This is a genomic window from Aeromicrobium sp. JP4 (assembly GCF_054957925.1).
In genome coordinates this window covers 2417399-2866003 of record NZ_CM143290.1, presented here as the reverse complement: position 1 = coordinate 2866003, position 448605 = coordinate 2417399, and the positions used below count along the sequence as shown (strand labels likewise).

At 71.0% G+C, this 448605-nt stretch carries 434 protein-coding genes, 3 tRNA genes, 3 rRNA genes, 1 other RNA gene, 1 pseudogene and 1 riboswitch (2 of these 443 only partly in view); of the genes and pseudogenes, 152 read left to right on the top strand and 290 right to left on the bottom strand.

Annotated features, from left to right (window positions below):
* Positions 1-3266, bottom strand: the 5' portion of a protein-coding gene (gene mobF, locus ACY1JX_RS14040; protein WP_462564353.1) for a MobF family relaxase. 349 nt of this gene lie to the left of the window's left edge; only the first 3266 of its 3615 coding nucleotides appear in the window; the start codon lies at positions 3264-3266; its stop codon lies off the left edge, out of view.
* A gap of 349 nt (positions 3267-3615) precedes the next feature.
* Between mobF and ACY1JX_RS14035 the strand changes: the two genes are divergently transcribed.
* Positions 3616-4233: a hypothetical protein gene (locus ACY1JX_RS14035; protein WP_462564352.1), complete on the top strand. Its 618-nt coding sequence runs from the start codon at positions 3616-3618 to the stop codon at positions 4231-4233.
* A complete protein-coding gene (locus ACY1JX_RS14030; RefSeq protein ID WP_462564351.1) occupies positions 4218-5177 on the top strand; it encodes a hypothetical protein in 960 nt (319 codons plus the stop codon). The genes ACY1JX_RS14035 and ACY1JX_RS14030 overlap by 16 nt, the downstream gene beginning before the upstream one ends.
* A gap of 877 nt (positions 5178-6054) precedes the next feature.
* Here ACY1JX_RS14030 and ACY1JX_RS14025 read toward each other — a convergent pair.
* The 5 genes from ACY1JX_RS14025 to ACY1JX_RS14005 form a co-directional block, all read right to left on the bottom strand.
* Positions 6055-7797: an FRG domain-containing protein gene (locus ACY1JX_RS14025; RefSeq protein ID WP_462564350.1), complete on the bottom strand. Its 1743-nt coding sequence runs from the start codon at positions 7795-7797 to the stop codon at positions 6055-6057.
* A 121-nt stretch (positions 7798-7918) separates the two neighbouring features.
* Positions 7919-9118, bottom strand: a complete 1200-nt coding sequence (locus ACY1JX_RS14020) for a tyrosine-type recombinase/integrase (RefSeq protein ID WP_462564349.1) — start codon at positions 9116-9118, stop codon at positions 7919-7921.
* Between the two features lie 6 nt (positions 9119-9124).
* Entirely contained in the window at positions 9125-9457 is a 333-nt protein-coding gene (locus ACY1JX_RS14015) for a helix-turn-helix transcriptional regulator (protein ID WP_462564348.1), read from the bottom strand.
* Between the two features lie 76 nt (positions 9458-9533).
* Positions 9534-9610: transfer RNA gene (locus tag ACY1JX_RS14010), tRNA-Met, on the bottom strand.
* A 72-nt stretch (positions 9611-9682) separates the two neighbouring features.
* The gene (locus ACY1JX_RS14005; RefSeq protein WP_462564347.1) at positions 9683-13126 is read right to left on the bottom strand and encodes a bifunctional proline dehydrogenase/L-glutamate gamma-semialdehyde dehydrogenase; all 3444 of its coding nucleotides are present in this window, start codon (positions 13124-13126) and stop codon (positions 9683-9685) included.
* A gap of 115 nt (positions 13127-13241) precedes the next feature.
* On the opposite strand from ACY1JX_RS14005, the gene ACY1JX_RS14000 reads away from it, so the two are divergent.
* Genes ACY1JX_RS14000 through ACY1JX_RS13990 form a run of 3 tightly spaced genes read left to right on the top strand, consistent with a single transcriptional unit; the run spans position 13242 to position 16380 of the window.
* Positions 13242-14150, top strand: coding sequence for a LysR substrate-binding domain-containing protein (locus ACY1JX_RS14000; RefSeq protein WP_462564346.1), 909 nt, complete (start codon positions 13242-13244; stop codon positions 14148-14150).
* Between the two features lie 10 nt (positions 14151-14160).
* Positions 14161-15879: a ubiquinone-dependent pyruvate dehydrogenase gene (poxB, locus tag ACY1JX_RS13995; protein ID WP_462564345.1), complete on the top strand. Its 1719-nt coding sequence runs from the start codon at positions 14161-14163 to the stop codon at positions 15877-15879.
* Positions 15880-15912: 33 nt separating this feature from the next.
* Positions 15913-16380 (top strand): aminoacyl-tRNA deacylase, encoded by a 468-nt coding sequence (locus tag ACY1JX_RS13990; RefSeq protein ID WP_462564344.1) that lies wholly within the window; start codon positions 15913-15915, stop codon positions 16378-16380.
* A gap of 21 nt (positions 16381-16401) precedes the next feature.
* On the opposite strand, the gene ACY1JX_RS13985 is transcribed toward ACY1JX_RS13990, so the two are convergent.
* The 3 genes from ACY1JX_RS13985 to ACY1JX_RS13975 form a co-directional block, all read right to left on the bottom strand.
* Entirely contained in the window at positions 16402-19230 is a 2829-nt protein-coding gene (locus tag ACY1JX_RS13985) for a UPF0182 family membrane protein (protein WP_462564343.1), read from the bottom strand.
* A gap of 137 nt (positions 19231-19367) precedes the next feature.
* Positions 19368-19913 carry a PPA1309 family protein gene (locus ACY1JX_RS13980; protein WP_462564341.1) on the bottom strand — a complete coding sequence of 182 codons (546 nt, stop codon included), beginning with the start codon at positions 19911-19913 and terminating at the stop codon, positions 19368-19370.
* A complete protein-coding gene (locus ACY1JX_RS13975; RefSeq protein WP_462564340.1) occupies positions 19906-20976 on the bottom strand; it encodes a YlbL family protein in 1071 nt (356 codons plus the stop codon). Before ACY1JX_RS13975 ends, ACY1JX_RS13980 begins: the two co-directional genes overlap by 8 nt.
* A 62-nt stretch (positions 20977-21038) precedes the next feature.
* Between ACY1JX_RS13975 and ACY1JX_RS13970 the strand changes: the two genes are divergently transcribed.
* Both ACY1JX_RS13970 and ACY1JX_RS13965 read left to right on the top strand, forming a co-directional pair.
* On the top strand, positions 21039-22343 hold the full coding sequence (locus tag ACY1JX_RS13970; RefSeq protein ID WP_462564339.1) for a zinc-dependent metalloprotease: 1305 nt from the start codon (positions 21039-21041) through the stop codon (positions 22341-22343).
* Positions 22340-22912 carry an NUDIX hydrolase gene (locus tag ACY1JX_RS13965; protein WP_462564338.1) on the top strand — a complete coding sequence of 191 codons (573 nt, stop codon included), beginning with the start codon at positions 22340-22342 and terminating at the stop codon, positions 22910-22912. Before ACY1JX_RS13970 ends, ACY1JX_RS13965 begins: the two co-directional genes overlap by 4 nt.
* On the opposite strand, the gene ACY1JX_RS13960 is transcribed toward ACY1JX_RS13965, so the two are convergent.
* On the bottom strand, positions 22836-23342 hold the full coding sequence (locus tag ACY1JX_RS13960; RefSeq protein WP_462564337.1) for a M48 metallopeptidase family protein: 507 nt from the start codon (positions 23340-23342) through the stop codon (positions 22836-22838). The two genes, ACY1JX_RS13965 and ACY1JX_RS13960, sit on opposite strands and share 77 nt — an antisense overlap.
* A gap of 410 nt (positions 23343-23752) precedes the next feature.
* Here ACY1JX_RS13960 and ACY1JX_RS13955 point away from each other — a divergent pair, with 410 nt between their 5' ends.
* The 3 genes from ACY1JX_RS13955 (at position 23753) to ACY1JX_RS13945 (ending at position 26208) form a co-directional block, all read left to right on the top strand.
* A complete protein-coding gene (locus tag ACY1JX_RS13955) occupies positions 23753-23911 on the top strand; it encodes a DUF5679 domain-containing protein (protein WP_172806346.1) in 159 nt (52 codons plus the stop codon).
* A 104-nt stretch (positions 23912-24015) separates the two neighbouring features.
* Positions 24016-24810, top strand: a complete 795-nt coding sequence (locus ACY1JX_RS13950; protein WP_462564336.1) for a hypothetical protein — start codon at positions 24016-24018, stop codon at positions 24808-24810.
* Positions 24811-24846: 36 nt separating this feature from the next.
* Positions 24847-26208: an ABC1 kinase family protein gene (locus ACY1JX_RS13945; RefSeq protein WP_462564335.1), complete on the top strand. Its 1362-nt coding sequence runs from the start codon at positions 24847-24849 to the stop codon at positions 26206-26208.
* A 12-nt stretch (positions 26209-26220) separates the two neighbouring features.
* On the opposite strand, the gene ACY1JX_RS13940 is transcribed toward ACY1JX_RS13945, so the two are convergent.
* Positions 26221-28212 (bottom strand): ATP-dependent helicase, encoded by a 1992-nt coding sequence (locus ACY1JX_RS13940; RefSeq protein WP_181756401.1) that lies wholly within the window; start codon positions 28210-28212, stop codon positions 26221-26223.
* A 151-nt stretch (positions 28213-28363) separates the two neighbouring features.
* On the opposite strand from ACY1JX_RS13940, the gene ACY1JX_RS13935 reads away from it, so the two are divergent.
* From ACY1JX_RS13935 to ACY1JX_RS13925, 3 genes are read left to right on the top strand one after another with little or no spacing between them, the layout of a single operon-like run.
* Positions 28364-28609 (top strand): mycoredoxin, encoded by a 246-nt coding sequence (locus ACY1JX_RS13935; RefSeq protein ID WP_181756400.1) that lies wholly within the window; start codon positions 28364-28366, stop codon positions 28607-28609.
* A 48-nt stretch (positions 28610-28657) separates the two neighbouring features.
* The gene (locus tag ACY1JX_RS13930; RefSeq protein ID WP_286929880.1) at positions 28658-28894 is read left to right on the top strand and encodes a type II toxin-antitoxin system VapB family antitoxin; all 237 of its coding nucleotides are present in this window, start codon (positions 28658-28660) and stop codon (positions 28892-28894) included.
* Positions 28891-29292 carry a type II toxin-antitoxin system VapC family toxin gene (locus ACY1JX_RS13925; RefSeq protein WP_462564334.1) on the top strand — a complete coding sequence of 134 codons (402 nt, stop codon included), beginning with the start codon at positions 28891-28893 and terminating at the stop codon, positions 29290-29292. Before ACY1JX_RS13930 ends, ACY1JX_RS13925 begins: the two co-directional genes overlap by 4 nt.
* 11 nt (positions 29293-29303) lie before the next feature.
* Here the strand turns inward: ACY1JX_RS13925 and nudC are convergent, their stop codons facing one another.
* From nudC to moeZ, 5 genes are read right to left on the bottom strand one after another with little or no spacing between them, the layout of a single operon-like run.
* Complete coding sequence (gene nudC / locus ACY1JX_RS13920) at positions 29304-30170, bottom strand: NAD(+) diphosphatase (protein ID WP_462564333.1); 867 nt, start codon at positions 30168-30170, stop codon at positions 29304-29306.
* Between the two features lie 3 nt (positions 30171-30173).
* Positions 30174-33302: a UvrD-helicase domain-containing protein gene (locus ACY1JX_RS13915; RefSeq protein WP_462564332.1), complete on the bottom strand. Its 3129-nt coding sequence runs from the start codon at positions 33300-33302 to the stop codon at positions 30174-30176.
* 13 nt (positions 33303-33315) lie between these two features.
* A complete protein-coding gene (locus ACY1JX_RS13910) occupies positions 33316-36495 on the bottom strand; it encodes an ATP-dependent helicase (RefSeq protein ID WP_462564331.1) in 3180 nt (1059 codons plus the stop codon).
* A 32-nt stretch (positions 36496-36527) separates the two neighbouring features.
* Entirely contained in the window at positions 36528-36818 is a 291-nt protein-coding gene (locus ACY1JX_RS13905) for an MGMT family protein (RefSeq protein ID WP_181756394.1), read from the bottom strand.
* Between the two features lie 39 nt (positions 36819-36857).
* Entirely contained in the window at positions 36858-38030 is a 1173-nt protein-coding gene (gene moeZ, locus ACY1JX_RS13900) for an adenylyltransferase/sulfurtransferase MoeZ (protein ID WP_462564330.1), read from the bottom strand.
* 150 nt (positions 38031-38180) lie between these two features.
* Here moeZ and ACY1JX_RS13895 point away from each other — a divergent pair, with 150 nt between their 5' ends.
* Entirely contained in the window at positions 38181-38816 is a 636-nt protein-coding gene (locus ACY1JX_RS13895) for a TetR/AcrR family transcriptional regulator (protein ID WP_181756392.1), read from the top strand.
* A complete protein-coding gene (locus tag ACY1JX_RS13890) occupies positions 38813-39049 on the top strand; it encodes a DUF3107 domain-containing protein (protein WP_286929875.1) in 237 nt (78 codons plus the stop codon). The genes ACY1JX_RS13895 and ACY1JX_RS13890 overlap by 4 nt, the downstream gene beginning before the upstream one ends.
* 15 nt (positions 39050-39064) lie before the next feature.
* Here ACY1JX_RS13890 and ACY1JX_RS13885 read toward each other — a convergent pair whose 3' ends face one another.
* On the bottom strand, positions 39065-39763 hold the full coding sequence (locus ACY1JX_RS13885; RefSeq protein ID WP_286929874.1) for a ferritin-like fold-containing protein: 699 nt from the start codon (positions 39761-39763) through the stop codon (positions 39065-39067).
* Positions 39764-39933: 170 nt separating this feature from the next.
* On the opposite strand from ACY1JX_RS13885, the gene ACY1JX_RS13880 reads away from it, so the two are divergent.
* The gene (locus ACY1JX_RS13880) at positions 39934-41406 is read left to right on the top strand and encodes a DEAD/DEAH box helicase (protein ID WP_462564329.1); all 1473 of its coding nucleotides are present in this window, start codon (positions 39934-39936) and stop codon (positions 41404-41406) included.
* Positions 41407-41469: 63 nt separating this feature from the next.
* Here the strand turns inward: ACY1JX_RS13880 and ACY1JX_RS13875 are convergent, their stop codons facing one another.
* Both ACY1JX_RS13875 and ACY1JX_RS13870 read right to left on the bottom strand, forming a co-directional pair.
* Positions 41470-42201, bottom strand: a complete 732-nt coding sequence (locus tag ACY1JX_RS13875; RefSeq protein ID WP_462564328.1) for a L,D-transpeptidase — start codon at positions 42199-42201, stop codon at positions 41470-41472.
* Between the two features lie 89 nt (positions 42202-42290).
* Positions 42291-43049 (bottom strand): ParA family protein, encoded by a 759-nt coding sequence (locus ACY1JX_RS13870; protein WP_462564327.1) that lies wholly within the window; start codon positions 43047-43049, stop codon positions 42291-42293.
* Between the two features lie 71 nt (positions 43050-43120).
* On the opposite strand from ACY1JX_RS13870, the gene ACY1JX_RS13865 reads away from it, so the two are divergent.
* A complete protein-coding gene (locus ACY1JX_RS13865) occupies positions 43121-43879 on the top strand; it encodes an SDR family NAD(P)-dependent oxidoreductase (RefSeq protein WP_462564326.1) in 759 nt (252 codons plus the stop codon).
* A 4-nt stretch (positions 43880-43883) separates the two neighbouring features.
* Positions 43884-44717, top strand: coding sequence for an alpha/beta fold hydrolase (locus ACY1JX_RS13860; protein ID WP_462564325.1), 834 nt, complete (start codon positions 43884-43886; stop codon positions 44715-44717).
* Positions 44718-44834: 117 nt separating this feature from the next.
* Here the strand turns inward: ACY1JX_RS13860 and ACY1JX_RS13855 are convergent, their stop codons facing one another.
* The 12 genes from ACY1JX_RS13855 to ACY1JX_RS13800 all read right to left on the bottom strand — a co-directional run bounded on the left by ACY1JX_RS13855 (position 44835) and on the right by ACY1JX_RS13800 (position 54086).
* On the bottom strand, positions 44835-45470 hold the full coding sequence (locus tag ACY1JX_RS13855) for a TetR/AcrR family transcriptional regulator (protein WP_462564324.1): 636 nt from the start codon (positions 45468-45470) through the stop codon (positions 44835-44837).
* A gap of 5 nt (positions 45471-45475) precedes the next feature.
* Positions 45476-45955, bottom strand: coding sequence for a hypothetical protein (locus ACY1JX_RS13850; protein ID WP_462564323.1), 480 nt, complete (start codon positions 45953-45955; stop codon positions 45476-45478).
* Positions 45952-46425, bottom strand: a complete 474-nt coding sequence (locus ACY1JX_RS13845) for a hypothetical protein (RefSeq protein WP_462564322.1) — start codon at positions 46423-46425, stop codon at positions 45952-45954. Before ACY1JX_RS13845 ends, ACY1JX_RS13850 begins: the two co-directional genes overlap by 4 nt.
* Positions 46426-46589: 164 nt before the next feature.
* Positions 46590-46874 (bottom strand): transcriptional regulator, encoded by a 285-nt coding sequence (locus ACY1JX_RS13840; RefSeq protein WP_286929859.1) that lies wholly within the window; start codon positions 46872-46874, stop codon positions 46590-46592.
* Entirely contained in the window at positions 46871-47299 is a 429-nt protein-coding gene (locus tag ACY1JX_RS13835) for a hypothetical protein (RefSeq protein ID WP_462564321.1), read from the bottom strand. The genes ACY1JX_RS13840 and ACY1JX_RS13835 overlap by 4 nt, the downstream gene beginning before the upstream one ends.
* A 108-nt stretch (positions 47300-47407) precedes the next feature.
* Positions 47408-48232: a PHP domain-containing protein gene (locus tag ACY1JX_RS13830; protein ID WP_462564320.1), complete on the bottom strand. Its 825-nt coding sequence runs from the start codon at positions 48230-48232 to the stop codon at positions 47408-47410.
* A 10-nt stretch (positions 48233-48242) separates the two neighbouring features.
* Positions 48243-48851: a histidine phosphatase family protein gene (locus tag ACY1JX_RS13825; protein WP_462564319.1), complete on the bottom strand. Its 609-nt coding sequence runs from the start codon at positions 48849-48851 to the stop codon at positions 48243-48245.
* Between the two features lie 4 nt (positions 48852-48855).
* On the bottom strand, positions 48856-49905 hold the full coding sequence (locus ACY1JX_RS13820) for a MaoC family dehydratase (protein ID WP_462564318.1): 1050 nt from the start codon (positions 49903-49905) through the stop codon (positions 48856-48858).
* A 46-nt stretch (positions 49906-49951) separates the two neighbouring features.
* Entirely contained in the window at positions 49952-51262 is a 1311-nt protein-coding gene (locus ACY1JX_RS13815) for an endonuclease/exonuclease/phosphatase family protein (protein WP_462564317.1), read from the bottom strand.
* A gap of 108 nt (positions 51263-51370) precedes the next feature.
* Positions 51371-51844 carry a YflT domain-containing protein gene (locus ACY1JX_RS13810; RefSeq protein ID WP_286929848.1) on the bottom strand — a complete coding sequence of 158 codons (474 nt, stop codon included), beginning with the start codon at positions 51842-51844 and terminating at the stop codon, positions 51371-51373.
* Between the two features lie 83 nt (positions 51845-51927).
* Positions 51928-53121, bottom strand: coding sequence for an acyl-CoA dehydrogenase family protein (locus ACY1JX_RS13805; RefSeq protein ID WP_181756375.1), 1194 nt, complete (start codon positions 53119-53121; stop codon positions 51928-51930).
* 83 nt (positions 53122-53204) lie between these two features.
* Positions 53205-54086 carry a DMT family transporter gene (locus ACY1JX_RS13800; protein WP_462564316.1) on the bottom strand — a complete coding sequence of 294 codons (882 nt, stop codon included), beginning with the start codon at positions 54084-54086 and terminating at the stop codon, positions 53205-53207.
* Between the two features lie 61 nt (positions 54087-54147).
* Here ACY1JX_RS13800 and ACY1JX_RS13795 point away from each other — a divergent pair, with 61 nt between their 5' ends.
* The 4 genes from ACY1JX_RS13795 (at position 54148) to ACY1JX_RS13780 (ending at position 57436) form a co-directional block, all read left to right on the top strand.
* Entirely contained in the window at positions 54148-55380 is a 1233-nt protein-coding gene (locus tag ACY1JX_RS13795) for a magnesium transporter MgtE N-terminal domain-containing protein (protein WP_181756374.1), read from the top strand.
* Positions 55373-55882 carry a DUF1003 domain-containing protein gene (locus ACY1JX_RS13790; protein ID WP_181756373.1) on the top strand — a complete coding sequence of 170 codons (510 nt, stop codon included), beginning with the start codon at positions 55373-55375 and terminating at the stop codon, positions 55880-55882. Before ACY1JX_RS13795 ends, ACY1JX_RS13790 begins: the two co-directional genes overlap by 8 nt.
* A 77-nt stretch (positions 55883-55959) precedes the next feature.
* Positions 55960-57111 (top strand): Mrp/NBP35 family ATP-binding protein, encoded by a 1152-nt coding sequence (locus ACY1JX_RS13785; protein WP_462564315.1) that lies wholly within the window; start codon positions 55960-55962, stop codon positions 57109-57111.
* A 10-nt stretch (positions 57112-57121) separates the two neighbouring features.
* Positions 57122-57436 carry a sec-independent translocase gene (locus ACY1JX_RS13780; protein ID WP_286929841.1) on the top strand — a complete coding sequence of 105 codons (315 nt, stop codon included), beginning with the start codon at positions 57122-57124 and terminating at the stop codon, positions 57434-57436.
* A 21-nt stretch (positions 57437-57457) separates the two neighbouring features.
* Here ACY1JX_RS13780 and ACY1JX_RS13775 read toward each other — a convergent pair whose 3' ends face one another.
* Positions 57458-58018, bottom strand: a complete 561-nt coding sequence (locus ACY1JX_RS13775) for a sigma-70 family RNA polymerase sigma factor (protein ID WP_181756371.1) — start codon at positions 58016-58018, stop codon at positions 57458-57460.
* A gap of 150 nt (positions 58019-58168) precedes the next feature.
* Here ACY1JX_RS13775 and ACY1JX_RS13770 point away from each other — a divergent pair, with 150 nt between their 5' ends.
* Entirely contained in the window at positions 58169-58798 is a 630-nt protein-coding gene (locus ACY1JX_RS13770) for an O-methyltransferase (RefSeq protein WP_181756370.1), read from the top strand.
* 25 nt (positions 58799-58823) lie between these two features.
* Here ACY1JX_RS13770 and ACY1JX_RS13765 read toward each other — a convergent pair whose 3' ends face one another.
* The 3 genes from ACY1JX_RS13765 to ACY1JX_RS13755 all read right to left on the bottom strand — a co-directional run bounded on the left by ACY1JX_RS13765 (position 58824) and on the right by ACY1JX_RS13755 (position 59941).
* Positions 58824-59150 (bottom strand): hypothetical protein, encoded by a 327-nt coding sequence (locus tag ACY1JX_RS13765; RefSeq protein WP_286929840.1) that lies wholly within the window; start codon positions 59148-59150, stop codon positions 58824-58826.
* 24 nt (positions 59151-59174) lie between these two features.
* Positions 59175-59336, bottom strand: a complete 162-nt coding sequence (locus tag ACY1JX_RS13760; RefSeq protein WP_078700305.1) for a DUF3117 domain-containing protein — start codon at positions 59334-59336, stop codon at positions 59175-59177.
* A 92-nt stretch (positions 59337-59428) separates the two neighbouring features.
* A complete protein-coding gene (locus ACY1JX_RS13755) occupies positions 59429-59941 on the bottom strand; it encodes a hypothetical protein (protein ID WP_181756368.1) in 513 nt (170 codons plus the stop codon).
* A gap of 131 nt (positions 59942-60072) precedes the next feature.
* On the opposite strand from ACY1JX_RS13755, the gene ACY1JX_RS13750 reads away from it, so the two are divergent.
* Entirely contained in the window at positions 60073-60966 is an 894-nt protein-coding gene (locus ACY1JX_RS13750) for an SGNH/GDSL hydrolase family protein (protein WP_462564314.1), read from the top strand.
* 1 nt (position 60967) lies between these two features.
* Here the strand turns inward: ACY1JX_RS13750 and dapE are convergent, their stop codons facing one another.
* On the bottom strand, positions 60968-62038 hold the full coding sequence (gene dapE / locus ACY1JX_RS13745; protein ID WP_462564313.1) for a succinyl-diaminopimelate desuccinylase: 1071 nt from the start codon (positions 62036-62038) through the stop codon (positions 60968-60970).
* Between the two features lie 59 nt (positions 62039-62097).
* On the opposite strand from dapE, the gene ACY1JX_RS13740 reads away from it, so the two are divergent.
* From ACY1JX_RS13740 to ACY1JX_RS13730, 3 genes are read left to right on the top strand one after another with little or no spacing between them, the layout of a single operon-like run.
* Entirely contained in the window at positions 62098-63099 is a 1002-nt protein-coding gene (locus ACY1JX_RS13740; protein WP_462564312.1) for an efflux RND transporter periplasmic adaptor subunit, read from the top strand.
* Positions 63099-63809: an ABC transporter ATP-binding protein gene (locus ACY1JX_RS13735; RefSeq protein ID WP_462564311.1), complete on the top strand. Its 711-nt coding sequence runs from the start codon at positions 63099-63101 to the stop codon at positions 63807-63809. Before ACY1JX_RS13740 ends, ACY1JX_RS13735 begins: the two co-directional genes overlap by 1 nt.
* Positions 63806-65032 (top strand): ABC transporter permease, encoded by a 1227-nt coding sequence (locus ACY1JX_RS13730; protein WP_462564310.1) that lies wholly within the window; start codon positions 63806-63808, stop codon positions 65030-65032. Before ACY1JX_RS13735 ends, ACY1JX_RS13730 begins: the two co-directional genes overlap by 4 nt.
* A 7-nt stretch (positions 65033-65039) precedes the next feature.
* On the opposite strand, the gene ACY1JX_RS13725 is transcribed toward ACY1JX_RS13730, so the two are convergent.
* From ACY1JX_RS13725 to murI, 6 genes are all read right to left on the bottom strand, one after another.
* On the bottom strand, positions 65040-65705 hold the full coding sequence (locus ACY1JX_RS13725; protein WP_462564309.1) for a VOC family protein: 666 nt from the start codon (positions 65703-65705) through the stop codon (positions 65040-65042).
* A gap of 45 nt (positions 65706-65750) precedes the next feature.
* Positions 65751-66365 carry an RdgB/HAM1 family non-canonical purine NTP pyrophosphatase gene (gene rdgB, locus ACY1JX_RS13720; RefSeq protein ID WP_462564308.1) on the bottom strand — a complete coding sequence of 205 codons (615 nt, stop codon included), beginning with the start codon at positions 66363-66365 and terminating at the stop codon, positions 65751-65753.
* Positions 66362-67081: a ribonuclease PH gene (rph, locus tag ACY1JX_RS13715; protein WP_181756360.1), complete on the bottom strand. Its 720-nt coding sequence runs from the start codon at positions 67079-67081 to the stop codon at positions 66362-66364. Before rph ends, rdgB begins: the two co-directional genes overlap by 4 nt.
* 80 nt (positions 67082-67161) lie before the next feature.
* Complete coding sequence (locus ACY1JX_RS13710) at positions 67162-69354, bottom strand: choice-of-anchor J domain-containing protein (RefSeq protein ID WP_462564307.1); 2193 nt, start codon at positions 69352-69354, stop codon at positions 67162-67164.
* 120 nt (positions 69355-69474) lie between these two features.
* Positions 69475-70236 carry an MBL fold metallo-hydrolase gene (locus ACY1JX_RS13705; protein ID WP_181756359.1) on the bottom strand — a complete coding sequence of 254 codons (762 nt, stop codon included), beginning with the start codon at positions 70234-70236 and terminating at the stop codon, positions 69475-69477.
* Positions 70233-71039, bottom strand: coding sequence for a glutamate racemase (gene murI / locus ACY1JX_RS13700; RefSeq protein WP_462564306.1), 807 nt, complete (start codon positions 71037-71039; stop codon positions 70233-70235). Before murI ends, ACY1JX_RS13705 begins: the two co-directional genes overlap by 4 nt.
* A gap of 103 nt (positions 71040-71142) precedes the next feature.
* On the opposite strand from murI, the gene ACY1JX_RS13695 reads away from it, so the two are divergent.
* Positions 71143-72471, top strand: coding sequence for a GH1 family beta-glucosidase (locus ACY1JX_RS13695; protein ID WP_462564305.1), 1329 nt, complete (start codon positions 71143-71145; stop codon positions 72469-72471).
* Positions 72468-73688 carry an MFS transporter gene (locus ACY1JX_RS13690; protein ID WP_462564304.1) on the top strand — a complete coding sequence of 407 codons (1221 nt, stop codon included), beginning with the start codon at positions 72468-72470 and terminating at the stop codon, positions 73686-73688. Before ACY1JX_RS13695 ends, ACY1JX_RS13690 begins: the two co-directional genes overlap by 4 nt.
* Before the next feature lie 123 nt (positions 73689-73811).
* On the opposite strand, the gene ACY1JX_RS13685 is transcribed toward ACY1JX_RS13690, so the two are convergent.
* Positions 73812-74228 (bottom strand): organic hydroperoxide resistance protein, encoded by a 417-nt coding sequence (locus ACY1JX_RS13685; RefSeq protein WP_462564303.1) that lies wholly within the window; start codon positions 74226-74228, stop codon positions 73812-73814.
* 52 nt (positions 74229-74280) lie between these two features.
* On the opposite strand from ACY1JX_RS13685, the gene ACY1JX_RS13680 reads away from it, so the two are divergent.
* A complete protein-coding gene (locus tag ACY1JX_RS13680; protein WP_462564302.1) occupies positions 74281-74718 on the top strand; it encodes a MarR family winged helix-turn-helix transcriptional regulator in 438 nt (145 codons plus the stop codon).
* A gap of 3 nt (positions 74719-74721) precedes the next feature.
* Here the strand turns inward: ACY1JX_RS13680 and ACY1JX_RS13675 are convergent, their stop codons facing one another.
* From ACY1JX_RS13675 to clpS, 6 genes are all read right to left on the bottom strand, one after another.
* Positions 74722-75699 (bottom strand): ribose-phosphate diphosphokinase, encoded by a 978-nt coding sequence (locus ACY1JX_RS13675; RefSeq protein WP_181756355.1) that lies wholly within the window; start codon positions 75697-75699, stop codon positions 74722-74724.
* Between the two features lie 39 nt (positions 75700-75738).
* The gene (locus tag ACY1JX_RS13670; RefSeq protein ID WP_462564301.1) at positions 75739-76686 is read right to left on the bottom strand and encodes a PLP-dependent cysteine synthase family protein; all 948 of its coding nucleotides are present in this window, start codon (positions 76684-76686) and stop codon (positions 75739-75741) included.
* A 2-nt stretch (positions 76687-76688) separates the two neighbouring features.
* A complete protein-coding gene (locus ACY1JX_RS13665) occupies positions 76689-76967 on the bottom strand; it encodes a MoaD family protein (RefSeq protein WP_078700287.1) in 279 nt (92 codons plus the stop codon).
* Positions 76967-77446, bottom strand: coding sequence for a Mov34/MPN/PAD-1 family protein (locus tag ACY1JX_RS13660; RefSeq protein ID WP_181756353.1), 480 nt, complete (start codon positions 77444-77446; stop codon positions 76967-76969). Before ACY1JX_RS13660 ends, ACY1JX_RS13665 begins: the two co-directional genes overlap by 1 nt.
* 137 nt (positions 77447-77583) lie before the next feature.
* Positions 77584-78147, bottom strand: a complete 564-nt coding sequence (locus ACY1JX_RS13655) for a DUF2017 domain-containing protein (protein WP_462564300.1) — start codon at positions 78145-78147, stop codon at positions 77584-77586.
* Positions 78144-78440, bottom strand: a complete 297-nt coding sequence (gene clpS / locus ACY1JX_RS13650) for an ATP-dependent Clp protease adapter ClpS (RefSeq protein WP_078700284.1) — start codon at positions 78438-78440, stop codon at positions 78144-78146. Before clpS ends, ACY1JX_RS13655 begins: the two co-directional genes overlap by 4 nt.
* A 62-nt stretch (positions 78441-78502) precedes the next feature.
* On the opposite strand from clpS, the gene ACY1JX_RS13645 reads away from it, so the two are divergent.
* Both ACY1JX_RS13645 and ACY1JX_RS13640 read left to right on the top strand, forming a co-directional pair.
* The gene (locus ACY1JX_RS13645; RefSeq protein ID WP_462564299.1) at positions 78503-79795 is read left to right on the top strand and encodes a nicotinate phosphoribosyltransferase; all 1293 of its coding nucleotides are present in this window, start codon (positions 78503-78505) and stop codon (positions 79793-79795) included.
* 5 nt (positions 79796-79800) lie between these two features.
* Positions 79801-80373: an isochorismatase family protein gene (locus ACY1JX_RS13640; RefSeq protein WP_462564298.1), complete on the top strand. Its 573-nt coding sequence runs from the start codon at positions 79801-79803 to the stop codon at positions 80371-80373.
* A gap of 157 nt (positions 80374-80530) precedes the next feature.
* On the opposite strand, the gene ACY1JX_RS13635 is transcribed toward ACY1JX_RS13640, so the two are convergent.
* Positions 80531-81559 (bottom strand): MsnO8 family LLM class oxidoreductase, encoded by a 1029-nt coding sequence (locus tag ACY1JX_RS13635; protein WP_181756349.1) that lies wholly within the window; start codon positions 81557-81559, stop codon positions 80531-80533.
* A gap of 56 nt (positions 81560-81615) precedes the next feature.
* Between ACY1JX_RS13635 and ACY1JX_RS13630 the strand changes: the two genes are divergently transcribed.
* A complete protein-coding gene (locus ACY1JX_RS13630; protein ID WP_462564297.1) occupies positions 81616-82647 on the top strand; it encodes an aminotransferase class V-fold PLP-dependent enzyme in 1032 nt (343 codons plus the stop codon).
* Positions 82648-82743: 96 nt separating this feature from the next.
* Here ACY1JX_RS13630 and ACY1JX_RS13625 read toward each other — a convergent pair whose 3' ends face one another.
* From ACY1JX_RS13625 to ACY1JX_RS13605, 5 genes are read right to left on the bottom strand one after another with little or no spacing between them, the layout of a single operon-like run.
* Positions 82744-83571, bottom strand: coding sequence for an oxygenase MpaB family protein (locus tag ACY1JX_RS13625; RefSeq protein ID WP_462564296.1), 828 nt, complete (start codon positions 83569-83571; stop codon positions 82744-82746).
* Positions 83568-84533 (bottom strand): alpha/beta hydrolase, encoded by a 966-nt coding sequence (locus tag ACY1JX_RS13620; protein WP_462564295.1) that lies wholly within the window; start codon positions 84531-84533, stop codon positions 83568-83570. Before ACY1JX_RS13620 ends, ACY1JX_RS13625 begins: the two co-directional genes overlap by 4 nt.
* A gap of 46 nt (positions 84534-84579) precedes the next feature.
* A complete protein-coding gene (locus ACY1JX_RS13615; protein ID WP_462564294.1) occupies positions 84580-86271 on the bottom strand; it encodes a DEAD/DEAH box helicase in 1692 nt (563 codons plus the stop codon).
* On the bottom strand, positions 86268-86543 hold the full coding sequence (locus ACY1JX_RS13610) for a DUF3039 domain-containing protein (RefSeq protein ID WP_078700277.1): 276 nt from the start codon (positions 86541-86543) through the stop codon (positions 86268-86270). The genes ACY1JX_RS13615 and ACY1JX_RS13610 overlap by 4 nt, the downstream gene beginning before the upstream one ends.
* 54 nt (positions 86544-86597) lie before the next feature.
* On the bottom strand, positions 86598-87149 hold the full coding sequence (locus ACY1JX_RS13605; RefSeq protein WP_181756344.1) for a YqgE/AlgH family protein: 552 nt from the start codon (positions 87147-87149) through the stop codon (positions 86598-86600).
* A gap of 48 nt (positions 87150-87197) precedes the next feature.
* Between ACY1JX_RS13605 and ACY1JX_RS13600 the strand changes: the two genes are divergently transcribed.
* A complete protein-coding gene (locus ACY1JX_RS13600) occupies positions 87198-87962 on the top strand; it encodes a MerR family transcriptional regulator (RefSeq protein ID WP_462564293.1) in 765 nt (254 codons plus the stop codon).
* 6 nt (positions 87963-87968) lie between these two features.
* Here the strand turns inward: ACY1JX_RS13600 and ACY1JX_RS13595 are convergent, their stop codons facing one another.
* On the bottom strand, positions 87969-88958 hold the full coding sequence (locus tag ACY1JX_RS13595) for a DUF3048 domain-containing protein (RefSeq protein WP_462564292.1): 990 nt from the start codon (positions 88956-88958) through the stop codon (positions 87969-87971).
* Positions 88959-89069: 111 nt separating this feature from the next.
* On the opposite strand from ACY1JX_RS13595, the gene ACY1JX_RS13590 reads away from it, so the two are divergent.
* A complete protein-coding gene (locus ACY1JX_RS13590) occupies positions 89070-93605 on the top strand; it encodes an ATP-dependent helicase (RefSeq protein WP_462564291.1) in 4536 nt (1511 codons plus the stop codon).
* Positions 93598-94404, top strand: a complete 807-nt coding sequence (locus ACY1JX_RS13585; RefSeq protein ID WP_462564290.1) for a DNA-formamidopyrimidine glycosylase family protein — start codon at positions 93598-93600, stop codon at positions 94402-94404. Before ACY1JX_RS13590 ends, ACY1JX_RS13585 begins: the two co-directional genes overlap by 8 nt.
* A 73-nt stretch (positions 94405-94477) precedes the next feature.
* On the opposite strand, the gene tsf is transcribed toward ACY1JX_RS13585, so the two are convergent.
* Both tsf and rpsB read right to left on the bottom strand, forming a co-directional pair.
* Positions 94478-95293, bottom strand: coding sequence for a translation elongation factor Ts (tsf, locus tag ACY1JX_RS13580; protein WP_181756339.1), 816 nt, complete (start codon positions 95291-95293; stop codon positions 94478-94480).
* A 67-nt stretch (positions 95294-95360) separates the two neighbouring features.
* The gene (rpsB, locus tag ACY1JX_RS13575) at positions 95361-96317 is read right to left on the bottom strand and encodes a 30S ribosomal protein S2 (protein WP_462564289.1); all 957 of its coding nucleotides are present in this window, start codon (positions 96315-96317) and stop codon (positions 95361-95363) included.
* 311 nt (positions 96318-96628) lie between these two features.
* Here rpsB and ACY1JX_RS13570 point away from each other — a divergent pair, with 311 nt between their 5' ends.
* The gene (locus ACY1JX_RS13570; RefSeq protein ID WP_462564288.1) at positions 96629-97504 is read left to right on the top strand and encodes a peptidoglycan DD-metalloendopeptidase family protein; all 876 of its coding nucleotides are present in this window, start codon (positions 96629-96631) and stop codon (positions 97502-97504) included.
* A gap of 5 nt (positions 97505-97509) precedes the next feature.
* On the opposite strand, the gene ACY1JX_RS13565 is transcribed toward ACY1JX_RS13570, so the two are convergent.
* The 5 genes from ACY1JX_RS13565 to ACY1JX_RS13545 are packed head-to-tail and all read right to left on the bottom strand — an operon-like array spanning position 97510 to position 101435.
* Positions 97510-98430 carry a tyrosine recombinase XerC gene (locus tag ACY1JX_RS13565; protein WP_286929809.1) on the bottom strand — a complete coding sequence of 307 codons (921 nt, stop codon included), beginning with the start codon at positions 98428-98430 and terminating at the stop codon, positions 97510-97512.
* Between the two features lie 44 nt (positions 98431-98474).
* On the bottom strand, positions 98475-99503 hold the full coding sequence (locus tag ACY1JX_RS13560; protein ID WP_462564287.1) for a sulfate/molybdate ABC transporter ATP-binding protein: 1029 nt from the start codon (positions 99501-99503) through the stop codon (positions 98475-98477).
* Entirely contained in the window at positions 99500-100285 is a 786-nt protein-coding gene (locus ACY1JX_RS13555) for an ABC transporter permease (RefSeq protein WP_462564286.1), read from the bottom strand. The genes ACY1JX_RS13560 and ACY1JX_RS13555 overlap by 4 nt, the downstream gene beginning before the upstream one ends.
* The gene (gene modA / locus ACY1JX_RS13550; protein ID WP_286929806.1) at positions 100282-101034 is read right to left on the bottom strand and encodes a molybdate ABC transporter substrate-binding protein; all 753 of its coding nucleotides are present in this window, start codon (positions 101032-101034) and stop codon (positions 100282-100284) included. Before modA ends, ACY1JX_RS13555 begins: the two co-directional genes overlap by 4 nt.
* Positions 101031-101435, bottom strand: coding sequence for a TOBE domain-containing protein (locus ACY1JX_RS13545; RefSeq protein ID WP_462564285.1), 405 nt, complete (start codon positions 101433-101435; stop codon positions 101031-101033). Before ACY1JX_RS13545 ends, modA begins: the two co-directional genes overlap by 4 nt.
* 45 nt (positions 101436-101480) lie before the next feature.
* Between ACY1JX_RS13545 and ACY1JX_RS13540 the strand changes: the two genes are divergently transcribed.
* The 3 genes from ACY1JX_RS13540 to ACY1JX_RS13530 are packed head-to-tail and all read left to right on the top strand — an operon-like array spanning position 101481 to position 103691.
* The gene (locus ACY1JX_RS13540; RefSeq protein WP_462564284.1) at positions 101481-102704 is read left to right on the top strand and encodes a molybdopterin molybdotransferase MoeA; all 1224 of its coding nucleotides are present in this window, start codon (positions 101481-101483) and stop codon (positions 102702-102704) included.
* On the top strand, positions 102701-103192 hold the full coding sequence (gene moaC, locus ACY1JX_RS13535) for a cyclic pyranopterin monophosphate synthase MoaC (protein WP_462564283.1): 492 nt from the start codon (positions 102701-102703) through the stop codon (positions 103190-103192). Before ACY1JX_RS13540 ends, moaC begins: the two co-directional genes overlap by 4 nt.
* Entirely contained in the window at positions 103185-103691 is a 507-nt protein-coding gene (locus tag ACY1JX_RS13530; RefSeq protein WP_462564282.1) for a MogA/MoaB family molybdenum cofactor biosynthesis protein, read from the top strand. Before moaC ends, ACY1JX_RS13530 begins: the two co-directional genes overlap by 8 nt.
* 8 nt (positions 103692-103699) lie before the next feature.
* On the opposite strand, the gene ACY1JX_RS13525 is transcribed toward ACY1JX_RS13530, so the two are convergent.
* The 39 genes from ACY1JX_RS13525 to ACY1JX_RS13335 all read right to left on the bottom strand — a co-directional run bounded on the left by ACY1JX_RS13525 (position 103700) and on the right by ACY1JX_RS13335 (position 139495).
* Complete coding sequence (locus ACY1JX_RS13525) at positions 103700-104365, bottom strand: class I SAM-dependent methyltransferase (RefSeq protein WP_462564281.1); 666 nt, start codon at positions 104363-104365, stop codon at positions 103700-103702.
* Positions 104366-104370: 5 nt separating this feature from the next.
* Positions 104371-105486 (bottom strand): DNA-processing protein DprA, encoded by a 1116-nt coding sequence (gene dprA, locus ACY1JX_RS13520; protein ID WP_462564280.1) that lies wholly within the window; start codon positions 105484-105486, stop codon positions 104371-104373.
* Positions 105483-107057 (bottom strand): YifB family Mg chelatase-like AAA ATPase, encoded by a 1575-nt coding sequence (locus ACY1JX_RS13515; protein WP_462564279.1) that lies wholly within the window; start codon positions 107055-107057, stop codon positions 105483-105485. Before ACY1JX_RS13515 ends, dprA begins: the two co-directional genes overlap by 4 nt.
* Complete coding sequence (locus ACY1JX_RS13510) at positions 107057-107419, bottom strand: YraN family protein (RefSeq protein WP_462564278.1); 363 nt, start codon at positions 107417-107419, stop codon at positions 107057-107059. Before ACY1JX_RS13510 ends, ACY1JX_RS13515 begins: the two co-directional genes overlap by 1 nt.
* A gap of 93 nt (positions 107420-107512) precedes the next feature.
* A complete protein-coding gene (locus tag ACY1JX_RS13505) occupies positions 107513-108865 on the bottom strand; it encodes an MFS transporter (RefSeq protein ID WP_286929798.1) in 1353 nt (450 codons plus the stop codon).
* A 6-nt stretch (positions 108866-108871) separates the two neighbouring features.
* Positions 108872-109180, bottom strand: a complete 309-nt coding sequence (locus ACY1JX_RS13500) for a DUF2469 domain-containing protein (protein WP_078700258.1) — start codon at positions 109178-109180, stop codon at positions 108872-108874.
* Positions 109177-109887 carry a ribonuclease HII gene (locus ACY1JX_RS13495; RefSeq protein WP_286929797.1) on the bottom strand — a complete coding sequence of 237 codons (711 nt, stop codon included), beginning with the start codon at positions 109885-109887 and terminating at the stop codon, positions 109177-109179. Before ACY1JX_RS13495 ends, ACY1JX_RS13500 begins: the two co-directional genes overlap by 4 nt.
* Positions 109884-110537 (bottom strand): signal peptidase I, encoded by a 654-nt coding sequence (gene lepB, locus ACY1JX_RS13490; RefSeq protein WP_181756324.1) that lies wholly within the window; start codon positions 110535-110537, stop codon positions 109884-109886. Before lepB (ACY1JX_RS13490) ends, ACY1JX_RS13495 begins: the two co-directional genes overlap by 4 nt.
* Positions 110538-110586: 49 nt before the next feature.
* Complete coding sequence (gene lepB, locus ACY1JX_RS13485; protein ID WP_462564277.1) at positions 110587-111252, bottom strand: signal peptidase I; 666 nt, start codon at positions 111250-111252, stop codon at positions 110587-110589.
* Positions 111253-111326: 74 nt separating this feature from the next.
* Complete coding sequence (gene rplS / locus ACY1JX_RS13480) at positions 111327-111677, bottom strand: 50S ribosomal protein L19 (RefSeq protein WP_181756322.1); 351 nt, start codon at positions 111675-111677, stop codon at positions 111327-111329.
* A gap of 204 nt (positions 111678-111881) precedes the next feature.
* Positions 111882-113057 carry an ammonium transporter gene (locus ACY1JX_RS13475; protein ID WP_241733206.1) on the bottom strand — a complete coding sequence of 392 codons (1176 nt, stop codon included), beginning with the start codon at positions 113055-113057 and terminating at the stop codon, positions 111882-111884.
* A gap of 169 nt (positions 113058-113226) precedes the next feature.
* Positions 113227-113916 (bottom strand): tRNA (guanosine(37)-N1)-methyltransferase TrmD, encoded by a 690-nt coding sequence (gene trmD / locus ACY1JX_RS13470; protein ID WP_462564276.1) that lies wholly within the window; start codon positions 113914-113916, stop codon positions 113227-113229.
* A complete protein-coding gene (rimM, locus tag ACY1JX_RS13465) occupies positions 113916-114431 on the bottom strand; it encodes a ribosome maturation factor RimM (protein ID WP_462564275.1) in 516 nt (171 codons plus the stop codon). The genes trmD and rimM overlap by 1 nt, the downstream gene beginning before the upstream one ends.
* A gap of 7 nt (positions 114432-114438) precedes the next feature.
* Complete coding sequence (locus ACY1JX_RS13460; RefSeq protein ID WP_181756318.1) at positions 114439-114690, bottom strand: RNA-binding protein; 252 nt, start codon at positions 114688-114690, stop codon at positions 114439-114441.
* Positions 114691-114692: 2 nt separating this feature from the next.
* Positions 114693-115157, bottom strand: coding sequence for a 30S ribosomal protein S16 (gene rpsP / locus ACY1JX_RS13455; protein WP_462564274.1), 465 nt, complete (start codon positions 115155-115157; stop codon positions 114693-114695).
* Between the two features lie 184 nt (positions 115158-115341).
* Positions 115342-115995: a (d)CMP kinase gene (gene cmk / locus ACY1JX_RS13450; RefSeq protein WP_462564273.1), complete on the bottom strand. Its 654-nt coding sequence runs from the start codon at positions 115993-115995 to the stop codon at positions 115342-115344.
* Between the two features lie 8 nt (positions 115996-116003).
* A complete protein-coding gene (locus ACY1JX_RS13445) occupies positions 116004-117068 on the bottom strand; it encodes a prephenate dehydrogenase (RefSeq protein ID WP_462564272.1) in 1065 nt (354 codons plus the stop codon).
* Complete coding sequence (locus tag ACY1JX_RS13440) at positions 117065-117793, bottom strand: pseudouridine synthase (RefSeq protein ID WP_181756314.1); 729 nt, start codon at positions 117791-117793, stop codon at positions 117065-117067. Before ACY1JX_RS13440 ends, ACY1JX_RS13445 begins: the two co-directional genes overlap by 4 nt.
* Positions 117786-118487 (bottom strand): SMC-Scp complex subunit ScpB, encoded by a 702-nt coding sequence (scpB, locus tag ACY1JX_RS13435; RefSeq protein ID WP_462564271.1) that lies wholly within the window; start codon positions 118485-118487, stop codon positions 117786-117788. The genes ACY1JX_RS13440 and scpB overlap by 8 nt, the downstream gene beginning before the upstream one ends.
* The gene (locus ACY1JX_RS13430; RefSeq protein WP_376785935.1) at positions 118474-119352 is read right to left on the bottom strand and encodes a segregation and condensation protein A; all 879 of its coding nucleotides are present in this window, start codon (positions 119350-119352) and stop codon (positions 118474-118476) included. The genes scpB and ACY1JX_RS13430 overlap by 14 nt, the downstream gene beginning before the upstream one ends.
* A gap of 14 nt (positions 119353-119366) precedes the next feature.
* Complete coding sequence (locus ACY1JX_RS13425) at positions 119367-119681, bottom strand: hypothetical protein (protein WP_181756311.1); 315 nt, start codon at positions 119679-119681, stop codon at positions 119367-119369.
* On the bottom strand, positions 119666-120517 hold the full coding sequence (locus tag ACY1JX_RS13420) for a ParA family protein (RefSeq protein WP_181756310.1): 852 nt from the start codon (positions 120515-120517) through the stop codon (positions 119666-119668). The genes ACY1JX_RS13425 and ACY1JX_RS13420 overlap by 16 nt, the downstream gene beginning before the upstream one ends.
* Before the next feature lie 17 nt (positions 120518-120534).
* Positions 120535-121467, bottom strand: a complete 933-nt coding sequence (gene xerD / locus ACY1JX_RS13415; protein ID WP_286929789.1) for a site-specific tyrosine recombinase XerD — start codon at positions 121465-121467, stop codon at positions 120535-120537.
* Positions 121464-122060 (bottom strand): NUDIX domain-containing protein, encoded by a 597-nt coding sequence (locus ACY1JX_RS13410; protein ID WP_462564270.1) that lies wholly within the window; start codon positions 122058-122060, stop codon positions 121464-121466. Before ACY1JX_RS13410 ends, xerD begins: the two co-directional genes overlap by 4 nt.
* Positions 122057-123721: a CTP synthase gene (locus ACY1JX_RS13405; protein ID WP_181756309.1), complete on the bottom strand. Its 1665-nt coding sequence runs from the start codon at positions 123719-123721 to the stop codon at positions 122057-122059. Before ACY1JX_RS13405 ends, ACY1JX_RS13410 begins: the two co-directional genes overlap by 4 nt.
* A gap of 177 nt (positions 123722-123898) precedes the next feature.
* The gene (locus ACY1JX_RS13400) at positions 123899-124765 is read right to left on the bottom strand and encodes a copper transporter (protein WP_462564269.1); all 867 of its coding nucleotides are present in this window, start codon (positions 124763-124765) and stop codon (positions 123899-123901) included.
* Positions 124762-125928 (bottom strand): putative cytokinetic ring protein SteA, encoded by a 1167-nt coding sequence (steA, locus tag ACY1JX_RS13395; RefSeq protein ID WP_462564268.1) that lies wholly within the window; start codon positions 125926-125928, stop codon positions 124762-124764. Before steA ends, ACY1JX_RS13400 begins: the two co-directional genes overlap by 4 nt.
* Before the next feature lie 74 nt (positions 125929-126002).
* Entirely contained in the window at positions 126003-127667 is a 1665-nt protein-coding gene (recN, locus tag ACY1JX_RS13390) for a DNA repair protein RecN (RefSeq protein ID WP_462564267.1), read from the bottom strand.
* Complete coding sequence (locus tag ACY1JX_RS13385; RefSeq protein ID WP_462564266.1) at positions 127667-128590, bottom strand: NAD kinase; 924 nt, start codon at positions 128588-128590, stop codon at positions 127667-127669. Before ACY1JX_RS13385 ends, recN begins: the two co-directional genes overlap by 1 nt.
* Positions 128587-129423 (bottom strand): TlyA family RNA methyltransferase, encoded by an 837-nt coding sequence (locus ACY1JX_RS13380; RefSeq protein WP_462564265.1) that lies wholly within the window; start codon positions 129421-129423, stop codon positions 128587-128589. The genes ACY1JX_RS13385 and ACY1JX_RS13380 overlap by 4 nt, the downstream gene beginning before the upstream one ends.
* 4 nt (positions 129424-129427) lie before the next feature.
* Positions 129428-129607: a hypothetical protein gene (locus ACY1JX_RS13375; RefSeq protein ID WP_462564264.1), complete on the bottom strand. Its 180-nt coding sequence runs from the start codon at positions 129605-129607 to the stop codon at positions 129428-129430.
* A complete protein-coding gene (locus ACY1JX_RS13370) occupies positions 129604-130599 on the bottom strand; it encodes an HAD-IIA family hydrolase (RefSeq protein WP_462564263.1) in 996 nt (331 codons plus the stop codon). The genes ACY1JX_RS13375 and ACY1JX_RS13370 overlap by 4 nt, the downstream gene beginning before the upstream one ends.
* Positions 130596-130943 (bottom strand): single-stranded DNA-binding protein, encoded by a 348-nt coding sequence (locus ACY1JX_RS13365; protein ID WP_462564262.1) that lies wholly within the window; start codon positions 130941-130943, stop codon positions 130596-130598. Before ACY1JX_RS13365 ends, ACY1JX_RS13370 begins: the two co-directional genes overlap by 4 nt.
* Positions 130944-131035: 92 nt before the next feature.
* Positions 131036-132010, bottom strand: a complete 975-nt coding sequence (locus ACY1JX_RS13360; protein WP_462564261.1) for a tetratricopeptide repeat protein — start codon at positions 132008-132010, stop codon at positions 131036-131038.
* 91 nt (positions 132011-132101) lie between these two features.
* Positions 132102-132218, bottom strand: a 5S ribosomal RNA gene (rrf, locus tag ACY1JX_RS13355).
* A 124-nt stretch (positions 132219-132342) separates the two neighbouring features.
* A 23S ribosomal RNA gene (locus tag ACY1JX_RS13350) occupies positions 132343-135447 on the bottom strand.
* A gap of 338 nt (positions 135448-135785) precedes the next feature.
* A 16S ribosomal RNA gene (locus tag ACY1JX_RS13345) occupies positions 135786-137304 on the bottom strand.
* The 16S, 23S and 5S rRNA genes sit together here, the layout of an rRNA operon.
* 504 nt (positions 137305-137808) lie before the next feature.
* Positions 137809-139065 carry a tyrosine--tRNA ligase gene (gene tyrS, locus ACY1JX_RS13340; RefSeq protein ID WP_462564260.1) on the bottom strand — a complete coding sequence of 419 codons (1257 nt, stop codon included), beginning with the start codon at positions 139063-139065 and terminating at the stop codon, positions 137809-137811.
* 49 nt (positions 139066-139114) lie between these two features.
* Positions 139115-139495, bottom strand: a complete 381-nt coding sequence (locus tag ACY1JX_RS13335; protein WP_462564259.1) for a universal stress protein — start codon at positions 139493-139495, stop codon at positions 139115-139117.
* A gap of 31 nt (positions 139496-139526) precedes the next feature.
* On the opposite strand from ACY1JX_RS13335, the gene ACY1JX_RS13330 reads away from it, so the two are divergent.
* Together ACY1JX_RS13330 and ACY1JX_RS13325 are read left to right on the top strand one after the other, a co-directional pair.
* On the top strand, positions 139527-140219 hold the full coding sequence (locus ACY1JX_RS13330) for a DsbA family oxidoreductase (RefSeq protein ID WP_462564258.1): 693 nt from the start codon (positions 139527-139529) through the stop codon (positions 140217-140219).
* A 125-nt stretch (positions 140220-140344) separates the two neighbouring features.
* Entirely contained in the window at positions 140345-141457 is a 1113-nt protein-coding gene (locus ACY1JX_RS13325) for an acyltransferase (protein ID WP_462564257.1), read from the top strand.
* 26 nt (positions 141458-141483) lie between these two features.
* Here the strand turns inward: ACY1JX_RS13325 and ACY1JX_RS13320 are convergent, their stop codons facing one another.
* From ACY1JX_RS13320 to ACY1JX_RS13305, 4 genes are read right to left on the bottom strand one after another with little or no spacing between them, the layout of a single operon-like run.
* The gene (locus ACY1JX_RS13320; protein WP_462564256.1) at positions 141484-141891 is read right to left on the bottom strand and encodes a universal stress protein; all 408 of its coding nucleotides are present in this window, start codon (positions 141889-141891) and stop codon (positions 141484-141486) included.
* A 12-nt stretch (positions 141892-141903) separates the two neighbouring features.
* Entirely contained in the window at positions 141904-143433 is a 1530-nt protein-coding gene (locus tag ACY1JX_RS13315) for a tripartite tricarboxylate transporter permease (RefSeq protein ID WP_181752502.1), read from the bottom strand.
* The gene (locus ACY1JX_RS13310; protein ID WP_181752504.1) at positions 143433-143942 is read right to left on the bottom strand and encodes a tripartite tricarboxylate transporter TctB family protein; all 510 of its coding nucleotides are present in this window, start codon (positions 143940-143942) and stop codon (positions 143433-143435) included. Before ACY1JX_RS13310 ends, ACY1JX_RS13315 begins: the two co-directional genes overlap by 1 nt.
* A complete protein-coding gene (locus tag ACY1JX_RS13305; protein ID WP_181752506.1) occupies positions 143939-144946 on the bottom strand; it encodes a Bug family tripartite tricarboxylate transporter substrate binding protein in 1008 nt (335 codons plus the stop codon). The genes ACY1JX_RS13310 and ACY1JX_RS13305 overlap by 4 nt, the downstream gene beginning before the upstream one ends.
* A gap of 74 nt (positions 144947-145020) precedes the next feature.
* Between ACY1JX_RS13305 and ACY1JX_RS13300 the strand changes: the two genes are divergently transcribed.
* The 3 genes from ACY1JX_RS13300 to ACY1JX_RS13290 all read left to right on the top strand — a co-directional run bounded on the left by ACY1JX_RS13300 (position 145021) and on the right by ACY1JX_RS13290 (position 148600).
* Positions 145021-146655, top strand: coding sequence for a sensor histidine kinase (locus ACY1JX_RS13300; RefSeq protein ID WP_462564255.1), 1635 nt, complete (start codon positions 145021-145023; stop codon positions 146653-146655).
* On the top strand, positions 146652-147314 hold the full coding sequence (locus ACY1JX_RS13295; protein ID WP_462564254.1) for a response regulator: 663 nt from the start codon (positions 146652-146654) through the stop codon (positions 147312-147314). Before ACY1JX_RS13300 ends, ACY1JX_RS13295 begins: the two co-directional genes overlap by 4 nt.
* 101 nt (positions 147315-147415) lie before the next feature.
* Positions 147416-148600, top strand: a complete 1185-nt coding sequence (locus ACY1JX_RS13290; RefSeq protein WP_462564253.1) for an SGNH/GDSL hydrolase family protein — start codon at positions 147416-147418, stop codon at positions 148598-148600.
* 17 nt (positions 148601-148617) lie between these two features.
* Here the strand turns inward: ACY1JX_RS13290 and ACY1JX_RS13285 are convergent, their stop codons facing one another.
* On the bottom strand, positions 148618-149166 hold the full coding sequence (locus tag ACY1JX_RS13285) for a DNA-3-methyladenine glycosylase (RefSeq protein ID WP_181752514.1): 549 nt from the start codon (positions 149164-149166) through the stop codon (positions 148618-148620).
* A 99-nt stretch (positions 149167-149265) separates the two neighbouring features.
* Here ACY1JX_RS13285 and ACY1JX_RS13280 point away from each other — a divergent pair, with 99 nt between their 5' ends.
* Positions 149266-150510 carry an SGNH/GDSL hydrolase family protein gene (locus tag ACY1JX_RS13280; RefSeq protein ID WP_462564252.1) on the top strand — a complete coding sequence of 415 codons (1245 nt, stop codon included), beginning with the start codon at positions 149266-149268 and terminating at the stop codon, positions 150508-150510.
* A gap of 103 nt (positions 150511-150613) precedes the next feature.
* On the opposite strand, the gene ACY1JX_RS13275 is transcribed toward ACY1JX_RS13280, so the two are convergent.
* Positions 150614-151642, bottom strand: a complete 1029-nt coding sequence (locus ACY1JX_RS13275; protein WP_462564251.1) for an NAD(P)/FAD-dependent oxidoreductase — start codon at positions 151640-151642, stop codon at positions 150614-150616.
* Positions 151643-151686: 44 nt separating this feature from the next.
* The gene (locus tag ACY1JX_RS13270) at positions 151687-153162 is read right to left on the bottom strand and encodes a flavin-containing monooxygenase (RefSeq protein ID WP_462564250.1); all 1476 of its coding nucleotides are present in this window, start codon (positions 153160-153162) and stop codon (positions 151687-151689) included.
* Between the two features lie 127 nt (positions 153163-153289).
* On the opposite strand from ACY1JX_RS13270, the gene ACY1JX_RS13265 reads away from it, so the two are divergent.
* Entirely contained in the window at positions 153290-153898 is a 609-nt protein-coding gene (locus ACY1JX_RS13265; RefSeq protein ID WP_462564249.1) for a vitamin K epoxide reductase family protein, read from the top strand.
* A 67-nt stretch (positions 153899-153965) separates the two neighbouring features.
* Here the strand turns inward: ACY1JX_RS13265 and ACY1JX_RS13260 are convergent, their stop codons facing one another.
* From ACY1JX_RS13260 to ACY1JX_RS13215, 10 genes are all read right to left on the bottom strand, one after another.
* The gene (locus tag ACY1JX_RS13260) at positions 153966-156245 is read right to left on the bottom strand and encodes a hypothetical protein (RefSeq protein ID WP_462564248.1); all 2280 of its coding nucleotides are present in this window, start codon (positions 156243-156245) and stop codon (positions 153966-153968) included.
* Between the two features lie 52 nt (positions 156246-156297).
* On the bottom strand, positions 156298-157185 hold the full coding sequence (locus tag ACY1JX_RS13255) for a type II secretion system F family protein (protein WP_286931496.1): 888 nt from the start codon (positions 157183-157185) through the stop codon (positions 156298-156300).
* The gene (locus tag ACY1JX_RS13250; RefSeq protein ID WP_462564247.1) at positions 157185-158123 is read right to left on the bottom strand and encodes a type II secretion system F family protein; all 939 of its coding nucleotides are present in this window, start codon (positions 158121-158123) and stop codon (positions 157185-157187) included. The genes ACY1JX_RS13255 and ACY1JX_RS13250 overlap by 1 nt, the downstream gene beginning before the upstream one ends.
* Positions 158120-159481 (bottom strand): CpaF family protein, encoded by a 1362-nt coding sequence (locus ACY1JX_RS13245; RefSeq protein ID WP_181752528.1) that lies wholly within the window; start codon positions 159479-159481, stop codon positions 158120-158122. The genes ACY1JX_RS13250 and ACY1JX_RS13245 overlap by 4 nt, the downstream gene beginning before the upstream one ends.
* Positions 159478-160671 carry an AAA family ATPase gene (locus ACY1JX_RS13240; RefSeq protein WP_462564246.1) on the bottom strand — a complete coding sequence of 398 codons (1194 nt, stop codon included), beginning with the start codon at positions 160669-160671 and terminating at the stop codon, positions 159478-159480. Before ACY1JX_RS13240 ends, ACY1JX_RS13245 begins: the two co-directional genes overlap by 4 nt.
* Complete coding sequence (gene cpaB / locus ACY1JX_RS13235) at positions 160668-161342, bottom strand: Flp pilus assembly protein CpaB (RefSeq protein ID WP_181752531.1); 675 nt, start codon at positions 161340-161342, stop codon at positions 160668-160670. The genes ACY1JX_RS13240 and cpaB overlap by 4 nt, the downstream gene beginning before the upstream one ends.
* Positions 161343-161374: 32 nt before the next feature.
* A complete protein-coding gene (locus ACY1JX_RS13230) occupies positions 161375-162550 on the bottom strand; it encodes a TadE/TadG family type IV pilus assembly protein (RefSeq protein ID WP_286931490.1) in 1176 nt (391 codons plus the stop codon).
* Positions 162541-162930: a TadE family protein gene (locus tag ACY1JX_RS13225; RefSeq protein ID WP_286931488.1), complete on the bottom strand. Its 390-nt coding sequence runs from the start codon at positions 162928-162930 to the stop codon at positions 162541-162543. Before ACY1JX_RS13225 ends, ACY1JX_RS13230 begins: the two co-directional genes overlap by 10 nt.
* A gap of 114 nt (positions 162931-163044) precedes the next feature.
* Entirely contained in the window at positions 163045-163227 is a 183-nt protein-coding gene (locus tag ACY1JX_RS13220; protein ID WP_462564245.1) for a Flp family type IVb pilin, read from the bottom strand.
* Between the two features lie 220 nt (positions 163228-163447).
* Complete coding sequence (locus ACY1JX_RS13215; protein WP_462564244.1) at positions 163448-163606, bottom strand: Flp family type IVb pilin; 159 nt, start codon at positions 163604-163606, stop codon at positions 163448-163450.
* 161 nt (positions 163607-163767) lie between these two features.
* On the opposite strand from ACY1JX_RS13215, the gene ACY1JX_RS13210 reads away from it, so the two are divergent.
* From ACY1JX_RS13210 to ACY1JX_RS13200, 3 genes are all read left to right on the top strand, one after another.
* The gene (locus ACY1JX_RS13210; RefSeq protein ID WP_462564243.1) at positions 163768-164937 is read left to right on the top strand and encodes a cation:proton antiporter; all 1170 of its coding nucleotides are present in this window, start codon (positions 163768-163770) and stop codon (positions 164935-164937) included.
* Entirely contained in the window at positions 164934-165929 is a 996-nt protein-coding gene (locus ACY1JX_RS13205; RefSeq protein ID WP_462564242.1) for an NYN domain-containing protein, read from the top strand. Before ACY1JX_RS13210 ends, ACY1JX_RS13205 begins: the two co-directional genes overlap by 4 nt.
* Positions 165930-166100: 171 nt before the next feature.
* A complete protein-coding gene (locus tag ACY1JX_RS13200; RefSeq protein WP_078700207.1) occupies positions 166101-166304 on the top strand; it encodes a cold-shock protein in 204 nt (67 codons plus the stop codon).
* Positions 166305-166390: 86 nt separating this feature from the next.
* On the opposite strand, the gene ACY1JX_RS13195 is transcribed toward ACY1JX_RS13200, so the two are convergent.
* Positions 166391-167185, bottom strand: coding sequence for an MBL fold metallo-hydrolase (locus ACY1JX_RS13195; RefSeq protein ID WP_462564241.1), 795 nt, complete (start codon positions 167183-167185; stop codon positions 166391-166393).
* A gap of 9 nt (positions 167186-167194) precedes the next feature.
* Positions 167195-167596 (bottom strand): pyridoxamine 5'-phosphate oxidase family protein, encoded by a 402-nt coding sequence (locus tag ACY1JX_RS13190; RefSeq protein WP_206679938.1) that lies wholly within the window; start codon positions 167594-167596, stop codon positions 167195-167197.
* A 65-nt stretch (positions 167597-167661) separates the two neighbouring features.
* Between ACY1JX_RS13190 and ACY1JX_RS13185 the strand changes: the two genes are divergently transcribed.
* Positions 167662-168747 (top strand): NADH:flavin oxidoreductase, encoded by a 1086-nt coding sequence (locus ACY1JX_RS13185; protein WP_462564240.1) that lies wholly within the window; start codon positions 167662-167664, stop codon positions 168745-168747.
* Positions 168748-168817: 70 nt separating this feature from the next.
* On the opposite strand, the gene ssrA is transcribed toward ACY1JX_RS13185, so the two are convergent.
* Positions 168818-169189: a transfer-messenger RNA gene (ssrA, locus tag ACY1JX_RS13180) on the bottom strand.
* Positions 169190-169293: 104 nt separating this feature from the next.
* Between ssrA and ACY1JX_RS13175 the strand changes: the two genes are divergently transcribed.
* Complete coding sequence (locus ACY1JX_RS13175; RefSeq protein WP_462564239.1) at positions 169294-169851, top strand: YdeI/OmpD-associated family protein; 558 nt, start codon at positions 169294-169296, stop codon at positions 169849-169851.
* A gap of 46 nt (positions 169852-169897) precedes the next feature.
* Here the strand turns inward: ACY1JX_RS13175 and ACY1JX_RS13170 are convergent, their stop codons facing one another.
* The 5 genes from ACY1JX_RS13170 to ftsE form a co-directional block, all read right to left on the bottom strand.
* Positions 169898-170773, bottom strand: a complete 876-nt coding sequence (locus tag ACY1JX_RS13170; RefSeq protein WP_462564238.1) for an amidohydrolase family protein — start codon at positions 170771-170773, stop codon at positions 169898-169900.
* The gene (gene smpB, locus ACY1JX_RS13165; protein WP_181752550.1) at positions 170770-171243 is read right to left on the bottom strand and encodes an SsrA-binding protein SmpB; all 474 of its coding nucleotides are present in this window, start codon (positions 171241-171243) and stop codon (positions 170770-170772) included. The genes ACY1JX_RS13170 and smpB overlap by 4 nt, the downstream gene beginning before the upstream one ends.
* Positions 171244-171310: 67 nt before the next feature.
* Positions 171311-172618 carry a M23 family metallopeptidase gene (locus ACY1JX_RS13160; protein WP_286931466.1) on the bottom strand — a complete coding sequence of 436 codons (1308 nt, stop codon included), beginning with the start codon at positions 172616-172618 and terminating at the stop codon, positions 171311-171313.
* A gap of 118 nt (positions 172619-172736) precedes the next feature.
* Entirely contained in the window at positions 172737-173651 is a 915-nt protein-coding gene (gene ftsX, locus ACY1JX_RS13155) for a permease-like cell division protein FtsX (RefSeq protein WP_181752554.1), read from the bottom strand.
* 5 nt (positions 173652-173656) lie between these two features.
* Positions 173657-174346 (bottom strand): cell division ATP-binding protein FtsE, encoded by a 690-nt coding sequence (gene ftsE / locus ACY1JX_RS13150; protein ID WP_286931462.1) that lies wholly within the window; start codon positions 174344-174346, stop codon positions 173657-173659.
* A gap of 151 nt (positions 174347-174497) precedes the next feature.
* Between ftsE and cofG the strand changes: the two genes are divergently transcribed.
* The 3 genes from cofG to ACY1JX_RS13135 are packed head-to-tail and all read left to right on the top strand — an operon-like array spanning position 174498 to position 178721.
* Positions 174498-176702 (top strand): 7,8-didemethyl-8-hydroxy-5-deazariboflavin synthase CofG, encoded by a 2205-nt coding sequence (gene cofG, locus ACY1JX_RS13145; protein WP_462564237.1) that lies wholly within the window; start codon positions 174498-174500, stop codon positions 176700-176702.
* A complete protein-coding gene (locus ACY1JX_RS13140; protein WP_462564236.1) occupies positions 176699-178138 on the top strand; it encodes a flavin-containing monooxygenase in 1440 nt (479 codons plus the stop codon). The genes cofG and ACY1JX_RS13140 overlap by 4 nt, the downstream gene beginning before the upstream one ends.
* On the top strand, positions 178131-178721 hold the full coding sequence (locus ACY1JX_RS13135; protein ID WP_462564235.1) for an NTP transferase domain-containing protein: 591 nt from the start codon (positions 178131-178133) through the stop codon (positions 178719-178721). Before ACY1JX_RS13140 ends, ACY1JX_RS13135 begins: the two co-directional genes overlap by 8 nt.
* A gap of 3 nt (positions 178722-178724) precedes the next feature.
* Here ACY1JX_RS13135 and ACY1JX_RS13130 read toward each other — a convergent pair whose 3' ends face one another.
* The 5 genes from ACY1JX_RS13130 to prfB all read right to left on the bottom strand — a co-directional run bounded on the left by ACY1JX_RS13130 (position 178725) and on the right by prfB (position 182564).
* Positions 178725-179129 (bottom strand): hypothetical protein, encoded by a 405-nt coding sequence (locus ACY1JX_RS13130; protein WP_462564234.1) that lies wholly within the window; start codon positions 179127-179129, stop codon positions 178725-178727.
* Positions 179130-179231: 102 nt separating this feature from the next.
* On the bottom strand, positions 179232-179621 hold the full coding sequence (locus ACY1JX_RS13125; protein WP_462564233.1) for a hypothetical protein: 390 nt from the start codon (positions 179619-179621) through the stop codon (positions 179232-179234).
* 204 nt (positions 179622-179825) lie between these two features.
* Positions 179826-180767: a 2-phospho-L-lactate transferase gene (cofD, locus tag ACY1JX_RS13120; protein WP_462564232.1), complete on the bottom strand. Its 942-nt coding sequence runs from the start codon at positions 180765-180767 to the stop codon at positions 179826-179828.
* Positions 180767-181444, bottom strand: coding sequence for a coenzyme F420-0:L-glutamate ligase (cofE, locus tag ACY1JX_RS13115; protein ID WP_462564231.1), 678 nt, complete (start codon positions 181442-181444; stop codon positions 180767-180769). Before cofE ends, cofD begins: the two co-directional genes overlap by 1 nt.
* 7 nt (positions 181445-181451) lie before the next feature.
* Positions 181452-182564, bottom strand: a complete 1113-nt coding sequence (gene prfB / locus ACY1JX_RS13110; RefSeq protein WP_181752569.1) for a peptide chain release factor 2 — start codon at positions 182562-182564, stop codon at positions 181452-181454.
* Positions 182565-182723: 159 nt separating this feature from the next.
* Between prfB and ACY1JX_RS13105 the strand changes: the two genes are divergently transcribed.
* Complete coding sequence (locus tag ACY1JX_RS13105; RefSeq protein WP_286931445.1) at positions 182724-182966, top strand: hypothetical protein; 243 nt, start codon at positions 182724-182726, stop codon at positions 182964-182966.
* A gap of 59 nt (positions 182967-183025) precedes the next feature.
* Here the strand turns inward: ACY1JX_RS13105 and phoA are convergent, their stop codons facing one another.
* A complete protein-coding gene (phoA, locus tag ACY1JX_RS13100) occupies positions 183026-184435 on the bottom strand; it encodes an alkaline phosphatase (protein WP_286931443.1) in 1410 nt (469 codons plus the stop codon).
* A gap of 77 nt (positions 184436-184512) precedes the next feature.
* On the bottom strand, positions 184513-184662 hold the full coding sequence (locus ACY1JX_RS13095; protein ID WP_462564230.1) for a hypothetical protein: 150 nt from the start codon (positions 184660-184662) through the stop codon (positions 184513-184515).
* 105 nt (positions 184663-184767) lie between these two features.
* Here ACY1JX_RS13095 and ACY1JX_RS13090 point away from each other — a divergent pair, with 105 nt between their 5' ends.
* Entirely contained in the window at positions 184768-185379 is a 612-nt protein-coding gene (locus ACY1JX_RS13090; protein WP_462564229.1) for a DUF2510 domain-containing protein, read from the top strand.
* A gap of 40 nt (positions 185380-185419) precedes the next feature.
* Entirely contained in the window at positions 185420-186445 is a 1026-nt protein-coding gene (locus ACY1JX_RS13085; RefSeq protein ID WP_462564228.1) for an SGNH hydrolase domain-containing protein, read from the top strand.
* Between the two features lie 59 nt (positions 186446-186504).
* Here the strand turns inward: ACY1JX_RS13085 and ACY1JX_RS13080 are convergent, their stop codons facing one another.
* The 5 genes from ACY1JX_RS13080 to ACY1JX_RS13060 all read right to left on the bottom strand — a co-directional run bounded on the left by ACY1JX_RS13080 (position 186505) and on the right by ACY1JX_RS13060 (position 188917).
* Entirely contained in the window at positions 186505-186870 is a 366-nt protein-coding gene (locus ACY1JX_RS13080) for a hypothetical protein (protein WP_462564227.1), read from the bottom strand.
* Positions 186871-186945: 75 nt separating this feature from the next.
* Entirely contained in the window at positions 186946-187305 is a 360-nt protein-coding gene (locus ACY1JX_RS13075; RefSeq protein ID WP_462564226.1) for a histone-like nucleoid-structuring protein Lsr2, read from the bottom strand.
* A gap of 133 nt (positions 187306-187438) precedes the next feature.
* Entirely contained in the window at positions 187439-188305 is an 867-nt protein-coding gene (locus tag ACY1JX_RS13070; protein ID WP_462564225.1) for a hypothetical protein, read from the bottom strand.
* A gap of 78 nt (positions 188306-188383) precedes the next feature.
* Entirely contained in the window at positions 188384-188593 is a 210-nt protein-coding gene (locus ACY1JX_RS13065) for a hypothetical protein (RefSeq protein ID WP_462564224.1), read from the bottom strand.
* A gap of 3 nt (positions 188594-188596) precedes the next feature.
* The gene (locus ACY1JX_RS13060) at positions 188597-188917 is read right to left on the bottom strand and encodes a hypothetical protein (RefSeq protein WP_286931432.1); all 321 of its coding nucleotides are present in this window, start codon (positions 188915-188917) and stop codon (positions 188597-188599) included.
* Positions 188918-188973: 56 nt separating this feature from the next.
* Here ACY1JX_RS13060 and ACY1JX_RS13055 point away from each other — a divergent pair, with 56 nt between their 5' ends.
* A complete protein-coding gene (locus ACY1JX_RS13055; protein ID WP_462564223.1) occupies positions 188974-189876 on the top strand; it encodes a mechanosensitive ion channel family protein in 903 nt (300 codons plus the stop codon).
* Positions 189873-190265, top strand: coding sequence for a globin (locus ACY1JX_RS13050; RefSeq protein ID WP_181752587.1), 393 nt, complete (start codon positions 189873-189875; stop codon positions 190263-190265). Before ACY1JX_RS13055 ends, ACY1JX_RS13050 begins: the two co-directional genes overlap by 4 nt.
* Here ACY1JX_RS13050 and ACY1JX_RS13045 read toward each other — a convergent pair whose 3' ends face one another.
* The 3 genes from ACY1JX_RS13045 to ACY1JX_RS13035 are packed head-to-tail and all read right to left on the bottom strand — an operon-like array spanning position 190266 to position 192755.
* A complete protein-coding gene (locus tag ACY1JX_RS13045; RefSeq protein ID WP_462564222.1) occupies positions 190266-190967 on the bottom strand; it encodes a thioesterase family protein in 702 nt (233 codons plus the stop codon). It abuts the gene before it with no gap.
* 55 nt (positions 190968-191022) lie between these two features.
* The gene (locus ACY1JX_RS13040; protein WP_462564221.1) at positions 191023-191250 is read right to left on the bottom strand and encodes a biotin/lipoyl-binding carrier protein; all 228 of its coding nucleotides are present in this window, start codon (positions 191248-191250) and stop codon (positions 191023-191025) included.
* On the bottom strand, positions 191247-192755 hold the full coding sequence (locus ACY1JX_RS13035) for an acyl-CoA carboxylase subunit beta (protein ID WP_462564220.1): 1509 nt from the start codon (positions 192753-192755) through the stop codon (positions 191247-191249). Before ACY1JX_RS13035 ends, ACY1JX_RS13040 begins: the two co-directional genes overlap by 4 nt.
* Before the next feature lie 130 nt (positions 192756-192885).
* On the opposite strand from ACY1JX_RS13035, the gene fabG reads away from it, so the two are divergent.
* The 3 genes from fabG to ACY1JX_RS13020 are packed head-to-tail and all read left to right on the top strand — an operon-like array spanning position 192886 to position 195328.
* Complete coding sequence (gene fabG, locus ACY1JX_RS13030; RefSeq protein WP_286931427.1) at positions 192886-193641, top strand: 3-oxoacyl-ACP reductase FabG; 756 nt, start codon at positions 192886-192888, stop codon at positions 193639-193641.
* Position 193642: 1 nt separating this feature from the next.
* On the top strand, positions 193643-194680 hold the full coding sequence (locus ACY1JX_RS13025; RefSeq protein WP_286931426.1) for a phosphotransferase family protein: 1038 nt from the start codon (positions 193643-193645) through the stop codon (positions 194678-194680).
* 24 nt (positions 194681-194704) lie between these two features.
* Complete coding sequence (locus ACY1JX_RS13020; RefSeq protein ID WP_181752597.1) at positions 194705-195328, top strand: TetR family transcriptional regulator; 624 nt, start codon at positions 194705-194707, stop codon at positions 195326-195328.
* Between the two features lie 6 nt (positions 195329-195334).
* Here the strand turns inward: ACY1JX_RS13020 and ACY1JX_RS13015 are convergent, their stop codons facing one another.
* The 5 genes from ACY1JX_RS13015 to ACY1JX_RS12995 all read right to left on the bottom strand — a co-directional run bounded on the left by ACY1JX_RS13015 (position 195335) and on the right by ACY1JX_RS12995 (position 208017).
* A complete protein-coding gene (locus tag ACY1JX_RS13015) occupies positions 195335-196300 on the bottom strand; it encodes an NAD-dependent epimerase/dehydratase family protein (protein WP_462564219.1) in 966 nt (321 codons plus the stop codon).
* Between the two features lie 82 nt (positions 196301-196382).
* A complete protein-coding gene (gene acpS / locus ACY1JX_RS13010; RefSeq protein WP_181752601.1) occupies positions 196383-196796 on the bottom strand; it encodes a holo-ACP synthase AcpS in 414 nt (137 codons plus the stop codon).
* Entirely contained in the window at positions 196787-205774 is an 8988-nt protein-coding gene (locus ACY1JX_RS13005) for a fatty acid synthase subunit beta domain-containing protein (RefSeq protein WP_462564218.1), read from the bottom strand. The genes acpS and ACY1JX_RS13005 overlap by 10 nt, the downstream gene beginning before the upstream one ends.
* Before the next feature lie 273 nt (positions 205775-206047).
* Positions 206048-206803 (bottom strand): glucose 1-dehydrogenase, encoded by a 756-nt coding sequence (locus tag ACY1JX_RS13000; protein WP_181752605.1) that lies wholly within the window; start codon positions 206801-206803, stop codon positions 206048-206050.
* The gene (locus tag ACY1JX_RS12995) at positions 206800-208017 is read right to left on the bottom strand and encodes an acetyl-CoA C-acetyltransferase (RefSeq protein ID WP_462564217.1); all 1218 of its coding nucleotides are present in this window, start codon (positions 208015-208017) and stop codon (positions 206800-206802) included. The genes ACY1JX_RS13000 and ACY1JX_RS12995 overlap by 4 nt, the downstream gene beginning before the upstream one ends.
* A gap of 85 nt (positions 208018-208102) precedes the next feature.
* Between ACY1JX_RS12995 and ACY1JX_RS12990 the strand changes: the two genes are divergently transcribed.
* Positions 208103-208708, top strand: a complete 606-nt coding sequence (locus ACY1JX_RS12990) for a TetR/AcrR family transcriptional regulator (RefSeq protein ID WP_206679940.1) — start codon at positions 208103-208105, stop codon at positions 208706-208708.
* A 16-nt stretch (positions 208709-208724) separates the two neighbouring features.
* Here ACY1JX_RS12990 and ACY1JX_RS12985 read toward each other — a convergent pair whose 3' ends face one another.
* Together ACY1JX_RS12985 and ACY1JX_RS12980 are read right to left on the bottom strand one after the other, a co-directional pair.
* On the bottom strand, positions 208725-209927 hold the full coding sequence (locus ACY1JX_RS12985) for an MFS transporter (RefSeq protein ID WP_462564216.1): 1203 nt from the start codon (positions 209925-209927) through the stop codon (positions 208725-208727).
* A 227-nt stretch (positions 209928-210154) separates the two neighbouring features.
* Positions 210155-210691: a YceI family protein gene (locus ACY1JX_RS12980; protein WP_078700156.1), complete on the bottom strand. Its 537-nt coding sequence runs from the start codon at positions 210689-210691 to the stop codon at positions 210155-210157.
* Between the two features lie 111 nt (positions 210692-210802).
* Between ACY1JX_RS12980 and ACY1JX_RS12975 the strand changes: the two genes are divergently transcribed.
* Positions 210803-211291, top strand: coding sequence for a MarR family winged helix-turn-helix transcriptional regulator (locus tag ACY1JX_RS12975; RefSeq protein ID WP_462564215.1), 489 nt, complete (start codon positions 210803-210805; stop codon positions 211289-211291).
* Between the two features lie 111 nt (positions 211292-211402).
* On the opposite strand, the gene ettA is transcribed toward ACY1JX_RS12975, so the two are convergent.
* The 5 genes from ettA to ACY1JX_RS12950 all read right to left on the bottom strand — a co-directional run bounded on the left by ettA (position 211403) and on the right by ACY1JX_RS12950 (position 217051).
* The gene (gene ettA, locus ACY1JX_RS12970) at positions 211403-213085 is read right to left on the bottom strand and encodes an energy-dependent translational throttle protein EttA (protein ID WP_462564214.1); all 1683 of its coding nucleotides are present in this window, start codon (positions 213083-213085) and stop codon (positions 211403-211405) included.
* 51 nt (positions 213086-213136) lie between these two features.
* Complete coding sequence (locus tag ACY1JX_RS12965) at positions 213137-214735, bottom strand: GTPase (RefSeq protein WP_462564213.1); 1599 nt, start codon at positions 214733-214735, stop codon at positions 213137-213139.
* Complete coding sequence (locus ACY1JX_RS12960) at positions 214732-216459, bottom strand: dynamin family protein (RefSeq protein WP_462564212.1); 1728 nt, start codon at positions 216457-216459, stop codon at positions 214732-214734. The genes ACY1JX_RS12965 and ACY1JX_RS12960 overlap by 4 nt, the downstream gene beginning before the upstream one ends.
* A 68-nt stretch (positions 216460-216527) precedes the next feature.
* Positions 216528-216704, bottom strand: coding sequence for a Trm112 family protein (locus tag ACY1JX_RS12955; RefSeq protein ID WP_181752621.1), 177 nt, complete (start codon positions 216702-216704; stop codon positions 216528-216530).
* Positions 216701-217051 carry a DUF3499 family protein gene (locus tag ACY1JX_RS12950; RefSeq protein ID WP_181752623.1) on the bottom strand — a complete coding sequence of 117 codons (351 nt, stop codon included), beginning with the start codon at positions 217049-217051 and terminating at the stop codon, positions 216701-216703. Before ACY1JX_RS12950 ends, ACY1JX_RS12955 begins: the two co-directional genes overlap by 4 nt.
* 49 nt (positions 217052-217100) lie before the next feature.
* On the opposite strand from ACY1JX_RS12950, the gene ACY1JX_RS12945 reads away from it, so the two are divergent.
* A complete protein-coding gene (locus tag ACY1JX_RS12945) occupies positions 217101-217553 on the top strand; it encodes a metallopeptidase family protein (RefSeq protein ID WP_462564211.1) in 453 nt (150 codons plus the stop codon).
* A 7-nt stretch (positions 217554-217560) separates the two neighbouring features.
* On the opposite strand, the gene ACY1JX_RS12940 is transcribed toward ACY1JX_RS12945, so the two are convergent.
* From ACY1JX_RS12940 to ACY1JX_RS12930, 3 genes are read right to left on the bottom strand one after another with little or no spacing between them, the layout of a single operon-like run.
* The gene (locus ACY1JX_RS12940; RefSeq protein WP_462564210.1) at positions 217561-218883 is read right to left on the bottom strand and encodes a DUF5719 family protein; all 1323 of its coding nucleotides are present in this window, start codon (positions 218881-218883) and stop codon (positions 217561-217563) included.
* Positions 218880-221687 (bottom strand): glycosyltransferase, encoded by a 2808-nt coding sequence (locus ACY1JX_RS12935; RefSeq protein ID WP_462564209.1) that lies wholly within the window; start codon positions 221685-221687, stop codon positions 218880-218882. The genes ACY1JX_RS12940 and ACY1JX_RS12935 overlap by 4 nt, the downstream gene beginning before the upstream one ends.
* A gap of 56 nt (positions 221688-221743) precedes the next feature.
* Complete coding sequence (locus ACY1JX_RS12930; RefSeq protein WP_146828372.1) at positions 221744-221995, bottom strand: WhiB family transcriptional regulator; 252 nt, start codon at positions 221993-221995, stop codon at positions 221744-221746.
* A gap of 103 nt (positions 221996-222098) precedes the next feature.
* On the opposite strand from ACY1JX_RS12930, the gene ACY1JX_RS12925 reads away from it, so the two are divergent.
* The 3 genes from ACY1JX_RS12925 to ACY1JX_RS12915 all read left to right on the top strand — a co-directional run bounded on the left by ACY1JX_RS12925 (position 222099) and on the right by ACY1JX_RS12915 (position 224479).
* A complete protein-coding gene (locus ACY1JX_RS12925) occupies positions 222099-222767 on the top strand; it encodes a TIGR03089 family protein (RefSeq protein ID WP_462564208.1) in 669 nt (222 codons plus the stop codon).
* Positions 222768-222855: 88 nt separating this feature from the next.
* Entirely contained in the window at positions 222856-223719 is an 864-nt protein-coding gene (locus tag ACY1JX_RS12920) for an ABC transporter permease (RefSeq protein ID WP_462564207.1), read from the top strand.
* Positions 223703-224479, top strand: a complete 777-nt coding sequence (locus tag ACY1JX_RS12915; RefSeq protein WP_462564206.1) for an ABC transporter ATP-binding protein — start codon at positions 223703-223705, stop codon at positions 224477-224479. Before ACY1JX_RS12920 ends, ACY1JX_RS12915 begins: the two co-directional genes overlap by 17 nt.
* Before the next feature lie 92 nt (positions 224480-224571).
* Here ACY1JX_RS12915 and ACY1JX_RS12910 read toward each other — a convergent pair whose 3' ends face one another.
* A complete protein-coding gene (locus ACY1JX_RS12910) occupies positions 224572-226017 on the bottom strand; it encodes an LCP family protein (protein WP_462564205.1) in 1446 nt (481 codons plus the stop codon).
* 92 nt (positions 226018-226109) lie between these two features.
* Positions 226110-227564: an LCP family protein gene (locus ACY1JX_RS12905; protein ID WP_462564204.1), complete on the bottom strand. Its 1455-nt coding sequence runs from the start codon at positions 227562-227564 to the stop codon at positions 226110-226112.
* A gap of 118 nt (positions 227565-227682) precedes the next feature.
* On the opposite strand from ACY1JX_RS12905, the gene ACY1JX_RS12900 reads away from it, so the two are divergent.
* Positions 227683-228756 (top strand): LCP family protein, encoded by a 1074-nt coding sequence (locus tag ACY1JX_RS12900; protein ID WP_462564203.1) that lies wholly within the window; start codon positions 227683-227685, stop codon positions 228754-228756.
* Positions 228757-228759: 3 nt separating this feature from the next.
* Here the strand turns inward: ACY1JX_RS12900 and ACY1JX_RS12895 are convergent, their stop codons facing one another.
* From ACY1JX_RS12895 to ACY1JX_RS12835, 13 genes are all read right to left on the bottom strand, one after another.
* Positions 228760-229947, bottom strand: a complete 1188-nt coding sequence (locus ACY1JX_RS12895; RefSeq protein WP_286931383.1) for a lipase family protein — start codon at positions 229945-229947, stop codon at positions 228760-228762.
* A gap of 109 nt (positions 229948-230056) precedes the next feature.
* Positions 230057-230242: a hypothetical protein gene (locus tag ACY1JX_RS12890; RefSeq protein ID WP_181752645.1), complete on the bottom strand. Its 186-nt coding sequence runs from the start codon at positions 230240-230242 to the stop codon at positions 230057-230059.
* Between the two features lie 46 nt (positions 230243-230288).
* Positions 230289-230468, bottom strand: coding sequence for a hypothetical protein (locus tag ACY1JX_RS12885; protein ID WP_181752647.1), 180 nt, complete (start codon positions 230466-230468; stop codon positions 230289-230291).
* The gene (locus ACY1JX_RS12880; protein WP_181752649.1) at positions 230462-231355 is read right to left on the bottom strand and encodes a hypothetical protein; all 894 of its coding nucleotides are present in this window, start codon (positions 231353-231355) and stop codon (positions 230462-230464) included. Before ACY1JX_RS12880 ends, ACY1JX_RS12885 begins: the two co-directional genes overlap by 7 nt.
* A gap of 126 nt (positions 231356-231481) precedes the next feature.
* Positions 231482-232231 carry a phosphatase PAP2 family protein gene (locus ACY1JX_RS12875; protein WP_181752651.1) on the bottom strand — a complete coding sequence of 250 codons (750 nt, stop codon included), beginning with the start codon at positions 232229-232231 and terminating at the stop codon, positions 231482-231484.
* A gap of 77 nt (positions 232232-232308) precedes the next feature.
* Positions 232309-233472: an acyl-CoA dehydrogenase family protein gene (locus tag ACY1JX_RS12870; protein ID WP_376785983.1), complete on the bottom strand. Its 1164-nt coding sequence runs from the start codon at positions 233470-233472 to the stop codon at positions 232309-232311.
* Between the two features lie 80 nt (positions 233473-233552).
* Complete coding sequence (locus ACY1JX_RS12865; protein ID WP_286931379.1) at positions 233553-234254, bottom strand: alpha/beta fold hydrolase; 702 nt, start codon at positions 234252-234254, stop codon at positions 233553-233555.
* A gap of 31 nt (positions 234255-234285) precedes the next feature.
* Positions 234286-234774: a 5-(carboxyamino)imidazole ribonucleotide mutase gene (gene purE, locus ACY1JX_RS12860; protein ID WP_462564202.1), complete on the bottom strand. Its 489-nt coding sequence runs from the start codon at positions 234772-234774 to the stop codon at positions 234286-234288.
* On the bottom strand, positions 234771-235847 hold the full coding sequence (locus ACY1JX_RS12855) for a 5-(carboxyamino)imidazole ribonucleotide synthase (protein WP_462565889.1): 1077 nt from the start codon (positions 235845-235847) through the stop codon (positions 234771-234773). The genes purE and ACY1JX_RS12855 overlap by 4 nt, the downstream gene beginning before the upstream one ends.
* A gap of 121 nt (positions 235848-235968) precedes the next feature.
* Positions 235969-236955: an adenylate/guanylate cyclase domain-containing protein gene (locus ACY1JX_RS12850; RefSeq protein WP_286931375.1), complete on the bottom strand. Its 987-nt coding sequence runs from the start codon at positions 236953-236955 to the stop codon at positions 235969-235971.
* On the bottom strand, positions 236942-237454 hold the full coding sequence (locus tag ACY1JX_RS12845) for a PH domain-containing protein (RefSeq protein ID WP_181752661.1): 513 nt from the start codon (positions 237452-237454) through the stop codon (positions 236942-236944). Before ACY1JX_RS12845 ends, ACY1JX_RS12850 begins: the two co-directional genes overlap by 14 nt.
* Before the next feature lie 35 nt (positions 237455-237489).
* The gene (locus ACY1JX_RS12840) at positions 237490-238272 is read right to left on the bottom strand and encodes a biotin--[acetyl-CoA-carboxylase] ligase (protein WP_462564201.1); all 783 of its coding nucleotides are present in this window, start codon (positions 238270-238272) and stop codon (positions 237490-237492) included.
* Between the two features lie 41 nt (positions 238273-238313).
* Positions 238314-238667, bottom strand: a complete 354-nt coding sequence (locus tag ACY1JX_RS12835) for a hypothetical protein (protein ID WP_462564200.1) — start codon at positions 238665-238667, stop codon at positions 238314-238316.
* Positions 238668-238761: 94 nt separating this feature from the next.
* On the opposite strand from ACY1JX_RS12835, the gene ACY1JX_RS12830 reads away from it, so the two are divergent.
* The 5 genes from ACY1JX_RS12830 to ACY1JX_RS12810 all read left to right on the top strand — a co-directional run bounded on the left by ACY1JX_RS12830 (position 238762) and on the right by ACY1JX_RS12810 (position 243918).
* A complete protein-coding gene (locus tag ACY1JX_RS12830; RefSeq protein WP_462564199.1) occupies positions 238762-240381 on the top strand; it encodes an acyl-CoA carboxylase subunit beta in 1620 nt (539 codons plus the stop codon).
* Positions 240378-240623: an acyl-CoA carboxylase subunit epsilon gene (locus ACY1JX_RS12825; protein ID WP_462564198.1), complete on the top strand. Its 246-nt coding sequence runs from the start codon at positions 240378-240380 to the stop codon at positions 240621-240623. Before ACY1JX_RS12830 ends, ACY1JX_RS12825 begins: the two co-directional genes overlap by 4 nt.
* A gap of 132 nt (positions 240624-240755) precedes the next feature.
* Positions 240756-241418, top strand: coding sequence for a hypothetical protein (locus ACY1JX_RS12820; protein ID WP_462564197.1), 663 nt, complete (start codon positions 240756-240758; stop codon positions 241416-241418).
* Positions 241415-241993: a Maf family protein gene (locus ACY1JX_RS12815; protein ID WP_462564196.1), complete on the top strand. Its 579-nt coding sequence runs from the start codon at positions 241415-241417 to the stop codon at positions 241991-241993. Before ACY1JX_RS12820 ends, ACY1JX_RS12815 begins: the two co-directional genes overlap by 4 nt.
* Before the next feature lie 50 nt (positions 241994-242043).
* Positions 242044-243918 (top strand): VWA domain-containing protein, encoded by a 1875-nt coding sequence (locus tag ACY1JX_RS12810; protein WP_462564195.1) that lies wholly within the window; start codon positions 242044-242046, stop codon positions 243916-243918.
* Here ACY1JX_RS12810 and ACY1JX_RS12805 read toward each other — a convergent pair whose 3' ends face one another.
* On the bottom strand, positions 243919-244860 hold the full coding sequence (locus ACY1JX_RS12805; RefSeq protein WP_462564194.1) for an SPFH domain-containing protein: 942 nt from the start codon (positions 244858-244860) through the stop codon (positions 243919-243921). It abuts the gene before it with no gap.
* Positions 244861-244995: 135 nt separating this feature from the next.
* Between ACY1JX_RS12805 and ACY1JX_RS12800 the strand changes: the two genes are divergently transcribed.
* Positions 244996-245217 (top strand): hypothetical protein, encoded by a 222-nt coding sequence (locus ACY1JX_RS12800; RefSeq protein WP_181752677.1) that lies wholly within the window; start codon positions 244996-244998, stop codon positions 245215-245217.
* 6 nt (positions 245218-245223) lie between these two features.
* On the opposite strand, the gene ACY1JX_RS12795 is transcribed toward ACY1JX_RS12800, so the two are convergent.
* A complete protein-coding gene (locus ACY1JX_RS12795) occupies positions 245224-246390 on the bottom strand; it encodes an acyl-CoA dehydrogenase family protein (RefSeq protein WP_462564193.1) in 1167 nt (388 codons plus the stop codon).
* 99 nt (positions 246391-246489) lie between these two features.
* Here ACY1JX_RS12795 and ACY1JX_RS12790 point away from each other — a divergent pair, with 99 nt between their 5' ends.
* On the top strand, positions 246490-248250 hold the full coding sequence (locus ACY1JX_RS12790; protein WP_462564192.1) for an acetyl/propionyl/methylcrotonyl-CoA carboxylase subunit alpha: 1761 nt from the start codon (positions 246490-246492) through the stop codon (positions 248248-248250).
* A 220-nt stretch (positions 248251-248470) separates the two neighbouring features.
* Here the strand turns inward: ACY1JX_RS12790 and ACY1JX_RS12785 are convergent, their stop codons facing one another.
* Complete coding sequence (locus tag ACY1JX_RS12785) at positions 248471-248860, bottom strand: carboxymuconolactone decarboxylase family protein (RefSeq protein ID WP_181752683.1); 390 nt, start codon at positions 248858-248860, stop codon at positions 248471-248473.
* Between the two features lie 96 nt (positions 248861-248956).
* Here ACY1JX_RS12785 and ACY1JX_RS12780 point away from each other — a divergent pair, with 96 nt between their 5' ends.
* The gene (locus ACY1JX_RS12780; protein WP_181752685.1) at positions 248957-249379 is read left to right on the top strand and encodes a DUF302 domain-containing protein; all 423 of its coding nucleotides are present in this window, start codon (positions 248957-248959) and stop codon (positions 249377-249379) included.
* Positions 249363-249623: a metal-sensitive transcriptional regulator gene (locus ACY1JX_RS12775; protein ID WP_181752687.1), complete on the top strand. Its 261-nt coding sequence runs from the start codon at positions 249363-249365 to the stop codon at positions 249621-249623. Before ACY1JX_RS12780 ends, ACY1JX_RS12775 begins: the two co-directional genes overlap by 17 nt.
* A gap of 7 nt (positions 249624-249630) precedes the next feature.
* Here ACY1JX_RS12775 and ACY1JX_RS12770 read toward each other — a convergent pair whose 3' ends face one another.
* The 8 genes from ACY1JX_RS12770 to ACY1JX_RS12735 form a co-directional block, all read right to left on the bottom strand.
* Positions 249631-250068 carry a phage holin family protein gene (locus ACY1JX_RS12770; RefSeq protein ID WP_181752689.1) on the bottom strand — a complete coding sequence of 146 codons (438 nt, stop codon included), beginning with the start codon at positions 250066-250068 and terminating at the stop codon, positions 249631-249633.
* Between the two features lie 25 nt (positions 250069-250093).
* Positions 250094-253051 (bottom strand): SpoIID/LytB domain-containing protein, encoded by a 2958-nt coding sequence (locus ACY1JX_RS12765; RefSeq protein WP_462564191.1) that lies wholly within the window; start codon positions 253049-253051, stop codon positions 250094-250096.
* Positions 253052-253213: 162 nt separating this feature from the next.
* A complete protein-coding gene (locus tag ACY1JX_RS12760) occupies positions 253214-254584 on the bottom strand; it encodes an NAD(P)H-quinone dehydrogenase (protein WP_462564190.1) in 1371 nt (456 codons plus the stop codon).
* A gap of 44 nt (positions 254585-254628) precedes the next feature.
* Positions 254629-255288: a biliverdin-producing heme oxygenase gene (locus tag ACY1JX_RS12755; RefSeq protein WP_462564189.1), complete on the bottom strand. Its 660-nt coding sequence runs from the start codon at positions 255286-255288 to the stop codon at positions 254629-254631.
* A gap of 51 nt (positions 255289-255339) precedes the next feature.
* Positions 255340-256131, bottom strand: a complete 792-nt coding sequence (locus ACY1JX_RS12750) for a heme ABC transporter ATP-binding protein (RefSeq protein WP_462564188.1) — start codon at positions 256129-256131, stop codon at positions 255340-255342.
* Complete coding sequence (locus tag ACY1JX_RS12745) at positions 256128-257168, bottom strand: FecCD family ABC transporter permease (protein WP_462564187.1); 1041 nt, start codon at positions 257166-257168, stop codon at positions 256128-256130. The genes ACY1JX_RS12750 and ACY1JX_RS12745 overlap by 4 nt, the downstream gene beginning before the upstream one ends.
* A 4-nt stretch (positions 257169-257172) precedes the next feature.
* Positions 257173-258279, bottom strand: coding sequence for a heme/hemin ABC transporter substrate-binding protein (locus tag ACY1JX_RS12740; RefSeq protein ID WP_462564186.1), 1107 nt, complete (start codon positions 258277-258279; stop codon positions 257173-257175).
* Entirely contained in the window at positions 258276-261104 is a 2829-nt protein-coding gene (locus ACY1JX_RS12735; RefSeq protein ID WP_462564185.1) for an HtaA domain-containing protein, read from the bottom strand. The genes ACY1JX_RS12740 and ACY1JX_RS12735 overlap by 4 nt, the downstream gene beginning before the upstream one ends.
* Positions 261105-261230: 126 nt before the next feature.
* On the opposite strand from ACY1JX_RS12735, the gene ACY1JX_RS12730 reads away from it, so the two are divergent.
* Positions 261231-262841, top strand: a complete 1611-nt coding sequence (locus ACY1JX_RS12730) for an HtaA domain-containing protein (RefSeq protein WP_462564184.1) — start codon at positions 261231-261233, stop codon at positions 262839-262841.
* A gap of 75 nt (positions 262842-262916) precedes the next feature.
* Here the strand turns inward: ACY1JX_RS12730 and ACY1JX_RS12725 are convergent, their stop codons facing one another.
* Entirely contained in the window at positions 262917-263480 is a 564-nt protein-coding gene (locus ACY1JX_RS12725; RefSeq protein ID WP_181752705.1) for a TetR/AcrR family transcriptional regulator, read from the bottom strand.
* 122 nt (positions 263481-263602) lie between these two features.
* Here ACY1JX_RS12725 and ACY1JX_RS12720 point away from each other — a divergent pair, with 122 nt between their 5' ends.
* Positions 263603-264403, top strand: coding sequence for a purine-nucleoside phosphorylase (locus ACY1JX_RS12720; protein WP_462564183.1), 801 nt, complete (start codon positions 263603-263605; stop codon positions 264401-264403).
* Positions 264404-264446: 43 nt separating this feature from the next.
* Positions 264447-266063, top strand: a complete 1617-nt coding sequence (locus ACY1JX_RS12715; protein ID WP_462564182.1) for a phospho-sugar mutase — start codon at positions 264447-264449, stop codon at positions 266061-266063.
* A gap of 177 nt (positions 266064-266240) precedes the next feature.
* Here ACY1JX_RS12715 and ACY1JX_RS12710 read toward each other — a convergent pair whose 3' ends face one another.
* From ACY1JX_RS12710 to ACY1JX_RS12685, 6 genes are all read right to left on the bottom strand, one after another.
* Entirely contained in the window at positions 266241-267305 is a 1065-nt protein-coding gene (locus ACY1JX_RS12710) for a Gfo/Idh/MocA family protein (RefSeq protein WP_462564181.1), read from the bottom strand.
* A complete protein-coding gene (locus tag ACY1JX_RS12705; RefSeq protein WP_462564180.1) occupies positions 267302-268708 on the bottom strand; it encodes a xylulokinase in 1407 nt (468 codons plus the stop codon). Before ACY1JX_RS12705 ends, ACY1JX_RS12710 begins: the two co-directional genes overlap by 4 nt.
* A gap of 10 nt (positions 268709-268718) precedes the next feature.
* The gene (locus tag ACY1JX_RS12700) at positions 268719-269630 is read right to left on the bottom strand and encodes a sugar phosphate isomerase/epimerase family protein (RefSeq protein ID WP_462564179.1); all 912 of its coding nucleotides are present in this window, start codon (positions 269628-269630) and stop codon (positions 268719-268721) included.
* Positions 269627-270409 (bottom strand): ATP-binding cassette domain-containing protein, encoded by a 783-nt coding sequence (locus ACY1JX_RS12695; protein ID WP_181752717.1) that lies wholly within the window; start codon positions 270407-270409, stop codon positions 269627-269629. The genes ACY1JX_RS12700 and ACY1JX_RS12695 overlap by 4 nt, the downstream gene beginning before the upstream one ends.
* On the bottom strand, positions 270406-271383 hold the full coding sequence (locus ACY1JX_RS12690) for an ABC transporter permease (protein WP_462564178.1): 978 nt from the start codon (positions 271381-271383) through the stop codon (positions 270406-270408). Before ACY1JX_RS12690 ends, ACY1JX_RS12695 begins: the two co-directional genes overlap by 4 nt.
* Before the next feature lie 66 nt (positions 271384-271449).
* Entirely contained in the window at positions 271450-272493 is a 1044-nt protein-coding gene (locus ACY1JX_RS12685) for a substrate-binding domain-containing protein (protein WP_181752720.1), read from the bottom strand.
* A 164-nt stretch (positions 272494-272657) separates the two neighbouring features.
* Here ACY1JX_RS12685 and ACY1JX_RS12680 point away from each other — a divergent pair, with 164 nt between their 5' ends.
* The 7 genes from ACY1JX_RS12680 (at position 272658) to ACY1JX_RS12650 (ending at position 281011) form a co-directional block, all read left to right on the top strand.
* Entirely contained in the window at positions 272658-273848 is a 1191-nt protein-coding gene (locus tag ACY1JX_RS12680; RefSeq protein ID WP_181752722.1) for an ROK family transcriptional regulator, read from the top strand.
* A gap of 50 nt (positions 273849-273898) precedes the next feature.
* Positions 273899-275050: an ROK family transcriptional regulator gene (locus ACY1JX_RS12675; RefSeq protein WP_462564177.1), complete on the top strand. Its 1152-nt coding sequence runs from the start codon at positions 273899-273901 to the stop codon at positions 275048-275050.
* A gap of 68 nt (positions 275051-275118) precedes the next feature.
* On the top strand, positions 275119-277215 hold the full coding sequence (gene tkt, locus ACY1JX_RS12670) for a transketolase (RefSeq protein WP_462564176.1): 2097 nt from the start codon (positions 275119-275121) through the stop codon (positions 277213-277215).
* Complete coding sequence (gene deoC, locus ACY1JX_RS12665) at positions 277212-278117, top strand: deoxyribose-phosphate aldolase (RefSeq protein ID WP_181752729.1); 906 nt, start codon at positions 277212-277214, stop codon at positions 278115-278117. The genes tkt and deoC overlap by 4 nt, the downstream gene beginning before the upstream one ends.
* A 6-nt stretch (positions 278118-278123) precedes the next feature.
* Positions 278124-279563: an aldehyde dehydrogenase family protein gene (locus ACY1JX_RS12660; RefSeq protein ID WP_181752731.1), complete on the top strand. Its 1440-nt coding sequence runs from the start codon at positions 278124-278126 to the stop codon at positions 279561-279563.
* Entirely contained in the window at positions 279560-280414 is an 855-nt protein-coding gene (locus ACY1JX_RS12655) for an aldehyde dehydrogenase family protein (RefSeq protein WP_462564175.1), read from the top strand. The genes ACY1JX_RS12660 and ACY1JX_RS12655 overlap by 4 nt, the downstream gene beginning before the upstream one ends.
* 24 nt (positions 280415-280438) lie before the next feature.
* Positions 280439-281011, top strand: coding sequence for a uridine kinase family protein (locus ACY1JX_RS12650; protein ID WP_462564174.1), 573 nt, complete (start codon positions 280439-280441; stop codon positions 281009-281011).
* Positions 281012-281190: 179 nt separating this feature from the next.
* On the opposite strand, the gene ACY1JX_RS12645 is transcribed toward ACY1JX_RS12650, so the two are convergent.
* From ACY1JX_RS12645 to ACY1JX_RS12605, 9 genes are all read right to left on the bottom strand, one after another.
* Entirely contained in the window at positions 281191-282270 is a 1080-nt protein-coding gene (locus tag ACY1JX_RS12645; protein ID WP_181752738.1) for an adenosine deaminase, read from the bottom strand.
* A gap of 1 nt (position 282271) precedes the next feature.
* A complete protein-coding gene (locus tag ACY1JX_RS12640; RefSeq protein WP_078700098.1) occupies positions 282272-282727 on the bottom strand; it encodes a MaoC family dehydratase in 456 nt (151 codons plus the stop codon).
* A 73-nt stretch (positions 282728-282800) separates the two neighbouring features.
* On the bottom strand, positions 282801-284087 hold the full coding sequence (locus tag ACY1JX_RS12635; protein ID WP_462564173.1) for a thymidine phosphorylase: 1287 nt from the start codon (positions 284085-284087) through the stop codon (positions 282801-282803).
* 73 nt (positions 284088-284160) lie between these two features.
* Positions 284161-285339, bottom strand: coding sequence for a cytochrome P450 (locus ACY1JX_RS12630; protein ID WP_462564172.1), 1179 nt, complete (start codon positions 285337-285339; stop codon positions 284161-284163).
* Positions 285336-285758, bottom strand: a complete 423-nt coding sequence (locus tag ACY1JX_RS12625; RefSeq protein WP_181752745.1) for a cytidine deaminase — start codon at positions 285756-285758, stop codon at positions 285336-285338. The genes ACY1JX_RS12630 and ACY1JX_RS12625 overlap by 4 nt, the downstream gene beginning before the upstream one ends.
* Positions 285755-287017 (bottom strand): ABC transporter permease, encoded by a 1263-nt coding sequence (locus ACY1JX_RS12620; protein WP_286931300.1) that lies wholly within the window; start codon positions 287015-287017, stop codon positions 285755-285757. The genes ACY1JX_RS12625 and ACY1JX_RS12620 overlap by 4 nt, the downstream gene beginning before the upstream one ends.
* Entirely contained in the window at positions 287014-288114 is a 1101-nt protein-coding gene (locus tag ACY1JX_RS12615) for an ABC transporter permease (RefSeq protein ID WP_462564171.1), read from the bottom strand. Before ACY1JX_RS12615 ends, ACY1JX_RS12620 begins: the two co-directional genes overlap by 4 nt.
* Positions 288111-289676 (bottom strand): ABC transporter ATP-binding protein, encoded by a 1566-nt coding sequence (locus ACY1JX_RS12610; RefSeq protein ID WP_462564170.1) that lies wholly within the window; start codon positions 289674-289676, stop codon positions 288111-288113. Before ACY1JX_RS12610 ends, ACY1JX_RS12615 begins: the two co-directional genes overlap by 4 nt.
* Before the next feature lie 116 nt (positions 289677-289792).
* Entirely contained in the window at positions 289793-290830 is a 1038-nt protein-coding gene (locus tag ACY1JX_RS12605) for a BMP family lipoprotein (protein ID WP_313601439.1), read from the bottom strand.
* 156 nt (positions 290831-290986) lie between these two features.
* Here ACY1JX_RS12605 and ACY1JX_RS12600 point away from each other — a divergent pair, with 156 nt between their 5' ends.
* Positions 290987-291457 carry a universal stress protein gene (locus ACY1JX_RS12600; protein WP_181752751.1) on the top strand — a complete coding sequence of 157 codons (471 nt, stop codon included), beginning with the start codon at positions 290987-290989 and terminating at the stop codon, positions 291455-291457.
* 1 nt (position 291458) lies between these two features.
* Here ACY1JX_RS12600 and ACY1JX_RS12595 read toward each other — a convergent pair whose 3' ends face one another.
* From ACY1JX_RS12595 to ACY1JX_RS12585, 3 genes are all read right to left on the bottom strand, one after another.
* Entirely contained in the window at positions 291459-291926 is a 468-nt protein-coding gene (locus ACY1JX_RS12595; RefSeq protein WP_181752753.1) for a hypothetical protein, read from the bottom strand.
* Between the two features lie 44 nt (positions 291927-291970).
* Complete coding sequence (locus tag ACY1JX_RS12590; RefSeq protein WP_462564169.1) at positions 291971-293137, bottom strand: amidohydrolase; 1167 nt, start codon at positions 293135-293137, stop codon at positions 291971-291973.
* 82 nt (positions 293138-293219) lie between these two features.
* Positions 293220-293750 (bottom strand): CGNR zinc finger domain-containing protein, encoded by a 531-nt coding sequence (locus tag ACY1JX_RS12585; RefSeq protein WP_462564168.1) that lies wholly within the window; start codon positions 293748-293750, stop codon positions 293220-293222.
* 38 nt (positions 293751-293788) lie between these two features.
* Here ACY1JX_RS12585 and ACY1JX_RS12580 point away from each other — a divergent pair, with 38 nt between their 5' ends.
* Complete coding sequence (locus tag ACY1JX_RS12580; protein ID WP_462564167.1) at positions 293789-294793, top strand: EamA family transporter; 1005 nt, start codon at positions 293789-293791, stop codon at positions 294791-294793.
* On the opposite strand, the gene ACY1JX_RS12575 is transcribed toward ACY1JX_RS12580, so the two are convergent.
* From ACY1JX_RS12575 to ACY1JX_RS12545, 7 genes are all read right to left on the bottom strand, one after another.
* Positions 294725-296020 (bottom strand): MFS transporter, encoded by a 1296-nt coding sequence (locus tag ACY1JX_RS12575; protein WP_181752761.1) that lies wholly within the window; start codon positions 296018-296020, stop codon positions 294725-294727. The genes ACY1JX_RS12580 and ACY1JX_RS12575 overlap by 69 nt on opposite strands.
* Positions 296017-296433, bottom strand: a complete 417-nt coding sequence (locus ACY1JX_RS12570) for a MarR family transcriptional regulator (protein ID WP_181752762.1) — start codon at positions 296431-296433, stop codon at positions 296017-296019. Before ACY1JX_RS12570 ends, ACY1JX_RS12575 begins: the two co-directional genes overlap by 4 nt.
* 100 nt (positions 296434-296533) lie before the next feature.
* Positions 296534-297868 carry a carboxypeptidase-like regulatory domain-containing protein gene (locus tag ACY1JX_RS12565; RefSeq protein ID WP_462564166.1) on the bottom strand — a complete coding sequence of 445 codons (1335 nt, stop codon included), beginning with the start codon at positions 297866-297868 and terminating at the stop codon, positions 296534-296536.
* Between the two features lie 19 nt (positions 297869-297887).
* On the bottom strand, positions 297888-299204 hold the full coding sequence (locus ACY1JX_RS12560) for a hypothetical protein (protein ID WP_462564165.1): 1317 nt from the start codon (positions 299202-299204) through the stop codon (positions 297888-297890).
* A gap of 123 nt (positions 299205-299327) precedes the next feature.
* Complete coding sequence (locus tag ACY1JX_RS12555; protein ID WP_462564164.1) at positions 299328-300068, bottom strand: succinate dehydrogenase/fumarate reductase iron-sulfur subunit; 741 nt, start codon at positions 300066-300068, stop codon at positions 299328-299330.
* Positions 300065-302023: a fumarate reductase/succinate dehydrogenase flavoprotein subunit gene (locus ACY1JX_RS12550; protein ID WP_462564163.1), complete on the bottom strand. Its 1959-nt coding sequence runs from the start codon at positions 302021-302023 to the stop codon at positions 300065-300067. Before ACY1JX_RS12550 ends, ACY1JX_RS12555 begins: the two co-directional genes overlap by 4 nt.
* A gap of 7 nt (positions 302024-302030) precedes the next feature.
* The gene (locus ACY1JX_RS12545; RefSeq protein ID WP_462564162.1) at positions 302031-302747 is read right to left on the bottom strand and encodes a succinate dehydrogenase cytochrome b subunit; all 717 of its coding nucleotides are present in this window, start codon (positions 302745-302747) and stop codon (positions 302031-302033) included.
* A gap of 81 nt (positions 302748-302828) precedes the next feature.
* On the opposite strand from ACY1JX_RS12545, the gene ACY1JX_RS12540 reads away from it, so the two are divergent.
* Positions 302829-303707, top strand: coding sequence for a LysR substrate-binding domain-containing protein (locus tag ACY1JX_RS12540; protein ID WP_181752775.1), 879 nt, complete (start codon positions 302829-302831; stop codon positions 303705-303707).
* 15 nt (positions 303708-303722) lie between these two features.
* Here ACY1JX_RS12540 and ACY1JX_RS12535 read toward each other — a convergent pair whose 3' ends face one another.
* Positions 303723-304235 (bottom strand): 2'-5' RNA ligase family protein, encoded by a 513-nt coding sequence (locus ACY1JX_RS12535; RefSeq protein ID WP_286931273.1) that lies wholly within the window; start codon positions 304233-304235, stop codon positions 303723-303725.
* A complete protein-coding gene (trpS, locus tag ACY1JX_RS12530; RefSeq protein ID WP_462564161.1) occupies positions 304232-305251 on the bottom strand; it encodes a tryptophan--tRNA ligase in 1020 nt (339 codons plus the stop codon). The genes ACY1JX_RS12535 and trpS overlap by 4 nt, the downstream gene beginning before the upstream one ends.
* A 42-nt stretch (positions 305252-305293) precedes the next feature.
* Here trpS and galK point away from each other — a divergent pair, with 42 nt between their 5' ends.
* From galK to ACY1JX_RS12505, 5 genes are all read left to right on the top strand, one after another.
* The gene (gene galK / locus ACY1JX_RS12525; RefSeq protein WP_462564160.1) at positions 305294-306388 is read left to right on the top strand and encodes a galactokinase; all 1095 of its coding nucleotides are present in this window, start codon (positions 305294-305296) and stop codon (positions 306386-306388) included.
* A 165-nt stretch (positions 306389-306553) separates the two neighbouring features.
* Entirely contained in the window at positions 306554-307411 is an 858-nt protein-coding gene (locus ACY1JX_RS12520) for a hypothetical protein (protein ID WP_462564159.1), read from the top strand.
* A 112-nt stretch (positions 307412-307523) separates the two neighbouring features.
* Positions 307524-308363, top strand: coding sequence for a prephenate dehydratase (locus tag ACY1JX_RS12515; RefSeq protein ID WP_462564158.1), 840 nt, complete (start codon positions 307524-307526; stop codon positions 308361-308363).
* Positions 308360-309463 carry a GNAT family N-acetyltransferase gene (locus ACY1JX_RS12510; RefSeq protein ID WP_462564157.1) on the top strand — a complete coding sequence of 368 codons (1104 nt, stop codon included), beginning with the start codon at positions 308360-308362 and terminating at the stop codon, positions 309461-309463. Before ACY1JX_RS12515 ends, ACY1JX_RS12510 begins: the two co-directional genes overlap by 4 nt.
* An 80-nt stretch (positions 309464-309543) precedes the next feature.
* Complete coding sequence (locus ACY1JX_RS12505; RefSeq protein ID WP_462565888.1) at positions 309544-310965, top strand: DHA2 family efflux MFS transporter permease subunit; 1422 nt, start codon at positions 309544-309546, stop codon at positions 310963-310965.
* 61 nt (positions 310966-311026) lie between these two features.
* On the opposite strand, the gene ACY1JX_RS12500 is transcribed toward ACY1JX_RS12505, so the two are convergent.
* A complete protein-coding gene (locus ACY1JX_RS12500) occupies positions 311027-313243 on the bottom strand; it encodes an NADP-dependent isocitrate dehydrogenase (protein ID WP_462564156.1) in 2217 nt (738 codons plus the stop codon).
* Between the two features lie 188 nt (positions 313244-313431).
* Here ACY1JX_RS12500 and ACY1JX_RS12495 point away from each other — a divergent pair, with 188 nt between their 5' ends.
* From ACY1JX_RS12495 to ACY1JX_RS12480, 4 genes are read left to right on the top strand one after another with little or no spacing between them, the layout of a single operon-like run.
* Complete coding sequence (locus ACY1JX_RS12495; protein ID WP_462564155.1) at positions 313432-314511, top strand: sulfate ABC transporter substrate-binding protein; 1080 nt, start codon at positions 313432-313434, stop codon at positions 314509-314511.
* Entirely contained in the window at positions 314508-315353 is an 846-nt protein-coding gene (gene cysT / locus ACY1JX_RS12490) for a sulfate ABC transporter permease subunit CysT (protein WP_462564154.1), read from the top strand. Before ACY1JX_RS12495 ends, cysT begins: the two co-directional genes overlap by 4 nt.
* A complete protein-coding gene (locus tag ACY1JX_RS12485) occupies positions 315346-316176 on the top strand; it encodes a sulfate ABC transporter permease (RefSeq protein WP_462564153.1) in 831 nt (276 codons plus the stop codon). The genes cysT and ACY1JX_RS12485 overlap by 8 nt, the downstream gene beginning before the upstream one ends.
* Before the next feature lie 14 nt (positions 316177-316190).
* Complete coding sequence (locus ACY1JX_RS12480; RefSeq protein ID WP_462564152.1) at positions 316191-317207, top strand: sulfate/molybdate ABC transporter ATP-binding protein; 1017 nt, start codon at positions 316191-316193, stop codon at positions 317205-317207.
* Between the two features lie 132 nt (positions 317208-317339).
* On the opposite strand, the gene ACY1JX_RS12475 is transcribed toward ACY1JX_RS12480, so the two are convergent.
* Positions 317340-318539: an MFS transporter gene (locus tag ACY1JX_RS12475; RefSeq protein ID WP_462564151.1), complete on the bottom strand. Its 1200-nt coding sequence runs from the start codon at positions 318537-318539 to the stop codon at positions 317340-317342.
* Positions 318540-318637: 98 nt separating this feature from the next.
* Between ACY1JX_RS12475 and ACY1JX_RS12470 the strand changes: the two genes are divergently transcribed.
* Genes ACY1JX_RS12470 through ACY1JX_RS12460 form a run of 3 tightly spaced genes read left to right on the top strand, consistent with a single transcriptional unit; the run spans position 318638 to position 321777 of the window.
* A complete protein-coding gene (locus tag ACY1JX_RS12470; RefSeq protein ID WP_462564150.1) occupies positions 318638-319216 on the top strand; it encodes a dihydrofolate reductase family protein in 579 nt (192 codons plus the stop codon).
* A 31-nt stretch (positions 319217-319247) separates the two neighbouring features.
* On the top strand, positions 319248-320723 hold the full coding sequence (locus ACY1JX_RS12465; protein WP_462564149.1) for a gamma-glutamyltransferase: 1476 nt from the start codon (positions 319248-319250) through the stop codon (positions 320721-320723).
* 4 nt (positions 320724-320727) lie between these two features.
* Positions 320728-321777, top strand: coding sequence for a glycerophosphodiester phosphodiesterase family protein (locus ACY1JX_RS12460; protein ID WP_462564148.1), 1050 nt, complete (start codon positions 320728-320730; stop codon positions 321775-321777).
* Here ACY1JX_RS12460 and ACY1JX_RS12455 read toward each other — a convergent pair.
* From ACY1JX_RS12455 to ACY1JX_RS12445, 3 genes are read right to left on the bottom strand one after another with little or no spacing between them, the layout of a single operon-like run.
* Positions 321713-321979, bottom strand: a complete 267-nt coding sequence (locus tag ACY1JX_RS12455; RefSeq protein ID WP_462564147.1) for a PspC domain-containing protein — start codon at positions 321977-321979, stop codon at positions 321713-321715. The two genes, ACY1JX_RS12460 and ACY1JX_RS12455, sit on opposite strands and share 65 nt — an antisense overlap.
* On the bottom strand, positions 321976-322161 hold the full coding sequence (locus ACY1JX_RS12450) for a hypothetical protein (RefSeq protein WP_181752804.1): 186 nt from the start codon (positions 322159-322161) through the stop codon (positions 321976-321978). The genes ACY1JX_RS12455 and ACY1JX_RS12450 overlap by 4 nt, the downstream gene beginning before the upstream one ends.
* Entirely contained in the window at positions 322158-323435 is a 1278-nt protein-coding gene (locus ACY1JX_RS12445) for a PspC domain-containing protein (RefSeq protein ID WP_462564146.1), read from the bottom strand. Before ACY1JX_RS12445 ends, ACY1JX_RS12450 begins: the two co-directional genes overlap by 4 nt.
* Before the next feature lie 131 nt (positions 323436-323566).
* Between ACY1JX_RS12445 and ACY1JX_RS12440 the strand changes: the two genes are divergently transcribed.
* The 3 genes from ACY1JX_RS12440 (at position 323567) to ACY1JX_RS12430 (ending at position 325875) form a co-directional block, all read left to right on the top strand.
* Positions 323567-324847: an ATP-binding protein gene (locus ACY1JX_RS12440; protein WP_462564145.1), complete on the top strand. Its 1281-nt coding sequence runs from the start codon at positions 323567-323569 to the stop codon at positions 324845-324847.
* A complete protein-coding gene (locus tag ACY1JX_RS12435) occupies positions 324844-325488 on the top strand; it encodes a LuxR C-terminal-related transcriptional regulator (protein ID WP_181752809.1) in 645 nt (214 codons plus the stop codon). Before ACY1JX_RS12440 ends, ACY1JX_RS12435 begins: the two co-directional genes overlap by 4 nt.
* A 135-nt stretch (positions 325489-325623) precedes the next feature.
* Entirely contained in the window at positions 325624-325875 is a 252-nt protein-coding gene (locus ACY1JX_RS12430) for an excalibur calcium-binding domain-containing protein (protein ID WP_206679943.1), read from the top strand.
* A gap of 11 nt (positions 325876-325886) precedes the next feature.
* Here ACY1JX_RS12430 and ACY1JX_RS12425 read toward each other — a convergent pair whose 3' ends face one another.
* Positions 325887-327080 (bottom strand): N(5)-(carboxyethyl)ornithine synthase, encoded by a 1194-nt coding sequence (locus ACY1JX_RS12425; RefSeq protein WP_286931238.1) that lies wholly within the window; start codon positions 327078-327080, stop codon positions 325887-325889.
* An 88-nt stretch (positions 327081-327168) separates the two neighbouring features.
* Complete coding sequence (locus ACY1JX_RS12420; RefSeq protein ID WP_286931236.1) at positions 327169-329304, bottom strand: DUF4185 domain-containing protein; 2136 nt, start codon at positions 329302-329304, stop codon at positions 327169-327171.
* Between the two features lie 92 nt (positions 329305-329396).
* Between ACY1JX_RS12420 and pcrA the strand changes: the two genes are divergently transcribed.
* Positions 329397-331730: a DNA helicase PcrA gene (gene pcrA, locus ACY1JX_RS12415; protein WP_286931234.1), complete on the top strand. Its 2334-nt coding sequence runs from the start codon at positions 329397-329399 to the stop codon at positions 331728-331730.
* 12 nt (positions 331731-331742) lie between these two features.
* Here the strand turns inward: pcrA and ACY1JX_RS12410 are convergent, their stop codons facing one another.
* Positions 331743-332795 (bottom strand): M23 family metallopeptidase, encoded by a 1053-nt coding sequence (locus ACY1JX_RS12410; protein ID WP_206679944.1) that lies wholly within the window; start codon positions 332793-332795, stop codon positions 331743-331745.
* A gap of 279 nt (positions 332796-333074) precedes the next feature.
* On the opposite strand from ACY1JX_RS12410, the gene sucC reads away from it, so the two are divergent.
* Complete coding sequence (gene sucC, locus ACY1JX_RS12405; protein WP_286931231.1) at positions 333075-334238, top strand: ADP-forming succinate--CoA ligase subunit beta; 1164 nt, start codon at positions 333075-333077, stop codon at positions 334236-334238.
* 9 nt (positions 334239-334247) lie between these two features.
* Complete coding sequence (gene sucD / locus ACY1JX_RS12400) at positions 334248-335144, top strand: succinate--CoA ligase subunit alpha (RefSeq protein ID WP_286931229.1); 897 nt, start codon at positions 334248-334250, stop codon at positions 335142-335144.
* Between the two features lie 88 nt (positions 335145-335232).
* Here sucD and ACY1JX_RS12395 read toward each other — a convergent pair whose 3' ends face one another.
* Positions 335233-337047: a SigE family RNA polymerase sigma factor gene (locus tag ACY1JX_RS12395; RefSeq protein WP_286931228.1), complete on the bottom strand. Its 1815-nt coding sequence runs from the start codon at positions 337045-337047 to the stop codon at positions 335233-335235.
* A gap of 72 nt (positions 337048-337119) precedes the next feature.
* On the opposite strand from ACY1JX_RS12395, the gene ACY1JX_RS12390 reads away from it, so the two are divergent.
* Genes ACY1JX_RS12390 through purH form a run of 3 tightly spaced genes read left to right on the top strand, consistent with a single transcriptional unit; the run spans position 337120 to position 340416 of the window.
* Complete coding sequence (locus tag ACY1JX_RS12390; protein ID WP_286931226.1) at positions 337120-338244, top strand: cell division protein PerM; 1125 nt, start codon at positions 337120-337122, stop codon at positions 338242-338244.
* Complete coding sequence (gene purN, locus ACY1JX_RS12385; RefSeq protein WP_376785982.1) at positions 338219-338863, top strand: phosphoribosylglycinamide formyltransferase; 645 nt, start codon at positions 338219-338221, stop codon at positions 338861-338863. The genes ACY1JX_RS12390 and purN overlap by 26 nt, the downstream gene beginning before the upstream one ends.
* A complete protein-coding gene (gene purH / locus ACY1JX_RS12380; RefSeq protein ID WP_286931221.1) occupies positions 338860-340416 on the top strand; it encodes a bifunctional phosphoribosylaminoimidazolecarboxamide formyltransferase/IMP cyclohydrolase in 1557 nt (518 codons plus the stop codon). The genes purN and purH overlap by 4 nt, the downstream gene beginning before the upstream one ends.
* On the opposite strand, the gene ACY1JX_RS12375 is transcribed toward purH, so the two are convergent.
* Together ACY1JX_RS12375 and ACY1JX_RS12370 are read right to left on the bottom strand one after the other, a co-directional pair.
* Positions 340388-341068 carry a TetR/AcrR family transcriptional regulator gene (locus tag ACY1JX_RS12375; RefSeq protein ID WP_286931219.1) on the bottom strand — a complete coding sequence of 227 codons (681 nt, stop codon included), beginning with the start codon at positions 341066-341068 and terminating at the stop codon, positions 340388-340390. The genes purH and ACY1JX_RS12375 overlap by 29 nt on opposite strands.
* A 49-nt stretch (positions 341069-341117) precedes the next feature.
* On the bottom strand, positions 341118-341732 hold the full coding sequence (locus ACY1JX_RS12370) for a hypothetical protein (RefSeq protein ID WP_462564144.1): 615 nt from the start codon (positions 341730-341732) through the stop codon (positions 341118-341120).
* A 100-nt stretch (positions 341733-341832) separates the two neighbouring features.
* Here ACY1JX_RS12370 and ACY1JX_RS12365 point away from each other — a divergent pair, with 100 nt between their 5' ends.
* Together ACY1JX_RS12365 and ACY1JX_RS12360 are read left to right on the top strand one after the other, a co-directional pair.
* Positions 341833-342696, top strand: a complete 864-nt coding sequence (locus ACY1JX_RS12365; RefSeq protein WP_462564143.1) for a bifunctional methylenetetrahydrofolate dehydrogenase/methenyltetrahydrofolate cyclohydrolase — start codon at positions 341833-341835, stop codon at positions 342694-342696.
* On the top strand, positions 342693-342959 hold the full coding sequence (locus ACY1JX_RS12360) for a DUF3017 domain-containing protein (protein WP_181752833.1): 267 nt from the start codon (positions 342693-342695) through the stop codon (positions 342957-342959). The genes ACY1JX_RS12365 and ACY1JX_RS12360 overlap by 4 nt, the downstream gene beginning before the upstream one ends.
* A 67-nt stretch (positions 342960-343026) precedes the next feature.
* Here the strand turns inward: ACY1JX_RS12360 and ACY1JX_RS12355 are convergent, their stop codons facing one another.
* From ACY1JX_RS12355 to ACY1JX_RS12320, 8 genes are all read right to left on the bottom strand, one after another.
* Entirely contained in the window at positions 343027-344016 is a 990-nt protein-coding gene (locus ACY1JX_RS12355) for a malate dehydrogenase (RefSeq protein ID WP_181752835.1), read from the bottom strand.
* Positions 344017-344089: 73 nt separating this feature from the next.
* The gene (locus ACY1JX_RS12350; protein ID WP_462564142.1) at positions 344090-344737 is read right to left on the bottom strand and encodes a hypothetical protein; all 648 of its coding nucleotides are present in this window, start codon (positions 344735-344737) and stop codon (positions 344090-344092) included.
* Positions 344738-344746: 9 nt separating this feature from the next.
* The gene (locus ACY1JX_RS12345) at positions 344747-345997 is read right to left on the bottom strand and encodes an RNA polymerase sigma factor (RefSeq protein ID WP_462564141.1); all 1251 of its coding nucleotides are present in this window, start codon (positions 345995-345997) and stop codon (positions 344747-344749) included.
* A gap of 3 nt (positions 345998-346000) precedes the next feature.
* Complete coding sequence (locus ACY1JX_RS12340) at positions 346001-346369, bottom strand: YciI family protein (RefSeq protein WP_181752841.1); 369 nt, start codon at positions 346367-346369, stop codon at positions 346001-346003.
* A gap of 56 nt (positions 346370-346425) precedes the next feature.
* Complete coding sequence (locus ACY1JX_RS12335; protein ID WP_462564140.1) at positions 346426-346845, bottom strand: DoxX family protein; 420 nt, start codon at positions 346843-346845, stop codon at positions 346426-346428.
* 125 nt (positions 346846-346970) lie between these two features.
* Positions 346971-348557 (bottom strand): glutamine-hydrolyzing GMP synthase, encoded by a 1587-nt coding sequence (guaA, locus tag ACY1JX_RS12330; RefSeq protein WP_078700040.1) that lies wholly within the window; start codon positions 348555-348557, stop codon positions 346971-346973.
* A 125-nt stretch (positions 348558-348682) separates the two neighbouring features.
* The gene (locus ACY1JX_RS12325; RefSeq protein ID WP_462564139.1) at positions 348683-349714 is read right to left on the bottom strand and encodes a hemolysin family protein; all 1032 of its coding nucleotides are present in this window, start codon (positions 349712-349714) and stop codon (positions 348683-348685) included.
* On the bottom strand, positions 349711-351072 hold the full coding sequence (locus tag ACY1JX_RS12320) for a hemolysin family protein (RefSeq protein ID WP_462564138.1): 1362 nt from the start codon (positions 351070-351072) through the stop codon (positions 349711-349713). The genes ACY1JX_RS12325 and ACY1JX_RS12320 overlap by 4 nt, the downstream gene beginning before the upstream one ends.
* A gap of 74 nt (positions 351073-351146) precedes the next feature.
* On the opposite strand from ACY1JX_RS12320, the gene ACY1JX_RS12315 reads away from it, so the two are divergent.
* The 3 genes from ACY1JX_RS12315 to mscL all read left to right on the top strand — a co-directional run bounded on the left by ACY1JX_RS12315 (position 351147) and on the right by mscL (position 352553).
* The gene (locus ACY1JX_RS12315) at positions 351147-351425 is read left to right on the top strand and encodes an FmdB family zinc ribbon protein (protein WP_462564137.1); all 279 of its coding nucleotides are present in this window, start codon (positions 351147-351149) and stop codon (positions 351423-351425) included.
* A gap of 67 nt (positions 351426-351492) precedes the next feature.
* Positions 351493-352080 (top strand): SAF domain-containing protein, encoded by a 588-nt coding sequence (locus ACY1JX_RS12310; protein ID WP_462564136.1) that lies wholly within the window; start codon positions 351493-351495, stop codon positions 352078-352080.
* A 47-nt stretch (positions 352081-352127) separates the two neighbouring features.
* Positions 352128-352553: a large conductance mechanosensitive channel protein MscL gene (gene mscL / locus ACY1JX_RS12305; protein ID WP_462564135.1), complete on the top strand. Its 426-nt coding sequence runs from the start codon at positions 352128-352130 to the stop codon at positions 352551-352553.
* Between the two features lie 3 nt (positions 352554-352556).
* Here mscL and ACY1JX_RS12300 read toward each other — a convergent pair whose 3' ends face one another.
* A complete protein-coding gene (locus ACY1JX_RS12300; protein WP_462564134.1) occupies positions 352557-352745 on the bottom strand; it encodes a hypothetical protein in 189 nt (62 codons plus the stop codon).
* Positions 352738-353628 (bottom strand): NAD-dependent epimerase/dehydratase family protein, encoded by an 891-nt coding sequence (locus tag ACY1JX_RS12295; protein WP_181752859.1) that lies wholly within the window; start codon positions 353626-353628, stop codon positions 352738-352740. Before ACY1JX_RS12295 ends, ACY1JX_RS12300 begins: the two co-directional genes overlap by 8 nt.
* Positions 353629-353752: 124 nt before the next feature.
* Between ACY1JX_RS12295 and ACY1JX_RS12290 the strand changes: the two genes are divergently transcribed.
* A tRNA-Arg gene (locus ACY1JX_RS12290) sits at positions 353753-353828 on the top strand.
* Positions 353829-353833: 5 nt separating this feature from the next.
* Here the strand turns inward: ACY1JX_RS12290 and ACY1JX_RS12285 are convergent.
* Positions 353834-355396: an MFS transporter gene (locus ACY1JX_RS12285; protein WP_462564133.1), complete on the bottom strand. Its 1563-nt coding sequence runs from the start codon at positions 355394-355396 to the stop codon at positions 353834-353836.
* A gap of 103 nt (positions 355397-355499) precedes the next feature.
* On the bottom strand, positions 355500-356165 hold the full coding sequence (locus tag ACY1JX_RS12280; protein WP_462564132.1) for a GAP family protein: 666 nt from the start codon (positions 356163-356165) through the stop codon (positions 355500-355502).
* A 229-nt stretch (positions 356166-356394) separates the two neighbouring features.
* Between ACY1JX_RS12280 and ACY1JX_RS12275 the strand changes: the two genes are divergently transcribed.
* The 4 genes from ACY1JX_RS12275 to ACY1JX_RS12260 all read left to right on the top strand — a co-directional run bounded on the left by ACY1JX_RS12275 (position 356395) and on the right by ACY1JX_RS12260 (position 360590).
* Positions 356395-357096, top strand: coding sequence for a hypothetical protein (locus ACY1JX_RS12275; protein WP_462564131.1), 702 nt, complete (start codon positions 356395-356397; stop codon positions 357094-357096).
* 68 nt (positions 357097-357164) lie between these two features.
* The gene (locus ACY1JX_RS12270; RefSeq protein WP_462564130.1) at positions 357165-359210 is read left to right on the top strand and encodes a sensor histidine kinase; all 2046 of its coding nucleotides are present in this window, start codon (positions 357165-357167) and stop codon (positions 359208-359210) included.
* Positions 359207-359866, top strand: coding sequence for a response regulator transcription factor (locus tag ACY1JX_RS12265; protein ID WP_462564129.1), 660 nt, complete (start codon positions 359207-359209; stop codon positions 359864-359866). The genes ACY1JX_RS12270 and ACY1JX_RS12265 overlap by 4 nt, the downstream gene beginning before the upstream one ends.
* Positions 359867-360212: 346 nt before the next feature.
* Positions 360213-360590 (top strand): SHOCT domain-containing protein, encoded by a 378-nt coding sequence (locus ACY1JX_RS12260; protein WP_286931184.1) that lies wholly within the window; start codon positions 360213-360215, stop codon positions 360588-360590.
* Between the two features lie 3 nt (positions 360591-360593).
* Here the strand turns inward: ACY1JX_RS12260 and ACY1JX_RS12255 are convergent, their stop codons facing one another.
* The 4 genes from ACY1JX_RS12255 to ACY1JX_RS12240 form a co-directional block, all read right to left on the bottom strand.
* The gene (locus tag ACY1JX_RS12255; RefSeq protein ID WP_286931182.1) at positions 360594-362243 is read right to left on the bottom strand and encodes a cation:proton antiporter; all 1650 of its coding nucleotides are present in this window, start codon (positions 362241-362243) and stop codon (positions 360594-360596) included.
* Between the two features lie 23 nt (positions 362244-362266).
* Positions 362267-363313, bottom strand: a complete 1047-nt coding sequence (locus tag ACY1JX_RS12250) for an LLM class flavin-dependent oxidoreductase (protein WP_462564128.1) — start codon at positions 363311-363313, stop codon at positions 362267-362269.
* Positions 363314-363341: 28 nt separating this feature from the next.
* Positions 363342-363785, bottom strand: coding sequence for a PGPGW domain-containing protein (locus ACY1JX_RS12245; RefSeq protein WP_286931178.1), 444 nt, complete (start codon positions 363783-363785; stop codon positions 363342-363344).
* A gap of 63 nt (positions 363786-363848) precedes the next feature.
* Entirely contained in the window at positions 363849-364535 is a 687-nt protein-coding gene (locus tag ACY1JX_RS12240; protein ID WP_078700024.1) for a metal-dependent transcriptional regulator, read from the bottom strand.
* A gap of 117 nt (positions 364536-364652) precedes the next feature.
* Here ACY1JX_RS12240 and ACY1JX_RS12235 point away from each other — a divergent pair, with 117 nt between their 5' ends.
* On the top strand, positions 364653-365999 hold the full coding sequence (locus ACY1JX_RS12235) for a cryptochrome/photolyase family protein (protein ID WP_462564127.1): 1347 nt from the start codon (positions 364653-364655) through the stop codon (positions 365997-365999).
* Between the two features lie 9 nt (positions 366000-366008).
* Positions 366009-366728 carry a hypothetical protein gene (locus tag ACY1JX_RS12230; protein ID WP_462564126.1) on the top strand — a complete coding sequence of 240 codons (720 nt, stop codon included), beginning with the start codon at positions 366009-366011 and terminating at the stop codon, positions 366726-366728.
* A gap of 3 nt (positions 366729-366731) precedes the next feature.
* On the opposite strand, the gene ACY1JX_RS12225 is transcribed toward ACY1JX_RS12230, so the two are convergent.
* Together ACY1JX_RS12225 and pdxH are read right to left on the bottom strand one after the other, a co-directional pair.
* Positions 366732-367997: an MFS transporter gene (locus ACY1JX_RS12225; protein WP_462564125.1), complete on the bottom strand. Its 1266-nt coding sequence runs from the start codon at positions 367995-367997 to the stop codon at positions 366732-366734.
* A gap of 47 nt (positions 367998-368044) precedes the next feature.
* Entirely contained in the window at positions 368045-368680 is a 636-nt protein-coding gene (gene pdxH, locus ACY1JX_RS12220) for a pyridoxamine 5'-phosphate oxidase (protein WP_462564124.1), read from the bottom strand.
* A 97-nt stretch (positions 368681-368777) separates the two neighbouring features.
* Between pdxH and ACY1JX_RS12215 the strand changes: the two genes are divergently transcribed.
* Entirely contained in the window at positions 368778-369893 is a 1116-nt protein-coding gene (locus ACY1JX_RS12215) for a citrate synthase 2 (RefSeq protein ID WP_181752881.1), read from the top strand.
* An 82-nt stretch (positions 369894-369975) separates the two neighbouring features.
* On the opposite strand, the gene ACY1JX_RS12210 is transcribed toward ACY1JX_RS12215, so the two are convergent.
* A complete protein-coding gene (locus ACY1JX_RS12210) occupies positions 369976-373305 on the bottom strand; it encodes a CDP-glycerol glycerophosphotransferase family protein (protein ID WP_462564123.1) in 3330 nt (1109 codons plus the stop codon).
* Between the two features lie 140 nt (positions 373306-373445).
* Between ACY1JX_RS12210 and ACY1JX_RS12205 the strand changes: the two genes are divergently transcribed.
* Positions 373446-375515: an acyltransferase family protein gene (locus ACY1JX_RS12205; protein ID WP_462564122.1), complete on the top strand. Its 2070-nt coding sequence runs from the start codon at positions 373446-373448 to the stop codon at positions 375513-375515.
* 155 nt (positions 375516-375670) lie between these two features.
* On the opposite strand, the gene ACY1JX_RS12200 is transcribed toward ACY1JX_RS12205, so the two are convergent.
* From ACY1JX_RS12200 to ACY1JX_RS12180, 5 genes and pseudogenes are all read right to left on the bottom strand, one after another.
* On the bottom strand, positions 375671-376465 hold the full coding sequence (locus tag ACY1JX_RS12200) for a transglutaminase-like domain-containing protein (protein ID WP_462564121.1): 795 nt from the start codon (positions 376463-376465) through the stop codon (positions 375671-375673).
* A gap of 45 nt (positions 376466-376510) precedes the next feature.
* Positions 376511-377494: a methylmalonyl Co-A mutase-associated GTPase MeaB gene (gene meaB, locus ACY1JX_RS12195; RefSeq protein ID WP_181752888.1), complete on the bottom strand. Its 984-nt coding sequence runs from the start codon at positions 377492-377494 to the stop codon at positions 376511-376513.
* A gap of 66 nt (positions 377495-377560) precedes the next feature.
* Entirely contained in the window at positions 377561-378949 is a 1389-nt protein-coding gene (locus ACY1JX_RS12190) for a hypothetical protein (RefSeq protein WP_462564120.1), read from the bottom strand.
* Positions 378950-379017: 68 nt separating this feature from the next.
* Positions 379018-381099 (bottom strand): annotated as a pseudogene (gene scpA / locus ACY1JX_RS12185) (methylmalonyl-CoA mutase); the annotation flags it as partial.
* Positions 381100-381122: 23 nt separating this feature from the next.
* On the bottom strand, positions 381123-382907 hold the full coding sequence (locus ACY1JX_RS12180; protein ID WP_286931154.1) for a methylmalonyl-CoA mutase family protein: 1785 nt from the start codon (positions 382905-382907) through the stop codon (positions 381123-381125).
* Positions 382908-382981: 74 nt separating this feature from the next.
* On the opposite strand from ACY1JX_RS12180, the gene serC reads away from it, so the two are divergent.
* Positions 382982-384097, top strand: a complete 1116-nt coding sequence (gene serC / locus ACY1JX_RS12175) for a phosphoserine transaminase (RefSeq protein WP_462564119.1) — start codon at positions 382982-382984, stop codon at positions 384095-384097.
* Between the two features lie 9 nt (positions 384098-384106).
* Here the strand turns inward: serC and ACY1JX_RS12170 are convergent, their stop codons facing one another.
* A complete protein-coding gene (locus tag ACY1JX_RS12170) occupies positions 384107-384625 on the bottom strand; it encodes a gamma carbonic anhydrase family protein (protein WP_181752897.1) in 519 nt (172 codons plus the stop codon).
* 4 nt (positions 384626-384629) lie between these two features.
* Positions 384630-385679, bottom strand: a complete 1050-nt coding sequence (locus tag ACY1JX_RS12165; RefSeq protein WP_462564118.1) for an SdiA-regulated/phytase-like domain-containing protein — start codon at positions 385677-385679, stop codon at positions 384630-384632.
* A gap of 41 nt (positions 385680-385720) precedes the next feature.
* On the opposite strand from ACY1JX_RS12165, the gene ACY1JX_RS12160 reads away from it, so the two are divergent.
* A complete protein-coding gene (locus tag ACY1JX_RS12160) occupies positions 385721-386173 on the top strand; it encodes a hypothetical protein (protein ID WP_462564117.1) in 453 nt (150 codons plus the stop codon).
* 37 nt (positions 386174-386210) lie between these two features.
* Here the strand turns inward: ACY1JX_RS12160 and ACY1JX_RS12155 are convergent, their stop codons facing one another.
* The 10 genes from ACY1JX_RS12155 to cysC all read right to left on the bottom strand — a co-directional run bounded on the left by ACY1JX_RS12155 (position 386211) and on the right by cysC (position 396218).
* Positions 386211-386933 (bottom strand): DUF3027 domain-containing protein, encoded by a 723-nt coding sequence (locus tag ACY1JX_RS12155; RefSeq protein ID WP_181752900.1) that lies wholly within the window; start codon positions 386931-386933, stop codon positions 386211-386213.
* A 67-nt stretch (positions 386934-387000) separates the two neighbouring features.
* Positions 387001-387918: an AEC family transporter gene (locus ACY1JX_RS12150; RefSeq protein ID WP_286931141.1), complete on the bottom strand. Its 918-nt coding sequence runs from the start codon at positions 387916-387918 to the stop codon at positions 387001-387003.
* A gap of 3 nt (positions 387919-387921) precedes the next feature.
* Positions 387922-388317: a cold-shock protein gene (locus ACY1JX_RS12145; protein ID WP_462564116.1), complete on the bottom strand. Its 396-nt coding sequence runs from the start codon at positions 388315-388317 to the stop codon at positions 387922-387924.
* A gap of 74 nt (positions 388318-388391) precedes the next feature.
* Positions 388392-389366, bottom strand: a complete 975-nt coding sequence (locus ACY1JX_RS12140) for a YihY/virulence factor BrkB family protein (protein WP_286931137.1) — start codon at positions 389364-389366, stop codon at positions 388392-388394.
* Positions 389363-389851: a type II toxin-antitoxin system PemK/MazF family toxin gene (locus ACY1JX_RS12135; RefSeq protein WP_462564115.1), complete on the bottom strand. Its 489-nt coding sequence runs from the start codon at positions 389849-389851 to the stop codon at positions 389363-389365. The genes ACY1JX_RS12140 and ACY1JX_RS12135 overlap by 4 nt, the downstream gene beginning before the upstream one ends.
* A gap of 3 nt (positions 389852-389854) precedes the next feature.
* The gene (locus ACY1JX_RS12130) at positions 389855-391459 is read right to left on the bottom strand and encodes an AMP-binding protein (RefSeq protein WP_462564114.1); all 1605 of its coding nucleotides are present in this window, start codon (positions 391457-391459) and stop codon (positions 389855-389857) included.
* 148 nt (positions 391460-391607) lie between these two features.
* The gene (locus tag ACY1JX_RS12125) at positions 391608-392048 is read right to left on the bottom strand and encodes a DUF779 domain-containing protein (protein ID WP_462564113.1); all 441 of its coding nucleotides are present in this window, start codon (positions 392046-392048) and stop codon (positions 391608-391610) included.
* A 5-nt stretch (positions 392049-392053) separates the two neighbouring features.
* Complete coding sequence (gene exaC, locus ACY1JX_RS12120) at positions 392054-393577, bottom strand: acetaldehyde dehydrogenase ExaC (RefSeq protein WP_462564112.1); 1524 nt, start codon at positions 393575-393577, stop codon at positions 392054-392056.
* A gap of 94 nt (positions 393578-393671) precedes the next feature.
* Positions 393672-394970, bottom strand: a complete 1299-nt coding sequence (locus ACY1JX_RS12115; RefSeq protein WP_286931130.1) for a GAF domain-containing protein — start codon at positions 394968-394970, stop codon at positions 393672-393674.
* A 57-nt stretch (positions 394971-395027) separates the two neighbouring features.
* Positions 395028-396218: an adenylyl-sulfate kinase gene (cysC, locus tag ACY1JX_RS12110; RefSeq protein WP_286931128.1), complete on the bottom strand. Its 1191-nt coding sequence runs from the start codon at positions 396216-396218 to the stop codon at positions 395028-395030.
* Between the two features lie 157 nt (positions 396219-396375).
* Between cysC and cysD the strand changes: the two genes are divergently transcribed.
* Together cysD and cysN are read left to right on the top strand one after the other, a co-directional pair.
* Positions 396376-397296, top strand: a complete 921-nt coding sequence (gene cysD, locus ACY1JX_RS12105; RefSeq protein WP_286931126.1) for a sulfate adenylyltransferase subunit CysD — start codon at positions 396376-396378, stop codon at positions 397294-397296.
* Positions 397296-398540: a sulfate adenylyltransferase subunit CysN gene (gene cysN / locus ACY1JX_RS12100; RefSeq protein WP_181752918.1), complete on the top strand. Its 1245-nt coding sequence runs from the start codon at positions 397296-397298 to the stop codon at positions 398538-398540. The genes cysD and cysN overlap by 1 nt, the downstream gene beginning before the upstream one ends.
* A 78-nt stretch (positions 398541-398618) precedes the next feature.
* Here the strand turns inward: cysN and ACY1JX_RS12095 are convergent, their stop codons facing one another.
* From ACY1JX_RS12095 to ACY1JX_RS12055, 9 genes are all read right to left on the bottom strand, one after another.
* A complete protein-coding gene (locus ACY1JX_RS12095; protein WP_181752920.1) occupies positions 398619-400067 on the bottom strand; it encodes a sugar transferase in 1449 nt (482 codons plus the stop codon).
* Between the two features lie 402 nt (positions 400068-400469).
* Entirely contained in the window at positions 400470-401219 is a 750-nt protein-coding gene (locus tag ACY1JX_RS12090; RefSeq protein ID WP_181752922.1) for an acyltransferase, read from the bottom strand.
* A 68-nt stretch (positions 401220-401287) separates the two neighbouring features.
* Positions 401288-402925: a chaperonin GroEL gene (gene groL, locus ACY1JX_RS12085; protein ID WP_181752924.1), complete on the bottom strand. Its 1638-nt coding sequence runs from the start codon at positions 402923-402925 to the stop codon at positions 401288-401290.
* 104 nt (positions 402926-403029) lie between these two features.
* On the bottom strand, positions 403030-403233 hold the full coding sequence (locus tag ACY1JX_RS12080; RefSeq protein WP_181752926.1) for a cold-shock protein: 204 nt from the start codon (positions 403231-403233) through the stop codon (positions 403030-403032).
* Between the two features lie 99 nt (positions 403234-403332).
* Positions 403333-403611: a ubiquitin-like small modifier protein 1 gene (locus tag ACY1JX_RS12075; protein ID WP_181752928.1), complete on the bottom strand. Its 279-nt coding sequence runs from the start codon at positions 403609-403611 to the stop codon at positions 403333-403335.
* A 32-nt stretch (positions 403612-403643) separates the two neighbouring features.
* Positions 403644-404924, bottom strand: coding sequence for a threonine synthase (thrC, locus tag ACY1JX_RS12070; RefSeq protein ID WP_286931119.1), 1281 nt, complete (start codon positions 404922-404924; stop codon positions 403644-403646).
* Positions 404918-405030: riboswitch (SAM riboswitch) on the bottom strand. It overlaps the preceding gene by 7 nt.
* Positions 405031-405098: 68 nt before the next feature.
* Positions 405099-405872, bottom strand: a complete 774-nt coding sequence (otsB, locus tag ACY1JX_RS12065) for a trehalose-phosphatase (RefSeq protein ID WP_286931117.1) — start codon at positions 405870-405872, stop codon at positions 405099-405101.
* A gap of 30 nt (positions 405873-405902) precedes the next feature.
* Entirely contained in the window at positions 405903-406469 is a 567-nt protein-coding gene (locus ACY1JX_RS12060; RefSeq protein WP_181752934.1) for a LytR C-terminal domain-containing protein, read from the bottom strand.
* 1 nt (position 406470) lies between these two features.
* On the bottom strand, positions 406471-406761 hold the full coding sequence (locus ACY1JX_RS12055) for a DUF3263 domain-containing protein (protein WP_078699991.1): 291 nt from the start codon (positions 406759-406761) through the stop codon (positions 406471-406473).
* 111 nt (positions 406762-406872) lie between these two features.
* On the opposite strand from ACY1JX_RS12055, the gene ACY1JX_RS12050 reads away from it, so the two are divergent.
* The 4 genes from ACY1JX_RS12050 to ACY1JX_RS12035 are packed head-to-tail and all read left to right on the top strand — an operon-like array spanning position 406873 to position 411586.
* Positions 406873-408297 (top strand): alpha,alpha-trehalose-phosphate synthase (UDP-forming), encoded by a 1425-nt coding sequence (locus tag ACY1JX_RS12050; protein WP_462564111.1) that lies wholly within the window; start codon positions 406873-406875, stop codon positions 408295-408297.
* Complete coding sequence (locus ACY1JX_RS12045) at positions 408287-409600, top strand: MFS transporter (protein ID WP_286931114.1); 1314 nt, start codon at positions 408287-408289, stop codon at positions 409598-409600. Before ACY1JX_RS12050 ends, ACY1JX_RS12045 begins: the two co-directional genes overlap by 11 nt.
* A complete protein-coding gene (locus ACY1JX_RS12040) occupies positions 409590-410999 on the top strand; it encodes a pyridoxal phosphate-dependent decarboxylase family protein (protein ID WP_286931112.1) in 1410 nt (469 codons plus the stop codon). Before ACY1JX_RS12045 ends, ACY1JX_RS12040 begins: the two co-directional genes overlap by 11 nt.
* Positions 410999-411586, top strand: a complete 588-nt coding sequence (locus tag ACY1JX_RS12035) for a GNAT family N-acetyltransferase (RefSeq protein WP_181752942.1) — start codon at positions 410999-411001, stop codon at positions 411584-411586. Before ACY1JX_RS12040 ends, ACY1JX_RS12035 begins: the two co-directional genes overlap by 1 nt.
* A gap of 1 nt (position 411587) precedes the next feature.
* On the opposite strand, the gene ACY1JX_RS12030 is transcribed toward ACY1JX_RS12035, so the two are convergent.
* Positions 411588-412838: an MFS transporter gene (locus ACY1JX_RS12030; protein ID WP_181752944.1), complete on the bottom strand. Its 1251-nt coding sequence runs from the start codon at positions 412836-412838 to the stop codon at positions 411588-411590.
* Positions 412839-412890: 52 nt separating this feature from the next.
* On the opposite strand from ACY1JX_RS12030, the gene ACY1JX_RS12025 reads away from it, so the two are divergent.
* Genes ACY1JX_RS12025 through ACY1JX_RS12015 form a run of 3 tightly spaced genes read left to right on the top strand, consistent with a single transcriptional unit; the run spans position 412891 to position 415880 of the window.
* The gene (locus tag ACY1JX_RS12025; RefSeq protein WP_286931111.1) at positions 412891-414036 is read left to right on the top strand and encodes an MFS transporter; all 1146 of its coding nucleotides are present in this window, start codon (positions 412891-412893) and stop codon (positions 414034-414036) included.
* A gap of 14 nt (positions 414037-414050) precedes the next feature.
* Positions 414051-414704: a uracil-DNA glycosylase gene (locus ACY1JX_RS12020; protein WP_181756120.1), complete on the top strand. Its 654-nt coding sequence runs from the start codon at positions 414051-414053 to the stop codon at positions 414702-414704.
* A gap of 9 nt (positions 414705-414713) precedes the next feature.
* Positions 414714-415880, top strand: a complete 1167-nt coding sequence (locus ACY1JX_RS12015; protein WP_338072791.1) for an AI-2E family transporter — start codon at positions 414714-414716, stop codon at positions 415878-415880.
* Positions 415881-415904: 24 nt separating this feature from the next.
* Here the strand turns inward: ACY1JX_RS12015 and purU are convergent, their stop codons facing one another.
* Genes purU through ACY1JX_RS12000 form a run of 3 tightly spaced genes read right to left on the bottom strand, consistent with a single transcriptional unit; the run spans position 415905 to position 417503 of the window.
* Positions 415905-416771, bottom strand: a complete 867-nt coding sequence (gene purU, locus ACY1JX_RS12010; RefSeq protein WP_181752948.1) for a formyltetrahydrofolate deformylase — start codon at positions 416769-416771, stop codon at positions 415905-415907.
* 52 nt (positions 416772-416823) lie between these two features.
* The gene (locus tag ACY1JX_RS12005; RefSeq protein WP_286931106.1) at positions 416824-417168 is read right to left on the bottom strand and encodes a DUF488 domain-containing protein; all 345 of its coding nucleotides are present in this window, start codon (positions 417166-417168) and stop codon (positions 416824-416826) included.
* Positions 417165-417503: a cupin domain-containing protein gene (locus ACY1JX_RS12000; RefSeq protein ID WP_462564110.1), complete on the bottom strand. Its 339-nt coding sequence runs from the start codon at positions 417501-417503 to the stop codon at positions 417165-417167. Before ACY1JX_RS12000 ends, ACY1JX_RS12005 begins: the two co-directional genes overlap by 4 nt.
* 60 nt (positions 417504-417563) lie before the next feature.
* Between ACY1JX_RS12000 and ACY1JX_RS11995 the strand changes: the two genes are divergently transcribed.
* Both ACY1JX_RS11995 and ACY1JX_RS11990 read left to right on the top strand, forming a co-directional pair.
* Positions 417564-418280 (top strand): MBL fold metallo-hydrolase, encoded by a 717-nt coding sequence (locus ACY1JX_RS11995; RefSeq protein WP_462564109.1) that lies wholly within the window; start codon positions 417564-417566, stop codon positions 418278-418280.
* 39 nt (positions 418281-418319) lie between these two features.
* A complete protein-coding gene (locus ACY1JX_RS11990; protein WP_462564108.1) occupies positions 418320-418496 on the top strand; it encodes a hypothetical protein in 177 nt (58 codons plus the stop codon).
* 7 nt (positions 418497-418503) lie between these two features.
* Here ACY1JX_RS11990 and ACY1JX_RS11985 read toward each other — a convergent pair.
* Positions 418504-418579 (bottom strand) — tRNA-Thr (locus ACY1JX_RS11985).
* Between the two features lie 36 nt (positions 418580-418615).
* Complete coding sequence (locus ACY1JX_RS11980) at positions 418616-419392, bottom strand: hypothetical protein (RefSeq protein WP_462564106.1); 777 nt, start codon at positions 419390-419392, stop codon at positions 418616-418618.
* Positions 419393-419416: 24 nt separating this feature from the next.
* Here ACY1JX_RS11980 and ACY1JX_RS11975 point away from each other — a divergent pair, with 24 nt between their 5' ends.
* The gene (locus ACY1JX_RS11975) at positions 419417-420595 is read left to right on the top strand and encodes an amino acid deaminase/aldolase (RefSeq protein ID WP_462564105.1); all 1179 of its coding nucleotides are present in this window, start codon (positions 419417-419419) and stop codon (positions 420593-420595) included.
* Positions 420592-421875 (top strand): D-arabinono-1,4-lactone oxidase, encoded by a 1284-nt coding sequence (locus ACY1JX_RS11970; RefSeq protein ID WP_462564104.1) that lies wholly within the window; start codon positions 420592-420594, stop codon positions 421873-421875. The genes ACY1JX_RS11975 and ACY1JX_RS11970 overlap by 4 nt, the downstream gene beginning before the upstream one ends.
* A gap of 80 nt (positions 421876-421955) precedes the next feature.
* Here ACY1JX_RS11970 and rlmB read toward each other — a convergent pair whose 3' ends face one another.
* Positions 421956-422900: a 23S rRNA (guanosine(2251)-2'-O)-methyltransferase RlmB gene (rlmB, locus tag ACY1JX_RS11965; protein ID WP_181752962.1), complete on the bottom strand. Its 945-nt coding sequence runs from the start codon at positions 422898-422900 to the stop codon at positions 421956-421958.
* Complete coding sequence (gene cysS, locus ACY1JX_RS11960; protein ID WP_462564103.1) at positions 422900-424306, bottom strand: cysteine--tRNA ligase; 1407 nt, start codon at positions 424304-424306, stop codon at positions 422900-422902. The genes rlmB and cysS overlap by 1 nt, the downstream gene beginning before the upstream one ends.
* Positions 424307-424409: 103 nt before the next feature.
* Between cysS and ACY1JX_RS11955 the strand changes: the two genes are divergently transcribed.
* Together ACY1JX_RS11955 and ispF are read left to right on the top strand one after the other, a co-directional pair.
* The gene (locus ACY1JX_RS11955; protein WP_286931099.1) at positions 424410-425558 is read left to right on the top strand and encodes a peptidase C39 family protein; all 1149 of its coding nucleotides are present in this window, start codon (positions 424410-424412) and stop codon (positions 425556-425558) included.
* A 19-nt stretch (positions 425559-425577) separates the two neighbouring features.
* Entirely contained in the window at positions 425578-426048 is a 471-nt protein-coding gene (ispF, locus tag ACY1JX_RS11950) for a 2-C-methyl-D-erythritol 2,4-cyclodiphosphate synthase (RefSeq protein ID WP_286931098.1), read from the top strand.
* A gap of 25 nt (positions 426049-426073) precedes the next feature.
* Here the strand turns inward: ispF and ACY1JX_RS11945 are convergent, their stop codons facing one another.
* Positions 426074-426805, bottom strand: coding sequence for a hypothetical protein (locus ACY1JX_RS11945; protein WP_462564101.1), 732 nt, complete (start codon positions 426803-426805; stop codon positions 426074-426076).
* A gap of 46 nt (positions 426806-426851) precedes the next feature.
* Between ACY1JX_RS11945 and ACY1JX_RS11940 the strand changes: the two genes are divergently transcribed.
* Positions 426852-427739 (top strand): HhH-GPD family protein, encoded by an 888-nt coding sequence (locus ACY1JX_RS11940; protein ID WP_462564100.1) that lies wholly within the window; start codon positions 426852-426854, stop codon positions 427737-427739.
* On the opposite strand, the gene ACY1JX_RS11935 is transcribed toward ACY1JX_RS11940, so the two are convergent.
* Positions 427677-428465 carry a TetR/AcrR family transcriptional regulator gene (locus ACY1JX_RS11935; protein WP_462564099.1) on the bottom strand — a complete coding sequence of 263 codons (789 nt, stop codon included), beginning with the start codon at positions 428463-428465 and terminating at the stop codon, positions 427677-427679. The two genes, ACY1JX_RS11940 and ACY1JX_RS11935, sit on opposite strands and share 63 nt — an antisense overlap.
* A gap of 171 nt (positions 428466-428636) precedes the next feature.
* On the opposite strand from ACY1JX_RS11935, the gene ACY1JX_RS11930 reads away from it, so the two are divergent.
* Together ACY1JX_RS11930 and ACY1JX_RS11925 are read left to right on the top strand one after the other, a co-directional pair.
* Complete coding sequence (locus ACY1JX_RS11930; protein ID WP_462564098.1) at positions 428637-429743, top strand: acyl-CoA dehydrogenase family protein; 1107 nt, start codon at positions 428637-428639, stop codon at positions 429741-429743.
* Between the two features lie 5 nt (positions 429744-429748).
* The gene (locus ACY1JX_RS11925; protein ID WP_462564097.1) at positions 429749-430957 is read left to right on the top strand and encodes an acyl-CoA dehydrogenase family protein; all 1209 of its coding nucleotides are present in this window, start codon (positions 429749-429751) and stop codon (positions 430955-430957) included.
* 66 nt (positions 430958-431023) lie between these two features.
* Here the strand turns inward: ACY1JX_RS11925 and ACY1JX_RS11920 are convergent, their stop codons facing one another.
* From ACY1JX_RS11920 to ACY1JX_RS11885, 8 genes are all read right to left on the bottom strand, one after another.
* Positions 431024-431890 carry an ABC transporter permease gene (locus ACY1JX_RS11920; RefSeq protein WP_462564096.1) on the bottom strand — a complete coding sequence of 289 codons (867 nt, stop codon included), beginning with the start codon at positions 431888-431890 and terminating at the stop codon, positions 431024-431026.
* Entirely contained in the window at positions 431887-432834 is a 948-nt protein-coding gene (locus ACY1JX_RS11915) for an ABC transporter permease (RefSeq protein ID WP_462564095.1), read from the bottom strand. The genes ACY1JX_RS11920 and ACY1JX_RS11915 overlap by 4 nt, the downstream gene beginning before the upstream one ends.
* The gene (locus tag ACY1JX_RS11910) at positions 432831-433682 is read right to left on the bottom strand and encodes an ABC transporter ATP-binding protein (protein ID WP_462564094.1); all 852 of its coding nucleotides are present in this window, start codon (positions 433680-433682) and stop codon (positions 432831-432833) included. Before ACY1JX_RS11910 ends, ACY1JX_RS11915 begins: the two co-directional genes overlap by 4 nt.
* Before the next feature lie 80 nt (positions 433683-433762).
* Positions 433763-435307, bottom strand: coding sequence for an ABC transporter substrate-binding protein (locus tag ACY1JX_RS11905; protein ID WP_462564093.1), 1545 nt, complete (start codon positions 435305-435307; stop codon positions 433763-433765).
* Positions 435304-436083 (bottom strand): ATP-binding cassette domain-containing protein, encoded by a 780-nt coding sequence (locus tag ACY1JX_RS11900; protein ID WP_462565887.1) that lies wholly within the window; start codon positions 436081-436083, stop codon positions 435304-435306. Before ACY1JX_RS11900 ends, ACY1JX_RS11905 begins: the two co-directional genes overlap by 4 nt.
* Positions 436084-436377: 294 nt before the next feature.
* Positions 436378-436704, bottom strand: a complete 327-nt coding sequence (locus ACY1JX_RS11895) for a putative quinol monooxygenase (protein WP_462564092.1) — start codon at positions 436702-436704, stop codon at positions 436378-436380.
* Between the two features lie 36 nt (positions 436705-436740).
* Positions 436741-437541 (bottom strand): VOC family protein, encoded by an 801-nt coding sequence (locus ACY1JX_RS11890; protein WP_462564091.1) that lies wholly within the window; start codon positions 437539-437541, stop codon positions 436741-436743.
* Positions 437542-437592: 51 nt separating this feature from the next.
* Entirely contained in the window at positions 437593-438402 is an 810-nt protein-coding gene (locus ACY1JX_RS11885) for an enoyl-CoA hydratase-related protein (RefSeq protein WP_462564090.1), read from the bottom strand.
* 204 nt (positions 438403-438606) lie between these two features.
* Here ACY1JX_RS11885 and ACY1JX_RS11880 point away from each other — a divergent pair, with 204 nt between their 5' ends.
* From ACY1JX_RS11880 to ACY1JX_RS11860, 5 genes are all read left to right on the top strand, one after another.
* Positions 438607-439713 carry an acyl-CoA dehydrogenase family protein gene (locus ACY1JX_RS11880; protein WP_462564089.1) on the top strand — a complete coding sequence of 369 codons (1107 nt, stop codon included), beginning with the start codon at positions 438607-438609 and terminating at the stop codon, positions 439711-439713.
* Between the two features lie 42 nt (positions 439714-439755).
* Entirely contained in the window at positions 439756-440991 is a 1236-nt protein-coding gene (locus tag ACY1JX_RS11875; protein WP_462564088.1) for an acyl-CoA dehydrogenase family protein, read from the top strand.
* A gap of 60 nt (positions 440992-441051) precedes the next feature.
* Positions 441052-442584, top strand: coding sequence for a class I adenylate-forming enzyme family protein (locus ACY1JX_RS11870; RefSeq protein WP_462564087.1), 1533 nt, complete (start codon positions 441052-441054; stop codon positions 442582-442584).
* A 193-nt stretch (positions 442585-442777) separates the two neighbouring features.
* Positions 442778-442975, top strand: a complete 198-nt coding sequence (locus tag ACY1JX_RS11865; protein WP_462564086.1) for an AMP-binding protein — start codon at positions 442778-442780, stop codon at positions 442973-442975.
* Entirely contained in the window at positions 442956-443207 is a 252-nt protein-coding gene (locus ACY1JX_RS11860; RefSeq protein WP_462564085.1) for a hypothetical protein, read from the top strand. The genes ACY1JX_RS11865 and ACY1JX_RS11860 overlap by 20 nt, the downstream gene beginning before the upstream one ends.
* A gap of 100 nt (positions 443208-443307) precedes the next feature.
* Here ACY1JX_RS11860 and ACY1JX_RS11855 read toward each other — a convergent pair whose 3' ends face one another.
* The 5 genes from ACY1JX_RS11855 to ACY1JX_RS11835 all read right to left on the bottom strand — a co-directional run.
* A complete protein-coding gene (locus ACY1JX_RS11855; protein WP_462564084.1) occupies positions 443308-444816 on the bottom strand; it encodes an AMP-binding protein in 1509 nt (502 codons plus the stop codon).
* Positions 444817-444953: 137 nt separating this feature from the next.
* On the bottom strand, positions 444954-446216 hold the full coding sequence (locus tag ACY1JX_RS11850; RefSeq protein ID WP_462564082.1) for an ABC transporter substrate-binding protein: 1263 nt from the start codon (positions 446214-446216) through the stop codon (positions 444954-444956).
* Positions 446217-446290: 74 nt separating this feature from the next.
* A complete protein-coding gene (locus ACY1JX_RS11845) occupies positions 446291-447532 on the bottom strand; it encodes an ABC transporter ATP-binding protein (RefSeq protein ID WP_462564081.1) in 1242 nt (413 codons plus the stop codon).
* A gap of 4 nt (positions 447533-447536) precedes the next feature.
* The gene (locus tag ACY1JX_RS11840; protein WP_462564080.1) at positions 447537-448352 is read right to left on the bottom strand and encodes a carbohydrate ABC transporter permease; all 816 of its coding nucleotides are present in this window, start codon (positions 448350-448352) and stop codon (positions 447537-447539) included.
* A 40-nt stretch (positions 448353-448392) separates the two neighbouring features.
* On the bottom strand, positions 448393-448605 hold the 3' end of the coding sequence (locus tag ACY1JX_RS11835) for a carbohydrate ABC transporter permease (RefSeq protein ID WP_462564079.1). 615 nt of this gene lie beyond the right edge of the window; the window shows 213 of its 828 coding nt (coding positions 616-828); its start codon lies beyond the right edge, outside the window — the gene reads right to left on this strand; it ends in the stop codon at positions 448393-448395.

Below are 448605 nucleotides of genomic sequence, written 5' to 3'. Positions count from 1 at the left end.
GCGAGCGAGCGTTGGACGAGGGCATCCGTGCGCCTCTCGATGAGTTGGCGTCGCTGGGCGAGCGCTTTGGCCATCTCGATTTCCATCGGGCCCTCGGCGATCGGAATCAGCCCCGCGATGAGTCGCAGGGGTCCCCGTTGGTGGTGGTGACTGTGCCGAGCGACGATGCGCTGGATGCGGCTGATGAGTACGGCACCGATGTCGTTGGCGCCTGCGAGCGATCGCTGGGCGATCAGTGGCGGAAGTTCAGCGTCGAGGTCCAGGTGATTGGCTTCGGCTCGGCGAAGTTCGGCGGCGAGTGGACCGAAAGAACCTGAGTTGAGCAGGTCGTCAACTTGGTCGTTGGTCAAGCCCGTCCGGGTGAGGAGGTCGATCCACCGGTCGCGTTGGGCGACTGCGGCGATGGTCTCGTACTCCGCGGCGATCTGAGCGATCGACGACCAAGACTCGTGCTCGGCCTCGATGGCCTGGTGGGCGGAGAGTTCGGCGCCGGAGTGTTGCAGTACACCGTGCAGGACCGATCTGGCAGAGATCTCGGGGTCTTCGGGGATGGTGTGGCTGTCGTCCGGCTGGTCGAGGGCGACGTACGCGGTGTTGGTGTCGCGGCCGCGGGTCAGGGAGACGTAGAGGTTCTCGCGGGTGGTGGAGGCGGAGACGACGACGTGGGCGGTGTCGACGGTGACGCCTTGGGCGCGGTGAGCGGTGATGGCGTAGCCGAGTTCGACGCTCTCGGCGACATACACGGCCGGGAGGGTGACCGAGCGACTAGGCCGGACGCCGAGTCGTTCGACGTGGAGTGAGCCGTCACGCCCGACGGACAAGACACGCCAGCGATCTCCGTTGCGAACCCACCCGCCGCGCGACGGCGCGAGTCGGCGATCGTTGCATCGGCTGATGATGAGGTCCCCAGTCGAGGCGCAGGTGCCGTCGGCGAGACTTACCTCGCGGGCTGCGTCTGTGTCTCCCTCGAGGATGCGCTCGGCTCGAGCACGGTTGTTCAGTTCGATGACGGAGTGGGTGGAATCGGTGACGAGGATGCTCTCGCGACCGGCGCAAGTGTCGGCTCGCCACGCGTTGTACGCAGCGTCGATCATCTGGGCGGTAGCGCCTTCCCGGACCCGGTCGTGACGGATGTAGGTGTCGATGACGGCGGGCCGGCCAAACCTCAGGTCGAGGGAGGCGGTCTTCTCCCAGTCTTGAGTGAAGCGGTGAAGTTCCGTGAGCTCGGGAGCGTCGCCCCGGGTCGCCGCCAAGAGGTTGAATGCTCCGCCGGCCTCGACCGATTGCAGTTGGGCCCAGTCGCCGACGAGCAGGACCTTGGCGGCGGCGTCTTCGGCCAGGCTAGTGATCCGGTCGAGCGCGAGGGTTCCGGACAGCGTGGCCTCGTCGATGATGACCAGTTGTCCGGCTCGCAGCGCCGTGCGGCCGTGGTCGAACTCGTACAGCCACTTGGCGGTGTTCTCACAGGCGATCCCCAAGTCGTCAGCGAGGACCTGCGCGGCAACCGCGCTGGGCGCAAGTCCAACCACGCTGTCCTTACCGTGCTCGTCCTGCCACGCCCGGCGCAGCGCACGCATGGCAGTGGTCTTGCCCGCGCCAGCCGGACCGATCAAGAGATCAACTCGGCGACCCGAAGCCGCGATGCGAGCGAGCGCCTGCCCTTGCTCCTCGGTGAGTCGTGTCCCGTGCGCTCTTCCGTGCGCGTGACGCTCGATGGCGTGAGAGCTGAGGAGAGGTGCCGTCACGTCGTCGGCTCGGGCGAGGAGCTGGCCCTCCGCCGCGAGGAGTTCGCTCGAGCTGTAAACGATTCCATGGCGAGGCCTGAACTGCGATGAACCGTCCGGCCGCCTGAAGACCTGCGGACTGACGGCTAGCTCAGGTGGCGTGACCCTCAGCGACTGTTGCTCCGCCGCCTCGACGACTCGTCGCACGACCTCCTCGCGATCATCGGCCGTCGCGAACCGCCAGGACATCGTTTGTCGTGAAGCTTCGGCCCAGAGGTTCCAGTGTCGCCAGGTCGAGCGCTTCTGACTCACAGCCGTCACGACCGTCCCACCGACAAGGTCGACGACGTCGAGGCTGACGTCATCGGCCCGGAGCGTGTGCCGCGATCGCGCGTTCTGGGTGAGCCCGTGCGCCCAGATCAGCGCCGGCCCATCCAGGATCCGGTCAGCCCGGACGCGCCATTCATCGGTCAGATCTGACAGCGCACGGACCTGCTTGTCCGGCCGCGTGGCGAGTGTCGCCTGAGCACGCAACCGGATGACCGTGGTGCGCGACGGCCGTTTCCCATGCGCAGCGACGTAGTCCCTGATGAGCCTGTCCTTTTCGACCTCGATGGCGCGAGCCCGGCCGGAGAACTCATCGACGAGTCGCTCAGAGACGCGCGCGAGCTCCCACGAGGGGTTGCGGTCCTTGCCCCGCTGACGCTGTTCCCAGTCCAGGCCGAACCGCTGCGTGATGCGGTCGGCCAGGACGGCGTTGTAGTGCTCGGACAGTGCGACCACGGCCGCGTACAGTGGGCGGCTGTCGAGGCTGCGCCACTTCCCGTCACCAACGGTCTTGACCTTGTTGGAGATGACGACGTGCGTGTGCAGCTGCGGGTCGCCGAGCCGTGAGTCCCAGTGATCAAACGCGGCCGCAATCACGCCGACGACATCTATCTGCGCGACCGCACCAGTTCCGTTGTTCCGGCCGACGCGAGTGACCGCAACCTCGCGCTCGAGCAGATCCAGGGTCTCTTTGACGGCCGCGTGGTGCGCCTCGACGATCAGCGCTTGGGTGCCGGCGTCGGCGACTCCCCACAGCACCGACACCGACTTCGGCACCGAGAACGTGAAGTCAAAGCCCGCTACCGCACGGCTCTCCCCCAGTACCTGCTCTTCCGCCGTGATCTTCCCGATCGCGTCTGTCCGCTGGTCTTCGCTAAGTGAGCCGCTCAGGCTGGCTGCACGGCTCGCGATGCGCTCACAGATCGACGCGTACTGCGGAAACGCCAGACCCAGCTGCTCCCCCGTCACCGGATCGCGGCCCGCGCCCAGCAAGAGCGCGAGCTGATCGCCGGTCACCGGATCGCCCGCCGACAGGACTCCCCGACTCATCGCGCACACCCCTCGACCGAGCCAGCGGCCAGGAGGGGTCCCAGCCTCCGCGTAGTAGCGGGTCAAGGGCGTCGACAACGCGCGGTCCCCGTCCGCGGCGACGACGCACTTCAGGAGGTACTTGTAGCCGTCGCCGGCAGACATCACCTTCATCGACACCGTCATCGCTTCGATACCTCCCGCTCAACAGAGGTGCGTGCCACGAACCACAGCACCGTTTTCGATCGACTTATCCACAGGTTGACCCTCGCTGAGCCGACCTCAGGTGCCAGACGTGTAACCCTCCAAACACCAGCCGCGAACACCTAGGCGGCAAGGGGTGTTCGGACCCGGCGGCACACCTTCGGTTCAGGACTACGAATTCGGAAGGAGCAGATCAGCCATGGAAGACAGTTGCGCTTCTCGTTCCTCCGGTGGCTCAATAGGTCGTGACGGCGTCTTCACCGGTTTTCGGTGGTCGCGCCGTCTGCGTCCTCCCCGGGTCACCCGTGGAGGAAGGCAGGCATCGGGGGCGATGACGACCACACGCGGCGTACGGCTTCTCGCGACAGCAGCACTCCTGCTCGCCGCGCTGGCGGCGTGCTCGAATGACGACGGCGAGCCGCCCACGGCGACTACGTGGGCCTCGCCGACAGCTTCGGCCTCGACAGCCACCACTCCCCCGACCCCGGCGGAGCTCGCCACTCGAACCGCTGAGGCGAAGCTCCGCGAGTACTTCGTCGTCCGGAATGAACTGAGGAAGGATCCGAGTCAGTCGTTCTCGCCGTTGAAGGAGGTGGCGATCAGCACCGAGCTGACGGCACAGCAACGGGTCTTCAAGAACGCGCGTCGAGACGGCGTTCATCAAACTGGCGACACCGAGATCGCGGAGCTCAAAGTCCAGTCAGTAAACCTCGACAACTCGGACCCGAAGGCCGGACGAGTGCCGGCCGTCCTGATCGATGTCTGTTATGACGTCAGCGGTGTCGACCTGATCGATGAAGACGGAAAATCCGTCGTGCGTGCCGACCGTCCCAGCACGGGATGGATTCGGTACACGATCGCGAACTTCGAGTGGGATTCAGATCCCGACGGCGCGTGGCGGGTCGCTTCGAGCCAGGACATCGAGCAGACACCTTGCGTCGCGTCCTGATCACCATCATTGGATGTTGCGCTGCGGCGCTGAGTCTCGTCGTCGACGGGTCCTTCGTGGCGTACGCCGCACCCGAGTGTCACGTTGTCGATCCCGAGAGCGGTCTGTGTTCCGTCTACGCCGAAGTCCCTGACAAGCCGGCGAAACCTGGCGACCCGGGTTCTGGAGGACCGAAGGACTCGGGAGGCGGTGCCAGTTGTTACTGGGATGGGACGAAGAACGGGATTCCGAAGCCACCGCCGGGTCCGGTCCCGTGTAGCACCGATTTTGGGTACTGGTCGAACGCCCTGAACTGCTATGTCCGTCTCGCTGATCCGCAACCCATCGCTGGCGATCCGGCGTGGCAGGGTCACGAGCCCGGCGACGGCGACGTCTATGAGTGCTGGCAACCCCAGACCGATCTGCAGATCCAGGTCTGGTCGGCCACTCCGCCAGTGAACTCGGGTGCCGGTCCGACACCGAGAGAAGTCGCCCAGATCGCCGTCGACCGGATGGGACTGCGGGCGATCGACATCGGGATCGTGCCCGAGCCCGGCCCGGATCGCATCGGGATCGTGGGGATGCCGGTGTGGATGTGGGTCGCCTCGCCGAACCAGCACACGTGGGGGCCGATCACGGCGTCCGCGTCCGCGGGTGGCATCACCATCACCGCCACCGCGCGAGTGGAGCGCATCCGTTGGGACATGGGCGACGGAACGAAGATCACGTGCCGCAACAGGGGCACGGTCTACAAGGCCGCGTTCGGGAGATCGAAGTCACCGACGTGCGGTCACACCTACGAGACATCGAGCGGAGGCCTGCCCGACGACAGGTTCACCGTCACCGCGACCTCGACCTGGGTCGTGACCTGGGAAGGCGCCGGCCAGAGCGGAGTCATCCGCCTGAACGGGCTAGAGCGGTCGGTCCGTGTCGCTGTCGGCGAAGCACAAGTGCTCGTGCAGTAACGGCGACGACAGATTAAGAACACGACGCCCATCAGCTTCCCAAGGAAGCGATCCACCGCGGACCTCATTTGCGGCCGTCCGCCGAGCTCCCGCGCGGGCTTCTCTGTGCGACTCATCCTGCCGGTGACCACAGCCCAACCTACGGTGATGCCGAATCGGCATCACCGCGTGACCTGCGCAAACGCGACCCGCACAGGACGTTCCGGCAACCTACGGTGCCGCCGATTCGGCGGCGCCGTCTGACCTGCGCAAACGCGAACCTGGCCCGCCGGCGGACCGGGAACCAAGCACCGCGAACCTAGCGTCGAACCACTCGCTCGAAGCGAATCGGATCCGGGATCTCCATCCCCAAACGAGAGCCTGCGTTCGAAGACCCTTGCCCCTGGTCGGCGACGACTACGGTCAGCGGCGCAGGCAACAAGCGCACACGGCGCACAAGCACCATCAAACGGCAATGTTCTCGCGCCCTCCAGCTCCCTTGGCGGGAGCGCCGATCCCGTGAGATCCATGACTCCACTGTGCGCCCTGACAGACGCTCAGCTGCCGCGAACACCCCCGCTCAAGTCACTTTTGGGAGGGGTGTTCGCGGGTGTTCGCGCAGGTCAGACGCCGTTCGCAAAAAAGTTTGAGAAAGTTCTGAGCCACTCCATGCGAACACCCCCGAACACCCCCGAACACCCCCCAAGCCCGTCGCACGCGGAGATCTATGGGCGCACCGCAACACCCTGGCGGACGCGAACCTCACGCACTGGACCAGCCGCATGCCACGGAATGAACGATCACTCCGGCCCGTTCCCTGACCTACTCCGCCCACGATGACGTGCAGCAGTGCGCGGGCGCTTCCAATCGAACTGAGGGTCGGCGCAGCCGCGACCCACTATGTGCGTTCTCCGATCCATTCCGAACGAGTCTGGAGTCGGTTACTCATGCCTTGAATGTCTGGATAGATCAGGGACGACGAGAAGCCATAGGTCCGCTCAAGCATCTCCCGAATCTCTTCCTTGGCACTCGCTGCGATCCGGAAACTGAAGATCGGCGCCAAGTTCGCTTTGATTGGTCGTGGACGGCTATGCGGATGGACGGGCCTCGCGTAGACGGACATTGAAGCGGCGACGTCGACGGGACTGAACTGTCGACCGTTGGGGTTGAGGAATAGCCGCATAGTTTTCTTCGTAAGCATCGGGACACCCTCGAGCAGGAAGGCGGCGTTCTGAGCCGCGATTCGCGCGTCGTATGCGGGCGGGATCCAGATGCGTCGCCTGGAACCCGTCCCCCAAGCGGCAGAGACTCGATCCTCGGGCGAGTTGTACGCCCAGAACGGATATCGACTGCCAGCGAGTACTTCACTAATTACGGGCGGGTCTGTCGGCCTGTCACGGCTTTCGAGGACTGGGCCCGTCGCTAGCGCGAATAGTCGCGCATCCGAGTCGTCCGCCGTTCCAGCCTCAACTGCGAACCACGCCGCGATGAGAGGATTTCGAGTCACGTCCAAGAGCCTGCTCGGTCCACCTTGGTGCTGCAGGCGCGCGAGCAGCTCAAGTGCAGATGTGTCTGACATTCGCCATTCAACGGCCTCGTCAAGAATCGCGAGCTCAGCAGCGAGCATGTCGGCCTCATCGGGAAACCGCTGCACGGCGGGTTCGCCTGGGGAGGTCGGCGCCACCGTCAACCCATAGTGAGTCATGAGCTTTCGATAGAGGCTGCTGTGGAGACCCCACTCGGCATTCTGTTGGCCGCGCCAGACGAAGGTGAGCTCTCGCCGCGCAGCAGCGAGGGCCTGGACCGAGTTCGTCAATTCAGCGAAGGAATTGATCACAAGCTCGTAAGCAGCGAAGAAGCTGCCCGGGCCTTCGAAGTCAGGGGAAAAGCTGCCGACAGAGGCAATCGTCCGGTCATGTGGCGCCTCCGGAGACTTTGGTTCGTCCTCCGGGGCGTCGATCTCGGGGGCTCGCGATCGTTCCAATGCGAACAGAAGTGCGGGGTCTGTCGGATTCGCACGCGCGACTCCCCTCCTCGCAGCCAACCTGAGAGTCTCGGAAACGTCCGGGCTCAGGACTGCGCTCCGAGCGGCGTCCGCGAGCGCAGCATCGACCGCCCTCGTCGCCGCGGAGGTAGGCCGCCCCGTCAGACCCGCGAGCACACCAGCCTCAAGATCCTGGCGCCGAGCGGCGCGATCGATGGCCTCCAAAACGTCCGGACTCTGCACCGCCTCCCGAGCGGCGTCCGCGAGCGCAGCATCGACCGCCCTCGTCGCCGCGGAGGTAGGCCGCCCCGTCAGACCCGCGAGCACACCAGCCCCAAGATCCTGGCGCCGAGCGGCGCGATCGATGGCCTCCAAAACGTCCGGACTCTGCACCGCCTCCCGAGCGGCGTCCGCGAGCGCAGCATCGACCGCCCTCGTCGCCGCGGAGGTAGGCCGCCCCGTCAGACCCGCGAGCACACCAGCCCCAAGATCCTGGCGCCGAGCGGCGCGATCGATGGCCTCCAAAACGTCCGGACTCTGCACCGCCTCCCGAGCGGCATCCGCGAGCGCAGCATCGAGCGGCTGGCTCTTGTCGGGTTCTAGACCTTCATTCGAGTCGCGACTCTCGTCCGGGGCTCCTGGGTCGTCCGAATCCATCCCGAGAGGTTATCGACTCCGGTAGGTAGCCGGTGCCGAATCAACCCCGTGCCGACCAAACTGTTGGCGAACCATCCGTCACAGGAGCAGGCGCGTCATGCCACAGCCTTAGACCCAATGTTCATGCGCCGTCCCACTGATCAGGACGGGGCGCCAACGCCTCAAGGATTTCTGCCGTGACGGGGTCGACCATCTCGTCCGGCTCGATGTAGTGCGCCTTCGTGATCTTCGATGACGTGTGTCCCAGCATCTCGGCCGCCAGTTCCGCCCCGGAGGCGCGATCCAAAGTTGTCGCCACGGTCCTTCGAAACGCGTGTGGAGAGACACCAGGCAGACCAGCGTCGTCCAAGACCGTGCGCAACCGCCGACGAACATTGTTCGTCGTGAGCGGCGTGCCGTTGCGTGTGAAGAACAGGAGGTGTTCAGGCTCCTCATCGGCTATGACGACAAGTCGCTGTCGGATCGCTTCGGTAGCGAAGCTGGGCACGTGGACCACTCGCGTGGACTGGAGCGTCTTGGTCTGGGGCTGACGGTAGGTTGCCTCTCCCTTGGGCGAGACGATCGTGCCGCAGATCCTCACGGTCGCCGGTCTACTGGTGACGTTGACGTCGCACTTGCGGATCGCGAGCACCTCGCCAATACGGGCCGAGGTGCCGAGCATGACCTCGATGATCAGCTCCAGTTGCCCGTCCGGTCTTGGCCCGTTCCACCCGGCACCACGTCGCCATTCGCGTGCAGCGCGGCGGATTGCTTCGACCTGGTCGAACGTCAGCGCCATGGCCTTCGACGGCGGCTTGTGCAGCGGAGCAATGTCCCGCACCGGGTTGGATCGCAGAGCGCCGTAGCGAACGGCCAGACCGAGTGCCAGACCCATCACGGTGCGGGCCTGCTTGGCGTAGCTGTAGCTCTTGGTCGACGCGAGCGTCTTGATGAAGCGATCGACCCGACGGACGGTGATCTCCCGCAGGGTGAGGTGCTCGAACGTGGGAAGCACCAGATTGCGAATGTTCCGCTCGTAAAGCTGGCGGGTGTTCCTGGCGAGCCGGTTCTCCAGGTCGAGATCCTCAAGCCAGACCTCGACGAGATGGCCGAACCGGCTGTCCGGAGTCAGCTCGTCGCCATCGGTGGCGAGCTCGAGGCGTTCGACGAACTTGTGCTTCAGCCGCCGTTGGGCCTTGGCGGCCGTGTCGCCTCTGGCCTCGATCCGACGCAGTTGTCCGTCCTCGTCACGGAATCGTGCGCGCGCACGGACCATGCCGCTGGCGAGTGTGGTGACCTCGATGACGCCGAAGGTGCCGATCTCGATCCTGGGCTTAGACATGACCGATCACGCCTTCCGTGAGTCCCCGGGTGGTGAGGCTTCGCGCTGGGCATCGACCCAAGCAGCGACGTCGGAGACTGCGAACTTGAGGTGCCGTCCGACGCGAAGACCTCGCGGCCCGTGGCCGGTCAGCCGCCAGTCGTAGATGGTCCGAACCGGGATGCCGAGGTACTCGGACAGTTCGTCCACGCTGATCAAGGGCTCGAGCCCGCTGAGAGCTGGTGATGGAGTGTTCATGTCCATGAGGTGAGCAACTTCGCCCAGGCGGCCCGTCATCACTCGGTTCGAGTCGGTGCCGTCTGTGAGAAGCATCAGCAAATCGGCCTTCAGAGAGGCCAATGTGGAGGGTAAGTGGAGGGTTGATCAAGTCTCAAAACTTTCAGGCCCGGAAATCCGTTGGATTTCCGGGCCTGATTGGTAGCGGGGGCAGGATTTGAACCTGCGACCTCTGGGTTATGAGCCCAGCGAGCTACCGAACTGCTCCACCCCGCGTTGCTCAGACAACATTACCGGAGGGTTACTGCGAGCCCAAATCGGGGTGGCTGTGGTGCTCACCACCCCACCTCAGATGAGGTCGTCGGTCAGGTGGTTCGGCGTGCCGAACCGGTGCGCGGTGATGCTCACGGCCTGCTCGTGGACGAACGGGAGCAGCTCCACGTGGCCGGCCTCGGTGGGGCGGCTCGCGTAGATCGCGAGGTCCGGCTTGCCGCCGGTCGCCTCGGCCACGGCGGAGCGGCTGCCGCCGACCAGGCGGACCCGGCCATTGGTCAGGCGGGACGCCATCGCGATCCAGGCAGCGTCGTCCTCGACCATCACCGAGACGCCGAACGCACGCAGCGCGGTGCCCACCGACTCGGGCACGTCGATCGCGGACGACACCTGCAGCGGGGCGACGGACGTGAGGCCGGCGCCGATCACCCGCAGCGCGTCGACCAGCCGCGCGTCGGCAGCCAGGCGCACGTGCACCCGCGTCGGGACGTACCGCAGGATGTTCCGCTCGACGGAGAGGTCCGAGATGTCGCGGGCGACGCCGAACTCCTCGCGCCACGCCACCGCGTCACTGCTGAAGCCACGCTCTAGGAACGCCACGTCGTCGACCGGCAGATGAGCCTCGCGCGCCGCCCTCAGCAGCCGCTCGGCCCGGGGGTCCGGGCTCGCGGCGGCCGCGGACCGAGCCGGCTGCCACTCCCCCAACCCGAAGAGGTAGTGAGGTCCGCCCGCCTTCGTGCCCGCCCCGATCGCCGACTTCTTCCAGCCACCGAACGGCTGGCGCCGCACGATCGCCCCGGTGGTCCCGCGATTCACGTAGAGGTTGCCCGCCTGCACGCCGTCGAGCCAGACCGCGATCTCCTCGGGGTCGAGCGCATGGAGGCCGGCGGTGAGGCCGTAGTCGACCTGATTCTGGATCTCGAGCGCCTCCTCCAGCGTCTCGGCGGTCATGATCCCCATGACCGGCCCGAAGTACTCGGCGAGGTGCGTCGTCGACCCGCGCTTCACGCCGGTGCGAATGCCGGGCGACCAGAGCTGTCCAGCCTCGTCGAGGCGCCGCGGCTGCACGAGCCACGACTCCCCCGCGTCGAGGGTGGTCAGCCCGCGCAGCAGCTTGCCGCTCGCCGGCTCGATCAGCGGGCCCATCTGCGTCTCCGGGTCCGACGGCCAGCCCACGGTCAGCGACGTCACCGCGTCGACCAGCTGCTCACGGAACCGCTTCGAGGTCGCGACCGAGCCGACGAGGATGACGAGCGACGACGCCGAGCACTTCTGCCCCGCGTGACCGAAGCCCGAGGCCGCGATGTCCTTGGCGGCGAGGTCGAAGTCGGCCGACGGCGTGACGACGATGGCGTTCTTGCCGCTCGTCTCGGCCAGCAGCGGCAGGTCGGGACGGAAGCTGCGGAACAGCTCGGCCGTCTCGTAGGCGCCGGTCAGGATGAGCCGGTCGACGCGCGGGTCCGACACGAGTCGCTGGCCCAGGTCGGACTCCTCCACGTGCACCAGCCGCAGCACCTCCCGCGGTACGCCCGCCTCCCACAGGGCCTCGACCATGACCGAGCCGCAGCGCGCGGCCTGCGGCGCCGGCTTGATCACCACGGCGGAGCCGGCGGCCAGTGCCGCCAGCGTGGAGCCCGCCGGGATCGCCACCGGGAAGTTCCACGGCGGCGTCACCACGGTCAGCCGCGACGGCACGAACGTGGCGCCGTCGACCGAGTCCAGGCCCCGGGCCAGGTGCGCGTAGTAGCGAGCGAAGTCGATCGCCTCGGACACCTCGGGATCACCCTGGTCGAGTGTCTTGCCCGCCTCGGACGCCATGACCTCCAGCAGGTCGGCGCGTCGCTGCTCGAGGCGCAGCGCGGCACGCTCGAGGATGTCGGCGCGCTCGACGGCGGGACGGTGGCCCCACGCCTCCCCCTCGGCGACGGCCGACGCGATGACCGACTCGAGCGCGTCGACATCGGTCAGCGTGTGCTCCGCGACGAGGTCCTCCCCGAGCCTCGAGCCCGGCACCCTCGCGAGGATCTGTCGGCCCCAGGCCCGGTTGGCCGGGAGGGACGGATCGGTGTCGGGCGTGTTCCCGAACGGCGCGCCCGGCTCCACCTCGGCCACGGGAGCCGAGCGGTCCTGCGTGCGGTTCGGCGCGGGCACCGAGTCGTCCAGCGCGGCCAGCGAGGCCAGGAAGCGGTTCTTCTCGCGCTCGAAGAGCTCGCTGTCGTCGTTGAGCTCGAACACGGCCGACATGAAGTTGTCGTGGCTCGCGCCCTCCTCGAGGCGGCGGATCAGGTAGGCGATCGCGACGTCGAAGTCCTTCGGGTGCACGACCGGCGTGTAGAGCAGCAGCCCGCCCACGTCACGGCGCACGACCTCGGCCTGGCTCTGCGCCATGCCCAGCAGCATCTCGATCTCGACGCCGTCGCGCACGCCCCGCTCGCCCGCCAGCAGCCAGGCGTGGGCGAGGTCGAACAGGTTGTGACCGGCCACGCCGATGCGCACGTTGGCGATCCGCTCGGGGTGCATCGCGTAGTCGAGGACGCGCTTGTAGTTGGTGTCCGACTCCTGCTTCGTCGACCACGTCGCGAGCGGCCAGCCGTGGATCGCCGCATCCACGCGCTCCATGGGCAGGTTGGCCCCCTTCACGACGCGCACCTTGATGCCGGCGCCGCCGCGTGCCCGGCGTGCGGCCGACCACTCCTGCAGGTGGATCATCGCGCGCACCGAGTCGGGCAGGTAGGCCTGCAGCACGATGCCGGCCTCGAGGTCCTCCAGGCCGGGGGTGTCCAGGATCCGGGTGAAGACCGCGATCGTCAGGTCGAGGTCGTGGTACTCCTCCATGTCGAGGTTGATGAACTTCGGCGACGCGGCCGCGGCGGCCTCGCGGTAGAGCGGGAGCAGGTTCTCGGCGACGTGGTCGACCGCCTCGTCGAAGGCCCACGGCGAGTGCGGCGGCACGGTCGAGGACACCTTGATCGACACGTAGTCCACGTCCGGCCGGGCCAGCAGTTCGTGCGTGCCCTGCAGGCGGCGGGCCGCCTCCCGCTCGCCCAGCACGGCCTCGCCCAGCAGGTTGATGTTCAGCCGCACGCCGTCGCGGCGGATCTTGGCGATGCTGCGGCCCAGCCTCGCGTCGGTCGCGTCGACGATGAGGTGTCCCACGAGCGACCGCAGTGCACGGCGCACGACCGGGATCACGAGGCGCGGCACGACGCGGCCGGCCAGGGCGCCGAGGCGCACGGCGTTGCGGAGGTGCCATGGCAGGAACGCCGGCACCTCGGAGGCGAGGGCGGCGAAGTTCCGCGCCGCGATCCTCGGGTCCTCCGGGCGGATCACGCCGTCGATGAAGCCCACCGTGAAGTCCAGGCCCTTCGGGTCCTTGAGCAGTCCGGCCAACTGGGCACCGGCCTTGTCGGCGGGCACCTGCGCCGACTCGGCGAGCCAGCGACGGACGAGCGCGACCGACTCCTCGGCCAGCGGGTCGGCGGTCGGCGGGGCGGGGACGGGGGTCACCTGGTCGATCACGGGAAGGCCTTCCGAGCGGGGAGATCACGGCGTCCTCCCAGTGTGAGCCGGACCACGAGTTAAGGTAAAGCGATCTTTTGTGACCAATATCGATCAGTCTTGATGAAGGGTTCTCATGCTCGACGTCCGTCGTCTCCGCCTCCTGCGGGAGCTGCAGATCCGGGGCACTCTGGCCAGCGTCGCGGCCGCCCTGCACCAGTCCCCCTCATCCGTCTCGCAGCAGCTCTCGCTGCTCGAGCAGGAGGTCGGGGTCGAGCTGCTGCGCAAAGTCGGGCGCCGCGTCCAGCTCACCCCGCAGGCCGAGATCCTCGTCGAGCACACCGCGGCCGTCCTCGAGCGACTGGAGCAGGCCGAGTCCGACCTGGCCGCCTCGCTCAACGAGGCGACGGGCACGTTCCGGCTCGCGGTGTTCCAGTCCGTCGCACTGGCGTTGATGCCCGCGACCCTGTCGATCCTGGAGACCGAGCACCCCCGCCTGCGCGTGACGATGACCCAGCGCGAGCCCGAGTCGGCCCTGTACGAGACGTGGGCGCGCGAGTTCGACCTCGTCATCGCCGAGAAGTACCCCGGCCACAACACCCCGTGGCATCCCGAGCTCGACGCGGTCGACCTGACCACCGACGAGGTGCGGCTCGCCGTGCCGCCCGCCGGCCGCCGGTTCGGCGACATCACCTCGATCGCCGAGGCCGCCGACGCACCGTGGGTCATGGAGCCACCGGGCGTCGCCTCGCGGCACTTCGCCGAGCAGGCCTGCCGGGTGGCCGGCTTCGAGCCCGACGTCCGCTACGAGACCGCCGACCTCCAGGCGCAGATCAGCCTCATCGAGTCGGGTCACGCCGTGGCGCTGCTCCCCGACCTGCTGTGGCTGAACCGCGAGCCTCCCGTGGCGCTGCACCGGCTGGAGGGCCGCCCGCACCGCACGATCTTCACCTCCGCGCGGCGCGCCTCGGCACCCTCCCCCGGCGTCACCGTCACCAGGCAGGCGCTGTCCCGCGCGGTGGCGGCAGGACGCGGCGGAGCCTAGCGTCGAGGTCATGGCCACCATCGCGAAGAACATCGTCGACACGCTCGAGGCCAACGGCGTCGAGCGCGTCTACGGCATCCCCGGCGACTCCCTCAACGGGTTCACCGACGCGCTGCGGAACTCGCAGGTGGAGTGGGTCCAGGTCCGCCACGAGGAGGCCGCGGCCTTCGCCGCGGCGGGCGAGGCGGCGACGACGGGACGACTGGCGGTCTGCGCCGGCAGCTGCGGCCCGGGCAACCTGCACCTGATCAACGGCCTCTACGACGCGAACCGGTCGCGCGTGCCGGTCCTCGCGATCGCCGCGCACATCCCGACGTCCGAGATCGGCACCGGCTACTTCCAGGAGACCCACCCGCAGGAGCTGTTCCGCGAGTGCAGCGTCTTCGTGGAACACGTCTCGAGCCCGTCCCAGATGCCACGGATGATGCGGATCGCGATGCAGACGGCCATCGAGAAGCAGGGCGTCGCGGTGCTGGTGGTCCCCGGCGACGTCGCCCTGATGGAGGCGAGGGACGAGACCGTCACGGTGGTGCGGGAGTCCGAGCCCCGCGTCACGCCCTCCGCCGCCGAGCTCCAGCGCGCCGCCGACCTGCTGAACGGCGCCGGCAAGGTGACGATCCTCGCCGGTGCCGGCTGTGCGGGGGCGCACGACGAGCTGATCACGCTGGCCGACCACCTCGGCGCGCCGGTCGTGCACGCCCTGCGCGGCAAGGAGCACGTCGAGTGGGAGAACCCGTTCGACGTGGGCATGACGGGCCTGCTGGGCTTCGCCTCGGGCTACCGGGCGATCGAGGCGTGCGACGCCCTGCTGATGCTGGGCACCGACTTCCCCTATCCCGACTTCTACCCGGACGCCACGGTCATCCAGGTCGACGTCCGCGGTGAGCAGTTGGGCCGCCGCGTCCCGCTCGACCTCGGACTCGTCGGCACGGTGCGCGACACCACGAGGGCCCTGCTGCCACTGCTCGAGCGCAAGGAGCGGCGCAAGCACCTCGACGACTCCGTGTCCCACTACAGGAAGACGCGCGAGAAGCTCGACGACCTCGCCGAGCCGGTCAAGGAGGGGCGCGCCCAGCACCCGCAGTTCGTGGCGCGGGCGATCGACCGTCTCGCGGCCGACGACGCGGTCTTCCTCCCTGACGTCGGCTCGCCCGTCATGTGGGCGGCCCGCTACCTGCACATGAACGGCCGCCGCCGACTGGTCGGGTCGTTCAGCCACGGCTCGATGGCCAACGCCGTGTCGCAGGCGATCGGCGTGCAGTCGGCGCATCCGGGACGGCAGGTCGTCGCCCTCGCCGGCGACGGCGGGCTCACCATGATGCTCGGCGAGCTGATCACGCTCGTCCAGCAGGAACTGCCGGTGAAGGTGGTGGTCTTCGAGAACAGCTCGCTGAACTTCGTCGAGCTGGAGATGAAGGCCGCCGGCTTCGTGAACTGGGGCACGGGCCTGCGCAACCCCGACTTCGCGCAGGTGGCCGAGTCGATCGGCCTGCGCGGCATCCGCGTGGACCGGTCGGCCGACCTCGAGCCCGCCCTCGCCGAGGCGCTCGCGCACGACGGCCCGGCGCTGGTCAACGTCATCACCGAGCGCCAGGAGGTGACCGTGCCGCCGTCCGTCACGGCCAGTCAGCTGAAGGGCTTCTCCCTGTACGCGCTGCGGACCGTGATGTCCGGGCGTGGTGACGAGATCGTCGACCTCGCCCGCGCGAACCTGCGCCAGGTGCTCTGAGCGGACCCCGTCGAGCCGCCCTAGGCTCGGCACATGAGCGAGGAACGCGCCATCGCCGCCCTGGACGCCGCGGGCGTCCCCCACACGGTCACCCGTCACGGGCAGGTGGGCTCGCTGGCCGAGGCCGCCGCCGCACGCGGCGTCGATCCCGATCGCATCGTCAAGACCCTGGTGGTGCGCCGGTCCGGCGACGAGTACCTGTTCGTCCTCGTGCCCGGTGACCGTCAGATCAGCTGGCCCAAGCTGCGGGCGGTGCTGGGGGTCTCGCGACTGTCGATGCCGCCGGCCGAGGACGCCTTCGCGGCCACCGGCTACGAGCGTGGCACGATCACGCCGTTCGGCTCGAGCCACACCTGGCCGGTCATCGCCGATGCCGCGGTGGAGGGCACGATCTCGCTGGGCGCGGGCGCCCACGGCGTGGCCGTCACGGTGGAGTCCGCCGACGTGATCGCCGCGCTGGACGCCACGGTGGCCGATGTCACCGACTCCCCCACCGACTGACGGCGGGGGCGCCGGCGACCACTAGCCGAGGAGTCGCTGCGCGGCCTCGAGCGCGTTGGCCATCGAGTCGATCCGAGCCTGGTAGGTGGCCAGGTCGCCGTCCTCCAGCGCGGCCTGCGCCTGGTCGTAGTAGCGCGACGCGTCGGCCAGGTACTGCTCGGCCGTCTTGGCCTCGCCGCCACCGTCGCCGGCGTCACCCTCCGGGGCCGGCTCCTCGGGATCGGGCGTCGCGTTCTGCTCCAGGCCGAGCGCCGCACGCAGCGCCTCGTCGAGGGTCTGGCCCACTCCGACACCCTCGCCGAAGGTCGCGGTGATCAGCTGCAGCACCGGGTAGGAGCCCTCGCCCACGCGCTGGATGTAGATCGGCTGCACGTAGAGCATCGCGCCGCCGACCGGAAGCGTCAGCAGGTTGCCGCGCAGGATCCGCGTGTTCTGCGACTGCTCGTACTGCAGCAGTGCCGCACGCACGCCGGCATCGGACTCGAACTGTGCCGCGATCTGGTTCGGACCACCGACCCGGGTGTCGCTGGGCAGCTCCAGGACCTGAAGCTTGCCGTAGTTCTCGGTGTCGGAAGCCTCGGAGTTCACACTCATGAACGACGCCAGGTTCTGGCGGTTGTTCGGCAGGTAGACGCTCGTCAGGCTGAACCGCGAGGCCTCCTCGCCGGGACGGCTCATCGAGAGGTAGTACGGCGGCTGCTTGGTGCTGCCGGCGGCCGAGGGGTCCTCGGGGATCTTCCAGCGCTCGCCGTCCTCGTAGAACGTCTGGGCGTTGGTCACGTGGTAGCGGCTGAGCACGTCGCGCTGGACCTTGAACAGGTCCACGGGGTAGCGCAGGTGCTGCAGCAGCGACTCGCTGATCTCGGACTTCGGCTCCACCACGTCGGGGAAGACCTTTGACCACGTCTTCAGGATCGGGTCCTCGGTGTCCCACTCGTAGAGCTTCACCGTGCCGTCGTAGGCGTCGACCACGGCCTTGACCGAGTTGCGCATGTAGTTGACCTGGTCGGTCGGCAGCGCGATCTGGCTGGCGCCGTCGGTCAGCGTGTCGCTCGTGGCCTCGTTCAGGGAGCGCGACTCCGAGTACGGGTAGGAGTTGCTGGTCGTGTAGCCGTCGACGATCCAGACGACCTTGCCGTCGACGACCGCGGGGTACGTGTCGCCGTCGAGCGTCAGCCACGGCGCGACCTTGCGGACGCGATCGCGCGGGTGACGGTCGTAAATGATCCTGGAGTTGCTGTTGACGCGGTCCGAGAGCACGATCTTCGGCTCGGCGAACTTGAACGCGTAGAGCACCTGGTTGAACAGCGAGCCCATCTCGACGCCGCCCTTGCCGTCGTACGTGTTGGCCGTGGAGTCGCCGTCGCCGGCCTCCTCCTCGGCCGTGCCGCCGCCACGGGGCGTGTCGACCTCGATGGGGTTGGCGCCGTCGGGGCGGCCGACGATCGAGTAGGACGGGGACTTCTCGCCGAAGTAGATCCGCGGCGCGTCCTCGAACTCCAGCTCGCCGGTGGGCGGGATGTCCTTCGCGACCCACACCGGCTCGCCCTGCGAGCCGCGCTTGTTGCCGTACGCGGCGATGACGCCGTAGCCGTGCGTGTAGACCGTGTGGTCGTTGGACCACGTGCGCTGCGTCGACTGCAGGCCGTCGAGGTCGACCTCGCGCGCCGCGATGATGACGTCCTGCGGCTGCGGGTCGTCGCCGATCGCGTAGCGGTCGACGTCGAGCGTGCTCTGCACCGTGTAGTAGCCGCGCACCTGCTGCAGCTGCTGGAACGCCGGGGAGATGAGGGTCGGGTCGAGCAGACGGGTGCTGACGCGCGCCTCGGCCGAGGCGTTGAGCTCCTGCGGGGTCAGCTCGGTCTTGGCCGAGTAGTCCTGCGTCTGCACGTCGGCGACGTCGAACGCCTCGCGGGTGCCCTCGATGTTCTTCTCCAAGTACGGACCCTCACGGTCCGGCTCGGAGGGGTTGACCTGGAACTGCTGCATGATCGCGGGCCACGCGGCACCGATGAGCAGCGACGTCAGGAACCACAGGCCCAGGCCCAGCGCCGGCAGGGTCCAGGAGCGCAGGAAGATCGTGGAGAAGAACATCAGCGCGCACAGGATCGCGACGATCATGAGGATGTTCTTGGCCGGGATCTCGGCGTTCGCCCCGGTGTACTTGATGCCGTCGAACAGGCCCGAGCTGTCGTAGGCCATCGCGTAGCGGTCGAGCCAGTACTTCGCGGCCCGCACGAGCATCGCCAGGCCGATGAGCACGGCCACCTGCACCTGGGCGGCGCGGCTGAAGTTGGGGCCCTTGGTGCCGAGGCGGACCCCGCCGAACACGTAGTGGACGAACACGACCGCGATGGCGGTGATGAGCAGCAGGGCGAACACGAACGACACGATGAACTGCAGCCACGGCATGTCGAAGACGTAGAAGCCCACGTCCTTGCCGAAGTGGGCGTCCTTGGTGCCGAACGCCTCGCCGTTGCGCCACAGCTGGAACGTCTCCCACCGGCTGCTCCCGATGATGCCGGAGAAGAAGCCCACGAAGCCGGCGACGGCCAGCAGGGCCCACTTGGCGATCGGGGTGATCGCGAGGCGGTACCGGGCGGCGGGGTCGTCGCGACGCAGCCCGAGCGGGTTCGGGCGGTTGCGGTGCGCCAGCCAGATGTTCGCGCCGATCACGAGGGCGCCGAAGAGGGCGAAGCCCACGAAGAGCACACCGCGCGTCAGCAGGACCTTGGTGAACACGCCCTGGAAGTCGACCGAGGCGTACCAGAGGCGCTCGGTCCAGAGGCTGACGAACAGCGATCCGAGGACCAGCAGGGCGGCCAGCGTGACGATCGTCGGGATCAGCACTCTCCGCCCTCGGTCGGAACGCGGTTCAGGCTCGCGTCGAGGGGGTGTCGATCCGAAGATGTCGCTCACGGTGCTCCTGGCTCACAACGGTGTGGGTCTGGTCCCGTCAGCCTACGGGGTGCGGAAGAACCGCAGGGTCAGGAGTCCTCGGCGAGGGTCTGCGTCAGCAGGTCGACGAGTCCGGGCACGAGATCGGGCCCCTCGATCAGCGGCGCGTCCTCGGGGGCGCGCGGGCGCACCGCCACGTGCGCGGGACCGTCGCGCAGCACCGCGGCGACGATCCGCATCTCCTGGCGATCGGGGTGCTGGGCGGCGAAGTCCGCCACCGCCGCGGGGTCGCTCGGGAGGTCGTCCTCGGCCTCCGCCGGCAGCGTGATCCGCTCCATCACCACGGCGCACCCGGCGACCTCGGCGGGCCAGCCGATCTCGGGCAGCAGGTCCTCGACCTCGCGGTCGTGCGGCAGCTCCTGCTCGATCGGCGTGTAGGAGTCGGGGTCACCGAGCTCGTCGGCCAGCTCGGGCTGGGCGGCCAGCAGGTCAGCGGTCAGGACGAGGGCGAACAGCCGGGGCGCCTGGTCCCAGCCGCCGTCGTTCACGTGGCCCTCCACCTCGAGGGCCGCGCGTCGCACGGGCGAGTCGGCCCCCAGGCCGCCGCCGCTCACGGTCAGCTCCGGATCACTCACAGGTCGCCACCTCCGCCTTCGGGTCCTTCGCGAGCGTGCCCAGCGCATCGATCGCGTCCTGCAGCTTCTCCACCTTCACCAGCGTCATGCCGAAGTCATCTCCCTGGATCGCCTCGTCGCAGTTGTCCGCGGGCACGAGGAAGATGTCGGCCCCGGACTCCGCCGCACCGGCCATCTTCTGGCGCACGCCGCCGATGGAGCCGACCGTGCCCTCAGGATCGATCGTGCCGGTTCCGGCCACGTTCTGCCCGCCGGTGAGCGCGCCAGGCGTCAGCGCGTCGTAGATCGCCAGGGCGAACATCGTGCCCGCGCTCGGTCCGCCGACGCGGTCGCCGATGTGGTTCTGGATGTCGATCGGGAACTGGAAGGTCGAGCCGACGGCGATGCCGATGCGCGCCTTGTCGGGGTCGTCGTCCATCGCGGTGGTCGTGATCGTGACGGTCTCGTCGCGGCCGTCCCGGCGGTACCCGATGGTGACGTCGTCGCCGGGCTGGCGTGCCCCGATCGCCTGGCCCACGGCCTCCTGCGTGGCGACCTTGCGGCCGTCGACGGTCAGCAGGACGTCGTCGACCTCCAGCTTGCCCTGCGCGGGACCGTCCTCGACGACGCCGGCCACCTTCGGGACCTCGGCGACCTCGCGGCCGGCCGCCCGCAGCGCCGCGGCCCGCGACGCGTCCTGGGAGCTGGCGAGCTCGGCGGCGCCCGCGGCCTTGGACTGCTCGTCCGTCTGGCGGTCGGGGTACAGGAAGTCGTGGGGCACGACCGCGACGTCGGGATCGAGCCAGCCCTCGATCGCACCGGCGAGCGACATCCTCGACTCGGCGCGGGTGACCGAGACCGTGGTGAAGTCCAGGCGGCCGTCCGTGGGATAGGTGCGCACGTCCTTGCCGAAGGTGAGCATCGGGGTGCCGTCGAGCTCGCCGAGGGTGTTGAACACCGGGCCCGGCCGCATCGTCACGAACGGGACGGGCAGGAAGGCCACGAGGCACGTCAGCACCGTCACGACGGCCAGGCCGACGGACAGGGTGAGGGTGCGGCGACTCAGGCGCTGCGGCGATGACACATCGAACACCCTAGAGGCACGGCGGAAATCCCGCGTTGGGCCGGAGCGCCTAGGCTGGCCCCATGGCCGAGGAACCCCGCGAGGACCCCCAGAATCCCTTCAAGGGCACGCCCCTGGAAGGCCTGTTCGGACAGATGGGCGCAGGTCAGTTCGACCTCGGCCAGATGATGTCCCAGATGCAGCGGATGTTCGAGCCGCACGAGGGCACCGTGAACTACACCCTCGCCGCCGACGTGGCCCGTCACGCCGTGGCCGCCGCGGGTGAGGACCCGAGTCCCCACAGCGGTCAGGCCGGAGCCGTCGCCGACGCCGCGCGACTGGCCGAGATGTGGCTGGACAAGGCCACCGACGTGCCCGCGACGGCCACCTCCGCGCTGGCCTGGAGCCGCGCCGACTGGGTCGAGCAGACGATGCCCAGCTGGCAGGTCATGGTCGAGCCGGTGGCCGAGCACGTCGTGGCCTCGATGGGTGACGCCATGCCGCCGGAGGCCAAGGCGATGGCCGGCCCCCTCCTCGGCATGCTCAACCAGGCCGGCGGCGCCATGTTCGGCCAGCAGATCGGCGCGGCCATCGGGGCGCTGGCCACCGAGGTCCTCTCCTCCACCGAGGTGGGCCTGCCGCTGGGACCCGAGCACGTGGCCGCCGTGCTGCCGCACAACGTCAGCGCGTTCGCCACCGACCTCGAGGCCAGCCAGGCCGACGTGCTGCTCTACGTGATGCTGCGCGAGGCCGCCCACCACCGTCTCTACGCGCACGCCACGTGGCTGCGCGGTGCCGTCCTGGGCGCGATCGAGGACTTCGCCCGCGGGATCCGCATCGACACCGGCGCCATCGAGGAGCAGATGCGCTCGATCGACCCGTCGAACCCCGAGGCCATGCAGGAGGCCCTGTCGGGCGGGCTGTTCGATCCCGCTCCGACGCCCGAGCAGGAGCGCGCCAAGGAGCGCCTCGAGCTGCTCCTCGCGCTGATCGAGGGCTGGGTCGACGAGGTCGTCGCCCGCGCCACCGCCGGCGTCATGCCGGCCGCCCCCGCGCTGGCCGAGGCCATGCGTCGCCGCCGGGCCACCGGCGGCCCGGCCGAGGAAACGTTCGCCTCGCTGGTGGGTCTCGAGCTGCGCCCGCGCCGGCTGCGCGACGCCGCCAACCTCTGGTCGGCGCTGCGCGACCGTCGCGGCCCCGAGGCGCGCGACGCCGTGTGGAGCCACCCCGACCTCCTGCCGACGTCGGCCGACCTCGACGACCCGCTGGGCTTCTGCGAGAACCAGACCGCGGAGCTGAGCGACGCCGACTTCGACGCCGCCCTGCAGGAGCTGCTCTCCTCGGACGAGCCGGGCGAGACCGGCGACTCCCCCGACGACCGCGCGTGAGCCTGACCGCCGACATCCGCGCCGTGCTGGCGCGGTGGTCGCCGCCGGACGACGAGCAGGAGCGCCTGCGCGCGCTCTTCGCCGACCATGCCGGGGCGCACGACGAGCCGGGCGCCCGCGCCTGCGCGCCCGACCACGTCACGGCCAGCGCCCTCGTGGTGTCAGCCGACCGCGACCGGGTGGCGCTCGTGCTGCACCCGAAGTTCGGTCGCTGGCTGCAGACGGGAGGCCACTGCGAGGCCGCCGACCCGTCGCTCGCCGAGGCGGCTGGGCGCGAGGCGCAGGAGGAGACGGGCATCGCCGGACTGGCGATCGATCCCGAGCCCGTGCTGCTGTCGCGCCACCCGGTGTACTGCCACGAGGGCGGTCATCACCTCGACGTGCAGTTCGTGGCGGTGGCCCCGCCGGGCGCCGAGCCGCAGTGCTCGGACGAGTCCGACGACGTGCGCTGGTTCCCTCTGGACGACCTGCCCCGGCCCACCGACGAGTCGGTCAGGGCTCTCGTCGCTGCTGCCAGGTCACGCCTTCGAGGAACCCCATCGCCTCGTCCGTCCGTGGGTAGCGCCTGACGATCGCGTCGAACCGCGGCCCGTGCCCCGAGACGACCAGATGGGTCAGCTCGTGCACCAGCACCGCGTCGACGACGTGGTCGGGCATCGACTGCAAGCGGTGCGAGAGCCGGATCGTCCGGTCGATCGGCGTGCACGAGCCCCAGCGCGAGTTCTGGTTGGTGACCCAGCGGACCGAGGCGGGCTCGGGAGCCTCCGGGACGTAGAGCCGAGCGAGCTCGGAGGCACGGCGGGCGAGACCGGCGTCGGAGCGCGGCGCGGCGCGCTTCTTCTCCCGGGCGTCGAGCTTGGCGACCATGTCGGCCACGGCGCGGCGCTCCTCCCGAAGTGACATCGACGCCGGGATCATCACGATCGTGCGGTCGCCCTCGCGACGCGCACTGACGGTGCGGGTGCGGCGCGCGCTGCGGCGCACCTCGATCTCGGCCATGCCCCCACGGTAGAGCGCGGCCCCGACGCAGCGGAGGAGGCAGCGCGCGGCGGAGGAATCGAGACCCGTGTTCATCCACAGGGCGACGGGACGTCTTCGCAGGTCAGAGGCTGGCCGGAGCGTCCCGGCAGCACGCGAGCACGACCCTGTCCACACCGATTCCCACACCGGTCCCCGGCGATCCCCACACGATGTGCACAACATTGTCCACAGGCGGTGGACAGAGCCTCGGACGACCCATTGACCGTGCACGGCGGGAGGGCCTACCTTGAGCGCAGTCGAAGCCCCGCTCCGACGCGCAAGGGGAAGGCGCGCCGGTCGGGGCTTCGGCCTTGCCTGCCACGTTTTTGCGCTTAGGCTGAGCGTGACCTGTGCCACATTCGGCGGCACACATCGGCAAGGAGGCCGCTATGGCGGAGACATGGACCGGCGAGTTCTACTGCGTGAAGTGCAAGGACAAGCGCGAGACCAGCGGTGAAGTCCAGGTCAGCGAGAAGGGCACCCGCATGGCGAAGGGCATCTGCCCCGAGTGCGGCACCAAGCTCAACCGCATCCTCGGCAAGGCCTGAGCGGCGCGGCGGGGGCGACGCGATCGTCCCCGCCGCCTCCACGCCGGTCCGGCGCCTGTGGACCAACGACCCGTCCGGGTGCTCGACTCGGCCACGATGGCCCGATGGCGCACCCCTCCCCTGCCCGCGGACCGCGACTCCTGCCCGGAGCGCTGCTGCTGCGCCGCGACGCCCGGACCCTCCAGCTGGGCACCAGCCCCGGCATCGTTCTGCGTGACCGGCCGGGCCTGGCCCGCGTCCTGCGCCTCCTCGACGGCTCCCTCCCACTCCCCCTGCTGACCGAGCTCGTGGCGCGCGACGTCCCCGAATTCACCGACGATCTCGCCGGCACCCTGCACCAACTGGTGGCGGCCGGTGCCGTGCTGCGTGCCGAGCCCCACTCCGAGGGTCTTCGCGTGGCCGTGCGGCACGATCGCTCCACCTCCGCCTTCGCCGCCCTGCTCACCGACGCGGTGGGGCCGCCGGCCATCGAGCCCGAGATCGAGGTCCTGGTCAGCGCCGGCGAGCCCGCACGGTCGACCTTCGAGCACCTCGTCAGCGGGGGCGTGGTCCATCTGCCGGTCGTGCTCGACGAACGACGAGTGCGGATCGGCCCGCTCGTCGCGCCCGGGATCTCGCCGTGCCTGGGCTGTCTCGACGCCCACGTGGCCGCGGCCGATCCCACCTGGTCCGTGCTGGTGCCGCAGTTCGAGCAGGCGCGCCTCCTCGACCCGGCGCTGCCGCCCGGCGTGCTCCACCGCGCGGCCGCCGAGGTGCTGCACCACCTCGACTGCCTCGGCGAGGGACGGCGTCCGCCGAGCCTCGGTCGCGTCGTGTCGGTGAGCCCGGTCCATGGGCTGAACGACGTCGAGGACGTGCCCTTCGCGCCCGGCTGCCCGTGCCGGCTGCTCGCCGCATGACCGGTCCGATGCGGCCCACGCCACTATCCTGACCACGTGGCCGACACCGACCCGGACGACACGACCGACACTCCGCTGACGGGGAGCGCCCTGCGCCGCGGCGCGCGCCTGGCGAGCCTGCCGGCCGGATTCGCCGCCCGCACCACGTGGGGCATCGGCCGGCGCCTCGTCGGCGCTCCCGCCGCGGCCGTGATGACCGACGTGCAGCGCCGCACCGCCGACCAGGTCTTCAGCGTGCTCGGCCAGCTCAAGGGCGGTGCCATGAAGTTCGGCCAGGCGCTGAGCATCTTCGAGGCGGCCCTGCCCGAGGAGGTCATCGCGCCCTACCGCGAGGCCCTGACGAAGCTCCAGGACGCCGCGCCGCCGATGGGCACGCCCACCGTCCGGCGGGTGATGGTCCGCGAGTTCGGCGAGGACTGGCCCGAGCGGTTCCCCGACTTCGAGATGACCCCCGCCGCTGCCGCGTCGATCGGTCAGGTCCACCACAGCTGGTTCATCGCCGAGCCCGGTGACGAGCCCGTCGAGGTCGCGGTGAAGCTGCAGTACCCCGGCGCCGCGGAGGCGCTCAACTCCGACCTGCGCCAGATCGGCCGGCTCGCCCGCATGCTGGGCACGATGATGCCCGGCGTCGACGTCAAGGCCCTCGTCCGCGAGCTGCAGGAGCGCGTGGCCGAGGAGCTCGACTACTCGCTCGAGGCCGACGCCCAGGCGCGCTTCGCCGAGGCGTTCGCCGGCGACCCCGACGTCCTGGTCCCCGCGCCGCTGGCGCACACCGAGCGCGCCCTGGTCACGACGTGGCTCCCGGGCGACCGCTCCCTCGCCGACGTGATCGCCGACGGCACGCAGGAGGAGCGCAACCGCCTCGGCGAGACGTACGTACGGTTCCTGTTCCAGGGACCCGCCCGCGCCGGCCTGCTGCACGCCGACCCCCACCCCGGCAACTTCCGGGTGCTGCCCGACGGGCGACTCGGGGTCGTGGACTACGGCGCGGTGGCGCGCCTTCCCGACGGCCTGCCCGCACCCATGGGCCCGCTGCTGCGTGCGGCGGCCGACGGCGACTACGAGACCGTGGCCGAGGGCCTGCGCCAGGAGGGATTCGTCCGCCAGGGCAGCCGGGTCGACCCCGCTGTCCTCGAGCGGTACCTGGCCCCGATCGTCGAGCCGGTGGCCGTGGAGGCCTTCGCCTTCGACCGCGACTGGCTGCGTCGCCAGGGCCAGCGGCTCGCCTCCCCCGGCGCCGAGGGCATGGGGACGGCACTGAAGCTCACCGTGCCGCCGAGCTACCTGCTGATCCACCGGGTGTGGGCCGGCGGCGTGGGCGTCCTGTGCCAGCTGGGCGCGACCGCCCGCTTCCGCGCCATCGTGGCCGAGTCGCTGCCCGGCTTCGAGCCCGCCTGATCCCGAGGGCGGTCAGGAGTCGGCGACGATCGCCAGGACTCCGTCGCCGTACTTCTCCAGCTTGGACTGGCCCACGCCCGAGACCTGGAGCAGCTGGTCGCCGCTGCTGGGACGGATCGCGGCGATGGCCTTGAGGGTGGCGTCGTTGAACACCGTGAACGCCGGCTTGCTCTCCTCCTGCGAGACCTCCTTGCGCCACGCACGCAGGCGCTCGAACAGCGCCTCGTCGTAGTCGAGGTCGGGCTGGGGCAGCCGCACCTTGCGCTTCGGCGCCCGCGAGACCTGCACGTCCTCGGGCAGCAGGCGGTCGAGGAAGCGGCTGGGCTTGCGGCGGGCCTGGCCGCCGGCCTTGCGCGCCGCCGACCACGACACCATCAGGTGGCGCCGGGCGCGGGTGATGCCGACGTAGAAGAGCCGGCGCTCCTCCTCGATCGCGGCGGGCTCGTCCATCGTGGCGACGTAGGGCAGCGTGCCCTCCTGCGCGCCGGCGACGAAGACCGCGTCCCACTCCAGGCCCTTGGCCGCGTGGAACGTGGACAGCGTGACGCCGTCGGTGGAGGGCGCGTGCGCCTGGTCGGCGCGGCGGTCGAGGTCGGCCACGAGGGCGGCGAGGTCGGCCTGCGGCTGCTCCTGAGCGAGGTCGACGGCCATCGTGTGGATCGCCTGGAGGGACTCCCAGCGGTCGCGGACGGCGCCTCGGCCCTCGGGCGGGGTCTCGGAGTAGTCCATCGCCGCGAGCACGGCACGGACGTCGTCGGCCAGCGAGCCGGAGCCCTCGCCCGCGTGGGCCGAGCCGCGCAGCAGGGTGACGGCCTGACGTACCTCGGGCCGCTGGAAGAACCCGGTGCCGCCGCGCATGGAGTACGGGATCTGGAGACGGCCCAGGGCTTCCTCGTAGACCTCGGACTGCGCGTTGATCCGGTAGAGCACCGCCATCTCGCGGTAGGGCACACCCTGGCGGTGCAGCGCGACGATCCGGTCGGCGATCGCATCGGCCTCGGCGGGCTCGTCGGGGAACGGGCGGTAGTCCACCGCCGGGCCCGGCGAGTTCTGCGACTGCAGCCGCACGCCCAGGGTGACCGAGGGGCCGCGTCCGGCGAAGACCTCGTTCGCCGCGGCGACGATCTGGGGCGTGGAGCGGTAGTTGCGCACGAGCTCGATGCGCGGCGCGTCGGGGAACCGGCGCGTGGTGAAGTCGCCCAGGATCGTGGCCGAGGCGCCGGCGAACGTGTAGATCGTCTGGCGGGGGTCGCCGACGACGCAGACCTCGTCGCGGCCGCCCAGCCACAGGTCGAGCAGCGTGGACTGCAGCGGGTTGACGTCCTGGAACTCGTCGACGACGAACCACCGGTACTGGCGGCGCACCTCGGCCGCGATCGCCGGCTCGTCGGCCAGGATCGCAGCGGTGATCAGGAGGATGTCCTCCATGTCGATGCGCCCGCGATCGCGCTTGACCTGCTCGTAGGCGCGCAGCACGGCGCCCACCTCGCCCGGGTCGATGTCGCCGACGGTGCGCTGGCGGCGCACGGCCTCGGCGCCGTAGTCGTCGGGCCGGACGTTGGAGACCTTGGCCCACTCGACCTCGGCCGACAGGTCGCGCAGCAGGGCCTGGTCGGCCCGCACGCCCACCTGGCGCGCGGCCTCGGCGACGAAGGCGAACTTCGACTCGAGGATCTGGGGGAACTCCGTGCCGTACACGCGCGGCCAGAAGTAGCGGGCCTGCCGCAGCGCCGCCGAGTGGAACGTGCGGGCCTGGACGCCGCCCGCGCCGAGCGTGCGCAGGCGCTCGCGCATCTCGCCGGCCGCCTTGACCGTGAACGTGACCGCCAGGACCTCGGTGGGCTTGTAGACGCCGGTCGCGGTGCCGTAGGCGATGCGGTGCGTGATCGCGCGGGTCTTGCCGGTTCCGGCGCCGGCGATGACGCACACCGGACCTCGCAGGGTGGTGGCGACCTCGCGCTGCTCGGGGTCGAGTCCGTTCAGCAGGTCGTCGGCGTCAGACATGGTCTCCAGATCGCGTCGGGGGTGGGCAGCGACCAGCGTAGCCCCGCCCGGCGACACGATCCGGCGCCGCACACAGGGTCCCCGGGAATGGGCGTGGTCCGCGGCACGTTGACCTTGGGAGAGGCTTCTGTTCCGAACCGAGAGGGTCCCGATGTCCGACGCATCCTTCGTCCTGTACTCCACGCCGTGGTGTGGCTACTGCCACCGACTCAAGTCGCAGCTGCAGCGCGAGGGCATCGAGTTCACCGAGGTCGACATCGAGCAGGATCCCGCGTCGGCGGACATCGTCGAGCAGGCCAACGGCGGCAACCAGACGGTGCCCACGCTCGTGTTCTCCGACGGCACGGCGCTGACGAACCCGTCCGTCGCCCAGGTCAAGGCGCAGCTCGGGCTCTGACTGTGGACGGCATGGTGTAATGACACCCTTTCAAGGTAGAATTCCACCATGGCCCTCAACATCAAGAACGCGCACGTCCACGAGCTGGCGCGCGAGGTCGCCCTCCGCACGGGACGCAGTCAGACGAGTGCCATCGAGCTCGCGCTCGAGAGGCTGCTGGCCGAGCTCGAGCGAGAGTCCTCCGACGCCGCCCGACTCGACCGCATCCACGTGATGCAGCAACTCGCCGCCGACAAACCGCTGGACTCCGGCGACCTGTACGACGAGGCCGGCCTGCCCCGGTGATCGTCGACACCTCGGCCGTCGTCGCCGTCATCAAGCGTGAGCCCGGCTGGGAGGCGATCGACCGGTCCCTCGCCTCGGCGTCGGGTCCGCGCATGTCCGCCGGCACCTATCTCGAACTCGGCATCGTCGTCGACCAGGCAGGCGACCCGGCGCTCTCGCGCCAGCTCGACGCCCTGTTGCGCGACTGGGGTGTCGCCATCGAGCCCGTCACGGCAGGGCACGCCAAGATCGCGCGCGAGGCCTACCGCGACTTCGGCCGCGGGTCGGGCCATCGAGCCCGCCTGAACTTCGGTGACTGCTTCGCCTACGCCCTGGCGACCGAGACCGGCGAGCCGCTCCTGTTCGTCGGAGACGACTTCGCCGCGACGGACCTCCCTCCGGCTCTGAACCGGGGCTGACCCGACCCCTGTCAGGACCAGGTGCCGGGCAGGTCGCCGCCGTACCACTGCTCCACGAGCCACCGCGAGATCGAGACCTTCGCCGGCGGCAGGGCGACGGTCTCGTCCTCGATCGCCTGCACGAGCTCCTCGCGGGTGAACCAGCGCGCCTCGGCGATCTCCTTGTCGTCGAGCGTGAAGTCCGTGGACTCGGCCACCGCTCGGAAGCCGAGCATGAGGCTCTGCGGGAACGGCCACGGCTGGCTGCCCAGGTAGGTGGCCTCGCCGACGGTGATCCCGACCTCCTCGGCCACCTCGCGACGCACGGCGTCCTCGAGGGTCTCCCCCGGCTCGACGAATCCGGCCAGCGTGGAGAAGCGGCCCTCGGGCCAGTTCGGGTTGCGTGCCAGGAGGCAGCGGTCGTCCTCGTCGGTGACGAGCATGATCACGGCCGGGTCGGTGCGGGGGTAGTGCTCGGTGCCGCACGACGGGCAGACCCGCAGGTGACCCGCTTGGGAGCTGTAGAGGTACTCACCGCAGCGGGAGCAATAGGTGTGCGACTGCAGCCACCGCGCCAGACCCACCGCGTGGATCGCCAGCGACAGCTCGTCGGGGTCGAGCAGGGGCGCCAGCACCCGGATGCTGACGGGACTCAGCTCGCGCGGGACCCGCTGCAGCGCCACGGCCGCGTGACGCCTGCCGTTCTGGTCGCCGAGCAGGATCCACTCGCCGTCGGGCGCCTCGTCGACCGTCGTCCACCGCAGCGCGGGGCCGTCGATCGTCGCGACGTGCTCGCCGCCGAGGACGAGCACCCGGGTGTCGGGCGTCTTCCACAGGTCATCGCGCGGCCTCAGGTTCCCCGCTCGGTCGTGCCTGGCCCGTTCGAACGCGAAATCCACGCCTCACCGTAACCCAAGCCGGGCCTCGAGTGCCGCCCGGTCGGGCAGGTCGTCGAACGTGCGCGACGAACCGAGCCGCACGTAGTGAAAGGTGCCCACCACGCGCTCGGGCTCGATGCCCTGCATCTCGGCCCAGGCGATCCGGTAGAGCGCGAGCTGCAGCGGATCGGCGTCGGGCGTGCGGTTGGTCTTCCAGTCGACGACCTCGAACCCCGCCTGCCCGTCGGCCAGCTCGGTGGCGAACACGGCGTCGATGCGGCCGATCACCTGCTGACCGCCGAGTCGCAGCGAGAAGGGCGCCTCGACGACCAGGGGCTCGCGACCCGCGAACGGCCCGGACTCGAAGGCCTCCTTGAGCGCCTCGAGATCGGACTCGTCGGCGACCTCGGCGTCGCCGCGCCCGGGCAGCTCGTCGGGGTCCAGCAACGTCTGCTGGCCGTACCGGGACTCGATCCACGCGTGGAACCTCGTGCCGAACCGCGCGGCCGCCGACGGGCGGCGCGGCATCGGACGCGCCAGCGACCGGACGAAGGCCTCCTCGTCGGCGTCGAGCGCGAGCACGTCGGTGGCCGACAGGGACGCGGGCAGGGTGACCTCGATGCGCCGCTCGGCACGCGCCCGTGCCTCCTCCAGGAGCAGGTCGAGGTCGGTGCGCAGCTCGGCGAGGCGCTCGTCGCCCTCGACGGGAGGGGCCTGCGGCTCGTGCAGGTGGCGACGGACGGCGTCGGCGAGCTCGCGGCGGCGGTCGAACGAGGTGAGCGCGACCGGCCAGGGCACGGTCTGGTCGACGAGATGGGGGTTCTGGTCGTCGTCGGCGGGCGGCTCGGCCCACACGACCGGCTCGATGCCACGCTGGGCCAGCCAGTCGCGCACGTCGACCAGGAACGCCGACTCGGCGCGCGGACGCAGCTGGGTGCGACCCCACCGGTGGCCACTGACGTGCAGGCGTCGCTTGGCCCGCGTGAACGCCACGTAGGCGAGCCGGATCTCCTCCATCAGCGCGTCGCGACGGGTGTCCTCCTCGAACGCCTTCTTCGCCGGGCCGGTGAACTCGGCGACCTGCGGCACGAAGTCGACGTCGCCGCGCAGCGGCGCCGGGAGGGCCTTGGCGACCGTGGGCCAGCGCGAACGGCCGCGCCCGGAAGGGAAGACCGTGCCGGACACGAACGGCACGAAGACCTCCTCGAACTCCAGCCCCTTGGCCCGGTGGATCGTCAGCAGCTTGATCGAGTCGGCGTCGGACGGAGCGCTCAGCTCCATGCCCTCGTTGTACTCGCGCTCCGCGTCGAGGTGCGCCAGGAGACCCGGCAGCGAGGCGTAGCGGTCGTGCTGGGCGTAGTCGCCGATCGCGTCGATCAGTAGCGCGAGGTTGTCGGTGGGGACGCCGGCGACCGGAAGCTCCACGTCGAGGTCGAGTTCGGTGACGACGCGGCGGGCCAGGTCGAGCAGCGGCTCGTGCGCATGACGTCGCAGCCGCCGCAGCATCGCGGCCAGGTCGGCGAAGCGGGTGCGCGCGGCCTCGGAGTACTGCCCCGGGCCCGGATCCTCCACGGCCTCGGCGAGCGAGACGATCTCGGTGGGATCGACGCCGGCCGTGGCCTCGTCGAGGGCCGCCTGCAAGACCGCGTCGGGATCGGAGCCGTCCGGCTCTCCCCCACTGCGCCACTGGCGCCCGAGCTCGGCCGCTCGCTGGCCGAGCAGCGCGAGGTCGCGCTCGCCGATCCGCCAGCGCACCCCGGTGAGCAGGCGGAGCATCGCCGGGTTGGCGGTGACGTCGTCCAGCACGGCCAGCACGGAGAGGACGTCGACGACCTCGGGCTGCTGGAGCAGGCCGGTGAGGCCGACGATCTCGACGGGGAGCCCCCGCGAGCGCAGGGCACGGACGATCTCCGGGTTCTCGTTGGTGGTGCGCACCAGGATCGCGATGTCGCGTCGCGACACGCCGCTCTCGACCGACTGCACGACGAGGTCGACCAGCGCCTCGATCTCTTGGGCCACCCCCTCGTGCAGGGCGACCGAGACCTCGCCCGACGGGTTCTCGGGGGCAGCCCGCAGCGGCGTCACGATCTCGGCGATCCCGGGCGAGCCGTAGTAGTCGCGGGCGACGTAGCCGGCGAGGTCGATGATCTCCGGCGCGCACCGACGCGTGACGTCGAGGCTGAACAGCCGGCCCTTCTCGCCGCCCGCACCCGGGAAGTCGTCGAGGAACGCGGTGAGGTTGCCCGAGGCGGCGCCGCGCCAGCCGTAGATGCCCTGGGCCGGGTCGCCGACCGCGCTGATCGGGCGGCCGGCGAACAGGGCCTGCAACAGGTCGCGCTGGGCCACCGACGTGTCCTGGTACTCGTCGAGCAGCACCACGTCGTAGCGCTCCCGCAGCACCTGCTGGACCTCGGGCACGGTGGCGAGCTGGGCGCCCCAGGCCATCTGGTCGGAGAAGTCCATGACGCCGGCGTCCGCCTTGGCCGCGCGGTACTCGTCGACGAGGTCGGCCAGCTCGTCGCGCTTCAGGCACGCGGCGACGATCTCCTCGTGCCACTTGAGCGGCTTCTCGGCCCGTTCGGCCGCCTCGATGGTGGTCCGGTCGAACGCCCGGAGCTCATCGGTGGTGACGAGGTGCTCGGACAGCTGGCCGTCGAGCCCGAGCACGTCGCCGATCACCGTGGGCAGCCAGGCCGAGACGTGCCGCAGCGGGCCGTCGTGCCCGCGGGCGGTGCGCGCCGCGATCTGGAACCGGGTCGCGTCGGCCAGCACGCGCAGGTCGGGCTCGATCCCCATCCGCAGCCCGTGCTCGGCGATCAGCGTGCCGGCGAAGGCGTGGTAGGTCGAGACGGTGGGCTCACCGAACTCGGAGAAGTCGCCGACGAGGTCGAGCGACTCGCGCACCCGGCCGGCCAGCTCGGCGGCGGCCTTCGAGGTGAACGTGAGCCCGAGCAGGCGGTCGGGTGCGTAGCCGAGGTGGCCCACGAGCCACACGACGCGCGCCGCCATGACCGCGGTCTTGCCCGCACCGGCGCCGGCGATGATCGCCTGGGGCTGCGCCGGGTCGGCGGTGATCGCGGCCAGCTGCGGATCGCTGAAGGGGATGCCCAGCACCTCGCGCAGGTGGTCGGTGTCGCGGACGAGGGGGGTCACTGCGGTGCTCCGATCATTCGAGACCCCCGACCGTGGGGCCGGTGATCACGGGGCACAGGGTCTGGAAGTCGCAGAAGCCGCAGTGCTCGTTGGGGCGCGCCACGAGGCTCTCGTCGCGCACGACGCGGGCCGACTCGGCCAGCAGCTCGAGGGCGAAGAACGCCTCCTCGGGCGCGGGTGCGGCCTGCGGCTGGACCTTCGGGGAGTCCGGGTCCTTGGCGCCGGCGGGCGTGCGGAGCTGGACGAGCTCGGCACCACCGGAGCGGGCCTGGTCGACCCCGAGCGACGCGACGGCCCCGTGCTCGACGGCGACCTGGTAGATGCCGAGCTGGGCGTGCTCGGCGATCTTGCGCGGGCCGGGCGCGTTGCGGCTGGTCTTGAAGTCGACGACGTGGACCCGCCCCTCGGCGTCGATCTCGACGCGGTCCATGGACCCGCGGAGCAGGACCTCCTCACCGCCGACCACGAGCGTGGTGGTGAACGCGTGCTCGGCCGCCAGCGGCGTGCGTGGGTTGGCCCGGTGCCACCGCGCGAACCGGACGAGCGTCTCGTGGGCGGCCTGCCGCTCGCGCTCACCCAGCCAGGCGGCCTGGTGGTCGAGCCGGTGCCAGACCTCGTCGAGCCGGGCGGCCATGGCCACCTCGTCGGGCTCGACCCCGCGCTGGACCACGTCGGCTGCGAGGGCGTGCACGATCGAGCCGAAGCCCTGCGCCGACGTGGAGGCGGACTCGCCGTGCGCCTCGCGGCCGAGGAACCAGCGCAGCGAGCACGCGGTGATCCCCTCGACCGCCGACCCGGACAGGGCCAGCGGGTGGTCCTGCGGTCGCCACGGAGCGTCGGACAGGGTGGGACCGGACAGCCCCCACCAGCGGTCGGGGTCGGCCGCCCGGGTGGGCGGCAGGTCGGCACGGACGATCTCGGCCAGCATCGCGGCGGCCTCGTCGCGCACCGCCGGGTCCTCGGCCTGCTCGCCGACGCGTCGCAGCTCGGCGACCACGCCACGCAGCGACACGGGACGCGCCGGCCGGCCCAGCGGGAGGTCGGCGTCGGTGCCGAACCCGGCGCCGAGCAGCTCGGCGACGAAGCGCGACGGCTGATCCCCGTCGTCGGTGGGCGTCTGGACCGCGGTGACCACCAGGCGGCTGGTGGCACGGGTGCAGGCGACGTAGAACAGTCGGCGCTCCTCGCGCAGCTGCTCGCCGCGCGCACCGGGCTCGGCCGGGCCGTCGAGGTGCTCCGAGCGCAGCAGGCTGCCGCGCGTGCGCAGGTCGGGCCACCGTTGGGCCTGCACGCCGGCGACCACCACGAGCGGCCACTCCAGCCCCTTCGACCGGTGGGCCGTCATCAGCCGGACGGCATCGGGGCGCGTAGCGCTGGTCTCGAGCTGGTCGGCGGGGATCTGCTGGGCACGCAGCTCGGCCACGAAGTTCACGGCGTCGCGGCGGCGGCCGCCCTCCTCCGCCCGGGCCGCGTGGCGGAAGAGCGCGCACACCGCGTCGAGGTCGCGGTCGGCGTGCACGCGGCCCTCGACGCCGGCCCACTGCTCGCGCAGACGGGCGGGCCAGCCGGTGCCGTCCCACAGCAGCCAGAGCGCCTGCTCGGGCGGCTCGCCGCGTCGCAGCACGGTCGCCGCCCGACCGAGGAGTGCGGCGAGGTCGCGGGCCGCGCCGACGGCGTCGGCGGTGGAGCGATCGGTGGTGGTGAGGCCCAGCGCCGCGGGATCCAGGAGCGCCGCGGCCACGAGGTCGCTCGACGGGGTCTCCGGATCGCGCTGACGGAGGGCACGGCCCAGCCGGCGCATCGCCGGCCCGTCGAGCCCGGCGAGCGGGCCGGTGAGCAGGGCCTCGGCCGTCTCGGTGTCGAGCGCCTCCTCGCGCGCGATCCGGTCGGCGGCCTCGAGGGCCAGCAGCAGCGTCCGGACCGCGGGCTGGGCCACGAGCGGCACCTCGTCGCCCGCCACCTCCACCGGCACCCCGGCGGGGCCGAGCACGCGCTGGAGCCGGGTGAGGTCGGCGCCGGTGCGCACCAGGACCGCCATGTCGGACCAGGCCAGGCCGTCGTCGAGATGGGCCCGGCGCAGGAGGCCGGCGATGTGCTCGGCCTCGGCGGTGGCGGACGCGTACGTGGCGACCTCCACCCGTCCCTCCTCGGACGCGGCCGACCTCAGATTGCGGTGCTGGTCGGCGGCGCGGGCGTCGAGTCCCGGCGGAACCGGCGGGTTCCCCAGCGCCACGCGCGCGGCGGTCAGGATCCGCGGCCCGAAGCGACGGGTGGTGGTGAGGGCCACGGTGGGCGCGGGCCGGCCGGCCGCCGCGAACTGCTGGGGGAAGCGCGTGATCGCCGCCGGATCGGCGCCGCGGAAGCCGTAGATCGCCTGGTCGTGGTCGCCCACCACGACGAGGTCGCGACCGTCGCCGGCCAGGTCGTGCAGCAGCCGGACCTGCAGCGGATCGGTGTCCTGGTACTCGTCGACCACGACGAGCCGGTAGCGGTCGCGCAGCGCCCGGCGGTGGTCGCGGTCGCCGGCGATCGCCGCGGCGCGCGTGACGAGGTCGGTGTAGTCCGTGCGGTTCTGGAAGTCGATGACCTGGTGGTACTCCTCGATCGCGTCGGCGACGCGGGCCCACTCGGGCCGCTCGCGCGTGATCGCCAGCGCGCGCAGGTCGTCGGGGCCGAGGCCGCGCGTGACCGCCGCGGCCATGAACGACTGGAGCTCGGCCGCCAGGCCGCGGGTGCCGAGCGCCTCGCGCAGGGACTCGGGCCAGGTGGCGGCGTCGTGCCCGCCGAGCAGGTCGGCGACCACGGCGTCGCGCGCCGGGGCGGTCATCAGCTCGGGCGGGGCGGCGAACGCCTCGGGATCGCTGAACTCGCGCACGAGGGCGTAGCAGAACGCGTGGAAGGTCATCGCCGGCACGGTGGCGGCGGTGCCCGACAGGCGCCGCCCGATCCGGTCGCGCAGCTCGCCGGCGGCCTTGCGACTGAAGGTCAGGACGAGGATCTGGTCGGGGGTGAGCTCGCCGGACTCGATGCGGTCGACGACGACCTCGACGAGCGTGGTGGTCTTGCCCGTTCCCGGTCCGGCCAGGACCAGCAGCGGCCCGCCACGGTGGTCCACGACCGAGCGCTGGGCCTCGTCGAGCGAGGGCGCTGCGGCACGCACGGCATCGGGCCGCCGGAGGACGAGTTCGGGCACAGGACCATGCAACCAGACGGCCCCGACACTCCTCAGAAGTCCGGGGCGAGCGCATCCTTCACGACCACGCGGCCGCTGCGGACGGGGGTGCCCTCGTCGCGCCAGTGCTGCTGGGCGTCGACCACCAGGTGCGCGGGCAGCGAGCCGTCGGCGCGCACGACGCGCCACCACGGCACGCCGTGGCCCTCGAGCGACATGACGCGCCCGACCTGGCGCGCGCCGCCGCGGCCCAGACGCTCCGCGATCAGGCCGTACGTCGCGACGCATCCCGGCGGGATCTGCTCGACGACCTCGAGCACGGCCTCGGTGAAGTCCTCGTCCATGGCCCCGATCCTGTCAGCAGGACCGGGGCCGGACGAGACTCAGTAGTTGGGCTGGCTCGGGTCGATCTGATTGACCCAGGCCACGACGCCGCCGCCGACGTGCACGGCGTCGGAGTAGCCGGCGCCCTTGAGCACCGCGAGCGCCTCGGCCGAGCGGACGCCCGACTTGCAGTGCAGGACGACCTGCTTGTCCTGCGGCAGCCGGTCGAACGCCTTGCCGGCGAGGATCTCGCCCTTGGGGATCAGCACCGAGCCGGGGATCTGGTTGATCTCGTACTCGTTGGGCTCGCGCACGTCGACCAGGACGAAGTCGCGGCCCCCGTCATTGCGCTCCTTGAGCCAGCCGTCGAGCGTCGCGACCGAGATCGTGGAGTCGGCGGCCGCGTCAGCGGCCTCGTCGCTGATCGCACCGCAGAACGCCTCGTAGTCGCCCATCAGCTCGGTGGGCAGCACGCCGTTGGGGTCACGACGGACCTTCAGCGTCGTGTACCGCATCTCGAGCGCGTCGTAGACCATGAGGCGGCCGATGAGCGGGTCACCGATGCCGGTGAGCAGCTTGATCGCCTCGGTGACCATGATCGAGCCGATCGAGGCGCACAGGACGCCCAGCACGCCGCCCTCGGCGCACGACGGGACCATGCCCGGCGGCGGGGGCTCGGGGTAGAGGTCGCGGTACTGCGGCCCCTCCTGCGCCCAGAAGACCGAGACCTGGCCCTCGAAGCGGTAGATCGAGCCCCACACGTACGGCTTGTTGAGGATGACGGCCGCGTCGTTCACCAGGTAGCGCGTGGCGAAGTTGTCGGTGCCGTCGAGGATCAGGTCGTACTGGCTGAAGATCTCCAGCACGTTGTCGTTGTCCAGGCGCACGTTGTGCGTGATGACGTTGACGTACGGGTTCGTCTCGGCCACCGACTCCGCGGCGCTCTGCACCTTGGGCTTGTCGATGTCGGACTGGCCGTGGATCACCTGGCGCTGCAGGTTCGACTCGTCGACGACGTCGTCGTCGATGATGCCGAGGGTGCCGACGCCGGCCGCCGCGAGGTAGAGCAGGGCGGGGCTGCCGAGTCCGCCGGCGCCGATGACCAGCACCTTCGCGTTCTTCAGCCGCTTCTGTCCCGTCATGCCCACGTCGGGGATGATCAGGTGGCGGCTGTACCGACGCACTTCGTCGATGGTCAGTTCGTCGGCGGGTTCGACCAGGGGCGCGACCACGGGCTTCTCCTTCGGTTGCTGGGCTCACCGGGCTCAACCCGGCGCCGACGTCCATTGTTCCTCGCCCGTCCCAGCATGTGGCGCGAGGTCCGGTCCGTGGACACCGCGTCGGAAACGACCGGCGGGTAACCGACCGCTAGGGTTGGGCACGTGACCCAGACCCCAGAGGCTCGCCCCCGCGCAGGGCGGCTGCCCCGCACCGCACGGCGCGCCCAGCTGCTGGACGTCGCCCTCGACGTCTTCGTGGAGCAGGGCTACCACTCGGCCTCGATGGACGAGATCGCCGAGCGCGCAGGCGTGTCCAAGCCGGTGCTCTACCAGCACTTCCCCGGCAAGCTCGACCTCTACACCGCCCTGGTCTCCACGGCGGTCGACACGGTGATCGAGGGCGTGCGCGAGTCGCTGGCGTCCACGCAGGACAACCGCGAGCGCGTCCAGGCCAGCATGCAGCTCTGGTACGACAGCGTCGCCGACCGCGAGAAGGCCTTCCGCCTCGTCTTCGAGTCGGACCTGACCAGCGACCCCGAGGTGCGCGAGCTGGTCGACCGGGTCACCTCCGAGTCCGCCGCCGCGATCGCCGAGGTGATCGTCGAGGACACCGGCCTGTCGCGCGGAGCCGCCGAGCTGCTCGCGGCCGGCCTCGTCGGGATGGGTCACGTCGGCGCTCGCGCCTGGCTCTCCGGCGCGTCGGGCCTCTCGCGCGACGACGCCGTCACGCTCGCCTCGACTCTCGCCTGGCGCGGGATCGGCGGGTTCCCCAAGCCCACCAATCAAGGAGATGAGTGACCGTGGAGGTCAAGATCGGCGTCCAGAACGCCGCCCGTGAACTGTCCGTCGACACCGATGTCGAGCCCGACACCGTGCTGGCCACGCTGAACGGCGCGCTCAAGGACGACTCGCTGTTCACGCTCACCGACAGCAAGGGTCACACCGTGGCGGTCCCGGCCGACAAGGTCGCCTACCTGTACTTCAACGCCGACACCGGTCGCAAGGTCGGCTTCGGTCTCACCAGCTCCTGACGGAGCGGGCCCCGCTCAGGCGTCGAGCCCCAGGCGGGCCATGCGCTGGGCGTGGGCCTCGGTGATCCGGGTGAACATGCGGCCGATCGAGGCCAGGTCGAATCCCCCCGGTCGGTCGGCGGCGCCGACCACCACCGCGGTCAGCACGTCGCGCTCGGCCACCACCATCTGCGCCTGGCTCAGCGCCTCGCCCATCAGGCGACGTCCCCACAGCGCGAGCCGGCCCGCCACCCGCGGGTCGGCGGCGATCGCCTCGCGCACCTGGTCGACCACGAACTCGCTGTTGCCGGTCTGACTCATCGTCTCCAGCACCAGCTGACGCGTGTCGGCGTCCAGGAACGCCGCGATCTCGCGGTAGAAGTCGGCCGCGAGCCCGTCGCCGACGAAGGCCTTCAGCAGCCCCTCGAGCCAGTCCGACGGCTCGGTCTTGCCGTGGAAGCGGGCGAACGTCGTCCGGAACGACTCCATCGCCGCGTACGGGTCCTCACCGAGCTCGACGAGCCGGTCGCGCAGCTGCACGAAGTGACTCCACTCCGAGGCGGCCATCGTCTGGATCGCGACCTTCGTGCGGAGGTCGGGCGCGTCCTGGGAGTCCTGGTTCAGCTGCTCCACCGCGCTGAGCTCGCCGTAGCTGAGCAGCGCCAGCAGCTCGACCACGCCGGCCCGGTAGTCGGGATCGTCGAAGGGTCCGCCGGGCGCCTGATCGGAGGTCATGATCGGGACTGTAGCGCGGCGCCGGCCCGCATCGCGGCGCGGAACGTTAGACTGAAGGGGTATTCGCCGATCCTGTCCCATCAGGATCCAAGCCATTCGAGATCCGCTGACAGTAGATCGCACACAGAAAACAGAGCAGACCCCTGACTACCTTCACCGAACTGGGCGTCATGCCCGAGATCGCCGACGCCCTCGCCGACAAGGGCATCATCGAGGCCTTTCCCATCCAGGAGATGACCCTCTCGGTCGCCCTCATGGGAACCGACCTCATCGGCCAGGCCCGCACGGGCACGGGCAAGACGCTGGCGTTCTCCATCCCCGTCATCCAGCGCACCGTGGCCCCGCACGACCCCGACTACGACCAGCTGGCCGCGCCCGGCAAGCCGCAGGCGCTCATCGTCGCTCCCACGCGTGAGCTGGCGATCCAGGTCGCGAACGACGTCAAGACGGCGTCGAAGAACCGCGGCACCCGCATGCTGACGATCTACGGCGGCGTGCCGTACGAGCCGCAGCTCGAGGCCCTCGAGACCGGCGTCGACATCGTCGTCGGCACCCCCGGCCGCATCCTTGACCTGGTGAACCGCCGCGCCCTGGACATCAGCCACGTCAAGTCGCTCGTCCTCGACGAGGCCGACGAGATGCTCGACCTGGGCTTCCTGCCCGATGTCGAGTCGATCCTCGCCCGCACCCCCGAGACGCGCCAGACGATGCTGTTCAGCGCGACGATGCCGTCGTCGATCGTCACGCTCGCGCGCAAGCACATGCACCACCCGATGAACATCCGTGCCGAGTCGGCCGAGTCCGGCCAGATGGTGCCGGCCACGAGCCAGTTCGTCTGGCAGGCGCACGACATGGACAAGCCCGAGGTGGTCGCCCGCATCCTGCAGGCCGACGACGTCGAGCGCGTCGTGGTGTTCACCCGCACGAAGCGACAGGCGCAGCGCGTCGCCGACGACCTGGCCGACCGCGGCTTCCCGGCCTCGCCGCTGCACGGCGACATGGCCCAGAAGGCGCGTGAGAAGGCGCTCGACGGCTTCCGCGAGGGCAAGGTCAGCATCCTGGTGGCCACCGACGTCGCCGCCCGCGGCATCGACGTGGCCAACATCAGCCACGTCATCAACTACACGTGCCCCGAGGACGACAAGACCTACGTGCACCGCATCGGCCGCACCGGTCGCGCCGGCGCGTCGGGCATCGCGGTCACGTTCGTCGACTGGGCCGACCTGCAGCGCTGGAAGCTGATCAACAAGGCGCTCGACCTGCCCTACGACGAGCCGCTGGAGACGTACTCCACGTCGGACCACCTCTTCCAGGACCTCGGCATCGATCGCAACGTCAAGGGCCGGCTGAACCCCCCGGCGCCCAAGGAGCCCCGCTCCGAGGGTGGCCGCGACGGTCGCCGCGAGGGTCAGCGTCGCGATGGCCAGCGTCGCGACGGCCAGTCGCGCGACGGCGGCGACCGCAGCCGTCAGCGCACCCGTGGCGGCAAGCCCGTCGAGGGCGAGGCCCGTCCGGCCGAGACCGCTCCCGCGGCGTCCGGCGAGGAGCAGCCCGCGGGCGAGGGCCAGGCGCGTCGTCGCCGTCGCCGGCGCCGTCCCTCGGGTGGTCAGGCGTCGGGTCCCGCGCCCGCCTCCGCCTCCTGACGCACCACGTCCTGACGAGATCCCCCGCCGACCGGCTTGCCGGTGGGCGGGGGATTCGTCGTCTCAGGCCGTGACGATGACCGGGGTGCCGTCGGGCGCCCAGTCCCAGAGGTACTTCGCGTCGGACTTCTTCTGGCGCACGCAGCCGGCGGACAGGGGCTCGCCCAGCTGCTCCTCCGTCTGCTCGGGCTTGCCGTTGTTGTAGACCGGAATGGAGTGGAAGCCGATCGGCGCGCTCCAGCCCGTGGCGAAGCGCACGAAGTACTCCATCGAGCCGGTGTAGTCGAAGCTCGTGGCATGGCGCTGCCGGGACGTGACGGAGTAGGAGCCGGGCTGGAGGTTGTCGAAGCGGCTGCCGGACACCAGGTAGGTGCGGTCGACCTTCTCGTCGGCCTCGATGAGCCACACGCGCTGGTCGGACTGGTCGAAGACGATGCGCCGGCCCTCCCCCGAGCCCTCGGGCGGCGGGGGTCCCGCGGCCGCCTTCGTGGTGGCGGGCTCTTCCTTCGGCGCCGGCTGGTCCTTCGCGGCACTCTGGCCCTTCACCGTGGCCGCTGCCCGGGGCGCGGCCTGCTTCGCGGTGGCCTGCTTCGCGGCGGCCGCGTCGGCACGCGCGGTGGCGGCCGTCAGGGCCGGTGTCACCGTCTCGGCGACGGCGGCGCCGGAGCGCGACGGGCCTGCGGACTCGGCTGGATCGGCCTGGACGAGGGAGACGGCCGACACCGTTGCCGTCAGCGCGACGGCACCGACGAGCATCGCGATGCGACCGAGGTGGACACGGGGCGGGGAAGCCATGTCCTCCACGGTAGGCGCCACCTTGCGCCGATGGCCGACTTCGCGCGGGGTGCGCGTGGCGGAACCACCCTCACCGGGCGTGGCTGGACTCATCGGCCCTCGGCCAGCAGCCGCGCCACGGCCCGGTAGGCCTCGGCGCCCTTGTGGGTGCGCGCGGTGCTGAGGATCGAGCGCCCGATGGCGGGCGCCTCGGCGAAGCGGATGGTCTTGGGGATCGGCGGCTCGAGCACCTCGAGGTCGTACGTCTCGGTGATGGCCGCCAGCACGTTGCGCGCGTGCGCCGTGCGGCCGTCGTACATCGTCGCGAGCACGCCGCGGATGACGAGGTCGGGATTGATGAACTGGCGGACGTCGTGGATGGTGTCGAGCAGCTGTCCGACGCCGCGGTGCGAGAGCGTCTCGGCCTGGAGCGGGATCAGCACCTGGTCGGCGGCGGAGAGCGCACCGATCGTCAGCACGCCCAGGGCCGGCGGGCAGTCGAGGATGATCCAGTCGTAGTCGTCGGCGATCTTCGCCAGCGCCACCCTCAGCCGCTGCTCGCGGCCGGTGCGCGTGACGAGGTTCTCCTCGGCCTCGGCGAGCGCGACGTTGGCCGGCAGCAGGTCGAGGCCCTCCTCGGTGGTGACGAGCGCGTCGCGGGCCGGGATCTTGCCGAGCAGGACCTCGGCGACGGTGACCTCGAGCTCCTCGGGATCGATGCCGAGGGAGAACGTCAGGCTGCCCTGCGGGTCGAGGTCGACCAGCAGCACGCGCTGACGCTCCTCCAGCAGGGCCGCGCCGAGCGACGCGACGCTGGTGGTCTTGGCGACGCCGCCCTTCTGGTTGGCGAGGGCCAAGGTGGTGGTCACGCCGACATTGTGCCATCGACCGGGGTGGGCCTACCGCAGGCGGGACATCGGTTCACTGGCATGCTGGATCCATGACCCGAACGGCCCTGATCACCGGCGCCACCGCCGGCATCGGAAACGCGTTCGCGCGGCAGCTGGCGCGGCGTGGAACCCACCTCGTCCTCGTCGCCCGCGACACCGTCCGGCTGGAGCAGGTCGCCGCCGAGCTGACCGACGCGCACCAGGTCGAGGTCGAGGTCATCACCGCCGACCTGGCCACCCTTCAGGGGATGGACCGGGTCGCGGACCGCCTGTCGGAGTCGGGGCGCCCGATCGACCTGCTGGTCAACAACGCGGGTGCCTCCCTCGCCGGCTGGTTCGGCTCCACCGCCATCGCCGACGAGGACCGCCAGCTCGACCTGCTCGTGCGTGCGCCGATGCACCTGATGGACGCCGCCATCAAGTCCATGTCGGGCCGCGGCCGCGGCGGGATCATCAACGTCGCCAGCGTCGCCGCATTCACCCCGCGTGGTGCGTACTCCGCCCACAAGGCGTGGCTGGTGAACATCTCGCAGTGGGCCAACTGGCACTACGGCGACGTCGGCATCACCGTGCAGGCCCTGTGCCCCGGCTTCACGCGCACCGAGTTCCACCAGCGGATGGGCGCCGAGATCGGCAACGTGCCGCGGTGGATGTGGCTCAAGGCCGACGCCGTGGTGAAGGACTCGTTGCGCGACCTCGAGCGCGGCAAGGCGATCTCCGTCCCTTCGCTGCGCTACAAGGTGCTCATGGCGGTGGCGCGCTACGCACCCGCCACCGTCGTCGCGAAGATCGCCCAGCGGGGTCGATGATCCGGTGAGCGTCCCCAAGACCCTCGAGATCCCCGAGGGCGTCGAAGTCCTCCGCGCCGAGACGAGCCGCAGCGAGCACGCCGTCCACCGGGCGCGCGCCGTCGGCGAGCGCCGGGGCTCGATCCTGCTCGTGCCCGGCTGGACCGGCAGCAAGGAGGACTTCACCCCCGTCCTGCCGCTGCTCGCCGGACTCGGGTTCGACGTCGTGACGTTCGACCAGCGCGGACAGTACGAGTCCCCCGGCGACCCGCTGGACGACTACTCGCTGGAGGCTCTCGCGGCCGATGCGCTCGCGGTGGCCGACGAGCTGCTGGAGGACGACCGCTTCCACCTGCTCGGGCACTCGTTCGGCGGCCTCGTGGCGCAGAACCTGACCATCGCCCACCCCGAGCGGGTGCGCACCCTGACCCTGCTGTGCTCGGGCCCGGGCGCCCTCGGCGACTCCCCGACGCGGCCGCTGAAGCGCATCGCGGCGGCCATCGGCAAGGTGCCGCTGCTGGACATCCACCAGCTGCGCGAGCAGGGCATCAAGCGGCCCGCCCAGATCACCGCCTTCCTCGGGAAGCGCTTCTCGGCCAATGCGCCGGCCTCGCTCAAGGCGATGACGCAGCACCTGCTCGACGCTCCCGACCGGGTGGACGAGGTCGCGGCGACGGGCGTGCCGGTTTGGGTCGCCCGCGGAGAGGCTGACGACGCGTGGCCCCACGACGCCCAGGCCGAGATGGCCGAGCGGCTCGGCACCCAGATCGTGATCCTGCCCTCCGCGGCGCACTCCCCCGCGGTCGAGGCGCCCGACGAGTTCGTCGACGACTGGCGCGACTTCCTGCTCTCGCACTGACCCCGCGCCCAGCCCGCCTCCCCCCTCACCGCGAGTGGCGCAATTTCGCCCGCCACTCGGCGAGTGGCGGGCGTTTCTGCGCCACTCGCGACCCCGGTTGGCGCCACTCGGCGTGAGTCAGCGGCGCCGGCGGAGCGTGGCGGCGACGGCGCGGCGCGCCACGGGTCCGAGGCCGTCGAGGGCGGCAGCCATCGCCGTGACCGCGTCGAACGAGCGGTCGGAGTCGGCCTCGGTGCGCACCGGGTCGGTGAGCTCGAAGCCGATGAAGGCCGCCATCAGCAGATCGGTGAACGCCTCGGCGTCGACCACACCCGCGAACGGGGAACCCGGCGTGAGCAGCCGGTCCGCGACGCTGCGCAGCGGCTCGCGCCACAGGGCGAGTGCGTCGCGGGCGGCCGCGCCGATCCCGGGATCGGACTGCGCCAGGACGAGCGACTGCCCCAGCACCGACACGTGCCCGGCGCCGCGCTCGGCCTCCTGCACGTCGCGGGCGAGCTGGACGAGGTCGCCGAAGCTGGAGGCCGCGTCGAACCGCGCGCGATGCAGCTCGACCCGGTCACGCGTCGCGGTGACGCAGGCCTGCGCGACGAGGTCGGTGACGGATCCGTAGTGGTAGAAGACCAGGCCCTGGGCGACGCCGGCCCGCTGCGACACCGCGCGGGCGGAGACGGCGGCGATGCCGTCGGAGGTCATCACCTCGATCGCGGCCTCGACCAGGCGGCGCTTGGACTCCTCGGCGGACTTCGGCGGCACGGGGTTCAGTATGGCGCGACGGCCCGTGCGGCGCGGCGCTCGGCGGCCCGCAGACCACGAAGCAGGAACCAGCGGAGGGTCAGCGCGCACACGACGGCGGCACCCAGGGCCCATCCGACCGCCTCGAGCAGCGGAGCATCGAAGGCCCGCGCCACGAAGAGTGTCTCGAGGAATCCGATCACCGCGACCAGAGCCACACTCGTCTCGATGGCGCGCGACGTTCCGAGCCGGCGCTCGAGGGTCGGCCACGCGACGATGCTGACGGTCGCCGGCACCACACCCAGGCCCACGCCCGCCACCATCCCGATCGGGGCGGCAGCAACCAGCCAGATGACGATCAGCACGAAGAGCCCGTGGAGGTCGGAGTCCTCCCCGCCGTTCGCTGCGTCGATGGCGAACGCGACCAGGAAGAAGCCGAGGGCGCAGAGCGCCCCCGCCAGCGGCGCGGCGACGATCGCCCGCAAGGCGAACTGGAGCCTCGTCATGCGCGTCCTCCCTCAATGAGGCGTTGCGAGTGCTGCTGGGCGAAGCGCTGTGCGGCACGCAGGTGCAGCCACGCGATTCCGCCGCACACCGCGGTTGCTGCGAGCACCCACGGGACAGCACCGATCAGGTCCCGCGAGGTGCCGATCGCCGCCACGAGCAGCTCGATGAGCACGATCGCCGTGACCAGCACAGTCAGGCGACGGACGGCGCGGTCCTCGCCCACCGATTGCACGAGCTGGGGCCACGCACTCGCGGCGATGCCCGCCGGCACGATCCCCAAGGCGATCCCGGCCCCGAGTCCGATCCAGAGCCCCAACCCGACCCAGACCAGGAGCAGAGAGAGAAGCCCGAGACGCTCGCTCATCACACCGCCACCGAGCTCGGCCACCAGGAGGAAGCAGAGGGAGCAGACGGCGCCCGCCACCGCGGAGGCGACGAGTCCCGCTCCGAACACGTCCGTCGGTCTCATGGTCACCGCTCCTTCGTTCTTGAGCACTCGCTCAAGAACGAGAATAGCAGAGGCGTGCCCCCACCACGAGTGGCGCAAACCCGGGTCGCGAGCGGCGCAGAAACGCCCGCCACTCGGCGGGTGGCGGGCGAATTTGCGCCACTCGCCGTTCGGCGGCGAGGGGGTCAGCCGACGATGGCGCGGAGCGCGGCGACGTGGTCGCGGTAGGCGGCGCGGCCGGACTTCGTGAACGCGGCCCAGGAGCGCACGCGGCCCGCGCGGGTGGCCTTCGTGACCTTGACGTACCCGGCGTCCTCCAGCGCCTTGACCTGCTTGCTGAGGACCGACTCGCTCACGTCGAGCCGTTCGCGGAGGAGGGCGAACTCCGTCTTGTCGACCGTGTCGAGGATGGCGCAGATCTGCAGGCGGTGCGGCGCGTGGATCAGCGGATCGAAGAGGCCGACGCTCACGGCTGCTCCTCGATGCTGCGCACCCATGCCGCGTCCCACGCCGGGCCCAGCACGGCCCAGGTCAGTGCCGTGACCACGGCGCCCAGCGCGGCCACGACCGGCCCGGTCCAAGCGACCGCGAGAGCGACAAGCGACAGCCCAATCATCAGCCATGCCCGCCAGGCACCGGGCTCGCGCAGCGTCGCGAACGTGACGATGCCGGTGTGCTTCGTGTACCAGCTCATCGCGCCGAGGGTGGTGGCGAGGCCGACGACGTAGAGGACCCACCGCATCGGCCCGTCGAGGCCGAGCCCGAGGATCACCAGGCCCATCCCGATGCCGGCGACGGCGTAGTAGCCCTTCGGGCTCGCGGCCCGGTGCGCGGTCTCCCGACGCGTGGCGGCGATCTGCTCGAGCGCTTCGCGCGCCTCGTCCCGTTCGGTCATGGTTCCTCCACGTCTCGGCTTGCCACTGCGACGTGCGCTGCGGCTTTCCAACATGGAAAGTCTAACTCGCGACTTTCCACTCTGGCAAGCCATGGTGGAAACCGAAGGTCAGCCCAGGAGGCGCTCGAGCTGCTCGGGATCGGTGAGGTTGGCGCCGAGGTGGAACGCCGGGCCCTTGCCCGTCCCGTGGTGGTCGCTCGACCCGGTGCGCGCGAGACCGAGGTCGTCGGCGATCGCCCGGAGCTCGGCACGCGCCCGCTCGTCGTGGTCGGGATGGTCGACCTCGAGGCCGGCCAGTCCCGCCTCCGTGAGCTCGGCCAGCAGCTCGGCGGTCATCTTGCCGCGGCTGTCGCGGGCCCAGGCGTGGGCCACCACCGGTCGGCCGCCCGCCTCGCGGACCAGCCGCACCGCGTCGAACAGGCCCGCGGAGTAGCGCCCGACGTAGCCGGGCTTGCCGGGCACGAGCCAGTCGCGGAAGGCCTCGTCGCGGTCCTTGATGTAGCCCTTCGCGATCATCGCGTCGGCGACGTGCGGGCGGCCCCAGGCCGCGGCGTCGCCGGCGACGGCGAACACCTCCGCCTCGGTGAGCGGCATGCCCAGCGCGGCGAGCTTCTCCAGGATCCGCGGCAGGCGCTGGTTCCGCCCACCCAGGACGCGCTCCAGCTCCTCGACGAGCGGGCCGTACCCGGGCTCGAACTCGTAGCCCAGCAGGTGCACGCTGAGGCCCTCGTACTGCGTCGAGATCTCGATGCCGCGGATCAGCCGCAGGCCCACCTCGTCGGCCACCACCTCGGCCTCGGCCCACCCCTCGGTCGCGTCGTGGTCGGTGAGGGCGATCGCGTCGAGTCCCTCGGCCTTCGCCTTGCGCACGAGGTCGCCCGGCGTGTCGGTGCCGTCGGATCGCGTCGAGTGGGTGTGGAGGTCGATGCGCACGTTACGAAGACTAGAGCCTGTGCGCGCGCGTGCTGTCCGGGACGTTCCACTGCAGGACCACGGGCTGCCCGCGGTCGTCGCCGAGCACCGAGTACGTCGCGGTGTCCAGCGCGAACACGCGGCCGTCGGCCACGTCCAGGCCCAGCCAGCGCGCCGCGAGGACCCGCAGCGAGTGCCCGTGCGCGAAGACCAGGGTGCGTCCGCCGAGCGATCGCGCGCGGTCCACCACGCGGTCGAGGCGGGCGCCCACCTGCTCGGCCGTTTCGCCGCCGGGCGACGGGTGGGACCACACCGTCCAGTCCGGCACCGTCTGGCGGATCTCCTCCGTGGTGACGCCCTCGTACTGCCCGTAGTCCCACTCGACGACGTCCTCGACCACCTCGACCTCGCCGAGCTCGCATCCGGCCAGCTCGGCGGTGGCGAGGGCACGGCGTCGCGGGCTGCTCCAGATGCGGTCGAACGCCACGCCCGAGAGCAGTGGACGCAGCGCCTTGGCCTGGTCGCGACCGAGGTCGGTCAGCTCCAGGTCGGTCACCGAGGTGTGCTTCCAGACCCGGCTCCACTCGGTCTCGCCGTGGCGGACGAGCCAGAGCTCGGTGTCGGACTCGTAGGCGTTCATGGACTCAGCGTGGCACGAGGACCCAGTGGTCGAGGTCGAGCAGCACGCCGGGGGCGTACTTCCCGTCCGATCCCTTGAGCGTCATGGACTCGTCGCGGCCCTTGGTGGCCACCAGCCGCAGCCGCAGCGCCCCGACGCCCGGCGCGGACGTCTCGGCCTTGTCGAGCACCTCGCTCCACGCGTAGATCGTGTCGCCGGCGAACGCGGGCGACGTGTGCGCCCCGGCGTTGATCGCGGCGATCAGCTGGGCGTTGGCCAGACCGTTGAACGCCAGCGAGCGGGCCAGCGAGATGACGTGGCCGCCGTACACGAGGTTGTTGCCGTCGGGGCGGGCCTCGACGTTGAAGTGCACCTTCGCGGTGTTCTGCCACAGGCGGGTGGCCTGCTGGTGCTCGGACTCGGTGAGCGTGACGCCGTCGACGTGGTCGATCTTCTCGCCGACCTCGTAGTCGTCGAAGCGGTGCGGCTCGCCGGCGGCGGCGAAGTCGTAGTCGGTGAAGTCCAGACCGGCGGGGATCACGAGGTCCTCGGGGGCGACGAACGGAGCGAGCTCCGGAACCACCGTCTCCGGCGCGGGCGCCTCGGTGTTCCGCTTGTGCACCATGACCCAGCGCGCCCAGTCCAGGACGACCTCGTCGCGCTGGTTCACGGCGGTGGAGCGGACGTAGACCACCCCCGTCTTGCCGTTCGAGTTCTGCTTCAGCCCAATGACCTCGGACGACGTCGAGATCGTGTCGCCCGGGACGATCGGCGCGTGGAAGCGGCACTCGGCGTAGCCCAGGTTGGCCACCGCGTTGAGCGAGACGTCGGGGACGGTCTTGCCGAAGGCGACGTGGAAGCCGATGAGGTCCTCGACCGGGTGCCCCTCGCCGTTCGATCCCGTGAGGCCGACCGAGGCGGCGAACACCGCGGACGAGGGCACCGCGAAGCGCGTGGGATAGATGGAGCCGTAGACCGCCCGGTCGCCCTCGGTGATCGTGCGGGGCGTGGCGTGCTCGATCACCTGTCCGAGCGTGAAGTCCTCGAAGAAGTTGCCCGGGTTCGTCTTGCTCATGTCGTCCTCACTGTCGCCGATGGTGCGGGACCATCATGGCGGATCGTCAGAACGCCAGCGTCGCCGCGACCATGTTGTGGTCCGAGGGCGGGGTCACGCGGTAGCGCGCCTTGCGCAGGTTCGCGTCCACCACGGTCTCCCAGCCGCGGCCGCGGAGGCCCGACGCGAGGACGTAGTCGATCCGCGTTCCCTGGTACCGGTAGTAAGCGGCGGGGGTGGCACCGCGGGGTCGCTTCAGCTTCTTGTCCTTGTACATGCACGTGTTCTTCGCGCTGCCCGGTCCCTTGCCCGAGACGGCGTTGGAGGAGTTGTAGGCGACGTTGATCCGGCGCTTGACGTGCAGCGGGACCCGCCAGTTGCTCGTGTTCACGAGCGAGGAGGTGACGCCCACCGACTTGCACGAGCCGCGCCACCGCGCCGACTTCGACCTGTACTTGCGGCGGTCGGTGCCCAGCAGGTCGACCAGGCCGGCCCGCGTGAAGTCGTCGGCCGCCGTGGTGCTGCGCGTGCGGCCCCCGCTGTTGAGGTCGCCGACCAGCACGGCGGGCAGGACACCGCCCCGCAGCGCGCGCACCTGCTTCATGGTCGAGAGCACCTGGCCGGCCTGCTTGCGGCGGAACGTGTTCGACGTCGAGGTCGTGGTCGCCCTGCCGCGGTAGCGGGCGTCGAGGTGGGTGTTGGCGAAGACGAACTCACGGCCCGTCGCGAGGACGCGGAAGACGGTCCAGTCGAGGGTGCGCGGGGTCGAGGTCGCGCTCGACAGCCGGCGCACGCCCTGGCGCACCACGGCCAGCACGCGGGAGTCGTAGATCGTGCGGTTGTCCGAGGAGCTCCTGCTGGGCGACGTCGTGCACGCGCGCCACGGCGCACGCTGGCCCTTCCAGGTGCCGTTCCACACCGCGGGGTTCGGGCCCGTGGTGGGGCACTGCTTCCGGTGGGTGTTCGTGACCCGGTACGGCACTCCGGGCGTGCGCGCGTTCATCAGGTCGACCACGTGCTCGTACTGCGCGTGGTTGCGCGCACCCGCGGGGCGACGCTGCATCCACGCCTCCGAGGCCTCCTGCAGCCCGATCACGTCAGGGGCGCAGTGCATGATCTTGGCGACGACGCGGTCCGCGCGGGACTCCCACGGCTTCATCGTGCCGCGGGACGCGTTGTAGCCGGCGACATTGTACGAGCCGACGAGCAGCGGCGTCCGGCCGGCCAACACCCCGCCCGGGGACGTCTCGCGGACCACGTCGCCGTACGCCGCGCACCGGGCCGGGGCGGCCGAGGCGGGAGCGGCGGTCAGCGGGACGGTGAGCAGACCGGTTGCGACGGCGAGCGCGAGGGACGCGGCAGCAAGGCGGGAACGCACGAGGACCTCCAGAAACGGGGCGACGCGAGCGGCCGCACAGGCTCCGATTCTACGTTCTCTTCTGCCACACCAACAAAATTGCGTCACATCCGACGCAGGCGCGCGGGCTCAGAACGTGGTGGAGCCCGGCAGCCCCGCCAGCAGCTCCTGGCCACGCGCCAGGTGCTTGTGCTCGACGAGCAGCTCGTACTTGCTCGGCAGGATCGTCTTGACGCTGGAGAAGTCGCGACGGCCGCGCGAGCCGGCGTAGCCCACCGCGGCGATGATCGCGCCCCACACCACGCCCAGCAGGATGCCGGTGAGCACCGCGGCGAGCCAGTCGCCCTCGGCGGCGAAGATGCCCAGGAGCAGGCCGATCAGCAGGCCGAACCAGGCACCGCCGAGCACGCCGCTGAGGATCACGCGCCCCCACGTGAGCCGGCCGGTGACCCGCTCGAGCTGCTTGAGGTCGGTGCCGACGATCAGCACGTTCTCCACCGGGAAGTCGTGATCGGACAGGTGGTCGACGGCCTTCTGGGCGGCGTCGTAGTCATCGAAGACGCCGAGGGACTGCGGGTACTCCAACGAGAAGATCTGGGCCATGCGGCCAGCGTAGCCGCGCGGACGGACGACGGCCCCGCGTCCACGGAGTGGATGCGGGGCCGTCGTCGCAGCGGTGACCTGGGTCAGAGCTTGTAGTCCTTGAGCAGGTTGCGGCCGATGATCATCTTCTGGATGTCGGACGTGCCTTCGCCGATCAGCATGAAGGCGGACTCGCGGTAGAGACGCTCGATCTCGTACTCCTTGGAGTAGCCGTAGCCGCCGTGGATCCGGAACGAGGCCTCGACGACCTCGTTGCAGTACTCGCTGGCGAGCATCTTGGCCATGCCGGCCTCGACGTCCATCCGCTTGCCCGAGTCCTTCAGCCGCGCGGCGCGCACGACCATGGTGTGGGCGGCCTCGACCTTGGTGGCCATCTCGGCCAGGCGGAACAGGATCGCCTGGTGCTGGGCGATCGGCTTGCCGAACGTCTCGCGCTGCTGCGCGTAGGCGATGCCGAGCTCGAACGCGCGGTTCGCGATGCCCACGGCGCGGGCGCCGACGTTGACGCGGCCGACCTCGACGCCGTCCATCATCTGGTAGAAGCCCTGGCCGGGCGTGCCGCCGAGGATCTGGTCCGCACCGATCTTGTGCTTCTCCAGGATCATCTCGGTCGTGTCGATGCCCTTGTAGCCCATCTTCTCGATCTTGCCGGGCACGGTGACGCCCTGGGCCGTCTCGCCGAAGCCCGGCTCCTTCTCGACCAGGAAGGTGGTCATGTTCTTGTAGACGCTGTCGGCGCCCTCGTCGGTCTTGACCAGGACCGCGACCAGCGTCGAGCTGCCGCCGTTGGTCAGCCACATCTTCTGGCCGGAGATCTCGTACGAGCCGTCGTCCAGCTTCGTCGCCTTGGTGCTGATCGCCGACACGTCCGAGCCCAGCGACGGCTCGGACATCGAGAAGGCGCCACGGACCTCGCCGGTGGCCATCTTCGGCAGGTACTTCTGCTTCTGCTCCTCGGTGCCGTGCTGGATCAGCATGTAGGCCACGATGAAGTGCGTGTTGATCACACCGGAGACGCTCATCCAGCCGCGGGCGATCTCCTCGACCACGAGCGCGTAGGTCAGCAGTGACTCGCCGAGTCCGCCGTACTCCTCGGGGATCATCAGACCGAAGATGCCCAGCTCCTTCAGGCCCTCGACGATCTCGGTCGGGTACTCGTCCTTGTGCTCCAGGTCCGTCGCGACCGGGATGATCTCCTTCTCGACGAACTGGCGGACGACCTTGAGGATCTCGACCTGCTCTTCGGTCAGGCCCTCAGTACTGACAAGACGCCCCATGACGGTGCTCCTCGAATCTCGGTGGGAATCGGGGCGAGCCTACATCGAGGCACGGCCGGGCACCGGGCGGGGGACGCGAGGATTCAGTCCGCGACGAGCGTCTCGGCGCGGCGTGCCCGGCCGCTCGACGCGGTGACCACGGCGAGCCCGGCGAGGATCAGCACGATCCCGCCGTAGGTCAGCCACGGCAGCGACTCCCCCAGGAACGCCGCGGCCAGCAGCGCCGCTCCGGGCACCTCAAGCAGCAGCATCAGCGAGACGACGACGGGCGACATCACGGCCAGCAGGTGGTTGATGACGGAGTGCCCGAGCAGCTGGGCGCACACCATGACGGCGACGATCATCAGCCAGGCCTGCGCCGACCAGCCACCGAGCGGGACCCCCGCGACGAGGCACGCGACGAGCAGGATCGCCGAGCAGATGCCGTAGCAGGTGAAGGTGTAGGCCGTGGTCGACAGCGTCTCGCGCACCCGGGCCCCGACGATGACGTAGATCGCGGCGAACAGCCCGCCGGCGAGGGCCAGCCCGTCGCCCCAGAGCGCCTCGGCCGACAGCGACAGGTCGACTCCGGAGATCGCTGCCACGCCCAGGACGGCCAGCAGCGCGCCGACCACCACGCCGGGGGCGGCCCGGTGGCCCCGGAGGGCGTCGATCCCGATGACGAACAGCACCTGCATCGAGACCAGCGCCGTGGCCGCGGCCACCGAGGTCAGCTTGAGGGAGGCCACCCAGCACGCGAAGTGCGCGGCCAGCGCCGCTCCGGCGACGAGCGCGAGCAGCCAGCCGTGACGGTCCTGACCGGTGATCGCCGTGCGGTGCCGGGTCAGCGCGATCGGCGCCAGCAGGCCGGTGGCCATGGCGTTGCGCCAGAAGGCGATCGCGAGCGCGGGCGCGGCCGTGGCCGCCATCAGCGGGCCCGACATCGACACGCCGACCACTGCGACGATCGCCAGCACGAGATTCACCGCGCCAGTCTCCCACCCGCCACACCCGCCTCGGCGCCCGCCGGCCGGTAGCCTCGGACCCGTGAGCAGCCAGCCGACCCGGATCTTCGTGTCCCGTCTCGTCGGGCAGTCCGTCTTCGATCCCGTCGGCGACCAGGTGGGCAAGCTGCGCGACATCGTGGTGGCGGTCCGCAGCGCCACCCAGCGCCCTCGAGTCCTCGGCCTGGTGGTGGAGGTCCTCGGCCGGCGCCGCGTGTTCCTGCCGATCACCCGGGTGACCTCGATGGACTCGGGTCAGGTCATCACCACGGGCGTGCTGAACCTGCGCAGGTTCCAGCAGCGCTCCACCGAGACGCTGGCCGCCCACGAGCTCTTCGACCGCCAGGTCACGCTCGCCGACGGCACGGCCGCCACCCTCTACGACATCGCGATCGAGCAGGATCCCCGCCGCGACTGGTACGTCTCGACGGTCGCCGTGGCCGAGCACCACAAGCGGTTCGGCCGCCGCGGCACGAGCCACGTCCTGGAGTGGGACGAGGTCCACGGGCTGGCCAGCGAGACCGCCGCCCAGGGTGCCACCACGCTGCTGGCGATGATGGACGAGATGCGCCCGGCCGACATCGCCAACGCCCTGCGCGACCTGCCGCCCAAGCGCCGCATGGAGATCGTGCGCGAGTTCGGCGACGAGCAGCTGGCCGACGTCCTCGAGGAGATGCCCGAGGCCCTGCAGGTGGAGGTCCTCGGGATCCTCGACCCGAGCCGCGGTGCCGACGTCCTGGGCGAGATGGACCCCGACGACGCGGCCGACCTGCTGGGCGAGCTGCCCGCGCAGACGGCCGAGGAGCTGCTGGGGCTCATGGAGCCCGACGACGCCGAGGACGTGCGGCGCCTGCTGTCCTACGAGGAGCGCACCGCCGGCGGCATGATGACGACCGAGCCGGTCGTGCTCGACCCGAGCGCCACCATCGCCGACGCCCTCGCCCTCGTGCGCGAGCCCGAGCTGAGCGTCGCGCTGGCCTCGATGGTCTACGTGTGCCGACCGCCGCTGGAAACGCCCACGGGCCGCTTCCTGGGCGCCGCCCACTTCCAGGCGCTCCTGCGCGAGCCGCCCTCCACGCTCGTCAGCCAGATCATCGTCAACGACATCGACTGGCCGCGCCCCGAGGCCTCGCTGGCCGAGGTCGCCGGCCTGCTGGCGGCGTACAACCTCGTGGCCGTCCCGGTCGTCGACGAGAACCAGCACCTGCTGGGCGTCGTGACGATCGACGACGTGCTCGACCACCTGCTGCCGAAGGGATGGCGCGAGCATGGCTGACCGCGAACGCCTCGACCAGCCGCGCGACCTGCGCCGCGGACTGGGACGCAACCTCGGCGCACGCAAGGACCCCGATCCCGAGCGGTTCGGCCGGTTCGCCGAGTCCGCCGCGCGCTTCCTCGGCACGGCCACCTTCATCGCGTGGATGACACTGTTCATCTTCGTGTGGATCGTCTGGAACGTGCCGTACGGTCCCGACCGTCCGCGGTGGGACGAGTACCCCTTCATCTTCCTCACGCTGATCCTGTCGCTGCAGGCCTCCTACGCCGCGCCGCTGATCCTGCTGGCCCAGAACCGCCAGGAGGCGCGCGACCGGATCGCCGCCGAGCAGGACCGCGAGGCGGCCAGCCGCTCGCACGCCGACATGGAGTTCCTGGCCCGCGAGGTCGCGAGCCTGCGCATCGGCCTGGGCGAGGTCGCGACCCGCGACTTCCTGCGCAGCGAGCTGCGGGGGTTCCTCGCCGAGCTGGACCGCGAGGACGCCTCCACCGACCAGGACTGAGCCGCCGCGTCGCGGTGTGCCGTCCAGACCTTGACGCGGCCCCGGGACATTCGATAGGGACCCGTAGACTTCAGGGCATGGCTGACGTCACCCAGGAACTGATCACCGAGGCACTCTCGACCGTCAACGACCCCGAGATCAAGCGCCCGATCACCGAGCTGGGGATGGTCGACACCGTCACGATCGGCGAGACCGAGATCGTCGTGCGACTGCTGCTGACCGTGGCCGGCTGCCCGCTCAAGGACACCCTGACCCGCGACGTCACCGCCGCCGTGGTCAAGGTCGCCCCCGCGCACACCGTGCGCGTCGACATGGGCGTCATGACCGACGAGCAGCGCAAGGCCATGCAGGAGCACCTCCGCGGCGGCCGCGCCGAGCGCGAGATCCCCTTCGCGCAGCCCGGCTCGCTGACCAAGGTCTACGCGGTCGCCTCCGGCAAGGGCGGCGTCGGCAAGTCGTCCGTCACCGTCAACCTCGCCGTCGCGATGGCCAAGCGTGGCCTGAAGGTGGGCGTCCTCGACGCCGACATCTACGGCCACTCGATCCCCGACATGCTCGGCGTGGGCGACCAGCGCCCCACCCAGGTCGAGGACATGATCATGCCTGTCCCCGCGCGGATCGGCGACATCGAGATCAAGGTCATCAGCATCGGCATGCTGAAGCCGCGCCGGGACCAGGTCGTCGCATGGCGCGGCCCGATGCTCGACCGTGCGCTCGTGCAGATGCTGGCCGACGTCTACTGGGGCGACCTCGACGCCCTCTTCCTCGACCTGCCCCCGGGCACGGGCGACATGGCCATCAGCATGGGCCAGCACCTGCCGGGCGCGGAGTTCATCGTCGTCACCACGCCGCAGCAGGCCGCGGCCCAGGTGGCCGAGCGCGCCGGCACGATGGCCTCGATGATGCACCAGCGTGTCGTGGGCGTCGTCGAGAACATGTCGTGGCTGCTGCTGCCGTCGGGCGAGAAGATGGAGGTCTTCGGGTCCGGTGGCGCCGCTCAGGTGTCCTCCACCCTGAGCGCGCGCCTCGGCTACGAGATCTCGGTGCTGGGCCAGGTCCCGCTCGAGGAGCGCATGCGCGAGACCGGCGACTCCGGCGCCCCGATCGTGGCCTCGGAGCCTGACGCCGAGAGCGCCAAGGTCCTGCAGCAGATCGCCGACCAGCTCAGTGGCCGCTCGCGCGGCCTGGCCGGCATGCAGCTGGGTCTGGCCCCCGCCGGCCGACTGTAGGATCGCGCCCGTGGGCCTGGGCTGGATGGAGATCGGTGCGATCCTCGTCGTGGCGATCATCGTGTTCGGCCCCGACCGACTCCCCGGGCTGGCGCGGCAGGCGGCGCAGTTCGTCCGCACGCTGCGTCAGATGGCCGAAAACGCCAAGACCGAGCTGGGCAAGGAGCTCGGCGACGACTTCAAGGACCTCAACCTGCGCGACCTCGACCCGCGCGCGGCGGTCCGTGACGTGATCCTGTCGGACACCACCACTCCCCCGCCCGTGCCGAGCGTCCGCATCCTGCGGCCCGGCGAGGTGCCTCCGTTCGACGCCGAAGCCACCTGACCTTCGCTCCTGGCGAGGCGCTCAGATGCCGAGCGCGCCGAGCACACGGGTGCGGCCGGCGCGGGGCTCGCGGTGCGCGAGCTCGCGACGCAGCGCGGCGCGGCCCCGGTGGACCCGGGTGCGGACGGTGCCGACCTTGATGCCGAGCAGCAGGGCGATCTCGGCGTGCTCGAGCTGCTCCACGTCGGAGAGAACCACCGCGACCCGCAGGTGACTGGGCAGGGTCGCCAGGGCGGCCTCGATGTCGGGGTCGAACCCGGCGTCGTGCACGAGGTCGTGCGGCAGCGAGCCGTCGTCGACGAGGCGGGCCTCGTGCGCCGCCGTCAGCGCCGCGGTGGGCTGGCGGCCCGCGCGACGGGCGCGGTCGAGGAAGAGGTTCGTGGTGATCCGGTGGATCCAGCCGGCCAGGTTGCGGGCCTCGTAGCGGTCGAGCGAGGTGAAGACGCGCTCGAACACGTCCTGCGTGAGGTCCTCGGCGTCCTGACGGTTCCCGGTGAGCCGCGTGGCGAGGCGACGGACCTGCGTCCCGTGCTGGGCGTAGATCTCGGCCTGGTCCTGCAGGGACGGCTTCCGGTCGGGCATGCCTCGATCTTCGACCGCCAACCTGAGAGCAGCCGAAGAACCGGCTGGGCGTTGGCGAAGTCCCGTGGCCGTGACCCCGCGAGTCCCACGCGTCCGCAGCACCTCACGTCGATAGGCTGGGGCGACCCGCCGAACGATTGCGAGGGGACGATGACCACCGAAGCCAGCCTGGCCTACGTCGAGCAGTTCCAGTCCGAGGACGACCACCTGCGCACCGCGCGCCAGCACGCCGAGACCGTCGGCGTGGTCCCGGTCCTGCCCGGAGCCCGCGCGGCCCTGTCGTTCCTGGCCGGCGCCGCCGGCGCCAAGAGCGTGGCCGAGATCGGCACGGGGACGGGAGTCTCGGGTCTGGCCCTGCTGCGCGGCATGCTGCCCGACGGCGTGCTCACCTCGGTGGACCTCGAGGCCGAGAACCAGCGGCTGGCCCGCCAGGTGTTCCTGGGCGCCGGCATCTCCCCCACGCGCTTCCGCCTCATCACGGGCTCGGCCCTCGACGTGCTGCCGCGCCTCAACGACGGCGGCTACGACCTGGTCTTCTGCGACGGCGACAAGGTGGAGTACGGCGAGTACCTCGACGAGGCGCTGCGCCTGACGCGCGCGGGCGGCTTCGTGGTGTTCGACAACGCCCTGTGGCACGACCGCGTGGCCGACCCGTCGCAGCGCGATCCCGAGACCGTGGCGATCCGCGAGCTGGTGGAGCGTGTGCGGGCCGACGAGGACCTCTCGGCCCTCCTGCTGCCGCTGGGCGACGGCCTGCTGGTGCTGCAGAAGCCCCACTGATCGCGGGGCGCGCACTCGGCGCCGGTCAGTCCTCGAAGCGGGCGGCGGAGCGGAAGCCCGCCGGGCCGCGCACGACGGCGACGACCTGGAAGGGCTCAATCGTGGGCGTGACGCCCACCAGGGCCGTGCCGGGGGCGTCGGCCGCACGCTTCTCGAAGTCGGCCTGGAACGCCGCACGCGCCTCGTCGCTGACGAAGACGTAGGTGCCCTCGAACCACTCGCCCTCGCGAGCCCGCCACGTCTTGAAGCGCAGGCCGGGCAGGCCCGCGAACTTCGCGTGGGACTCGGACTCGACGTACTCGTGCAGACGCTCGAGCACGCCGTCAGGCGCGTCGGTCAGGGACCAACGCACGGAGAGTCCGTACATCCAGCGAGCTCAGACGGCCTTGAGGGCGTCACCGAGGGTGGCGGCCTCATCGTTGTTGAGCTCGACCACCAGACGTCCGCCACCTTCGAGCGGCACGCGCATGACGATGCAGCGTCCCTCCTTGGTGACCTCCATCGGTCCGTCGCCGGTCCGAGGCTTCATGGCGGCCATCTGTACCCCTCTCGTTGGTCGCCCGATATTTCGGGCCGGGATCCATTATCGCCCATCGCGACGACGGAATCACGCCAAGGGTCGAGAAGCCGTCAGGCGGAGCGAAGTTCGCCCGAGCCGTCGGCCCGGTCGGCGGCGCCGGCCTCGGTCTCCGGCGTGACGATCCGCGGATCGATCTCGGGGCGCACGCCGAGCATCGCGACGAGCTCCTGCTCGGTGGCGAGGCGCTCCTCGAGCTCGTCGATCTGCGCGCTGCCGGCGGCCAGGTCGGCGCGCAGTCGGGAGATCTCGGCCTCGCTCGCGCGCAGGCGCTCGCTGACGGCGCGACGGAACGTCGCGTCGACGTCGAGGTGCTCACGCTCGCGCTGGGCGATGACACGAGCATCGCGCACGCGGTCCTTCGCGAACTTCTGGCGGACCTCGCGAATCTCCTCGGACATGAGAACGGTCGATGTGATACCGGCCGAGAGGGCCACGCAAGAGGCCATGATGAGGGCCGGAATCGTCTGCATCGCCACAGCGGCGATGACGACGACGGCGGCCAGAGCAAGCACGATCGCTGCGGATGTCACGCGCAGCGAGCGGGGAAGTGTGCGGCTGGACATGCGGCCCAGATTAGGCGCGACGCCCGGCGCACCGCCGACGGCACGCCGACGCGGCCGCCAGTAAGTTTCAGGTCACACCTGAGTGTTCGCCCCGAGTGGCCGCCCGGGCGATCGTCATTACGGTGGTGCGGGTGCACTTCGTCCCCCTCGGCCGCCTCGCCGCCGCCCTCGCGCTGGCGACGACGGCCCTCGCCGCCTGTTCCACGGCCCCGGTGCCGCCTGCCTCGGACACGGGCCCGCAGTACCTCGCGATCGGCGACTCCTACGCCGCCGGGTACCGCCCGGCGCTGAACGGAGAGCCCGCCCAGAACACCACGTCGGGCTTCGCCTGGAAGATCGCCGAGGATCGTGGGCTGGAGCTGGTGAACGTCAGCTGCGCGGGCATCACGGCAGTGGCCTTCCTCGAGGGCGAGGCGTGCGACGAGGAGCGGCGCGGGTCCGCCGCTCCGCCCGTCACCGGTGGCTCCGAGGCCGACGAGATGACGCGCCACCTCGACCGGTACGGCGACGAGATCGAGCTCGTCACCGTCGTGCTGGGCCTCAACGACCTGCGGGGCTGCTCCCTGGACTCGAACCTGCGGGCCTGCGCCCGGGAGACCATGCCGGCCGCCACCGAGGCCATCGACGAGCTGCTCACGCTGATCCGCGACCGCGTCGGAGCGGACGTGCCGATCCTGGGGCTGACGTACCCCGACTTCTGGACCGGCGAGCCGGTGCTGCACCCCGAGGCGGAGTCGGCGCCGGCGATCGCCGACGCCACGGTGGAGATGTTCCGGACGACCTTCAACCCCGCACTGCGCGCGGTCTACGCGAAGCACGACGCCACCTTCGTGGACGTGACGCGGGCGTTCGGCGCCTACGAGTCGGCCGACCGCACGGTGGAGACCGCCGCGTTCGGGACGATCCCGGGTCGCGCCGAGGACGTCTGCCGCTGGACCTACTACTGCACGCTCGGCGACCCGCACCCGACGAGCGCAGGGCACACCGAGATCGCGCGGATCGCCCAGGAGGCGCTCGACCGCTGAGTCAGTCCGCGTCGCCCGTGAGCCAGCGGCGCAGGCGCGCGTGCACCCGGTGCAGGTGCTCGACCGGGACCTGCTCGTCGGCCTTGTGCGCGTAGATCGGGTCACCGGGACCGTAGTTCACCGCCGGGACGCCGAGCTGGGTGAACTTGGCGACGTCGGTCCAGCCGAACTTCGGCCCGACCTCGCCACCGACGGCCTCCACGAAGGCCGCCGCCGCGGGCCGCTCGAGACCCGGGAGGGCGCCGGGAGCCGAGTCGGTGACCGTGAGGTCGTAGCCGGTGAACACCTCGCGCAGGTGGGCCAGCGCGGCGTCCTCGTCACGGTCGGGCGCGAAGCGGTAGTTCATGGTGAGCACGGCGGCGTCGGGGATGACGTTGCCGCTCACGCCGCCGGAGATGCCCACGGCGTTCAGTCCCTCGCGGTACGTCAGCCCGTCGATCTCGACCGTGCGCGGGGTGTACTCGGCCAGGGTGGCCAGCACCGCGCCGAGGTCGTGGATCGCGTTGTGGCCCATCCAGGAGCGCGCCGAGTGGGCACGCTCGCCGGTCGTGCGGATCTCGACGCGCATCGTGCCCTGGCAGCCCGCCTCGACGCCGGCCTTCGACGGCTCCATCAGGATCGCGAAGTCACCGGCGAGCCAGTCGGGGTGCTCCCGGGCGACGCGTCCCAGTCCGTTGTGGACCGCGGCGATCTCCTCCGCCTCGTAGAACACCCACGTGACGTCGCGGACCGGCTCGGCGACCGCGGCGGCCAGGCTCAGCGCGATGGCGACGCCGCCCTTCATGTCGCACGTGCCGAGGCCCCAGATGGTGTCGCCCTCGAGGCGCGACGGCATGTTGCCGTTCACCGGCACCGTGTCGATGTGACCGGCGATGACCACGCGCTCGGCGCGCCCGAGATCGGTGCGGGCGATGATCGTGTGCCCGTCGCGGACCACCTCGAGGTGCGCCTGGGCCCGCAGCGCCGACTCCACCGCGTCGGCCAGCTCGGCCTCGTCCAGGCTCTCGGACGGCACGTCCACGATCGCGCGGGTCAGGGTGACGATGTCGGCATTCAGGTCGAGAGTCTCCATGACGGGAACCCTAACGGGATCGACTCCCACTACTGCGCATTGCGTGGTACCTTCCGGCGGTGACCTTCACCCGCACCTTCCGCCGGTTCGTCCTCCCGACCGCCTGGCTGCTCGTCGGCGCGACCATCGCCGTCAGCCTCGCCGTCCTGGCGTTCGGCGGTGACGCGACCGGGTCCGAGGGCGGCGACTCGCCCACGGCCGTCTCCCTCTCGCCGAGCCTGACCGTCGAGCGCGGCGAGATCGAGAACTCGCTCGACCTCGACGGCACGATCGTCATCGACCCGGCCGTGCCGGTGAAGTCCTCGGCCGCGGGCGTCCTGACCCACGCCCACGTCCCGAACGGGGCGAAGGTCAGCAAGGGCGACCCGCTGTTCGAGGTGCGCACGACCGTCGAGCCGACCGAGTCCGGCAGCGACGACGAGGACGAGCCCGCTCCTCCCGCGGTCAGGTACGTGACGGTCACGGCGCCCGCGGAGGGCCGGGTGGCCTCCTTCAACGCGAAGGTCGGCGCCGAGGTCGGCGAGGACGCGCCGGTGGCACGGATCAGGCGGTCCACGTTCACCGCCCAGGGCTCCGTCGCCGTGGTCGACCGGTACCGCCTGCTCGACGCACCCGACGAGGCCACGGTGACGATCGACGGCGGGCCCGAGCCGTTCACCTGCGCCGACCTGCGGATCGCCGACGAGGTCAGTGAGGACGCGGCGCAGGAGCCCTCGGAGGAAGAGGGCGGCGAGTCGGCCGCGGGGACGAAGGTCACCTGCGTGGTGCCCGAGGACGTCACGGTGTTCGACGGCCTGTCCATGACGATGCGCATCGACGCGGGATCGACGAAGGACGCTCTCGTCGTCCCGGTCACGGCGGTGCGGGGCCTGCTGGAGCGCGGCACGGTCTGGGTCGTCGAGGACGGTGGCGAGCCGACCGAGCGCACGATTCGGCTCGGCGTCAACGACGGCAAGAGCGTCGAGGTCCTCAAGGGCCTGAAGGAGGGCACGGAGATCCTGCAGTACGTCCCGGGCGCGCCCTCCTCCGGCGAGGGCGCCGAGTTCGACGAGGGCTACTGATGAGCGCCTCGGGGGCGGTCGAGCTCGTCCGCCTCACGGGCGTGGGCCGCACCGTGGTCCTGCCCGACGACGAGGACCTGACGATCCTGTCGGGCGTCGACCTCGTGGTGCACGGCGGTGACCACATCGGCATCGTCGGGCGCTCGGGCACCGGCAAGTCGACGCTGCTGAACATGCTCGGGCTCCTCGACCGGCCGACGCACGGCACGCTGGAGTGGCGGGGCCACGACGTCCGCACCCTCTCCGGTGGTGCCGCCGCCCGGATCCGGGGCCGCGACATCGGGTTCGTGTTCCAGCAGTTCAACCTCCTGCCGGGGCTGTCGGCGCTGGAGAACGTCGTCGCGCCGCTGATGTACGCCACGGGCCGGGAGTTCTGGTCGCGGCGGCGGATCGCGGCCGAGATGCTCGAGCACGTCGGCCTGGCCGACCGGCTCGACAGCCGGCCCCAGCATTTGTCCGGCGGCGAGCAGCAGCGCGTCGCGATCGCCCGCGCCCTGGTGCGCTCACCGCGCGTGGTGCTGGCCGACGAGCCCACCGGGGCCCTCGACGTCGAGACCGGCGGCCAGGTGATGACCCTGCTCGACGACGTCTCCCGCGACTCGGGAGCCGCGCTGATCACCATCACGCACGACCCGGGCGTGGCGGCGATCGCGCGCCGTCGCTACCGCCTCGAGCACGGTGCCCTGCACCCCCTGGACGCGGTCGCGTGATCGGCCGTGCGCTGACCGGGTTCGCTGCCGCGGTCATCGAGGCGTGGCACGAGCTGCGCATCCACAAGCTGCGGGTCCTGCTGTCGCTGGTGGGCGTCGGCGTGGCCGTGGCGGCGCTCAGCGGCACCGTGGCGGTGGCCGACATCGGGCAGCAGGCGCTCGTCGAGCAGTACGAGAAGGAGGGCCGTCCGGCGATGCTCAGCGTCTACGCCTACCAGGAGCAGGGCGACGGCATGGGCCCGAGGGCCTCCGCGATCCGGCCGGCGTTCGACAAGGTGGTGGAGCAGTACCGGATCAGCCACGCGTCGATGGTGGGGAGTGCCCAGCTGACGGCGACCCGCAGCGCGAGGTCCAGCCCGGTGGAGGCGATCGTCGTCGATCCCGCGTACGCCCCGATGCACCGGGTCGTCACCGCGCAGGGACGGTGGCTGGTGGACTCGGACGCGCGAAACCTCTCCCCCTCCTTGGTGGTCGACCCGCGGTTCCTGAAGGAGCTGGGACTCGTCGGCACCCGCGTGCCGGTCACGGTCGACCTGCAGGGAGGCCAGACCTCGGTGAGTGCCACGATCGTCGGCGTCACGTCCTCGTCCACCCGCTTCGCCGAGCACCCGCGGGCCTACGTGCTCGCCAGTGCCTACGACCACTGGTTCGGTGCGAGCCTGCCGGTCACCGACGCGTCCTGGAAGCTGTGGGTGCCCAGCGAGGGCGCCGAGGAGCTGGCCGAGGCCGTCACCCGGTCCATGGACGCCGAGCTGCCCGGACTGGAGGTCACCGCCGACCGCAGCGACTACCTCGCCTGGGGCGGTGCCGACGACCTCGACGTCGTGAAGTGGGTCGTCGTGGGCATCAGCTCGGTCATCCTGCTGCTCGGCGCCCTGAGCCTGCTGAACGTCTCGGTCATCACGATCCAGCAGCGCGTGCGCGAGATCGGCATCCGGCGCAGCTTCGGTGCGACCTCGGGCCGGGTGTTCTTCTCGGTCGTGATGGAGAGCATCGTCGCCACCTTCGTCGCGGGCCTCGTCGGCGTGATGATCGCCATCGCGCTGGTCAACGGCCCGTGGACCGCGAAGTACCTCCTCGAGGGCATCGACGACGTGCCGCCGTTCCCGCTGTCGGCCGCCGTGCTCGGCATGGGGGTGTCGTTGCTGGTCGGCGCCCTGGCCGGGGTGCTGCCCGCGATCGTGGCGGTGCGGGTGCGGATCGTCGACGCGATCCGGTTCTGACCCGCGATCAGGCCGCCTCGAAGACGCAGAACTCGTTGCCCTCGGGATCGGCCATGACCGTCCATCCCCGGTCGTCGCCCGGCGGCAGCAGCACGGTGGCTCCCCGCGCGACGAGGTCGTCCACTGTGGCGTCGCCTACGAGCGTCACGTCCCAGTGGATCCGGTTCTTGACGGTCTTGGGCTCGGGGACCGTGACGAAGTCGAAGGACTCCGTTGGGGCGCCCGGGATGTCGTCCACCCACGTGTAGTCGCCGTCGGAGTCGAGGGTGGCCCCGAAGACGTCGGCCCACCAGGCGCCGATCGCCGCGTGGTCGACCGCGTCCACGACGACGTCCTTGAGCCCCTCCGGCCGCTTGTCGCCCTCGAAGACGCAGAACTCGTGGCCCTCCGGATCGCGGAACGTCGTCCAGCTGAACTCCCCGGGCTCGGTGACGCGCTCGAGACCCTCGAAGGGCGTCAGGTCGCGCGCCACGAGGTCGAGGTGGACCCGGTCCTTGACCGTCTTGGGCGGCGCCGGGTTGATCCAGATCGTCTGTCCCGGTTGCCCGCCACGCAGGACGGCGCCGACCTCGTCGGTCTCGCCGTCGAGGTGCAGCCAGCGGCCCCAGCGCTCGGCCGCCGCGGCCGGGTCCTCGACGTCGATCACCAGGTCCTTGAACTCCACGAGCGCCATGGGCCCACGCTAGGGGCGGAGCGCCCCGGCGTCACCCCGGGAGGATCAGGCGCGGAGCGCGTCGGCGACGCGCGGGGCGATCGCACGCAGCGCGCGTCCGCGGTGGCTGATGGCGTCCTTCTCGTCCCGCGAGAGCTCCGCGGTGGAGACGTCGTACCCGTCGGCGGCGAACAGCGGGTCGTAGCCGAAGCCACCCTCGCCCTGCTCACCGCGCAGGACGCGCCCGGGCATCTCCCCCACCTCGACGATCTCCGTGCCGTCGGGGAGGACGAGGGCCATCGCGCAGCGGAACACGGCGCCACGGCGCCCGTCGGGGACGTCGGCCAGCTGGGCCAGCAGCAGCCGGTTGTTGGCCGCGTCGCCTCCCTGGTCCTTCGGGACGCCCGACCAGCGCGCGGACAGCACGCCGGGCATGCCGTTGAGCGCGTCGACGCACAGACCGGAGTCGTCGGCCAGCGCCGGGAGGCCGGTCTCGGCCGCGGCGACCCGCGCCTTGATCAGCGCGTTGCCCTCGAACGTGGGCTCGGTCTCCGCCGGCTCGTCGTAGGAGGCCACGTCGGCCAGGCCGAGCACCTCGACGCCCGGCACGAGCGGCTCGAGGATGCGCCGGAGCTCGTCGAGCTTCTTCGCGTTGCCCGACGCCAGGACGACCCGGGTCACGCGTCCAGGGCCTCGCGCTGCAGGCGGGTGAGGTCGGCGCAGCCCTTCTCGGCCAGCGCGAGCAGCGCATCGAGCTCGGAGCGGTCGAACGGCGCGTTCTCGGCGGTGCCCTGGACCTCGATGAACTTCCCGGAGCCGGTCATCACGACGTTCATGTCGGTCTCGGCGCGCACGTCCTCGACGTAGGGCAGGTCCAGCATCGGGGTGCCGTCGATGATGCCGACGCTGACCGCGGCGATCGAGTCGACGAGCGGGTCGCCCTTGACGGCGCCCTGCTGCTTGAGGTGGTTCACGGCATCGACCAGCGCGACGTAGGCGCCGGTGATCGCCGCGGTGCGGGTGCCGCCGTCGGCCTGGAGCACGTCGCAGTCGATCGCGATGGTGTTCTCGCCGAGCTGGGACAGGTCGACCGCGGCGCGCAGCGAGCGACCGACGAGGCGGCTGATCTCGTGGGTGCGGCCACCGACCTTGCCCTTGACCGACTCACGGGCCGAGCGGTCGTGCGTGGCCTGGGGCAGCATCGCGTACTCGGCGGTGAGCCAGCCCATGCCCGAGCCCTTGCGCCAGCGCGGCACGCCCTCGGTGGCGGCCACGGCGCACAGCACGCGGGTCTTGCCGAACTCCACCAGGCACGAGCCCGCGGCGTGGTCGAGCCAGCCTCGGGTGATGGTGATCGGGCGCAGCTCGTCGGGGGTCCTGCCGTCTTCTCGGGTCACCCCGCCCACGGTAGCCGGACGGAGGTTTCCCCGGTGACGTGGGTTTCGTGTCCCACGCCACCGGGAAAACCGTCAGACCATCAGCTGCCGCCGGGCTGCAGCTCCCCGTTGACGGTCAGCTGGTACGGCGCGTACTGCTGGACCATCTCGGTGGAGTCGTCGTAGCTGACGATGGCCACGATCTGCTTGGCCGGCTTGAGCTTGAGCAGCGACAGCTTGTCGAGCTTGAGGGTGCGCTTGCCGTCCGAGGCCACCTGGGCCACGTAGGGCACCTTGCCCGGACGGATGCCGACGAGCTTGACGTGCCAGTTCTCGACCGGGGTCGGGCGGACCTGCGTCGGCGACGAGAAGTCACCGATGTTGGAGCCGTCGCTGACGGTCGTGCCGCCGACCACCACGTTGTCGATCTTCAGGCCGCCCTCGTTGACGCCACCGTCCGAGATGTACCGGAACGACAGCAGGATCTCCTGGCCGGCGTAGGCCGACAGGTCGAACGTGTGCTGCTCGAAGCCGTCGGTGGTGCCGGCGAGCGCCGGACCCTGCGGACCCTCGACCGTCTGGTCGCCGGCGATCGACGTGTACGTGGCGCCGCCGTCGGTGGAGACCTGGACGTAGCCGTAGTCGTAGCCCTCCTCGGCGCCGTACTTGGCGTCGAGGGTGAGCGTGGGCGAGCCCGCCGGGACGTTCACCGAGGTGACCGCCGCGACGTCGAGGCTGTTGGCGTTGCCCGAGAAGAGCACCGCGTCGCCGAGGCGATCCGGGTCGTCCGTGACCGACGTCCAGCGCAGCGGCTGCGCGGGAAGCGTCTTGGCACCCTCGAACGTGGCGTTGCGCAGCTGGGCGCCCGTGAGCGCCTTGCCCTTGACCTTGACCGGCACGTAGTCCGCACCGTTCGGGGCCACACCCGGCGTGGCGTACGAGGCCGGGTTGTCGAGGTTGACCGTCGAGCGGAGGCTCGGCGTCGTGACCTTGGACTTCGAGGCGCCCACGAGCAGCGACTTCCTCGCATCGCCCACGATCTGGTCCAGCAGGGTCATCGACTGGAAGTCGTGGAAGACCTTGCGGAACGTGGTGCCCTCGGCCTCGAGCTGCTTCTCGATGGCCGCGATGCCCTGCTCCTCACCGTCGCGGTGCAGCGCGGAGATGACGTCCTGGCCGAACCGGTCGTACAGGTAGAGCATCAGCTGGTACGCGTGGCCGTAGTCGGCCAGCACGCCGGACGAGGTGTTGCCCTCGTCCCACAAGTTGAACGAGTTCTCCGGGCCACCGCAGTCGCGGGGGTTGGTGTTGTACGGCGTCTGGACCGTGCCGAAGCCCTGGAAGCAATAGAGGTGGCTGTCGCCGCCCTTGTCCTCGACGGTCTTGGTGCCGTCGACGTAGCCCACGAGGGTCTGCGCGAAGTCGGACAGGCCCTCGTTGACGGCGATCGTCTCGCCCGCGTCGGTGTAGTACTGCAGCAGGTGCTGGTACTCGTGGGCGAACGTGCCCTCGTAGAGGTGCGGACGGGCCGGACGGCTCGTGCAGAGGTCGTCGGTCGGCTCGTCGACCGGGTCGGCGCCGGTGCGGTGCTCCCAGTCGAACGCGTCGATCGTCATGACGTTGCGGTCCATGTACTCGTTGAACGTCGACCAGAAGAAGCCGGCGATGTACGTCGGGGCCGCGGGGAAGTCGTAGTAGTTGTCGTCGCGGACGTTGTCGACGAGCGTCACGATCTTGTCGCCGCCGCCGCTGAAGTCTCCCTCGATGAGGGCGTTCGACCCGTCGCGGGCCGGCGGCGTGCTGAACGCCTCGGACTCCTTCGGGTAGATGTTCGTGTCGAACTCGTTCACGAGGCTGTCCACCTGCGCGTCGGTGACGACGGTGGCGTCGTCGCCACGGCAGTCGCCCTCGGGGAACGCGATGTCGTTGGCCACCCACACCTCGATGTGGTCGCCGGCGCCGCGCAGCGTGTAGTCCTTGCGGTAGATGCCGCCCTCGACGTCGTCGAGCGCGAGCCACGGGCGGACCGTGCCCACGGGCGGCGTCTCGGCGGTCGGCGCGGCGCTGCGACTACGGGCGGAGCTCTTCTTGCCCTGGTACTCCAGCGACGTGTCGACCTTCTTGCCCTGGAAGGTGATGTCCTTCAGGTCCTGGTCGGGGTGGAACGGCTGCGGCTCGGCGGCCTTCGCGGTGGCGGGTGCGGCAGAGGCCGTGCTGCCGGCGATCGCCGGCCCCGTCAGTGCCGAGGCCGCGAGTGCGGCGGCCAGGGCGAGTGGCTTCCATGAGATCGTCACGATCTACCTCTCTTGGCACCCGTCCCCCCGGACACACACGCCGCACCCTGGTGGCACGGTGCTTTGGGCACCGAGAGTCACTTAACTACCTCCGGACCCACCCGGCAACGCGGTGAAGGGTTACAACTCGACTACGTCGCCGGGGCGGACGAGCGCCCGCTCCCCCGACCACGTGGTCGCGAGGTCGGCCTCGACCTCGTCGCGATCGGTCCACGGCGGGATGTGCGTGAGCAGCAGTCGGCCCACCCGGGCCTTCCCGGCGATGCGGCCCGCGTCGGCCCCCGTGAGGTGCAGGTCGGGCGGGTTCTCGGCGGACTCCACGAACGAGGCCTCGCACAGGAACACGTCGGCGCCCGCGGCGAACTCGGCCAGCCCGTCGTCGGGTCCGGTGTCGCCGGAGTAGACCAGGACGCGCCCCTCGTGCTCGATGCGGACGGCGTACGCCTCCACGGGGTGCGGCGTGCGACGCGCTGTCACGGTGAACGGGCCGACGGTGGTCTCGAGACCGTCGACGAGGTCGTGGAACTCGAACGGCAGCGTCATCCCGTTGGGCGCGGTGGTCCCGTAGGCGTTCGAGAGCTGCCAGTCGCTGCCCGGCGGCGCGTAGACGGGGATCTTCGGCGGCGCGCCCGCGGGGTGGTACTTGCGCACGACGTAGAGCCCGCTCATGTCGAAGCAGTGGTCGGCGTGCAGGTGCGACAGGCTGATCGCGTCGATGTCGCGCAGGTCGATGTACTCCTGCAGCGGACCCAGCGCCCCCGAGCCGAGGTCGAGCACCAGGCGGAAGGTGCGGCCCTCGAACGGCGCTTCGAGGAGGTAGCAGCTGGCGGCGGACTCGGGGCCCGGGAACGAGCCGGAGCAGCCGACGATCGTGAGCCTCACGTCGTCACCCACGCGAACTGGTCGACCGACTCCACCTCGGGCCCGAGGAAGCGGCGCCCGAGGTCGGCGAACTCGGCGGGATGACCGGTGGTCAGGAAGCGGTGCGCCGGGGTCGGCAGGGCCGGGTCGCGCTCGAGGTCGTGCGACGCCAGCAGGCGGTACACGTCCTTGGCCGTCTCCTCCGCGCTCGACACGAGGGTCACGCTATCGCCCATGACGTACGCGAGGACGCCCGTCAGCAGCGGGTAGTGCGTGCAGCCGAGCACGAGCGTGTCGACCCCGGCGTCCTGCAACGGCGCGAGGTACTCCTGCGCCACGGCGATCAGCTCGGGCCCGCCGGTGATCCCGGCCTCGACGAACTCGACGAAGCGGGGGCACGTGCTGGTGTGCAGCTCGATCCCCGGGTTGGCGGCGAACGCGTCGTCGTAGGCCCCGGAGGTCGCGGTGGCCGCCGTGCAGATGACGCCCACCCGGCCGTTGCGCGTGGCGTTCACGGCGCGGCGCGTCGCGGGGAGGATCACCTCGACGACGGGAACGTCGTAGCGCTCGCGGGCATCGCGCAGGACCGCGGCGCTGGCGGAGTTGCAGGCGATCACGAGGGTCTTCACGCCCTGCTCGACGAGGTGGTCGAGGCACTCGAGCGCGTACTCGCGCACGGCGGAGATCGGCTTCGAGCCGTACGGCTGCCGGGCCGTGTCTCCGAGGTAGACGATCGGCTCGTGCGGCAGCTGGTCGAGCACGGCCCGCGCCACGGTGAGACCACCGAAGCCCGAGTCGAAGATGCCGATGGGTGCGTCGCTCACACCCCAGAGGGTAGACACCTCCCGGCTCCGGCGGGCAATCGAAGGGGCGTGAGGTCCGTCATCACGCCGCTTCCGGACCCTCGTTCGGTGCAGGATGGGGGCCATGAGTGATCTGCCTCACTTCGGTCCCGACTTCACGTGGGGCGTCTCGACCGCCTCCTACCAGATCGAGGGGGCGGTCGACGAGGACGGCCGCGGCCGCTCGATCTGGGACGAGTTCGCCCACACGCCCGGGCGCGTCAAGGACGGCGACACCGGCGACGTCGCGTGCGACCACTACCACCGCTACCGCGAGGACGCGGCCCTCATGGCCGAGCTCGGGGTGGACGCCTACCGGTTCTCGATCTCGTGGCCGCGCATCCAGCCCGACGGCGTGCGCGTCGAGCCGCGCGGCCTGGACTTCTACGACCGGCTCGTCGACAGCCTCCTCGAGCACGGCATCGAGCCGAGCGCCACCCTGTTCCACTGGGACTCCCCACTGGCCCTCGAGGCCGACGGCGGCTGGCAGAACCGCGACATCGCCGAGCGGTTCGCCGAGTACGCGCGGATCGTGGGCGAGCGCCTCTCCGACCGCGTGACTCGCTGGTTCACGCTCAACGAGACGGTCATCTTCACGCTGCTCGGCCACGGCACGGGCATCCACGCCCCCGGCAAGGAGCTGGGCTTCGGGGCCCTGCAGGTGGCGTGGCACCAGCTGCTCGCGCACGGCAGATCGGTCCAGGCGCTGCGCGCGGCGGGAGCGAAGCAGGTGGGCCCGGCCAACAACCACACCCAGGTGCGCCCGATCGACGACTCGGACGCCGCGCGCGACGCGGCCGGGCTGTTCGACCTCATCTACAACCGCGCGTTCCTGGACCCGATCCTGCTGAAGACCTGGCCCCTGGCCGGGATCGTCGACCCGGTGGCGCACGACGGCGACCTCGACGTCATCGCCCAGCCCATCGACTTCCTCGGGATCAACTCGTACAACCCGCAGTACATCGGTGCGGCCGAGCCGGGTGCCGCCGTCCCGTTCGAGATGGTCACGCCCGAGGGACTGGAGTACAACGACTTCGGCTGGCCGATCATCCCCGATGGCTTCACGCAGATGCTGACCGGGCTGAAGGAGACCTACGGCGACGCGCTGCCGCCGATCCTCATCACCGAGAACGGCGGCGCGTTCAACGAGGCGCCCGGACAGGACGGCAGGATCCGCGACCAGCGCCGCATCGACTACACGGCCGCGCACCTCGCGGCTCTGCGCGAGGCGATGGACGCCGGCGTGGACGTGCGGGGCTACTTCCACTGGTCGTTCATGGACAACTTCGAGTGGGCCGAGGGCTACTCGCAGCGGTTCGGCCTGACGTGGGTGGACTACGCGACGCAGCAGCGCATCCCCAAGGACTCGTTCGCCTGGTACCGCTCGGTGATCGACGCCCAGCGGGCCGGGTGACCACGCCGGTCGAGCGACTGGCCCCGGTCCGGCTGCCGTGGCTGCTGTCGGTCGCGGTCGTCAACCTGGGCACCTACGTCGCGTTCTTCGGCCCGCTCGCGGTGCTCCTGCCGCAGCAGACCGAGGCGATCGTCGGCGACGGCAAGGAGACGGCGCTGGCGGTCGTCACGGGCATCGGCGCGGCGATCTCGATGGTCGCCAATCCCCTGTTCGGCGCACTGTCCGACCGCACCCGCTCGCGGTTCGGCCGCCGGGTGCCGTGGATCACCGGCGGCTCGGTGGTGGGCGCGCTCGGCCTCACGATCCTGGCCGGGGCGAGCGACTTCTGGCAGGTCGTCGTCGGCTGGTGCCTCGTGCAGGCCTCGGTCAACGCGTCGCTGGCGTCGATCACCGCGACCCTGCCCGACCGGGTGCCCGTCGCCCAGCGAGCGTGGGCCAGCGGGCTCGTCGGGCTCGGGCAGACCCTCGGCATCCTCGTGGGCGCGGGCCTGGCGATCGCGTTCGGCGGCACCCGCGCGGGCTACCTGGCGTGCGCGGTGTTCCTGCTGCTCAGCGCGCTGCCGTACCTCGCCCGCAGCCAGGACGAGCCGGTCACCGAGCGCGTGCCCTGGTCGGCCCGGGACTTCGTCCGCTCGTTCTGGGTCTCGCCGTCGAAGCATCCCGACTTCGCGTGGGCCTGGCTCACGCGGTTCCTGGTCAACCTCGGCAACGCGATCGCGACGCTCTACCTGCTGTACTTCCTCACCGACGCGGTCGGGCTGGCCGACCCCGACGGCGGCGTGTTCGTCGTGATCGCGGTGAACTCGGTGGTGGTGGCGATCTCGGCGGTCGTGGCCGGACGCTGGTCCGACCGCGTGAAGCGGCGGAAGGTGTTCGTCATCTGGGCCGGAGTCGTCATGGCCGTCGCGGCGCTGCTGCTGGCGTTCTGGCAGACCTGGCCGGGCGTCCTGGTGGCCGCGGTCGTGCTGGGCGTCGGGTTCGGGGCGTTCATCGCCGTGGACCTCGCAATCGTCACCGAGGTGCTGCCCGACGAGGCGGGCTTCGCGAAGGACCTCGGCGTCATCAACATCGCCAACGCCCTGCCGCAGGTGCTCGCGCCGGTGATCGCCGCGCCGATCGTGACGGTGCTCGGCGGCTACACGACGCTCTACGTCACCGCGGGCGTGATCGGATTGGCCGGCGCGCTGGCCGTCGTACGGATCCGCGGCGTGCGCTGACCGTCTCGCGCTCCGCCCTGCCGCCCGACCCCAGCCCACTTTTGGAACGAGATCAACCTCGAAACGCTCGAACTACGTGGATCCTGTTCCAAAAGTGGACCGGGGGTGGGAGCGGAACCGCGGTCAGGCGACGCTGAGGTCGACCTGAACGTTGCCGCGCGTGGCGTTGGAGTACGGGCACACCTGGTGCGCCTGCTCGACGAGCTTCTGGGCGTCCTCGGCGCTGACGTTCGGCAGCGTCACCTCGAGGGCGACGGCCAGGCCGAAGCCGCCGTTGCCGTTGTCACCGATCGAGACGTCGGCGACGACCTCGGAGTCGGACACGTCGGCGCCGGCCTTCTTGCCGACCAGGCGCAGCGCGGAGTGGAAGCAGGCGGCGTAGCCGGCGGCGAAGAGCTGCTCGGGGTTCGTGGCGCCGCCCGGGCCGCCCATCTCCTCCGGGCTGCGGACGTCGGCGGCGAGGATGCCGTCGGTGGACTCGACGTGGCCGTTGCGGCCGTCACCCGTGGCGACGGCGGAGGCAGTGTAGATGGGGTTCATGTGCACAACTCTATTGCGCACAATTGAATGCCGCAAGGCGTAGTCTTGTCCCGTGGAGGACTACCCCCAGCTCGCGCTCGACCAGCAGCTCTGCCTGCCGCTGTACGCGGCCTCGCGCGCCGTGACGCGGCGCTACACCGACCTGCTGGCCGATGCCGGCCTGACCTATCCGCAGTACCTGTGCCTGCTGGCGCTGTGGGAGGCCGACGGGCCACTCGGCGTGAGCGAGCTCGGCACGCGCCTGCACCTGGACTCCGGGACCCTCACTCCCCTGCTCAAGCGCATGGAGACCGCAGGCCTGGTCACGCGCGCCCGCGACCACGAGGACGAGCGCCGCGTGCTCGTCTCGGTGACCGATCGGGGATGGACGCTGCGCGACCGCGTGGCCGACGTGCCCGCACGGCTCGTGGAGGGCATGGGGATGAGCGGGGCCGACGCCCGCGCGCTGCGCGGCCTGCTCGACCGGCTCATCGACGAGCTCGAGGGCTGAGGGTCAGAGCGGCAGCTTGGGCTGCGGCGGCGCGTGCGCCGGGTCGACGCCGTCGAAGAGGCTGGAGACGGACTCGCCCGCGTGGATGCGCGCGATCGCCTCGGCGAACAGCGGCGCCACTGAGCGGACCTTGAGCTCGGGCCAGTCGGCGGGGGCCGGCACGGTGTCGGTGGTGACGACCTCGGTGATCGCCGGGTGCGACCGCAGCCGCTCGACGGCCTTGCCCGCGAAGAGCCCGTGCGTGCAGGCCACGGAGGCCTCGGTGACGCCGGTCTCGGCCAGCTTGTCCATCAGCTCGATGATCGAGCCGCCGGTGGCGATCTCGTCGTCGAGCACGATCGCGCGCTTGCCCGCGACGTCACCGACGATCGTATCGATGACGACCTTGTCGTCGGCCTTGCGCTGCTTGCTGCCGGCCGCGACCGGCAGGCCCAGCAGCCGCGCGAACTGCGAGGCGGTCTTGGCGTTGCCGAAGTCGGGAGACACGACGATCGCGTTGCTGAGGTCCTGGGCGCGGTAGTGCTCGGCGAGCTCGCCCAGCGCGGTCAGGTGGTCGACGGGCATCGAGAAGAACCCGTGCACCTGCGGCGCGTGCAGGGTCATCGTGACCACCCGGTTGACGCCCGCCGTGGCGAGCATGTCGGCGACGAGCTTGCCGCCGATCGAGATGCGCGAGGCGTCCTTCTTGTCCGAGCGGGCGTAGGCGTAGTGCGGGATCACCGCGGTGACCGAGGCTGCCGAGGCGCCGCGCGCCGCGTCGACCATCAGCAGCAGCTCCATCAGGTGGTCCTGCGTCGGCGGCACGAGCGGCTGCACGATGTAGACGTCGCGCTGGCGGCAGTTGTCCAGCAGCTGGACCTGGAGGCAGTCGTTGCTGAACCGCTGACTGTCCGAAGGGCTCAGCGCGACACCCAGGTTGCTGCAGATCTCCTCCGCAAGCTTCTGGTGCGCACTGCCCGAGAACACGACGATGTCGCTCACGGCTCGAAGGCTAACGGGTGGTGGGGCGCGGTGAACAGGTCAGGCCCACAGCTGTCCCTCGAGGCGGTCCTCCGCCTCGTCGATCGTGCCCTCGTACGCCCCGGTGGACAGGTACTTCCACCCGGCGTCGGCGATCACGAAGGCGATGTCGGCGCGCTCGCCCGCCTTGACCGCCTTCGCGGCCTGGGCCAGCGCGGCGTGCAGGATCGCGCCGGACGAGATGCCCGCGAAGATGCCCTCCTCGTCGATGAGCTGGCGCACGCGACGCACCGCGTCGCGCGGGCCCACCGAGAACCGTCCGTCGATCAGCGAGGCGTCGTACAGCTCGGGCACGAAGCCCTCGTCGAGGTTGCGCAGCCCGTAGACGAGCTCGCCGTAGCGGGGCTCGGCCGCGACGATGCGCACGTCGGGCTTGTGGTCGCGGAAGAACCGGCCGACGCCCATCAGCGTGCCGGTGGTGCCGAGCCCGCCGACGAAGTGCGTGATGGTGGGCAGGTCCTCGAGCAGCTCGGGCGCGGTGCCCTTGTAGTGCGCGTCGGCGTTGGCCGGGTTCCCGTACTGGTAGAGCATCACCCAGTCGGAGTGCTCGGCCGCCAGGCCCTTGGCGACCCGGACGGCCTCGTTGGAGCCCCCCGCGGCCGGCGAGCTGATGATCTCGGCACCGAACATCGTCAGCAGCTGGCGCCGCTCGATCGAGGTGTTCTCGGGCATGACGCAGATCAGCTGGTAGCCGCGCTGGCGCGCGACCATCGCCAGCGAGATGCCGGTGTTGCCGCTCGTGGGCTCGAGGATCGTGCAGCCCGGCGTGAGGGATCCGTCGGCCTCGGCCGCGAGGATCATCGACAGCGCCGCACGGTCCTTGATCGAGCCCGTGGGATTGCGGTCCTCGAGCTTGGCCCACAGCCGGACGTCGTCGCTCGGAGACAGGTGCGGCAGGCCCACCAGCGGCGTGTGACCGACCGAGTCGATGAGCGAGTCATACCGCATGCTCAGGCCGCGCCGCCCGCGACGGCGGGCAGGATGACGACCGTGTCGCCATCGGACAGCTCGGTCTGCAGGCCGCCGGTGAACCGGACGTCCTCGTCGTTGACGTAGACGTTCACGAAGCGGCGCAGGTCGGCGCCGTCGAGCAGGCGCTCCTTGATGCCCTCGTGGTTCGCCTCGAGATCGTCGATCAGGGCGGAGAGAGTGGCACCCTCGGCGTCGACGGCGCGCTCACCCCCGGTGTAGGGGCGCAGGATCGTGGGGATGCGGACCTCGACGGCCATCAGTTGTCACCTTCGGTTCGGGGGGCTGCCTCGGCGGCAGTCGTGCTGTCTTCGGTGTAACGGTCCACGACGCGAACTTCTTCCTCGGTGATCTCGCCATCGAGGATCCGGTAGGAGCGGAAGTCGACCGGACCGGCCTCGTGGGCACCGTCGCGGGTGGACACGAGCACGTAGTGGGCGCCGGGCTCGCCGGCGAGGTTGACGTCGGTGCGCGACGGGTAGGCCTCGGTGGCCGTGTGCGAGTGGTAGATCACGACGGGCTCCTCGTCGTTGTCGTCCATCTCGCGGTAGAGGCGCAGCAGGTCGCCGGAGTCGAACTCGTAGAACGTGGGCGACATCGCGGCGTTGAGCATCGGGATGAGGCGCACCGGGCGGTCGGAGCCGATCGGCCCAGCGATGACGCCGCAGGCCTCGTCGGGGTGGTCGCGACGCGCGTGGGCGACGATCGCCTCGACGTGGTCGCGCAGGATGGTCAACACGATTCCCGAGTCTATCGAGGGCGCCCGACGGGCGGGCCACCCATCCGGTGGACGGACGGGATCTCGATACGACGTCTCGCTGCGCCCCGCCGATCGAGTAGCAGGCGAGGAACGAGCCGCGTATCGAGATCAGCGCGTCAGGCGACGTGGACGAGCGTCTCCTGCACGAAGCCGAGCCAGTCGAAGACGTCGCCCATGGCGACGGTGGCCTCGTCGTCGGACTCGGCCAGCCGCTCGGCGTCCTCCTCGGTCTCGATCCCGAGCCGGACGGCCAGGGCCATCCGGATGTCGGTCAGCGCCCGCAGCCACGCCAGGACCTGCGCCTCATCGAGCTCGACCTCGACGTTCTTGGCCCCCACGTCGAGCCCGCCGGCCTCGAGGCTCTCGATCACGACGCGTGCGTTGCCGACCTTGGTGCCGGACAGCGCCTGCTCGGTGAAGCGGCGGAACTCGGCCGCCTCGACCGGGTCGTCGCGGTACGCGTCGGGCAGCAGCCGGGCCAGCACGGGGTCCTCGGGCGGCTGGACGGGTCCGGTCATGCCGATCAGCTGGGCCAGCGGGTCGGGCTCGGACTCGCTGGGGCCGTTGCGGTCCTGGAGCAGCTCGACCACCTGGCTGGCGAGGTTCACCATCAGCTGGGCCTCGTTGAGCTCGAAGGTGGCCGTGACGGTGCCGCGGCGCCGGCGGCGGAAGGGCTTCACGCGTCGCTCCGCTCGAGGGTGGCCCACAGGCCGTACTCGTGCATCGCCTGCACGTGGCGCTCCTGCTCCTCGCGGCGACCGCTGGAGACGATCGCGCGACCCTCCTCGTGCACCGCGAGCATCAGCTGCGTGGCCTTCTCCTCGGTGTAGCCGAAGTACGTGCGGAAGACGAACGCGACGTACGACATGAGGTTCACCGGATCGTTCCAGACGATGGTGACCCACGGGTCCTCGAGCTGGACGACGAGGTCGGCCTCCGGCTGCTCGGTCTCGACGGGGGTGGGGGTGGTCACGGCTCCATTGTGCCTGCCCCGGCTCACCCGCACGAAGGTCGCCGGGGACCTACGCTGATCCCATGGTGTCGACCGTGCTGCTGACCGACCACTACGAGCTGACGATGCTGCAGGCCACGCTGGCCGACGGCACCGCCTCCCGGCGCAGCGTCTTCGAGGTGTTCGGGCGCCGGCTCAACGGGGGCCGGCGGTTCGGCGTGGTGGCCGGCACCGGACGCGTCCTGGACGCGCTCGCCGACTTCCGCTTCCACCCCGACGAGATCGCCTTCCTGCGCTCGGCGAGGGTCGTCGACGACGCCACGTGCGACTGGCTCGCCGACTACCGCTTCACCGGCGACATCTGGGGCTACCCCGAGGGCGAGCTGTGGTTCCCCGGCTCGCCGATCCTGCGGGTCGACGCCTCGTTCGGGGAGGGCGTGATCCTCGAGACCCTGATCCTGTCGATCCTCAACCACGACTCGGCGATCGCCTCGGCCGCCACGCGCATGACGATGGCCGCGGGCGACCGGCCCTGCATCGAGATGGGCACGCGGCGCACCCACGAGGAGGCGGCCGTGGCGTCGGCGCGGGCGGCCTACATCTGCGGCTTCGCCGCGACGTCGAACCTCGAGGCGGGCCGCCGGCACGGCATCCCCACGGCCGGCACGGCCGCCCACGCCTTCACCCTCGTCCACGACACCGAGCGCGACGCGTTCGCCTCCCAGGTGCGCTCCCTCGGCCACGACACGACCCTGCTCGTCGACACGTACGACGTGCCGCAGGGCGTCGCCGCGGCGATCGAGGTGGCCGGACCGCAGTTGGGCGGCGTCCGGCTGGATTCCGGCGACCTCGGCGACGTCGCCCGCGCCACGCGGGCCCAGCTCGACGCGGCCGGGAACACCCACACCCGGATCACCGTCACGAGCGACCTCGACGAGTACGCGATCGCCGCGCTCGCCGCCGCCCCGGTGGACGGCTACGGCGTCGGCACCTCGCTGGTCACGGGGTCGGGCTCCCCCACCAGCGGGTTCGTCTACAAGCTCGTCGCCCGCGAGGCCGCGGACGGCACGATGCTCGGCGTCGCCAAGAAGAGCAAGGACAAGGCGTCGGTGGGCGGCCGCAAGACGGCGATGCGCCGGCTCAACGCCTCCGGTGTGGCCGAGGCCGAGGTGGTGGGCATCGACATCGCCCCGCGCGACGACGGCGACGACCGCGAGCTCATGGTGCCGCTGGTCGAGGCCGGGAAGCGTGTCGACCACGCGACGCTGCAGGAGTCACGCGAGCGGCTGCAGGCGTCCCTGCGCGAGCTGCCCTCCGCCGCCCGACGACTCTCGAAGGGCGACCCCGCGATTCCGACGATCTACGAGGAGGACTGACTGACATGCCCGGACCCCGCACGCTGGTCGTCGTGGACGTGCAGAAGGACTTCTGCGAGGGTGGCTCGCTGGCCGTGACCGGTGGCGCCGCCGTGGCCGAGGCCGTGGCCGACCTCATCGCCGAGGGCGACTACGACCTCGTCGTGGCCACCCGCGACGCGCACATCGATCCCGGCGACCACTTCAGCGACACCCCCGACTACGTCGACTCGTGGCCGCCGCACTGCGTGGTGGGCACGCCCGGCGCCGAGCTGCACCCGCCGCTGGAGGAGGAGCTGTTCGCCGCGATCTTCGACAAGGGCGCCTACGCGGCCGCGTACTCCGGCTTCGAGGGCAGCGACGAGGAGGATCGCGACCTCGCGGACTTCCTGCGCGAGCACGGCGTCGAGGAGATCGACGTCTGCGGCATCGCCACCGACCACTGCGTCCGCGCCACGGCCCTCGACGGTGCGGCCGAGGGCTTCACGGTCCGGGTGCTGCAGGAGCTGACCGCCGCGGTCTCGCCGGAGAACCTCAACCGCGTGCAGCAGGAGTGGGCGGCGGCCGGCGTCTCGACGACGGCACCGCACCTGGACTGAGGCGGTGGTCCTGACCTGACGTGATCTCGATACGCCGCTCGCTGCGCTCGCGAGCTACTCGATCACCGGCGGCACACCCGGTGCTACCCGAACACCGGGCCGGTGATCGAGTGCCGGCGAGCGCAGCGAGACGGTGTATCGAGATCGCGCAGACGCGTCAGCCCGCGACGAGCTCGAGGGTGCGCACGCGGCCGGGCGTCGTGCGAGGGTCGGCGCCGCGGCGCGCCGAGGCGACCGGGTGGAGCATGACCTCGTCCACGTCGAACTGCGCGGCGAGCTCCTCGAGCTCCTTGCGCGCCGTGGTCGGGTCGCCCACGACCATGCGGGCGAGGCCCGAGTCGACGAGCGAGTCCATCCCGGGGTCGAGGTCGAGCGCCTCGGCGTCCTCGACGAGGTCGATCGGGGCCAGCGGCTTGCCGGTGCGCAGCCGCGCCATGTTCTGCAGGTTCGGCAGGGCCAGGGCGGTCGCCTCGTCGGCGGTGTCGGCCACGACGATGTTCACCGTCAGGAACGTGGTGGGGCGCTCGCACACGTCGCTGGGCCGGAACTCGCTGCGGTAGACCTCGAGCGCCTCGGCCGTGCCCTGACCGCTGAAGTGGTGCGCGAAGACGTAGGGCAGGCCCTTCGCCGCGGCGAGGTGGGCCGAGTACATCGACGAGCCGAGCAGCCACAGGTCGGGCGCGCTCACGGCCGCGGGCGTCGCCTTCAGCACGTACTGCTGGTTCGGGATCGGCACGCGGACGCCGCGGCCGTCCATGAGCGCCACGACGTCGTCGAGGTAGCGCGGAAAGTTCTCGATGTCGGAGTCGTCGCGACCCGCGGCGCCGCGCAGGGCCCACGACGTCACGGGGTCCGAGCCGGGGGCGCGCCCGATGCCGAGGTCGATGCGGCCCGGGAAGGCGGCCTCCAGCAGCGCGAACTGCTCGGCCACCGCGAGCGGCGCGTGGTTCGGCAGCATGACACCGCCGGAGCCCACGCGGATGCGCTCGGTGGCGGCGGCCAGGAGGGCGATCAGCACCGGCGGCGACGCGGCGGCGACGGCGGGCATGTTGTGGTGCTCCGCCACCCAGTACCGCTCGAACCCGAGCCGGTCGGCCGTGCGCGCCAGCTCCGTGGCGGCGGCGACGGCGTCACCGGTGGTCTGATCGGTGCGAACAGGGACGAGATCCAGGACCGAGAGCTTCACTCCGAGGTCAACAGGGGCGACGCCGGTTCGATTCCCGAGCCGGTTAGCGTCGAACCATGCGCGAGGCATTCGGAGCGACGTTCATCGGGCCCGAGGGGTACCTCAACACCCCCGCGTACGGGCTGCCGCCGCAGTCCACCGTGGATGCCCTCGAGCGGGTCCACCGCGGCTGGGCGGCGGGCACCGTGGCGGGTCCGGACTTCGACGACGAGATCGCCACCGCGCGCGACTCCTTCGCCCGGATCGCCGGGGTCCCGGCGGCGTCGGTGACGATGGGCTCCTCGGTCGCGGCCCTGCTGGGACCGGTGGCCTCGGCGCTGCCCGACGGGGCCAGCGTGCTGGTGCCCGAGGGCGAGTTCACGTCCGTCAGCTTTCCCTTCGCCGCCCACCACGGCCGTGGCGTCTCGGTCACCGAGGCGCCGCTCGATCGTCTTCCCGAGCTCGCCCGCGACCACGACGCCGTCGCGGTGTCCACCGTGCAGTCGGCCGACGGGGCGCGGGTCGACCTGGCCGCGCTGCGAGCCGCGACCGAGGGCACGGAGACCCTCGTGATCCTCGACGCGACCCAGCAGCTGGGCTGGCTGCGTCTCGACCTCGGCTGGGCCGATGTCGTGGCCAGCTCGACGTACAAGTGGCTGCTCGGGCCCACGGGGATCGCGTGGGCGTCCTACGCGGACCGGCTGGCCGACCGGCTCGTCCCGCACCACGCCAACCGCTACGCGGGCGGCGACCCCTGGCGAACCACGTACGGCCTGCCGTTGCGCCTGGCCCCCGATGCCCGGCGGTTCGACATCTCCCCCTCGTGGTTCCCCGTGGCGGGCGCGGCCGCGAGCCTCGCGTGGCTGGCGACCCTCGACCTCGATGCCGTGACCGCCCACTGCCTGGATCTGGCTGGACGGGCGCGCGAGGCGCTGGACCTGCCTCCGGGCGACTCGGCGATCGTCGCGATCCCGATGGAGCACGCGGCCGCGCGGCTGCAGGACGCCGGGCTGCGGGCCTCGGTGCGCCGGGGGGCGGCCCGCGTGGGGTTCCACCTCTACAACGACGAGGACGACCTCGACCGCGTCGTGGAGGCCCTCCGTACGTGACACCCGGCCCGGCGAAGGAGTCGCCGGGCCGGGCATCACTTCCCAGAGGAAACCCTTAGTGGTACGTTCGCACAACTTTCTCGCTCGCGCGACTTCTCAGGTGCCGAGCTCCTCGATGAGGAAGCCGCCGGGGTAGCTCCGGATCCGCCGGGAGTCCCGGACACGCCGCGGCTCCCGGCGCTCGGGCATGAACCGCACCACCCGGCCGCGGCCGCGCAGGGCGCCGTGGCACAGGCGCTCGAACCAGGCCGGCGGCTGGTCGTAGCCGAACGCGGTGCGCAGGTGGGGATCCATGATCGCGACGCTGAAGCGTCGCACCGCCGGGGCCAGAGGACGTGGGTAGAACGTGGTCAGCAGGTCGAGTGTCGCGTCGGCCACGGCGCGCGACCGGGGGTCGAACCTGAAGTGCTCGGCCTCGTACGCGTCGAGGAGGCGCTCGAACCCGGCGAGGTCGCCCGGCAGGTCGCGTATCCCCATCAGCCGCCCCAGCCGCAGGTAGTAGTTGACGCCGGCCACGTCCTCCACGGGCGTGGTGCGCCGCCAGCCGTAGCGGTTCACCCAGCGGTTCGGCATCACGACGAACGTCGCGAGGACGTACCTCATGTCGTCGTTGCTGATGCCGTACCGACCGTGCATCTGGTTCATCCGGCGGATCGCGGCCCGGCCCGGGTCGCTCTCCAGGCCCTGGTCGACGATCTCCCCCAGCAGCAGCGCGGTGTCGTCGTGGCGGCGCTGCGTGTCGGTGGTGAACTGGCCCGTCTCGTACAGCAGGCGCCCGATCGAGGGCACGGCGTAGGTCCGGAAGAGGGCGAAGCTCAGCGACTGCTCGAGGTCCCACGGGAAGTCGTACTGGCCGAACAGCCGCGAGATCTCCTCGTAGTCCACCGCCGGATCGAGCCCGGCCGACCGGATCCGCCGGCTCATTGCGGCAGGACCACCCGGGCGGCGACGTAGTCGACGATGTCCGAGACCGCGGCGGCGGCTCCCGGCGACACCCCGGGCAGGCTCATGAACCCGTGCACGGTGCCGGGGTACTCGCGGTACCGCACGGGCACCCCCGCGCGCTGCAGCGCCTCACGGTAATGGTCGCCGTTGTCCAGCAGCGGGTCGTGGTCGGCGGTCAGGATGAAGGCCGGCGGCAGGTCGTCGAACGACTTGGCGCGCAGCGGCGAGGCCAGCGGGTCCTCCGTGCCGTACGCGTCGCCCATGTAGAGGTGGGCGAAGGCCGACATGTTCGCCGAGGAGAGCACCGGCTCGCGCGGCATCCGCAGCTCGGACGCGAACTTGTCGTACATCTCGACCGCGGGGTAGATCAGCACCTGCGCTCGCAACCGGGGCCCTCCCTCCGTCACCGAGCGCTGGGCCGCGACCGCGGCGAGGTTGCCGCCCGCGCTGTCGCCCATGACGCCGATCCGCTCGACGTCGATCCCGAGGGCGTCGGCATGCTCGGCGATCCAGGTGAGCGCCTCCCACGTGTCGTCGACCGCCGCCGGGAACGGGTGCTCCGGCGCCAGCCGGTAGGACGGCGAGATCACGGTCGCACCCGTGCCGGCGGCGACGCGCGACGTCAGCCAGGCCGACTGCTCGGGCGAGCCCTGCACCCACCCGCCGCCGTGGAAGTTCACGATCACGGGTCGCGGCCCGCCGACGCCCGTGGGCCGGTGGACCAGCGCGCGCAGGGTGCGCCCCTTCAGCGGGATCTCGATCGTCTCGGCGCGGGCGCGGCGGTCCGGCGTGCCGAAGACCATCCGGCCGGGCGCCGACCTCATCAGCTTCAGGCGCTGGGCCCGCAGCTCGGCGTAGTCGGTGGCCTCCTCGACGGGCGTGGCCGTCCGCTCGAGGATCGCGGCGAACAGTCGGGTGCGCGGGGGCAGTGGGGCACTCACGCGCACAGCCTAGGGGTGCGGACGCGATCTGCGTCACACGATCGGGTCAGCCCGAGGCGCGCAGGGCCCAGTCGCGGAGCGTGTCGATCCGGCGCTTCAGCTGATCGGTGGTGGCCTGGGCGGCGGGCGGGCCCCCGCACTCGTGACGCAGCCGGTTGTGGGTGACGCCGTGCGGCGACCCCGTGCGGTGGTGCCACGCAGCGACCAGCGAGTTCAGCTCGCGGCGCAGCTCGGCGCGGCGCTCGTACTCGACGTCGGCCTCGGCGCGTGCCGGCGCCACCTCGCGCTTGCGGGTGCGCGCGCTGCGCAGCAGCTCGGCCACCTGGTCGCGCTCGAGCAGGCCCGGGATGCCGAGGAAGTCGAGCTCGTCGCTGTCGCCGGCGACCATCTCGTAGTCGATCGGCGCGAACTCGTCGCCGTCGAAGAGGACGCGGTCGAACGAGGCCTCGCTGCCGATGGCGGCGTACTGGTTGCCCAGCTCGTCGCTCGCCGCCTCGGACGCGTTGGCCTGCGCCATCAGCAGGTCCTCGGCAGCGAACAGGTCGCCCTCGTCGTGCACCGGGCGGCCGATCACGTGGTCGCGCTCGGCCTCGAGGTCGGCGGCCAGCTTCAGCAGGCCGGGGACGCTGGGCAGGAAGACGGACGCTGTCTCGCCACGGCGGCGGGCTCGCACGAAGCGGCCGATCGCCTGCGCGAAGTACAGCGGCGTGGCGACCGTGGTGGCGTAGACGCCCACCGCGAGGCGGGGCACGTCGACGCCCTCGCTGACCATGCGCACGGCCACCATCCACGGGTCGGTGCCGGCCGAGAACTCGGCGATCCGGGCGCTCGAGCCCGCCTCGTCGGAGAGCACGAGGGTGGGCTCGACGCCCGTGAGCTCCTTGAGCAGCTTCGCGTAGGCGCGGGCGGAGTTCTGGTCGCTGGCGATCACGAGCCCGCCGGCGTCGTGGATGTCGCGACGCACCTCGAGCAGGCGCTTGTGCGCGGCCTCCAGGACGGCCGGGACCCACGAGCCGTTGGGGTCGAGCGCGGTGCGCAGCGCCTGGGCGGTCTGGTCCTTCGTGAGCGGCTCGCCGAGCCGGGCGGACACCTCGTCGCCGGCACTCGTGCGCCACTGCATCTCGCCGGAGTACGCCATGAACAGCACGGGGCGGACGACGCCCTCCTTGAGCGCCGACCCGTAGCCGTAGGCGTAGTCGGCGACGCTGGAGATCGAGCCGTCGCCGACCGGGGCGTACGTGACGAACGGGATCGGGTTGTCGTCGGAGCGGAACGGCGTGCCGGTGAGGGCCAGGCGGCGCACAGCCGGCTCGCAGGCCTCGAGCACGGCGTCGCCCCAGCTCATCGCGTCGCCGGCGTGGTGGATCTCGTCGAGGATGACCAGCGTGCGGCTGCGCTCGATCCGGACGCGGTGGCCGACCGGGTTCGTGGCCAGGCCCGCGTAGGTGACGCAGTAGCCGTCGAAGCGGGCGCCGAGCGCACCCGTGAGGTTCGGCTCGAGCGCGATCCCCGAGCGCGCGGCCGACTGGGCCCACTGGCTCTTCAGGTGCTCGGTGGGCGCCACGACGACGACGCGCTCGATGATCCTGCGGTGCAGGAGGTCGGCGGCGATCGTCAGCGCGAACGTGGTCTTGCCGGCGCCGGGCGTGGCGACCGTGAGGAAGTCGGCCGGTTGCGTGCGGGCGTACTGGTCGAACGCCTCACGCTGCCAGGCCCGGAGTGACTGGGCCGAGCTCACTGGTCGGAGTCACTCCCGGAGTCCTCGTCGTCACCGGGGTTGAAGTCCTCCCAGATCTGCTTGCACTCGGGGCAGACCGGGAAGCGCTGCGGGTCGCGGCTGGGGACCCACACCTTGCCGCACAGCGCGACGACGGGGGTGCCCATGACCATGGCCTCGGTCAGCTTGTCCTTCGGCACGTAGTGGCTGAAGCGCTCGTGATCGCCGTTGTCGGTGCGCTGCTCGGTGCGCTCGTCATGGACGGTCTGGGTGCCGCGGCCGAAGAATCCCACGACCCCATCGTAGGCGACGGAGCCGACACCGAGGACGGGTCCACGCCGACGCGCTCAGTTCTGGGCCGGGTCGACCGGCAGGTTCGCCCAGAATCGGGTCTCCCCCGGCTGACGGCGCAGCACGTCGCTCCAGAGCCGGTCGGGCACGGGCGAGATGAGGTCACCCTCCTCGGCCGGCAGCACGAGCCAGGCGCCCTCCTCGATCTCGGCCTCGAGCTGTCCGGGCGTCCATCCGGCGTACCCCGCGAACACCCGCAGGCCGAGCAGCTCGCCGCCTTCGGGCAGGGGGCCCTCGAGGTCGACCAGGCCCACGCGCCCAGCCATCTGACGCCAGCCGGGCGGGCCGCTGGTGACGTCGCTGACGACGCCCACCGCGAGCGCGGAGTCCATCGCGACGGGTCCACCCTCGAAGAGGCAGCCGGGGGCGTTGACGCAGTCGGCCCACTCGGGAAGGACCTCGTCGACGTCCGACTCCAGCGGGTGGTTGACGATCACGCCCAGCGCGCCGTCCTCGTCGTGGTCGAGCACGTACACGACGCTGCGCCAGAAGGGCCCTGACTGGATCGCCGAGGTGGCGACCAACAAGCGGCCTCGCACCATTGCCATACCCCCATGATGCCCGATCCTGCGGCGCACACCCCTAGACTTGCGGGCATGGTGGACGCCCAGCGCGAGGAGGAGTTCACCGTCGACGTGCTCGCCGAGCGGGCCGCGATGACGGTGCGCAACGTGCGCGCCTACTCCACCCGCGGACTGATCGATCCACCGCGGCTCGAGGGCCGCACCGGGTACTACACCCAGAAGCACCTCCAGCGCCTCATCCTCATCCGCACGCTGCTGGGCCGGGGCTTCACCCTCGCGGCCATCGAGGACGCGATCCTGAAGTCCCCGTCCACCGCGTCGAACGTGGCGCTGGACCTGCTCAACATCTTCGAGGTCGACGACGCGCAGGACCCCAGCGAGATCATCAGCCGCGCCGAGCTGGCCTCGCTCTCGGGGCTGCCTGCCGACCACAAGCTCATCGACCAGATGATCGAGGTGGGTCTGCTCGAGCAGGTCGACGACGACTCGGTGCGGATGCTCGAGCCCAGCGTCGTGCGCCCCGGTGCGGCGTCCGTCGCCATCGGGCTCAACCCCGACAGCGTGGTCGACATCGTGCCGCACATGCGCGAGCACCTCGAGCAGATCTCCGACCGGTTCGTCCACCACGTCAGCCGCGACGTCGCGCAGCCGTTCCTCGACGCGGGCCTGCCGCAGGAGGAGTGGCCGGCCGTCTTCGAGAAGATCGACCAGCTGATCCCGATCGCCAGCCAGGTCGTGGTGGCGATGTTCCGCAGCGTGCTGCGCGAGGCGATCGAGGTCGAGATCGGCCACAAGCTGGAGGAGCTGGCCGCCGAGGGCGACCAGCCGTCCGCCTGATCCGGGCTACCGGGCGCTGAGCGCCGTGGACTCGCCCTTGCTGAGCAGCTCGATCCACGTCTTGCCGCGGGGCAGCTTCATCGGCTGGCCGTCGCGGGTCGTGAGCACGATCGTGGAGGCGTTGTTCGCCTTCTTCCACTTCGCGTTGACCCGGGTGCCGCCCACGAACACGACGGCCTTGCCGCCTCCCTGGAACGTCGTCTCGGGCACGGGGTTGCCGGCCGGGTCGGTGTAGCCCGCGCTCTTCTCGTCGGCCCACAGCACGACGAGGTTCCTCGCGCCGAACTCCTTGTCGCTGGTGCCGTTCGTGCGCTTCCACGCCTTGCTGTTGAACTTCCACGACGTGGTGTGGCTGCGCGAGAACTTCACGGTCGCGGACGTGACCTGCGGGCCCTTCGGCGCCGCGGCGCCCGCGCCGGCCCACTGGAAGTAGGAGCGCTCGGGCTGCGTGTTCTTGACGTCCTTCGCGAGCTCGCCGAGGTCGACGACGACGTTGTACGGCGCGTAGCCGGCGTCGCGCGACATCCCGGCCGAGCCGGCGTCCTGCGAGTGGATCGGGATGCCCGCGTCCTTGATGCGCGAGATCGTCTTGCCGGCGCCGCCGGAGGCCACGATCTGCCCGTTCACCGGCTTCGCGATGCCGATGTCGGTGGCGCGCATGGAGCGGACGTGGCCCACGGTCGAGGGGGTCGCCGTGTAGTAGAGGGCGGCGAGGCGGGTGATGCCGCCCTCCACCGTCTGCTCGACGACGAGATCGGCGCGGTCGATGTTCGTCTGGGGAGCGGAGGCCGGGGTGTTGTCGACCTTGACCACGAACACGGGGTTCGCGGGCGTCTCCTTGAGCTGCCCACCGGTCAGCGGGTTGATCGGCGTGATCTTCGCCGCGCTGGTCTTGTTCGGCTCCTTGGGGTCGGGGGCCTGCTTCTTCTCCCCGTCCGAGCACGCGCCCAGGGTCAGCACGAGGGCACAGGTCACCGACAGCATCCGCAACTTCATGGCCTCAAGCATGCCTGAGGGCCACTGGCGCGCCGACCCCGGCACGCCGGAATTCCGGGCGTGGTCGCCGTCGCAGCGCCACTGTCGGAGTCCGGTGCCACGATGGGTTCCATGTCCTTCGGCCCCGCGACCGCCACGTGGTTCGACGAGTCCTTCAGCGCGCCCACCTCGGCCCAGACCGGCGCGTGGGACGCGATCGAGAAGGGCCGCCACACCCTCGTGGTCGCCCCCACGGGATCGGGCAAGACCCTCGCGGCGTTCCTGTCGGCCATCGACGGCCTGCTGCACCGCGATCCCGCGGTCGAGACGCAGGGCACCTCGGTGCTGTACATCTCGCCGCTCAAGGCCCTCGCCGTCGACGTCGAGCGCAACCTGCGGTCACCCCTCGTCGGCATCTCCGGAGTGGCGGCGCGACTCGGTCACGAGCTGGCTCCCGTGTCGGTGGGCGTCCGCACGGGCGACACGCCCCCGGCCGAGCGGCGCCGGCTCCAGTCCCACCCACCCGACGTGCTCATCACCACGCCCGAGTCGCTCTTCCTGCTCCTCACGTCGGCCTCGCGCGCCATGCTGCGCGGCGTCCACACGGTGATCATCGACGAGGTCCACGCCGTCGCGGGCACCAAGCGCGGCGCGCACCTGGCGGTCTCCCTGGAGCGGCTCGACGACATGCTCGACTCCCCCGCCCAGCGGATCGGCCTCTCGGCCACCGTCAGCCCGCACGACGAGGTCGCCCGCTTCCTCGGCGGCCGCGCCCCCGTCGAGGTCGTCGCTCCCGAGGCCCCCTCACGGCTCGAGCTGTCGGTGCGGGTTCCCGTGGAGGACCTCACCGAGATGCCGCCCCGCCACGAGGGACCCCGGGAGGGCAGCGCCGCCCGCGGGCTCGACGACTCGCGGCCGCAGGAGGCCGGCGGCACGATCTGGCCCCACGTCGAGGAGGCGATCGTCGACGCGATCCAGCAGGCACGCACCACGATCGTGTTCGCCAACAGCCGCGGGGTGGCCGAGCGGCTCACCCAGCGACTGAACGAGGTCTGGGTCGAGCGCGAGACGGGCTACCGGCCCGAGCCCGCGAACCGCCAGCCGGCCCACATGGGCGGGCTCTCCGGGTTGTCCTCGGGTGCCGAGCCGGTGCTCGCGCGCGCCCACCACGGCTCCGTCAGCAAGGAGCAGCGGGCGATCATCGAGGACGACCTGAAGTCCGGTCGCCTGCGGTGCGTCGTGGCCACCTCCAGCCTCGAACTCGGCATCGACATGGGCGCGGTCGACCTCGTCATCCAGGTCTCCGCTCCGCCGTCGGTCGCCTCGGGGCTGCAGCGCGTGGGCCGCGCCGGCCACCAGGTCGGCGAGGTCTCGCGCGGGCTGGTGTTCCCGACCGGCCGCCACGACCTGCTCTCCACCACGGTCACCGTCGAGCGCATGCTCGCCGGCCGCATCGAGCGGCTCGCCGTGCCGGCGAATCCCCTCGACATCCTCGCCCAGCAGACCATTGCCGCGTGCGCTCTCGAGCCGATCGACGTCGAGGCCTGGTTCGAGACGCTGCGGCGGTCCGCACCGTTCGCCACGCTGCCCCACGCCGCCTTCGAGGCCACGCTCGACCTCGTCGCCGGGCGCTACCCCTCCGACGAGTTCGCCGAGCTGCGTCCCCGGGCGGTCTGGGACCGGCAGGCCGGCACGCTCACCGGCCGGCCGGGGGCCCAGCGGCTCGCCGTCACCAGCGGCGGCACGATCCCCGATCGCGGCATGTTCTCGGTGGTCCTGGCCGGCGAGGAGGGCACCGCGGGCCGCCGCGTCGGCGAGCTCGACGAGGAGATGGTCTACGAGTCACGGATCAACGACGTCATCGCGCTGGGGGCCACCAGCTGGCGGATCCTGGAGATCACGTCCGACCGGGTCATCGTGGTGCCCGCGTTCGGCCAGCCCGCCCGGCTCCCGTTCTGGCGCGGCGACGCGATGGGGCGCCCCTACGAGCTCGGTGAGGCGATGGGCGCGTTCCTGCGCGAGCTGAGCGCCCTCTCCCCCGCCAAGCAGCGTGCGCGCGTCGAGCAGGTGGGCCTCGACGCGAATGCCGTCGGCAACCTCTCGACGCTCGTCAAGGACCAGTACGAGGCCACCCGCCAGCTGCCCACTGATACGACGCTCGTGGTCGAGCGCTTCCGCGACGAGGTCGGCGACTGGCGACTCGTCCTGCTGTCGCCCTACGGGCGGGCCGTGCACGCGCCCTGGGCGCTGCTGGTGGGCCGGCGGATCGAGCAGCGGTTCGGCGTCGACGGCGCAGTCGTGGCGTCCGACGACGGCATCGTCGTGCGGGTCCCCGACGTCACCGGCGAGCCGCCGGGCGCCGACCTCTTCGACCTCGAGGACCCCGAGGACCTCGAGCCCCAGATCACCGATCTCGTCGGCGGGTCCGCCCTGTTCGCGGCGCGCTTCCGCGAGTGCGCCGCCCGGGCCCTGCTGCTGCCCCGGCGCAACCCCGGGACCCGCGCGCCGCTGTGGCAGCAGCGACGCCGTGCCGCGATGCTGCTCGACGTCGCCCGCAAGTACCCCGACTTCCCGATCCTGCTCGAGACGGCGCGCGAGGTGCTGCAGGACGTGTACGACCTGCCCGCGCTCGTCACCCTCGCCCGGCGGCTCCGCTCGCGCGAGGTCGCCCTGGTCGAGGTCGGCACCGACGCCGCCTCGCCGTTCGCCCAGCGCCTGCTGTTCGGCTACGTCGGCGCCTTCCTCTACGACGGCGACCTGCCCCTGGCCGAGCGTCGCGCCGCGGCGCTCACCCTCGACCCCGAGCTGCTGGGCCAGCTGCTGGGCCGGGCCGACCTGCGCGAGCTGCTCGATCCCGAGGTCGTCGCCCTGACCGAGGCCGAGCTCCAGCGCCTCGTGCCCGAGCGGCAGGCCAAGGACATCGAGGGAGTGTCCGACCTGCTGCGGCTGCTCGGCCCGCTCTCCGTCGACGAGGTCGCCGAGCGCACCCGCGAGGACGCACGGCTGGAGGCGGGCGCCTGGCTCAAGGAGCTGCGCGAGTCGCGCCGTGCCATCGAGGTGCAGGTCGGCGGCCAGGCCCGGTGGGCCGCGATCGAGGACGCAGGACGCCTGCGCGAGGCGCTGGGCACCGCGCTCCCGCTCGGCATCGCGGACGCGCACCTGGCCACGGGGAACGACCCCCTCGGCGAGCTCGTCTCCCGCTACGCCCGCACCCACGGCCCCTTCACGGGCGAGGACGTCTCGCGGCGCCTCGCGCTCGGCCCCGCGGTGGTGCGCGACGCCCTCCAGCGCCTGAGCGAGGCGGGCCGGGTCACCCGCGGCGAGTTCCTGCCGGTGGCCTCCGGCGAGGCCGAGTGGGTCGACTCCGAGGTGCTCCGCCGGCTCCGCAACCGCTCGCTCGCGGCGGCTCGCAAGCAGGTCGAGCCGGTCGACTCGGCGGCGTTCGCGCGCTTCCTGCCTGCGTGGCAGCACGTCGGCTCGCGACTGCGCGGCGTCGACGGCGTCCTCACCGTCGTCGACCAGCTGGCCGGGGCCGCGCTGCCCGCCAGCGCGTGGGAGAGCCTCGTGCTGCCGGCCAGGGTGACCGACTACTCGCCGGCGATGCTCGACGAGCTCACCACCGCGGGCGAGGTCACGTGGACGGGCGCCGGCACCCTGCCCGGACGCGACGGCTGGATCCGCCTGCTGCCCGGGGACACCCCGGCGCCGGCCACCGGTGACCTCGTCGCGGCGGGCTCCGACACCGCCGCCGGTCGCCTGCTCGAGGTACTCGGCGACTCCGGCGCCTGGCTCTTCGGCGAGCTGGCCGGCCGTGTCGAGGACACCGAGCGCGAGGGCCTCGTCGAGGGGCTGTGGGAGCTCGTCTGGAGCGGTCAGGTCAGCAACGACACCTTCGCGCCCGTGCGCAGCCTCGTGGCCGGGGGTGGCACCCACCGCACCCGCCGCCAGGCGCCGCGCGCCCGGATGGTGGGCGGGCGGATGCGGGCGCCGCGCGCGGTCGTGCCCCCCATCGCCTCGGGCCGGTGGTTCTCCGTCCCGCTGGGCGGTCAGACCACGGCCGAGCACGTCGCCCGCGCCGAGACCCTCCTGAACCGCTACGGCGTCGTCACCCGCGGATCGGTCCAGGCCGAGCAGACCCCCGGCGGCTTCGCGGCCGCCTATCGCGTGCTGCGCGAGATGGAGCAGAACGGCACGGCGCTGCGCGGCTACTTCGTCGACTCGCTCGGCGCCGCCCAGTTCGCCGCGCCCGGCGTCGTGGATCGGCTGCGGTCCTTCGTGCGCGACTCCGACGAGCCGGCCGAGGCACCCGCCGTCACCCTCGCGGCCACCGACCCGGCGAACCCCTTCGGCGCGGCCCTGCCGTGGCCCGACCGCGGCTCCGACGGCCACCGCCCCGCCCGCAAGGCCGGATCGCTCGTGGTCGTCCACGACGGCCGTCCCGTGGTCTACCTCGAGCGCGGCGGCAAGTCGGCGCTCACCTTCACCGACGACCCGACCGCGCTCGCGGCCGCCGCCGCCTCCCTCGTGCAGACGGTGCGGCGAGGCCGACTCGGACGGGTCACGGTGCAGACGGCCGACGGCGAGCCGGTCGCCTCCACGCCCCTGGGCGAGGCGCTCGCGGCCGCGGGGTTCGAGGCCCACCTGAAGGGACTTCGGCTCGATGCCTGAGGGCGACACCGTCTGGCGGGCCGCCCACCACCTGCACGAGGCGCTGGCCGGCCGGGTGCTCACCGCCACCGAGTTCCGGGTCCCGCGGTACGCCACCACCGACCTGGCCGGCGAGGTGCTGCACGAGGTCGTGCCGCGCGGCAAGCACCTGCTGATGCGCACCGACGCGTGGACGATCCACTCGCACCTCAAGATGGAGGGCTCGTGGCACCTCTACCGCCCGGCCACCCTGCGCCGCGGCGGCCGGGGGCTGCGGCGGCCGGCCCACACCGTGCGGGCGATCGTCAGCACCGACGAGTGGGTGGCCGTCGGCTTCAGCCTCGGCGTCGTCGAGGTGCTGCGGCGCGAGGACGAGGACTCGGTCGTGGGCCATCTCGGTCCCGACGTCCTCGATCCCGACTTCGACCGCGACGTCGCTCTCGCCAACCTCGCGCACGACCCCGAGGTACCGATCTTCGTCGCCCTGCACGACCAGCGGAACCTCGCCGGGTTCGGCAACGAGTTCGTGAACGAGATGCTGTTCCTGTCGGCGGTAGACCCGCACACGCCGGTGGGTGAGGCCGACCTCGGCCGCATCGTCGACCGCGGCGTGAAGCTGATCCGGCTCAATCGCGATCGCATCGAGCGGTCCTTCACCGGCAGCCTGCGAGCCGGCGAGCTGCACTGGGTGTTCGGCCGCACCGACCGGCCGTGCCTGCGCTGCGGCACCAGCATCCGCGAGGATGCCCTGGGGCGCGTGGCCACCCAGCAGCGGCGCGTCTACTGGTGCCCGAACTGCCAGGGCGCCCCGCGCGACTGACCGGTCACCGCCGGGGAATGCACGAGGGCCCCGCGGATCGCTCCACGGGGCCCTCGTCGATCGTTGGTGCGGCTCAGGCGCCGACCTCGATGTGGCTGAAGCCCTTGACGGTGATGCCGGCTTCCTCGGCGACCGCCTTGACGGTCTTCTTGTTGTCGGTGACGCTCGACTGCTCGAGCAGCACGTTCTCCTTGAAGAAGCCGTTGACACGACCCTCGACGATCTTGGGCAGGGCCTGCTCGGGCTTGCCCTCCTCCTTGGCCGTGGCCTCGGCGATCTCGCGCTCCTTGGCGACGATGTCGGCGGGCACGTCCTCGCGGGTCAGCCAGCGCGGTCGCATGGCCGCGATCTGCATCGCGACCGAACGCGCGGCGTCCAGGTTGTCGCCGTCGTACTCGACGAGCACGCCGACAGCCGGCGGCAGGTCGCTGGCACGACGGTGCATGTAGGTGGCGACCTGGCCCGAACGGGCGCTCACGCGACCGAGCTCGAGCTTCTCGCCGATGACCGCGGCGAGCGCGCTGATCGTCTCGGCGACGGTCTTGCCGTCGTCGAGCTGGACCTTCGCGAACTCCTCGGCGTCGGCCGGCTTGGCGGCGTCGGCCGCAACGGCGAGACGCTCGGCGAGCGCGATGAACTGGTCGTTCTTCGCGACGAAGTCGGTCTCGGAGTTGAGCTCGACCAGGGCAGAGCCGGCGTTGGCGACCAGGCCCGAGGAGGCCTCGCGCTCAGCGCCGCGCTTGGCGGCCTTGGCCGCGCCCGAGATCCGCAGGACCTCGACGGCCTTGTCGAAGTCGCCGTCGGCCTCGGTGAGGGCCTTCTTGGCGTCCATCATGCCCGCGCCCGTGGCGTCGCGGAGCTTCTTCACATCGGCAGCAGTGATTGCCATGTTCAACCTCGGTTCTGGTGGGGCCGGCCCGACGGATCGCGTCGGGCCGGCCAGTGGTCAGAGTGGCTCAGGACTCGGCAGGAGTCTCGGCCGGGGCCTCGGCGGCAGGCGCCTCAGCCGTCTCGGCCGGGGCCTCGGCGGCAGGCGCCTCAGCGGTCTCGGCAGCAGGCGCCTCAGCCGTCTCGGCAGCCGGGGCGTCGGCGGCAGGCGCCTCGGCGGCGGGGGCCTCAGCGGACTCCGCGGCCTTCGACGCGAGCAGCTCCTTCTCCCAGTCGGCCATGGGCTCCTCGGCGCCGAGCTCCTGGCCCGGGGCCTCCTCGCCCGTCTTGGCGCCACCGCGCGACATGAGGCCGTCGGCGACGGCGTCGGCGATGACGCGCGTCAGCAGGCCCACCGAGCGGATGGCGTCGTCGTTGCCCGGGATCGGGTAGTCGACGTCATCGGGATCGCAGTTGGTGTCCAGGATCGCGACAATCGGGATGTTGAGCTTCTTGGCCTCGTCAACCGCGAGGTGCTCCTTCTTCGTGTCGACGATCCACACGGCGTTGGGCACGCGGCCCATGTCGCGGATGCCGCCGAGGGTGCGGTTGAGCTTGGTGTACTCGCGACGCATCTGAAGGAGTTCCTTCTTCGTGCGGTTGGAGCCCGCGACGTCGTCGAAGTCGATCTCCTCGAGCTCCTTCATGCGCTGGAGACGATCGGACATCGTGGTGTAGTTGGTGAGCATGCCGCCGAGCCAACGCTGGTTGACGTAGGGCATGCCGACGCGCTTGGCCTGCTCCTCGACGGGCTCCTGCGCCTGGCGCTTGGTGCCGACGAACAGGATCGAGCCGCCGCGGGCGACGGTGCTCTTGACGAACTCGTACGCCGAGTCGATGTAGGACAGCGACTGCTGCAGGTCGATGATGTAGATGCCGTTGCGCTCGGTCATGATGAAGCGCTTCATCTTCGGGTTCCAACGACGGGTCTGGTGCCCGAAGTGCACGCCGCTCTCGAGCAGCTGACGCATGGTGACGACGGCCATGGCCGTACTTCCTTTCAAACCAAGTTGACGCATCGCCGGCGGCGATGCCCTGGTGTCCGACGCGGGCCACCCATCGTGGATGGGACCTGGATCGCGCCCCGTTCGGTGCAACACGTCACGGGAGAGGACACGCGAATTTCCGCCCAGAGGACGGATGTGCCCAGTCTAGTGCACCGGCCCGCGCCGGAGGAAATCGGTGCCACGGTGGGCCGAACGGCCGGTCTCCACAGGCGCCTGCGAGGCCTGACCACCCGTCCACAGGGTTCCGCGAGCCGGTTCCGCTCGCAGCCGCGGATCGCTTGGCTCGGGACATGCGCCGTGCCCTGCTCCTGCTCGTGACGACCCTGCTCGCCGCCTCCGTCGCTCCCGCCGCTGCCGCGCCCTGGACGTGGCCGATCGGCGAGCACCGGATCGACCGCCCGTTCGACCCACCCCAGTCCGACTACGGGGCCGGCCACCGCGGAGTGGACATTCCTGGGCGGGTGGGCCAGACGGTCCGCGCCGTGGCCGTCGGGCGGGTCACGTTCGCGGGTCGCGTCGCCGGCGTCTGGACGATCACGATCGACCACGGCCCCGAGCGATCGACCTACCAACCCGTCTCCCCCACCGTCCGGGTCGGCGACGCCGTGACCGCCGGCCAGCCCGTCGGCCGGCTCCTCGGCGGCCATCCCTCGTGCCGCCGGACGTGCCTCAACCTCGGCCGGCTGCGCGGCGACGAGTACCTCGATCCCGCCGCGCTGCTCGCGACCTCAGGGGCCTACCGGCTGATCGATCCCGACGGCTCGCCGCCGGAGCCGCCCGGCGCGGGTGCCGGGGACCTTCCTCTCGACGGCTCCGTGACCTCGGCGTTCGGGATGCGGGTCCATCCCGTCACCGGCGTGCGCAAGCTGCACGACGGCGTCGACATCGGCTCCGCGTGCGGGACCCCGGTCCCTGCCGCGGGAGCCGGCCGGGTCGGGCGCGCCGGAGCCAGCGGGGCTTACGGGCTGCAGGTCCAGATCGAACACGGCGGCGGGATCGCCACGTCCTACGCCCACCTCGGCTCGGTCGCGGTGCACCGCGGCCAGCGGGTGGTCACCGGCGACGTCGTGGGCCGCGTCGGGTCGACCGGGTTCTCCACGGGATGCCACCTGCACTTCATGCGGCTCGTCGACGGGCGACCGGTCGATCCCCTGGGCGAGCGGTGAGGTCGTCAGGCGCGCGGGTGGGCCTGCGTGAAGGCGGCGCGCAGACGGTCGGCGCTGACGTGCGTGTAGATCTGCGTGGTGCCGAGCGAGGCGTGACCGAGCAGCTCCTGCACCGACCGCAGGTCCGCACCGCCCTCGAGCAGGTGCGTGGCGGCGGTGTGGCGCAGTCCGTGAGGTCCCACGTCGGGCGCGTCCGGCACGGCGGCCACGCGCTCGTGGACGATGCGGCGGACGACCCGCGCGTCGATGCGGCCGCCCCGGGCACCCAGGAACAGGGCAGGCCCGCTGCCGGCCACCGCGAGGGCCGGACGTCCCCGCTCGAGCCACGCCGCGACGGCCTCCTGGGCCGGCACGCCGTACGGGACCATCCGCTCCTTCGAGCCCTTGCCCATCACCCGCAGCACCCGGCGGGAGGTGTCGAGGTCGTCCACGTCAGCGCCCACCAGCTCGCCCACGCGGATGCCCGTCGCCCACAGCAGCTCGATCACCGCGAGGTCGCGCAGGCCCGTCGGACCGTCGTCCTCGATCGAATCGACGATCGCGTCGATGACGCCGCGCATGTCGGACTGGCTCAGCGCCGGCGGCAGGGTGCGGTGCGCCTTCGGGGCGGCCAGCAGGGCCCCGGCGTCCGTCGGCGCGCGGCCGGTGCGCTCGAGCCACGCGGTGAAGACCCGCGCGGCGGTCGAGCGGCGCGCCATCGTCGTGCGCGCCCGTCCTCGCGTCTGCAGGTTCGCCAGCCAGCTGCGCAGGGTGCGGATCGTCAGGTCCGCCGGGTCCTCGACGTGCAGCAGGGTGGCGTGCGCGGCCAGGCTGCCGAGGTCGGTCAGGTAGGCACGGACCGTGTGGTCCGAGAGATCGCGTTCCTGGCACAGGTGACGCTCGTAGTCGGCCAGTGTGCGGGCCCACGCCTCGGAGCAGTCAGTCACGCGTCCCACTCTCGCACCGGCGATCGGTGAATCGCGGGAGGCCGTCAGGCCGGGTCGAGCCGGACCTCGGTGGCCTTGATGCTCATCCAGACATCGCGTCCCGGCTCGAGCTCCAGCTCTGCGGCGGCGGCGGTGGTCACGTCGGCGAGCCATCCCGAGATCTCCACCCGGCAGGTCGCCCCGCGGACCTCGATCCCGGTGACAACCCCGGGCAGCACGTTGCGCGGGCTCCCTCCCGGCCGCTCCCGATGGATCGCCACGGCGCTGGGCGCGAAGGTGGCGATCGCGGCGGCGCCCACGTCCAGCGTGCCGTGCAGGCTCCCCGCGAGCTCGCGACCGTCCGGACTGCGGAGGTGATCCGGTCCCGTGGCCACGCCCTCCACGAGGTTCACCCCGGCCAGGGCGGCGCCGAACGCACTGCGCGGGTGCGTCAGCACATCACGCGCCGTGCCCTCGTGGACGACACGTCCCGCCTCCACGATCACCGCGCGGTCGGCCAGGGTCATCGTGTCGAGGGGGTCGTGCGTCACGAGCACCGTCGTGGTCCCGGCCAGGACCCGGCGCAGGACTCGCCGCACCTCGGGCACCGCTTCGACGTCCAACGCCGCCAGCGGCTCGTCCAGCAGCACCACGTCGGGTTCCACCGCCAGGGCCCGGGCGATCGCCACCCGCTGGGCCTGGCCGCCCGACAGTTGACGCGGACGACGGTCGGCCAGCGCCGACGCCCCCACCTGGTCCAGCCAGTGATCGGCGACGCCGGCGTCGCGACCGACGCTGCGCGGGCCGAACGCGACGTTCTCGCGCACCGTGAGGTGGGGGAACAGTCGAGGCTGCTGTCCCAGCAGCGCCACGGATCGGCGGTGGGGCGGGACCCACCGCCCCTCCCCCGCCAGGACCCGGTCACCGACACGGACGTGCGCCTCTGCCGGCCGCAGGAGGCCGGCGACGGTGGCCAGGACGGTCGACTTCCCGGCTCCGTTCGGCCCCATGAGCGCCACCGTCTCGCCGGAAGCCACATGGAACCGCAGGTCGACCCCGCGGGCGGGATCGCGCACGTGCGCCGCGAGGCTCACCACGGCGATCGCCCCGGACGGTGGACGACCGCGATCACGACGACCGCCACCGCGACCAACAGGAATGCCAGGGCCGCGGCCGCATCGGGGTCGACCTCACGCTGCAGGTAGATCTCCGTCGGCAGCGCGCGGGTCACCCCTTGCAGGCTGCCGGCGAACGTCACCGTGGCACCGAACTCCCCCAGCGCCCGCGCGAAGGACAGCACGGTTCCGGCCACGAGACCGGGTGCCACCAGGGGCAGGGTCACCCGGCCCAGCACCCGGCCGGGCGCGGCTCCCAGCGTGGCCGCGACGTCCGCGTAGCCCGGGTCGGCCGCACGCAGGGCGCCCTCCAGGGTGATGACGAGGAACGGCAGCGACACGAACGTCTGGGCCAGCACCACGGCCACCGTCGTGAAGGCGATCTCGACGCCGAACGCCTCCAGGTGCTGGCCCAGCCAGCCGCGCCGCCCGAACGTGGCCAGCAGCGCGATGCCGCCGACCACGGGTGGCAGCACCAGCGGCACCAGGACCACGGCACGGACCACCGATGACCAGTGCCCCGAGGACCGGGCGAGCAACAGCGACAGCGGCACGCCGAGCAGGAGGCACAGCACCGTGCTGACGGCCGCCGTCCGCAGGCTGAGCCCCAGCGCCGCCCGGGACGACTCGCTCGTCACGAGGCCCAGGAAGTCGCCCCACTCCACGCGCAACACCAGTCCGGCCAGCGGCAGCGCCAGCAGTGCCAGCCCGACGAGCGCCGGAAGGGCGATCCAGCGTGGGACGTCGGACCGGCCCGTCACGGCGCGCCGAAGCCGGCGGCCGCGAGGACCTCGCGTCCCGCCTCGCTCGTGACGAACCGGACGAACGCATCCGCCGACTCGTCGGCCTCCAGTGCCACGACCGGGTAGCGGTTGACGACCTCGCCCGCGCCCGCCGCGTCGACGCCTCGCACGGCGTCACCCGCACCGATCACGTCGGTGCGGTAGACGATCCCCGCGTCGGCCTCACCGCTGGTGACCTTCCCCAGCACGTCGGTCACCGACTGCTCCTCGCTGACCGGGTCCACGTCCAGCGCGCTCTTCGCCAGCAGGGTGCGGGTGGCCGCGCCGCACGGCACCTGGGGAGCGCACAGGACCACCTTCACGCCCGAATCCGCCAGGTCGGCGAGGGCATCCACGCGAACCGCGTCATCGGCCGGCGTGACGATCTGCAGCGTGTTCGTCGCGAAGACCTCGGGGGCGAGGGCCGTGTCGGATGCACCGGTCACCCGGGCCATGGTCTGCTCGTCCGCCGAGGCGAACACGTCGGCCGGGGCGCCCTCGGCGATCTGGGCCGCAAGATCGGACGAGCCACCGAACGAGAGCCTAACCTCCACGCCGTCGTGCTCGACCTCGAAGCGCTCCGCGAGCTCGGTGAACGTGGACGTGAGCGAGGCCGCCGCGAACACCGTCAGCGTGCGCTGCTCGCCCCCGTCACCGTCGTCGCTGCTGCATCCGGCGGCCGTCAGCAAGGCGACCAGCGCAAGGGCCGCGGCGCCCGCACGCCTCACGCCTGGTCCTTGGGGATCTCGAGCGCCACGTTCGTGGCCTTGACCACGGCCACCGCGACGACGCCGGGCTCGAGGCCGAGCTCACGGACCGACTCCGTGCTGATGAGCGACACGACCCGGTGAGCGCCGCACTGCAGCTCGACCTGCGACATGACGCGATCGCTGAGGACCTCGGTCACGATGCCGACGAACCGGTTGCGTGCCGAGCGCCCGACGGCGGTCGGGTCCGGAGCCGATCTGCCCTCGACCCGCACGTAGTCGGCGAGGGCGCGCCCGTCGACCACAGTCCGTCCGGAGCCGTCCTTGTCTGCGGCGAGCCGCCCGGAAGAGATCAGGCGGCGTACGGTGTCGGTGCTGACTCCGATGAAGTCAGCGGCATCAGCAACACGCACTTGAGACATGAAAGCGATACTAGCGGCTCAGATGCGACTCGGGCAGGAGCAAGGATGAGCAGATCCGTCGAGGAACACGTCCACGCGGTGGCCGAGGTGATCCGGCGCGCCGCTCAACGACGCGCCCAGGACCCGCCCGTCCGACGACCGGTGACCGAGGAGCTCACCGGCCGACTCGCCGCGCCCGCCGTCGCGCGACTGGACGTCCCCGGCTTCGACAACAGCCAGATGGACGGGTTCGCCGTCCATGCCGCTGATCTCGCCCGCGCCGACATCGCGCCCGTGACGCTGCCCACGGTGGCGCACGTCGTGGCCGGCGACGCCCACCCGCCCCGGCTCGACCCGGGCTCCGCCGCGCCGATCATGACGGGCGCCCCCATCCCGCTCGGCGCCGACGCCGTCGTCCCCGTGGAGCGCACCGGCGCGGGCGAGTTCGGCCCGGTCGGCGGCGGGGCGCTGATCGAGTTCCGTGAGCCCGTTCAGCCGGGGACGTTCGTCCGCACCATCGGCGCCGACGTGACCTCCGGCGCGATGGTTCTCGAGGCCGGTGCTCCCCTGCACCCGGCGGCGATCGGCGCCCTGGTCGTGGCGGGCGTCGAGTCGGTCGAGGTCGCACCGCCGCTGAGGCTGGCCGTGGTAGGCACCGGCGCCGAGCTGGTGAGCGGCGCGGTCCCCGACTCGAACTCACGGGCGCTGGCCGCCCACGCCCGCGAGCTCGGGCTCCCCGTGACCACGCACGTGGTGCCCGACGACCCGGATCTCCTGCGCGACGTGCTGGCGCAGCTGGCCGCCGGCCACGACCTCGTCATCACGACCGGTGGGGTGAGCGCGGGGACGCGCGAGGTCGTCCGCCAGACCCTGGAGACAACGCCGGGCGCGTGGTTCGACCACGTGGCGGTGCAGCCCGGCGGCCCGCAGGGCCTGGCCTCGGTGCTCGCCGGCGACCGCGAGGTCCCCGTGGTGTGCCTGCCCGGCAATCCCGTCAGTGTCCTGGTCTCCTTCGAGCTGTTCCTCCGAGCGCCCCTCGCCCGCGCGGCAGGACGCGTGGCCCAGCGGCCGTCCGGATCGGCGCCCCTCGCGGAGCCGTTGGCCTCCCCCGCCGGACGCCTGCAGGCGCGTCGTGGCACCTTGCAGGCCGACGGCACCATCAGCCTGGTCGGCGCGGCCGGCTCCCACCTCGCGGTGTCCTACGCCCGGGCGGACGTCCTCGTCCTCGTCCCCGAACACGTCACGGCACTCGAGGCCGGCGATACCGTGGAGTGGTGGAGGATCGCATGAGCACCGGACCGGGCGCCAAGAAGGACCTGTCGCACTACCGCGCGGACGGCAGCGCCCACATGGTCGACGTCTCCGCGAAGGCGACCACCCGGCGCGAGGCCACCGCCTCCGGTCTCGTGCGCACGCGGGCCGACGTGGTCGAGCGGATCATGACCGGCGACCTGCCCAAGGGCGAGGCCCTGGCCACCGCGCGCATCGCGGGCATCCTCGCTGCGAAGCAGACCCCCTTCCTCGTGCCGATGTGCCATCCGTTGTCCCTCGCGGCGATCACCGTCGACTTCCGCGCCCTCGACGACGCCGTGCGCATCGAGGCGACCGTGGCCACGACCGGCCCCACCGGCGTCGAGATGGAGGCGCTGACCGCGGTCAGTGTGGCCGCCCTGACGCTCTTCGACATGGTGAAGGCGGTCGACCACACCGCGCGGATCGACGCCGTCCAGGTCGAGGCGAAGACCGGCGGGACCCACGACTGGACCCGCGATGAGTGATCAGGACCGCCGTGCCCTCGGCGTCGTCGTCTGCTCCACGCGGGCGGCCGCTGGCAGCAGGGAGGACCTCACCGGACCTCGGATCGCCCAATGGGGACGCGACCGGGACTTCGAGGTGTCGGGCCCGCACGTCGTGCCCGACGGGCCCGAGGTGGCCGACGTCCTGCGCCGCCTCGTCGACCAGGGCTGTGCGCTGGTCGTGACCACCGGTGGCACGGGGTTCACCGATGACGACCACACGCCGGAGGCGACCTCCGCGCTCATCGACCGTCCGGCCCCGGGCATCGCGGAGGCCCTGCGCGCCCGTGGCCTGCGCACGACGCCGCACGCCGCACTCTCGCGGGGCGTGGCAGGCATCAGCGGGCACACCCTGCTGGTGAACCTGCCCGGATCCACCGGAGGGGTGCGCGAGGGCCTCGAGGTGCTCGGCGAGATCGTCGATCACGCACTGGACCAGCTCGGTCACGGCAGGCCGAGCGACCGCCCGCTGCACACCTGACGGGCGCCTCAGGCGAGGCGCTGCAGCAGCAGGACCCCGTCGCGCAGCACGACCTGCTCGCCGGTGGGCGCGAACGCGGTGCGGTCGCGCACCTCCGCGACGACCGTGCGCCAGGCGTCGGCCGGGAGGTCGAGCATCGCCAGGTCCGACTCCGGCGTGGGGAAGTCCATCTCCTGCACGTGGTCGTGGTCGTGGGCGTGGGCCCACGGGGGCGCCTCGGCGTGGGCGATCACGAGCAGGTGTCCGTCCACCGCGACGCGGTCGGCTCCCGTCCTGAGGATCCGGGCCCGGTCGAGGGCGACGGGCGACTGCAGGAACGACGCCGTGACGAGGTCGAACGCCTGCGTGGACGACCAGGTGTCGAGGTCGGCGGCCACCCAGGTGACCCGTTCGCTCAGACCGGCGCGCTCCGCCGCGGCCTCGGCGCGAGCGAGGGCCGTCGGCGAGATGTCGATGCCCGTGACGGACCAGCCACGCTCGGCCAGCCACAGGGCGTCCCCGCCCTCTCCTGCGCCGAGATCGAAAGCCGAGCCGGCGGGGAGGTCGGCGGCGATCTGCGCGAGGGCGGTGTTGACGTGCCCCGACCACACACCGTCGCTGGAGCCGTACTTGTCCTCCCAGTGGGCGAAGACCTCGTCGGCCTGCTCGGGATCCATGGCCTCGGAGTGGTTCACCCGGTTCAACCTACCCCCTGCACGCCACCGGGGACCCGGTCGCGACGCCACCCGTTCCCGTCGCCCACGACCACCGCGTGACGCTCGAGCTCACGCAGTGCGCGCAGCACCGGGACGGGGCTGAGGCGCAGCGCGGCCGCCACCTGCTCGGCCGGTTGCGGCTCGGCTCCGAGCCGCAGCCAGACCCGCCGCGCCGCCGGGCTGATCGCCGGCAGGTCGGCGTCCACGACGCCGAAGGTGTCGGCCACGACGTCACGGCCGGAGGTGACCAGCAGTGCCTTGCCGTCGCGGACCGCGAGGTGGGTGCCGCACGAGGCCTGCGACGTGATCGGACCGGGCACGACCATCGTGGTGCGGCCCAGCTGGTCGGCCCAGTGCAGGGTGTTGAGGGACCCGCTGCGGCGGGCCGCCTCGACGACCACCACGCCGACGCTCAACGCTGCGATGAGCCGGTTGCGCACCAGGAAGCGGTGCCGTTGCGGCTCGGCACCGGGCGCGAACTCGCTGATCACCAGGCCCTCCTCGCCGATGCGGCGCAGCAGGGCCGCGTGGGCCTTGGGGTAGTCGACGTCGACGCCGCACGCCAGCACCGCGACCGTGGGCCCACCCGCGAGCAGGGCCCCGCGGTGGGCGCAGGCGTCGATCCCGAATGCGGCGCCGCTGACGACGGCGTGGCCCTGGTCGGCACAGTCGGCGGCGATGTCGCTGGCGGACTCGGCCCCGTAGGTCGTGCAGCCGCGCGCGCCGACCACGGCCACCGGCGCGGCCGCGATCGAGGACAGGTCGCCCCCGCCGCGCACCCAGAGCCCGAGCGGGGCGCCGGCCACCTGACCTATGCCGTCGATCTGGTCGAGGTCGTCGAGGGCCACCGGCCACGCCGACGAGCCGGGGACGACCCAGCGACCGCCGGCCTCCTCCGCCCTCCGCAGCGCATGATCGGCCCGGCGTGGCGCCTCGGCGGCGGCCTCGTGCCACGGCCCGGGGATGTCGGGGCCGCCCCGCACGACTGCCTGCCAGAGCTCGACGGGGTCACACCGCTCGCGCCAGGCGACGAGGCGGGGGTCGCCGGCCTCGACGACGAGCGAGAGCAGCAGTCGGGTGCGGGACTGGCTCCGGGTCATGCCGCCCCCAAAAGGCCGAGGAGCTCCCCGCCGATGGCACTGCCCCGGCGCAGGTCGAGCGCGGCCTGCACGTCGTCGATCGAGGGCCGGTCGTGCCCGCAGAGGTCGGCGATGCTCCACGCGAGCCGCAGCACGCGGTCAGCCGATCGCGGCGTGACCTTGTGCCCGCGCACCTGCTGCTCGAGCAACCGGCTGCCGTCGTCGTGAGCCGGCCAGACCTTGCGCAGCTCCACCCCCGGCACGGCCGCGTTGACGCGCCAGGGCGTGTCCACGAGGCGCCGTCGCTGGCGGTGACGAGCCTGTGCCACCCGCTCGGCCAGCTCGCCGGTGGTGGGCCGGGCGATCAGCCCGTGCGCGAGATCCCGCCGCGACGGCTCCACCAGCGTGCGGTGGATGTCGATGCGGTCGCGGATCGGTCCGGACAGCCGGTCGGCGTAGCGCCGCCGCGTGGCCGCAGGGCACTCGCACCGCTGCATCACCGAGCCGGCGTGACCGCACGGGCACGGGTTCGTGGCGAGGACCAGCTGGAAGCGTGCGGGGAACACGGCCGTCTGCGCGGCCCGCGACACCACCACCTGCCCGCTCTCCAGCGGCTGCCGCAGGGCCTCGAGGACGTTGCTCGCGAACTCGGGCGCCTCGTCGAGGAAGAGCACGCCGTGGTGGGCCAGCGACATCGCGCCGGGCCGCACCACCCGGCTGCCGCCACCGACCACCGCGGCCGCACTGGCGGTGTGGTGCGGCTCGAGGAACGGCGGTCGCACCAGCATCGGCAGGTCCGACGGCAGGACTCCGGCGAGGGAGTGCAGGGCACTGACCTCGAGCGAGTCGTTCGGGTCCAGGTCGGGCAGCAGCGCGGGCAGGCGCTGCGCGAGCATCGTCTTGCCGACGCCGGGCGGGCCCGTGAGCAGCAGGTGGTGACCACCACTGGCGGCGATCACCGTGGCCAGGCACGCGTCGTCCTGGCCGACGACGTCGGTGAGGTCGAGCTCGCCGCTGGGCGCCACCCCGCTCCAGCCGTCCCCCGCCTCGCTCAACGGCGGCACAGGTGGGTCCTCGGGCTCCTCCTCGCCGCGCAGCATCGCGACGACCTGGCGCAGCGAACGCACCCCCACCACCGCGATCGACGGCACCAGCCGCGCCTCGTTCACGTTCGACTCGGGGACCACGACGCGCTCGAATCCGGCCTCGGCCGCGGCGAGGGTGGCGGGCAGGACACCGCGCACGGGCCGCAGGCGACCGTCGAGGGCGAGCTCGCCGAGGAAGACGGTGCCCGCCAACGTCTCGACCGGGACCACGGCCTTCGCCGCGAACACGCCGAGCCCCATGGCCAGGTCGTAGTGGGGACCGCTCTTGGGCAGGCTGGACGGCGCGAGGTTGATCGTGACGCGGGTGTCCGGCCACGAGGTCCCCGAGTTCACCACGGCCGACCGCACCCGGTTGCGGGCCTCGCTGACCGTGGCGTCCGCCAGCCCGACCACCACGGTGGCCGAGAGCCCCGAGGCGATGTCGACCTCCACCTCGACCGGCCGCCCCGTGAGGCCGTCGAGCGCGATCGAGTGCACGGCGGCCATCACGCCACCCCTGCGATCCGCTCGACCCGCGGGCCCCCGCTGCGCGGGACCCACACCGTGACGACATCGATGCGCACGCCGTCGGGGCTCACACCGTGGACGTCGAGCCAGTGCGCCAGCGACCGGCGCAGGATCGTGACCTTGCGATCGGAGACCGCCTCCAGGGCGGTGCCGTGGGTGGTGCTGGTGCGGGTCTTGACCTCGCACACCACGAGGGTGTCGCCGTCGCGCGCGACGATGTCGATCTCCCCGTGCTGGCAGGTCCAGTTGCGGGCGAGGATCACCATCCCGAGGCTTCGCAGGTGGTCGGCGGCGATCCGTTCGCCGTAGGAGCCGAGGGCCTGGTTGCGCGCGTAGGTCATGGGTCGAGCCTCCCGGCCAACGGCGCCGGGGAGAAGGCCCCGCGGCAGGCCTGTGGACGACACCGGCCGGCCGCCGCGACCTGTGGACGAGCGTCAGCCCGCGGTCACACCGGACACCGCGTCGTCGCGGTAGCGGTCGGACAGGACCCGGTAGGAGCGCGTCCCGAACGCCGCCAGGGAGATCACCACCATGACCAGTCCGGCGAAGAAGAAGATCAGCGCGATGCCGCGCGCGTCGCCGTACCCCACCAGCCACGCCCACCGCTGCGCGCCGGCCTCGGACTCCATCATCGGGATCACCCAGAACTCCGCGATGGGTGCGACCAGGAAGGCGGTGACGGGAGCCGCGGCCGCCTCGAAGGCCTGGGCGAACCCGAAGACCCGGCCCTGGCTGGTGAACGGCACGACGCGCTGGATCACGGTCTGCTCGGCCGCCTCCACGGCGGGCACGATCAGCAGGAACAGCCAGATGCCGGCGATGCACAGCCACGCCGACTCGCGCAGCGTGAAGGTCGCGTTGATCACCCCCATCGCCGCCAGCACCCATAGCATCGTGCGGAGCGGGTTGGAGCCCAGCCCCCACCGGGCGATCACGAGACCGCCGAGGATGAAGCCCGTGGACGCCACGCCGAAGACCAGGCCCCACTCCTCGACGGTGAAGAGCGTCAGCCCGTAGGGGTCGACGAGCGCGATGAACACGCCCGAGACGAGGTTGTTGAACGTCGTGAGCACGATGAGCGCGAACAGCCCGGGCACCAGCGCGATCGCGGCGAGGGCTCCCCGGACGTCGACCGTCGGGCGCTTCCCGTCCTCGTCGGCGGCCGGCTGCTCCTCCGCGATCCGCACGAAGAGCAGGTGGACGACCGTGCACACCGTGAGGACGTTGGCGATGACGAGCGTCCATCCCATGCCGAGCTGGCCGATCGCGAGCCCGCTGAAGACGCTGGTGACGATGAACGCCAGGCCCTGCACCGTGCCGACCAGCCCGTTCGCCCGGTCGCGGCGGTCGGCCGGGATGAGCAGGGTCACCAGGGTCGACAGCGCGATGTTGCGCAGGCTCTCCACGACCGAGCCGAACAGGACGATGCCCGAGAAGAGCCAGAACCACGGACCGGTCATGTCGACGATCGCCCCGGGTCCCAGCACGGCGTAGAGCACGCCGGCGACCAGGAAGGACGCCGCCGTGGCGAGGCTCGACCCGACCAGCACGTCGCGCTTGCGGTGGCGGTCGACGAGCGTGCCGAACAGCATCGCGAACAGCGCCAGCATGAGCATGTAGGCGCCGCCGACGACGCCGGTGGCCAGGACCGATCGCGTCTCGAGGTAGACCCAGAAGGTCAGCGCGAACCACAGGAAGCTCGTGGTGACGTTGGCGACGAGGGTGTTGACCAGGACGTGCGCGAACGTCCGCGCTCCGTCTCGGGACGGGGCGGGATCGGGCGTCATCGCCGGTCAGGCCGGAGGCAGCTTGACGTCGGAGTCCTGCAGCTCCTCGACGTTCACGTCCTTGAACGTCAGCACCTTGACGTTCTTGGCGAAGCGCGCGGGACGGTAGATGTCCCAGACCCAGGCGTCGGCCATCGTCACCTCGAAGTAGGCGTCGCCGGACTCCGAGCGCACCTTCACGTCGACCGCGTTGCACAGGTACAGGCGGCGGTCGGTCTCGACGACGTACTTGAAGATGCCGACGACGTCGCGGTACTCGCGGTAGAGCGAGAGCTCCATCTCGTTCTCGTACCGCTCGAGATCCTCGGCGCTCATCCGGCCACCACCTCTCGCGTCTCGTCGATTTCGACCGTCGTCCCGGACCCGCAGCCCGGCAGCGACCACGAGCGCCGGTGATGGACCGACGGACCGTGCTGCGCGAGCGCCGCGATGTGCTCCGGTGCCGAGTATCCCTTGTTGAGCTCCCAGCCGTACTGAGGATGCTGCGACGCGAGCTCGACCATCAGGGCGTCACGGGTCGTCTTGGCCAGGATGCTGGCGGCGGCGACCGCGGCGCAGCGCAGGTCGGCCTTGATCATCGTGGTCACCGGCGGCACGTCGTCGGACAGGTCGGGCGGGCCGAAGAGGGCTGACTGCTCGGGCACGCTCAGGTAGTCGTGGTTGCCGTCGAGCAGCACCGCGTCGGGGCGCACCGTCAGCTGAGCGAGCGCTCGGTGGCCGGCCAGCCGCATGGCGGCGATGATCCCGTACTGGTCGATCTCGGCGGGGCTCGCGTGGCCGACGCCGTGGACGGGCGCCCACCGACGGATCTTCGGCACCAGCGCCTCGCGCGCCGCTGGGGTGAGCAGCTTGCTGTCGCGCACGCCCTGCGGTGCGGTGCGGGTCTGCTCGGTCACCAGGACCATGCCGATCGTGACGGGCCCGCTGAGGGCGCCGCGACCGACCTCGTCACTGCAGGCCAGGGCGGTGCGCCCCGCGCGCAGGAGCTGGCGCTCGACGCGCAGCGACGGCGCCGGGCTCACGGCACCTCGTCGAACGCGTCGGTGCCCTCGATCGTGCCGAAGCGGTTGAGCGGCCACACCCTCAACCATGCCTTGCCGACCACGTCCTCGTCAGCGATGAATCCTCCCCCGGGCTCGCCGAGGTGGGCCCGCGAGTCGGCCGAGTTGCCCCGGTTGTCGCCCTGGACCCACAGGTAGCCCTTCGGGACCTTCACGTCGAAGGTCTGGTCGGCGTTGACCGACGGGTCGGCCAGGTAGGGCTCGTCGATCGGCTCGCCGTTGACCGTGGTGCGGCCCTCGGCGTCGCAGCAGACCACACGGTCGCCACCGGTGCCGATGACGCGCTTGATGAGGTGCCCGCCGGACGGGAACAGCCCGACCAGCTCGAGACCGCGCTGGACGGCGTTCGACGACTCGTCGACGTCGGGTCCGAGCCAGTTGCCGGGATCGCGGAAGACGACGATGTCACCGCGCTCGGGCCCGCCGCTCCAGTAGGACCACTTCTGCACGAGCAGCTTGTCGTTCTTGACCATCGTCGGGACCATCGAGTCCGACGGGATGTAGAAGGCCTGGAAGAAGAAGGTCTTGACGATCAGCGCCAGGACGAGGGCTGTCGCCACGAGGAGGAGGGACTCCTGCCAGAGCGGCAGTTGACGTTTCTCCTCGGACACCCGATGAGCCTACCGGCTGGCCCCGGGCGAACCGCGCATCGGTGTCGCGTCAGGGCGACGGCACGTCGGCGAACGCGTCGGTCGGCCGGAGGGGCCCGATCCGATCGGTCGGCCAGGCCCTCGCCCACACCCGTCCGACGACCGAGTCGGCGGGGACGAAGCCCTCGCCGGGCTCGTCCTGCATGGCCCGGGAGTCGCGTGAGTCGCCCCGGTTGTCCCCCTCGACCCAGAGCATGCCGCGCGGCACCGTCACCTGGAACGTCCGCGCCGCGTTCGCGCTCACGTCGGCCAGGTACGGCTCGTCGATCGCGTGCCCGTTGACGAGGGTGCGGCCCGCCTCGTCGCAGCAGCGCACCTCGTCACCGGCCACGCCGACGATGCGCTTCACGAGGTAGCCGCCCTGCGGAGCGAGGCCGACGGCTCGCAGTCCGCGCTGGAACGCGGACGGGTCGTCCAGCTCGCCCAGCCACCCGCCCGGGTCACGGAACACGACCACGTCGCCCCGCTGGGGCTCACCGCCGCGATAGGTCCACTTCTGCACGAGGATGCGGTCGCCCTTCGCCAGGGCCGGGACCATCGAGCTCGAGGGGATGACGAAGGGCTGGACGACGAACGTCGTCACGGCCAGCGCGAGCGCGAGCGTCGCGGACACGTAGACCATCGCGGAGAGCCACCACGGCCGGCGCCGGCGCTGGGCTCGGGGCTCGTCGGTCACCCCGGGATCCTAGCCCCGGACATGCCACGACCCCGCACCCATGAGGGTGCGGGGTCGTCGCGGAGCGGTCGAGATCAGATCTCGCGCTTCTCCTTGATCTTGGCGGCCTTGCCGCGCAGGTTGCGCAGGTAGTACAGCTTGGCGCGACGGACGTCGCCACGGGTGGCGACCTCGATCTTCTCGATCACCGGCGAGTGGACCGGGAACGTACGCTCGACGCCGACGCCGAAGCTCACCTTGCGGACGGTGAACGTGCGGCCGATGCCCGAGCCCTGCACCTTGATGCAGACGCCCTGGAAGAGCTGCACACGGGAGCGGTTGCCCTCGACGATGTTGACGTGCACCTTGAGGGTGTCGCCGGCACGGAACTGCGGGATGTCGTCACGCTTGCTCTGCGCTGCGATCTGGTCGATGACGTTCGTCATGGTCTCTCCTCGCCGGGTGCCACAAGTCACCTGCGGAATGTCGGTGTTGCTCGAAGTTTCGGGTGGTGCTGCGTGGAAGCTCCCTCGTGGCAGAGCCGTCCTGCACCAACAGTCCATGATGCCACAGCGCCCCGCCCCCGGAGAAATCGGGGACGGGGCGCTGTAAGGCTGAGCGGTCGGGCGCTGTGCGCCCTCGGCCCTCGGTCAGTCGAACTTGTACGCAGCGCCGCCGTGCAGGACGTTGTCCAGGCCGGCGACCTCCTCGTCCTCGGTCACGCGGAAGCCGACCGTGGCGTCGATCGCCTTGCCGAGGCCGAAGGCGACGGCGAAGGAGTAGGCCGCGACGAACACCGACGGGATGATCTGGGCGATCAGCTGGTCGATGTTGCCACCGGTGAACAGGCCCGTGTCCGTGGCGAAGAAGCCCAGGTACAGGCAGCCGATGAAGCCGGCGACCAGGTGCAGGCCGACCACGTCGAGCGAGTCGTCGTAGCCGAGCTTGTACTTGAGGTCGATCGCGAAGCAGCAGACCGCACCGGCCAGGAGGCCCAGGACGATCGCCCAGAACGGCGTCAGGTTGGCAGCCGAGGGAGTGATCGCGACGAGACCGGCGACGATGCCCGAGGCGGCGCCGACGGCGGTCGGCTTCCCGTCCTTGAAGTGCTCGACGACGATGTAGCCCAGGACGCCGGCCGCGGGAGCGGCGATCGTGTTCAGGAAGATGAGCGCGCCCAGGCCGCTCTCGGTCGCCGCGCCGGTGTTGAAGCCGAACCAGCCGAACCACAGGATGGCGGCACCGATGAGGACGAGCGGGACGTTGTGCGGCTCGGCGGCCTCCTTGCTGAAGCCGACCGTGCGCTTGCCCAGCACGAGGGCCAGGGCGAACGCCGCGGCGCCGGCGCTGATGTGGACGACCGTGCCACCGGCCCAGTCGATCGGGACGGCGTCACCGATCGTGAGCGTGCCGATCCAGCCCGTCAGTCCCTCGTCGTCGAAGCCCCAGACCCAGCCCTGCGACGGGAAGTAGACGATCGTGGCCCACAGGCCCGAGAAGAGCATCCAGGGGAAGAAGCGCGCACGGTCCGCGACGGCGCCCGAGATCAGCGCGGTCGTGATCACGGCGAACGTCGAGCCGAACGCCACACCGGCCAGACCGGCGGCGCCGTCACCGGTGGCCAGGTCCTGCAGGGCGAAGTCGGAGAACGGGTTGGCGAGCCAGCCGTCGATGAGGTCGGACGAGCCGGCCGATCCCATGTTGTAGCCGTAGAGGATCCACAGCACGAAGACCAGGCCCATCGCACCGAAGCTGAGCATCATCATCGAGATGACGCTCTGGGCCTTGACGAGTCCGCCGTAGAAGAACGCCAGACCGGGCGTCATGAAAAGCACTAGGGCCGCGCAGATGAGCAGCCAGATCGTCCCGGGTTCCATATCAACCTCTTCGCAGTAGGTAGTTCACGTGTGCTGCGCCCGAGCTCCCTTGCCGCGGCGCTGCAACGATCCTGCTCAAGGCCGATTACGGAGGGCCGCCGGAGCCGTTACGAACGTGTTACTCACTGAGGTCGCGTGTTAAATCGGGACGACGCTGCTGCGTGCGCAGGCGGGACTGCTCCCGCCGCCAGTCCGCGATCCGCCCGTGATCGCCCGACAGGAGGATCGGCGGGACGTCGAGCCCGCGCCACGAGGCGGGCTTGGTGTAGACGGGGTACTCCAGGAGGCCGTCGGCGTGCGACTCCTCCGCGAGGCTCTCGGGGTTGCCCATGAAGCCGGGCAGCAGCCGCACGACCGCCTCGATGATCGCCAGGGCCGCGACCTCTCCCCCGTTGACGACGAAGTCGCCCAGGGAGATCTCGCGGACCTGCCAGCGGGTGGCGGCGTGGTCGAGCACGCGCTGGTCGATGCCCTCGTAGCGCCCGCACGCGAACACGAGCTGCTCGGCGCCCGACAGCCGCACCGCCTCGGCGTGCGTGAACGGAGCCCCGGAGGGAGTCGGAACGATGACGATCGCCGCGTCGGTGCAGACGGCGTCCAGCGCCTCGCCCCACGGCTCGGGCTTCATCACCATGCCGGCGCCACCGCCGTAGGGGGTGTCGTCGACCGTGCGATGACGGTCGTGGGCCCAGTCGCGCAGGTCGTGCGCGTGGAAGTCCACCAGGCCGGCGCGGCGCGCCTTGCCCGGCAGGGACAGCTCGAGAGGAGCGAAGTAGTCGGGGAAGATCGAGAGAGTGTCGATGCGCACTAGCGCACCTCGTCCGCTTCCTCGGGGTTCAGCAGCCCCGGACGGTCCTCGACCGTAACGGTGCCGGCCTCGAGGTCGACCTCGGGCACGAGCGCCTCGACGAACGGCACCTGGACGCGTCGCCCGTCGACCTCGACCAGCAGGGAGTCGTGGGCGGGCAGGTGCATCACGTCGAGGACGCGACCGCGCGGCGCGCCGCCGACCGTGACGGTCAGCCCGACGAGCTGGTGGTCGTAGAAGGCGTCGTCGTCCTCGGGGACCTCGTCGGGATCGACCTCGACCTCGAGGACCGCGCCGTGAAATCGCTCGGCCGCGGTGCGGTCGGGGACCTCGGCGAAGTGGACCAGCCACTTGCCCGAGTGGGGACGACTGGAGGTGATGGTCAGCTCCCCGTCACGACACAGGACCGACGAGCCCACGGCGAAACGCCGTTCGGGCTCGTCGGTCCTGGGATCGACGGAGAGGTCGCCGCGGATGCCGTGGGCACGGCCGATCCGGCCGACGACGACGCGCATGGTCGGCTCAGCGACGCCGGTCGACGTCCACGAAGTCGATCCGCGCGCCGTCGGCACCGGCGATGGCCGATGCGACGGTGCGGATCGCCGTGGCCGTGCGGCCCTGGCGACCGATGACCTTGCCGAGGTCGGTCGGGTTGACCCGAACCTCGAACAGCTCGCCGCGCCGGGTCTGCTTGGCGCGGACCGAGACCTCGTCGGGGTTGTCGACGATGCCGGCGACGAGGTGCTCGACGACCTCCTGCATGGGAGCGGCCATGATCAGGCCTCGTCGGCCTTCGTGTCCTCGGCCGGGGTCTCCTCGGCCTTGGGCTCCTCAGCCTTGGGCTCCTCGGCCGGGGTCTCCTCGGCCTTGGGCTCCTCGGACTTCTTGGCCTTGGTGGTGGCCGACTTCTTGGGCTCGGCGTGCAGGTCCTTCAGCGCGGCGTTGAAGAGCTCGGCCTTGTCGGCCTTGGGCTCGGGCTGCTTGAGGGTCGACTCGCCACCGATGTCACCGGTGAGCTTGAGGATCGCCGCGACGGCCTCGGTCGGCTGCGCGCCGACGCCGAGCCAGTACTGGGCGCGATCGGAGTCGACGTTGATGGTCGACGGATCGGTCTTGGGGTTGTACGTGCCGATCTCCTCGATGACGCGGCCGTCACGCTTGGTGCGGCTGTCGGCAACGACGATGCGGTAGAACGGCGTGCGGATCTTGCCCATCCGCTTGAGGCGAATCTTGACTGCCACGAGTGTGGTGTCTCCTTGAGGTGTCGAACTGTGGTGACGCGGACCCGGCGTGTGGGGCATGCCCGGTCTTGGTCGAGGGGCCGGGCTCGGCGGGAGAGAGGGCCGCACCGATTCCGGACGCAAGCGCCCATTCTGCCAGAACCGGCAGCCGCGTTCCAATCCGCCTCGCGTCCCGGGACGAACCTCAGGGGCGGGCGAGTGCGACGATGCGCTCGATGACCTCGTCGAGGCTCAGGTCGGTGCCGTCGACGACCACGGCGTCGGCGGCCTGGGCCAGTGGCGAGGCGGCGCGGTTGGAGTCGATCGCGTCGCGCCGGGCGAGGGCCTCGCGCATCGCCTCGGCGTCCTCCACGCCCAGCTCCAGGGCGCGGCGGCGGGCGCGCGCCACGGGGTCGGCGACGAGGTAGATCTTCAGCGAGGCGTCGGGCGCGACGACCGTGCCGATGTCGCGGCCCTCGACCACGATGCCGCCCGTGGACTGCGCGATGGCGGCGCGCTGCAGCGCCACGAGCTGGCTCCGCACCTCCGGGACCGTGGCGACCGGGCTGACCGCGGCGGTGACGGCGTCACCGCGGATCGGCTCGGAGACGTCGACCCCGTCGGCGGCGATCGTGGGCTTCTCGGGATCGGTGCCGGAGGTCAGCACGACCTCGCTCGCCGCGGCCGCCACCGCCGCGGGGTCGTGCACGTCGACGCCCCGCTGGAGCAGCGCCCACGTCATCGCGCGGTACATCGCACCCGTGTCCAGGTAGGCGTAGCCCAGCCGCGAGGCCACTCCCCGCGAGGTGCTGGACTTGCCCGAGCCCGAGGGCCCGTCGATGGCGATGACGTCGGTCATGGATCTCCTCAGCGGAAGGCGGCCCAGCCGCGTTCGGTCAGGGCGGTGTGCAGGTGCTCGGCGACGCCGGCCTGCACCACGACCTCGACGACGCCGACGAGGCGGCCGAGCTCGTGGTCGATGCGCATGTCCTCGATGTTGACCCCCGCGTCGCCGATCGCGGCGAAGAGCCGCGACAGCTCGCCCGGGGTGTCGTCGATGGAGACGAAGACGCTGGCGAGCGCGGCCGGCTGCTCGCCGTGCTTGCCGGGAACCCGGGCGACGCCGGCCCGGCCGCGATCGAGGTGCTCGGCCACGGAGCCGTCGGCGCTGTGCACCGCGGACCGCAGGTCGTCGAGCCGGACCGCGAGGTCGTCGAGGATGGCCCCGACCTGGCCCGCGTTGCTGCCGATGATGTCGACCCACAGGCCCCGGTCGCTGCCGGCGATCCGGATGACGTCGCGCAGACCCTGTCCGGCCAGGGCCAGGTCGTCGCCGTCCGCCTGCGTGAGCAGTCCGGCGGTCAGGGCCGAGACCAGGTGGGGCACGTGCGAGACGAGCGCGACGGCCCGGTCGTGGGACGCGGCGTCCATGCGGCGGACCACCGAGCCGAGGGCCGTGGCCACCTGCTCGACCAGGGCGATCGCGCCGAGGTCGGTGCCGTCGGTGGGCACGACGGCCCAGGCCCGGCCCTCGAACAGCAGCGCCGAGGCGGCCATCGGGCCGGAGCGCTCCTTGCCGGCCATCGGGTGACCGCCGACGAAACGCGGGTCGGTGAGCGCCTCGCACACGGATCCCTTGACGCTGGCCACGTCGGTGACCACGGCGGTCGGGAACTCGGTGAGAGCGGCCCGGGCGGTCTCGACGACCGCGGCGGGCGGCACGGCGACGACGACCAGCGCCGGCGCCTCGACCGGATCGGCCGTCCCGGCACCCAAGGAGGCGGCCAGCTCGACGTTCGACGGACGGGCGTCCCGCAGGTGCACGTGCACGCCCAGATCGCGCAGTCCGAGCGCCACCGAGGTGCCGATGAGGCCGCAGCCGATGACCAGGACCGGCCCGGGCACGACAGCATCGGGCAGGGGGGCGGTCATGCCCCCACGCTATCGAAGAGCGCTCCGAGCTCCTCGCGCGACAGGTCCCGCATCGCCCCGGAGCGCAGGTCGCCCAGGCGCAGCGGCCCGAACGCGGTCCGGGTCAGCTCGATCACGGGGTGACCGACGGCGTCCAGGAGACGGCGCACGATGCGGTTCTTGCCGCTGTGCAGGTCCAGCTCGACGAGGCTGCGGCCGCGGCTGCGGTCGCGCACGACGAAGCGGTCGACCGCGGTGACGCCGTCGTCGAGCTCCACCCCCGCGAGCAGCTGGCGGCCGATCGCCGCGGCGACCGTGCCCTCCACGAGCGCGACGTAGGTCTTCGTGACCTCGAACGAGGGGTGCGCCAGCTGGTGCGCGAGGTCGCCGTCGTTCGTGAGGATGAGCAGGCCCGAGGTGTCGGTGTCGAGCCGGCCCACGTGGAAGAGCCGGTCCTCACGATCGGCGAGCAGCCCCGAGAGGTCGGGCCGGCCCTGCTCGTCCGCCATCGAGCTCACGACGCCGCGCGGCTTGTTGAGCAGGACGTACGCGTGGTCGGACGGCGGCGGGATGCGCGCGCCGTCGACGCGGATGACGTCGTTCGCGGGGTCGACGCGGGCACCCATCTGGGTGACGATCTCGCCGTTCACCTCGACGCGGCCGGTGGCCATCAGCTCCTCGCAGCGACGCCGGCTGGCCACGCCTGCCGAGGCCAGCACCTTCTGCAGGCGGATCCCCTCAGACATCGGCGCCCCCGGTCGGCTGCGTGTCGTCGCCGGTGGGCTGCGCCTCGTCCACGGGTGCCTCACGATCGGCGGTCTGCTGCGCGACGCGCTCGAGCTCGCTGTCGAGGTCCTCCAGGTCGGGCAGCATCGGCGCCAGCTCCGGCAGCTCGTCGAGCCCGCTCAGGCCCATGCGCTCGAGGAAGTAGTTGGTCGTCCCGTAGAGGATCGCGCCCGACTCGGCGTCGTTGCCGAGCTCGACGATCAGCCCGCGGGTGACGAGCGTGCGGACCACGCCGTCCACGTTGACGCCGCGGATGGCCGAGATGCGCGAGCGGCTGACCGGCTGGCGGTACGCCACCACGGCGAGCGTCTCCAGCGCCGCCTGGCTGAGCTTGGCCTGCTGGCCCTCCAGCACGAAGGCGGACACGACGTCGGCGTACTCCTCGCGGCTGTAGAAGCGCCAGCCACCGGCGAGCTCGCGCAGCTCGAACCCGCGACCCTCCTCGGTGTACTCGTCAGCGAGTTCGCGCAGCGCCTGCTCGACCTCGGCCGGCGGGTGCCCCACGGCCTGGGCCAGCACGAGGTGGTCCAGCGGCTCGTCGGCGATCATCAGCACCGCCTCGAGGGCGGGACGCAGGTCGACCGGAGGCCGCTCGTCGGCTGCGGACTCCTCCGCGTCAGGCTCGGCGGGCAGCTGGTCGTCAGTCTCGGTCATCGTCACTTCCGGTGGGTTCGGCCGTCGGGGCGTCCTGCGCCGCATCGAGGCCCTCGTCGGTCAGGGTCGGCTCGTCGAACTCGTCGCCCACGTCGATGTCGCCGTCGTCGGTGCCGGTCCAGCGCACCGTCAGCTCACCCAGGGGCACGGCCTGCTCGAACGACAGCATGCCCTCGCGGAACAGCTCCAGCAGCGACAGGAACCGCGCCACCTTCGTCTGCCCGTCGGGCGCGTCGGCGACGATCGCTCGGAACGTCAGGCTGCCCTCGCGGCGGAGCCGGTCGACCACGAGGTGGGCCTGCTCGCGCACGCTCACGGCGGGCGCGTGCAGGTGGGTCAGCGAGACCAGCGGCGGGAGCTTCGGCGCGAGCGCGCCGGCGGCGAGCTCGGCCAGGTCCTGCGCGGTCGCGCGGATCTCCACCTCGGGCAGCAGCGTCGCGAAGCGCGGCTCGAGCGTCGCGGCACGGGGGTGGCGCAGCTGCGAGTTCTCGAAGCGCTCGGCCAGGATCGCCGCGACCGTCTTGAAGGCGCGGTACTGCATGAGCCGCGCGAAGAGCAGGTCGCGCGCCTCGAGCAGTGCCAGGTCCTCCTCGTCCTCGACCTCGGCCTGCGGCAGCAGCCGGGCGGTCTTGAGGTCGAGCAGCGTGGCCGCGATCAGCAGGAAGTGGGTCGTCTGCTCGAGGTCGTCCTCGAGCTCGCGGGTGTAGGCGATGAAGTCCGAGGTGACCACCGACAGGGCGACCTCGGTGATGTCGAGCTGGTGCTTGGAGATCAGCTGCAGCAGCAGGTCGAACGGGCCCTCGAAGTTGCCCAGCGAGACGGAGAAGCCGGCGTCGGGCGCCTGCGCGGGTGCCGGTTCGGTCACGGACACCGCGGCGCTCATTCCTCGCCGAGCCGGCGGGCGAGCTCGCTGTCGGCCCCGCGGGTCTCCAGGTCGGCCAGCGCACCGGCGATCGCCGCGCGGACGAGGCGGCCGCGGTCGACCTTGCGACCGAGGACCGATCGCAGCTCGAGGCGTGCCTTCTCGATCGCGAGCAGCTCGTCGCTGGTCAGGTAGACCGTCATCTTCTCGTCGTGCTTGACCCGGCCGCTGCCGGACGCGGGCACGGCGGGGGCGTCGTCGTTTCGGGGGCTGCTGGGGGCGGTCGACCTGAACAGCTCGTCCGCACCCGGCAGGTTCACGCGTCGGGACACCGCTGCAGCACTTCCCTGGCCAGCTGGCGGTAGGCCTCGGCGCCGGGCGACGAGGAGGCGTACTCGGTGATGGGCTCGCCCGCGACGGTGGAGTCGGAGAACTTCACGGTGCGCCGGATGACGGTGTGGAAGACCGAGTCGCCCCAGCCGTCGACGAGCGTCTGCAGCACCTCGCGGCCGTGCAGCGTGCGGCCGTCGAACATCGTGCCAAGCAGCCCGATGACGCGCAGGTCGAAGTTCGTGCGGTCACGGACCTTCTCGATCGTCTCGTTGAGCAGCGCCACGCCACGCAGGGCGAAGTACTCGCACTCGAGCGGGATGATCACGCCGTCGGACGCGGTCAGCGCATTCACGGTGAGCAGGCCCAGCGAGGGCTGGCAGTCGATGAGGATGACGTCGTAGTCGTGGCGCACGTCGCGCAGCGAGCGGGCCAGGACCTGCTCGCGGCCGACCTCGGTGACGAGACGCATCTCGGCGGCCGAGAGGTCGATGTTCGCCGGGACCAGGTCGAGGTTCTCGACCGAGGTGCCGAGGATGATCTCCTTCATCGAGAGCTCGCGGTCCATCAGCACGTGGTAGATGCTCTGCTCGATCTCGTGGGCGTTGTAGCCCAGGCCGACCGTCATCGAGCCCTGCGGGTCGAAGTCGACGAGCAGGACGCGGCGGCCGAGCTCGGCCAGCGCGGCGCCGAGGTTGATCGTGGTGGTGGTCTTGCCGACGCCGCCCTTCTGGTTGCACATCGACAGGACGACGGCAGGGGCCTGCGTGCTTCGGGGTCCGGGTTCGGGGAGGTCGGGGAGGGGGCGACCGGTGGGTCCGAGTTCCGAACTGGGCATGTCGGCCACTGTACCGCTCACTTCAGCGCCCGGGGATGGGACGCCGCGTAGGTCTCGCGCAACTTGTCGATCGTCACGAGGGTGTAGATCTGGGTGGTCGTCACCGAGGCGTGACCGAGCAGTTCCTGCACCACGCGCACGTCGGCGCCGCCGTCGAGCAGGTGGGTGGCGAAGGAGTGACGCAGGGTGTGTGGCGAGACGTCGACCGTGAGTCCGGCGCGGCGGGCGGCCTTGGTCAGCACGGTCCACGCGCTCTGGCGCGACAGCCGGCCGCCGCGCGCGTTGAGGAACACCGCGGGGCCGCTGCCGGCGGCCGACGTCAGGTGGGGCCGGGCCTTCGTGAGGTAGGCCTCGATCGCGTCGCGGGCGAACGAGCCGAGCGGCACGATCCGCTGCTTCGAGCCCTTGCCGGTGAGCAGGACGGAGGACTGCTCGAGGTCGATGTCGTCCACGTCGAGGCCCACCGCCTCGGAGATGCGGGCGCCGGTGCCGTAGAGGATCTCCAGCAGCGCCCGGTCGCGCAGGGCCAGTGCCGTGCCCGGCTCCCCCGCCGCCGTCAGCAGCGCCTCGACGTCCTCCAGCGGGAGTGCCTTGGGCAGCCGCGACGCCGGCCGCGGCGGTCGCACGGCCGCCGTGACGTCGTTGGTGACGAGCTGCTCGCGCAGGCAGAACTTGTGGAAGCCGCGGACCGCCACGACGGTGCGCGCGACGCTCGACGTGCCGAGGCCCTGGTGGTCCTCGTCGCCGGCGCGCAGGGCGGCCGCGAAGGCCGTGACGTGGTCCTCGGTGATCGAGGCGGGATCGGGGACGCCCGCGCCCTGCAGGAACTCGGTGTAGCGACGCAGGTCGCGGCGGTACGACGCGAGCGTGTTCTCGGCGAGACCGCGTTCCACCGCGAGGTGGGACAGGTACTCGGCCACGACCCGCTCGACCGCACCGCCGTCGGTCACGTCCGGGCCACCGCGAGGATCGCCACGACGGTCTTGGCGTCGGTGATCCTGCCGTCCAGGCAGGCCGCCACGGCGTCGTCCGGACTCACCCACCAGTGCGCCATGTCGGCCTCCTCGGCCTCGCGCTCGGTGCGATCGGTGTCGGCGACCGGCTCCAGCCCGGAGGCCTGGAAGATCGTGATGGTCTCGGTCGAGTACCCGACCGTGGGCGCGATCTGCACCAGCTCGCGCCAGTCGCGGGCGACGAGGTCGGTCTCCTCCGCGAGCTCGCGCGCGGCCGTCTGCTGCGGCTCCTCGCCCTCGATGTCCATCAGCCCGGCCGGGATCTCGAGCATCCGGCGGCCCATGGGGTGGCGGTACTGCTCGACGAGCAGGATCCGACCCTCCTCGTCGACCGCGCCCACGCCCACGGCGCGGCGGGGCCGCACGACGACCCGCGGGTGCGTGTCGCCGTCCGGCGCCTCGATCGTGTCGACCGTGAGCGTCAGGTAGCCGTTCTGGAACCCGACCTCGGAGCCGACCTGCGGCCAGCTGCCGGGGCCGGCCTCGACGCGCTCCGCGAGCCGGCCCGGCAGCCGCGGATGGGCGGTCACGCGCCCTCGACCGGCAGCCGCATCTCGAGCTTGCGCTTGAGCGAGGCCCCGATCAGGCCGGAGAACAGCGGGTGCGAGCGCGTCGGACGCGACCGCAGCTCCGGGTGCGCCTGCGTGGCCACGTAGAACGGGTGCACCTCGCGCGGCAGCTCGACGAACTCGACCAGGGTCGAGTCGGGCGACGTCCCGGAGAAGACCAGGCCCGCCTCCTCCAGCTGCTCGCGGTAGGCGTTGTTGACCTCGTACCGGTGGCGGTGACGCTCCTCGACCTTGTCGCTGCCGTAGAGCTCGTTGACGATGCTGCCGGGCTTGAGGCTGGCCGGGTACAGGCCCAGGCGCATGGTGCCGCCCAGGTCGCCCGCTCCCTCGACGAACTCCTGCTGCTCGGCCATCGTCGCGATGACGGGGTGCTCGGTGGAGGGGTCGAACTCCGAGGAGCTCGCGTCCTCGATGCCCAGCTCGGTGCGCGCGTACTCGATGACCATGCACTGCAGGCCCAGGCACAGACCCAGCACGGGCACCTGCTGCTTGCGCGCGTAGGTCAGGGCGCCGAGCTTGCCCTCGATGCCGCGGATGCCGAACCCGCCGGGCACGCAGATGCCGTCGACGTCGCCGAGGTGCTCGGCGGCGCCGGCCTCGGTGGCGCACTCGTCCGACGGGACCCACCGCAGGTGGACCTTCACGTCGTTGGCGAAGCCACCGGCGCGCAGCGCCTCGGCCACCGACAGGTAGGCGTCGGGCAGGTCGATGTACTTGCCGACGAGGGCGATCGTGACGTCCTCGGCCGGGTCGTGCACGCGGCGCAGCAGGGCGTCCCACTCGGTCCAGTCGACGTCACGGAACGGCAGGTCGAGGCGGCGGACGACGTAGGCGTCCAGGCCCTCGGAGTGCAGCACCTTGGGGATGTCGTAGATCGAGGGGGCGTCGATGGCCGTGACGACCGCGTCCTCGTCGACGTCGCACATGAGCGAGATCTTGCGCTTCACGCCGGCCGGGACGGGGCGGTCGGAGCGGCACACGATCGCGTCGGGCTGGATGCCGATCGAGCGCAGCGCCGCGACCGAGTGCTGCGTGGGCTTCGTCTTGAGCTCACCTGCGGGACCGATGTACGGGATGAGCGAAACGTGCAGGAAGAAGACGTTGCCGCGCCCCACCTCTTGGCGGACCTGGCGGGCCGACTCCAGGAACGGCTGGCTCTCGATGTCGCCCACCGTGCCGCCGATCTCGTGGATCACGACGTCGACGCCGGGGCCGCCCATCGACAGCATCCGGTCCTTGATCTCGTTCGTGATGTGCGGGATGACCTGCACCGTGTCGCCGAGGTAGTCGCCGCGGCGCTCGCGGGCGATCACGTCGGAGTAGACCTGACCGGTCGTGACGTTGGCGCGTCCCACGAGGTCCTCGTCGAGGAAGCGCTCGTAGTGGCCGATGTCGAGGTCGGTCTCGGCGCCGTCGTCGGTGACGAAGACCTCACCGTGCTGGAACGGGTTCATCGTGCCCGGGTCCACGTTGAGGTACGGATCGAGCTTCTGCATCGTGACCCGCAGGCCGCGCGACTTGAGCAGTCGGCCCAGGCTGGAGGCGGTCAGGCCCTTGCCGAGGGAGGACACGACTCCACCGGTGACGAAAACGTGCTTGGTGACGGCGTTAGTTGCCAACATGACTCCCGTGGGTCCGGTTCGGATGCGGAACCGGGCGGTGCCTGCGGCAGCGTCCGGGGGTCGAGGAACCGTCGCGCGGGATCGGTTCGACTCGGGGTTCCACGGAACTCCAGCCTACCATCGCGACACAGCGGCCGAGACCATCCCGGGCGCATCTGCCCGGCGGCGTGGCCCGACTCAGTTCGGGACCGGGCCGTCGGCGGCGCGCGAGGTGCCCCACGCGCCCGACTGGCCCGCGGCCTCGCGGACCAGGCCGAGCACGGCGTTGACGCGGCCGGTCCCGGTGTCGGTGACGTCGATCGTCGAGACGTTCGCCGCGGCGTCGCTGCCGCGGACGGCGTTGACCACGCCGTTCTCCCCGGAGGAGACGGGGCCGACGACGGCCACGCCCTGGCTGCCGGCGTCGAGACCGGCGACCATGCTGGACACGACCGTGCCCTCGCCGCCCGCCGCCGCGCCCGCCGGGCCGGAGACGACCAGGACGAGCTGCGCCGAGACCTCGGGATCCTGCTCGGCCTCGAGCAGGCCACCTTCGGTGAAGGCCGAGCGGATCGTGCGGGCCGTCTCGTCGAGCGAGCCGTCGCCCTGCGTCAGGTAGCCGCGGGCCAGGGCGGCGCCGACCTTGCCGTAGTCGCTCTCGGCGGCGGCCGCGTCGGGATCGGACTGGGCGGCCACGCCCTCGGCGAACTGGCGGTTCGACGGCGAGAGCAGCTTGCCGGTGAGCTCGACCTGGCCGGTCACACGCGCCCCGGCGGTGGTCAGGTTCTCGATCAGCGAGTCGACCTCGTTGTCACGGGCGCCCGGCGTGGTGAGCAGCAGGACGGTGCGGTTCTCGAGCTTGTCACGGAGCAGGCCGGGAGCGGTCATGGACGCGTAGCCGGCATCGAAGCCGGCGAGCGCGGGGCTGATCTCGGCGGTGTCGGAGGAGTCCGAGACCGTGGCGGCGTCGCTCTCGTCGAGCAGACCGGCGCCCACGGCGATGCCGGCGGCGAGCGCCAGCAGCACGGCCGCGAGGGAGATGACGTGGTAGCGAAGGTTGATCACGGGAGAAGTCCTTCGGTCCAGGAGGTGACACGGTCGGCCACGGGCGCGAGCCACTCGTGACCGAGAGGGGTGGTGGCCACCGCCGCCACGACGGCGACGATGCCGGCGACGAGCAGCAGCAGGGGCGTGAACCAGCTGAGGCGCTGACGGGCGAACCAGCGCACGGCCTGGGCGTCGACGACGCGCGAGCCGGCGCGCAGCCGAGCGATGAAGGTGCCGGCGGCGTCCGCGGTGTCCCCGTCGACGAGGTCCACGAGACGCGTCGGCCCGCCCACGAGCACGATGACGGCGGCCTCGTTCTGGTCGGCCAGGAGCACCGCGAGGTTGTCCGGCGTGCCGGTGGCGGTGAAGATCACGGGCTGGCGGCCGTGGGCCTCGAACTGCTCCGGGCGGTCGAGCCGGCCCGAGGGCGAGACGATGACGACCTCTCCGGAGCGCTCGATCATGCGTCCGGAGAAGTCGTCGCCACGGCCGACGAGCAGGTGGGGGCGCAGGCCCGCGGAGATCAGCAGCTCGGCGCCACCGGCCACGCCGATGAGCACGGGGTCGTGGTCGCGCACGAACGAGCGGATCGACTTGAGGTCGCCCGCGGCGTCGGGACCGTCGGTCACGACCACGACGGGACGGCCCTTGATGTCGGTCGAGACGGCCGGGATCCCGGCGCCCTCGAGGAGCATGGCCCGGTCGCGACGGAGGGTGTCGGCGGCGTTCGTGACGATCGAGTCGAGCTGGCTCGACAGGCCCGAGGAGGCCTCGTCCAGCTGGTCGCGCACGCGCGACTCGGTCATCTCGACGCCGGTGGCCACCGCGGTGTCGCCGAGGTGGACCGCGCCACCGTCCACGCGCACGACGTCGCCGCTGCGCAGGGTCTGCCACACGGACTCGCCGACCCGGTCGACCAGCGGGATGCCGGCGCCGGCCAGGACCTGCGGCCCGAGGTTGGGGTAGCGCCCCGTGGAGGACGAGGACACGTTCAGGACGGCCGCGACACCCTTCTCCACCAGCGCCTGGGCGGTGTCGGCACCGAGATCGGTGACGTCCACGACGACGACGTCGCCCGAACGCACCGACGACAGGTCGGCACCGTGGCGGCACAACCGTGCCGGGCCGACGACGCCGGGGCCTTCGGGAAGGGCGCGATGCTTGCGCTTCAAGATGGGCATGATGCCTTCCATGCAACCTGCGTTCCATGAGGATTCACCCCCGACACGCCGGTCCGGCCCCGAATGTGACGAACTCAGGGAGTGCTGGCGAGCTCGAGCAGCTCGCGCGCGTGCTCCTGCGCGGCGGACGAGTCGTCCAGTCCGGCCAGCATCCGGGCCAGCTCGTCGACCCGTCCCTGGTGCTCGAGGCGCAGCACGCTGCTGCTGGTGACGGTGCCGTCGTCGGATTTGCTGACCACGAAGTGGGCGTCGGCGAACGCGGCCACCTGCGGCAGGTGGGTCACGGCGATCACCTGCGCGTGCTTGGCCAGGCGCGCCAGCCGCCGCCCCACCTCCACGGCCGTGCGGCCGCCGATCCCGGCGTCGACCTCGTCGAAGACGAGCGTGGGCACCGGGTCGCGACCGGCCAGCACCACCTCGATGGCGAGCATGAGGCGCGAGAGCTCACCGCCGCTGGCGGCCCTGGCGAGAGGGCGCGGCTCGGCACCGCTGTTGGCGGCGAACCAGATCTCGACGTCGTCCGCTCCGTGGGCACCGGGATCGCCGGGAACCACCCGGATGTCCAGGTGGGCCGACGGCAGGGCCAGGTCGGCCAGCTCGCGCCCGACCTCCTCGGCCAGCTGCTCGGCTGCCTTCGTCCGGGCGGCGGTGAGCCGGCCGGCGAGCGCGACGACGCGAGTGCGCACGGCGTCGGCCTCGGCCTCCAGCCTCTCGATCGCGGTGTCGTCGAGGTCGAGCTCGAGGACCTCCGCGCGGGCGCGGTCGGCCCACGCGATCACCTCGTCGAGCCCGGGACCGTACCTGCGCTGCAGCGCCGTCAGCGCCGCGCGACGATCCTGGACGGCGGCCAGACCGGCCGGGTCGAGATCGACGTCGGAGGCGTAGGCCGCGAGCTCCGAGGCGATGTCCGTCAGATCGATCGCCGCCCGCTTGAGCCGGTCGCCCAGCGCCTCGAGGCGGGGGTCGTTCCCCGCCACCGGCTCGACCACGGCCCGGGCGGCGGCGAGGGCGGCCGCCGCGGAGTGCTCGTCCTCCGACAGCGCGACCGACGCGCCGGCGGCGGCCGCCGCCAGGGACTCGGCGTGCGCCAGCCGGTTCTCGCGCTGGACGAGCTCCTCGTCCTCGCCGGGCTGCGGGTCGACCGCGTCGATCTCGTCGAGGGCGTGCCGCAGCAGGTCGAGCCGCTGCAGCCGCTCCCCCGCGTGGGTGCGCAGGTCGTGCAACCGGGCCTTCACGTCGCGCAGGCGCTGGTAGTCGGGCTGGTACTCGGCGAGCAGGTCGGAGACCTCGGCTCCGGCGTAGCGGTCGAGCGCCCCGCGCTGCTCCTGGGGACGGACGAGACGCTGCTGGTCGGACTGGCCGTGCACGGCGACGAGCGAGTCGGCCAGCCGGGACAGCAGGCCGGCCGGAACGGTGGCGCCCCCGGCGAGCGCGCGACTGCGCCCCTGGCTGGTCAGGATCCGGGCCAGCACGAGGTCGTCGTCGACCTGGCCGCCGGCCTCCTCGACGAGCGCCGTGACCTCGGGCGTGGCCACGACCGACGCCTCGATGCGCGCCCGGTCGGCGCCCCGGCGCACGAGGGCCGAGTCGGCGCGCTCACCGCGCAGGAGTCCCAGAGCCGTGACGACCATGGTCTTGCCGGCACCGGTCTCGCCGGTGATGACGGTGAAGCCGGGGCCCAGGTCGAGCTCGGCCTCCTCGATCACGCCGAGCGAGGCGAGGCGAAGGGAGTGCCACATCAGCGCTCCCCCGCGGCCCGACGGGAGGCCTCGGACGAGCCGCGCCACCCCGACACGGGCAGCTCGAACTTGCGCACGAGGCGGTCGGCGAAGGAGGCCGGGTGCACCCGCGCGAGCCGCACGGGCTCGACACCACGTCGCACCTCCACGCGAGCGCCGAGGGGCAGGTCGGAGGCCCGCCGGCCGTCGCACCACAGCACACCCGTGGCCGACGCGCCCACCACCTCGACGGCGAGCGTCGACTCGGGCGAGACCACCATGGGACGGGCGAACAGGGCGTGCGCGCTGATCGGCACCATGAGCAGCGCCGAGACCTCGGGCCACACGACGGGACCACCGGCGCTGAAGTTGTAGGCGGTGGAGCCGGTGGGAGTCGCGCACACGACGCCGTCGCAGCCCATCCTCGACACCGGCCGGCCGTCGATCTCCACGACGACCTCGAGCATCCGCTCGCGGGAGGCCTTCTCCACCGACGCCTCGTTCAGCGCCCAGTTCGTGGCGACGACCTCGCCGTCCTGCAGGACCAGCACGTCGACGGTCAGGCGCTCCTCGACCGTGAGGTCGCCGGCGATCACCCGCCGGGCCACCAGGTCGAGGTCCTCCTCGTCGGCCTCGGCGAGGAAGCCGACGTGTCCGAGGTTGACGCCGAGCAGGGGCGTCCCGGTGCCGCGGCACAGCTCGGCCGCGCGCAGGATCGTGCCGTCGCCGCCGAAGACGACCGTCAGCTCGCAGTCGCGGGCGGCGCCCGGCTCCGCGGGGACGGTCACCAGGTCCACGGCGCCGGCTCCGGCGAGCGCCTCGGCCTCCTCGCCCGCGAGGACGCGGACCTCGATCCCGGCCCCCTGGAGGGACGCGGCGAAGTCGGCGGCGATCCGGGGTGCGCCGTTGCGCAGCGCGTGGACCGCGAGCAGCACACTCCTCATGAGTCGCTTCCTTCCGTCGGGTGTCGCGCGGCGAGGGGTCCGGCCGCGACGACGGCTCGCGCCATCTCCTCGTCCGGAGCCGGCGCGTCGGCCCTCAGCCAACAAAAGTACTCGACATTCCCGGCGGGGCCAGGGAGCGGACTGGGCGCGAGGGCACGCGTTCCCCAGCCACCGGCCCAGGCCGCGGTGGTGACGCCGTGGACCGCGGCGGCGTGCAGCTCGGGATCACGGACGACGCCGTTCTTGCCGAGGTTCTCGCGTCCCACCTCGAACTGCGGCTTGACCATAAGGACCAGGTCGCCGTCGGGACGGCACACCGACATGAGCGCCGGAAGCACGATCGTCAACGAGATGAACGACAGGTCGGACACGACCAGGTCGACCGGTCCGCCGATGAGCTCGGTGTCGATGGAGCGGACGTTGGTGCGGTCGAAGACGCGGACGCGAGGGTCGGACTGCAGCGCCCAGACGAGCTGGCCGTAGCCGACGTCGACGGCGACGACCTCGGCCACCTCGCGGCGCAGCAGGACGTCGGTGAAGCCGCCGGTGGAGGCTCCCGCGTCGAGGGCGCGCCGCCCGTGGACGGTCAGCCCCTGCGGCTCGAAGACCTCGAGGGCCCCGAGCAGCTTGTGGGCGCCGCGCGACGCCCAGCCGGGGTCGTCGCCCTCGCGGACGACGATGGCTTGGTCGGTCGTGATCTGGGTGGCCGGCTTGGTCGCGGCATTCCCGCCGACCAGCACGCGCCCCTCGCCGATGATCGTCGCGGCGTGGTCCCGCGACCTGGCGAGCCCACGGCGCACGAGCTCGGCGTCGAGCCGCACCCGGCGGCTCACCGACTCACCCGCGGGTCCCGGACGAGCCGGCCAGCTGGTCGCGCAGCACCCGGTGCACCGCCTCGAACACCCACGGGTGCTCGGCGACGTCGAGATCGGCGAGCGTGCCGAGCAGCGCCTCGGCCTCCTCGATCGAGGCCGGCTCGGGCTGCACGGTGCCGTCGGCGGTGGGTTCGGCGGTCATGCGTCGATTGTCTCATCGACACTCAGCCGTACGTCCGATTCGGCCCGGCACGCCCAGCCGAGTCCGACGATCGCGCGGAGCGTCTCGGTGGAGGTGCCCTCGGTCACGACGGAGAGGGTCCGGTCGCGCAGCTCCACCCGCGCACCCCCGCACTCGGCCGCCCCGCCGGAGACGACCACGGCGGGGTGGGGGTCGTGCAGAGCGGCCAGATCGGCCCCGACGAAGTCAGGGCGCTCGTCCGCGACGGCGTTGACCACATCGGTGAGGGTGTTCACGCCCGTGAGGACGAACAGGGAGGTGACACCGGCGCGGCGAGCACCGAGGATGTCGGTGTCGAGCCGGTCCCCCACCATCAACGGCGAGGCGGGCGCGAGGCGCTCCATCGTCTCCTCGAACAAGGGCGCGTAGGGCTTGCCCGCGACGACGGGCTCCTGCCCGGTGGCCAGGCGGACGGCGTGGACGAGGGCGCCGTTCCCGGGTGCGATCCCCTCGGCGGTCGGGATCGTGAGGTCGGTGTTGCTGGCGTACCAGGGCAGGCCCGACTGCACCGCGTAGGCGGCCTCGGCGAGGTCCCTCCATCCCAGGTCGGGCGTGTACCCCTGGACCACGGCGGCGAGCCCGGGGGCGTGCCGGTCGTCCGTGGGCACGAGTCCGCGGGCCCGGAGGGCCTCGCGCAGTCCGTCTCCCCCGACGGCCAGCACGACAGCACCAGGAGCGAGGTTATGGGACATCACCCCGGCGATCGCCTGCGCGGAGGTGACGATGTCCTCGATCGAGGGCGCGAGCCCGAGCCGGGCCAGGTGGTCGGCCACCGCCTCGGGCGGGCGATTCGCGTTGTTCGTGAGGTAGGCCAGACGCGCCTCGCTGACCTCACCGAGCGCCTCGACGGCACCCGGCACCGCTTCACCGCCGCGGTAGACCACGCCGTCGAGGTCGAGCAGCACCGCATCGTGCGACGCGACGAGCGGGGTGTCCGTGGCTGCCAGCGTCATGCGCTCGAGGCTACCGGGGGTTCGGGGAGCCGAGTGAGGGACCCGAGATCGACGTAGACCCGGCTGGACACCCCGCCACCCTTGCTGGAGAAGAGGCGGCGGAGCTCACCGCTGACCTCGACGCGGTCACCCGGGTTGAGGCGCAGGGCCTTGCCGCGGAGGCGGGAGGTCCAGGCCGAGCAGTCGAACGTGTCGACGAGCTGGCGTGACCGGCGCCGCGCGGCGGCGCTGCGCTCGACGATGAGTCGGAAGGAGACGAGCTCGTCCCCGCTGGGCAGGGTCCGGGTCTCGGCGGCATCGGCCACGCGCCCGCGGAGCAGGACCTGGTTGTCGGCGTCGTTCATGGCGCCAGCGTCCCGCGTTCGGGGACAACGACGACAGGGCCCACGCGCAGCCTGTGGACGGCGCGCGTGGACCCTGGAACTTCTGTGGACGGTCAGCCTTCGAGTTGGGTGAGTCGTTCTTCGACGTCGGTGAGTTTGTTGGCGTCGGTGCCGGCGACGCGGTGGAACCAGGTGATGGCTTCGTCGGTGCGGCCGGCGGCGAGGAGGGTGTCGGCGTAGGCGTAGCGCAGGCGGGTGACCCAGTCGGCGCGGCCTTTGGTGGTGAGGGGTTCGGATTCGAGGATTTGGAGGGCGGCGTCGAGGTGTCCGAGGTCGCGGCGGGCGCCGGCGATGACGATGGACAGTTCGGTGTTGCCGGCTTCGTCGAGGTGGGCGCGGATGTCGGGTCGGTCGTATTCGAGGGCTTTTTCGGGGCGTTTGAGGGCGCGTTCGGCGTCGGCCATCATGGGGGCGTAGCTGTGGCGGCCGGTCATGCGTTTGGCGGCGCGGAACTCGGCGAGGGCTTCGGCCCAGTTGCCGCAGGCGTAGGCGGTCTCGCCGGTGGCTTCGCGGACCAGGCCGACGCGCATGGCGCGGGCGCGGGCGGCCAGGGCGTGCTTGTGGGCGAGTTCGGGGTCTTCGTGGAGCAGGACGCCGGCCATGACGAGGTGTCGGGCGACTTTCTCGGCGAGCTTGTCGGGCAGGCCCTGGAGCTCTTGGCGGGCGAACTTGTCCAGGTCCTTGGCGCTGACGTCGTCGGGGATCGGCGGTCCGTCGTAGACCTTCTGGGCGTCGGTGCGGTCGCTGCCGGTCTGGGGGCGTCCGGCGCGGTCGGGTCGGTCGCCGCGTCGGCCGGCGCCGCCGGAGCGTCCGCTCGGGCGGTTGGCGCTGTCGGGGCGGCCGCGGCCTGCGCTGGTGGGCCGGCCGGACTTGGGTCCGGGCTTGCCTCCGCCACTGCCGCTGGGCTTGCCGCCGCTGGTGGGCTTGCCGCCACTGGTGGACTTGCCGTTGCTGGGTCGGCCGCCCGTGGGTCGGCCGTTGCCGGGCTTGCCTCGGCCCTGGGGTCCGGAGTTGCGATGATCGGCCATGATGGGTCCCTTCCCACAAGAGAGCATGCCCTGTTGGGGGCACAAATGCAGCAAGGCCGCTCCCAAAGGGAGCGGCCTCGCGCTAATGATTGTCCGGCGACGTCCTACTCTCCCACACCGTCTCCAGTGCAGTACCATCGGCGCTGAAGGGCTTAACTTCCGGGTTCGGAATGTAACCGGGTGTTTCCCCTTCGCCATGGTCGCCGAAACTCTATGGAGATATCAACAAGCCTTGGCGGCAGACGAGTATCGACCCCAAGGGGTCGTACTCGTGTTGCCTGGCTCCCGATCATATCTCGGGAACCTCACAGTGGACGCGGTAGATCTTTGTAAGAAACAAGCCCTCGGCCTATTAGTACCGGTCAGCTCCATGTGTTGCCACACTTCTACTTCCGGCCTATCAACCCAGTGGTCTGCTGGGGGCCTTACCTGGTTAACCAGTGGGAAACCTCATCTTGAAACATGCTTCCCGCTTAGATGCTTTCAGCGGTTATCACTTCCGAACGTAGCCAACCAGCCGTGCTCTTGGCAGAACAACTGGCACACCAGAGGTTCGTCCACCCCGGTCCTCTCGTACTAGGGGCAGCCTTTCTCAAGTTTCCTACGCGCGCGGCGGATAGGGACCGAACTGTCTCACGACGTTCTAAACCCAGCTCGCGTGCCGCTTTAATGGGCGAACAGCCCAACCCTTGGGACCTGCTACGGCCCCAGGATGCGACGAGCCGACATCGAGGTGCCAAACCATCCCGTCGATATGGACTCTTGGGGAAGATCAGCCTGTTATCCCCGGGGTACCTTTTATCCGTTGAGCGACGCCGCTTCCACATGCCAGCGCCGGATCACTAGTTCCGACTTTCGTCCCTGCTCGAGCTGTCACTCTCACAGTCAAGCTCCCTTGTGCACTTACACTCGAAACCTGATTGCCAACCAGGCTGAGGGAACCTTTGAGCGCCTCCGTTACATTTTAGGAGGCAACCGCCCCAGTTAAACTACCCATCAGGCACTGTCCCTGATCCGGATAACGGACCTAGGTTAGATATCTAGTACGACCAGAGTGGTATTTCAACGATGACTCCACCTGAACTGGCGTCCAAGCTTCACAGTCTCCCACCTATCCTACACAAGTCGAACCAAACACCAATACCAAACTATAGTAAAGGTCCCGGGGTCTTTCCGTCCTGCCGCGCGTAACGAGCATCTTTACTCGTAGTGCAATTTCGCCGAGTTCATGGTTGAGACAGCGCCCAAGTCGTTACTCCATTCGTGCAGGTCGGAACTTACCCGACAAGGAATTTCGCTACCTTAGGATGGTTATAGTTACCACCGCCGTTTACTGGGGCTTAAGTTCTGTGCTTCGCTTGCGCTAACACGTCCCCTTAACCTTCCAGCACCGGGCAGGAGTCAGTCCATATACGGCGTCTTTCGACTTAGCATGGACCTGTGTTTTTAGTAAACAGTCGCTTGGGCCTGGTCTCTGCGGCCTTCAACGCTTCTCAGAGCAAGTCTGATAACGCATCCGGCCCCCCTTCTCCCGAAGTTACGGGGGCATTTTGCCGAGTTCCTTAACCATGATTCTCTCGATCACCTTAGTATTCTCTACTTGACCACCTGAGTCGGTTTGGGGTACGGGCGGCTCTGAATCTCGCTAGATGCTTTTCTCGGCAGCATAGGATCACTCACACTCCACTAAGTGGGTGGCATCGGCTCTCAGACATATGAGTGACGGATTTGCCTATCACTCGTCCTACGACCTTACCCGTGGACTACCATCGCCACGGATGAGCTACCTTCCTGCGTCACACCATCGCTTGCCTACTACCAGATCGGGTCATGCGCTCCGCCTGACCATTGTCTCCGAAGAGACGTTAGGTCAGGTTTCGGGCACTTAGCATCACTGGATTCAGCATGGGCGATTCAGCGCCGGTACGGGAATATCAACCCGTTGTCCATCGACTACGCCTGTCGGCCTCGCCTTAGGTCCCGACTTACCCAGGGAAGATTAGCTTGACCCTGGAACCCTTGGTCATTCGGTGGAGGAGTTTCTCACTCCTCATTCGCTACTCATGCCTGCATTCTCACTCGTGTCGCATCCACGGCTGGGTTACCCCGCCGCTTCGCTCGCGACACGACGCTCCCCTACCGATCCACACGGCTGGACCACGAAGGCCTACCTCATGTGTGAATCCCATAGCTTCGGTGGATTGCTTGAGCCCCGCTAAATTGTCGGCGCGGAATTACTTGACCAGTGAGCTATTACGCACTCTTTCAAGGGTGGCTGCTTCTAAGCCAACCTCCTGGTTGTCTCTGCGACTCCACATCCTTTTCCACTTAGCAATCGCTTTGGGACCTTAGCTGATGGTCTGGGCTGTTTCCCTCTCGACTACGGAGCTTATCCCCCGCAGTCTCACTGCCACGCTCTCACTTACCGGCATTCGGAGTTTGGTTGAGTTCAGTAAGCTTGTAGGCCCCCTAGCCCATCCAGTGCTCTACCTCCGGTAAGAAACGCGTGACGCTGCACCTAAATGCATTTCGGGGAGAACCAGCTATCACGGAGTTTGATTGGCCTTTCACCCCTATCCACAGCTCATCCCCCCAGTTTTTAACCTAGGTGGGTTCGGTCCTCCACGCGGTCTTACCCGCGCTTCAACCTGGCCATGGATAGATCACTCCGCTTCGGGTCTAGATCGTGCAACTCAAGCGCCCTATTCGGACTCGCTTTCGCTACGGCTACGGCACTCGCCTTAACCTTGCTACACAACGCTAACTCGCAGGCTCATTCTTCAAAAGGCACGCTGTCACAGTTCCGAAGAACTGCTCCAACGGATTGTATGCACATGGTTTCAGGTACTATTTCACTCCCCTCCCGGGGTACTTTTCACCTTTCCCTCACGGTACTTGTCCGCTATCGGTCATCGAGGAGTATTTAGGCTTAGCGGGTGGTCCCGCCAGATTCACACCGAATTTCAGGGGTTCGGTGTTACTCGGGATGACGCACAAGAGCCAGGAGTTTACGGTTACGGGGATCTCACCCTCTGTGTCGCGACTTTCCAGTCGGCTTCACCTTCACTCATGGTTTATGACTCTTTGACTGCTCGGCAGAACAATCGGTGCGGTCCCACAACCCCCTGGATGCAACGCCTGCCGGCTATCACACATCCAAGGTTTAGCCTCTTCCGGTTTCGCTCGCCACTACTACCGGAATCACTGTTGTTTTCTCTTCCTGTGGGTACTGAGATGTTTCACTTCCCCACGTTCCCTCCAAACGCCCTATGTGTTCAGGCGCAGGTACTCAGACTTTCCTCTGAGTGGGTTTCCCCATTCGGACATCCCCGGATCACAGCTCGGTTGTCAACTCCCCGGGGCTTTTCGCAGACTCCAACGTCCTTCATCGGCTCTCGATGCCAAGGCATCCACCATGTGCACTTAGTAGCTTGTTGTTACTACAAAGATGCTCGCGTCCACTGTGAAGTTCTCAAAATACGATCGGTCCCGTACTCAAATCCCCGCCTGCTCGATCAAGATCGAGTGGTTCGAGGGGGTGTACGGTCCGAGGAATCCAACATCAAGATGCTGATCCCTCAGGACCCAACAGTGTGCCTGAGTTGTCACCGTGTCCGACCGAGTTTCCACGCTCCAAAGGAGCAGTACTGACGGTCATCCGCCGGCGACAAGCCAAATAGTCGACGTCCACTAGTGAGCTGGACCGCGTCAGACGTTTGCTGACGAACGATCCGCCTGGACCCTGAAGTCCAGTCTCTTATCGAGTGCTCCTTAGAAAGGAGGTGATCCAGCCGCACCTTCCGGTACGGCTACCTTGTTACGACTTCGTCCCAATCGCCAGCCCCACCTTCGACGGCTCCCTCCACAAGGGTTGGGCCACCGGCTTCGGGTGTTGCCGACTTTCATGACGTGACGGGCGGTGTGTACAAGGCCCGGGAACGTATTCACCGCAGCGTTGCTGATCTGCGATTACTAGCGACTCCGACTTCATGGGGTCGAGTTGCAGACCCCAATCCGAACTGAGACCGGCTTTTTGGGATTCGCTCCACCTCGCGGTTTCGCAGCCCTTTGTACCGGCCATTGTAGCATGCTTGAAGCCCTGGACATAAGGGGCATGAAGACTTGACGTCATCCCCACCTTCCTCCGAGTTGACCCCGGCAGTCTCCTATGAGTCCCCACCATAACGTGCTGGCAACATAGGACGAGGGTTGCGCTCGTTGCGGGACTTAACCCAACATCTCACGACACGAGCTGACGACAGCCATGCACCACCTGTATACCGACCACAAGGGGGGCCGTATCTCTACGGCTTTCCGGCATATGTCAAACCCAGGTAAGGTTCTTCGCGTTGCATCGAATTAATCAGCATGCTCCGCCGCTTGTGCGGGCCCCCGTCAATTCCTTTGAGTTTTAGCCTTGCGGCCGTACTCCCCAGGCGGGGCGCTTAATGCGTTAGCTGCGGCACGGAGACCGTGGAAGGTCCCCACACCTAGCGCCCAACGTTTACGGCATGGACTACCAGGGTATCTAATCCTGTTCGCTCCCCATGCTTTCGCTCCTCAGCGTCAGGTAATGCCCAGAGAACCGCCTTCGCCACCGGTGTTCCTCCTGATATCTGCGCATTCCACCGCTACACCAGGAATTCCGTTCTCCCCTGCATACCTCTAGTTTGCCCGTATCGTAAGCACGCTCAGGGTTGAGCCCTGAGTTTTCACTTCCGACGTGACAAACCGCCTACGAGCCCTTTACGCCCAATAATTCCGGACAACGCTCGGACCCTACGTATTACCGCGGCTGCTGGCACGTAGTTGGCCGGTCCTTCTTCTGCAGGTACCGTCACTTTCGCTTCGTCCCTGCTGAAAGAGGTTTACAACCCGAAGGCCGTCATCCCTCACGCGGCGTTGCTGGATCAGGCTTTCGCCCATTGTCCAATATTCCCCACTGCTGCCTCCCGTAGGAGTCTGGGCCGTGTCTCAGTCCCAGTGTGGCCGGTCACCCTCTCAGGCCGGCTACCCGTCGTCGCCTTGGTGAGCCATTACCTCACCAACAAGCTGATAGGCCGCGAGTCCATCCCATTCCGCCGGAGCTTTCCACCACCAGAAGATGCCTTCGGTGGTCGTATTCGGCATTAGCCAGCGTTTCCACTGGTTATTCCGAAGAATGGGGCAGGTTACTCACGTGTTACTCACCCGTTCGCCGCTCGTGTACTCCCGAAGGAGCCTTACCGCTCGACTTGCATGTGTTAAGCACGCCGCCAGCGTTCGTCCTGAGCCAGGATCAAACTCTCCGTTGAAAATCTCCCACACCCAAAGGCATGGTCAACATCTAGAAAAGCTGATTCCTGACAAGTTTTGACTGCTGGACAGTCATTGTTGTCGGAATTGTCCCTGCGGCAACGCGCGACCATGAACCGAAGCCCATCGTCCTTCGTCGCCGCCGGGGTACTACTAATTAATTCGTCGACTTTTGGCACACTGTTGAGTTCTCAAGGATCAGACGCACATCACACACATCACCGTTCCCGGATCCATGCAGAGGCTCCAATTTACATCGCCGTTTTCACCAGGTCAAACCCGGGTCGGTCACGATGCGCGCTACGTTTTCCCGCGGCCAGTTTCCGGACCCCCCAGAGGAGGTTCCTGGCGTTAACCGCTTCGGTCTGCGCTCCGCTGCGCTGTTCGGCGCAACAAGAAGAACATTACACGGACGTTTCCCGAGGATGCAAACCGCCCCCCACGTCGCCTGGGTCACACCTGCAATTCCAAGGCTTTTCACGCGGAGGGCGGCTCGCCGGCGCTCAGACGACGCGGACGCCGGACACCGATCGCTTGCCCTTGCGCAGGACGACCCAGCCACCAGGCAGCTGGTGGCCGTCCGCGAGCACGAGGTCCGGGTCGTCCGCACGCTCGTTGTTGACGTAGGCGCCGCCATCGCCGATCGCACGCCGTGCCGCCGACTTCGAGTCGGCCAGGCCGGAGGAGAGCAACGCATCGACGAGAGTCGTGCCACGGGGAACCTCCACGGCGCCCGCCTCCCGCAGTGCGGCCCCCAGCGTGGACTCGGGAAGGTCGCCGAGCTCCCCACGGCCGAACAGCGCACCCGTGGCGAGCTCGGCCGCCTTCGTCTCCGCCTCACCGTGCACGAGGGTGGTCAGCTCGGCGGCGAGCCGGCGCTGGGCCGCGCGGGCACCGGGCCGCTCGTCGTGCTCGGCCATCAGCGCCTCCACCTCCTGGACCGGCAGGAACGTGAACTGCTTGAGGTACTCCCCCACCTTGGAGTCCTCGGCCTGGATCCAGGACTGGTAGAAGGCGTACGGGCTCATCAGCTCGGGATCGAGCCAGATCGTGCCGCTCTCGGTCTTGCCGAACTTGGTGCCGTCGGCCTTCGTGATGAGCGGCGTCGCGAGGGCATGGACCTTCGCACCCTCGGCGCGCCGGATCAGCTCGACTCCGCCGGTGAGGTTGCCCCACTGGTCGCTGCCACCGGTCTGGAGCACCGCCCCGTGCCGACGGAAGAGCTCGAGGTAGTCCATCGACTGCAGGAGGACGTAGCTGAACTCGGCGTAGCTGATTCCCGCCTCGAGCCGGCTGGCGACCACGTCGCGGGCCAGCATCCGGTTGACCGGGAAGTGCTTGCCGATGTCGCGGAGGAAGTCGACCACCGACATGGGCTGGGTCCAGTCGAGGTTGTTGACCACGGTGGCGCCGTCGTCACCGCCGAACTCGACGAATCGGGAGACCTGGTCGCGGATGCGCTCCACCCACTCGGCCACGGTCTCCTTGGAGTTCATGACCCGCTCCCCCGACTCCTTCGGGTCGCCGATCAGGCCCGTGGAGCCGCCCACGAGGATCAGCGGGCGGTGTCCGGCCAGCTGGAGGCGTCGCGCGGTGAGCAGCTGGAGCAGGTTGCCGACGTGCAGGCTCGGGGCGGTGGGATCGAAGCCGACGTAGTACGTGATCGGCCCCTCGTCGATCTCGGCGCGGAGGGCGTCGAGGTCGGTGGAGTGCGCGATCAGGCCGCGCGCCTGGAGGTCGTCGATCACGTGGTCGGTCATGGCCCGAGGCTATCGAGCGGCGACGACCGGCCTGCGGGCCCGTCTCCCGTCAGGGCTTGACGGCGATGACGGGCATCGGCGCGTCGAGGAGGATCATCTGGGTGACGCGACCCATGAGCATCTTGCCGACGGGCGTGCGCTTGCGGATGCCGATCACGAGGCGCTCGGCGCCGGCGTCGACCGCCTCGTCGATGACGACGTCGGAGACCGACAGCGACGCTGCCCGCCTGATCTCGTAGTCGAGCCCGTCGAGGTCGAAGCGCTCGGTGAACTCCGAGAGGTCGATCTCCTCGGGCGGGTCGAACTCCGGATCGATCTCGCTGACCGTGATCAGGACGAGCTTCTCCTTGTTCGCCTCGGCCTCGGCCGCTGCCCAGCGCACCGCGGCGTGCCCGTAGTCGTCGGGTCGGTAAGCGACGGCGATGGTCATGCTCCGAGCGTATCGCGCAGGGACGCCGGGAATGAGCGGACGGCCCGTGGGCGTTGTCACCGACGTGAACGACAACGCTGCCCGTCCCGTCAAGGTCGACATCTGGTCCGACATCGCCTGCCCCTGGTGCTTCGTCGGCAAGCGCCGCTTCGAGCGCGCCGTGGCCGACTGGGACGGTGACGTCGAGGTCGAGTTCCACAGCTTCGAGCTGGCGCCCGACACCCCGGTGGACTTCGAGGGCAGCGAGGTGGACTTCCTGGCCCACCACAAGGGGATGGACGCCGCCCAGGTCGAGCAGATGCTGGGCCAGATGACGGCGCTCGCCGCCGACGAGGGCCTGTCCTACGACTTCGACGCGCTGCGGCACACCAAGACCCTGCTGGCGCACCAGGCGCTCCACTTCGCGAAGTCCCACGGCCTCCAGGGCGAGCTCAAGGAGCGCCTGCTCTCGGCGTACTTCGAGCAGGGCCGCCACGTCGGTCGGGTCGACGAGCTGGTCGCCCTCGGCTCCGAGGTGGGCCTCGACGGGACCGCCCTCCGTGAGGCGCTCGAGTCCGGGACGTATGCGACGGACGTCGACGCGGACATCGCGCAGGCCCGCGCCTACGGCATCAACGGCGTCCCGTTCTTCGTGTTCGACGGGCGCCTCGGCGTGTCCGGCGCCCAGGCTCCCGAGACCTTCCGCGAGGTGCTCGACCGCGTCGCGACGGAGGCGTCGGCATGACCGGCCCGTTCGAGATCGTCGGCGACGAGGACGCGCCCGCCTGCGTGGACGGCGTCTGCGCGATCGAGCCCGACGCGGCCGGGGTGGACGAGGAGCAGGAGCCGGACGGCATCTAAGGTGCCGCCATGAGCACCACGGCGAGCACGACCACCACCGCGCGCCGGTACGAGCTGGACCACCTGCGCGTCCTGGCGACGTTCGGCGTCATCCTCCTGCACACCGGGGTCATCCCGGTCGTCCTCTGGCGCGACTCCGTGCCCGAGCTGGTCTCGGCCTTCAACGTCGGCAACGCCGCCAACTCGCTCGGCCGCTTCGCCGTCAACTGCTTCTTCATGACCTCCGGAGCCCTGCTCCTGGACCCCGTGCGGCGCTTCGTGCTGCGCCCGCAGTTCCTGCGCGTGGCGCTGCCGACGCTGACGTGGATGGTCATCTACGCCGTCGCGAACGCGTTGTTCCGCCAGCAGGAGCTGCGTGGGGTCAAGGGCGGCCTCAGCGACCCGGCCGAGCTCGGACTCGGCGACCTCGTCCGGGCGCTGGTGTCGGGCCCCGCGGTCTACCACCTGTGGTTCGTCTACGTCCTGCTCGGGATCTACCTGACGGTGCCGCTGCTGCGCGCGCTGACGGACCGTCCAGAACCCCAGCGATTCCGGCTGCTGGCGTGGTTCCTCATGCTGTGGTTCATCGCCGACCTCCTGCCGCGGTGGGGCACCTGGCTGTTCGAGGACCGGTTCCCGGCGGCCTACCCCGCACCGCTCGCCGCCCTGCCGACCGGCTACATCGGGCTCTTCGTCCTCGGCTTCGTGCTGAGCCACTACCGCGACCGGCTGCGCGTGCCGTCGCTCGCCTGGCTCGCCATCGCCGCCGTGGGGCTCGTCTGGACCTTCGTGGGGGTCTGGCAGGCGGCCAGCCACGGGGACCCCGACGTCTACGCGGCGTACGACAACCTCAAGCCGCCCGTGCTGATGTACTCCGTGGGCGTGTTCGCGTTCTTCGCCACGCGCAGCTGGGGGCCCGGCCCGGCGTGGCCACTGGTGAAGCGGCTCTCCGAGCTCAGCTTCCGCATCTACCTCGTCCACGTGCTGGTCCTGCACACGCTGCGGTACACCACCGAGCTCGGCCCGCTCGTGGAGGACCGGCCGGTGGTGGGTCTGCCGCTGATCTACGTCGCCACGGTGGCGCTCTCGGTGCTGGTCGCCTGGGCGCTGGACTTCATCAAGCCGTTGCGCCGCTGGATCTGACGACCCGGTCGGAGCCCGCCGGACGGTCAGATGCCGTCGGACTCCTCGTCCGGCTTGACCGCCAGGACCGGGCACGTCGCGTCGAGGATCACGCGCTGCGCGACGCTGCCCAGCAGCGCCTTGCCCACCGGGCTGCGATGCCGGACGCCGACCACGATGAGGCTCGCGCCGGTCTCGGTGGCCGCCTTGACGACGCCCTCGGCGACGTCGCGCACGACCTCCTGCCGGACCTCTGCAGTGAGTCCAAGGGTTTCCAGCCGGTCGCGGACCCGTGCGACCTCCTCCTCGTGGGCGAACCGGTCGTCCACGAGGGCGTCGCCGCGCGTGTCGTTGACGACGAGCAGGTGCTCGCCGCGCAGCGTCGCCTCGGCGGCTCCGTGGGCCAGCGCCGCCCGTCCGTACCTGTCGGGGCTGTAGGCCACCACGATCGTCATGTCGTCGTCCTCTCAGATGTCGTGCGTGTCGGTGGCCGCGGCCCGGTCGAGGACGCGGTCGATCTCGTCGGGCTCCTGACCGCGCCGGCGCCATGCCATGACGGCCATCACGATCCCGATCGCGGCCATCAGGACGTAGACCAGGACGGCGACCGGCTCGCTCCACAGGGTGCTCACATCGCCCTGCGAGATGGCCAGCGCGGTGGTCAGCTGCTCCTCGAGGCGCGGTCCGAGGATCACGCCGATGATGAGCGGCAGGACCGGCAGCCCGAAGCGCCGCATCGCGAAGCCGAGCAGGCCCAGCACCAGCAGGAGGGCCAGGTCGAAGGCCTGGAAGTTGACGCTGTAGGCGCCGAGCCCGGCGAAGAACAGGATGCCCGCGTACAGGTACGGCCTCGGGATCCGCAGCAGCTTCGCCCAGACCGGGGCCAGCGGCAGGTTGAGGACGAGCAGCAGCACGTTGGCGATGAACAGGCTGGCCAGCAGGGCCCAGACGAGCTCGGGCTCGGTGTCCATCAGCTGCGGACCCGGCTGGATGCCGTAGCTCTGGATCGCCAGCAGCATGACCGCCGCCGTCGCGGTGGTCGGCAGGCCGATCGCCAGCAGCGGCACGAGGGTGCCGGCGGCGGAGGCGTTGTTGGCCGCCTCGGGTCCGGCCACGCCCTCGATCGCGCCCTTGCCGAACTCCTCGGGGTGCTTCGTGAAGCGTCGCTCCGTGACGTAGGACAGGAAGGTGGGGACCTCGGCGCCGCCCGCGGGGAGGGCGCCGAACGGGAACCCGTAGGCCGTACCGCGCAGCCACGGCTTCCACGACCGGCCCCAGTCGGCCTTGCTCATCCAGGGCTGCCCGACGGGGATGATCTCCAGCGGGCGGCGGCGCAGGTGCGCGGAGACCCAGAGCGCCTCGCCGATCGCGAAGATCGCGACCGCGACCACCACGACGTCGATGCCGTCGGCCAATTCGGGACGGCCGAAGGTCATGCGTGCCTGGCCGGTCTGCGAGCCGACCAGGGCGAGCGTCAGGCCGAGGAAGAGCGAGATGAACCCGCGCAGCTTCGACGAGCCCAGGACCGCCGTGACGGTGAAGAGCGCGAACAGCATGATCGCGAAGTACGAGGGCGCACCGAGCTCGACCACGATGTCGGCGATGCGCGGCATCAGCAGGACGAGCAGGACCGAGCCGATCGTGCCGGCGACGAACGAGCCGATCGCCGCGGTGGCCAGGGCCTGGGCCGCGCGTCCGCCCTTGGCCATCTTGTTGCCCTCGAGGGCCGTGACGACCGACGAGGACTCACCCGGGGTGTTCAGCAGGATCGACGTCGTGGAGCCGCCGTACATCCCGCCGTAGTAGATCCCGGCGAACATGATGAGCGCGCCGGCGGGCTCGACGTTGTAGGTGATCGGCAGCAGCAGGGCCACCGTCATGGCCGGGCCGATGCCCGGCAGCACGCCCACGGCCGTGCCCAGCAGCACGCCGATGACGGCGTACATGAGGTTCTCGGGCGTGAGGGCGTTGGCGAAGCCGTCCAGGAGCAGTTCCATCAGAGCACCCCGTCCAGGACGCCGGCCGGGATCGGGATCCCGAGGCCGACGTAGAAGCCGTACCAGGTCACCAGCGACAAGATCACGCCCACGCCGATGTCGAGCAGGAGCCGGCGGCTGCCGAGGATCCGGGCCGACGCCGCGAACAGGAACGCGCCCATGATCGCCCAGCCGAGCCAGTTGATCAGGGCCACGACGACCACGATCACGGCGACGAGCTGCAGCAGCGTGGGCCAGTCCATGCCTCCGCTCAGGTCGACGTCCTCGCCCTCCTCGGGCTGGGCGACGTCACCGCGCCACGTGGCGACCGCCAGCAAGATTCCGAGGACGACCAGAACGGAGCCGATCGCGTAGGAGAAGGCGTAGGGCTGGACCGGCTGGTCGGCGAAGCCGGGGTCGAGGCCGAGGCCGTCGACCAGCACGACGATCCCGACGATGGCCACGAAGGCGGCCAGTCCGTACTGCGGGGTGTCCACCGTGCGTGACGGCGTGGTGCCGGTGGTGTTCATGCGAGTCCCAGCTCCTCGAGGGTCGAGGCGACGCGCTCGTTCTGCTCCTCCAGGAAGGTGCCGAACTCGTCGCCGGTGGTGAAGTCGTCGATCCAGCCGTTGCGCTCCAGCGCCTCGCGCCACTCGGGCGTGTCGTGCATCTGCGTCAACAGCTCGATGTACTCGTCGCGCGTGGCGTCGGAGATGCCCGGCGGGGCGAGCACGCCGCGCCAGTTGATGAAGCTGAAGTCGACGCCCTCCTCCATGAGCGTGGGCGCGTCGACGGTGTCGAGCCGCTCCTCGCCCGAGACCGCGAGAACGCGCAGCGAACCGTCGTCGATCTGGCCCTCGAACTCGCCCAGGCCGGACATGCCGACCTCGATCTTGGAGCCAAGCAGGGCCGTCGTCAGGGGTCCGCCACCGTCGTAGGTGATGTAGTTGACGTCCCTCGCGTCGATGCCGAGCTCCTGCGCGAGCTGCATCGGGAACAGGTGGTCGGGGCCGCCGGGCGACGAGCCGCCGCCGATCGTCACGCTGCCCGGGTCCTTCTTCCAGGCGTCCACGAAGTCCTGGACGTTCTCGAACGGGGAGTCCTCGGGGACGAGGATGCCCTCGGGCTCGGAGACCAACTGCGCGATGGGCGTGGCCTTGTCGACCGTGGCGTCGGAGCCGTTCGTGAAGACCGAGCCGACCACGCCCAGGCCCATCGTCATCATCAGGTCGTCGGCACCGCGCTCGTTCATGAGCCGTTGCATCGCGACCGTGCCGCCGGCGCCGATGACGTTGGTGACCTCGAAGCGTCCGGTGAGCTCGTTCTCCTCCATCGCCCGGACCCCGGCCCGGCCGGTCAGGTCGTAGCCGCCGCCGGGGCTGTTCGGGATCATCATGCGCAGTCGCCGATTCGCGGGATCGTCGTCCTCGGCCCGCGTCACGCCGCACCCGGCCAGCATCGCCAGCACCAACGCCGCCACGATCCCGATCCCGAGACTGCGGCGGCGGTGGTCGTTCCTTGCCCACGTGGTCATGGATACTCCTCGTCGTCCCCCTGATCATGCGTCCGGATGTGGCGTGGGTCACGATTGCGGAACCAAAGGAGATTGTGGTCATTGTGGTCAAGCGCAAGGGCGTGCTGCCGGGCGACGGCCCGTCGAGCGGGCGGCGGCTGACGCTCGCGGGGCAGGTCCTGCTGCTGCAGCTGGCGGTCGTCGCCGGCGTGCTGCTCGTCGTCGCGGTCATCTCCTTCCGCCAGAGCACGGCCGCCTTCACCGACGAGCGCGGCAGCGCGATGCGATCGGTGGCGGAGTACCTCGCCGGCGGGGAGGTCGTGCGCACCGGGGTCGACGACACGACGGCGACCCGCACGCTGGCGCCCTTCGTGGAGCGGGCCGTGGCCCTGTCGGGAGCCACCGACGTGCTGGTCACCGACCCGGACGGCGTCGTGATCGCCGCGGCCGAGCCGTCGCGCGTGGGGACCACCGTCGACCTCGGGGAGAGTCGCGTGCGCGAAGGCCGCGGATGGAGCGGCGACATCGTCCGGGACGGCGGTCGGTACGTCACCGCGCACGCTCCGGTGCTCGCCGACGACGGCACGCTCGTGGGGATCGCCGTCGCCGAGCAGTCGTACCCCTCGTGGTGGGACCGCGTGGTCGACTCGTCGAGCGACCTCGCTCTGTACCTCGGCCTCGGCGCGCTCCTGGGCGGGCTGGGCACGTGGGCCGTGGCGCACCTGCTCAAGCGGCGGACCCGCGGACTGGGTGGCGAGGAGATCGCGACGCTCGCGGACCACGGGTACGCCCTGCTCCACAGCATCCGCGAGGGCGTGGTGGCGGTGGACAACGCCGGCACGGTGACCGTCATGAACGACGCAGCCCGGAGGCTGCTGGGCGTCTCGGACGATCCCGTCGGGCGACCGATCAGCACCGTGGGGCTCGATCCGGAGCTGACGGCCCTGATCGCGGGCGACGCCGAGGCCCGGGACGCTGTGGTGCTCACCGGCGACCGGGTGCTCGTGGTGAACCGCCGGGCCGCCTCGAGCCGCGGCCTCGGCATCGGCAGCGTCACGACGATGCGCGACCGCACCGACGTGGTCGAGGTCGAGCAGCAGCTCAGCTCCAACCTCTCGATCAGCGACGCCCTCCGCGCGCAGACCCATGAGTTCGCCAACCGGCTGCACACGATCTCGGGCCTCGTCGAGCTCGGCGAGTACGACGAGCTGGCGAGCCTGCTGGGCACCCTCACGCGCGAGCGCGCCGTCCTGGACGCGAGCCTGCGCGAGGCCGTGCAGGATCCGGCCGTCGCGGCGCTGCTGGCGGCGAAGGCGAGCCAGGCGGGCGAGGCCGGGCTGCGGCTGAGGATCGACGAGTCGTCCCGCCTGCCGACACTGGACCCCGATCTGGCCGCCGACCTCACCACCGTGCTGGGCAACCTCGTCGACAACGCGCTCGACGCCTGCCGGGGAGGCGCCGGGAGCGAGGTCGTGGTCCGGGTGGGCGACGTCGATGGCACGATCGAGGTCGTGGTGAGCGACGACGGACCCGGCGTGCCCGACGAGATCGCCGCGTCGATCTTCTCGCGGGGGTACTCGACCAAGCCCGAGGTCCTCGGAGGACGTGGCATCGGCCTGCCGCTCGTGCGCCTCATCGCCACACGTCGCGGGGGCTCGGCCACCCTCGACGGCAGCGGCCCGGGTGCGACGTTCCACGTCCGGCTGCCCCGCGTCGGTGATGCCGCATGATCCGCGTCCTCGTGGTGGACGACGACTTCATGGTGGCGCGGATCCACGAGCGCTTCGTGGAGCGCACCGAGGGCTTCTCGATCGTCGGCACCGCGGGCACGGGTGCCGAGGCGCTGAGCGCCGTCGCCGAGCTCTCACCCGACCTCGTGCTGCTGGACGTGCACCTGCCCGACATGGACGGCATCGAGGTGCTGCGCTCGCTGCGCGCGGCGGGCCACGGCGTGGGCGTCATCATGGTGACCGCGGAGCGGGACGCCGAAGTGGTGCGGGCCGCCCTGCTCGGAGGCGCCCAGCAGTACCTGGTGAAGCCCTTCGAGTACCCCGAGCTCGCCGAGCGACTGAGGGCGGTCGCCCGGTCGCTCACTGCCCTGCGGAACGAGTCCGAGCCCGACCAGACGGCGATCGACCGCGCCTTCGGTGGCAGCACCCCCGGCGGCTCGCCCCTGCCGAAGGGCCTGAGCACCGAGACCGCCGCATCGCTGCTCCGGGCGCTCGAGAACGCCGGCGAGGTCTCGGCGGCCGAGGCGGCCGAGCTCGTCGGGCTCTCCCGGGTCAGCGCGCGTCGCTACCTCGAGCACTTCGTCCACGCGGGCCATGCGACGGTCCGGCTCCGGTACGGCGCGGCGGGTCGCCCGGAGCGGCGCTACCTGCTCGGCTGAGGCACCTCCCTGACCCCCGAATTCGGGGGTCCGCGAACGTCCGCGTCCGGTGGTAGCGTCACCGTGACGTGCGTCACATCCGTAGTCCTGAGGAGTCCCCCGTGAGAACCCTTCGTCGCCCCGCGGCCCTGGCAGCAGTCCTGACCCTGACGGCCGGGCTGGTGGCCGCCCTGCCCGCCTCGGCGGCCGACCGCTCCCCCTCGTGGCACCACCCCTCCTCCGGCGAGCGCTACGTGGCCCTGGGCGACTCGTTCGTCGCGGGACCCGGCATCCCCACGCAGCAGCCGGGCGGCTGTGCGCGCAGCGACCACAACTTCCCCAGCCTGGTCGCCGCCGAGATCGGCGCGAAGTCGTTCACCGACGCCAGCTGCAGCGCGGCGCGGACCACGCACTACTGGAACCCGCAGACGATCGGCGGAGAGACCGTCCCGCCGCAGCTCGACGCACTGAACCGCAAGACCACCCTCGTCACGCTGGGAACCATGGGCGGCAACGACGTCGGCCTGGTCGGGCTGGCGCAGACGTGCCTCGTCCAGGGGTGCAGCACGCTGCCGACGCAGCCGTTCCACGACGCGATCGACGCCCTCGCGCCCGTGTACGAGCGCCTGATCGCGGACGTGCGCGAGCGCTCGCCGCGCGCCACCATCGTGGCCGTCGGCTACGGCACCTACGTCCCGCGCGAGACCTGCGCGGCGCTCGTCAACGCCACGAGCGCCGACCTGGCGTACCTCCAGTCGATGATCGACCGGCTGAGCGACACGATCGGCGAGGTCGCGGCCGACGAGGGCGTCGCCTTCGTGGACATGCGCGACATCGAGGGCTGGCAGGAGCACTCCGGGTGCGCCGCGCCCGAGGAGCAGTGGGTCCGGGCCCTGAACCCCTACGGCGACGGCGCACCGCTGCACCCCTCGACCGCCGGCATGGAGCAGATGGCCGACCAGGCGCTCAAGGTGATCGAGCCGCTCGTCCGGGCCCGTCGGGCCTCGGCCTGGCGCGTCGCGGCCGCGGCCCACACGGTGCGTCTGCACGCGGTGTGCCACGGCCCTTCGCGACGGTCCGACGTCACGCTGCGCGTCACCGGCGGGAAGGGACTGGCCACCGCTGCCCTCTTCCACATCGGCGAGACGGCCGTCGGCGCGGACACGCGAGCACCGTTCGCTCTCACACGCTCGGCGCGCCCCCTGCGCGACCTGCGCGGCTCGGTGCACGCCAAGGTCACGCTGAAGCACGGCACGGTGTCCCACACGACGTCCGTCCGGACCAGCCGGCCGAAGTGCCTGCGCTGAGCTGAGGAGCGGGCCGATCAGGCCCGCGGGTGGCGGCGGTACGCCGAGACGGTCGGATCGTCCGCCACCCAGAAGCGCCACGGGAGGTCGGCGTTGAGTCGCACCCCGACCCGGGGACCGGCGACGATCTCGGGCGTCTCCACGCGCTCGCCGAGGGACACCGGCTCGGGATCGAGCAGGTCGGTGCCGAGGTCCAGGCTCGTGATGCCGAGCGCCTTCGTGAGGTTGCCCGGCCCGCGAGCCAACGCCTGGTCCGCGACGGGTCCGCGACGCTCGCGCGCCACGTCGATCCCCTCGACGATCTCGCCGGCACGGATCAGCACGGCCGCCGCGCGATCGGTCGGGCCCGTGACGACGTTCGCGGCGTGGTGGCCGTGGATCCGGTAGACGTACAGGCGCCACGGCGGGCCGTACATGATCTCCGAGCGCGGGGTCCGGACGAACGCGTGCGAGGCGGGATCGTCGATGCCGCCGTACGCCTCGACCTCGGTGATCCGGGCGACCACTCCGTGACCGTGGAGCAGGCGACCCAGCAGGTCGCGGGCGCGCTGGGTGACGTCGGTCATGATTCTCGGTCTTTCCCTCTCTTCACAGCAGTCACAGGGGTAACGTGAGTTCCCAGTGGTGCACTCGGGGAGGACTTCGTGACCACGTCACGTCATCGTATGCTCGCCGCCGTCACCGCTCTCGCGCTGGCGGTGGGGCTCGCGCACGCCACCCCGGCGGCCGCGGACGAGTCCGCCAGGCCCGCCGGTGAGCACTACGTCGCCCTCGGCGACTCCTACGTGGCGGGCCCGGGGATCGAGGGTCAAGTGCACCCGGGATGCGGCCGCAGCGACCGGAACTACCCGAGCCTGGTCGCCTCCGCCCTGGGTACGGCCTCCTTCACCGACGCCAGCTGCAGCGCCGCCACCACGAAGCACCTGTGGACTCCCCAGTCGACCTACGGCGAGCTGAATCCCGCCCAGCTGGACGCCCTGCGCCCCACCACGACGCTGGTCACCCTCGGCACGATCGGCGGGAACGACATCGACATCGCGAGCATCGCCGGCGTGTGCATCCTGAGCGGGTGCGCCGAGCCCCCGGTCGAGGAGCACCGCGCTGCGATCGATGCGCTGGAGCCCGTCTACCGCGGCCTGATCGCCGAGATCCGCCGCCGGTCGCCGCTCGCCCGGATCGTGACGGTTGGGTACGGGACGGCGATGCCGTCGACGGCGTGCGAGGCGCTCGGAACCGCCACCGAGACCGATCTTCGCTACGTGCAGGACCTGGTCGACCGCTTGAGCGACACCCTGCGCCGCGTGGCCGCCGAGGAAGCCGTGTCCTTCGTCGAGATGCGCGACCTGCCGGGCTGGCAGGAGCACTCGGCGTGCGCCGCGCCGGAGGCGCAGTGGATCCGTGGCCTCGAGACCCATGGCGACGGCGTCCAGCTGCACCCCTCGGCGCTGGGCATGGTGGCGATGGCGGGTCACGTACTGAAGACCATCACCGCCGCGCGACCCGCGCCGCCGGCGGAGCCCCAGCCTTTGCCGAGCGCACCTCCCGTGACCAGCCCGAAGCCCGTCCCTGCCCCCGCTCCGACGGCGAAGCCGGTGCCGACCTCGGCCCAGCGGCTCGACGCGGCGGTCCGCACGCTGCGGCTGCAGGCCGTGTGCGCCGGCCCGCGCGCCTCGCGGCGGGTGACGCTGCGCGTCTCGGGAGGCCACGGGTTCGTCCGTGGAGCGACCTTCCGGCTCGGTCGCTCCGTGATCGCACGCGACACCCGGGCTCCGTTCGCGCTGACGCGCAGCAGCTCGGCCCTCAAGCGGACGAAGTTCCGCGGCGCGTCGAGCGCCCGGGTGGTGCTGCGCCACGGGACGGCCTCGCGCGCGGTCATGCTGAGGGCCCCGCGGCCCGGTTGCCTGCGCTGACCCCGCACAACTTTTGGAACGGGATCCACGTACTTCGAGCACATCGGCGTTGATCCCGTTCCAAAAGTGGACTGGGGCGGGCTGAGGTCAGGCGGTTCGCAGGTCAGGCGGCGCGGACGAGGGGCGCGGCGAGCTGGGCCAGCGCCGGGGCCATCTGGATGCCGTAGCCGGCCTGGCCGAGGTAGTGGAAGTACCCCTCGGCCTTGGCGTCCCAGCGGGCGACGGGGTTGCCGTCGGGGGCGAACGTCCGCAGCCCGGCCCAGGCGGTGCGCACGCTGCGCAGACCCAGCGTCGTGACGGCGTTGACCGCCTCGATGGCGCGGGCGATCTCGAGCTCGTCGGGCTTGGGGTCGCCGGGCTCGTGCAGCGAGGCGTCCTGGGGCGAGCACAGGACCGCACCGCCCTCGGACTTGAAGTAGAAGCCGTCGTCGATGCCGGCGGTGAACGGCACGCCCGCGAGCGAGACCGTCGTGGACGACTGGAAGATGGTCCGCCGCCGCGGCTCGAGTCGCAGCCGCTCGGCCCCGAAGAGCGCCCCCACCACGTCGCCCCAGGCGCCCGAGGCGTTGACCACCACGTCGGCACGGAAGACGTCACCGGAGGTGGTCGTGACGACCCACTCCGATCCGTCGCGCAGCGCCGAGGCCACGCGCGCCGAGGTGGCGATCGTGCCACCGCGGGCACGGAAGGCTCGGGCGTACGCGTGGTGCAGGCCCATCACGTCGAGGTCGAGCGCTGTCTCGTCCCACGCCGCCACGGCGATCTCGCCGGGACGCAGGACGGGACAGAGCCGCTCGGCCTCGACGCCGTCGATCAGCTGGGCGTGCGTGTCCTCGGCCAGCCGGTGCACGTCGGCGTCGCGCCCGTTGACGCCGAGCCACAGGCACGACATCGGTGAGGCGACAGGCCCGTCGACGTCGAAGGGTGGGTCGACCAGGAAGTCGCGGCTCGCCGTCGTGAGCTCGCGCACGACCGGCGGGCCGTAGCTGCCGATCCACGTGGCGGCGGAGCGGCCGGTGGTGTGCACCGCCAGCGACTTCTCGGCCTCGAGCACGAGGACCTCACGGTCGGCGGCCAGCTCAACGGCGATGGCGACCCCGGAGATCCCACCGCCGATGACGATGACGTCCATCGACCCATCATGGCCGAGACCTCCGGAAAAGGCCGACGAACGGCTCAGGCCACCTCGGGCTTCGCCGCCGGCAGGTCCTCGCGACGCACCCAGATCATGTCCTCGTCGAGGTCGGTGTGCCGCGCGTCCCAGCTGTCGAGGAACCAGTTCTGGCGCACCTTCCACGGCGTCCGGGCACCCGACCGCGGCAGCAGCTCGTCGGCGCGGGCGATGTAGCCGGACGACAGATCGAGCAGCCGTGCGTCGTGCCCGAAGTCGGAGTCCGGGTCGGGGATGCCGTAGGCGTAGCCGTGGGCGTCGAGGTGGTTGAGGTAGTCGGCGACGTACTTCCACGTGAGGTCGGCACGCAGCGTCCAGGACGCGTTGGTGTACCCGACGCACCAGGCGAGGTTGGGCACGCCGCTGAACATCTGGCCCTTGTAGGTGTAGAGCTCGTGCGGGTCCACCTTGACGCCGTCGATGCTGACGTCGATCTGACCCAGGGCCACGAGCTTGAGGCCGGTGGCGGTCACGACGATGTCCGCATCGAGGTGCTCGCCCGAGGCGAGGGCGACGCCCTTCGGGGTGAACTCGGTGATCACGTCGGTGACGATCGCGGCGCTGCCGTCGCGCACCGCCTTGTAGAGGTCGCCCCCGGGGACGACGCACAGCCGCTGGTCCCACGGCTTGTACGGCGGCGTGAGGCTGGTGCGGTCGACGCCGGGCATGGACTTGCCCGTGAGCCCGAGCAGGATCGAGCGGGAGGCCTTCGGGAAGGCGCGGCAGAACATGTAGAAGCCGACGGTCATCACCGCGTAGCGCAGGCGTGCGACCTTGTGCACGAGCGAGGCGGGCAGCACCTTGCGGGCGAGGTTCGCCACGGGGTCGCTGCCGGGCTGGCTGAGCACGTAGGTGGGGGTGCGCTGCAGCATCGTCACCTTGGCCGCGTCCTTGGCCATCGACGGCAGCAGCGTGACCGCGGTGGCGCCCGAGCCGATCACGACGACCTGCTTGCCGGCGTGGTCGAGGTCCGCGGGCCAGAACTGGGGGTGGACGACCTGCCCCTCGAAGTCCTCCAGGCCGGGGAAGTCGGGCGTGTAGCCCTCGTCGTAGCTGTAGTAGCCGCTGCACAGGTAGAGGAACGAGGCGGTGACGACCTCGGTGGAGCCGTCCTTGACCGTGCTGGTGACGGTCCACACGGCGTCCTCGTTCGACCACTCCGCGGTCGTGACGCGACGACCGAACCGGATGCGGTCGGTGATGCCGTGCTTGGCGGCGGTCGTCTCGAGGTAGTGGCGGATGTCGTCACCGTCGGCGATGGCCTTGGGGTGCGTCCACGGCTCGAAGGGGAAGCTGAGCGTGTACATGTCGGAGTCGGAGCGCACGCCGGGGTACCGGAAGAGGTCCCACGTGCCGCCGATCGCGTCGCGCTGCTCGAGGACGGCGTAGGTCCGGCCTGGGGCCCGCTCCTGGAGGCGGTACGCCGCGCCGATGCCCGACAGGCCGGCACCGACGATGAGGACGTCGACGTGATCGGTCATTTGCACACTCCTATGTGACATTGGTGATGTCACATTAACAGCACTTGTGGCCCTCGTCACGGCCTTGGAGCGCTCGCTTCCCTGCGACGCCGGGATCGGTGACCGCCGCCCGTCTAGGATCTGGACCATGACCGCCGTTGCCTCCGACGCTCCAGCGCCGGCACCCGCCGATGACGATGCCCCCCGCTCCGACCGCGGACTAGGGATCTTCCTGGTCATCTCCGGAGCGATCGCGCTCTGGTCGTCGGTGATCCTGACCTACGACAAGATCTCGCTGCTGAAGGCCCAGGCCTCCGGTACCGCGAAGGAGCTGAACTGCGACATCTCGGCGTTCGTCAGCTGCAGCAGCGTCATCTCGTCCGACCAGTCCGAGGCGTTCGGCTTCCCGAACACGTTCATGGGCGTCGTGGGCTTCAGCGTGGTGGTCACGCTGGGCGTCCTGTTGGCCTCCGGGGTCGTGTTTCCCCGCTGGATCTGGGTCGGCCTCGGACTCGGCACCCTGTTCGGCATCGGCTTCGTGACGTGGCTGCAGTACCAGGCGATCTGGGAGATCGGGAAGCTCTGCCCCTGGTGCATGGTGGTCTGGGCGATGATGATCCCGATGTTCGTCGCGGTCACCGCGCGCGTCACCGGCAGCCGCTTCCTCAAGAACTGGACGGTCCTGATCTCGGCCCTGTGGATCATCGCGATCGTGGCGACCATCTGGTTCGAGTTCGGCGAGACGCTCTGGGCGTGAGCCCCTCCCCCAAAACGACAACGACGAAGGCCCGGCTGGAGAACCAGCCGGGCCTTCGTCATCGGTGCTACTTCTTGGAGATCTTCGTGTAGCCGGAGTACCGGGCCACCGTGGTGTAGCCGGACTTGTAGCCGGTGATCCGCACCTTGATCTTCTTGCCGCGGTACTTCTTGGGGATCTTGTAGCTCGACTTCGTCGCGCGCGAGATCTTCTTCGAGCCCACGTACCACTGGTAGCGGTAGGTGACGGGCGCCGGACGCCACGAGACCGAGGCGCGCAGCGTGCCCTTGTAGCGGGCGGAGCCGTAGACACGCGGGGAGTTCGTCGTGATGACACCACGGGCCACCGCGCGAGTCGCGGGGCTGGAGATCGTGATCGGCGCGTAGCCGGTGCGCTCACCACGCACCTGGACGACGATCGACCGGCCCACGGCCGACGGCGGCACCGTGAACAGCGTCGACGTGCCCTCCTGGACGACCCGTCCACCGACGAGCCACGTGAAGCGGCGCGTGGCCGGCGAGACCGGAGTCCAGCCCGACGCGCTGGCGGTCAGGCGCTGGCCCACCCGCACGGTGCCGGTGACCACGACCTTGCCGCCCGTGAAGGCAGCGCCGGTGATCCTCACGGTCGGCGTCGAGAACGACTTCGGGTTGTAGCCGGCCTTGATGCCCTTGACCACCGCGTGCACGTCCGAGCCGATCAGGCCCGAGGACGGAGTGAACGTGTTGCGGGTCTGGCTGGGGATCTTCTCCCCGTCGGCGAACCACTCGTACTCGAACTTGTCGGTCAGAGGCGACCACGTGCCGGGGACTGCGGTGAGCGGCTTGCCCTGGATGCCCGACCCTTCGATCCGCGGCGTCGGGGTGGAGATGAAGTCGATGTTCGTGACCGCCACGGTCGGGGAGCTCTCGATGGTCATGTCATCGAAGTTCAACCTGCGCGCGGTGACCCGCACGCGGATGACCTTGCCGGCCTGCGCCGTCGTGACCTTGAACGTCTCACCCGTCTCGCCCGAGATCGGCTGGTTGTCGGCCCACCACTGGTAGGAGAAGGAGTCCGGCCGGGGCGAGAAGCTGCCGGTCGAGGCGCTCAACGTGTCGTTGACCTGAATGTCGTCACGCTGCTTCGTGATCGTCGGAACCGCAGAGTTCACGAAGACGCCGTCCTGGATGGGCAGCGTAGGAGTCCACTGCGCCGAGGCGGGGCTGGGGAACGTCTCGGCGCGATAGCCGTCCTTCTTGCCGGTGACGACCGCCATAAGGCAGTGGCCTTTTTCGTCGATGGTGGGCGCGAACGACTGGCGGTCGGCGTCCGGGATCAGGAGCCAGTTCTTCATGACCGGGTCGTTGCAGTTGGGAGTCTCGAGCCAGTACCGGTACCACCGGAAGCGCAGCTCGACCCCGCCCGGGTGCCAACCGTTGTCCGCAGCGTCGTACCGCTCGATCTGAGCGGTGTCGGGCTTGAGGTCAACCGTCAAGATGTTCTGGACACCGCGGTGACCGATGACGACTGAAGGCTGAAGCGGCATGAGCCCGGTCTCCGCCGCGGACGAGGTGGCACAGGTGACCTTGCGCACCCGATCGACCATGGCGACGGAGTCCAGGGAGTTGTTGCCCGCATCGGCGATCGCCAGTGTCACAGAGGACTGGCCTGCCAGTGGGACCTCGAAGGTCTCCACCGACGTGAAGTGGTTGTACGGCGTGACATCCGGAAGCAGCGGTGCCGACTGGTCGTCGGGCTGACGCTCGAACTCCTGGTTGATGCCGTGCCAGTACTTGACCGCGTTGACGTTCATCGGCTTGGGCTCGAGATAGCGGGAGTCGTTCGGGCGGTCCTGGACGATCTGACTGAAGTAGCGCACTCCCGTGTGCATGGCGTACTCGGTCTCGTCGCCTTCGCGCTTGAGGGAGATCGTGTCCCCCGGCACGGTCTCCGCGTACGTGTGGACGCGCTCCTCGGTGCCCATGGCGACGTCGACCAGAAGGCACTGATTCGCCGCGGCGTTGGCCACGTCGAATGTCAGCGAGACCCGGTCCTCCTCACCATCGAGGTTCGTCGACGGCTGCAGACCCGGGACGCTCATGTTGAAGAGGTCGGACGCCTTGCCGGTGGACAGGACGGCGTACTGCCCGTTCCCGAACCGGCTCGGGAAGTCGTTGAAGGCTCGCGTCTCGACGCCGAAGCCCCGCGCGTCTCCCGCCTGCGCCACCGTGATGCCGGCCGGCAGGTCGAGCGCCGTGGCCAAGGCCCCGTTCGTGGCATCGGCATGGGCCACGGACCCCGTCGTGGCGGCCAGCAGGCCACCCATGACGGCGCCGGCGACGACCGGACTGATGAACCTTCGCATGGACATTCCCCTCTGATTCACAAAACCGCTGCCGGAACGTCCCGGCATCGGGTCACGCACCCTTGAACTGCGCCATCGCCGCGATGATCGCGGGACCGATGACGATGATGAACAGCACCGGCAGGATCGTGCCCATGAGCGGCAGCAGCATCTTGACGGGAATCTGGTTGGCCACGCCCTCGGCGCGCAGGCGTCGGCCGACGCGCATCTCGTTGGCCTGCTCGCGCACGATGTCGGAGACCGGCACGCCGAACTCCTCGCCCTGCAGGATCGAGCGCACGAACTTGCGCAGCTCGTCCACGTCGGTGCGCGCCACGAGCGACTCGTAGGCCTCGCGACGGGGCAGGCCCAGGCTGATGTCCTGGACGGTGCGCACGATCTCGTCGGCCAGCGGGCCCTTGCCGGTCTGGCCGGTGCGGGCGAGCGCGTTCTCGAAGCTCGTGCCCGACTCGATGGAGATGGTGATCTGGTCGAGCAGGTCGGGCAGCGCGTACTGGATCTCCTCCTGGCGGCGCACGGCCTTGCCGTTGAGGATGATGTCGGGCGCGAAGTAGCCCAGCACCGGAGCGCCGATCAGCAGCATCCAGCCGAGCAGACCGCCCTGGCCCGTGTAGATCATGATGCCGACGCCCACGCCGAAGGCTCCGAAGATGACCTTCTGCATGAGGATCTTGGCGACGCTCGAGCCGTCGGGACGCCCGGCGAGCATGTAGTTGCGCTCGGCCTTGTCCACGATCGCGCGCGGCGTGAGCCGGTAGCCCAGGCCGCCCTTGGCAGTGCCCGAGTGCAGGTCCTTCGCCGAGCCGCCGACGACGACCTCGGACTCGGTCAGCTCGCGCAGGCGCGCGGCGGCCGCCGACTCCTGCTTGCCGAAGATGCCCAGCGCCTTGAACAGCAGGAACAGCGAGGCGAAGATCGCGACGATGCCGATGAGGAGCATTACAGTTTCACCTTCGTGATCGACCGGAGCCACAGGCCGCCGAGCGTGTAGAAGACCAGGCTGATGATGAGCAGGATCTTGCCTGCGCCCGTGTTGAACAGGGGCATCATGTAGGCGCGGTTGACCAGCAGGAACAGCACGCCGACCGCGACCGGCAGGCTCATCAGGATGAGCGCCGACGCCTTGCCCTCGGCCGCCAGCGACTCGACCTTCATGCGCAGCTCGTTGCGCTGGGAGATGGTCTCGGTGACGCGGTCGAGGATCTCGCTCAGCCGGCCGCCCGACTCGCGCTGGATGGCGACCGCCTCGGTCACCCACATGAAGTCGGCGCTCTCCATGCGCTCGGCCGTGTCCTTCATGCCCTCGATCAGGTCGCGTCCCAGGCGGGTCTCGTTCACGATCCGGGCGAGCTCCTCGCCCATCGGCTCCTCCATCTCGGAGGCGACGCTGCCGAGCGCGTTCGGGACGTTCATGCCTGACTTCAGGGCGGAGCTGAACTGACTCATCGTCTCGGACATCTGGAGGCCGAACTTGGCCCGCCGCTTCGACGTCTTGACACCGACGTACATCTTCACCAGGAACGGCGCCGCCAGCAGCAGGATCATCGCGAAGAAGAACGAGCTGGTCAGGGCCAGTCCGGCGGCGAACGCCACGAACGCGATCAGCAGGGTCGTGGCGACGACCGAGGTGACGCTGGACTTGATGCCCGCGAGCGACAGCTCCTCCTCGGTGAACGGCTTGAGGCCGATGGTCGACAGCACCTTGTCGATGAGGTCATAGACCGGCGTGGACTCCTTGGCCCGGCCGCCCTCGCCCGAGGCCTCGGCCTTCATCTGCTCCGAGCGCAGGTTGGCCATGTCGGGCTGCAGGAGCGCATAGCCCAGGGCCGCCACGGAGACGAGGATCGACACGACGCCGATCGCCAACAGAGTGGTCACGAAGCGGACTCCTTGCGGGCGTTGAGCAGGTGGGGCGGCACGTGGATGCCTCGCTCCTCGAGCAGGTCGACGAGGTGGGCGCCGTCGCCCACGGCCTTGACCGTGCCGCGGGGGTGTCCGTCCTCGTCGTAGCCGGCACCGAAGTCGAAGCGGTAGAGGTCGTTGAGCACGGGCTCGTCGTCCTTGATCCCCGTGAGCTCGGTGACGTAGGTGATGCGACGCGAGCCGTCACGCAGGCGCGAGATCTGCACGATCATGTCGACGGCCGAGCCGATCTGCTCGCGGATCGCACGCAGCGGCAGGTCCATGCCGGCCATCAGCACCAGCGTCTCCAGACGGGCGATGCAGTCGCGCGGCGAGTTGGCGTGCAGGGTCGAGATCGAGCCGTCGTGGCCGGTGTTCATCGCCTGCAGCATGTCGAGCGCCTCGCCCGAGCGGCACTCGCCGATGACGACGCGGTCGGGGCGCATGCGCAGCGAGTTCTTGACCAGGTCGCGGATCGTGACCTCGCCGCGGCCCTCGATGTTGGCCGGGCGCGCCTCCAGCTGCACGACGTGGGCCTGCTGCAGCTTGAGCTCGATCGCGTCCTCGATCGTGACGATGCGCTCGTCCTCGGGGATGAACGACGACAACACGTTCAGCAGCGTCGTCTTGCCGGTGCCGGTACCGCCCGAGACGAGGATGTTGAGGCGGCCGCGGACGCACAACTCGAGCAGCTCGGCCAGGTCGGGACTCATCGAGCCGTAGTTGATGAGGTCCTGGATGCTGAGCGCCTTCTTGGCGAACTTGCGGATCGTCAGGGAGGAGCCGCGCACCGCGAGCGGCGGGATGACGGCGTTGACGCGCGAGCCGTCGGTGAGTCGCGCGTCGACCAGCGGGGACGACTCGTCGATGCGGCGGCCGACCTTGCCGACGATGCGCTCGATGACGCGGCGCAGCTGGTCCTCGGAGCTGAACGACTCGTCGGCGAGCGTGAGCTTGCCCTTGCGCTCGACGAAGATCTGCGAGGGGTGGTTGACCATGATCTCGCTGATGTCGTCGTCGTCGAGCAGGCGCTGGATCGGTCCGAGGCCGAGCGCGTCGTCCTCGATCTCGCGCATGAGCTGGGCGCGCTCGGCGCTGCCGAGCTGGACGTGCTCCTCCTGCAGGATGAGCTCGAGCTCGGAGCGGACGAAGTCGCGCAGCTGCAGGTCGGTCAGCGAGGCGTCGTTGATGCGGGTGCCGATGCGACGGAACAGCGACTCGACGGAGCGGCGCTTGAGCTCGTCGAGCACCGCGGAGCGCTGCAGGACGGTGGTGGGACGACTGCCGGTCTCGATGTGCTTCTCGGCTGCCAGCAGCCGGTCGGTGATGCTCATTCGTCCCTCCTGAACAGTCCGCCCCGGCGGCGAGCGGTCTCGCCGCGAAGCTTGGCCACCATGGCGTCGACCGCGCCGGAGAGCTCGGCCGAGCGCTTCGCCTGGGCCAGCGGCTTGCCGGTGTTGACCGAGAGCGCGATGTCGACCGAGCGGGCGACGGAGACGTCGACGGGCATCTTCAGCGCGGCCGAGATGTCGTCGAGCTCGAGGCCGGTGCCCGACTCGGTCATGTTCACGACCAGGTGACGGTTCCGCGGCAGCAGGTCGATGGTGTCGAGCAGGTCGACGGCCCGGCGCAGGGCCTTGACGCTCGAGACGTCCATCGTCGTCACCATGATCACGTCGGTCGCGACCTCGAGCGCCGCCAGCGTCTCGTCGGTCAGACCCGAGCCGGTGTCGATGACGACGTAGGCGTAGTCCTTCGACAGCTGGCGGAGCAGGTCGCTCTCCTGCTGCGGGGTGAACTTCTCGAGCGCGGCGGGCGACTCCGAGGCGGCGAGGACGAGCAGCTTCTCGTCGAACGCGTTGAGCAGGCCCTTGACCACGAGCGGCGGCTGGACGCCGTCCTGCGTGAACGCGTTCTCCAGCGTGTGCTGCGCGTTGATGTTCAGGACGCTGCCGACGTCGCCGAACTGCGAGTCGAAGTCGACGATCACCGTGTCCAGCGGGGCGCGGCGCGACAGGGCGATGGCGAGGTTGGTCGAGATGGTGGTCTTGCCGACGCCGCCCTTGGGCGACAGCACCACGACCACGCGGTGCTCCTCGGGGTCGATCTTCACGACCGGTGCGGCGGGCACGGCCGGCGCCTCGCGCTCGGTGCTTGCTCCGGGCATCGTCGCGCCGGCGTGCCGGGCGAGCAGGCGCTCGATCTCGAGGTCGGAGGAGATCGCCGGCACCGACTCCACCACGCCGAACTGGCGCTGCTCGGCCGAGAGCGGCTCGGGCGACTCGCGCACCAGGACGACCGGCACGTCGAGCTGGTGGTCGTGGACGATGTCGGCCATCTCCATGGACTGCTCGTCATCAACGTCCTCGCAGATCACCACGAGGTCGATGGCCCGCATCGTGCCCAGCATCGAGTTGAGAGCGTGCTCGGAGAAGGTGGGTCGCAGACCCACCACCTGCCGGTCGGCGACGCGGCGCAACCGTCCCGCGAAGGGGCTGGACTCGGTGATGACGATGATGCTCACTTGACGAGTGTCCCCACATCCACGGCCGAGGCACCGTCACGGTTGGTCTTGTCATTCTGGACCGTCAGGCGAACCTGTCCGAACTGCGCAGCGGCGGCCACCTCTGTGGCCTGCGAGGTGTTCACGGCGAGCGTGACCACCATGGTGTTGTCCTCGTTGGACTTGACGTTCGTGACCAGGACGTTCTGCGCGATCATGCGGCTGCGCTTGTCCTTGTCCTGCTCCACGGTGGCGATGACGCCCACCCGAACCCCTTCGTCGATGCGCTCGCCGACACCGGCGGCCGCATCGAGCGACACGGACATCTCCTGCAGGCCGTCAGGCACGTTGGCCTTCGCGGCGGCCTTCGCGCCCTCCTTGGCGAAGCGCGAGTCCAGCAGCTGCTCGCCCTGGACGAGCGGCACGGTGGTCTTGAGACCCTCGATGGTCTTCAGGTCGCTGACCGCGCCCTTGGCGACCGAGGCGTTCGGCAGGCTGACGAGCTCGACGTTGTCGCCCACGGTCGCGGAGTCCGCGTTGGCCGACAGGTCGTTGACCACCCGGTAGACCTTCACCAGCTCCGCACCCTCGAACGCGCGGTTCTTGGCGCTGGCCGCGTACGCGACGACGGCACCGATGCCCACGATCGCCAGCACGGCGGCGGCGATGGCGGCGATGACGCGAGAGTTCATGTGCGAAGTCCTTCGGGTAGATCAGGGAGGTGTTACTTGACGAGCTTGACGTTGGTGAGACCGAGGTTGGGAGCGTCGCCGCTCAGCCCCGAGCCGGTGTTGTTGTAGAACGACCCGTACTGGGTGAAGCCGTTGAACAGCGCGCCCTCGGAGGAGCGGACGAACTGCCCACGGACACCGGCGCAACCGCCGCCGATGGTCGCGAAGTTGAACTTCATGTCGCAGTTGTTCGTGTAGCTCAGGGCGGAGAAGCTGGGCTGCACACCGAAGTAGAGGAAGGGGTAGTTGACCCACTTGTCGACCTTGAACGGCGCGAAGCCCAGGATGACCAACCGGCTGGGGTAGGAGACCGACCCCCAGAAGACCGACTTCTTCTCCACCGCGTAGATCGGCATCATGACGACGCTGCCGTTGCCGACGCCGGCGAGCTTGGCCTCCATGCAGGTGTCGGCCGTGATGAGGGACCAGTCGTCCAGCATGTTGCGGTAGACGTCCCACAGGTTGGCGCTGAAGTCGCAGTTGGTGTTCACGCCCGGGAAGAACGATCGCGTGAAGTACATGGCCTGACCGACCGCTCCGTAGCCGGAGGCCGTCCCCCGCTTGGAGTACACCGTCGCAGCCGTCGCGCCGGTGCCGGGGCAGCTGGCCTCGCCGGTGCTGTAGCGGGCCCACAGGTAGGTCCGCATCGCGCCCGGGGACGTGGCCGAACCGGGCTGCGCGGCCAGCCAGTCGCAGTAGGGCAGGCCCATCGGGATCAGCTTCGTGCCGACCAGCGGCACGGTGTTCCACGTCGCGGTCGCCTCGGAGCGCACGGTGCTCGAGGCGTCGCCCAGGACCTTGGCGAACGTGTGGTTGACGTTCTTGGAGACCCGCACCGTCACCTTGCCGTCGTCGAAGGTGGGGTTCTTGACGACGCCGTCCTTCAGCGTCTGGGCGGAGGCGGTGGTGCCGGCGTTCTGCTGCGCGTACCAGGTCGCGGTGCTCGGCAGGCAGGTCGACTTCTTGAGGGAGCAGTCCGTGGCCAGCGCGAGCACGGCCTGGTCTGCGGCGCCCTGCACCGTGGCCTTCTCGCTGGAGGCGACCGCGAAGTCCACCGACACCGCGGCCATGCCGAGGAGGGCGACCATGGACAGGGTCACCAGGACGATCGTGGCGCCCTTCTCCTTCTTGCGGAGGCCGAAGCGGCGCCGCAGGTGGGTCAGTTGCACTGGGCCACCCCCCTTCCGCGGTAGGTGAAGCTGGCCCCGAAGAGGCCGGTGTACGTGGGGCGCACCACGGTGGAGGTCACCGTGACGGCGGAGCCGACCGTGGTCGGCGTGCAGTCGCCCGATCGCGTGACGTTCGCCGTGGGGGCCAGACCCGTCACGTGGGCGCGGGCCTGTCCCCAGTTGCGGTCGATCGCGTAGTTCCTGGCGGCGATCTGGGTCGCGTTGTTCAGCTGGGTCCGGTAGTTGAAGGCCATGCCGAACTCGACGATCCCGATGATGATCGTCATCAGGATGGGAACGACGAGTGCGAACTCCACGGCCGCAACACCGCGCTCGCGCTCGCGGCGCGAACGTCGTGTCCAGGTCGTGAAGTGCAGCATCACGTCTCCTCCCTCAAGGACTCGTGGGTGGGGCGTCGCTGCCCCGGGACGGGTGTGCCGCGCCGCGATACGCGACGCGGCACACCCAGGGTCGGTTCGTGCGAACCGCTCGGATCAGAGACCGAGCTGGCCGCCGAGGCCGTTCCAGAAGCCGGTGAGCTCGCCACCGAAGATGGCGATGGCGCCGACGATGGCGACGGCGATGCCGGCGATGATCAGCGCGTACTCGGTCGCGGTGGCGCCCTTCTCGTCACGCTCGGCGGTGAAGGCGGCCAGGAAGTTCAGAATCTGCAGCATGGGTTTTCTCCTCTGTGTCGTGGTGAACTCGCATACTGCGAAGTCCCAAAACGAACGCTAATGGGGCTGTATCGCACTGGTGTCGCTTTCTGTGAAACAAACACGCCAAAGCGAGAAAAATAGTTCTTAGGTACTAGTGGGACTGATGTGACTGGTGGGATGGGACCCGCGTTACGCGAAAACGCTGGACCCGAAGGCCCAGCGCCGTTCGTCTTAAGGCTCAGAAGATGGCGGAGAAGCCGCCCAGGCTCGCTGCCAGCGAATCGCCGAACATGACGATCACGCCCACGAGCACCACTGCGATGCCGGAGATCAGCAGGGCGTACTCCGTGGCGCTCGCTCCGCGCTCTCCGCCGAGGGCGGGCTGCTGCTGGTCCATGTCTTCTCCTGGGGGCCGTGTCGTCAGCCCGTCCCCGAGACGGGACCATGTGACGCTTGGGGCTGAAGGTAGTGCACGCGCCGACGGCCCGGGGGCCGTTCGCCCAAGACTCCCGCGACTTTTCGCCCGCGCCCGCGGCGGAACGGGCAGACAATCGAAGGATGACCTTCGAGACCCTCGCGCTGATCTGCGCGATCGGGTTGCTCGGCCCGCTGCTCGCGGTGCCGTCGACCTGGCGGATCCCGGTGGTCGTGGGCGAGCTGCTGGGTGGGCTCGCCGTCGGCGCGAGCGGCGCCGGGTGGCTCGACCCGGGCGACGAGACCTTCAGCTTCCTGGCCGAGCTGGGCTTCGCCATGACGATGTTCGTCGTCGGCACGCGGGTGCCGATCCCCGAGCACGGACTGAAGTCGGCGCTAATCGTCGGCGCCGGACGCGCGGCGCTCGTCGGAGTGGCCGCCGCGGTAGCCGGGACCGTCCTGGCGGACGTGTTCGATGCGTCCCACCCGGCCGTCTTCGCCGTCCTGATGGCCTCCTCCTCGGCCGCGCTGGCGATGCCGGTGCTCGAGGACGAGGGCTTCGAGGGGCCCCACCTGGTGCCGCTGCTCACGCAGATCGCGGTCGCCGACGTGGTGTGCATCCTCGTCCTGCCGCTGGCGATCGCGCCGGACCGAGCGGCCGAGGCGGCGCTGGGCTCGGTCATCGTCGTGGCGGCGGGCGTCGTGCTGTTCCTCGTCCTGCGCGCCCTCGAGGCCCGCGGGATCTGGGAGGCCGTGCACGAGGAGAGCAAGGAGCGACGCTTCGCCATCGAGTTGCGGACCAGCCTGATCGTGCTCACGGCGGTGGCCGCCCTCGCGGTCGCGACCCACGTGACGGTGATGCTCGCGGGATTCGTGTGCGGGCTGGCCATCGCTGCCGTGGGCCCACCACGCCGGCTCGCGCGACAGCTGTTCGCCCTCGCCGACGGCTTCCTCGGCCCCGTGTTCTTCGTGTGGCTCGGCGCCTCACTGGACCTGAGCGCACTCGTCGACGAGCCCGGGCTCATCGCGCTCGGCGTGTGCCTGGGCCTCGGCGCCATCGTGACCCATCTCGTCGTCCGGCTGACCGGGCTGCCGGTCCCCCTGACCGTGCTCACCGCGGGGCAGGTCGGCGTGCCCGTCGCGGCCGCCACCATTGGCACCCAGACCGGCGAGCTCGAGGGAGGACTGCCCGCGGCTCTCATCCTCGGGGCGCTGATCACCGTCGCCGCGGTGTCCGTCGCGGCGCGCTTCCTGCCCGCGCCACCCACCGCGACCGGGGCGGAGAACGACGCGACGGGCAGACTGGACCCATGACCTCCCCGAGCGACTCCGCCGTCGCCGTCTACCTGGACTTCGACAACATCGTCATCTCGCGCTACGACCAGGTGCACGGCAAGCAGTCCTTCTGGCGTGACCGCGACGCCGGCTTCGACGAGGCCAGGCTCCAGGCCGCCGAGGTCGACGTGCACGCGATCCTCGACTACGCCTCCTCCTTCGGCCGGCTCGCCCTGACGCGGGCGTACGCCGACTGGTCGATGCCGTTCAACGTGCGCTACAAGAAGCAGCTGGTCGACCGCGCCATCGACCTCGTGCAGCTGTTCCCCGCCTCGGGCTCCAAGAACGGTGCCGACATCCGGCTGGCCGTCGACGCCCTCGAGGACATGGGCCGCATGCCGCAGGTCGGTACGGTCGTGCTGGCCGCCGGCGACTCCGACTACATCCCGCTGGCGCAGCGGCTGAAGCGCATGGGCCGCTACGTCGTGGCGGTGGGGGTGGCCGGAGCCACCAGCCGCTCCCTCGCCGCCGCGTGCGACGAGCTCCTCACGTACGACAACCTCCCGGGCCTGGCCGATCGCGGTGACGAGGCGGAGGTCGAGAAGGCCTCTCCCCCGCCGCGCAAGACGGCGAAGAAGTCCTCGCGCCGGTCGTCCGGGGGGAAGTCCACCGCCGAGCCCGAGCAGGAGGCCGAGTCGTCGGAGGCCCCGGCGGACACCGCGCCCGTGCTGAAGCCCGTGTTCGTCCCCGCGGGCGGCGCGGTCGACGACGAGGACGACGAGCTCGCGCTGACCCGCCAGGCCACGCGGCTGCTGCTGCGCGCCCTGCGCCTGCTGGGCGAGAAGGACTCCGACGACGAGTGGATCCACTCGGGCACGGTCAAGAGCCAGATGAAGCGGATGGACTCGTCCTTCAACGAGAAGGACCTCGGCTTCAAGACGTTCACCGACTTCCTCAAGTCGCGGAACTCCGTCGTGGAGGTCGACGAGGCCAACCAGCGGCGCAAGGTGCGACTTCGTCCGGGGCACTGATTGGCCCGGCGGGGGTCCATGCACTAGGCTGGAGTCAGTTGCATGGCATGACTCGGCAGATTGATGGTCGAGCCTCGTTGAGGCTTTTCGGTTTTCTCTTTGGTTCGAAGTGACGCGTGACAACAAGACGTACGCGATTCACGAGTGCGCACAACCTCCCAAGGAGACAACATGGCTACCGGAACTGTGAAGTGGTTCAACTCTGAAAAGGGCTTCGGCTTCATCGCGCCCGACGACGGCGGCGAGGACCTGTTCGCGCACTTCAGCGAGATCCAGGGCTCGGGCTACCGTTCGCTCGAGGACAACCAGAAGGTCGAGTTCGAGGTGACGCAGGGCCAGAAGGGCCTGCAGGCCGCCAAGATCCGCGCGATCTGAGCTTTCGCAACGCGAGAACTCCACGGAAAGCCCCCGCTTCGGCGGGGGCTTTCCTCTTTTCCGGAACGCTGGACCGGGGGTCAGCGTTACCGGTCTCCAGCGCCGAGGCGCTGTCCGTCGCGGCCGGCCTCGGCGCCGATGGCACGCAGCTGGTCCTCCACCTCAGGAGCGTTGTGGTGGCTGAGGTGCACGGCCACCACGCGGGTCGCATCGTCCACCAGCCCCTCCGCACGCAGATCCCCCACCGACCCGGCGAAGGTCGTCAGGCCGAGGTGCCGTTGTCCCGCAAGGTCGAGCCGGTCGCCGAACGTCTGCTCCATCAGCACGATGTCGAGCCGCTCGGTGCCCATCGCCTCGAGGGCGCCCTCGGCCCACGGGCCGGTGTCGCAGGCGTACAGCAGGGACCGCTCCGCGTCGATCCGGTAGAGCACCGCCTCGCCGAGCGCCTCGTGAGCCGCCGGGACGACCGTGATCCGGTACTCCCCCGCGGCGAACCCGTCCCCCGCCGTCACCTCGACGAGCCGCACCGCGGTCTGGTCGGGCGCGAGCCAGTCGCGGCACCGCTCGATCGCGGGCGCCGGTCCGTACACGGTCAGCGGCCGGTCGCTGACCCAGGCCCGGTGCAGCAGGAACGCGGGATCGAGGTGGTCGGAGTGGGCGTGCGAGACCAGCACCGTGTGCACGTCCACGAGATCGACTCCCGCGCGCAGGGCCTGGCGCGCGGCCTCGGGTCCCGGGTCGATCCACACGCGGTCGTCGACCAGCACGCTGGTGGGGGTCCGCAGCTCACCGCGCTCGCGCATCGTCGTGCACGAGTCGCACCGGCAGAACGGCGACGGCCACCCGTCGGCCGAGCCCGTCCCCAGCAGCAGTAGGTCCACGATGCCCGCTCAGTCGTGCGCCGGCGCCTCGCCGCGCAGCCCCGGCGAGCACATGACCTTCTCGGGCGTGATCGCGATGACGACGCGCCGAGGGTTCTCCTTGGGCTGGCGGTAGCGCTGGGCGTAGAGGTTCTCGGCGAGCGTGATCGACTCGCGGTCGCGCAGGATCTCGGCCGTGCCGGCGATGCTGAGCCACTGGGGTCCGGCCACCTGGGCCACCGTGGCGCGCGGGTCGCGCTCGACGTTGCGGACCTTCTGGCTGCCGTCCATCGTCGTGATCCGCACGACTCCCTCGTGCACCGTGAAGCCGACCGCGACCACGTGGATGCGGCCACCCGGTCCGATCGTCGACAGGGTCGCCAGGTGGCGGTCGGTCAGGAAGTCACCCTCGGGCAGCCAGACGTCGGTCATGGGCTCCATCATCGCGGGCCCGCCTCGGCCGCTCGGCCCGGGTGCCGGATCGTAGGCTGAAGGGCGTGTCAATCTCTCCCGTCTCCCCTGCCGCGACCTTGCCACTGCGCCACGGCCCCGCGTGGCCGAACCGCTGGACGCTGGCTCCCCTCACGAACAAGCAGAGCCACGTCGACGGGACCTTGTCCGACGACGAGTACGCGTGGCTGGTCGCGCGGGCGCACGGCGGATTCGGCCTCGTGATGACCTGCGCGGCGTACGTGTCGCCCGAGGGACAGGCCTGGAGGGGACAGCTCGGCATCAGCGACGACCGGCACGACGCGGGCCTGCGGCGACTCGCCGACGGGATCCGCGAGCTCGGGGCCGTCTCGTCGATCCAGCTGCACCACGGCGGGATGCGCGCCGACGCGACGGTGACGGGACGCCCCACGGTCGCACCGTGGGCCGATCCCGAGCGCGGAGTCGAGGCGCTCTCGACGAGCGACGTGCAGCGGGTGATCGACGACTTCGTGCGCGCGGCGGTGCGGGCCGAGGACGCCGGCTTCGACGGGGTGGAGATCCACGGCGCCCACGGCTACGTGCTGTGCCAGTTCCTCGACGCGCGCAAGAACCACCGCACCGACGGGTACGGCGGATCGCTCGACGGACGGAGCCGGCCGCTGCGCGAGGTGCTGAGTGGGATCCGCGCCGCGACCGGGCCCGACTTCCAGGTGGGCGTGCGCGTGTCGCCCGAGGGCTACGGGATCACGGTGGCCGACTCGCGCGCCCTGGTCGAGCAGCTGCTCGTCTCGGGTGACGCCGACTACGTCGACCTCTCGCTCTGGGACGTGGCCAAGGCGCCCCGCGAGCCCGACGTGGACGGCCTGCTGATCGACCAGTACCTCGACCTGCCGCGCCACGGCACCCGTCTCGGGGTCGCCGGGAAGATCCTCTCGGCGCAGGACGCCGACTGGTGCCTCGCGCGCGGAGCCGACTTCGTCACGGTGGGCACGGCCGCGATCATCCACCACGACCTGCCGCGGCTGGTGGCGCAGTCGCCGGACTTCGTGAGCGACCCGCAGCCGTTCAGCCGCGACCGCCTGCGGCAGGAGCACCTCAGCCCGACGTTCATCGACTACCTCGCCGAGGGCTGGGACGACTTCGTCGCCTGAGGGCCACACAACGCACTGAGGCCGCCCCCGATGGGGGCGGCCTCAGTCTGCATGACACTCACGAGGAGCAAGGTGGAGCTGCCGGGAATCGAACCCGGGTCCTCTGGCGCTGAAACAGGTCTTCTCCGGGTGCAGTTCGTCTGACGCTTTTCTCAGCCCCGGTGCTCGGACGAACGCGTCACCGACAGGCTCAGTAGCGAAAAAGTCCCGATCTGGCCGCGCTACACGATCAGATCAGCAAGTCCTCTAGATGAGATGGACGATCCGGGACGAGGACGCTCCCGGGTCCACCCTCCGCAAGTCGCTGTCAGGCAGCGAGGGCGAAGTCAGTGCGCTTGGAATCGGCACTTATGGGTTTGCAACGAACGTTAAAGAGATGACGTTGCCTTCTCTACCCGCTTCTCCTGGATTCGAACGACCACAGTCGAAACCGATCAGCCCCTCTGAAATTGTCAATACACCCATACTAACCGCCCCACCGCGCGATTTGTTCCGTCTCGTTCACGAGGGGCCTAGCGTGGACCCGAGACATCCTCGAGGAGTGCGATGGACGTGCTGGAGTTCGCCGATGCCGGTGCGTGGGACGACTGGCTGGAGCAGCACCACGCCACCGCGCCCGAGGCGTGGCTGAGGATCCGGCGCAAGAACGCCGACGTCGCCCTGCTGACCATCGGCGACGCACTCGACGGTGCCCTGTGCCACGGCTGGATCGACGGCCTGCGGCGGTCGCTCGACGCGGTCTCGTTCCTGCAGCGCTACTCGCCGCGGCGGGCCCGGAGTCCGTGGTCGCAGGTGAACGTCGCCAAGGTCGAGGCGCTGGAAGCGGCCGGCCGGATGCGTCCGGGTGGCCTCGAGCAGGTGGCCGCGGCACGGGCGGACGGCCGGTGGGACGCGGCGTACGTGCGCCAGGCGGAGGCGCAGGTGCCACCCGACCTGGCCGCCGCGCTGACCGCGGCTCCCCTCGCGGCGGAGGCGTTCGAGGGACTGGGGCTCACCGCGCGCTACGCCATCGTGCTGCCGGTGCTCAAGGCCAGGACGCCCGCGGCAAGGGCGCGCCTCGTCCAGCGGTCGGTCGCGCAGCTGTCCGCCCGCCCCGGCGACTGACCCTTCCGCCGGGTGGCGCAGACGGGGGTCGCGAGTGGCGGGCGGGTCAGGGGGCGCCGGGGCCGAACAGGTCGGCGCCGTTGTGCCAGAGGACGGCGCACATCCAGTCGTCGCCGAGGCCGAGCCGGTCGAGGGCCTCGACCTGGTGGGCGTACGGGTACGGGATGTTCGGGAAGTCGCTGCCGAAGACGATCCTGTCCTGCAGGGCCAGCAGGCGCTGCGGGTCGGCCGGCGGCGGGTCGGGGAAGAAATCGACGAACGTCATGGTGGTGTCGAGGCGCACGTTCTCGAAGCGCTCGGCCAGGTCGCAGAACGCGTCGACCTCGGGCATCCCCAGGTGCGCGATCACCAGCGGCAGCCGCGGGAAGCGCTCCAGCACGGCGGCCACCCCTCGCGGACCCGTGTGGGGGCCGGGCATGGGACCCGATCCGGCGTGCAGGACCACCGGCACCTGTGCCTGCTCGATCGCCGCCCAGACCGGGTCGAGCAGCGGGTCGTCGGCGGCGAACTCCCCCACCTGCAGGTGGGCCTTGAACACGCCGACACCCTCGGCGATCACCGCGGGCACGTACTCGGCCGCCTCGGGCTCGGGGAAGAAGGTGGCGGACCGCACCGAGTCAGGGACCCGCTCCGCGAAGCCCGCGAGCCAGTCGTTCATGAAGCCCGCGATGCCCGGCTTGTGCGCGTACGACAGCGCGGTGAACCGCTTCACGCCGAGCGCCCGCAGCGTCTCGACGCGCTCCTCGTCGCTGGTGCGGTAGTGGATCGGCCACGGCCGGCCGAGCTTCGGCCCGGCGGCGTCGAAGTACGCCCACACCTTCGCCAGCACCGGCGGGGCCATGAAGTGCACGTGCACGTCGACGATCCCCGGCACCCCCAGCCGCTCCAAGTACGCGGTGAGGTCGGCGTCCTGCCAGGTCATATGCCCTTGAGGCGGCGACCCACCTCGCGCTCGGCGTCGCGCGACGCCTGACGCTCGGCGATGGCGTGGCGCTTGTCGAACGACTTCTTGCCGCGGGCCAGCGCGATCTCGACCTTCGCCCGGCCGTCCTTGAAGTACAGGCTCAGCGGGATGATCGTGAGGCCCTTGGACTGCGTGCGGTGATCGATCTTCTCGATCTCGTGGCGGTTGAGCAGCATCTTGCGGCGGCGGCGGGTCTCGTGGTTGGTCCACGTGCCGTTGTCGTACTGCGGGATGTGCACCTGCAGCAGCCAAGCCTCGCCCCGGTCGATCTCACCGAAGCCGTCGACGAGCGAGGCACGGCCCTGGCGCAACGACTTCACCTCCGTGCCGGTCAGGACCAGACCGGCCTCGAAGGTGTCCTCGATGTGATAGTCGTGCCGCGCCTTCTTGTTCTGCGCGATCATCTTGCGACCGGTTTCCTTGGCCATCTGATCATTGTGTCAGGTGGGGCGAGTGTCAGGTCGGGGCGAGTGTCAGGTCAGCGCCGGTGACACGTCAGAACCAGTTCATCGGGTTCGTGGTCGAGCCATTGGCCAGCACCATGAAGTGCAGGTGGCACCCCGTGGAGTAGCCGGTGGTGCCCACGTAGCCGATGACCTCGCCACGCCTGACCTTCGAGCCGCTGCTGCGGGCGAACCGCGACAGGTGGTTGTAGGTCGTGATGACGCTCTTGCCACGCTTCACGCCGTTGTTGAGGATGACGCGGTTGCCGTAGGCGCTGTTGTAGTACTGCGACACGATCGTGCCGCCCGCGGGCGCGCGGATCGGGACACCGCAGCCCACGCCGAAGTCGGTCCCGTCGTGCAGCTTGTAGACGCCGGTGATCGGGTGGCGACGCATCCCGTAGGGCGAGGTGATCGGGCCGTTGACCGGGCGGCTCAGGGTGCCACCGGAGTCACCGGTGGTGCCGCCGCCGTTGTCACCGCCACCGCCGCCACCGCCGCCGCGGCGCTTCTTGCGGGCGCGCTCGGCGGCCTCGAGCTCCTTGCGGACGATCTCGGCCATCTGGCTCTCCAGGCGGACGCGGTCGGCCTCGAGCTCCTGCTGGAGCCGCAGGTCCTCCGCGAGCGTGGCGTCGGCGTTGCGCTTGGCGCCGGCGCGGGCCGACACGAGCTTCGCGACGGACGCGGCCTGGGCCTGGGCCTGTGCCGTCAGTGCCTCCATCTGCACCACGACGGCCTCGGCCTGCTGCTTCTGGTCGGCGACCTGGTCGCGGAGGCGCTCGACCTTGTCACGCTCGATGCCGAGCATGACCTCGGACGCGGCCAGCTCCTGCATGACCGCGACCTGGGCGTCGCCGATCGACGTCTTGGCGCTCATCTGCTCGGAGAACAGGCCGGGGTCGTTGCCGCGCAGCAGGTCGCCGAAGGCCTTCAGCCCGGCGTCGCCGGCCATGACGGACTCCACGGCGAACGACTCCACCGCTCCGCGGGACTGCTTGAGCTCGCGCTCGGCCTTCTCCAGGCGAGCCTCGGCGGCCGACAGCTGGGCCTCGGCCTTGTCGAGCTCGGCGCGCAGCCGGGCGTCCTCGGCCTGGGCGACCGCGAGCTTTCCGCGGGTCCGGCCGAGCTCGGACTCGGCGGCCGACAGCTTCGTGTTGGCGTTGATGAGGGCGAGCTTCGCGTCACGCGCGGCCTTCGTGGACTCCTGGACCTCGTCCTTGGCGTCCTTCAGCTTCTTGTTGTTCTGGCGCTGCTCGCGCTTGATGTCGTCCTTCTCGTCACCGAAGGTGGGCGCGCTGAAGCCGGCCACCAGCATGGCGCTGAGGGCGAGGGCGAGCAGCGGCTTGCGCAATCTCGTCATGTGCCTCGAATCCGGGGAAGTGTCCGTCAGGACGGAATCGTGCGATGTGACGCGAGTGACTCTACGCCTCAGGTTGAGGGTTTGGCGTGAGCCCGAGGCTCGCGCGTGTCACCGCGCGTCAGACGTCGAGGTACTTGCGCGTCATGACGAAGGTCGGCACGAGCGCCAGCAGCAGGGCGAGGACCGTGGTCATGCCCATGACGAGGAAGGCGTCCTCCCAACGGACCCACGTGGTGATCCTCCCGAGCGTGTCGCGCAGGTAGCCGTAAACGACGAAGTGCATGAACGCCGCCAGCCCGGCGGCCGCGAGGGCGGCCGAGATGAACGCCGCCACGAGCGACTCGAGCACGAACGGAGCCTGGATGTGCCAGCTGGAGGCGCCCACCAGGCGCATGATCCCGATCTCGCGGCGGCGGGCGAACGCCGTCATGCGGATCGTGTTCGAGACCTGCAGGATCGCCGCGATGATGAGCAGGCCGGCCGTGGCCAGCGCCGCCCACTGCATCTTGTCGAGCATCTCGAACAGCGGGCCCAGCAGGTCGCGCAGGGAGTTGACGTTGCCCACGCCGTCCATGCCCGAGACCTCGCTGACCACGCCGTCGAACTGCTGCGGGTCCTTCAGGGTGACGAAGTACGACTCGGGGAACGAGTCGACGCCGAGGGTCTCCAGCTGCTTGCGGCCCGTGTCGGTCTGACCGAGGAGCTCACGCGCCTGGGCGTAGTTCTCCTGGGGGCTGCGGACCGTGTAGTCGCGGACCTCGGGGTTGTCGGTCAGCGCGGTCTGGACGGCCTGCTTCTGCTCGTCCGTGGCCGCGCCGCCGACGCACGTGGCCGCCGGGGAGTTCTTGGTGCACAGGTTGACCTGCAGCTGCAGCCGGTCGCCGAAGTACTGCTCGGTGCGCTCGGCCTGGGCCTGGATCAGCAGGCCGAGGGAGGCCAGCAGCAGCGACACGCTCATCGTGACGATCAGGGAGATCGTCATGGACGTGTTCCGGGTCAGGCTGGCGCGCAGCTCGTTGAGGATCGCTCGCATGGGTCTCAGTTCTCGTAGCCGTAGATGCCGCGGGCCTCGTCGCGCACGACGCGCCCCTCGTCGAGCTCGATGACGCGCTTGCGCATCTGGTCGACGATCGAGGAGTCGTGGGTGGCCATCAGGACCGTGGTGTCCTCGCGGTTGATCCGGTCGAGCAGCTTCATGATGCCGACACTGGTGCTCGGATCGAGGTTGCCGGTGGGCTCGTCGGCGATGAGGATCATCGGCCGGTTGACGTAGGCGCGCGCGATCGCGACGCGCTGCTGCTCACCGCCGGACAGCTCGTCGGGACGTCGGTGGCCCTTGCCGTCGAGGCCGACCAGGTCGAGCGTCTCGGGCACGAGCTTCTTGATCTCGTCGCGCGGCTTGCCGATGACCTCGAGGGCGTAGGCCACGTTCTCGAAGACGGTCTTGTTCGGCAGCAGGCGGAAGTCCTGGAACACCGTGCCGAGCTGGCGGCGCAGCTTGGGCACCTTCCAGCTGGACAGCTTGTTGATCTCCTTGCCCGCGACGTACACGTGGCCCGACGTGGGCCGCGCCTCACGCAGGATCAGGCGCAGGAAGGTCGACTTGCCCGAGCCGGACGCGCCGACGAGGAAGACGAACTCGCCCTTGGTGATCTCCAGGTCGAGTCGGTCGAGGGCTGCGCGCTTCTGGCCGGGGTAGGTCTTGGTGACCTTGTCGAAGCGAATCACCCGACCGAGTGTAGGTGTGGCACCTGAGGATTCGGGGAACCCGCCGCGCCGGTTCGCTGTGAAGGACGCCTCACCGGGGCGCCCCCGCCGAGCGGCGGGGCCGTGGCTCCGGCGGTTAGGGTGAAAGCCAGTCAGCACGCCGGGAGTTCAGATGAGTCTGCATGCGATCGAGGCCGCCGCCTCGATGCTCGCGGCTCGTGGCACCGACCTCGACGACCTCGTCCGCGAAGCCGGCCGCGTCCGCGACGAAGGGCTCGCGAGGGCCGGTCGGCCGGGCGTCATCACGTGGTCGCGCAAGGTGTTCGTGCCCGTCACCACCCTGTGCCGCGACCGCTGCCACTACTGCGTCTTCGTCGACACCCCCGGCAAGCTCGAGCGCAAGGGCATCGCGCCGTACATGTCCGAGGAGCACGTGCTGGCCGTCGCCCACCAGGGCGCCGCACTGGGCTGCAAGGAGGCGCTGCTGACCCTCGGCGACCGGCCCGAGGACCGCTGGGACGTCGCCCGCGAGTGGCTCGACGACCATGGCTTCGCCTCCACGCTGGAGTACATCGGGCACCTCGCCCGGCGGATCACCGCCGAGACCGGCCTGCTGGCGCACCTCAACCCCGGGGTGATGACGGCCGACGAGCTGCGCGCCCTCCGACCGACCGCCCCGTCGATGGGCATGATGCTCGAGACCACCAGCCACCGGCTGTTCGCCGAGCCCGGGCAGGCCCACTTCGGGTCGCCAGACAAGGATCCGGCCCTGCGCCTGCAGGTGCTGGAGGATGCCGGACGCCAGCGGATCCCCTTCACCACCGGCCTGCTGGTGGGCATCGGCGAGACCCTGGAGGAGCGCTTCGACACGATCCTCGCGCTGCGCGATCTGTCGGAGCGGCACGGCAACGTTCAGGAGGTGATCGTCCAGAACTTCCGCGCCAAGCCCGCCACCGCGATGCAGGGCGTGGCCGACGCCGAGACCGACGCCTACATCGCCGCCGTGGCCACCGCCCGGATCGTGCTCGGGCCCGACGCCCGCATCCAGGCGCCGCCGAACCTGTCCGATCCCGGCGAGCTCGCGCGGCTCGTCGCGGCGGGCATCGACGACTGGGGCGGCGTCAGCCCGCTCACGGCCGACCACGTGAACCCCGAGCGCCCCTGGCCCCAGGTGGACCAGCTGGCCGAGCTCACTCGCGCCGCCGGTTACGAGCTGCGCGAGCGGCTCACGGTGCACCCGCACTACATCCGCGACCGCGACACCTGGATCGACCCGGCGCTCCACGCCCCCGTGCTCGCGCTCGCCGACGCCGACGGCATGGCGGCAGGGCGCGGCCCGGCACATTCTCGTGATCTCGATACACCCCCTCGTTCCTCGGGGGCACTCGATCGCCGCTCCCTGCTGGCGCGCGCCGCGAACGACCCGTCGGGGCTGAGCGACGACGAGTACGTCCGCCTCATGACCTCCACGGGCGGCGACCTCGACCGGCTCGCCGGCCTCGCCGACGAGTTACGGCGCTCGGTGGCCGGGGCCACCGTGTCGCTCGTGCAGAACCGCAACCTCGGGTCCGACCGGGTGACCGATCCCGACCTCGTGGCGCGGGTGGCCGCCGACGCGGTCGACCTCGGCGCCACCGAGCTGTGCATCCAGGGCACGGCCCCCGCCGACGCCCCCGCCGACGTCTACGAGCAGCTGCTTCGGGCCGCCCGCGCCGCCGCGCCGAGCCTGCACCTGCACACGTTCCGGCCCGCCGACGTCATCGACGGAGCGCGCCGCACCGGGCGCACCGTCACCGAGCAGTACGCCGCGCTCGCCGCCGTCGGGGCCGACACGGTGCCCGGCACGGGCGTGAAGGTGCTCGACGAGGGTCACCGCGCCCAGCACTTCGCCGCCGACCTCCCGGTCGACGAGTGGGAGCAGGCGATCCGCGCCGCCCACGGCCTGGGCCTGCACTCCACGTCGGTGCTGTTCTACGGACACGGCGAGACGCCGCTGCAGCGCGTGCGCCACCTGCGCCGCCTGCGGGAGATCCAGGCCGATACGGGCGGGTTCAACGAGCTCGTGCCGATGGCGTTCCCCGGGGGCGACCACTCCCCCGACCAGCACCGCGCCGTGCATGCCGTCGCCCGCCTCGTGCTGCACGGCAGCATCGGTCACGTGCAGGCCGCATGGACCCGTCTGGGCGTCGAGGGCGCCACCGAGGTGCTGCGCTCGGGCGCGGACGACCTCGGCGGCACGCTGTACGACGGACGCGTCGCCCCCGAGGCCGGCGTCGAGTACGGCCAGGAGCTCACCGTGCCGGCGGCGGAGCGCATCGCCCGCAGCCTCGGACGCCAGCTGCGGCTGCGCACCACGACGTACGGCGTGGCGTCATGACGCGCGTGCGCGTCGCGGTCGTCGGCGCGGGCTTCGCCGGGGTCGCGATGGCCCGCCGGCTCGCGGCGGCGGGTGAGTCCTTCGTCGTGCTCGAGCGACGCCCCGGGATCGGCGGCACGTGGCACGACAACCGCTACCCCGGCGTGGCCTGCGACGTCCCCGCGCACCTCTACGGCTACTCCGACATCGCCCATCCGGGCTTCAGCCGCGTCTTCGCCCCGGGCGCCGAGATTCGCGAGTACCTCGAGGAGGCCGCCGCCCCCGTCGGCGACCGCATCATGCTGTCCACCCGTCTGGACTCCGCCGCGTGGGACGGCGAGGGCTGGCGGCTCACCACCTCACGCGGCCCGGTGCAGGCGGAGGTCCTGGTCATGGCGGCGGGCCGGCTCACCGAGCCGCGGCTGCCCGAGGTGCCGGGAACGTTCGACGGGCCGATCCTCCACACCGCCCGCTGGGACGACGACCTCGACCTCGAGGGCAAGCGGGTCGCCGTCGTCGGCACCGGCGCCTCGGGCATCCAGGTGATCCCGGAGCTGGCCCGGCAGGCCGAGTCCGTCGTGGTGCTCCAGCGCAGCGCGCCCTACATCCTGCCCAAGGGCGACCGGGCCTACGCCGACGCCGAGATCGCGCTGTTCGAGCAGCAGCCCGAACGGCTCGCCGACCTGCGCGGCGATCTCATGCGCGAGACCGAGGAGGTCTTCGACCAGCGCGCCGGCGACGGTCGCGCGCAGGCCCGCGCCCGCGCGCTCGACCACCTCGCCGGCCAGGTCCCCGACCCCGTGCTGCGCGACGCGCTGACGCCCGACCACGAGTTCGGCTGCAAGCGCGTCCTGTTCAGCGACGACTACTTCACCACCCTGCGGCTGCCCCACGTGAGGCTCGTTCCGAGCGCGCTGACGGCCTACGAGCCGGGCGCCGTCGTGACGGCCGACGGGTCGCGCCACGAGGTCGACGTGGTCGTGGCGGCCACCGGCTTCCACTCCACGCGCCAGCCCTACGCCGAGCTCGTCACGGGGCGCGACGGGATCTCGCTCGACCAGTACTGGTCCCAGGGCATGCGCGCGTACGCGTCCACCGTGGTGCACGGCTTCCCGAACCTGTTCGTCCTCGACGGCCCGAACGCGACGCTCGCCCACAACTCGGCCGTGCTGATGATCGAGGCGCAGGCCGACTACGCCGCCTCCGCGCTCCCCTGGACCAGCCACGGCCCGCTGGAGGTCTCGGTCGACGCCGAGCAGGACTACATCGACGAGATCCAGGAGCGCAGCGGCGTGTGGACCTCGGGCTGCAGCAACTGGTACGTCGACGAGCGCTCCGGGCGGCAGGTGCTGCTGTGGCCCGGCAAGGCGCAGGAGTTCCGCGACCGGTTCGGCTGGTTCGATCCCGCACCCTTCGGCATCTCCCACCCGGAGTCCTCGGAGTCCGCCGGTGCGTGACCGGCGTCGCCGGGCCTGGACCGTCGTCGTCCCAGTCAAGCCCGCCCACCTGGGCAAGTCGCGCCTCGACCTGCCGGGTGTCGACCGGATCGCCCTGGCGCGCGCCATCGCGCTCGACACGATCGAGGCGGCCGCGGCTGTGGCCCGCGTCGTGGTGGTCACCGCCGATCCCCACCTCGGGGCGCCTGACGTGGAGGTCGTGCTGGAGCCCGAGCCGCGGGGCATCGCCGCCGCGATCTCCGACGGGCTCCACGTCGCGCCGGCCGGCCATCGCGCCGTGCTGCTGGGCGACCTGCCCGGCCTGAGGCCCGGCGACCTCGCGGAGGCGCTCGAGCTGGCCGAGGGCACCCGGCTCGGGGCCGTGCCCGACGAGGAGCGTCAGGGCACCACGCTGGTCACGGCACGCGAGGGCGACCTGCCGTCGGCCTTCGGGCCGGGATCGTGGCAGCTCCACCGGGCGGCCGGCTTCGTGGAGCTGCCCGTGCCGGTGTCGTCCACGCTGCGTCGCGACGTCGACCACGCCGACCACCTCGTCGGCACGCTCGGTCCGCGCACGACGGCCGTGCTCGGCCGCGTGCTGTGACGCTCACTTCCGGCTGAAGACCGGGCCCGTCCCGGTCGGGACGAGCAGACCACGCTCCACCGTCAGGGCATCGGCCAGCTCCAGCGGCGGGTCCTTGTCGCCTCCGCACAGCACGACACCGCTTTCGTCGGGTGTGAGCAGCACCTGGTCGCCCCGCAGGTCCCAGCGGCCCGGAGCCTGTGAGCACGTGTCGGTGACGACGTACCGGTTGTCGTCCGTGAGCGTCAGGATCAGTCGGCGGCCCGTCTCCGGGACCGGCTCGGAGACCCAGGCACCGAGCACGGGCAGGGTGTCCCCCGGCTCGCCGACCCCGGTGGAGCCTGTCTGCCCCGGGTACGGCTCAGGTGACTGGAGCCCGCATCCGCCCAGCAACGCTCCCACGAGGACGAGGACCGCGAGGGAGCGCATGGGCCCCAAGTTAACGGCCGGAACGAGTCACGGTCAGCGGCTCGAACGAACCATCTTTTTCGCTGGAATGCGAGCAACTTTCACACCAGTCGCAGCGGCACCTCAGGCCCGGGTGAACGTGGGCCCGGCGCCCTCGGGCACCAGCGTGTCCCCCTCGACCGTGAGCGCGGGCGGCAGCTCCACGGCCGGGTCACCGCCGCACTGCTGGCCTGCGCCCTGGTCGGGGGTCAGCACGACCTGACCGCCGAGCAGCTCCCACCGGCCCGTCAGCTCGAGGCACTCGTTCTCCGCGACGTAGGTGTTGTCGTCGGACAGCGTGAGCATGACGGTGCGCCCGGACTCCAGCGGCTCCGACTCCCACAGGCCCAGCACCGGCAGCGTGTCCTCTGGCTCCTCGACCTCGGACGTCTCCGTGGTGGCGAGCGGATCGCTGTCGTCCGCGCACCCGGTCAGCAGGGTCAGGGCCAGCAGCAGGGCGGCGAGGAGGCGCATGCGCCCACGCTAACCGCCGTCCCGTGCTCCGTGGCACCAGCACCTGATCTCGATACAGCGTCTCGCTGCGCTCGCCGCCACTCGATCACCGGTGGCGTACGCCGTCTCGCCGCCACTCGATCACCGGTGGCGTACGCCCTCGCACTGCGCTCGATCGCCGGTGGTCGGGTGCCGCGAGGAACGAGCGGTGTATCGAGACCGGAGTCAGGGGGTGATGGCGGCGCGGGCCAGGGCCGCGGAGGTCGCGGGGTCGCTCATCCAGAGCGGCTGGACGCGCACGTCCCAGCCCTCGGCCGCGAGGGCGGGAGCCAGCGCGGCGTCCTCCTCGGCGACGAGCCACGTGTCGAGCACGCCGCCCGTGGCGCGACGGCCGTAGAGGCGGGCGACGGCGTCGGCCGACGTCTCGACCCCGATCGCGGCCAGGCACGCGTCGGCCATCCCGCGCACCACCTTCCCGCCGATGATCGGCGAGATCCCCACGACCCGTCGCGCGTCGCCCAACGCCTCGCGGATGCCGGGCACCTTCAGGATCGGACCGATCGACACGACGGGGTTCGACGGCGCCAGCACGACGACATCGGCGCCGGTGATCGCCTCGACGACGCCGGCTCCCGGCGTGGCCGCCTCGATCCCGGGGTTCTCGAACGCGACGGCGCGCAGCGAGGCGCGGTGGCGCGTCCACCACTCCTGGAAGTGCAGGCGGTCGCCGCCCTCGACGACGACGTGGGTGTCGGCCTCGGCGTCGGTCATCGGCAGCAGGCGAGCACCGATCGGCCAGCGGGCGCCCAGTCGCTCGGCCACCTGCGACGGGGTCAACCCCTCGCGCAGCCAACCCGTGCGCGCCAGGTGCGTGCCGAGGTCGAGGTCGCCGAGGGTGAACCACGGCCAGCCCGCGCCCCAAGCCTGCAGCTCGGCGCTGACGCGCTCGGTCTCGTCGGCGCGGCCCCAGCCACGCTCGGTGTCGTTGACCCCCGCCAACGCGTACAGGATCGAGTCGATGTCGGGCTGCAGCCGCACGCCCGAGAGCCACAGGTCGTCGCCGGTGTTGACGACCACGGTGATCTCGTCATCGGCGCCGAGCGCACCCCGGAGGCCCGTGACGAATCGTGCTCCGCCGACGCCGCCGGCGAGCACCGTGACGCGCATCAGCCGCCCGTCCGGAAGAGGTCGTCCTCGAGCGGGCGGATGATGCTGCGCGCTCCGGGGAGCGCGAGGTCGCCCACGAGGTCGCCACGGCCGCGCACGACGGCGACGGGCACGTGGCCGTCCTTGGGCTTGACCAGCTCGGCGGCGCCGCACAGCTCGTCGGCCACGCACGGCATCGTCACGGCGAGCGGGCGCCCGTCGGCGTCACGCCCGGGCTGCTCGAACAGGCGCACCCCGGCCGCGCCGATCGCGACGTCGGTCTGGCCGAGTCGCCACGGGCGACCCAGGGTGTCGGAGACGAGGACGCCCACGTGGGCGACCTCGCGGAGGGCCTCGGCGATCCGGCGGGCCGAGGCGTCGGGGTCCTCGGGCAGCAGCAGGACCTGGCCCTCGGGCACGTTGCTCGCGTCGATCCCGGCGGCCGCAGCCACGATGCCGAGACGGTTCTGCACGATGCGGACCGCACCACGCTCGGCCACGACGCGCACGGTCTCGGCCTCGATCGCAGCCTCACGGTCGGCGGCCGGGACGAACCGGCCCTCGGCCTTGCTGACGATCTTGGAGGTCACCACGACGATGTCGCCGTCGGCCAGCGAGGCGTGCGCGCGGATCAGCGCGGCGAGGTCGTCCCCGGGACGGATCTCGGGCAGGCCGGCGATCCCGAGAAGGGTCAGCATCGGTGGGTCAGGCCGCGTCGGTCTGGTTCCGGCGCCAGCGGATGCCGGCCTCGATGAACTCGTCGATCTCGCCGTCGAGGACCGCCTGGGTGTTGCCGGTCTCGAACTCGGTGCGCAGGTCCTTGACCAACTGGTACGGGTTCAGCACGTAGTTGCGCATCTGGTCGCCCCACGAGGCCTGGACGTCGCCGCGCAGCTCGTCGAGGTGGGCGCGCTCCTCGGCCTTCTTCAGGGCGAGCAGCTTGGCCTTGAGGATCACCATCGCGCTGGCCTTGTTCTGCAGCTGGCTCTTCTCGTTCTGGCAGCTGACGACCACGCCGGTGGGGATGTGGGTCAGGCGCACGGCCGAGTCGGTGGTGTTGACGCTCTGGCCGCCCGGACCGCTGGAGCGGTAGACGTCGACGCGCACCTCGTCCTCGGGGATGTCGATGTTGTCGGTCTCCTCCAGCACCGGCACCACCTCGACCGCGGCGAACGAGGTCTGACGGCGGCCCTGGTTGTCGAAGGGGCTGATCCGCACGAGGCGGTGGGTGCCGGCCTCGACCGACAGGGTGCCGTAGGCGTAGGGCGCGCGGATCGCGAAGGTGGTGGACTTCAGCCCCGCCTCCTCGGCGTAGCTGGTGTCGTAGATCTCGACGGGGTACTTGTGGCGCTCGGACCAGCGGATGTACATGCGCTGGAGCATCTGGGCGAAGTCGGCGGCGTCGACGCCACCGGCGCCGGAGCGGATCGTCACGAGGGCCTCGCGCTCGTCGTACTCGCCCGAGAGCAGGGTGCGCACCTCGAGGCTGTCGATGGAGTTCGCCAGGCGGTTGATCTCGGACTCGGCCTCGGCCAGGGAGTCGGCGTCGCCCTCCTCGGCACTGAGCTCGAGCAGGACGCCCACGTCCTCGAGGCGCTGGCGCAGGTTGGCCACCCGCTCGGTCTCGGCCTGGAGCACCGAGAGCCGCCCGGTGACGCGCTGGGCGTTCGCCTGGTCGTCCCACAGGTCCGGCGCGCCGACCTGCTCCTGGAGGTCGGCGATCTCGACCTGCATCTTCGGCACGTCGAGCACGCGCTCGATCGACGTCAGGGTCGTGTCGAGCTGTTTGATCCGGTCGTTCAGGTCCGTGGTGGCCACCTGTCGAGGTTACCGCTGCGGGCCTTGCCGGGCGCTGTCGACCGCCCGGCGAAACCCCCGTTTCAGAAACCCTCGGTATCTGGAGTGATTCACGTCACATCAGCCCCGCCTGTTCGGCATGATCCCAGCGGGGGAATCGATCATCGAACCGGAGTCGACATGACGAACGAACGCATCGCCGCCACCGCTGCCGGCGTCGAGCTGGGCCTCCTGGTGTTCCTGCTCGTGCCGCATGCGGCAGCGCTGGGGACCGCACTCACGTTCGCCCTGGCCGTCGCGTCCACCCTCGTGGTGGCCGTGACCGCCCGCGTCGTCATCGCCCGGTTCGGGGCGGACGACCCGTGGCGCGACCTCGGCCTGGACCCGGCCTGGGACCTGTCGCTGAGCGAGCTGTCCGCCTGACATGCCAACGGCGGGCCGTCTCGAGGGAGACGGCCCGCCGTTGTCGGTCATCCGCCGGGCTACTTCCCCAGCCGCAACGCATCGCGGATGGTGAAGAAGACGTCCGTCTGGTCGGTCAGACCCACGACGTTCGCGGCCCGCGGCCCGTACGCCGCGATCCGCAGCTGCGAGCCGGTGTGCTGCTGCGAGCCGGCCGCGGCGCTGGTGGCGTAGTTGATCGTCATCGGCTGGCCGTCCTGCGTCAGCAGGTTCACCGTGGCGCCGGGGGTGACCGACCCCGCCTCGACGATCTGGCTGGTGTGCGCGTGGTCGGCGGTCACGATGACCGTCGTGTTCTTGTCCTTCTTCGCGTAGTCGAGCGCGACCTTCACGGACTCGTCGAGGTCGAGCGTCTCGCCGATCTGGCCGCAGGCGTCCGAGGAGTGGTTCCGCTTGTCGATGCTGGCTCCCTCGACCTGGAGGAAGAAGCCCTTGCGGCTCCGCTGGTCCAGCAGCTCGATCGACTTCTTCGTCAGGTCGGCCAGGCCGGGCAGGGAGTCGGTGCGGGCCGGGTTCTCGGTGCACGCGACGGGCGTCTTCTTCCCACCGTCGGCGGTGGCCGCGGGACCGGTCCAGCGCACCGGGAAGTTGCCCGGTGCGAACAGGCCCAGCAGCGGCTGGTCCTGGTCGGCCCTCTTCACCTTCGACAGCGACGCGAGGTCGTCGACGAGGCGGTAGCCCCGCTGCTGCGCCTGCTCGCGCAGTGTCCTGCCCTGCCAGCGACCGGCCGTCGCGGTCTCGGCGAACGTGGCCGCGCCACCGCCGAGGGTGACGTCGGGACGCGTGTCGAGGAGCTGCTCCGTGATGCTGCCGGCGCCGCCGTTCTCCTTGGCGTTCGTGGGACAGGTCTTCGTGGTCGCCGTGGGTCCGTAGCAGCTGCGGGCCGTCACGTGCGCGACCTGCACGGCCGGCGTCGCGTCCTGGATCTCGGCCGTGGAGACGTTGCCGGTCTTGTAACCGGCCCGCTTCGCCAGTTCGAGCAGCGTCTTCTGCGGCTTCCCGGCGATGTCGACGCTGACCGCGTTGTCGTAGGTCTTCGTGCCGGTGGCCCAGGCCGAGCCGGTGGCCGCGGAGTCGGGGACGTAGTCCGGCTTGCCCTCCTTCGTGAGCGAGTACGTCGTGTACTGGCCCGTCAGTGGGAGGCGGTCCAGGCCGGGGAACGTGCCCGCCGCGCCGTGGACGTAGTTGCGCGCGCTCGTGATCTCGGAGTCGCCCATCCCGTCACCGATGATGAGGATGACGTTCTCGGGGCGACTTCCGTCGATGGCCTTCTTGACGGCCTTGGTCTGGTCGCCCGAGAGGCGGGCGGCGCCGCCGTGGCGGCTGAGGTCGCGCTCGGCGGTGGCCACGGAGCCGACCACTGCTCCCCCGAGGAGCAGTGAGGCGGTGCCGAGGACGACCACGCTGCGGGTGCTGGTGCGTAGGTTCATGCCGTCAGCCCACCGTGGCCGGGTGACGCCCGGGTGAACCGCGGCCGAAGTCGGGCGGTCCACTTCGGGCACGCCGCCTAGCGCGCGGCCTCCACGAGGCGGGTGGGGAGCTCGGGGGCCGGGTCGCCGTCGGCGACCTGCCCGATGACCGCGAGGGTCGTGAAGTACGCCGCGCACGAGAGCACGAGCGCGGTGCGCCGGATCTGCTGCCACGTGAATCGGTTCATGTCTCCAGCGGATCCGACGCAGGTGAACCCCTCGCCAACGAGGATCGACGAACGCACGGACATCGGTCGTCGGCCGCGGGCCCACCGGGGGGCATGATGGTGGCCATGGACGCTCCCAGGCCGATCACCCCGCCCGGTTGGTACGACGACGGACATGGCCAGCTGCGCTGGTTCGACGGATCGGAGTGGACGCAGCACACCGCTCCCCTGAGCCGGCCCGCGACGCCCCAGCCCCCGGCGCGGCCGGCGGTCCAGCCGCGCGCCCAGGTGCGCACCGAGGACCTCGTCCCCGTGAAGCGCTCGAAGCTGGTCTGGATCCTGCCGATCGTGTTCGTGGTGGCCGCCCTGGCCGGCGCCCTGCCGGCGATCGCGCTGTGGAGCTCGGGTGCATTCGACTCCGAGCCCCTCGAGCGCACGTATGCCGACTTCACGCAGGCGGAGGCCAGCCAGGACTGCGCCGCACTGGTGGCCGTCACGACCCAGAGCTTCCGCGACGACCTGTACGACGAGCCGTTCACGTGCGCCTCCTTGGCTGCCCGTCCCCCGGTGTCTCGCGAGGGAGACCCGATGTGGGGCCTGCGGCTCGGGCCGATCGGGATCCTCGTGGTCGAGGAGACCGGAGCTGACGACGTCGACGAGTACGAGGACTTCTCGAGCTCCGAGACCTACACCTTCATCCGCGAGGACGGCCGCTGGAGGCTGGACAGCAGCGACTGATCCCCCTTGCCACGGCGCCCGATCGGGGTGATCGTGGAGTATGGAGTGGGGGCAGCTCCGAACGAGGATCGCGCTGGTCGCGGCGGCCGTGGTGGGCGCCGGCGTGCTGGTCTCCGCCTCCGCATCGACCCACGAGCCCGCGAGGCAGCCCGCAGCCGTGGCCCCGCTCGCCACCGCGGTCGTCGCTCCGCAGGTCGTCCAGACTGCGGCCGTCGCGCGGCCCCGCTGCTTCGGTGCCGCGTCGATGGCCAAGGAGCGGTGCTACAACCCCGCGCTCAAGGGCAAGCTGATCCAGCGCCCGGGCATCGCCAAGCGCGAGACCGCCCAGTACCCCGGCAAGCAGTGCTACCAGAGTGGCGTCCAGCAGATCCGCCTGAACCGGGGCTGCACCTTCGGCACCCGGGCCGCCGGCCGTCCGCACGTGATCCTCGTGGGCGACTCCCATGCCCGCGCGATCATGCCCGCCTTCGTCGAGATGGCCCGGGCCGGGCGCATCTCGCTGGAGGTGCAGGTGCGCGGCTCGTGCTCGTGGACGACATCGCGGGTGAATCACCCCGACAAGTCCCGCGTCCGTCCGTGCACGCTCTACCGCAAGAACCTCCAGCGCTGGCTCCTCAAGCAGGCGCCGCGCACCGACGTGGTCGTCACCACCGGGTACGCGCGCCAGGTGTCGGGCAGCGCGAGGTCGCAGGTCATCAAGATGCGCGCGCTCTGGCGACCGGTGATCCGCAAGGGCGTGCGGATCGTGGCCATCAGCGACAACCCGCGCCTCAAGGGTGAGCCGCAGAAGTGCCTCGTGAAGTACGGCGCCATCCGCGGTGCGAGGAAGTGCGGCGTCTCGACGAAGGCCGGCCTCTCGCGCGACCCGTTCCTGCTGACCGCGAAGAAGACGCGCGGCGCCACGGCCCTCGACCTGCGGCCCCGCTTCTGCAAGAAGGGCTTCTGCCCCGCGGTGATCGGCGGCGCCAACGTGTACCGCGACCACACGCACATCACGGTGACCTACGCCGAGACGCTCGCGCCCGTCCTGACCGGCAAGTTCCGCGCCATGCGGATCATCCGCTGAGTGACGACATCGTCGAGCGTCAGACCTCCGAATCGTCGTAAGAAGCCTCGTGGCAGTCCTCAGGTTCGTGCGCGCGAATCTGCGATCAGTGCGGCGACCAGGCCCAGAACGATGATCGGTGCTGCTGTGTAAAGCACCCAGAACCCCAAAACAATCTCGACATTGCGCATGACTGACACGTAGGCCAAGGCGCACGCGAGAACCAGGGTGAGAACGAAGGCGAGTGCTTCACGACCGGCGACCATGATTCCGACCGCCGAGGCTGCCGCGGCGGCCAGGGCGAGTCCCGCCGTGATGTCGTCCCACTGCGGTCCGAACCAGCTCCAGCTCGAGAAGGCGACGAAGATTGCTGCCACGCCAAGGCATGCGACGAGGAACCCGCACGCGATCGACACCCTGGGCTTTCGCATGTCACCCATCGCCATCGATCGCGTCTGCCCCTCGGCCGTTCGTCATCGGCGCCGGGACGCCAACGGGTGGCGCGCCGCTGAGCCCGACGATCACGGCGCGGCGTCGAAGGCGTCCAGGACCTCCTTCTTGATCCGGCCGCGCTCACTCACCTCGTAGCCGTTCTCCTTCGCCCACGTCCGCACGTGGGCGAGCTCCTCCGGGCTGCGACCCGATCCGGATCCGGCGCTGCCGCTGCCGCTGCGGCGCGCGGAGGTACCGCGCGACGGTGCCTTGCGCGCGGCCTTGACGTAGGTCTCGAGCGAGGCGCGGAGGGCATCGGCCTCCTTCTTCGTCAGGTCGATCTCATAGCTGGTGCCATCGAGGGCGAACGAGACGGTCTCTCCCTTGCCGTCCTGGATCTCCTCGCCCGAGATGTCGCTGGAAAGAATGGTGATCACGCGCTGCGCCATGATTTCTCCCTTTTCGGCATGAATTCTTCGACGAAAGGCGAATATCGCCCACTCATCATCAATTCACCTTAGCGAGATCACCCTTCTTCTTTGTGGACTAAACAAAGGCAAGGATTCGGAAAAGTGAAAGAAGTCATCCCGATTCGCTCATTGGCAGTCCTTCGCAGAGGTCGGGCGATCTCGGCGGCGGCGTGCAGCCGTACGGCAGGTGCACCACCGCGGCGGCATCGAGCCCGGTGGTGCGGAAGACGTCGTTTTCACCCGGTCCGGGCGCGACCTCGATGCGGCCACGCTCGCCGTCGGCCGTGCTGTAGGTGAGCTCGAGCCTCCACGAGCACGCACACGCGGTGGCCCGCGCGAGCACGTCGACGAACTCCAGGTCCGACCGGGTCACCTCGAGCGACTTCGGCTGGCTCTCCCGGCCCGTCACGGGATCGAGCCAGACGACCTTCTCGTCGTCGAGCGACACCGCGAGGTAGGAGACGTCAGCCGCCCCACCCTTGTCCCCGGTGAACCAGTAGCCGGCGAGCGGCGGCTGTCTGTCCTGCATCTTCACCGCGAACTGGTGGATGGTCACCGGCTCGTCGGTGGCTGCGCGCAGCTGGAGGCGGAACAGCGTGGTGGCCGCGTCATAGACGACCGGCGCGCCGACCGCCTCCATCGCCGCCTCTCCGCCGCGCGCCGCGATGTGGGCGGCCGCGTGCGTCTTCACCTCCGGGGCATCAGGGGGCCAGACGTGCTCGCCGCGGTGATCGGCCTCGACCATCGAGTCGAACTCGTCCGGCATCAGCACCGTGACCTGCAGCGGATCGCGGCCGGCGGCCTCCTGGGCCTGCGACCAGATCCCGGGACCGAGGTAGGACACCGCCCAGGCGGCGACGATCGAGGCAAGACCGGCCGCGATCACCTTCACCCGGCGCGTGAGGCCGAGGGCGGATTCGGCCTCCCCGTCGGAGCGCGACGGTGCTCGGCCCGACCGACTCCTGCGCCGCCTCGCCATGTCGCCCCCGACCGTGGCAGTTCCACCTGTCGCTCCAGCATGCGGCCCGGAGCGGGCGACTGACAAGCGCGCGGGCGGCTAGTGCTTGAAGTGGCCCGTGGCGCGGGCGAGGAGGTGCTGCACCTCGCGGCGGTCGGCGGCTTCGAGGCGCGTGACGAGCCGCTCGGCGGCCCGGCCGGACACCGTGGTGACCGTGCGGCCCTGCCACGAGACGAGGACCTTGCCGTCCTTCGTCACGCGGTAGGTGAAGACGTCCTCGGCGAACCGGTTCCGGGCGTCCTCAACCATGGATCAGTGCTTCGGGGTGCCCTCGGCGGCGGGCAGCGGCATGCGCTGCGTGGCCTCGATGTCGTGATCCGCCTTGGGGGTCGCGGGCGGGATCTCCGGGACGAAGTGCGTGCTCTTGGCGTTGACCGCGGCGGCGAGGACCCAGATGACGACGTAGACGAGCGCCGTGCCGCCGATGAACAGGCCGATCCACTCGATGGTGGACAGGGCCGCCTCGTCCACGGGCCAGGACTCGGGGGCGGTGCTGGCCGAGGCCGGGGTCGCGGCAGCGACGACGGCGAGCAGGGCGGCGGTGACGGCGGTGATCACTCGGGCGGGGCTCATGGGCCCATCGTATCCACCGGCATCTGGGCGTGAACCCTCACCCGTAGGGTTGAGGGGTGGATTGGACATGGACGCCGGAGGACCTCGCCGGCTGGCTGCTGGACGTGCCCGGACGGGCCCTGCTCATCGTGCTCATCGCGATCGTGCTGCGCTGGCTCGCCCACCGGTTCATCAACCGCCTCACGGGGCGCGCCGCGAAGGGAGCGGTCCCGGGGATCCTCGCCCAGTCCAAGGCCGGCGTGTTCCTGGCCGACCTGCGCAACGGCTCGAGCGAGCGCCGCCGTCAGCGCGCCGAGACGATGGGATCGCTGCTGCGCAGCATCGCCTCGGGCGTCATCTGGAGCATCGCGTTCGTCATGGTGCTCGGCGTCTTCGGGCTGCCGATCGCCCCGCTGCTGACCGGTGCCGGAGTGGCCGGCGTCGCGCTGGGCTTCGGCGCCCAGACCCTCGTGAAGGACTTCCTCTCGGGGATCTTCATGATCCTCGAGGACCAGTACGGCGTGGGCGACGCGGTCGACGTCGGTGAGGCCATCGGCACCGTCGAGGCCGTCGGCCTGCGCGTCACTCGGCTGCGCGACGTCAACGGCACCGTCTGGTACGTCCGCAACGGCGAGATCCTGCGCGTCGGCAACCACAGCCAGGAGTGGGCGCGCACCGTGCTCGACGTGACCGTCGCCTACGACTCCGACCTCGAGCTGGTCCAGCGGATCCTGCGCGAGGAGGCCCACGCGCTCGCCACCGACTCCACGCTCTCGGCCGTGATCATCGAGGAGCCCGAGGTGTGGGGCGTCGAGCGCTTCGACAAGGACGGCGCCGTCGTGCGCACCGTGCTCAAGACCGCTCCCCTGCACCAGGCCGACGTGGGCCGCGCCCTGCGCAGCCGCGTGCTGCGCCGGTTCGACGAGGCCGGCGTCCGCATCCCCTCCACCACACTTCCGCCCTCGGGAGGCACCGCATGACCGAACAGCCGCAGCAGGAGACGTTCTACGAGGCGATCGGCGGACGCGCGACGATCGAGCTGATCGTCGACGTCTTCTACCAGGGTGTCGCGCAGGACGAGGTGCTCCGGCCGATGTACCCCGAGGAGGATCTCGGGCCCGCGGCCGAGCGCCTGACGATGTTCCTCGAGCAGTACTGGGGCGGCCCGACCGAGTACTCGCAGCGCCGCGGGCACCCGCGACTGCGCATGCGGCACGCGCCCTATGCCGTCACCGAGGACGGGCGCGACCGCTGGCTCAAGCACTTCCGCGAGGGCCTCGACGCCGCCAAGCTCGACCCCGAGCACGACGCGCAGTTCTGGGCGTACGCGCAGCACGCCGCGAACTTCATGATCAACTCGCCGAGCTGATCAGCCCATCGCCGCCGCGAGCGTCTCGCGCTCGGCGTCGGTGAACGTCCGCGAGGACTGCGTGGCGGCGTCGAAGCCCACCAGCACAGCGAGGGACGAGGCGAACGCCTGACCGTCGGCGCCCAGCTGGGCCTCGATGGTGAAGGACGCGTTGCCGACCCGTCCGACGCGCGCCGTGGACTCGAGCCGCTCCTGCGGCGTGATGGGGCGGTGGTAGCGCGCCTCGACGCTCGCGACGACGAAGTTGCCCGGGGTGGCCCGCGTCAGCACGCCGTTGATGAACGGGACGCGCGTCTCCTGGAAGAGCTCGAACACCTGCGCCTCGTTGACCACGCCGGTGGCGTCGAGGTCGGTGTGCCGCAGCGCGATCGCCCCCGGCTGGGCCGCCGCGTTCAGCGGACCCCCGGCGGCCAGGCCGCCGTGGACGACCTCGATGGTGGCGAACACGGCGTCCGAGTCGGCCAGGCCGATCGACTGCAGGACCCGGTTCCCCTCGATGCTGCTCGTGACCACGACGGGACGCCGGCCCAGCAGCAGCGGGCGCTTGAACTGGATGGACATCGTGCCGATCGGACCCTCGGGCAGCTGCGGGATCGCGGCCCGCGCGTTCTCCGCGTACTTGAGGTAGACGACGTTGTTGACGTGGTTCAACGAGTCCAGGTCGGCCCAGCGCATCGGGATCTCGTGGCGGTACTCGGTCACTCCGGCATCCTGCCACGCAGCGTCCGCGAGGCCGGGCCGTGGTGACCGAGAACCGTCACGCGCCGAGGGTGTCGTCGATCTCGACGACCGGGTCGCCCTCCTGGACGATCTGGCCCTCGGCCACGAGAATGCCGGCGACATGACCATGGACAGGTGAGATGACGGGAATTTCCATCTTCATCGACTCGAGGATGACCAGCGGGTCGCCGGGACCCACCTGGTCGCCCTCGCGGGCGAGGATCTTCCACACGTTGCCGACGATCTCGGCCTTCGCGTCGATCATCGGTGCTCCAGCAGACGCAGCGAGGCGACGAGGCGGTCGCGCGTCTCCTCGGGGTGGATGACGTCCTCGATGATCCCGGCCTCGGCCGCCACGTAGGGGCGGGCGACGTTCTCGCGGTACTCCGCGGCGAGCTCGTCGCGCAGCGCGGCGGGGTCCTCGGCGGCGGCCAGCGCGCGGCGGTGCAGCAGGCCCACCGCACCGCCGGGGCCCATCACGGCGATCTCGGCGTTGGACCAGGCCCACGCGTGGTCGGCGCCCAGCGAGGTGGAGCCCATCGCGATGTAGGCACCGCCGTAGGCCTTGCGGACCACCACGGTCAGGCGCATCGACTTCTTCGCCTCGACGTACGCCTTGAGCACCTTGGCGCCCTGCGTGATGATGCCGCGGCCCTCCTCGACCGTGCCGGGCAGGAAGCCGGGCACGTCGACGAGGGTGATGATCGGGATGCCGAAGCGGCCGCAGAACTCCACGAAGCGGGCGATCTTGACCGAGTTCTTGGAGTCCAGGATGCCGCCGCGGACGGCGGGCTGGTTGGCGACGACGCCCACGGGGCGCCCCTCCACGCGGCCGAACAGCGTCAGGGCGCTGCCGGCGTACTCGGGCGAGAGCTCGAGGCGGGCGCCGTTGTCGAGCACGCCGTCGATGACCTGGTGCATGTCGAAGATGACGCTGGCCTTCTCGGGCACGACCTGGGGCAGCGCCTCGGCGGCGGTCTGGTTGACCGGCACGGGGGCGGTCACGGGCAGCACGCCGTCGGCGTTCGAGGGCAGGTACGACAGCAGGTGGCGGACCGACTGCAGCGCGTCGAGCTCGGTCTCGACCTCGAGGTGCGCCACGCCGCTCGTGCGGGTGTGCATGCCGGAGCCGCCGATCTCGTCGGCCGTGGCGTCCTCGCCGGTGGCGGCGCGCACGATGTCGGGACCGGTCAGGAACATGTGGCCGTGGCCCTTGACCATGATGGTCCAGTCGGTCAGCGCGGGCGAGTAGGCCGCGGCGCCGGCGCACGGGCCGAGGATCACCGAGATCTGCGGGATGCGCTGCTGCGCCTCCACGTTGAGCGCGAAGATCTCGCCGCAGCCGTGCAGGGCGAGGATGCCGTCGGGCACCCGGGCTCCGCCGGAGTCGTTCACGTAGACGATCGGGAAGCCGCGCTCGATCGCGAAGCGCTGGGCGCGGCAGATGGCCTCGGCCATGACCGCGCCGATCGCGCCGGACGCGATGGCGGCGTCGTGGCAGGCCACGACGACGGGACGGCCGTCCACGAGGCCCCAGCCGGTGATGACGCCGCTGCCCGCGCCGGGGGTGGCTGCGCGGAGCGGGGCGAGCTCGACGAAGGTGCCTTCGTCCATGAGCAGCTCGGCGCGCTCGCGGGCGGTGTGCACCCGGGCGCCGCGCGGCTCGACGCGAGCGAACCGCTCCCGTCGACGGGACTCCAGTCCCGCGCGCGGGACCGCTCCCGCGGTGGTCGTCTGCGTCGTCAGCCGGTCGTCAGAAACATGAGGCATTCCTCGACTATAGCCGAAACGTGAGGATTCCCTCATATTCATTGGTGGTGTTTCCGATGTGACCTTTCGCACCTGAGGTGCGTGCGATACGGTGACTAAGCAAGCGCTTAGACACCCAAGGAGACCGCACGTGTCCGAACCCCGTACCGCCATCATCACCGGAGCCGCCCGTGGCATCGGCGCCGGCATCGCCAAGCGATTCGCCGCCGACGGCTTCAAGGTCGCCGTCCTCGACCTCGACGAGTCGGCCTGCCAGACCGTCGTCGACGAGATCGTCGCGGCCGGTGGCCAGGCCCTCGCCGTCGGCGCCAACGTCGCCGACGCCGACGCCGTCGAGGCGGCCGTGTCGAAGGTCGCCGACGAGCTCGGCGCGCCGACCGTGCTGGTCAACAACGCCGGCGTGATCCGCGACAACCTGCTGTTCAAGATGACCACCGACGACTGGGACCTGGTCATGGACGTGCACCTCAAGGGCTCGTTCCTCATGACCAAGGCCGTCCAGAAGCACATGACCGAGGCCAAGTACGGCCGCGTCGTGAACCTCTCCAGCACCTCGGCGCTGGGCAACCGCGGCCAGGCCAACTACTCCGCCGCCAAGGCCGGTCTGCAGGGCTTCACCAAGACCCTCGCGATCGAGCTGGGCAAGTACGGCGTCACCGCCAACGCGATCGCCCCGGGCTTCATCCAGACCGACATGACCGCCGCGACGGCCGAGCGAATCGGCGTGCCGTTCGACGACTTCATCGAGTACGCCTCGAAGGAGATCCCCGTGCAGCGCGTCGGCCAGCCCGAGGACATCGCGCACACCGCCGCCTTCCTGTGCAGCGAGGGTGCCGGCTTCGTCTCCGGCCAGGTCATCTACGTCGCCGGCGGACCGAAGGACTGACGTGACCGCTCCTGACGTCGTCCAGGGACTCGACCTCGAGGCCCTGCGCACGTGGCTCGACGCTGAGGCCCCCGGGGAGATCCCGGGGGCGCTCAGCGCGTCGCTCATCACCGGTGGCAAGTCCAACCTGACGTACGCCGTCACCAACGGCGAGCGCGACGTCATCGTGCGCCGCCCGCCGCTGGGACACGTGCTGGCCACCGCCCACGACATGGGTCGTGAGCACCGCGTGATGGCGGCGCTGGCCGGCACCGCCGTCCCCGTGCCGCGCATGATCGCCGAGTGCACCGACGAGTCGGTCATCGGCGCGAAGTTCTACGTCATGGAGCGCATGTCGGGCACCGCCTTCCAGCGCGCCAAGGACCTCGAGGTCATCGGGGCGGAGCGCACGCGCGCCGTCACCGAGCGCCTCGTGGACACCCTGGCCGACCTGCACGCGGTGGACTACGAGGCCGTCGGCCTGGGCGACTTCGGTCGCCCCGACGGCTACCTCACGCGCCAGGTCGCCCGCTGGAAGAAGCAGCTGGACTCCTCGCGCTCGCGCGAGATCGAGGGCATCGACGAGCTGGCCGAGCGGCTGACGAGCTCGGTGCCCGCGACGAGCGAGAGCACGATCGTGCACGGCGACTACCGCCTCGACAACGTGCTCGTCGACACCGAGGACGGCGACCGCATCACCACCGTCCTGGACTGGGAGATGAGCACGCTCGGCGACCCGCTCACCGACGTGGCCGTCATGCTGGCGTACCAGCACCTGGCCCTGAGCGCCGGGCCGTCGAGCGGTCAGGTCACCGACGCGCCGCAGGCGCCCGGGTACCTCTCCCCCGACGAGGTCGTCGAGCGCTACGCCGCGCGATCGGGACGGGACGTCAGCGAGCTGGGCTTCCACCTGGGGCTGGCGTACTTCAAGCTCGCGGTCATCCTGGAGGGCATCTACTTCCGCCACGCGGCCGGTCAGACGGTGGGTTCGGGCTTCGACGGGATCGGCGCCATGATCGATCCCCTCGTCCAGCACGGACTTCACGCTACTTCCAAGTAATTCACGGGTAGTCTGGCGCGCGTGATGGCCGCCCAGATCCTCGAACCTCGCCGACGTCCCACGCAGGAGCGCAGCAAGGTCAAGTTCGACAGCCTGCTCCAGGCGTCGCGCGACGTGCTCCTCGACGTGGGCTTCGAGTCGTTCACGTGCGAGGAGGTCGCGCAGCGCGCCGGACTACCCATCGGCACCCTCTACCAGTTCTTCGCGAACAAGTACGTCATCGTGTGCGAGCTGGACCGGCTGAACGCCGTGGCGATCCAGTCCGAGCTCGACAAGCTGGCCGCCGAGCTGCCCACGCTCGACTGGCTCGTGCTGCTGGACCGGCTCGTCGACCACATGAGCCAGCTGTGGATCAACGATCCCTCCCGCAGCGCCGTCTGGTACGCCGTGCAGTCCACGCCGATCACCCGCGCCACGGCCGAGGTCACGGAGCAGCAGCTGGCCGCCCGGGTGGCGCACGTGCTGGCGCCCCTCACGCCGGGGACCCCGCGCGACCGGCGCAAGATCATGGCCGAGGTCCTGGTGCACATGTCGTACTCGATGCTCAACTTCTCGGTGCGCGACCTGCAGGAGCACGACGAGGCCATCATCGAGCTCAAGCGCCTGCTCGGCACCTACCTGCTGGCCGCCGAGGCCGGAGCCACCTGAGCCGCGTCAGAGCGCGGTCAGGACGCGGCGCTCCTCGTCGTCGGTGAGGCCGCAACGGCGGGGCTGGGTGCGGGTCTCCTCCCAGACCAGGACGTCGGCCAGCGTCTCCTCGAGCGAGCGCGTCGTCAGGCCCTGCGCCCGCGCGCGGCCGGTGTCCATCGTGGCGAAGCCGCGCCACTCGGGGTCGTCGATCCACAGCGGCAGCGTGGCAGGACCCATCCAGTCGCCGACGCCCAGGTCGCGCAGCCGCTCGATCGGCACGGGCCGTGGTCGCGCCGTCGACTTCGCGACCCGGCCGGCCACCTGCAGGACGCTCTGGAGGTCGGTCGTGGGGCCGGTGGCGTTGAACGTCCCCTCGACCCGCCGCTCGGCGAGGCCGACGATCCAGGCCGCGAGGTCGCGGACGTCGACCATGGCGCACGGGAAGTGGAGGTCGTCCGGGACCACCACCTCCGGGCCCACGGGGTGCGCGAAGCGCCACGGCCAGTAGCCGCTGCGGCCCGACCAGTCCCCCGGCCCGGCGATGAGCCCGGACCTCACCACGGCGGCCGGCCCGGCGGCCAGCACCGCCTGCTCGCAGGCCACCTTGGCGGCGCCGTAGTCGTCGTCCGAGGACATCGTGTCGGCCACGAGCGGCGCCAGGGTGGCGGCGTCCTCGCACTGCTCGATCGAGGAGAAGTCGGCGTACGCGTTGCCGCTGGACACGAAGACCCGGTGATCCGCGGTCAGGTCGCGCACGGCGCGTCTCACGTGGCCCGGCTGCCGCGCGACGTCGATGACGACGTCCCACCGCCTGCCCGCGAGAGGCGCGAGGCCGTCGTCCTCGTCGCGGTCGACCCGCACGAAGGCGACCCCGGCGGGAGGCTCGGCCGACCCGCGCGCTGCACACGTCACGCGGTGCCCCCGCGCGAGCGCCGACCGGGCGATCTCGTGGCCGAGGAAGGCGGTGCCGCCGAGGACGAGGAGCTCCATCACCCCAGCCAACCGCCGCCACCGCCCCGGGGGAAGTCCTGTTCGCGGAGGGCGCAAGTCACCAAGAGCGGAAGATCTCGGGTCAGGCGGAGAGGGTCACCATCGCGATGGCGGCGGGACCGTCGTGACTGAGGCTGACGTGCACCGTGACGTCCTCGAGATGCTTCGCGACGTCGCCGTGCAGGCGGATGCGGGGACGGCCCCACGCGTCGCGGATGACCTCGATCTGGTCGTGCACGTGCTCGCCGAGGGGCGGCGGGGTCCCCCACAGCGACTCCGACCAGGCCTTGATGAACGCCTCCTTGACCGCCCAGCGGGCGGCGAGGGACGCCATCTCCTGATCGGGGGTGCGACGCCCGGAGCCAGAAGGAGAACTCCGGGCGTCGCGGCGCTCGGCAGCTGTGAAGGCACTGCCGGCGCGGGTGCCCGGTCGCCGATGCTGCTCGGCGAATCCGGGCACGTCCACCAGGTCGATCCCGGTGCCGATCACCGGCACGCGTAGACCCCGTCCTCGCCCAGGCGGCCGCTCGCGTCGAGCAGCAGGGCCGCCTCGCGCTCGCGCACGCCCGAGTCGCCCAGGCGACGGTCGGCCGGACGCCGGTACAGCGCGTCGCCGCCGTACATGGCGTCCACGAGGCGCATGCGACCGTCGATCCGGCGACGCTCCGCCGCCTCGAGGTACGCGTCGCGCTCGTCGGCGGGGAGCGACTCCACGAACGCCTGCGAGTGCACCACGGCGATCAGACCGGCCACGTGACCGAAGCCGAGGCTGGTCAGCAGGCCCGCCTTGAGCGGCCCGGTCGCCAGCGGCTCGCGCAGCCACACGAGGTGCTCGTGCTCGGCCAGGTCGTCCATGACGCAGTCCAGGCTCCGGTTCGGCGGCAGGACGCCGCCCTCCAGCACCTGGCACAGCCCGATCAGCTGGAAGGCGGCCGCGCCGCCCTTGCTGTGGCCGGTCAGCGCCTTCTGGCTCATGACGTACAGCGGGTTGCCCTCGCTGCGGCCCAGGGCCGCCGCCAGCCGCTCGTGCAGCTCGGACTCGTTGCGCTCGTTGACGCCGGTCGACGTGTCGTGCTTGGACAGCACGCCGATGTCGTCCGCGCCCACGCCGAGGGCCGAGAGGGAGCGGGCCAGCTGCGACTCGCGTCCACCACGGCCTGCCGCCAGGGCACCGAGGCCCGGCGCCGGGATCGACGTGTGAACGCCGTCGGCGAACGAGGCCGCGTAGGCCACGACTCCGAGCACCGGGAGGCCCATCCGCGCCGCCAGGTCACCGCGGGCCAGCAGGATCGTGCCGCCGCCCTGCGACTCCACGAACCCGCCGTAGCGACGGTCGTTGGCCCGGCTGAAGTAGCGGTCCTCGAGGCCCTTGGCGGCCATCGCCGCGGAGTCCGCGGTGGCCGACATGTCGCCGAAGCCCACGATGCCCTCGACCGAGAGGTCGTCGAAGCCGCCGGCCACGACGAACTCGGCCTTGTTGAGGCGGATCTTGTCCACGCCCTCCTCGACCGACACCGCGGTCGTGGCGCACGCGGCCACCGGGTGCACCATCGCGCCGTAGCTGCCCACGTAGGACTGGACCACGTGCGCGGCGATGACGTTCGGCAGCGCCTCCTGCAGGATGTCGTTCGGCTTCGACTCGCCCAGCAGGGTGTCGATGTACAGCGAGTGCATCGACGTCATGCCGCCCATGCCGGTGCCCTGCGTGTTCGCCACCAGGGTCGGGTGGGTCCAGCGCATCAGCTCGGACGGGGTGAAGCCCGAGGACAGGAACGCGTCCACGGTGCAGATGAGGTTCCACAGCGCCACGCGGTCGACCGCCTCGACCATCTCGGCCGGGACGCCCCAGACCGTCGGGTCGAAGCCCGTCGGGATCTGGCCGCCGACCGTGCGGGTCAGCTTCATCTTGCGCGGCACGCGGACCTGCGTGCCCGCCTTGCGGGTCACCGTCCACTCGCCCTCGCCGTCCTGGCTGATCACCGTGTGCTCGGGGTCGGCGTCGCGCATCGCCTGCGCCTCTGCCTGCCCCGAGACCGTGAAGGTCAGGTCCTGGTCGAGGTACACCGACGCCAGCAGCGGCGCGGTGTTGTCGACCATGTCGCCGTCGTCGACGTACCGGCGGACGCCGATGCGCTCGCGGACCGCGTCCTCGTACCGGTCGGCGATCTCGTGCTCGGCGACGACCTCGCCGGACTCGGTGTCGAACCAGCCGCGGTTGGTCGCGTCCCAGCTGAGCAGCCCGGTGGACCACGCCAGCTCGAGCACGCCGGCGGCGGACAGGCGGTCCTCGACCTCCATCTCGAAGCGCGTGCGCGACGAGCCGTACGGGCCCAGCTCGCCGGCGCCCACGATGACCACGAGGTCCTCGGGACGGGCGGTGACGCCGGCCCACTCGGGCGTCTCGACGCGGTCGAGGCGCGACGGGGGCGCGGGGAGCGCCGGGATCGTCGAGTTCTCGTCCGTGATCTCGATACGCCGCTCGCTGCGCTCGCGTGCTACTCGATCACCGAGGGCCTTCATGTCGAGGTCGGCCTCGCCGAGGCCTCCCGTGAGGTCGAGGGTCAGCGGACCCTCGGTCGCCTGCTGACGGGCCTGCGGGGTGCAGGCCTCGAGCAGCGCGGCGGCCATCTCGTCGGGCGACCAGGTGCGCACGCCGGCGGTCTCGACGGCCTCGACGAGCGGGTCGTTGGCGCCCATGAGGCCCGTGCCGCGGACCCAGCCGATGATGGCGTGGGCCAGCGTGACCTTGTCGGCCCAGCGCTTCTCCGAGCCCCACTTGGTGACGAGGGCGTCGAGCGCGGCCTTGGCCTCGCCGTACGCGCCGTCGCCGCCGAACATGCCGCGGTTGGGCGAGCCCGGCAGCAGCACGTGCAGGCGGGCGTCGAGGTTGCGGTCGGTGACCGACGACGACAGGGCGCCGACGAGCCGCTCGACCGACCACAGCAGGATGCGCATCTCGAGCTCGGCGCGGGGGCCGGCCTCGGTCGCGTCGCCCATGACCCGGCCGGCCGCGAACGGCACCAGCAGCGTCGGGGTCAGCGAGGGCTTCGACACTGTCGTGACGCCGGCGGCGGTACGGGACTGCTCGGCCCCGATCCACTCGACCAGCGCGTCCACGTCGGCGAACGACGCCAGGTTCGCGGGCACGACCCACAGGACCGCGCCGGCGCGGGCGTTGCGCCGGTACAGGTCCTTGAAGAAGCGCAGCTTCTTCGGCGCCAGCGAGGACGTGGTGGCCACGACCGTGGCACCGCCCGCGAGCAGCTCGCCCACGACGGAGCCGGCGATCGAGCCGTCGGCCGCACCGGTCACGACCGCGACCTCGCCGGCGAAGGTGCCGGCGGACGTGTCGCGCGCTTCCCCGGCGATGCGGGCGAACCGCTCGTCGCCGGTCCGGGCGAGCCAGTGCTCGGCCTGCTTCGCCACGACCTCGCCGGTCCCGGTGAAGGAGCCGACGACCTCGTCGCCGTGCGCCAGGCGTGCGAGGTCCTCGCGTGCCGACGCCCAGCGGTCGTCCAGGACGACCGCGTGCTCGGCGTCGAAGACGCCCTCGGTGGCCTTGATCCAGTCGGTGCCCAGCTCGGCCTCGACCCGCGCGACGACCGCGGCCGCCTGCTCGTCGGGCTCGGCCGTCGCGGGCACGTCGACCAGGTCGAGGTGCTCCAGCACGAGTCGCGCCGCCGAGGCGAGCACGCCGTCGCGGCCGGTGATGGCCGCCGTGAACTCGCCGAGCGCCTCCGCGTCGATCGTGGCGCCGTCGCCACCGCCCGCGGACGGCATCTGCACCGTCACGCCGTGGCGCGAGGCGACCGCCTGGACCGCGGCGTCGATGGCCGCGTCGACGTCGCCCGCCGAGGCGATCGACGCCTCGCCGAACGCGCCGCCGCGGACGCTCTGGCCCTCGCGGGTCACCATGGCCAGCTCGGCCAGGACGTGCGAGGCCCAGCCCGAGCCGAGCTGCCACGCACCCGCGACGCGCTCGGCGACGGCCGACTGCTTGCGACCCGTCGGGCCGAGCACCTTCTTGAGGTGGTCGCCGAAGGCCTCGGCCAGGACCGGGCCGAACGGCTTGTAGGTGCGCGCGAGGGCGTCGACCTGACCGCCCAGCGTGACGATGTCCGCCTCCGCGGCGCCGTCGATCGCGCCCAGCGACAGCTCGCCGCCGAGGTCGATCAGCAGCTGGTTGCGGCGGCTGGACGCGCCGTCGGTCAGCGACTCGATCGTGTCGGCCGCACCGAGCTGGTCCAGGCGCAGCTTCGTCCACCACGCGATGAGGACCTTCGTGGCATCGGCTGCCGAGAAGGGCAGGTCGGCGGCCGTCTGCGTGGCGGATCCGCCGGCCGGAGCGGCCGCGGGGGCGGCGGCCTGCTGCGGCGCGCTGGCCTCGACGGTCGCCTCGGGGGCCTCGTCCTCCACCGGGGCCGGGTCCTCGTCGGTCCCGTACACGGCGGCGGCGTCGCGCTCGACGTTCAGCACCTCGACGCTCGGGTAGCCGGGCAGCTTCAGCGTGCCGGACGCCAGGTTGGCCACGGTCGGGGCCGAGCCGACGCCGACCTCGACGAAGCGCTCGACGCCCAGGCCACCCTCCTCGACGGGGATGAACATGAGGTCCTGCGTCTCGATCCAGCGCACGGGGCTGGCGAACTGCCAGGCCAGCAGCTCGATCAGCAGGTCGCGGCACAGCATGCCCGGGTCCTCCGACCGCGGGACGGTGGTGCCGACGTACTCCTCGACCTCGCGGATGAAGTCCTCGTCCAGGCTGAACGGCTTCGGCACGAGGTTGGGGACGTAGCGACCCTCGAGGATCGACGGGTCGATCGACGGCGGCAGCAGCTCCTGCAGCTTGTGACGGAAGTCCGGCACGCCGCCGTGCAGCACGCGGCTGTGGAACGGCACGTCGATGCCGGGCACGAGGATGAACGCGGCCTTGCCACCGAACCGAGCGCGGCGCTCGGCCACGTCCTTCTCCAGGACCTCGAGGCCCCGGACGGTGCCGGCGATCGCGTACTGCGAGCCCCGCATGTTGTAGTTGACGATCTGCAGGAACTCGCCCGAGGCCTCACCGAGGCCTTCGACGTAGTCCTTCACCTCGTCGTCGGCCAGGCCGATCTGCGAGGGGCGGATCGCCGCGAGGCGGTAGTCGCTGCGGCCCTTCTCGTCACGGGGCACGAGGGTGTGCATGACCGAGCCGCGCTGGAACACGACCTCGACGACGGCCTCGAGGCTGATGACGCCCGAGACCGCGGCGAGCGCGTTGTACTCGCCGACGGAGTGGCCGGCCAGGACCGCGCCGTCCACGAACGCGCCGCCCTCACGGAGCTCGGCCATCTGGGCGGCGCCCAGCACGGCCATCGCGACCTGCGTGAACTGCGTCAGGTAGAGCACGCCGTCGGGGTGGTGGTGCGTGACGCCGCGGACGGTGAGATCGGTCGGGTTGTCGCGGACGACCGTCAGGATCGAGAAGCCGAGCGCGGAGCGGGTGTGCTTGTCGGCACGGTCCCAGACCTCGCGCGCGGCGGGGCAGCGCTGGTAGCCGGCCATGCCCATGCCGGGGCTCTGGATGCCCTGGCCGGGGAAGGCGTAGGCGGTGCGGGGCGCCTCCAGCACGGCCGAGGCGGCCATGACGATCTCGCCCTCGGCGCGCACGGTGACGTCCAGCACCTCGCGGCCGTGGGACAGGCCCACGCGGTCGGCGCGGACCTCCACCTCGGCACCCGGAGCGACGGGGGCCATGAAGCGCGTGGTCCAGCCGGCGATGCGGCGTCCAGTCTCGTCGGAGACCGCGTGCTGCGCGGCGGCGGAGGTCCACATGCCGTGCACGATGGGCGCGCCGAGCCCGGCCAGGCGGGCGGCGGCGACGCTGGTGTGGATCGGGTTGTGGTCGCCGGTGACCGAGGCGAACGCGCCGAGGTCGGACGGGGCGGTCACGGTCACGCGGGCGCGGGTCCGGCGCGGGGTGTCCTTGACCTCGTCGTCGCCCAGGACGTCACCCGCACGAGCGGGGTCGGCCAGGGAGGCGGCGCCCGTGCGGCCGCGGATCGCGAACCGCTCGCGCATCGTGGCGACGTCGCCGACCGTGACGTCGACGGTGACGACGCGGCCGTACTGGGACTCCTCCACACCCGTCAGGGCGGCGCGGATCCCGAGCGGGGTGCGCTCGGTCGGCAGCGGCTGGGCGGTGATCGCGTGGTCGAGGTGGACCAGGTCGAGCATGCCCTCGACGACGGGGACGCCCTCGGCGTTCCGGGCGTCGCCGATCACGGCGAAGACCGCGGGCCAGGCCAGTCCGACCAGCACGTCGGGCACGCGGTGGCGGCCGAGCACGAGCGGCCCGGCGCTGACGGCGGCGTGGTCGGCGGCCAGGTCCGGGTCCCAGTCGACGTCGAGGTGCGCGACGCCGTTGGAGACCTCAGGAAGGCTGCCGGCGACGGCACCGCTGACGATCTGGGCCATGGCCGACACGGCGGCGTCGGTGGTGACCACCGGGGCGTGGCCGCGCGCGGCGCCGGACGGCACCTCGATGCGCAGCGTCAGCTCGCGGCCGTGACCGAGCGGCACGGTGAGGTCGGCGGCGGAGTCGCCCGAGGCGACGAGACGGGCGCCGGTGGCGGCCTGCTCGGCGGAGTCGGTGTCGGTCAGCACCCACTCGGCACCGAGGCGGTGCACGGGGTTGGTGACGGTGCGGCCCGCCCAGACCACGTCGGGGGCGGCGAGGACCACGGCGAGCGGGGCGGCGAGGCGGCTGTCGCCCTCACGGCGACGCGCCGGCACGCGCTGCGGGGCGCGGCCCGAGGCGAGCAGGGCGTCGACCGCGGCGTCCTCGAAGCGCTGCAGCAGCTCGGCGACGGGCTCGTCGACGCGCGTGATGCCCGCGACGCTGGCCGTGCCGGGGATGATGCAGACCTCGTCGGCGCCGTAGCGCGGGTCGTGCGCCTGCCACAGGGAGTCCGAGCGCCACCAGCGACGCACGTCGGCGTCGACGACCGGCACGAAGTTCACGGGCTTGCCGGCCCGACGGCAGACCTCGACGAAGAACGCCTCGTCCGCCGGGTGCAGGGTCACGGAGGCGGCGTCGGGGTACGCCGCGAGCAGGCGGTCGAGGGCGGCCGGGCCGTCCTCGACGTCGGTCGGCTCGGCGAAGAGCGTCGCGATCTCGCCACGGTCCTGCTCGGCGAGGCGGGCCTCGGCGCGCTGCGCCAGGGCGTGGAACCGGTCGCGCAGCGACACGTCGAGCCACTGGGCCGAGCCGTCGGCGGCGGTGCCGGAGAGCTCGACGAAGCGGCCGAGCCAGCGGGCGTAGGTCATCGCGGCGACGTCGCCGAAGTACGGCTTGGCGGTGCGGTCGAGAGCCTCGACGATCTCGTCGCGGCGACGGGCGACCGCGTCGGCGTCGCCGGCGACCTCGTCGAGGAGTCGGCCGGTGCGCGACGCGGTGTTGTCGATCTCGTGGATGTCGGCGCCGAGCTGGCTGCGGCCAGAGGCCATGCCGTTCTTGGCGGTGCCGGCGCCGACCCAGGCACCGGTGCCGCGGGTCTCGACGAGCATCTGCTTGACCTCGGGGGCCGTCGTGGCCTCGAGGGTCGCCATGGCGGCGGTGCCGACGAGGATGCCGTCGACGGGCATGTCGGGGAAGCCGTGGCGCTGGGCCCACGTGCCGGTCAGCCACGCGGCCGCGGCGTCGGAGGTGCCGATGCCGCCGCCGACGCACAGCACGACGTTCGACTGGGCGCGCAGCTCGCCGTAGGTGGCCAGGATCAGGTCGTCCAGGTCCTCCCACGAGTGGTGGCCACCGGCGCGGCCTCCCTCGACCTGCACGATGACGGTGCGGTCGACCTTCTTGGCGATCGCGAGGACCTCGCGGATCTGGCGCACCGTGCCGGGCTTGAACACGACGTGCTCGATGCCGGCCTCGGTCAGCTCGTCGACGAGGGCGACGGCCTCGTCGAGCTCGGGGATGCCGGCCGTCACGATGACGGCGTCGATCGGGGCGCCGGCGGCGCGGGCGCGCTGGACGAGCCGGTTCTGGCCCAGCTGCAGGCGCCACAGGTAGGGGTCGAGGAAGAGCGAGTTGAACTGGTAGGTCGCGCCCTCGTCGAGCAGCGAGTCCAGCTCGGCGATGCGGGCGTCGAAGATCTCCTCGGTCACCTGGCCGCCACCGGCGAGCTCGGACCAGAAGCCGGCGTTGGCCGCGGCGGCCACGATCGGCGCGTCCACGGTGGTGGGCGTCATGCCCGCGAGCAGGATCGGCGACTTGCCGGTGGCGCGCGTGAACGCGGTCTCGACCGAGGTGGAGCCGTCGGGCAGCGTCACGAGACGCGGCGCGAAGGTGGACCACGCGACGGGCACGGCGGGGCGAGCGCCGGTGATCGTCAGCTCGCGGTGGCCACGACGCGTCGTGGGGGCCACCAGGCCGACGCCGCGCGAGCGGGTCTCGGCGGCGGTGAGGCGCGAGGCGAGGTCGCCGGGCCCGAGGTCGAGGACCCACTCGGCTCCGGCGTCGAGTGCGGCGGTGACGTCGACGACCCAGTCGACCGGGTCGATGATGGCGCGCTGCGTCGCGTGGCGGGCGTGCTCGGCGTCGATGCCGATGCGGGCCGCCCACTCGGCCACGAGGTCGGCCGTCTCGGCGAGGTCGGGGTGGTGGAACGCGAGGGCGGACTCGACCGGCTCGATCACCGGGGCGAACGGCGCACCGCCGGTGACCTTGCGCTCACGCTCGTCCTTCTCGTCGGCGGCCACCTGCTCGAGGCGGGCGGTGGCGGCGGCGAGGGCCGCGGACGGACCGGACAGCACCACGGAGCGGCGCCCGTTGCGGATGTGGCAGACGGCGCCGGTGCCCTCGACGATGGCGGCGACGCGCTCGGGGACGACTCCCGAGACGGCCAGCATCGTCTGTCCGAGCAGCCCGCGGCGACGGCCGACGACCTGCGCGGCGGCACCGACCAGGCGGGCGAGCGCGAGCACCTCGACGTCCGGGACGCCGGCGAGCGCCTCGGCGGCGAGGACCCCCTGCGAGTGGCCGGCCACGGCGACGGGCGGGTGGGCGGCGACGTCGAGACCCTGGCGCGTCAGCGCACGCAGACCGGCGAGCTGCGCGAGGGTGATGCCGGGGACCGAGGCGGCCGGGGCCGTGACGTCGGCACCGGCGGGCAGGCCCGGGGCGTCGTCGTCCTCGGCGGACTCGCCGACGGCGAGCACGTCCACCCACGCCACGGGGTCGAAGGCGACGCCCGCACGGGCGAGCTCGGTGGCCACGGGCGCCAGCATGCGGTCCGAGCGGCGCACGAGGTCGGCGACGTCGGCGTCCAGCGCGAAGTCGCGGACGAGGTCGGCCAGCGGGCCGAGCCAGTCCCCGCCCTGCCCGCCGAAGACCAGGGCCCACGGCGTACCCGAGCGCAGGTCGTCGAGCAGGCTGTCGGTGCGGCGGTCGCGGGAGGTCGGGGCGTGGAACACAGAGGTGTCGAGCGTCGTCATGTCATCCATCGTGACACAAACGTGAGGCTTTCCTCATCTTTGGACTGAGGTTTTCCTCATGTTTTGGATCACACTGAGCCGGCGCGCCGTGGCGGGTGTGACTGGTGGGGCGCTGCTCAAGTTGTAACTGATAGTTGCACACAGGATTGTTCACACGTGGGGACAAACTTTCCCGCAGATCGTCGTCCGAAGGGACTTCTGTGCATGATTCAGCAGAAGAACGCCGAAAGGCCCCGGGACCGAGGTCCCGGGGCCCTTCGTCGCAGTGAGTGGTCAGACGCCGCCGGTCAGCAGCAGCCCCCCGTCGACGGTGAGGCACTGGCCGGTCATCCAGGCCGCGTCCTGCGAGAGCAGGAAGGTGGTGACGCCCGCGATGTCCTCAGGCTCGCCGAGTCGCTTCAGCGGGTACGCCGAGGCGACCTCCTCCTCGCGTCCCTCGTACAGCGCACCGGCGAACCGGGTCTTCACGACGGCCGGGGCCACGGCGTTCACGCGCACCGAGGGAGCCAGCTCGAGCGAGAGCTCCTTCGTGATGTGGATGACCGCGGCCTTCGACGCGCCGTACATGCCGATCATCGGGGCCGGCTTGAGACCGGCGACCGACGCGATGTTCACGATCGCACCGCCGTTGTCCTTGAGCGAGGCGTTGTAGGCCTTCTGCGCCCACGACACCGCGGCCAGCACGTTGACCTCGAAGATCTTGCGGCCCGCGTTCAGGTCCATCTCGATCATCGGGCCGTACGTCGGGTTGATCCCGGTGTTGTTCACCAGGAAGTCCAACCCGCCGAAGTGCTCGACGGCCTTCGCGACCGTCTCGTCCTGGTGGGCGGCGTCGTCGGCCGGACCCGCCACGTACGCGGCGTTGTCCGGGCCGAGCTCGGCAACCGCGGCCTCGAGGGCCTCGGTCTTGCGCGCCGTGATGACCACCTTCGCGCCGTCGTCGACGAGGCGCTGCGCGACACCGAGACCGATGCCCCGCGACGCGCCCGTGACGATCGCGACCTTGCCGGCGAAACGACCTTCCGTCACGAGAGGCGCTCCAGCACCATGGCCATGCCCATGCCGCCGCCGACGCACATGGACTCGACGCCGAACTGCTTGTCGTGCCACTGCAGCGAGTTGATCAGCGTGGAGGTGATGCGCGCGCCGGTCATGCCGAACGGGTGGCCCACCGCGATGGCGCCGCCGTTGACGTTGAGCTTGTCCATCGGGATGCCGAGCTCGCGGGCGGAGCCCCAGGCCTGGACCGCGAAGGCCTCGTTGATCTCGTACAGGTCGATGTCGTCGATGCCCATGCCGGCGTGCTTGAGCGCGGCGGGGATCGCCTCGACAGGGCCGAGTCCCATGATCTCGGGCGACAGGCCGGTGACGGCGGTCGACACGATGCGCGCGAGCGGGGTCAGGCCCAGCTCCTTGGCGCGGGTGTCGCTCATGATCACCACGGCGGCGGCGCCGTCGTTGAGCGGGCAGGCGTTGCCGGCGGTGACGGTGCCGTCGGGGCGGAACACCGGCTTGAGGCTGGACACGGCCTCCATCGTGGTGCCGGCGCGCGGGCCGTCGTCCTTGCTCACGGTCGTGCCGTCGGGCAGCGTGACGGGCGTGATGTCCTTGGCCCAGAAACCCTCCTCGATGCGCTGCTCGACGAGGTTCTGGCTGCGGACGGCGAACTCGTCCTGCTCCTGGCGGCTCATGCCCAGGTGCTGCGCGACGTTCTCGGCCGTCTGGCCCATCGCGATGTAGAGGTCGGGCAGCTCGCTGTTGCCGCGCGGGTCGACCCACGTCTCGGCGCCACCCTCGGCGCGCTTGGCGGTGCGGGCGATCGCGTCGGCGAACAGCGGGTTCTCGGTACCCGGGATGTCGGAGAAGCCGTTGCCGAACCGGCTCACGGTCTCCACGCCCGCGGAGATGAAGGCGTCGCCCTCGCCGGCCTTGATCGCGTGGAACGCCATCCGGGTGGTCTGCAGCGAGGAGGAGCAGTAGCGGTTGACCGTCACGCCCGGCAGGTGGTCCATGCCCGACAGCACGGCCACGGCGCGCGCCAGGTTGTGGCCGGCCTCGCCGGCCGGCTGGCCGACGCCGAGGTGCAGGTCGGTGAACTCCTTGCGGTCGACGCCGGGCACCTTCGCCAGCGCGGCCTCGATCATCTGGACGGTGAGGTCGTCAGGACGCATGTCCTTGAGCGAACCCTTGCCCGCGCGGCCGATCGGCGAGCGTGCGGTGGAGACGATGACTGCTTCGGGCATGTTGTTGCCTTTCGGTGTGCCGGCGGCGAACCGCCAATGACTAAGCGCTTGCTTAGTCTGTCATTCCTGCGTCATGCTGTCCACCATGACCACCGACTCGGCGACCGGTCGCGACCGCTCCGCCTCGACGCGCGAGCGCCTGCTGGATGCGGCCGTCGAGGCCTTCGCCACCTCCGGATTCGCCGGCACGACGACGCGCGACATCGCCTCGCGCGCGGGGATGAGCCCCGCGGCCGTCTACGTGCACCACGCGACCAAGGAGGATCTGCTGTTCGAGATCTCCCGGCGGGGGCACCGCTCGGCGGTCCAGATCATCGAGAAGGCCTCCCAGTCCTCCCCCGACCCGGTCGAGCAGGTCCGGAACATGGTGGCCGAGTTCAGCCGGTGGCACGCCGTGAACAGCCGCGTCGGTCGCATCGTGCAGTACGAGTTCGACGCGCTGACGCCCGAGCACCGGGCCGAGATCGCGGAGTACCGCCGGGCGATCGAGGCGCTCATGCGCGATGCGCTGGAGGCCGGCGTCGAGGCCGGCACCATGACGGTCTCGGACGCGAAGGGCACCGCGCTGGCGCTGCTGTCGCTCAGCATCGACCTCGTGCGCTGGTACCACCCGAGCGGCGCCACGACCCCTGACGAGATCGCCTCGCTCCACGGCGACCTGGCCCTGCGGATGGTCGGCGCCGCGGCCTGACCGCTCCGCCGAAGCGTCAACGACGCTCGATGGCCCCCAAGGGGGCCCGGCAGGCGAGCGCCACGACCGAGGCCAGACCCAGGACGGCCGCGCAGACCACGATGTTCCCGCGGCTGCTGATCACGTCGGCGAGGAATCCGCCCGTGGCCGTCCCGAGCGCCACCCCCGCCAAACCCCCGGTGGACCCCCAGGCGAAGACCTCCGTGACCCGGCCCTCCGGAGCCGCCCTCCCCAGGAGCTCGTAGAACGCGGCGAACATCGGCGCCGCCGGGAGGCCCGCGAGCACGAGAGCCAGGCCCAGGGTGAGTGGAGTGGTCGCCGCCGCGACGACCAGGTGCGTGAGCGCCAATGCGGCCAGGAACAGCGTCAGGCGCCGGGTGAGACGGCTCCCTCCCCCGGCACGCAGGTTGATGAGCCCGCCGGCGAGGCTCCCCGCGGACCACAGCCCGTAGAAGACACCGATCAGGTGCGAGGCGTCGAGCTGCGCGGAACGGCGCACCACCGCGACCTCGAGGATCCCGATCGCGATCCCCACCGTGAACGTCACGGCGACGAGGATCCACACCGTCGCCGGGAAACGGCTCGGGGTTCCCATCACCGGGCGGCTGGACCGTCGGGAGGCCGCACGGGACTCCGGGGTCAGGGCGAACACCGCGGTGAGCACCAGGATCAGGCCGGCCGCCAGGATCAGGGCTTCGTCCGTCCCTCGCACCGTCGCCCAGGTCACCACCGTCAAGGGTCCGAGGATGTAGGTGATCTCCTGCAGCGAGGCGTCCAGGGACAGCATCCGGCTCAGGTCCACCGGCCCCAGGCGCTCATTCCAGATCGCCCGAGCGCAGACGGCCAGAGGTGGCTGGGCCAGGCCCGTGGCCGCCGCCAGGGCCACCGGCACCGCGGGACCGCTGCCGTGTGGCAGGGCGGCCAGCCCGATCATCATCGTCACGGCCACCACGCTGACCATCGACAGCGGCACCGGCTGGCCCCACCGGTCGATGCTTCGACCGACGACCGGCGCCCCGACGGCCATCCCGAGCGCGAACGCGGCCGCCATCAGCCCGCTCACCGTGTAGGTGAGGCCCAGGCTGAGGCCGTGCAGCACCATCACCAGTCCGAGCGCGCCGGCCGGGACCCTCGCCAGGAAGCCGAGCACCAGCGTCCGGACGGCGGCAGTCGGCAGTCCGAGGATCTGGGCGGGCCCCGGGCCACGCACCTCGGTCATGACGACCTCGGTCGTCCGGTGCATCTCCCGAGGAGCGCGGGTGACCGCATGATCGCCACCTGGCACTCCTCCTGAACGCATCGTTTCCACGACCGGGTGAGCCACGTCACCCGTCGGTCGGGATCACCATACTTGAGTTCCGTTTCAACTTGGACGTCTCCGGGCGCGAAGAAAGGGCCCGCGACGCCGGGGGGATGCGTCGCGGGCCCTTTCGGTCTGGGTGCAGGTCAGGCCTGCAGGACCGCCTCGGCGTTGATCTGCAGCGAGATCTTGTCGCCGATCATGACCTTGTCGCCCTCGAGCGGGATGTTGAAGTCGATGCCGAACTCCTTGCGGCTGATCTGACCGGTGGCCTCGACGCCGATGCGCGTGCCGCCCCACGGATCCTTGCCCTCGCCGAGGAACTCGACCGCGAGCTCGACGGGCTTGGTGACGTCCTTGATGGTCAGGTCGCCGGTGACGACGAAGTCGGTGTCGCCCTTGCGCACGACGCCCGTGGAGACGAACGTCATCGTCGGGGTGCTCTCGACGTTGAAGAAGTCGCCCGAGCGCAGGTGGTTGTCACGGTCGGCCGTGCCGGTGTTGATCGAGGAGAGATCGATCGTTGCGGTCGCGGTGGACGCGGTGACGTCCTCGCCGGTGACGATGGTGCCCTCGAACTTCTCGAACTTGCCGCGCACCTTGCTCATGATGTGGCGCACGGTGAAGCCGATCTCCGTGTGCGTGGGGTCCAGCTGCCAGGTGCCCGTGGTGATGTCGCTCATGAATTCTCCTGAAGTCTGTGGGTTCGATCATGCTGTTGATCGTTCAACAAGATTGACTCTACAGCATGATTGAACTTTCAATCAAGTCGTTGAAGATGTAAACTAGTTCACATGAGTGATCTGCCCATCGCCACCGTCAACGACACCCGCTGGCTCGACGAGACCCAACAGGGCGCGTGGCGCTCGTTCCTGGGCGGCACGACCGTGCTGATGGACCGCCTCGACCGCGACCTGCGCACCGAGCACGGCCTCTCGATGTCGGAGTACGAGATCCTCGTGCGGCTGTCCGAGGCACCTGACCGGTCGATCCGGATGGCCGACCTCGCCGCGGCGCTGTCGCACTCGCGCAGCCGCATCACCCACACGATCAGCCGGCTCGAGCGCGACGGCATCGTCCTGCGCATCCAGTGCGGAACCGACGGCCGCGGCGTCACCGCCGTGCTCACCGACAAGGGGTTCGAGCTGCTCGCCACCGCCGCCCACACCCACGTGCGCGGCGTGCGCGAGTACCTGATCGACCAGTGCTCCGACGAGGACCTCGCGGCCACGAAGCGCGTGATGGACGCGATCCAGGACGCGATCGGCGGCCGCGTCTTCTAGGTCGCGGGACCGGCTCCTCGCCTCCTGACGAGGTTTCGAGGCTTCGGGCGCAAGCGCCCTCGCACCTCAACCACCTCGAGCGGTCGCCCGCAGAGCGAGCTCGGCCCTCGGTCAGTCGCGGGTCAGGCGGCGATGCGTGACGCGGTGCGGGCGGGCCGCCTCCTCGCCGAGGCGCTCGATCTTGTTGGCCTCGTAGGACGCGAAGTTGCCCTCGAACCAGAACCAGTGGCCCGGGTTCTCCTCGGTGCCCTCCCACGCCAGGATGTGCGTGGCGATGCGGTCCAGGAACCAGCGATCGTGCGAGGTGACCACGGCGCAGCCGGGGAAGTCCAGCAGCGCGTCCTCGAGGGACGACAGGGTCTCGACGTCGAGGTCGTTCGTGGGCTCGTCGAGCAGCAGCATGTTGCCGCCCTGCTTGAGCGTCAGCGCCAGGTTCAGGCGGTTGCGCTCACCACCGGAGAGCACGCCGGCCTTCTTCTGCTGGTCCGAGCCCTTGAAGCCGAACGACGCCACGTAGGCGCGGCTGTTCATCTCGAAGTTCGCGACCTTGATGAAGTCCAGGCCCTCCGAGACGACCTCCCAGACGTTCTTGTTCGGGTCGATGTTGGCGCGGTTCTGGTCGACGTAGCTGATCTGGACCGTCTTGCCGACCTCGAGCTCACCCGAGTCGGGCTCCTCGTTGCCGGTGATCATCCGGAACAGCGTGGTCTTGCCGACGCCGTTGGGGCCGACGACGCCCACGATGCCGGCGCGCGGCAGCGTGAAGCTGATGTCGTCCCACAGGATCCGGTCCTCGAAGCCCTTGGTCAGGTCCCGCGCGTCCAGCACCACGTCACCCAGGCGCGGACCCGCCGGGATGTTGATGTCGGTGGTGTCGATCTTGCGCGCCTTCTCCGCCTCGGCGGCGAGCTCCTCGTAGCGGGCCAGACGCGACTTGCTCTTGGTCTGGCGGCCCTTGGCGTTCGAGCGGACCCACTCGAGCTCGCGCTCGAGCATCTTGGCGCGCTTCGCGTCCTTCTGGCCCTCGATCTTGAGGCGGTCCTTCTTCGTCTCGAGGTAGGTCGAGTAGTTGCCCTCGTAGCCGTGGATCTGGCCGCGGTCGACCTCGGCGATCCACTCGGCGACGTTGTCGAGGAAGTACCGGTCGTGGGTGACGGCCAGCACGGCGCCCGGGTAGCTCTTCAGGTGACCCTCGAGCCACTGCACGCTCTCGGCGTCCAGGTGGTTGGTGGGCTCGTCGAGCAGCAGCAGGTCGGGCTGCTGGAGCAGCAGCTTGCACAGTGCGACGCGGCGGCGCTCACCACCGGAGAGGTTGTCGACGATCGCGTCGGTGGGCGGGCAGCGCAGCGCGTCCATGGCCTGCTCGAGGCGGCTGTCGATGTCCCACGCGTTCGTGTTGTCCAGGTACGTCTGCAGGTCACCGGTCTCGGCCATGAGGGCGTCGTAGTCGGCGTCGGGCTCGCCCATCTCGGCGTACGCCTCCTCGAGGCGCTTCATCTTGCCCTTGATGTCGGACACGGCCTCCTCGACGTTCTCGAGGACCGTCTTGCCCTCGGTGAGCGGCGGCTCCTGCTGGAGCATGCCGACCGAGGCGTCGGGGTCGCGCACGAGGTCGCCGTTGTTGGGCTGGTCGAGGCCGGCCATCAGCTTGAGCAGGGTGGACTTGCCCATGCCGTTGGGACCCACGACACCGATCTTCGCCCCGTGGAGGAACGAGAGGGTGACGTCGTCGAGGACGACCTTGTCGCCGTGGGCCTTGCGGACGTTGCGCAGAGAGAGAACGTAGTCAGCCATGATGTCCCCCAGCCTAGCGAGAACACCGGCACCCCGGCCGACCGGCAGCGGTCAGCGGCCGGCGGTGGCCAGGCCGTTGCGCCAGCGGTCGTACCGGTCGAGTTCGCTGCGCAGCCGCGCGACGACGATGCGCTCGGTGGTGCGGTTGATCGCCTCGGTGAGCTTCTTCTCGGCCCGCGCACCGGCCCGGCGCGCGCCCACCCCGCCCAGCCAGCGCGAGACCAGCGTCAGGATCACCCCGAACAGCAGTCCGCCGGCGACCAGCAGCAGCGGCAGGCTCAGCCCGAGCGGGCGCGGTGCGCCCTCCCACGGGTCGGGCTCGACCAGGCCGAAGATCGAGGCCACGGCCCAGGCCGCTCCGGCGATGACGGCGAGGAAGGTGAACCACTGGAGGGCGCCGACGGCGGTCCACCACAGCGGCTGGCGCTTGATGCCCAGGTCGACCCCGGCCACGGCCTCGTCGAGCTCGTCGATCACGTCGCGGGCACCCTCGCCCACGATCGCGTCGATCACCGAGGCGCGCCAGGGCCGCGACATGCCCTCGGTGGCGACCTCGGTGGCCTCACGCAGGGCCAGGTCGGCGCGGGCGCGCTGCACCGACGGCGAGATGGGCATGGTGTCGGCGACCGCGTCGCGTGCCGAGCGGCCGAAGCCGAGCTCGCGCAGCGGGTCGTGGCGCAGCCGTCCCACCCAGCCGATCAGCGGCCAGTCGGTGGCGACGACGGCGCGGCGGGCCATCGAGTCCTCCACGGCGTCGGCGATCTGCGGCACGCCGGCACAGGCGACGAACGTCTCGACCAGGGAGTCGCGGACGGGGCGCTCGAGACCGGGCACCGGCTCGACTCCCCCGGCCTCGGCCAGCCGCCGGGCGACCTGCCGGACGTCGCCGACGAGGCGCGCCTGCGAGGCCCGCTTGGACTTGATGCGCCGACCGATCTCGGCCCGCAGCTCGGGCAGACCGGCGCCGGTGACGGCACTGGTGGCGATGACGGGAACGCCCGCGAAGCCCTCGCGCTCGAGGATCAGCTCGAGGTCGTCCATGGCCATCTTCAGGTCGGTCTCGTTCAGCCGGTCGGCCTGGTTCAGCACCACCAGCGAGGCGTCCGCGTGCGTGGCCAGCGGCGTGATGTAGCGGGCGTGGATCGCGGCGTCGGCGTACTTCTGAGGATCGAGGACCCACACGAACAGGTCGGCGTAGCGCGCGACGTGGTCGACGACCTCTTGGTTGGCGGCGACGACCGAGTCGTGGTCGGGCAGGTCGAGCAGCACGAGCCCCTCGAAGGCGTCGTCGCGCGGGGCGTCGAGCACGCTGCGACGGGTGATCTGGTCGCGACGGGCGACGCCGATCCAGTCGAGCAGCTCGGTGGCGCCGGCCGGCCCCCACGCGCAGGCCAGGGGGGTGGAGGTGGTGGGCCGCAGGTAGCCGACCTCGGCCAGCTCGAGCCCCGCCAGGCGGTTGAACAGCGACGACTTGCCCGAGCCGGTGGAGCCCGCGAGCACGACGACCGTGTGCTGGGTCGACAGGTCGAGACGCTCCTGGGCGTGCGTGAACGTGGCCTCGGCCGGACCGGCGAGCGCGGGATCGATCACGTCACCGGCGGCCTCGATCGCCGACTTCAGCGCAGTGACCCTTTCGTCGAGAGCGCTCATCGACTCCTCCTCCCCCGGGGGGCGTCGACCGAGTCGACCGCCGACTGGAGGCGCCAGTGCGCGGCCTCGAGGGCTTCGGGGTCGGGCAGCAGGTCGAGGTAGCGCTCGGCCTCGGACTCCAAGAGGTCCTCCAGTCGACGGGAGAGGTCGCGCCCGGCCTGCTCGGCCAGCGCACGGACGGCCTGGTCGCCGAAGACGGCGTTGAGCACGGCCTGTCCGGCGGCGGCGGTGCCGCCCGCGATGCCGATCTCGGCGCCCGTGAGGCCCGCGGTGCCGGCGAAGACCACGACCATGAGCGTGACGCCCGTGGCGTTGACGCCGAGCGACAGCGCACGGGCCTTGGACTTCTTGTCGGCGCCCTGCTCGGCCACGAGTTCGAACACCGCTTCGCGCCACTCACGCGCGATGCGCTCGGCACGGACCCGCACGTCGCGGGACGCGCGGTCGAGGCCGCGCTGGCTGTCGAGCAGGACGTGCCCGGCCTCGGAGGCGTCCCAGGCGCGCGCGACCTCCTCGGCCGCACGCTCGGCGCGGTCGAGGATCAGCAGGTGCAGGCCCGAGACCGCGGCTTCCTCGACCTCCTCCGGCGTGGTGGGCTTGCGCCGGAAGATCCGGTCGCGCCACGTGCCGACGGTGCGCTCGAGCTTGCGGAAGATCTCGCCGGAGCCGACGAAGTCCTGCCAGCGGGCCAGCACCTCGCCCCGCAGCATCGAGCCGTCGGTGGCGGCGGTCATCAGGTCGGCGTGCGAGGCCAGGTAGACCGACTCGACGTCCTTGCGCAGCTGCGCGGCCGCGTCGACCTGGCGCGTGAGGGCCGTCTCCAGCACGCGGGAGGACTCGATGTCGTGCAGGATCGCGCCCTGCAGGGTCTTGAGGACGATCTCGCGGCGCTGGGCCTCGTCGTCGGCGAGCGCGCGCAGCCACGAGACGACCGGGGCGACGTCATCGGGCGGCAGGACGCCCTCGGCGTCGGGCGTGGACTCGGGCACCGAGAACAGCGCGACGTCGGCCAGACCGTGCTCGCTGAGCATCCGAGCGAGGTGACGGCGCACCTCGACGAGCGCCTCCGGCGACGTGCGGTCCAGCACCACGGCGATCGAGGCGCTCCGGTCGGCGGCCCGGCGCAGGTAGTCCCACGGGACCTGGTCGGCGTAGCGCGCCGCCGACGTGACGAAGAGCCACAGGTCGGCGGCACCCAGCAGCTGCTCCGCCATGTCGCGGTTGGTCTCGTCGATCGAGTCGAAGTCGGGGGCGTCGAGCACGGCCACGCCCGGCCACAGGGTGGAGCTGGCGATCTGGCGGATCGTGTTGGCGCGACGGCTGTTCGAGCCGGTGCGGACGACCTCGGGAAGGATCCGACCCGACCGGAACCACTCGGTGTCGGCGGGGTGGTGGACCAGCACCGGGGTGCGGGTGGTGGGGCGCAGGACGCCCGTCGCGGAGACGCGCCGGCCGACGATGGAGTTGACCAGGGTGGACTTGCCGGCACCGGTGGAACCGCCCACGACGACCAGCAGCGGCGCACCGATGTGCTCGAGCCGGGGTACGACGTAGTCGCCGAGTTGCTCGGCGATCTCTCGTTGCAGCGCCCGGTCGCGCTCGACGCCGGGCACCTCGAGTTCCAAGGGCATGGAGACAACGGCCGACGCCAACGCCGACAGGCCCTGGAGCAAACCGTTCTCGACCATGGCCTCGCGCTGGGGAATTGCGGTCGGCTCAGTCATCTCAGATCACTACGAATGGTAGTCGAGTCGACGCCCCCGGGCGTCCCATTCGACACTTGCGACACAGATCAGGAGACGTCGAGCGGACGCGCCTCGTCGACCAGCATGACCGGGACGTCGCGGCGGACCGGGTACGCGAGGGCGCATCCGTTGCACACGAGCTCGTCGGCCTGGGCGTCCACGAACAGGCCGGAGCGGCACTGCGGGCACACCAGGATCTCGACGAGGGCTGGATCGAGGTTCACGGGACCACCGTAGCGGAGTCGTCGCGCACCAGCCGCAGCACGGGCGAGGCCTCGTCGGGGGTGTGCTCGGGGGCCGGGCGGCCGGCCTCGCGGACGGCCTCGGCGAGTGCGACCAGATCGTCGTGCGTGGGCTCGGGCTCGGTGAACTCCGGAGCCAGCCGCACGACGCTCCACCCCTGCGGCGCGGAGAGACGCTCGGCGTGTCGCGAGCACAGGTCGTACGCATGGGGCTCGGCATAGGTCGCCAGCGGACCGAGCACGGCCACCGAGTCGGCGTACACGTACGTCAAGGTGGCCACCGCGGAGTTCGGGCAGCCTGCGCGCGAGCATCGACGTTGCAGTCCCACGAGGGCGAGGTTAACCCGCCGGCCCAGCCGCCCGCAGTAGGCTCACCGGATGGCCAGCGAACCCGGACCCGCACCCGAGGTCCACGGCCCCCGCCCCGGCCGGGCGCGCGACCGTCGCGGCCGCGGTCCGCGGGGCGTGATCTCGCTGCCCGGCCCGCTCTCGCCGCGCGGGGCGCCGGCCCACCGCAACCCCCGCGAGGCCTTCGACGACCTCGTCGCCGAGGTGCTCACCCGACTCGACCACCACTTCGCGCGCGAGCCCGACCACGTCGAGGTCGTCGTCGAGGAGGCTCCGCTGCTGCCGCCCGGCTGGGACGAGCCGGTGCCGCGCAGCATCGTGAACACGGCCCCTGGCGGCTTCCGCATCGTGATCTACCGGCTCCCCGTGGTCGGCCGCTCCCGCACCGCCGCCGATCTCGAGGAGATCGTCTGGACCGTCCTGCTGACGCGGCTCGGCGAGGTCTGGCACCACGACCCCGAGGACCTCGACCCGCGCCCCTGAGCGGCGCTCAGCGCACCGAGACGCCCGGGGCGACCACCGAGACGGGCGCCGGGCGCACCGGCGTGGCGGCCACGCGGTCGCCGTCGGCCTGCCACGCCCCGGCCATCACCTGCTGCCCCGTCTTGGGCGTCAGCACGAGGTAGGCCGGTCGGCCCTCGGGCGCCGGGACGAGCGCCGAGGCGCCGGCCTGGAGCACCACCTGGCTCGTGCCGAGTGACTCCATCGAGGCCGAGAACGCCTCCACCTCGACCTCGGCCGCCTCCTTGCTCGTCAGCACGGTGCGCACTGCGGTGCCTCCGAGCCGGACGGGCACGATCGCGGGCCCGGCGAGCGAGGGAGCCGGCGCGATCCGCGCGACGTCGCCGTCGGTCTCGACCGTCGCCGAGGCCACCACCGGGAGGTCGGACGAGATCGCCAGCGAGGCGCGGTCGAGGTCGACCGAACCGGGGATCGCCACCACCCGCGTCGACTCGGGCTCGACCGCCACGTCCTCCAGCCCCTGGGCCGCGAAGGATCCCTCCGGGCCGCGCACCGCGACCGCGACGTGGGCCGTGGAGGTGCCGGGGTTGACCAGGGCGAGGCGCGTGCCGTCGCCCTCGGGCAGGCCGGCCAGCAGCTGCTCGGTGGCGGGACCGGGTGCCGGCGTGAGGAGGTCGGCTCCGCCCGGACCCGCGTCGAGGGCCATGGCCGTGAGCGAGCCCCGCCGGCGGGACACGTGCGCCGCGACGGCTCCCTCGCCCGCGGCGACCTGGTCGACCTCGATCTCCCGCCGCTCCCCCGCCTCGACGACGAGACCCGAGGTGTCGAGCGACTGGATCGGGCCGTTGGTGCCCCACCACGTCAGGTCGGCGACGGCGCGGTTCTCGCCGAGGTTGACCAGCGTGATCGTCGCGCCGGAGCGTCCTCGGTCGCCGAGTCCGGTGAACCAGGCCTCGTCGACCACCGGCGGGCACGATCCGAGCACGGCGTCGCCCCGCGTGGCTCCCGCGACGTAGCCGACGGAGCCGGAGCCCTCACCGGACTGCTCGAGCACGAGGGCGTCACCGCCCGGCTCGGCCGTGCGCCAGCGATCGGCCTGCGCCCACACGGGGTCGGCGGCCGCCTCCTTCGGGATGGGCCGGGCCACGGCCTCGGTCCCGGGCGCGACCTGACCGGCGGCCACGGTCCAGCCCGACTGCACGGGGCAGGCCCAGACGGTCTGGCGCACCTCCACGGTCTGGCTGCCCCCGGCGACGACGGGCGGCTCCGGCTCGGGCACGAACCAGACCGCTCCGACGAGCAGGAGCGCGATCACGGGAAGGATGTAGCGCACGGGGAATCGCGTGGTCATGCGTCGTCCTCCTCGTCGGGCGAGGGCGCGGAGGCCACGGTGCGGCGCACCGGCAGGGCACCCACGAACGCGCCGAGCCACGCCAGGACCCACAGCCCCGCGAGCCACGGGCGGGCGGGACCTGCCTCGGGTGCCGGCTCGGCCTCCACGTCGGAGGTCACCGACCACACCCGCGAGTCGGGCGAGTCGCTGCCCTTCGGGGCCAGTCCGGGGGCGGCGTCGATGCGGCGCGCGAGGTCCAGGTCCACGTCGGGCGCGTAGATGCTGTCGACCCCGAGCCGGGCCAGCTCGTCGACGTCGTCGCGCGTGGGCGTCGTGACGAGCGAGACGACCGTGTCGTGCAGCCGCTCCTCGCGCTCGGCGGTGGTGCGCAGTGCCTCCGCGCCGAGGTAGGGGCCGGGGCCGACGACCGCGTCGGCGACGATGCCGGACTCGGAGTCGCCGGTGAGGACGACCGTGGTGCCGGGACGGGCCGCCAGGAAGGCCGGCACCACCCGGGCGTCGCCGGACTCGAGCGGGTCGTCGATCCCCCGGACGACGAGCCAGCTGCCGGCCAGGATCGGGAACGCGGCGAGCAGGGCGATCGCGGGGCGCCGCCAGCGGCGGTGGCGCCGGGTGCGCAGGACGGGCCACGCGAAGAGCACGGCGGTGAGCAGGCCGCCCAGCCACAGTCCCGCCCCCAATCCGGCCCAGGCCCGCACCGCGGGTGCGCCGGGGAAGGGCACGTACGTCGAGACGGACGCGAGCAGTCCGGCGGCCAGGCCGACGACCGCGACGATCCAGGCGCCGGTGACCGAACGACGGGTGGCCTCGGGCACGAGCGCGGCGATGGCCAGCACCAGCAGCGGCACCGCGATCCACCACGGCGCGGCCCCGGGTCCGCCGCCCGTTCCGGTGACGACGTCCCACGCGGAGGCGGGCGCGTCGACGGGGTTGCCGGCCTCCCACCAGATCCGCCCCGAGAGGACGCGGTCGAGGAGCCACGGTCCGAGCAGCGCGGTGCCCACGACGGCGCTGAGCGCGAGGTACCGCGCGGCGGGACGCACCAGCAGGGCGCTGACCACGAGCGCCACGATCCCGAGCGCCCACGCCACGGGCGCGAACGCGGCGACGAGTGCGATCCACAGCCCGACGAGCACCGCTCGGGTCCACGTCGGCTCGAGCACGAGCCGCAGCAGGACGTTGGCGAACAGCGGGGCCACCACGAGCACGATGACCGTGCCGAGACGGCCGCCGGAGACCGCGCCGGTGACGGCGACGACGAGGCCGTAGGAGACGGCCCACGTCATCCGCACCCCGCGGTCGTCGCTGACGAGACGGCCGAATCGGTGGGCCGTCAGGGCCGCGAACGGCACCGCCAGGACGGTGAGGATCCACGGGATCGCTCCGGGGGCGAACCACGCGAGCAGACCGACCGCGGCAAGCGGGACCACGTAGGCGGGCGCGACGTCGGCGCTGCCGAGGCCGACCGCGTGCGAGCGCTCGAACAGCAGGCCCCACCACGCCGAGACCGAGTCCGGGGAGGCGGGCAGGACCGGGCTGAACAGCTGGCCGGCGGCGACGGACCGAGCGGCGACGAGCGAGCCGACGAGGAGCACGATGACCCAGGTCAGCCACGGACGGCGGCGCCACCACGGCGGCTGGTCGACGACGACCGGATCCTCCTCGTCGTCCTCCGGGACGCCGATCGTGCGCAGCCCGAGCGACTCGACGGACTCGGGCCGCACGACCGCCTGCATCGTGGAGGCGGCGAGGTCGAGGCCGTGCTGGTAGGGCATCCAGAAGGGTGCGAACAGGTCGCCGAGCTCGCGGTTGGAGCGCCGGACCAGCGGCTTGCGGCGGCGGCGGGCGGCGATCATGGGACCCGGGTTCGCGAACACCGTGACCATCGCCATGATCTCGCCGCGCGCCGACCGCAGGTCCTTGCCGACGACGAAGCCGAGGAACCGCAGCAGTGAGCCGAGGAACAGGCGGATGCTCATGGGGAGGAACCGCAACGCGTCGCTGTTGGCCAGCATCGTGTGCAGCGCGGCGGCGCGGCGCTCGCCCGCGTGCTCGCGGACGCCCTTGCGCCGGACCCGGCGCTTGTTGCTGCTGGCCTCGGCGTGGAACACGATCGCTCGCGGCGCGGTGCGCACCCGGTAGCCGGCGCGGTTCGCGCGCCAGCCGAAGTCGATGTCGTCGAAGAACAGCGGGAGCCTGGGGTCGGTGCCACCGAGGCTCTCCCAGACGTCGCGCCGCACCAGCATGCCGGCCGTGCCGACCGCGAGGACGTCGCGCGGGCGGTCGTGCTGACCGGCGTCGGGCTCCCCCGACTCGAGCATGGTCTCGCGCTGGCCGGTGCCGGTGACGGTGAGACCCACCTCGAGCAGGCGCTTCAGCGAGGGCCACTCCCGCACCTTGGGGCCGACGACGCCGATGCCGGGATCGGCGGTGGCCTCGTCGAGGAGTCCGGAGAGGGCGTCGGGATCGCAGATCTGGTCGTCGTGCAGCAACCAGATCCAGTCGTAGGCCTCGGTCTCGGCCTCGAGCGCGGCCGCGACCTGCCCGCCGAAGCCGAGCCTCGGCGGTGCCTGCACGATCCGGCTCGCTCCGGCGTGGCCGGTCAGGAGGTCGCGGGTCGCTGGGTCACTGTCGTCATGGACCAGCACGAGGCGGTCGGGACGGTGGTGGAGCCGGTCGAGCGAGGCCAGCGCCTGGGGCAGCCACCGCGAGCCGCGGTGGGCGACGAGGACGGCGACGACGGTCGGGGGGCGCGAACGCCACGCCGCGACCGGCTCGTCCAGGGGCTCGTCGTCGTGCATGATCGCCACCCTAGGCGGTTGCCTCGAACCACCAGGTGTCGAAGGAGCGCTCTCGATCAGGCGCGCTTCTTGAGCTTGCGACGCTCTCGCTCGGACAGTCCACCCCAGATGCCGAAGCGCTCGTCGTGAGCGAGTGCGTACTCCAGGCACTCACCCTTGACGTCGCAGCTCAGGCACACACGCTTGGCCTCCCGCGTGGAGCCGCCCTTCTCGGGGAAGAACGACTCGGGGTCGGTCTGAGCGCACAGCGCGCGCTCCTGCCACATGAGCTCGGGGTCGTCGCCCTCGATCCAACCGACTAATGACATGTCTGTAATTACAGACGTCTGCCTGCCAAACGTCAAGCCGAATAGCAAATGTCAGGCATTCCTCGGCGTGTCGCGGCTCCAGGGACCGCGCTAGCGTCGAGGCGTGACCACGACTCTCGCCACCGTACTTCGCCCCACCCCCACCCCCGTGGTGACGTACTACGACGTCGGCACGGGCGAGCGCGTGGAGCTCAGCGGGGTGACGCTGGCCAACTGGGTCGCCAAGGTCGCCAACTTCCTCGTCGACGAGCTCGATGCCGGGTGCGGCACCCGGATCCGCATCGGCCTGCCGAGTCACTGGCTGCGCTACGTGTGGATCCTGGGCGCCTGGCGGGTCGGCGCGGTCGTGACCGACGACGCCGCCGACATCGGCCTGGCCGGACCCGACCTCGAGGCCGCCGAGCCCGTGCGGCTCGCCGCCTCCCTGCGTCCCCTCGGGGGCCGGTTCCCCACCGAGCCGGACGGCTTCCTCGACGTCGCGGTCCATGTCCCGTCGAGCCCCGACGTCTTCATCGACCTCAACCCACCGGCGCCGGACGACCTCGCGCTCGACCTCGGCGCGCGCACGGCGACGCACGCCGAGCTGCTCGCCGGTCCCGCTCTCGCCGACCGGATCGTCCGCGCGCCGCAGCCGGTCGCCGACGACGCCGCCGACCTCGCGGCCGCGCTCGCGGGAGGCGGCTCGCTGGTGATGGTCGCCGGCGGCGGCCCCGACGACCTCGCGCGCATCGCCGCGCAGGAGCACGCGCGGCTCGGCGAGGAGGGACGGTGACCCGGACGGCGATGGTCGGTGCCCTAGACTCGACGGGGCATCCGGGCCGCCCGCCGATGCCCGCGACTCATCACGACAGGAACCACGCATGACCCCAACGGTCGACGACCCGCAGGCCCACGGCCTGACCCGGGTGGGCGGCCGACCCCCGCTGTCGGAATATCTGCGGGGCGTCGCGCAACGCAAGGACTTCATCGTCTCCCTGGCGAAGTTCCGCATCGAGGCCGAGAACCAGCGCCAGCGACTCGGCATGCTGTGGATCGTCCTCAAGCCGATCCTCAACGCCGCGGTGTTCGGCATCGTCTTCGGCATCCTGATGGCCAGCACGAAGTCCGTCCCGGACTTCGTGGCGTTCCTGATCATCGGCGTGTTCATGTTCGAGTTCTTCTCCGCCTGCATGGGCAGCGGGTCGAAGTCGATCACGTCGAACCAGGCCCTCGTGCAGAGCCTCGCGTTCCCGCGGATGGCGCTGCCGATCTCGGTGGTCGTGCAAAAGTTCCTGCAGCTGGTGCCCACGATCGGGCTGCTGATGATCTTCCTGGTCGTCATGGGTCACCTGCCTACGTGGAACTGGCTGCTGATGCTTCCGCTGACGGCCCTGTACTTCCTGTTCTGCCTCGGCGTCGCCTTCATCACCGCGCGGCTCACCGTGCACCTGCCGGACCTGTCGAACCTGCTGCCGTTCATCACGCGGTTCTTCTTCTACACGACCGGCATCTTCTTCAGCTTCGACATCCGCTTCGAGGGCAACCCCTGGCTGCTGGACGTCGTCCAGTACCAGCCGCTCTACGCCTTCCTGAGCCTCTCGCGCGAGCTGCTGCTGGACTCGGACCCGCTGTACGACGTGCGGATGCAGTTCTGGCCCATCATCGCCGTCTGGTCGATCGGCCTGCTCGTGATCGGCACGGTCTTCTTCTGGGCCGCGGAGGAGCGCTATGGTCGCGTCGACTGAGTCACCCGAGACCTCCGGCGCCGCCGAGGAGCGTCGTCCCGTCGTCGTCGTGCAGGACCTGCACGTCGAGTACCGCGTCTTCGCCACCGGCAAGCGCGCCACCGAGGCCGACCGCGGCGGACTGCTGCGCCGCGCCAAACGCACCCGCACCGTGCACGCCCTCAAGGGCATCTCGTTCACCGCGTACGAGAACGACAGCATCGGCGTGATCGGCTCCAACGGCTCGGGCAAGTCCACCCTGATGCGCGCCATCACCGGGCTGACCCCCGCCACGCGCGGCGCCATCTACGCCAGCTCGCGCCCGAGCATGCTCGGCGTGGGCGCGGCCCTCATCAAGCCCCTGTCCGGGCAGCGCAACGTCATCCTGGGCGGACTGGCCCTCGGCTTCTCGAAGGCCGAGATCGAGGAGCGCTACGAGGAGATCGTCGACTTCGCCGGCATCCGCCCGTTCATCGACCTGCCCATGCGCACGTACTCCTCGGGCATGACCGCCCGCCTGAAGTTCGCGATCGCCACGATCCGCAACCACGAGATCCTCATCGTCGACGAGGCTCTGGCCGTGGGCGACCGGAAGTTCCGCAAGCGCAGCGAGCAGCGCATCCGCGAGATCCGCGACAACGCGGGCACGGTGTTCCTGGTGAGCCACTCGATGCAGTCGATCCGCGACACGTGCAACCGCGTGATCTGGATCGAGAAGGGCGAGCTGATGATGGACGGCGACCCCGACGAGGTCATCGCCGCCTACGAAGAGACGCGCTGACCCCAGACCCCGCGCCCGCTCCCCGCGAGTGGCGCAGAAACGCCCGCCACTCGTCGAGTGGCGGGCGTTTTCGCGCCACTCGGTGAGACCGGTCAGCAGGACGCGGCGAGGTCCTCGGTGTTGTTGGCCTCGGTCGGCGACTTCGTGGTCGGCTCGGTGGTCGGAGCCGCCGTCGTCGCCTCGGTGGTCGGCGTGGCCGTCGTCGGCGACGACTGCTGCGCCTGCTTCCTCTGCTGGCGCTCGCTCTTGGCCACCAGCTTCGCCACGTCGGCGCGGATCTGCTCGAAGTTCGGCGTCACCGTGGAGTACTCCGGCGGCACGACGGAGAGGGTCGCGATCTGGCGGTCCTTGGCCTTGAGGGCCAGGTCGCCGAACGCACCCAGCTCCGAGGCGGGGATGTCGGTGCTGAGCATCTGGGCCGAGCTCGTGGCGATCTTGCCCGCGTTGAGCACGACCTGCTCGGGGCTCAGCTGCTCGAGCATCGCCTGCATGAGGCACTTCTGGCGGCCCATGCGCGTGTAGTCGTCGGACTGCACGCGGCTGCGCCCGTACCAGAGCGCCTCCTTGCCGTTGAGCTTCTGCTTTCCGGGCTGGATGTACACCTGCTTCCAGGCGTCGTCCTTGCCGAACATCGCGATGGGCTCCTTGATGTCCATCGTCACGCCGCCGGTGGCGTCGACGAGGCTGGAGAAGCCCTTCATGTTCACGAGCACGTAGTAGTTGACCTTGAGCCCGGTGACGCCCTCGACGGCCTCGAGCGTGGCGTCCAGGCCCGGGTCCTTGCTCTTGGGGTAGAGGTCGGGACGGCCGGACGCGGCCGTGTGCACGGCGTTCAGCAGGCACTCGGACCCGCAGTTGTAGCCGTAGGGGTAGACCGCCCGCATCGGGGAGTCCTCGGGGAACGGCACGTTCTGCAGGTTGCGCGGCAGCGACACCATCACGGGCACGCCGGTCTCGGCGTCGATGCTGACGAGGTTGATCGAGTCGGGGCGCAGACCGGTGCGGTCGTCGCCGGAGTCGGCGCCGAGCAGCAGGATGTTGTAGCGGCCCTGCAGGGGCGACTTCACCTCGGTCTCGTGGAAGACCTGCTCGACGACGTCCTTCGACGCGGTCACGGTGTTCCAGCCCAGGTAGGTGGTCGAGGTGACCAGCGCGACGATCGTGACGTTGATGACCGAGATCACCCCGAGGCGCCACCAGCCGAGGCTGCGGACGAGCGCGAGGCGCCACGCGTCGACGAACAGGAACATCCACCCGATCGCCAGGACGAGGCCGGCGACGCGGGCCACCTGCAGCACCGACGGGTCGGTGAGCCAGTCGATGACCTGCGCGCGGTCGGGGCGGAACCGGAACCACATCACGAGCCCGGCAGTGATCGCGGCGACCCACAGGATCATCACGACCGCGCCCAGGCGGCGGGCGCCGGCGAGGAACTGGGCGATGCCCGGCCACACCACGGTGCCCAGGATCAGCAGCAGCGCACGGCGCAGCCCACCCCGCTGCGCGACCCGGGTGGGTCGTGTTCCCAGAGCGCTCACGCCGTTCCCTCTCCTGCCGACCGGTCGCCTGCGTGCGACCGACGCCCCATTAAACCCTCCGGTTCCCAATGACGGGACATCGTGGGGTGGGGTCAGCAGCTCGCGTCGAGATCGGCGCTGCGGTTCGCCTTGCGCGGGTCCTTCTTCGTCGCCTCGCCGCCGACCTCGATCGGGGGCAGCTTCGCCGTGACGAGGGCCGACTTCTGGACCTCCTCGCGGGCCTCGGAGCTGCCGACGGCGTCCGAGACGAGGCGGCGGACCTTGTCGTAGTCGGGGTTGCCCGTGTAGATCACCGGCGGGACCAGCGAGACCGACGAGATCGGCTGGGACTTCGTCTTGAGCGCGAGGTCCATGAAGACGCTGAGGTCCTGGCGGGGAATGCTGGTGTGCAGCATCGCCGAGCTGGAGGTGGCGATGTCCTGCATGTTCGTGATGACCTTCTGCGGGTTGAGCTGGCGCACCATCGCGTTCATGACGCACTTCTGGCGGCCCATCCGCGACCAGTCGTCGTTCTCCACGCGGGAGCGGGCGTACCAGAGGGCCTTGTCGCCCGACAGCTTCTGCTCCCCCGCCTCGATGTATCCGCGGATCGGCGAGCCGATGCCGCCGATGGCGGTGCGCTCGCGCACGTTGATCTCCACGCCGCCGACCGCGTCGATGAGCTTGGAGAAGCCCTTCATGTTCACCAGCGCGTAGTAGTTGAGCTTCAGGCCCGTGATCGTCTCGACGGCGTCCATCGTGGCGTCGATGCCCGGCTCCTTCGAGTCGAACAGGTCGGCGTGGTCGTTGGCCCACGTGTTCACGGCGTTGAGGTAGCAGCCGTCGCAGTCGAACCCGTTCGGGAACTCCTGGCGCATCGGCGAGCCCTTCGGGAAGGGGACGTTCTCCAGGTTGCGCGGCAGGCCGATGAGCACGGCCTTGCCCGTCTCGGCGTCGATGCTGGCGACGTTGATCGAGTCGGGGCGCATCCCGGAGCGGTCCTTGCCCGAGTCGGTGCCCATGAGCAGCACGTTGTAGCGGCCGTCGTGCGGCTTGGAGACGGTGTTGGAGGCGAAGACGGTGTCGGTGAAGCCGTTCATCACCGACACGGTGTGCGACGCGAAGAACAGCACGGCGGCCGTGCCGACGACGAGCGCGGCGTGGAACGCCGTGGAGATCGCCAGGTGCTGGCGCGCGAGCTCGCGGGGGCGACCCAGTCGCCACGCGTCCACGATGAGTGCGACCCAGCCGATCGCGAGTGCCACGAGCAGCCAGCGTCCCAGGCTCAGCAGCGCGGCGTTGGTGGCCAGCGAGAAGACGAACTGGCGGTCCGTCATCGCGAGCACGACGCCGACGACGAGGACGGCCAGCACCGCGAGCCAGATCCTGATCGCGATCCGGCCGACGCGCTTGTTGCCCTGGACGAGCTGGGCGGACCCGGGCATCACCAGGGTCATCGCGGCGAGGGTCAGGGCGCGCCGGAATCGGATCCTGGCGGTGGCGCTCGCCGGGTCGGCGTAGGTGCCGCCCAGGGCGCTCGTGCGGTCGTGGTGCATCGGTGTCCTCACGGTGGGGAAGAGTCCGTAGGTTTCCTCAGTATCAAGCGCGCCCGGGCGATCCCCGGGAGGACGCGCCGATGCCCGGCCGAGGGAATCGCCACGTGGCGCCACGCGGTACCTTCACCCCATGCCCCCCTCAGGTCCCAAGGATCCGGACGGATACGACTGGCTGTACCAGGACGAGTCCGGTCGACCCGCGTCGCGCCCGTCGGCCTCGGGCTCCCCGGTGCCTCCGCCGAACCTGCCCCCGCCCGGGTCCGGCAAGCGCGGGACCAAGCCCCCGAAGGAGCCCAAGCCCCGCGGCCGCCTGCGCCTGCTGTGGCTGATCCTCGTGGCCTGGATCGCCTTCCTGGTGATCGTCCCGCTCGTCGCGTGGTCGAAGGTCACGAAGGTCGACGCCACCCCCGACGGCGAGCGCCCGCAGGACGAGGCCACCACGTGGCTGCTGGCCGGCACCGACAAGCGCCCCAAGGACAAGTCCCGTGGTCGCACCGACACGATCCTGCTGCTGACCTACGGCGGTGGCGGACCCTCCGTGCTGACCTCGATCCCTCGCGACTCGATCGTCGACATCCCCGGGCACGGCCGCACGAAGATCAACGCGGCCTATGCCTTCGGCGGCCCGCCGCTGCTCGTCGAGACCATCGAGAGCGAGACCGGCCTGCGGGTCGACGGGTACACCGAGATCGGCTTCACGGGCCTCGAGGACGTCGTCGACGCCCTGGGCGGCATCGAGGTCTGCCCGAAGGACGACATCAAGGACAAGGACGCGAAGCTCGACATCGAGAAGGGCTGCCAGGAGGTCGACGGCAAGACCGCCCTGGCGTACTCCCGCTCCCGCAAGGCGTTCGCGAGCGGTGACATCGCCCGCGGCCAGAACCAGCGCGAGGTGATCGGCGCCATCGGCGACGCGGCCCTGTCCCCCGCCACCGTGCTGAACCCCTGGACGTTCACCCGGGTGGCCACCACCACGGCCGAGTCGATCGCCGTGGGCGACGACGTGTCGATGTTCTCGTTCGCCCGCTTCGCGTGGAAGCTCGGCAAGGCCATGGGCGGCGACGGGCGCAGCTGCACCGTGCCCATCGCGGACATGTCGGTGCAGTGGGACCGCGAGCGAGCCGTGGAGTACTTCGGTCACCTCAAGAACGGCACCACCGACGAGCTGGGCGACCTGTGCACCAAGGACGGCCTGCGGAGCTGAGGCTCAGCCCGCGAACGCCGTCTCGGTGAACGCGGCGACGTGCTTGGCCGAGCGGTCGATCACATCGGTGTGCTCGGCTCCGCGGTACCGGCGGTACGTCAGGTCGAGCCCGCGTGCGCGGTAGGCCTTGGCCAGGGAGTCGGTCAGGACCTGCGGCACGACGCTGTCGGCCGTGCCCTGGACGACGAGGATCGGCCCGCGGATCTCGGGGAAGCTGGGGTCATTGGCGTCGAGCTGGCCCCGGATGAGATCGGCATCGGCGTTCCTGGCAGCGAACCTCGTCATGGGCGCGACGCCGAAGCGGTCCGCGGCGAGCAGGTCGACGAGGCAGTCCTTGCTCACGCGGGGGTAGAGGGCGACGCCCTTGTCGTTCAGCAGCTTGCCGACCGGGATCTGGCCGGGGTAGGCCACCTCGAGCCCGCGCAGGATCATCGCGACGAGCGCGGCCGGCACGTCGACCTCGCCGGACAGGCCCACCTCCGCGGCCAGCGACATGTGCGACGGCGGCGCGAAGGCCAGCGTGCCAACCACGTCGAGCTCGCGGGCGTAGTGCGGCGCCATCGAGCTGGCCCACAGGGCCGCATGCCCTCCCTGCGAGTGGCCGGCCGTCATGACGCGCTCACTGACGTCGGCGTCCAGCTGGCGGGCAGCGCGCACGATGTCGAGCACGGCGCGGCCCTGGGACGCGCCGATCAGGTACGGGTGGTCACCGGGGGTGCCGAGACCCTCGTAGTCGGTGGCCACGACCACGTGGCCGGTGTCGATCCAGCGCTGGAGCCGGGTGGTCGAGGTGCCGATCGCGGCGGGGTCGGCGATCGAGGAGTCGGCGCGCGTGGGGGCGCACTGGTCGGCGATGCCCGTGGTGCCGTGGGCCCACGTGACGACGGGCCAGCCACCCTGCGGGGCGGGTCCCTCGGGGATCGCGACGAAGCCCGAGGTGGCCACAGTGTCGCCCTCCACCCCCTGCTGCGCGTAGAGGACCAGCTGGACGTCGGCCTGCTCCAGTCCCATCGCGCCCTCGAGCTCGCGCGACCAGATGAGGTCGCCGTGCGTGTACGAGGAGAGGTCGGTGGGCGGGGTGTAGAACGCCGCGTCGGCCGGCGCCGCGAGCGGCTCCTCCTCGCTCGTGCACGCCGCGGCCGACAGGAGCAGGGCGGCACCGGCGAGGACCGAGCCGAATCGACGAATCACGCCGTCATCGTACGGGCGCGAGCCGCACACGCGGGCCCGATCGAGGGGACCACCCCGCGGGCGGGCCGGTGCCAACTCCCGACACCGTCCCGCCCACGAGGCGCCCCGCTCACGGGGCGTCGGCCCGTCGCGCTCGCACGGCCCGCGCCACGATCTCCCACGTCACGGCCGCAGCCACCAGCACGACCGCCACCGGGACGAAGTCCCTGACGTTCGAGTCCGGGGACTCGGCTCCCTGGTTGAGTCCCATCCAGTACAGGCCGAGGGCGAAGACCAGCGCGACGGAAGTCCTCATCAATCCTCCTCCCTCACTCGGCTCACCCTGCCCGGGCGACGGAGGCTCACGTCGACTTCCTCGCCTTGCGGCGTCGCAACGCACCGAACAGCAGGTCGCCGATGCCGACGCCGACCAGGCAGGCGAACGCGAGGCTCCAGTCGGCCGCCTCCCGTTCGGTGAAGAGGAGAACGGAGGCGCCCAGAGCGGCCGCGATGACCAGGTATCCGCCAAGGATCTTCAGCACGAGACCACCTTGGCAGTGACGAGGGCCGGACCGATGACGCGGAACTTCGCCTCGGCGCACTTCTTCGCCTTCGCGGCCTTCTTGAAGGCGCTGCGCAGCTTGTTGAAGTACAGGTTGACGGCCACGGCGCACACGGCGCGCGCCGCCAGGCCCGGCGGGCTCGAAGCAGGCACCTTCCCGCACAGCGTGCTGATGCCGGCGCCGATCGAGGAGCTCATGGCCTTGGCGATCCTCGCCGTGTCCTTCTTGCCGAACTTCACGCAGACTGCGGTGCCCAGACTGCAGAACTTCACCTTCGGGTCGGCGACCACCGGGTACGCGACGTCTCGGGTGCGGTGCTCGACGACCTGGCGGACGGTGCTGCCGCGCAGCTCGTAGCGCGTGGGGACGTGACGCCCCCTCGCGTCGACGGCCCACGGACGCTCGACCTGCGCCACCACGACCCCGTCCTTGCCGATGAGGTCGATCCCGCCGTCGGGCGCCGGCCGCGGGGAGACGTCGCCGCGGAGCCCGAAGTCGTAGGTGGCCGGAGCGGCCGCCGAGTCGATCCCGATCAGCACTTGGGTGCCCGTGGCCGTGGGCGCGACCGCGAGGCTCGCGTCGCGGGACGCGGACAGGTGGAAGCGACCGTCGACCCTGGTCGCCGTGCCGGAGGCCGGCAGCTGCAGCGCGACGGACGCACCACCCGCTGTCTCGATCGGCACCCGGCCCCGCCTCACCGCCCCTGTGGGCGACTCCGCGAGCGGGACGGCGTCCTCGACCAGGGCGATCTGGCCGAGGCGGTCCTCGACGGTGGCGCGCTCACCGGCCTGTGTCGGTGGCAGGGCTGAGAGTGTGAGAGCGGCCGTGGTGGCCACGACCGCGAAGGTCCGACTGACGATGTGCATGAATCCCCCGATTCGATGATGGGCAAGCCCGGTTGAACGATCGAAGCACAACTTATTGTGCTCGATGGGCCGCGTCAAGCACCGATCCACAGGCACCGATTCGCACGGGCCGGGGACAGGACGAGCTCAGGTCACGCGCTGCAGCCAGCGCACCCGCGACACCCCGGGCCCGGGGAAGAGCCGCAGCGCGCCGAGCAGGATCACGCCGGCGATGATGCCGTCCATGAACCAGTGGTTCGCGGTGACCGTGACCACCACGATGGTGATCACGGCGTGCCAGATCGCCAACTGCCGCACCGGCCCGCCGGCCGTGCGCGCCACGACCACGGCGATCAGCACGGCCCATCCCACGTGGAGGCTCGGCATCGCCGCGAACTGGTTCGCCACCGCGCCGCTCGCGCCGTCGTAGGCGGACGGGCCGTAGACCGTCATCGTGTCGGTATAACCCAGCGCGGGGAACATCCGCGGCGGCGCCAGAGGGAACGCGATGTGCAGCACGACGGCGACCGCCGTCTGCAGGATGATCAGGTTGCGCGCCCAGCGGTACTCCACCTCCGGCCGACGCAGGAAGCCCCAGACGAGGAAGGCCACCGTCACGGGGAAGTGCACCGCGACGTAGTACGTGTTGGCCAGCTGGAGCAGGTCCACCGTCGGCACGAGGTCCTGGATCCACGCCTCACTCGGCAGCCGGAGCGCGCGCTCCACCCCGTTCACCGCGTGGGCGTTCGCCAGCGCGGTCGCCTCGGCGTCCATCGACAGCAGTCGTCCCGTGCGGTAGAGGAGGTACACCGCTGCTAGCAGGACCAGCTCGAAGGCGGCCATGAGGGACCAGTCGCGCACGCGCACGACCACCTCGGAACGCCGGGAGAGGGCCATTGACCCAGACTCTCAAACCACACCCGGTAGGAACACCCCTAGACGCCCCGGGGATCACCCTGATCCAGAGGAGCCGATCAGAGCGTGGACTGGATGCCGGCCAGTAGCTGGCGCGCCATCACGATGCGCTGCACCTGGTTCGTGCCCTCGTAGATCTGGGTGATCTTCGCGTCGCGCATCATCCGCTCGACCGGGTAGTCGCGCGTGAACCCGTAGCCGCCGAGCAGCTGGACGGCGTCGGTGGTCACCTGCATCGCTGTGTCGGAGGCGAAGGCCTTCGCCGCAGCGCCGAAGAACGTGAGGTCCTTGTCGCCGCGCTCGGACCGACCGGCGGCCGCGTACGTGAGCTGTCGCGCGGCCTCGATCTTCATGCCCATGTCGGCGACCATGAACTGCAGGCCCTGGAAGTCGGCGATCGGCGTGCCGAACTGCTTGCGCTCCTGGATGTAGCCCAGCGCGTAGTCGAGCGCGCCCTGGGCCACGCCCACGGCCTGCGCGGCGATCGTGACGCGGGTGTGGTCGAGCGTCTTCATGGCGATCGCGAAGCCCTCGCCGACCTCGCCGATGATCCGGTCGCCGGGGATCCGCACGTTGTCGAAGTAGACCTCGCGGGTGGGCGAGCCCTTGATGCCGAGCTTCTTCTCCGGCGCGCCGAACGAGACGCCCTCGTCGGACTTCTCCACGACGAACGCGGTGATGCCCTTCGTGCGCTTGGACGGATCGGTCTGCGTCAGGACGGTGTAGTACTCGGACTCGCCCGCGTTGGTGATCCAGCGCTTCGTGCCGTTGATGATCCAGTCGTCGCCGTCGCGCTTGGCCGTGGTCTTCTGATTGGCCGCGTCGGAGCCGGCCTCCGGCTCGGACAGGCAGTAGCTGAAGAGGCCCTCGCCGCGCGCGAGCTTGCCCAGGTACTTGGCCTTGATCTCCTCGTTGCCGCCGATCTGCACCGGGAGCGATCCGAGCTTGTTGACCGCGGGGATCAGCGAGCTGGAGACGCACACGCGGGCGACCTCCTCGATGACCAGGACGGTGGCCAGCGCGTCGGCACCGGCGCCGCCGTACTGCTCGGGCACGTGCGGCGCGTGGAAGTCGGCCGCGATGAGCGCCGCGTTCGCCTCGCTCGGGAAGCGCGGCGCCTCGTCGACGTCGGCGGCGTAGGGGGCGATCTTCGCCTCGGCCACGGCACGCACCGCCTCGCGGATCGCCTGGTGCTCCTCGGACAACGCGAAGAAATCGGACACGCTCAACTCCCGGACATGGAAAAGGTAGGAACTCCGCGCATCCTACGCCGGGCCCCCGGTGCCCTCGGGCCCCGGGGAAGTCAGTGCCGTTCCAGTGCCTCCACGATGAGCCGGCCGAGCTCGACGGGCTTGGTGAACTGCGGCCAGTGACCCGTGGGGAGGTCGACGTACTCGACGTCGCGCACCCGGGCGAGCTCGCCGACCCACGGCTCGCCGGCCTCGATCGCGTCGCGCAGCACCTGCGAGGGGAACTCGCAGCAGATGACCGTGGCCGGGACCTCGAGTCGCCGGTCGTCGGTCAGGGTGATGCCCTCGGTGGCGACGCCCTTCGGCTGGGGAATCGCCCGAGCGATGAAGTCGGCGCGGAGCTGCTCGTCGAGGTCGACCAGGTCCATCTCCATGAACTCGTCCCACGGCGGCAGCGGGATGTCGTCGCCGTCGGCCGGGAGCTCCTCGTTGATCGCCTGACCCTCGGACGGCGGACCTGAGTCGACGTAGACGTTCCGCGCGAGCCGGTCGGGGCGGACGTCGGCCACGCCGTGGATCACGGCGCCACCGCCGGAGTGCCCGACGAGCACCACGTCACCGTCGAGCGCGTCGACCTGCGCGGCGACGAAGTCGACGTGGTCGCGCAGGCCGATGCCGGTACGAGGAGCGTCCCGGGACTCCAGCCCGGGAAGCGTCAGCGGGTGGACGCGGTGGCCGGCCTCGACGAGCTGGGGCGTGACCGCGTCCCACGAGGAGGCATCGAGCCAGAACCCCGGAACGAGAACGATGTCCATGCTCGGACGATACGCGCTCGTCCGGACGAAATCAGTGGCCGCGGACGGCGGCGCCCTTCGCACGCGCGGCGTCGGCCAGCGACGCCTGGAAGTCGACCATCTTCGCGGTCAGCGCAGGGTCGCCGGCGGCGAGGATCCGGATGGCCAGCAGCCCCGCGTTGCGGGCGTTGCCGATCGCGACGGTGGCCACAGGGACGCCCGCGGGCATCTGCACGATCGAGAGCAGCGAGTCCATGCCGTCGAGGTACTTCAGCGGGACCGGGACGCCGATGACCGGCAGCGGCGTCACGGCGGCGAGCATGCCCGGCAGGTGGGCCGCTCCCCCGGCGCCCGCGATGATGACCTCCAGCCCGCGCTCGTGGGCCGTGCGGCCGTAGTCGAGCATCTCGTCGGGCATCCGGTGCGCCGAGACGACGTCGGCCTCGTACTCCACGCCGAACTCGGCCACGGCGGTGGCGGCGGCCTCCATCGTCGGCCAGTCCGAGTCGGACCCCATCACGATCCCCACGCGCTTCGTCATGCCTGGACTCCGTCCGTCAGCAGTGCAGCGCTGTGCCGGGCCCGGCGCAGCACGTCCTCGAGCTCCTCGCCCACGGCGGTGACGTGGCCGACCTTGCGACCGGGCTTGACCGCCTTGCCGTAGAGGTGGACCTTCACGTCGGGCTCCGCCGCGAGCGCCACCTCGCGCTGGGCGGCGAGGTCCTGCACCGCGCCGCCGAGGATGTTGACCATGACCGACCACGGCTGCCGCGGCGCGGTGGAGCCGAGGGGCAGGCCGGTGACGGCGCGCAGGTGGTTCTCGAACTGGCTCGTCACCGCGCCGTCGATCGACCAGTGCCCCGTGTTGTGCGGGCGCATGGCCAGCTCGTTCACGAGCACGCGGTCGTCGTCGGTCTCGAACAGCTCGACCGCGAGCATCCCCACGACCTCGAGCTCCTCGGCGATCGTGCGGGCGATGTGGCGCGCCCGGGCCTCGAGCGCGGGATCGAGGTTCGGCGCGGGGGCGATCACCTCGGAGCAGACGCCGTCGACCTGACGCGACTCGACGACCGGGTAGTCCACGATCTCGCCCGTGGCGCTGCGGGCGACCTGGGCCGAGAGCTCGCGTCGGAACGGCACCAGCTCCTCGACCAGCAGCTCCCCCGGCGCGCCGAAGGGCTCGTCGAGATCGGCGACCGCCTCGACCTTCCAGACGCCCTTGCCGTCGTACCCGCCCCGAGCGGTCTTGACGATGGCGGGAAAGCCGAAGGCCTCGACGTCGGCGGGCTGCTCCACCGCGGCCCACCGCGGGCACGGCACGCCCAGCTCGGTGAGGCGGCGACGCATGACGAGCTTGTCCTGGGCGTGGATGAGCGCGTCGGGGCCGGGACGACACTGGTGCCCCTCCTGCGCGAGCGCCCGGAGGTGCTCCGGTGGGACGTGCTCGTGGTCGAACGTCACGACGGGGGCGTCCTGCACGGCCGCGCGGAGGTCGTCGAGGTCGGTGTGCGACCCGACGCGGTGGTCACCGATCACCTGGGCCGCCGAGACGTCGGGACCCTCGGCGAGCAGGCACAGCCGCAGCCCCAGCGCGATCGCGGGCGGTTGCATCATCCGGGCCAGCTGGCCTCCGCCGATCACGGCGACGTCGCGGCCGGGAGCTTCGTGCGTCACGGCGCCAGCCTAGAGCGCTCCCGGCGCGCGCGGTGGCGGAGGGCGCTCGGCGCGAGCGGGCTCAGCGCGACCGGAAGGTGCGGCGCTCGGTGACCGTGATGGGCGAGAGGTGCCCGAAGCCCTTGATCGGGCGCGGCGGCAGGGCGCGGGTGTCGAACTGGTCTCCGAGCGCGTCGGCCGTCTGCTGGTCGACGAGCACGCGGTTCGCGCGGGCCACCTGCGAGAGGCGGGCGGCGAGGTTGACCGGCGGCCCGAAGACGTCGCCCAGGCGGCTCAGCACCGATCCCGTGGCCAGGCCCACCCGGACGTCGGGCAGCTTCGCCCGGGCGCCGATCGCGGTGATGATGTCGAGCGAGATCCGCGTGGCCTTGACCGGGTCGGGGTGCACGAACAGCATCGCGTCGCCGAGCGTCTTGATGACGCGGGCACCGGCCGCGGTGATGAGGTCGCCGCAGCGAGTCTCGAAGTCCTCCACCACCGAGGCGAGGGAGGCCTCGTCGAGCCGGTTCGACAGCGCGGTGAAGCGCGTCATGTCGGCGAAGCCCACGGTCATGTCGGTGGAGAGCAGGGCCTGGTCGTTCTCGCCGAGGGCAGTGAGCCGGGCGGCCGCGGCCGCGAGGTGACGTCGCCAGACGTGCACCATGAGCCGCTCGAAGCCCGGCACCGAGCTCTGCGCCAGCTCGAGCGCCGCGTCGGCGCGGCTGTCGGACTTGCCGCGCACGATGTCGGCCTCCAGCTGGTCGACCAGGATCGTGACCTGCCAGTCCGCCAGCCGCGACATGGTCTGCCCCAGCGCCCGGGTCAGCCGGAAGACGGTCTCCTCGTCGAGGATCTGGTGCTCCATCGCGGTGGCGACGATCGCCACGGCGCTGACGTCGGCATCGCCGAACGCCATCTCCGACCCCGGGTCTGGGAAGCCCAGGTTTCGCCACAGCCGGGCGGCCTGCTCGGGGGTGAGGCCGCCGCGCTCGGCGGTCTCGGCGTTCGTGTAGTGCAGCTGCTCCGCCAGGATGACGTCGACCAGCTGCTGGTCGTCAGGACTGCTCATCGCGGCGCGCCTCGGGTGCGTGGGACTCCAGCACGAGCCGCGAGATGCGGCGGTGGAAGTCCTCGATGTGGGGGATGTCGTGCAGGTGCAGGCCCTCCTGCTGGCTGGCGTCGTGGATGATCAGCGTGCCGCAGCGCAGCACGCGGTCGATCACGCCCTTCTCGTAGGCGACGTCGTTGATCCGGGCGAGCGGGATGATCCGGCCGCTGCGCGTCAGGATGCCCTTCTGCTCGATCAGCCGCCGGTTCGTGAGGGTGTAGGTCCACGTGAGCCAGCGCAGGAACGGCAGCAGCGTGCCCCAGACGAACAGCACCGCCAGCACCACGATCCCGGCCAGGCGCGGGGTGCCGCCACCGGAGTCGCCGACCGCCCCGGCGAAGTACCCGCCGACGAGCATGATGGCCAGGCCGACGAGGAACGGCACGATGAGCACCTTCAGGTGCGTGCGGGTGTCGGCCTCGACCGTCTCGTCGTCGAGGAGGAGCTTCTCGGACAGCATGCGGCCATGATCCCACGCCGCGCCCCCGGCCCGGGTCACACCGGGCGCAGGTGCGTCACGTCGCCGGCCGACCACGGGACGCCGTCGACGACGAGGCATCCCGACGGGTCGATCCCGGTCGCCTGGCCCACCACGTCGCTGCCGTCGGCGCGCTCGATGCGCACCTGCCGCCCGATCGTCGAGCAGGTCGCGAGGTAGTCCGCTGAGAGCTGTTCGGCGCCCGCCGGGTCGCGCCACATCTCGAGGCGCTCGCGCAGCCGGTGCAGCAGCGCCACGAGGACCTCGTTCCGGTCGGTCGTGGTCGCGCCCTCCAGCAGCAGTGAGGTCGCCCGCTCCACCGGCAGGTCCTCGGCGGCCATCGCGACGTTGAGCCCGATGCCCACGATCGCGGCGGCCCCGGTGGGCGTCTCGACGCGCTCGACGAGGATCCCGCAGAGCTTGCGCCGGTCGTCCACGAGGACGTCGTTGGGCCACTTGAGCGCGGCCTCCACGCCCAGGGCGCGCACGGTGTCGACGACGGCCAGCCCGGCGACGAGCGGGAGCCACGGCCACCGGGTCGGCGGGACCTCGACGGGCCGCACGAGCGTCGAGACGGCGATCCCGGTGTACCGCGGCATCGTGAACGTGCGGTCGAGCCGGCCCCGGCCCGCGGCCTGGTGGTCGGTGGTGTGGACCGTCCACTCCGGTGCGCCCGAGTGGGCCGCCTGCGCGAGGTCGGCGTTGGTGCTGGCGGTCTCGTCGGTGACGTGGACGTCGAACCCGTCGGCCTCCGCCCGCAGGCGATCGCGGTCGAGCGGGGCGAGGCGAGGTGGCTGCACGGCCCCACCTTGGCACAGCGCGGCCGGACGCGACTCCAGCGCTACTGCGGCCCGAGCACCGCGTCGACCGCCGCTTCCGCCGGAGTGGGACCGACCCCGGGCTCCTTGAGCTCGACGAAGATGACGTGCGTGTCGGTCTCACCGATGTTCTTCGCGTGGTGCTCCTGCGCGGGCAGCCACATGACGGTGTTGGCCTCGAGCTCCACCTCCATCTGGAAGTCCCCCGACATGAGGCGGCGCTTGAACGAGCTGAGGGTGTACATGACGCTGTCGGGGTGCTCGTGCGGCGTCGTCTCGTCGCCGGGGACGTCCGTGTACTCCAGCACGCGGACCTTCTCGTTCTCCAGGATCACTCGGTAGTGCGCGGGATTCGTCACCGTCGGATCGAGACTCATCCTTCGAGCATGGCACCGCCGCGCCCTGGGCGACAGGGGCTGGCACACCTGCCTTGATGCGAGGCCGGAATCCGCCCCGGTTAGGGTGTTCGCCATGACCGACGCCCTGCCCGACACCCCGCTGGAGGAGCACCCCGAGCTCCACACCACCGCCGGAAAGCTCGCTGACTACGAGCGGCGCCACCACGAGGCGACCGTCGAGGTGGCCGACCGCGCCGCCGAGAAGCAGCACGCACGCGACCGCAAGAGCGCCCGCGAGCGGATCGAGCTGCTGCTCGACGAGGGCTCCTTCGTCGAGCTCGACGCGCTCGCCCGCCACCGCGCGACCTCGTTCGGCCTCGACAAGAACCGGCCGCTGGGCGACGGCGTGATCACCGGCTACGGCACGATCGACGGCCGCCAGGTGTGCGTCTTCAGCCAGGACTTCAGCATCTTCGGCGGCAGCCTCGGCGAGGTCTACGGCGAGAAGATCACCAAGGTCATGGACCTGGCGATCAAGTCCGGCTGCCCGATCATCGGCATCAACGAGGGCGCCGGCGCCCGCATCCAGGAGGGCGTCGTCTCGCTCGGCCTCTACGGCGAGATCTTCCGCCGCAACGTGCACGCCTCGGGCGTCATCCCGCAGATCAGCCTCATCATGGGCAACTGCGCCGGCGGCCACGTCTACTCGCCCGCGGTCACCGACTTCACGGTCATGGTCGACGGCACCTCGGGCATGTTCATCACCGGACCGGACATCATCAAGACGGTCACCGGCGAGGACGTCACGATGGAGGAGCTCGGTGGCGGTCGCACGCACAACACCAAGAGCGGCAACTCCCACTACCTGGCCTCCGACGAGGACGACGCGCTCGAGTACGTCAAGGCGCTGATCTCCTACCTGCCGCAGAACAACATGGAGGAGCCCGAGGCCTACGGCACTCCACTGGATCTTGGGGCAGCCGACCTCGAGCCGTCCGACCTCGACATCGCGCTCGACACCCTCATCCCGGACTCGGCGAACCAGCCCTACGACATCCGCACCGTCATCGAGACCGTGCTGGACGACCAGGACTTCCTCGAGGTCCAGGCGCTCTTCGCGCCGAACATCGTCATCGGCTTCGGCCGGGTCGAGGGCAAGAGCGTCGGCGTCGTGGCCAACCAGCCGATGCAGTTCGCCGGTTGCCTGGACATCGACGCCTCCGAGAAGGCCGCCCGCTTCGTGCGCACCTGCGACGCGTTCAACATCCCGGTCCTGACCTTCGTCGACGTGCCCGGCTTCCTGCCCGGCACCGACCAGGAGTGGAACGGCATCATCCGCCGCGGCGCGAAGCTGATCTACGCCTACGCCGAGGCCACCGTCCCGCTCGTCACGATCATCACGCGCAAGGCGTACGGCGGCGCGTACGACGTCATGGGCTCCAAGCACCTCGGTGCCGACATCAACCTGTCGTGGCCCACCGGCCAGATCGCCGTCGTCGGCGCATCCGGCGCGGTCAACATCCTCTACCGCCGCGACATCGCCGCGGCCGAGGATCCCGAGGCCCTGCGCGCCGAGCTGATGACCGAGTACGAGGACACGCTCTGCAACCCCTACGTGGCGGCCGAGCGCGGGTACATCGACGGCGTCATCAAGCCCAGCCAGACCCGCGCCGAGGTCTCCAAGGCGCTGCGCCTGCTGGCGACGAAGCGCGAGACGCTGCCGCCCAAGAAGCACGGGAACATCCCGCTGTGAGCGAGAACGAGGCGACCGGGACCCCGGAGCGCAAGCCCGTGCTCCGGGTCGTCAAGGGCGACCCGACCCCCGAGGAGCTGGCGGCGCTCGTCGCGGTCGTGGCCGCGCGCAACGCCGCAGCGGCGGCGGCCGCCGCTGCAGACGCGAAGCCGAAGCAGCGCAGCCAGTGGGGCCACCCGGTGCGCCAGCACCGCACACCGCACCGCTTCGGCCCCGGCCAGTGGCGCGCCTCCGCGCTCTGAGTTCGCACTGACGGTTTCCCCGGTTACGTGGGTTCCCTGTCACTGGCCGGGGGTCGCGATCCCCGGTCAGTGACGGCAAACCCACGTAACCGGGGAATCTTCTTCCCACCGCGCGTGTGGAACGATCGGGGCATGAGCCTGCGCCACGAGCCCGACGTCTCGCACGCCGACTGGTTCGTCCGGTCGGAGGCGGACTGGACGGTCCTGGCCACGCAGGGACCGCCCGGCTTCGAGGCCTACGCGACCGTCCGCTTCGACGACGGTGAGTCCGTCTCGTACCGCAGCGACGACGAGGTCATGGCGCACGTCGTCCGGCTGGCGGCCGCCCACACCCGCACCCCCGATGATGTGTTCTTCGGCCTCTGGGACGGCTGGGGCGAGCTGACCGACGCCGGCCGCGCCTACACCACCCTGCGCGGGAACTGGCTGCGCGACCTGTGGTTCCGGCCCACTCCCCCGCGGATCCGCCCCGCGTTCGACGACGACGTCCTGGAGGCGCCGAAGGTCGACCTGCACGGCGAGCGTGCCTACCTGCTGTTCCGTGGTCCGGCCGCGAGCGTCGGCGACTGGGGAGCACGCCCGTACGACACCGACGTCGTCCGCACCCTGCCGCCCGCGTCGCTCACGTGGCCCGCCGACCGGGCCTGGTTCATCGCGGCCGACGTCGATCCATCCTGGATGGTCGTGGGCGGCACGCAGGCCCTCGTCGACGCGATCCTGGCCGAGCCGGATCTCGACGCGGCGCCGGCCACCCACGGCGTCGTCCCCACCCTCACTCCCGAGGAGGACCGATGAGGTTCGTCCTGGCGTCGGCCTCGCCCGCCCGCCTCAGCACCCTGCAGCGCGCCGGCGTCGATCCCGAGGTCGTCGTGTCGGGCGTCGACGAGGACGGCGTCTCCGCGACGACGCCGGCGGAGCTGTCGACCGAGCTGGCGCGCCTGAAGTGCCGCGCCGTCGCCACCGACCACCCCGACGCCCTCGTGCTGGGCTGCGACTCCGTGCTGGAGTTCGACGGCCAGGTCCTGGGCAAGCCCCACGATCCCGACATCGCCCGCCGCCGGTGGTACGCGATGCGCGGCAACGTGGGCGTGCTGCACACGGGTCACTGCCTGCGCCTGGGCTCCGACGAGGTCGTCCGCCACGCGGCCACCCGCGTGCACTTCGCGAACGTCACCGACGACGAGATCGACGCCTATGTCGCCAGCGGCGAGCCCCTGCAGGTCGCCGGGGCCTTCACCATCGACGGCCTCGGCGCCGCGTTCGTGACCCGCATCGAGGGCGACCACCACAACGTGGTCGGCGTCAGCGTCCCCGCGGTGAGGGAGATGGCCCGCGACCTCGGCGTCGAGTGGACCTCCCTCTGGCGCTGACGTGGCAGCATGACCCCCGACGCATCGTCACTCGTCTCGGGGAGAGCACGTTGAAGAAGACCCTGTCCGTCGTCGGCTCGATCCTGCTGGCGGCCACCGCACTGAGCTGGCCCGCCGCCTCCGCACAGGAGGATCCCGCCGCCGACACCGCGATGATGCTGGTGATGGACGCCTCGGGCTCGATGGCCGAGCGCACCGGCGGCGGCTCCACCCGCATCCAGGCGGCGAAGGACGGCCTCGACGCGGTGATCGACGGCCTCCCCGACGAGCAGCGCGTCGGCTTCCGCGTCTACGGGGCGAGCGACGTCGCCGAGGACGACCCGGCGGCGTGCACCGACTCCGAGCGCATCGTCGACCTCGACACGGACAACCGCGACGCGCTCCGCCGGGCCGTCGCCGACTACGAGCCCGTCGGCTGGACCCCCACGAGCCACGCCCTGCGCGAAGCGGCGAAGGACCTCGGCGACTCCGGCCAGCGCACGATCGTCCTGGTCTCCGACGGCGAGCCGACGTGCGACCCCGATCCCTGCGTCGTCGCCCGGGAGATCGCGAAGGTCGGCATCGACATCCGCATCGACGTCGTCGGGTTCGACGTCTCCGGCGGCGCGAGGAAGACGCTGCAGTGCGTCGCCGACGAGGGCAACGGCACGTACTACGACGCGGACGACGCCGAGAGCCTGACCGACAGCCTGCGCGTCTCCTCGGTGCGCGCCTCGCGACCGTTCGACCTCACCGGCACCCCGGTGAAGGGCACGCCCACGGAGGACGGGGCTCCCCTGCTGGCACCGGGTCAGTACACCGACACGGTCGCCGTCGGCGGGCCCTCGAACTACCGCGTCGCGCGGACGGCGCCCGACTCGACCGTCCACGTCGGTGCCGTGATCAGTGGCGTCAGCGGCGACCTCGGGGCATCGGCGACCCTGCGGACCAAGCGCATCGGCGGCCTCATGTGCTCGGGCTCCACCACGTACGGCCTCGACATGTCGAGCCGGTCGCCGGTCTACTACGGCGGCGTCGCCAGCTGGGTGCGGGACGCCGACTCCGAGTGCCGCACCGACGACGAGCTCGGGGTGCAGGTGGAGCGCAGCGTCGGCCAGATCGAGGGCCGTCCGATCGAGCTGGCCGTCTACGAGGAGCCGCCGATCACCTCCGACCTCGCACCCGGTGCCGCCGGAGGCGAGCCCGAGTGGGTCGCGCCGACGCCCGGCACCCCCACCGAGGCCGTCCCGGGCACGAGCATCGCCAGCGCGCCCGAGGTCGGGCCGGGCACCTACCAGCTGGACATCAGCGCCGGCGAGACGCAGGTCCTCGCGGTCCCGGTCGACTGGGGCGAGCAGGTGCGGGCCCAGGTCGACGCGAAGCTCACCGACGAGGTCCGCGACGCCGCGGCCATCGGGAGCGGGCTGGACGTCTCGGTCATCAACCCGTTGCGGCGCGACGTGACCATCAGCCTCTACGGGAACTGGCCGCAGGACTGGTCCCGCGACCCGTGGGCGAACCTGCGCGAGAACATCGCGTTCCGCACCGGCGCGATGTCGTGGCCGCTGCACCCCGCGAACCGCGCGCAGAACGACACCACCCGCGAGGGAGCCTCGCTGGCGGGGATGCACTACGTCGTCGTCAGCCTCAAGCTGCGAGGCGACGAGACCAACCTGCCGTACACGCTGACGCTCGACCGCGAGAACGTGCTCGGCGACGTCACGCCCACGTACGCCGACGTCGAGGGGCTGAGCCCCCCGGTGGCCGACTCGCGCCTCGTCGACTCGCCCGTCACGACCGCGGCGCAGAAGACCGACGACGCCGACACCCAGGCGGCTGCCGACGGCGAGGACTCCGCCTCACCCCTGCCGTGGGCGATCGGCGGCGCCGTGGCGGTGCTGGTCCTCGCGGCCGGGCTCGTCATGGTGCTCCGGCGCCGCCGCTGATCAGCGGTCGGCCTCGGCCCTTCCCACCTGCGGGAGGACCACCGAGGTGCCGGCGCCGCCAGGCCAGCAGGAGAACCCGATCGGGACCTCCTGGCCGGCCTTGACCATCTCCTCGAGCGAGTCGAGGCACTTGGACACGAGCACGTTCGGGTCGCGGGACACCGAGCCGGCCAGGTTCTTGTTGGCCAGGGCCTGTGCCTTCGCGGTGGCCTCGCGCTGCTGGGCGATCCGCGTGTTGGCGACCTCGGCCTGGTAGGCGTTGATCTTCTCCTGCGTCTGCTTGTCGAAGCGGATGATCGGCAGGATCACGCTGAGCACCTCGACGTCCTCGCCGACGCGCTCGGACAGCGCCTCGTGCACCTGGGCCGAGTAGGCGTTCAGGTCGACGCCCGCCGAGGTGGTGGCGCCGTCGGAGCCGATGCCGGCCTTGACCGACTCGAGGGGGTCGTAGTCGCCCAGCACCTCGTTCAGCGCGGCCTTGAGCTCGCGCGTGACGAGGGAGTCGCGGATGTTCTCCATCTGGCGGTAGTCCTGGTAGAGCTCCTTGCCCGCCTCGAGGCGGATCCGCCAGCGGATCGTCGCGTCGACGCCCGACGTGGAGCCGTTGCCGATGCGGATGTCGATCGCGCGGTCGGCGCCGGTGAAGTTGTCGGTCTGGATCGTGCCGTCGAGCTTGTTGACCTTCTGCCACGGCGCCTTCACGTGCAGGCCGTTCGACCACACGGCGACGGGGCGACCGAACGACGTGACGACACCGATCTCCCGCGTCGGCACGATGGCGGTCATCGAGACCACCGCGACGATCACCGCGAGCAGGCCGAGCACGACCGCCGTGCCGGTCGCCGGCGCGGACGGCTTGGACTGCGCCCGCAGGTGCCGACCCACCAGCACCGCGCCGACGACTCCTGCGACCAGACCGACCAAAACGAACAGGGTGAACACCGCTGTACCTCCCGAGAAATGTGCGACCGAACCGCTGAACCCTATCGGCCCGGAATGCGGATTCGGTCCCTATTCGTCTCAGGGAACGGAGAATTGGTCCACCATTCAGGCTCGACGTGGGATCATGGAAGAACGATGGCCACCTCACAGCGTCCGCGACGCCACCTCGCGAGCAGCCCCTTCCCGAAGAAGCCCGACGTGGCTGACGAGGTCTACGAAGTGGGCGCGCGCGTGTCCCACGACTCGTTCGGCCTCGGTCGCGTCCTCAGCGTCCAGGGCAAGAACTCGGCGCAGGTCGACTTCGGCAACGGAGCGGTGCACGTACCGCTGCCGTGCCGTTCGATGACCGCGCTCTGACCCGAACTACTCGACCGGCAGGCCGAGCGAGCGTGCGATGAGCATGCGTTGCACCTCGCTCGTGCCCTCGCCGATCTCGAGGATCTTCGCGTCGCGGTAGAACCGCGCCACGGGGTACTCCTCCATGAAGCCGTAGCCGCCGAACACCTGCGTCGCCACGCGCGTCGCCGTCACGGCGGCCTCCGAGCTGTAGAGCTTCGCCACGGACGCCGCCTGCTTGAAGCGCTGGCCGGTGATCCCCGCGTCCTTCATCGCCGCCGCCTGGTAGGTCAGCGCGCGGGCCGCGTCCGCCATCACCTTGAGGTCGGCGATCTGGAACGCCACGCCCTGCTTGCGCCCGATGGGGCCGCCGAACGTCTGGCGCTCCCCCGCGTACCGCACGCACTCCTCGAGGCAGGCCTCGATCAGGCCGACGGCCAGCGCGGCGATCGCGACGCGGCCGTCGTCGAGGGTCGCCAGGAACTGCGCGTAGCCGCGTCCCCGCTCGCCCAGCAGGTGGTCCTCGGGCACGCGGACACCGCTGAAGCTGAGCGCGTGCGTGTCGCTGATGTGCCAGCCGAGCTTGTCGTAGGGGGCCTCGGCCACGAACCCGGGCGTGCCCGCCGGGATGACGATCGCCGAGATCTCGGGGCGGCCGTCCTCGCGGGTGCCGGTGCGCGCCGTCACGGTGACGAGCGAGGTGATCTCGCTGCCGGAGTTGGTGATGAACTGCTTCGCGCCGTCGACCACCCAGGAGTCGCCGTCGAGCACGGCCTTGGTGGCGGTGGCGCTCGCATCGGAGCCGGCACCCGGCTCCGTGAGTCCGAAGCCCGCCAGCGCCCGGCCGGCGACGAGGTCGGGCAGCCAGCGCTCCTTCTGCTCGGGCGTGCCGAACGTCTGGATCGGGTTGATGCCCAGGCCCACGCCCGCCTCGAGGGTGATGCCGATCGACTGGTCCACCCGGCCGAGCTCCTCGATGGCCAGGCACAGGCTGGTGAAGTCCGCGCCCGAGCCGCCGAACTCCTCCGGAGCGGTCAGGCCGAACAGCCCGAGGTCGCCCATCGCCCGCACGACGTCGACCGGGAAGTGGTGCTCCCGGTCCCACTGCGCGACGTGGGGCGCGATCCGCTCGGCGGCGAAGTCACGGACGACCCGCCGGAAGTCCTCGTGCTCACGAGACAGTTCGAAGTCCATGGACGAAGGTTAACAGGCGTTAACCTCGCCGGGGCGACGAAATGACCTCCACCACACTCCCTTAGACTCGCCACTGCCGTTCAGACGCGAGGAGTATCCGTGAGCAAGCCCCTGCAGAAGGTCCTGGTCGCCAACCGTGGCGAGATCGCGGTCCGCGTGATCCGCGCCGCGAAGGATTCCGGAATCGCCAGCGTGGCGGTCTACGCCGAGCCCGACCGTGACGCGCTGTTCGTGCGCCTCGCCGACGAGGCGTACTCGCTCGAGGGCTCGACCCCCGGCGACTCCTACCTGTCGATCGAGAAGATCATCGCCGTGGCCGAGCGCTCCGGCGCCGACAGCGTGCACCCCGGCTACGGCTTCCTGGCCGAGAACGCCGCCTTCGCCCAGGCCGTCATCGACGCCGGGCTGATCTGGATCGGCCCGCCGCCGGCCGCGATCGAGAGTCTCGGCGACAAGGCCAAGGCGAAGCACATCGCGCTGGTCGCGGGCGCGCCCCTCGCGCCGGGCCTCAAGGACCCGGTCGAGGACGCCGACGAGGTCGTCGCGTTCGCGAAGGAGCACGGCCTGCCGGTCGCCATCAAGGCGGTCTTCGGTGGCGGTGGCCGCGGCCTCAAGGTCGCCAAGACGATCGAGGAGATCCCCGAGGCCTACGAGTCCGCCGTCCGCGAGGCCGTCAGCGCCTTCGGCCGCGGCGAGTGCCTCGTGGAGAAGTTCCTCGACAAGCCGCGTCACGTCGAGACCCAGTGCCTGGCCGACAGCCACGGCAACGTCGTGGTCGTGTCCACCCGCGACTGCTCGCTGCAGCGTCGCCACCAGAAGCTCGTCGAGGAGGCCCCGGCACCGTTCCTGTCCGAGGACCAGCTCGAGCGCCTCTACGCCTCCTCCAAGGCGATCCTCAAGGAGGCCGGCTACGTCGGCGCCGGAACCTGCGAGTTCCTCGTCGCCCGCGACGGCACCATCAGCTTCCTCGAGGTCAACACCCGCCTGCAGGTGGAGCACCCGGTCTCCGAGGAGGTCACCGGCATCGACCTCGTCCGCGAGATGTTCCGGATCGCCGCCGGCGAGGAGCTCGGCTACGACGACCCCGAGATCATCGGGCACTCGATCGAGTTCCGCATCAACGCCGAGGACGGCGGCCGCGGCTTCCTGCCCGCCCCCGGCACCCTGACCAAGTGGGCGCCCCCGTCGGGCCCCGGCGTCCGCCTCGACGCCGGCTACGAGGAGGGCGAGACCGTCCCGGGCGCGTTCGACTCCCTCGTCGCCAAGCTGATCGTCACGGGCCGCACGCGTGAGCAGGCCATCGAGCGCTCGCGTCGCGCGCTGGACGAGTTCGTCGTCGAGGGCATGCCCACGGTGATCCCGTTCCACCGCGACGTGCTCGACGACGCCGCCTACAACGCGTCCGAGGGATCGTTCGACGTCTACACGACGTGGATCGAGACCGACTACGACAACCAGCTCGAGCCCTACTCGGGCCCGTCCGAGACCGACGAGCCGGGCGAGCGCGAGCGCGTCACGGTCGAGGTCGGCGGCAAGCGCGTCGAGGTCGTCCTGCCGGGCGGTCTGGGCGCGAGCGCGGCTGCGACGGGCACCAAGAAGGCCAAGCGCAAGGCCGGCAAGTCGGCAGGCGCGGCCGCCAGCGGCGACTCGCTGACCTCGCCCATGCAGGGCACCGTCGTCAAGCTCGCCGTCGAGGAGGGCCAGGAGGTCGCCGAGGGCGACCTGGTCCTGGTCATCGAGGCGATGAAGATGGAGCAGCCGATCAACGCCCACAAGGCGGGCACCGTCACCGGCCTCTCCGCCGCCATCGGCGAGACCGTCGGCGCCGGCGCGGTCATCTGCGACCTCAAGGACGCCTGAGCCACACCGCACCACCCCGCGACGCCCCGGTCCTCGACCGGGGCGTCGTCGCGTTCGGGTCAGCGCCCCAGGATCCGGCTCAGCCACCCTCCCCGGTCACTGTCCTCGTGGCCGCCGCACCACTGGCCCGGCGGGGTCGCGGCCCTGACGGCCGCCACGTGCTGCCCGCAGCCGGCCCAAGTCGTCTTGCCGCACGTCCGGCATCGCGTGGGACGGCACATCAGGACGCCCCCTCCCCCGCCTCGAGCGCGTCCGCGAAGTCGCACACGGCGCTGTAGGCGCGCGCGCCGTGGATCGTCGCCGGGCCTCCGTGCATGAGGAACGTGACGCCGATGGCCTCGGCCGCCTCCTCGCGGGTGGCACCGGCGCGTACGGCCGCCTGGGCGTGCGAGGCGATGCAGCCGTCGCACCCCTCGACCACGCCGATCGCGAGGGCGATCAGCTCTTTGGTCCTGCGGTCCATCGCGCCGTCGGCGAAGGCGGCACCGGAGAGCTCGGCGAAGCCGCGGTAGACGTCCGGGATCGCGCGACGCAGCTGGCGGTGCAGCGGCGACAGGTCCTTCAGGACGGCCGGTCCGTGCTGTCCGGACTCAGGGGCGGAGTGACTCATTCGACACCTCTCGTTGCGGGTTGGCTGTATCCCCCCAGGGGGTTAAGATAGAACCTACCGACAACCCCCCAGGGGGATCAAGAGAAGGGATGCACCATGACGGACTTCACTCTCAGCGCGACCGTGCCCCAGCCCTACGAGCAGACGCTGGAGCGCGTCCGAGCGCTCCTGGTCGATGCGGGCTTCGGCGTGCTGACCGAGATCGATCTCCGGGCCACACTGCGCGCGAAGCTGGGTGTCGAGACCCCGCCCCGCGTGATCCTCGGCGCCTGCCGTCCCGAGCTCGCGCACCGCGCCCTGGCCACCGACCCGCGCATCGCGACGCTGCTGCCGTGCAACGTGGTCGTGACCGCGAGCGGCGACGGCAGCCGGGTCGACGTCCTGGACCCCGCCGTCATGACCGAGCTAGGTTCGTCCGCCGAGCTCGACGAGGTGGCCGCCGAGGCACGTCGCCGGCTCACCGGCATGATGGACGCACTGGTCCACCACGAGGAGGTCGACGATGCAGCTCGAGCCTGACGAGGTCAAGGCGATCGCCACCCGGCTGAAGCGGGCGAACGGCCACCTCGCATCCGTGATCCGGATGCTCGAGGAGGGCACCGAGTGCGAGGACGCGCTCACCCAGCTCGCCGCGGTCAACAAGGCGATCGCGCGGAGCGGCTACGCGCTCGTGTCGACCGGACTGCAGAAGTGCCTGGTCGAGGAGGGCCCCGACAGCGTCGACAGCAAGAAGCTGGAGAAGCTCTTCCTGGCGCTGGCCTGAGGCTGGCTCAGGAGGCGCGTCGGTCGCCCTCGCGCACGGCGGCGCGGATGTCGGGCGAGACGCCGGGCGTGGAGGCCGGGGCGTGGTGGTCGACCTCGCCGAAGGCCACGCCGGTGGCCCAGACGATCAGGGTGGCGAAGGCCCAGGTGCCCCAGCCGTCGATGTCGAAGCCCGGGCTCGGCACGATCGCATCGGTGAGCACGAGTGCGAGCGCCGTGACGGCCAGTCCGCCGGCGATCGTGTAGACGCGGAGCCAGCCCGGACCGAGCAGGCGCAGCGCGAGGGTGCGCAGCACGACGCTCAGGACCGTGAACAGCACGACGGCCGCCACCCACCAGCCCAGCGTCAGCGTGAAGCCGTCGAGCACCCACGCGGCGACACCAAGGGAGACGGCATTGGCCACGGCGGCCGTGACGATCGTGATCCAGAGTCGCGCGCTCAGCATGGGACGATCATCCCATCCGTGACCCTCAGAAGCCGAACCAGTCCGACTTCAGCCCGAACGCCCAGCGCGCGTCGACGCCCGTGATGGTGCGGCTCGCCTTGGAGCCCTGCAGCTTCAGCGAGACCACGCGGCCGCCCAGCGAGCCGTGACCGTTGCGCTTCGTCACCGTGATCGACGTCAGCTTCCCGATCGTCGGGTACTTCTTCTGGATCGCCGAGGCGCTCACCGCGTGGCTCCACGCGTGGTTTCGGTTGCCCGACCAGTTGTCCCACGGGTCACTGACCGCCTTGAGGTACGGCGTCGAGCCCTGGTTGGTGAAGCCGCCCGAGGAGCTCGAGAACTGCGTCAGAGCCGGGGCCCCCTGGTAGGTCAGGATCTTGCCCTTGGTGCCGAGGATCGCGTCGTTGGTGCGCTTCGTCTCGTCGGCGTACCCGCCGTACACCTGGCACGAGACCGTGTCGCAGATGTCGTAGTGCCGCGACGAGCCGAGGAAGCGCGAGCCGAAGGTGCGCGCCGCGACCGACTGCGCCTTGAGCGCCTCCATGCTCCAGCTGGACGGCATCTCACGGGCGACGACGCCGCGGACGTAGGCCTCGAGGCTCAGGACGTTCACCGTGTCGCGCGTGGTCTTCGTCGGCTTGGCGGAGCGGAGCGCGCCGCGGTAGGCGCGGGTGCTGCCGTTCGGCATCACCAGCCGGATGGTCGCGGGGCCCTCGAACTGGGCGTCCGACTTGAACGTGCGGAACGCGTACCAGGCCGAGCCGGACTTGTAGGAGACCGTGTTCAGGCCGCGGTTGCTGGGGGCGGTGTCGATCGTCCAGTCCGAGACCGTCCGCGAGCCCACCTTCGCGGGCAGCGCCTGGACGGCGTTGTTGGCCAGCGTGCGCAGCTTCAGCCCGCTCTGGTGCTTCACCTGGACGGAGTTCGTCGTGTCGGCCGAGACCTGCACGCGGATCGTGGCGGACTTGAACGTCAGCTTCGTGCCCGGGTAGTACTTCTTGAGGATCGCGTCGTACTTCTGGCCGGCACGGGCGCCGCCCTCGGCGCCGTACTGGCTCATCCCGATGCCGTGCCCGTAGCCGTGGCCCTTGAACGTCACCTTGCCGCCCGCGGGCTTCACGACGTTGCGCGCCGAGGGGGCGGGCGCGGGTGCCGGCTTCGGCTTCGGGGCCGGCGCGGGCGCCTTGGCTCCGCTGGCGCCGAGCGTGGTGCCGGCGGGGTAGGGCTTGGCCGAGTAGGCGCTCACGCGCTCCCCCGTGCCGGGCGAGAAGACCGAGACGCGCACCTGGTACTTGCCGCCCCGCTTCAGCTTCTTGATCGCGACGGCGTTCTTGTAGGCCGTGACGTAGCGCTTCTTCGTCGTGCCGGTCTCCCAGTACATGACGCGGTAGGCCGGAGCGCCCGCCTGCGCCTTCCAAGCGAACCGCAGGCCCGTCGAGGTCCTCGTGGTCAGCTTCAGGCCCGTGGGGGCCGTGAAGGCCCGCGTACGCGCCGTGGGCATGGGCTTGGCCGTGTAGGGGCTCACGCGCTTCTTGGCCGTGGGGTTCCAGACGGACACGCGGAAGACGTAGGTGCGGCGCGAGTACAGGCCGGTGATCGTCGCGGACGTGGCGCCGACGTTGTAGTACTTCGCGCCGGCCGAGCTGCCCGTGGGCGAGACCATCACCCGGTAGCCCGGAGCGCCTGCGACGGCAGCCCAGGAGACCTTCGCCGAGGTCGTCGACGCGGACACCTTCACGCCCTTGGGAGTCGCGTAGGTCTTGATCGGGGCCGGAGCCGCCGTCGGGGCGCCCGCGGCCGAGGTGGCCTTGGAGATGTACGTGGCGGCGCGGTCGCGCAGGCCGCCGACGGCGCCGATCCACGCGTACCCGTACTTGCCGGGGCATCCGGTCGACGTCACGTTGCGGTGGCCGTTGATGACCGAGTACCGCTTTCCGCCGGTCGCGTAGGTGCCCTTCGGGTTCGCACCGAAGAACTTCAGCCGCCAGCCGGCGAGCCGCACGACCGCGGACTGCATCGCGGCGCTGGGCTTCACGTAGTCGAAGTGGCCCATCATCGAGATGCCCGTGGCGTACTGGTTCACCGCGTCGACGCCCGAGTGCGCGGCACGCACCTGCTTGGTCATGCCGCCCTTGCGGCCCTCGAAGATCTGGCCGAAGCGATCGACGAGGAAGTTGTAGCCGATGTCGCACCAACCACGGCCCTTGACGTGGTACGTCTGGTAGCTGCGCACGAGGCCCGCGGACTCGGACTTCGTGTAGGTGTTGGAGCCCGCCGTGTGGTGGATGACCACACCGAGGGCCTTGGGGCGGGTGACCGGGGCGCTGCAACTGGTGCCCGCGCCGGCCTTCCACTGCGCCCGCGTGATGATCGAGGGCATCGGCACGACCTTGGGGGTGCCGTCCGCGGCCACCGCCTCGGTGGTGCCTTCCTCCTCCTCGGAGAGGCTGTAGGACGCCGGGGTGACCGGCGTGACGACCTCGGGCTTGCCCGGGTCGATCGTCGTGACCTTGACGTCCTGGGCCGTGCCGGAGGCGGCCTTGACCTCGACGGCGACGCCATCGGCGGGAGCCTCGGTCCACAGCGGCGACGTCCCCGGGCGACCGCCGTCCGCGCTGTCCTCGACGTCGAGACGCTGCCAGTCGCTCCACGCGCCGTTCGTCCGCACCTGGACGCGCACCGTGACGTCGGCGGCGTCGGAGTCCGCGCCCCACGTGACGCCGACCATCCGGAACGGGTCCACGGTGGCGCGCTCGACGGCGTCACCGTCGGCAGCGGGGTCGGGCTCGACGGCGGTCTGCTCGACCTCGACGGCCTCGGAGACCGGAGCGGTCGTGGTGGCCTCGGTGGGTGCCGTGGCGGCAGGGCGCGACACGACGATGTCGGTTCCGGCGGCCTGCGCGGGGGCAGGCAGCATCAAGCAGGCGCCGGCGACGGCGATCGTGGTCAGACCAATGCTGCAGCGGGTCGGCCAGGAATGCATGGGGGAAGTCCATTCTGTGGCGGGTACATCTGTTGCTCATGTGGCAGGAGGAGCACCCGCATCAGACCACACTTTGAAAGGCCGTTCCAGCAGTTCGGGTCTGACCTGCGAAACAACAAGCGTGTGATTACACGCGTGGGGAGCCCAGATTCAAGTCGTGCTTCAGACTTGGCGGTGCAGGCGGCGGGCCACCTCGCCGACGGTGCCGGACATCGACGGGTAGACGCTGAAGGCGTCGGCCACGTGGTCGACGGTCAGCGACGCCGACACCGCGACCGAGATGGTGTGGATCAGCTCGCTCGCCCGAGGGCTCACCACGACGCCGCCGATCAGCGCGCCGATGCCCTGCCGCGCGTAGAGCTTGACGAAGCCGTCGTGGATGCCCTGCATCTTCGCCCGGGGGTTCGCCGCGATCGGCAGGATGGCGGTGTCGACCAGCAGGCCCTGCTCGTCGATCTCGCGCTGGCCGACGCCCACGGTGGCGATCTCCGGCGAGGTGAAGATGTTGCTGGAGACCTTGCGCAGGTCCAGCGGGTGCACGGCGTCTCCGAGCAGGTGCGCCATCGCGATGCGCCCCTGCTGTGCCGCGACGGAGGCGAGCATGAAGACGCCGGTGCAGTCGCCGGCCGCGTAGACGCCCGGGATGTTCGTGCGCGAGACCTTGTCCACCGCGATGAAGCCGCCGTCATCGGTGTCGATCCCGACCTCGTCGAGGCCGAGGTCGGCCGTGTTCGGGATGGAGCCGAGCGCCAGCAGGCAGTGGGAGCCGGTGACCGTGCGGCCGTCGGTCAGCGTGACGACGACCTGGTCGCCCTCGCGGCGGGTGGAGGCCATGCGGGACTTGCCGAGGACCTTCATGCCCCGGCGGCGGAAGACGTCCTCGATGAGGTTGGCGGCGTCGGGGTCCTCCCCCGGCAGCACCCGGTCGCGGCTGGACACGAGGGTGACCTCGGCTCCCAGTCCGTTGTAGGCGCTGGCGAACTCCGCGCCCGTGACGCCGGAGCCGACGACGATCATGTGCTCGGGGAGCTCGCGCAGCGCGTACACCTGCTCCCACGTGAGGATGCGCTCGCCGTCGGGCTGGGCGTCGGCGCTGACCCGCGGGTGCGCACCGGTGGCGAGGAGGATGCCGTCGGCGGCGAGCCGGACCTCGCCGTCGGGCGTCGAGGCGATCACGGTGCGAGCGTCGGCGACGCGGGCGGTGCCCGACAGGACGGTGACCCCGGCGGAGACCACGCGCTCGGCGATGTCGTCGGACTGGGCCGAGGCCAGGCGCAGGACACGGTCGTTGACGGAGGCGAGGTCGGCGCGGGGCGCCTTCGGCACCTCGACGCCGAGCTCGGCGGAGCGGCTGACCTCGTGCAGGAGGTCGGACGTCGCGATGAGGGTCTTGCTGGGCACGCAGTCGGTCAGCACCGTGGAGCCGCCCAGCCCGTCGCGCTCGACGAGCGTGACCTCGGCACCCAGCCGCCTGGCGACCAGCGCCGCCTCGTAGCCGCCGGGTCCGCCACCGATGATCACGACATGGGTCATGTCCCGATTGTCCCGCATGGCGGCGTCACCGCCCGCGGCGAGGGTCAGCGGGCGAAGCGCGGCAGCTGGGTCGAGAGCTCCGCGAAGAGCGCACCGTTGAGACCGAAGACCACCTTGACCTCCTCGACGACCCGCTGCTGGTCGCGGGCGGTCAGCGGGAGGGAGTCCAGGCTGGCGCGGTAGGCGTCCTTGTAGGGCTTCGGCTTGGGGACGGCCGCGAACTGGTAGAAGGCGATGCCCTGACTCTCAGGCAGGTCGAACGTGCGCGCGAGGATGCGGCCGATCGCCTGTCCACCCGACAGGTCGCCGAGGTAGCGCGTGTAGTGGTGCGCGACGAACAGCGCGGGATCGGCGGCCGAGGCCTCGATGCGCGCGACGTAGCGGTCGACGGCGGCGCTGTGCACCTGCGGCACGCCGGCACCACCGGACCAGAACGCGAGGTCGGCGTCGATCGCGGCGAGGCGGTTGATCGCGGGATCGATCACGGCGCCGGCGATCGGGTCATCGGCCAGGCCGGCACCCACGGACTCGAGCGCGGCGTAGATCGGGCGCAGCATCGCCAGGTACTCGGTGTAGCCGGTCTCGTTCACCCGGCCGTCGAGCAGGCACGACATGAAGCTCGAGCCCTCGGCGTCCTTGTGCTCGGCCTGGGAGCCGTCGCGCATCTGCACGGACAGTCCGGTCTCGGTCGGCAGCACGGTCATGGTCGCGCCTCTCTGTGGGGGTGTGGCTCAATGATATGACACGTTGTCAGATCAAGATGACACTGTGTCCGAAAGACCACGATGTGGGATGACGATCAGGTGACCGTCGGGGGCGGGCAGCACGTGCACGGCGATGCCGTACACCGACTCGACGCGCTCGGGCGTGAGCACCTCGGCCGGCGTCCCCGCGCTGACGAGGCGTCCGCCGTCGATCATCGCGATGCGATCGGCGCGGGCCGCCGCCAGCGACAGGTCGTGCAGGACCACGACGACGGCACGGCCGGCCGCGGCGAGAGATCGCGCGACGACCATGACCTCCTCCTGGTGGCGCAGGTCGAGGGCCGCGGTGGGCTCGTCGAGAAGGACCACGCCGGTGCGCTGCGCCAGCACGCGAGCCAGGGACGCGCGGGCCTTCTCGCCGCCCGAGAGGGCCGTGAACGGCCGCTCCAGGAGGTGGGCGATGTCCGTGCGCTCGATGGCCTCGGCGATCGCCTCGTCGTCCTGCGCCGCCGTGGCGTGACCGACCCAGGGATTGCGCCCCATCTCCACGACCTCGCGGACGGTGAACGGGAAGCTGACCTGGTTGGCCTGCAGGAGCACCGCACGCGTGCGCGCGAGCTCGCGCGCCGACCACTGTGCCAGGGGGCGGCCGTCGAGGCGCACATCGCCCTCGGCGATCGGGACGTCACCGGTCAGGGCGCCCAGCAGGGTGGACTTGCCGGCGCCGTTGGGGCCCACGAGCGCCAGCACCTCACCGTGGACGACGTCGAGGTCGACCCCGCGGACGATGTCGCGCCCGCCGAGGCGGCACACCAGGCCGCGGACCTCGTACGCCGCGGTCATGCCCATCCCCCGGCCTTCGAGCGCGTCGCCCGGACGAGGTAGAAGAAGAACGGTCCGCCGATCAGCGAGGTCAGCAGGCCGATCGGCAGGTCGGAGCCCGGGACGATCGTGCGCGCGAGCAGGTCGGCCCACACGAGCAGCGCCGCGCCACCGATCACGCTCGCGATCAGGAGCGTGCGGTGCGAGGGGCCCAGCAGCATGCGCACGAGGTGCGGCACGACCAGGCCGACGAACGCGATGATGCCGGCGAACGCGACCGCCACGCCGGTCAGCAGCGCGACCAGCAGGATCGAGCCGATGCGCAGTCGCTCGACCCGCAGCCCGAGGTGGGCCGCGGTGCGCTCCCCCAGCGCCAGCAGGTCGTAGCGGCGCGCCAGCAGGCACGCGACCACGACGGCGGGCAGCCCCACCGCGGCGACGATGAGGACCTCGCTCCAGCGCGAGCCGTTCATCGAGCCGAGCTGCCAGAAGACGATCTGCTCGCGCGAGCCGGTGTCGGACGCGAACATCACCAGCGCGAGGCCGGCGCCGGCGAAGGCGTTCACGGCGATGCCGGTCAGCAGCAGGGTGACCACCTCGGTGCGACCGCCGACCCGCGCGGTGGCGTAGACGAGAACGGTGGCCGCGAAGCCGCCGGCGAACGCCAGCACGGCGACGCCCCAGCCGCCCAGCGCGACGAACCCGAAGGACAGCGCGATGGCCGCGCCGAGGGCGGCACCCGCCGAGACCCCGACCACGCCGGGCTCGGCGAGCGGGTTGCCGAAGATCGCCTGCATGACCGCACCCGCCACGGCGAGGGTGGCACCGACGAGCAGGCTCATCGCCACCCGCGGGAAGCGGATCTGCAGCAGCGTCTGCTCGACGATCATGTCGTCCGGGCGCCACGAGGTGTCGATGCCGATGCCGTGCAGCATCGCGCCGACGACGTCGCGAGGGCCGACGGGGAGCTGGCCCACCGAGGCCGACACGAACGTGCCGACGAGCAGGAGGACGGCGAACCCGGCCAGCACCGCGGTGCGCCGGCCGGCGCTCACCACCGCGTCACTTCTGGGCCTCGGGCACGTAGATCGCGCGGGCCAGCGCCTCGACGACGCCCGCGGAGCGGGGACCGAAGGACAGGACGTCGCCGTCGGACATGTCGACGAAGCGCTTGTTCTGGCCGGCGGGCGTCAGTGCGATCGCGGGCTTCTCGGCCAGCAGGCCGTCGACGCCTCCGGTGGACTCGAGGCCGTTCGTCATCACGAGGATGAGGTCGGGCTTCGCCTTGACCAGCGCCTCGTCGGTGAGCGGCTGCATGCCCTTCCAGCCCATCTCGTTCGCGACGTTCACGCCGCCGAGCGCGCCCACGAGGTCGCCCACGCCGGAGTCGTCGGCGAAGAGGTAGTAGACGCCGGAGTTGCCGCGCAGGTAGAGGAACACCATCCGCAGGCGGTCGGACTCCTGCTGCGGGACGAAGCGCTCCACCTCGGCCTTGGCCGTCTCGACGTCGGCCTCGATGCGGTCGGCGAGGGCCTGGCCGGACTCGGGCAGGCCGACGGCGGCGCCGACGTCGCGAGCCAGCTGGGCGGCCCCCTCGAAGCTGGCGTCGTTGTCGAGGAAGATCACCGGCACGCCGGTGTCGGCGAGCTGCTCGACCACGTCGCGCGGGCCCATCGACCCGTCGGTGATGATCACGGTGGGCTTCTGCGCCATGACGGACTCCGCGTTGACCGCGTGGCCCTCGGCGGTGATGAGGGGGAGGTCCTCCGCGCCCGGGAAGTCGGTGGAGACGTCGCGCGCCACGAGCTGGTCGCCCAGGCCGAGGCCCCACAGCGAGGCCGCGATCGAGCCCGCCATGTCGAAGGCGACGATGCGCGAGGTGTCGGTGACGGTGACCTTGGTGTCGCCCGAGCGCACGTGCGAGACGACCGTCGCCGGAAGCTGCGGCTCCTCGTCCGTGTCGATCGGCTCGACGTGACGATCACGGAGCAGCGCCGTGCTGGGTCCGGTGATCTCCTTGGCCGGCTGGGACGCCTCGAGCTCGGACAGCGCCGGCAGGTCGGCACCGGCGGCGGGGTCGCTGCCAGCCTCGCCGGGACCACAGGCCGTGAGCAGCAGCATCGACAGAGCGGTCAGCACGGCGGCGGCCGCGCGCACCGGCCGCCTCATGCGTCCGCCCCGGAGGTCCGGCGTCGCATGACGAGCACCGTGCCGGCGATCGCCGCGAGCATGAGCAGGACCGTGCCGCCTATCCACACCAGCCAGTCGCGGGAGGCGGTCGGGGTCAGCGGGGCGATGGCCACGGCCGCCGCGTCGTCGGTGCCCCCTGCGGGCTGCGCCGCGACGGTGGCGCAGTCCTTCGCCACCGTGTACGTCAGGGTCACGGGATCGAGTGCCGCGCCGCTCTCGTAGTTCGGGAAGGCTGCGCTGCCGGCACTGGTGAGCGTGGCGGGGATGCCCGAGATCGTGACGGTCTGGCCGTTCTCGGAGACCTCGCCCGCGCCGAGGTCGAGGTCGGCGAACGGGACCGCGGCGATCGTCCGGCGATCGTCCTTCCCGGCCATCGCCGCGTCCATCGTGCCGCCGGTGTAGTCGACCGAGAGCGTGGCGGACTTCGCGTCGGTCATGGTCACGGCGGGGTTGGCGATCGTGGTGTCGAGCGCTCCGTCGTGGCCCGTGAAGACGACGGTTCCGCCGAACTCCAGCTCGCCCGCGCGCGTCGTCTCGTCGAGCACGCCCTCGCCCTTCGACCAGGTGAACTCGGGCGTCTCGTACGAGGCGTCGCCCTGCGTGGTCCAGTCGCCGTTCGCGATCGAGCCGGACACGTACGCACGGAACGACTCCTTGAAGCCCCAGTCGAGGCGGGCGTCGGAGAGCTCGCAGCCGACGATCTTCTCGGCCTCGGCGACGTCGATCACGATGCCGCGGTCGACCGAGCCCTGGAACGTCAGGGTGTGCTTCCCCGGCTCGAGCGTGGCCGGGATCGTGCCCTTCCACGTGGCGCGGCCCGCGGCGTCGGCCGTGACGTTCTCGGCCAGCACGATCGGCGACGAGTAGAGCACCACCTTGATGCCGGTCTCGCCGGGCAGGAAGCCCGAGCCCGACGCGGTGACCTGGTCGCCGGCCCTCACCTCGTCCTGCTCGAGGGTGAGGCCGGTGGTGGCGGGCGGGGTGGCCGGCGGCGTCCAGTCGTCGCTCGTGGTGGCCGCGACGACCGCGCTCGCCGCGCCACCGGAGGAGACGGATCCGACCGAGAAGGTCACGGGATCGAGGAGCGAACCCGGGGCGTAGAAGGCGCGGCCCTGGTAGGAGAACATCCCGGCGCCGGCCGTGGTGAGGCGCGCCGGCGCGCCGGCGTACCGGACCCAGCCCGACTCGGTGGAGCGCTGCGCGACCGCGAGGTCGAGCGTGGCCAGGTCGATGCGGCCGCGACCGGTGACGCTCGCGCTGAGCGTGGCCGAGGTTCCCGACGTGACGCGGACGGAGGGCTGCGAGATCGTCAGGTCGAGCGTTCCGTGATGTCCGTGGAACTTCACGCCGCCCCGGTAGGACGTGGAGCCCTGCGCGCTCGGCGGCGTCGCCGTGGTGGAGGACTGTCCGAAGCGGTAGCCCGAGCCGGTGGACGACGCGCCGCCCGAGACCGACACTGAGCCCTTCGCGATGGGGCCGGTGATGTAGGAGCGGAAGCTGGCCTTGACGCCCCACGTCAGCTCGCCGGCGCGACCGCCGCGGTTTCGGTCACCCTTCGGCTGAGTGGTCTTGCCCGGCTGGGCGACGGGTGCCGTCTTCGGCGGAGCCGTGGCGCCCTTGACGGTGATGGTGCCGTTCAGCGGATCGAGTGCGGTCCCCGCGCCGTACATCGGCGAGCCGCTGTAGTCGAACATCGCCTCCCCCGCCCGGGTGAGGGTGACCGGCGCACCCGCGATCGTGACGGCGTTGCGTGCGACCTTGGCGCGGCCCCGGAGGTCGACCGTCGCGAACGCGAGGTTCTTCAGGTCGTTGCCCTCGCTGTCACGGACGTCCGCGCGCAACTCCGAGCGCTGGCCGTCGACGACGAGGCGCAGGTTCCGCACGGTGAAGTCCAGGACGCCGTGGTGGCCCGTGAACCGCACCCCGCCGCTCGTGCGGACGTCGACCACCCGGGAGCTCCAGGTGCCCGCGGCCGAGGAGAAGGTGGTGCGCGTGCCGTCGTCGGTGGCGGGCGCGAGCGCCTCGGTGGCACCGGCGACGAAGCCCATCTTCAGGTAGTTGCGGAAGGACTGCTTGAGGCCCCAGGCGAGCGAGCCGCCGGTGACCTTCGTGTCGTTGGCCGGCGCGGTCGTGGGGGCGGGCTCGGTGGGCTCGGTGGGACCCGGCTCGGTCGGCTCGGGGTCGGTGGGCTCCACGACCGTCGCGAGCGTGAGCTGCGCGGACACCGGATCGAGCGCCGTGCCGGCCTCGTACATGGGCGAGCCCTCGTAGGAGAAGAGAGCGGCACCGGCCTGCGTGAGCACGGCGGGCGCGCCGGCGACGGTGACCTTGGTGCCGGAGGAGGTGACCCTGCCGGCGAGGTCCACGTCGGCGATCGCGATCCCGGACCGGCTGTCGCCGTTGACCACGGCGTCGACCTCGAGCCGCGCGGAGTCGCCCGACGTCACGAGACGCGGCCGGGAGATCGTGAGGTCGAGGACGCCGTCGTGCCCCTCGAAGCGGACGGAGCCCTGGGCGGCGACATCGCTCGCGTCGCCCCACGTGCCCGTGGCCGCGGGGAACGTGAATCCGTCGGGCGCCGCGGTGGCCGGCGCACCGGTGGTGACCTCGCCGTGCGCGATCGGGCCGGTGATGTAGTTCCGGAAGGACGTCTTCAGGCCCCACGAGATCGTCCCGGTGGTGACTTTTGTTCCAGCCTCGGCAGCATCCGCGCGGACGGCGGGAGCCGCCGCGACGGCCAGGACGGCGGCCAGCAGGACGCCCAGAACTCGCACGTGCATGGGCCGGTCGGCGCGTTCGAGCACGGTCACTCCCGTCGGATGGTGGTCAGGATGCAGACCCGGTCAGGTCACCCTTACTTCATCACTATAAGGTGTGCCTTACCTACAGCGGCCGCCGGGTTGGGCGGCTTCCTTTCCGAAAGGATCTGCATGTCTCCCCACACCTTGGTTCGCGGGCGTCGCCTGCTCGCCGGGACGACCGTCGCGGCACTGACCGCCGGCGTCCTCGCGCTCACTCCCGCCACGGCCCAGGCCGCCGAGTCGCAGACGATCGAGGACGGCTCGATCTCGTGGGGCCTGAAGGCGTCGTTCAGGAACTACCTGACCAGCCCGATCGCCCATGGCACGATCACGCCCACCGCCCCTGCCACGGACACCGGCACCCAGACGGTCTTCCCGCAGGCCTCGGGCTCGTGGGCCGCCGGTGAGGCCTCGGTCGGCGCCAAGGGTGCCGTCAAGTTCTACGGTCACGACGGCGCGCTCGACCTCACCATCTCCGACCCGCGCATCGTCGTGGCCGGATCGGGTGCCCAGCTCGTCGTCGACGCCGTCGACAGCGAGGACGTCGCGCACGAGGACGTCGCGTTCGCCGACATCCAGCTGGCCGGTGCCGTGAGCTCCAGCCCCGTCGCCGTGACGATCACCGACGCGCCGACCACGATCACCGCCGCCGGCTCCGGTCTGCTCTCCAACCAGGGCTCGGCCTTCTACGCCCCGGGCACGGCCCTGGATCCCATCAGCGCGCAGCTCGAGGTCGCCTCGAAGCCGGCCGTCACCGTCTCCAAGGTGACGTTCGCTCCCGACGAGACCGCCACGGTCACCGTGAACGGCTCAGGCTTCGACCCGCAGGACGTCATCGGGACGCGGCCGCCCTTCGCCGGCCGGTCCGGCGGCGCGTACGTGGTCATCGGGTACTTCTCGGAGACGTGGCGTCCGTCCGCGGGCGCCCCCTCGTCGGCACGCAAGGTCGTCCAGCAGAAGTGGGCGCTCCCTGCGGGTCAGTTCGAGGACCTCTCCAGCGGTGGCGCGTTCGAGCTGAACGCCGACGGCACGTTCGAGACCTCGTTCGAGATCAGCAAGGCGCTCCTGGACACCGTCCGGCAGGCCAACCCCGAGATGAGCGGCAGCTTCGGCATCTACACGTACCCCGGCAGCGGTGCCGCGAACCCGGCCTTCGAGACCTACACGCCCATCTCCTTCGTCCCGGCCGTCCCGGTGACGAAGAGCCTGTCCACCGCGTACGGCAAGGGTGGCACCGTGGGCGTCACCGCTCCGATCGCCGGAACCGTCACCGTCGCCGGGCTCGGCAGCAAGGTCGTCGCCGCCGGTGGCACGGCCGCGTTCGCGGTCCCCAGGACGCAGACCGCGGGCACGAAGTCGTACCGCGTGACGTTCGCCCCCACCGACGCGAGCCTCACCGCTCCGGCGGCCACGACCGTCACCGTCAAGATCGCCAGGACCGCCGCCTCGAAGGGCAAGGTCAAGGTCACCCGCAAGCCCACGTCGAAGAAGAAGGGCCTGGCCGTCGTGTCGGTCAAGGGCGCCTCGGGCGCGGCCGCCCCGACCGGCAAGGTCAAGATCAAGCTGACCAAGGGCAAGAAGAGCACGTACGTCACCGCCAACCTGTCGAGCGGCAAGCGCCTGGTGAAGCTGCCGAAGCTCGCCAAGGGCAAGTGGGTCGTCCGCGTCGCCTACTACGGCAACGCGAACTACACGCCGCGCGGCTACGTGAAGGCGGGCTCGTTCAAGGTCGCCAAGTGACCTGAGTCCCCACCGCCGAAGGCCCTCGTCCCTCGACGGGGGCCTTCGGCGTTCCCGGGGCGGGGCACGGCGGCGTCAGGTGGCGGAGACGGCGGCGAGCACGAACCGCGTGGTGGTGTCCGCCGACGCGTGGCGGGCCGAGAGGGTGGCGTGCAGCAGCGAGACCGTGGCGTCGACGTCGTCCACGACGAACTCGCCCTGGGCCACCCCGTCGACGAGGATCTGGCGCAGCACCTGCTCGACCGCGACGACGTGCTCGCGCATCGCCATGACCGACTCGGGCGAGAGCATCGCCCGCAGCTCGGGGCCGAGGCCGATGTGGAAGTCCTTCGACGTGTCGACGTGGTGGCGCACGTACGTCTCGAGGCGCTCGGTCGGGGAGGTCCGGCTGGCGAGCGACTCGTTCAGCTCGGCGAGGTAGCGGGAGGTCTCGTCGGTCGCGAACGCGACGACGACGGCCTCCTTGTCCTTGAAGTGGTTGTACAGCGACGACCGCCCGACCTCGGCGTGCGCCGCCAGGTCGGCCATCGTGATCAGGTCGAAGGGCCGGTCGCGCAGCAGCTCCACCAGGGCGGCGAAGACCCGCCGGCGCATGGCGGCGCGGTGCTCCTCCAGGGAGTCCCCGATGATCTTCGGCACGTCCGTAGAGTACGCGCCCCGGCGCCGACGTGCGTCCCGCGGCGGGGGCGCCACGGAGGTCGCCGAATCGCAACCGTTTCGTCATCGTGAGGGCCGTCCCGGGCCGGATCGCCGTCGGTAGGGTGGCTCGGGTGAACGCCTACGACCTCGCCAGCGAAGCCGCCACCGCCCTGCGTGACCGCACCGGAGGCGGCGACCACGACGTCGCCCTCGTGATGGGCTCCGGCTGGCTGCCTGCCGCCGACGCCCTCGGCGAGCCCGAGTTCGAGGTGCCCACCGAGGAGCTGCCGGGCTTCAGCAAGTCGGCCGTCGCCGGTCACGGCGGCACCATCCGCTCGGTGCGCGTGGGCGACCTGCGGGCGCTGGTGTTCCTGGGCCGCACCCACTTCTACGAGGGCAAGGGCGTCGACGCCGTCGTGCACGGCGTGCGCACGGCCGCGGCGGCCGGGGTCCGCACGATGGTGCTGACGAACGGCTGCGGCGGGCTCAACCCCGCGTGGACGCCCGGCACCCCCGTGCTGATCCGCGACCACATCAACCTGACCGCCACCTCGCCGATCGTCGGCGCCAACTTCGTCGACCTCACCGACCTCTACGCCCAGCGCCTGCGCGACCTCGTCCGCGAGGTCGACCCGTCCATCGACGAAGGCGTCTACGTGCAGTTCCCCGGACCGCACTACGAGACGCCGGCCGAGGTCAGGATGGCCGGCATCCTCGGCGGCGACCTGGTCGGCATGTCCACGACGCTCGAGGCCATCGCCGCGCGCGAGGCGGGCATGGAGGTGCTGGGCATCTCGCTCGTCACCAACCTCGCCGCGGGCATCTCCGACGCGCCGCTGAACCACGAGGAGGTCCTCGAGGCCGGGAAGTCCGCCGCCACCCGCATGGGCGCCCTGCTCGCCGACCTGCTGCCCCGCGTCTGACCGAGGCCGCCGATCGGCGGTCGCCTCCCGCTACCGTGGTCGGATGGACCCGATCGACGCTGCCCGGGACTGGATCTCGCAGGATCCCGACCCGCAGACCCGTGACGAGCTGACCGCGCTGATCGACGCCGGCGACCAGACCGAGATCGCGGCGCGGTTCGCCGGCCGGCTGCAGTTCGGCACCGCCGGACTCCGGGGCGAGCTCGGCGCCGGGCCGATGCGGATGAACCGCGTCACCGTGGCACGTGCCGCCGCCGGGCTGGCGCAGCACCTGCTGGCGACGGCCGAGTCCCCCAGCGTGGTGGTGGGCTACGACGCCCGCACCAACTCCGACGTCTTCGCCCGCGACACCGCCGAGATCATGCAGGCGGCCGGCGTACGCGCGATGCTGCTGCCCGACCACCTCCCCACCCCGGTGCTGGCGTTCGCGATCGGACACCTCGGCGCGTCGGCGGGCGTCATGGTCACCGCCTCGCACAACCCTCCCCGCGACAACGGCTACAAGGTCTACCTCGCCGACACGAGCCAGATCGTGCCTCCCGCCGATGCCGAGATCGCCGCCGCCATCGACGCGGTGGGGCGCGTCGACGAGCTGCCCCGTGACGACGGCTACGCCGTCCTCGGCGCCGACGTGGCCGAGGCCTACCTGGATGCCGTGGCCGCCCTCGTCCCCGACGGTCCGCGCGACCTCGTCGTGGCCTACACGCCCATGCACGGGGTCGGCGGCCGGCTGCTCGCCGCCGCGGCCGAGCGGGCGGGCTTCCCGGCACCGCACACCGTCACCGAGCAGCTGCAGCCCGATCCGGCGTTCCCCACGGTCGCGTTCCCGAACCCGGAGGAGCCAGGCGCGATGGACCTCGTGCTCGCGCTGGCGGCATCGGTCGACGCCGACGTCGTCATCGCGAACGACCCCGACGCCGACCGGTGCGCCGTGGGCGTGCGCACCGCCGACGGTCACCGGATGCTCACCGGCGACCAGGTGGGCGCCCTGCTCGCCGAGTCCCTGCTGACCCGCGGGATCGAGGGCACCTATGCCTGCTCGATCGTCTCGTCCGACCTCCTTGGCCGGCAGGCCGCGGCGCACGGGCAGCCGTGGCGGCAGACGCTCACCGGATTCAAGTGGATCGGGAAGGTCGAGGGGCTCGTCTTCGGCTACGAGGAGGCCCTCGGCTACTGCGTCGCGCCGCACATCGCCCGCGACAAGGACGGCATCTCCGCGGCGCTGCTGATCATGTCGCTCGCCGCGTCGCTGAAGGCGCAGGGGCGCACGCTGCTCGACCTGCTCGACGACATCTACCGCCAGCACGGCTGGCACGCCACCGGCCAGCTCGCCGTGCGGGTCGACGATCTCGCGATCATCGCGGCGGCGATGGATCGCCTGCGCACCGATCCACCCACCACGCTCGCCGGTGTGCCCGTGACGTCGGTCGACGACCTCGCCGCCGGCTACCAGGGACTGCCGCCCACCGACGGGATCCGCCTCGCACTCGCCGGGGGCAGCCGCATCATCTGTCGTCCGTCCGGCACGGAGCCGAAGCTCAAGTGCTACGTGGAGGCCGTCGTCGCGGTGGAGGGCTCCGTGGACGACGCGCGCGACACGGCGGCCGCGACGGTCGAGGCGATCATCGCCGACTTGAAGGCGTACCTGCGGCTGGCCTGAGCAGAGAGGAACCGCCGTCGGGGCGTCGGAGTCTGCGGCAGAGGAGCCGAGGGAGTGCGACTTTGCCGCGCTCACGACGAGGGAGTCCCCGACGGCGGCGTCCTCGGACGGGCCACACAGCCCGCCGCGGCGAACGACGTCGCCTTGCTTCAAGCCTCAGCGCCACCGGCGTGCCTGTCAATTTTTAGCCGGTGACGGCAGGTGGACCCACCGGCCCTCGGCCGCGCTCAGCCGGGCCGCGTCGAAGATCTCGGCCACGTGCACCGCGTCCGACGCGGGCACGGGCACCTCGGATCCGGCGCGGATCGCCGCGGCCACGGCCGGGTAGAAGGTGTCCCACCGGCCGCGGGCCAAGGGGCGGCGCTGCGCGCCGTCGGCCCCCTCGAACAGCAGTGTGCGTCCCGGATCGTCCTCGCCCCAGCGTGCCCCCGCCGTGCGAGGGCTCTCGCCCGCGAACAGCTGGTCCTCCTGAGGGTCGAACCCCTCGATGCGCAGGCCACCGTGTGTGCCCGAGACGCGGAACCGTGGACCCTCCGCCGCCGCGTGCACCGACGCCACGATGGTCGACCTCGCTCCGCTGCCGTGCCGCAGCATGACGATCGAGTCGTCCTCGCTCACCCGGTCCTCACCGAGCGTGGCGAGATCGGCGAAGACCTGCCGTACCGGCCCCAGCAGGTGGACCGCCTGGTCGATGAGGTGAGGGCCGAGGTCCACCAGCACGCCCCCGCCCGCCTGCGACGTGTGGTCGCGGGTCCACCGTGGGAGGTCGGGCCGGAACCGCTCGATCCTGGACTCGAGGCGATCGACCCGGCCGAGCTCACCGTCGCGCACCAGCTGCTCGATCGTGAGGAAGTCCCCGTCCCACCGGCGGTTCTGGTAGACGGTCAGCACCGTGTCGCCCGAGGCGGCGGCGACGATGCGCCGCGCGTCGTCGGCCGTGGTCGCGAAGGGCTTGTCCACGACGACGTGGAGTCCCAGGCCGAGCGCCTCGACCGCGAGATCGGCGTGGGTGCCGGCCGGGGTCGTGATCGTCACGCCCTCGACACCCGCTTCACGCAGGGCCGCGAGTTCCTCCACCACCTCGAGTCCGTCCGCGCGGGCCTCGCGGCCGCGCTCGGGATTGGTCGACACCACCGCGACGAGGTCCAGGCCGTCGGCCGAGCGGATCAGCGGCGCGTGGAACACCCGCCCTCCGACGCCCCAGCCCGCGACGGCCCAGCGCACGGGCTCGAAGCCCGTCACCGGTCGAGCTCCGCCACGAAGCGGGCGTAACGCTCCTCCAGCGGCCCCGGCTCCCCCGGGCTGACCGTGGACCCCGTGCGCTCCCGCACGGCCGGGAGCGGCAGTCCGGCCGCGCCGAAGGCCAGCCGGGCGGCGCCGACGGCCGTGGCGTCCTCGAGGTCGACGCGGCACAGGTCGCGGCCGAGCACGTCCGCCAGCAGCTGGGCGAACACGGTCGACCGGGTGCCGCCACCCGCCACGTCGATCAGCGGGTCGGCGACCGCCGGCATGGACTCGATGCCGCGACGGATCGTGAAGCAGAGGCCCTCGAGCGCGGCGGCGAACAGGTCGGCACGCTCGGTCTCCAGACCGAGCCCGAACCAGCGGCCCGACCCGGCGGGGACCGACGTCGGCAGCCGCTCGCCCGACAGGAACGGCACGAAGCCCGGAACGGGCCGGCTGCGGTCGTAGTCGCCGTACAGGTCGTCCCAGGTCCCCCCGAGCAGGGAGACCACCCGCGTGAGCGCGATGCCGGCGTTCATCACCGCCACCATCGCGTAGGCGCCGCCGTCCGCCGCTCGGTACGTGTGGTGGGTGATCTCGCCGTCGAACACCGGCGCGATGCCCGGTAGGACGACCTGGGCGCCCGACCCGACGGTCACGATGAGGCGGCCCGGGGTCGAGGTGGAGCCGACGAGCGTCGCTGCGGCGTCGGCGCACCCGGCGACGACCGGGATGCCGGGCGGCAGTCCCCAGCTCGACGCCTCCGGGGCGGCCAGCTGCCCCACGACCGCATCCGAGGGAACGACCTCGGGGAGCAGGTCGGGCCTGATGCCCGTCGCCTCCAGGACCGCGCCGCTCCACTCGTCGAGCTCCAGGTCCCAGGCGAGCGTCGCGGACGCGTCGGAGGGATCCGTGACGAACACCCCCGGGACCAGGCGCGTGCGCAGCCAATCCTTCGGCAGCAGGACCCGGTGGGCCCGTGCCACGACGTCCGGCTCGTGGCGGGTGAGCCAGGCCAGGACCGGCCCGGTCATGCCCGGCGCGAGCGGGCTCGCGAGGGCACGGCGCCGCGCCGCCGGGAGGTCCTGCCACTGCGCCAGCTCGGCGGTGGCGCGACCGTCCGGCCACAGGACGGCGGGCCGCACGGGCTCCCCCTCGGAGTCGACCAGGACGGTTCCGTGCATCTGCCCGTCGATCCCGACGGCCAGGACCTCGACGTCCACCGACGCCAGAACGGCACTCACCGCGTCACGTGCCGCGGCCTCCCACTGAGCCGGGTCCGTCTCGGCCCAGTGCGGGTGCGGCGAGTCGACGTCGTAGCCGCGGTCCGCCCGGGCCAGGACGGAGCCGTCCTCCCCCACCAGCACGGCCTTGACGCCGCTCGTGCCCAGATCCAGGCCCAGGACGCACGGTCGGCTCATGACCGCGCCGTCACGCGTCGATCGAGGCCGACGCCGCGAGGTGCGTGTCGATGAAGGCGTGCGCCCGGCGAGCCAGGTCGTCACCGTCGGTCCACAGCGACCGCCAGACGGCGAGGTCGTTGGACAGGGTCGGGCTGACGACCGCCGAGGAGAAGCTCTCGAACGTGATCGGCCCGGTGAAGCCCACCCGCGACAGCGCGTGGAAGAACGCCGGGAAGTCGATCGATCCGGACCCCAGGTAACCGCGGTGGTTCTCGCCGATGTGCACGTAGCCGAGGCGGTCGGCGACGTCGAGCACGGGCGTCACGAAGTCCGACTCCTCGATGTTCATGTGGTACGTGTCGAGGTGGATTAAGACGTTGTCCTCGCCGATGTCGTCGGCCAGCCGCAGCGCGTCCCGCGCCGTGTTGATCACGTTGGTCTCGTAGCGGTTGCAAATCTCCAGGCCCAGGCGCACGCCGCGCCCGGCGGCCTCCTGCGCGAGGGAGCGCAGCACCGAGACGACGTTCGCCCGGCCGGCGTCGGACAGCGGGCGGCCGTACTTGCCGAGGGCGCTGTAGAGGGCACCGGTGAGGATGGAGCCGCCCAGTCCGGCCACGACGTCGAGCGACTCGTGCAGGATCTTCTCGCCTCGGGCGACCACGTCGGGGTCGTCGCTGGAGACGTCGGCGTCGAACGCCAGGCCGCGCGAGCAGGCGACGGCAAGGCCGGCCTCCTCGACGGCACGGCGGGTGTCCTCGACGTCGAGCACGTCCATCTCGTGCAGGGACAGCTCGAGCAGGTCGTACCCCGCCGCCTTCGTCCGCTGCACGGCCTCGGCGATCTCGTCGGGGCGCGTGCCGCCGACCCAGACGAGGGCGTGCACGCCGATGGGGTTGCGCTGGTTCACGGTGGTGGTCTCCTGGTGGTCGGTGGTGGTCATTGCGAGATCGCCCCCGTGATGAGGCCGACGATCTCCTCGCCGGTGGTCTCGGCGGTCCGGCGTCCGGCGACGCAGCGCCCGGCGCGCATCACCCAGACCTGGTCCGACAGCCGCACGACCTGGTCGAAGTTGTGGCTGATGAGCAGGACCGCGTGGCCCTCGTCGCGCAGTCGCAGGATGAGCTCCTCGACGCGCGCCGTCTCCTGGACGCCCAGGGCCGCCGTGGGCTCGTCCATGATGACGAGCTTCGAGCTGAACCCGGCGGCGCGGCAGATCGCCACGGCCTGCCGCTGGCCGCCCGACAGCCGGCGCACCGTGGAGGTCACGGCGGGCACGTTCACGGCCAGCTTCGACACCATCTCCTGGGCACCGGCACGCATCGTGCGCTTCTTCAGGTAGGTGAACGGCCCGAAGCCGCCCGTGACCTCGCGGTTGAGGTACAGGTTCTGCCACACCGTGAGGTCCTCGACCAGCGCGAGGTTCTGGTGCACGGTCTCGATCCCAGCGTTGCGGGCCTGATCGGGCGCGTGGAACGCGACGACCTCGCCGTCGAACCGGATGGTCCCCTCGTCCGCGGTGTGCACGCCCGCGATGCAGCGGACGAGCGTCGACTTGCCCGCGCCGTTGTCGCCGACGAGCGCCGTGATCTCTCCGGCCCGGACCTGGACCGACACGTCGGCCAGCGCGCGGACGGAGCCGAAGGACAGGGAGACGCCCTCGGCCTCCAGCAGGACGTCGCCCTTGGGCCGGACCTGCTGCTCGGTGCTGGTGGTCGTCATTTCTCGAACCTCGTCAGGAAGGCCGCGCCGACGACGACGATGCCGACGGCGAGCGGTTGGTAGAACTGGGACACGCCGAGCAGCGTGAGCCCGTTGGCCAGGGCGGTGAGCAGCAGCGCGCCGAACACCGGCCCCTTGATCGAGCCCTTGCCGCCGAAGAGGCTGACGCCGCCCAGGACGACCGCCGCGACGGAGTTCAGCAGGAAGGTCGTGTTCGCCGCGGGCTCGGCCGAGCCGACCCGCGCCACGAGCAGGATCGCGGCGAGCCCGGCCAGGACGCCGGCAATCAGGTAGACGGCCATCTTGACCCGCGCGGTGCGGACGCCCGTGGCCTGCGCCGCGTCGACCGAACCGCCGGTCGCCAGCACGTGCGTGCCGAACGGCGTGGAGAACAGCACCAGGTGGGCGAGGACGGCGACGCCGATCGCGATGAGGAAGGTGTAGGGAATCATCCCGAAGCCGCCGGCGGAGAGCTTGAACAGCGGCGCGCTGATGACGGTGATCGGGCGGCCGTCGGACAGGATGAGCGCCAGTCCGGAGGCGGCCGAGAGGGCGCCCAGCGTGACGATGAAGTCGGTGATGCCGCCCTTGGCGATGAGGAAGCCGTTCACCAGGCCGACAGCGGCACCGGCCAGCACCGCGACGAGGCACGACAGGAACAGGCCCTTGCCGCTCGTCATCGCCATCCCGAACGCGACGGCGGCGAAGGTCATGGTCGAGGCGATCGACAGATCGATGCCCGCCGTGAGGATGACGAAGGACTGGCCGACGGCCAGGATCGTCAGGATCGCCGAGGCCAGCAGCATCGCCTTGATGTTGCCCGAGCTGAGGAATCGGGAGTCGAGGGCGGTGAAGATCGCCACGAGGACGACGAGTCCGAGGACGGACGCCCATTCGACCCAGAACGAGGGTTGGCGCAGCCGCTCGACGGCGGCCGTGCCGCGCGATGCCGGGGGTGCCGTGGTGGTGGTCATGTGTGGTCTCCGGATTCTCGACGGACGGTGCGGGCGGGAGGCGGACTCCCGCCCGCACCGGTCACGTCAGCGGCCGAGCAGGTCCGCGAAGGGGTTGTCGTACTCGTTCGGGGGCTCCGGGAACGCGTCCTGGGCCTCCTTGGCGTTGTCCGGCGTGATGAGGGCGATCGGGGTGTCGACCTTCTCCGGCAGCTCCTCACCGAGGGCTGCGGCCTCACAGGCCTGGAGGCCCATCTTGCCCACGACGAAGGGGTACTGGGCCACGGCGGCGTCGATGTCGCCCGAGGCGACCCCGTCGATGCCGTCGACCGAGACGACGAGGGTCTTGCCCTTCTTGTCGGCGGCGGCCACGGCACGCGCCACGCCCATCGCCATGTCGTCGTTGGCCACGAAGAACGCAGCGAGGTCGGGGTTGGCCTGCAGGATCGTCTCGGCCTGCGTCTGGGCCTCCTGGCGGTCCCAGTTCGCGGCGACCTCCTGGACGACCTCGAAGTTGTCGGCCAGACCCTCCTTGAAGCCGTCGATCCGCTGGGCGCTGGTCACGTCGCCCGCGATGCCGCCGACCGTGGCGACGTCGCCGCCGTCGGAGTCGAGCGTGGCCAGCTGGTCGGCGACCATCTTGCCGGCGGCGACGTTGTCGGTGCCGATGTACGTGGCGATCTCGGCGCTGGCGGCTTCGGCGGCCTTGGCCTCGACCGGGTTGTCGATGTTGACGATCGGCGTGCCCTTGGCGGCGATCTGGGCGATGCCCTGGATCAGGTTCGTGCCGCTGATCGGGTTGACCAGGTAGCAGTCGAACTCCTGGTTCGCCAGGTTCGTGAGCTTGTCGGCCTGGCCGGCGGTGTCGGTGATCGAGGCGGCGGCCTGGATCTCGATGTCGGCGCCCGACTCCTTCTGCTCGGCGTTGATGCCGTCCTCCATGTGCTGGAAGAACGGGTTGTCCAAGCCCTTGATGACGATGCCGATGTTGGTGTCGCCGGCGTCCTTGCTGTCACCGGAGTCGCTGCCGGAGTCGTCGGACGAGCCGCACGCCGCCAGCAGCAGTCCCGCGCTCACGGCGACGACGCCGAGCGAGACCCGCATCCTCTTCCTCGTCTGGAAGATGCTCATGTTGATTCCTCTCACCATCGCGCGCCGGCTGACGCGGCTTTTGATCTTGAGTGTTGTTAATACGACACTTTCTGTTGTGTAATGTACGACACACAGTGGAAGACGCGCAAGCAACAACTGAAATCAGCGCCCGACCAGCCGCGAGAACGCCAGAATGGGGAGTCATGGCCACCTTCGACGAGGGAATCAGCGAGACGCTCTCCCTCCTGCGACGCAAGGGCGGCATGACGCGCGCGGAGATCGTGGCTGAGACGGGGCTGTCCCGCAGTGCCGTCAACCTGCGGATCGATGCGCTCCTGCAGGCACGACTCGTCTCGGGCTCGGCCCGCGAGACGGTGATGAAGGGCCGGCCCGCCGAGGTCTTCTCCTTCAACAGCGAGCGCGGCAAGCTGCTGGCGGCCGACGTCGGCGCGACGAAGTTCCGCGCGGGCCTGTGCAACCTCGGTGGCGACGTCGAGTCCGAGATCGAGCTGCCGTCCGACGTCACGGCCGGACCCGAGGTCCTGCTGACCTCGATCCTGAAGTGCTTCGAGACGTTTCTCGCCGACACCGGGACCAGCGCCGACGAGATCCTCGGGATCGGCCTGAGCCTGCCCGCGCCAGTCAAGCGCGGCTCCGGCATGTCGGTGAATCCGCCGATCATGCCGCTGTGGAACCGCTTCGACGTCCCGGCCTGGTTCGGCGAGCGATTCGCCTCCCCCGTGTTCCTCGAGAAGGACGCGAACGCCATGGCCTACGGCGAGGCCCGGTTCTCCCACCCGGAGGCCGACGACCTCCTCCTGGTCAAGATCGGCACCGGCATCGGCAGTGGCGTGATCCGCGAGGGCCGGCTGTACCGAGGTGCCGACGGTGCGGCCGGGGACCTCGGCCACATCCCCATGTCGCTGCCGGGCGACGACGAGGGACCGCTGTGCAAGTGCGGCAACCACGGCTGCCTCGAGGCGCGGGCCGGCGGTTGGGCGATCCTGCGCGACCTGCGGGAGTCGGGCGCCGACGTGAGCTCGCAGGACGACCTGATCGCAGCCCTGGCCGCGGGCGACCCGGCCGCCGTCCAGCTGGCTCGCCGGGCCGGGCAGGCGATCGGCACCGCCGTCGCCACGGCGGTCAACCTGCTCAATCCCCGGGTGGTCGTGCTGGCCGGGCATCTCGTGGCGGCGGGTGGCGACCACCTGCTGCCGGCGATCCGCGAGCGCGTCTACAGCCGCTCCCTCCCCCTCGCGACGGCGGACCTGACGATCGTGGCCAGCAGCCTGCACCCCCGCGAGGGACTCGTCGGACTCGCGCACCTGGTCAGCGACGGGATCCTCGAGCCCGCGCAGATCGGGCGCCTGGTCGAACGCGAGCCCACCGACTGACGTACTACGGTGTCCGCCAGGGATCACGCGGTGTGACGAGAGGTGGAGCAGTGTCCGGTTTCGGCGAGGCGCTCGCACTGTTCCGCCGGCACGGACCCCTGACCCGGGCCCAGGTGGTGGAGCTCTCCGGCCTCTCGCGCGCCACCGCCACCCACCGTCTCGACGGATTGGTCCGCGCCGGACTCATCCGCCCGCGGGCCGACGACCGCAGCACCGGCGGGCGTCCCGCCGGGGTCTTCGACCTCGCTGCGGCCCGTGGCAGCCTCCTCGTGGCCGACATCGGCAGCAGCCACGCGCGCTACGGTCTCGCCGACCTCAGCGGACGCGTCCTGGAGGCGCTGGACGAGGACATCGCGATCGACGACGGGCCCGACGTGGTGCTCGGCGGTGTCGCCCGCGCCTTCGACCGCCTCGTCACCGCGACCACGCCGCCGGTGCTGGGCGCCGCCATCGGCGTGCCGGGCCCCGTCGACCAGCGCACGGGCCGCCTCGTCAGCCCACCCACGATGAGTGGCTGGGACGGCGTCGACGTCGCCGATCGCATGGCCGCCCACGTGGGCGCACCGACCGTGGTCGACAAGGACGCCAACCTCGTCGCGCTGGGCGTCCACCGGGCCCTGCGCGCCGACGCCGTCCCCGGCGCCGACGACCTGCTGGTGGTGAAGGTCGGCATGGGCATCGGCGCCGGCATCATCTCGCGCGGTCTCGTGCTGCACGGCGCCCGCGGGGGCGCCGGCGACCTCGGGCACATCCCCCACGACGACGGTCCGCGCTGCCGCTGCGGGCAGCAGGGCTGCGCCGAGGCGTCGGCGGGCGCGTGGGCCATCGCCGCGCGGCTGCGCGAGCTCGGCCACCCCGTCCGCACGTCGGCCGACGTCGTCGCGCTGGCGGCGAACGGCGACCGCGACGCCACCGCGGCCCTGCGTGCAGCGGGCCGGCGGATCGGCGACGTCGTCGTCGAGGCCGTCGGGGTGCTGAACCCCGCGATGGTCGTGGTGGGCGGCGACCTGGCGGAGGCCGGCGACCTGCTCGTCGACGGGGTCCGCGAGCGGGTCTTCGAGCGCTCGCACCCGCTCGCCACCACCGACCTGACCGTCGTCGCGTCCCCGCTGGGCGCCGACGCCGGCCTGCTCGGCGCTGCCCAGATGGCCGCCGACGCGGCGCTCGCCCCCGCCCGGGTGGACACCCTCGTCGGTGCGTGACACCCGCCACCACCGGGACTTTTGCGCAGCGTTAGACAAAAGGGGTCACGGACGCCTACGGTTGACCCGTGGCGAACACCGACATCTCCCCCAACGGCTGGCGCGATCCCCTCGACCTCGAGGCGGTGCGCCACGCGCGCATCCTGCCCCTCGACGTCGTCCAGGCGAAGGGCAACGGGCACGCCGGCACCGCCGTCAGCCTGACGCCCGCGCTGTACGTCCTGTTCCAGGAGTACCTGCGCCACGACCCGGCGCGCCCCGACTGGGAGGGCCGCGACCGGTTCGTCCTGTCCGCCGGTCACACGAGCCTGTCGCTGTACCTGCAGCACTACCTGAGCGGCTACGGCCTCGAGCTCGACGACCTCAAGAAGGCGCGTGCGCTCGGCAGCCTCACCCCGGGGCACCCGGAGTGGGGTCACACCCCCGGCGTCGAGACCACCACCGGCCCGCTCGGCCAGGGCGTCGGCAACGCGGTGGGCCTGGCGATGTCGGCGCGCCGCGTGCACGCCCTGCTGGAGCCGGATCTCGAGCCCGATGCCGGCCTGTTCCGGTACCGCACCTGGTGCGTCGCCGGTGACGGCTGCCTCTCCGAGGGCGTCTCCCAGGAGGCCTCCTCGCTCGCCGGCACGCTCGGCCTCGACGGCCTGATCCTCGTATGGGACGACAACCGCATCTCCATCGAGGGCGACACCGCGATCGCCTTCACCGAGGACGTCGTGGGGCGCTACCGCTCCTACGGCTGGGCCGTCGTCGACATCGAGGACGCCGAGGACCCCGCCGCGATCCGCGCCGGCTACGACGCCGCCCTCGCCGTGACCGACCGTCCGGTCTTCATCCGCCTGCGCACTCGCATCGGCCACCCGATGCCGACCGTCGGCGGCACCGCCGGCGCCCACTCCGGAGCCCCCGGCGAGGACGAGGTCGCGGCCACGAAGGTCGCCCTCGGACTCGACCCCGAGCAGTTCTTCGCGATGCCGCAGGAGGCGCTCGACCACGCCCGCCGTGTGCGCGAGCGCGGTGCCGCGACCCGCGAGGAGTGGCAGGGACGCTACGACGCGTGGCGCGCCGCCCACCCCGAGCAGGCCGCCCTGCACGACCGGATGCGCGATCGCGACGTCACCCCCGCGGCCCGTGAGGGGCTCGCCGCCCTGCGCGCCCAGCCGCAGAAGGCCGCCACCCGCATCGCCAGCGGCGCGGTCCTCAATGAGATCTCCGCCGAGCTGCCGTGGCTCTGGGGCGGCTCCGCCGACCTCGCCGAGACCAACAACGTCGCGATCAAGGACGCCCGCAGCTTCACGCCCACCGGCTACGCGGGCGACGAGTGGCCCGGCGGCCCCGACGGCACGCTCGTCCACTTCGGCATCCGCGAGCACGCGATGGGAGCGGTCCTCAACGGCATCGCCCTCGCCGGGTACTCGCACCCCTTCGGCGCGACGTTCTTCGTCTTCTCCGACTACATGAAGCCCTCCGTGCGCCTCGCCGCCCTGATGGGCCTGCCCGTCACCTACGTCTGGACGCACGACTCGGTCGGCGTCGGCGAGGACGGCCCGACGCACCAGCCGGTGGAGCACCTGTGGGCGCACCGCGCGATCCCCGGCCTCGACGTGGTCCGCCCCGCCGACTGGGTCGAGACCGTCGACGCGTGGTCGCGCGCCCTGGGCAGCGACCGCCCCACCGCGCTGGTGCTGAGCCGCCAGGGCGTCCCGGTCGTCGGCGACGCCGTTCCCGCCGGCGAGGGCGCCGTGCGCGGCGCCTACGTACTGGCCGACGCCACCACCACGCCCGATGCGATCATCGTCGCCACGGGCTCGGAGGTCGGCCTGGCCCTGCAGGCCCGCGACACCCTCGCGAGCGAGGGCATCGGCGTCCGCGTCGTCTCGGCCCCGTGCCTCGAGTGGTTCGAGGAGCAGGACCTCGCCTACCGCGAGTCCGTCCTGCCCCGCGCCGTCACGGCGCGCGTCAGCGTCGAGGCCGGCACCGGCACCGGCTGGCACCGCTACGTCGGCACGAACGGTGAGATAGTGAGTGTCGAGGAGTTCGGTGCGAGCGGAGCCGGTGATCTCGTGCTCGCCGAGCGCGGCATCACCGCCGAGGCCGTCGTGGCTGCGGTGCACCGCAGCATCGCCTCGGTCCGCTCGGACGAGAAGGAGAGGAACGCCCGATGACGAAGACCCTGACCGCGGGACTGGACCGCATGCCCGGCGTCGACCAGGTCGGCCTCGAGGCGCGCGCCGCCCAGCTGGCCACCCGCTCCATCAAGACGACGTCCAAGCAGTGGGCGATCGACCTCGCGATCTCGATGGTCGACCTCACCACGCTCGAGGGCGCCGACAGCCCCGGCAAGGTGCGGGCGCTGGCCACCAAGGCGCTGCGCCCCGACCCCACGGATCCGTCGTGCCCTGCCGCGGCCGCCGTATGCGTCTACCCCGACATGGTGCCGTTCGTCCGTGAGGTCGTGGGCGACCGCCTGCACGTCGCGGCCGTCGCCACCGCGTTCCCCTCGGGCCGCGCTCCGCTGGAGGTCAAGCTGGCCGACACCGCCGCCGCGGTTGCTGCGGGCGCCGACGAGATCGACATGGTCATCGACCGTGGCGCGTTCCTGTCGGGCGACCTCGCGAAGGTGCACGAGCAGATCGTCGCCGTGAAGGAGGCCGCCGGCAGCGCCCACCTCAAGGTGATTCTGGAGACCGGCGAGCTGCAGACGTACGACAACATCCGCCGTGCCTCGTGGCTGGCGATGGACGCCGGCGCCGACTTCATCAAGACCAGCACCGGCAAGGTCCAGCCCGCCGCGACGCTCCCCACGACGCTGCTCATGCTCGAGGCCGTCCGCGACTACCGGATCGCCACCGGCCGCCAGGTGGGCGTCAAGCCCGCGGGTGGCATCCGCACCTCCAAGGACGCGATCAAGTACCTCGTCGTCGTCAACGAGGTCGCCGGCGAGGACTGGCTCGACCCGGACTGGTTCCGCTTCGGGGCGTCGTCGCTGCTCAACGACCTGCTCATGCAACGCCAGAAGATGCTCACCGGCCGCTACTCCGGCCCCGACTACGTGACCCTGGACTGATCCGACATGCCCAAGTTCGAATACGCCCCCGCGCCGGAGTCGCGCTCCATCGTCGACCTCGCCGCCAGCTACGGCCTCTTCATCGACGGTGAGTTCACCGACGGCGGCGGCACCGCGTTCAAGACCGTCAACCCCGCCACCGAGGAGGTCCTCGCCGAGGTCGCCGAGGCGGACGAGGCCGACGTCGACCGCGCCGTCCGCGCCGCGCGCCGGGCCCACGACCGCGTCTGGGGCCCGATGCCCGGCCGCGAGCGCGCCAAGTACCTGTTCCGCATCGCGCGCATCCTCGCCGAGCGCAGCCGTGAGTTCGCGGTCCTGGAGACGCTCGACAACGGCAAGCCGATCAAGGAGTCGCGCGACGTCGACGTGCCCCTGGTCTCGCAGTGGTTCTTCTACAACGCCGGCTGGGCCGACAAGCTCGACCACGCCGGCCTCGGCCCGAACCCCCGCTCCCTCGGCGTGGCCGCCCAGGTCATCCCGTGGAACTTCCCGCTGCTCATGCTCGCGTGGAAGGTCGCGCCCGCGCTGGCCGCCGGCAACACGGTGGTGCTGAAGCCCGCCGAGACCACGCCGCTGTCGGCGCTGCTGTTCGCCGACGTGTGCCGCCAGGCCGAGCTGCCCCCGGGCGTCGTCAACATCGTCACCGGCGCCGGCGAGACCGGTCGCCTGCTGGTCGCGCACCCCGACGTGAACAAGGTGGCCTTCACCGGCTCCACGCCCGTCGGTCGCGAGATCGCCCGCACGGTGGCCGGCACCGACAAGCGGCTCACCCTCGAGCTCGGCGGCAAGGCCGCCAACATCGTGTTCGAGGACGCGCCGATGGACCAGGCCATCGAGGGCATCGTCCGCGGCATCTTCTTCAACCAGGGTCACGTGTGCTGCGCCGGCTCGCGCCTGCTCGTGCAGGAGAGCGTCGCCGAGGAGGTCCTCGACCGGCTCAAGGCCCGCATGGCCACGCTGCGTCTGGGCGATCCGCTCGACAAGAACACCGACGTGGGCGCGATCAACTCCGCCGAGCAGCTGGGCCGCATCCGCGACCTGGCAGCCACCGGCGACGACGAGGGCGCCGCCCGCTGGAGCGCTCCGTGCGAGCTGCCCGAGCGCGGGTTCTGGTACGCGCCGACCATCTTCACCGGCGTCACGCAGGCCCACCGGATCGCGCGCGAGGAGATCTTCGGCCCGGTGCTGTCCGTGCTGACCTTCCGCACGCCCGCCGAGGCGGTCGAGAAGGCCAACAACACGCCCTACGGCCTGTCCGCCGGTGTGTGGACCGAGAAGGGCTCGCGGATCCTCGCGATGGCCGACCAGCTGCGCGCCGGCGTGGTGTGGGCCAACACGTTCAACCAGTTCGATCCCGCCTCTCCGTTCGGCGGGTACAAGGAGTCCGGCTACGGCCGCGAGGGTGGCCGCCACGGGCTGGCCTCCTACCTGGAGGGTGCACGATGACCGATCGCCTGGATGTCCGGAAGACCTACAAGCTGTTCATCGGCGGGGCGTTCCCCCGTTCGGAGTCCGGCCGCACCTACGAGGTGAGCTCGTCGCGCGGCAAGTTCCTGGCGAACGCCTCGAAGGCCTCGCGCAAGGACGCCCGCGACGCGGTGGGCGCCGCCCGCAAGGCGTTCGGTGGCTGGTCGAAGCGCACGCCGTACAACCGCGGCCAGATCCTCTACCGCGTGGCCGAGGTCCTGGAGGGCCGCCGCGACCAGCTGGTCGCCGAGGTCCGTGCCGCGGAGGGTGTGAACGAGCGTCGCGCCACCGCGATCGTCGACGCCGCCGTGGACACGTGGGTCTGGTACGCCGGCTGGGCCGACAAGGTCTCGCAGGTCACCGGCAACGCCAACCAGGTCAACGGGCCGTTCTTCAACCTGACGTCGCCCGAGCCCACGGGCGTCGTCGCGATCGCGGCGCCGCAGGACTCGTCCCTGCTCGGCCTCGTCGAGGTGCTCGCCCCCGTGCTGCTCTCGGGCAACACCGCCGTCGTCGTCTCGTCGTACGAGCGGCCCCTGCCGGCGATCACGCTGTCGGAGATCCTGTCGACCTCCGACGTGCCCGGTGGCGTGGTGAACATCCTTACGGGTGACATCGCCGAGATCGGGCCGTGGATCGCCTCCCACCTCGACGTCAACGCCCTCGACCTGACGGGCGTCGTCGACCCCGACGTGGCGCGCGACCTCGAGGCCGAGGCCGCGGTGAACCTCAAGCGCGTCCTGCGTCCGGGCACGCCCACGGCACAGTCGCTCGCGCGGATCACCCCGTTCCTGGAGCACAAGACGGTCTGGCACCCGATCGGCGTCTGACGCCGTCTCGATACGCTCGAGCCCATGCCGCACGTCGTGATCCTGGCCGGCCCGTCCGGTGCGGGGAAGTCCCACCTGTCCGAGCGACTCGGGTGGACGGTGCTGCGGCTCGACGACTTCTACCACCCGGTGGATCACCCGCGCCTGCCCCTGAGCACGCTCGGGATCCCCGACTGGGACGACGTGCGGTCGTGGGACCTCGACGCGGCGATGGCGGCCATCGAGGAGCTGTGCCGTGAGGGCCGCACGCAGGTGCCGGTCTACGACATCTCGGTCAGCCGGGCCGTGGGCACGCGCGAGGTGGTGCTCACCGGCGACCGCTTCATCGCCGAGGGCCTGTTCGCCACCGACATGGTGGCGCCGTGCCGCGAGGCCGGCGTGCTCGACGCGGCGATCTGCCTCACGCGGCCGCGCCCGGTGGTCTTCGCGCTCCGTCTCGTGCGCGACCTGCGCGAGTCGCGCAAGCCGCCGATGACGCTGGTGCGCCGCGGCTGGCGGCTGATGAAGGACCAGCCGCGCATCATCGCCGCGGCCGTGGCCGCCGGCTGCACGCCCATGCATCCGCGCCGGGCCTACCGCTTCCTCACCGCCCGCTGAGGGACTACCTGATCTCGATACGACGTCTCGCTCCGCTCGCCGTCACTCGATCACCGGTGATCGAGATCCGTCCGGTGCCGACCACCGGTGATCGAGATCTGTCCGGGTGCCCACCGTCGGTGATCGAGTAGCACGCGAGCGCTAGCGAGCGGCGTATCGAGATCAGCCTCCAGGCGGACTCAGTTCCCCAGCGCCGCGTACCCGGGCTTGATGACATCGTTGATCAGCACGAGACGCTCGTCGAACGGGAGGAAGGCGCTCTTCATCGCGTTGACGGTGAACCAGCGCAGGTCGCCGAGGCTGTAGCCGAAGGCGTCGGTCAACAGGTTCATCTCGCGGCCGATCGAGGTGCCGCTCATCAGCCGGTTGTCGCTGTTGATCGTGACCCGGAAGCCCAGCTCGGCCAGCGGGCCGATGGGGTGGTCGGCGATCGACTCCATCCCCGCGACGGCGCCCGTCTGCAGGTTCGACGAGGGGCACATCTCCAGCGGGATGCGGCGATCGCGGATGTACGCCGCGAGCCGTCCCAGCGAGGGCGTGCCGGAGAAGTCGATGTCGTCGACGATCCGCACGCCGTGCCCCAGCCGGTCGGCGCCGCAGCGCTGCACGGCCTGCCAGATCGAGGGCAGCCCGAACGCCTCCCCCGCGTGGATCGTGAAGTGCATGTTCTCGCGCCGCAGGTACTCGAACGCCTCGAGGTGCAGGATCGGCGGGAAGCCATCCTCCGCCCCGGCGATGTCGAAGCCGAGCACGCCACGGTCGCGGTAGTCGACGGTGACCTTGGCGATCTCCATGCCCCGCGAGGCGTGCCGCATCGCGGTGAGCAGCTGGCCCACCACCATCGCGCGCCCACCGGCCTGGACCTGCGCGACGCCCTCGTCGATGCCGGCCTGCACCGCCTCGACGGCCTCCTCGATGGAGAGCCCGGCGTTCTGGTGCTGCTCGGGGGCCCAGCGCAGCTCGGCGTAGACGACGCCGTCGGCCGCGAGGTCGAGGACGGCCTCGCGCGCGACGCGGGCCAGGTCCTCGGGGCGCTGCATGACGCCGACCGTGTGCTGGAAGGTCTCGAGGTAGCGCACGAGCGAGCCCGACGACGACGCCTCCTCGAACCAGGCCCCGAGGTCCTCCGGCGCGGCCGGCAGGTCGTGGCCGATCTCGAGAGCGATCTCGGCAACCGTCTCGGGGCGCACTCCCCCGTCGAGGTGCTCGTGGAGCGCGACCTTGGGGGCGGCGGCGATCTGCTCCGGCGTGGCCCTCACGTCAGGCGTCCATCAGCAGCGTGACGGTCTCGGCGATGCACGCCGGCTTCTCGCTGCCCTCGATCTCGACGGTGTGCTGCAGGGTCACCTGCTGGCCCTTCTCGATGTCGCGCACCTCCAGCACCTCGACCCGGTTGCGGACCTTCGAGCCCACGAGGACCGGCGCCATGAAGCGCACGCGGTTGAGTCCGTAGTTGACGCGGGCGCGGTCGCCGGCGAAGGCGTAGACCTGCGCGCCCAGGAACGGCAGCAGCGAGAGGGTGAGGTAGCCGTGCGCGACGGTCGCACCGAACGGCCCCTCGGCCGCACGCTCGGGATCGACGTGGATCCACTGCCGGTCGCCCGTCGCGTCGGCGAACATGTCGATGCGGTCCTGGTGGATTTCGGTCCACGAGCTGACTCCCAGCTCCGTCCCGGAGGACGCGGCGATCTCGGCTCTGTCATTCAGGATGCGCATGCTTCCGAACCTATCGTGTCCAACTGGGACACCTCCTGACCCACACCTCAGGTGGGATCGTCGTGAAGCGCCCTCAGCCGCCGATGCGGTCGAGGACGATGGGGGACGGCTGGGGCACGGTCTCGCCGATGGCCCAAGCGCCCTCGAGCGCCTCGTGGGCCCGGCCGAATCGCTCGGGCGTGTCGGTGTGCAGGGTGAGCAGCGGCTGACCGGCGCGCACGGTGTCGCCGGGCTTGGCGTGGAGCTCCACGCCCGCGCCGGCCTGCACCGACTCGCCGGGGCGGGAGCGGCCGGCGCCGAGGCGCCACGCGGCCACGCCCACCGCGTAGGCGTCGAGCGAGGTGAGGACGCCGTCGGACGTGGCCGTGACGACCTCGGTCTCGCGGGCGGTCGGCAGCGCGGCGTCGGGATCGCCGTCCTGGGCCCGGATCATGGCCTTCCAGGCGTCCATCGCGCGGCCGTCGGCCAGGGCGTCGGCGGGGTCGACGTCGCGGACGCCCGCGGCCTGCAGCATCTCGCGGGCGAGGGCGACCGTGAGCTCGACGACGTCAGCGGGGCCGCCGCCGGCGAGGACCTCCACCGACTCGCGCACCTCGAGGGCGTTGCCCGCCGTGAGGCCCAGCGGGACCGACATGTCGGTCAGCAGCGCCACGGTGTTCACGCCGGCGTCGGTCCCGAGCTGGACCATGACCTCAGCCAACTCCCGCCCCTGATCTTGGCTTTTCATGAAGGCGCCCGAGCCGACCTTGACGTCGAGCACGAGCGCGCCCGTGCCCTCGGCGATCTTCTTGCTCATGATCGAGCTGGCGATCAGCGGGATCGCCTCCACCGTGCCCGTGATGTCGCGCAGGGCGTAGAGCTTCTTGTCGGCCGGTGCCAGCCCCGAGCCTGCGGCGCAGATGACCGCACCGAGGCCTTCGAGCTGGGTCATCATCTCGTCGTTCGAGAGCGCTGCCCGCCAGCCCGGGATGGACTCGAGCTTGTCGAGGGTGCCGCCGGTGTGGCCCAGGCCGCGACCCGAGAGCTGGGGCACGGCCACGCCGCACGCCGCCACGAGTGGGGCCAGCGGCAGGGTGATCTTGTCGCCCACGCCGCCGGTGCTGTGCTTGTCGGCCGTGGGGCGCGACAGCGACGAGAAGTCCATCCGCTCGCCCGTGGCGATCATCGCGGCGGTCCAGCGCGCGATCTCACGGCGGTTCATGCCGTTCAGCAGGATCGCCATCGCGAGCGCCGACATCTGCTCGGACGCTACGACGCCACGCGTGTAGGCGTCGACGACCCAGTCGATCTGGTCGTCCGTCAGCTCGTGACCGTCGCGCTTCGCGACGATGATCTCGGTGGGGGCGAACGGCTCAGTCATGCCGGCGCCTCCGTGGAAAGGGCACAGTACGTCGGAACCGGCATCGACATTCTCATTTCTCGCTGCCGCTCGATCATGCGGACACCTGGATGCTCTCGTAGCCGCGCAGGACCCACGTGGGGCGCCGCGGGGACTCGCCCACGAGGGCGAGGTCGGGGAAACGGTCGAGCAGCGCCCGCAGGGTGATGCTCAGCTCGAGGCGCGCCAGCGGGGCGCCGAGGCAGAAGTGGATGCCCAGGCCGAACCCGACGTGCGGGTTGGGGTCGCGGCCCACGTCGAACGTGTCGGCGTCGGCGAAGACCTCGGCGTCACGGTTGGCCGAGCCCATGAGGCAGGCGACCTTCTGGCCCGCCGTGACGAGCTGCCCGGCGACCTCGACGTCCTTGGTGGCGGTCCGCTCGAACAGCTGCAGCGGCGCGTCGAACCGGATGAGCTCCTCGAGGGCGATCTCGATCGGCACCTCGCCGCTCGTGACGCGCGCGAGCTGGTCGCGGTGGGTCAGCAGCGCGTGGAAGCCGTTGCCGAACGTGTTGACGCTGGCCTCGTGGCCGGCGTTGAGCAGCAGCACCACCGTGGCGACGAGCTCGTCGTCGGAGAAGCCCTTGCCCGCGTCGGTCTCGGCGATGAGGTCGCTGACGAGGTCCTCCCCCGGCTCTGCGCGGCGCATCGCGATGACCTCGCGCACGTAGTCGGAGAAGGCGGTGCTGGCCTCGATGGCCTCGGCCTTGGTGGCCTCGTCGATGTCCTTCTCGTACATGTGCACGATCGCCTGGCTCCAGCGGCGCAGGTCCTCGTGGTCCTCGCGCGGCACGCCCAGCAGTTCACAGATGACGTAGACGGGCATCGGCTCGGCGTAGTCGGCGAGCACGTCGAACTGCTCGGGCAGCGCGGCGATCATCTCGGCGGCGAGCGACTCGATGCGCGGGCGCATCCGCTCGACGTGGCCGCGCCCGAAGGCACCGGTGAGCAGGCGCCGCATCCGCGTGTGGGCGGGCGGCTCGTTCTCCATCAGCTGGTTGCGGTGGAGCGCGTTGAACGGCTCCATCTCCTCGACCGGCTCCCAGTCGTGCCACAGCCGGCCGAACGCGCGGTTCTTCAGCACCGCGCCCACGGTGGCGTGATCGGTGGCCAGCCACGTCGACCACGGCTCGTGCCACACGAGCGGTCCGAGCCGCCGCAGCTCGGCCAGGGCCGGGTAGGGATCGCGCAGGAAGTCGGCGTCGGTGGGGTCGAAGGTGGTCAGCGTGCTCATGTGTCGTTCAGGTCCGTCACGTCGAAGGCGTCGGGGAGCACCTCGGTCATGGGCTTCACGCCCGAGGGGGTCAACAGCTGGCACTCGGGGCCACCGTTCTCCCACAGCAATTGTCGGCACCGGCCGCACGGCATGACCGGGCGCCCCTGCCCGTCGACGCAGACGACCGCACGCAGCTTGCCGCCTCCGGTGGAGTGCAGCGCCGAGACCATGCCGCACTCCGCGCACAGCGCGACACCGTAGGCCGCGTTCTCGACGTTGCAGCCCAGCACCACGCGGCCGTCGTCGACGAGGCCGGCCGCGCCGACCTTGTACTTCGAGTACGGCGCGTAGGCGCGGTTCATGACCTCGACCGCGTACTTGGTGAGGGCGTCCCAGTCGACGGGAGCCTCGGGCGGGGTGAAGCCGAAGCCGGTCATCCGACACTGCCCTTCCGGTAGATCTTGCCGTCGGCCGCCGGCATCCTCAGGTTCTGGCTGAAGACGGCGAGGACGAGCAGCGTGGTGACGTACGGGGTCATGGTGGCGAGCTCGTTGGGGATCTCGTCACTGGCGAAGAAGATGCCGGCCACGATGACGCCCAGGATGGCGGCGATCAGCGCGGAGCGGCGGCCGTGCTGGCGCCACTGCCAGATCGCGAGCATCACCAGGAAGACGGCCACGAGCAGCAGCAGCGCGTGGACGGTCTCGCCGCCACCGCGCAGGCGCAGCGTGTCGGTGTAGCCGAACAGCGTGGCGCCGGCGAACAGGCCGCCGGGACGCCAGTTGCCGAAGATCATCGCCGCCAGACCGATGTAGCCACGGCCTCCGGTCTGGCCGTCGCGGAAGGCGTTGGCCGCGACGAGCGCCAGGAAGCCGCCCGCGAGTCCGGCCAGGCCGCCGGAGGCGATCACGGCGATGAACTTGTAGCGGTAGACGTTCACGCCGAGCGACTCGGCGGCCCCGGGCGACTCGCCCACCGAGCGCAGGCGCAGGCCGAACGCGGTGCGCCACAGCACCCACCACGTGAGCACGAACAGGCCGATCGCGATGAGCGTCAGGGAGGACATGTTCGTGACGAACGCCCGCAGCACCGCGGCGAACTCGGAGACGAAGAACCAGTTCTCCTGCTCGATCTCGCCCAGCGGTTCGGACAGGCCGGAGATCGTGATGCTCGGCAGCCGGTCGATCGGCGGGGACTGGGTCTGGCCGCCGCCGGGGACGCCGGAGAAGGCCATCCCCGCGAGGTACTGGACCGCACCTGCGGCGATGATGTTGATCGAGACGCCCGAGACGATGTGGTCGACGCCGAAGTAGACGGTGGCCACCGCGTGCAGCAGACCACCGGCGGCGCCCAGCAGGATGGCGCCGACGACGCCCTGCCACGGGCCGTAGAAGTAGCCGAAGTAGCCCGCACCGAAGGTGCCGAGGATCATCATGCCCTCGAGGCCGATGTTGACCACGCCCGCGCGCTCGGACCACAGGCCGCCGAGACCGGCCAGGCCGATCGGGACGGCGGCGATCAGGGTGGCGCGGATCGTGCCCGAGGAGCTGAGGTCGTCGACGCCGGTGATGATCCGCAGCAGCGACATGATCACCAGGACGCCGGCGATGCCGATCAGCAGCCAGGGCCAGGTCAGACGGTTCCGGCCCTGAGGCGTTCCGTGGACGTTGGTCACGGGATCGGTCGCGACACTCATGCCGACACTCCCTTCTGCTGGAGCTGCGGGTCCAGGGCGGCCGCCACCTGACGCTGCTCGAGGCGGACGCCGTAGCGACGGACGACCTCGTAGGCGATGACGACGGTCAGCACGATGACGCCCTGGGTGACCTTGACGATGTCGGGTGAGACGTCGAGCAGGATCTGCAGCGGGTTCGACTGCTGGTCGAGGAACGCGAACAGGAGCGCGCCGATGGCGATGCCGACCGGGTGGTTGCGGCCCAGCAGCGCGATCGCGATGCCGGCGAAGCCCAGGCCCGACTGGAACGTGGAGCCGTAGGCGTAGTCCTGGCCGAACAGCAGCGGCATGCCGACCAGGCCCGCGATGGCGCCCGAGAGCAGCATCGTCACCAGGATCATCTTCTTGACGTTGATGCCGGAGGCGACCGCGGCGCTCTCGGACTGGCCGGCCGCACGCAGGTCGAAGCCGAAGCGGGTGCGGTTGATCAGCACCCAGTAGACGATGCCGACGATGACCGCCACGACGATGAAGCCGTAGACCTCGCCGCCGAGGAACGGGATGCCGGGGATCCGGCTGCTCTCGGGCAGCGGCTTCGTGGAGATGATGTTGCTGCCCTCCTCGCGCACGGCGACCTTGCGCAGCAGGTAGGCGACCACGGCCGTGGCGATGGCGTTCAGCATGATCGTCGAGATGACCTCGGAGACGCCACGAGTGACGCGCAGCAGGCCCGCGATGCCGGCCCACATGGCACCCACGAACATGCCCGCGACGATCGCCAGCGCGATGTTGAGGAAGCCCGGCAGCCACGCCTCGCCGGCGACCCAGGCAGCCGCGAAGGACGCGATGCGGTACTGGCCGTCGACGCCGATGTTGAACAGGTTCATCCGGAAGCCGATGGCCACCGCGACCGCCGACAGGTAGTACACCGTGGCGGAGTTCAGGATGTTCACCATCGTGCGGTTGTTGGGCCAGCTGAGGATCTGGCTCCAGACCCCGAGCCAGTCGTCACCGGCCAGGATCAGCACCAGGCTCGTGATGAGGAAGGCGGTGACCAGCGCCAGGATCGGCGCGGCCAGCGCGAGCCCGACCTTCGTCAGCCTCGACTCTGTCCTCATGCGGACTCCTCATCCTCGTCGGTGGCACCGGTCATGGCCGAGCCGAGTTGCTGGGGGGTGACGTCGCTGGGATCGAACGTGCCGACGATGCGGCCGCGCAGCAGCACCGCGATCGTGTCGGACAGGCCGATCAGCTCGTCGAGGTCGGCCGAGATCAGCAGCACCGCCAGGCCGTTGCGGCGGGCGCGCTTGATGTGGTCCCAGATCGCGGCCTGCGCGCCGACGTCGACGCCGCGGGTGGGGTGCGCCGCGATCAGCAGGCTCGGCTCGCTGCTCATCTCGCGGCCGACGATCAGCTTCTGCTGGTTGCCGCCGGAGAGCGCGCGGGCGAGGGTGTCGATGCCGGGCGTGCGCACGTCGTACTCCTCGACGATGCGATCGGTGTCCTTGCGGGCGCCGCGCCGGTCGATGAAGGGGCCGGAGACGTTCGGCTCGCGCGTCTGGTGGCCGAGCACGCGGTTCTCCCACAGGGGGGCGTCCAGCAGCAGGCCCTGGCGGTGGCGGTCCTCGGGGATGTACCCGATGCCGGCCTCGCGACGTCGCCGGGTGGACCAGTCGGCGATGTCGGCGTCGTCGAGCTCGACGTGCCCGCTCGTCTCCTGGCGCATGCCCATGATGGCCTCGACGAGCTCGGCCTGGCCGTTGCCCTCGACGCCCGCGATGCCCAGGATCTCGCCGCGGTGGATCTTGAAGGAGATGCCGTCCAGCAGGGGGCGGCCGCCGCGCGGGTCGGGCAGGCCGAGGTCGACGACCTCGAGCACCTCGACGTCGGTGACGGTGGAGAGCTCCGTGCTCGGGCTGGGCAGCTCGGAGCCGACCATGAGCTCGGCCAGCTGGCGCGCGGTGACGCTGGCGGCGGGGACGGAGTCGACGGTGGTGCCCCGGCGGATCACGGTGACCGTGTCGGCGACCGACAGCACCTCGTCGAGCTTGTGGGAGATGAAGATGACGGCCAGGCCCTCGGACTTGAGCTCGCGCAGGTTGTCGAACAGCTCGTCGACCTCCTGGGGCACCAGGACCGCGGTGGGCTCGTCGAGGATGATGATCCGCGCGCCGCGGTAGAGCACCTTGAGGATCTCGATGCGCTGGCGGGCGCCCACGCCGAGGTCGTCGACGAGGTCGTCGGGGTGGATCCCGAGGCCGTACGTGTCGGAGAGCTCGCGGATCGCCTCGCGCGCGCGGTCGCCGATGCCGTGCAGCTTCTCGGCGCCGAGGACGACGTTCTCGAGCACGGTGAGGTTGTCCGCGAGCATGAAGTGCTGGAACACCATGCCGACGCCCTGCCCGATCGCGTCGGACGGCGACGAGAACGACACCGCGTTCCCGTCGAGCTCGATGGTGCCCGAGTCGGGCTTCTGCACGCCGTACAGGATCTTCATCAGCGTGGACTTGCCCGCGCCGTTCTCGCCCACGATCGCGTGGATCGTGCCACGACGGACGTCGATGTCGATGTCGTGGTTGGCGATGACGCCGGGGAAGGTCTTGCCGATGCCCCGCAGCCGGACGACGACGTCGGAGGAGGTGCTGGCGTCGGTGCCGGATTCGGACGGTGTGATGCTCACGGTGTCACCTTTCGGTGGTTCAGCGGGCCCAAAGATGCGGCCCGGCCCCACGCTATCGCGCAGGGCCGGGCCTCAGGCCTCAGTACGTCGAGAAGGTTCTCACTGAGGAAGCGTGCTCACTTCGAGGGCACCGTGATGGTGCCGTCGATGATCTGCTGCTTGTACTCGTCCAGCTTCTCCTTGATGTCATCGACGTGACCGCCGGTCGTGGAGTAGCCGACGCCGTCGACCTTGAGGTCGTAGACCTGCGGACCGGTCTTGATGTCGCCCGCCTCGACGCCCTTGAGGAAGTCGTACACGGCGACGTCGATGTTCTTGGTCATCGAGGTCAGGATGCTGTCGCGCACCGACTCGTCGGCCGTCTTGGCCTGGTCGGAGTCGACGCCGATGGCCCACTTCTCGGCGTCGGTGGCCGCCTGGAAGACGCCACCGCCCGAGCCGCCGGCCGCGTGGTAGACCACGTCGGCTTCCTTCTCGAACATGCCGGTGGCGGCCGTGTTGCCCTTGGCCGGGTCACCGAAGCCGCTGAAGTCCGGCGGGGTGGACAGGTAGACCGACTGGACCTTGACGTCCGGGTTGGCGGCCTTGGCGCCGGCCTTGTAGCCAGCCTCGAACTTGTGGATCAGCTCGGTGTCGACACCACCGACGAAGCCGATCGTGCCGGTTTCGGACTTGAGCGCGGCAGCGGCGCCGACCAGGAACGAGCCCTGCTCCTCGGCGAACAGCAGGTTCGTGACGTTGTCGGCCTCGACCGCGTCGTCGACGATCGCGAAGTTCACGTCGGGGTTCGCCGCGGAGATCTTGGCGACGGAGGCGGAGTAGGCGAAGCCCACGGCCACGACCGGGTTGTAGCCGGCATCGACGAGCTGCTGGAGGCGCTCCTCGCGAGCCGACTCGGGCTCGCCGTCCTGGGCCTCGGCGTCCTTGACCTCGAAGCCGAGCTCGCACGCGGCCTTGTCGAGGCCCTTGGCGGCGGAGTCGTTGAAGGACTGGTCGCCACGACCGCCGACGTCGAAGGCCATGCCGACCTTGACGTCACCCTTCTCGACGCAGTCCTCGCCGGAGGCGCTCTCCTCGTCGCTGCTCTTCTTCGAACAACCGGCTCCGGCAAAGACCAGAGCGGTCACGGCGGCCGCTGCGGTCAGCTTGTTCACTCGACGCACTTTTCCTCCTCGGGGTTGCGCCCGGAACGAGGGCGCACGCGATGTCAGCACGACATTAGGCGCAGAATGGCCTGCCACGGACCGAGTCGGCCGCCCACGGGGCAACTGTCACCGAACCGTAATCAAAAGGGGTCCTAGGATCAGGGCATGCCCTTCTCCGGACCCATCGTCGTCGGCCACGACGGCTCATCCTTCGCCGATCACGCCCTGCGCTGGGCCCTCACGCTGGCCGAGCGCGCCCACATGCCCGTCACCATCGTCCGCGCCTGGACGATGCGGACGGCGCCCAAGCCGAAGACCCACGAGTTCGGCTACGTCCCCCCGGCCTCGGACTACGCCGACGCGGTGCGCGAACGCCTCGAGGACGGCACCCGCGACATCCTCGCCGAGCACCCCGGTGTCGAGGTGACGCTGCAGGTCGAGCGCGGCCAGCCCGCCACCGTCGTGGTCGAGGCCGCCCACGGCGCCTCGCTGCTCGTGGTCGGCCCGCGCGGCCTCGGCGGCTTCAAGGGGCTCATGCTGGGCTCGGTGAGCGAGCACGCCGTCGGCAGCGCCCCGTGCCCCGTCGTGGTGGTGCGCGGCGACGACGACCCGGCGCAGTCCGAGCCGGAGGCCTGACTCAGCCCTCGCGCGGGTCCCAGTCGACCCAGACGATCGACCACTCCTGGGCAGGGCTCGCCTCGAGCGACCACGCCTCCACGTCCGTGTCCAGCACGTACCGAAGACCCGTGACGACGCGGTTGCAGGGGATCTGAGCCGGGCGCTCGCCCGACGCCAGGGAGGTCACCCGCAGGGTGCCCCCGCCGTCGCACACGGCGCGGAAGGCGTGGTGGCCGTCGGTCGCGAACTCCGCCTCCATCGACCCGCCCCGGCCCGAGGCCTCGGCCAGCACGGTCCCGGGCTCCAGCGAGATCTCCCCGATCAGCTCCTCCAGGGGCGTCTCTCGGTCGATCGTCTCCTCGAGGGAGACCGGCGGTGACAGCTCGGTCTCGTCGTCCGCCTTCTCGTCGTCGCAGGCTCCGAGGCCCACCATCAGCAGCAGGACGGGCCCGAGCCGAGCCAGCCGCCGTCTCCCGTGGACTTGCATGCGCGGACGCTAGCAGTCCCCCGCGGCGTCGATGACGGTGGCGCTCAGGCGATCGCGGCGTTGGCGAGCACGAGCGAGCCCACCGCGATGGCGCGCTCGTCGACGCGCAGGTTGCCCTGGTGGAGGTCGTACGTGGCGCCACCCGGGGTGCGGGTGCCGAGGCGGGCCATCGTGCCCGGCAGCGTCTCGACGTACCAGGCGAAGTCCTCGCCGCCGAGGCTCTGCGAGGTGCTGGCCACGCCCTCGGGGCCGAGGGCGCTGGCGACCGCCTGGCGCAGGCGCTCGGTGACGGCGAAGTCGTTCACGACGGGCGGCACGCCCCGCGTGTAGGTGAGGTCGACGCCGACGCCGAACGGCTCGACGATGTCGGCGATGATCCCCCGCACGAGGTGCTCGGCGTCGTGCCAGGCAGCCGCGTCGAGCATCCGCAGCGTGCCCTTCAGCTCACCCACCGCGGGAATGACGTTGGCCGCGTTGCCCGCGCTGACCTGGCCCCAGACGAGGCTGGCGCCGGCACGCGGGTCGAAGCGGCGCGAGAGCACGGCGGGCAGCTGGGTGATGAGGCTGCCGAGGGCGAACGTGAGGTCCTCGGTGAGGTGCGGGCGCGAGGTGTGACCGCCGCGGCCGTTCAGGACGACGTGGATCTGGTCGGAGGCGCCGGTGATGGCACCCTCGCGGATACCCACGCGGCCGACGTCGAGCGAGGGGTCGCAGTGCAGCGCGAAGATGCGGCTGACGCCGGCGAGCACGCCGTCGGACAGCAGGCGCAGGGCGCCGCCGGGCATGACCTCCTCGGCCGGCTGGAAGATGACCCGCACGCGGTACGGCAGGCCGACCTCGCGATCGGCGGCGGCCAGCGCGGTGGCCGCACCGATGAGCGCCGAGATGTGCACGTCGTGACCGCAGGCATGGGCGACGCCGGGGTTCTTCGAGCGCCAGGGGTCCTGCGTGGTGTCGAGGATGGGCAGCGCGTCGAGGTCGGCACGCAGGGCCACGATGGGGCCGCCGGAGGGGCCGAGGTCGACCGAGAGGCCGGTGCCGTCGAAGCGCTGGGGGCTCAGCCCGAGCTTGTCCATCCAGGCGTACACGAGATCGGTGGTGCGCTCCTCCTGCCACGACAGCTCGGGGAAGGCGTGGAGGTCACGCCTCAGCTCGATGAGGTCGGGGGTCACCGTCTCCACGGCGCGCGCAATCGTTTCTCGAAGGTTCATGACCTGTCCACTCTACGCCGGTCGTCCCGTGCAGGGCGGCCATCTCAGATCGGGGACGGCGCGTCACCGAGCGGGGTTTCCGTCACCCCTGGCGCGCCCGGTAGGCGGCCTGGGCCTCCCGGTTGCCGCAGGTCGTGCTGCAGAACTTGCGCGAGCGGTTGCGCGAGAAGTCCACGACGACGTCCTCGCAGTCGGACGCCGCGCACGTGCCGAGGCGGTCCATCTCGTCGGCGCGGATCACGTCGATCATCGCCATCGCGGTCTCGACCAGGACGCGCTCGTGCAGTGGGCGGTCCTCGTCGATGGCGTGCACGTGCCAGTCGAGGTGCCCGTGGCGGACCAGCTGCGGCACGGCCTGCTGCTCGACGAGGATCGCGTTGACCAGCTCGACGGCGCCGCCGCGGTCGGCGGTGAGCAGCTCACGCAGGCGCGGCCGCACGTCGCGCAGGGCGTCCAGGTCGGCCCGCGTCCGCGGGCGCGAGCCCGTGTAGCCCCACCGGTCGAAGAACTCGGTCAGGTCGGACAGCGCCTCGAGGGTGTCGGGGTCGCCGGCCGAATTCGCCAGCTCGGCGGCCGCGCCGAGCGCATCGCTCACGTCAGGAGTGAAGACCATGTTGACACCTTATGCCACGAGGTCTAGCGTCAGGACCCATGAGCGTTGACACTCCTGACGCGACCTTCGTCCGCCACACTCCCACCGGCCTGGTGCTCGCCCTGGCCTCCGCCCTGTCGTTCGGCACCTCGGGCACGATGGCGCGCGGCCTCATGGACGCCGGCTGGTCGCCGGGCGCCGCCTTCGCGGTGCGCGTCAGCCTCGCCGCGCTCGTGCTCGCGATCCCCGGCCTGCTGGCGATCCGCGGCCACTACCGCCTGCTGCTCACGCATGCGCGCACGATCGTGCTCTACGGCCTCTCCGCCGTGGTCTGCGCGCAGCTGCTCTACTTCATGGCCGTCCAGCGGCTCGACGTCGGCATCGCGCTGCTGATCGAGTACACCGCGCCGGTCGCGGTGGTCCTGTGGATGTGGCTCGCGCACGGCCAGCGGCCCGGCCGGTTCACCTTCGTCGGCGCGGCGGTGGCCGCCGGGGGCCTCGTCCTGCTGCTCGACGTCTTCGGCGGTACCGAGCTCGATCTCGTCGGCGTCCTGCTCGCCCTCGGCGCGATGACCGGCGCCGCGGCGTACTTCGTCATGTCCGCCGACGACACGAGCGGCCTTCCGCCCCTCACCCTGGCCGCGGGCGGCCTCGTGGTCGCCTCGGTGACGTTCTGGATCGTGGCGGCCACCGGGCTGCTCCCCTTCACCGCGACCACCGAGGACGTCGTCTTCTCGACCGGCTCGGTGCCCTGGTGGGTGCCCGTGCTCGTCCTGGGCTTCGTCGCGGCCGCGATCGCCTACGGCACCGGCATCGCCGCGGCGCGCCACCTCGGCGGGCGCCTCGCGTCGTTCGTGGCGCTCACCGAGGTCGCCGCGGGCTTGGGCTTCGCCTGGCTGCTGCTCGACCAGGTGCCCGAGCCGCTGCAGCTGATGGGTGCCCTGCTCGTGCTTGCCGGCATCGTCGTGGTGAAGCTCGGCGAGCGCGAGGTGACGTCAGTCGGCTCGGGCCAGGACCTGCTGGTCGAAGCGCTGCCGCCGGAGCATCCGGCGCACGAGCGGTGACAGCTCGGGGGTGTCGAGATCGTGGCGTCGCGCGTACAGCAGCGTGGCGATGCTGATGCCGAGCCCGGCGATGAGGCCGCTGGCCACCAGCGCCTCGCGGGCCCCGACGTGCTCGCCGATCCAGCCGATGACGGGCGCACCGAAGGGCGTGCTGCCGACGAAGACCATCAGGTAGAGCGACACCACGCGCCCCCGCATCTCGGGGATCGTCGTCAGCTGGATGACCGCGTTCGCCGTGGTGGCGGTGGTCAGCACGCTGATGCCGATGAGCGGCAGCACGGCGGCGTAGGCCCAGTAGGTCGGCATCAGGCCGGACAGCACCTGCGCGACCGAGAACAGCAGGGCCGCGCCGATGATGAAGCGCAGTCGCGGCTTCGGGCGCCGGGCCGCCAGCAGTGCGCCGGCGAGCGACCCGATCGCCAGGATCGATCCGAGGACGCCGAACTCGCCGGCACCCTTGCCGAACACGTCGGTGGCCATGAGGGCGCTGGTGATCTGGAAGTTCATCCCGAACGCGCCGAGGAAGAACACCGTCACGAAGAGCAGCATCAGGTCAGGACGCGACGCCACGTACCGGGCGCCGTCGAGGACCGATCGCTTGCCGGGGGCCGAGATCGGCGCGGGCGCCAGCGCGGAGCGGTCCATCAGCAGCAGCGCGCCGACGACGAACCAGAAGCTGATCGCGTTGAGCACGATGACCCACCCGGTGGCGACGACGCCGGAGCCGAGGGCGGCGATCAGCAGACCGGCCAGCCCCGGCCCGATGAGGCGCCCGGAGTTGAACGAGGCCGAGTTGAGCGCGACGGCGTTCGTGAGCCGGTCGGCGTCGACCATCTCGCTGACGAAGGACTGGCGCGCCGGCGCCTCGAAGGCCTTGCCGATGCCGAGCACGAACGTCAGCACGTAGACGTGCCACGGCTCGACGTGGCCAAGGATCGCGAACACGCCGAGGAACCCGGCCGGCACCGACATCGCGACCTGCATCCACAGCAGCAGCGAGCGCTTCGGCACGCGATCGGCCACGGCGCCGGCGATCGGTGAGAACAGCAGGGTGGGCAGCAGGTAGAGCGCGACGGTGGCGCCGAGCGCGGCGCCACTGCCGGTGAGCTCGAGCACGAGCCAGGCCAGGGCGGTCTGCTGGAGCCACGTGCCGATGTTCGACACGATCGAGCCGGCGAAGTAGATCCGGTAGTTGCGGATCGAGAGGCTGCGGAAGGTGGGGCTCACGCGTCGTCCTCCGCGAGCCTGACCAACAGGTCGGTGGCATCCCGGAGACGTGCGCGTTCGTCGGTGGACAGCGTGGCCAGTCGCCGGTCGAGCCACAGATCGCGGCGCTGCCGCTCCTCGGCCAAGACCTTCTCGCCGAGGTCGGACATCGAGATCAGGACCTGGCGGCCGTCGTCGGGGTGGGGATTCTTGATGACGTAGGAGTCCTCGAGCAGGCACTTGAGCGTCCGGGCGACCGACGGCTGGGACACGCGCTCGCGCGCGGCGATCTGGCTGGGCGTCGCGGATCCGAGGACGCGCACGGAGCCCAGCACGGAGAGCTGGGTGGCGGTCAGGTCGGACTGGCGCTCCTGGCGCAGACGTCGGTTGAGTCGGGCCACCGCCTGCGCGAGACGCTGGGATTCGGTGGGCATGTCCTTAGCATAGTTCATTAACCATGCTAATCAAAGAGATGGGGCTCACCTCGGGCGCGACGAAGGGGCCCACCGAGACGGCGGGCCCCTCCGACCAGGCTCAGCGGATGGCGATCTTGAGTGACTTCGTCGACGACGTGATCACCCGGTTGCCCGAGTAGCGCACCGTGTAGGTCCGCTTGCCCTTCTTCTGCTTCGCGATCTTGATCGTGGCCTTGCCGTTCCTGACGTTCACGGTCTTGATCCGCTTGCCCTTGGCGTAGATCGACGCCTTGCCGTGGATCCGCGACGTTGCCACACCCGGCGCCTTGATCGCGATCGTCACCGTCGCCTTGGCTTTGCCCGCCTTGGCCTTCACCGCGAACCTGCTGCGCGACTTGACCGTGACGTAGGGCGTCCACAGGACCGGTGCCTCGGTGCCGACACGGTTCGGCCGCACGAGGACGCGCAGTGACGCGCCGATGTGTGCCGTCGTCGGCCGGAAGGTCCGGCTCGTCGCTCCGGGGATCCAGTACTCGCCGCTGTACCACTCATACTCCGCCGACGTCGCGGCCGGAACGTAGGTGCCCGGGTCCACCGTGAGCACCTGGCCGGGCTCGACCGTGCCGGTGATCCTCGGACCCCTCACCACGCGGAGCTTCTCGGCGAGCCGGAGGGTGACGTCCTTCCCGACGACCGACCCCGAGCGGACGTCGATGTCTCCGCCGTCCGCCAGCGTGAACGCACCGTGGGTGGTGCCGTCCCAATACACGGCCTGCACGTCACGCGCGGCGCCCCACTCGCATCCGCCCGGCACCTCCGGGGGCAGCTCGTCCTCCTCGAGGCACTGCCCTTGGGCGAACTCCAACCGGATCGCGTCGTAGTGGTGCGGCACCGCGATGGTGTACGTCCCGTCGGGCCGGATCTGCAGGTCGGGCCGCTCGGCGTAGGAGGTGGTGATGCCGCCGATCTTGCTCCAGTGACCGTCCGTCCCTCCCCATGACTGGATGTAGAGCCGCTTGGGGCCCACGGAGGAGAGGTCGAAGCCCTCGGTGGTGATCGTCCCGGAGATCGTGGGATTGTCCTGCAGGACGAGGTCGACGCCGGTCAGCCGGGCACCCTTCGACACGGTCAGGGTCCTGCTCGGTGTCGCACTCGCCACGCTCCCCACCTCGGCACGGACCTGGTACGAGCCAGCGGCGGGTGCGGACACGGTGTAGGAGCCGCCCACCGCGACGTACGTGCCGTCGGACCACGTCCAGCGACCGTCGGACTCGCGGCGATACAGCGAGACCAGCGCCTTCTTCCCGCCGGGGATGGGGTTCGCGGCGGTAACGGTTCCGGAGATCGTTCCTGCGGCGGCCGGAGCCGCCGTGGCGGTGCCCGCCGGGGCGAGGAGCAGGCTCGCCACCAGGGCGAGGACCGCAACGAGCGCGGCACGAGTCATGTTCTTCATGGTGCTGTCCTTCTCGCGGTCAGCGGATCTTGATCTTGATCGACTTCGCCACCGGCGTGATCGACTCGTTGCCGGACCAGCGGACCGTGTAGGTGCGCTTGCCCTTCTTCTGCTTGGCGATCTTGATGGTCGCCGTGCCGCGGCGCATGGTGACCGTCTTGATCCGCTTGCCCTTGGCGTAGATCGACACCTTGCCGTAGACCCGGACGGCACTCATCTGCGGCGCGGCGACCCGCACCGTGACGGTCGCCGTGCGCTTGCCGGCCTTGGCCTTCAGTCCCATCCTGGCCGGGCTCTTGACCCGCAGGTACGACGACTTGTGGGTGGGGCCCTCGTAGCCCGCACGCACCGGCCGGGCGAGCACGACGACCGAGCCACCGAGCAGGTCGGGAGTCACCTTCAGCGTTCGGCCCGATCCCAGGTACTTGTCGTACTCGCCGTAGTAGACGGCCGAGCCGGAGTACCACTCGTAGACCACGGACGTCGCCGCGGGCGAGTAGCGGCCGGGCTGAGCCGTGAGGACCTTGCCCACGGCGCGCGTGCCGGTGATCGTGGGCTTGGTCGCGACGCTGAACTTCTGCGCCAGCGTCAAGGAGGTGTTCCCGATCGGGAAGGGACCGGCGGCGCGGAGGTCCAGCGCCCTCGCCTGCTCGAAGGTGGGCGCGCCTTCCGCCGTGTCGTTCCAGAAGGTCGTCAGGACGTCCGGCGCCGTGCCGAACGTGCACTCCGCGTCCGGCTCGTCAGGACAGCCCTGCTGGAAGAAGCGGATGCGGACCAGGTCGTAGGGACGGGGCACCGAGAGGGTGTAGGAGCCATCGGCACGGACGACGGCACTCGCCGCGTCCTCCTGCGCGGTGGTCGCGGCCACCATGAGGGGCATCTCGGAGTCGAGTCCGCCCACGGTGAAGCCCTGAGGCGTCACCGACCCCGTGACGGTGCGGTTCGGCTGCAGCACGAGGTCGACCCCGGTCCGCTTCGCGCCCTTCGTGATCGCGACGGTCCGGAAGTCGGAGCTGCTCGACCCCTCGACTTGGGCTCGCACCCGATAGGTGCCCGTCGATTTGACGCTGAACGAGTAGCTGCGACCCACCGTGACGCTCGCGCCTCCCTGGAACGGCTCCCACTCACCCGAGGCGAGCCGACGATGCGCCTCCACGAACGCCTGGGACCCGGCCGGCAGGGCCGGCGAGGCCGTCACGGTGCCGGAGATCGTCCCCACGGGGGCCGCCGCAGTCGCGTGGACGCTCGACGACGGCGCGGCTCCTGCCGGCGCGATCAGCAGGCTCGCGGTCAGCGCCAGCAGCGCGATGACGACGCGTCGGACCATCGTGTTCATCGGTTCCCCCCGAAATTCAGCAACATGTACCGGTTAGCGAACCATACGTCACACCGGAGGCGTTCGGGAACGACGAAGGGGCCCACCGCGCGGTGGACCCCTTCGATCGGTTACTTCGTCAGCTCACGCCTTGGTGAGGGCGTTGCGCATGTCGCGGTACAGGTGGCTGATGACGTCGAGCGGGATGCCCTTGGGGCACGCCGCGGCGCACTCGCCGATGTTGGTGCAGCCGCCGAAGCCCTCGTAGTCCATCTGCTCGACCATGCCCAACACGCGCGAGTCACGCTCGGGCTGGCCCTGCGGCAGCAGGCCCAGGTGCGTGATCTTCGCGGCCGTGAACAGCATCGCGGAGCCGTTGGGGCACGCCGCGACGCAGGCGCCGCAGCCGATGCACGTGGCCGCCTCGAACGCGTGGTCGGCGTCCTCCTTCGGCACGGGCAGGTTGTTGGCCTCGGGCGCCGAACCGGTGGGCGCAGTGATGTAGCCGCCGGCCTGGATGATGCGGTCGAACGAGCCACGGTCGACCACGAGGTCCTTGACGACCGGGAAGGCCCCGGCGCGCCACGGCTCGATGTCGATGACGTCGCCGTCGTGGAACGTGCGCATGTGCAGCTGGCACGTGGTGGTGACCTCGGGGCCGTGCGGGATGCCGTTGATCACGACGCCGCACGTGCCGCAGATGCCCTCGCGGCAGTCGGAGTCGAACGCCACCGGCTCCTCGCCCTCGAGCGTGAGCTGCTCGTTGAGGACGTCGAGCATCTCGAGGAACGACATGTGCTCGCTGACGTCCTCGAGGCCGTAGGTGACCATCTTGCCCTTGGAGGCGGCGTCCTTCTGACGCCAGATCCGAACGGTGATCTTCACTTGTAGCTCCTGGCCTTCATCTCGACGTACTCGTACTCCAGCGGCTCCTTGTGAAGGATCGGCTGGTTGTCGGCGAACTCCCACGCGGCGACGTACGCGAACTCGTCGTCGTGGCGCAGGGCCTCGCCGTCCTCGGTCTGGCTCTCGGCGCGGAAGTGACCGCCACAGGACTCGCGACGGTTCAGCGCATCGATGCACATGAGCTCGCCGAGCTCGAAGAAGTCGCCCACGCGGTTGGCCCGCTCGAGCGTCTGGTTGAGCTCCTCGGCCTCGCCGGTGACCTTGACGTTGCTCCAGAACTCGGCCTTGAGGTCGCGGATCATCTGGATGGCCTTGATCAGACCCTCCTCGGTGCGCTCCATGCCGCAGTAGTCCCACATGATCTGGCCGAGCTCCTTGTGGAAGGAGTCGACCGTGCGGGTGCCGTTGATCGAGAGCAGCTTCTGCACCCGCTCCTCGACGGCCTGCTGGGCCTCGACGACCCGCGGGTGGTCCTCGGGGACCTTCTCGTACGGGGCGTGCGACAGGTAGTTCGCCAGCGTGTACGGCAGCACGAAGTAGCCGTCGGCCAGGCCCTGCATCAGCGCCGAGGCGCCGAGGCGGTTGGCGCCGTGGTCGGAGAAGTTCGCCTCACCGGCGACGAAAAGGCCGGTCAGGTTGCTCTGGAGGTCGTAGTCGACCCACAGTCCGCCCATCGTGTAGTGCACGGCCGGGTAGATGCGCATCGGCTGCGTGTACGGGTCCTCGCCGGTGATCCGGGCGTACATGTCGAAGAGGTTGCCGTACTTGGCCTCGACGGCCGGGCGCCCGAGGCGCTCGATGGCCTCGGCGAAGTCGAGGTAGACGCCGAGTCCGCCCGGGCCGACGCCCTTGCCCGCGTCACACTGGTACTTGGCCGCGCGCGAGGCGATGTCGCGCGGGACCAGGTTGCCGAACGCCGGGTAGATGCGCTCCAGGTAGTGGTCGCGCTCGTCCTCGGGGATGTCCGAGGCCAGGCGGTCGTCGCCGGCCTTCTTCGGCACCCAGATGCGACCGTCGTTGCGCAGCGACTCGCTCATCAGCGTGAGCTTGCTCTGGTAGTCGCCCGAGACGGGGATGCAGGTCGGGTGGATCTGCGTGTAGCAGGGGTTCGCGAAGTAGGCGCCCTTGCGGTGCGCGCGCCACGTGGCCGTGACGTTGCTGCCCATGGCGTTCGTCGACAGGAAGAAGACGTTGCCGTAGCCGCCGGTCGCGAGGACGACCGCGTCGGCCAGGTGGGTCTCGATGGCGCCGGTGACCATGTCGCGCACGATGATGCCGCGCGCACGCTCGGTGCCGTCGGCGTCGGGCACCATGATCAGCTCGAGCATCTCGTGGCGGGTGTTCATCTCGACCGTGCCGAGGCCGATCTGGCGCTCGAGGGCCTGGTAGGCGCCGATCAGCAGCTGCTGGCCGGTCTGGCCGCGGGCGTAGAACGTGCGCGAGACCTGGACGCCGCCGAAGGAGCGGTTGTCCAGCAGGCCGCCGTACTCACGGGCGAACGGGACGCCCTGCGCGACGCACTGGTCGATGATGTTCACCGAGACCTGCGCGAGGCGGTAGACGTTCGACTCGCGGGCGCGGAAGTCGCCGCCCTTGACCGTGTCGTAGAAGAGACGGTAGATCGAGTCGCCGTCGTTGCGGTAGTTCTTCGCCGCGTTGATGCCGCCCTGGGCGGCGATCGAGTGGGCGCGGCGCGGGCTGTCCTGGTAGCAGAACGCCTTGACGTGGTAGCCGGCCTCGCCGAGCGTGGCCGCGGCGGACGCGCCGGCCAGGCCGGTGCCCACCATGATCACGCTGAGCTTGCGGCGGTTGGCCGGGTTGACCAGGTTCATGTGCGCCCGGTGCTCGTCCCAGCGCTTCTCGATGGGGCCCGCCGGCGCGGCGGTGTCGCGGATCTCGTCGCCGACGACGTGAAAGTCCAAAGCCATGTTCATGTCTCTCTCAGTCGACGATCCCGAGCAGGATCGCCCAGGGCGGAATCAGGAAGCCGATGGTGATGATGCCCGCGACGATCCACGACAGCGGGGTCAGGCGCGAGCCCACCCGGGTGCCGCTGTGGTTGGCGCCGAGGGTGGTGAGGGCGCTCCAGACGCCGTGCCACAGGTGCAGGCCCACCGCGAGCAGGGCGATCGTGTAGGACAGGACGACCCACCAGATCTCGAAGCCGTTGACGACCCGCTCGTAGGGGCTGTCGCTCGCGCCGCCGGGGTGGATCTGGTTCCCGGTCAGGTGCAGCAGGTGGTAGATCACGAACAGCAGGATCACGACGCCGCCCCAGCGCAGCGTGAAGGACGCGTAGGAGCGCTGGATGCCGCGCGAGCCGCGGGGCGAGTGGTAGCGCTTGCCGCCGACGAACCCGGCCGCCTTGCGGTTGCGGCGCCACAGCACGACGGCCGCGTACGCGTGCCCGACGATCGACGCCAGCAGGACGACACGGATGATCCACAGCAGTCCACCGAACGGCAGGTACGGCTGGAACAGCGTGCGCAGGTGGTGCGAGTAGTCGTCGAACGCCTCCTGGCCCGCGAAGACCTTGAGGTTGCCGTACATGTGCAGGAGCAGGTAGCCGACCATGATCAGGCCGGTCACCGCCATCAGGAACTTCAGCGCCACCGTTGACCGCTGAGCGGGCAGGCGCGTCATCTGGGAAGTGGCCACGGCCACAGGTTAGGCGCGTTCCTCGATTCACGCTAAGTCGAAGTAAGCCCGTCTTTCATAGACAACGGCTATGATGGGCCCGTGCAATTGCGCCACCTCGCCTACTTCGTCACCGTCGCGGACGAGCGCAGCTTCACCCGGGCGGCCGACATCCTCGGCGTCTCGCAGCCCACCCTGTCCAAGCAGATCCGAGCGCTGGAGAACTCGTTGGGCACGCGTCTGCTCGACCGCGACCGCGCGGGCATCGAGCTGACGAGCGCCGGCGAGGCCCTCCTCCCCCATGCCCGGCGCATCCTCATCGAGGTCGACAACGCCACCCGGTCGGTGCACGAGGTCGCCTCGCTGCGACGCGGCCGGGTGCGGATGGGCGCCACGCCGTCGATGGTCGAGGGACTGCTCGCTCCCGTGCTCGGCCGGTTCCGCGCCGAGTACCCGGAGATCGACCTGGAGGTGCACGAGGCCGGCTCGCGCGACCTCACCGCAGAGCTGTCGGCCGGGCGCATCGATCTGGCCCTGCTGATCGTGCCGCTCGCCTCGCAGATCCCCGACCTGGAGACCTCGATCGTCTACACCGAGCGACTCGTGCTGGCGAGCCCCGCCGACACGGACATGCCCGAGACGATGGACGTCGCCGACCTGGCCGGGCTGCCGTTGGTGATGTTCCGCGAGGGGTACGACCTGCGCGACGTCACGCTCGGCGCGTGCGCGCGGGCCGGCTTCGAGCCGCGGCTGTCGGTGGAGGGCGGTGAGATGGGCTCGGTGCTGCGGTTCGTGGAGTCCGGGCTCGGTCATGCCGTCGTGCCCGACATCGTCATGGGCACCCGCACCGGCCTGCGTCGCACCCAGCTGGAGAACCCGCCGCTGGCGCGCAGCATCGCCGTGGCGCACCGGCCGCTCGACACCCTCCCCCTCGCGGCCCGCGCGTTTCGCGCCGTCCTGGTGGAGGCGCTGGAGGGCTGACTCAGCCCAGCCTCGTCAGCCCAGCGGGAAGGTCGAGGTGGGCAGCCAGCCCTGCTCGGGATCGTCGACGTACAGGTGGATCGCGTCGACCTCGAAGCTGCAGCGGAAGTCGATCAGGTCGTTCAGGGCCGCGTCGAGCGCCTCGTCGGGCACGTTGTGCGCGATCGTCACGTGCGGGTGGAACGGGAACTCGGGGTCGGGCGCGCCGATGGCCTTGCGCACGCCTTCGGCGAGGGTCTCGATCTGGGCGATGCCCTCGCTCACCGCGACGAACACGACGGGCGAGATCGGGCGGAACGTGCCGGTGCCGAGCAGACTCACCCGGAAGGAGCTGAAGACCTCGGTCAGCTCGCGCAGGTCCTCGGTGAGCGATGCGATCCCGTCGTCGTCCACCTCCAGCGGCGGAGCCAGGGTGATGTGGCTGGGGATCCGGTCGGCCATCTCGTCGCCGAAGGACCGCCGCTTGTCGCGCAGGTCCTCGCCGTACGGCTCGGGGATGGCGATCGAGACGCCGACGGTGATCGTCACGGGCGGCCGCCCAGCGGCTTGGCGAAGCCGGAGCGCTCGTAGACCAGGTCGAGGGTGGGCGCGGCCACCTCGCGGGCGCGGGCCGCACCCGCGGCCAGGATGCGGTCGAGCTCGCCGCGGTCGTCGAGCAGCTCGCGCGTGCGGGTCCCGAACGTGCCCACGAGCTCGCCGACGATCTCGGCCAGGTCGACCTTGAGGTGTCCGTACTGCTTGCCCTCGTAGGCCTTGACGAGGTCGTCGATCGTGCGGCCGGTGAGCACCGAGTAGATCGTGAGCAGGTTCGAGACGCCGGGCTTGGCCTGCACGTCGAAGCGGATCTCGGTCTCGGAGTCGGTGACCGCCGACTTGATCTTCTTGGCGGCCTGCTTTGGGGTGTCGGTGAGGTCGATGACACCCGTGTGCACGGGGTTCGACCCGCTCATCTTGTTCGTCGGCTCCTGCAGGTCGTAGATCTTCGCGGTCTCCTTGACGATGTACGCCTCGGGGACGGTGAAGGTCTCGCCGAACCGGTGGTTGAACCGCTGGGCGAGGTTGCGGGTGAGCTCGACGTGCTGGCGCTGGTCCTCGCCCACCGGGACCTTGTCGGCCTGGTAGACGAGGATGTCGGCGGCCATGAGGATCGGGTAGGTGAACAGGCCCACGCTGGCGAACTCGGTGCCGGCCTTCGCGCTCTTGTCCTTGAACTGGGTCATCCGGCTGGCCTCGCCGAAGCCCGTGACGCCGTTCAGGATCCACGCCAGCTGGGCGTGCTCGGGCACGTGGCTCTGCACGAACAGGGCGCTGCGCTCGGGGTCGACGCCGGCGGCGAGCATCTGCGCCGCGGCCACGTAGGTGCGCTCCGCGAGCTGCGCGGGGTCGTAGTCCACCGTGATCGCGTGCATGTCCGGGATGAAGTAGAACGCCTCGAAGTCGTCCTGGAGCGCGACCCAGTTCATGAACGCGCCGATGTAGTTGCCGAGGTGGTACGAATCGGCCGTCGGCTGGGCGCCGGACAACGCACGAGGGAGGCGTGACATGGGGTCGATTCTGCCAGTCGTCCGATGAGTAGGGTGAACGGCGTGGATGACGTGCGCCGTTGGCGGGTTCCCGGGCGGGTGAACCTCATCGGTGAGCACCTGGACCACAACGGCGGGTCCGCGCTGCCCATCGCGATCGACCGCTCCCTCCTGCTGAAGGCCCGTCAGCGCGACGACGGCGCCGTCAACCTGTGGAGCCGTGGCGAGCGCGCCTCGTTCGGCCTCGACGTGGCGCCGGGCGACGTCTCGGGATGGGCCGCCTATCCCGCCGGCGTCGTGTGGGCGCTGCGGTCGGCCGGGGTTCCGGTCACCGGCGCCGACCTCGTGCTCGAGTCCAACCTGCCCGTCGGCGCGGGTCTTTCCTCTTCTGCGGCGCTGGCCTGCGGTGTGGCCCTCGCGCTCGACGACCTCGCCGGGGCCGGCCGCTCTCGCGAGGAGCTGGCGGTGATCGCGCAGCGCGCGGAGAACGACTTCGTCGGCGTCCCCACCGGGCTGATGGACCAGTACGCGGTGCTGTTCGCCGAGGCCGGACACGCGGTGCACCTCGACTTCGGCACCGAACCGCCCACCACCGAGCCCGTGCCGGCCGACTGGGTCGACGCCGGGCTGGTCCTCGCCGTGATCGACACGGGCGTCCACCACGAGCTCGCCGCCGGCGAGTACGCGGAGCGCCGGCGCGAGTGTGCCGAGGCGGCGGACTCGGCCGGCCTCGAGTCGCTGGCCGCGATCGGCCTCGACGGTCTGCTGTCGCTCACCGACGACACGCTGAAGGCGCGCGCCCGCCACGTGCTCACCGAGACCACTCGCGTCCGCGGCGCCGTCACCGCGCTGCGCCGCCGCGACTGGGCGCAGTTCGGCGCGATGCTAACCTCGTCGCACGAGTCGTTGCGCGACGACTTCGCCGTCTCGTGCGAGGAGCTCGACGTGGCGGTCGACGCCGCCCTCGCCTCCGGCGCGCTGGGCGCCCGGATGACCGGCGGCGGCTTCGGCGGCAGCGCCATCGCGCTCCTCCCCCCGGAGAACGTCGACCCCCTCCGCGCCCGCGTCGAGGCCGCCTTCGCCGCCCGCTCCTGGGCCGCTCCCCACGTCTTCGTCGTGCAACCCGCCCCCGCAGCCGCCCGAGAGGACGAAGGCTGATGCACTCCGCCCGCTGACGGGACGAAGGATGATGCATTGAGGTACCGGAGCGGGGCGATAAGCATCATCGTTCGTCCTCCACAGGCGGAACCGGGCGCGGGTGGCCGTCCACAACCCCGCAGACGGTGCTGGCCGTGAGTGAGGCCCGAGCGGCAGCCTCGGCGCATGCTCGACGTCCTCACCACCGCCCGCGCCGTCGCTCTCCACGGCAGGTCAGTCGTCCGGCAGCGGATCCGCTCGGGCGCGTGGCAGCAGCCGATGCGTGGGGTGGTCATCACCCACAACGGGCCTCTCACGTCAGACCAGCTCGAGCGCGCCTGGCTGGCCGCCAGCCCGAGCCGGAGCGCCCTGGCCGGGCTGACAGCAGCACGACGCTGGGGGCTGAAGGGGTTCGACCCGGAGCGCATTTCGATCGTCCTGCCCGAGGGAGGACGGCGACCGCACGGAGATATCGAACTGCACTGGAGCACCCAGTTGGACGGGGTCGACGTTCCCCCGAACGAGCCGCGGCGCACGACGCTCGAGCGCAGCATCGTCGACGCGGCCAGCTGGGCGGCCACGCCACGGCGCGCCCGCGCTCTCGTGATCGCGGCATTCCAGCAACGGCTCACGAGTGTCGTGCGGATGCGCCGGGTCCTCGAGCGCCGCGGCAACTGCCGCCACAAGTCATTGATCATCCAGTCGGTCCTCGACGCACGTGGCGGGATCCAGTCATTGCCCGAAAGGGACTTCGACGCGCTGCGCCTTGCCGCACGACTGCCCCGGCCCACCCGCCAAGCTCGGGCGAAGGGCCGTGACGGCCGGTACTACCTCGATGCGTGGTGGGAACGGTTCAACCTCGCCGTCGAGATCCACGGCATCCCGCACCTGGCGATCGACCAGTGGAGCGATGACCTGCACCGGTCCAACGAGCTGGTGATCGACGGCCGGCGCGTGCTCGCGTTCTCCTCGTTCTCCATCCGACACGAGCCCGACCGGGTGATCGACCAACTCCTGCGGGCCACCGCAAGTCCGGCCGCATGAGGACGAACGATGATGCATCTCGCCCCGCTGCGGTACCCCAATGCATCATCGTTCGTCCCCGGAGCGTCCCCACGGCGTCGGGCCCGACGCAGGGCGGGCATACGCTGGCCCCGTGACGCGCATTGCCTACCAGGGGGAGCCCGGCTCGAACTCCCACCTGGTCATCGACCTGCACCACCCCGACGCGGAGGCGGTGCCGTGCGCCTCCTTCGAGGACGCCTTCGCGGCCGTCAGCTCGGGGCACTGCGACCTCGCGATGATCCCGATCGACAACTCGCTGGCCGGGCGCGTCGCGGACATCCACCACTTCCTGCCCACGAGCGGGCTGCACATCGTCGGCGAGCACTTCCTGCCGATCAAGTTCGCCCTCATGGGCACGCCGGGCACGACGCTGGAGTCCATCAAGACCGTGCACAGTCACGTGCACGCGCTGGGGCAGTGCCGCCGGATCATCCGCGAGCACGGCTGGACCCCGCTGATCTCGGGCGACACCGCCGGCGCCGCGCGCGAGATCGCGGAGGCGAACGACGTGACCGCCGCGGCCATCGCCCCTCCCCTGGCCGCTGGGATCTACGGGCTCGACCTGCTCGCCGCCGACATCGAGGACGAGGAGCACAACACCACGCGCTTCGTCCTGCTGTCGCGCGAGGACCGGCGCGTGCCCGCGGGCAACGGCCCGGTCGTCACGAGCTTCATCTTCAACGTGCGCAACCTGCCCGCAGCGCTCTACAAGGCGCTCGGCGGCTTCGCGACCAACGGCATCAACATGACCAAGCTCGAGAGCTACATGGTCGACGGCGAGTTCACCGCCACGATGTTCCTCGCGGAGGTCGACGGTCACCCCGAGGAGATGGGCCTCGCCCGCGCCCTGGAGGAGCTGCGCTTCTTCACCACCGAGATCAAGATCCTCGGCGTCTACCCGGCCAGCCCGTTCCGCGACGCGCACCGGTGAGCGGACCCCTCTGGCCCCTGAACGTCCCCGTCCTCACCGACGGGCTCGTCACGCTGCGCGCCCACACCCCTTCAGACATCGACCGTGCCCTGCAGATGGCGCAGGACCACGGCATGGTGCGCTGGACCGCGGTCCCCACGCCGCACTCACGCTCCATGAGCGAGCAGTTCGCGCTGCAGATCGTCCCGAAGAACTGGAACGAGGGCACGGCGATGTGCTGGGCCATCGAGTTCGAGGGCCGCTACGCCGGCAACGTGGACATCCGCGGCAAGGAGGCGCTCGCCGACGTCGGCTTCGCGCTCCACCCCGACTGCCGCGGGCAGGGCGTCATGACCGCCGCGGTGCGCCTGGCGGTGGACCACGCGTTCGTCGAGGCGGGCAAGGAGGCCATTCAGTGGACGGCCCACGTCGGCAACGTCGGGAGCCTCCGCGTCGCCCACTCCGTCGGCTTCCGTCTCCACGGCACCGAGCCCGACCGACTGTTCGAGCGCGGGCGGATCCTCGACGCCTGGACCGGGTCGATCCGCTTCGGCGACGCCCCCGCTGCCCGCACGGCGTGGCTCGAGTCGACGCTCGCCACCGAGCGGCTGCGCCTGCGGCCGCTCGTGGAGTCCGACGTCCCCCGCATCATCGAGGCGTGCGGCGACCCCAGCACGCGCCTGTACCTCTCGCACATGCCCGCGCCCTACACGGTCGACGACGCCCGCCGGTTCCTGTACGCGGCGTGGTGGAACGCCGCGATCGACAAGCGCCAGACGTGGGCGATCACCGAGCCCGGGGACGACCGACTGCTCGGCACCATCTCGGTGATGGACCTCGACGGCCCGGCGGAGCGCAATGGCGAGCTCGGCTACTGGATGCACCCCGATGCGCGCGGACGCGGTTTCATGACCGAGGCGGCGCGAACCGTCGTGGAGCACGCGTTCGACCCCGAGGAGCTCGACCTCGAGCGGCTCTCGATCGTCGCCGCGGAGGGCAACACCCCCAGCCTGCGCATCGCCGAGTCCCTCGGGTTCTCGCGCTACGGCACGGAGCACCGCACGGCCCACCTCGCCGACGGCACCGTCACCGACCACCACCTGTACGAGCGGCTTCGCTGACGCAGGCGTAGATTCCCCGGGTGAGTTCCACCGCCCCCGCCCGGACCCTGCCGGAGAACCCGTGGCCCGCCCTGTGGGCCATGGTCATCGGCTTCTTCATGATCCTGGTCGACTCGACGATCGTCTCCGTGGCGACGCCGGCCATCCGGGACGACCTGCAGACGGACTACAACTCGGTCATCTGGGTCACCAGCGCCTACCTGCTGGCGTACGCCGTGCCGCTGCTGATCACGGGCCGCCTCGGCGACCGCTTCGGCCCGAAGCGGGTCTACCTCGTGGGCCTGACCGTCTTCACCCTCTCCTCGCTGTGGTGCGGCCTGACCGGCTCGGTCGAGGGACTCATCGTCGCCCGCGTGTTCCAGGGCCTCGGCGCGTCGATGATGACGCCGCAGACGATGGCCGTCATCACGCGCACGTTCCCCGCGGACAGCCGCGGTCGCGCGATGGCCCTGTGGGGCGCCACCGCCGGCGTCGCCACCCTCGTCGGTCCTGTCCTCGGCGGCATCCTCGTCGACACGGCCGGCTGGGAGTGGATCTTCTTCATCAACGTCCCGGTGGGCATCGTGGGCTTCGTGCTGGCACTGCGCCTCGTGCCGAGCCTGGAGACCCACACGCACAGCTTCGACTGGATCGGCGTGGCGCTGAGCGCCGTCGCGATGTTCCTCATCGTGTTCGGCATCCAGGAGGGCGAGGAGTACGACTGGGGCACGATCGAGGGCTGGGTGTCGGTCCCGCTGCTGATCGCGGCCGGCCTGCTCGTGCTCGCGGTGTTCGTCTGGTGGCAGGCGCGGAACCGGCGCGAGCCCCTCGTGCCGCTCAGCCTCTTCCGCGACCGGAACTTCTCGGTGGCCAACATGGCCATCTCCACCGTCTCGTTCTCGGTGACGGCGATGGCCTTCCCGTTCATGCTCTGGACCCAGACCGTGCTCGGCTACGACGCCACCCAGTCCGGCCTGCTCTTCGTGCCGATGGCGGTGGTCACCGCGGCCATGGCCCCGGTCGTCGGCCGGATGAGCGACCGGCTGCCGCCGCGCCGGCTCGCCTCGGTCGGCTTCGGCACCTCGGCGCTCGCGATGCTGGGGACCGCGTGGGTCATCGCCCCCGACACTCCGCTGTGGCAGCTGCTCGTCCTCAACGCCGTGCTGGGCTTCGGCAACGCGTTCCTGTGGGCGCCGCTGGCCTCCACCGCCACGCGCAACCTGCCGATGTCGTCGGCCGGCGCCGGGTCGGGCGTCTACAACGCCACCCGCCAGGTCGGCGCGGTGCTGGGCTCGGCGGCGATCGCCGCCGCGATCACGAGCCGGCTCGCCGTGCACCTGCCCGAGGCGGGTGAGACCGCCGCCCGCGGCACGGGCGGCCAGAGTCTGCCTGAGCAGCTGGCCGGACCGTTCTCCGAGGCCATGGCCGAGTCACTCCTCGTTCCGGCCCTGGCGTTCGCCCTCGGTCTGGCCGTCGTGCAGTTCTTCGCGCCCTCGAGCCATGCGCGCACGTCGCAGCGCTGACCCCCACACGAACGACAGCGGCGGCCGGGATCACCCGGCCGCCGCTGTCGTGTGAGCAGGCTCAGAAGGAGGCGAGTGCCTCGTTGAACGTCGTGCTCGGTCGCATGATCTTCGCGGCCTTCTGCGGATCGGGCTGATAGTAGCCGCCGAGGTCGGCCGGCTGGCCCTGCACGGCGAGCAGCTCGTCGACGATCGCCTGCTCGTCGCCGGCCAGCTTCTGCGCCAGCGGCGCGAACACCTCGGCGAGCTCGGTGTCCTCGGACTGCTGCGCCAGCTCCTGCGCCCAGTAGAGGGCGAGGTAGAAGTGGCTGCCGCGGTTGTCGATCGTGCCGAGCTTGCGGCCCGGCGAGCGGTCGTGCTCGAGGAAGCTGGCCGTGGCCCGGTCCAGGGCGTCGGCGAGGACCTGCGCCTTGGCGTTGCCCGTGGCGGTGGCGTACTGCTCGAGGCTGGGGACCAGCGCGAAGAACTCGCCGAGCGAGTCCCAGCGCAGGTAGTTCTCCTTGACGAGCTGCTGCACGTGCTTGGGCGCCGAGCCGCCGGCGCCGGTCTCGAACAGGCCGCCGCCGTTGATCAGCGGGACCACCGACAGCATCTTGGCGCTGGTGCCGAGCTCGAGGATCGGGAACAGGTCGGTGTTGTAGTCGCGCAGGACGTTGCCCGTGACACTGATGGTGTCCTGACCCTGACGAAGGCGCTCGACCGACAGCTGCGTGGCCTCGACCGGCGACATGATCCGGATGTCCAGGCCCTCGGTGTCGTGGTCGCCGAGGTACTGGTTCACCTTGGCGATCAGCTGCGCGTCGTGGGCGCGGTCGGCATCGAGCCAGAACACGGCCGGGTCGCCGGTGGCGCGGGCGCGGTTGACGGCCAGCTTGACCCAGTCGCGGATCGGCACGTCCTTGGTCTGGCAGGCGCGCCAGATGTCGCCCTGGGCCACCGTGTGCTCGAGGAGCACGTCACCGGCGGAGTTCAGGACGCGCACGGTGCCGGTGGCGGGGATCTCGAACGTCTTGTCGTGCGAGCCGTACTCCTCGGCCTTCTGGGCCATCAGGCCGACGTTCGGCACCGAGCCCATCGTGGACGGGTCGAACGCGCCGTTGGCCTTGCAGTCGTCGATGACGACCTGGTAGACGCCGGCGTAGGAGCTGTCGGGGATCACCGCGAGGGTGTCGGCCTCCTGGCCGTCCGGGCCCCACATGTGGCCCGAGGTGCGGATCATGGCCGGCATCGACGCGTCGACGATGACGTCGCTCGGGACGTGCAGGTTGGTGATGCCCTTGTCGGAGTCGACCATCGCCAGCGCCGGGCCGTCGGCCAGCTCGGCGTCGAACGAGGCCTTGATCTCGGCGGCGTTCGGCAGCGACTCCAGGCCGGCGAGGATGCCGCCGAGGCCGTCGTTGGGGCTCAGGCCCGCGGCGGCGAGGTCGGCGCCGTACTGGGCGAACGTCTTCGGGAAGAAGGCGCGGACCACATGGCCGAAGATGATCGGGTCGGAGACCTTCATCATCGTGGCCTTGAGGTGCACCGAGAAGAGGACGTCGTCGGCCTTGGCCTGGGCGATCTGGGCGGTCAGGAACTCGCGCAGCGCGGCGACGTTGATGTTCGTCGCGTCGACGATCTCGCCGGCCAGGACCGGGATCGACTCGCGCAGCACGGTGGTCGAGCCGTCGTCGCCGACCAGCTCGACGCGCAGGGTGTCGTCGGCCTCGAGGGTCACCGACTTCTCGTTGGAGCGGAAGTCGTCGACACCCATCGTGGCGACAGTCGTCTTGGAGTCGCTGCTCCAGGCGCCCATCGAGTGCGGGTGGCTCTTGGCGTAGTTCTTCACCGACGCGGGCGCGCGGCGATCGGAGTTGCCCTCGCGCAGGACCGGGTTGACCGCGGAGCCCTTGACCTTGTCGTAGCGGGCGCGGACGTCGCGCTCCTCGTCGGTCTGCGGGTCCTCGGGGTAGTCGGGCAGGTCGTAGCCCTGCTCGCGCAGCTCGGCGATGGCCGCCTTGAGCTGCGGCACCGACGCCGAGACGTTGGGAAGCTTGATGATGTTGGCCTCGGGCCGCTTCGCGAGCTCGCCCAGCTCGGCGAGGGCGTCCGCCGCGCGCTGGTCCTCGGGGAGCAGGTCGCTGACCGCCGCGATGATGCGGCCGGCGAGCGAGATGTCCCGGGTCTCGACCTCCACACCGGCCTTCGAGGCGTACGCCTCGATGATCGGGAGGAAGGAGTAGGTCGCGAGGGCGGGAGCCTCGTCGGTGTGCGTGTAGATGATCGTCGAGTCCGTCACGCCCCCCAAACTACCGGGTCCGCCGGTCACCGCTGCGGTCGCCCGGCCTCCCCCGCCCAGTAGCGGAGTGCTCATTGTCGAGTTAATTAGTCCAGAATATGAACATGGTCCACAACGGCGCGCGTCTGACCTACGTTGACTGCTCGAGCCCACCGCACGAAGCGGCGGACCGATCGAGAGGAACTCCCATGGCACATCGCTTGCGCCCCATCGCGGCCGCGGCCCTGCTGCTGACCGCTGCCACCGCCCTCACGGCCTGCGGCTCGGAGGCCGCCGAGAGCGGCGAGCAGATCTCGATCGTCGGGTTCGCCGTGCCGGAGGCCGCCAACAAGAACATCCAGAAGGAGTTCGTGAAGACCGACGCCGGCGAGGGCACGAGCTTCAAGACGTCGTACGGCGCCTCGGGCGACCAGAGCCGCGCCGTGGTCGAGGGGCTCGACGCCGACTACGTCCACCTCTCGGTGGCCACCGACGTCGACCGCCTGGTCGAGGCCGACCTGGTCGAGGAGACCTGGGACGACGCCGACAACAAGGGCATCGTGTCGAACTCGATCGTCGTCCTGGGCGTCCGCGACGGGAACCCCAAGGACATCAAGGGCTGGGACGACCTGGTGAAGCCCGGCGTCGAGATCGTCACGGCCAACCCCGCGTCCTCGGGCGCCGCGCGCTGGAACGCCCTCGCCGCGTGGGGCCACGTCACCGAGAACGGCGGCACCGAGGCCGAGGCCACCGAGTTCGTGAACGACCTCTTCGCGAACGTCGTGTCGCTGACCAACAGCGGCCGCGACGCCACCCAGAGCTTCCTCGGCGGCGCCGGCGACGTGCTGCTCGCCTACGAGAACGAGGCGATCCTGGCCGCCCAGAACGGCAACGGCTTCGAGTACGTCATCCCCGACACGACCCTGCTGATCGAGAACCCCGGCGCCATCCTCAAGGACTCCAGCGCCGTCTCGCAGGACTGGCTGGACTTCGTCCTCGGCAAGCAGGGCCAGCGCCAGTTCGCGCTGACCGGCTTCCGTCCGCTCAACCTCGAGAACCCCGGCACGCCCGACCTGGCAGCGGTCGATCTCGAGCCCGGCGACATCAAGGGCGCTCCCGACTCCTCCGATCCCTACCCGGCCGTGAACAACCTGCTCACCCTGGAGAAGAACTTCGGCGGTCCGGGCTGGGGCGAGGTCAAGGACAAGCTGTTCGGCGACGGCAAGGACGGCAACCCCGTCGGCATCGTGACCGAGGCGATCGCGAAGTCGGGCAAGGCGGCCTCGTGACCTCTGCGGACGTCGTCACGCGCGCGGGCCGGCCGGGGAGCACCCGGCCGGCCGGCGCGCTGAACCGCGCCTCCGCCATCGGCCTGGGGGTCACCATGACGTGGTTCAGCCTCCTGGTGCTCATTCCCCTGTCGGCGGTCGTGGCCACCGCGGCCGGCGGCGGGATCGGTGCGTTCTGGGACGCGGTGACGAACGAGCAGACCGCCGACGCGATCCGGCTCACCGTCACGTCCGCCCTGCTCGTCACCGTGGTGAACGTCTTCGTGGGCACCGCCATCGCGTGGGTCCTGGTCCGCGACAGCTTCCCCGGCAAGGCCCTGCTCGAGGTCCTCATCGACATCCCGTTCGCGCTGCCCACGATCGTGGCCGGTCTCGTGCTGCTCTCGCTCTACGGCAACGACGAGAGTCCGCTGGGCATCAACGTGGCCAACACCGAGGCCTCCGTCTTCCTGGCGTTCCTGTTCGTGACCCTGCCGTTCGTCGTGCGCACGGTCCAGCCGGTGCTGGAGGAGATCGACGTGGAGATCGAGGAGGCCGCGGCCTCGCTCGGGGCCAGCCGGTTCACCACCTTCACGCGCATCATCCTGCCCACGCTGACGCCCGCGATCGCCGCCGGCGCCACCCTGTCGTTCGCCCGCGGCGTCGGCGAGTACGGCTCGCTCGTGCTGCTCTCGGGCAACCTGCCCTTCACGTCCGAGGTCGCGTCCGTACGCATCCTCGGCGCGATCGAGAACGACAACCCGGCGGCCGCGGCATCCATCGCCACGCTGCTGCTCATCGTCTCCCTGACCGTGATCCTGCTCCTGGACCTCCTGCAGCGGAGGGTGGCCCGCCGTGGCTGACATCCAGCGCATCCGCACCCGCAAGGGCCCGGTCACCTACGTCGTCCGCTTCGCCGTGATCGCCTACCTGTTCCTGCTCGTGGCGTGGCCCGTCTCGCTCGTCGTGACCAACACGTTCGAGAACGGCTTCGACGCCCTCCGCACCGTCTTCGCCGACGCCGACACCGTGGCCGCCCTGCGACTCACCGCGTTCGCAGCCGTCGTCGCCACCGTGATCAACACGGTCTTCGGCGTCACGATCTCGCTGCTGCTGGTCCGCAACGAGTTCCGCGGCAAGCGCCTGCTGGGCTCGTTCATCGACCTGCCGCTGGCCATCTCGCCGATCGTCGTGGGCCTGTCCCTCGTGCTGGTCTACGGCGGTCGCGGCGGCTGGTTCGGTCCGGGGCTGGAGAGCGCCGGCATCCAGATCATCTACGCCACCCCGGGCATCATCATGGCCACCGCGTTCGTGGCGCTGCCCCTCGTCGTCCGCGAGGTGGTGCCGGTGCTGGAGGAGATCGGCACCGAGCAGGAGCAGGCCGCGCGCTCGCTCGGCGCGAGCGGCTGGCAGACCTTCTGGCGGGTGACCCTCCCGGGCATCAAGTGGGCCGTCATCTACGGCGTCGTGCTGACCCTGGCCCGCTCGCTCGGCGAGTTCGGCGCGGTGAAGGTCGTCTCGGGCAACATCCTCGGCGAGACCCGCACCGCCACGCTCGCCGTCGAGGAGAAGTACCTCAACTGGGAGCAGGAGTCGGCGTACGCCATCGCCTTCCTGCTGGCCAGCGTCTCCGTCCTGTGCATCATCGTCGTGTCCCTCCTGCGCTCGCGCACCGAGCGGCACTGAAGCGAAAGGCCGCCATGAGCATCGAGATCTCACAGGTGAACAAGAACTTCGGCGACTTCGTCGCGCTGGAGGGCATCGACCTGTCCATCCCCACCGGGCAGCTGACCGCGCTCCTGGGACCCAGCGGCGGCGGCAAGTCCACGCTGCTGCGCATCATCGCCGGCCTCGAGGAGGCCGACTCCGGTCGCGTCGAGATCGAGGGCGTCGACGCCACGCGGCTGCCGGCGCAGAAGCGCAACGTCGGCTTCGTGTTCCAGCACTACGCCGCGTTCAAGCACATGACCGTGGCGAGGAACATCGCGTTCGGCCTCGAGATCCGCAAGCGACCCAAGGCCGAGATCGCGGCCAAGGTCGACGAGATGCTCGAGCTCGTGCACCTGGGCCAGTTCCGCGACCGGCTGCCCTCGCAGCTCTCGGGCGGCCAGCGCCAGCGCATGGCCCTGGCTCGCGCCCTGGCCATCGAGCCCACCGTGCTGCTGCTCGACGAGCCGTTCGGAGCCCTCGACGCGAAGGTCCGCAAGGAGCTGCGCGACTGGCTGCGCCGCCTGCACGACGAGGTGCACGTGACCACGGTCTTCGTCACCCACGACCAGGAGGAGGCGCTCGAGGTCGCCGACTCGATCGTGGTCATCAACGACGGCCGCATCGAGCAGGTCGGGTCGCCCGACGAGCTCTACGACGCTCCCGCCACCGACTTCGTGCTGAGCTTCCTCGGCCCGGTCACCCGGCTCGGCGACCTGCAGATCCGTCCCCACGACATCGAGGTCTCGGTGACCCCGCGACCGGATGCCGTGCGCGGCCGGATCACGCGGTGGACGCGGATCGGCTTCGAGGTCCGTCTCGACGTCACGCCGAGCGAGGGGCAGCAGCCGCCCGTGCAGGTCACGGTGACCCGTGCCGAGGCCCGAAACCTCGGTCTCCAGCACGGCGACGAGCTGTGGCTGACCCCCGCTGCGGGCGCCCAGGCGATCCGCGCCACGAACGATCCGCTCGCGCTCTCGACGCCGTCGCAACTCGGGGTTACAGTGTGACCCACGTCTCAGTACGCTGAGCCGCGAGATCCACACGCCGTTCGCCGGGCACCGCCCTGCGACCGCACACTCCACGGGACGGTGGAGTAGGAGGGCGGCCGGGCCGGGAGGCCCGGTCGCCCTCAACGTGCGTCAGGCGTGCACGGGGGTCCGCACCGGCGCGACCCTGAGCCCCACGAGGAACGCCACGAGTCCCGCGGCGGCGAGCGCGACGCCCACCAGCGCCGGGGCCGCGTAACCGGCGCCCGCGGCGATCACGAGACCGCCGAGCCAGGCACCCAGTCCGTTCGCGATGTTGAGGCTCGCGTGGTTGAGCGCGGCGCCGAGCATCTGGGCATCGCCGGCCGCGGCCATCAGCCGGATCTGCAGGCCGATCGCGACGACGCTGCCGAGCGCCCCGACGAGGAACACGCACAGCAGGGCCGCGGGCGCGAACGAGGCCAGCTCGTAGAAGGCCAGCAGCACGACGACCGTGGCGCCCAGGCCACCGATGACCTGGCGGACGTTGTCCCAGTCGGCCAGACGCCCGGCGAGCAGGGTGCCGCCGACGGAGCCGAGGCCGAAGACCAGCAGGAACACCGGGATCACCGAGGACGGCAGGTCGACCACGTCGGTGACGATGGGCGCGATGTAGCTGTACATCGCGAAGATGCCGCCGAACCCGACGACGCCGGTGGCGAAGGCGGCGATGACCGCCGGCTCGCGCAGGGCCACGAGCTCACCGCGGATCGTGGCCGACGGGTCGCCGGGGAGGTGGGGGACGAAGGCGAGCACGAGGACCGCGGCGACCACGGCGATCACCACGACCAGCGCGTAGGCGGCGCGCCACGTGAGCGCCTGCCCGAGCCATGCGCTGGCGGGGACGCCGGCGACCGTGGCCGCCGAGAGGCCCATCATCACCATGGCCACGGCGCGACCCCGGCGCCCGGCCGGGACGAGGGACGCGGCCACGAGCGACGCGACGCCGAAGTAGGCGCCGTGCGGCAGCCCGGCGACGAAGCGAGCGAGCAGGACGGGGACGTATCCGCTCGCCACGGCCGTGAGGGCGTTGCCCAGGCCCAGGCCGGCCAGCAGCCACAGCAGCAGCGTGCGCTTCGGCATCCGCGCGGCGAGCGACACGATCAGGGGCGCTCCGACGACGACGCCGAGGGCGTACGCGGAGATGATGTGACCCGTCGTGGGGATGTCGCGGTCGATGCTCTCGGCGACGTCGGGCAGCAGGCCCATCGTCACGAACTCGGTGGTGCCGATCGCGAAGCCGCCCAGGGCCAGGGCCAGCAGGGCCAGGCCGACGTGGCGGGCGCGCGTCGGTTCGGTTGGTGTCGAGGTCACAGCAGGTACAAGGCCCGCACCGCCGCTTCGATTCCGTTCCGGCCGTGCGAGCCGGGTCACTGCTTGCCGCAGGCCGCTCGTTCGCGCGACGATCGAGTGTGACCCGATTCGTCTTCAACACCGCCGCCACGCTCGACGGATTCCTGGCCGACACCGACCACAGCCTCAGCTGGCTCTTCGCCGTCGAGGGCGGCACCCCCGACGCCCCCGAGCACGCCGACCCGTTCACCGCGTTCCTCGCGTCGGTCGGTGTCACCGTGCTCGGCTCCTCGACGTACGAGTGGCTGCTGCGCGAGACCGGCGCGCTGGAGAAGCCCGAGGCCTGGCCCGACGCGATGTCGGGCAAGCCGGCCTTCCTGTTCACGTCGCGCGACCTGCCGGTGCCCGCCGGCGCCGACCTGACCGTCGTCTCGGGCGACGTCCGCGACCACCTCGCCGCCATCCGCTCACGCGCGGGTGACCTCGACGTGTGGCTCATGGGCGGAGGCGACCTCGTGGGCCAGTTCGACGACGCCGGCGCCCTCGACGAGGTGCAGGTGAGCGTCGCGCCGGCCACCCTCGGCGCGGGCCAGCCCCTCCTCCCCCGCCGGCTCGGGCCGGACCGCCTCCGGCTCACCGACGTCGACCGCCGCGGCCAGTTCGCCCACCTGACCTACGCGGTCGCGCGGCCCACCTGATAACTGCGGCCCACGCCCCTACGCTGAGCGAGTGACCAGCGTTGCGATCGCCGCCCCGAACACCGCCGCGGCGGAGGCGGGCGAGGCGATCGTCAAGGCCGGGGGCAACGCGATCGACGCGGCACTGGCCGCCGCGTTCGTCGCGATGGTGAACGAGGTCGGCCTCGTGTCGGCGAGCGCGGGCGGGTTCCTGACGATCCAGCCGCCCGACGGCTCGAAGCCGGTGACGATCGACGGCTGGATGGACATGCCGGGGCGCGACTGCCCCGACCGGCGAGGCGAGGGCACGTGGGACGTCCTCACCGAGTACGGCGGCGGCGTCACGATCACCGTCGGCCCGGGCTCGGTCGCCACCCACGGCGCGATCGCGGCCTTCGGCGAGGCGCACCGCCGCTGGGGCCACCTGCCCTGGTCCGAACTGCTCGCCCCGGCGATCAACGTGGCCCGCGGAGGGTTCCGGCTCAGCGCCGCCTCGCGGTACTACCTCTCCTACGTGCACGACACGATCTTCGGCTGGGACGAGGCGAGCCGCGCCGCCGTGCACGACGCCCAGGGTGGCGTCGCGGAGGACCACCTCGTGGTGCCGCACCTCGCGGACTCGTTCGAGCGCATCGCGCGCCACGGCCCGGCCGAGCTCTACACCGGCGAGCTCGGCCGTGCGATCGCCGAGGACGTGCTGGCCCGTGGCGGCCTCCTCGGCCCCGACGACCTCGCGGCCTACGAGCCTGTCGTGCGCCCCGCGCTCACCGCGCGCATGGAGGGCTGGACGCTCGGCACCAACCCGCCGCCTGCCGTGGGAGGCGTGAGCGTGGCCGCGATGCTGCGTCTCATGGCGGGGCACGGCCTGACCGACACCGAGCACCTCCTGCGCGTCCAGCGCCGGGTGCTGGGCGAGCGGCTGCGAACCTTCGACCACACCGACGACCTCGACCGCGACGCGGCGGCGTTCCTCGACCTGATCGACCGCGACGGCATCGCCGCCCTCGAGTCCGGCTCCACGGCGCACGTCTCCACCGCCGATGAGGAGGGCACGGCCTGCTCGGTGACGATCTCGTCGGGCTACAGCTCCGGGATGATCGCCCGCGAGACCGGGATCTGGCTCAACAACTGCCTCGGCGAGCAGGAGCTGAACCCGCGCGGCCTGCACGGCCTGCCGCCCGGGTCGCGCCTGCTGTCGAACATGGCGCCCACCGTCGGCCGTCACGCCGACGGCGGCGTCCTGTCCATCGGCTCGCCCGGCGCCGACCGCATCACGACCGCGATCCTGCAGGCGCTGACCGGGCTCGTCGAGGACGGGCTGTCCCTGCAGGAGGCCATCGACCACCCGCGTCTGCACGTGCACCGCGCCGCGACGGAGGACGAGGAGATCAAGGTCGAGGACCCCGACCACCTGTCGATGTACTTCGGCGGCGTCTCGGGAGCCATGTCCACCGCCGACGGCACGCTCGTCGCAGCCGCGGACCCGCGTCGCGACGGTGCCACCCGGGTCGTCGGTCGCCTACGCTGACCCGATGACCGCCTCGCTCGTCCCAGAGCCCGTCGTCATCGCCCACCGCGGCGTCCCGGGATCGCGCCTCGAGCACACCCGGCCGTCCTACCTGCTGGGGATCGAGCAGGGTGCCGACTACATCGAGCCCGACGTCGTGGCCACGAAGGACGGCGTCCTCGTCGTCCGCCACGAGAACGAGATCGGCGGCACCACCGACGTCGCGGGTCGCGCCGAGTTCGCACACCTGCGCACGACGAAGTTCATCGACGGGATGCCGCTGACGGGCTGGTTCACGGAGGACTTCACCCTCGAGGAGATCAAGACCCTGACCACCCGCGAGCGCCTGCCCGAGCTGCGCCCGCAGAATCTGCCCCTCCAGGGCACCGAGCCGATCCTGACCCTCGACGAGGTGATTGACATCGCCGAGGCGGAGAACGCGCGCCGCGGACCGGACGTCGCACCGATCGGCGTCTACATCGAGACCAAGCACCCCACGTACTTCCGGTCGATCGGGCTGGACCTCAACGACCGGCTGCTCGAGGTGCTCGACCGGCGCAGGCTCAACCACGAGGACGCGAAGGTCGTCATCCAGTCGATGGAGACGGCGAACCTCAAGGACCTGCGCCACCGGACGCCCCTGCCGCTCGTGCAGCTCATGGAGCGCCTGGGCGCCCCCTACGACCTCGCGTCCACCTACGACCCGCGCGACTACGCCGCTCTCACCGCCCCGGCCGAGCTCGCGAGGATCGCGGAGTACGCGCAGGGCATCGGCCCGAACAAGAGCCTGGTCATCGCGCGGGCCCGCGACCACACGCTGCTCGACGAGACCGGCCTCGTGCGAGATGCGCACGAGGCCGGCCTCTTCGTCCACATCTGGACGATGCGCAACGAGAACAACTTCCTGCCGAAGCAGATGCGCACCGGAGGAACGAAGGCCGACCCCGGTGACGCGACGGCCGAGCTGCTGGCCTTCTACGCCGCCGGGGTCGACGGGGTGTTCTCGGACTTCACGCAGACGGCGGTGGCGGCGCGGTCGGCCCATCGGTCGTCGGCGGGCCCCACACCTGGCTGACCGGCGCCTGCGGCATCAGCAGCCAGGCGGCGAGGTAGACCAGGACCGTCGTGCCGATGCCGACGACGATGAGCACCACGGTGATGACGCGGATCAGCGTGGCGTCGACGCCGGTGTACTCGGCCAGTCCGCCGCACACGCCGCCGAGCCACTTGTCGGTGGCGCTGCGGGTGAGCTTCTTGGGCGCAGGGGTGGGGTTCATGACTTCCTCCTGAGGGTCAGGGCGATGCCGGCGACTCCGGCAAGGATGAGGGTGACGAGTCCGGCGACGGCCAGACCGTCGGCGCTCGCGAGGTCGTAGTGGAGCAGCGCCCACCCCACGAGCGTGAGGGTGAACAGGACGCCGAAGACCAGCGCGTCCCAGCGCATCGGATGGGTGTTCATCGACGAACCACCTGGATCTCGCCCGCCGTGCCGTTGATCTCGATGCGGTAGGCCCCGGGGGCGTCGGAGGGCCTGTCGAGTGAGGGGTTCTGCCCGTCGGCGACGCGGTCGAAGACCTCGATGCGTCCTCCGGCGGAGAGGCGGGCCTCGACCGCGACGTCCAGGCCCTCGGGCACCACCACGAGGGTCTCGCCGACGCCGTTGTCGATCTCGAGCGTCCGCCCGGTGAGCGTCTGCGGGTCCTGGATAGAGGTCAGGTCCACCTGGACCCGGCCGAAGCCCTGCTCGATGGGCTCGGCGATCGCGGCGGCCGTGGTGGGCCGCAGGTCGATGTCACCGGCCGAGAGGTTGGGTGCCACCGAGGCGACCGCCAGGACGGGGATCGCCAGCAGGCCGAGCGGGACGAGAGCACCCGGGTGGCCGATCCTCGTGCCGACGAACAGGCCTGCGGCGACGATGCCCAGCGCGACGGCCGGGTAGATCGCGGCGTCGAGCGGCTCCTGGACGATCGACCAGAGGCCGAGGGCGCCCATGGCGGCGATGATCGCCGACAGGGTCAGGAGCAGGAGGGCCGGCGACCAGCGCTGGCGGGGACGGGCGGGCGGCATCACCGGGGTGGGCGGCGGGCCCGGGGGCTGCCCGGGAGGGCCCGGCTCGTGCAGCACGGCGGTGTGCTCGCCCGGGCGCTCGTCGGTGTCCGACGCGTCGGGCATCAGGGGGGTGGTCATCTCGTCGTCTCCTGTCAGGGACGTGGTGGTCGGCTCGTCGGAGCCGGTGAACGCCTGGGCGGACGGCCCCGGCTGGTAGGGCGGGGGCGGTGCGAACTGTGGCGGGGCGTCCTGCTGACGTGACCGGGTCACGAGCCGCCAGACGAGGACGGCGACGGCGACCGGGACGGCGAGCCACACCAGGGTCCACACCGGCCACCAGAACCAGCCGCCGAGGCCCCACGCGGTGTCCCCGAGGATCGCGGCGAGCGCGATGATGCCGGCGACGATCAGTCCGACGGACCGCAGCTGCGAGTCGGACTTGAGGTCGAAGGCCTCCCCCAGCACGCTGCGCTCGGAGCCCTCGGCGGGGATGAGCAGCCAGCAGGCCGCGTAGAGGATCGGTCCGGCGAACCCGGCGACGGTCAGGACCACGAAGCCGATCCGCACGATGACCGGGTCGATGTTGAGGGCTCGCGCGACGCCGCCCGAGACGCCGCCGAGCAGCTTGTCGCCGGTCGAGCGTCGCAGGGCATCCAGCTGCGAGCCGTGGGTGGGAGAACTCATGGCACCAGCCTGCCGACCGGGGGCGACGTGCACCATCGGGTGATCCCCTGGTCCTCCCCCGAGACGGGTCGGCACCGAACCGGGGTCGCACCTGATGGCGTCCACGCGCGCCCGCGTGTGAGGGTGGGGTCATGACGACCGCCGCCTCCGACGCCGCCGGCACCGGCCGGCGCCCGGGTGACGGCTACCGCCGGGCGTACCGCCCCGCGGACGCGCGCATCGTGGCGGGCGTCAGTGCGGGCCTGGCCGAGCACCTCGGCCTGCCCGTGGTGTGGGTGCGCGTCGGCTTCGTCGTGGCGACGTTCGTCCACGGCACGGGCCTGCTGGCCTACCTCCTGCTGTGGTGGTTCCTGCCCCTCCAGGCCCCGGTCGACGACTCCCCCGGCCTGGCCTCGGCCCGGCGCCGCGGACTGCGGGGCGCGGCGGGCGGCCCGTCACGTCGCGAGGTCGTCCAGAGCGTCGCGATCGGGGCGATCGGGCTCGGCGCCCTCGGACTGATGGCCCTGGCGGGCGGCTGGCTCGAGGGCTGGATGCTGCCGCTGCTGCTGGTCGTCACGGGGGTCGCGCTGGTCTGGCGGATCTTCGACGACGCCACCTGGAACTCCTGGCTCCGGCAGACGCGCGGCCCGGCGTTCGCCGTGCGTCTCCTCGTGGGCGTGTCCCTCATCGGCCTGGGCGCGATCTACGTCCTCACCGTGAACCGCGGCTGGTCGGCGGCCGTCGACTTCGCCGCCGCGCTGGCGATCGCGGTGGTCGGCCTCGTGCTGATCCTGGGGCCGTGGATCCTCGGCCTCTGGACCGATCTCGGCGAGGAGCGACGCGAGCGCATCCGCTCGCAGGAGCGGGCCGACGTCGCCGCCCACCTGCACGACTCCGTGCTCCAGACACTCGCCCTGCTCCAGAAGAACGCCGACGACCCGGCCGCGGTCGCCACCCTCGCGCGACGGCAGGAGCGCGAGCTGCGCGACTGGCTCTACGGACGCCAGGACGAGACCGCCACCTTCGCCACCGCCCTGCGCGACCTCGCCGCCGAGGTCGAGACGAACCACCGGATCCCCGTGGAGGTCGTCACGGTGGGCGACGCGCTGCCCGACGACGCCCTCCGGGCCCTGCTCGCCGCCACCGGCGAGGCGGTCGTCAACGCCGCCAAGCACTCCGGCGCCGACCGGGTCGACGTCTACGCCGAGCGTGTCACGGGCGAGCACGGCGACCTCATCGAGGTGTTCGTCCGCGACCGCGGCACGGGCTTCGACCCCGCCGCGGTGCCCGACGACCGGCTCGGCGTGCGCGGCTCGATCATCGGTCGTGCGGAGCGCCACGGTGGCACCGCCCGCGTCCGCAGCACCCCCGAGACCGGCACCGAGGTCGCCCTGACCATGCCGGTCTCGAACGGCGACAAGGAGAAGTCATGAGTGTCCTGTCCGTGCTGGTCGTCGACGACCACGCGATGTTCCGCACCGGCGTCCGTGCCGAGCTGGAGCGGCTCGGCAGCGGCCGTGTGGAGGTCGTCGGCGAGGCCGAGGACGTCGACACCGCGGTCGCCGCCATCTCCGCCCTGCGCCCCGACGTGGTGCTCCTCGACGTGCACCTGCCCGGGGGCGGCGGCCCGGAGGTCATCCGTCGCGCGGGCGCGACCGTGACGTTCCTGGCCCTCTCCGTCAGCGACGCCGCCGAGGACGTCATCGGCGTCATCCGCGCCGGCGCCCGCGGCTACGTCACCAAGAACATCTCGGCGCCCGAGCTGCTCGACGCGATCGACCGGGTGGCCGGCGGCGACGCCGTGTTCAGCCCCCGTCTGGCGGGCTTCGTGCTCGACGCGTTCGCCGGGACCATCGCGGTGGCCCAGGTCGACGAGGACCTCGACCGGCTCACCGAGCGCGAGCGCGAGGTCATGCGCCTGATCGCGCGCGGCTACGCCTACAAGGAGGTCGCGAAGGAGCTGTTCATCTCCGTCAAGACCGTCGAGACCCACGTCTCCAGCGTCCTGCGCAAGCTCCAGCTCTCGAGCCGCCACGAGCTCACCCGCTGGGCGAACGACCGCCGGCTGATCTGAGCCGCGCCCCTCCTCCACTTTTGGAACGGGATGCACCCCCGCCGGCGCGCATCGCGTGCATCCCGTTCCAAAAGTGGGACGGGGCGGCCCTCTCGACCGTAGGGTGACCGGACGTCCCCCACGCAAGGAGTCCTGGTGCGCAAGATCCTGGTCGCGGTCCTGATGACGAGCTCTCTCGTGCTGGCGTCCGCGCCGGCCGAGGCCGCCACGAAGTTCAAGAACTGCACGGCCCTCAACAAGAAGTACCCGCACGGCGTGGGCATGCCCGGCGCCAAGGACAAGACGTCGGGCAAGCCCGTCACGAGCTTCAAGCGCAGCAAGGCCCTCTACAAGGCCAACAAGACCAAGGACCGCGACAAGGACAGGATCGCCTGCGAGAAGCGGTGAGCCTTCCCCGCTCAGCCGGCGGCGAGCGCCGGGTGCGGGTACTCCTCGGCGCGGTGCTGGAACGACAGGATCGCCGGGTTCACCACGACGCCGTCGCGGATCTCGATCGCCCGCGAGACGACCGTCGCGGCGTCCCAGCCTGCGGGGCCCGCCATGACCGTCTCCAGGTGGGGCAGCAGCGCCGCGCTGATCTCCCACGTGGCGGAGTCCCACAGCAGCGAGGGGCTGTGGTCGACGGCGTAGTAGAGGACGTTGTCGCCCACGGTGAACGTCGGCTCGTCGAACGTGGTGGGCCTGGCCCAGCTGAAGCCCATCGCCTCGTCGCACGACACGTCGACCACGATCGTTCCGGACGCGATCGAGGCGAGGTCTCCCTCGTCGAGGAAGGTCAGCGGCGCGTCGGGATTCTGCAGGACGCAGTTCACGATGATGTCGTTGTCGGCCAGGAACTCGGCCACCGGCACCATGCCGTCCGGCGTCTGGGCCCAGAGGTCCTCCGGGTCGTCACCCTCGCCCCCGCGCTCGAGCTGCACGATCTGTGTGCCGTGGATCGGTGAGCCGACCGCGGCGACGTCACGGTTCGTCAGCACGTGGACCTCGCTGATGCCGTGCGCGTTGAGGGCCGTGACGGCACCACGCGCCGTGGCACCGAAGCCGATGACCGTGGCCTTCATCCGGCGCCCGTAGTCGCCCGTGCGGCCGGCGAGCTGCAGCGCGTGCAGCACCGAGCAGTAGCCGGCCAGCTCGTTGTTCTTGTGGAAGACGTGCAGCGCGAAGCGGCCGTCCTCGGTCCAGTGGTTCATCGCCTCGAAGGCGATGAGCGTCAGCCGACGGTCGATCGCCACCTGGGTCAGCGCGGCGTCCTGCACGCAGTGCGGCCAGCCCCAGACGGTCTGCCCCTCGCGCATCTGCACCAGGTCCTCGGCCTGGACCTTGGGCAGCACGATGACGTCGCAGTCGGCGATCAGCTCCTCGCGGGAGGCGATCCGCCCGACGAGGGGCGCCAGCTCCGCGTCGGTGAGCCCGAAATCCTTCCCGTACCCCTGCTCGAGCCGCACGAACCGGCGCAGCTCCGGAGCGATGTCCTCCAGGTGTCGAGGATGGACCGGGAGCCGGTGCTCGTTCTCCTTGCGGGAACGGGCCAGCAGGCCGATGAGAAGGGGCGTGGTGGGCGTGCGGGGCGATGCGGCGGCCGAATCGGCCATAGGGGTTCCCTTGCTGGAGGACCTGAGAGGTCCCGACCCCTCACGGTAAGCCCTGCGGGACCGGTCGCGAACCACGCGAGCTCCCGGGTCAGGGCAGGTCGATCCTCAGGAACTCCGGGCGGTAGAGGCTCGGGTCGGCCTGGACGTCGCCGTCCTTCGTGTTGCGGCTGACCGACACCACCATCGTGCCCTCCTGCGGGAACAGCTCGGGGTGCGCGAGCGGCATGTAGCGCAGCGCCGACGCGGTCGACGGGATCTTCGCGACCGGCGGGGCCGCCACGAACGGGCCGGTCGGGCCGGGAGCCGTCCAGACCACCAGGTCGGTGCCGACGAAGTCCGCGCGCTTGCTCAGCGCGTACCAGCGCTTGCCCTCGCGGAAGACCGAGAACGTCTGGGAGACCCCGTTGTCCTGCTCGATCACGGTGGCCGCGCCGTCGGCGTCGCGCTGCCACTTCTTCCCGTCCCAGTACCGCCACTTCGACTGGTCGGTGACGTCGGCCAGCTTCGCGCGGGCCACCGACACGGCCCAGCCGAACCCGGCGTCGCTCGTGCGGCTCGTGCCGTAGAGGTAGACCGAGTCGCCGACGACCGTCGCGGCGGCGCCCCACGTGGGCCGGGAGGTGTCGGGGTCGTCCTCGCCCAGGTCGACCACCCGCTGCAGCACGGGCGCGCGTCCCGGCTCGACCCGGAAGATCGCCACCGCAGGTCCCAGGTTCTCGAAGCCAAACAGCTCGTCGCCCGTCTGCCGCACGCGCTGCGCCATGACACCCACGAGGTCGCGACCCAGGTCGACGGCGGCGACCGACATGGGCCAGTAGCCCACCCCGTCCGCACGGTCGGGGATCACGGCGCTGCGATCCTTCCGCTGCACGAGCCCGACGCACGTGTCGTCGAAGAGCAGCATCGAGTTGCGCACCATCGTCTGGCTGGCGTAGTCCGGCCGCCGGATCGTGTCGCCGAACACGAACAGCCCACGGCCGTCGGCCAGCTGCGTGCTGGCCCCGACATCGCCTCCCACGAATCCCTCGACGTCGCTGACCGTCTCGATCCGCTCGTTGAGCTCCTCGACGCTGGTCGGCGGGCTGACCTTCTTGCAGGTCACGGTGACGGGAGGGTCCAGGTCGGTGGTGGTGAAGGCGGGCACTGCGGGGGTCACGACGAGCAGGCCGGTCATCACGAGCGCGCCGGCCGTGGCGGCGACGGGATGCCGGCGCAGCGACGGATGGAGGTCCCGCCGGGCATGTCGCGGCTCGGCAGCCGTGGCCGCGACGGTGGCCGCGGTGAGCCCGAGCAGGGTCCACAGCGCCATCATCACCACGACCTGCTCGACCCCCTCGCCGCCGAAGTAGGCCAGGCCGCGCACGGCCGACGTCGCCGCTCCCGGCGGCAGCCAGGCCAGCAGGGTGGGCCACACGACCGGCACCGGCGTCAGTGGCCACGCGCCGATCGCGCCCGGGATCCCCAGCACCAGGCCGAGGACGGCGAGGCCGAGCCCCAGGCGACCGAACCAGGCGATCAGCGCCAGCGTCACCGAGCCCACTCCCAGCACGACGATCGCCCCGAGACCCGCGAGCGCGAGGAACGGCGCGTCGAGGCGCCGGATGACGACCTCGCTCAGGAACGCGCCCCCGAGCCCGGCCACGACCGCCCCGGCCGCGAGGCCCGCGAACCTCAGCACGACGAGGGACGCCGACGGCGACCTGGCGCCGAACACCAGGCCGAGCAGGGCGGCGAAGGCCACGCCGAGGATCGCCCACGCGATGCCGAGCCGGAACGGCCCGACGCCCTCGGGATCGCGCTCGGCCGTGGGGATCCTGTCCTCCACCTTCACGCTCTGCCCGCTGGCGGCCAGGATGCTCGAGACGACCTCGCGGACCTTCGCGGCCTCGGCAGTGCCGTCGGCGCTGGCCACCCACAGGACGTGCTCGTCCTTCTTCCCCATCACCACGACGCCGCTCACGGACCGTTTCGCCAGGCTCTTCTGGGCCGCCTCCTTCGACGGGCTGACCCGGGCGGCGACCTCGTGCTCGCTGGGCCCGTTGAGGGCGTCGCGCATCGTCGAGGCGTCAGGATCGGGACCGACGACCGCGACCGGGATCTCGCGCGGGGCCGCTTGGTTCAGGCCGGGCAGCTCGGACGCCGGGTCGAGCCACACCAGGACCGCGGTGAGGAGCATCGCGACGACGAACCCGGCCGCCGTCAGCCCCACTCCGTGCTGGCGCATGTCGTTCACCGTAGCGGGGCGTTCGGCGCTCCCGTGGTCCTGCGCCTCTGGCCGCCGGGCTGTCGGGGATCGCGACTACGCTGGATCCTGCGATGACCCTGCCATTCCCCGTGCCCTCCGCCCGCCCGTCCGCTCCCGGCCCGGCCGATGCCGACGCACCCCCGGCGAAGCGCCGCACCGCCCGGTCCGACGAGCTGCTCGAAGGACTCAACGACGCCCAGCGGACCGCCGTCTCGCACACCGGCGGCCCCCTGCTGGTGGTGGCCGGCGCCGGCTCGGGCAAGACCCGGGTGCTCACCCGCCGCATCGCCTGGCTGATCGCCGCCCGCGGTGCCCATCCCGGCTCGATCCTGGCGATCACCTTCACCAACAAGGCCGCCGCCGAGATGCGCGAGCGGGTCGCCGAGCTCGTGGGCGGCCGCGCGCGGATGATGTGGGTCTCCACGTTCCACTCCGCCTGCGTGCGGATCCTGCGCCGCGAGGCCGACAAGTTCAGCTACACGTCGTCGTTCAGCATCTACGACGCCGCCGACTCGCGCCGCCTGATGACCCTCGTCGTCAAGGACCTCGACCTGGACCCCAAGAAGGTCAACCCGCGCGCCGTCCTCAACTGGGTGTCGAACCACAAGAACGAGCTGGTCGACCACGAGGAGGCCGGGCGCCGCGCCTCCAACGGCACCGACGAGACCTACGCGCAGTGCTACGCGGAGTACCAGCGCCGGCTCCGCGCGGCGAACGCCATGGACTTCGACGACATCATCATGAACACCGTCCACCTGTTCCAGGCGTTCCCCGAGGTCCGCGACACCTACCGCCGCCGGTTCCGCCACGTGCTCGTCGACGAGTACCAGGACACGAACCACGCCCAGTACACGCTGATCAAGGAGCTCTGCGACGAGGAGTCCGACCTCATGGTCGTGGGCGACTCCGACCAGTCGATCTACGCCTTCCGCGGCGCCACGATCCGCAACATCCTCGAGTTCGAGGACGACTACCCCAACGCCGACACGGTGCTGCTGGAGCAGAACTACCGCTCCACGCAGAACATCCTGGCCGCGGCCAACGGCGTGATCTCGCGCAACTCCGGCCGCCAGGACAAGAAGCTGTGGTCCGCCGAGGGCGACGGCGAGATGCTGGTCGGCTACGTCGGCGACGACGAGCGCGACGAGGCGCAGTTCATCGCCGACGAGATCGACCGGCTCTCCGACGCCGGCATCGCCGCCGCCCGCGACGTGGCGGTGTTCTACCGCACCAACGCGCAGAGCCGTGTGTTCGAGGAGGTGTTCATCCGCGTGGGGCTGCCCTACCGGGTCGTCGGCGGTGTCCGCTTCTACGAGCGCAAGGAGGTCAAGGACGCCCTGGCCTACCTGCGCGTCCTGGTGAACCCCCGCGACGCCGTCTCGATGCGCCGCGTGCTCAACGAGCCCAAGCGCGGCATCGGCGACCGGGCCGAGGGCGCGCTCGAGCGCTTCGCCTCCCGCCACGACGTCAGCTTCTGGGAGGCCATGACCCGCGTCGACGAGATCGACGAGCTCGCCACCCGCTCCCGCTCGGCCGTGTCCGCGTTCGCCACGACGATGTCCGAGCTGATGGACCTGGCCGCCTCCGGCGCCCCGGCCGACGCCGTGCTGGAGGCGGCGCTGACGAAGTCGGGCTACCTCACCGTGCTCGAGAACAGCACTGATCCGCAGGACGAGACCCGCGTGGAGAACCTCGCCGAGCTCGTCGCGGTCGCCCGCGAGTTCGTCGCCTCCGCCGCCACCCTCGAGGAGGGCGAGGAGCCCGACCCCGACGTCACCCTGGCCGCCGGTTCCCTCGACGCGTTCCTCGAGCAGGTGGCGCTCGTGGCCGACGCCGACTCGCTGCCCGACGCGAAGGACGGCGTCGTCACCCTCATGACCCTGCACACGGCCAAGGGCCTGGAGTTCCCGGTGGTGTTCCTCACCGGCCTCGAGGACGGCGTGTTCCCGCACCTGCGTTCGCTCGGCGACCCGGCCGAGCTGCAGGAGGAGCGCCGACTGGCGTACGTGGGCATCACCCGGGCGCGCGAGCGGCTCTACCTCACCCGCGCCACCGTGCGCTCGGCCTGGGGCGCCCCGTCGTACAACCCGGCGTCGCGGTTCCTCGACGAGATCCCGGCCACCCTGATCGACTGGAAGCGCGAGGCCAGCGCCCCCACCCAGTGGGCCCCACGCACGCCCGCGGCGTCGTTCCGGTCGTCCACCGTGGCCGCGCGCTCGAAGAAGAAGACCTCGGGCGAGGTCATGTCCCTGTCACCCGGCGATCGCGTCACGCACGACAGCTTCGGGCTCGGCACGGTCGTCACGGTGGAGGGCACGGGCCAGAACTCGGTCGCCAGCGTCGACTTCGGCTCGGCCGGGGTCAAGCGGCTCTTGCTGCGCTACGCCCCGCTCGAGAAGCTCTGAGCCGCGCGGCGGTCAGGGGGTGACGCCGTGCGCGGCGAGAGCCGCGTACGGGTCGACCGGGTCGCCGCCGCCGGGGCGCACCTCGAGGTGCAGGTGCGGGCCGGTCACGTTGCCGGTGGCTCCCGTGGCACCGATGACGTCACCGGGCGCGACCTGCTGGCCCACGCTGACCGAGATCGAGCTCTGGTGGCAGTACCAGATCTCCGTGCCGTCGGCGAGGGTGACGATCGTGCGGTTGCCGTAGGCCCCCTCGTAGCCCGCCGAGGTGACGGTGCCGGCCGCCATCGAGACGATCGTCGAGCCCGACGGGCCGGCGAAGTCCAGGCCGGTGTGGCGACCGCTGCTCCAGTAGCCGCCGCCCTGGCCGAAGCGCGCCGTGAGTCGGTAGCCGACCACGGGGATGACCCACTGGTTGCGGATGATCTCGTCCTGGCGCTTCTCGGCGGCCTTCTCGTAGCCGGCCTTCTGCTGCGCAAGGGCCTTCTGGACCTGCTGGGCCTGCAGCGGCTTCTGGATGGCGAGCTCGCGGTCGTAGCTGCGGGAGACGTCCACCGCGTTGGTGGCGTTCGCGCCGACGTAGTTCTTGGCCAGCGCCGCGTCGGCACCGGCGAGCAGGCCGGGCGAGGTGACGCTGATCGAGCCGACGGCCGCGATCACGACGGCGGCGACACCGGCGAGCAGCCGGGTGCGGCCAGTGGCGGCCGCGGCGCGGCGCGCACGGCGGGCGCCGGGGATGCGGCCCTCGGGGATCGAGCCGATCGCGGGGAAGGTGAGGGTGTCCTCGGCCGGCACGGTGGCCACGGGCTCGGGGAGCGCGGTGGCGGGCTCGGCCGCGACGGGGGCGTGCGCGCGGCGGGAGCCGGCCACCGGAGTGGGCTGCTTGGCGCGACGGCCGACGCTGTAGGTCTGGGTGGTCGACTGAGGGCTCAGGGCCTTCATGACGACGGTCGAGTCGGAGTCCTGCTCGACGGGGCGCGAGGCGCGCCGCGAGCCGACGTTCCGGGGTGCTTCATTGGCATCCGGGGTCGACCGACCGCTCGCTCGGGAGCGATCGAATTCGGCCATACGGGAGCCTCCGGGGGGTCAGGCAAACGGACTCGCCGAGTCTAGGGGACCCGGCGCCGCGAATTCCAACCCTTTGTCGAAGTGACCCACCGTTAGGACACGGATACCAGAGGAAAGTCGAAGCCGCACGTCCACGAAGTGGGACGGTGTTTCAACTCACGTTTACAAACCCACGAGGAAACGTGCGGTGAACGACGGGTAGAGTCGCGAGGGCTTCGGCGACGTCGCGTCCACGGCGCCCGCCGAACCACAGCGAATCCCACCATTAAGGACGTCACCGTGGATCTGATGGAATATCAGGCGAAGGAGCTCTTCGCCAAGCACAACGTTGCGACGACCCTCGGCACCGTGGTCACCACGGCCGAGGAGGCCAAGGCCGCCGCCGAACAGACGGGTGGCGTCACCGTCATCAAGGCGCAGGTCAAGGCCGGCGGCCGCGGCAAGGCCGGCGGCGTCAAGATCGCCAAGACCGCCGATGAGGCCTTCGAGCACGCCTCGAACATCCTCGGCATGGAGATCAAGGGCCTCACGGTCAACCGCGTGCTCGTCACGCCGGCCACGCCCCCCGTCGAGGAGTACTACTTCTCGTTCCTGCTCGACCGCGCGAACCGCAGCTACCTCTGCATCGCCAGCGTCGAGGGCGGCGTCGAGATCGAGGAGGTCGCCAAGACCAACCCCGAGGCCGTGCGCCAGATCCCCGTGGACGCCGGCACCGGCGTCGACGAGGCCAAGGCCCGTGAGATCGTCGCCGACGCCAAGTTCCCGGCCGAGCTGGCCGAGCAGGCCGTCGAGATGATCCAGTCCCTGTGGAAGGTCTTCGTCGAGGAGGACGCCACGCTGGTCGAGGTCAACCCCTTGGCGCGCCTGGAGGGCGACAAGCTGGAGGCCCTCGACGGCAAGGTCTCGCTCGACGAGAACGCCGACTTCCGCCACCCCGAGCACGAGGCGTTCGTGGACAACGACGCCACCGACCCGCTCGAGGTCAAGGCCAAGTCGAAGGGCCTGAACTACGTCAAGCTCGACGGCCAGGTCGGCATCATCGGCAACGGCGCCGGGCTCGTCATGAGCACGCTCGACGTCGTCGCGTACGCCGGTGAGGCCCACGGCGGCGTCAAGCCGGCCAACTTCCTGGACATCGGCGGCGGCGCCTCGGCGCAGGTCATGGCTGACGGCCTGGACGTCATCCTTCACGACGAGCAGGTCAAGAGCGTGTTCGTGAACGTCTTCGGCGGCATCACCTCGTGTGACGCGGTCGCGAACGGCATCAAGGGCGCGCTGGAGATCCTCGGCGACGAGGCGAAGAAGCCGCTCGTCGTGCGCCTCGACGGCAACAAGGTCGAGGAAGGCCGGGCGATCCTGAACGAACTGAACCACCCGCTGGTCACCCTCGTCGACACCATGGACGGTGCCGCCGACAAGGCCGCCGAGCTCGCGAACGCATAAGGACGAAACATGGCGATCTATCTCACCTCTGAATCCAAGGTCATCGTCCAGGGCATCACCGGCGGCGAGGGCACCAAGCACACCGCACTGATGCTGAAGTCCGGCACGAACGTCGTCGGCGGTGTCAACGCGCGCAAGGCCGGCACCACGGTCAAGCACGTCGATGCCGACGGCAACGACGTCGAGCTGCCTGTCTTCGCCTCGGTCGCCGAGGCGATCGAGAAGACCGGCGCCGACGTGTCGGTCGCGTTCGTCCCGCCGGCGTTCACGAAGGACGCCGTCGTCGAGGCGATCGACGCGGAGATCGGCCTGCTGGTGGTCATCACCGAGGGCGTGCCGGTCCAGGACACCGCGGAGTTCTGGGCCTACGCCCAGGGCAAGAAGACGCGCGTCATCGGCCCGAACTGCCCGGGCATCATCAGCCCCGGGCAGGCGCTCGCCGGCATCACGCCGGCGACCATCGCGGGCCCCGGCCCGGTAGGCCTCGTGTCCAAGTCGGGCACGCTGACCTACCAGATGATGTTCGAGCTGCGTGACTTCGGTTTCACCACCGCCATCGGCATCGGCGGCGACCCGGTCATCGGCACGACGCACATCGACGCGCTCGAGGCGTTCGAGAACGACCCCGAGACCAAGGCGATCGTGATGATCGGCGAGATCGGCGGCGACGCCGAGGAGCGTGCGGCCGAGTACATCAAGGCGCACGTCACCAAGCCGGTCGTCGGCTACGTGGCGGGCTTCACCGCCCCCGAGGGCAAGACCATGGGCCACGCCGGCGCCATCGTGTCGGGCTCGTCGGGCACCGCCCAGGCGAAGAAGGAGGCCCTCGAGGCCGCCGGGGTCAAGGTCGGCAAGACGCCGTCCGAGACCGCCGCCCTGATGCGGGAGATCCTCAAGGATCTCTGAGCCAGCTCAGCACGAAGCCCCCGCGACCTTACGGTCGCGGGGGCTTCGTCGTTGCTGGGGGCGGGCTCCCCGTCAGGCGAGAAGTCCGTCACTCCGGCGCGTGCGCGAGACGCTCGCCCGCGCGCTTGAGGACGGCGCGGAACTCACCACCGGAGATCGCGTACTTGCCGGCGGGCGGGAAGAGGACCTGGGTGACGTCGGAGCCGCGGCGCACGATGCCCATGCGGTAGTTGACGACCTTGTCCTTGCCGACCTCGAGGCCGACGCGCCACGAGGTGCCGGTGAAGTCCTCGCCACGGACGCGCTTGACGTCGCTGACCTCGGCCGGGATGTCGCCGTCGGCGCACTCCTCGAGGCGCTTGGTGACGCCGTCGACGAGCTTCTTGGCGTCCTTGGGCGACTCCAGCCGCGCCACGGTCTGGGTGAGCGCGAACTGGTCGGGCAGCTTCGTCGTCTCGGGGATCGCGAAGACCCGCGACTGGGCCGAGACGACGGACGGATCGGTGAACTTCGTGTCGTCGCACACCGTGGCGGTGGGGTTCTGGTCGGTGACCGGCATCGGCGCGCTGGCGCTCCAGACGCTGTCGATCGTCCGGACCGGCGGCAGGTCGACGACGCCGAGGAACTCGGGGTTCTTGCCCACGGCGGGCGGCACCGTGGGCGTCACGGTGAAGCGGGTGGAGCAGTCGCCGCCGGAGTCGGCGCAGACGCGGCTGATGGACTCGTTCAGGACGCGCGCGAACTGCCGGACGTCCGTGCGCTTGGTGCCGGGCGACTCGTGCACGAGCGTGCTGGTCAGGGTGCCCGACTGCGCGAGGCCCACCGTGATGAACCGGCTCGGCGAGCGGTACGACTGCAGGCGGAGGATCTGGAAGTCGCCGAACGGCCGCTCGACGCGGTAGGCGTCGACGAGGCGCGTGCGCGGGTGCTCACAGCCCGCGTAGAAGGACACGAGGCGGTCGAACGCGGCCTCGGAGGCCTCCTGCGAGCGCGAGACCTCGAGGGCCTGGGCCACGCGGTCGTCGGTGTCGTCGGTGAAGGCGCGGACGAACACCTTGAGCGGGTCGGGATCGGCGAAGCGCGTGGTGGGGCACGTCGCGTAGGGGGTCTGGTTGGCCGGGTCGGTGTCGGTCGCCTCGACCGTCCACGACGAGTCGGGACGCAGGGCCGCGACCTCGCCCGACGACAGCAGGTCGTCGGTGCCGATGTTGTGGGAGTCCAGGACGACGTCGCGCGACTCCGCGCCGATCTTCTCGCGGTCGGGCAGGGCCGACTGGCGGGCCGTGGCATCGCCCTGGGCGACGAACGCGCCACCGAAGAGCACCAGCGCGAGCGCGGCGGCCACCAGAAGGACGGCGTTGCGGCGGGCGCCCCGGGTGGCGGAGCGGCGCACCTCGGCGGCCGTGGGCAGGTCGAGGCCGGCGGTGACGACCGCCAGGGCCCGCATCCGCTCGACGACCTCGTCGATGGTCGCTCCGAGGCCCTCCTCGATCCGGCTGAAGCCGCGGGAGGCCAGCTCCAGGGCTGCCTCGTCGTCGACGCCCACCTCACGCGCGGCCTCGTCGAGGTCGACGTCGGCGATCGTCATCAGGCTGATGAGCCGCCGCGACGGCTGGTCGAGGTCGGCCAGCTGGGCCAGCAGCGCCGTGTCGGTGTCGTGGGTGCGCTTCCGGCGCCACGGGTGGGTGCCGCGGCTCAGGGCCGTGCCCTTCCAGGCCTCGGCCCGAGCGAACGACGCAGGATCGCCGGACGACACGCGCGACCACTGCCGCCAGGCATGGCGGTAGGCCTCGATCGTCGCCTCGCGAGCGACCTCCCGATCACCGCACTTCGCGTACGTGGTGACGAGGGTCACGCGCTGCGTCGAGGAGTAGAAGGCATCGAACTCGTCGACCCGAGTCATCTACCTTCCTCCTTCGATCGGCCCCGGCGTGTGCTGTCGGAATCGTCCCCACGATACCGGTTGGATGGTGAGGTGCCCGAGTCCCGTGCTGCCGATCAGTGGCGCCCGGCGATCCTCACCGCCGTCGGAACGGCGGTCCTGAGCGTCCTGATCGCCGGTGCCGCGGCCTCGTCGACGGCGGTCGCGGGCTCCACGGCCGACCTCGTCCGGTCCGCGATCCGCACGTGGCTGGTCTCCGTGGGTGCCACGCTCACCGCGGGCGAGCAGCGGCTCGACCTGGTGCCGATCGGCGCCACGATCGTCGTGATCGTGCTGGTGCTCGTGCTCACCCGCCTGTTCCTGCGAACCCCTGTCGCCGACCCCGGCGCCTTCGGGGCGATGACCGGTGGCGTGGCCGGTGTCCTCGCCGGCATCTGCTCGGCCGCCACCACCACCGACGCGACCAGCACGTCGTTCGTCCGCGCCGCGTTCGGCGCGTTCGTCGTCGTCGGGCTGCCCGCGGCGTGGGGCGCCTCGCGCCAGGCGGGCGTCGCGTGGCTCGGCCTGGCACCACGCTGGGTCCCGGTCGCCGACGGTGCCGTCACCGGCGTGATCGGCCTGCTCGGCGGAGCCACCGTGCTCACCTTCGTCATGCTCGTGCTGCACCTCGACCGGGCCTCCGACCTGTGGGCCACGCTCGATCCCGGTGGCCCGGTGCTGCTGGGCGTCCTGTGCCTGCTGGCGCTGCCCACGCTCGTGCTGTGGACCGCCTCGGTCCTGCTCGGCCCCGGCTTCACGCTGGGTCCGGACACCTCGGTCGACCTCGCCGGCTCGTCGCTCGGCGCCGTGCCCGGCTTCCCGCCCCTAGCGGCGCTGCCGGACCCCGGTCCCTTCGGCGGCTGGGTCGTCGTGCTGACCCTGATCCCCCTCGCGGCAGGCGTGGCGGCCGGGCTCGTCGCCCACACTCGCATGCCCGCGAAGGAGAGCACGTGGGGCCGGGCCGCCGGCGACGGCGCCCTGGCCGGAGCGGTGGCCGGCGCCGTGATCGGGCTCCTCGTCGAGACGGCGCGCGGCGGCATGGGCCCGGGTCTGCTGCAGTCCGCCGGTCCGCCGGCCTGGCAGAGCCTGCTCGTCGCGGTTCCGCTGCTCGCGGCGGGCGGCGCCCTCGGCGCGATCGGCGCCCACTATCGTTCTGCACGTGACCGAGCCTCGTCCTGAGCCCTCCCGGCTCGTGGTGCTGGTCTCCGGATCCGGCACCAACCTGCAGGCCCTGATCGACGCCTCCGCCGACCCGGCGTACGGCGCCCGGATCGTCGCGGTCGGCGCCGATCGCGACGGCATCGAGGGTCTCGCGCGGGCGCAGCGGCACGGCATCCCCACCTTCGTCGACCGCGTGTCCGACCACCCCGACCGTGCGGCGTGGGACGCGTCCCTCGCCGAGACGGTGGCGGCGTACGAGCCGGACCTCGTGGTCCTGGCCGGCTTCATGAAGCTCACGGGCCCGGCGTTCCTCGACCGCTTCGGCGGCCGCACCGTCAACACCCACCCCGCCCTGTCGCCGTCGTTCCCGGGCATGCACGGCCCGCGCGACGCACTCGCCCACGGCGTCAAGGTCACCGGGGCCACGCTCTTCGTGGTGGACGCCGGCGTCGACACCGGTCCGATCGTGGCCCAGGTGGCCGTCCCGGTCGAGGACGACGACGACGTCGAGTCCCTGCACGAGCGCATCAAGACCTCCGAGCGAGCCATGCTGGTGGAGTGGGTCGGGCGCCTCGCCCGCGAGCCCCACTCGATCGACGGCCGACGCATCCGCTTCCACCCGAAGGAACAGTCATGACTGACACCCGTCCCATCAAGCGCGCCCTCGTCTCGGTCTACGACAAGACCGGGCTGGCCGAGCTGGCCACCGCCCTGCACGCCGCGGGCGTCTCGATCGTGTCCACGGGGTCCACCGCGAAGACGATCGAGGCCGCGGGCGTCCCCGTGACCCCGGTCGAGGAGCTCACCGGCTTCCCCGAGTGCCTCGACGGCCGGGTCAAGACCCTGCACCCGCGCGTCCACGCCGGCATCCTCGCCGACCTGCGCCTGCCCGACCACGAGCGCCAGCTGCGCGAGCTCGAGATCGAGCCCTTCGACCTCGTCGTGGTGAACCTCTACCCGTTCCGCGAGACCGTCGCCTCGGGTGCGACGCCCGACGAGGTCGTCGAGCAGATCGACATCGGCGGTCCGTCCATGGTCCGCGCCGCGGCGAAGAACCACCCCTCCGTCGCGGTGGTCGTCTCCCCCGCCGCCTACGGCGAGGTCACCGACGCGGTCTCCGCGGGCGGCTTCACGCTCGAGCAGCGCAAGCGCCTCGCCGGGCAGGCGTTCGCGCACACGGCGGCCTACGACGTCGCCGTCGCCTCGTGGTTCTCCTCGTCCTACGCCCCCGCCGACGACGAGCAGTTCCCGGCATTCCTCGGCGCCACGTGGGAGCGCTCGGCGGTGCTGCGCTACGGCGAGAACCCGCACCAGCCCGCCGCGCTCTACACCGGCGACCAGCCCGGCCTCGCCGGAGCTGAACAGCTGCACGGCAAGGAGATGTCGTTCAACAACTACCTCGACACCGACGCGGCGCGCCGCGCCGCCTTCACGCACGACAAGCCCGCCGTGGCGATCATCAAGCACGCCAACCCCTGCGGCATCGCCGTGGGCACCGACGTCGCCCAGGCCCACGCCCGCGCGCACGCCTGCGACCCGGTCTCCGCGTTCGGCGGCGTGATCGCCGCCAACCGTCCGGTCACGGTCGCGATGGCCCAGCAGGTGGCCGAGGTGTTCACCGAGGTCATCGTCGCCCCCGACTACGAGGACGGCGCCGTCGAGGTGCTGCAGGGCAAGAAGAACATTCGCATCCTGCGCTGCCCGGCTCCCACCCACGAGATCCCGGTCGAGTTCCGGCCCGTCAGCGGCGGCCTGCTCCTGCAGGAGCGCGACCGCGTCGACGCCCACGGCGACGACCCGACGACGTGGACCCTCGCCGCGGGCGAGCCGGCCGACGCCGACACCTTCGCCGACCTCGTCTTCGCGTGGCGCGCGTGCAAGGCCGTGAAGTCCAACGCGATCCTGTTGGCCAAGGACGGGGCCTCGGTGGGCGTCGGCATGGGCCAGGTCAACCGGGTCGACTCGTGCCGCCTCGCGGTGGAGCGGGCCGGCGAGGAGCGGGCGCGTGGTGCGGTCGCCGCGTCGGACGCCTTCTTCCCGTTCTCCGACGGACCTCAGATCCTCATCGACGCGGGGGTTCGCGCGATCGTGCAGCCGGGCGGGTCGGTGCGTGACGCCGAGACCGTGGCCGCGGCCGCGGCCGCCGGCGTCACGATGTACGTCACGGGGACGCGTCACTTCTTCCACTGAGGCCGCGGTCGCGCAGGTCCTGCAGCATCTGCGTGCCGGTCTCGTCCTCGACGAGGTGGCCGATGATGAGGTTGCGCAGCGCCCGGACGACCTTGGCGGGCTCCTCGGTCTCGGGATTGACGCCGGCCGACCGGCGCAGTGCGATCCCGGCGATGAGGGCGACCATGTCCTCGGCCAGACCCTCGGCATCGGCGATCCCGGCCTTGTGGAGGAAGTCCTCGAGCAGGTGCTGCCCGGTGGTCAACGCCCTCACGGCCGCCTCGCGCAGCTGGGGGTCGCGAGCGGCACCCAGGATGACCGCGAGCTCGCGGGTGGAGTTCGCGGGCGTGCGCTTGGCCAGGACGGTGGAGGCGAACTCCACCGACGTGTCGCGGGTGATGAGGGACATCAGCCCGGCGACGTCGATGTCGGCGAGCTTCCCGACCGTCTCCAGCCAGCGCTCGATGTGGTGGTTCAGTGCCTCGCGCAGCAGGTCGTCGATCGTGGCGAAGTAGTAGGTCGTGGTGGCTGCCGGCAGTCCGGCCGCCGCGGCCACCGCCCGGTGCGTGACAGCGCGTGAGCCGCCCTCCACGAAGAGATCGACCGCGGCCTCCAGCAGGGCCTCGCGACGCTGCCGGCTCCGCTCCTGCGACAGCTGGGCCCTGGGTGCCATTCACGCAGTCTAGGGCCGACGTGACGGCCAGGATGGCCGACTCGGGCAGTCAGGCCCACCAGGTGTCGGCGTCGAGCAGCCAGTGGTGCCGCATCGACAGGGCGCGCTCGACGATCGCGGCGATGCCCGCGAGCGTGAGCACCGTCGCTCCCGTCCCGCCGAGCTCGACCGGCGAGTCGAAGCTCCAGCCCAGCCACTCGGCCACCTCCGCCCCGTGCGTGACGGTGTCCAGCAGGCTCATCGCGGCGACCACGAGCCCCACGACCAGGACCACCACGGCCGCCCGGGCCATGAGCGCGCTCAGCACGGGTCGTCGCTGGGCGAGGCGCTGCCGCCAGGCCTCGGCCATCTTCGGGTACGGGCTCAGCGGCAGCTCGGCGCCGGTCGCGAGCACGAGGTGCGCGCGCTTCACCCCGTAGAACGTGGTGGCGAACTCGATGCGGCCGCCGGGCACGGGGAACGCCGCCGGCGCCTTCGCCACGGCCGTCCGGCGGCCGTCGGCATAGAGCGAGACCTTGTCGTCCCAGTCGAAGAAGTCGTAGTCGACGGCGTACGTGTGACCGGCGTGGGTGAGACCCAGCAGGCTGCGGTTCACGACCTGGAGCCGCGAGTACGGCGGCAGCGGCCGGTCGTCCCCCGGCTCGTTCGCGCGCTTGCGTCCCATGTCGGCGTCCCCCTCACGTCGGCGTCACCTCAGTATGTCCGGCACCGCTCCCGCACAGGGGGCGCCCGTCGCGACGGCCGCGCATGAAAGACTCGGGTCCGTGACCGCCCAGACCCTCGACGGCAAGGCCGTCGCCGCCACCATCAAGTCCGAGCTCCGCGAGCGGGTCGACGCGCTGCGTGCGCGCGGCATCACCCCCGGGCTCGGGACGATCCTCGTCGGCGACGACCCGGCCAGCCGCTGGTACGTCGGCGCCAAGCACAAGGACTGCGCCGAGATCGGGATCGAGTCGATCCGCATCGACCTGCCCGCCGACGCCAGCCAGGCCCAGGTCGAGGCGGCCGTCGACCAGCTCAACGACGACCCGGCCTGCACCCTCTACATCGTGCAGCTGCCCCTGCCGAAGGGCCTCGACGAGAACGCCGTGATCGGCCGCATCGACCCGGCGAAGGATGCCGACGGCCTGCACCCGACCAACCTCGGCTGGCTCGTGCTCGGCAAGCCCGCTCCGCTGCCCTGCACGCCGCGCGGCATCCTCGAGCTGCTGCGCCGTCACGACGTCGAGATCGCCGGCCAGCACGCGGTCGTCGTCGGCCGCGGCATCACCGTGGGCCGGCCGATGGGGCTGCTGCTGACCCGTCGCAGCGAGAACGCCACCGTCACGCTGTGCCACACCGGCACGCAGGACCTGGCCGCGGAGGTGCGCCGTGCCGACATCGTCATCGCCGCCGCCGGCGTGCCGGGCATCATCACCGGCGACATGGTCAAGCCGGGCGCCGCCCTGCTGGACGTCGGCGTCAGCCGCGACGAGGCCGGCAAGATCGTGGGCGACCTCGCCCCGGACGTGTGGGAGACCGCCGGCTGGGTCACTCCCAACCCCGGCGGCGTCGGACCGATGACCCGCGCGATGCTGCTCAGCAACGTGGTCGACTTCAGCGAGGCCGTCGCCGAGGACGCGGGGTGAAGCTCCCCCGCAGCTACGGGTCGCGGATCTACCTGCTGCACCTCGTGGCGGTGGCCGTGGGCCTGGGCCTCATCGCGGTGGGCCCGTGGCGCCTCGGCGTCGTGGTGATCGGCGTCTCGTTCCTGGTCGCGGCGGCCTTCCGGATGGTGGTGCCGCTCGACCACACCGGCATGCTGCGCGTCCGCGGCAAGCTGTTCGACGTGCTGTGGATGGGCTTCCTCGGCACCTCGCTCGTGCTGCTGGCGCTCATCGTCCCCAGCTGATCACGACCTCCGAACGACGAAGCAGGGCCGTCCCGGTGGGGCGGCCCTGCTGTCGTGGTGCAGTGGATCAGATGAGGCCCAGCTGCGTGACGGCGTCGCGCTCCTCGGCGAGCTCGGCCACGCTGGCGTCGATGCGCGCCCGGCTGAACTCGTCGATCTCCAGGCCCTGGACGATCTCCCAGTCACCGTTGTTCGTGGTGACCGGGAACGAGCTGATGAGGCCCTCGGGCACGCCGTAGGAGCCGTCGGAGGCCACGGCCATCGAGACCCAGTCGTTCTCGGCCGAGCCGCGCAGCCAGTCGCGGGCCGCGTCGATCGTGGCCGAGGCGGCCGAGGCGGCGCTGGACGCGCCACGGGCCTCGATGATGGCCGCGCCGCGCTTGGCGACGGTGGGGATGAAGTCGTTCTCGATCCAGCCCTGGTCGCCCACGACCTCGGCGGCGTTCCGGCCGGCGATCTCGGCGTGGAAGATGTCGGGGTACTGGGTGGCCGAGTGGTTGCCCCAGATCGTCATCTTGCTGATGTCCGCGACCTTGGCGCCGGTCTTCGCGGCCAGCTGGCTGATCGCGCGGTTGTGGTCGAGGCGCGTCAGCGCGGTGAAGCGCTCGGCCGGGATGTTCGGCGCGTTCTTCATCGCGATGAGCGCGTTGGTGTTCGCCGGGTTGCCGGTGACGCCGATGCGCACGTCGTCGGCGGCGACCTCGTTGAGGGCCTTGCCCTGCGCGGTGAAGATCGCGCCGTTGGCCTCGAGCAGGTCGCCACGCTCCATGCCCTTGGTGCGCGGGCGCGCACCGACGAGCAGGGCGAGGTTGACGCCGTCGAAGATGTGGTTCGGGTCGTCACCGATCTCGACCGAGTCCAGCGTGGGGAACGCGCAGTCGTCGAGCTCCATCACGACACCCTCGAGCGCCTTGAGCGCCGGGGTGATCTCGAGGAGTCGGAGCTGGATCGGGGTGTCCGGGCCGAGCAGCGAGCCGCTCGCGAGACGGAAGAGAAGGCTGTAGCCGATCTGGCCGGCGGCGCCGGTGACGGCCACCTTGACAGGAGAGGTGCTCACGTCGATGTGCTCCTTGTGTGGGGTGTCTGCCTCGAAACTAGCGCAGGACGATTCCGGCCCCATCACCGCCCGGTCAGAGGTCGTCGATCTCGTTGTCGAGCGAGATCCAGTCCTTGGAGTCCTGCACACGCGTCTGTCCGCCCTGCGTCACGTGCAGCGAGCCGTCGACCGCGTGCAGCTCGTAGCGGGTGCCGTCGCCCTCGGCCACGTAGACGTCGTTGCGCCAGTCGTAGCTGCCGGACAGGTCGAGCGTGTCGCCGCCGTCAGGACGGATCACGACGCGGAACCGGTCGCCGACGGCGTCCTTGCCGCACACGGAGGTCTTGGCGCCCGACGTGGTCGACTTGTAGAGGATCACGGGGTAGTCGCCGCCGCACGCCAGGGACAGACCGTCGGTCGCCTGCTGCTCCTTGCTGACCGGAGTCTGGCCGCAGTCGGGCAGCAGGCTGTCGCCCTGGGTGCCGTCGGCGTTGAACCGGGTGTTGTCGTCCTCGCACTCGCCCGCGGTGGGTGCCGTGGTCGGCTCGGTGGTGGGGGCCGGAGCCGGGGCGTCGCGGCTGGGATCGACCGAGAGGACCGGCGCGGTGGGCGTGGGCGTGGTGGCCGGACCCTTCGCCTCGTCGTCGGAGCCGCCGGAGGACAGCAGCGACCACCCGAACGCGCCGAGGGTGGCCGCGACGGCCAGCACCAGCAGGACAGGACGTGCACCTCGCCAACTCATCGGTCCAGCCTAACTGCTGGTCCCCTGCGCCTCGGCCCGCGCCCGCAGCAGCGCGCGCTCGCGGTCGTTCGAGGCGAGACCGGCCGCGCGGCGGAACTCGGTCGCCGCCTCGTCGTGACGCCCGAGCTGCTCCAGCAGGTCGCCCCGCACGCTGGGCAGCAGGTGGTACCGCGCCAGAGCGGGAGCCGTCATGAGGTCGTCGACCACCGCGAGCCCGGCCTCGGGGCCTCGCGCCCGGGCCAGCGCGACCGCGCGGTTCAGCTCCACGATGAGGGAGCCCGTCGCCCGCGCCAGCCGGGCGTAGAGCCCCGCGATCCGCTCCCAGTCGGTGGTCTCGACCGACGCGGCGCGGGCGTGCTCCGCCGCGATCGCCGCCTGGAGGACGTACGGGCCGTCGCCGCCGAGCCGTACCGCGACGTCGAGCGCCGCCATCCCTCGGGAGATCGCGTCGGCGTCCCAGCGCGACCGGTCCTGGTCGGCCAGCAGCACCGGCTCGCCGTTCGGGCCGACGCGTGCCGCGAGCCGTGACGACTGCAGCTCCAGCAGCGCCAGCAGCGCGTGCGCCTCGGGCTCGGACGGCGTGACGGACGCCAGGATCGCCGCGAGCCGGACCGCCTCCCGGCACAGGTCGGGACGCGTCCAGTCCTCGCCCTCGGTGGCGGTGTGGCCCTCGTTGAAGACCAGGTACACGGCGGCCATCACCGAGTCGAGCCGCTCGGCGCGCTCCTGGCCCACCGGCTCCTCCATCGGGGCACGCGCTTCGGCGAGGGTGCGCTTGGCCCGCGAGATGCGCGAGGCGACGGTGGACTCCGACGACAGGTAGGCGCGCGCGATCTCGCGGGTGCTGAGACCGGCGACGAGCCTCAGGGTCAGCACCGTGCGGCTCTCGGGCGTGAGTGCCGGGTGGCAGCAGGTGAACATGAGCCGCAGGACGTCGTCGCGCACGTGCTCGTCGGCCAGCGCCTGGTCGAACTCCGCCTCGTACGCCTCGCGAGTGCCGGCGCCGACCTCGGCGTAGGCACGGAGCTGACGCTCCCCCGCCCGGAACTGGTCGATCGCCCGGCGCTTGGCCGTGCTCATCAGCCACGCCGCCGGGTTGTCCGGGACCCCCGTGCGGGGCCAGGACTCCAGCGCCTGCGCCAGGGCCTCCTGCGCCAGGTCCTCGGCCCGGTCGACGCTGCGGGTGATGCGCAGCAACGCGCCGAGCAGGCGTGACGACTCCTGTCGCCACACCTGCTCGACCACGCGTGCCTCGTCCATGCGTCAGGCCGGGGGCGCCTCGAAGATCGTGCGCACCTCGACCCAGCCCTCCCAGCCCGGCCAGGCATCGAGGTGGACCTGCAGGAAGCCTTGCGCCCGCTCGACGGCCGTGTCGAGGTCGGGCAGCTCGTAGACGGCGTAGCCGCCGACGAGCTCCTTCACCTCCACGTAGGGGCCGTCCGTCGTGGTGACCGAGCCGCCACTGAGGGTGACGATCGCTCCGTGCGTCTCGATCGGGGCCAGGCCGCCGGCCTGGACGAACGTGCCCTCGGCCGTGGCCTTGGCCTGCAGGGCGCCGATGGCGGCGAACAGTTCCATCGGCGGCTGGTCGGTCGGGCGGTGGGTCTCGTGGACCATGGTCATGAACTTCATGGGGTGCTCCTTGTTTCGGGTGTGATCGTTCCGGATGAGGTGGGGTCGGGCAAGGGTCAGGCGCCCAGCAGGGCGCGCAGGCGGGCGTCCCGCGGCCAGGCGCCCGCCCACACGAGGACGGCGGCGAGGATCGCGAAGACCGTGTTGAGCGTGGGCTGCTCGGCGATGAGGTTCACCGCGACCGCGCCACCGAGGTACGCCGTGATGAGGACGACGGCCATCGCGCGGGTGGCGGGGATCAGGTAGCCGACGAGGAGGGTGCCGAGGACGGCGCCGCAGATCACGATGACGTGATCGGGGATGCCCAACTCGGCGCTCGCCTCGCGCACCTGCTCGACCTGGAGCAGGTGGGTGACGGCGTCGAAGCCGAGGAACGCCGTGACGAGTGCGGTCACGACCCAGCCGGCGCGCTGCGCCTGCGGGCCGAGCGCGGTGCCGGGGGTGGGGCCGGTGGCGGGTCGGGTCTGGGTGGTCATGTCGGTCTCCGTTCGCTGGGGTGAGGTGGTCTCTCACCCGTACGTCGCGCGAACGGGGACGTTCTTGACATGGGCTCCGGAACTTTTCTCCGGAGAGCCGGATCAGGCGCGTGCGCCCGGCTCCGTCACTCCCACTCGATGGTTCCCGGGGGCTTGCTGGTGACGTCGAGGACGACGCGATTGACCTCGTCGACCTCGTTCGTGATGCGCGTGGAGATCCGCTCGAGGAGCTCGTACGGCAGGCGGCTCCAGTCGGCGGTCATCGCGTCCTCGCTGGAGACGGGACGCAGCACGATCGGGTGGCCGTACGTGCGTCCGTCGCCCTGCACGCCGACCGAGCGGACGTCGGCCAGCAGGACCACCGGGAACTGCCAGATCTCGGAGTCCAGACCCGCGGCCGTGGTCTCCTCGCGGACGATCGCGTCGGCACGGCGCAGGATCTCGAGGCGCTCCTCGCTCACCGCGCCGACGATGCGGATCGCCAGGCCCGGGCCCGGGAACGGATGACGCGAGACGATCGCCTCGGGGATGCCGAGCTGGCGGCCGACCTGGCGCACCTCGTCCTTGAACAGCGTGCGCAGCGGCTCGATGAGCGAGAACTCCAGGTCCTCGGGCAGGCCGCCCACGTTGTGGTGGCTCTTGATGTTGGCCGCGCCCTCGCCGCCGCCGGACTCGACGACGTCGGGGTAGAGCGTGCCCTGCACCAGGAACCTGACCGGCGCGCCCGGGGTCGCGAGGACCTCGCGCTCGGCGGCCTCGAACGTGCGGATGAACTCGCGGCCGATGATCTTGCGCTTCTCCTCGGGGTCGGTGACGCCCTCGAGGAAGCCCAGGAACTGGTCCTTCGCGTCGACGACCTTCAGGTCGACGCCGGTCGCGGCGACGTAGTCCTGGCGCACCTGCTCGGCCTCGCCCTGGCGCAGCAGGCCGTGGTCGACGAAGACGGCGGTCAGCTGGTCGCCGATCGCCTTCTGCACGAGCGCGGTCGAGACGGCCGAGTCGACGCCGCCCGAGAGCGCCGAGATGACGCGCGCGTCGCCCACCTGCTGGCGGATGAGCTCGACCTGCTCGTCGACGATGTTCGCGCTGGTCCACGTGGGCGAGCACCCCGCGATGTCGAACAGGAAGTGCTCGAGGATCTTCTGGCCGAACTCCGAGTGCATGACCTCGGGGTGCCACTGCACGCCCGCGAGCCGGCGGTCGGTGTTCTCGAACGCCGCCACCGTGGCCCGGTCGCTCCTGGCGCTGAGGGTGAAGCCCTCGGGCTCGCGCACGACCTCGTCGCCGTGGGACATCCAGCTGACGAGCTGGGCCGGCAGGCCGTTGAGCAGCGTGCCCGGCTCGAGCACCGAGACGTTGGTGCGGCCGTACTCGCGCTGGCCGGTGCGGGCGACCTGGCCGCCGAGCGCCTGCGCCATCGCCATGAAGCCGTAGCAGATGCCGAAGACGGCGGTGCCCGAGTCGACCAGGCCGACGGGCAGCTGCGGTGCGCCCTCCTCGTAGACCGACGACGGCCCGCCCGAGAGGATCACGGCCTTCGGGTTCTTGGCCAGGATCTCCTCGGACGTCGCGGTGTGCGGCATGATCTCGGAGAAGACCTTCGCCTCGCGCACGCGCCGCGCGATCAACTGGGCGTACTGCGCGCCGAAGTCGACGACGATGACGGTGTCGTGGTTGGTCTCGGCTACGGATTCAGGGGTCTCGGGGGCCACGGACCAATCCTAGGGCCGTCCGCCGACCCCGCCGCGAGCGGTGCGGGCAGCGCTGGGAGTGACGTTCGCGGGGTCGAACACGGCGTGTCGACCCCCGGAACGTCACTGCCAGCGATCCGGGGGATTCAGACCTGCTCGCGAATCTCGCCGACGAGCTCCTCCAGGACGTCCTCGAGCATGACGACGCCGATGACGACGCCGCTCGCGTCGGCCACGCGCGCCATGTGCGAGCCCTTGGCCTGCATGGTGCGCAGCGCGTCGTACAGGCCGCTGCCGACCGCCACGGTGGACAGGGGCCGGAGCCACTTGTCCGCGATCGGGCGCACGCGTGAGGTGTCGTCGGTCTCCAGCACGTCCTTGATGTGCAGGTAGCCCGTCAGCTCGCCGTCCTCCCGGGCCACCGGGAACCGCGAGTAGCCGGTGCGGGCGCACGCGTCCTCGACGTCGACCGGGGTCGATCCCGGGGCGATCGTCACCAGGCCGTCGCGCGGCAGCAGCACCTGCGCGACGGTGCCCTCGTGGAAGTCCAGGGCGCCGCTCACGAGACCGTACTCGTCCTCGTCGAGCAGGCCCTCACGGCGCGACTCCTCCACCAGCCCGGCGACCTCGTCGTGCGTGAAGGTGGAGGCGACCTCGTCCTTCGGCTCGATGCCCACGAGACGCACCGCCGCGTTGGCGATCGCGTTGAGCGACACCACGAGCGGCTTGAGGACGGCGATCACCGCGAGCATGAAGGGGCCGAGGATGAGCGCGGCGCGATCGGGTGCCGCCAGCGCGATGTTCTTCGGCACCATCTCGCCGTAGACGACGTGCAGGAACACCACGAGGGTGAGCGCGATCGCGAACGAGATCGGGTGCACGAATCCGTGCGGCACGCCCAGGTACTCGAAGAGAGGCTCAAGCAGGTGGGCGATCGCGGGCTCGCTGATGGCACCGAGGCCCAGCGAGCAGATCGTGATGCCGAGCTGCGCCGCGGCCATCGCGAGCGTGACGTTCTCCATCGCCTTCAGCGCCAGCTTGGCCGAGCGCTTGCCGGCCTGGGCCTCGGGCTCGAGCTGCGTGCGACGGGCCGAGATCAGGGCGAACTCGGCCGCCACGAACAGCGCGTTGAGGATCAGCAGCAGCAGGGTGAGTGCCAGCGCGGGCCATCCGCTCATCGGCCGGCCTCCTCGGTGTCGGAGTCGATCGTGAGGGCGAGGCGGTCGATCCGCCGGCCCTCCAGCCGCTCGACCGTGAGGTGGACCGTCAGCGGCTCCGCGTCGTCCTCGTCGTTCTCGGGGGTGGAGTCGACCTCGAGGGTCACGACGTCGCCGCGCACGGCGAGCCGGCCGAGGCGCTCCAGCACGAGGCCGGCGATCGTCTCGTAGTCCTCGTGCTCGGGCAGCATCACGCCGGTCTGCTCGAAGACCTCGTCGGGGCGCAGCAGGCCCGACAGCGACCACGTGCCGTCGCGACGGTGGCGGCTGCGCTCGGAGAGCCGGTCGTGCTCGTCGGCGATGTCGCCCACGATCTCCTCGACCAGGTCCTCCAGCGTGACGATGCCGTCGGTGCCGCCGTACTCGTCGACCACGATCGCCATCTGGTTGTTCTGGTCGCGCAGCTGGACCAGCAGCGGATCGAGCTCGAGCGTGTCGGGCACCGTGGCGGCGGCCTCGGCGATCTCGGACAGACGCACCGAGCGGCGCCGGTCGGGATCGACTGCGACGGCCTGCTTCACGTGCACGACGCCGACGACGTCGTCGGCCGAGCGGCCGATCACGGGGAACTTCGAGTGGCCGGTCTGGCGCGCCGCTTCGATGAGGTCCATCGCGGTGTCGCGCTCCTCGAGGAAGTGCACCCGGACGCGCGGCGTACGGACATCCGCGGCGGTGCGGTCGCCGAAGGCGATGCTGCGCGCCACGAGCTCGGCCGTCTCGTCGTCGATGGCACCCTCCTGCGCCGAGCGCAGGACGAGGGACCGCAGCTCCAGCGGCGAGCGCGCCGAGCGCAGCTCCTCCTGGGGCTCGACCCCGAGCCACTCCAGGGTGCGGTTGGCCATCGCGTTGAGACCACGGATGGGCCACGCCATCGCGTGCGTGAACGCGCGCTGGGGCCACTGCGTCGCCGCGGCGGTGCGCTGCGGCAGGGAGAGGGCCAGGTTCTTCGGGATCAGCTCACCGACCAGCATCGTGACGATGGTGCTGAGCACCAGCGCGATGCCGTAGGAGGCGACGCTCAGCCCACCACCGGACAGACCGATGGCGGTCAGCGGGTCGTGGAGGAGCCGGCCGATCGCGGGCTCGGCCAGGAAGCCGATGGCGAGGTTGGTGATCGTGATGCCCAGCTGGGCACCGCTCAGCTGGGTGGAGAGGGTGCGCAGCGCCTTGAGGGTCCCCTCGGCACCGCGGTCGCCGGCCGCTGCGTCGCGCTCGATCGTGGCGCGGTCGACGGTGACGAAGGAGAACTCGGCGGCGACGAAGACACCGCAGGCGAGCATCAACAGGAACGACGTGAACAGCAGAAGCCATTCGGTCACAGTGGGTGGGTCCTCAGGTCGGGAACGTGGATGCTCAACGATAGCGGTGGGAGGTGAACGGTATCCTTCTCGTCGTGCCCACCTACCAGTACCGTTGCGCCGACTGTGCCGAAGAGCTCGAGATCAAGCAGAGCTTCTCCGACGCCGCGCTGACGACGTGCCCCTCCTGCGGTGGAGACCTCCGCAAGGTGTTCGGGGCCGCGGGCGTGGTGTTCAAGGGCTCGGGCTTCTACCGCACCGACAGCCGCTCCGGTGGCGGCTCCTCGGCCGGCTCCTCCTCGTCGTCCTCCTCCAGCTCCGGCTCGTCCTCCTCGAGCTCGTCGAGCGGCTCCACCGGCTCCGGCGCCGCCTGACCCCCTCCCTCGCCGAGGCTGTGGACGGCCCGCGCCGGCACCGCGTGATCCTGTCTAGCCTCGCCGCATGGAATCGGCCGCCCGCTTCGTCCTGATCCACCGGCGGGTGCTCGCCGCCACCCTGGCCGGGCTGGCCGTGTGGGCGGCCATCGGCGCCGTCACCCGCTCCCCCGACACCCGCGAGGTGCTCGTCGCCGCCCGTGACCTGGCCGGCGGATCCGCCGTCGGCCCTGCCGACCTGCGGACCCAGCGCCTCCCGCTCGACGCCGTCCCCGCGGGATCGATCGATCGGCCCGACGCGATCGGACGCGCACTCGCGGGCCCCATGCGCGCGGGCGAGGTCCTCACCGACCGGCGCGTCGTCGACCCGCGCGACCTCGGCGAGGGCCGGGTCCTGGCCACCGTCGAGGTGCCCTCCGCCACCGGGAGCCTGCTCAGGTCCGGCGACGCGGTCGACCTGCTCGCCGTGGGCGACGAGGGACGCGCCGTCCCGGTGGCCGAGGCGGTCGAGGTGATCACGGTGCGGTCGGATCCCGACCGCGAGACGGCCGTGCTGGGCGTGGCGGCACCGCCTCGCGTGGCCACGGAGGTCGCGCGGGCGTCGGTGACGTCGCGCCTCACCGCCGTCGTGGTGGGTCGTCAGCGACCACGCTGACGCCCTAGTGTTGGAGGAGACCCCTCCACCGACCCATGAGGAGAGCCATGCTCCAGGGCTTCAAGGACTTCCTGTTCCGCGGCAACATCGTCGACCTCGCCGTCGCGGTCGTCATCGGCACCGCGTTCACCGCGCTGGTGGCCACCTTCACCGGGGCCATCATCGAGCCGATCATCAACTCCCTCGGCGGCACCAGTGTCAAGGGGCTCTCGTACCAGATCGTCGACGGCAACCCGAAGACGATCATCGACCTGGCCGCGGTGATCAACGCGATCATCACGTTCGTCATCACCGCTGCGGTCGTCTACTTCGTCTTCGTCTTGCCGTCCAAGCACCTGATGGAGCGCCTGGCGAAGGGCGAGGAGGAGGAGCCGGAGGGTCCCAGCGAGGACATCCTGCTGCTGCGCGAGATCCGCGACGCGCTCGGTGGCGGCTCCTTCCAGCGCCAGCCCGGTGGGGACCCGACGCTCTAGGACTCAGTCCGTGCCGTGGTGAGGGGGCACGTCGCGCAGCAGCTCGTCATCGCGCGACGTGCCCTTCGCGTCGTCGCCCCAGCCCTCGGGGCTCTCGTCCCGCGTGGTCGAGGGCATCATGTCCCCGAGCAGGCGGGCCGCTCGCTCGATCCGGGCGCGCCGCTCGGCCTCGGTCTCGGAGCGCTCAGCCACGGAACCACTCCGGGGTCAGGACGGGACGCACGGGCTTCCAGCCGGCCAGGTCCATGAACCGCTGCGAGGTCACCCGCTGCGATCGGGCCAGCAGCTCGAGCTTGTCGGCGGTGACGCTGAACAGCCAGCGGCGGAAGAACCGTCCCTCGCTGTGGCCCGCCGCGCGGGCGATCGCGTTGACGTAGTCCACGCGCTTGAGCGGCTCGGCCCCGACGTTGTAGGCGCCGCTGGGTGCCCCGAGTGCGGCGACGGCGGAGGTCCCGACGTCGAGCGGGTGCACGACGTGCATCCAGGAGTCGGGATCGCCCAGCCCGATGGGACGCCGCTTGCGCGCCCGCCGCACGAGGAACTGGGAGTTGGGGTCGTCGCCGCAGATCAGCCCGTAGCGCAGGCGCACCGTGACTCCCCCGGCCTGCTCCACGCGCTGCGCGTGCTGCTCGGCCACGGTGAGCGGCTCGGTCACCATCGTGACGTCGATCGGCGTGGACTCGTCGATCCACTCGTCCCCGCGGGCCACGTAGATGTGGCTGAGGCTCTGCTGGACCATCAGCCCGACCCCGGACTCGATCGCGGTGTCGGCCACGAGGCCGGCTCCCACCGTGCGGATCCGGTTGATGCGGGTCAGCGAGCCCGGGAGCATCGCCTTGACCCCCACCGGGACCTGCGTGGCGAAGTTGATCACCCCGTCGCAGCCGCGCATCGCCTTCATCAGCGAGTCACGGTCGAGGACGTCGCCGTGGATCGCCGTGGCCCCGGCCGACTGAACGAGGCGAGCGGCGGACGGTGAACGCACGAGCCCGACGACCTGGTGTCCGGCATTCTGTAGTGCCGGGATCGTCGCTCGTCCCATGACGCCGTTGGCGCCGGTCAGCAGGATCCGCACCCACCGAGTCTACGGCGGCGATCCGCATCGTGAGACGGGTATGGGTGCCACGTGCGCCACAGGGGCCATGAGTGGACCCGCACGACGCATCCGTCTCCCGACTCGTGGAAAGATGGACCGGTGCGCCCCCGTAGCTCAGGGGATAGAGCAACGGTTTCCTAAACCGCAGGTCGGAGGTTCGAATCCTCTCGGGGGCACCACCGGATCAGGCGGCTGCGTCCTCGGCCTCGTAGCGGCGCAGCAGCTCCTTCTCGGCCTCGTGGCGGGGGAACGCGAGGAAGACGAGCGCGGCCCCGATCAGCACCGCGCACGCACCAGCCGCATAGGCCCAGTCGTCACCCTGCAGGAACGCCGTTCTCGCCGCAGCCGTGATCTGGTCGGCGTAGGTCGGGTGCTGCTGGGCGATCTGCTCGGCGCTCGCGAAGGACTTCGTGAGCTCGGACTGCACGTCCGACGAGGCCTGCTGCCCCGAAGGAGACGCCGCGATGGCCTGACTGAAGGAGCTCGCGTATCCCGCGGTCAGCAGAGCGCCGAAGAGCGACTGCATGATCGCGCCCCCGAGATCGCGCTGCAGGTCGGCGGTCCCGGAGGCCATGCCCGCTCGGTGGACCGGCACGGAACCGGTCAAGGAGTGGGACGCAGGGGTCCCGGCCAGTCCGACGCCGATGCCCAGGCAGGCGTAGGCGAGGGCGATCTGCCAGTAGGGGGTGTTCTCCTCCCAGAGCAGCAGCATGGACAGGAAGCCGAGGAACAGGAAGACGTAGCCCGTGAGCAAGGTGGTCCGCGCCCCTCGCGCCTCTACGAGCTTCGCCGACCGTGGCGCGACCAGGACCATGAAGACGACGGCCGGGAGGAAGGCCGCACCAGCCTCCACGGTGTCGTAGCCGACGACGTTCTGCAGGTACTGCTGGCTGATGAACATCGCACCCATCAGCGACCCGAAGACGATGATCCCCGCGCACGCGGCGACCCAGAAGACGCGCCTCCTGGCGATGTCGAGGTCGTACAGGGGATTGGCTGCCCGGCGCTGCCGCCACACGAACGCCACTGTCGCCGCGACGGCGATCAGCCCGAGGCCCGCCACGAGAGCACCCTTCCCGGGAACCGGCGCGAAGTTGATCGACAGCACGAGGGCGGCGACGAGAACGACCGACAGGATCCCCCCAAGGTTGTCGACGGGCTCGCTCGACTCGTTGACGTGGGAGGGAACCAGCACCCAGGCCATCACCAGCGCCACGACCGCGAGCGGCAGGGTGATCAGGAAGACCGATCCCCACCAGAAGTGCTGGAGCAGCCACCCGGCAACGAGTGGGCCCAGTGCGGCGATGGCCCCGCCCAGCGCCGACCACAGGGCGATGGACCTGGTGCGTCCGGGTCCGGACCACAGCGCGGCGATGAGAGCCAGCGTCGTGGGGTAGGCCATGCCGGCGGAGAGGCCGCCCAGGATCCGGGCCACCACCAGCACCCAGTCGTCCCACGCGAAGGCCGCGAGGAGGCAGGCCGGGACCGACAGCACGATGCCGAGCAGGAGCATCAGCTTGCGGCCGTACCTGTCACCCACCGCTCCCAGGTAGAGCACGGAGGCGGCGAGGCCGAGGGAGTAGCCGACGGCGACCAGGTTCAGCGTCGTCTGCGAGCTGTCGAAGGCCTTGCCGATGGACGGTAGGGCGACGTTGGCCACGGAGAGGTTCAGGTTGGCCACGCCAGCGACCACGATCAGGGCGGCGAGCACCAGGGGCGCTCGCTCGGGGGCGTCCCGACGCGTCATCGGGGCTTCGGACATCGTTGCCTCCGAGGTCGTCCTGGTCACCGGCCTCCCCCACGCTAGGCACCCCACGGCGGTCAAGACTCACCCTCGTGGGATGACTCGCCTAGCCGGCGAGCCCGAGGAGACCGTCGAGCACCAGGAGGGTCCCGAGGAGCAGCGCTGCGACGGCGAACACGACCGGCCCGGAGGCGATCGCTCGGCTGCGAAGCCGGTTCAGGTACGCCTCGGCCTCGACGGGGCGCCGGGCGTAGTAGACGTACATCAGTCCCACGCTGGCGGTGGAAGCCACCGTGAAGCACGCGAAGGCGATGAGGGTGACGAGGGCCTGCGTGTGGTGATGGACGACGAACACGGCCGCGGCCGTCGTGATCGCCCACGGCTGCTTGAGCACCCCGAGCAGCAGCGCGCCGCCCGGTCGAAGGTCGCGGAGGCGACCGAGCATCTTCTGCGAGCCCGCGGCGGGACCGGCGTGGGAGACGACCCCTCGACGCCGCCACTGGCGGGCGCTCACCACGAGCAGCGCGCATCCCACCAGGACCTGGAAGACCATCACGCCGGTCCGGCCGCCACCGTGCTGGACGCTCCGCGACGATCCGACCAGGTAGCTGAGCGTGAAGACGACGGTCAGCGAGGTCGCCCAGCCCAGGAGGAACCCCGCAGCGTTGGCCCGGGGCCTGGCCGTGCCGAGCACCACGATGAACACCACGATCGTGGCCGGGGACAGGCTCGCCATCAGGCCCAGCATCAAGATCGAGAGGATCAGTCCCATGTCGGCGTCCCGGGCCCCGTCTGGTCGGGCAGCGACCCGCCACCTGCGTACGCAGGGGACACGAGCCGGTGCGTTCTGCCCAACATGGCGTTCCGCCGCAGGCAAGGCATCACCCCGGCCGGATGAGGCACCCTCCCCCGATGTCCCGCGCATCGTGCCGCGCTGTCCCTGTCGCGCGGGACTCCTCGCCGTCCACGGTGGTTCCATCACCCCCCTGGAAGGAATCACGATGACCACTCACATCACCACCGAGCAGCGAGTCCGGGACGACCTCCCGCAGGACGCCGCCACCCGCCCCGGCCGCGCCTGGGCCCTCGCGGGCGTCGCCGCCGGCGTCGGCGGCTTCGCCACGACGATGCTCAGCGCGGAGGCCGGCGCCGCCTACGTCGACGGGAAGGTGCAGGAGGCCGATGGCGTCATCGCCTCGCTGAACGGCCACGTCCCACAGCTGATCACGTTCCACGTCGTGGCCACGCTCACCGTCCTGGCGCTCGTGCCGTTCGGTCTCGGCCTGCACCGGCGGCTGCGCGCCGGGCTCGGCCGCGAGAGCCTCGTGCCGGGGACAGCCTCGTTCGGCATCCTCGGGACGGCGCTCGTCGTGCTGATGGGCACCGTGCTCAACACGGAGTTCATCTTCGGGGTCGCTGGGGACACGCCCCTGGCCGTGCCCGAGGCCGCCACCGTGTACAACCACTGGATCGCCACCGTGCCGTGGGTCTGGGGACTCACCGGGCTGACGGGCTGGGCCCTGTTCCGGGCCTGGCGTCAGGGGGTCGTCCGCGCCTGGATGGGCATCGCGGCCGGCATCCTGGGCACGCTCTCGCTGCTGCTGACCGTCGCGCCCCTGCAGTACATGGCGGGCTGGACCGGCTCGGTCATGGTCGTCCTCGTCGCCCTCGGGTTCGCCTTCGGGGACCGCGGCAGCCGGTGACCTCGCTGATCGATCGCCAAGGCGGCGGTTCGCTCCCCTCGGACGCGAACCGCCGCCATGATCTACGCATGAGGTCCACGCAGGTCCCGGTCGGCGGGCTCGCCGCACTCGGCGTCGGCACGGCGCTCTTCGCCGTCGCCGTCGCGCTGGACCTGCGTGTCGGCGACGCCCCGATCCCGGAGTGGACCGAGGAGCCCGGCTGGACGTTCGCCGCCATGGGGCTGATCCAGGCCGGGCTCGGCGTCGTCGTGCTGTGGCACCGTCGCCGTCACCCCATCGGCTGGGCACTCGTGGGCCTCGGCTTCCTGTGGATCCTCGACGGACTGGCGCAGTCCTACGTCCGGCTCGCCGTCTTCGAGCAGGAGGCCCTGCCGGGCCTGACCTGGGTGCTGTGGTTCCTCTTCCGCTTCACCGCCGTGCTGCCCATGAACGCCGCGGCCGTCCTCCTGCTGTTCCCCGACGGCCTTCCGCGGGGCCGCTGGCGCGCCGCGGGATGGGCGAGCCTGGCCCTCATGGGAGCCGGCCTGGTCCTGTTCGTCGTCGTGCCCAGCACCCAGGGCGAGATCGACGCGTCACTGGCGGCGCTCGTTCCCGGGGTCGACACCGACCCCACGTCCATCGAGGCGCTGCGCCCCGTGGCAGAGCAGGTCGTGACCGCCTCGTGGGTCCTCGGCAGCCTCGGATTCGTGCTCGCCCTGGTCACGGTGATGGCGCGGTACCGCGCGTCCCGCGATGCCGAGCGCGAGCGGATGCGGTGGCTCGCGTGGGCCGTCCTGGTGATGGTCCTGCTGATCGCCACGAGCCTGCTCGTGGACGTCACGGTGCTCAACTCGTTCTTCCTCGGCGCCGCGCTGCTGGTGGGGCCGGTCGCCATGGTCATCGCGATCGTGCGACCCGACATCGTCTCGGTGGAGAACCTGCTGGTCCGCACCCTGGTCTACGGCGGCATCAGCGTCGTCATCGTGCTGGTAGACCTGCTCGCGCTGGCGATCATCTCGGCCACCCTCGGGGACGCCTTCGGCGAGCGCCAGGTCGTCCTGCTCGTGCTGCTGCTCGCGGCGATCCTCTACGGCCCGATGCGCCTGCGGATCGAGGCCTGGGTCCGGCGTGCCGTGCTGGGCGACCGGCGCGACCCGTACGCCGTCGTCTCCAGCCTCGCGTCGACGCTCGAGCGCTCCGACGACGACGGCGCCCAGCTGGGCGCGGTCGTCGAGGCGGTCTCCACGGCGTTCGGCCTGTCGTTCGTGCAGGTCGAGGTCGACCGCTCGGCCGGCGAGCGCCTCGTCGCTTCGCGGGGCGAGCGCCCCGACCACGTGCGGTCGTTCCCCATCGCCTACCGGTCGCGCACGATCGGACGGCTCACCCTGCCGGCACACGGCGTGCGCAACCACCTCACGGCGCGCGACGAGGTCCTGCTGGCCGACGTCGTCCGCCAGGCGGCGGCCGCCATCCGCTCCAGCCAGCTCAGCGACGAGCTGCAGCGCAGTCGCGAGGGACTCGTCCTGGCCCGCGAGGAGGAGCGGCGCAGGATCCGGCGCGACCTCCACGACGGCCTCGGTCCCTCCCTCTCGGCCGTGGTCTTCCGGCTGGAGTCGGCGCGGCTGACGGTGGCGTCCGACCCGGCATCCGCCGACGAGCAGCTGGCCGAGACCCGCGACGTCGTGCAAGAGATCATCAAGGACGTACGCCGCCTCGTGCACGACCTGCGACCGCCCGCGCTCGACGACCGGGGTCTCGTGGGCGCTCTGACCCAGCTGGCCGAGCACGCCGACGCGGCCGTCGACGTACGCGTGACGGCCTCAATCGACGGCGGGCTGCCGGCCGCCGTGGAGGTGGCGGCCTTCCGGATCGCCTCGGAGGCCATGAACAACACCCTGCGGCACGCGCACGCCCGGACCTGCTCGGTCTCGCTCAGCGCCGACCCCCACGAGCTCGTCGTGGAGGTGGCCGACGACGGCGTCGGCATCGCGGCCGATGCCCGTCCCGGGATCGGCCTGGTCTCCCTGCGGGAGCGGGCCGCCGAGCTCGGTGGCAGCGTGGAGCTGCGCTGCCCCGAGACCGGGGGCACGATCGTCACCGCGCGACTGCCGCTGCACGGGAGGATGGAGCCATGAGCGAGCCGGTGCGCGTGGTGGTCGTGGACGACCACCGCATCCTGCGTGAGGGGCTGGTCGCCCTGCTCGGCGCGATCGACGGGATCGCGGTCACGGGCACCGCCGGTGACGGCCGCGAGGCCATCCACGTGGTCGACGCCGACCCGCCGGACGTCGTCGTGATGGACATCCAGATGCCCGTGCTCGACGGGATCGAGGCGACGCGCCACATCACCGGCCGGCACGACGGCGTCCGCGTGCTGATGCTGACGATGAACGAGCACGACGACACGATCCTGAGCTCGCTGCGCGCCGGCGCCTCGGGGTACCTGCTGAAGGGAGCCGACGCGGCCGAGGTCCATCGCGCGATCCTGGCCACCGCCGGCGGCGGGATGGTGTTCGGGGCATCGGTCGCGGCCCGGGTCGCGGGGCTCTTCGCCGGACGCACTCGGCACCGCCCGGAGCACCCGTTCCCCGACCTGTCCGAGCGGGAGCGAGCCGTGCTCGACCTGCTGGCCGCGGGACGCAGCAACGACGCGATCGCGGCCGAGCTGTTCGTCTCCAACAAGACCGTGCGGAACGCGGTCTCCTCGATCTACGCCAAGCTGCACGCCGCCGACCGGGCCGAGGCGATCATCCGGGCGCGCGAGGCGGGACTCGGGCGCGACCAGCCCTGAAGGGGAATGCCGCGCCGGAGCGCCCATGGGGAACGGGACCTCCGGCGCGGCACCTGCACGCCGAGTTTGGGGGAAGAATCGGCGTGGTCCGGGTGCAGACACACCCCCCGTGCGCCCGACCCACCGGCCCCTGGGAAGAGTGGGGCCGACCGGACGTCACGACGCCTCAACAGTCACATGAGTCACATCCTCAACACAAGTGCGGCACGCGTCGTGTTGCCCACAATCCCGTTCGGCGAGTCACCCCTCACGGATGACCCGGCGGGACTCGCGTCCGGCCATGATGAAGGCGTGACGACAGTCGTCACAGGGGCCGTGGGCCCGGGAGAGCGAAGGACACACCTCAATGGACAGCTTCTGGGACTTCTTGTGGTTGACGATCTCGGTGTTCTTCTTCATGGCGTACCTGATGGTCCTGTTCAACGTCATCGCCGACCTCTTCAGCGATCGCGAGGCCTCGGGCTGGACGAAGGCCATCTGGGTCTTCTTCCTGATCTTCGTGCCGGCCCTCACCGCGCTGGTCTACCTCATCGCGCGGGGCGGCGGCATGGCCGACCGTCAGCGCGCCAAGATGATGGCGCTGCGGGAGCAGAACGACGCCTACATCCGTGACGTCGCCGGGTCCGCCCCGGCCGACCAGATCGCCTCGGCGAAGGCGCTGCTGGACTCCGGCGCCATCTCCGCCGCGGAGTACGAGCAGCTCAAGGCGAAGGCGCTGGCCTGACGGTCAGACCTCGTCGCCCGTGCGGCGGAGCTCGATGCTGATCTGATCGGCATCGAGCTTCGCCAGCATCCGGGTGAGGACCTCGCTGCTGAACGTGCCCTCGGCCCGCTCCTGGAGCAGCACTTCCCGCTGGCGCTCGATCACCCGCAGCCGCACGTCGCTCAGGACACTCGGGTCGTAGGTGTCGTCGTCGAGCGTCCGGGTGAACCGCTCGCGCAGACCCGACAGCTCGGGCGGCAGCTCGGCGTCGTCCAGCACGTCACGCGCCGCGTCGCGCATGCGGTCGTCGAGTCGCGTCCACTCCTGCTCGGCGCCGTGCGCCCGCCCGGCCAGGCCGAGGCGCCGGACGAACCAGCCCAGCGTGCCGCCCTGCACCACGAGCGAGGTCAGTGCGACGAAGAAGGCGACGAGCACGAGCAGCGAGCGGTTCTCGGTGTCGGTCGGCAGCGTCTGGGCCGCCGCGAGCGTGACCGCGCCGCGCATGCCCGCCCAGACGAGGATGAAGCCCTCGCGCCGACCGAACCGGGCGGCGTCGTAGAAGTCGATGTCGTGCGAGGCGCGCCGCAGTCGCCGGCGGAACCGGTCGGCTCGAGGGTGCTCGCTGTGCTCGACCTTCGTGGTCCACTCGTCGATCGCCTCGCGCAGCTGGGGCGTCCGTCGCATCCGGCGGCGCTCCATCAGCACGATCGAGAGCGTGTAGAACGCCCGGATCCCCAGCGCGACGACGAGACCGATCGCCGCCAGCACGGCGGCACGCGCCACGCCGCCCTCGGTCGTGTCCTCGACATCGCGGACGAGCGCCGAGACCTCCAGGCCCATGATGAGGAAGACCAGCCCTTCGAGCAGCACCTCGATCGTGCGCCAGTTCTGGTGGTCGGAGAGGCGCTGCTTCGGCCCGAGGTGCCTCGCCTGGCCGTGGCCCGTGACCAGCCCCGCCGTGACGGCGGCGACGAGGCCGGACGCCTCCAGGTGCTCGGCCGGGAGGAACGCGACGAACGGCACCGTGAAGGAGATCGCGGTGCTGACGGCCGCGTCCTCGATCCGGGCGCGGAGGCGCAGCACCACCGTGCCGACGACCCACCCGATCGCGACGGCCCCGACGACCGCCCACACGAACTCGACCAGGATCGCGCCGAAGCTCACGCCCGCGGCCGTGGCCGCCACCGCCGTGCGGAGCAGCACCAGCGCGGTCGCGTCGTTCAGCAGGCTCTCGCCCTCCAGCACCGTGATCACGCGTGACGGGACGCCGAGCCGCTTCGCGATCGAGGTGGCCACCGCGTCGGTGGGACTGACGATCGCCCCCAGCGCCACGGCGAGTGCGAAGTCGATCCCGGGGATAAGCAGCGTGAAGACCACGCCGAGCCCGAGGGCACTCACGACGACCAGCAGTACCGAGAGGCCGCTGATGGTGCGGAAGTCCCGCCGGAAGTCCATCGTCGGCATGTTGACCGCGGCCGAGTAGAGCAGGGGCGGCAGCAGCCCCGCGAGGATCAGCTCGGGATCGATGACGAACTCCGGCGTGAACGGCAGCAGGCTCACGACCAGGCCGATGCCGAGCAGGACCAGGGGGGCGGCGGTGCCGATCCGCGGGGCCACCACGGAGGCGGCCACGATGGCCGCCACGACGAGCACCGCGATCAGGATCGACTCCATGGCCGCCAGCGTAGAGGCAGCCGTCAGGCGAGCATGTCGCGCACGAGCGGCGCAACCCGGGTGCCGTACAGCTCGATGCAGCGCATCAGCTGGTGGTGGGGCATCGCGCCGTTCGCGTACTTGAGGTCGAACCGGCTGATCCCCAGCGCCTTGAGGTTCGTGGCGATCTTGCGCGCCACCGTCTCGGGCGATCCGACGTGCAGGGCGCCCTCGGGGCTGGCGTCGCGCTCGAACTGGATCCGGGTGGTTGGCGGCCAGCCGCGCTCGCGCCCGATGCGGTCGCGCTGCGCCTGGAAGTGGGTGAAGAGCTCGTCGCGGGCCTGCTCGTCGGTGTCGGCGACGTAGCCGGGCGAGTGCATCCCGACCGGCAGCGGATCGACGCCGTCTGCGGCGAGCAGCTCGCGGTAGTAGTTCGCGAACGGCACGAACTGCGCCGGCGGGCCGCCGATGATCGCGAGCATGAGCGGCAGCCGGTAGTGCGCGGCGCGCACGACGGACTGCGGGGTGCCGCCCACGCCGATCCAGACCTTGAGGCGACCCGACTCGGTGGGCGGGTAGATGACCTGGTCGGTGAGTGGGGGCCGGATCGATCCCGACCACGTCACCGGCTCCTCGGTGAGGATCTGCGCGAAGAGGTCGAGCTTCTCGGAGAAGAGCCGCTCGTAGTCCTCCAGCTCGAAGCCGAACAGCGGGAAGGACTCGGTGAAGGAGCCGCGGCCCAGGATGACCTCGGCGCGACCGTTCGAGAGCGCGTCGAGGGTGGAGAAGCGCTCGAACACGCGGATGGGGTCGTCGGAGCTGAGCACCGTCACCGCGGAGCCGAGGCGGATCCGCTCGGTGCGCGAGGCGATCGCGGCCAGCACGACGTCGGGGGCGGTGATCGCGAAGTCGTCGCGGTGGTGCTCGCCCAGGCCGATGAAGCTCAGCCCCACCTGGTCGGCCAGCACGGCCTGGTCGACGACGTTCCGCAGCACGACGGCGTGGTGCTCGGGGGTGCCGTCCTCGCCGAGGCTGACGTCCCCGAACGTGTCCAGGCCCAGCTCGACGGTGGCGGGATCGATCGCACTCATGGCCCCACCGTAGACGGGGCCGACGACCTCAGCGCCAGCGCCGGATGCTGTAGACGAGCAGCACGATGGCGATCAGGTCGGAGATCCAGATCCCGATCGCGCCCACCAGCCCCGCGGCGGGCAGCTCGGGGCCGAAGCCGACGCCGAGGATCTCGAACTCGGGGATCGTCGGCGAGAGGAACCAGACCAGGCCCACGCCGGCGACCCAGAGGATGCCCAGGACGCTGACGATGATCCGCGGGATCGTGGCGACGCCGTACTTCGCGGCCTCGATCGCCTTCTCCTCCAGCGGTTCGACGAGCCGGTCGGCCCACGTGTAGTGGCGGGCCAGCAGCGCGATGCCGGCGAACATGCCCAGCAGACCCGGCCCGGGCATCACCAGCATGACGATGCCCAGCACGACGAGGGTCCAGCCGAGCGCCTCGGAGCCCGTGCGTTGGAACCAGCCACGCACGCGCGCACCGAAGGTCATGGGAACATCCTGCCAGCCCCGGGCCAACCCCTCGCCGGGGTCGGGGCGGGCGGCACGGACGACTCAGCGCGAGACGAAGATGTGGGCGGCTGCCTCGGCGTCGATCTCGGCGGTCTCGGACTGACGCGCGACGACGAGTCCGTCGTGGCCGCGCGAGGCGAGGACGTCGTTGCCCGGGAGCGCACCCACGCGCCGCAGGACCGACATGACCTCGGTGTCCTTCTGGAGCTCCTCGGCGATGCGGCGCACGACCACGCGCACGGGCTCGGTGCCGACCGCAGCGGTCAGCAGCGACTCGACGCCGTCGAGGAACTCGGCCGGGCGGACAACCTCGCCGAGCTCGCCGAGTCCGGGGATCGGGTTGCCGTAGGGCGACTCGGTGGGGTGGCCCAGCAGCGCGACGAGACGGCGCTCGACCTGCTCGGACATGACGTGCTCCCAGCGGCAGGCCTCTTCGTGCACGTACTCGATCTCGAGGCCGATGACGTCGGTCAGCAGGCGCTCGGCCAGGCGGTGCTTGCGCATGACGCGGGTGGCCAGCGAGCGGCCGCGCTCGGACAGCTCGAGGTGACGGTCGCCCTCGACCGTGAGCAGCCCGTCGCGCTCCATGCGCGCCACCGTCTGGCTCACCGTCGGGCCACTCTGGTGGAGGCGCTCGGCGATCCGGGCCCGCAGCGGGATGATCCCCTCCTCCTCCAGCTCGAAGATGGTCCTCAGGTACATCTCGGTGGTGTCGATCAGCTCGCTCACGCGGCCATTGTTCCATGTGACGCCGCGGGTCAGGCCCGGTGCGTCGATCGGCCGCCCTCCCGCCGTCGGCGGATCGGCCCGGGTGCGGACCAAGCTCGCTCAGGGGACGATGCCGGGGTGACCGTCTCCGTGATGTGGTTCCGCGCCGACCTGCGCCTGCACGACCACGGCGCGCTGAGGTCGGCGGTCGAGGCGGGGCCCGACGGTGTGGTCCCGCTGTTCGTCCTCGACGACCACTTCCCGGCCGAGAACATGCGGGTGCGGGCGGCGTACCTGGCCCGGCTGCTGGCCGACTTCGACGAGCGGATCGAAGGGCTGCACCTGGTGCGTGGCCGGCCCGAGGTGGAGGTGCCGCGGGTGGTCCGCGCGACCGGCGCCGAGAGCGTCCACGTGACCGCCGGGCACACCCCCTACGCCCTCCGCCGGGACGCGCGGGTCGGCGAGGCGCTCGGCGACGTGCCGCTCGTGGCCGCGGACTCGTCGTACGCCGTCGCGCCGGGAACGGTGCGCAAGGGCGACGGGTCGGCCTACAAGGTGTTCACCCCGTGGTTCCGCGCGTGGCAGTCGCAGGGTGCCCACCCGCCGGTGACGGCGGTGCGCTCGCACGCGGTGCCGTGGGTCCGGCCGGGCGGATCGGTGGCCCTGCCCGACGTGCGCGAGGCCGATGGGGTCGACCTCCCCGCGGCGGGCGAGCAGGCGGCCCGGGCGCACTGGCGGCGGTGGCTCGACGAGCACGTCGACGACTACGACAGCGAGCGCGACCGCCCCGACCTCGACACGACCTCGCGGATGTCGGTGCACCTGAAGTGGGGCACGATCCACCCGCGCACCCTGCTGGCCGACCTCGCCGAGCGGTCGTCGGCCGGGGCCAGCGCCTACGAGCGTCAGCTGGCGTTCCGCGAGTTCTACGCCGACGTCCTGCACGAGTGGCCGGGCTCGGCGTTCGGCTACTACAACCGCGCCTACGAGCAGATGCAGTACGACGAGCCGGCCGGCGACCTCGAGGCGTGGAAGGAGGGGCGCACCGGCTTCCCGTTCATCGACGCGGGGATGCGCCAGCTGCTCGCGCAGGGCTGGATGCACAACCGAGTGCGGATGGCGGTCGCCAGCTTCCTCGTGAAGGACCTGCACCTGGAGTGGACCCACGGGGCGCGCTGGTTCCGCGAGCGGCTCGTCGACGCCGACCTCGCGAACAACCAGCACGGCTGGCAGTGGGTGGCCGGGTGCGGCACCGACGCCGCCCCCTACTTCCGCGTCTTCAACCCCGTGGGCCAGGGCCGCCGGTTCGACCCCGACGGTGCCTACATCCGGCGCTGGGTGCCGGAGCTGCGCGGAGTGGAGGGCCGCGGCGTGCACGAGCCCTGGACCCTCCCGGACCCGCCGGCCGACTACCCGCCCCCGCTGGTCGACCACGCGCAGGAGCGGCTGGAGGCCCTGCGCCGCCACGACGCGCTCGGAGGATAGCGTCAGGGCATGGTCACGATCCCTCGTCAGTTCAACGGCCCGCCCGACTCCGGCAACGGCGGCTGGGTGTGCGGCCTGGTCGCCCAGGAGCGGCTCGCGCAGGACCACACCGGGCCGGTCACGTCGCGCCTGCGGATGCCGCCGCCGCTCGACACCCCGCTGGCCTGGGAGCACGACACCGACGAGTCTCGCCTGGTGACCCACGGAGGAGCGCTCGTCGGCACCGCCGGCCCGGGCGCCTTCACCCGGGAGCCGCCGCCGTTCCTGGACGCGTCCGTCATCGAGGCCGGACTGGCCGCCTACCCGGGCTTCACCACCCACCCGTTCGACCAGTGCTTCACGTGCGGCACCGCGCGCGGAGAGGGCGACGGGCTCCGCATCTTCAGCGGCCCCGTCGGCGACGACCTCACGGCGGCCCCGTGGACCGTGCATCCCTCGTTCGCCGAAGCGGACGGCACGGTGGGCCTGCCCGTGGCGTGGGCGGCGCTGGACTGCCCCGGCGGCTGGGCGGCCGACTTCTCGGTGCAGCCGATGGTGCTCGGCACGATGACCGCCGAGGTGCTCTCGGCCCCGGTGGCCGGCGAGACCTATCACGCGGTGGGCCAGCTGGCTGCGCGCGAGGGCCGCAAGTTCTTCACCGGCACGGCGCTCTACACGCCGGCCGGCGAGCTGGTCGGCCGCGCCGAGCAGGTCTGGATCGAGATCGACATCGCCACCTTCGGCAGCTGACCGCTAGGGCGTCGGGTGGCGGCCGTCGTAGGCCAGGAAGCGGCGGCGCAGGGCGACCGAGGTGAGCACGCCGGCGATGCACAGCCCGCCGCCGATGACCATCGCCCACGGCTCGCCGACGAGTGAGGCGACCGAGCCGATCACGAAGTCGCCCAGGCGCGGCCCGCCCGCGACGACGACGATGAACAGACCCTGCATGCGCCCGCGCATCTCGTCGGGCGCGGCCGACTGCAGGATCGTCGAGCGGTAGGCGGCGCTGATCATGTCGGCGGCGCCGGACAGCGCCAGGAACGTGACGGCCAGCCACAGCAGGCCCGGCAGCCCGATCGCCGAGAAGCCCACCGCCGCGACGCTCGCGCCGTAGGCGACGATCGCCACCACGATCGCGACACCGTGCCGGTGCACCCGGCTGACCCAGCCCGACACCACGAACGCCAGCAGCGATCCGATCGCCGGGGACGCCTGCAGCAGGCCCAGCGAGGAGGCGCCCGCGTCGCCACCGCCCGACGTGGCGTAGACGGTGGCCGCCAGCGCGGGGAACAGCGCGCGCGGCTGGGCGAAGACCATGGCGCACAGGTCGACAACGAACGACATCGCGATGTTGGGCGCCGTCCGAAGGAACCTCAGTCCGTCGATGACGGAGCGGATGCCCGGCACCGGCATCTTCGTGGCGGGCGGGAGGGCCGGGAGCCGCACCACCGAGTACAGCGCCGCCACGTAGAGCAGCACGTCCACGACGTAGGCCGCCTCCACGCCCCGCCACGCGATCAGCGCACCACCGACGAGCGGACCCACCGTGAACGACAGGTTCGTCGAGGCCATGCCGAGAGCGTTCGCCGCCGGCAGCAGGTGCCCGGGCAGCAGCTGAGGCAGCATCGCCGCGCGGGCCGGGTTGTTGACGGCGAAGAACAGTGCCTGCACGGCGACCACCGCGTAGAGGAACCCGACGGACTCCACGTCGGCCACGCTGTGCGCGACCAGTGCCATGGCCGACACCCACAGGCCGATCGCCGACGCCAGCGCCACGGTGCGGCGGTCGAAGGCGTCGACGAGCGCGCCTCCGTAGAGTCCGCCGACGATGAGCGGCAGCAGCCCCGCGAGGCCGACCAGGCCCACCGAGAACGACGACTCGGTGAGGGTCCAGACCTCCCAGGCGACCGCGACCACCGACATCTGCTGGCCGAAGCCCGAGACGGCCTGCCCGATCCACAGCCTGCGGTAGGCCGGGGACACCCGCAGGGGGCGGACGTCGGTGAGGAGCTTTCGCATCGGAGCAGCCTAGGCGCGGGTCTCGGCGCCGGTGACCGCGCCGTCGGTCAGGGCGCGAGCCGGTCGCGCGTCCAGTCGTCCCCGCGGCGCGTGAACCGGATGCGGTCGTGGAGGCGGTTCTCGCGGCCGTGCCAGAACTCCAGCACCTCGGGCGCGATGCGGTAGCCGCCCCATCCCTCGGGACGCCGCTCGGCGGCCCCGTGGTCCTCGGCGTCGTGCCACCGGCGCTCGAGCTCCTCGCGGCCGGCGACGACCTGCGACTGCGGCGACGAGGCCGCGCTGATCCGCGCTCCCTCCGGCCGGGCGAGGAAGTAGGCGTCCGACTCGTGCGGGTCGAGACGGGTCACCCCGCCCTCGATCCGCAGCTGGCGGTGCAGCGGGTGCCACAGGAGCACGGCCGCCGCACGGGGGTTCTGCTCCAGCTCGCGACCCTTGCGCGAGTCGTAGTTCGTGAAGAAGACGGCGCCGGTCGCGTCGAAGCCCTTCAGCAGCACGATGCGCACCGAGGGCTCGCCGTCGCGGGTGGCGGTGGCCAGCGCCATCGCGTTCGGCTCGTGGACGCCCGCGGCGATCGCCTCGGCGATCCAGGCCTGCGCGAGCCCGATCGGGTCGTCCCCCGCGGTGGCCTCGTCCAGGCCGGCCTTCGCGTACTCGGTCCGCATCCGGGCCAGGTCGTCGCTCATGGCGCCACGGTAGCCGGGCTCACGACCGCACCTCGCGAAGCAGCCGGGAATCGACCGTGCTGCACGCCGCAGAACGGCCACAGGGCACTATTGAGGCATGACTCAAGTACACCACGGACTGGAAGGCGTCGTAGCGTTCGAGAGCGAGATCGCCGAGCCCGACAAGGAAGGCTCCGCGCTCCGGTACCGCGGCGTCGACATCGATGACCTCGTCGGCCGCGTGCCGTTCGAGAAGATCTGGGGCCTGCTGGTCGACGGCTCCTACGACCCGGGCCTGCCTCCGGCCGAGCCGTACCCGATCCCCGTGCACTCCGGGGACATCCGCGCCGACGTCCAGAGCGCGATCGCCCAGATGGCTCCCGTGTGGGGCCTGCGTCAGCTCTACGACATCGAGACCCCCGAAGAGGTGCGCGACGACCTCGCCCGCACCGCGGTGATGGTGCTGTCGTACGTCGCCCAGGCCGCCCGCGGCCTCGGCAAGCCGATGGTCCCCCAGAGCGAGATCGACAAGTGCGACACGATCGTCGAGCGGATGCTGACCCGCTGGCGCGGTGAGGTCAACCCGGACCACGCCAAGGCCATCGACGCCTACCTGGTCTCCGCCGCGGAGCACGGCATGAACGCCTCCACGTTCACCGCTCGCGTCATCTCCTCCACCGGCGCCGACGTGGCCGCCGCCCTCTCCGGCGCAGTGGGCGCGATGTCGGGCCCGCTGCACGGCGGCGCCCCCTCGCGCGTGCTCCACATGATCGAGCAGGTCGAGAAGACCGGCGACGCCGAGGCGTACGTCAAGAACCTGCTCGACTCCGGCGAGCGCCTCATGGGCTTCGGCCACCGCGTCTACCGCGCCGAGGACCCCCGCGCCCGCACGCTGCGTCGCACCGCCAAGGAGCTCGCCGCCCCGCGCGCCGAGGTCGCCGAGGCACTCGAGCAGGCCGCCCTGAAGGAGCTGCGCGAGCGCCGCCCCGACCGCGTCCTGGAGACGAACGTCGAGTTCTGGGCCGCGATCGTGCTGGACTTCGCGGAGATCCCCGCGAACATGTTCACCGCGATGTTCACGTCGGCACGCACCGCCGGCTGGAGCGCCCACATCCTCGAGCAGTACAAGACCGGCCGCCTGATCCGCCCCTCGGCGATCTACACCGGTCCGGCCTCGCGCACCGCCGACGAGGTTCCCGGCTGGAACCCGGCCTGGGCCGAGACCAAGGCCTGAGCCACCGCACGACCCGCACGGGGTGTCGCCACGACTGTGGCGGCACCCCGTCGTCCTTCCCGGGGGCTGCGACCCCGCGCGGTCAGTTCGGGGCGGCGCCGCGCTCGGACTCGCTGAACACCGCGTCGATGACGCGGTCGGAGGCGTGGCCGTCCTCCAGCCCGCCGAAGCGCTCGCGGAACGCTGCCAGGCGGTCGGCGTACTGGACCTCGACCTCGCCGAGTCGGGCCACGGCGTCGATGACCTCGTCGCTCGTGCGCACCACGGGACCGGGCGCGATCTCCTCGAGGTCGACGTAGAAGCCGCGCAGGGCGTCGCGGTAGTGCTCGAGGTCGTAGACGTAGGAGATGATCGGCCGGCCGCGCTGGGCGTAGTCGAACATGATCGACGAGTAGTCCGTGATCAGCGCGTCGGCCACGAGCAGCAGGTCCTGCGTGTCCGGGTACTTCGAGACGTTGACGATGCTGGCGTCGAGGTCCTTCGGCCAGGTGAACTTCACCAGCGGGTGCAGGCGCACCAGCAGGGTCACGTTCTCGCCGAGGCGCTCGGCGAAGCGGCCGAGGTCGAGGGCCATGTCGTGGGCCCACGCGCCCTTCGCACCGGCCGCGCGGCCGTCGTCGCGGAAGGTGGGGGCGTAGAGCACCACCGTGCGGTCCTCGGGCAGGCCCAGCCGCAGCCGGGTCTCGCGCGCCCGCTGCCGGCCCACCTCGGTGTGGAACACGTCGTTGCCGGGGTAGCCGGACTCGATGATCGGGCCGGTGAAGCCGAAGGCGCTGCGGAAGGCCGCGGTCGCGTACGGGCTCGGGGAGACCAGGCTCGACCAGCGATCCACCAGCTCCTGCGCCTTCTGGTGGTAGTCGTCGGCGCGCCCGTGCATGACCGGCACGTCGTTCTGCATCCGCTTGAGCGGGGTGCCGTGCCACGTCTGCAGGTAGTGGGTGCCCCGCGGCCGGCGGCACAGGTCGTGCACGTTCTGGTTGAACACCCAGTAGCGCGCCCGCGACATCGTCCAGAAGTAGCGCGGCGTCAGGCGGAACACCTTGTGCGCGTCCGGCGGCACCCGCAGCGTGGAGTTGTTGACGTACCAGAGGTCCAGTGAGGTCCCCCGCTCGTGGAGGCGCTCGAACAGGGCTCGCGGGCTGCCACCGTAGGCACTGCCGCGGTCGCTCTCGAACACGGCGATGTCGCGGCGCGGCAGGAGGCTGCCGAAGCGGAACATCAGCGACATCACGCGGTAGTAGTGCGGCCCGGCGCGGAAGCGCTTGAAGGCGTCGCGCACGGCGCGCACGTTGCGCAGCCGCAGCAGCCGCGTGGAGAGGCCGTCGGCGGTGCGCACCATCTCGTAGTTGCGCTCCCCGTAGCCCGACGTCGGGAGCTCGAGGAAGGCGGCGGCGCGACGCGCGTACTCGTCGTCCATCGTGAAGCCCGAGCCCGCCGACCGGGCCACCTCACCGGCCAGGTCGGCCGCGCGGTGCGCGATCGGCCCGGGCAGGGCGGTGGCGGCGTCGATGAACGGCGTGCGGGCACCGGTGAGCACCGCGTCGTCGAAGCGGAAGAAGAACACCGGTCGCCGCAGGAACGCCGCGTCCCACGCGACGCTGGAGTAGTCGGTCACGAGGGCGGCGCTGGTGCGGATGAGCTCCTGCACGTCGGCGTCGCGGGGGGCGATCGAGATCCCCTCGAGCGGCAGGTCGTCCACCAGCGCCCGCAGGTTCGGGTGCATCACCATGAGGATCTCGACGCCGTCGCGCTGCAGCGCCTGCAGCTGGGGGTCGTTGAGGAAGTCCAGCCAGTTGGCCAGGTAGGTGCTGGTGAGCACGCTCTCGCGGCTGGTCAGCCAGTCGCGCCACGTGGGCATCACGAGGAGCCGGCGCTGCACCTGCGGCTCGCCCTCGAAGAGCGAGTCGTACCGCGCGAAGCCGGTCACCTCGACCTGCGAGGGGAAGAAGTCGAGGTCCTCGATGAAGATCTGGCGCTCGGCGGCCGAGTTCACGACCACCCGGTCCGGCGGCATCTCCTGCATGTGCAGGCGGCCGTAGTTGAGCCGCACGTTCTTCATGCCGGTGACGCCGTGCTGGAGGAACACGCGCAGGCCGCGCGCGTGCCGGGCCAGCCGGGGCGACCGCGAGGCGTGCAGGTACTCCGCGTGGTGGCTGCCGACGAAGCGCGACGCCAGGGCCGTGTAGCGGATGTGCTCGCGCGAGCGGGCCGTGACGACGTTCCCGAACGGCTCGACCTTGTCGCGGTCGGGCGAGTCGGCGTCGATCACGTAGTAGGCGCGACGGTCAGGGTGGTTGCGGCGGATCCAGCGGAACAGCGCGAAGCCGTTGTCCTGCGCCTTGTAGGGCACCTCCCCCACGAGCCAGATGCCCGAGAACGGGCGCAGCGGTGCGAGCAGCCACGCCCACCGCTCGATCCGGCGCAGGTACCGGTGGTTCTCGACGGTGAAGCGCTCCGACCAGAACGCGAGCCGCTTGGCACGGAAGGTCAGGTAGGGCACCCACTGGTCGACGTGGGCACCACCCTGCGTCGGCACCGGCAGGTCGCGCAGCCTGAAGTGGGAGAAGCTCTTCTCCGCGAACGGCACCCGCACCGGCAGCTCGAACCCGTCGAGCTCCATGATCAGGTGCGGGTCGATGATGCCCTCGCGCTCGGCGTCGTCCACGGCGTCGGGCGTGATGTCGAAGCTGATCCGGTAGTCGTACAGGCCGTGCGCGGCGGTGGCGTCGAGCGACTCGACGCGCACGGGGATCTCCTGGGTAGTCCCGGAGAACCGCCACTGCAGCGACAGCCGGATGTCGCTCGCCGGACGCGAGAAGGTCTTGAGGACGAGGTCCGCGGCGATCCCGCGCGGGCCGACGTCGAGCCGCTTGCCCTCCACCTCGAAGCGACGGATCGGCTCGGCGGCGTAGCGCACCGAGACGTTGCCCTGGTCGGTGACGTGGGTCCAGGCGTGCACCTGCTCGCCGAACGGGGACGCGGCGCCCTCGATCTCGATGAACGCCATCGCGGCCGAGGTGTCGGTGTGGTCGAAGCGGCCCAGGCGCTGCTCGGTGCGCTTCCTTCCCATCCCCTCGACCTCGACGAACAGGTCGAAGCGTCCGGCGGCGCGGCCGCCGAGCTCCCAGAGCTGCACGGGATCGAGCGCGAACGCGAACGTGGCGGACGGGGCCTGCTCGAGGCGGAGGCTGACCTGGCCGAGCCGGCTGGCGGGACGAACCACCAAGGCCACCACGCGCACCGGGTCGCGGAACGCGCCCGCGTAGTGGACGAGGCCGGCCTCGTGGCGCACGACGAGGGAGGCGTGGGGCCGGGGAGCGGGACCCTTGCCGAGGGCACGGCGCAGGCGGTCCTTCGCGCGCTCAGGCACCATCGCGACGACCCGACGCCGTACTCGACCCACGTCAGGCATGCTCTCCTCGGTTCCCGTCGACTTCACGGCGGGACGCCCCCACCACGCGATTCTCGATTCTAGAGGGGGACGCCGCGTCCCGACGGGTCACCCGCGGGCCGCGGTGGGCGCGATGGGGACCGCCCTCGTATCGTGGTGCGGTGCCCGCCAGTCCTCCCAGCGACCGATTCAGGGCCGAGATCTCGGCCCTGCGCGCCTGTGCCGTGCTGCTCGTGGTCATCTACCACCTCTGGCCGGGGCGCCTCCCGGGCGGCTACATCGGCGTCGACGTCTTCTTCGTCATATCCGGCTTCCTGATCACCGGGCACCTGCTGCGCGAGTCCGCCGACACCGGGAAGGTCGACCTGGCCCGGTTCTGGGCGCGCCGCGCCCGGCGCCTCCTGCCGGCGGCGTACCTCGTGCTGGCCGTCTCCGCGCTCGCCGTCTGGCTGTGGATGCCGCTGGTCACCTGGAGCCAGAACTTCAAGGAGATCGTCGCCTCGGCGCTGTACGTGCAGAACTGGGCCCTGGCGGCCGACTCGGTGAACTACCTCGCCGCCGAGAACGACCCGACGACCGTGCAGCACTACTGGACGCTCTCGATCGAGGAGCAGTTCTACCTCGTGTGGCCGCTGCTGGTGATCCTGGCCACCGTCCTGGCGGTGCGGACGGGTCGGTCACGCAAGCTCATGGTCGCCGTCGTGCTCGGCACCGCGACCGTCGCGAGCCTGGCGTACTCGCTGTGGATCACCCAGGCCAACCCGCCGGCCGCGTACTTCGTCACCCCGGCGCGGGCGTGGCAGTTCGGCGCCGGCGCCCTGCTGGCGCTCGCGATGGGCAGCGCCACGGTGCGCCGCGGAGCGCCCACCGCCCTGCTGTCGTGGGCGGGCTTCCTGACGCTGGCGTGGTGCGGCCTGACGTACGACGACTCCACGCCGTTCCCGGGCACCGCCGCGATCGTCCCCGTGGTGGCCACCCTCGTGGTGATCTGGGCGGGCGAGCCCCGCGGCGTCCTGTCCCCCACGCCCGTCATGCGGTGGCGCCCCACCCACACCCTCGGCGAGATCTCCTACTCGATGTACCTGTGGCACTGGCCGCCGATCGTGATCCTGCCGTTCGTGCTGGGCCACGAGCTGGGGCTCGGCCCGCGCATCGGGATTCTCGTGTTCACGATCGTCGCGGCGTGGGCCACCAAGCGCTGGGTCGAGGACCCCATCCGCTTCACGCACCGCTTCGGCCTGCGCCGGCCGGCCATCACGGGCCTGGCCACCCTGGTCGGCGCGACCGCACTCGTGGGCGTCTCGTTGGCCGGCCACCAGACCGCTGCCGCGGCCCAGGAGCGCGCCGTCGCCGTCGCCGAGAGGCTGGTCGAGGAGGCCCCCGACTGCTTCGGCGCGGCCTCGCGCGATGCCGAGAACCCGTGCCACAACCCCGAGCTCGACGACCAGCTGATCCCGTCGCCGGAGGCCGTGGTCAACGACTACGAGAAGGAGTACCCAAGCTGCTTCGGGGGTGTGCACGACACCGAGCTCAACGACTGCACCTTCGGCGACCTCGACGACGACTCGCTGCCCCACGTGACCCTCGTGGGCGACTCCCACGCCCGGTCGTTCCTGCCCACGCTCGTCCGGATGGCCGACCAGAAGCTCATCACGCTCTCCGCCCAGCTGAGGAGCAGCTGCTCGTGGACCCGTGACGAGCCCGACCACGACGACCCGCTGCGCGTGAGCACCTGCCAGGAGTTCAAGGCGAACCTCCAGGAGTGGCTGCTCGACCGCACCGACTCCACCGACCTGGTCCTGACCACCGGCTACGCCCGGATGCTCAGCGGGTCGAACGAGGAGCGCGTCGAGAGCATGGAGGCCGTGTGGCGCCCGGTGCTGGACCGGGGCGTGCGGGTGGTCGCGATCCGCGACAACCCCCGCCTGCCGCGCGCCCCGCAGAAGTGCCTCGCCCAGCTGGAGAGCATCACGCCGGACGCGTGCGCGTTCAGCCGTGAGGAGGCGTTGTCGCACTTCGACGCCTTCGCGACCGCCGGCCGCCAGGTCGAGGGCGCGCAGACGCTGGACCTGAGCGACCTCTACTGCGACGACGAGACCTGCCCGTCGATCATCGGCGGCGTGAACGTGTACCGCGACATCACCCACCTGAGCGTCACGTACGTGCGCACGATGACGCCGTACGTGTACCGGCGACTGGTGGACATGAACGCCCTGCCGCGTCCCTCGTGAGGGCCGCTGACATGACGATGCCGCGGCGCCGTATCACCCCCCCGAGGTGATGCGACGACGCGGCGGTCGCTGAGGGAAGACTAACCCATCCGCTAGTTCTTTGTAACTAGTCCGCTGGTTCTTTTCGGCGTGTCACTGCGAGTTCACCTCTCGGTTCAGCCGAGCGCGACGAGCTCGGTCACGTCGTCGCGCGGCAGCTCGTCCACGACCGCCGTGACGTTGATGCTGTTGAGGTTCACGGCGGCGCGGTGCTGCGACAGGAAGGCCGTCTCGGAGGCGTCCATGCCGGTGGCGATGCGGACCATCGTCTCGCGCGGGGCCAGCGCGGTGGCGTCCACGACGTGCCACTCACCGTCGACGTAGGCCTCGGCGACCGCGTGGAAGTCCATCGGCTGCAGCCCCGGGGCATAGACCGAGACGAGGCGCGCGGGAACGTCGTGCGCGCGCAGCAGGGCGATGACCAGGTGCGCGTAGTCGCGGCACACCCCCTGGCGCTTCAGCATCGTCTGCACGGCGCCGTCGGTGGGTCGGCTGCTGCCGGGCACGTAGGACAGGTGGGTGCCGACCCAGGAGGTCACGGCGTCGAGCAGGTCCTTGCCGGACAGGCCCTTGAACTCGGCCTTCGCGATCGCGAAGAGCGAGTCCGAGGGCGCGTACCGGCTGGGACGCCGGTACTCGATGATGTCGAGCTCCTCCGTGGCGATCGGGCGGGCATGACCGTCGACGACCGCCTCGTAGTCGATCGTGATGGGGCCCGCGGGCGCGTCGATCCGGTGCAGCCTGGTCTCGTGGCGGCCGGCGATCTCGCGGGCCTCCAGCTCGGCACCGTCCTGGACCACCCGCAACGACTCGCTCGAGGTGGCCACGTTCGCCGCGACGGCGATCGACAGGACGAGGTCGGCGCGGTCGAACGCGTGCAGTTCGAGGTGGGCCGTGACGGTGCGCTTCACCGCACCATGCTGGCACGGGCACCCCGACGCCGCGATCCGGCGCGGTCAGGCGTCGAAGGCGCCGAGGATCTCGTCGGCGGCGGCGGCCGGCGAGAGCGTGCCGGCGAGGACCTCCTCGCGCACCCGCTCTCGGACCTGGGCCACCGACGCGTCGGTGGCGAGGCGCTGCTCGATCTCGTCGCGCACGAGCGCCCACGTGAAGTCGAGCTGCTGCTGCGCGCGCTTCTCGGCGACGCCGCGGTGGCCCATGAACTCACGGTGGCGCAGCACGCGGCTCCAGACGGTGTCGATGCCGGTCCCCTCCAGCGCCGAGCAGGTGAGGACGGGCGGCACCCAGTCCTGCGTGCCGGCGTAGACCAGGCGCAGCGCGCCGGCCAGCTCGCGCGCGGTGCCCTCGGCCTCGCGGGCCCGCTCGCCGTCTGCCTTGTTGACCGTGATGACGTCGGCGATCTCGAGGATGCCCTTCTTGATGCCCTGCAGCTGGTCGCCCGTGCGCGCGAGGGTGAGGAACAGGAACGTGTCGACCATGCCGGCCACGGTGATCTCGGACTGGCCGACGCCGACCGTCTCGACGAGCACGACGTCGTAGCCGCCCGCTTCCAGCACCGTCAGCGCCTGGCTGGTGGCGCGGGCGACGCCACCGAGGCTGCCCGCGCTCGGCGAGGGGCGGATGTAGGCGTTCGGGTCGGTGGAGAGGCGCACCATGCGGGTCTTGTCGCCGAGCACCGAGCCGCGGGTGCGCACGCTCGAGGGGTCCACGGCGAGGACGCCGACCCGGTGGCCGCGCTCGGTGAGGTGGACGCCGAGGGCCTCGATGAAGGTGGACTTGCCCACGCCCGGAACGCCGGAGATGCCGACGCGGACCGCTCCCCCGACCTTCGAGTCGGGCGCCGCCGCCAGCTCGGCCAGCACCTCGCGCGCGGCCGCCCGGTGGTCGGCTCGGCGCGACTCGACCAGCGTGATCGCACGTGAGATCTCCGCCCGCCGGCCCGCGCGGACGCCCTGCACCACCCTGTCGACGTCAACCACGCGTGCGAGTCTAGGGCGTGGCCTCCACCGACCCGGCCGCCAGCACGACGACGCCGGGCGGGGCCGTCACCACGGCAGGGGCGGGCCGAGACCGAACTCGGCGATGACGTCGTGCACGATCGCGAGCAGCGCCTCGTCCGAGTTGTCCGCGCCGGGGCGGAACGCCACCGCGTTGATGACGACGCGACCGCCCGAGAAGGTGACGCCCAGGAACCCCTGCCCACCCATCCGGGCCAGCTCGGCCGTGGGCCGGCCGGGCTCGTTGAACTGACCCCAGGCGTACTGGCACGGCCGCCCGTCGATCAGCTCGACGGGCCCGGTCACGCGCCCGAGGTTGGAGCAGCCGACGGCATTGACGTCGGCCCCCAGGGCGAACCGCTCGAGGCGGCGCAGCAGCCACACCGGCACGAAGGGGACGAGCGGCAGGGCCGCCAGCAGCGGGAGCTGGTTCGCGTCCCGGGCGCTCAGCGCGGCCTTCATCGCCGCACGCGCGGGGCGCAGGTCGTGCGTCACCTCGGCCGGGTCGAGGGTGACGACGACGGAGGACAGGGCGTTGCCCCGCAGGTCGTCGTCGCCCTCACGCACGCTGACCGGGATCGTCAGGTTGACCGTGCCGTTCCGCTGCACCCGACCCAGGTGGAGCCCGAGCCGCGCGGCGAGCGCCGAGGCCAGCACGTTCGAGGTGCCACCGAGCCGTTCCGCGCACGCGTCCCACGACGCCTCGGACACGAAGGTCACGACGCGAGCGGCCCCGTCGCGGACCGGCGGATCGGGCGCGGTGAACTCCGCGACGGGTGTGGCCACGGGCAGCGCCGCCGTCGAGGCCCGGTGCGGCAGGCTCCGCTCGGCACGCATCTGACGCACGACCGCACGGAGGGCCCGCACCTTCTCGGGGAGCGACCCGATGACCTCACGCCAGTGGGACAGGCGGCTCCGGGCTCGCTCGCCGCGGCGCGGATACGCCAGCCCGAGGTCGAGTCCTTCGACGGCCTCACGCAGTCCCAGGAGCACCCCCACGCCGTCGGTGACCGTGTGCGACACCACGATCGCGACCGCGCTGCCGCCGTCGTCGAGCCGCAGGACGCCGAAGCGCCACGGCGGTCCCTCGCCCGGATCGATGGGCCGCCGCGAGACCTCGACCGACCACTGCTCGATCTGCGACCGGGGCCGCATGGCGGGCTCGACCTCGATCGGCACGGGCGCGTCGGGACGGACCCAGCGGGGCCGCCCGCCCCACCCCGGTGCCGCCTCGACGACGCGGGCGAACCGCCCCTCGTGGAGCCGCTCGGACAGGCGGCGCAGCGCGTCGAGGTCGACCGCGCGGTCGTAGACCCACGTGTAGTGCAGCGTCGGGTGATGACCGAGGGCACGGAACGCCAGGTACGAGGCGTGGTCCATGTAGTCGAGACAAGTGTCCAGGCGAGTGTCCAGCCGGGTGTCCGAGCGGGTGTCCACCGCCACAGACTAGTGCAACTGGGAGTTGCAGCCCAGCGTCGACAGCCGGCGTCGGGTCGCCCGAGGGATCAGCTCTGCGCGCGCAGCTTCTCCAGCAGGTCGAGTGCCGAGTCGGCGATGACCGTGCCGGGCAGGAAGACCTCGGCCGCACCCATCTCCTTGAGCGTGGGCACGTCGTCGGGCGGGATCACGCCACCGATCACGACCATGATGTCGGGACGGCCCTGCTCCTCCAGCGCCGCCTTCAGCGCGGGCAGCAGGGTCAGGTGACCCGCCGCGAGGGACGAGACCCCCACGACGTGGACGTCGGCGTCGACCGCCTGCTGGGCGACCTCCTCCGGCGTCGAGAACAGCGGGCCCACGTCGACGTCGAAGCCCATGTCGGCGAACGCCGTGACGATGACCTTCTGGCCGCGGTCATGTCCGTCCTGGCCCATCTTGGCCACGAGGATGCGGGGGCGGCGGCCCTCGGCGCGCTCGAACTCGTCGGTGGCCTCGATGACCCGGGCGATGTTGCCCGACTGGCCGGCCTCGCTGCGGTACACACCCGAGATCGTACGGATCACGGCCTGGTGGCGCCCGTAGACCTTCTCCAGCGCGTCGCTGATCTCGCCCACCGTGGCCTTCGCGCGGGCGGCGTTCACGGCCAGGTCGAGCAGGTTGCCCTCGAGCGAGCCGTCACGACGCGCGCCGCGCTCGGCCGAGTTCGTCAGCGCGTCGAGCGCGGACTGCACGTCGTCGTCGTTGCGCTCGGCGCGCAGGCGCTCGAGCTTGGCGATCTGCGACGAGAGCACGGCCTTGTTGTCGACCTTGAGCACGTCGAACGGCTCCTCGTCGGGCACGCGGTAGGTGTTCACGCCCACCACCACCTGCTGGCCCGAGTCGATGCGGGCCTGCGTGCGGGCCGCGGCCTCCTCGATGCGCATCTTCGGGATGCCCTCGTCGATGGCCTTCGCCATGCCGCCGGCCGCCTCGACCTCCTGGATGTGCGCCCAGGCGCGGTTCGCGAGGTCGTGCGTCAGCTTCTCGACGTAGTACGAGCCGGCCCACGGGTCGATCGTCTGCGTCGTGCCCGACTCCTGCTGCAGCAGCAGCTGGGTGTTGCGCGCGATGCGGGCACTGAAGTCGGTGGGCAGCGCGATGGCCTCGTCGAGGGCGTTGGTGTGCAGGCTCTGGGTGTGGCCCTGCGTGGCCGCCATCGCCTCGATCGCGGTGCGCTGCACGTTGTTGTAGACGTCCTGCGCCGTGAGGCTCCAGCCCGAGGTCTGCGAGTGGGTGCGCAGGCTCAGCGACTTGGGGTTCTTCGGGTCGAAGTCGCTGACGAGCCGGGCCCACAGGGCACGGGCGGCGCGCAGCTTGGCGACCTCCATGAAGAAGTTCATGCCGATCGCCCAGAAGAAGCTCAGGCGCGGCGCGAAGGCGTCGATGTCCAGGCCCACGTCGAGGCCCGAGCGGATGTACTCGACGCCGTCGGCCAGCGTGTAGGCCAGCTCGAGGTCGTTCGTCGCCCCGGCCTCCTGGATGTGGTAGCCGGAGATCGAGATCGAGTTGAACCGCGGCATCCGCGCCGCCGTGTACGCGAAGATGTCGGAGATGATCCGCATCGACGGCGCCGGCGGGTAGATGTACGTGTTCCGGACCATGAACTCCTTGAGGATGTCGTTCTGGATGGTCCCGGCCAGCTGCTCGGGCTTCACGCCCTGCTCCTCGGCCGCCACGATGTAGAGCGCCAGCACCGGCAGCACGGCGCCGTTCATGGTCATCGAGACGCTCATCTGGTCGAGCGGGATGCCGTCGAACAGCGTGCGCGTGTCGTAGATCGAGTCAATCGCCACGCCGGCCATGCCGACGTCGCCCACCACGCGGGGGTTGTCGGAGTCGTAGCCGCGGTGGGTCGCCAGGTCGAAAGCGACGGACAGGCCCTTCTGGCCCGCCGCCAGGTTGCGGCGGTAGAACGCGTTGGACTCCTCGGCGGTGGAGAAGCCCGCGTACTGGCGGATCGTCCACGGCTGGGTGGTGTACATCGCCGGGTACGGACCGCGCAGGAACGGCGTCATGCCCGGGTAGGTGTCGAGGGCGTCGAGCCCCTCGAGGTCGGCGGGCGTGTAGAGCCGTTTGACGGGGATCCCCTCCGGGCTCTGCCACGGCTCGCCGGCGAAGGACTTCGGTGTGGTCATGCGAGCACCTCACGCATCTGTCGCAGGAAGGCCAGCGCGTCGAGGCCCATGGCGGCCGACGCGTCCTGGCCGAGGTCGGTCTTGCCGGCGACCAAGACGTACGAGGCGCCGTTCTCGCGCAGCGCGGCGACCAGGTCGGCACCCCACTCGCCGTACACGGCATCCGTGCCGGCGAGGCAGACCACGGGAGGCGCTCCGGCCTCGAGGTACTTGTCGACGGCCTCGTCGACCCCGGCGGTGGCACCCGCGGCGCCGATGCCGATGCCGCCGGCGGCCAGCAGGTTGATGGCGAACGTGGCCCGGGCGGTGTGGGCGGAGATCGGGCCCATCGTGGCGAGGAAGACCGGCTGCGCCACGGGCTCGTCGCGCATCTGCTCGAACTCGCCGGCGTACCGGAACACGTCGGGAGCGACCGGGTAGGGCCGGCGCTCGGGGAGGGTCTCGGCGGAGTTCGGGAACTCGCTGATGCCCGTGATCGGGCGCTCGCGGCGCGCGATCTGCAGGGCGCGGTCGTCGCGCACGGCCTGCACCAGCGGCACGAGGCGGTCGGCGGCGGCGTCGAGGTCGGCGACGCCCTCCAGCTCGTCGAGGCCGTCGAGCTCGGCGAAGAGCTCCCACGCGGCCATCGCGAGGTCGTCGGTGAACTTCTCCACGGCGTACGCGCCGCCGGCGGGATCGGCCACCTTGGCCACGTGCGACTCGTGGATGAGCAGGCTCGAGGTGTTGCGCGCAATGCGGCGGCTGAACGGGGTGGGCAGGCCGAGCGGCTCGTCGAACGGCAGCACCGTGACCGCGTCCGCGCCGCCCACGCCGGCGGCGAAGCCGGCGACGGTGGTGCGCAGCATGTTCGTGTAGGAGTCGTAGCGCGCCATCATCGGGCGCGACGTGACCGCGTGCTGGCGCTGGGCGCGGGCCGCCTCGCCGATGCCGCTCAGCTCGCCGACCCGGTTCCACAGGGTGCGTGCGGCGCGGAGCTTGGCGATGGTCGGGAACTGCTCGTCGGTGGCCGCGTAGCGGAACTCCAGCTGGGCGGCGGCCTCGTCGGTGGTGAACCCGGCGGCCTCGAGGGCGCGCAGGTACGTGACCGCGACCATCATCGACCAGGCGAGCTCCTGGACCTCCGACGCGCCTTGGTCGTGCAGGGCACTGGCGTCGACGACGACGCCGCGGACGCCCGCCTCCTTCGCCAGCGTGGCCACGCGGACGAGGACGTCGAGATCGTGGCCGCCACCGCCGAGGTTGGTCAGCGGGTGCGGCTGGACGCCCTTGTCGCGGCAGACCGCCACGAAGGCCTCGGCCGCGGCGACCGGGTCCTCGGGGGCGTCGAGCACGACGGGGGCCAGGTCGAGGAAGACCGGCTCCAGCAGCTCGGCGAGACGATCGGCGGCGATGCCGCGCTCCCCCACCGTGAGCCACAGCGAGTTGCCGCCGTTCTCCAGCTCGGTGGTGAGGTGGTCGGCGGTGGTGTCGGGGTCGGTGAACCAACCGCGCACGTCCCAGCCCTCGAGCTCGGGATCGGCGGTGCCGGAGCCGCGCGTGTAGGGCGCCTCGCCCGGGAGGCCGGTCTCGGGGACGTCGGCGACGAGCTCGCGCGTGCCCAGCGGGGTGATGCTGAGCCCGTCGAGGGTCGTGGTGGTCAGCGCCTCCCACACGTCGGTGTCGGGGGCGTCCTCGGCGAGGCGACGCGTCTTGCGCAGGACGGCCGCGGTGGCCTTCTCCCACTCCGACAGGTCGTGCTCGATGCCCTCGGCCAGGGGCACCACGGGCTGGTCTGCTGCCATGCGTCGCATGGTAGCCGCCTGCTTCGGGCGACCGTTCAACGCATCGTCCCGCGGGCTCCTGCGAGAATGGCGCCGTGCAGATCCCCGACGAACTCCTGCCCCGCGACGGGCGCTTCGGCTCCGGTCCCTCGAAGGTGCGACCCGAGGCGCTCGCCGCCCTGGCCGCGAGCGGGGACACGCTGCTGGGCACGTCGCACCGCGCCGCGCCGGTGAAGTCGCTCGTGGGCAGCATCCGCTCCGGCCTCGCCGACCTGTTCTCGCTGCCCGACGGGTACGAGGTCGTGCTCGGCGTGGGCGGCTCGCACGCGTTCTTCGACGCCGCCACGTTCGGGCTCGTCGAGCGACGCAGCCAGCACCTCGTGCACGGCGAGTTCACGACCAAGTTCGCCCGGGCGGTCGCCGCGGCACCCTTCCTGGACGACCCCGAGATCATCGAGTCGGACTTCTCGACCCACCCTGAGCCCCACGCCACCGCCGGCGTCGACACGTACGCGTGGGCGCACAACGAGACCTCGACCGGCGTCATGACCTCGCTGCGACGCCCCGTCGGCATCGACGAGGGCGCGCTAGTCCTGGTCGACGCCACGTCGGGCGCCGCCGGCCTTCCGGTCGACGTGGCCGAGTCGGACGTCTACTACTTCGCGCCGCAGAAGGGGTTCGCGTCCGACGGCGGGCTGTGGATCGCGCTCATGTCCCCCGCCGCGATCGAGCGCGCCCGCCGCATCAAGGCGTCGGGGCGCCACATCCCCGGCTTCGTCGACCTGCCCGTCGCGATCGACAATTCGCTCAAGGACCAGACCTACAACACCCCCGCCGTCGCCACGCTCTTCCTCATGGACCAGCAGGTGCAGTGGCTCAACGCGAACGGCGGCCTCGACTGGGCGGTCTCGCGCACGACCGACTCGTCCCAGCGGCTCTACGCCTGGGCCGAGGCGAGCTCGTACGCGACCCCGTTCGTCCCCGACCCGGCCGACCGCTCGCTCGTCGTGGGCACGATCGACCTCGAGGGCGTCGACGCCGCCGACGTGGTGGCAGCCCTGCGCGAGAACGGCATCGTCGACGTCGCCGGCTACCGCGGCCTGGGCCGCAACCAGCTGCGCATCGCGATGTTCCCCGCCATCGACCCCGACGACGTCACTGCCCTCACGCGGTGCATCGACCACGTGGTCGAGCGGCTCGCGGCGGGCTGACGGTCAGCCTCAGTCGACGACGGTGGCGCCGCGGTGCAGCTCGCGGTGCTCTTCGTAGATCGAGGCGTTGAGGTGCAGGGTGGCGACCTCGTCGTCGGTGAGCTCGCGGCGCACCTTGCCGGGGACGCCGGCCACCAGCGAGCGAGGCGGGATGACGGCGCCCTGGGGCACGAGGGCGTTCGCGGCGATCAGGCACTCGTCGCCGATCTCGGCGCCGTTGAGGATCGTGGCGCCCATGCCCACCAGCACGTGGTCGCCGACGGTGGCGCCGTGGATGATCGCGCCGTGGCCCACCGAGACGCCCTCGCCGAGCGTCAGCGGCTTGCCCTGGTCGACGTGGAAGACGCAGTTGTCCTGGACGTTGCTGCCGCGGCCAATGGTGATCGGCTCGTTGTCGGCGCGCAGGACCGCGCCGTACCAGACGCTGGAGCCCTCCTCGAGGACGACCGAGCCCACCAGGGTGGCGTTCGGGGCGACGAACGCCGACTCGTGAACCTGCGGGGACCTGTCTCCGAGAGCGATCTTCATGCGCTCACCGTATCGCCCGGCGTGCGCCTCCCGACGGGCCCCGGCGCAGTGCCACCACCACCAGCAGGACGGCCAGCGCGGCGACCCCGAGACCGCCGAGCACGACGGTGCGGGTGTCCACCGCGACGCCCGTGCTGCTCGCCGCCACGACCTCGGCCGACGCGGGCGACACCGACGGATCGGGGACCGAGGTGGCCACGGTCGCGGGTCCACCGGCCGAGGCCGAGGCGACCGGCAGGTCCAGGCGGTACAGCGGCGAGTCGGCTCCCTCGGTGCCCACGAGCACGGCGTCGTCGTCGACGAACGCGACCGTCTCGGCCTGCTCGAGCGGAGGAAGCGGGCCGCTGCCGACGACGGACCAGTCGGCGGGATCGATCGTCCACAGCGAGCCGTAGGACACCAGCGCCACCTGGCTCCCGTCGGGCGAGAACGCGCCGTCGGTGACCAGCGCGGGCAGGCCCGAGGCGGTGGCCTCGAACTCGGTGGTCGACCTCGGGTCGAGGTCGCCCGTGTCGAGCGTCATCACCGCCGCATCACCGAGCGCCTTGGTGACGACGTGGAGGCGGTCCGAGTCCGGCGGCGCCAGGAGCGCCTCCACGTCGGCGGGGCCTCCGGCCAGCGCGACCGGGTACCGCTTCGCAGCGACCGTGGCGCTCGCGCGACCGGGCTCGTCGATCGCGTACAGGGCGAGGTCGTCGCGCTCGGCGCGGTTGTCGCCCACGTCGCCGATCCACAGCGTGCCGTCGCGCAGGGCCAGCGCCTCCACGTCGCGGAAGTCGGCGCGGAGGGTGGTCACTCCGACCACGTCACCGCTCGAGAGGTCGACGGCGAACACCTCGGGGGCGTTGCCGGAGTCGTTGACGGTGTAGGCCAGTCCGTCGTGGGCCGAGCTGACCGCGAGGCCGCTGGACTCGGTGATGCGGGCGTCGGCCAGCACCGCGACGGGCTCGTCGGTGGCGGCGTCGGCACGGTCGATCAAGGAGGTCACGACGACCACCACGATCAGGGCGACGAGCAGTCCCGGGATCAGCAGCCGGCGACGACGGGGGTTCACAGGGCCTCCTGCGGCTGGACGGCTCGCGTTATCGTGGAGTCATGGCCCGTGAGAAGCGTTCCCGCATCCCCGACTTGGGCCGTCCCGAGGTCACGGAGCTGGAGTTCGGCAGGACGACGCACCGTGTCGCCGAGGTCGAGCCCATGGACGTCGACGGCGTCCGCACGATGACCATCGGCACGATCGCCTGGGGCGTCGTGGCGCTCGCGCTGCTGCCGTTCTGGGGCAACCTGCAGGACCAGGGCCGCACGTGGTGGCTGTGGACCGCGTTCGCCGGACTCGGTCTGGGCCTCATGGGCATCGAGTTCTGCAAGCGCCGTCGCGACGCCCTCGCCGAGCGCGCGGCGACCGCCCCGCTGCAGACCGTGATCCCCGTCGACGAGCTCCCCGAGGAGATCGTGACCGACGCGGCGCCGGCCGAGCCGCAGGCCGCACCGGCCGCAACCACGGACCCTGCCCAGGAGCGCCCCACCGGACGCCGTCGCCGGAGCTGAGGCCGTCCGGCCTCGCATCACACCCCGCACGACGGGCTCAGAACTCCTCGAGCTCGGCCCGGGTCGAGTCCAGCACCGGGTCGGGCAGCTTGGACGCCGACGCCGATCGCTTGGGGCGCGTGCCCGAGTGGGCACCGCAGCCGTGGGTGAGGGCGACGACGCGGCCGTCGGCGTTGGCCATCTTGTTCGCGCACACGCCGAAGCGGTCGGAGAGGTCGCCGGCCAGCGAGACCAGGAAGCCGCACGTCCCGCACACGCCGGGCGCCTGCTTGGCGATCGGGGTGTCCGGACCGGACTCGCCCTCGTACCAGCGCTCCGCGGCATCCTCGCGGCCCTCGATCGAGAGCACCCACTCGCGGCCGAGGCCGATCTCACGGGCGAAGTGGCGGTCGACGACACCGGTCTCGTCACCGTCGCCGGCGGACCACGCCGGCACGAGCCGGATGTCGTCCTCCTCGGGCGGCAGCACGTCGCCGGGACCGAGGTCGCCGGGACGGACGCGCTCGCGGTAGGGGGTCCACGCCGGAGCGACGATGGCCTCGTCACCTGGCAGCAGCACGATGTCGTTGATGGTCACCTGGTCGTCCAGCACCGAGGCGCTGACCGCCCAGTACCAGCCGCGGTAGCCGGGCAGCAGGCAGGCGAATCGCTCGGTCACCAGACCGGGCGCCTCCTCGGTGCTGCCGAGGTGGTCGCCGACCGTGCCGTCGTCGACACTGTCGTCGAGGGCCGCGCGTGCAGGAGAGGTCGCCGTGCTCATGGTCCGATTGTCCCCCACCGCGCCACACCCGACCAACCCGGTCGTGCCGCGCGCGCCGGTGTCCGCCTCAGGGGACCAGGACCGCCGCCAGCAGGACCATCACGGGCAGGGAGACCACCGTCGTGATGACGACGCTGTCGCGGGCCAGCACCTCGCCGCGACCGAACTGCGCGGCGTAGACGAAGACGCTCTGGGCCGTCGGGAGGGCCGCCATCACGGTGACGCCGGCGACCTCGTAGGCGTCCAGGCCCAGCCCGTACCGGGCCACGAGATACGTGACGAGAGGCTGCCAGAGGATCTTCAGGACCGTCACGAACGCGACCTCGCTCCGGTTGCCGTGACCGATCCTGGGACCGAACCGCAGGGCGACACCGAACGCCAGGACCGCGGACGGGATCGCCATGGCGCCCAGCAGCGAGATGGGCTCGTCGACGAACCGCGGCAGGTCGACGTGGGCGAGCGACAGGGCGACGCCCAGGATCGCCGCGATCGAGACGGGGTTGCTCAGGCCCGCTCGCACGAACCCCCACGGGGTCACCCGGCGCCCCTCCTCCATGCTGAGGAGCGTGACCGCCACGGGCGTCATGACCATGAGCTGCAGCATGATCGTGGGCAGCGCGAAGGCCACGTCACCGGCGACGTACGCCGCGATCGGCAGGCCCAGGTAGCCCGAGTTCGCGAACGAGGAGGCGAGACCGCCCACCACGACGTGCTTGCCGGAATGACCCCGCCACCGCGCCCACGGCACGTAGACCAGCAGCACCGCCACCACGCCGATCGCGGCCACGAGGAACCACGGCCCGAAGACGGTGGCCAGGTCCGTGGAGCCGAGGATCTCGATCAGCAGGGCGGGCGTGGCGACGTAGTAGACGAGTCGCGCGAGCACCACCTGGCTGGACTCGTCGAGCACCCGCGTCGCGGCGAGGAGGTATCCCACACCGATCAACGCGCCGATGACCGCGAAGCCCTCGAGAGCTCCGGTCACGCGTCAGGCGTCGAGGTCCGCGGCGAGGCGGCGCAGCAGCTGCGCGACCTGGCGGGCGCGCTTGCCCTCGGGGTGGCGGCCGTGACGGTAGCCCTCACCGAGGCCGTCGAGCAGGTTCACGAGGTCCTCGACGATGACGACCATCTCCTCGGGCGACTTGCGCCGCGCGTGGGCCTGCGCCTGCGAGACCGAGGGGGTGGGATCGAGCACGCGCACCTGGAGGGCCTGGTCGCCGCGGCGGCCGGCGGCGATGCCGAACTCCACGCGCGTGCCGGCCTTCAGCGTGGTCACGCCTTCGGGCAGCGCGTCGGAGCGGACGTAGACGTCCTCACCTTCCTCGCGGCTGAGGAAACCGAACCCCTTCTCGGGGTCGTACCACTTGACCTTGCCGGTGGGCATGACCGTTCCTTTGCGTTCTCGGAGTGCGACCCCTGCAGTCTAGTCGGCTGGCGCCGCCGCGGTGCTCGCGCCGCTCAGGCCTCATCGTCGAAGTCGACCGAGATGGTCTGGAAGCCCTTGTGCCGCTGCATCCGGGCGTACTGCGCGTAGGCGCGGCGGTCGCCCGCCGTCAGGACGACGTTGTCGGTGAACGGCGTCAGCAGGGCTCGCGGGTACAGGTGACGGCGGCGCACGACGTTGATCTGGAGGCCGAGCACGATCGTGGAGGTCAGCAGGAACAGCAGCGCGATGAGGCCGAGGACGAGGGCGAAGGTCTGGTTCATCGAGGTCGCCCGGGCGATGACGCCCTGCACGTAGGCGTCACCGACGTACTGCAGGACCTGCCAGCCGAGGGCGCAGAACAGGGACCCCGGCAGCACCGACCGCCAGGAGGCGCGGCGCAGGCTCACCAGCTTGAACACGGTGATGAAGATGCCCCACGAGACGAGGAAGCCGACCACGCGCATGACCAGGCCGAGGTCGGGCAGGTGGTCGATCCCGACGACCTCCGGGTTGTCCACGATCGACTGCAGGATCGCGACGACGGCGATGCCCAGGCCGCCGATGCCGAGCACGACGAAGCTGCGCAGCCGCATCATGATCGGGTTCGGCCGACTGTTGCGCGGCACGCCCCACGCCACGTTGGCCGCGTTCTGGGTGGACTGGCCCACGCCGAGCGCGCCGTAGAGCGCGGCGAGCGAGCCGACGACGATCGCCGAGGTGCTGCCGGTGAGCCCACCGGGGCGACCGAGCTCGTCGCCGACGATCGGGAACTGCGCGAGCGCCGTGTCGAGCAGGCGCTGCTGGAGGTCGGGGTCGTCCTGGAGCACGAAGCCCAGCACCGACGAGGCGATGAGCAGCAGCGGGAAGATCGCGATGAACGAGTAGTACGTCATGATCGCCGCCAGGTACGGGCCCTGGTCGTCGAAGAACTTGTAGATCACCGCGATCGGGAACCCGAGGACCGGGTGCTGCCGCTGGAAGCGGTCGATCCCGGCGACGATGTTCATGGCAGGTATTGTCGCGCAGCTCCCAACACGCGCTCGTACACCTCGCGGGGAAGCACCGCTCCTTCTCGCCGGACGTCCTGCTCGCGGACCTGGATGAGCCGGTTCAGCCGCACCTCGCTGGGGCGTCGCTGCGCGTCCCAGGGGCCCGACCCGATGTCCATCCAGAAGCGGCCCGCACGCGCCTCCTGCGCCGCGTCGCGGTCGTGGTCCCGCGAGGTCAGCTGGAGTGCGACGAGGGTGGCGTCGGGGTGTCGCCCGATGAGCAGGACGGGGCGGTCCTTGCCCTGGCTCGGGTCGTCCTCGTACGGCACCCAGGTCCAGACGATCTCACCCGGATCGGGGCGACCGTCGTGGTTGCCGGACCACGTCGTGTCGAGGCCGACTGGGGCACGCGAGGTGCCCGCGGCCGGCGACGACGAGGACGAGACGGAACGGCCGATCGCCGCCAGCCGTCGCAGGACGGCGGGAAGTCTCGGTCGTGCCACGGGTCAGGCGGTGGTCTCGAAGGCGGGCAGCTGCCGCTTCATGACCTTGCCCGTGGGGTTGCGCGGCAGGGTGTCGAGGAACATGACACCGCGCGGCACGGCGGAGCGGGCGACGTTGTCCTTGGCGAACTCGACCAGCTCGTCGGCGGTGACGTCGCTGCCCTCCTTGCGCACCACGTAGGCGGCCAGGCGCTGACCCCACTCGGGGTCGGCGATGCCGGTGACGACCACGTCGGCCACCTCGGGGTGCTCGACGAGGCAGTCCTCGAGCTCGCGCGGGAAGACGTTCTCACCGCCGGAGATGATCATGTCGTCGTCGCGGCCGGCGACGAAGAGGCGACCCTCCTCGTCGAAGTAGCCGAGGTCGCCCGAGTCCATCAGGCCCGAGTGGAACGACTTGTTGCGGCCGTCGGTGTAGCCGCCGAACGGCATGTCGTTGACCACGTGGATGACGCCGATGTCGCCCTGGGGCACCTCGTTGCCGTCGTGGTCGAGGATCTTGACCGTCGTGCGCCACGGGACCCGGCCCGCGGTGCCCGGCGCGGCGCGCAGGTCCTTCGGGTCGGCGATCGTGATCCAGCTGGTCTCGGTGGCACCGTAGAAGTTGTAGATCGAGTCGGTGTACATGTCCATGAAGTGCAGCGCCAGGTCGCCGGCCAGGGCCGAGCCGCTGGAGGCGGTGATCTGCAGGCTGGACACGTCGGTCTCCTTGACCACCCGCGGGTCGGCCTTGACCATGCGCTGGAGCATGAGGGGCACGACCACGAGGACGCGGACCTTGTACTTCTCGATGTCGCGCAGGGTCTGCTCGGGGATGAACTTGCGGCGCAGGACGAACGTGGGGCACGTCGACAGGCCGAAGCCCAGGTTGATCAGGCCCCACGAGTGGAACAGCGGCGCGGCGATCGAGACGACCGAGTTGCTCTGGTACGGGATCGCCCCGAAGTACGCCAGCAGCGGCTTGAGGTCCTCGGGCTCCTTGCGCTTCGCGCCCTTGGGCAGGCCCGTCGTGCCGGAGGTGAAGATGATCATCTCGCCGTGCCGCGAGGGGACGGGCTGGTCGCCGGACGGCTTGCCGACCGTGGAGGACTCGATCGAGGGCAGGTCCGAGGGTGCGTCGGCATCGGCCCAGGCCAGCATGAGGCGGCTGCGCCGGACGTCCTCGACGAGCGGCAGGAACTCCTGGTCGAGGATGAGCAGCTCGGCGCCCTCGCGCTCGGCCAGGTCGGTCAGCTGGGCGCGGCTGGACATCGTGTTGAGCAGCAGGACGCGGCCGCCCAGCTGCACGACGGCGATGAGGGCGATGACGAGGTAGCGGTGGTTGCGCGACAGGACCGCGACCGAGTCACCGGGCTCGATGCCGCGCTCGCGCAGCACCTCGGTGAACTGGTTGACCTGCGTGACGAGGTCCTCGTAGGTGATCTCGCCGGCGTCGTCGATGATCGCGATCTGCTTGGGGTAGCGCTTGGCCGCGGCGTTGATGCCGGACGGCAGCCCCGGACCCCACTTCTTGAGCACGCGCGCGGCACCGATCAGCTTGTGAGGCGGCAGCGCCTTGATGACGCCAATGCGGCGCAGAACCTTCAGTTTGTAACCCAAGTCACCCATGCGGGAGAGCGTAACAGTCAGATTCCGTGCATCTGAGGGTTTCCTCATGCTCTCGTCGTGGGAGCGCTGTGCCCCGTGGGGCCAGTGGGGAAGATGCCTCGAACGGGTGGTCGTTCATGGTCCCGTCGGGTCCCCCGAGCGGGCGGTCTCAGGCCGTCGCATCACCTCGGACCACCGGGACCATCCCGGACGTCTCGCCCTCGGTGAACACCCGCGACCGGATGATGAAGCGGTGCCCCGTCGGCCCCTCGATCGAGAAGCCGGCACCGCGGCCGGGAACGACGTCGATCGTGATGTGGGTGTGCGACCAGTAGGCGAACTGCGCCGCCGAGATCCACACCGGGACCGGCTCGGGCGTGCCCGCGTCCAGCTCGCCCAGGAGCACGTCGGCACCACCGATCAGCAGCGTGCCCTGGGTGTAGCACATCGGCGCCGACCCGTCGCAGCAGCCGCCGGACTGGTGGAACATCAACGGCTGGTCGTGATCGGCCCGGAGGCGGCGGAGCAGCTCCGCCGCCTCCGGGGTCACGGCCACCCGGGCCGTCGGGAGGGAGGACCCGACGGGCTCGGGTGACATCTCGGTCTCCATGGGGATCAGAAGAAGCCGAGAGCGTTGGGCGAGTAGCTGACGAGGAGGTTCTTCGTCTGCTGGTAGTGGTCGAGCATCTGGCGGTGGTTCTCGCGCCCGATCCCGGAGTTCTTGTAGCCGCCGAACGCCGCGTGCGCGGGGTACTGGTGGTAGCAGTTCGTCCAGACGCGGCCGGCCTCGATCGTCCGGCCCGCGCGGTAGGCGGTGCTGGTGTCGCGGCTCCACACGCCGGCGCCGAGACCGTAGAGGGTGTCGTTGGCGATGCCCATCGCGTCGTCGAAGTCGTCGAAGCCGGTCACCGAGACGACCGGGCCGAAGATCTCCTCCTGGAAGATGCGCATCTTGTTGTGGCCCTGGAAGATCGTCGGCGCCACGTAGTAGCCGCCCGACAGGTCGCCGCCGAGGTCGACGCGCTCGCCGCCGGTGATGATGCGGGCTCCCTCCTCCACGCCGATCTGGATATAGGACAGGATCTTCTCGAGCTGGTCGTTGCTCGCCTGCGCGCCGATCATCGTCTCGGTGTCCAGCGGGTTGCCCTGCTTGATCGCCTTGGTGCGCTCGGTCGCTGCGGGCAGGAACTGCTCGAGGATCGAGTTCTGGACGAGCGCGCGGCTGGGGCACGTGCAGACCTCGCCCTGGTTGAGGGCGAACATCGTGAATCCCTCGAGCGCCTTGTCGTAGAACGCGTCGTCCGCGCTCGCGACGTCCTCGAAGAAGATGTTCGGGCTCTTGCCGCCCAGCTCGAGGGTGACGGGGATGAGGTTCTGCGCCGCGTTCTGCATGATGAGCCGGCCCGTGGTCGTCTCGCCGGTGAACGCGATCTTGCGGATGCGGCTGCTGGCCGCCAGCGGGGCGCCGGCCTCGGCACCGAAGCCGTTGACCACGTTGAGGACGCCCGGGGGAAGCAGGTCGGCGATCAGCTCCATCAGCAGCATGATGGACGCCGGCGTCTGCTCGGCGGGCTTGAGGACGATCGCGTTGCCGGCCGCGAGCGCCGGAGCGAGCTTCCACACGGCCATCAGCAGCGGGAAGTTCCACGGGATGATCTGGCCGACGACGCCGAGCGGCTCGTGGAAGTGGTACGCGACCGTGTCCTCGTCGATCTGGCTGATCGAGCCCTCCTGGGCGCGGATGCAGCCGGCGAAGTACCGGAAGTGGTCCACCGCGAGCAGCAGGTCGGCGGCCATCGTCTCGCGGACGGGCTTGCCGTTGTCCCAGGTCTCGCCGACGGCCAGCATCTCGAGGTTCTCCTCGATGCGGTCGGCGATCTTGTTGAGGATGATCGCCCGCTCGGTCGTGGACGTCTTGCCCCATGCCGGCGCGGCCGCGTGGGCGGCGTCCAGCGCGGCCTCGATGTCCTCGGCGGTTCCTCGGGCGACCTCGCAGAACACCTGGCCGTTGACCGGGGAGACGTTCTCGAAGTACTGGCCCTTGGCAGGGGCGACGTACTCGCCGCCGATCCAGTGGTCGTAGCGCGGCTTGTAGGAGACGACGCTGCCCTCGGTGCCGGGCGCTGCGTAGACGGCCATAGTGATGACTCCTTCGTCGGGGGACGGATGTGAGGGGGCTCACACCGCATGGCCCGACGGTAGGCAGCGCAACGTTGCGTGAACGTACGTCCGGTCAGCCGAGCTCGGCGTCGAGCCGCTCGAGATGGTCGGCGACCTGCGCGAAACGGGGTGAGGACTCGGGCAGGACGCGGGCGATGCGCTCCCAGACCTCGAAGTCGTCACGGCCGTGCCCGGTGTCGGCGAACGGGAGCAGCGCGTCGGGGTCGTCGCAGACGAGCAGGTGCGAGCGCACCAGCTGGTGCAGGTCGTCGCGGGCCGCCACCACCGCGGGCGCCTGCGAGTCGGGCAGGATCGGCCCGCGGTAGCGCGCGACGGCCTGGCGCAGCCGACCGGCGGCGAGGTCGTCGCGGATCCGCTGGGCATCGGTGTCCACCGCCCCGGCGAACCGATACGGCCGCGACTCCAGGCGCACGCCGCCGAGGACCTGACGCAGCCGGGACAGCTCGGCGCGGATCGTCACCTCGGGCAGCTCGTCGTCGCTGAGCGCGACCGCCAGCTCGGCGGTGGTCAGGCCGCGGTCGGCCGCGGCCACGAGCAGCGCGATCTCACTGTGGCGGGCGCTGAGCCGGGTGGTGGTCGTCCCGTGGTGCAGCAGCGCCCCACGGACGCCCAGCACGTCGATCCGCGGGCGCCTCGCGCCGGGGCTGGGACTCGTGCGTGACGCCGCCGCGCCGCGGACCCGTTCCAGGCGCAGCTCGGCCTCGACCGCCGCCGCCGTGGCGCGCACCAGTCCCAGGCTCGTCGCGCTCGCGACCTCGGCGCCCCCGGTGAGGTCGATGACCCCGAGGACGGCTCCCGTGTCGGGGTCGTGCACCGGCGCGGCCGAGCAGCTCCAGGGCGTGACCTGACGGGCGAGGTGCTCGGGCCCCAGCAGCGAGACGGCGCGATCGAGCGCGAGCGCCGTGCCCGGGGCGTTGGTGCCGGCACTGGCCTCGCTCCAGTCGGCGCCCGGAACGAAGTTCATCTCCTCGGCCATCCGGCGCAGCTGCGCCGCCCCCTCGACCCACAGCAGCTGGCCCGCGGCGTCGCTCACGGCGACCAGCAGGCCGGCGTCGGCCGCACTCTCGACCAGCAGCCGCCGCACGACGGGCATCCCGGCGGCCAGCGGGTGGTCGCGACGGATCTCCTCCAGCCGGGAGGAGTCCAGCGTGATCGCCGCGAGGGCGCGCTCGGGGTCGAGCCCGCCGAGCAGGCTGCGCCGCCACGACTCGCTGACCACCGACCGGACAGGGCCGTCGACGGCTCCCGTGGACAGGAAGGAGTCGTGGGCGTCGTGCAGCGCCCGCGCCAACGCGTCGGGATCGACTCCCGGCGGTACGGCGAAGGGCGATTCGGTGGGCCCCGGCGGCATGGGGTGAATCCTAGCGGGGGGTGTGAACCAGGTCACACGGAGCGGCCGCCACCCCCGTCACGACCCGGCGACGACGCCTCTCTCCCGCAAGAGGCCCACCACGGCCTCGACGCACTCCCCCACCCCCATGAGCGACGTGTCGATCGTGAGGTCTGCGTCGTGGGGGCGCTCGTACGGCGAGTCGATCCCGGTGAAGTCGCGGATGAGGCCGGCGCGCGCCTTGGCGTAGAGGCCCTTGCGATCGCGGGCCTCGGCGACGACCAGCGGCGTGGCCACGTGGACGACCAGGAACTGCGAGCGCGGCTCGACGCGCTCGCGCATCGCCCGACGCACCGAGGCGAAGGGAGCGATGGGGGCGCACACGGCCAGGCCGCCGGCCTCGGCCACCCGGGCACCGACCCACGCGATCCGGGTCAGGTTCCTGGCGCGGTCCTCGCGGCTGAACCCGAGCCCGTCGGACAGCTCACGACGCACGTCGTCGCCGTCGAGCAGGACCGCGGGCGCCAGGCCGCGGGCGATGACCGCCTCCACCACGGCACGCCCCACGGTCGACTTGCCGGCGCCGGACAGCCCCGTGAGCAGCAGCACGGCACCGCGGGCCTCCCTCGCGCCGGGCCTGCGGAAGTCCAGCGGGTCCCGGACCCCGAGGGAGCGCAGGGCGATCGCGAGCACCTCCTGCGAGGTCGTGGTCTCGCTGACGGCGGGAGCCGGGAGGTACCAGGCCGCGGCGTTCGGGACCTGCTCGGCGCAGCGGCGCAGCTCCTCCATGAGGGCCATGTCGCCGGCCCAGGCGTCGTCGCCGACGCCGACCAGGGCGAGCGGGCGGCCCGCCGCGAGGTCCACGGCGCGCAGCACGTCGGCAGCGCCGACCCGCCCACCGAAGAGCGCCACGACGTGGTCGCCCAGGTTCACCGGCACGACCAGGCGGGACCCGCGGGCCGGAGGGTGCTCGGCGGCCCGCACGGCCCGCAGCCGGCCCGCCACCCACGTGGTGCCGTCGTCGCGGGGGCGCGTGTCGGTCAGCACGAGCACTGCCAGCGGCGTGTTGTCGGGATCGGTCAGGGTGAGCGACCCCTGGGCCACGGCCTCGCGGGCCGCGTCGGCCGGGACCGCGAGGTTGGCCTCCAGCGGCCAGTCCGCCGGGACCCGTCCGGGCAGGCAGTAGCCGTCGACCGCGTCGAGGAACCCGCCGAGGATCAGCTCGAGCCCGTCGAGCTGGTGGCCTCGCAGCACCGCGTCGGCGCTCACCCGGGGCCCGCACTGTCCACGAAGTGGTCGCGTCCGGGGAGCCACGGGTCCATGGGCGACGATTGTGGCACAGCCGATGCCTGCTGTCGGCCGCACGAGAATGCCCAGCGGCCGCGTCCCCGCAGCACCGCTCGACCCCATGGGGAGGAACACGTCGATGACCGACACGCGTGAGTCGCGTCGCTACGGCATGAGCCAGCTCGACCATCTCGAGGCCGAGGCGATCTACATCATCCGCGAGCTCGTCGCGGAGAACGAGCGGCCCGCCCTGCTGTTCTCCGGCGGCAAGGACTCGGTCGTGATGCTCAACCTCGCGGTGCGCGCCTTCGCGCCCGGCCCGATTCCGTTCCCGGTGGTGCACATCGACACCGGGCACAACTTCGACGAGGTCCTCGAGTTCCGCGACCGCGTGGTGGAGCAGCTCGGCGTCCGGCTGATCGTCGGCTCGGTCCAGGACGCGATCGACGAGGGCTTCGTGCGCGAGGAGCCGAACGGCTCGCGCAACCGCATCCAGACGCCCGTCCTGATCCGCACCACCGAGCAGCACGGCCTCAGCGCCCTGTTCGGCGGCGCCCGGCGCGACGAGGAGAAGGCCCGCGCCAAGGAGCGCGTGTTCTCCTTCCGCGACGACTTCGGGCAGTGGGACCCCAAGAACCAGCGCCCCGAGCTGTGGTCGCTCTACAACGGCCGCATCCATCCGGGCGAGAGCATCCGCTGCTTCCCGCTGTCGAACTGGACCGAGCTGGACATCTGGCAGTACATCGCCCGCGAGAACATCGAGCTGCCCGACATCTACTACGCCCAGAAGCGCGAGGTCTTCCTGCGCGGCGGCATGTACTTCACGATCAACCAGCACTGCCAGCCGCGCGACGACGAGGAGGTGTTCGTCGAGTCGGTCCGCTACCGCACCGTCGGCGACGCCACCCTGACCGCGGCGGTCCCCTCGACCGCCACCACGCCGGACGAGGTGGTGGCCGAGGTCGCCGCCACGCGCATCACCGAGCGCGGCGCCACCCGCGGCGACGACAAGGTCAGTGAGGCTGCGATGGAGGATCGCAAGAAGGAGGGCTACTTCTGATGGACATCCTGCGATTCGCCACGGCCGGCTCGGTCGACGACGGCAAGAGCACCCTCATCGGCCGGCTGCTGTTCGACAGCAAGTCGATCTTCACCGACCAGCTCGAGGCCGTGGAGGCCACGAGCGCCCAGCGTGGCGACGAGTACACCGACCTGGCGCTGCTCACCGACGGCCTGCGCGCCGAGCGCGAGCAGGGCATCACGATCGACGTGGCCTACCGCTACTTCTCGACGCCGAAGCGCAAGTTCATCATCGCGGACACGCCCGGGCACATCCAGTACACGCGCAACATGGTGACGGGCGCCTCCACCGCCGACCTCGCGATCATCCTCGTGGACGCCCGCAAGGGCCTGCAGGAGCAGAGCCGCCGCCACGCCACGCTCGTGTCGCTGCTGCGCGTGCCGCACGTCGTGCTGGCGATCAACAAGATGGACCTCGTCGACTGGTCCGAGGACGTCTACAAGCGCATCAGCGACGAGTTCGTCGACTTCGCCGCGCGCCTGGAGTTCACCGACGTCACGACGATCCCGCTCTCGGCGCTCACGGGCGACAACGTCGTCTCGCGCTCGGCCGAGATGGACTGGTTCGAGGGGCCGTCGCTGCTGCACCACCTGGAGAACGTCTACATCGCGAGCGACCGCAACCTCGTCGACGTGCGGTTCCCGGTGCAGTACGTCATCCGTCCCCAGAACGGCCAGGGCGACTACCGCGCGTTCGCGGGCCAGGTCGTCAGCGGCGTCATGCGCCCCGGCGACGAGGTACTGGTGCTGCCCAGCGGGCTGCCCAGCCGGATCAAGGCGATCGACACCGCCCAGGGCGAGCTGGCCGAGGCGTTCGCGCCGATGTCGGTCACCGTGCGCCTCGAGGACGAGGTCGACGTGTCGCGCGGCGACATGATCGTGCGCCCCAACAACCAGCCGGTCGTCACGCAGGATCTCGACGCGATGGTCTGCTGGATGGACAGCGACGCGATGACCGTCGGCGGCAAGTACGCGATCAAGCACACCACCCGGTCGGCCCGCGCGCTGGTCAAGGAGATCAAGTACGAGCTCGACGTGAACACGCTGCACCGCAACCAGGCGCCGGGCAGCCTCGGGCTCAACGCGATCGGTCGCGTGGTGCTGCGCACGACGCAGCCGCTGATGGTCGATCCCTACCAGCGGAACCGGCAGTCGGGGTCGTTCATCCTCATCGACGAGGCCACGAACCGCACGGTCGGCGCGGGCACCATCACCGAGCACTGACCGGCGCACCCGCCCCGCACGCACAAGAACGGCCGTCGCCCCGAGGGGCGGCGGCCGTTCTGCCGGGGGGCTCGTGTCCTACCAGGCGCCCTTGCGACCGAGGACCACGCCGACGGTCTTGAGCAGGATCGTCAGGTCCATCCGCAGGTTCCAGTTGTTGACGTACATCAGGTCGAGACGGATCGACTCGTCCCACGAGAGGTTCGAGCGGCCGCTGACCTGCCACAGGCCGGTCATGCCGGGCTTGACGTGCAGCCGGCGCCACACCCACTGGCTGTACTGCGACGTCTCGCTCTCGATGGCCGGGCGGGGGCCCACCAGCGCCATGTCGCCGAGCAGCACGTTGAACAGCTGGGGCAGCTCGTCGAGCGACGTCTGGCGCAGCATGCGGCCGACCCGGGTGACCCGGGGGTCCTGGGCCATCTTGAACAACGGGCCCGCACCCTCGTTGAGCTCACGCAGGTCCTCGACCCGCTGGTCGGCGTCCACCACCATCGTGCGGAACTTGAAGATCGTGAACGGCACGCCGTCCTTGCCCGTGCGCTCCTGCCGGTAGATGATCGGCCCCCGCGTGTCCAGGCGGATGCCCAGCGCGATGAGCGCCATCAGCGGCGCGCCGAACATGATCGCCAGCACCGCGAACGCACGGTCGAAGAAGGCCTTGATCGCCTGGCCCACGAGGTGGCTGTTCGGCGGGTCCAGGGCCAGCGCCAGCTGGTCGCCGACCCGGGTGGGCCGCACGAACTCGACGTAGTCGTTCATGTCGGTCAGCACGAGGCACTCGATCTCGGCCCGCTGCAGGCCCCACGCGAGGTGACGCAGCGACGGGTCGCCCAGGGCCTGGTCGGCCGTGATGACCACCCGCGCCCCGTGGACGGTGCGCAGCAGCTTCGGGACGTCGCGGACCACGGAGTTCACCGTGGCGCTGCCCAGCGGCTGCGTGGAGTCCCACGTGCAGCGCCCGACGACGACGAGGTCGTGACGGTCCTCCCAGCGGGCCGCGAGCCGGTTGACCGCGTCGGCGGGACCCACCAGCAGCGTGGGCACCCGGCGCAGCGCCGTGCGGTGCACGAGCGCGGAGGCCACGATCAGCGAGGCGGTCACGCTCAGGACGACCACGGCGGCGCGCAGCTCGGCCGAGACGACGTCGGACAGGACGAGGGTGGCCAGCGCACCGAGCGCGAGGACCGCGATCAGTCGCTTGGCCGGACGCAGCGAACCCGCCCGCTCGTAGGCCGGCAGCGCGGCGAGGCTGAAGCCGAGCCACAGGACGACGCCGGCGGACAGGGCCGTGAGGGCCCCGGGCGCCATGCCGACGACGAGGCCGGCGACGATCGTTCCCGCGAGCACGACGAGGTGCCCGACGAGTCCCTGGCGGACGAGTGCTTCCAGTGACGAACGCCCCGTGGGCATCGCCGTGAGTTCCCGGTGGACCGAAGGTGATCCGGTGCCGGGGTCGCTGGTGATGGGCTCCACCAGGCGCAGCGGAAGGACGGTTTCATCGCGCCCGTCGATCGCTGAAGTCATGCCAACTCCCCAATGCGCACCTGCGGTGACGTGCTGCGGACCCCTCCGCCTCACCGCGGCACACGTGCCGTCGTGTCTGCGTACTCAGCCAAGAGCGTCGTTGAGTGGTGCCGATACAAGCCCGTAGGCCAGCCCCCCGGCCCGGTTCCCCCGCACCCGATGTCTCCCTCCGCCGGATTCCCCCTCCGACGGCCACCGAATGACGCGATGCCCCTGTCTTTCCCCTCGAAAGTAGGCCATGCCGGGACGTGTGTCAGGGCATTCTGCAAATTCCCGCATGTAGCGCACGTCACATTTCCCCAGACTGCGGTTTGTCGCGATCCGTGCAGGCGAACGCATCGATTCGCGCACAAGCCTCAGGGGTAACTTGAAGTTTCCAGCATCAGAGGCGATTTTTTGGGCTCATGGGGCGTCGTCGAACGACCACGTGGTTCCCTCACGCACCACACGTCCCGGTGACCCCGCCACCACCACGTTCGGAGGCACTTTCTGACCCCGCACGACGGCCCTCAGACCGACGCAGACGTGGTCGCCGATCTCGACGTGGCCCGAGACGACCGACTCACGGCACAGCCACACGTGGTGACCGATGCGGATCGTGGCGCCGAAGGGGTTGATCCGCTCCCCCGTGACCGCGTCCTCGAGCCGGTGCATGTCGTCGGTGGCGATGTAGACCCCGGCCGCCCACAGCTGGTCGCCCGCGGCCACGACACGGCCGCCGTTGCGCGCGTCGACGACGGGCGACCGGGTGGCCACGAGGGGCCCGTGCAGGACGATCGAGGAGCCCGGACCGCAGTACAGCTCCCCCGCCGTGAGCACGACGCGCTCGTCGAGGAAGACGGTCGCCTCGTTCCCGCCGACGAGCAGCGACGTCAGGTGGTCCATCGGCGCACCGACCACGATCAGCGCGTCCTGGAAGTAGAAGGTGGTCAGCGCCGCGACGACGTGGTCGGGCAGCCGCGCCCCGGGCGCCGCGTACAGCGCGTTGCCGAGGTCGTTCCACCAGGAGGGCAGCGGCCCGTCCATCCGCCGCCAGTCGAGCGCGTCGAGGCGGGCGGGGTCCACGCCGGCGGCCACGAGCCGGTCCCGGTGGTCGGGCGTCATCGCGTCGTCGGTCCGGGACAGGTCGAGCCAGGAGGTCACGCCGGACATCCTCGCACCCCCGGACGCACGGAACCCCGGCACCTGTGAGGTGCCGGGGTCCCGTGGAACAGCTGGGATCAGAAGCCCATGCCGCCCATGCCACCCATGTCGCCCATGTCGGGCGCGCCGGCCGCGCCCGCGGGCTCCGGCTTGTCGGCCACGACGGCCTCGGTGGTCAGGAACAGCGCGGCGATCGACGCGGCGTTCTGCAGCGCCGAGCGCGTGACCTTGGCCGGATCGATGATGCCGGTCGCGATCATGTCGACGTACTCGCCGGTGGCCGCGTTGAGGCCCTGGCCCTGCTCGAGGTTGGCGACCTTCTCCGCCACGACGCCGCCCTCGAGGCCGGCGTTGATGGCGATCTGCTTCAGCGGGGCCGAGGTGGCGACGCGGACGATGTTCGCGCCGGTGGCCTCGTCACCCTCGAGCTCGAGCTTCTCGAACGCGGCCTTGCTGGCCTGGACGAGCGCGACACCGCCGCCGGGGACGATGCCCTCCTCGACGGCCGCCTTGGCGTTGCGGACGGCGTCCTCGATGCGGTGCTTGCGCTCCTTGAGCTCGACCTCGGTGGCCGCGCCGACCTTGATGACGGCCACGCCGCCGGCCAGCTTGGCGAGGCGCTCCTGGAGCTTCTCGCGGTCGTAGTCCGAGTCGCTGTTCTCGATCTCGGCCTTGATCTGCGCCACGCGGCCCTGGATCTGGGCCTCGTCGCCGCCACCCTCGACGATGGTGGTCTCGTCCTTGGTCGTGACGACCTTGCGCGCGGTGCCGAGCAGCGTCAGGTCGGCGTTCTCGAGCTTGAGGCCGACCTCCTCGCTGATGACCTCGCCACCGGTGAGGATCGCGATGTCGGTCAGCATCGCCTTGCGACGGTCACCGAAGCCGGGCGCCTTGATGGCGACGGACTTGAAGGTGCCCTTCAGCTTGTTGACGATGAGGGTGGCCAGCGCCTCGCCCTCGACGTCCTCGGCGATGATGGCCAGCGGCTTGCCGGTCTGCATGACCTTCTCCAGCACCGGGACCATGTCCTTGACGGTGGTGATCTTGCTGTTGACGATCAGGATGTACGGATCCTCGAGCACGGTCTCCATGCGCTCGGGGTCGGTGACCATGTAGCCCGACAGGTGACCCTTGTCGAAGCGCATGCCCTCGGTCAGCTCGAGGTCGAGGCCGAACGTGTTCGACTCCTCGACGGTGATGACGCCTTCCTTGCCGACCTTGTCCATCGCCTCGGCGATGATCTCGCCGACCGTGGTGTCAGCGGCGGAGATGGAGGCGGTGGAGGCGATCTGCTCCTTGGTCTCGACGTCCTTCGCCATGGCGAGCAGCTGCTCGCTGATGGCCTCGACGGCGATCTCGATGCCCTTCTTCAGGCCCATCGGGTTGGCGCCGGCGGCGACGTTGCGCAGACCCTCGCGCACGAGCGCCTGGGCCAGGACGGTGGCGGTGGTGGTGCCGTCACCCGCGACGTCGTCGGTCTTCTTGGCGACCTCCTTGACGAGCTCGGCACCGATCTTCTCGTAGGGATCCTCGAGCTCGATCTCCTTGGCGATGGAGACGCCGTCGTTCGTGATCGTGGGGGCTCCCCACTTCTTCTCCAGGACGACGTTCCGGCCCTTGGGGCCGAGGGTGACCTTGACGGCGTCGGCGAGCTGGTTCATGCCCCGCTCGAGCCCGCGCCGGGCTTCTTCGTTGAATGCGATGGACTTGGCCATGGGTGCGTGTCTCCGACATAAGTAGAAGTGGAACTAGCACTCTCACTATACGAGTGCTAATCCCCACCGTTCAAGCGACCCCGCACCCGAGGTCGCCCGAAGCGCTAGTGCAGGGGCTGCACGTTCTCGGCCTCACGTCCCTTGGGGCCGTCGACGACCTCCAGCTCGACGTTCTGGCCGTCCTCGAGGGTCTTGAACCCGTTGATCGCGATCTTGGACCAGTGGACGAAGACGTCGTCCTGGCCCTCGACGGCGATGAAGCCGTAACCCTTGTCGGAGTTGAACCACTTGACGGTGCCATGCACCATGAGACCACCTTGTTCTGCGCGGAAAGGCCCGCGGCCGGACCAGAGCCAGCGTATCGGCAGCAGCCCCGATCCTCCTACGCGGGATTGCCGGGGAGGGACTCAGCAGCCGCCGGCAACGGCCGGGATGACCGAGATCTGGGTGCCGTCGGGGGTCCGGGTGTCGAGGCCGTCGGCGAAGCGGACATCCTCCTCCGCCACGTAGACGTTCACGAAGCGGCGCAGCTTGCCGTCCTCATCGACGATGCGCGCCCGGATGCCGGGGTAGGTCGTCTCGAGCGACTCCAGCACGTCGCTGAGGCGGTCGCCCTCGGCGCTGACCTGGGACTCGTCGTTCGTGTAGCTGCGCAGGATCGTGGGGATGCGGACGGACACGGCCATGGGGGTCTCCTCGGGTGGTTCGGTCGGACGGCTCAGGCGATGCCGGCCGCGGTGAAGGCGTCGTAGGTGGGGGCGATGGTGGCGCGGGCGCCGACGGATCCGGCGACGGCGTCGAGCGTCTTGAGGCCGTGACCGGTGTTGATCACCACGGTCTCCAGCTCGGGGTCGAGCTGACCGGTCTCGACGAGCTTCTTCAGCACGGCGACGGTCGTGCCGCCCGCGGTCTCGGTGAAGATGCCCTCGGTGCGCGCCAGCAGCACGATGCCGTCGCGGATCTGGTCGTCGTCGACCTCCTCGACGCCGCCGCCGGTGGAGCGGGCGATGTCGAGCACGTAGATGCCGTCGGCCGGGTTGCCGATCGCGAGCGACTTGGCGATCGTGTCGGGCCGCACGGGCCGGATCGCGTCGACGCCGTCCTTGTACGCCGTGGCGACGGGGTTGCAGCCCGTGGCCTGCGCGCCGAACACCCGGTAGGGCTTGTCCTCGACCAGGCCGAGCGCGATGAGCTCGCCGAACGCCTTGTGCACCTTGGTCAGCTGCGAGCCGGAGGCGACGGGGATGACGATCTGGTCGGGCAGGCGCCAGCCGAGCTGCTCGGCGATCTCGTACCCGAGCGTCTTGGAGCCCTCGGCGTAGAAGGGGCGCACGTTCACGTTGACGAACGCCCACCCGTCCTCCTCGCCGGCGATCTCGCTGGCCAGCTTGTTGACGTCGTCGTAGTTGCCGTCGACCGCGACGAGGTTCTCGGTGAAGATCGCCGAGTTCACCTGCTTGGGCGTCTCGAGGTTGCTCGGGATGAACACGACCGTGCGGATGCCGGCCCGCGCGCCGGCCGCGGCGACCGCGTTGGCGAGGTTGCCGGTGGAGGGGCACGCGAAGACCTTGCTGCCGAACTCGCGGGCCGCGCTCAGCGCGCACGCGACGACGCGGTCCTTGAAGGAGTTGGTGGGGTTGGTGCTGTCGTCCTTGACCCACAGCTTCGCCAGGCCGAGCTCGGCGGCGAGGTTGCGGGCGTCGAGCAGCCGGGTGAAGCCGGGCTCGAGGTTCGGGCTGCTCTCGATGTCGTCGGGGACCGGCAGCAGGGCCTTGTAGCGCCAGATGTTGGCCGGGCCCGCCTCGATCTGCTCGCGCGTCACCGCGCCGAAGTCGTAGGCGATCTCCAGCGGACCGAAGCACTCGTAACAGGCGTAGTGGGGACCGAGCTCGCGCGTGGCGCCGCACTCGCGGCACTTCAGGGCGGTGGCGGGGCCGAAGGCACCCTCGCGGAGGGTGGTGGTCTCGGGGGTCGTGACGCTCACGAAGACTCCATTCATCTCTCCGGGTCGACGTTCGACCGCGGACGGAATTAGCACCTGGCCGGTGATCGGCTGGTTGCTGGGGCTTCGTCGGGCCGTGTCCCTCTGCCCCTCGGGATGAGTGGCTTCAGACTAAATGGCCGTCTCACGATACGTCCACTCCGTCCGGATGACGAGACGGCAAACGGAGGGTCAGGCGGGCGCGAACCGGTCGGCGAGATCGCCGAGCCACGCGGCCACGGCGTCGGGGCCGTCGAGCACCACGTCGGCCAGCGCGAGCAGCGCGTCCTGCTCGTCGGAGGCCGAGCACACGAGCGTGACGTCCATCCCCTGCTCGCGCAGGGCGATGCCCTCCTCGAAGGCCGGCAGGTCACCGAGGTCGTCGCCGGCGTAGATCACGGCACCGGGCTCGACGCGGCCGACCACGCGACGCAGGGTCTGACCCTTGTCGGTGCCGGCGGAGCGCAGCTCGATCACCTGGCGGCCCGGCTCGAGGTGCAGTCCGACCTCGGCCGCCAGCGCCTCGATCTGGGGACGCAGCTCGTCCAGCAGGCCCGGCGCGACGCCGCGCGTGTGCAGCGCGATCGCGAGCCCCTTGTCCTCGATCCGGATCCGGGACGCGTCGTGCTCCACGAGCCACTGCGGCAGCCGCGCGGCGAGGTCGGAGACCGCCTGGGGGCGGTGCGGCTGGCGCACCTCGCCGCTCGCGGCGTCCCAGCGCTCGGCCCCGTACTGACCACACACCACCATGCGGTCGAGCCCCGGCCCGTCCTCGAAGCGGCCGAGCCGCCGCACCTGGTCCACGGGGCGGCCGGTGATGATCGTCAGCTCACGGAGCACCGGACCCAAACGGCGCAGGGCGGCCAGCGAGTCGGGATGGATCCAGGCCGATGCGGGGTCCTGGACGATGGGTGCGAGCGTGCCGTCGAAGTCGAGCGCGAGCAGCGTGCGCCCCGGGTCGGTCATGGGAAAAGTATGGCGCGGGGGCACGAGGACTCAGCGGGGGCTGGCCAGCACGACCGTGAGGTTGGTTCCGGACATGCCCGCGGTGGCGGGCATGAGACGGGAGATCGCCAGGTCGGCGCCGAGCAGCGCCGCCTCGCCCTGGCGGCCCGCCGGGAAGTAGATCGTGTCCTGCGGCACGTTGCCGCGCCAGTCGGCGATCGCCCCGATCGTCCACCCGGCCGCCTGCGCCTGGCCGGCCACACGCCCCGCGAGACCGCCGATGCCGATCTGGTTGTAGACCGAGACGCCGATCGAGCGCGTCGCCGTGGGCTCGGTGGTGGGCTCCGTCGTCGGCTCCGTCTTAGGCGTCGCCGACTTCTTCGGCTTCGGCTTGGCCGACTTCTTCGCCGTGGCCTTCGCGGTGGGCGTGGGGCCGGTCGTGGTGCGCTCGGCGGACCGCGCGGGCGCCTCGTCGTCGCGGACGGCCTCGATGATGGCCCACCCGCCGGCGACGCCCAGGACGAGCCACACCGCGGGCAGCACGATCACGGTCCAGGCCGCGCCGCGCCGTTCGGGGTCACGCCGGTCGTCACGCGGTTCGAGGGGAGGCTGGTCCACTTCAGCGATCGGAGCCGGTGCGTCGCGCCTGGCGCTGACGCTGGCGCTGCGAGCGGAGGCGGCGCAGGCGCTTGACCAGCAGTGGGTCGTGCGCGAGGGCGTCCTCGGAGTCGATCAGCGCGTTGAGGATCTGGTAGTACCGCGTCGAGGTCATGTCGAACTTGTCGCGGATCGCCTGCTCCTTGGCCCCGGCGTACTTCCACCACAGGCGTTCGAGCTCGAGCATCTCGCGGTCGCGGTCGGACAATGCGCCCGCGCTGACCACCTGGTCGTGACTCTCCACCGCTGCCATGCCCCTGATCGTACCGGCGGAATCACACGGTTGTCATTCCCCCGCGAGAATCGGGCGGACCCGGACGCCCGCTCCGGGGCGGAGGCCACCGTTCTCCCCTAGGGTGGCCCCATGGCGCCGGAGCAAGCTGACTTCCTCGTGATCGCCAACCGGCTGCCGGTGGACCGCCTGATCGACGCCGACGGCGAGATCTCCTGGCGCACGTCGCCCGGCGGACTGGTCACCGCGCTCGAGCCCGTCATGAAGCTGCGCGGCGGCGCGTGGATCGGCTGGCACGGCGCCGCCGAGGAGGACCTCGACGAGTTCGAGCACGACGGACTGCGCCTCGTGCCCGTGCCGCTGTCGGAGGCGGAGGTCGAGGAGTACTACGAGGGCTTCTCCAACGGCACGCTCTGGCCGCTCTACCACGACGTCGTCGTCACCCCGGAGTACCACCGCGAGTGGTGGGACTCCTACGTCACGGTGAACCGCCGCATCGCCGAGAAGGCCGCCACGCTCGCCGCGCCGGGCGCCGTGGTCTGGGTGCAGGACTACCAGCTCCAGCTGGTGCCGCAGATGCTGCGAGAGCTGCGTCCCGACCTGCTCATCGGGTTCTTCCTCCACATCCCCTTCCCGCCCACCGAGCTGTTCCAGCAGCTGCCGTGGCGGCGCCAGATCCTCGAGGGGCTGCTCGGCGCCGACCTCGTCGGCTTCCAGATGCCCGGCGGCGCGCAGAACTTCGCCCGTCTCGTGCGCCAGCGCGTCGGCCACCGCACGGTGCGCGACACGGTGTTCCTGCCCGACGGGCGCAAGGTGCTCGCCCGGGCCTACCCGATCTCGATCGACGCCCGCGGCTTCGAGCAGCTCTCGCGCACCCCCGAGGTCACGGCCCGCGCCCAGGAGATCCGCGACAGCCTGGGCAATCCGCGCCACGTGCTCATCGGCATCGACCGCCTCGACTACACCAAGGGACTGCCGCAGCGGCTGCGCGCCTTCGGCGAGCTCGTCAGCGACGGCGTCATCGACGTGGACGACGCCGTCTTCGTCCAGGTGGCCACCCCGTCTCGCGAGCGCGTGCACCAGTACCGGGTCCTGCGCGACGACATCAACCGCCTCGTCGGGCGCATCAACGGCGACATGGGGCGCATCGGCCAGCAGCCGGTGCAGTACCTGCACGCGTCGTTCCCGCGCGAGGAGATGGCCGCGATGTACCGGGCCGCCGACGTCATGGTCGTCACTCCCCTGCGCGACGGCATGAACCTCGTGGCCAAGGAGTACATCGCCACGCGCTGGGACGACCGCGGTGCGCTCGTGCTCAGCGAATTCGCCGGTGCCGCCGGAGAGCTCAAGCAGGCGTTCCAGGTCAACCCGCACGACATCAACGGCATGAAGGACGCGCTGCTCGGCGCGATGCAGGCCAACCCGGTCGACCTGCGCAAGCGGATGCGCGCCCTGCGCAAGCAGGTCATGGAGAACGACATCGAGCGCTGGGCCAACACCTTCCTGGCCGAGCTCGCGGCCGTGCGCGACATCGGGCCGTCCGACGGTGACGGCTGAGCTTCCCGCCCGGGTCCGCCGCGGGTACGCACTCGGCAGCGTCGCGACCGGGACGTTCGGCACCGTCCCCGGGCTCCTGCTGCTGCCCTACCTGACCGACGAGATCGGCATCGGCGCGGCACTGGCCGGGGTTCTGGTCTTCGCACCGAAGGCGTGGGACGTGGTCCTCAACCCGATCGCGGGGCGGATCAGCGACCGCTCGACCCATCCCTCGGGCCGCCGCCGGCCCTTCCTCGTGCGCGCCGGCCTCACCCTCGCGGTGCTGTTCGCCGTGATGTTCGCCGGCCCCTCCGAGCCGAGCGCGCTGGCCGCCGCGTGGGTGGCCGTGGCGTTCCTGGGCTGCGCCAGCGCGTACGCGTTCTTCCAGGTCCCCTACGTCGCGATGCCGGCCGAGCTGACGCTGGACTACGCCGAGCGCACGCGGCTCATGACGTGGCGCGTGGTGGTGCTGGCGCTGGCGATCCTGCTGTCGGGCGCCACCGCGCCGATCGTGGCCGACCAGCTCGGTCACGCCGCGATGGGCGTCTACGTGGGCGTGCTCATCGCACTCGGCGTCCTCGGGTCGTGGTGGGGCACCCGTGGCGCGCCCGAGCACCCCACCCAGACCGCCGCCGGCACCCTCGCCGACCAACTGCGGCTCGTGGCCGCCAACCCCGACTTCCGTGCGGTCCTGCTGACCTTCGTCGTGCAGGCGGCGGCCATCGGCACGGTGCTCGCCGGCGTCGCCTACGTCGCCGACGACCTGCTCGACAGCGCCGCCGCGAACACGTTCCTCTTCGTGGCCTTCGTGGGTCCGGCGCTGCTCGTCACGCCGCTGTGGGAGCGCTACGCCGCCACGCGGGGCAAGCGGTCGGGGTACGGCCTGGCCACCGGATTCCTCGTGGTCGGCATGGCCGCCCTGCTGACGGCCCACGCCGGGTGGACGGGCCTGACCTACGTCGCGGCCGCCCTCGTGGGCATCGGCTACGCCGGCGCCCAGGTGTTCCCCATGGCGATGCTGCCCGACGTCGCCGCCGACGACGCGCAGCGCAGCGGCTCGAACCGCATCGGCGTCTTCACGGGCGTGTGGACCGCCGGCGAGACGCTGGGACTGGCCCTCGGGCCCGGGATCTTCGCGCTCGTGCTCACCGCGGGCGGCTACGTGTCGTCCACCGGCGACGTCACGGTGACCCAGCCCGACAGCGCACGCCTCGCGATCGCCCTCGGGTTCTCGGTGCTGCCCGCCGCACTGGCCGCGCTCAGCCTCGTGCTGCTGCGCGGCTACCGCCTCGACGACCGCCTCAGGAGCCTCGATGTCACCTGACCAGATCCTCGCCGAGCTCGCCGCCCGACGGCAGGGCGACCTGCCCACGCACGGCGGCAGGACCCTGGCCTACGTCTACGACTCCGGGCTCGAGGAGGCCGACGAGGTCGCCCGGCAGGCCATCGCGATGTACGCCGCCACGAACGGTCTCGACCCGACGGCGTTCCCGAGTCTGCTCTCGATGGAGTCCGACCTCGTCGGCTTCGCCCGGTCGGCGCTGCACGGCGGTGACGAGGTGGTCGGCACCGTCACGTCGGGGGGCACCGAGTCGATCCTGCTGGCCGTGCAGACCGCCCGCGACGCGGCCGGGGTCGAGCGTCCGGCCCTGGTGGTGCCCACCACGATCCACGCCGCGTTCGCGAAGGCGGCGCACTACTTCGGCGTCGAGCTCGTGACCGTGCCCGTGGGCCCGGGCCATCGCGCCGACGTCGCCGCGATGGCCGCGACGATCGACCGGCTCGGCGACCGCGTCGTGCTGGTGGCGGCCTCCACGCCGTCGTACGCCCACGGCGTGATCGACCCCGTCGAGGACCTCGCCGCCGTCACCCGCGAACGCGGCCTGCGGTTCCACGTGGACGCGTGCATCGGCGGCTGGATCCTGCCGTGGACGCCGGACGCCCCGGCCTGGGACTTCGCCGTGCCGGGCGTCACCAGCATCTCGGTGGACCTCCACAAGTACGCCTACACGCCCAAGGGGGTGTCGCTGCTGCTGCACGCCGACGCCGCCCTGCGCCGCCCCCAGTTCTTCGCGCACGCCGACTGGCCGGGCTACACGATGCTGAACTCGACGACCCAGTCCACGAAGTCGGGCGGGCCCCTCGCGGCCGCGTGGGCCGTGGTGCAGCTGATTGGCGACGACGGCTACCGCGACCTCGTCCGGCGCACGCTCGACGGCACGCGGCGGCTAGCCGAGGGCATCGAGGCGATCGACCACCTGCACCTCGTGGAGCGTCCCGACACCTCGCTCGTCGTGGTGGGCACCGACGACGCCGTCGACGTGTTCACGATCAGCGACCTGATGCTCGACCGTGGCTGGTTCGTCCAGCCGCAGATGCGCTTTGGCGACGAGCCCGCGAACCTGCACCTGACGATCTCGGCGGCCACCGCCGCGTCCGTGCCCGAGTTCCTGGAGGCCCTGCGCGAGTCCGTCGCAGCCGCGGCCGCCTCCGGTCCGATCCGGATCGACCCGCTGCTGGCCGAGGCCGCGGCCGGCCTGGACCCGGACACGCTCGACGACGAGGCGTTCGACGGCCTGCTCGCCCTGGCGGGTCTCGCCGGTGAGGGCGGTCAGGTGGCGGTCCCCGAGCGCCTCGGCCCCGTCAACGCACTGGTCGACGTCGCTCCCCCGCGCGTCCGCGAGGCGCTGATGATCGCCTTCCTCGACCGGCTGACCCGCTGATGACCGATTCCTGGAGGACGCCCGTCACGCTGAGCGGCACGCTGGTGCGCCTTGAGCCGCTCGGTCCCGAGCACGCCGCCGGCCTCGCCGGGGCCGGCGACGACCCCGCCGTCTTCGAGCACCTGCGCGGGTGGGACGTCATGACGCCCGAGGTGGCCGCCGCGCGGATCGAGCGCACCCTGGCCAACCCGTCGCTGGTCCCGTGGGCGCAGGTCGACCTGCGCAGCGGCGAGGTGGCCGGGATGACGTGCTTCTACGACGTCGACGACGAGCTGCGCACGGTGGCGATCGGCCACACCTGGATCGGTCGCCGCTTCTGGCGCAACGGCCTGAACACCGAGGCGAAGCTGCTGCTGCTCACCCGCGCCTTCGACGACCTCGGCTGCGTCCGCGTCGTGTGGCACACCGACATCCGCAACGAGCGCTCGCAGGCGGCGATCACCCGCCTCGGGGCCCAGCGCGAGGGCGTGCTGCGCAAGCACAAGCCGCGCGACGACGGGTCGTGGCGCGACACCGTGACGTTCTCGATGCTCGACGACGAGTGGCCGCAGGCCCGCGACCGGCTGACCGCCGCGCTGCGGCGCTGACTCAGGAGACGATGCGGGCGTTGCGCAGGATGCGCTGGGTGGCGACCGAGACCACGAACGCCACGACCATCGCGCCGATTGTGACGGCGAAGGCCGGCGTGGGCCCCGACGGACCGAACGCACCGTCGGCGGCACGTCCCGCGAGCGACGCGCCGGTGGCGTAGCCCAGTCCGGTGGCGCCGGCCATGAACGTCATGGCCGTGCCGATCCGCGCGGGTGGCACGATGAGGCCGGCCAGCGCGAACGCGCTGATCAGGTAGGGCGCCACCGCGAAGCCCAGCACGGCGATCACGGCGACGACCTGCGGGATCGTCTGCACGAGCAGCAGCGGCAGGGAGAGCGCGACCATCGCGCCGGACGCCCACAGCATGCGGGTGGCGTAGAGGACGCTGACCGGGACGGCCGCGAGCGACAGCGCCGCGATCATGCTGCCGACGCCGAGGACCGCGTGGATGAGGCCGGCCACGTCAGGATGACCCTGCTGGGTGGCCAGGACCGTGGAGCCGGCCTGGATGCTGCCGAAGAACGTGCCCATGAGGTAGACGGCGAACGCCAGCACGATGAACGCGGCGGTCCACAGCTTCACACCGTGCGTGGGCGCGTGCTCGCTCCCGCGGGGCACGAGCGCCGCGGTGCGGTGCACGGCGAACCACGAGCCGAAGACGAGGAGCAGCACGGCGGCGGCCAGCAGCGCTCCGTCGGCCCCGACCAGCACGCCGAGGATGCCGACGAGCGCCGGGCCGAGCACGAAGGACGCCTCGTCCCCCGCGCCCTCGTAGGAGAAGGCCAGGTCGACGAAGCGGTTCACCTCGGACTGGCGGATGCGACCCTCGTCGACCCGCTTGGCCAGCACCGGACGCCACCGTACGCGGGCCAGCGGCCCGACCTGCGGCATCACGAGGCCGGTGACTGCCGCGACCGCGATGAGGGCGCCCGAGGAGACGCCCCGGTCGGAGCAGACGACGATCGCGACGAGACCGATCGACCCGAGGATCGACTGCGTGAGCACCACGGGGCGCTGGCCGACGCGGTCGGCGGCGGCACCGAAGAACGGCGAGCCGATCGCGCTGGCGACAGCGAGCGCGCCCGCGGTGGCACCGGCGATGCCGTACTTGCCGGTGGACTGGGCCACGAGCAGCAGTACGCCCATCTGGCTCATCGCGAGCGGGATGCGCCCCAGGAACGCCACCGCGACGAAGGAGAATCCAGCTGCGCCCCAGAGGCGGCGGTAGTCGGCGATGGCAGAAGACACAACCCGCCCATGCTACCGGTCGGCCCCACCGGAGCCCTCCTACACTCGTGCCGTGGTGGAAGCGACGATCGGGCGGGCACGCGTGGCCACGTCCACCCTCCTGTTCTCCAACGGCTTCCTGCTCGGGGCCTGGATCGTGCACATCCCCGTGGTCATGGACCGGACCGGGATCTCAGCCGCCACCCTCGGCACGCTGCTGCTGTGGATGGGCGCCTGCGCGTGGCTGGGCATGCAGGCCGCCGGCTTCTTCGTCGACCGCACCGGCAGCGCGCGCGCCGTCACGGTCGCCCTGGTGCTCATGTGCCTGTCCCTGCCGCTGCCGGGGCTCGCGACCGACGTGTGGACGCTGGCCGCCGCGCTGGGCCTCCTCGGCGCCACCAACGGTGTCGTCGACGTGGCCCAGAACGCCCAGGCGGTCACCGTCGAGCGGGCGTACGGCCGGCCCGTGATGTCCTCGTTCCACGCCTGGTTCTCGGCAGGCGGCTTCATCGCCTCGGCCCTCGGCGGCACGATGCTGGCGCTGGGGTGGCCCGTGCCCCTGGACTTCCTGGTGTTCGCGGTGCTCGGACTCGTGCTCGTCGCCCTCGTGCGGCCGCACCTGCTCGACCACGACGTGCAGGACCGCGAGGAGGGTCTCGCGCGGCCGCCGTGGACCGCCCGGATCGTGCTCCTCGGCGCGCTCGCGTTCGCGCTGATGCTCGCCGAGGGCGTGGCCTACGACTGGAGCACCGTCCACCTGCGCGACGAGCTCGGCACGACCGAGGCCGTGGCCGCGGTGGCCTACGGCGCCTTCAGCGCGACGATGTTCGTGACCCGGCTCCTGGTGGACCGCATCGTCGTCGTCACGGGGCCGGGCCCGTTCGTGCGCTGGGCGTCGATCCTCGGGGCGGTCGGCCTCGGCATCGCGATCGTGGCGCCCACGCCGGCGGTCGCCATCCTCGGCTGGGCCGTGGTGGGCATCGGCCTCGCCGGGTGCGTGCCCCAGTTCTTCAGCGCGGCGGGCAACGTGGATCCTCGCCACGGCGCGGCGATCATCGCCCGGGTCACCGGCATGGGCTACGTGGCACTGCTCAGCGGACCCTCGATCATCGGGCTGCTGACCCACTGGGTCCCGCTCACGACGGCCTTCCTGGTCCCCCTCGCGCTGTGCCTGGTCGCCAGCGCGCTCGCCCCCACCGCCCTCAGGAAGCCCGAGTGAGCCTCGAGCACCTGATGGCCCCGGACTGGGCCGAGGCGATGGAGCCCGTCGCGCCGCAGATCGCGGAGATGGGCGACTTCCTGCGCGCCGAGATCGCCGCCGGCCGCTCCTACCTGCCCGAGCCGGACGCGATCTTCCGCGCCTTCCGCACTCCCCTGGCGCAGGTGCGGGTGCTCGTCACGGGTCAGGACCCCTACCCCACTCCGGGCCATCCGATGGGCCTGTCGTTCTCGGTCCGTCCGGACGTGCGACCGCTGCCGCGGAGCCTGGTCAACATCTACCGCGAGCTCGAGGCCGACCTCGGCATCGCGCCCGCACCGCACGGCGACCTGTCGGCGTGGGCCGACCGGGGCGTCATGCTGCTCAACCGCTGCCTCACCGTGCGACCCGGCGAGGCGGCCAGCCACCGCGGCCGCGGGTGGGAGGCGGTCACCGACCGCGCGATCGCCGCTCTCGTCGAGCGCGGCGGCCCGCTCGTCGCGATCTTGTGGGGCCGCGACGCCCAGTCGCTGGCGCCGCGCCTCGCCGACGTGCCCCGGATCGAGTCCGCCCATCCCAGTCCGCTGTCGGCGTCGCGCGGGTTCTTCGGCTCGCGCCCCTTCAGCCGGGCCGACGCGGCCCTGGTCGCCCAGGGCGCGGAGCCGGTGGATTGGGAACTGCACGGATAGGGTTGTGGAGTGACAGAGACACGCATCCGCGACCGCGCCGTGATGATCGACCAGGGCTTCGTCGTGCTCCAGCGCTGGGGCCTGCGCATCATCGTCGTCGCGGCCGCGCTGTACGTGCTCGGCTGGGGCGTCGGCCGCACCTGGATGATCTGGTTCCCGGTCTCGCTGGCGATCCTGTTCGCCACCGTGCTCGGCCCGCCGACCAAGCGCCTGCGTGACCAGGGTGTCCCCGCGGCCGCCGCGGCCGGCGTCGTGATGCTCGCGTTCCTCGCGGCGCTCGGCTTCCTGTTCTCGATCCTCATCCCCCAGCTGGTGGAGGAGGCGCCCGAGATCGCCGATCGTGCCGCCAAGGGCGTCGGCGAGGTCCAGGACTGGCTCGTCAACGGGCCGCTGCCCATCGAGGCGGGACAGATCTCGAACGCCCTCAACTCGGTCGAGGACTGGCTGCGCAACAGCGCCGGCGACATCAGCAGCGGCGTGCTGTCCACGATCGGCGTGGCCACCAACGTGGTCCTCAACACGGTGCTCGTGTTGATCCTGACCTTCCTGTTCATCAAGGACGGCCACCGCTTCCTGCCGTGGGTCGAGCGCCTCGGCGGCCACCGCGTCGGCGGCCACCTGCGCGAGATGCTCTACCGGGCCTGGAACACCCTCGGCGGCTTCATCCGCACCCAGGCGCTCGTGTCGTTCATCGACGCCGTGCTGATCGGCGCCGCGCTGGCGATCGTGGGCCAGCCGCTGTGGGTGCCGCTCGCCGTCATCACCTTCATCGGCGGGTTCATCCCGATCGTCGGTGCGTTCGCCAGTGGCGCGATCGCGGTGCTGGTGACCCTGGTGACCAACTCCCCCCGGGACGCCCTCATCATCCTGGCCGTGATCGTCGCCGTGCAGCAGCTCGAGGGCAACGTGCTCTCGCCGATGCTGCAGGGCAAGAGCATGAACCTGCACCCGGCCGTCGTGCTGATGGCCGTCACCGCCGGTGGCTCGATCTTCGGCATCACGGGCGCGTTCCTCGCGGTGCCCGTCACCGCCACGATCGCCGAGATCCTGCGCTACGCCAACGAGCGGATCGACGCGTCGCTGACCGCCGGGGGTGATCCCGTGGCGGCGCTCACGGCACCCACCGTCGCGGACGTCGACGCCGACGCGTCGGCGGCGCAGGGCCGCGACACCTGAGCGGGGCCGGCCCCGCGACCGGTCTCAGTCGAAGACGACCGTCTTCATGCCGTTCAGCAGCACCCGGTGCTCGGCGTGGGCGCGCACCGCGCTCACCAGCGCGCGGGCCTCGAGGTCCTGGCCCATGGCCGCCAGCTCGGCCGCCGACGAGCGGTGGTCGACGCGGCGGAAGTCCTGCTCGATGATCGGCCCCTCGTCGAGGTCGGCCGTCACGTAGTGCGCCGTGGCGCCGATGACCTTGACGCCGTGACGGTGGGCCTGCTCGTAGGGGCGAGCGCCCTTGAAGCTGGGCAGCAGCGAGTGGTGGATGTTGATGGCGCGGCCGTGCACGTCGCGACACATCTGGTCGGTGAGGATCTGCATGTAGCGCGCGAGGATGAGCGCCTCGGCGCCGCGGCTCTCCATCAGGTCGATCACGAACTGCTCGGTGTCGCGCTTGGTCTCGGGGGTGACCCGGATCTGGTGGAACTCGATGCCGTGCCACTCCACGATGTCGCGCCAGTCGGGGTGGTTCGACACGACCGCGACGATCTCGACGGGCAGCTGGCCCTGGCGCACGTGGAAGAGCAGGCTGTTCAGGACGTGGCCCTGTTTGGACACCATCACCACGACGCGCAGGGGCGCGGTGGCGTCGTGCAGGTCCCAGTCCATGTCGAACGGCTCGAGCACCGGCGCGAGCGCCGCGCGCATGTCCTCGAGCTCGACCTCGCGGTCGGCGGCGAAGCGCACGCGCATGAAGAAGTGCAGCGTGTCGGGGTCGGCGTACTGCTGGCTCTCGGTGATCGTCCAGCCGTCCTGCGCCAGCGTGGACGCGATCGCCGCCACGATGCCGACCCGGTCGGGGCAGGCGAAGGTCAGGATGAAGTCGCTGTGCGGCCGGGGGCTCTCCATGGACGCATCGTCTCAGGTACGCGTCGTGAGCAGGACGCCCAGGTGGAGTAGCTCAGGACTCCTCGAGCCGGTCGCGCAGCAGGAGCGCGTGGTTGTGCTCCTCGTCCTTGGCGGCGAACAGCAGGGTGACCACCTCGTGCTCGTCGACGAGCTCGAGCAGCCGGTCGAGCGCCGGGTTCGTGTCGAGCTCCGCGGCGTACCGGTCGCGGAAGGCCACGAAGTCGAAGTCCCCACCGTGGAAGGCGCGGCGCAGTTCGGTGCTGGGAGCGACCTCCTTGAGCCACACGTCGACCGCGGCGCGCTCCTTCGTCATGCCGCGCGGCCAGAGCCGGTCCACCAGGACCCGCAGGCCGTCGTCGGGCGACGGGTCGTCGTGGACGCGGCGGACCCGGATCATCGGCTCCCGTCGACCACGGTGGTCAGCAGCACCGCGGCGTCGTCGATCGCGAGGAGGTCGTGGCGGTGGTCCGGGATCACCAGCAGCTCGCCGGGCCCGCCCTCCCAGGTGTCGTCCCCGGCCGCCAGGCGCACGCGCCCCGAGAGCACGAAGAGTGTCGCCTCCGCGGGCGCGTCGTGCTCGTCGAGGCGGTGGTCGGCCGCCAGGGCGATGAGCGTCTGCCGCAGCCGGTGGTGGCGCCCCGGATGCAGGGCCACCGCGCTGCGCCCGCTGGGCGCCGACGTGGCCGTCTCGATGTGGTCGTGTGCGAGGGTCGCCAGGTCGGTGGATTCCATGCCCCGACCGTAGCCCGAAGCGGGTGCGCGAAGGCGGCTCGCGTGGGAGAGTCTCGACCCATGCGCATGAAGCTCGGCCGACCTAACCTGTCGACGTACGACGCCCTGTTCGACCTGCCCCCGGCCGCGCCGGACGCCCCGTCGGTCACCTTCGCCGGTGTATCCACGCTGTCATTCGAGTGCAGCGGCTCGGCCCTGCTGGTCGACGGCTTCTTCTCCCGCCCGTCCCTCGCCAAGGTGGGCCTCGGCCGGATCGCGCCGGTTCCCGAGCGGATCGGCGACGGCCTCCGGCGGCTGGGCCTCCTCGGCGCCGGGGCATCGCGCGTCGAGGCCGTCCTGCCCGTGCACAGCCACTTCGACCACGTCATGGACTCGGCCGAGGTCGCGCGGCGGACCGGAGCACTGCTGGCCGGCGGGACGTCCACGCTCAACGTCGGCCGCGGTGCCGGGCTCCCCGACGCGCAGTGCCGTGACCTCGAGCCGGGAGTCCCGACCGCGTTCGGCCCGTGGACCGTCACCGCCGTGCCGTCCGAGCACTGTCCCCCCGACCGGTACCCCGGGACGATCGAAGAGCCGTTGAAGACACCGGCGCGGGCGAGCGCCTACCGCTGCGGCGAGGCGTGGTCGCTGCTCGTCGAGCACCCGTCCGCCGGCGCCACGCTCGTCCAGGGCAGCGCCGGATTCCGGCCGGGCGCCCTGGCGGGACTGCGAGCCGAAGCGGTGTACCTCGGGATCGGGCAGCTCGGCCTCCTCGGCGCGGAGTACGTCGAGGACTAAAGGACCCACACCGTCTCGGCGGTCGGTGCACGTCGGGTGGTGGTGACGCACTGGGACGACTTCTTCCGGCCGCTCACCCGTCCGCTGCGCGCCCTGCCGTACGCGGGTGACGACCTCGACGTGACGATGCGCGAGCTGCGCTACCTCGCGGGCCGGGACGGGGTCTCGCTGCACTTCCCGACGCTGTGGCGGCGCGAGCACCCGTGGACGCCCTGACGCCTCGTGGAGCCCCCGACAGGATTCGAACCCGCGACATCTTCTTTACAAGAGAAGCGCTCTACCGACTGAGCTACAGGGGCGCGGCGGTGTGGCCGCCCGCCTCATCCTAACGACGGTCAGACCCGCCCGGCCTCGCACGCTTCCGCGAAGTCCTCGTCGACCTGCTCGTCCTCGGGGAGGGCCGGGGTGATCGCCTCGTCGCCGTTGCCGATCTCGGCGAACCGGGTCAGGTCCGTGACCTGGTCGTCGGCATCGCCGCCCGGGGTGAGGAACCCGTCGAGCACGATCGCGCAGTCCGCGGCGCCGAACTCCTGCCAGCCCGTGACTGTGCCCCACTCGTCGGTCTCCTCGCCGGCGACGACCCCCTGGGTCCGCAGGACGCCGATGACGCGCACGAGGCCGTCCTCGGTGGTGACCTCGTGCGCGGTGCGGGTCTGCAGCGACACGTTGACCGCCCCGTCGGCGTCCGAGACCTGCCAGACCGCCGTCATCCGGGTGTCGCGCGGGGCGAGGGCCGGGTCCAGCGCCGTCGCCCTGGCCAGGCCCGGCTCGGTCTGGGCGTCGGCGGCGTCCTCGATCGCGGACGCGAGGGACGCCGGAAGGCCGTTCCCGACGGCCCCGGGATCGGTGGCGGCCTGCAGGGCCCACGTGCGGACGGCGGTCACCATCTCGTCGTACTCCCGCGCCGTGACGCCGTCGGGGCGCCGAGGCGGCTCGGGGACGGCTCCGGCGGGCGTGGGCCAGCCGGCGATGCCGAGGTCGTCGAGGGAGATCTGCTGCGTGGGTGCCGGCTGGGGGTCGGGCGTGGCCGACGGCTCGGGATCCCCGGAGCCGCCCGTGCAACCGGCCAGCATGAACGTCACCAACACGAGCAGCAGGACGGGACGACGCATCCGTCCAGTATGCATACTGACCCCGTGGCCCCTCCCAACCCGACGCCCCCGTACCCCCGCCTGCTGCGCGCGACGAGCCTGCTCGACACGCCCTTCGCGCTGATCGACGAGGAGGCGCTGTGGGCCAATGCCGGCGACCTCGTCCGACGGGCCGGCGGGATGCCGATCCGCCTGGCCACCAAGTCGATCCGGGTGCGCTCGATCATCAAGAACGCGCTCACCCTCGACGGGTTCCGCGGCGTCATGACCTACTCGCTGTCCGAGTCGGTCTGGCTGGCCGACCAGGGCGTCGACGACATCCTGCTGGCGTACCCCAGCGTCGAGCGCGAGGCCTACGCCGAGCTCGTCGCCGACGAGCGCCGGCTCGCGTCGATCACCGTGATGGTCGACTCGCTGGAGGCGCTCGACTTCATCGACTCCGTCGTCGGGAAGGACCACCCGCCGATCCGGGTGTGCCTCGACGTCGACTCGTCCCTGCGCGTGCTCGGTGCGCACCTGGGTGCCCACCGCTCGCCCGTGCACACCGGACGCGAGGCCAAGCGGGTCGCGGCCGCGATCTCCGCCCGCCCGGGCTTCGACCTCGTCGGGCTGATGTTCTACGACGCGCAGATCGCCGGCCTGCCCGACGGCGGGCCGGCCATCGCGCTGGTCAAGCGCCGCTCCGCCGCTGAGCTGCGCCGCCGGCGGCGCAAGATCGTCAAGGCCGTGCGGAGCATGACCGACCTGCAGATCGTGAACGCCGGCGGCACGGGCAGCCTCGACGTCTGGCGCGACGACCCCTCGGTGACGGAGATGGCTGCCGGCTCGGGCCTCTTCGTCCCCACGCTCTTCGACGACTACCGTGCCTTCACGCCGCGCCCCGCGGCGTTCTTCGCGCTGTCGGTGGTGCGCAAGCCCTCCCGCGACGCCGCCACGTGCTTCGGCGGCGGCTACATCGCCTCCGGCCCGGCCGGGAAGTCCCGCGTGCCCACCCCCGTGTGGCCCGAGGGGCTCGAGTACTACCCGTCCGAGGGCGCCGGCGAGGTCCAGTCGCCCCTGCGCGGGAAGGTCGCGCGCACCCTGTCCATCGGCGACCGCGTGCTCTTCCGGCACGCCAAGGCCGGCGAGATGTGCGAGCGGTTCGACCGCGTGGCGCTCGTCGACGCCGCCGGGCACGCCTCACTCACCCCCACCTACCGGGGCGAAGGGAAGAACTTCGGATGACCACGTGGAGCAACTGGGCGGGCAACGTCACGGCCAGCCCCGACGCGATCGAGCACCCGGCCTCCACCGACGAGGTGGTCGCCCTCGTGCGCGCCCACCCGCGGGTCAAGGCGGTCGGCGCCGGGCACTCGTTCACCCCCATCGCCGCCCCCGAGGGCGTGCAGCTGCGGCTCGACCGGATGAACCGCGTCCTGCACGCCGACACCGTGAGCGGCCTCGTGCGCGTGCAGGCCGGCATCTCGCTGCACGACCTCAACCGCCGGCTCGACGCGTTGGGACTGGCGCTGCCCAACCTCGGCGACGTCGACCCGCAGTCGGTCGCCGGCGCCACGTCGACCGGAACCCACGGCACCGGTGCGCGGCTCTTCGGCATCGCCCGCGCGGTGGCCGCGCTGCAGCTGGTCACCGCCGACGGGCAGGTGCTCGAGATCGATGCCGGCCACGACCTGTTCGACGCCGCCCGCGTGGGACTGGGCGCCCTCGGGATCGTCACCGAGGTGACGCTGCAGTGCGTCCCGGCGTTCCTGCTGCACGCCCGCGAGGAGCCGATGCCGCTGTCGGCCGTGGTGGCCGACCTCGACGCCCTCGTCGACGGCAACGACCACTTCGAGTTCTACTTCTTCCCCCACACCGACAAGGCGCTGACGAAGCGCAACAACCGGGTCGCCGAGGGCACCGAGCCCCGGCCCCTGTCGCGCTGGCGGCACGCGCTCGACGACGAGTTCCTCTCGAACACGGTCTACGAGCAGGTGCAGCGCCTCTCCACGCGACGGCCCGCGCTGATCCCCAGGATCAACACCCTGTCGGGATCGCTGCTCGGTGCGCGTGAGTACACCGACGCCTCGCACGAGGTCTTCATCTCGCCGCGCCGCGTCCGCTTCCGCGAGTCCGAGTTCGCCCTGCCCCGCGCCGCGGCGGCCGAGGCGATCGCCGAGATGCAGCGCTGGTACGCCCGCACCGACCGGTACGTGTCGTTCCCGGTCGAGGTCCGCTTCACCGCGGCCGACGACATCTGGATGTCGACGGGGCACGAGCGCGACAACGTCTACATCGCGGTGCACCAGTACCACCGCACCGACCCCACGGCGTACTTCGCCGCGATGCAGGACATCTTCACCGCGCACGAGGGCCGGCCGCACTGGGGCAAGATGCACACCCTCGGCGCCGAGCACTTCCGCAAGGTCTACCCGCGGTTCGACGACTTCGTCGCCGTGCGCGACCGCCTCGATCCCGAGCGGAAGTTCACCAACGCCTACCTGCGGCAGGTGCTGGGCGGCTGAGGAAGCGCTGGGAGTGACGTTTGCGGGGTGCGTCACGGCGTGTCGACCCCGCGAACGTCACTGCCAGCGGTTCAGGCTCCTCAGGCGCGCGTCTGGCTGATCGCGTAGAGGGTGATGCCGGCGGCGACGCCCGCGTTGAGCGACTCGAGCGTCGACGACATCGGGATCGACACCAGCTGGTCGACGGTCTCGCCGACGAGCCGGGACAGGCCCTTGCCCTCGCTGCCGATGACGACCACCAGCGGGTCGTTGCCGAGGTCCATGTCGGGCAGCGCCACGTCGCCGTCGGCGGCCAGGCCGATGACCATGAGCCCGGCCTCCTGGTACGCCTTGATCTGGCGCGTCAGGTTGGTGGCCCGGGCGACCGGCACCCGCGCGGCCGCACCGGCGGAGGTCTTCCACGCCGCCGCGGTCATCTGCGCCGCGCGGCGCTCGGGGATCACGACGCCGTGCACGCCGAAGCCCGCTGCCGAGCGCACGATCGCGCCCAGGTTCCGCGGGTCGGTGATGCTGTCGAGCATGACGATCAGCGGCTTCTCACCGCGCTCGGCCGCGAGCTCGAGCAGCTCGTCGGGGTCGGCGTACTCGTAGGCCTCGAGCTTGGCCGCGATGCCCTGGTGGACCGCACCCGACGTGATGCGGTCGAGCTCGACGCGCGCCACCTCGAGCAGCGGCACGTGGTGGTCGGCCGCGAGCTGGAAGATCTCGCGCACGCGGTCGTCGCGGTCGATGCCCTCGGCCACCTGCAGCGACAGCACGGGCACGTTCGCCCGCAGCAGCTCGACCACCGAGTTGCGACCGACGACGAGCTCGGGGCCGTCGTCGTTGCGGCGCTTCGGCCGGCCGGACTGGCGCTTGTCGGCCGCCTTGGCCATCTTGTACTTCTTGTGGTTCGGACGGTCCTCGGCGCGGGGCGTGGGGCCCTTGCCCTCGAGTCCCTGCCGGCGCCGACCGCCGGAGCCGGCGGTGGGATTGCCCTTGCCGGTCTTCTTGATCGCGCCCTTGCGCTTGCTGTTGCCGGCCATCAGTGGCCACCCTTCAGGTTCCAGCGGGTCCCCGAGGGCGTGTCCTCGAGTTCGATCCCCGCAGCAGTCAGTTGGTCGCGGAGCTCGTCCGCGCGAGCCCAGTCCTTCGCCGCCTTCGCCTCGGCGCGCGCCGCGACGAGCGCGTCGACGAGCTGGCCGAGCGCCTCGGTGGCCGCCCCCGACTCGCGCTGGGAGCCCCAGGTGAGCGGGTCGAGCCCCAGGACGTCGAGCATCGCGCGCACGGACGCCAGCGTCTCGGCGAGCCGGGCGGTGTCGCCGTCGGTGAGCTGGCGGTTGCCCTCGCCGATCGTGGCCTGCAGCACCGCGAGGGCGGCCGGCACGGAGAGGTCGTCGTCCATCGCCTCGGCGAACGCCTCCGGCAGCGAGCCGGGCTCACCGGCGCCCACCAGCTCGGCGGCGCGGACGCAGAACCCCTCGATGCGCTCGAACGCCGTGGCCGCCTCGGCGAGCGACTGCTCGCTGAACTCGATGATCGAGCGGTAGTGGGCGGCGACGAGGTAGTAGCGCAGCGCGATCGCCGGGACGCGCTTGACGACCTCGCTGACCGAGAGGGTGTTGCCGACGCTCTTGCTCATCTTGGAGTTGCCCAGGTTGAGCATCGCGTTGTGCATCCACACCCGGGCGAAGGCCTGGCCGGCTGCGCGCGACTGGGCCAGCTCGTTCTCGTGGTGCGGGAAGCGCAGGTCGAGGCCGCCGCCGTGGATGTCGAACTCGTGGCCGAGGTACTTCGCGGCCATCGCCGAGCACTCGAGGTGCCAGCCCGGGCGGCCGCGGCCCCACGGCGTGGGCCACGAGGCGGACTCGGGCTCGTCGGCCTTGCGGCCCTTCCACAGCGCGAAGTCGCGGGGATCGCGCTTGCCCTCCGGCGGCGCGTCGGAGGCGTCCTGCATGTCGTCGATCCGCTGGTTGGAGAGCTGGCCGTAGTCGGGCCACGAGCGCACGTCGAAGTAGACGTCGCCGGAGCCGTCGGTGGCCGGGTAGGCGTGGCCGCGCTCGATCAGCGTCTCGATCATCTCGATCATCTCCGGCACGTGGCCGGTGGCGCGGGGCTCGTACGTGGGCGGGCGGCAGCCGAGGACCTCGTAGGCCGCGTGCAGCGCGCGCTCGTTCTCGTAGGCCACGTCGAACCACGGACGACCCTGCTCGATCCCCTTCGCGAGGATCTTGTCGTCGATGTCGGTGACGTTGGCGATGATCGTGACCTCGAGGCCCGAGCGCTCGAGCCAGCGGCGCAGCACGTCGAAGACCAGCTCCTTGCGGATGTGGCCGATGTGCGGCGGGCCCTGCACGGTCAGTCCGCAGTGGTAGATGCCGACCTGGCCGGGCACGACGGGGTCGAGCGGCCGCAGCTCGCGGCTGGCGGAGTCGTAGAGGCGCATCGTCACGCCCCCAGCGTATCGGCCGCGGACAGGCCCACGGACCGCGACGAACCGCACCAGCGCCGTCACTTCGCTACCAACCGCCACAGTTTTCACTTAGCCTGATCCGGTGATCCGCCGACTCTTCCCCGTCGCGGCAGCGCTCACGGCCCTGCTGACGTCCGTCCTGATCGCGCCCGGCCTGGCCACCGCGCCCGCCGAGGCCGCCTCCTACCCGCGCCCGAAGCTGACCCAGTTCACGCCGAAGCTGACGATTCCCGCCGGCGCGAAGGCCAAGTCCTGGCGCTCGCCGTGGGTCGCGACCCCGCAGGCCAGCACGGCGCTGATCCCCTCGTGGAACGTCACGCGCATGCCCAGCGGCACCTGGATCAAGGTCAAGGTGCGCGTGTCCAGCGGCTCCACCGTGTCGTCCTGGAAGACCGTCGCCCAGTGGCGCCACGCCCTCGCGGGCGGCCAGCGCCGCACGTACGGCGCGCAGGCCGATCGCCTGGCCCGCGTCGACACCGACGTCGTCCGCGCGGTCACCGGCAAGACGTTCACGAAGTGGCAGGTGCAGGTGTCGGCCGGCCGCAGGACCGTCAAGACCAAGACTCCGATCGTGCGCACCGTCGCCGGCGTCTCGTCGACGTACGTGAGCAAGACCGCGGGCACGTCGAAGACCACCATGACGAGCACGGTGGACCTCAAGGTCCCGGCGTCGTCGCAGATGATCCACTCCGGCCACTACCCGCAGTACGGCGGCGGCGGCGAGGCCTGGTGCTCGCCCACCTCGACCTCGATGGTGCTGCGCTACTACGGCCTCGGCCCGAAGGCCGCCGACTACGCGTGGGCGTCCGGCGCCGACCGCTGGGTCGACCACGCCGCGCGCTACTCCTACGACTCGTCCTACAAGGGCACGGGCACCTGGCCGTTCAACACGGCCTACGCGTCGATGTACAGCACCGACGCCGTGGTCCACCGCCTGGTGAACCTGCGCGAGATCGAGGCCTACGTCAAGAAGGGCGTCCCGGTCGTGACGTCCGTGGCGTTCGGCCGCGGCCAGCTGAGCGGCTCGCCGATCAGCGCCACGCCGGGCCACCTCATGGTCGTGCGCGGCTTCACGAAGGGCGGCGACGTCCTTGTGAACGACCCCGCCGGCCGCACGAACTCGCAGGTCCGCCGCACCTACGACCGGGCGCAGTTCGAGCGCGCGTGGCTGAAGGGCAGCGGCGGCGTCGTCTACGTCATCGCGCCGCGGAACAAGCGCCTCACGTTCTGAGCCCGACTAGGGTTCAGGCGTGAGCGCTCCCCGGGTCGGCATCGGAACCGACGTCCACCAGCTCGTCGACGGCCGGCCCCTCTGGGTGGCCGGTCTGCACTGGCCCGACGCCCCGCGCGGGCTGGAGGGCCACTCCGACGGCGACTGCGTCGCGCACGCGATGGTCGACGCCGTGCTGACCGCCGCAGGGCTGGGCGACATCGGCAGCCGCTTCGGCACGGCCGACCCGCGCTACGCCGGAGCGTCGGGCACCGAGTTCCTGCGCGCCACGGCCGACCTCGTCCGCGAGGCCGGGCTGTCCGTCGGCAACGTGAGCGTGCAGCTGATCGGCAACGAGCCGCGCCTCTCCGGCCGCCGCGACGAGGCCACGCAGGTCCTCTCGGAGGCCATCGGAGCCCCGGTCTCGCTCTCGGGCACCACCACCGACGGCCTCGGCCTCACCGGCCGCGGCGAGGGTATCGCCGCCATCGCCGTCGCCCTGGTCCACTAGCGAGCGGCGTCCGCCGGAGGCCCGGTCAGTCGGTGCCGGCCGTCGAGCTGGCCTTGGGCCGCGTCGGCGTGGGCTTCGGCGTCGGCTTCTTCGTGGGTGCCGTGGTGGCCTTGGTCTCGGGCGTCTCGGGCGTCTCCGGCGCGCGGCGCGCGAGCTTGAACGTGACCTCACCGGGCTCGCCGCCGTAGGTGCCGATCTTCAGCGTGTAGCTGCCCGGGGGCGCGAAGCCCTCGCTGCTGCCGCAGCCGGAGCCCGATCCGCGACCGTTCCACTCGACGGGAGCGACGGTGCTCCAGCCGGCGGGCACGGCGACGGCCTCGTCGAAGAAGGCGGTCCGGCACACCGACGAGTCGTAGATCGGCGCGCGCTGGGTGTCGACCACGGCGAGCAGCTCGCTGGCACTGGGGCGGAAGGTGCAGGCGGTGCCGTCGAGCGCCGTCAGCATCAGGTCGATCCTGACCGGGCCACCGGCAAACTGGCCGGCGGGGACCGACGGGACGATCCTCACGTTGTCGGGCTTGCACGGCTTCGCGTCGGTCTCGATCGCCACCGCCACCTGGTCGGTGGGGGCGGCCGTCGCCGGTGCGGTGCTCGCGGTCGGGGTGGGTGTTGGCTCGGTGGCCGCGGTCTGCTTCGCGTCGTCGCCACGGGTGAGGCCGACGAGCTGGACGACGCCCCACGCGATCGCGAGGAGAGCGGCGAGGACGAGCAGCCTCCGCCGCCAGTAGACGTCGCGTCCGACCCGCCCGTTGCTCACCGCTCCACGTTATCCGCACGGTGCCGCGTGAAAGGATCGACGCGCCATGCCTGCGACCACTCCCCCGCCCGCCGAGCTGCACCGGCGCGTCATCGACTGGTACGACGCGCATCGCCGCACGCTGCCATGGCGCGAGGATCCTGATCCCTGGCGCGTCATGGTCTCGGAGTTCATGCTGCAGCAGACCCCCGTCGTGCGGGTGCTGCCCGTCTTCGAGGCGTGGCTCGAGCGGTGGCCCACGCCGGCCGATCTCGCGGCGTCCCCGGCGGGTGAGGCGGTGCGGGCCTGGGGCCGGCTCGGCTACCCGCGCCGGGCGCTGCGCCTGCACGCGGCCGCGACGGCGATCGTCGAGAGCCACGGTGGCGCGGTTCCCGGCACCTACGACGAACTGCTGACGCTGCCGGGTGTCGGCGACTACACCGCCGCCGCGATCGCGTCGTTCGCCTACGGACGGCGGGCCGTGGTGCTCGACACCAACGTGCGACGCGTGTTCGCCCGCGTCGTGTCCGGCGTGCAGTACCCGTCCCAGGGCGTGCTGAGAGCCGAGCGCGACCTGGCGACATCGCTGCTCCCGGAGGACGATGCGGACGCCGCCGCCTGGGCGGCGTCGACGATGGAGCTCGGCGCGGTCGTCTGCACGGCGCGGGCGCCCCGCTGCGAGGAGTGCCCGATCGCCGACGCGTGCCGGTGGCGCGCGGCCGGGTATCCCCCGCACGACGGACCGCCCCGGCGCGGCCAGTCGTGGCACGGCACCGACCGCCAGTGCCGCGGCGCGCTCATGGCCGTGGTCCGCGACGCGGCCGGGCCCGTCGCGCCCGAGCTCGTCGCCGCGGCCTGGTCCGACGCCGCCCAGCGGGAGCGCTGCCTGGACTCACTCCTCGACGACGGCCTGCTCGACCTCACCGACGACGGCCGCCTCACCCTGCCCGGCTGAGTCGGAATCGGGTGCTTCAGGACCCGCGGAGGGCCCGGGGCGGGAGAGACCAAGCGCACTCGCCCACAGCTCGGTCACCACGTCGAGCAGCTGGTCGAGGTCGATGTCGGACCCGAGGGCTATCGCTCGATAGGCCATTCGGCTCACCATGGCGTTGAGTGCCAGCGCGATGAGCCAGGGATCCAGCTGAGGATTGACCAGACCACGCTCTTGGAACTCGCGGATCCTGCGCGCATTCCGGTGTCCGAAGAGATCACCGCGGACGATGCGCATCTCGGCGAAGCCCGGATCGATGGTGGATGCCTGTTCGAAGGCGACCATGAATCGGGCATTGCGCTTGTACGACTCGAAGTAGGCGCGGTGGCCGTCGCGGATCACGCTGATCGGATCGGCCTCGACGTCCTGGAGGCGCCGCATCCGGGGCCTCATCATCTCACCGAAGACGTCGTTGACGACCGCCGCCATGATCTCTTCTTTGCCCGTGAAGTACGTGTAGAACGTTCCCGTGGAGCATCCGGCCTCCACGGTGATGTCGGTGAGACGCGCTCCGATGTAGCCGTCCCGGGAGAAGACCACCTTGGCGCCGGCGATGAGCGCATCGCGAGTCCTGCGGCCCCGGTCGGTCGTGGGAAGGTCCTTCGTGACCGCCGGGTGCTGGAGCAGCAGGTCCTCGCGACCCGGGGCAGCCTGTTCCGAGGTGTCCATGGCGTCGTTCACATCGTCCATGTGACCTCCAGATCAGGGCGTGTCGAGCGAATGCGCTCCTAGCCTACGGGCTCGAAAACGCCGATTGACGCATGCGGACACAACAACTAGATTGAAATATGAAGTTGACCTCAATGTCAACATTTCGAGTCGCCGTCAGACACGTCACCACGCGCGAAAAGGACGACACCTGTGGACTTCTCCCCGACAGCCGAACAGCGGGACCTCACGCGGAACGTGAGGTCCGCCCTCTCCGGACTCGGAGGCGTTGAACGCGCGAGGACGGCCTTCGAATCCGATCCCTCGTCCGCCGAGCCGATCTGGACCTCGCTGGCCGTCGACATGGGCCTCGTGGGTCTCGCCGCTGACGAGGAGGCGGGAGGAGCCGGGTTCCTGCCAATCGAGCTGTGCATGGTCCACGAGGAACTGGGTCGACACCTGGCACCGGTGGCCCTCTTGACGACGGTCGTGACGACGCGCCTGCTGAGCCTCTGTGCGGCAGACCCCGTGCGGGACCGACTTCTCGCCGACACCATCGAAGGCCGCCTCCGGCTGACCGAGCTCCTCAGCGCTCGCATCCCTCAGCCGGACCTCACCGTCACCAGGGGCGACGACGGCCGGTGTGTCGTCAGTGGCACGTTGGACGGCATCTGGCACGCCGACACGATCAACGGCGTAGTCATGGATGCGGACATCGATGGCGCGCCCGTTCTCCTGCACCTTCCCATCACCCCCGACACGACCACGCGGCAACCCACTGCCCTCGACCTCACGCGTCTCACGGGTCGCGTACAGCTCGATCGCGTGGAGGCACACGAGCTCCAGCCGCGCATCGACCTCGACGCACTACGCGCGCACATCACCATGCTCGCCCGACTGCTGCTGGCGAGTGAGCAGCTGGGCGTGGCCGCGGCGAGCATCGATGCGGGCGCCGAGTGGGCGCGGAACCGCGAGCAGTTCGGACGACCCATCGGATCGTTCCAGGCCATCAAGCACCGGCTCGTCGACGCCTACAACGACACCGAAGCTGCTCGCACCCTGGTCTACCTCGCCGCGTGGTCAGCGAGCCAGGACGCGCCGAGCCTCGAGGCCGACGTCGATGAAGCGTTGCTCGCAGCCAACGACGCAGCGACGCGGTCGGCCGGCGCCGCCCTCCAGGTGCACGGCGGAATCGGATTCACGTGGGAGCACCAGTCCCACCTCTACCTCCGCCGGTCGCGAGCCAATTCGCTGACCCATTCGACACGGGCGAGCCATCTGGAGCGCATCGCCGCCCGCATCCTCGACCGGGAGAAGTGAGAACGATGGATCTGAGTTTCGGACAGGACGCCCGGGAGTACCGCGCCGAGATCCGCCGGAAGGTGGCGGAGTTCCTCCCTGCGCACTGGAGTGGCATCGGCGCAGTCCCGGCATCCGAGCGAGCTGCCTTCATCGAACGCTGGCGCGGCTTCCTCATCGAGAACGGTCTGATCGCGATGCACTGGCCGAAGGAGTTCGGTGGAGCTGGTCTGAGTTCCTTGGAGCAGACGATCGTCAACGAGGAGTTCACGCTCGCCGGGATCCCGCTGCTGCTGACCGACAATGACGCTTCGGGCTTCCAGCTCATGGCGAACACCCTGCTCGTCCATGGCACCGATGAGCAGCGACAGTACTTCCTGCCCAGGATCCTCTCGGGCGAACACCTCTGGTGCCAAGGGTTCTCCGAACCGGGTTCGGGATCCGACCTCGCCTCGGTGTCCACAACGGCACGCCTCGAGGACGGCAACTGGGTCATCAACGGGCAGAAGATCTGGACCTCCGCCGGCCACTTGGCCAACTGGATGTTCGTCCTTGTTCGCACCAACCCGGACGTGGCGAAGCATCGCGGACTGACGATGCTCCTCCTGCCCATGGACCAGCCGGGCGTGACCGTCCGTCCCATCCGGCAGATCAACGGCAACGCCGAGTTCAACGAGGTCTTCTTCGACGATGCGACCACCCCCGAGGACCACGTCATCGGCCAGGTCGACGGAGGCTGGTCGGTGGCGATGACTATCCTCGGCCTGGAACGTGGCGAGAACGCAACAGCGATGCTGCTGCGCTTCGAGGCGGAGTTCGAGCGCTTCGTCGAACTCGTGCAGCGTCTGGGCCGTGACCGTGACCCGTACGTCCGGGTCGGTCTCGCCGAGGCCTACCTGAAGCTCCGCAAGCTCCGGGGGCTGTCGCTGCGCGCCATGTCGTCCTTCATCAACGGCGAGGACCTCGGCGCAGACGCCGCCCCCGTCAAGCTCGCCTGGTCCGAGTACTGGCAGGACCTCACCGATCTAGCTCTCGACGTCCTCGGCCCCGAGGCCGTCCTGCCCACCGATCATCGTCCCAGCGGCGCGGACGGGCCCGACCTCCCGGGCTCGCCGAACGACTCGGGCTCATGGGTGGGCACTTGGCTGAACTCGCGTGCCGCGACGATCTACTCCGGCACGTCGGAGATCCAGCGCAACATCATCGGCGAGCGGATTCTGAAACTCCCCAAGTGACCGACTGAAGGGGCCCGCATCGCCATGCGATGCGCGCCCCTTCTTCGGCTCAGGTGGCGACTCGTTCTAGCCGACATCGAGGTGCACGCGGAGTGCATCCCCGATCCGGCTGATGGAGAACGCGGCAAGGACGATCACGACACCAGGAACGATCGTCGCGAACGGCGCCTTGGTGAAGTACAGATAGACGTCGGCGAGGTCACGGCCCCATGAAGCGTCTGGCGGCTCTGCGCCAAGACCGAGGAAGCTCAAGCCGGCCTGGACAATCAGCGCGACGCTGGCCAAACTGCACGCTTGAACCAGAACGGGCGCGAACGCATTGGGCAGGACGTGCCGGAAGGCGGCACGCACGCTACTCACGCCCAAGGACCGGGAGATCAGAACGTAGTCGGACCGCCTGATCGGGATGATGCTGGAACGCAACTGCATCGCGATGCTTGGGGAGAATACGAAGCCCACGGCTACCATCGACATGGCCAGACCGGAGCCCAGCACGCCAGTGATGGCGATCGCCAGCACGAGTCCGGGGATGGAGAGGATCGCGTCCGCTACCCGCATGCTTCCCTCGTCGAAGAGACCACCGATGTACCCGGCGGCGAGGCCCCACGGTACGCCGATGATCAGGAGCGTCGCGACCGCGATGGCGGTTCCGCGGAACGATGCCGCAGCACCGTAGAGCACTCGGCTCAGGACGTCGCGGCCCGCCTGATCAGTGCCGAGCCAGTGCTCCGAGGACGGCCCCAGCAGTGATTGGCCCGCGTTCGTCTTCAATGGGTCATGAGGCGCGATCCACGGTGCCAGCAGCCCTCCGAGAAGCAGCACAGCGATCACGACGATCGCGAGGATGGTCACCCAGTCGTACGGCTTCTCTCGGCGGCGTACCTCCGCCGTGGTCTCTCCGTCCACCTGGCCTTGGACCAAGGACGACGTCATGCCTTCTCCTTCCGTCGGCGCGGGTCTATCGCGAGCATGATGAGGTCGGCGACCATCGACAACACGACGACCGTCACCGCCAGCATCAGGACGATCGCCTGCAAGGTCGAGTAGTCCCGGTAGGTCACGGCATCGAGCACCGCCGAGCCGAGACCCGGCAGCACGAAGACCACGTCGATGATGACCAGCTCACCGACGAGCAGCGCGATCAGGAACGGCACGAAGGTCACGATCGGCCCCAGGGCGTTCCTCAGCGCGAGGTCGAAATAGATACGCCGCGAGTTGATGCCCATGGCCCAAGCCGTACGGACGTAGGGACTCTCCAGAGCTGCCACCATGGCGCTGCGGACATGGCGGACCATCATGGCGGTCGCCGGCACGGCCACGAGGATCACGGGCATCAGCAAGGACTGGAGGTGCGGGACCAAGCCCTCCGAAAGTGGGGTGTAGCCATTGACGGGGAGCAGGCCCAGCGTGGCGCCGAAGATGCCGGCGCACATCGTTGCGAGCCAGAACACGGGGATGGACACGCCCAGCCCCGACGAGGCGAAGAGAAACCGGCCGAACCGGCCATTGCGCGAGATCGCCGCGTACATGCCCAGCGCGCCGCCTCCGAGCAGTGCGATCAACGCCCCGAGTCCCACGACTTCGATCGTGGACGTCAAACGTGGGGCGATGACGTCCCAGACCGGGACGCCGTTCGCATAGGACGTACCAAGATCGCCGCGGAGCAGACCACCGAGCCAGTCGAAGTACTGCACCCACAGCGGCCGGTCGAGTCCGAACCGCTCGTTGATCATGTTGATGGTCTCGGGATTGCTCGACCCACTCGCCAGTGCTTCGGCCACACCTCCCGGGATGATCGCGCGCAGCATGAACGTCAGGACGGTGATGAGGAACAGCGTGGGGATGAGGACCCTCAGACGGTTCAGCAACAGCCTCATGCAGCACCTCCCCCGCCGACGACCTCGTGATCGAACGCCCCGGCGGCGAAGTCCGGCATCTCGACGAACTCCGTCAGGGTCCCTCCGATACGGGGGATGCTGTTGAGCAGCGCCGCCGTGTAGGGGTGCTGGGGGTCCGTGATGACGTCATGGGTGTCTCCCCGCTCCACCACGCGTCCGCGGTACATCACGGCGAGGGAGTCGGAGACCTCCTCGAGTACACCGATGTCGTGGGAGATGAGCATCACCGCCAGGTTCCGCTCGTCCGCCACCTTGCGGATGATGTCGATCACCTCGCGCTGCACCGTCACGTCGAGTGCCGTGGTGGGCTCGTCGGCGAAGAGCACCTCGGCTCCGCACACCAGCGCCATGGCGATCATCACCCGTTGGCACATTCCCCCCGAGAGCTCGTGCGGATAGCTGCTCATCACGCGGTCGACATCGCGTAGACGCACGTCGTGAAGCGCGCGCACCACGCGGTCACGTGCTTCGGCGGCATCGCATTCGGTGTTTGCCATGACCGCGAGTGTCATCTGACGCTCGATTTGGACGAGCGGATTCAATGCGGTGACCGTCTCCTGGAAGATCATCGTCATCCCGGCTCCCCTGATCCGTGACTTCTCCCGGTTGCTCATTCCCACCAGCTCCCGGCCACGGAAGGTGATGGAGCCCTCGACCCGTGCGTTGGGCGGTGTCAGTCCCATCGCCGCCAGAGCAGTCATGCTCTTGCCGCTGCCCGACTGCCCCGCGACCCCGAGGACCTGCCCGGGCGTCAGCTGGAGGCTGACGCCCGAGACAGCCCTTGGCCCCTGGCCGAAGTCGACCGTGAGGTCTCGGATCGAAAGCACCGGGTCGTGATCCACCGTCGGTGGTTGAGTTCCCATGTCCCGTTCAGATCCCTTCATGTTCGCTCCGTCCCAGCCGGCGCTCAGTCAGCGGGCTGGAAGAGGGCCAAGTCCATGTCGAAGTGCAGGAGGTCCGGCTGGTAGCCGGTCACCGACTTGGAGTGCGCGATGGCCAGCGGCTTGGTGTACAGGTTGGCCATCATCGGGTTGTCGAACGTCGACTCCTCGAGCTCGTGGACCAGCGCGACCTGCTCGTCCTCGTCGAAGATCTCGTCGAGCTGGTCGAGCTTCGCCTGGGACATGTAGTCCTGCGCACCGAGGTTCCAGATTCCGTCCTTCGAGTACTCGATCCGCAAGGTGTCGCGCGGCGTCGGCTGTCCCGGCCAGGTGTTGAACATGCAGTCCGGAGCCTTCTGCGCAGCAGCCACGTCAGCGCCCTGCGCGAAGGCCGCGATGGCCTCGGAGTTGGCCATCGTGTCCAGATTGACCTTGATGCCCACCTCCGCCAGGTCCTCCAGGATGAAGGGAGCCGCCGTCTCGAAGCCCGAACCGGTGTACGTCACGCAGTCGAGCTCGACCTCCGGTGTTCCCGCGTCGGCCAGCAACTGCTTCGCCTTGCCCTGATCGAAGGCGAACATGCTCTGCGCACGCTCACTGCTGAACTTGTAGCTGGGCGGGAAGATGCTCCCGCTCGCCTCACCGAGGCCAGCCGTGGCCTCCTTGGCCAGGTTCTCCCGATCAAGGGCGAAGGCGAACGCCTGACGCACCCGGGGATCCTTCAGTCCGGGCTTCGTGGGGTTGAATTGGATGTGGTAGACCGCCAGGGAGGGATTCACCTCGACGACCAGGTCATCGTTTTCCTGCAGCGTCTCGACGTCGTCGAAGGCGGTCCTCATCTGGACGTCGATCGCGCCGGACTCGAGCGCCTGGTTGATCGACACGGGCGTCTTGTAGAAGTTCACCTCGATCTGGTCGTAGAAGCCGCGCTCCTCGTTCCAGTAGTCGGGATTCTTCTCGAAGGAGATCTTGGATCCCGGGGAGTTCGCCTTCAGCTTGTACGGTCCGGACCCCACCGGCGAGGGTGTGACGTCGTCGGTGGACTCGAAGGCCTTTGGCGAGACCATGTACCCCGCGTACCCGGAGAGCTGGAAGGGCAGCCACCCGTTGTCCTTGGCCATGTTGAGCCGGACCTCGGTCGGCGAGACGACCTCGACGGACTCCACGCCCACGATCGGGCCGACCTTCACGGTCTTGAAGCCGCGATCCAGGTTGGCCTTGACCGCCTCGGCGTCGACGGGCGTGCCGTCGGAGAACTCGACTCCCTCACGAAGCTTCAGGTCGAAGGTCGACTTGTCATCGGAGTAACCCCACTCGGTCGCGAGTCCCGCTTCGATCTCGCCGGACTCCGGATCGGTCTGGAGCAAACGGTCGTACAGCAGCCCGAGGTAGGCGAAGTCGACGCCGCTGGTGGCGTTGACGGGATCCAGGCTGCTCGGCGTGATCGCCGATCCCGCCTTGAGCGTGCCACCGGCGTCGGAGCCTCCTCCGCCGTCGCTGGTGCAAGCAGTGAGGGCCGCCGTCATCACGAGGGCCGTGAGGGCTGCCGCGCCAATTCTGAACGTGTTCACTTGCGTTCTCCTTCTCGGTGGGGTTCCGCGATCTTCGCCGCTGTGACGTGCATGGCCGCCGGCGTTCTCTCGAGCCGTGGGATGGCTGCGAGGAGTCGCTGCGTGTAGGGATGCTCCGGGGATTCGACGACCTGCTTGACGGGTCCGGACTCCACGACCGATCCGGTGCGCATGACCAGCACTCGGTCCACCAACTGGCTCACGACGGCGAGGTCGTGGGAGATGAAGACCATCGCGATCCCCTCCTCCCTGCGGATGCGGATCAGGAGGTTCAGGATCTTGGCGCGTGCCGACACGTCGAGGGCCGACACTGATTCGTCGCAGACGAGGAGGCGCGGTTGTGCCGCGAGCGCACGCGCGATGGCCACCCGCTGGCGCTGCCCACCGGAGAGCTCGCGCGGCTTGCGTCTCGCCAGCTGCGGATCCAGCCCGACGCGGTCCAGGTAGCTCACCGCCTCGGCCACGTGGTGCTTCCTGATAGAACCCCCGCCTGCCATCGCCTCGGCGATACAGGTCCCCACGTTCGCTCGGGGATTCAGGGCTGTCGCGGAGTCCTGGAGGATCATCTGCACGCCCGGTCGCCCCAGGGTCGGAGCGTCATCCGGATCGTCCACGGTGCCGTCGAAGGTCACGCGCCCGACTGTCTGTCGATGGAACCCGGCCAGGACCATGCCCACCGTGGACTTGCCACTTCCGGACTCCCCGACGATCCCGAGTATCTCGGACGGTCCCACGTCGAAGCTCACGTCGCCGACAGCGCGAAGGGTGCCGCCCATCGCGAGGTGGTAGTCGATCGTCAGGTTCTCCACCTCGAGCAGTCCCGAGGTGGCACGACCGGCGGTCGCGGGTCTGGCTGCAGCTGTTGGATCCACGAGGGCTCCCTTTCCATCTGTGACCTGTGCCACACAAGTTACGTCGGGTTGAAGTTGACGTCAATGCCAAGTCTGCGGGGAGAGACGGGCTCCCCCAGGGCTATTTCCGGGCATGGCAGAGCCGCCCGCGGAGCACGAGAGAGCCCCGGCCCCTCGGAGGAATGCCGACTGCTGGGTCGCTGCGGGGGAAGCGTCCACTCAGCCCCGGCCGGCCTCCATGGCGAGCGCGACCTGATCACCTGCGGGATCCATGATGAGCACGTCGGGGCCGGACAACAGGGACCCCTTCAGCGCTCGGCCGAGCGTGCGGATGCTCGGGTTCGCATTGTGCCGTTCGATGGCCTCGTCGGACTCGTAGGCCTCGAACAGGACGTAGTGGACGCCGGATCCGCGGACCTTCTGCAGGTCGTAGCGGAGGCAGCCGTCGTCGGCCAGAAAGTCCGCGCGGGTCTCGGCGAACGCCGTCTCGAACTGCTCGTTGGTTCCTTCGTGAATGGTGAACGACACTGAGGCGTTGATCGTCATGAGGACATCTCCTGGGTGGGGTCGAGTGGAAAGGGCTCAGCGAGGCACCACGACGATGCGGACCCCGCAGAAGGTGAACTCGGCGCCCACCACCCCGTGGCCCTTGGCGCGGGCGCGCTCGAGCACGGCATCGGGGTCGGAGGCCTCGATGAACAACCGCGTGAACGCGTTCACCTCGCCGGCCACGAACCGGTCGACCCCGCCTCCGTCGAGCTCGATGGCGGGGCTGCCGTCCCTCGACGTGACTGGCTTGTCCATGAGTCCCGCCCACGTCCGGGCCATGGCCTGCGCGTCGGTGCTGGTGCACTCGGCCCCGACGATCCGGGGCAGGTCATCGCCCTTCTTCACCACCTCCTGCCAGCGGATGCCGGCAGGAGCGTAGGCACCGAAGAGGTCGCTGCCCCCATCGGTCTGGCTGAACTCCATGAGAGTTCCTCCGACCGACCGGGGATCCAGCTGAAGATGGCGGAAGGAGTCGTACCCGTACTCGGGGAGGTTCTGCTCCGGGGCACGCAGGTCGGGCGTGCTTTCGTACGCGACGCGGACGCCCTGTTCGTCGACGCGCGCACGGATCGCGTCGTACTCCTCGGTGTCGTGGATCACCATGTAGCCCGCACCCCCCGGGTGCTTGGCGAGGAATCGGGTAGCCGTGGTGCCGTCCTTCGTCGGGGCGATGAACTCGACGAACGTCCCGCCGAAGCCCAGCAGGGCGTTCTCCAGCCCGAAGTCGACGATCAGCGGATCCCGGTAGGCGATCTGCACCCCGAAGATCTCCGCCAGCTCATCGGCGTCTTGGATGCGTGGGGAGGCGATGCACACCTGGCGCAGTCGAATCATGGCGAAGTCCTTTGTTCTCAGAGGGAAGGTGGGATGGCGTGATTCCGGCGCTCAGGCGCCCGTGAACCGAGGCTCGCGTCGCTCGAGGAACGCGTTGGCCGCCTCGACGAGATCGGTGGTGCGCGAGCAGTCGGCATGACGCTGGGCTTCGATGGCGCTGGCCTCGGCGAACGTCAGGTTCGCCGCGTCGGTGAAGTTGGCCTTCAAGCCCGCCAGTGCGCGGGGCGCCTTCCGCGCCAGGGTCCGGGCCATCGCCTCGACCTGGTCGTTGAACTCCTCCGACGGGTGCACCGCGGTCACCAGACCCCAGTCCGCGGCCGTACCCGGGTCGATCTTCTCGTTGAGGAACGCCATCCTCTTGGCGCGCGACTCGCCGATAAGCTTGGTCAGCAGCCAGGTGCCCCCGAAGTCGCCCGAAAGCGCGGCGTCGACGAAGGCGGAGCGGAACACCGCGGCGCTCGAACTCACGCGGAGGTCGCAGGCGGCGGCGAGCGACAGGCCGGCCCCGGCACAGGCCCCGTTGACGGCCGCGATCGACACGGCGTGGGAGGACCTGAGGAGCTCCGAGGTGCGCATGTGTCGATGCAGCTTCTCGGTGGCCGCGCCCCGGGAGACCGGCTCCGCGTCACCGAACCCGCTGAAGGCGTCGAGATCACCACCGACGCAGAACCCTCGCCCGGCTCCGGTCAGGACGATGACCCTGACGCTCTCGTCAGCCGTCACCTCCGCGGTGAGGTCAACCAGCAGGTCAAGCATCTCGTCGCTCATCGCATTGAGTCGATCCGGGCGGTTCAGCGTCAGCCGGGCAACCCCTTCCGAACGGGTCAGAATGACTGGCGTTTCACTGGTTTCGACCTGCACTGAGTAGCTCCTCGAAGTAGGTTCTCGCGGCATGCCGCCTGCCGGAAGTGAAACCCGACATGAACCAGAAGTCAAGGTCAACTTTAACTTGACGTCATACTCAACTCACGATTAGCGTGATGCGCATCACGTCCTTCGTAGCCTCCTCGGCGCCGCCTCGCCAACCCGTGCGAACCCCGCCGTTCCCGACCCGAAAGGCACACCATGGAGTTCTCCTTCACCAGGGAGCAGGAAGACCTGCGCGGCTCCGTTCGGAGCTTTCTCGAGCGCCATTCCGGAAGCGCGGCCCGCAACGAGCTGCTGTCGAAGGGGTACACCTTCGACCGCAGCGTGTGGACGGGCATGGCCCGGCAGCTCGGCCTGACCGGCCTGGCCCTTCCCGAATCCGCGGGCGGCAGCGAGGCAGGCTTCATCGAGTCGTGCATCGTCGCCGAGGAGCTCGGCCGCGATCTCTACGCCGGGCCGTACTTCTCCACGGTCGCCGCGAGCTGGATCCTGGAGCAGAGCGAGGCGGACAGCTCGGACCTGTTGACGTCACTCGCCGACGGGTCGCGAGTCTTCACGGTCGCGGTCGTCGACGAAGGACGCACCTGGGCACGCCCGGGTGACTCGACGCGGGCGACCCGCACCCGCGAGGCCCACCGGTTGTCGGGGGTCAAGATCAACGTCACCGACGCCGGGGAAGCCGACTCCTTCGTCGTCCTGGCCCAGCAGCCGGAGGGGTTGGCATGGTTCCACGTGGCCGCCGACGCGGAAGGCGTCAGTGTCGACCTGGGCGAGAGCCTCGATCTCACCCGCCCCGTCGGAAGCCTCGTCCTGCACAACGCACCGGCGACTCTCCTCGTGGGCCCCTCCACGGCCGCAGACCTGTGGGAAACGGTCCACGACAAGGCTGTGGTCCTCCTCGCGTCGGAGATGGTCGCGGGCGCAGAGGCCGCGCTCCAGCAGTCCGTCACGTGGAGCAGCGAGCGGACGCAGTTCGGCCGGCCGATCGGCTCCTTCCAGGCCCTCAAGCACCTGTGTGCGGACGCCCTCGTCGACATCGAGGCCGCACGTGTCCTGGCCAACTACGCCGCGTGGGCGATTGAGGCGGACAGCCCGGACCGCAAGGTGGTCGCGTCGATGGCGAAGCAGGCGGCCTCGGACGCCTTCACCCTGGCGGCGGGCAACAACATCCAGATCCACGGCGGCATCGGCTTCACGTGGGAGCACACGGCACATCTGTACTTCCGCCGCGCCAAGGCCTCGTCGGTGCTGTTCGGGACACCTCATCAGCACCGCAACCGCATCGCCGACCTTCTCGCCGTCTGACCCGGCGCTTTCCCCGAACTCACGACAGGACCGAGGTTCCTCATGAATCCGACGTTTTCACCCGAGGTGCAGGAGTTCCAGAAGGAGCTCTCCGAATTCCTCCACGAGCTGGTTCCTGACGACTGGGCAGGCGCGGGCACCCTGCCGCGGGAGGACTACGATCCCTTCACCGCCGACATCCGCCGGAAGCTCCACGAGCGCGGCTACGTCGGCGTGGCCTGGCCCGAGGAGTACGGGGGTCGCGGTCTGAGCGCCGACTACCAAGTCGCGATCGCCGAGGAGCTCACGCGGCACAAGCTTCCCCAGTCCATGGCGAACGATGTCTTCGGCATGCAGATGTTCGGCAACACCCTGCTGGCGTTCGGCACCGAGGAGCAGAAGAAGCGCTTCATCCCCCGGATCGTCTCGGCCGAGGAGATGTGGTGCCAGGGCTACTCCGAGCCCCAGTCCGGTTCAGACCTCGCCAGTGTCGCGACCACGGCCACCCTGCGTGATGGCCAGTGGCACATCAACGGCCAGAAGATCTGGACCTCGTTCGCACACTTGGCGGACTGGATCTTCGTCCTGGTGCGCACCGATCCCCACGCTGCGAAGCACCGCGGTCTCACCCTGCTGGCGTGCCCGATGGACCAACCGGGCATCGAGGTGAGGCGGATCAGGCAGATCTCCGGCGAGGGTGACTTCAACGAGGTCTTCTTCACCGACGCGGTGACGGCAGAGGACAACACCATCGGCGAGGTCAACGACGGCTGGCGCGTCGCGACGGCGCTTCTCGAGCACGAGCGTGGCGGCGCCGCCGCCGTGCTGGCCGTGCGGTTCGACGAGGAGCTCGACCGCCTCGAGGAGCTCGCGCGGGAGCACGGTCGCCACCATGAAGAGGCCGTCCGGCAGCGCATCGCATGGTGCAGGGCACGGGTGCTCGCCATGCGGCTGATGGGCTACCGCGCGCTGACCCGGACGCTGGCCGGCCAAGGCATGGGACCCGAGGGCGCGATGAACAAGTTCTTCTGGTCGGAGTACCACCGCGTCGTCACCGAGCTGTCCATGGACATCCTCGGTGAGAGCGTTCTGACGCTGACCGGGCGGCACCCCGCCATTCCGGACGGACCAGATGCGCCGGGCGCCCCGACCGACAGCGCCGGCTGGATCGTCAACTTCCTGAATGCGCGATCGAGCACGATCTTCGCCGGAACCTCGCAGATCCAGCGCAATCTCCTCGCCGAGAAGCTCTTGGGCATGCCACGTGAGCCACGCGTCGAGGCAAGCAAGCAGGGCTGACCCGTCCCAGCGGAGTCAGTACGAATGAGACCACTCATCGTGAAACCGGAGGACAGTCCCATGTCGAATTCCGTGCAACCCATCTGGACGCTCGCACGGACCCGCCCGGACGCGATCGCCCTGCGGGTCGACGGTGACGCCTGGCCGTTCAACCAGTTCCGGGACGCTGCTGCCGCGTGGGCGGCCCGACTGCTCGAGGCCGGGGTGACCGCCGGCGACCGCGTGGTCATCACGGGCAGGACACAGGCCGAGTGGGTCTTCGCCTACCACGGCATCCTGGCGATCGGGGCGATCGCGGTCACCTTGAACCCGACGTCGACGAGCGTCGAGATGAGGTACTTCCTCGAGGACTCCGGGGCCGTGCTAGCGCTCGTCGACGGCGACACCGAGCACCAGGTGTCCCCCGCCGCCGCCGAGCTCGGCACGCCGGTCATGAGCCTGTCCACCAGGTCCGCGCCGTCCCGGCCTGCCGCCGAGCTGCCGCGACCGGTCAGCTCGGACACCGGCGCCGTCATCATCTACACCTCGGGAACGACCGGCCAGCCCAAGGGCGCGCAGCTGACCCACCACGGCCTTCGTGGCAGTGCCCACGCGCTGGGCGAGGTCCTGCGCATCACCGAGGACGATCGTCTCGGCACCGCGCTCCCGCTCTTTCACGTCTTCGGGCAGGTCACGGTACTGCGCATCGCCTACGAAGCGGGGGCCTCGGTCACCCTGCTGTCGAAGTTCGACGCCACCACGCTGCTGCGTACCGCCTCCGAGCTCGGCCTCACCGTGCTCGCCGGCGTCCCCACGATGTGGAACGCCATGGCCAACCTGGGCCCCAAGGTCGACTCGCTCGACTTCTCGCGTCTGCGGGTGGCCGTGTCCGGCGGCGCAGGCCTGCCGATCGAGGTCGCCGACCGGTTCGAGGGTCGATACGGATGCCGGATCGTAGCCGGCTACGGGCTCACCGAGAGTGCGGGCGCGGGCGCGTGCCCCCCGCTCGACGGGCCGCGGCGGCCAGGAAGCGCAGGACGGGCGGAGCCGGGTGTCGAGCTGGCGATCTTCGATCCCGACCGTAACCTCCTTCCCGCAGGGAGCATCGGAGAGATCGGCGTCCGCTGCGAGATGAACCTCAAGAACTACTGGAACCGGCCGGAGGCCACGGCCGCTGCTCGGCACGAGGGCTGGCTCCTGACCGGCGACCTCGGCAGGCTCGACGACGAGGGCTACCTCTGGGTCGTCGACCGAATCAAGGACATGATCATCCGCGGAGGCTTCAACGTCTATCCCAAGGAGCTCGAGGAGGTCCTCTACAGCCACCCCGACGTCCTGGAGGCCGCCGTCATCGGGGTTCCCGACGAACGCCTCGGCGAGGAGATCGCCGCGGTACTCGTGCTGCGCGACGGCCGAGACTTCGACGTGGCTCACATGCAGCAGTGGATGGCCGGGCGCGTTGCTGCCTACAAGACGCCCCGCATCTACCACGTCGCGCCCTCACTGCCACGTGGCTCGACGGGGAAGCTCCTGAAGCGCGCGATCGACCGGCACGACGTGCAGGAGAACGGATGGCGCACGACCAGGTCGAGGGACTCCGTCGGCACCGCGTGACCGGAGCCCACCGTGATTCTCCACCGCGCCGAGCTGATCAAGGAGTTCACCGCTGCGGGGTGGTGGTCGCCGGAGCACCCCCCTCGACCTCGAGCGCGCTGCTCGGCTGTTCCCCCGGCGTGTCGCTAAGCTGATCCGCCGAACCGGGACGACGTCATGGGGTCGCCACCTTCGAGGTTCGCCCTGGGCCGAGATGCAGGCGGAGGTCGACGAACTGGCGACGGCTCTGATCGACCTTGGGTTGCAGCGTGACGAGGTCGTCATCGTCCAGTCGCCGAACGTCATCGAATGGCCACCGTTGTACTTCGCGGTCTGCCGCGCGGGATGCATCATCTCGCCCGTTGCAGTGGCGGGCGAAGGACATCGGCTACATGGCCAACCTGACCGGTGAACGGTTCCTCATCGCGCCGGAGACCTTGGAAGACCATCGGCCCCTCGTCGACACACGCGCCGACCTCTGCCTCGGCGCGCCCGGGGTGGTCGACTGCGCGGCAGTCGGCGCCCGTAACGACGAGTTGGGCGCGCGTGTCTGCATTGTCATCGTCCCGCAGGAACCGTCGGAGACCCCGCCACCGGCGGCCGTCCTGGCGCACCTGCGGCCTGGCCGTCTACAAGCTGCCTGAGCTCATCGAGTACAGGAGCGCGCTTCCCCGCAACCCTGTCCGCAGGCTCCTCAAGCGCGAGGCCGTGCCTCACTGAGCCGCTCCTGATCGCGCAGGCGCGTCAGACCAGCTCCCGCTTCATCAGCTTGCCGGTGGCGTTGCGGGGAATCTCCTCGATGAACTCCACGACCCTGGGGCACTTGTAGCCCGCGAGGCGCGTGCGGGCGAAGGCCACGACCTGCGCCGCGAGATCATCTGACGGCTCCGCGTCATCGGCGAGCTCGATGAACGCCACGACCTGCTGCCCGAAGTCGTCGTGCGGACGACCGATCACCGCCGCGTCGCGTACGAAGTCCAGCTCGACGAGCGTGCCCTCGATCTCGGCGGGGTACACGTTCTCGCCGCCGGTGATGATCATGTGCGACGCCCGGTCGGTCAGGAAGAGGTACCCGTCCTCGTCGAGGTAGCCGATGTCCCCGACGGTCGCCCAACCACGGTCGTTGCGCGAGGCCTCGGTCTTGTGCGGGTCGTTGTGGTACTCGAATGCCTGCTCGGACTCCCAGTAGATCAAGCCGATCCCGCGCGCCGGCAGCTCCGTCCCGTCGTCACCCATGATGTGGGGGATCCCCGAGATGGGCCGCCCGACCGAGCCGCGCTTCTCGAGCCACTCCTCGGATGAGATGAGGGTCAGACCCGGGCGCTCGGTGGCGCCCCAGCAGTCGAAGACGAGAGGGCCGAAGAAGTCGATAGACCGCTCCTTGACCGACTGCGGGCAGGGCGCGCCGCCGTGCCCCAGGAATCGCATGGAGGACATGTCGTAGGACTGCTTCACGTCATCGGGGAGGTCGAGGACCCGACTCAGGATGGTGGGGACGGTCATCGTGTGCGTCACGCGGTAGTCGGCGATGGCCTGCAGGAAGCCAGGGGCCGAGAACTTCTCCAGCACGACGACGACACCGCCGTAGCGGATCGACACCATCGCGCTGGCCAGCGCCGCCACGTGGAACAACGGGGTCGCTGCCAGGAACACCGAGTCGGCACCGACACCGTAGTTCTGGTGAATCGCCAAGGTGGTGGCGTCGGGCGTACCGATCGCGAGGCCGACCGGCCCAGGCTTGACACCCTTGGGCTTCCCGGTCGTGCCGGACGAGTAGAGCATGTCGCGCCCCTCGAACTCCACGAGCTCAGCACCATCATGGGCTCGTAGGTCTGCCTGAGGGATCCTCGAGGAAGAGCAGTTCACTCCCCAGAACTCGGCCTCGGTACGTCCTCGGTCGGCCAGGGCACCGGCCAGCTCGAGGGTCGACGCAGTGACAAGGACGACCTTGGTGCCGCTGTCGATGATGACGTGCTCGAGCTCTTCGGGCGTCCACCTGGTGTTGAGGGGCGTCCAGTAGAGGCCTGCTCGCTGTGCGGCCCAGCAAGTCGGCAGGGTCTCCCGCTCGTTCCCGGTCAGCAGGGAGACGTGATCACCCAGCACGAGGCCCCGAGCCTGGAGGAATCCGGCGATGCTGGCCGACAACCGCTCGAAGTCGGCATACGTGAGGGTCTCCCCCGACGTGGCCATCACTTGCGCGATGCGGTCCGGATCCTCGGCGGCACGTGCTTCCGGAGTCAGAATGTTGCTCACCACGACTGCACTCACTTTCCTCTCGTCGGACGACACGCTCGGGCGCGTGTCAGCGGGGGCGGGTCTGCCCGGAGGATTCCGGGCAGACCCACTCTCCGCGGGTCAGACCACGAGCGCGGACTGACGATCGATCCGGATCACTGGGCGATGGCCGCCTCGGCGTCCGCCTGCGCAGCCTTGAGACCCTCGGCGACCGAGATCCGACCGGCGTAGATCTGCTCGAACTGCTCGAGCACCGCCGATCGCAGTGCCGGGAACGCCGTCTCGGCACCCTTCGGTGTGAAGGCCACGGCCGTCTCCGGCAGGGTCCACCCCTTGAGCCACGGCGAGTCCGCCACCGTCTCGTCGCTGAACGGAAGGTTCTTCGCCGGCAGTGCGCCGTCCATGGTGTCGACCATCTTCTGCTGCACCTCGTCGGTGAGCATGTAGGACAGGAACGCCGCGGCGCCTTCCTTCTCCCGGTCCGAGGCCGACTCGTTCACGAAAGCCGCGTGGTTGATCGACAGGAGGCGGTCCGAGCCGAAGGGCAGCGGGTGCACCTCGAGGCCCTTCGCCAGGTCCTTGGACTGCGCCGCGAAGATGCTCGAGAACGCGAGGCTCTCGATCACCATCGGCATCTTGCCTTCCCAGAACATCCGTCGGTAGGTCGGCGCGTCGGTGCCCACCGGGATCAACTTCTTGTCGATGAACTCCATCATGTCCTCGACGGCGGTCTCGACCTCCGGTGAGTCGATCGTCGGGTTCCCGTCCTCGTCGCTCCACGCACCGCCACGTCCGTAGACCCAGTTGGTCAGGTCGATCCACCAGCCGTTCGAGTCCGCCATCGAGTGACGGAAGGCGGTACCGAACATCCCATCCTTGCCCGCGGCGGCTTCGGCGACGTCGAGGTACTCCTCGTACGTGGTCGGCACGTCCTTGCCCAGCTCGTCGAGGACCGTGCGGTTGACGAGCATCTGGTAGGGGTGCTGCGTGAAGACGACCGCGCGCCGCTTGCCGTCCTCGTCGAACAGCCGCTCGTCGTAGGAGTTGAGCCCTTCGCTGGGCACCTCGACCGATTCGGTCAGGTCCGCGGCGAGGCCCTGTGCCATCGCCTGCCCGTACTCGGCCTCATCGACGCCGAGGATGGTGGGACCCTCACCGGCGCCGACCTGGGTGAACAGCGTCTTGTGGTAGTTCTCGAAGGGAACGTTCTCGGGTTTGACGACGAAGTCGTCCTGGCTCTTGTTGAAGTCGTCCATGATCGCCACGAAGTTGTCGAACGGCGGCGCCGTGAAGGCCCAGTGGCTGAACGTGATCTCCACCGGCCCGCTGGACCCGTCGTTGTCGTCTCCGCCGCCGCCGCTGCAGGCGGCCAGAAGAACCGCCGCGGACGCCGTGAGCGCCATCAGTTTCTTTCGCATGCTGCTTCCTTTTCTACGATTCATCAGAATGAGGTGTCGCCGTGGCGACGCGGGCGAAGGGCTGATCGATGCCCTCACTTCCGAACCAGCGATTGGCCTCCTTCGGAGTCGAACACGCAGGCCGATTCCAGGTCGATCCTCAGAGCGACGCGGTCGCCGAGCGTGTGGAGCTGTCGCGAGTCGACGCGGACGTCGAGGACGTGATCGTCATGGGACGCCTCGCCCAGGACTCGCGCCCGTTCGACGGACCCGTCGAGTCGCACCTGGATGAGCTGCTCCGAGCCCCAGTCCTCGACCGACACGACCTCGCCGTGCGCATTGGCCAGGCCGTCGTCGGTGATGCTGACCCACTCACTCCGGATACCCAGGAGGAAGTCGCCGTGGGTGCGCGTCGCCTCCAGGGCCGCCTCCGCGAGGGACGGCGGGGCGGCCGCGCGGACGCCCGCGAAATCCCACTCGGTCGCCGAGGTCGCGGTGGCCGGGATCAACCGCATCGCGGGCGTTCCGATGAACTGGGCGACGAAGGTGTTCGCCGGGTTCTCGTACACGTCGCGAGGGGTGCCGAACTGCTGGAGCTTCCCGTCCAGCATGACGCCGATCTTGCCGCCCATGGTCATCGCCTCGACCTGGTCGTGGGTGACGTAGACGATCGTCGTCTTGAGCAGCCGGTGGAACTCGATCAGCTCACTGCGCGTCTGGGCACGCAGCTTGGCATCGAGGTTCGACAGCGGTTCGTCCATGAGGAACGCCAACGGCTCGCGCACCATCGCGCGGCCGAGCGCGACGCGCTGGCGCTGTCCGCCGGACAGGGTGGCCGGATGACGGTCGAGGAGCTTCTCGAGGTCGAGGATCTTGGCGATCCGCTCGATCCTCTCGACGACCTCGGGGCTCCGCTCGACACTTCGGCGTGCGAACCAGTGGACGATCGGAAGGTTCCGCCACCCCTTCAGCTTCTTCATCGCGAGGGGGAAGCTCATGTTCCGACGGACCGTCATGTGCGGGTACAGCGCGTAGCTCTGGAACACGAAGGCCAGGTCCCGATCGCCCGGCTCGAGGTCCTGCGCCTCGTGACCGTCGATCCTGATGACACCGGAGCTGAGCGGCTGCAGTCCTGCAATCATCCGCAGGAGGGTCGACTTCCCGCAGCCCGACGGCCCCAGGAGGACGAGGAAGTCTCCGTCCTCGATCTCCAGGCTCACGTCGTCCACGGCAGTGAACGAGCCGAACTCCCGCGTGACACCCTCCAGCGCGATCTTCGGGGCCGCGAGCGCGGCGGACTGCTGCTCGGTTTCCTGCAACTCTGCGGTCTGATTCATTGTGTTACCCCTTTACGGACCCTGCGACGAGACCACTGACGATGTACCGCTGCACGAGGATGAAGAAGAGAACTGCCGGCAGCGTGTAGATCACCGAGGTCGCCATGACTTGGTTGACGGGAACGAAGTACTCCCCGATGAAGGACGCCAGACCGACCGATGCCGGTCGCTTCGACTCATCGGTGATGAAGGTCGTGGCGAACAGGTACTCGTCCCAGCCGTAGAAGAACGAGATGATCGCGCCCGCCGCGATCGACGGCGACACCAGAGGAGCCACCATCGTGACGACGATGCGGAACGAGCTGGCGCCGTCGACACGGGCGCTCTCCTCGATCTCGAGTGGGATCCCGTCGATGGCGCTCTTGAGCAGCCACACCACGACGGGCATGACGAACACGGTGTGCGCGAGGATCAGACCGCCCAAGTTGTTGAGCAGTCCCAGCGTGATGAACAGCGCGTAGAACGGGATCACCAACAGCGCCTCGGGAAGCATCTGGGTGGCGAAGAGCGAGAACCCGAAGGCACCCTTGCCGCGGAACGTGAAGCGCGACAGGGCGTACGCGGCGAAGAAGGCGATCCAGACCGAGAGGAGGCAGGTGCCGATGGCGATCACCGCGCTGTTCTGCAGCCAGGTCAGGATCTCGGTGTCCCGCAGGACGTCGGCGTAGATCCCGATCCGCGACACGTCAGGCCACAGCTTGGGCGGGAACGTCACCAGGTCGCTGTCGGACATCATCGAGGTGACGACCATCCAATACAGCGGGAAGAGCAGGGCGAACAGTCCGGCCGCAACCACTACAGCGCCCAAGGAGCGCCTCACGATCTTGCGGACTGTCACGGTCGAGCCTGCGGCCCTCGCGTCACGCGACATGACTCCGCCTCCGTTCCGAGCGAGTTTGGACATAGAAGTAGACGGCCGTGACGATCGTCGACAGCACGAAGCCGACGACGCCGATCGCCGACGCATAGCCGAGGTCGGACAGGCGGAAGGCCGAGTGGTACAGGTCGATCACCAAGGTCGTGGTCGAACGCAGCGGCCCGCCTTCGGTGAGGACCCAGATCAGGTCGAAGCG

Excerpts from the sequence above, each read along its gene's own strand:
- ACY1JX_RS14035 (WP_462564352.1), top strand. The coding sequence starts at position 3,616 with ATGACGACCACACGCGGCGTACGGCTTCTCGCGACAGCAGCACTCCTG.
- ACY1JX_RS14025 (WP_462564350.1), bottom strand. The coding sequence starts at position 7,797 with ATGGATTCGGACGACCCAGGAGCCCCGGACGAGAGTCGCGACTCGAAT.
- ACY1JX_RS14020 (WP_462564349.1), bottom strand. The coding sequence starts at position 9,118 with ATGTCTAAGCCCAGGATCGAGATCGGCACCTTCGGCGTCATCGAGGTC.
- ACY1JX_RS14000 (WP_462564346.1), top strand. The coding sequence starts at position 13,242 with ATGCTCGACGTCCGTCGTCTCCGCCTCCTGCGGGAGCTGCAGATCCGG.
- poxB (WP_462564345.1), top strand. The coding sequence starts at position 14,161 with ATGGCCACCATCGCGAAGAACATCGTCGACACGCTCGAGGCCAACGGC.
- ACY1JX_RS13990 (WP_462564344.1), top strand. The coding sequence starts at position 15,913 with ATGAGCGAGGAACGCGCCATCGCCGCCCTGGACGCCGCGGGCGTCCCC.
- ACY1JX_RS13970 (WP_462564339.1), top strand. The coding sequence starts at position 21,039 with ATGGCCGAGGAACCCCGCGAGGACCCCCAGAATCCCTTCAAGGGCACG.
- ACY1JX_RS13960 (WP_462564337.1), bottom strand. The coding sequence starts at position 23,342 with ATGGCCGAGATCGAGGTGCGCCGCAGCGCGCGCCGCACCCGCACCGTC.
- ACY1JX_RS13955 (WP_172806346.1), top strand. The coding sequence starts at position 23,753 with ATGGCGGAGACATGGACCGGCGAGTTCTACTGCGTGAAGTGCAAGGAC.
- ACY1JX_RS13950 (WP_462564336.1), top strand. The coding sequence starts at position 24,016 with ATGGCGCACCCCTCCCCTGCCCGCGGACCGCGACTCCTGCCCGGAGCG.
- ACY1JX_RS13940 (WP_181756401.1), bottom strand. The coding sequence starts at position 28,212 with ATGTCTGACGCCGACGACCTGCTGAACGGACTCGACCCCGAGCAGCGC.
- ACY1JX_RS13935 (WP_181756400.1), top strand. The coding sequence starts at position 28,364 with ATGTCCGACGCATCCTTCGTCCTGTACTCCACGCCGTGGTGTGGCTAC.
- ACY1JX_RS13930 (WP_286929880.1), top strand. The coding sequence starts at position 28,658 with ATGGCCCTCAACATCAAGAACGCGCACGTCCACGAGCTGGCGCGCGAG.
- ACY1JX_RS13905 (WP_181756394.1), bottom strand. The coding sequence starts at position 36,818 with ATGGACGAGGACTTCACCGAGGCCGTGCTCGAGGTCGTCGAGCAGATC.
- ACY1JX_RS13885 (WP_286929874.1), bottom strand. The coding sequence starts at position 39,763 with ATGACCTCCGATCAGGCGCCCGGCGGACCCTTCGACGATCCCGACTAC.
- ACY1JX_RS13880 (WP_462564329.1), top strand. The coding sequence starts at position 39,934 with ATGCCCGAGATCGCCGACGCCCTCGCCGACAAGGGCATCATCGAGGCC.
- ACY1JX_RS13875 (WP_462564328.1), bottom strand. The coding sequence starts at position 42,201 with ATGGCTTCCCCGCCCCGTGTCCACCTCGGTCGCATCGCGATGCTCGTC.
- ACY1JX_RS13865 (WP_462564326.1), top strand. The coding sequence starts at position 43,121 with ATGACCCGAACGGCCCTGATCACCGGCGCCACCGCCGGCATCGGAAAC.
- ACY1JX_RS13850 (WP_462564323.1), bottom strand. The coding sequence starts at position 45,955 with ATGACGAGGCTCCAGTTCGCCTTGCGGGCGATCGTCGCCGCGCCGCTG.
- ACY1JX_RS13845 (WP_462564322.1), bottom strand. The coding sequence starts at position 46,425 with ATGAGACCGACGGACGTGTTCGGAGCGGGACTCGTCGCCTCCGCGGTG.
- ACY1JX_RS13835 (WP_462564321.1), bottom strand. The coding sequence starts at position 47,299 with ATGACCGAACGGGACGAGGCGCGCGAAGCGCTCGAGCAGATCGCCGCC.
- ACY1JX_RS13825 (WP_462564319.1), bottom strand. The coding sequence starts at position 48,851 with ATGAACGCCTACGAGTCCGACACCGAGCTCTGGCTCGTCCGCCACGGC.
- ACY1JX_RS13820 (WP_462564318.1), bottom strand. The coding sequence starts at position 49,905 with ATGAGCAAGACGAACCCGGGCAACTTCTTCGAGGACTTCACGCTCGGA.
- ACY1JX_RS13810 (WP_286929848.1), bottom strand. The coding sequence starts at position 51,844 with ATGGCCCAGATCTTCTCGTTGGAGTACCCGCAGTCCCTCGGCGTCTTC.
- ACY1JX_RS13805 (WP_181756375.1), bottom strand. The coding sequence starts at position 53,121 with ATGGGGCGTCTTGTCAGTACTGAGGGCCTGACCGAAGAGCAGGTCGAG.
- ACY1JX_RS13790 (WP_181756373.1), top strand. The coding sequence starts at position 55,373 with ATGGCTGACCGCGAACGCCTCGACCAGCCGCGCGACCTGCGCCGCGGA.
- ACY1JX_RS13785 (WP_462564315.1), top strand. The coding sequence starts at position 55,960 with ATGGCTGACGTCACCCAGGAACTGATCACCGAGGCACTCTCGACCGTC.
- ACY1JX_RS13775 (WP_181756371.1), bottom strand. The coding sequence starts at position 58,018 with ATGCCCGACCGGAAGCCGTCCCTGCAGGACCAGGCCGAGATCTACGCC.
- ACY1JX_RS13770 (WP_181756370.1), top strand. The coding sequence starts at position 58,169 with ATGACCACCGAAGCCAGCCTGGCCTACGTCGAGCAGTTCCAGTCCGAG.
- ACY1JX_RS13760 (WP_078700305.1), bottom strand. The coding sequence starts at position 59,336 with ATGGCCGCCATGAAGCCTCGGACCGGCGACGGACCGATGGAGGTCACC.
- ACY1JX_RS13755 (WP_181756368.1), bottom strand. The coding sequence starts at position 59,941 with ATGTCCAGCCGCACACTTCCCCGCTCGCTGCGCGTGACATCCGCAGCG.
- dapE (WP_462564313.1), bottom strand. The coding sequence starts at position 62,038 with ATGGAGACTCTCGACCTGAATGCCGACATCGTCACCCTGACCCGCGCG.
- ACY1JX_RS13735 (WP_462564311.1), top strand. The coding sequence starts at position 63,099 with ATGAGCGCCTCGGGGGCGGTCGAGCTCGTCCGCCTCACGGGCGTGGGC.
- ACY1JX_RS13725 (WP_462564309.1), bottom strand. The coding sequence starts at position 65,705 with ATGGCGCTCGTGGAGTTCAAGGACCTGGTGATCGACGTCGAGGACCCG.
- ACY1JX_RS13695 (WP_462564305.1), top strand. The coding sequence starts at position 71,143 with ATGAGTGATCTGCCTCACTTCGGTCCCGACTTCACGTGGGGCGTCTCG.
- ACY1JX_RS13685 (WP_462564303.1), bottom strand. The coding sequence starts at position 74,228 with ATGAACCCCATCTACACTGCCTCCGCCGTCGCCACGGGTGACGGCCGC.
- ACY1JX_RS13670 (WP_462564301.1), bottom strand. The coding sequence starts at position 76,686 with ATGCGGTATGACTCGCTCATCGACTCGGTCGGTCACACGCCGCTGGTG.
- ACY1JX_RS13665 (WP_078700287.1), bottom strand. The coding sequence starts at position 76,967 with ATGGCCGTCGAGGTCCGCATCCCCACGATCCTGCGCCCCTACACCGGG.
- ACY1JX_RS13645 (WP_462564299.1), top strand. The coding sequence starts at position 78,503 with ATGGTGTCGACCGTGCTGCTGACCGACCACTACGAGCTGACGATGCTG.
- ACY1JX_RS13640 (WP_462564298.1), top strand. The coding sequence starts at position 79,801 with ATGCCCGGACCCCGCACGCTGGTCGTCGTGGACGTGCAGAAGGACTTC.
- ACY1JX_RS13630 (WP_462564297.1), top strand. The coding sequence starts at position 81,616 with ATGCGCGAGGCATTCGGAGCGACGTTCATCGGGCCCGAGGGGTACCTC.
- ACY1JX_RS13625 (WP_462564296.1), bottom strand. The coding sequence starts at position 83,571 with ATGAGCCGGCGGATCCGGTCGGCCGGGCTCGATCCGGCGGTGGACTAC.
- ACY1JX_RS13605 (WP_181756344.1), bottom strand. The coding sequence starts at position 87,149 with ATGGCAATGGTGCGAGGCCGCTTGTTGGTCGCCACCTCGGCGATCCAG.
- ACY1JX_RS13600 (WP_462564293.1), top strand. The coding sequence starts at position 87,198 with ATGGTGGACGCCCAGCGCGAGGAGGAGTTCACCGTCGACGTGCTCGCC.
- ACY1JX_RS13595 (WP_462564292.1), bottom strand. The coding sequence starts at position 88,958 with ATGAAGTTGCGGATGCTGTCGGTGACCTGTGCCCTCGTGCTGACCCTG.
- ACY1JX_RS13590 (WP_462564291.1), top strand. The coding sequence starts at position 89,070 with ATGTCCTTCGGCCCCGCGACCGCCACGTGGTTCGACGAGTCCTTCAGC.
- ACY1JX_RS13585 (WP_462564290.1), top strand. The coding sequence starts at position 93,598 with ATGCCTGAGGGCGACACCGTCTGGCGGGCCGCCCACCACCTGCACGAG.
- tsf (WP_181756339.1), bottom strand. The coding sequence starts at position 95,293 with ATGGCAATCACTGCTGCCGATGTGAAGAAGCTCCGCGACGCCACGGGC.
- rpsB (WP_462564289.1), bottom strand. The coding sequence starts at position 96,317 with ATGGCCGTCGTCACCATGCGTCAGCTGCTCGAGAGCGGCGTGCACTTC.
- ACY1JX_RS13570 (WP_462564288.1), top strand. The coding sequence starts at position 96,629 with ATGCGCCGTGCCCTGCTCCTGCTCGTGACGACCCTGCTCGCCGCCTCC.
- ACY1JX_RS13545 (WP_462564285.1), bottom strand. The coding sequence starts at position 101,435 with ATGTCTCAAGTGCGTGTTGCTGATGCCGCTGACTTCATCGGAGTCAGC.
- ACY1JX_RS13540 (WP_462564284.1), top strand. The coding sequence starts at position 101,481 with ATGAGCAGATCCGTCGAGGAACACGTCCACGCGGTGGCCGAGGTGATC.
- moaC (WP_462564283.1), top strand. The coding sequence starts at position 102,701 with ATGAGCACCGGACCGGGCGCCAAGAAGGACCTGTCGCACTACCGCGCG.
- ACY1JX_RS13530 (WP_462564282.1), top strand. The coding sequence starts at position 103,185 with ATGAGTGATCAGGACCGCCGTGCCCTCGGCGTCGTCGTCTGCTCCACG.
- dprA (WP_462564280.1), bottom strand. The coding sequence starts at position 105,486 with ATGACCCGGAGCCAGTCCCGCACCCGACTGCTGCTCTCGCTCGTCGTC.
- ACY1JX_RS13515 (WP_462564279.1), bottom strand. The coding sequence starts at position 107,057 with ATGGCCGCCGTGCACTCGATCGCGCTCGACGGCCTCACGGGGCGGCCG.
- ACY1JX_RS13510 (WP_462564278.1), bottom strand. The coding sequence starts at position 107,419 with ATGACCTACGCGCGCAACCAGGCCCTCGGCTCCTACGGCGAACGGATC.
- ACY1JX_RS13505 (WP_286929798.1), bottom strand. The coding sequence starts at position 108,865 with ATGACGCCCGATCCCGCCCCGTCCCGAGACGGAGCGCGGACGTTCGCG.
- ACY1JX_RS13500 (WP_078700258.1), bottom strand. The coding sequence starts at position 109,180 with ATGAGCGCCGAGGATCTCGAGCGGTACGAGAACGAGATGGAGCTCTCG.
- rplS (WP_181756322.1), bottom strand. The coding sequence starts at position 111,677 with ATGACGAACGTCATCGACCAGATCGCAGCGCAGAGCAAGCGTGACGAC.
- ACY1JX_RS13475 (WP_241733206.1), bottom strand. The coding sequence starts at position 113,057 with ATGACGCCCGGTCTGGCGTTCTTCTACGGCGGACTCGTCAAGGCCCAG.
- rimM (WP_462564275.1), bottom strand. The coding sequence starts at position 114,431 with ATGCGCGTCGTCGTCGGCCGGATCGGCCGTGCCCACGGCATCCGCGGC.
- ACY1JX_RS13460 (WP_181756318.1), bottom strand. The coding sequence starts at position 114,690 with ATGGCCGCTCCCATGCAGGAGGTCGTCGAGCACCTCGTCGCCGGCATC.
- cmk (WP_462564273.1), bottom strand. The coding sequence starts at position 115,995 with ATGACCGACGTCATCGCCATCGACGGGCCCTCGGGCTCGGGCAAGTCC.
- ACY1JX_RS13445 (WP_462564272.1), bottom strand. The coding sequence starts at position 117,068 with ATGACCGCCCCCCTGCCCGATGCTGTCGTGCCCGGGCCGGTCCTGGTC.
- ACY1JX_RS13440 (WP_181756314.1), bottom strand. The coding sequence starts at position 117,793 with ATGTCTGAGGGGATCCGCCTGCAGAAGGTGCTGGCCTCGGCAGGCGTG.
- scpB (WP_462564271.1), bottom strand. The coding sequence starts at position 118,487 with ATGACCGAGACTGACGACCAGCTGCCCGCCGAGCCTGACGCGGAGGAG.
- ACY1JX_RS13420 (WP_181756310.1), bottom strand. The coding sequence starts at position 120,517 with ATGCCCAGTTCGGAACTCGGACCCACCGGTCGCCCCCTCCCCGACCTC.
- ACY1JX_RS13405 (WP_181756309.1), bottom strand. The coding sequence starts at position 123,721 with ATGTTGGCAACTAACGCCGTCACCAAGCACGTTTTCGTCACCGGTGGA.
- steA (WP_462564268.1), bottom strand. The coding sequence starts at position 125,928 with ATGCCCATCTTGAAGCGCAAGCATCGCGCCCTTCCCGAAGGCCCCGGC.
- recN (WP_462564267.1), bottom strand. The coding sequence starts at position 127,667 with ATGTGGCACTCCCTTCGCCTCGCCTCGCTCGGCGTGATCGAGGAGGCC.
- ACY1JX_RS13385 (WP_462564266.1), bottom strand. The coding sequence starts at position 128,590 with ATGAGGAGTGTGCTGCTCGCGGTCCACGCGCTGCGCAACGGCGCACCC.
- ACY1JX_RS13375 (WP_462564264.1), bottom strand. The coding sequence starts at position 129,607 with ATGACCGCCGAACCCACCGCCGACGGCACCGTGCAGCCCGAGCCGGCC.
- ACY1JX_RS13370 (WP_462564263.1), bottom strand. The coding sequence starts at position 130,599 with ATGACGCTGGCAGCCACGGACACCCCGCTCGTCGCGTCGCACGATGCG.
- ACY1JX_RS13365 (WP_462564262.1), bottom strand. The coding sequence starts at position 130,943 with ATGAACGACGCCGACAACCAGGTCCTGCTCCGCGGGCGCGTGGCCGAT.
- ACY1JX_RS13360 (WP_462564261.1), bottom strand. The coding sequence starts at position 132,010 with ATGGCCGATCATCGCAACTCCGGACCCCAGGGCCGAGGCAAGCCCGGC.
- tyrS (WP_462564260.1), bottom strand. The coding sequence starts at position 139,065 with ATGACCGACCACGTGATCGACGACCTCCAGGCGCGCGGCCTGATCGCG.
- ACY1JX_RS13335 (WP_462564259.1), bottom strand. The coding sequence starts at position 139,495 with ATGACCATCGCCGTCGCTTACCGACCCGACGACTACGGGCACGCCGCG.
- ACY1JX_RS13330 (WP_462564258.1), top strand. The coding sequence starts at position 139,527 with ATGAGCGGACGGCCCGTGGGCGTTGTCACCGACGTGAACGACAACGCT.
- ACY1JX_RS13325 (WP_462564257.1), top strand. The coding sequence starts at position 140,345 with ATGAGCACCACGGCGAGCACGACCACCACCGCGCGCCGGTACGAGCTG.
- ACY1JX_RS13320 (WP_462564256.1), bottom strand. The coding sequence starts at position 141,891 with ATGACGATCGTGGTGGCCTACAGCCCCGACAGGTACGGACGGGCGGCG.
- ACY1JX_RS13315 (WP_181752502.1), bottom strand. The coding sequence starts at position 143,433 with ATGGAACTGCTCCTGGACGGCTTCGCCAACGCCCTCACGCCCGAGAAC.
- ACY1JX_RS13310 (WP_181752504.1), bottom strand. The coding sequence starts at position 143,942 with ATGAACACCACCGGCACCACGCCGTCACGCACGGTGGACACCCCGCAG.
- ACY1JX_RS13305 (WP_181752506.1), bottom strand. The coding sequence starts at position 144,946 with ATGACCACGTGGGCAAGGAACGACCACCGCCGCCGCAGTCTCGGGATC.
- ACY1JX_RS13295 (WP_462564254.1), top strand. The coding sequence starts at position 146,652 with ATGATCCGCGTCCTCGTGGTGGACGACGACTTCATGGTGGCGCGGATC.
- ACY1JX_RS13285 (WP_181752514.1), bottom strand. The coding sequence starts at position 149,166 with ATGACCGACGTCACCCAGCGCGCCCGCGACCTGCTGGGTCGCCTGCTC.
- ACY1JX_RS13280 (WP_462564252.1), top strand. The coding sequence starts at position 149,266 with ATGCTCGCCGCCGTCACCGCTCTCGCGCTGGCGGTGGGGCTCGCGCAC.
- ACY1JX_RS13275 (WP_462564251.1), bottom strand. The coding sequence starts at position 151,642 with ATGGACGTCATCGTCATCGGCGGTGGGATCTCCGGGGTCGCCATCGCC.
- ACY1JX_RS13270 (WP_462564250.1), bottom strand. The coding sequence starts at position 153,162 with ATGACCGATCACGTCGACGTCCTCATCGTCGGTGCCGGCCTGTCGGGC.
- ACY1JX_RS13265 (WP_462564249.1), top strand. The coding sequence starts at position 153,290 with ATGACCGCCGTTGCCTCCGACGCTCCAGCGCCGGCACCCGCCGATGAC.
- ACY1JX_RS13260 (WP_462564248.1), bottom strand. The coding sequence starts at position 156,245 with ATGCGAAGGTTCATCAGTCCGGTCGTCGCCGGCGCCGTCATGGGTGGC.
- ACY1JX_RS13255 (WP_286931496.1), bottom strand. The coding sequence starts at position 157,185 with ATGCTCCTCATCGGCATCGTCGCGATCTTCGCCTCGCTGTTCCTGCTG.
- ACY1JX_RS13245 (WP_181752528.1), bottom strand. The coding sequence starts at position 159,481 with ATGAGCATCACCGACCGGCTGCTGGCAGCCGAGAAGCACATCGAGACC.
- cpaB (WP_181752531.1), bottom strand. The coding sequence starts at position 161,342 with ATGAACTCTCGCGTCATCGCCGCCATCGCCGCCGCCGTGCTGGCGATC.
- ACY1JX_RS13225 (WP_286931488.1), bottom strand. The coding sequence starts at position 162,930 with ATGCTGCACTTCACGACCTGGACACGACGTTCGCGCCGCGAGCGCGAG.
- ACY1JX_RS13220 (WP_462564245.1), bottom strand. The coding sequence starts at position 163,227 with ATGCTGCAGATTCTGAACTTCCTGGCCGCCTTCACCGCCGAGCGTGAC.
- ACY1JX_RS13215 (WP_462564244.1), bottom strand. The coding sequence starts at position 163,606 with ATGGACCAGCAGCAGCCCGCCCTCGGCGGAGAGCGCGGAGCGAGCGCC.
- ACY1JX_RS13210 (WP_462564243.1), top strand. The coding sequence starts at position 163,768 with ATGACCTTCGAGACCCTCGCGCTGATCTGCGCGATCGGGTTGCTCGGC.
- ACY1JX_RS13205 (WP_462564242.1), top strand. The coding sequence starts at position 164,934 with ATGACCTCCCCGAGCGACTCCGCCGTCGCCGTCTACCTGGACTTCGAC.
- ACY1JX_RS13200 (WP_078700207.1), top strand. The coding sequence starts at position 166,101 with ATGGCTACCGGAACTGTGAAGTGGTTCAACTCTGAAAAGGGCTTCGGC.
- ACY1JX_RS13190 (WP_206679938.1), bottom strand. The coding sequence starts at position 167,596 with ATGACCGACGTCTGGCTGCCCGAGGGTGACTTCCTGACCGACCGCCAC.
- ACY1JX_RS13175 (WP_462564239.1), top strand. The coding sequence starts at position 169,294 with ATGGACGTGCTGGAGTTCGCCGATGCCGGTGCGTGGGACGACTGGCTG.
- ACY1JX_RS13170 (WP_462564238.1), bottom strand. The coding sequence starts at position 170,773 with ATGACCTGGCAGGACGCCGACCTCACCGCGTACTTGGAGCGGCTGGGG.
- smpB (WP_181752550.1), bottom strand. The coding sequence starts at position 171,243 with ATGGCCAAGGAAACCGGTCGCAAGATGATCGCGCAGAACAAGAAGGCG.
- ACY1JX_RS13160 (WP_286931466.1), bottom strand. The coding sequence starts at position 172,618 with ATGACGAGATTGCGCAAGCCGCTGCTCGCCCTCGCCCTCAGCGCCATG.
- ftsX (WP_181752554.1), bottom strand. The coding sequence starts at position 173,651 with ATGCGAGCGATCCTCAACGAGCTGCGCGCCAGCCTGACCCGGAACACG.
- cofG (WP_462564237.1), top strand. The coding sequence starts at position 174,498 with ATGAGTCTGCATGCGATCGAGGCCGCCGCCTCGATGCTCGCGGCTCGT.
- ACY1JX_RS13140 (WP_462564236.1), top strand. The coding sequence starts at position 176,699 with ATGACGCGCGTGCGCGTCGCGGTCGTCGGCGCGGGCTTCGCCGGGGTC.
- ACY1JX_RS13130 (WP_462564234.1), bottom strand. The coding sequence starts at position 179,129 with ATGCGCTCCCTCGCGGTCCTCGTCCTCGTGGGAGCGTTGCTGGGCGGA.
- ACY1JX_RS13125 (WP_462564233.1), bottom strand. The coding sequence starts at position 179,621 with ATGCGCCTCCTCGCCGCCCTGCTGCTGGCCCTGACCCTGCTGACCGGG.
- cofD (WP_462564232.1), bottom strand. The coding sequence starts at position 180,767 with ATGCGCGTCACGGTGCTCGCCGGCGGCGTCGGCGGAGCACGATTCGTC.
- cofE (WP_462564231.1), bottom strand. The coding sequence starts at position 181,444 with ATGCTGACCCTTCTCGGGATCGCCGGCCTGCCCGAGATCCGTCCCGGG.
- ACY1JX_RS13105 (WP_286931445.1), top strand. The coding sequence starts at position 182,724 with ATGACGAACGAACGCATCGCCGCCACCGCTGCCGGCGTCGAGCTGGGC.
- phoA (WP_286931443.1), bottom strand. The coding sequence starts at position 184,435 with ATGAACCTACGCACCAGCACCCGCAGCGTGGTCGTCCTCGGCACCGCC.
- ACY1JX_RS13095 (WP_462564230.1), bottom strand. The coding sequence starts at position 184,662 with ATGAACCGATTCACGTGGCAGCAGATCCGGCGCACCGCGCTCGTGCTC.
- ACY1JX_RS13090 (WP_462564229.1), top strand. The coding sequence starts at position 184,768 with ATGGACGCTCCCAGGCCGATCACCCCGCCCGGTTGGTACGACGACGGA.
- ACY1JX_RS13085 (WP_462564228.1), top strand. The coding sequence starts at position 185,420 with ATGGAGTGGGGGCAGCTCCGAACGAGGATCGCGCTGGTCGCGGCGGCC.
- ACY1JX_RS13080 (WP_462564227.1), bottom strand. The coding sequence starts at position 186,870 with ATGGCGATGGGTGACATGCGAAAGCCCAGGGTGTCGATCGCGTGCGGG.
- ACY1JX_RS13075 (WP_462564226.1), bottom strand. The coding sequence starts at position 187,305 with ATGGCGCAGCGCGTGATCACCATTCTTTCCAGCGACATCTCGGGCGAG.
- ACY1JX_RS13070 (WP_462564225.1), bottom strand. The coding sequence starts at position 188,305 with ATGGCGAGGCGGCGCAGGAGTCGGTCGGGCCGAGCACCGTCGCGCTCC.
- ACY1JX_RS13065 (WP_462564224.1), bottom strand. The coding sequence starts at position 188,593 with ATGGTTGAGGACGCCCGGAACCGGTTCGCCGAGGACGTCTTCACCTAC.
- ACY1JX_RS13060 (WP_286931432.1), bottom strand. The coding sequence starts at position 188,917 with ATGAGCCCCGCCCGAGTGATCACCGCCGTCACCGCCGCCCTGCTCGCC.
- ACY1JX_RS13050 (WP_181752587.1), top strand. The coding sequence starts at position 189,873 with ATGACCGAACAGCCGCAGCAGGAGACGTTCTACGAGGCGATCGGCGGA.
- ACY1JX_RS13040 (WP_462564221.1), bottom strand. The coding sequence starts at position 191,250 with ATGATCGACGCGAAGGCCGAGATCGTCGGCAACGTGTGGAAGATCCTC.
- ACY1JX_RS13035 (WP_462564220.1), bottom strand. The coding sequence starts at position 192,755 with ATGCCTCATGTTTCTGACGACCGGCTGACGACGCAGACGACCACCGCG.
- ACY1JX_RS13020 (WP_181752597.1), top strand. The coding sequence starts at position 194,705 with ATGGCCGCCCAGATCCTCGAACCTCGCCGACGTCCCACGCAGGAGCGC.
- ACY1JX_RS13015 (WP_462564219.1), bottom strand. The coding sequence starts at position 196,300 with ATGGAGCTCCTCGTCCTCGGCGGCACCGCCTTCCTCGGCCACGAGATC.
- ACY1JX_RS13005 (WP_462564218.1), bottom strand. The coding sequence starts at position 205,774 with ATGACGACGCTCGACACCTCTGTGTTCCACGCCCCGACCTCCCGCGAC.
- ACY1JX_RS12995 (WP_462564217.1), bottom strand. The coding sequence starts at position 208,017 with ATGCCCGAAGCAGTCATCGTCTCCACCGCACGCTCGCCGATCGGCCGC.
- ACY1JX_RS12990 (WP_206679940.1), top strand. The coding sequence starts at position 208,103 with ATGACCACCGACTCGGCGACCGGTCGCGACCGCTCCGCCTCGACGCGC.
- ACY1JX_RS12985 (WP_462564216.1), bottom strand. The coding sequence starts at position 209,927 with ATGACCGAGGTGCGTGGCCCGGGGCCCGCCCAGATCCTCGGACTGCCG.
- ACY1JX_RS12980 (WP_078700156.1), bottom strand. The coding sequence starts at position 210,691 with ATGAGCGACATCACCACGGGCACCTGGCAGCTGGACCCCACGCACACG.
- ACY1JX_RS12975 (WP_462564215.1), top strand. The coding sequence starts at position 210,803 with ATGAGTGATCTGCCCATCGCCACCGTCAACGACACCCGCTGGCTCGAC.
- ettA (WP_462564214.1), bottom strand. The coding sequence starts at position 213,085 with ATGGCTGACTACGTTCTCTCTCTGCGCAACGTCCGCAAGGCCCACGGC.
- ACY1JX_RS12965 (WP_462564213.1), bottom strand. The coding sequence starts at position 214,735 with ATGAGCGCTCTCGACGAAAGGGTCACTGCGCTGAAGTCGGCGATCGAG.
- ACY1JX_RS12960 (WP_462564212.1), bottom strand. The coding sequence starts at position 216,459 with ATGACTGAGCCGACCGCAATTCCCCAGCGCGAGGCCATGGTCGAGAAC.
- ACY1JX_RS12945 (WP_462564211.1), top strand. The coding sequence starts at position 217,101 with ATGGCCAGCGAACCCGGACCCGCACCCGAGGTCCACGGCCCCCGCCCC.
- ACY1JX_RS12940 (WP_462564210.1), bottom strand. The coding sequence starts at position 218,883 with ATGACCACGCGATTCCCCGTGCGCTACATCCTTCCCGTGATCGCGCTC.
- ACY1JX_RS12935 (WP_462564209.1), bottom strand. The coding sequence starts at position 221,687 with ATGCACGACGACGAGCCCCTGGACGAGCCGGTCGCGGCGTGGCGTTCG.
- ACY1JX_RS12930 (WP_146828372.1), bottom strand. The coding sequence starts at position 221,995 with ATGTCATTAGTCGGTTGGATCGAGGGCGACGACCCCGAGCTCATGTGG.
- ACY1JX_RS12920 (WP_462564207.1), top strand. The coding sequence starts at position 222,856 with ATGACCCCAACGGTCGACGACCCGCAGGCCCACGGCCTGACCCGGGTG.
- ACY1JX_RS12915 (WP_462564206.1), top strand. The coding sequence starts at position 223,703 with ATGGTCGCGTCGACTGAGTCACCCGAGACCTCCGGCGCCGCCGAGGAG.
- ACY1JX_RS12900 (WP_462564203.1), top strand. The coding sequence starts at position 227,683 with ATGCCCCCCTCAGGTCCCAAGGATCCGGACGGATACGACTGGCTGTAC.
- ACY1JX_RS12890 (WP_181752645.1), bottom strand. The coding sequence starts at position 230,242 with ATGAGGACTTCCGTCGCGCTGGTCTTCGCCCTCGGCCTGTACTGGATG.
- ACY1JX_RS12880 (WP_181752649.1), bottom strand. The coding sequence starts at position 231,355 with ATGCACATCGTCAGTCGGACCTTCGCGGTCGTGGCCACCACGGCCGCT.
- ACY1JX_RS12875 (WP_181752651.1), bottom strand. The coding sequence starts at position 232,231 with ATGGCCCTCTCCCGGCGTTCCGAGGTGGTCGTGCGCGTGCGCGACTGG.
- ACY1JX_RS12865 (WP_286931379.1), bottom strand. The coding sequence starts at position 234,254 with ATGGACATCGTTCTCGTTCCGGGGTTCTGGCTCGATGCCTCCTCGTGG.
- purE (WP_462564202.1), bottom strand. The coding sequence starts at position 234,774 with ATGACGAAGCGCGTGGGGATCGTGATGGGGTCCGACTCGGACTGGCCG.
- ACY1JX_RS12855 (WP_462565889.1), bottom strand. The coding sequence starts at position 235,847 with ATGATGCAACCGCCCGCGATCGCGCTGGGGCTGCGGCTGTGCCTGCTC.
- ACY1JX_RS12850 (WP_286931375.1), bottom strand. The coding sequence starts at position 236,955 with ATGAGCAGTCCTGACGACCAGCAGCTGGTCGACGTCATCCTGGCGGAG.
- ACY1JX_RS12845 (WP_181752661.1), bottom strand. The coding sequence starts at position 237,454 with ATGCTGTCCGAGAAGCTCCTCCTCGACGACGAGACGGTCGAGGCCGAC.
- ACY1JX_RS12835 (WP_462564200.1), bottom strand. The coding sequence starts at position 238,667 with ATGAGTCTCGATCCGACGGTGACGAATCCCGCGCACTACCGAGTGATC.
- ACY1JX_RS12830 (WP_462564199.1), top strand. The coding sequence starts at position 238,762 with ATGACCGACGCCCTGCCCGACACCCCGCTGGAGGAGCACCCCGAGCTC.
- ACY1JX_RS12820 (WP_462564197.1), top strand. The coding sequence starts at position 240,756 with ATGAGCCTGCGCCACGAGCCCGACGTCTCGCACGCCGACTGGTTCGTC.
- ACY1JX_RS12815 (WP_462564196.1), top strand. The coding sequence starts at position 241,415 with ATGAGGTTCGTCCTGGCGTCGGCCTCGCCCGCCCGCCTCAGCACCCTG.
- ACY1JX_RS12800 (WP_181752677.1), top strand. The coding sequence starts at position 244,996 with ATGGCCACCTCACAGCGTCCGCGACGCCACCTCGCGAGCAGCCCCTTC.
- ACY1JX_RS12795 (WP_462564193.1), bottom strand. The coding sequence starts at position 246,390 with ATGGACTTCGAACTGTCTCGTGAGCACGAGGACTTCCGGCGGGTCGTC.
- ACY1JX_RS12785 (WP_181752683.1), bottom strand. The coding sequence starts at position 248,860 with ATGAGTCACTCCGCCCCTGAGTCCGGACAGCACGGACCGGCCGTCCTG.
- ACY1JX_RS12780 (WP_181752685.1), top strand. The coding sequence starts at position 248,957 with ATGACGGACTTCACTCTCAGCGCGACCGTGCCCCAGCCCTACGAGCAG.
- ACY1JX_RS12775 (WP_181752687.1), top strand. The coding sequence starts at position 249,363 with ATGCAGCTCGAGCCTGACGAGGTCAAGGCGATCGCCACCCGGCTGAAG.
- ACY1JX_RS12770 (WP_181752689.1), bottom strand. The coding sequence starts at position 250,068 with ATGCTGAGCGCGCGACTCTGGATCACGATCGTCACGGCCGCCGTGGCC.
- ACY1JX_RS12765 (WP_462564191.1), bottom strand. The coding sequence starts at position 253,051 with ATGCATTCCTGGCCGACCCGCTGCAGCATTGGTCTGACCACGATCGCC.
- ACY1JX_RS12760 (WP_462564190.1), bottom strand. The coding sequence starts at position 254,584 with ATGACCCATGTCGTGATCATCGGTGGCGGACCCGGCGGCTACGAGGCG.
- ACY1JX_RS12755 (WP_462564189.1), bottom strand. The coding sequence starts at position 255,288 with ATGACCGTGCTGCCGACCGAGACCGGACTGTCCGTGCAGATGCGCGAC.
- ACY1JX_RS12750 (WP_462564188.1), bottom strand. The coding sequence starts at position 256,131 with ATGACCGCGGCGTACGAGGTCCGCGGCCTGGTGTGCCGCCTCGGCGGG.
- ACY1JX_RS12740 (WP_462564186.1), bottom strand. The coding sequence starts at position 258,279 with ATGAGGCGGCCGGTGCGCGCGGCCGCCGCCGTGCTGACCGCTCTGTCG.
- ACY1JX_RS12730 (WP_462564184.1), top strand. The coding sequence starts at position 261,231 with ATGTCTCCCCACACCTTGGTTCGCGGGCGTCGCCTGCTCGCCGGGACG.
- ACY1JX_RS12715 (WP_462564182.1), top strand. The coding sequence starts at position 264,447 with ATGGACCCGATCGACGCTGCCCGGGACTGGATCTCGCAGGATCCCGAC.
- ACY1JX_RS12705 (WP_462564180.1), bottom strand. The coding sequence starts at position 268,708 with ATGAGCCGACCGTGCGTCCTGGGCCTGGATCTGGGCACGAGCGGCGTC.
- ACY1JX_RS12700 (WP_462564179.1), bottom strand. The coding sequence starts at position 269,630 with ATGACCACCACCGACCACCAGGAGACCACCACCGTGAACCAGCGCAAC.
- ACY1JX_RS12695 (WP_181752717.1), bottom strand. The coding sequence starts at position 270,409 with ATGACGACCACCAGCACCGAGCAGCAGGTCCGGCCCAAGGGCGACGTC.
- ACY1JX_RS12690 (WP_462564178.1), bottom strand. The coding sequence starts at position 271,383 with ATGACCACCACCACGGCACCCCCGGCATCGCGCGGCACGGCCGCCGTC.
- ACY1JX_RS12685 (WP_181752720.1), bottom strand. The coding sequence starts at position 272,493 with ATGAGCATCTTCCAGACGAGGAAGAGGATGCGGGTCTCGCTCGGCGTC.
- ACY1JX_RS12680 (WP_181752722.1), top strand. The coding sequence starts at position 272,658 with ATGGCCACCTTCGACGAGGGAATCAGCGAGACGCTCTCCCTCCTGCGA.
- deoC (WP_181752729.1), top strand. The coding sequence starts at position 277,212 with ATGACGAAGACCCTGACCGCGGGACTGGACCGCATGCCCGGCGTCGAC.
- ACY1JX_RS12660 (WP_181752731.1), top strand. The coding sequence starts at position 278,124 with ATGCCCAAGTTCGAATACGCCCCCGCGCCGGAGTCGCGCTCCATCGTC.
- ACY1JX_RS12655 (WP_462564175.1), top strand. The coding sequence starts at position 279,560 with ATGACCGATCGCCTGGATGTCCGGAAGACCTACAAGCTGTTCATCGGC.
- ACY1JX_RS12650 (WP_462564174.1), top strand. The coding sequence starts at position 280,439 with ATGCCGCACGTCGTGATCCTGGCCGGCCCGTCCGGTGCGGGGAAGTCC.
- ACY1JX_RS12640 (WP_078700098.1), bottom strand. The coding sequence starts at position 282,727 with ATGCGCATCCTGAATGACAGAGCCGAGATCGCCGCGTCCTCCGGGACG.
- ACY1JX_RS12635 (WP_462564173.1), bottom strand. The coding sequence starts at position 284,087 with ATGACTGAGCCGTTCGCCCCCACCGAGATCATCGTCGCGAAGCGCGAC.
- ACY1JX_RS12630 (WP_462564172.1), bottom strand. The coding sequence starts at position 285,339 with ATGAGCACGCTGACCACCTTCGACCCCACCGACGCCGACTTCCTGCGC.
- ACY1JX_RS12625 (WP_181752745.1), bottom strand. The coding sequence starts at position 285,758 with ATGACCGGCTTCGGCTTCACCCCGCCCGAGGCTCCCGTCGACTGGGAC.
- ACY1JX_RS12620 (WP_286931300.1), bottom strand. The coding sequence starts at position 287,017 with ATGAGTGTCGCGACCGATCCCGTGACCAACGTCCACGGAACGCCTCAG.
- ACY1JX_RS12615 (WP_462564171.1), bottom strand. The coding sequence starts at position 288,114 with ATGAGGACAGAGTCGAGGCTGACGAAGGTCGGGCTCGCGCTGGCCGCG.
- ACY1JX_RS12600 (WP_181752751.1), top strand. The coding sequence starts at position 290,987 with ATGCCCTTCTCCGGACCCATCGTCGTCGGCCACGACGGCTCATCCTTC.
- ACY1JX_RS12595 (WP_181752753.1), bottom strand. The coding sequence starts at position 291,926 with ATGCAAGTCCACGGGAGACGGCGGCTGGCTCGGCTCGGGCCCGTCCTG.
- ACY1JX_RS12590 (WP_462564169.1), bottom strand. The coding sequence starts at position 293,137 with ATGAACCTTCGAGAAACGATTGCGCGCGCCGTGGAGACGGTGACCCCC.
- ACY1JX_RS12585 (WP_462564168.1), bottom strand. The coding sequence starts at position 293,750 with ATGGTCTTCACTCCTGACGTGAGCGATGCGCTCGGCGCGGCCGCCGAG.
- ACY1JX_RS12580 (WP_462564167.1), top strand. The coding sequence starts at position 293,789 with ATGAGCGTTGACACTCCTGACGCGACCTTCGTCCGCCACACTCCCACC.
- ACY1JX_RS12570 (WP_181752762.1), bottom strand. The coding sequence starts at position 296,433 with ATGCCCACCGAATCCCAGCGTCTCGCGCAGGCGGTGGCCCGACTCAAC.
- ACY1JX_RS12565 (WP_462564166.1), bottom strand. The coding sequence starts at position 297,868 with ATGAAGAACATGACTCGTGCCGCGCTCGTTGCGGTCCTCGCCCTGGTG.
- ACY1JX_RS12560 (WP_462564165.1), bottom strand. The coding sequence starts at position 299,204 with ATGAACACGATGGTCCGACGCGTCGTCATCGCGCTGCTGGCGCTGACC.
- ACY1JX_RS12550 (WP_462564163.1), bottom strand. The coding sequence starts at position 302,023 with ATGAACATGGCTTTGGACTTTCACGTCGTCGGCGACGAGATCCGCGAC.
- trpS (WP_462564161.1), bottom strand. The coding sequence starts at position 305,251 with ATGTCACGCCTCCCTCGTGCGTTGTCCGGCGCCCAGCCGACGGCCGAT.
- ACY1JX_RS12520 (WP_462564159.1), top strand. The coding sequence starts at position 306,554 with ATGCTCGACGTCCTCACCACCGCCCGCGCCGTCGCTCTCCACGGCAGG.
- ACY1JX_RS12505 (WP_462565888.1), top strand. The coding sequence starts at position 309,544 with ATGGTCATCGGCTTCTTCATGATCCTGGTCGACTCGACGATCGTCTCC.
- ACY1JX_RS12495 (WP_462564155.1), top strand. The coding sequence starts at position 313,432 with ATGGCACATCGCTTGCGCCCCATCGCGGCCGCGGCCCTGCTGCTGACC.
- ACY1JX_RS12480 (WP_462564152.1), top strand. The coding sequence starts at position 316,191 with ATGAGCATCGAGATCTCACAGGTGAACAAGAACTTCGGCGACTTCGTC.
- ACY1JX_RS12460 (WP_462564148.1), top strand. The coding sequence starts at position 320,728 with ATGACCGCCTCGCTCGTCCCAGAGCCCGTCGTCATCGCCCACCGCGGC.
- ACY1JX_RS12455 (WP_462564147.1), bottom strand. The coding sequence starts at position 321,979 with ATGAACCCCACCCCTGCGCCCAAGAAGCTCACCCGCAGCGCCACCGAC.
- ACY1JX_RS12450 (WP_181752804.1), bottom strand. The coding sequence starts at position 322,161 with ATGAACACCCATCCGATGCGCTGGGACGCGCTGGTCTTCGGCGTCCTG.
- ACY1JX_RS12445 (WP_462564146.1), bottom strand. The coding sequence starts at position 323,435 with ATGAGTTCTCCCACCCACGGCTCGCAGCTGGATGCCCTGCGACGCTCG.
- ACY1JX_RS12440 (WP_462564145.1), top strand. The coding sequence starts at position 323,567 with ATGACGACCGCCGCCTCCGACGCCGCCGGCACCGGCCGGCGCCCGGGT.
- ACY1JX_RS12435 (WP_181752809.1), top strand. The coding sequence starts at position 324,844 with ATGAGTGTCCTGTCCGTGCTGGTCGTCGACGACCACGCGATGTTCCGC.
- ACY1JX_RS12425 (WP_286931238.1), bottom strand. The coding sequence starts at position 327,080 with ATGGCCGATTCGGCCGCCGCATCGCCCCGCACGCCCACCACGCCCCTT.
- ACY1JX_RS12420 (WP_286931236.1), bottom strand. The coding sequence starts at position 329,304 with ATGCGCCAGCACGGAGTGGGGCTGACGGCGGCCGGGTTCGTCGTCGCG.
- pcrA (WP_286931234.1), top strand. The coding sequence starts at position 329,397 with ATGACCCTGCCATTCCCCGTGCCCTCCGCCCGCCCGTCCGCTCCCGGC.
- ACY1JX_RS12410 (WP_206679944.1), bottom strand. The coding sequence starts at position 332,795 with ATGGCCGAATTCGATCGCTCCCGAGCGAGCGGTCGGTCGACCCCGGAT.
- sucD (WP_286931229.1), top strand. The coding sequence starts at position 334,248 with ATGGCGATCTATCTCACCTCTGAATCCAAGGTCATCGTCCAGGGCATC.
- ACY1JX_RS12395 (WP_286931228.1), bottom strand. The coding sequence starts at position 337,047 with ATGACTCGGGTCGACGAGTTCGATGCCTTCTACTCCTCGACGCAGCGC.
- purH (WP_286931221.1), top strand. The coding sequence starts at position 338,860 with ATGACTGACACCCGTCCCATCAAGCGCGCCCTCGTCTCGGTCTACGAC.
- ACY1JX_RS12375 (WP_286931219.1), bottom strand. The coding sequence starts at position 341,068 with ATGGCACCCAGGGCCCAGCTGTCGCAGGAGCGGAGCCGGCAGCGTCGC.
- ACY1JX_RS12370 (WP_462564144.1), bottom strand. The coding sequence starts at position 341,732 with ATGGGACGCAAGCGCGCGAACGAGCCGGGGGACGACCGGCCGCTGCCG.
- ACY1JX_RS12350 (WP_462564142.1), bottom strand. The coding sequence starts at position 344,737 with ATGAGTTGGCGAGGTGCACGTCCTGTCCTGCTGGTGCTGGCCGTCGCG.
- ACY1JX_RS12345 (WP_462564141.1), bottom strand. The coding sequence starts at position 345,997 with ATGGACGAGGCACGCGTGGTCGAGCAGGTGTGGCGACAGGAGTCGTCA.
- ACY1JX_RS12340 (WP_181752841.1), bottom strand. The coding sequence starts at position 346,369 with ATGAAGTTCATGACCATGGTCCACGAGACCCACCGCCCGACCGACCAG.
- ACY1JX_RS12335 (WP_462564140.1), bottom strand. The coding sequence starts at position 346,845 with ATGACCACCCAGACCCGACCCGCCACCGGCCCCACCCCCGGCACCGCG.
- ACY1JX_RS12325 (WP_462564139.1), bottom strand. The coding sequence starts at position 349,714 with ATGAGCGGATGGCCCGCGCTGGCACTCACCCTGCTGCTGCTGATCCTC.
- ACY1JX_RS12310 (WP_462564136.1), top strand. The coding sequence starts at position 351,493 with ATGGAATCGGCCGCCCGCTTCGTCCTGATCCACCGGCGGGTGCTCGCC.
- mscL (WP_462564135.1), top strand. The coding sequence starts at position 352,128 with ATGCTCCAGGGCTTCAAGGACTTCCTGTTCCGCGGCAACATCGTCGAC.
- ACY1JX_RS12285 (WP_462564133.1), bottom strand. The coding sequence starts at position 355,396 with ATGACGCGTCGGGACGCCCCCGAGCGAGCGCCCCTGGTGCTCGCCGCC.
- ACY1JX_RS12280 (WP_462564132.1), bottom strand. The coding sequence starts at position 356,165 with ATGGGACTGATCCTCTCGATCTTGATGCTGGGCCTGATGGCGAGCCTG.
- ACY1JX_RS12275 (WP_462564131.1), top strand. The coding sequence starts at position 356,395 with ATGACCACTCACATCACCACCGAGCAGCGAGTCCGGGACGACCTCCCG.
- ACY1JX_RS12270 (WP_462564130.1), top strand. The coding sequence starts at position 357,165 with ATGAGGTCCACGCAGGTCCCGGTCGGCGGGCTCGCCGCACTCGGCGTC.
- ACY1JX_RS12265 (WP_462564129.1), top strand. The coding sequence starts at position 359,207 with ATGAGCGAGCCGGTGCGCGTGGTGGTCGTGGACGACCACCGCATCCTG.
- ACY1JX_RS12260 (WP_286931184.1), top strand. The coding sequence starts at position 360,213 with ATGGACAGCTTCTGGGACTTCTTGTGGTTGACGATCTCGGTGTTCTTC.
- ACY1JX_RS12255 (WP_286931182.1), bottom strand. The coding sequence starts at position 362,243 with ATGGAGTCGATCCTGATCGCGGTGCTCGTCGTGGCGGCCATCGTGGCC.
- ACY1JX_RS12250 (WP_462564128.1), bottom strand. The coding sequence starts at position 363,313 with ATGAGTGCGATCGATCCCGCCACCGTCGAGCTGGGCCTGGACACGTTC.
- ACY1JX_RS12245 (WP_286931178.1), bottom strand. The coding sequence starts at position 363,785 with ATGACCTTCGGTGCGCGCGTGCGTGGCTGGTTCCAACGCACGGGCTCC.
- ACY1JX_RS12230 (WP_462564126.1), top strand. The coding sequence starts at position 366,009 with ATGGTCACGATCCCTCGTCAGTTCAACGGCCCGCCCGACTCCGGCAAC.
- ACY1JX_RS12225 (WP_462564125.1), bottom strand. The coding sequence starts at position 367,997 with ATGCGAAAGCTCCTCACCGACGTCCGCCCCCTGCGGGTGTCCCCGGCC.
- pdxH (WP_462564124.1), bottom strand. The coding sequence starts at position 368,680 with ATGAGCGACGACCTGGCCCGGATGCGGACCGAGTACGCGAAGGCCGGC.
- ACY1JX_RS12215 (WP_181752881.1), top strand. The coding sequence starts at position 368,778 with ATGACTCAAGTACACCACGGACTGGAAGGCGTCGTAGCGTTCGAGAGC.
- ACY1JX_RS12210 (WP_462564123.1), bottom strand. The coding sequence starts at position 373,305 with ATGCCTGACGTGGGTCGAGTACGGCGTCGGGTCGTCGCGATGGTGCCT.
- ACY1JX_RS12180 (WP_286931154.1), bottom strand. The coding sequence starts at position 382,907 with ATGGCAGCAGACCAGCCCGTGGTGCCCCTGGCCGAGGGCATCGAGCAC.
- ACY1JX_RS12170 (WP_181752897.1), bottom strand. The coding sequence starts at position 384,625 with ATGAAGATCGCTCTCGGAGACAGGTCCCCGCAGGTTCACGAGTCGGCG.
- ACY1JX_RS12160 (WP_462564117.1), top strand. The coding sequence starts at position 385,721 with ATGGCCCGTGAGAAGCGTTCCCGCATCCCCGACTTGGGCCGTCCCGAG.
- ACY1JX_RS12155 (WP_181752900.1), bottom strand. The coding sequence starts at position 386,933 with ATGAGCACGGCGACCTCTCCTGCACGCGCGGCCCTCGACGACAGTGTC.
- ACY1JX_RS12145 (WP_462564116.1), bottom strand. The coding sequence starts at position 388,317 with ATGCCCACCGGCAAGGTCAAGTGGTACGACCCCGAGAAGGGGTTCGGT.
- ACY1JX_RS12140 (WP_286931137.1), bottom strand. The coding sequence starts at position 389,366 with ATGAACATCGTCGCCGGGATCGACCGCTTCCAGCGGCAGCACCCGGTC.
- ACY1JX_RS12130 (WP_462564114.1), bottom strand. The coding sequence starts at position 391,459 with ATGGGTGACTTGGGTTACAAACTGAAGGTTCTGCGCCGCATTGGCGTC.
- ACY1JX_RS12125 (WP_462564113.1), bottom strand. The coding sequence starts at position 392,048 with ATGGAGACCGAGATGTCACCCGAGCCCGTCGGGTCCTCCCTCCCGACG.
- exaC (WP_462564112.1), bottom strand. The coding sequence starts at position 393,577 with ATGGCCGTCTACGCAGCGCCCGGCACCGAGGGCAGCGTCGTCTCCTAC.
- ACY1JX_RS12115 (WP_286931130.1), bottom strand. The coding sequence starts at position 394,970 with ATGCCGCCGGGGCCCACCGAATCGCCCTTCGCCGTACCGCCGGGAGTC.
- cysD (WP_286931126.1), top strand. The coding sequence starts at position 396,376 with ATGACCGACACGCGTGAGTCGCGTCGCTACGGCATGAGCCAGCTCGAC.
- cysN (WP_181752918.1), top strand. The coding sequence starts at position 397,296 with ATGGACATCCTGCGATTCGCCACGGCCGGCTCGGTCGACGACGGCAAG.
- ACY1JX_RS12095 (WP_181752920.1), bottom strand. The coding sequence starts at position 400,067 with ATGACTTCAGCGATCGACGGGCGCGATGAAACCGTCCTTCCGCTGCGC.
- ACY1JX_RS12090 (WP_181752922.1), bottom strand. The coding sequence starts at position 401,219 with ATGTCCGGCGTGACCTCCTGGCTCGACCTGTCCCGGACCGACGACGCG.
- groL (WP_181752924.1), bottom strand. The coding sequence starts at position 402,925 with ATGGCCAAGTCCATCGCATTCAACGAAGAAGCCCGGCGCGGGCTCGAG.
- ACY1JX_RS12080 (WP_181752926.1), bottom strand. The coding sequence starts at position 403,233 with ATGGTGCATGGCACCGTCAAGTGGTTCAACTCCGACAAGGGTTACGGC.
- ACY1JX_RS12075 (WP_181752928.1), bottom strand. The coding sequence starts at position 403,611 with ATGGCCGTGTCCGTCCGCATCCCCACGATCCTGCGCAGCTACACGAAC.
- thrC (WP_286931119.1), bottom strand. The coding sequence starts at position 404,924 with ATGAATGGAGTCTTCGTGAGCGTCACGACCCCCGAGACCACCACCCTC.
- otsB (WP_286931117.1), bottom strand. The coding sequence starts at position 405,872 with ATGACCGACCCGGGGCGCACGCTGCTCGCGCTCGACTTCGACGGCACG.
- ACY1JX_RS12055 (WP_078699991.1), bottom strand. The coding sequence starts at position 406,761 with ATGGCAGCGGTGGAGAGTCACGACCAGGTGGTCAGCGCGGGCGCATTG.
- ACY1JX_RS12050 (WP_462564111.1), top strand. The coding sequence starts at position 406,873 with ATGGCGCCGGAGCAAGCTGACTTCCTCGTGATCGCCAACCGGCTGCCG.
- ACY1JX_RS12040 (WP_286931112.1), top strand. The coding sequence starts at position 409,590 with ATGTCACCTGACCAGATCCTCGCCGAGCTCGCCGCCCGACGGCAGGGC.
- ACY1JX_RS12035 (WP_181752942.1), top strand. The coding sequence starts at position 410,999 with ATGACCGATTCCTGGAGGACGCCCGTCACGCTGAGCGGCACGCTGGTG.
- ACY1JX_RS12020 (WP_181756120.1), top strand. The coding sequence starts at position 414,051 with ATGGCCCCGGACTGGGCCGAGGCGATGGAGCCCGTCGCGCCGCAGATC.
- purU (WP_181752948.1), bottom strand. The coding sequence starts at position 416,771 with ATGGAGAGCCCCCGGCCGCACAGCGACTTCATCCTGACCTTCGCCTGC.
- ACY1JX_RS12005 (WP_286931106.1), bottom strand. The coding sequence starts at position 417,168 with ATGATCCGGGTCCGCCGCGTCCACGACGACCCGTCGCCCGACGACGGC.
- ACY1JX_RS12000 (WP_462564110.1), bottom strand. The coding sequence starts at position 417,503 with ATGGAATCCACCGACCTGGCGACCCTCGCACACGACCACATCGAGACG.
- ACY1JX_RS11995 (WP_462564109.1), top strand. The coding sequence starts at position 417,564 with ATGCGCATGAAGCTCGGCCGACCTAACCTGTCGACGTACGACGCCCTG.
- ACY1JX_RS11980 (WP_462564106.1), bottom strand. The coding sequence starts at position 419,392 with ATGCGTCGTCCCGTCCTGCTGCTCGTGTTGGTGACGTTCATGCTGGCC.
- ACY1JX_RS11970 (WP_462564104.1), top strand. The coding sequence starts at position 420,592 with ATGACCACGTGGAGCAACTGGGCGGGCAACGTCACGGCCAGCCCCGAC.
- rlmB (WP_181752962.1), bottom strand. The coding sequence starts at position 422,900 with ATGGCCGGCAACAGCAAGCGCAAGGGCGCGATCAAGAAGACCGGCAAG.
- ACY1JX_RS11940 (WP_462564100.1), top strand. The coding sequence starts at position 426,852 with ATGCCTGCGACCACTCCCCCGCCCGCCGAGCTGCACCGGCGCGTCATC.
- ACY1JX_RS11935 (WP_462564099.1), bottom strand. The coding sequence starts at position 428,465 with ATGGACGATGTGAACGACGCCATGGACACCTCGGAACAGGCTGCCCCG.
- ACY1JX_RS11925 (WP_462564097.1), top strand. The coding sequence starts at position 429,749 with ATGGATCTGAGTTTCGGACAGGACGCCCGGGAGTACCGCGCCGAGATC.
- ACY1JX_RS11920 (WP_462564096.1), bottom strand. The coding sequence starts at position 431,890 with ATGACGTCGTCCTTGGTCCAAGGCCAGGTGGACGGAGAGACCACGGCG.
- ACY1JX_RS11915 (WP_462564095.1), bottom strand. The coding sequence starts at position 432,834 with ATGAGGCTGTTGCTGAACCGTCTGAGGGTCCTCATCCCCACGCTGTTC.
- ACY1JX_RS11900 (WP_462565887.1), bottom strand. The coding sequence starts at position 436,083 with ATGGGCGGCACCCTTCGCGCTGTCGGCGACGTGAGCTTCGACGTGGGA.
- ACY1JX_RS11895 (WP_462564092.1), bottom strand. The coding sequence starts at position 436,704 with ATGACGATCAACGCCTCAGTGTCGTTCACCATTCACGAAGGAACCAAC.
- ACY1JX_RS11890 (WP_462564091.1), bottom strand. The coding sequence starts at position 437,541 with ATGATTCGACTGCGCCAGGTGTGCATCGCCTCCCCACGCATCCAAGAC.
- ACY1JX_RS11880 (WP_462564089.1), top strand. The coding sequence starts at position 438,607 with ATGGAGTTCTCCTTCACCAGGGAGCAGGAAGACCTGCGCGGCTCCGTT.
- ACY1JX_RS11875 (WP_462564088.1), top strand. The coding sequence starts at position 439,756 with ATGAATCCGACGTTTTCACCCGAGGTGCAGGAGTTCCAGAAGGAGCTC.
- ACY1JX_RS11870 (WP_462564087.1), top strand. The coding sequence starts at position 441,052 with ATGTCGAATTCCGTGCAACCCATCTGGACGCTCGCACGGACCCGCCCG.
- ACY1JX_RS11865 (WP_462564086.1), top strand. The coding sequence starts at position 442,778 with ATGCAGGCGGAGGTCGACGAACTGGCGACGGCTCTGATCGACCTTGGG.
- ACY1JX_RS11860 (WP_462564085.1), top strand. The coding sequence starts at position 442,956 with ATGGCCAACCTGACCGGTGAACGGTTCCTCATCGCGCCGGAGACCTTG.
- ACY1JX_RS11850 (WP_462564082.1), bottom strand. The coding sequence starts at position 446,216 with ATGCGAAAGAAACTGATGGCGCTCACGGCGTCCGCGGCGGTTCTTCTG.
- ACY1JX_RS11845 (WP_462564081.1), bottom strand. The coding sequence starts at position 447,532 with ATGAATCAGACCGCAGAGTTGCAGGAAACCGAGCAGCAGTCCGCCGCG.